Annotated in this window: 358 protein-coding genes, 7 tRNA genes, 1 other RNA gene, 6 pseudogenes and 1 riboswitch; of the genes and pseudogenes, 167 read left to right on the top strand and 205 right to left on the bottom strand. The window is 41.0% G+C overall.

What is annotated here, in order from left to right; genetic code table 11:
- Window positions 1-300 precede the first annotated feature (300 nt).
- Window positions 301-383 (bottom strand) — tRNA-Ser (locus IPP86_12030).
- 125 nt (window positions 384-508) lie between these two features.
- On the opposite strand from IPP86_12030, the gene IPP86_12035 reads away from it, so the two are divergent.
- The 3 genes from IPP86_12035 to IPP86_12045 all read left to right on the top strand — a co-directional run bounded on the left by IPP86_12035 (window position 509) and on the right by IPP86_12045 (window position 3,113).
- On the top strand, window positions 509-1,798 hold the full coding sequence (locus tag IPP86_12035) for an MFS transporter (protein ID MBL0139243.1): 1,290 nt from the start codon (window positions 509-511) through the stop codon (window positions 1,796-1,798).
- A gap of 79 nt (window positions 1,799-1,877) precedes the next feature.
- Window positions 1,878-2,249 carry a CoA-binding protein gene (locus tag IPP86_12040; GenBank protein ID MBL0139244.1) on the top strand — a complete coding sequence of 124 codons (372 nt, stop codon included), beginning with the start codon at window positions 1,878-1,880 and terminating at the stop codon, window positions 2,247-2,249.
- A 228-nt stretch (window positions 2,250-2,477) separates the two neighbouring features.
- On the top strand, window positions 2,478-3,113 hold the full coding sequence (locus IPP86_12045) for a DUF433 domain-containing protein (protein ID MBL0139245.1): 636 nt from the start codon (window positions 2,478-2,480) through the stop codon (window positions 3,111-3,113).
- A gap of 302 nt (window positions 3,114-3,415) precedes the next feature.
- On the opposite strand, the gene rplS is transcribed toward IPP86_12045, so the two are convergent.
- The 3 genes from rplS to IPP86_12060 all read right to left on the bottom strand — a co-directional run bounded on the left by rplS (window position 3,416) and on the right by IPP86_12060 (window position 5,624).
- On the bottom strand, window positions 3,416-3,763 hold the full coding sequence (gene rplS, locus IPP86_12050) for a 50S ribosomal protein L19 (GenBank protein MBL0139246.1): 348 nt from the start codon (window positions 3,761-3,763) through the stop codon (window positions 3,416-3,418).
- Window positions 3,764-3,862: 99 nt separating this feature from the next.
- Window positions 3,863-4,543, bottom strand: a complete 681-nt coding sequence (gene trmD / locus IPP86_12055; protein ID MBL0139247.1) for a tRNA (guanosine(37)-N1)-methyltransferase TrmD — start codon at window positions 4,541-4,543, stop codon at window positions 3,863-3,865.
- 172 nt (window positions 4,544-4,715) lie between these two features.
- Window positions 4,716-5,624, bottom strand: coding sequence for a hypothetical protein (locus tag IPP86_12060; protein ID MBL0139248.1), 909 nt, complete (start codon window positions 5,622-5,624; stop codon window positions 4,716-4,718).
- 316 nt (window positions 5,625-5,940) lie between these two features.
- Here IPP86_12060 and IPP86_12065 point away from each other — a divergent pair, with 316 nt between their 5' ends.
- The 3 genes from IPP86_12065 to IPP86_12075 all read left to right on the top strand — a co-directional run bounded on the left by IPP86_12065 (window position 5,941) and on the right by IPP86_12075 (window position 11,500).
- The gene (locus tag IPP86_12065) at window positions 5,941-6,438 is read left to right on the top strand and encodes a hypothetical protein (GenBank protein MBL0139249.1); all 498 of its coding nucleotides are present in this window, start codon (window positions 5,941-5,943) and stop codon (window positions 6,436-6,438) included.
- Window positions 6,439-6,730: 292 nt separating this feature from the next.
- The gene (locus IPP86_12070) at window positions 6,731-10,111 is read left to right on the top strand and encodes a PKD domain-containing protein (GenBank protein MBL0139250.1); all 3,381 of its coding nucleotides are present in this window, start codon (window positions 6,731-6,733) and stop codon (window positions 10,109-10,111) included.
- 168 nt (window positions 10,112-10,279) lie between these two features.
- Window positions 10,280-11,500, top strand: a complete 1,221-nt coding sequence (locus IPP86_12075; GenBank protein ID MBL0139251.1) for an alanine dehydrogenase — start codon at window positions 10,280-10,282, stop codon at window positions 11,498-11,500.
- Window positions 11,501-11,513: 13 nt separating this feature from the next.
- Here the strand turns inward: IPP86_12075 and IPP86_12080 are convergent, their stop codons facing one another.
- The 6 genes and pseudogenes from IPP86_12080 to IPP86_12105 all read right to left on the bottom strand — a co-directional run bounded on the left by IPP86_12080 (window position 11,514) and on the right by IPP86_12105 (window position 18,303).
- Window positions 11,514-12,161 (bottom strand): ribulose-phosphate 3-epimerase, encoded by a 648-nt coding sequence (locus IPP86_12080; GenBank protein MBL0139252.1) that lies wholly within the window; start codon window positions 12,159-12,161, stop codon window positions 11,514-11,516.
- A gap of 442 nt (window positions 12,162-12,603) precedes the next feature.
- A pseudogene (locus IPP86_12085) lies at window positions 12,604-13,470 on the bottom strand (sigma-70 family RNA polymerase sigma factor).
- A 260-nt stretch (window positions 13,471-13,730) separates the two neighbouring features.
- Window positions 13,731-15,908: a polyribonucleotide nucleotidyltransferase gene (gene pnp / locus IPP86_12090; GenBank protein MBL0139253.1), complete on the bottom strand. Its 2,178-nt coding sequence runs from the start codon at window positions 15,906-15,908 to the stop codon at window positions 13,731-13,733.
- Window positions 15,909-15,983: 75 nt separating this feature from the next.
- Window positions 15,984-16,253 carry a 30S ribosomal protein S15 gene (gene rpsO, locus IPP86_12095; protein MBL0139254.1) on the bottom strand — a complete coding sequence of 90 codons (270 nt, stop codon included), beginning with the start codon at window positions 16,251-16,253 and terminating at the stop codon, window positions 15,984-15,986.
- Between the two features lie 74 nt (window positions 16,254-16,327).
- Window positions 16,328-17,172 (bottom strand): annotated as a pseudogene (locus tag IPP86_12100) (acetyl-CoA carboxylase carboxyltransferase subunit beta).
- A gap of 72 nt (window positions 17,173-17,244) precedes the next feature.
- Window positions 17,245-18,303, bottom strand: coding sequence for a class I fructose-bisphosphate aldolase (locus tag IPP86_12105; protein ID MBL0139255.1), 1,059 nt, complete (start codon window positions 18,301-18,303; stop codon window positions 17,245-17,247).
- Window positions 18,304-18,504: 201 nt separating this feature from the next.
- On the opposite strand from IPP86_12105, the gene IPP86_12110 reads away from it, so the two are divergent.
- Complete coding sequence (locus tag IPP86_12110) at window positions 18,505-18,867, top strand: hypothetical protein (GenBank protein ID MBL0139256.1); 363 nt, start codon at window positions 18,505-18,507, stop codon at window positions 18,865-18,867.
- Between the two features lie 69 nt (window positions 18,868-18,936).
- Here IPP86_12110 and IPP86_12115 read toward each other — a convergent pair whose 3' ends face one another.
- Window positions 18,937-21,276, bottom strand: a complete 2,340-nt coding sequence (locus IPP86_12115; GenBank protein ID MBL0139257.1) for a BamA/TamA family outer membrane protein — start codon at window positions 21,274-21,276, stop codon at window positions 18,937-18,939.
- A 313-nt stretch (window positions 21,277-21,589) separates the two neighbouring features.
- On the opposite strand from IPP86_12115, the gene IPP86_12120 reads away from it, so the two are divergent.
- From IPP86_12120 to IPP86_12130, 3 genes are all read left to right on the top strand, one after another.
- Window positions 21,590-21,663 (top strand) — tRNA-Ala (locus IPP86_12120).
- A gap of 326 nt (window positions 21,664-21,989) precedes the next feature.
- A complete protein-coding gene (locus IPP86_12125; protein MBL0139258.1) occupies window positions 21,990-23,792 on the top strand; it encodes a M2 family metallopeptidase in 1,803 nt (600 codons plus the stop codon).
- Between the two features lie 46 nt (window positions 23,793-23,838).
- Window positions 23,839-24,264 carry a DUF4907 domain-containing protein gene (locus IPP86_12130; protein MBL0139259.1) on the top strand — a complete coding sequence of 142 codons (426 nt, stop codon included), beginning with the start codon at window positions 23,839-23,841 and terminating at the stop codon, window positions 24,262-24,264.
- A gap of 12 nt (window positions 24,265-24,276) precedes the next feature.
- Here the strand turns inward: IPP86_12130 and asnB (IPP86_12135) are convergent, their stop codons facing one another.
- Window positions 24,277-26,184, bottom strand: a complete 1,908-nt coding sequence (gene asnB / locus IPP86_12135) for an asparagine synthase (glutamine-hydrolyzing) (protein ID MBL0139260.1) — start codon at window positions 26,182-26,184, stop codon at window positions 24,277-24,279.
- Window positions 26,185-26,381: 197 nt separating this feature from the next.
- Between asnB (IPP86_12135) and mscL the strand changes: the two genes are divergently transcribed.
- Window positions 26,382-26,795 (top strand): large-conductance mechanosensitive channel protein MscL, encoded by a 414-nt coding sequence (mscL, locus tag IPP86_12140; protein ID MBL0139261.1) that lies wholly within the window; start codon window positions 26,382-26,384, stop codon window positions 26,793-26,795.
- Between the two features lie 123 nt (window positions 26,796-26,918).
- On the opposite strand, the gene IPP86_12145 is transcribed toward mscL, so the two are convergent.
- The 3 genes from IPP86_12145 to lpdA all read right to left on the bottom strand — a co-directional run bounded on the left by IPP86_12145 (window position 26,919) and on the right by lpdA (window position 29,879).
- Entirely contained in the window at window positions 26,919-27,833 is a 915-nt protein-coding gene (locus IPP86_12145; protein MBL0139262.1) for a M48 family metallopeptidase, read from the bottom strand.
- Window positions 27,833-28,396, bottom strand: coding sequence for a LemA family protein (locus IPP86_12150; protein ID MBL0139263.1), 564 nt, complete (start codon window positions 28,394-28,396; stop codon window positions 27,833-27,835). The genes IPP86_12145 and IPP86_12150 overlap by 1 nt, the downstream gene beginning before the upstream one ends.
- 94 nt (window positions 28,397-28,490) lie before the next feature.
- Window positions 28,491-29,879 carry a dihydrolipoyl dehydrogenase gene (lpdA, locus tag IPP86_12155; GenBank protein ID MBL0139264.1) on the bottom strand — a complete coding sequence of 463 codons (1,389 nt, stop codon included), beginning with the start codon at window positions 29,877-29,879 and terminating at the stop codon, window positions 28,491-28,493.
- Between the two features lie 371 nt (window positions 29,880-30,250).
- Here lpdA and IPP86_12160 point away from each other — a divergent pair, with 371 nt between their 5' ends.
- A complete protein-coding gene (locus IPP86_12160) occupies window positions 30,251-31,990 on the top strand; it encodes a M61 family metallopeptidase (protein MBL0139265.1) in 1,740 nt (579 codons plus the stop codon).
- Window positions 31,991-31,993: 3 nt separating this feature from the next.
- Here IPP86_12160 and IPP86_12165 read toward each other — a convergent pair whose 3' ends face one another.
- The gene (locus tag IPP86_12165; GenBank protein MBL0139266.1) at window positions 31,994-32,371 is read right to left on the bottom strand and encodes a RidA family protein; all 378 of its coding nucleotides are present in this window, start codon (window positions 32,369-32,371) and stop codon (window positions 31,994-31,996) included.
- A gap of 55 nt (window positions 32,372-32,426) precedes the next feature.
- Between IPP86_12165 and IPP86_12170 the strand changes: the two genes are divergently transcribed.
- The 5 genes from IPP86_12170 (at window position 32,427) to IPP86_12190 (ending at window position 41,514) form a co-directional block, all read left to right on the top strand.
- Window positions 32,427-32,996: an aminodeoxychorismate/anthranilate synthase component II gene (locus tag IPP86_12170; protein MBL0139267.1), complete on the top strand. Its 570-nt coding sequence runs from the start codon at window positions 32,427-32,429 to the stop codon at window positions 32,994-32,996.
- 59 nt (window positions 32,997-33,055) lie between these two features.
- Entirely contained in the window at window positions 33,056-35,509 is a 2,454-nt protein-coding gene (thrA, locus tag IPP86_12175) for a bifunctional aspartate kinase/homoserine dehydrogenase I (protein ID MBL0139268.1), read from the top strand.
- A gap of 43 nt (window positions 35,510-35,552) precedes the next feature.
- Window positions 35,553-36,500 carry a homoserine kinase gene (locus IPP86_12180; protein MBL0139269.1) on the top strand — a complete coding sequence of 316 codons (948 nt, stop codon included), beginning with the start codon at window positions 35,553-35,555 and terminating at the stop codon, window positions 36,498-36,500.
- Between the two features lie 6 nt (window positions 36,501-36,506).
- Window positions 36,507-37,814 carry a threonine synthase gene (gene thrC, locus IPP86_12185; protein MBL0139270.1) on the top strand — a complete coding sequence of 436 codons (1,308 nt, stop codon included), beginning with the start codon at window positions 36,507-36,509 and terminating at the stop codon, window positions 37,812-37,814.
- Between the two features lie 112 nt (window positions 37,815-37,926).
- The gene (locus IPP86_12190; GenBank protein MBL0139271.1) at window positions 37,927-41,514 is read left to right on the top strand and encodes a CotH kinase family protein; all 3,588 of its coding nucleotides are present in this window, start codon (window positions 37,927-37,929) and stop codon (window positions 41,512-41,514) included.
- Window positions 41,515-42,469: 955 nt separating this feature from the next.
- On the opposite strand, the gene IPP86_12195 is transcribed toward IPP86_12190, so the two are convergent.
- Window positions 42,470-42,543: transfer RNA gene (locus tag IPP86_12195), tRNA-Pro, on the bottom strand.
- An 88-nt stretch (window positions 42,544-42,631) separates the two neighbouring features.
- On the opposite strand from IPP86_12195, the gene ssrA reads away from it, so the two are divergent.
- The 5 genes from ssrA (at window position 42,632) to IPP86_12220 (ending at window position 61,731) form a co-directional block, all read left to right on the top strand.
- Window positions 42,632-42,996, top strand: a transfer-messenger RNA (tmRNA) gene (gene ssrA / locus IPP86_12200).
- Window positions 42,997-43,134: 138 nt separating this feature from the next.
- Window positions 43,135-46,029 (top strand): histidine kinase, encoded by a 2,895-nt coding sequence (locus IPP86_12205; protein ID MBL0139272.1) that lies wholly within the window; start codon window positions 43,135-43,137, stop codon window positions 46,027-46,029.
- A 166-nt stretch (window positions 46,030-46,195) separates the two neighbouring features.
- Window positions 46,196-49,090, top strand: coding sequence for a histidine kinase (locus tag IPP86_12210; protein MBL0139273.1), 2,895 nt, complete (start codon window positions 46,196-46,198; stop codon window positions 49,088-49,090).
- A gap of 125 nt (window positions 49,091-49,215) precedes the next feature.
- Window positions 49,216-49,968 (top strand): response regulator transcription factor, encoded by a 753-nt coding sequence (locus IPP86_12215; protein ID MBL0139274.1) that lies wholly within the window; start codon window positions 49,216-49,218, stop codon window positions 49,966-49,968.
- A gap of 132 nt (window positions 49,969-50,100) precedes the next feature.
- Window positions 50,101-61,731, top strand: coding sequence for a DNRLRE domain-containing protein (locus IPP86_12220; GenBank protein MBL0139275.1), 11,631 nt, complete (start codon window positions 50,101-50,103; stop codon window positions 61,729-61,731).
- A gap of 76 nt (window positions 61,732-61,807) precedes the next feature.
- Here IPP86_12220 and IPP86_12225 read toward each other — a convergent pair whose 3' ends face one another.
- On the bottom strand, window positions 61,808-62,374 hold the full coding sequence (locus IPP86_12225) for a YqgE/AlgH family protein (GenBank protein ID MBL0139276.1): 567 nt from the start codon (window positions 62,372-62,374) through the stop codon (window positions 61,808-61,810).
- Between the two features lie 216 nt (window positions 62,375-62,590).
- Here IPP86_12225 and bcp point away from each other — a divergent pair, with 216 nt between their 5' ends.
- The 6 genes from bcp to IPP86_12255 all read left to right on the top strand — a co-directional run bounded on the left by bcp (window position 62,591) and on the right by IPP86_12255 (window position 68,976).
- Window positions 62,591-63,067 carry a thioredoxin-dependent thiol peroxidase gene (gene bcp / locus IPP86_12230; protein MBL0139277.1) on the top strand — a complete coding sequence of 159 codons (477 nt, stop codon included), beginning with the start codon at window positions 62,591-62,593 and terminating at the stop codon, window positions 63,065-63,067.
- 1 nt (window position 63,068) lies between these two features.
- The gene (pdxH, locus tag IPP86_12235) at window positions 63,069-63,722 is read left to right on the top strand and encodes a pyridoxamine 5'-phosphate oxidase (GenBank protein MBL0139278.1); all 654 of its coding nucleotides are present in this window, start codon (window positions 63,069-63,071) and stop codon (window positions 63,720-63,722) included.
- Between the two features lie 322 nt (window positions 63,723-64,044).
- Window positions 64,045-65,304: a metallophosphoesterase gene (locus IPP86_12240; GenBank protein ID MBL0139279.1), complete on the top strand. Its 1,260-nt coding sequence runs from the start codon at window positions 64,045-64,047 to the stop codon at window positions 65,302-65,304.
- Between the two features lie 11 nt (window positions 65,305-65,315).
- The gene (locus IPP86_12245; GenBank protein MBL0139280.1) at window positions 65,316-66,095 is read left to right on the top strand and encodes an RNA methyltransferase; all 780 of its coding nucleotides are present in this window, start codon (window positions 65,316-65,318) and stop codon (window positions 66,093-66,095) included.
- 241 nt (window positions 66,096-66,336) lie between these two features.
- The gene (locus tag IPP86_12250; GenBank protein ID MBL0139281.1) at window positions 66,337-67,245 is read left to right on the top strand and encodes a T9SS type A sorting domain-containing protein; all 909 of its coding nucleotides are present in this window, start codon (window positions 66,337-66,339) and stop codon (window positions 67,243-67,245) included.
- Between the two features lie 39 nt (window positions 67,246-67,284).
- Window positions 67,285-68,976: a multicopper oxidase domain-containing protein gene (locus tag IPP86_12255; protein ID MBL0139282.1), complete on the top strand. Its 1,692-nt coding sequence runs from the start codon at window positions 67,285-67,287 to the stop codon at window positions 68,974-68,976.
- A gap of 72 nt (window positions 68,977-69,048) precedes the next feature.
- Here the strand turns inward: IPP86_12255 and IPP86_12260 are convergent, their stop codons facing one another.
- The 6 genes from IPP86_12260 to IPP86_12285 form a co-directional block, all read right to left on the bottom strand.
- Window positions 69,049-69,597 (bottom strand): lysophospholipid acyltransferase family protein, encoded by a 549-nt coding sequence (locus IPP86_12260; GenBank protein ID MBL0139283.1) that lies wholly within the window; start codon window positions 69,595-69,597, stop codon window positions 69,049-69,051.
- Window positions 69,598-69,783: 186 nt separating this feature from the next.
- Window positions 69,784-71,358 (bottom strand): FAD-binding protein, encoded by a 1,575-nt coding sequence (locus tag IPP86_12265; GenBank protein MBL0139284.1) that lies wholly within the window; start codon window positions 71,356-71,358, stop codon window positions 69,784-69,786.
- Between the two features lie 33 nt (window positions 71,359-71,391).
- Window positions 71,392-72,135: a PorT family protein gene (locus IPP86_12270; GenBank protein MBL0139285.1), complete on the bottom strand. Its 744-nt coding sequence runs from the start codon at window positions 72,133-72,135 to the stop codon at window positions 71,392-71,394.
- A gap of 4 nt (window positions 72,136-72,139) precedes the next feature.
- Window positions 72,140-72,868, bottom strand: a complete 729-nt coding sequence (gene ubiE, locus IPP86_12275) for a bifunctional demethylmenaquinone methyltransferase/2-methoxy-6-polyprenyl-1,4-benzoquinol methylase UbiE (protein ID MBL0139286.1) — start codon at window positions 72,866-72,868, stop codon at window positions 72,140-72,142.
- A 1-nt stretch (window position 72,869) separates the two neighbouring features.
- A complete protein-coding gene (locus tag IPP86_12280) occupies window positions 72,870-73,871 on the bottom strand; it encodes a D-glycero-beta-D-manno-heptose-7-phosphate kinase (protein ID MBL0139287.1) in 1,002 nt (333 codons plus the stop codon).
- A 4-nt stretch (window positions 73,872-73,875) separates the two neighbouring features.
- A complete protein-coding gene (locus IPP86_12285) occupies window positions 73,876-75,075 on the bottom strand; it encodes a pyridoxal phosphate-dependent aminotransferase (GenBank protein MBL0139288.1) in 1,200 nt (399 codons plus the stop codon).
- A 309-nt stretch (window positions 75,076-75,384) separates the two neighbouring features.
- Between IPP86_12285 and lon the strand changes: the two genes are divergently transcribed.
- A complete protein-coding gene (lon, locus tag IPP86_12290; GenBank protein MBL0139289.1) occupies window positions 75,385-77,853 on the top strand; it encodes an endopeptidase La in 2,469 nt (822 codons plus the stop codon).
- Window positions 77,854-77,915: 62 nt separating this feature from the next.
- Here the strand turns inward: lon and IPP86_12295 are convergent, their stop codons facing one another.
- A complete protein-coding gene (locus IPP86_12295) occupies window positions 77,916-80,243 on the bottom strand; it encodes a fibronectin type III domain-containing protein (protein ID MBL0139290.1) in 2,328 nt (775 codons plus the stop codon).
- A 305-nt stretch (window positions 80,244-80,548) separates the two neighbouring features.
- Here IPP86_12295 and IPP86_12300 point away from each other — a divergent pair, with 305 nt between their 5' ends.
- A complete protein-coding gene (locus IPP86_12300; protein ID MBL0139291.1) occupies window positions 80,549-81,196 on the top strand; it encodes an oxidoreductase in 648 nt (215 codons plus the stop codon).
- Between the two features lie 87 nt (window positions 81,197-81,283).
- On the opposite strand, the gene rho is transcribed toward IPP86_12300, so the two are convergent.
- On the bottom strand, window positions 81,284-83,044 hold the full coding sequence (gene rho / locus IPP86_12305; protein ID MBL0139292.1) for a transcription termination factor Rho: 1,761 nt from the start codon (window positions 83,042-83,044) through the stop codon (window positions 81,284-81,286).
- A gap of 334 nt (window positions 83,045-83,378) precedes the next feature.
- Here rho and IPP86_12310 point away from each other — a divergent pair, with 334 nt between their 5' ends.
- Window positions 83,379-83,828 carry a DUF4293 domain-containing protein gene (locus IPP86_12310; GenBank protein ID MBL0139293.1) on the top strand — a complete coding sequence of 150 codons (450 nt, stop codon included), beginning with the start codon at window positions 83,379-83,381 and terminating at the stop codon, window positions 83,826-83,828.
- Here the strand turns inward: IPP86_12310 and IPP86_12315 are convergent.
- The 11 genes from IPP86_12315 to IPP86_12365 all read right to left on the bottom strand — a co-directional run bounded on the left by IPP86_12315 (window position 83,825) and on the right by IPP86_12365 (window position 95,669).
- Window positions 83,825-84,334: a metallophosphoesterase family protein gene (locus IPP86_12315; GenBank protein ID MBL0139294.1), complete on the bottom strand. Its 510-nt coding sequence runs from the start codon at window positions 84,332-84,334 to the stop codon at window positions 83,825-83,827. The two genes, IPP86_12310 and IPP86_12315, sit on opposite strands and share 4 nt — an antisense overlap.
- 47 nt (window positions 84,335-84,381) lie before the next feature.
- A complete protein-coding gene (locus IPP86_12320) occupies window positions 84,382-85,164 on the bottom strand; it encodes a tetratricopeptide repeat protein (protein ID MBL0139295.1) in 783 nt (260 codons plus the stop codon).
- Window positions 85,165-87,090, bottom strand: a complete 1,926-nt coding sequence (locus tag IPP86_12325; protein ID MBL0139296.1) for a protein BatD — start codon at window positions 87,088-87,090, stop codon at window positions 85,165-85,167.
- The gene (locus IPP86_12330; GenBank protein MBL0139297.1) at window positions 87,083-87,628 is read right to left on the bottom strand and encodes a GNAT family N-acetyltransferase; all 546 of its coding nucleotides are present in this window, start codon (window positions 87,626-87,628) and stop codon (window positions 87,083-87,085) included. The genes IPP86_12325 and IPP86_12330 overlap by 8 nt, the downstream gene beginning before the upstream one ends.
- A gap of 42 nt (window positions 87,629-87,670) precedes the next feature.
- Window positions 87,671-88,354 (bottom strand): tetratricopeptide repeat protein, encoded by a 684-nt coding sequence (locus IPP86_12335; GenBank protein ID MBL0139298.1) that lies wholly within the window; start codon window positions 88,352-88,354, stop codon window positions 87,671-87,673.
- 68 nt (window positions 88,355-88,422) lie between these two features.
- On the bottom strand, window positions 88,423-89,490 hold the full coding sequence (locus IPP86_12340) for a VWA domain-containing protein (protein ID MBL0139299.1): 1,068 nt from the start codon (window positions 89,488-89,490) through the stop codon (window positions 88,423-88,425).
- 1 nt (window position 89,491) lies between these two features.
- A complete protein-coding gene (locus IPP86_12345; GenBank protein ID MBL0139300.1) occupies window positions 89,492-90,475 on the bottom strand; it encodes a VWA domain-containing protein in 984 nt (327 codons plus the stop codon).
- A gap of 8 nt (window positions 90,476-90,483) precedes the next feature.
- Complete coding sequence (locus IPP86_12350; GenBank protein ID MBL0139301.1) at window positions 90,484-91,518, bottom strand: hypothetical protein; 1,035 nt, start codon at window positions 91,516-91,518, stop codon at window positions 90,484-90,486.
- A gap of 49 nt (window positions 91,519-91,567) precedes the next feature.
- On the bottom strand, window positions 91,568-92,440 hold the full coding sequence (locus IPP86_12355) for a DUF58 domain-containing protein (protein ID MBL0139302.1): 873 nt from the start codon (window positions 92,438-92,440) through the stop codon (window positions 91,568-91,570).
- 46 nt (window positions 92,441-92,486) lie between these two features.
- Window positions 92,487-93,476: a MoxR family ATPase gene (locus IPP86_12360; protein MBL0139303.1), complete on the bottom strand. Its 990-nt coding sequence runs from the start codon at window positions 93,474-93,476 to the stop codon at window positions 92,487-92,489.
- Between the two features lie 300 nt (window positions 93,477-93,776).
- Window positions 93,777-95,669 carry a hypothetical protein gene (locus IPP86_12365; protein MBL0139304.1) on the bottom strand — a complete coding sequence of 631 codons (1,893 nt, stop codon included), beginning with the start codon at window positions 95,667-95,669 and terminating at the stop codon, window positions 93,777-93,779.
- A gap of 92 nt (window positions 95,670-95,761) precedes the next feature.
- Here IPP86_12365 and IPP86_12370 point away from each other — a divergent pair, with 92 nt between their 5' ends.
- Window positions 95,762-96,295 carry a hypothetical protein gene (locus tag IPP86_12370; protein MBL0139305.1) on the top strand — a complete coding sequence of 178 codons (534 nt, stop codon included), beginning with the start codon at window positions 95,762-95,764 and terminating at the stop codon, window positions 96,293-96,295.
- A gap of 57 nt (window positions 96,296-96,352) precedes the next feature.
- Here the strand turns inward: IPP86_12370 and IPP86_12375 are convergent.
- The 5 genes and pseudogenes from IPP86_12375 to IPP86_12395 all read right to left on the bottom strand — a co-directional run bounded on the left by IPP86_12375 (window position 96,353) and on the right by IPP86_12395 (window position 99,770).
- Window positions 96,353-96,781, bottom strand: a pseudogene (locus IPP86_12375) (hypothetical protein).
- 673 nt (window positions 96,782-97,454) lie between these two features.
- Window positions 97,455-97,528, bottom strand: a tRNA-Arg gene (locus tag IPP86_12380).
- Window positions 97,529-97,607: 79 nt separating this feature from the next.
- Window positions 97,608-97,681: transfer RNA gene (locus IPP86_12385), tRNA-Pro, on the bottom strand.
- A 161-nt stretch (window positions 97,682-97,842) separates the two neighbouring features.
- A tRNA-Ser gene (locus IPP86_12390) sits at window positions 97,843-97,932 on the bottom strand.
- A 173-nt stretch (window positions 97,933-98,105) separates the two neighbouring features.
- Window positions 98,106-99,770 carry a M23 family metallopeptidase gene (locus IPP86_12395; protein MBL0139306.1) on the bottom strand — a complete coding sequence of 555 codons (1,665 nt, stop codon included), beginning with the start codon at window positions 99,768-99,770 and terminating at the stop codon, window positions 98,106-98,108.
- Window positions 99,771-100,145: 375 nt separating this feature from the next.
- Here IPP86_12395 and IPP86_12400 point away from each other — a divergent pair, with 375 nt between their 5' ends.
- From IPP86_12400 to IPP86_12495, 20 genes and pseudogenes are all read left to right on the top strand, one after another.
- Window positions 100,146-100,448, top strand: a complete 303-nt coding sequence (locus IPP86_12400) for a hypothetical protein (GenBank protein ID MBL0139307.1) — start codon at window positions 100,146-100,148, stop codon at window positions 100,446-100,448.
- 14 nt (window positions 100,449-100,462) lie between these two features.
- The gene (locus IPP86_12405; GenBank protein ID MBL0139308.1) at window positions 100,463-100,774 is read left to right on the top strand and encodes a cell division protein ZapA; all 312 of its coding nucleotides are present in this window, start codon (window positions 100,463-100,465) and stop codon (window positions 100,772-100,774) included.
- Between the two features lie 375 nt (window positions 100,775-101,149).
- Window positions 101,150-102,722, top strand: a pseudogene (gene rny, locus IPP86_12410) (ribonuclease Y).
- A 74-nt stretch (window positions 102,723-102,796) separates the two neighbouring features.
- Window positions 102,797-103,648: an ABC transporter permease gene (locus IPP86_12415; GenBank protein MBL0139309.1), complete on the top strand. Its 852-nt coding sequence runs from the start codon at window positions 102,797-102,799 to the stop codon at window positions 103,646-103,648.
- Between the two features lie 6 nt (window positions 103,649-103,654).
- On the top strand, window positions 103,655-104,965 hold the full coding sequence (locus IPP86_12420) for an ABC transporter ATP-binding protein (GenBank protein ID MBL0139310.1): 1,311 nt from the start codon (window positions 103,655-103,657) through the stop codon (window positions 104,963-104,965).
- Window positions 104,955-105,974, top strand: a complete 1,020-nt coding sequence (gene pseB, locus IPP86_12425) for a UDP-N-acetylglucosamine 4,6-dehydratase (inverting) (GenBank protein MBL0139311.1) — start codon at window positions 104,955-104,957, stop codon at window positions 105,972-105,974. Before IPP86_12420 ends, pseB begins: the two co-directional genes overlap by 11 nt.
- A complete protein-coding gene (gene pseC, locus IPP86_12430) occupies window positions 105,971-107,167 on the top strand; it encodes a UDP-4-amino-4,6-dideoxy-N-acetyl-beta-L-altrosamine transaminase (protein MBL0139312.1) in 1,197 nt (398 codons plus the stop codon). The genes pseB and pseC overlap by 4 nt, the downstream gene beginning before the upstream one ends.
- A gap of 159 nt (window positions 107,168-107,326) precedes the next feature.
- Complete coding sequence (locus IPP86_12435) at window positions 107,327-108,022, top strand: glycosyltransferase family protein (protein ID MBL0139313.1); 696 nt, start codon at window positions 107,327-107,329, stop codon at window positions 108,020-108,022.
- Window position 108,023: 1 nt separating this feature from the next.
- On the top strand, window positions 108,024-109,523 hold the full coding sequence (gene pseG, locus IPP86_12440; protein MBL0139314.1) for a UDP-2,4-diacetamido-2,4,6-trideoxy-beta-L-altropyranose hydrolase: 1,500 nt from the start codon (window positions 108,024-108,026) through the stop codon (window positions 109,521-109,523).
- Window positions 109,520-110,560, top strand: coding sequence for a pseudaminic acid synthase (gene pseI / locus IPP86_12445; protein ID MBL0139315.1), 1,041 nt, complete (start codon window positions 109,520-109,522; stop codon window positions 110,558-110,560). Before pseG ends, pseI begins: the two co-directional genes overlap by 4 nt.
- A 21-nt stretch (window positions 110,561-110,581) precedes the next feature.
- On the top strand, window positions 110,582-112,072 hold the full coding sequence (locus IPP86_12450) for a hypothetical protein (GenBank protein MBL0139316.1): 1,491 nt from the start codon (window positions 110,582-110,584) through the stop codon (window positions 112,070-112,072).
- Entirely contained in the window at window positions 112,066-113,034 is a 969-nt protein-coding gene (locus IPP86_12455; protein ID MBL0139317.1) for a glycosyltransferase family 2 protein, read from the top strand. The genes IPP86_12450 and IPP86_12455 overlap by 7 nt, the downstream gene beginning before the upstream one ends.
- Window positions 113,035-113,054: 20 nt before the next feature.
- Window positions 113,055-113,483, top strand: a complete 429-nt coding sequence (locus tag IPP86_12460) for a hypothetical protein (GenBank protein MBL0139318.1) — start codon at window positions 113,055-113,057, stop codon at window positions 113,481-113,483.
- Between the two features lie 6 nt (window positions 113,484-113,489).
- Window positions 113,490-114,596 (top strand): DegT/DnrJ/EryC1/StrS family aminotransferase, encoded by a 1,107-nt coding sequence (locus IPP86_12465; protein ID MBL0139319.1) that lies wholly within the window; start codon window positions 113,490-113,492, stop codon window positions 114,594-114,596.
- A 30-nt stretch (window positions 114,597-114,626) separates the two neighbouring features.
- The gene (locus IPP86_12470) at window positions 114,627-115,823 is read left to right on the top strand and encodes a glycosyltransferase family 4 protein (GenBank protein MBL0139320.1); all 1,197 of its coding nucleotides are present in this window, start codon (window positions 114,627-114,629) and stop codon (window positions 115,821-115,823) included.
- A 137-nt stretch (window positions 115,824-115,960) separates the two neighbouring features.
- Complete coding sequence (locus IPP86_12475) at window positions 115,961-116,599, top strand: glycosyltransferase (protein ID MBL0139321.1); 639 nt, start codon at window positions 115,961-115,963, stop codon at window positions 116,597-116,599.
- A gap of 494 nt (window positions 116,600-117,093) precedes the next feature.
- Complete coding sequence (locus tag IPP86_12480) at window positions 117,094-117,333, top strand: hypothetical protein (protein MBL0139322.1); 240 nt, start codon at window positions 117,094-117,096, stop codon at window positions 117,331-117,333.
- Window positions 117,321-118,199, top strand: a complete 879-nt coding sequence (locus IPP86_12485; GenBank protein ID MBL0139323.1) for a glycosyltransferase — start codon at window positions 117,321-117,323, stop codon at window positions 118,197-118,199. Before IPP86_12480 ends, IPP86_12485 begins: the two co-directional genes overlap by 13 nt.
- Window positions 118,192-119,267 (top strand): annotated as a pseudogene (wecB, locus tag IPP86_12490) (UDP-N-acetylglucosamine 2-epimerase (non-hydrolyzing)). Before IPP86_12485 ends, wecB begins: the two are co-directional and overlap by 8 nt.
- Before the next feature lie 50 nt (window positions 119,268-119,317).
- Window positions 119,318-120,376, top strand: a complete 1,059-nt coding sequence (locus tag IPP86_12495; protein ID MBL0139324.1) for a glycosyltransferase family 2 protein — start codon at window positions 119,318-119,320, stop codon at window positions 120,374-120,376.
- Window positions 120,377-120,558: 182 nt separating this feature from the next.
- On the opposite strand, the gene IPP86_12500 is transcribed toward IPP86_12495, so the two are convergent.
- A complete protein-coding gene (locus IPP86_12500) occupies window positions 120,559-120,753 on the bottom strand; it encodes a hypothetical protein (protein MBL0139325.1) in 195 nt (64 codons plus the stop codon).
- Between IPP86_12500 and IPP86_12505 the strand changes: the two genes are divergently transcribed.
- The 6 genes from IPP86_12505 (at window position 120,753) to IPP86_12530 (ending at window position 127,986) form a co-directional block, all read left to right on the top strand.
- Complete coding sequence (locus tag IPP86_12505) at window positions 120,753-121,829, top strand: O-antigen ligase family protein (protein MBL0139326.1); 1,077 nt, start codon at window positions 120,753-120,755, stop codon at window positions 121,827-121,829. The two genes, IPP86_12500 and IPP86_12505, sit on opposite strands and share 1 nt — an antisense overlap.
- Window positions 121,826-123,862 carry a sulfatase-like hydrolase/transferase gene (locus IPP86_12510; GenBank protein MBL0139327.1) on the top strand — a complete coding sequence of 679 codons (2,037 nt, stop codon included), beginning with the start codon at window positions 121,826-121,828 and terminating at the stop codon, window positions 123,860-123,862. The genes IPP86_12505 and IPP86_12510 overlap by 4 nt, the downstream gene beginning before the upstream one ends.
- Window positions 123,863-123,888: 26 nt before the next feature.
- Window positions 123,889-125,100: a DegT/DnrJ/EryC1/StrS aminotransferase family protein gene (locus IPP86_12515; GenBank protein ID MBL0139328.1), complete on the top strand. Its 1,212-nt coding sequence runs from the start codon at window positions 123,889-123,891 to the stop codon at window positions 125,098-125,100.
- 4 nt (window positions 125,101-125,104) lie between these two features.
- Complete coding sequence (locus tag IPP86_12520) at window positions 125,105-126,259, top strand: DUF3887 domain-containing protein (GenBank protein MBL0139329.1); 1,155 nt, start codon at window positions 125,105-125,107, stop codon at window positions 126,257-126,259.
- Window positions 126,260-126,442: 183 nt separating this feature from the next.
- The gene (locus tag IPP86_12525; protein MBL0139330.1) at window positions 126,443-127,060 is read left to right on the top strand and encodes a sugar transferase; all 618 of its coding nucleotides are present in this window, start codon (window positions 126,443-126,445) and stop codon (window positions 127,058-127,060) included.
- A 155-nt stretch (window positions 127,061-127,215) separates the two neighbouring features.
- On the top strand, window positions 127,216-127,986 hold the full coding sequence (locus IPP86_12530; protein MBL0139331.1) for a CRISPR-associated protein Cas6: 771 nt from the start codon (window positions 127,216-127,218) through the stop codon (window positions 127,984-127,986).
- 17 nt (window positions 127,987-128,003) lie between these two features.
- Here the strand turns inward: IPP86_12530 and IPP86_12535 are convergent, their stop codons facing one another.
- Window positions 128,004-128,516, bottom strand: coding sequence for a hypothetical protein (locus tag IPP86_12535; protein MBL0139332.1), 513 nt, complete (start codon window positions 128,514-128,516; stop codon window positions 128,004-128,006).
- Between the two features lie 78 nt (window positions 128,517-128,594).
- Between IPP86_12535 and IPP86_12540 the strand changes: the two genes are divergently transcribed.
- The 6 genes from IPP86_12540 (at window position 128,595) to IPP86_12565 (ending at window position 136,773) form a co-directional block, all read left to right on the top strand.
- On the top strand, window positions 128,595-129,170 hold the full coding sequence (locus tag IPP86_12540; GenBank protein ID MBL0139333.1) for a DUF479 domain-containing protein: 576 nt from the start codon (window positions 128,595-128,597) through the stop codon (window positions 129,168-129,170).
- Window positions 129,171-129,172: 2 nt separating this feature from the next.
- Window positions 129,173-129,436, top strand: coding sequence for a DUF167 domain-containing protein (locus tag IPP86_12545; GenBank protein MBL0139334.1), 264 nt, complete (start codon window positions 129,173-129,175; stop codon window positions 129,434-129,436).
- A gap of 195 nt (window positions 129,437-129,631) precedes the next feature.
- A complete protein-coding gene (locus IPP86_12550; GenBank protein ID MBL0139335.1) occupies window positions 129,632-131,503 on the top strand; it encodes a type IIA DNA topoisomerase subunit B in 1,872 nt (623 codons plus the stop codon).
- Between the two features lie 256 nt (window positions 131,504-131,759).
- On the top strand, window positions 131,760-132,932 hold the full coding sequence (locus tag IPP86_12555; protein ID MBL0139336.1) for an IS4 family transposase: 1,173 nt from the start codon (window positions 131,760-131,762) through the stop codon (window positions 132,930-132,932).
- Between the two features lie 90 nt (window positions 132,933-133,022).
- Entirely contained in the window at window positions 133,023-135,338 is a 2,316-nt protein-coding gene (locus IPP86_12560; protein MBL0139337.1) for a DNA gyrase/topoisomerase IV subunit A, read from the top strand.
- Between the two features lie 175 nt (window positions 135,339-135,513).
- A complete protein-coding gene (locus tag IPP86_12565; protein MBL0139338.1) occupies window positions 135,514-136,773 on the top strand; it encodes an asparagine synthetase B in 1,260 nt (419 codons plus the stop codon).
- 288 nt (window positions 136,774-137,061) lie between these two features.
- On the opposite strand, the gene IPP86_12570 is transcribed toward IPP86_12565, so the two are convergent.
- A complete protein-coding gene (locus tag IPP86_12570; GenBank protein ID MBL0139339.1) occupies window positions 137,062-138,963 on the bottom strand; it encodes a putative porin in 1,902 nt (633 codons plus the stop codon).
- Between the two features lie 69 nt (window positions 138,964-139,032).
- On the opposite strand from IPP86_12570, the gene IPP86_12575 reads away from it, so the two are divergent.
- Complete coding sequence (locus IPP86_12575; GenBank protein ID MBL0139340.1) at window positions 139,033-141,858, top strand: PD-(D/E)XK nuclease family protein; 2,826 nt, start codon at window positions 139,033-139,035, stop codon at window positions 141,856-141,858.
- A gap of 54 nt (window positions 141,859-141,912) precedes the next feature.
- Here IPP86_12575 and IPP86_12580 read toward each other — a convergent pair whose 3' ends face one another.
- Window positions 141,913-144,186: a T9SS type A sorting domain-containing protein gene (locus IPP86_12580; GenBank protein ID MBL0139341.1), complete on the bottom strand. Its 2,274-nt coding sequence runs from the start codon at window positions 144,184-144,186 to the stop codon at window positions 141,913-141,915.
- A gap of 450 nt (window positions 144,187-144,636) precedes the next feature.
- Window positions 144,637-146,598: a T9SS type A sorting domain-containing protein gene (locus IPP86_12585; protein MBL0139342.1), complete on the bottom strand. Its 1,962-nt coding sequence runs from the start codon at window positions 146,596-146,598 to the stop codon at window positions 144,637-144,639.
- A 348-nt stretch (window positions 146,599-146,946) separates the two neighbouring features.
- Between IPP86_12585 and IPP86_12590 the strand changes: the two genes are divergently transcribed.
- Together IPP86_12590 and IPP86_12595 are read left to right on the top strand one after the other, a co-directional pair.
- A complete protein-coding gene (locus IPP86_12590) occupies window positions 146,947-147,870 on the top strand; it encodes an isoaspartyl peptidase/L-asparaginase (GenBank protein ID MBL0139343.1) in 924 nt (307 codons plus the stop codon).
- A 107-nt stretch (window positions 147,871-147,977) separates the two neighbouring features.
- Window positions 147,978-150,356, top strand: coding sequence for a PKD domain-containing protein (locus IPP86_12595; protein ID MBL0139344.1), 2,379 nt, complete (start codon window positions 147,978-147,980; stop codon window positions 150,354-150,356).
- Window positions 150,357-150,385: 29 nt separating this feature from the next.
- On the opposite strand, the gene IPP86_12600 is transcribed toward IPP86_12595, so the two are convergent.
- Genes IPP86_12600 through IPP86_12620 form a run of 5 tightly spaced genes read right to left on the bottom strand, consistent with a single transcriptional unit; the run spans window position 150,386 to window position 156,094 of the window.
- Entirely contained in the window at window positions 150,386-151,453 is a 1,068-nt protein-coding gene (locus IPP86_12600) for a hypothetical protein (protein MBL0139345.1), read from the bottom strand.
- Window positions 151,454-151,466: 13 nt separating this feature from the next.
- The gene (locus tag IPP86_12605; protein MBL0139346.1) at window positions 151,467-152,345 is read right to left on the bottom strand and encodes a class I SAM-dependent methyltransferase; all 879 of its coding nucleotides are present in this window, start codon (window positions 152,343-152,345) and stop codon (window positions 151,467-151,469) included.
- Window positions 152,342-153,208: an NAD(P)-dependent oxidoreductase gene (locus tag IPP86_12610; GenBank protein ID MBL0139347.1), complete on the bottom strand. Its 867-nt coding sequence runs from the start codon at window positions 153,206-153,208 to the stop codon at window positions 152,342-152,344. The genes IPP86_12605 and IPP86_12610 overlap by 4 nt, the downstream gene beginning before the upstream one ends.
- A complete protein-coding gene (asnB, locus tag IPP86_12615) occupies window positions 153,205-155,106 on the bottom strand; it encodes an asparagine synthase (glutamine-hydrolyzing) (GenBank protein ID MBL0139348.1) in 1,902 nt (633 codons plus the stop codon). Before asnB (IPP86_12615) ends, IPP86_12610 begins: the two co-directional genes overlap by 4 nt.
- A 4-nt stretch (window positions 155,107-155,110) precedes the next feature.
- Entirely contained in the window at window positions 155,111-156,094 is a 984-nt protein-coding gene (locus IPP86_12620; protein ID MBL0139349.1) for an NAD-dependent epimerase/dehydratase family protein, read from the bottom strand.
- A 238-nt stretch (window positions 156,095-156,332) separates the two neighbouring features.
- On the opposite strand from IPP86_12620, the gene IPP86_12625 reads away from it, so the two are divergent.
- Window positions 156,333-157,802 (top strand): polysaccharide biosynthesis C-terminal domain-containing protein, encoded by a 1,470-nt coding sequence (locus tag IPP86_12625; protein MBL0139350.1) that lies wholly within the window; start codon window positions 156,333-156,335, stop codon window positions 157,800-157,802.
- Here the strand turns inward: IPP86_12625 and IPP86_12630 are convergent.
- The 4 genes from IPP86_12630 to IPP86_12645 form a co-directional block, all read right to left on the bottom strand.
- The gene (locus tag IPP86_12630) at window positions 157,799-158,575 is read right to left on the bottom strand and encodes a hypothetical protein (GenBank protein ID MBL0139351.1); all 777 of its coding nucleotides are present in this window, start codon (window positions 158,573-158,575) and stop codon (window positions 157,799-157,801) included. The genes IPP86_12625 and IPP86_12630 overlap by 4 nt on opposite strands.
- A 116-nt stretch (window positions 158,576-158,691) precedes the next feature.
- Window positions 158,692-159,663, bottom strand: coding sequence for a YihY/virulence factor BrkB family protein (locus IPP86_12635; GenBank protein ID MBL0139352.1), 972 nt, complete (start codon window positions 159,661-159,663; stop codon window positions 158,692-158,694).
- Window positions 159,660-160,526, bottom strand: coding sequence for a carboxylating nicotinate-nucleotide diphosphorylase (nadC, locus tag IPP86_12640; protein MBL0139353.1), 867 nt, complete (start codon window positions 160,524-160,526; stop codon window positions 159,660-159,662). The genes IPP86_12635 and nadC overlap by 4 nt, the downstream gene beginning before the upstream one ends.
- 113 nt (window positions 160,527-160,639) lie before the next feature.
- Window positions 160,640-161,026 carry a DUF4783 domain-containing protein gene (locus tag IPP86_12645; GenBank protein MBL0139354.1) on the bottom strand — a complete coding sequence of 129 codons (387 nt, stop codon included), beginning with the start codon at window positions 161,024-161,026 and terminating at the stop codon, window positions 160,640-160,642.
- Between the two features lie 157 nt (window positions 161,027-161,183).
- On the opposite strand from IPP86_12645, the gene IPP86_12650 reads away from it, so the two are divergent.
- On the top strand, window positions 161,184-161,648 hold the full coding sequence (locus tag IPP86_12650) for a 23S rRNA (pseudouridine(1915)-N(3))-methyltransferase RlmH (protein ID MBL0139355.1): 465 nt from the start codon (window positions 161,184-161,186) through the stop codon (window positions 161,646-161,648).
- A 21-nt stretch (window positions 161,649-161,669) separates the two neighbouring features.
- On the opposite strand, the gene IPP86_12655 is transcribed toward IPP86_12650, so the two are convergent.
- Entirely contained in the window at window positions 161,670-162,908 is a 1,239-nt protein-coding gene (locus IPP86_12655; protein MBL0139356.1) for a glycosyltransferase, read from the bottom strand.
- 134 nt (window positions 162,909-163,042) lie between these two features.
- Between IPP86_12655 and IPP86_12660 the strand changes: the two genes are divergently transcribed.
- Window positions 163,043-164,404, top strand: coding sequence for a hypothetical protein (locus IPP86_12660; GenBank protein ID MBL0139357.1), 1,362 nt, complete (start codon window positions 163,043-163,045; stop codon window positions 164,402-164,404).
- Window positions 164,405-164,453: 49 nt separating this feature from the next.
- On the opposite strand, the gene IPP86_12665 is transcribed toward IPP86_12660, so the two are convergent.
- The 24 genes from IPP86_12665 to gmd form a co-directional block, all read right to left on the bottom strand.
- Window positions 164,454-165,674 (bottom strand): hypothetical protein, encoded by a 1,221-nt coding sequence (locus IPP86_12665; GenBank protein MBL0139358.1) that lies wholly within the window; start codon window positions 165,672-165,674, stop codon window positions 164,454-164,456.
- Window positions 165,671-166,579 carry a glycosyltransferase family 2 protein gene (locus IPP86_12670; protein MBL0139359.1) on the bottom strand — a complete coding sequence of 303 codons (909 nt, stop codon included), beginning with the start codon at window positions 166,577-166,579 and terminating at the stop codon, window positions 165,671-165,673. Before IPP86_12670 ends, IPP86_12665 begins: the two co-directional genes overlap by 4 nt.
- Window positions 166,580-166,586: 7 nt before the next feature.
- The gene (locus IPP86_12675) at window positions 166,587-167,582 is read right to left on the bottom strand and encodes a glycosyltransferase (GenBank protein ID MBL0139360.1); all 996 of its coding nucleotides are present in this window, start codon (window positions 167,580-167,582) and stop codon (window positions 166,587-166,589) included.
- Window positions 167,583-167,647: 65 nt separating this feature from the next.
- Window positions 167,648-168,604 carry a hypothetical protein gene (locus IPP86_12680; GenBank protein ID MBL0139361.1) on the bottom strand — a complete coding sequence of 319 codons (957 nt, stop codon included), beginning with the start codon at window positions 168,602-168,604 and terminating at the stop codon, window positions 167,648-167,650.
- 30 nt (window positions 168,605-168,634) lie between these two features.
- Window positions 168,635-169,570 (bottom strand): nucleotide-diphospho-sugar transferase, encoded by a 936-nt coding sequence (locus IPP86_12685; protein ID MBL0139362.1) that lies wholly within the window; start codon window positions 169,568-169,570, stop codon window positions 168,635-168,637.
- Window positions 169,563-170,753, bottom strand: coding sequence for a glycosyltransferase family 4 protein (locus IPP86_12690; protein ID MBL0139363.1), 1,191 nt, complete (start codon window positions 170,751-170,753; stop codon window positions 169,563-169,565). The genes IPP86_12685 and IPP86_12690 overlap by 8 nt, the downstream gene beginning before the upstream one ends.
- Entirely contained in the window at window positions 170,746-171,681 is a 936-nt protein-coding gene (locus tag IPP86_12695; GenBank protein ID MBL0139364.1) for an NAD(P)-dependent oxidoreductase, read from the bottom strand. Before IPP86_12695 ends, IPP86_12690 begins: the two co-directional genes overlap by 8 nt.
- A gap of 27 nt (window positions 171,682-171,708) precedes the next feature.
- On the bottom strand, window positions 171,709-172,629 hold the full coding sequence (locus IPP86_12700; protein MBL0139365.1) for a class I SAM-dependent methyltransferase: 921 nt from the start codon (window positions 172,627-172,629) through the stop codon (window positions 171,709-171,711).
- An 11-nt stretch (window positions 172,630-172,640) separates the two neighbouring features.
- Window positions 172,641-173,453 carry a class I SAM-dependent methyltransferase gene (locus IPP86_12705; GenBank protein ID MBL0139366.1) on the bottom strand — a complete coding sequence of 271 codons (813 nt, stop codon included), beginning with the start codon at window positions 173,451-173,453 and terminating at the stop codon, window positions 172,641-172,643.
- 104 nt (window positions 173,454-173,557) lie between these two features.
- Entirely contained in the window at window positions 173,558-174,016 is a 459-nt protein-coding gene (locus tag IPP86_12710) for a hypothetical protein (protein ID MBL0139367.1), read from the bottom strand.
- A gap of 22 nt (window positions 174,017-174,038) precedes the next feature.
- Window positions 174,039-174,578: a glycosyltransferase gene (locus tag IPP86_12715; GenBank protein MBL0139368.1), complete on the bottom strand. Its 540-nt coding sequence runs from the start codon at window positions 174,576-174,578 to the stop codon at window positions 174,039-174,041.
- A gap of 7 nt (window positions 174,579-174,585) precedes the next feature.
- Complete coding sequence (locus IPP86_12720) at window positions 174,586-175,749, bottom strand: class I SAM-dependent methyltransferase (GenBank protein MBL0139369.1); 1,164 nt, start codon at window positions 175,747-175,749, stop codon at window positions 174,586-174,588.
- Window positions 175,750-175,779: 30 nt separating this feature from the next.
- Window positions 175,780-177,000: an ABC transporter ATP-binding protein gene (locus tag IPP86_12725; GenBank protein MBL0139370.1), complete on the bottom strand. Its 1,221-nt coding sequence runs from the start codon at window positions 176,998-177,000 to the stop codon at window positions 175,780-175,782.
- Entirely contained in the window at window positions 176,997-177,818 is an 822-nt protein-coding gene (locus IPP86_12730) for an ABC transporter permease (GenBank protein ID MBL0139371.1), read from the bottom strand. Before IPP86_12730 ends, IPP86_12725 begins: the two co-directional genes overlap by 4 nt.
- Window positions 177,819-177,915: 97 nt before the next feature.
- Window positions 177,916-181,986: a PKD domain-containing protein gene (locus tag IPP86_12735; GenBank protein ID MBL0139372.1), complete on the bottom strand. Its 4,071-nt coding sequence runs from the start codon at window positions 181,984-181,986 to the stop codon at window positions 177,916-177,918.
- Between the two features lie 96 nt (window positions 181,987-182,082).
- Window positions 182,083-183,261 carry a sulfotransferase gene (locus tag IPP86_12740; GenBank protein MBL0139373.1) on the bottom strand — a complete coding sequence of 393 codons (1,179 nt, stop codon included), beginning with the start codon at window positions 183,259-183,261 and terminating at the stop codon, window positions 182,083-182,085.
- Window positions 183,262-183,297: 36 nt separating this feature from the next.
- Window positions 183,298-184,053, bottom strand: coding sequence for a phosphocholine cytidylyltransferase family protein (locus IPP86_12745; GenBank protein ID MBL0139374.1), 756 nt, complete (start codon window positions 184,051-184,053; stop codon window positions 183,298-183,300).
- 5 nt (window positions 184,054-184,058) lie between these two features.
- Entirely contained in the window at window positions 184,059-184,682 is a 624-nt protein-coding gene (locus tag IPP86_12750; protein ID MBL0139375.1) for a gamma-glutamyl-gamma-aminobutyrate hydrolase family protein, read from the bottom strand.
- A 7-nt stretch (window positions 184,683-184,689) separates the two neighbouring features.
- A complete protein-coding gene (locus IPP86_12755) occupies window positions 184,690-187,056 on the bottom strand; it encodes a phosphoenolpyruvate synthase (protein ID MBL0139376.1) in 2,367 nt (788 codons plus the stop codon).
- Window positions 187,057-187,059: 3 nt separating this feature from the next.
- Window positions 187,060-187,824 carry a class I SAM-dependent methyltransferase gene (locus IPP86_12760; protein MBL0139377.1) on the bottom strand — a complete coding sequence of 255 codons (765 nt, stop codon included), beginning with the start codon at window positions 187,822-187,824 and terminating at the stop codon, window positions 187,060-187,062.
- 11 nt (window positions 187,825-187,835) lie between these two features.
- Complete coding sequence (locus IPP86_12765) at window positions 187,836-188,345, bottom strand: adenylyl-sulfate kinase (protein ID MBL0139378.1); 510 nt, start codon at window positions 188,343-188,345, stop codon at window positions 187,836-187,838.
- On the bottom strand, window positions 188,345-189,271 hold the full coding sequence (locus tag IPP86_12770; protein MBL0139379.1) for a glycosyltransferase: 927 nt from the start codon (window positions 189,269-189,271) through the stop codon (window positions 188,345-188,347). The genes IPP86_12765 and IPP86_12770 overlap by 1 nt, the downstream gene beginning before the upstream one ends.
- A gap of 15 nt (window positions 189,272-189,286) precedes the next feature.
- Window positions 189,287-190,237 (bottom strand): GDP-L-fucose synthase, encoded by a 951-nt coding sequence (locus tag IPP86_12775; protein MBL0139380.1) that lies wholly within the window; start codon window positions 190,235-190,237, stop codon window positions 189,287-189,289.
- Window positions 190,230-191,342, bottom strand: a complete 1,113-nt coding sequence (gene gmd, locus IPP86_12780) for a GDP-mannose 4,6-dehydratase (protein MBL0139381.1) — start codon at window positions 191,340-191,342, stop codon at window positions 190,230-190,232. Before gmd ends, IPP86_12775 begins: the two co-directional genes overlap by 8 nt.
- A 307-nt stretch (window positions 191,343-191,649) precedes the next feature.
- On the opposite strand from gmd, the gene IPP86_12785 reads away from it, so the two are divergent.
- On the top strand, window positions 191,650-192,234 hold the full coding sequence (locus tag IPP86_12785; GenBank protein ID MBL0139382.1) for a non-canonical purine NTP diphosphatase: 585 nt from the start codon (window positions 191,650-191,652) through the stop codon (window positions 192,232-192,234).
- 4 nt (window positions 192,235-192,238) lie between these two features.
- On the opposite strand, the gene IPP86_12790 is transcribed toward IPP86_12785, so the two are convergent.
- From IPP86_12790 to IPP86_12810, 5 genes are all read right to left on the bottom strand, one after another.
- The gene (locus IPP86_12790) at window positions 192,239-193,327 is read right to left on the bottom strand and encodes an undecaprenyl/decaprenyl-phosphate alpha-N-acetylglucosaminyl 1-phosphate transferase (GenBank protein MBL0139383.1); all 1,089 of its coding nucleotides are present in this window, start codon (window positions 193,325-193,327) and stop codon (window positions 192,239-192,241) included.
- 125 nt (window positions 193,328-193,452) lie between these two features.
- Window positions 193,453-193,998, bottom strand: coding sequence for a dTDP-4-dehydrorhamnose 3,5-epimerase (gene rfbC, locus IPP86_12795; GenBank protein MBL0139384.1), 546 nt, complete (start codon window positions 193,996-193,998; stop codon window positions 193,453-193,455).
- Window positions 193,999-194,007: 9 nt separating this feature from the next.
- Window positions 194,008-196,422: a polysaccharide biosynthesis tyrosine autokinase gene (locus IPP86_12800; GenBank protein ID MBL0139385.1), complete on the bottom strand. Its 2,415-nt coding sequence runs from the start codon at window positions 196,420-196,422 to the stop codon at window positions 194,008-194,010.
- Window positions 196,423-196,425: 3 nt separating this feature from the next.
- Complete coding sequence (locus tag IPP86_12805) at window positions 196,426-197,175, bottom strand: polysaccharide biosynthesis/export family protein (protein ID MBL0139386.1); 750 nt, start codon at window positions 197,173-197,175, stop codon at window positions 196,426-196,428.
- A 59-nt stretch (window positions 197,176-197,234) separates the two neighbouring features.
- Window positions 197,235-198,437 (bottom strand): glycosyltransferase, encoded by a 1,203-nt coding sequence (locus IPP86_12810; protein MBL0139387.1) that lies wholly within the window; start codon window positions 198,435-198,437, stop codon window positions 197,235-197,237.
- Between the two features lie 246 nt (window positions 198,438-198,683).
- Here IPP86_12810 and IPP86_12815 point away from each other — a divergent pair, with 246 nt between their 5' ends.
- Complete coding sequence (locus tag IPP86_12815; GenBank protein MBL0139388.1) at window positions 198,684-199,373, top strand: FKBP-type peptidyl-prolyl cis-trans isomerase; 690 nt, start codon at window positions 198,684-198,686, stop codon at window positions 199,371-199,373.
- 83 nt (window positions 199,374-199,456) lie between these two features.
- Here IPP86_12815 and IPP86_12820 read toward each other — a convergent pair whose 3' ends face one another.
- Window positions 199,457-200,077 (bottom strand): hypothetical protein, encoded by a 621-nt coding sequence (locus IPP86_12820; GenBank protein ID MBL0139389.1) that lies wholly within the window; start codon window positions 200,075-200,077, stop codon window positions 199,457-199,459.
- Window positions 200,078-200,678: 601 nt separating this feature from the next.
- Here IPP86_12820 and IPP86_12825 point away from each other — a divergent pair.
- The 11 genes from IPP86_12825 (at window position 200,679) to IPP86_12875 (ending at window position 214,908) form a co-directional block, all read left to right on the top strand.
- Window positions 200,679-201,296, top strand: coding sequence for a DUF2807 domain-containing protein (locus tag IPP86_12825; protein MBL0139390.1), 618 nt, complete (start codon window positions 200,679-200,681; stop codon window positions 201,294-201,296).
- A 60-nt stretch (window positions 201,297-201,356) separates the two neighbouring features.
- Window positions 201,357-201,704: a PadR family transcriptional regulator gene (locus IPP86_12830; protein ID MBL0139391.1), complete on the top strand. Its 348-nt coding sequence runs from the start codon at window positions 201,357-201,359 to the stop codon at window positions 201,702-201,704.
- On the top strand, window positions 201,697-203,541 hold the full coding sequence (locus tag IPP86_12835; GenBank protein MBL0139392.1) for a PspC domain-containing protein: 1,845 nt from the start codon (window positions 201,697-201,699) through the stop codon (window positions 203,539-203,541). The genes IPP86_12830 and IPP86_12835 overlap by 8 nt, the downstream gene beginning before the upstream one ends.
- 455 nt (window positions 203,542-203,996) lie before the next feature.
- Window positions 203,997-204,479 (top strand): T9SS type A sorting domain-containing protein, encoded by a 483-nt coding sequence (locus IPP86_12840; GenBank protein MBL0139393.1) that lies wholly within the window; start codon window positions 203,997-203,999, stop codon window positions 204,477-204,479.
- A 95-nt stretch (window positions 204,480-204,574) separates the two neighbouring features.
- Window positions 204,575-206,929 carry a hypothetical protein gene (locus IPP86_12845; GenBank protein MBL0139394.1) on the top strand — a complete coding sequence of 785 codons (2,355 nt, stop codon included), beginning with the start codon at window positions 204,575-204,577 and terminating at the stop codon, window positions 206,927-206,929.
- Window positions 206,930-207,030: 101 nt separating this feature from the next.
- Window positions 207,031-208,248, top strand: coding sequence for a hypothetical protein (locus tag IPP86_12850; GenBank protein MBL0139395.1), 1,218 nt, complete (start codon window positions 207,031-207,033; stop codon window positions 208,246-208,248).
- Between the two features lie 174 nt (window positions 208,249-208,422).
- Entirely contained in the window at window positions 208,423-210,777 is a 2,355-nt protein-coding gene (locus IPP86_12855) for a hypothetical protein (GenBank protein MBL0139396.1), read from the top strand.
- A gap of 32 nt (window positions 210,778-210,809) precedes the next feature.
- Window positions 210,810-211,622, top strand: coding sequence for a hypothetical protein (locus IPP86_12860; GenBank protein ID MBL0139397.1), 813 nt, complete (start codon window positions 210,810-210,812; stop codon window positions 211,620-211,622).
- Window positions 211,623-211,642: 20 nt separating this feature from the next.
- The gene (locus tag IPP86_12865) at window positions 211,643-212,053 is read left to right on the top strand and encodes a hypothetical protein (GenBank protein MBL0139398.1); all 411 of its coding nucleotides are present in this window, start codon (window positions 211,643-211,645) and stop codon (window positions 212,051-212,053) included.
- A 4-nt stretch (window positions 212,054-212,057) separates the two neighbouring features.
- Window positions 212,058-213,182 (top strand): hypothetical protein, encoded by a 1,125-nt coding sequence (locus IPP86_12870; GenBank protein ID MBL0139399.1) that lies wholly within the window; start codon window positions 212,058-212,060, stop codon window positions 213,180-213,182.
- Between the two features lie 322 nt (window positions 213,183-213,504).
- The gene (locus IPP86_12875; GenBank protein MBL0139400.1) at window positions 213,505-214,908 is read left to right on the top strand and encodes a hypothetical protein; all 1,404 of its coding nucleotides are present in this window, start codon (window positions 213,505-213,507) and stop codon (window positions 214,906-214,908) included.
- A gap of 168 nt (window positions 214,909-215,076) precedes the next feature.
- Here the strand turns inward: IPP86_12875 and IPP86_12880 are convergent, their stop codons facing one another.
- Entirely contained in the window at window positions 215,077-215,499 is a 423-nt protein-coding gene (locus IPP86_12880; protein ID MBL0139401.1) for a hypothetical protein, read from the bottom strand.
- 42 nt (window positions 215,500-215,541) lie between these two features.
- On the bottom strand, window positions 215,542-216,528 hold the full coding sequence (locus IPP86_12885; protein MBL0139402.1) for a hypothetical protein: 987 nt from the start codon (window positions 216,526-216,528) through the stop codon (window positions 215,542-215,544).
- A gap of 1,046 nt (window positions 216,529-217,574) precedes the next feature.
- Between IPP86_12885 and IPP86_12890 the strand changes: the two genes are divergently transcribed.
- Entirely contained in the window at window positions 217,575-218,300 is a 726-nt protein-coding gene (locus tag IPP86_12890) for a murein L,D-transpeptidase (GenBank protein MBL0139403.1), read from the top strand.
- 27 nt (window positions 218,301-218,327) lie between these two features.
- Here IPP86_12890 and IPP86_12895 read toward each other — a convergent pair whose 3' ends face one another.
- The gene (locus IPP86_12895; GenBank protein ID MBL0139404.1) at window positions 218,328-218,621 is read right to left on the bottom strand and encodes a hypothetical protein; all 294 of its coding nucleotides are present in this window, start codon (window positions 218,619-218,621) and stop codon (window positions 218,328-218,330) included.
- Window positions 218,622-219,292: 671 nt separating this feature from the next.
- On the opposite strand from IPP86_12895, the gene recA reads away from it, so the two are divergent.
- Window positions 219,293-220,318, top strand: a complete 1,026-nt coding sequence (recA, locus tag IPP86_12900) for a recombinase RecA (GenBank protein ID MBL0139405.1) — start codon at window positions 219,293-219,295, stop codon at window positions 220,316-220,318.
- Between the two features lie 182 nt (window positions 220,319-220,500).
- Entirely contained in the window at window positions 220,501-221,529 is a 1,029-nt protein-coding gene (locus tag IPP86_12905) for a tetratricopeptide repeat protein (protein ID MBL0139406.1), read from the top strand.
- Between the two features lie 101 nt (window positions 221,530-221,630).
- Here IPP86_12905 and rplT read toward each other — a convergent pair whose 3' ends face one another.
- The 9 genes from rplT to xerD form a co-directional block, all read right to left on the bottom strand.
- Window positions 221,631-221,975 (bottom strand): 50S ribosomal protein L20, encoded by a 345-nt coding sequence (gene rplT, locus IPP86_12910; protein ID MBL0139407.1) that lies wholly within the window; start codon window positions 221,973-221,975, stop codon window positions 221,631-221,633.
- Window positions 221,976-222,078: 103 nt separating this feature from the next.
- On the bottom strand, window positions 222,079-222,276 hold the full coding sequence (gene rpmI / locus IPP86_12915) for a 50S ribosomal protein L35 (protein ID MBL0139408.1): 198 nt from the start codon (window positions 222,274-222,276) through the stop codon (window positions 222,079-222,081).
- 64 nt (window positions 222,277-222,340) lie between these two features.
- Window positions 222,341-222,901 carry a translation initiation factor IF-3 gene (locus tag IPP86_12920; protein MBL0139409.1) on the bottom strand — a complete coding sequence of 187 codons (561 nt, stop codon included), beginning with the start codon at window positions 222,899-222,901 and terminating at the stop codon, window positions 222,341-222,343.
- Window positions 222,902-222,973: 72 nt separating this feature from the next.
- On the bottom strand, window positions 222,974-224,911 hold the full coding sequence (thrS, locus tag IPP86_12925; GenBank protein MBL0139410.1) for a threonine--tRNA ligase: 1,938 nt from the start codon (window positions 224,909-224,911) through the stop codon (window positions 222,974-222,976).
- A 297-nt stretch (window positions 224,912-225,208) separates the two neighbouring features.
- Complete coding sequence (locus IPP86_12930) at window positions 225,209-225,601, bottom strand: nucleoside triphosphate pyrophosphohydrolase family protein (protein MBL0139411.1); 393 nt, start codon at window positions 225,599-225,601, stop codon at window positions 225,209-225,211.
- A 334-nt stretch (window positions 225,602-225,935) separates the two neighbouring features.
- Entirely contained in the window at window positions 225,936-227,567 is a 1,632-nt protein-coding gene (locus tag IPP86_12935; protein MBL0139412.1) for an acyl-CoA carboxylase subunit beta, read from the bottom strand.
- 111 nt (window positions 227,568-227,678) lie between these two features.
- The gene (locus IPP86_12940; GenBank protein MBL0139413.1) at window positions 227,679-228,050 is read right to left on the bottom strand and encodes a DMT family protein; all 372 of its coding nucleotides are present in this window, start codon (window positions 228,048-228,050) and stop codon (window positions 227,679-227,681) included.
- A gap of 1 nt (window position 228,051) precedes the next feature.
- Window positions 228,052-228,828, bottom strand: a complete 777-nt coding sequence (locus IPP86_12945; GenBank protein MBL0139414.1) for a hypothetical protein — start codon at window positions 228,826-228,828, stop codon at window positions 228,052-228,054.
- Window positions 228,829-228,953: 125 nt separating this feature from the next.
- The gene (xerD, locus tag IPP86_12950; protein ID MBL0139415.1) at window positions 228,954-229,853 is read right to left on the bottom strand and encodes a site-specific tyrosine recombinase XerD; all 900 of its coding nucleotides are present in this window, start codon (window positions 229,851-229,853) and stop codon (window positions 228,954-228,956) included.
- Between the two features lie 129 nt (window positions 229,854-229,982).
- On the opposite strand from xerD, the gene IPP86_12955 reads away from it, so the two are divergent.
- Window positions 229,983-230,414 carry a 3-dehydroquinate dehydratase gene (locus tag IPP86_12955; GenBank protein ID MBL0139416.1) on the top strand — a complete coding sequence of 144 codons (432 nt, stop codon included), beginning with the start codon at window positions 229,983-229,985 and terminating at the stop codon, window positions 230,412-230,414.
- Window positions 230,415-230,423: 9 nt separating this feature from the next.
- On the opposite strand, the gene IPP86_12960 is transcribed toward IPP86_12955, so the two are convergent.
- The 3 genes from IPP86_12960 to IPP86_12970 are packed head-to-tail and all read right to left on the bottom strand — an operon-like array spanning window position 230,424 to window position 234,034.
- A complete protein-coding gene (locus IPP86_12960) occupies window positions 230,424-232,376 on the bottom strand; it encodes a DUF2723 domain-containing protein (GenBank protein MBL0139417.1) in 1,953 nt (650 codons plus the stop codon).
- 20 nt (window positions 232,377-232,396) lie between these two features.
- On the bottom strand, window positions 232,397-233,353 hold the full coding sequence (locus tag IPP86_12965) for a DMT family transporter (GenBank protein MBL0139418.1): 957 nt from the start codon (window positions 233,351-233,353) through the stop codon (window positions 232,397-232,399).
- Window positions 233,354-233,356: 3 nt separating this feature from the next.
- On the bottom strand, window positions 233,357-234,034 hold the full coding sequence (locus tag IPP86_12970; protein ID MBL0139419.1) for a YggS family pyridoxal phosphate-dependent enzyme: 678 nt from the start codon (window positions 234,032-234,034) through the stop codon (window positions 233,357-233,359).
- A 295-nt stretch (window positions 234,035-234,329) separates the two neighbouring features.
- Between IPP86_12970 and IPP86_12975 the strand changes: the two genes are divergently transcribed.
- Genes IPP86_12975 through IPP86_12995 form a run of 5 tightly spaced genes read left to right on the top strand, consistent with a single transcriptional unit; the run spans window position 234,330 to window position 237,948 of the window.
- Complete coding sequence (locus tag IPP86_12975; GenBank protein ID MBL0139420.1) at window positions 234,330-234,779, top strand: glutathione peroxidase; 450 nt, start codon at window positions 234,330-234,332, stop codon at window positions 234,777-234,779.
- A gap of 53 nt (window positions 234,780-234,832) precedes the next feature.
- On the top strand, window positions 234,833-235,423 hold the full coding sequence (locus IPP86_12980; GenBank protein ID MBL0139421.1) for a hypothetical protein: 591 nt from the start codon (window positions 234,833-234,835) through the stop codon (window positions 235,421-235,423).
- 20 nt (window positions 235,424-235,443) lie between these two features.
- Complete coding sequence (locus IPP86_12985) at window positions 235,444-236,382, top strand: ABC transporter ATP-binding protein (GenBank protein MBL0139422.1); 939 nt, start codon at window positions 235,444-235,446, stop codon at window positions 236,380-236,382.
- A 31-nt stretch (window positions 236,383-236,413) separates the two neighbouring features.
- The gene (locus tag IPP86_12990) at window positions 236,414-237,256 is read left to right on the top strand and encodes an ABC transporter permease subunit (protein MBL0139423.1); all 843 of its coding nucleotides are present in this window, start codon (window positions 236,414-236,416) and stop codon (window positions 237,254-237,256) included.
- Window positions 237,253-237,948: a hypothetical protein gene (locus tag IPP86_12995; GenBank protein MBL0139424.1), complete on the top strand. Its 696-nt coding sequence runs from the start codon at window positions 237,253-237,255 to the stop codon at window positions 237,946-237,948. Before IPP86_12990 ends, IPP86_12995 begins: the two co-directional genes overlap by 4 nt.
- Before the next feature lie 70 nt (window positions 237,949-238,018).
- Here IPP86_12995 and IPP86_13000 read toward each other — a convergent pair whose 3' ends face one another.
- From IPP86_13000 to IPP86_13020, 5 genes are all read right to left on the bottom strand, one after another.
- Window positions 238,019-238,456, bottom strand: a complete 438-nt coding sequence (locus IPP86_13000) for a DUF1569 domain-containing protein (protein MBL0139425.1) — start codon at window positions 238,454-238,456, stop codon at window positions 238,019-238,021.
- A gap of 20 nt (window positions 238,457-238,476) precedes the next feature.
- Complete coding sequence (locus tag IPP86_13005) at window positions 238,477-239,724, bottom strand: DUF1015 domain-containing protein (protein ID MBL0139426.1); 1,248 nt, start codon at window positions 239,722-239,724, stop codon at window positions 238,477-238,479.
- A gap of 51 nt (window positions 239,725-239,775) precedes the next feature.
- Window positions 239,776-240,852, bottom strand: a complete 1,077-nt coding sequence (locus IPP86_13010) for an alanine--glyoxylate aminotransferase family protein (GenBank protein ID MBL0139427.1) — start codon at window positions 240,850-240,852, stop codon at window positions 239,776-239,778.
- Window positions 240,853-240,958: 106 nt separating this feature from the next.
- The gene (locus tag IPP86_13015) at window positions 240,959-241,864 is read right to left on the bottom strand and encodes a hypothetical protein (protein MBL0139428.1); all 906 of its coding nucleotides are present in this window, start codon (window positions 241,862-241,864) and stop codon (window positions 240,959-240,961) included.
- Between the two features lie 72 nt (window positions 241,865-241,936).
- On the bottom strand, window positions 241,937-242,284 hold the full coding sequence (locus tag IPP86_13020; protein MBL0139429.1) for a 4Fe-4S dicluster domain-containing protein: 348 nt from the start codon (window positions 242,282-242,284) through the stop codon (window positions 241,937-241,939).
- A 128-nt stretch (window positions 242,285-242,412) separates the two neighbouring features.
- Between IPP86_13020 and IPP86_13025 the strand changes: the two genes are divergently transcribed.
- Window positions 242,413-243,492 carry an acyl-CoA reductase gene (locus IPP86_13025; protein ID MBL0139430.1) on the top strand — a complete coding sequence of 360 codons (1,080 nt, stop codon included), beginning with the start codon at window positions 242,413-242,415 and terminating at the stop codon, window positions 243,490-243,492.
- A gap of 127 nt (window positions 243,493-243,619) precedes the next feature.
- On the opposite strand, the gene lepB is transcribed toward IPP86_13025, so the two are convergent.
- The 9 genes from lepB to uvrA form a co-directional block, all read right to left on the bottom strand.
- A complete protein-coding gene (gene lepB, locus IPP86_13030) occupies window positions 243,620-244,777 on the bottom strand; it encodes a signal peptidase I (protein MBL0139431.1) in 1,158 nt (385 codons plus the stop codon).
- Between the two features lie 88 nt (window positions 244,778-244,865).
- The gene (dapB, locus tag IPP86_13035) at window positions 244,866-245,609 is read right to left on the bottom strand and encodes a 4-hydroxy-tetrahydrodipicolinate reductase (GenBank protein ID MBL0139432.1); all 744 of its coding nucleotides are present in this window, start codon (window positions 245,607-245,609) and stop codon (window positions 244,866-244,868) included.
- A 6-nt stretch (window positions 245,610-245,615) separates the two neighbouring features.
- On the bottom strand, window positions 245,616-246,194 hold the full coding sequence (locus tag IPP86_13040) for a hypothetical protein (protein ID MBL0139433.1): 579 nt from the start codon (window positions 246,192-246,194) through the stop codon (window positions 245,616-245,618).
- Between the two features lie 84 nt (window positions 246,195-246,278).
- On the bottom strand, window positions 246,279-247,178 hold the full coding sequence (locus tag IPP86_13045) for a ParB/RepB/Spo0J family partition protein (protein ID MBL0139434.1): 900 nt from the start codon (window positions 247,176-247,178) through the stop codon (window positions 246,279-246,281).
- On the bottom strand, window positions 247,168-247,983 hold the full coding sequence (locus IPP86_13050; GenBank protein MBL0139435.1) for a ParA family protein: 816 nt from the start codon (window positions 247,981-247,983) through the stop codon (window positions 247,168-247,170). Before IPP86_13050 ends, IPP86_13045 begins: the two co-directional genes overlap by 11 nt.
- Before the next feature lie 81 nt (window positions 247,984-248,064).
- Entirely contained in the window at window positions 248,065-248,745 is a 681-nt protein-coding gene (locus IPP86_13055) for a metal-dependent hydrolase (protein MBL0139436.1), read from the bottom strand.
- 269 nt (window positions 248,746-249,014) lie between these two features.
- Entirely contained in the window at window positions 249,015-250,094 is a 1,080-nt protein-coding gene (locus IPP86_13060) for a M48 family metallopeptidase (protein ID MBL0139437.1), read from the bottom strand.
- Between the two features lie 104 nt (window positions 250,095-250,198).
- On the bottom strand, window positions 250,199-250,546 hold the full coding sequence (locus tag IPP86_13065; protein MBL0139438.1) for a PUR family DNA/RNA-binding protein: 348 nt from the start codon (window positions 250,544-250,546) through the stop codon (window positions 250,199-250,201).
- 217 nt (window positions 250,547-250,763) lie between these two features.
- Window positions 250,764-253,703 carry an excinuclease ABC subunit UvrA gene (gene uvrA, locus IPP86_13070; protein ID MBL0139439.1) on the bottom strand — a complete coding sequence of 980 codons (2,940 nt, stop codon included), beginning with the start codon at window positions 253,701-253,703 and terminating at the stop codon, window positions 250,764-250,766.
- Window positions 253,704-254,165: 462 nt separating this feature from the next.
- On the opposite strand from uvrA, the gene IPP86_13075 reads away from it, so the two are divergent.
- The 3 genes from IPP86_13075 (at window position 254,166) to nth (ending at window position 255,896) form a co-directional block, all read left to right on the top strand.
- Window positions 254,166-254,735 (top strand): RNA polymerase sigma factor, encoded by a 570-nt coding sequence (locus IPP86_13075; protein MBL0139440.1) that lies wholly within the window; start codon window positions 254,166-254,168, stop codon window positions 254,733-254,735.
- Between the two features lie 76 nt (window positions 254,736-254,811).
- Window positions 254,812-255,021: a hypothetical protein gene (locus tag IPP86_13080; GenBank protein ID MBL0139441.1), complete on the top strand. Its 210-nt coding sequence runs from the start codon at window positions 254,812-254,814 to the stop codon at window positions 255,019-255,021.
- A gap of 218 nt (window positions 255,022-255,239) precedes the next feature.
- Complete coding sequence (nth, locus tag IPP86_13085) at window positions 255,240-255,896, top strand: endonuclease III (GenBank protein MBL0139442.1); 657 nt, start codon at window positions 255,240-255,242, stop codon at window positions 255,894-255,896.
- Between the two features lie 71 nt (window positions 255,897-255,967).
- Here nth and IPP86_13090 read toward each other — a convergent pair whose 3' ends face one another.
- From IPP86_13090 to IPP86_13120, 7 genes are all read right to left on the bottom strand, one after another.
- The gene (locus IPP86_13090; protein MBL0139443.1) at window positions 255,968-256,744 is read right to left on the bottom strand and encodes an SDR family oxidoreductase; all 777 of its coding nucleotides are present in this window, start codon (window positions 256,742-256,744) and stop codon (window positions 255,968-255,970) included.
- Between the two features lie 77 nt (window positions 256,745-256,821).
- Window positions 256,822-257,631 (bottom strand): phytanoyl-CoA dioxygenase family protein, encoded by an 810-nt coding sequence (locus IPP86_13095; GenBank protein MBL0139444.1) that lies wholly within the window; start codon window positions 257,629-257,631, stop codon window positions 256,822-256,824.
- 276 nt (window positions 257,632-257,907) lie between these two features.
- Window positions 257,908-258,129 carry a hypothetical protein gene (locus tag IPP86_13100; protein MBL0139445.1) on the bottom strand — a complete coding sequence of 74 codons (222 nt, stop codon included), beginning with the start codon at window positions 258,127-258,129 and terminating at the stop codon, window positions 257,908-257,910.
- A gap of 58 nt (window positions 258,130-258,187) precedes the next feature.
- Complete coding sequence (locus IPP86_13105) at window positions 258,188-259,519, bottom strand: HAMP domain-containing histidine kinase (GenBank protein ID MBL0139446.1); 1,332 nt, start codon at window positions 259,517-259,519, stop codon at window positions 258,188-258,190.
- A gap of 49 nt (window positions 259,520-259,568) precedes the next feature.
- A complete protein-coding gene (locus IPP86_13110) occupies window positions 259,569-260,246 on the bottom strand; it encodes a response regulator transcription factor (GenBank protein ID MBL0139447.1) in 678 nt (225 codons plus the stop codon).
- A gap of 14 nt (window positions 260,247-260,260) precedes the next feature.
- A complete protein-coding gene (locus IPP86_13115; protein ID MBL0139448.1) occupies window positions 260,261-261,445 on the bottom strand; it encodes an aspartate aminotransferase family protein in 1,185 nt (394 codons plus the stop codon).
- Window positions 261,446-261,479: 34 nt separating this feature from the next.
- The gene (locus tag IPP86_13120; GenBank protein ID MBL0139449.1) at window positions 261,480-261,782 is read right to left on the bottom strand and encodes a hypothetical protein; all 303 of its coding nucleotides are present in this window, start codon (window positions 261,780-261,782) and stop codon (window positions 261,480-261,482) included.
- 469 nt (window positions 261,783-262,251) lie between these two features.
- On the opposite strand from IPP86_13120, the gene IPP86_13125 reads away from it, so the two are divergent.
- The 4 genes from IPP86_13125 (at window position 262,252) to IPP86_13140 (ending at window position 267,033) form a co-directional block, all read left to right on the top strand.
- Complete coding sequence (locus IPP86_13125; GenBank protein MBL0139450.1) at window positions 262,252-264,405, top strand: S8 family peptidase; 2,154 nt, start codon at window positions 262,252-262,254, stop codon at window positions 264,403-264,405.
- Between the two features lie 139 nt (window positions 264,406-264,544).
- A complete protein-coding gene (locus tag IPP86_13130) occupies window positions 264,545-265,573 on the top strand; it encodes a bifunctional oligoribonuclease/PAP phosphatase NrnA (protein ID MBL0139451.1) in 1,029 nt (342 codons plus the stop codon).
- 27 nt (window positions 265,574-265,600) lie between these two features.
- A complete protein-coding gene (locus IPP86_13135) occupies window positions 265,601-266,113 on the top strand; it encodes an FKBP-type peptidyl-prolyl cis-trans isomerase (protein MBL0139452.1) in 513 nt (170 codons plus the stop codon).
- Window positions 266,110-267,033, top strand: coding sequence for an FKBP-type peptidyl-prolyl cis-trans isomerase (locus tag IPP86_13140; protein ID MBL0139453.1), 924 nt, complete (start codon window positions 266,110-266,112; stop codon window positions 267,031-267,033). Before IPP86_13135 ends, IPP86_13140 begins: the two co-directional genes overlap by 4 nt.
- Window positions 267,034-267,044: 11 nt before the next feature.
- On the opposite strand, the gene IPP86_13145 is transcribed toward IPP86_13140, so the two are convergent.
- From IPP86_13145 to IPP86_13175, 7 genes are all read right to left on the bottom strand, one after another.
- Window positions 267,045-267,752 carry an SAM-dependent methyltransferase gene (locus IPP86_13145; GenBank protein ID MBL0139454.1) on the bottom strand — a complete coding sequence of 236 codons (708 nt, stop codon included), beginning with the start codon at window positions 267,750-267,752 and terminating at the stop codon, window positions 267,045-267,047.
- A 26-nt stretch (window positions 267,753-267,778) separates the two neighbouring features.
- Window positions 267,779-268,249 (bottom strand): low molecular weight phosphotyrosine protein phosphatase, encoded by a 471-nt coding sequence (locus IPP86_13150; protein MBL0139455.1) that lies wholly within the window; start codon window positions 268,247-268,249, stop codon window positions 267,779-267,781.
- A 12-nt stretch (window positions 268,250-268,261) separates the two neighbouring features.
- Complete coding sequence (locus tag IPP86_13155; protein MBL0139456.1) at window positions 268,262-269,536, bottom strand: dihydroorotase; 1,275 nt, start codon at window positions 269,534-269,536, stop codon at window positions 268,262-268,264.
- A 22-nt stretch (window positions 269,537-269,558) separates the two neighbouring features.
- Window positions 269,559-271,622, bottom strand: coding sequence for a BatA domain-containing protein (locus IPP86_13160; GenBank protein ID MBL0139457.1), 2,064 nt, complete (start codon window positions 271,620-271,622; stop codon window positions 269,559-269,561).
- A gap of 18 nt (window positions 271,623-271,640) precedes the next feature.
- The gene (locus tag IPP86_13165) at window positions 271,641-272,420 is read right to left on the bottom strand and encodes a TIGR02757 family protein (protein MBL0139458.1); all 780 of its coding nucleotides are present in this window, start codon (window positions 272,418-272,420) and stop codon (window positions 271,641-271,643) included.
- A 476-nt stretch (window positions 272,421-272,896) separates the two neighbouring features.
- On the bottom strand, window positions 272,897-273,340 hold the full coding sequence (locus IPP86_13170; protein ID MBL0139459.1) for a response regulator: 444 nt from the start codon (window positions 273,338-273,340) through the stop codon (window positions 272,897-272,899).
- Between the two features lie 294 nt (window positions 273,341-273,634).
- Window positions 273,635-273,856: a hypothetical protein gene (locus IPP86_13175; protein MBL0139460.1), complete on the bottom strand. Its 222-nt coding sequence runs from the start codon at window positions 273,854-273,856 to the stop codon at window positions 273,635-273,637.
- Between the two features lie 119 nt (window positions 273,857-273,975).
- Here IPP86_13175 and IPP86_13180 point away from each other — a divergent pair, with 119 nt between their 5' ends.
- Window positions 273,976-275,508 carry a hypothetical protein gene (locus IPP86_13180; GenBank protein MBL0139461.1) on the top strand — a complete coding sequence of 511 codons (1,533 nt, stop codon included), beginning with the start codon at window positions 273,976-273,978 and terminating at the stop codon, window positions 275,506-275,508.
- 65 nt (window positions 275,509-275,573) lie between these two features.
- Window positions 275,574-276,506 carry a hypothetical protein gene (locus IPP86_13185; GenBank protein ID MBL0139462.1) on the top strand — a complete coding sequence of 311 codons (933 nt, stop codon included), beginning with the start codon at window positions 275,574-275,576 and terminating at the stop codon, window positions 276,504-276,506.
- Between the two features lie 37 nt (window positions 276,507-276,543).
- Here the strand turns inward: IPP86_13185 and IPP86_13190 are convergent, their stop codons facing one another.
- Entirely contained in the window at window positions 276,544-276,849 is a 306-nt protein-coding gene (locus IPP86_13190; protein MBL0139463.1) for a helix-turn-helix transcriptional regulator, read from the bottom strand.
- A gap of 167 nt (window positions 276,850-277,016) precedes the next feature.
- Between IPP86_13190 and IPP86_13195 the strand changes: the two genes are divergently transcribed.
- From IPP86_13195 to selD, 3 genes are read left to right on the top strand one after another with little or no spacing between them, the layout of a single operon-like run.
- A complete protein-coding gene (locus IPP86_13195; GenBank protein MBL0139464.1) occupies window positions 277,017-278,636 on the top strand; it encodes a hypothetical protein in 1,620 nt (539 codons plus the stop codon).
- Window positions 278,569-279,618 (top strand): tRNA 2-selenouridine(34) synthase MnmH, encoded by a 1,050-nt coding sequence (mnmH, locus tag IPP86_13200; protein ID MBL0139465.1) that lies wholly within the window; start codon window positions 278,569-278,571, stop codon window positions 279,616-279,618. The genes IPP86_13195 and mnmH overlap by 68 nt, the downstream gene beginning before the upstream one ends.
- Window positions 279,619-280,677, top strand: coding sequence for a selenide, water dikinase SelD (gene selD / locus IPP86_13205; GenBank protein MBL0139466.1), 1,059 nt, complete (start codon window positions 279,619-279,621; stop codon window positions 280,675-280,677).
- 9 nt (window positions 280,678-280,686) lie between these two features.
- Here selD and IPP86_13210 read toward each other — a convergent pair whose 3' ends face one another.
- Window positions 280,687-282,474 carry a T9SS type A sorting domain-containing protein gene (locus IPP86_13210; GenBank protein ID MBL0139467.1) on the bottom strand — a complete coding sequence of 596 codons (1,788 nt, stop codon included), beginning with the start codon at window positions 282,472-282,474 and terminating at the stop codon, window positions 280,687-280,689.
- 194 nt (window positions 282,475-282,668) lie between these two features.
- Here IPP86_13210 and IPP86_13215 point away from each other — a divergent pair, with 194 nt between their 5' ends.
- Window positions 282,669-285,275, top strand: a complete 2,607-nt coding sequence (locus tag IPP86_13215; GenBank protein ID MBL0139468.1) for a proprotein convertase P-domain-containing protein — start codon at window positions 282,669-282,671, stop codon at window positions 285,273-285,275.
- 35 nt (window positions 285,276-285,310) lie between these two features.
- On the opposite strand, the gene IPP86_13220 is transcribed toward IPP86_13215, so the two are convergent.
- Both IPP86_13220 and IPP86_13225 read right to left on the bottom strand, forming a co-directional pair.
- Window positions 285,311-286,597 (bottom strand): T9SS type A sorting domain-containing protein, encoded by a 1,287-nt coding sequence (locus IPP86_13220; GenBank protein MBL0139469.1) that lies wholly within the window; start codon window positions 286,595-286,597, stop codon window positions 285,311-285,313.
- A 2-nt stretch (window positions 286,598-286,599) separates the two neighbouring features.
- On the bottom strand, window positions 286,600-287,259 hold the full coding sequence (locus tag IPP86_13225) for an ABC transporter ATP-binding protein (GenBank protein MBL0139470.1): 660 nt from the start codon (window positions 287,257-287,259) through the stop codon (window positions 286,600-286,602).
- Window positions 287,260-287,629: 370 nt separating this feature from the next.
- Between IPP86_13225 and IPP86_13230 the strand changes: the two genes are divergently transcribed.
- From IPP86_13230 to IPP86_13250, 5 genes are all read left to right on the top strand, one after another.
- Complete coding sequence (locus tag IPP86_13230) at window positions 287,630-288,160, top strand: DinB family protein (GenBank protein MBL0139471.1); 531 nt, start codon at window positions 287,630-287,632, stop codon at window positions 288,158-288,160.
- An 87-nt stretch (window positions 288,161-288,247) separates the two neighbouring features.
- Window positions 288,248-289,441 (top strand): ADP-forming succinate--CoA ligase subunit beta, encoded by a 1,194-nt coding sequence (gene sucC, locus IPP86_13235; GenBank protein ID MBL0139472.1) that lies wholly within the window; start codon window positions 288,248-288,250, stop codon window positions 289,439-289,441.
- A 10-nt stretch (window positions 289,442-289,451) separates the two neighbouring features.
- Window positions 289,452-290,345 (top strand): agmatinase, encoded by an 894-nt coding sequence (gene speB, locus IPP86_13240; protein MBL0139473.1) that lies wholly within the window; start codon window positions 289,452-289,454, stop codon window positions 290,343-290,345.
- A gap of 127 nt (window positions 290,346-290,472) precedes the next feature.
- Window positions 290,473-291,957 (top strand): acetyl-CoA carboxylase biotin carboxylase subunit, encoded by a 1,485-nt coding sequence (accC, locus tag IPP86_13245; protein MBL0139474.1) that lies wholly within the window; start codon window positions 290,473-290,475, stop codon window positions 291,955-291,957.
- A 79-nt stretch (window positions 291,958-292,036) separates the two neighbouring features.
- Window positions 292,037-292,651 (top strand): DUF4294 domain-containing protein, encoded by a 615-nt coding sequence (locus IPP86_13250; GenBank protein ID MBL0139475.1) that lies wholly within the window; start codon window positions 292,037-292,039, stop codon window positions 292,649-292,651.
- Window positions 292,652-292,658: 7 nt separating this feature from the next.
- Here IPP86_13250 and IPP86_13255 read toward each other — a convergent pair whose 3' ends face one another.
- From IPP86_13255 to IPP86_13270, 4 genes are all read right to left on the bottom strand, one after another.
- On the bottom strand, window positions 292,659-293,549 hold the full coding sequence (locus IPP86_13255) for a 3-hydroxybutyryl-CoA dehydrogenase (GenBank protein MBL0139476.1): 891 nt from the start codon (window positions 293,547-293,549) through the stop codon (window positions 292,659-292,661).
- 93 nt (window positions 293,550-293,642) lie between these two features.
- Window positions 293,643-295,055, bottom strand: a complete 1,413-nt coding sequence (locus IPP86_13260; GenBank protein MBL0139477.1) for a sugar transferase — start codon at window positions 295,053-295,055, stop codon at window positions 293,643-293,645.
- Window positions 295,055-295,927, bottom strand: a complete 873-nt coding sequence (locus tag IPP86_13265) for a hypothetical protein (GenBank protein MBL0139478.1) — start codon at window positions 295,925-295,927, stop codon at window positions 295,055-295,057. The genes IPP86_13260 and IPP86_13265 overlap by 1 nt, the downstream gene beginning before the upstream one ends.
- A gap of 13 nt (window positions 295,928-295,940) precedes the next feature.
- Window positions 295,941-296,927: a Gfo/Idh/MocA family oxidoreductase gene (locus IPP86_13270; GenBank protein ID MBL0139479.1), complete on the bottom strand. Its 987-nt coding sequence runs from the start codon at window positions 296,925-296,927 to the stop codon at window positions 295,941-295,943.
- Between the two features lie 171 nt (window positions 296,928-297,098).
- On the opposite strand from IPP86_13270, the gene IPP86_13275 reads away from it, so the two are divergent.
- Entirely contained in the window at window positions 297,099-297,755 is a 657-nt protein-coding gene (locus tag IPP86_13275) for a protein-L-isoaspartate(D-aspartate) O-methyltransferase (protein ID MBL0139480.1), read from the top strand.
- Between the two features lie 147 nt (window positions 297,756-297,902).
- Here the strand turns inward: IPP86_13275 and IPP86_13280 are convergent, their stop codons facing one another.
- Window positions 297,903-299,297: a SusD/RagB family nutrient-binding outer membrane lipoprotein gene (locus IPP86_13280; GenBank protein ID MBL0139481.1), complete on the bottom strand. Its 1,395-nt coding sequence runs from the start codon at window positions 299,295-299,297 to the stop codon at window positions 297,903-297,905.
- A 42-nt stretch (window positions 299,298-299,339) separates the two neighbouring features.
- Window positions 299,340-302,564, bottom strand: coding sequence for a SusC/RagA family TonB-linked outer membrane protein (locus IPP86_13285; GenBank protein ID MBL0139482.1), 3,225 nt, complete (start codon window positions 302,562-302,564; stop codon window positions 299,340-299,342).
- A 789-nt stretch (window positions 302,565-303,353) separates the two neighbouring features.
- Between IPP86_13285 and IPP86_13290 the strand changes: the two genes are divergently transcribed.
- Window positions 303,354-304,196, top strand: coding sequence for a hypothetical protein (locus tag IPP86_13290; protein ID MBL0139483.1), 843 nt, complete (start codon window positions 303,354-303,356; stop codon window positions 304,194-304,196).
- A 193-nt stretch (window positions 304,197-304,389) separates the two neighbouring features.
- Here IPP86_13290 and smpB read toward each other — a convergent pair whose 3' ends face one another.
- From smpB to IPP86_13305, 3 genes are all read right to left on the bottom strand, one after another.
- Window positions 304,390-304,833 carry an SsrA-binding protein SmpB gene (gene smpB, locus IPP86_13295; protein ID MBL0139484.1) on the bottom strand — a complete coding sequence of 148 codons (444 nt, stop codon included), beginning with the start codon at window positions 304,831-304,833 and terminating at the stop codon, window positions 304,390-304,392.
- Window positions 304,834-304,917: 84 nt separating this feature from the next.
- Entirely contained in the window at window positions 304,918-306,819 is a 1,902-nt protein-coding gene (locus IPP86_13300; protein ID MBL0139485.1) for an Nramp family divalent metal transporter, read from the bottom strand.
- Between the two features lie 56 nt (window positions 306,820-306,875).
- Window positions 306,876-307,541 (bottom strand): metal-dependent transcriptional regulator, encoded by a 666-nt coding sequence (locus tag IPP86_13305; protein ID MBL0139486.1) that lies wholly within the window; start codon window positions 307,539-307,541, stop codon window positions 306,876-306,878.
- A gap of 222 nt (window positions 307,542-307,763) precedes the next feature.
- On the opposite strand from IPP86_13305, the gene IPP86_13310 reads away from it, so the two are divergent.
- On the top strand, window positions 307,764-308,843 hold the full coding sequence (locus IPP86_13310; protein MBL0139487.1) for a quinone-dependent dihydroorotate dehydrogenase: 1,080 nt from the start codon (window positions 307,764-307,766) through the stop codon (window positions 308,841-308,843).
- 49 nt (window positions 308,844-308,892) lie between these two features.
- Here the strand turns inward: IPP86_13310 and phoU are convergent, their stop codons facing one another.
- From phoU to IPP86_13355, 9 genes are all read right to left on the bottom strand, one after another.
- Complete coding sequence (gene phoU, locus IPP86_13315) at window positions 308,893-309,567, bottom strand: phosphate signaling complex protein PhoU (GenBank protein MBL0139488.1); 675 nt, start codon at window positions 309,565-309,567, stop codon at window positions 308,893-308,895.
- 69 nt (window positions 309,568-309,636) lie between these two features.
- A complete protein-coding gene (locus IPP86_13320) occupies window positions 309,637-310,395 on the bottom strand; it encodes a phosphate ABC transporter ATP-binding protein (GenBank protein ID MBL0139489.1) in 759 nt (252 codons plus the stop codon).
- A gap of 23 nt (window positions 310,396-310,418) precedes the next feature.
- Window positions 310,419-311,273 carry a phosphate ABC transporter permease PstA gene (gene pstA, locus IPP86_13325; protein ID MBL0139490.1) on the bottom strand — a complete coding sequence of 285 codons (855 nt, stop codon included), beginning with the start codon at window positions 311,271-311,273 and terminating at the stop codon, window positions 310,419-310,421.
- 8 nt (window positions 311,274-311,281) lie between these two features.
- Window positions 311,282-312,433, bottom strand: a complete 1,152-nt coding sequence (gene pstC, locus IPP86_13330) for a phosphate ABC transporter permease subunit PstC (protein ID MBL0139491.1) — start codon at window positions 312,431-312,433, stop codon at window positions 311,282-311,284.
- A 199-nt stretch (window positions 312,434-312,632) separates the two neighbouring features.
- Window positions 312,633-313,451 (bottom strand): PstS family phosphate ABC transporter substrate-binding protein, encoded by an 819-nt coding sequence (locus IPP86_13335; protein ID MBL0139492.1) that lies wholly within the window; start codon window positions 313,449-313,451, stop codon window positions 312,633-312,635.
- Window positions 313,452-313,506: 55 nt separating this feature from the next.
- Window positions 313,507-314,877 (bottom strand): porin, encoded by a 1,371-nt coding sequence (locus IPP86_13340; protein ID MBL0139493.1) that lies wholly within the window; start codon window positions 314,875-314,877, stop codon window positions 313,507-313,509.
- Between the two features lie 248 nt (window positions 314,878-315,125).
- A complete protein-coding gene (locus tag IPP86_13345; GenBank protein MBL0139494.1) occupies window positions 315,126-315,821 on the bottom strand; it encodes a response regulator transcription factor in 696 nt (231 codons plus the stop codon).
- 2 nt (window positions 315,822-315,823) lie between these two features.
- A complete protein-coding gene (locus IPP86_13350; GenBank protein MBL0139495.1) occupies window positions 315,824-316,201 on the bottom strand; it encodes a response regulator in 378 nt (125 codons plus the stop codon).
- Between the two features lie 159 nt (window positions 316,202-316,360).
- Window positions 316,361-316,723: a hypothetical protein gene (locus IPP86_13355; protein MBL0139496.1), complete on the bottom strand. Its 363-nt coding sequence runs from the start codon at window positions 316,721-316,723 to the stop codon at window positions 316,361-316,363.
- 201 nt (window positions 316,724-316,924) lie between these two features.
- Here IPP86_13355 and mltG point away from each other — a divergent pair, with 201 nt between their 5' ends.
- The 4 genes from mltG (at window position 316,925) to IPP86_13375 (ending at window position 321,381) form a co-directional block, all read left to right on the top strand.
- Window positions 316,925-317,944: an endolytic transglycosylase MltG gene (gene mltG, locus IPP86_13360; GenBank protein MBL0139497.1), complete on the top strand. Its 1,020-nt coding sequence runs from the start codon at window positions 316,925-316,927 to the stop codon at window positions 317,942-317,944.
- A gap of 8 nt (window positions 317,945-317,952) precedes the next feature.
- On the top strand, window positions 317,953-319,038 hold the full coding sequence (locus IPP86_13365; protein ID MBL0139498.1) for a hypothetical protein: 1,086 nt from the start codon (window positions 317,953-317,955) through the stop codon (window positions 319,036-319,038).
- 78 nt (window positions 319,039-319,116) lie between these two features.
- Complete coding sequence (locus tag IPP86_13370) at window positions 319,117-320,529, top strand: phosphoglucomutase/phosphomannomutase family protein (protein ID MBL0139499.1); 1,413 nt, start codon at window positions 319,117-319,119, stop codon at window positions 320,527-320,529.
- A gap of 93 nt (window positions 320,530-320,622) precedes the next feature.
- Complete coding sequence (locus tag IPP86_13375; protein MBL0139500.1) at window positions 320,623-321,381, top strand: TIGR00266 family protein; 759 nt, start codon at window positions 320,623-320,625, stop codon at window positions 321,379-321,381.
- 423 nt (window positions 321,382-321,804) lie between these two features.
- On the opposite strand, the gene IPP86_13380 is transcribed toward IPP86_13375, so the two are convergent.
- From IPP86_13380 to IPP86_13425, 10 genes are all read right to left on the bottom strand, one after another.
- Window positions 321,805-324,492 (bottom strand): T9SS type A sorting domain-containing protein, encoded by a 2,688-nt coding sequence (locus tag IPP86_13380; protein MBL0139501.1) that lies wholly within the window; start codon window positions 324,490-324,492, stop codon window positions 321,805-321,807.
- 386 nt (window positions 324,493-324,878) lie between these two features.
- Entirely contained in the window at window positions 324,879-325,421 is a 543-nt protein-coding gene (locus tag IPP86_13385; GenBank protein ID MBL0139502.1) for a hypothetical protein, read from the bottom strand.
- Between the two features lie 45 nt (window positions 325,422-325,466).
- Window positions 325,467-327,668 (bottom strand): TonB-dependent receptor, encoded by a 2,202-nt coding sequence (locus IPP86_13390; protein ID MBL0139503.1) that lies wholly within the window; start codon window positions 327,666-327,668, stop codon window positions 325,467-325,469.
- A gap of 98 nt (window positions 327,669-327,766) precedes the next feature.
- Window positions 327,767-327,956, bottom strand: a riboswitch (cobalamin riboswitch).
- Window positions 327,957-328,032: 76 nt separating this feature from the next.
- Window positions 328,033-329,202 (bottom strand): hypothetical protein, encoded by a 1,170-nt coding sequence (locus IPP86_13395; protein MBL0139504.1) that lies wholly within the window; start codon window positions 329,200-329,202, stop codon window positions 328,033-328,035.
- 86 nt (window positions 329,203-329,288) lie between these two features.
- On the bottom strand, window positions 329,289-333,515 hold the full coding sequence (locus IPP86_13400; GenBank protein MBL0139505.1) for a G8 domain-containing protein: 4,227 nt from the start codon (window positions 333,513-333,515) through the stop codon (window positions 329,289-329,291).
- Between the two features lie 405 nt (window positions 333,516-333,920).
- Window positions 333,921-334,031 carry a T9SS type A sorting domain-containing protein gene (locus IPP86_13405; protein MBL0139506.1) on the bottom strand — a complete coding sequence of 37 codons (111 nt, stop codon included), beginning with the start codon at window positions 334,029-334,031 and terminating at the stop codon, window positions 333,921-333,923.
- Window positions 334,006-334,371, bottom strand: a complete 366-nt coding sequence (locus IPP86_13410) for a hypothetical protein (protein ID MBL0139507.1) — start codon at window positions 334,369-334,371, stop codon at window positions 334,006-334,008. The genes IPP86_13405 and IPP86_13410 overlap by 26 nt, the downstream gene beginning before the upstream one ends.
- A complete protein-coding gene (locus IPP86_13415; GenBank protein MBL0139508.1) occupies window positions 334,319-337,696 on the bottom strand; it encodes a SprB repeat-containing protein in 3,378 nt (1,125 codons plus the stop codon). The genes IPP86_13410 and IPP86_13415 overlap by 53 nt, the downstream gene beginning before the upstream one ends.
- Before the next feature lie 253 nt (window positions 337,697-337,949).
- Window positions 337,950-343,889 carry a T9SS type A sorting domain-containing protein gene (locus tag IPP86_13420; GenBank protein MBL0139509.1) on the bottom strand — a complete coding sequence of 1,980 codons (5,940 nt, stop codon included), beginning with the start codon at window positions 343,887-343,889 and terminating at the stop codon, window positions 337,950-337,952.
- 597 nt (window positions 343,890-344,486) lie between these two features.
- Window positions 344,487-347,894, bottom strand: a complete 3,408-nt coding sequence (locus tag IPP86_13425) for a hypothetical protein (GenBank protein MBL0139510.1) — start codon at window positions 347,892-347,894, stop codon at window positions 344,487-344,489.
- 397 nt (window positions 347,895-348,291) lie between these two features.
- Here IPP86_13425 and bshC point away from each other — a divergent pair, with 397 nt between their 5' ends.
- Window positions 348,292-349,890: a bacillithiol biosynthesis cysteine-adding enzyme BshC gene (gene bshC, locus IPP86_13430; GenBank protein ID MBL0139511.1), complete on the top strand. Its 1,599-nt coding sequence runs from the start codon at window positions 348,292-348,294 to the stop codon at window positions 349,888-349,890.
- A gap of 23 nt (window positions 349,891-349,913) precedes the next feature.
- On the opposite strand, the gene IPP86_13435 is transcribed toward bshC, so the two are convergent.
- Entirely contained in the window at window positions 349,914-350,255 is a 342-nt protein-coding gene (locus IPP86_13435) for a hypothetical protein (GenBank protein ID MBL0139512.1), read from the bottom strand.
- Window positions 350,256-350,397: 142 nt separating this feature from the next.
- Window positions 350,398-351,540, bottom strand: coding sequence for a T9SS type A sorting domain-containing protein (locus IPP86_13440; GenBank protein ID MBL0139513.1), 1,143 nt, complete (start codon window positions 351,538-351,540; stop codon window positions 350,398-350,400).
- 570 nt (window positions 351,541-352,110) lie between these two features.
- On the opposite strand from IPP86_13440, the gene guaA reads away from it, so the two are divergent.
- The 4 genes from guaA to IPP86_13460 all read left to right on the top strand — a co-directional run bounded on the left by guaA (window position 352,111) and on the right by IPP86_13460 (window position 356,381).
- Window positions 352,111-353,640: a glutamine-hydrolyzing GMP synthase gene (gene guaA / locus IPP86_13445; protein ID MBL0139514.1), complete on the top strand. Its 1,530-nt coding sequence runs from the start codon at window positions 352,111-352,113 to the stop codon at window positions 353,638-353,640.
- Between the two features lie 101 nt (window positions 353,641-353,741).
- Window positions 353,742-355,160 (top strand): LysM peptidoglycan-binding domain-containing protein, encoded by a 1,419-nt coding sequence (locus IPP86_13450; protein MBL0139515.1) that lies wholly within the window; start codon window positions 353,742-353,744, stop codon window positions 355,158-355,160.
- 84 nt (window positions 355,161-355,244) lie between these two features.
- Window positions 355,245-356,174: an oxygen-dependent coproporphyrinogen oxidase gene (hemF, locus tag IPP86_13455; protein ID MBL0139516.1), complete on the top strand. Its 930-nt coding sequence runs from the start codon at window positions 355,245-355,247 to the stop codon at window positions 356,172-356,174.
- Window positions 356,175-356,240: 66 nt separating this feature from the next.
- Window positions 356,241-356,381 (top strand): hypothetical protein, encoded by a 141-nt coding sequence (locus IPP86_13460; GenBank protein ID MBL0139517.1) that lies wholly within the window; start codon window positions 356,241-356,243, stop codon window positions 356,379-356,381.
- Window positions 356,382-356,443: 62 nt separating this feature from the next.
- Here IPP86_13460 and IPP86_13465 read toward each other — a convergent pair whose 3' ends face one another.
- The 5 genes from IPP86_13465 to gyrA form a co-directional block, all read right to left on the bottom strand.
- Window positions 356,444-357,100: a glucosaminidase domain-containing protein gene (locus IPP86_13465; protein MBL0139518.1), complete on the bottom strand. Its 657-nt coding sequence runs from the start codon at window positions 357,098-357,100 to the stop codon at window positions 356,444-356,446.
- A 707-nt stretch (window positions 357,101-357,807) separates the two neighbouring features.
- Entirely contained in the window at window positions 357,808-358,989 is a 1,182-nt protein-coding gene (locus IPP86_13470; GenBank protein MBL0139519.1) for a tetratricopeptide repeat protein, read from the bottom strand.
- A gap of 98 nt (window positions 358,990-359,087) precedes the next feature.
- Window positions 359,088-361,916 (bottom strand): insulinase family protein, encoded by a 2,829-nt coding sequence (locus IPP86_13475; GenBank protein MBL0139520.1) that lies wholly within the window; start codon window positions 361,914-361,916, stop codon window positions 359,088-359,090.
- 155 nt (window positions 361,917-362,071) lie between these two features.
- Window positions 362,072-363,259 carry a tetratricopeptide repeat protein gene (locus IPP86_13480; GenBank protein ID MBL0139521.1) on the bottom strand — a complete coding sequence of 396 codons (1,188 nt, stop codon included), beginning with the start codon at window positions 363,257-363,259 and terminating at the stop codon, window positions 362,072-362,074.
- A 21-nt stretch (window positions 363,260-363,280) separates the two neighbouring features.
- Window positions 363,281-365,854 carry a DNA gyrase subunit A gene (gene gyrA / locus IPP86_13485; protein MBL0139522.1) on the bottom strand — a complete coding sequence of 858 codons (2,574 nt, stop codon included), beginning with the start codon at window positions 365,852-365,854 and terminating at the stop codon, window positions 363,281-363,283.
- Between the two features lie 364 nt (window positions 365,855-366,218).
- Here gyrA and IPP86_13490 point away from each other — a divergent pair, with 364 nt between their 5' ends.
- Window positions 366,219-368,786, top strand: a complete 2,568-nt coding sequence (locus tag IPP86_13490) for an ATP-dependent Clp protease ATP-binding subunit (GenBank protein ID MBL0139523.1) — start codon at window positions 366,219-366,221, stop codon at window positions 368,784-368,786.
- A gap of 75 nt (window positions 368,787-368,861) precedes the next feature.
- On the opposite strand, the gene IPP86_13495 is transcribed toward IPP86_13490, so the two are convergent.
- From IPP86_13495 to IPP86_13505, 3 genes are all read right to left on the bottom strand, one after another.
- Window positions 368,862-369,677 carry an SDR family oxidoreductase gene (locus IPP86_13495; protein MBL0139524.1) on the bottom strand — a complete coding sequence of 272 codons (816 nt, stop codon included), beginning with the start codon at window positions 369,675-369,677 and terminating at the stop codon, window positions 368,862-368,864.
- Window positions 369,678-369,913: 236 nt separating this feature from the next.
- Window positions 369,914-371,581 (bottom strand): DNA repair protein RecN, encoded by a 1,668-nt coding sequence (recN, locus tag IPP86_13500; protein ID MBL0139525.1) that lies wholly within the window; start codon window positions 371,579-371,581, stop codon window positions 369,914-369,916.
- Window positions 371,582-371,679: 98 nt separating this feature from the next.
- Window positions 371,680-372,363 (bottom strand): DUF4412 domain-containing protein, encoded by a 684-nt coding sequence (locus tag IPP86_13505; protein ID MBL0139526.1) that lies wholly within the window; start codon window positions 372,361-372,363, stop codon window positions 371,680-371,682.
- Window positions 372,364-372,638: 275 nt separating this feature from the next.
- Here IPP86_13505 and IPP86_13510 point away from each other — a divergent pair, with 275 nt between their 5' ends.
- From IPP86_13510 to IPP86_13525, 4 genes are all read left to right on the top strand, one after another.
- Window positions 372,639-375,170, top strand: a complete 2,532-nt coding sequence (locus IPP86_13510; GenBank protein ID MBL0139527.1) for a DNA translocase FtsK 4TM domain-containing protein — start codon at window positions 372,639-372,641, stop codon at window positions 375,168-375,170.
- Between the two features lie 162 nt (window positions 375,171-375,332).
- Window positions 375,333-375,995: an outer membrane lipoprotein carrier protein LolA gene (locus IPP86_13515; protein ID MBL0139528.1), complete on the top strand. Its 663-nt coding sequence runs from the start codon at window positions 375,333-375,335 to the stop codon at window positions 375,993-375,995.
- Between the two features lie 98 nt (window positions 375,996-376,093).
- Window positions 376,094-377,134, top strand: a complete 1,041-nt coding sequence (locus IPP86_13520) for a T9SS type A sorting domain-containing protein (protein MBL0139529.1) — start codon at window positions 376,094-376,096, stop codon at window positions 377,132-377,134.
- Window positions 377,135-377,187: 53 nt separating this feature from the next.
- The gene (locus IPP86_13525; protein MBL0139530.1) at window positions 377,188-377,511 is read left to right on the top strand and encodes a hypothetical protein; all 324 of its coding nucleotides are present in this window, start codon (window positions 377,188-377,190) and stop codon (window positions 377,509-377,511) included.
- Window positions 377,512-377,570: 59 nt separating this feature from the next.
- Here the strand turns inward: IPP86_13525 and rimO are convergent, their stop codons facing one another.
- The 5 genes from rimO to IPP86_13550 form a co-directional block, all read right to left on the bottom strand.
- Complete coding sequence (gene rimO / locus IPP86_13530; protein MBL0139531.1) at window positions 377,571-378,884, bottom strand: 30S ribosomal protein S12 methylthiotransferase RimO; 1,314 nt, start codon at window positions 378,882-378,884, stop codon at window positions 377,571-377,573.
- 17 nt (window positions 378,885-378,901) lie between these two features.
- Window positions 378,902-379,861: a signal recognition particle-docking protein FtsY gene (gene ftsY / locus IPP86_13535; protein ID MBL0139532.1), complete on the bottom strand. Its 960-nt coding sequence runs from the start codon at window positions 379,859-379,861 to the stop codon at window positions 378,902-378,904.
- A 130-nt stretch (window positions 379,862-379,991) separates the two neighbouring features.
- Window positions 379,992-380,147: a DUF4295 domain-containing protein gene (locus IPP86_13540; protein MBL0139533.1), complete on the bottom strand. Its 156-nt coding sequence runs from the start codon at window positions 380,145-380,147 to the stop codon at window positions 379,992-379,994.
- Between the two features lie 46 nt (window positions 380,148-380,193).
- Window positions 380,194-380,376, bottom strand: a complete 183-nt coding sequence (rpmG, locus tag IPP86_13545) for a 50S ribosomal protein L33 (protein ID MBL0139534.1) — start codon at window positions 380,374-380,376, stop codon at window positions 380,194-380,196.
- A gap of 115 nt (window positions 380,377-380,491) precedes the next feature.
- Window positions 380,492-381,898, bottom strand: coding sequence for an aminopeptidase P family protein (locus tag IPP86_13550; protein MBL0139535.1), 1,407 nt, complete (start codon window positions 381,896-381,898; stop codon window positions 380,492-380,494).
- A gap of 234 nt (window positions 381,899-382,132) precedes the next feature.
- Between IPP86_13550 and IPP86_13555 the strand changes: the two genes are divergently transcribed.
- Window positions 382,133-383,359, top strand: coding sequence for a T9SS type A sorting domain-containing protein (locus IPP86_13555; GenBank protein MBL0139536.1), 1,227 nt, complete (start codon window positions 382,133-382,135; stop codon window positions 383,357-383,359).
- 91 nt (window positions 383,360-383,450) lie between these two features.
- Here the strand turns inward: IPP86_13555 and IPP86_13560 are convergent, their stop codons facing one another.
- A complete protein-coding gene (locus IPP86_13560; GenBank protein ID MBL0139537.1) occupies window positions 383,451-383,684 on the bottom strand; it encodes a 50S ribosomal protein L28 in 234 nt (77 codons plus the stop codon).
- 133 nt (window positions 383,685-383,817) lie between these two features.
- Window positions 383,818-385,068, bottom strand: coding sequence for a competence/damage-inducible protein A (locus IPP86_13565; protein MBL0139538.1), 1,251 nt, complete (start codon window positions 385,066-385,068; stop codon window positions 383,818-383,820).
- A gap of 166 nt (window positions 385,069-385,234) precedes the next feature.
- On the opposite strand from IPP86_13565, the gene IPP86_13570 reads away from it, so the two are divergent.
- The 3 genes from IPP86_13570 (at window position 385,235) to IPP86_13580 (ending at window position 387,021) form a co-directional block, all read left to right on the top strand.
- Window positions 385,235-385,798 carry a sigma-70 family RNA polymerase sigma factor gene (locus tag IPP86_13570; protein MBL0139539.1) on the top strand — a complete coding sequence of 188 codons (564 nt, stop codon included), beginning with the start codon at window positions 385,235-385,237 and terminating at the stop codon, window positions 385,796-385,798.
- Window positions 385,799-385,832: 34 nt separating this feature from the next.
- Window positions 385,833-386,189 carry a hypothetical protein gene (locus IPP86_13575; protein MBL0139540.1) on the top strand — a complete coding sequence of 119 codons (357 nt, stop codon included), beginning with the start codon at window positions 385,833-385,835 and terminating at the stop codon, window positions 386,187-386,189.
- 106 nt (window positions 386,190-386,295) lie between these two features.
- On the top strand, window positions 386,296-387,021 hold the full coding sequence (locus IPP86_13580) for a DUF4197 domain-containing protein (GenBank protein ID MBL0139541.1): 726 nt from the start codon (window positions 386,296-386,298) through the stop codon (window positions 387,019-387,021).
- A gap of 80 nt (window positions 387,022-387,101) precedes the next feature.
- Here the strand turns inward: IPP86_13580 and IPP86_13585 are convergent, their stop codons facing one another.
- Window positions 387,102-387,989, bottom strand: coding sequence for a universal stress protein (locus tag IPP86_13585; protein MBL0139542.1), 888 nt, complete (start codon window positions 387,987-387,989; stop codon window positions 387,102-387,104).
- A 22-nt stretch (window positions 387,990-388,011) separates the two neighbouring features.
- Window positions 388,012-388,881: a universal stress protein gene (locus IPP86_13590; protein ID MBL0139543.1), complete on the bottom strand. Its 870-nt coding sequence runs from the start codon at window positions 388,879-388,881 to the stop codon at window positions 388,012-388,014.
- 51 nt (window positions 388,882-388,932) lie between these two features.
- Between IPP86_13590 and IPP86_13595 the strand changes: the two genes are divergently transcribed.
- Entirely contained in the window at window positions 388,933-389,811 is an 879-nt protein-coding gene (locus IPP86_13595) for a nucleoside phosphorylase (GenBank protein ID MBL0139544.1), read from the top strand.
- Between the two features lie 24 nt (window positions 389,812-389,835).
- Here IPP86_13595 and IPP86_13600 read toward each other — a convergent pair whose 3' ends face one another.
- Window positions 389,836-391,428, bottom strand: coding sequence for a choice-of-anchor B family protein (locus IPP86_13600; protein ID MBL0139545.1), 1,593 nt, complete (start codon window positions 391,426-391,428; stop codon window positions 389,836-389,838).
- 21 nt (window positions 391,429-391,449) lie between these two features.
- A complete protein-coding gene (locus IPP86_13605) occupies window positions 391,450-394,422 on the bottom strand; it encodes an SBBP repeat-containing protein (protein MBL0139546.1) in 2,973 nt (990 codons plus the stop codon).
- Between the two features lie 285 nt (window positions 394,423-394,707).
- Here IPP86_13605 and IPP86_13610 point away from each other — a divergent pair, with 285 nt between their 5' ends.
- Complete coding sequence (locus IPP86_13610) at window positions 394,708-395,571, top strand: transglutaminase family protein (protein MBL0139547.1); 864 nt, start codon at window positions 394,708-394,710, stop codon at window positions 395,569-395,571.
- 35 nt (window positions 395,572-395,606) lie between these two features.
- On the opposite strand, the gene IPP86_13615 is transcribed toward IPP86_13610, so the two are convergent.
- From IPP86_13615 to IPP86_13625, 3 genes are read right to left on the bottom strand one after another with little or no spacing between them, the layout of a single operon-like run.
- Window positions 395,607-397,412: an ABC transporter ATP-binding protein gene (locus tag IPP86_13615; GenBank protein MBL0139548.1), complete on the bottom strand. Its 1,806-nt coding sequence runs from the start codon at window positions 397,410-397,412 to the stop codon at window positions 395,607-395,609.
- Entirely contained in the window at window positions 397,412-398,158 is a 747-nt protein-coding gene (gene truA / locus IPP86_13620) for a tRNA pseudouridine(38-40) synthase TruA (GenBank protein ID MBL0139549.1), read from the bottom strand. Before truA ends, IPP86_13615 begins: the two co-directional genes overlap by 1 nt.
- Window positions 398,159-398,202: 44 nt before the next feature.
- Window positions 398,203-400,296, bottom strand: coding sequence for an HDIG domain-containing protein (locus IPP86_13625; protein MBL0139550.1), 2,094 nt, complete (start codon window positions 400,294-400,296; stop codon window positions 398,203-398,205).
- A gap of 178 nt (window positions 400,297-400,474) precedes the next feature.
- Here IPP86_13625 and IPP86_13630 point away from each other — a divergent pair, with 178 nt between their 5' ends.
- The 3 genes from IPP86_13630 (at window position 400,475) to IPP86_13640 (ending at window position 404,159) form a co-directional block, all read left to right on the top strand.
- A complete protein-coding gene (locus IPP86_13630) occupies window positions 400,475-401,653 on the top strand; it encodes an acetyl-CoA C-acyltransferase (protein ID MBL0139551.1) in 1,179 nt (392 codons plus the stop codon).
- A gap of 77 nt (window positions 401,654-401,730) precedes the next feature.
- Window positions 401,731-402,501: a C40 family peptidase gene (locus IPP86_13635; protein ID MBL0139552.1), complete on the top strand. Its 771-nt coding sequence runs from the start codon at window positions 401,731-401,733 to the stop codon at window positions 402,499-402,501.
- Between the two features lie 152 nt (window positions 402,502-402,653).
- Window positions 402,654-404,159, top strand: a complete 1,506-nt coding sequence (locus IPP86_13640) for an OmpA family protein (GenBank protein MBL0139553.1) — start codon at window positions 402,654-402,656, stop codon at window positions 404,157-404,159.
- Window positions 404,160-404,224: 65 nt separating this feature from the next.
- Here the strand turns inward: IPP86_13640 and IPP86_13645 are convergent, their stop codons facing one another.
- The gene (locus IPP86_13645) at window positions 404,225-404,632 is read right to left on the bottom strand and encodes a hypothetical protein (protein ID MBL0139554.1); all 408 of its coding nucleotides are present in this window, start codon (window positions 404,630-404,632) and stop codon (window positions 404,225-404,227) included.
- A 238-nt stretch (window positions 404,633-404,870) separates the two neighbouring features.
- Here IPP86_13645 and clpB point away from each other — a divergent pair, with 238 nt between their 5' ends.
- The 10 genes and pseudogenes from clpB (at window position 404,871) to IPP86_13695 (ending at window position 416,989) form a co-directional block, all read left to right on the top strand.
- Window positions 404,871-407,483 carry an ATP-dependent chaperone ClpB gene (gene clpB, locus IPP86_13650; GenBank protein ID MBL0139555.1) on the top strand — a complete coding sequence of 871 codons (2,613 nt, stop codon included), beginning with the start codon at window positions 404,871-404,873 and terminating at the stop codon, window positions 407,481-407,483.
- A 129-nt stretch (window positions 407,484-407,612) separates the two neighbouring features.
- On the top strand, window positions 407,613-408,449 hold the full coding sequence (locus IPP86_13655; GenBank protein ID MBL0139556.1) for a dienelactone hydrolase family protein: 837 nt from the start codon (window positions 407,613-407,615) through the stop codon (window positions 408,447-408,449).
- Window positions 408,450-408,561: 112 nt separating this feature from the next.
- A complete protein-coding gene (locus tag IPP86_13660; protein MBL0139557.1) occupies window positions 408,562-410,481 on the top strand; it encodes a RecQ family ATP-dependent DNA helicase in 1,920 nt (639 codons plus the stop codon).
- 36 nt (window positions 410,482-410,517) lie between these two features.
- The gene (locus IPP86_13665) at window positions 410,518-411,111 is read left to right on the top strand and encodes a DNA-3-methyladenine glycosylase (GenBank protein MBL0139558.1); all 594 of its coding nucleotides are present in this window, start codon (window positions 410,518-410,520) and stop codon (window positions 411,109-411,111) included.
- Window positions 411,112-411,148: 37 nt separating this feature from the next.
- Window positions 411,149-412,333, top strand: a complete 1,185-nt coding sequence (locus tag IPP86_13670) for a class I SAM-dependent rRNA methyltransferase (protein ID MBL0139559.1) — start codon at window positions 411,149-411,151, stop codon at window positions 412,331-412,333.
- A gap of 116 nt (window positions 412,334-412,449) precedes the next feature.
- Window positions 412,450-413,781, top strand: coding sequence for an MATE family efflux transporter (locus tag IPP86_13675; protein MBL0139560.1), 1,332 nt, complete (start codon window positions 412,450-412,452; stop codon window positions 413,779-413,781).
- 18 nt (window positions 413,782-413,799) lie between these two features.
- A pseudogene (locus IPP86_13680) lies at window positions 413,800-414,767 on the top strand (methionyl-tRNA formyltransferase).
- Window positions 414,768-414,907: 140 nt separating this feature from the next.
- Window positions 414,908-415,597: an NAD-dependent deacylase gene (locus IPP86_13685; protein ID MBL0139561.1), complete on the top strand. Its 690-nt coding sequence runs from the start codon at window positions 414,908-414,910 to the stop codon at window positions 415,595-415,597.
- A 100-nt stretch (window positions 415,598-415,697) separates the two neighbouring features.
- On the top strand, window positions 415,698-416,300 hold the full coding sequence (locus IPP86_13690) for a DUF2179 domain-containing protein (GenBank protein ID MBL0139562.1): 603 nt from the start codon (window positions 415,698-415,700) through the stop codon (window positions 416,298-416,300).
- A 113-nt stretch (window positions 416,301-416,413) separates the two neighbouring features.
- On the top strand, window positions 416,414-416,989 hold the full coding sequence (locus tag IPP86_13695) for a hypothetical protein (protein ID MBL0139563.1): 576 nt from the start codon (window positions 416,414-416,416) through the stop codon (window positions 416,987-416,989).
- A gap of 42 nt (window positions 416,990-417,031) precedes the next feature.
- Here IPP86_13695 and IPP86_13700 read toward each other — a convergent pair whose 3' ends face one another.
- The 9 genes from IPP86_13700 to IPP86_13740 all read right to left on the bottom strand — a co-directional run bounded on the left by IPP86_13700 (window position 417,032) and on the right by IPP86_13740 (window position 426,198).
- A complete protein-coding gene (locus tag IPP86_13700; GenBank protein ID MBL0139564.1) occupies window positions 417,032-417,928 on the bottom strand; it encodes an aminotransferase class IV family protein in 897 nt (298 codons plus the stop codon).
- Between the two features lie 39 nt (window positions 417,929-417,967).
- On the bottom strand, window positions 417,968-418,474 hold the full coding sequence (locus IPP86_13705; protein ID MBL0139565.1) for an HAD family hydrolase: 507 nt from the start codon (window positions 418,472-418,474) through the stop codon (window positions 417,968-417,970).
- Window positions 418,464-419,081: a rhomboid family intramembrane serine protease gene (locus IPP86_13710; GenBank protein MBL0139566.1), complete on the bottom strand. Its 618-nt coding sequence runs from the start codon at window positions 419,079-419,081 to the stop codon at window positions 418,464-418,466. Before IPP86_13710 ends, IPP86_13705 begins: the two co-directional genes overlap by 11 nt.
- 49 nt (window positions 419,082-419,130) lie before the next feature.
- Window positions 419,131-420,231: a redox-regulated ATPase YchF gene (gene ychF, locus IPP86_13715; GenBank protein ID MBL0139567.1), complete on the bottom strand. Its 1,101-nt coding sequence runs from the start codon at window positions 420,229-420,231 to the stop codon at window positions 419,131-419,133.
- Between the two features lie 105 nt (window positions 420,232-420,336).
- Window positions 420,337-421,248, bottom strand: a complete 912-nt coding sequence (locus IPP86_13720; protein ID MBL0139568.1) for a DUF4835 family protein — start codon at window positions 421,246-421,248, stop codon at window positions 420,337-420,339.
- A 26-nt stretch (window positions 421,249-421,274) separates the two neighbouring features.
- Window positions 421,275-422,474 carry a bifunctional phosphopantothenoylcysteine decarboxylase/phosphopantothenate--cysteine ligase CoaBC gene (coaBC, locus tag IPP86_13725; protein MBL0139569.1) on the bottom strand — a complete coding sequence of 400 codons (1,200 nt, stop codon included), beginning with the start codon at window positions 422,472-422,474 and terminating at the stop codon, window positions 421,275-421,277.
- Between the two features lie 91 nt (window positions 422,475-422,565).
- Complete coding sequence (locus tag IPP86_13730; GenBank protein MBL0139570.1) at window positions 422,566-422,895, bottom strand: DNA-directed RNA polymerase subunit omega; 330 nt, start codon at window positions 422,893-422,895, stop codon at window positions 422,566-422,568.
- A gap of 18 nt (window positions 422,896-422,913) precedes the next feature.
- Window positions 422,914-423,732 carry an outer membrane protein assembly factor BamD gene (gene bamD, locus IPP86_13735; GenBank protein ID MBL0139571.1) on the bottom strand — a complete coding sequence of 273 codons (819 nt, stop codon included), beginning with the start codon at window positions 423,730-423,732 and terminating at the stop codon, window positions 422,914-422,916.
- An 84-nt stretch (window positions 423,733-423,816) separates the two neighbouring features.
- Entirely contained in the window at window positions 423,817-426,198 is a 2,382-nt protein-coding gene (locus IPP86_13740) for a choice-of-anchor B family protein (GenBank protein ID MBL0139572.1), read from the bottom strand.
- 516 nt (window positions 426,199-426,714) lie between these two features.
- Here IPP86_13740 and IPP86_13745 point away from each other — a divergent pair.
- Window positions 426,715-427,956 carry an aminotransferase class I/II-fold pyridoxal phosphate-dependent enzyme gene (locus IPP86_13745; protein ID MBL0139573.1) on the top strand — a complete coding sequence of 414 codons (1,242 nt, stop codon included), beginning with the start codon at window positions 426,715-426,717 and terminating at the stop codon, window positions 427,954-427,956.
- Between the two features lie 78 nt (window positions 427,957-428,034).
- Entirely contained in the window at window positions 428,035-428,220 is a 186-nt protein-coding gene (locus IPP86_13750; GenBank protein ID MBL0139574.1) for a histone H1, read from the top strand.
- A 352-nt stretch (window positions 428,221-428,572) separates the two neighbouring features.
- On the opposite strand, the gene IPP86_13755 is transcribed toward IPP86_13750, so the two are convergent.
- Together IPP86_13755 and IPP86_13760 are read right to left on the bottom strand one after the other, a co-directional pair.
- Window positions 428,573-428,646 (bottom strand) — tRNA-Met (locus IPP86_13755).
- Window positions 428,647-428,695: 49 nt separating this feature from the next.
- Complete coding sequence (locus tag IPP86_13760) at window positions 428,696-429,439, bottom strand: DUF1295 domain-containing protein (protein MBL0139575.1); 744 nt, start codon at window positions 429,437-429,439, stop codon at window positions 428,696-428,698.
- A gap of 134 nt (window positions 429,440-429,573) precedes the next feature.
- Here IPP86_13760 and IPP86_13765 point away from each other — a divergent pair, with 134 nt between their 5' ends.
- Complete coding sequence (locus tag IPP86_13765) at window positions 429,574-429,987, top strand: SRPBCC domain-containing protein (GenBank protein ID MBL0139576.1); 414 nt, start codon at window positions 429,574-429,576, stop codon at window positions 429,985-429,987.
- Here IPP86_13765 and IPP86_13770 read toward each other — a convergent pair whose 3' ends face one another.
- Complete coding sequence (locus tag IPP86_13770) at window positions 429,988-430,596, bottom strand: hypothetical protein (protein ID MBL0139577.1); 609 nt, start codon at window positions 430,594-430,596, stop codon at window positions 429,988-429,990. It lies immediately after the preceding gene.
- Between the two features lie 28 nt (window positions 430,597-430,624).
- Here IPP86_13770 and IPP86_13775 point away from each other — a divergent pair, with 28 nt between their 5' ends.
- A complete protein-coding gene (locus IPP86_13775) occupies window positions 430,625-432,040 on the top strand; it encodes an LptF/LptG family permease (GenBank protein MBL0139578.1) in 1,416 nt (471 codons plus the stop codon).
- 23 nt (window positions 432,041-432,063) lie between these two features.
- Window positions 432,064-433,263: a glycosyltransferase gene (locus tag IPP86_13780; protein ID MBL0139579.1), complete on the top strand. Its 1,200-nt coding sequence runs from the start codon at window positions 432,064-432,066 to the stop codon at window positions 433,261-433,263.
- Here the strand turns inward: IPP86_13780 and IPP86_13785 are convergent.
- Together IPP86_13785 and IPP86_13790 are read right to left on the bottom strand one after the other, a co-directional pair.
- Window positions 433,260-434,474, bottom strand: a complete 1,215-nt coding sequence (locus tag IPP86_13785) for a bifunctional 3,4-dihydroxy-2-butanone-4-phosphate synthase/GTP cyclohydrolase II (protein ID MBL0139580.1) — start codon at window positions 434,472-434,474, stop codon at window positions 433,260-433,262. The genes IPP86_13780 and IPP86_13785 overlap by 4 nt on opposite strands.
- A gap of 713 nt (window positions 434,475-435,187) precedes the next feature.
- The gene (locus tag IPP86_13790; GenBank protein MBL0139581.1) at window positions 435,188-439,462 is read right to left on the bottom strand and encodes a translocation/assembly module TamB; all 4,275 of its coding nucleotides are present in this window, start codon (window positions 439,460-439,462) and stop codon (window positions 435,188-435,190) included.
- A gap of 209 nt (window positions 439,463-439,671) precedes the next feature.
- On the opposite strand from IPP86_13790, the gene tsaD reads away from it, so the two are divergent.
- Together tsaD and IPP86_13800 are read left to right on the top strand one after the other, a co-directional pair.
- Window positions 439,672-440,703 (top strand): tRNA (adenosine(37)-N6)-threonylcarbamoyltransferase complex transferase subunit TsaD, encoded by a 1,032-nt coding sequence (gene tsaD, locus IPP86_13795; GenBank protein MBL0139582.1) that lies wholly within the window; start codon window positions 439,672-439,674, stop codon window positions 440,701-440,703.
- Window positions 440,704-440,740: 37 nt separating this feature from the next.
- Complete coding sequence (locus IPP86_13800; GenBank protein ID MBL0139583.1) at window positions 440,741-441,427, top strand: hypothetical protein; 687 nt, start codon at window positions 440,741-440,743, stop codon at window positions 441,425-441,427.
- A 96-nt stretch (window positions 441,428-441,523) separates the two neighbouring features.
- Here IPP86_13800 and IPP86_13805 read toward each other — a convergent pair whose 3' ends face one another.
- On the bottom strand, window positions 441,524-442,087 hold the full coding sequence (locus IPP86_13805; GenBank protein MBL0139584.1) for a fasciclin domain-containing protein: 564 nt from the start codon (window positions 442,085-442,087) through the stop codon (window positions 441,524-441,526).
- Window positions 442,088-442,254: 167 nt separating this feature from the next.
- On the opposite strand from IPP86_13805, the gene IPP86_13810 reads away from it, so the two are divergent.
- The gene (locus tag IPP86_13810; protein ID MBL0139585.1) at window positions 442,255-442,788 is read left to right on the top strand and encodes a GNAT family N-acetyltransferase; all 534 of its coding nucleotides are present in this window, start codon (window positions 442,255-442,257) and stop codon (window positions 442,786-442,788) included.
- Between the two features lie 54 nt (window positions 442,789-442,842).
- Here IPP86_13810 and IPP86_13815 read toward each other — a convergent pair whose 3' ends face one another.
- Window positions 442,843-444,891, bottom strand: coding sequence for a M13 family metallopeptidase (locus IPP86_13815; protein ID MBL0139586.1), 2,049 nt, complete (start codon window positions 444,889-444,891; stop codon window positions 442,843-442,845).
- A 248-nt stretch (window positions 444,892-445,139) separates the two neighbouring features.
- Between IPP86_13815 and IPP86_13820 the strand changes: the two genes are divergently transcribed.
- The 9 genes from IPP86_13820 to msrA all read left to right on the top strand — a co-directional run bounded on the left by IPP86_13820 (window position 445,140) and on the right by msrA (window position 455,433).
- Window positions 445,140-446,222: a PD40 domain-containing protein gene (locus tag IPP86_13820; GenBank protein ID MBL0139587.1), complete on the top strand. Its 1,083-nt coding sequence runs from the start codon at window positions 445,140-445,142 to the stop codon at window positions 446,220-446,222.
- A 178-nt stretch (window positions 446,223-446,400) separates the two neighbouring features.
- On the top strand, window positions 446,401-447,465 hold the full coding sequence (locus IPP86_13825; protein MBL0139588.1) for an efflux RND transporter periplasmic adaptor subunit: 1,065 nt from the start codon (window positions 446,401-446,403) through the stop codon (window positions 447,463-447,465).
- A 55-nt stretch (window positions 447,466-447,520) separates the two neighbouring features.
- The gene (locus IPP86_13830) at window positions 447,521-450,592 is read left to right on the top strand and encodes an efflux RND transporter permease subunit (GenBank protein ID MBL0139589.1); all 3,072 of its coding nucleotides are present in this window, start codon (window positions 447,521-447,523) and stop codon (window positions 450,590-450,592) included.
- 106 nt (window positions 450,593-450,698) lie between these two features.
- Window positions 450,699-451,952: a TolC family protein gene (locus IPP86_13835; GenBank protein ID MBL0139590.1), complete on the top strand. Its 1,254-nt coding sequence runs from the start codon at window positions 450,699-450,701 to the stop codon at window positions 451,950-451,952.
- 64 nt (window positions 451,953-452,016) lie between these two features.
- A complete protein-coding gene (gene nhaA, locus IPP86_13840) occupies window positions 452,017-453,186 on the top strand; it encodes a Na+/H+ antiporter NhaA (GenBank protein ID MBL0139591.1) in 1,170 nt (389 codons plus the stop codon).
- Complete coding sequence (locus IPP86_13845) at window positions 453,170-453,838, top strand: methyltransferase domain-containing protein (protein MBL0139592.1); 669 nt, start codon at window positions 453,170-453,172, stop codon at window positions 453,836-453,838. The genes nhaA and IPP86_13845 overlap by 17 nt, the downstream gene beginning before the upstream one ends.
- Window positions 453,839-453,893: 55 nt before the next feature.
- Entirely contained in the window at window positions 453,894-454,322 is a 429-nt protein-coding gene (locus IPP86_13850; protein ID MBL0139593.1) for a hypothetical protein, read from the top strand.
- Window positions 454,323-454,340: 18 nt separating this feature from the next.
- Window positions 454,341-454,670: a hypothetical protein gene (locus tag IPP86_13855; protein ID MBL0139594.1), complete on the top strand. Its 330-nt coding sequence runs from the start codon at window positions 454,341-454,343 to the stop codon at window positions 454,668-454,670.
- Window positions 454,671-454,776: 106 nt separating this feature from the next.
- Window positions 454,777-455,433, top strand: coding sequence for a peptide-methionine (S)-S-oxide reductase MsrA (msrA, locus tag IPP86_13860; protein ID MBL0139595.1), 657 nt, complete (start codon window positions 454,777-454,779; stop codon window positions 455,431-455,433).
- Between the two features lie 5 nt (window positions 455,434-455,438).
- Here msrA and IPP86_13865 read toward each other — a convergent pair whose 3' ends face one another.
- A complete protein-coding gene (locus IPP86_13865) occupies window positions 455,439-457,043 on the bottom strand; it encodes a peptidase C1 (protein MBL0139596.1) in 1,605 nt (534 codons plus the stop codon).
- Window positions 457,044-457,117: 74 nt separating this feature from the next.
- Window positions 457,118-457,480, bottom strand: a complete 363-nt coding sequence (locus tag IPP86_13870; protein MBL0139597.1) for a TerB family tellurite resistance protein — start codon at window positions 457,478-457,480, stop codon at window positions 457,118-457,120.
- Between the two features lie 169 nt (window positions 457,481-457,649).
- Between IPP86_13870 and mutL the strand changes: the two genes are divergently transcribed.
- From mutL to IPP86_13885, 3 genes are all read left to right on the top strand, one after another.
- The gene (gene mutL, locus IPP86_13875; protein MBL0139598.1) at window positions 457,650-459,470 is read left to right on the top strand and encodes a DNA mismatch repair endonuclease MutL; all 1,821 of its coding nucleotides are present in this window, start codon (window positions 457,650-457,652) and stop codon (window positions 459,468-459,470) included.
- Between the two features lie 188 nt (window positions 459,471-459,658).
- Complete coding sequence (locus IPP86_13880; protein MBL0139599.1) at window positions 459,659-460,411, top strand: rhomboid family intramembrane serine protease; 753 nt, start codon at window positions 459,659-459,661, stop codon at window positions 460,409-460,411.
- Window positions 460,412-460,459: 48 nt separating this feature from the next.
- Window positions 460,460-461,347, top strand: coding sequence for a rhomboid family intramembrane serine protease (locus IPP86_13885; protein MBL0139600.1), 888 nt, complete (start codon window positions 460,460-460,462; stop codon window positions 461,345-461,347).
- Window positions 461,348-461,373 lie beyond the last annotated feature (26 nt).

A 461,373-nucleotide genomic window follows, 5' to 3' on the forward strand; every position in this document is an offset into this window, starting at 1 on the left:
TAAGGAAGATATTTGGAAAATGTATTTCAATTTTATTAAACTTTTGTTGGTAGATTTTTAGTTATAGCTTCAGTTGAACTAATACAAAGGTGATTTTTTCTCTTGATGAAAATTCTTTTTTGCACAATGAAGAACAGTTGGGTTAAAATAAATTGAATCAGGAATCTAGGAGAATTTAAACTGAAATTCATTACAAATTGAATTGTGTTTTTCCAAAAGGGACCGCGATCATAAATTCAAGTGAATTGATATTAGAATAGAAATTCCGTTCCACAAAAAGTGAAACGGAATAATCAAGCGCGGAGAGAGAGGGATTCGAACCCCCGGACCGTGAGGTCAACGGTTTTCAAGACCGCCGCGATCGACCACTCTGCCATCTCTCCGGGGGCGAAATTAATAGAATTCTTTAATACGGGAAACTTATATCTGTTTTATTCGATTTTTTTTGAGGCTCGGTACTAGGGCTTTTGAGCAGATAAATTTTACATTCGCATGCTGAGCATTGATTATGAAAGCAGAAGGAATCAAAAACCCATTGAACATGCTCGTGATCGTGGCATCACTGGGCTATTTCGTCGATATCTACGATCTCATTCTCTTCAATGTAGTCAAGAAGGAAAGCCTTGAAGCTCTTGGGCTTGGAGGAGCAGGGCATGAGTCCAACGAAATTTTTCTCTTTAATTGCCAGATGATTGGCATGCTCACCGGAGGTATTCTCTGGGGCATCCTGGGCGATAAAAAAGGCCGGCTCAAAGTGCTTTTCGGTTCTATCCTCCTGTATTCTATCGCCAATATCGCCAATGCCTTCGTCACCGATATGACCAGCTACGCGACGGTTCGCTTTATCGCCGGTCTCGGTCTGGCCGGAGAACTGGGCGCGGGAATTACCCTCGTAGTAGAAACCATGAGCAAGGAAACCCGGGGCTACGGAACCATGCTCATTGTGACTTTCGGAGCCCTCGGAGCGGTCTTCGCTTCGGTGGTCGGAAAGGAGGGAGCCTTCTTCGCGAATTATCTCAACGAACATTTCGGAACGGCTTTCGTCGGCTGGCAGATGGCCTATATCGTGGGCGGCGCTTTGGGATTGTTCCTGCTGCTGCTGCGAATCGGAACGATGGAGTCGGGGATGTATACGCATGTGCGTAAAGAAGCAGGTGTAAAACGCGGGAATTTCTTTTCACTCTTCAGTAACAAAGAGACCTTTGTCAAATACATCAGCTGCATTTTTATTGGTCTGCCCATCTGGTATATAATCGGTGTACTGGTTGCACTGAGCGTTGGCCTCACCAAAGAAATGGGCATCGAAGGCGTGGTCACCGGAACGGCGATCATGTATGCATACATCGGTTTGTCGTCCGGAGATCTGCTCAGCGGTTTGCTGAGTCAGTATTTTCAGACCAGAAAAAAAGTGGTGATCGGTTATCTGGTGCTGTCGGTGATCCTGGTTTTTGTCTTTCTCTTTCCGGTCTCGACATCGCTCAGCTGGTTCTATTTTCTTTGCTTCGCGCTCGGCACCGCGACAGGTTATTGGGCGCTTTTTGTGACCATCGCGTCCGAACAATTCGGTACCAATATCCGTTCAACTGTTACCAATACTGTCCCCAATTTTGTGCGTGGAGCCGTGGTGCCCATCACACTTTTGTACAAGGCCTGCGAGCCGCTTTTCGGCGCGACGGCTCATGCAAAAGTGTACAGCGCTTTGCTCGTCGGGGTGATCTGTTTTGTCCTTGCCATCTGGGGAATCCTGTCGGTGAAAGAGAGTTTTCACAAGGATCTGAACTACATCGAGGAGTGTTGAAAAGCTCCTTGAAAATACTTTTTGCTAAATATATATAATGTTGTTTATCAAATAATTATACTACTTCAAATAAAGTCAATTGCCGGAACAAAAAACATATACTTTGGTCATCGGAGCCAGCCTCAAACCTGAGCGTTATTCGAACAGGGCGGTGCTTGCTTTGCGCCGGCACGGACATGCTGTTCATGCCATCGGCCTCCGTTCCGGCACGATCGGCGACGTCCAAATCCAGACCGGCAAACCACCTTTTTCTGATGTCGATACAGTGACTCTTTATCTCGGTCCGCAAAACCAGGGAGAGATGATCGACTACATTTTCAGCCTCCAACCCCGACGAATTATCTTCAACCCCGGCGCCGAGAATGAACCTTTCGAAAGATTGGCGCAGCAAAAAGGAATTTTTACTGAGGAGGCATGCACGTTGGTTTTGCTTTCTACGGAACAATATTGAAAATGCTGTGGACCGAATATTTTTTATTCCTCTTGAATTATTTTAATAAAAGAAACAGCCTATAAGATCTCCCTTTTGTTAAATCATTATAAATAATTGCAAACTAAGTGATTAGACTCTGTTTTCTCTTTTTTGATAATAACCTATTTTGATCTTTGTTGTATAAATTGAGTCCTGTATTATAATTGCAGAAATTATATTTATCTTAAGGAAAAGAAATTTGATTTTATGACAGACAATAAAGCCAGATTGGGAGAAGGTGTTTTCTTGGTTGCTGATGTAGCTAAGATCCTGGAATTGCCTTTGCCCAAAGTGAGATTCTGGCTGCTTGAATTCTGGAATAAGAAATTTGGTTTAGAACATGGCAAATACAGCTTTGGTGAAGATAAAAACAGGGCAGTAAACTTCCTGACCCTAATTGAGTTTATTGCTTTTGCAAAATTGAGAGAGCAGGGAATCAGTGCTCAGAGAATTCAGAAATTTCACAAACACTTATCAGGAATTCTGGATACGAAATATCCTTTTGCAGAGACCAAATTATTGACCGATAAGAAAGATCTTTGGTATGAGCGTTACGATGAGATTGTCAGACATGATGGTAAGAGCCAGATGACCTTAAAAAAAATCGTAGAGCCCTATTTAAGAAAAATTGAGTTTGATAAAAACAGGATCGCCAGGCGCTATTTCCCTTTGGGGAAGGCTAAAAATGTTGTCATTGATCCTGAGCATCAATTTGGACAAGCCACAATTGTTGGAACGAATATCAAAGTGAAAACGATTTATGCCTTGTACGAGGGTGATGAATCGATAGAGAACATCTGTGAATTGTATAATCTGAAAGAAAGCAAGTCACAGATGCAATAACATACTGTGAAAAGCTCGCAGCTTAGTACTTGACATTGGCTCAAAAAGTGCTTAGTGCGCTTAGTGCTTAGTGCTTAGAGGTTGGTTCTTGTTTCTAATTAATCAACTTTCAAATCAAGACCCAAAAAAATCAACCCGGAACAGACAATCTGGAACAATTTTAGAAAAATCTACTAAGCACCAAACACTAATTAACAAGCACTAACCTCTAAGCACTAACCACCAAGCTCTAAGCACTAAAAACCCCCGAGCAAAAAAAAACCTCCCGTTGTTCACAGGAGGTTTCGTCATTTAAATGAGGATTAAGATCTCTTCTCTTCGATACGTGCTTTCTTACCAGAGATGTTTCTGAGGTAGAAGATACGTGCACGGCGAACGATACCGCGTTTGTCAACGACGATCTTGTCGATCTTTGGGCTTTGTACAGGGAAGATACGCTCAACACCTACGCCATTGGAGATTTTACGAACGGTAAAAGTCTCTGTCATGCCGCCACCTTTGCGTTGTAATACAACGCCCTGGTATTGCTGGATACGCTCTTTGTTTCCCTCGATAATTTTATAGAAAACGGTGACAGTGTCACCTGCTTTAAAGGCCGGGGTTTCACGCTTTTCAACGAAGCTTTGCTCTGCTATTTTCACTAAATCCATGGTGCAATATATTTTCGACTCGGGTTGTTCCGAAATCGGACGGCAAATATAGACAAATATTTAATACAAAAAATACTAAAATCTTCTCTTTTTCCGGTTTTATTCCCCTTTTTGGAGGTTTGGACGGCGGATTTTGGTCCGCTCCAGGGACTTTTCATGCCTCCATTTGTCGACTTCCGGGGTGTTTCCGGAGAGCAAAATATCGGGCACTTTCCAGCCACGGAATTCGGCCGGACGGGTATACACCGGAGGAGCTAAAAGATCGTCCTGAAAGGAATCGGAAAGGGCAGAGGTTTCATCGTTGAGCACGCCGGGCAACAAACGAATGATGGCATCGCAGACAACAGCGGCTGCAAGTTCTCCTCCGGATAAAACATAGTCGCCGACAGAAATTTCACGCGTGATAAAATGTTCGCGGATGCGTTCGTCGATGCCTTTGTAATGTCCGCACAAAATCATGATGTTGCCTTTCATGGAATATTGATTCGCCATTTTCTGATCGAACAAATCTCCATCCGGACTCATGTAAATAATTTCGTCGTAATCTCTCTCTGATTTTAATTTTTCGATACAGGCGACAACAGGTTCTATCATCATCACCATGCCCGCGCCACCACCGTAAGGTGCATCGTCGACAGTCTTGTGTTTGTTCGTCGCATAGTCCCGCACATTGTGCACGACCACTTCCGCGAGACCCTTCTGGATCGCACGTTTCATGATCGAATGCCCGAAAGGACTTTCGAGCAAGCCGGGTACTACGGTGAGGAGGTCGAAGCGCATTTGTCGGGGTTTAAATGTTCGATGGGGAGTTCTAGGGTGAATTCGTTTTAAATGATGGGTTGAGGTATAAGGTATAAAGTATAAGGTATTAGTGCAGTGCGCGGGAAATACTTTATACTTTATACTTTATACTTTATACCTTATACTTTATACCTAATACCTTATACCAAACTCACCGAATGCTCTTCAATTTCTCCTCCACCATCTTCACCGCCGCTTCCTGCTTGATAATCGCTTCTTTCTTGGCGGGGATGAGGTCGTCGGTGTTGAGTTTGATGGTTTTTTCGCGGGACTTTATTTTGTCTTCGAAATCGTCGATGTCTTTGTGCATGCTTTCGTTGTCGCTCTGCAGACGCTTCTTTTGTTTGCTCAGCTCTTTGAATTTTTTGTCTTCAGCGGTTTTCGCTTCGGGTGTGCCCTGGAAGGATTCGAGCAGTAATTTCTGACGCATCACTTCGTCCGATTTTAATTCGGATTCTTTTTCGTTGATCTTGATTTCGCTTTTCAACCGGTCGATGGAGCGTTCGTACTCCTTGATGTTCTTTTCTGATCTTCCGTTTTGCGCGTTAAGATCGTCGAGATCTCTGTTGAGTTCAGAGAGCGAACGACGGGAAGCTTCGAGTTCGTAATCGACAGCTCTTTTGTATTGCTCCACAGCAAACTGTCGAACCAGACGGATAATTTTTTCGCTCTTGTTGACATCAACAGAAGAAGACATGAAAATCGAATCGTTCCAATGGTAAAAACTGATGAAACGAATGCCGTTATCGGCTGCTTCAGCTCTTGCAAAAACGGTGAAGGTATCGAGTCCCAATGAAGGGATCACGGCTTGAGAAAGGATGAGCTCCTTGCTTTCTTCTTCCACAGATTTTTTTGTGCCTTGTTTGATGTATTTCTTCCAGCCGGAAAGCACGTCTTTCATCTTGGCCTGGGGAATGACAACAGAAAATGATGGCTGAGCGCCCAGACTGCTGGCGTTCATTCCTTCGGTGACGGTCAGGGAGTCCTGGGCAATGAGGAACCCGGGGAAGAACAAAAGGAGCAGGAAGGATAAAAGCTGTCTTCTCAATTTCGGAGGCATAATGCAGTGTTTTTGCAAAGGTGGGAGAAAGCTTGGTAAAAACAACATCAGGACCACAGATTTACCTGATTTTTTTGATTTTTTGATTTTTTTATTGTGAAGAAAAATTCAGGGTTTATGGATTGATTTGGTGAAATGAACTTTCTGCGTGGACCAGGTCATTATTTGCTTTGTGAAAGTAATTTTTGATTGAATTTCTTTGGGAGAATTCATTTGAATTCTAGAGGTAAAATGAAGAGGATGATTTTTGTCATTCGAGGGAATATTATTTTGAAAGCACATTTGTAAAACCTATTTTTGAGCATACTGCGTTATCATGAAAAGCTTACTGACAAAGGCCTTCGGAACATTATTGTTTCTCCTGATTTGCGTGAATATTTCTTTCGCGCAAAAGGAAAAAGAAAAACCTGCCGATCCCGATTACAAAAACAATCCTGTCTGGATATCGATGATCGATAATCCTTCCACAAATTATTACGAAGCCATCAAGGCCTATGATACCTATTGGCAGTATCACGAAAAGCCCATGGGTGAGGAGGAAGAGGAAGGTTTCGTGAATGAATCACGCAAAGAGAAGGAAGAAGCCGAAGAAAGAGAAAAAGAACGCGAACAGCGCAAACTCAATAAAGGCGAACCCGACAAACTCACTCCCGAAGACATCCAACGCATGGAATTCCGCGACCGGATGACCTATCAATGCAAACGTTTCGAGAATTGGAAAAAGGAAGTGTTGCCGTTTGTGCAGGAGGATGGGAGGATACTTACTTTGGAGCAGAGGCGGGCTTTTAAGGGGAGTGGAATTTTTAATTATTAATTATTAATTTCGGGGTGGGTGGGTGGGGGGGGAGGAGAGGAAAAAAAAATTATGGAACAGAGGCGGGCTTTGAAATGAATTGTGAATTTTGAATTATGAATTATGAATTCGGGGTTGGGAGGTGTGGGACAGAGGGGGAAAAAAAAAGGGGGGGAAGGAAGAAAAAAAAAAAAGGAGGTTGATAGGACATGAGTGGAAAAAAATTATAGGTATCAACTTATAACTAACATCTAACATCTAAATTCTAACATCTAACAACTAACAACCAACCCGGAACCCGAAACCAAATCAGATGAAAGTGAAAACGAATTATACTTTTCTAGTCCTTGCAGTGCTCGCCTTCTGTCTTTATAGGACGAATATAAACGCTCAGTCCAACTGGAGTGCTGTATTGCCGACGAAGTTTCCGACGAATGCGAGCGGGCAGATTCATGGGATCAGCAGGGTGAGCCAGATGAAATTTCATCCGAGCAATCCGAACAAGATGTACGCGGTGAGTGCGCGGGGTGGATTGTTTATCACCACTGACGGAGGCACTAACTGGGCCGTCACTCCGGGAACTGATTTTATGCCTTATGCAAGGCTGGCTTCGGTTTGTGTGGATTTTACCAATGATCAGATTTTGTATCTGGGAACAGGTGATCATGATTATTATTATAGCGGTGCGGGAGTTTGGAAATCGACAAACGGTGGTTTGACATTTTCACAAACAGCGCTGACTTCAAGACTTGTCGTGGACATGATCATGGATCCGAATGATCACAACATCATTGTCGCGATCACGGATGCGGGAATTTACAAGACCTATAATGGCGGTACCAGCTGGACCGCCAAGACTGCGACGACAATTGCTTTCGACGATCTGCAAAGAAAAGCAAACGCGACTTCGAGAGTGTTGTTTGCGACCACTACCGGATCGGAATTGTATCGTTCCACCGACTTCGGTGAAACATGGACACAGATCACATCCGGAATTTATATCCCGGCAGGATTTACATCCGGAGCAGGTTGCCGCGTGGCGGTGACACCTGCGGATAGTAGTGTGGTTTACTTCGCGATGGTGGTCAAAGGCGGAACGATTTTTAAATCTACGGATGGTGGTACCACCTTTACAGCGGTAAAAGATATCGTTCCGGATTATCTGACTTATTATTCCAATTCATCCACATCATCGACACAAGGTGATTACAATTTTGGTATCGGTGTGGATCGAACCAACGCGAATATTCTCTACCTCGTCGCGCACAATGTCTGGAAATCTGTTGATGGAGGAGCGACATGGACACAGCTCACCAATTGGTGGCAGATGGTGCATACAGATATGCATCAGATTACCGTGAGTCCGTACAACTCCTCACAACTCTGGAACATGAACGATGGAGGAGTGTGGCTCAGTACAGATGGCGGAATCAACTGGACTCCGAAGAGTGACGGAATTTATGGTTATGAAATCTACCATGGAAATTGCAGTCCGACCCGTAAAGACATATTCAGCATCGGGACACAGGACAATGGAGAATTGTATGCCACTTCTCTCGGCTGGTACACCAATCGTGGAGGTGACTGGGGTTCGCAATGCACGTTCGATTACAGGACGAATAGTACCATGGTTTATTATCATGGGAACAACAAACGTCGTGTGGTAAATGGTAGTGATGCAACCTACGGCTTGCCTGCACAGGTAACGCTTTTGCAAGGGCTTGCTTTTAACCGGAGCAATACCAATCTGGCTTTTGTGGCCGATACTTTTATTTACCGAACGACCAATATCCAGGCTGCTACACCAACATGGACACAGATTGCCAATCTGGGCAAGAAGATCATGGCCATGCATTCTTCGGTATCGGATGTCAACCGTTTGTATGTCATCACTGCTGACGGGATGATTTATGTTTCGAATGATGCACTTGCCGCGACACCGACTTTTGTTTCCTATGCTATACCGAATACGACGAACAATGCCGCAAGTATTACCACCGTCGCGAATTCATCGAGCACGATTTACATCACCGCGAATACAAGAGCTTATCGCAGTACCAACAATGGCGCGAACTGGACGGACATCACTTACAATTTGCCTTCGGTGAATCATGTGAGAATCCTTTCCGATGAGTATGCAACGAATGAACTGATGTTTGTGGCTAGTAACAATGCTGTTTATTACAAAGTCGCGAATGCACTCAGCTGGACACTTTTTAATTCCAGTCTGCCTTCCCGACCAACGGTGATTGATTTGTCTTTCTTCAATGACAATACACCGAACACTGCTCTTCGTGTGGCAACATATGGAAGAGGAATGTGGGAAGCTTCGATTACCACGCTGCGTGCATTGGCCGCGAGTTTCGCTGCGACGGATACAAATCCTTGTGTTGGAGGGACTGTGCAGTTCAGTGATCTTTCTACAGGGAATGTCACCACCAGAACATGGTCATTCCCCGGGGGAACTCCATCGACTTCCACAGCCGCACTTCCGACGGTAGTTTATTCTTCCGCGGGAACATATTCGGTAACGCTGACAGTTTCGGATGGAGTAAGTACAAGTACTGTAACCAAAAATGCCTACATCACTACCAACGGAACGAGTCTGCCATTGGCGGAAAGTTTTGAAGGAAGTTCAAATCCTCCTGCGGGATGGAAAAATATTGATAACGGAACAGCGGGATATTTATGGACAAAAGTTTCTACGGCCGGAGGTTTTGGTACATCGGCGAATTCGATGATGTATGATAATTACAGCTGGAACGCGCAGGGCAACAGGGATGATTTGCAAACGTGCAGACTGGACATGACTTCATACAGTTCCGCGACACTCACCTTTGATGTTGCCTACCAGGTTTTCACAGGATATGTAGATTCACTCATTGTGATGGTTTCTACAAATTGCGGTGCGACCTTCACAAGATTGTATGCAAAAGGAGGTACAACTTTGTCGACTGCAGGAAGTGGCAGCAATAATTTTGTGCCTACAGCTGCACAATGGAGAACGGAGACGATAAGTCTCAATGGCTATGTGGGTCAGCCGGGAGTAATTATTCAATTTGAGAATTACAATGGCTTTGGAAATAAATTGTACATCGACAATATCAATGTGAGTGGAAATCATCTGGCATTGAGTTTGAATTTAACGGCGCTTGTACAGGGATTTTATCTTGGTTCAGGTGTCATGAATGCCTCTGTGAACCCGGGGACTTATCCAACATTGAGTGATTCGATTACTGTTGAACTTCGAAGTCCGGTTTCACCGTATACGGTTTTACAGTCGACCAAAGCATTGATGCAAACAAACGGGACCATTTCTCTGAATTGTACCGGAACATTTTACAACACTTCCTGTTACTTTGTATTGAAACACAGGAACTCGCTTGAAACATGGAGCGCCGCTCCGGTCTTGCTGAATGCTTCATCGATCTTTTATGATTTCACAACAAGTGCGAGTCAGGCTTATGGAAGCAATCTGATTCTGAGCGGAGGGAAGTATTGTTTGTACAGCGGTGATGTCAACCAGGATGGATTTATCGAAGCTGTGGATTTGGCACAGATTGAAAATAAGTCACAGCTCTTTTCCACCGGATACATTGTCACAGACATCACCGGCGACAGGATGGTAGAATCAGAAGATTACAGTCTTGCCGAAAACAACGGACAATTGCTGCTCTTCGTAGCAAAACCATGATTGTCAGAAGATTTACTAAAAAAAGGATTTAAAGCTCTGACTATCAAGGCTCCTGAATTGCTGAAAGCAATTCAAAAAATCATAGAAATCAAAAGAATCACCTAAATCAGTGGTCTCTTTTGATATATTGTTTAAAGCATACATTTGTGCTCTTTTTAGAAATACAGAATGAAGAAGATTAAAGTTGCGATCATCCGCGAAGGAAAAGTTCCACACGATAAGAGGGGGCCGTTTACGCCAGAACAATGCAAGGTTATTCTGGAACAATTTCCAAATGTTGAATTGGTAGTTCAGCCAAGTGAATGGAGAAGTTTTAAAGACAGTGAATATGTCGCGCAGGGAATAGCGTTGCAGGAAGATTTATCGGATTGCGATATTCTGATGGGAGTGAAAGAAGTTCCGAAAGCGGATTTGATTCCCGGGAAAAAATATTTTTTCTTTTCACATACGATCAAGAAACAGCCGCACAACCGTGAGTTGCTGAAAGCCTTGCTGGCAAAGAAGATCCAGACGATCGATTACGAATGCCTGGTCGATAAAAACGAAAACCGCATCATCGGTTTTGGTCGTTTCGCGGGAATTGTTGGCGCCTACAATGGCATCATGGCATACGGTTTAAAATACAATCTCTTTGATTTGAAACCGGCGCAATTGTGTCATGATAAAAAAGAACTTTTCAAAGAGCTGGAAAAAGTACGTTTACCGAATATAAAAATCGTGATTACCGGTGGAGGCAGAGTAGCGAACGGAGCCTGTGAAACGATGGGAGCTTTGGATTTAAGAAAAGTGACTCCCTATGAATTTCTAAATTATACTTTCCGTGAACCGGTGTATGTACAATTGCATTCGGAAGATTATTATGTGGCAAAAGATGGTTCAGCCTTCAGCAGCTGGGATTTTCATCATAAACCGGATGGTTACCGTTGCAAATTCAGTGATCCCGGATCTTTCGCGGGTGTGACGGATTTGCTGATTCATTGCACTTTCTGGGATCCGAGAGCGGATATTTTGTTCAGCAAATCACGCATGCGCGATCCTGATTTCCGCATCAGTGTGATTGCCGATGTGACCTGCGATCTGAACGGAAGCATTCCAAGCACGACCAAAGCGACAACGATCGATAACAAATATTACGGTTATGATCCGATGACGGAGGAAATTGTTGATTCGTTCAACAAACAAGGCATTACGGTAATGTCGGTAGATAATTTACCCTGCGAATTGCCAAGGGATGCTTCGGATGGTTTTGGAAAACACCTGATGGAAAGAGTGCTTCCTTCTTTGTTTGGTGAAGATACCGATGGAGTGATTGAACGGGCTTCCATTACAAAAGACGGAAACCTGATGCCGCGTTTTGAATACCTGCGCGATTACGCGGAAGGTAAATAGGAGCGGAGGAAAATTAAATAGCTTTCAGTTTAGCAATAGTTCCGGCGGGATCCGCGGAAGAAAAAACCGTATTGCCTGCAACGAGCACATCCGCGCCCGCTTTGATGAGTGATGACGCGTTTTCAAGATCCACACCACCATCAATTTCAATTTTCGCTTTGGAATTCTTTTTCGCGATGATGTTGCGGAGCTGTTCGGTCTTCAAAATAGTATTCGAGATGAATTTTTGTCCGCCAAAACCCGGATTCACGCTCATCATACACACCAGGTCGATTTCATGAATGACATCTTCCAGTAAAGTCACCGAAGTGTGCGGATTAATCGCGACACCGGCCTGCATTCCTGAATCTTTGATATGCTGAATGGTACGGTGCAAATGATCGCAAGCTTCGTAATGCACCGTTAGTATCGCCGCGCCGGCATCTTTGAATTGCTGGATGTAACGATCCGGATTCACAATCATCAGGTGCACATCCATCGGTTTTTTCGCGTGCTTGAAAATTGATTTCATCACCGGAAAACCAAAAGAAATATTCGGAACAAACACACCGTCCATAATATCCACATGAAACCAGTCGGCCTGGCTGTTGTTGATCATCTCCACATCACGTTGCAGATTACCAAAGTCGGCGGAGAGGATGGAGGGAGCGATGTAGGCCATTTTTAATTGCTGATTGTTGATTGTTGATTTTTGATTGGGGACGGGGGACTGGGGATTGCTGATTGCTGATTTTGGATTGTTGATTGGGGTTAAGCTGATGACAAAAGTAATAATTGAGAGTAGATTTTGGATATATTTATTAAAGTGTATTCTCGGTTGAAATTGTTCAACCCGTCCGTCCCCCGTCCCTCAATCTACAATCCAAAATCAGCAATGAAAACCAATTTTCTTAGATGTTGGGTTAGTGGTTTTTCAAATTGTTGGTGTCGTCTCTGAGGTCTTTAGGTAAATTGCACTAAATTGGTTTCTTAAATGAATGCATTGCCCCCGTCCCCCAATCTACAATCCAAAATCAGCAATCAGCAATCCCTTCCGTCCCTAAAATAAAAGGAGAGAACCAAATTTGATTCTCTCCTTTTATTTAAAAAGCGTGTATAGAATATTACCCTAAATAGGTCTTCAGAATCTTGCTGCGTGAGGTATGCTTCAGGCGGCGGATGGCTTTTTCCTTAATTTGACGGACACGTTCGCGGGTGAGGTCGAAACGTTCTCCGATTTCTTCAAGCGTCATCGGTTGTTCGCCGGCGGCAAGGCCAAAATAGAGACGGATGACATCCGCTTCACGCAATGTAAGCGTTGACAGGGCACGTTCCACTTCACGACGGAGGGACTCAGTAATGAGTGTCGCGTCAGGGTGGGGCTGGTCGTCGTCACCGAGGACGTCGATCAGGGTGCTGTCTTCACCTTGTTGCAAAGGGCATCCATCGAAACGTGGCGACCGGAGGTACGCATTGCTTCTTTGATGTCATCAACCGAAACCGACATGGATTCAGCGATTTCTTCCGGAGAAGGTTCACGTTCATATTCCTGCTCCAGTTTGGAGAAAGTCTTGTTGATTTTGTTAATCGAACCGATTTTATTGAGCGGAAGACGAACAATACGGGACTGTTCGGCCAAAGCCTGCAGAATCGACTGACGGATCCACCAAACCGCGTAGGAGATGAATTTAAATCCACGGGTTTCATCAAATCGTTGGGCTGCTTTAATCAGTCCAAGATTGCCTTCATTGATAAGATCACCAAGGGTAAGACCCTGGTTCTGATATTGCTTCGCTACTGATACAACGAATCGCAGATTCGCTTTAGTAAGTCTTTCAAGAGCTTTCGGGTCTCCTTTTTTTGATCAACTGTGCGAGCCGCACTTCTTCTTCCGCGGTGATCAACTCCACGCGTCCGATTTCCTGTAAATACTTGTCCAACGAGGCTGTTTCCCTGTTGGTAACCTGTTTTGTTATTTTTAGCTGTCTCATCCTCTGCTCCTGATTGTTAGAAAAAATCTGATGTATTTCTGAAAAAGAATACGCATTTGAAACGCTGAGCATTTGTGTATGTTTCAGCAATTCTCAAAAAACCAATTGAATTCTTACAAAATCCCTGTTTTTAAATTTTAACTAACTGTTAATCAGTTTATTGTAAGGAATTTCTATTTCTGACGATTTCTTTCAAAAGCAAATAAAAAAAACATGCAGCATTTTGCTGCATGTTTTACCTTTGAAAAAGAGAATAATTCTTAGGAAGCCGGTTGACGTCTTTGAGGGCGTCCGCCATCACCTTCTGAAGGAGCATTGTCAGGTTTTGGCAGTAACACCTTGCGTGACAAACGGAACTTACCGGTCTTTTTATCGATATCGATGAGTTTCACTTTTATCTTATCACCTTCTTTGAAAACATCTTTCATAGTATCGAGACGTTCCCATGTGATTTCGCTGATGTGCAACAAACCATCTTTACCCGGCATGAATTCAACGAAAGCACCGAAGTCCATGATGTTCTTCACTTTTCCTTCGTAGACTTCACCGATTTCAGGAGTAGCAGTGATGGCCTTGATTCTGGATTTCGCCGCTTCGATACCTGATTTATCGCTGGAAGAAATTTCGATGATTCCTTCGTTGTTTACTTCTTCAATAGAGATAGTAGTATTTGTTTCACGCTGCATTTCCTGGATCACTTTTCCACCAGGTCCGATCACAGCGCCGATAAATTCTTTCGCGATGATCATCTTCTCGATGCGTGGTGCATGTGGTTTGTAATCCGCACGAGGAGCAGAAATAGTCTTCAGCATTTCGCCGAGGATGTGCATACGTCCTTCTTTCGCCTGGTTCAATGCTTTCAGCATGATGTCGGAAGAGAGGCCCTGTACTTTGAGGTCCATCTGACAAGCGCAGATTCCTTTTTCAGTACCGGTTACTTTGAAGTCCATGTCACCGAGGTGATCTTCATCGCCCAGGATATCGCTCAATACGGCGTAGCGGCCTTTTTTGTCCATGATCAAACCCATGGCAATACCGGAGACCGGGCGACGGATTTGAACACCTGCATCCATCAGCGCGAGTGTACCTGCGCACACAGTTGCCATGGAAGAAGAACCGTTGGATTCAAGGATATCGGAAACTACACGGATAGTATAAGGACATTCAGTTTCGCTTGGAAGCACTTTGCGTAAAGAACGCATCGCGAGGTTACCATGACCGATTTCACGACGGGCGGGAGCACGGTTTGGTTTTACTTCACCGGTACTGAAACCGGGGAAGTTGTAATGCAAAAGGAATTTTGTTGAGCTGTCCTTCATCGGCACATCGATCATCTGCTCATCCATTTTATTTCCCAGTGTTACGGAAGTCAGAGACTGCGTTTCACCACGAGTGAAAATAGAAGAACCGTGAGTAGAAGGGAGGTAATCCACTTCCGACCAGATTGGGCGGATGGTGGTGCTGTTACGTCCGTCGAGACGAACACCTTCATCGAGGATGCAGTTACGCATCGCGTCGCTTTCTACTTCGAAGAAATAACGATCGACCATTGCTGATTTCGCTGTACGTTCTTCTTCAGGCAATGAAGCCATGAATTCATCATACAGTTTGGAGAAAGCATCTGAACGTTCGTGTTTGTTAGGATTCGCGGAACGCGCGATGGTATAGGCTTTATCATAACAGAAAGATTGAACTTTATCTTTCAGATCAGCATCATTTTCTTCGTGAGAGTATTCGCGTTTCGCTTTGTTGCCGCACATTTCGCGCAGTTCTGTTTGCGCTTTGCACTGAAGTTTAATCGCTTCGTGACCGAATTTAATCGCCTCGAGCATTTCTTCTTCAGACACTTCATTCATTTCACCTTCCACCATCACGATGCTATCCATAGAACCGGCAACCATCAGGTCGATATCGGCGCGTTCAAGATCTTCGGTGTAAGGGTTAATACAAAATTTTCCATCGACACGAGCTACACGAACTTCAGAGATCGGTCCGTTGAAAGGAATATCGGAGATGGTGATAGCCGCTGATGCCGCAAGACCTGCCAGTGCATCCGGCTGTACTCTTTTATCGCCGGAGAGGAGAGTCACCATGACCTGTGTATCGGAGTGATAATCTTCCGGGAACATCGGACGCAGTGCGCGATCCACCAGACGGCTGATGAGGATTTCGTATTCTGACATTCTGCTTTCGCGCTTCAGGAAACCTCCCGGGAAGCGTCCGACAGCGGAGAATTTTTCTGTATAATCAACAGAAAGCGGAAGAAAATCTGCGCCTTCTTTTGCTTTCGGATTAGAGACTACTGTTGCCAATAACATGGCGTCGCCCATTCTGACGACAACGGATCCATCGGCTTGTTTTGCCAATCTTCCGGTTTCAATACTTACTATTCGGCCATCGCCGAGGTCAAATTCTTTAATAGTTGCTTTGTTCGACATCGCTGCTTTGTTTCTAGGTTAAAAGCAAAAAAGGCAATCCCTGGAATTGCCTTTTCTGTTTATTGTAATGGTAAATTATTTACGGATATTGAGATCAGTCAGGATTTTGCGGTAACGCTCGATATCTTTCTTTTGAAGATAATCGAGTAAGCTACGGCGTTTTCCGACCAGGTTAATCAACGCGCGTTGAGTTGAATAATCCTTTTTAGCCACCTGCAGGTGTTGAGTCATAAAGGAAATACGTTCAGTAAATAAGGCGATTTGAGCCTCTGTAGATCCTGTATTCTTTTCTGAACCTCCGAATTTTTTAAAAATTGAGGTTTTTGCTTCACTGTTCAGCTTCATTGCGATAATTGCTTTGTTCGTTTTTTAGGATTGCAAATGTAGTCTTTTACAACAACATAACAAGTAATTATCCCTTAATTTTTTAGCAGACTGAGAACCAGCGCCAGCCTTGTTTTGAGCTCCCGGCGGTCGACGATAAAGTCGAGAAAACCGTGTTCAACACAAATTCAGCGGTTTGGAAGCCTTTTGGCAGGTCTTTACCGATGGTTTCCTTCACAACCCGCGGACCGGCAAAACCGATGAGGGCTCCGGGCTCTGAAATATTCAGGTCACCGAGCATGGCATAAGAAGCTGTAACACCTCCGGTGGTCGGATCGGTAAGCAATGAAATATAAGGCAGTTTGGCATCCGCCAGCAGTGTGAGTTTGGCGGAGGTTTTTGCCATTTGCATCAAAGAATAAGCCGCTTCCATCATCCGCGCTCCGCCTGATTTGGAAATCAGCAGAAAGGGCAGTTTGTGTTCAAGACAATAGTCGATCGCACGAGAAATTTTTTCTCCCACAACAGATCCCATGGAACCGCCGATGAAACTAAAATCCATACAGGCAATGACCAGTTGTTGTCCTTCCAGATTACCTGTCGCAGTGCGAATCGCGTCTGTGAGTCCGCTCTTTTTCTGGGATTCAACGATACGGTCGGTATACTTCTTTGTATCCACAAAATGCAGCGGATCATCTGAACTCAGATTCGGATTGAGTTCGGCGAATTCATTGTTGTCAAAAAGAATTTCAAAATACTGCTCCGAACCGATCCTGTCGTGATAGCCGCACTGATCACACACATATTTTTTCTGAATGTGTTCCTTGCTGGGCACAATGTGCTTACAAGAAGGGCATTTATGCCACAAACCTTCAGGAGTTTCCTTTTTCTCCGTAGTGGTGGTGGTGATACCTTCTTTAATTCGTTTGAACCAGGACATTTGTCTGCGTCTTTAGTATGGAATAAATGCAAAGTGTTTTTGTACTGAAAAATTCTTCCGAAAGAATTTTCCTTAAGCGATCGTAATTTCCTTTGCGAGGTACACATCCTGAATGGTATTCAGTAATTGTACGCCTTCGTTCATCGGTTTCTGGAATGCTTTTCTTCCGGAGATGAGTCCTTGTCCGCCCGCGCGTTTGTTGATCACCGCGGTTGTTACCGCTTCGCTCATATCGCTTGCTCCTTTGGATTCTCCGCCGCTGTTGATCAATCCGGCGCGGCCCATGTAGCAATTTAGTACCTGGTAACGACACAAATCAATCGGGTGATCAGAGCTGAGTTCGGAATAAACTTTTGGATGTGTTTTACCAAAACTCAAAGCGGTGTAACCGCCATTATTCGTTGGTAATTTTTGTTTGATGATATCCGCCTGGATGGTTACTCCGAGGTGATTGGCTTGTCCGGTGAGATCTGCTGAGGTGTGGTAATCTTTGCCGTCTTTTTTGAAACCACTGTTTCTAAGGTAGCACCAGAGGATTGTAGCCATTCCCAGTTCGTGCGCGATTTCAAAAGCCTGACTCACTTCCTGGATCTGACGGGTAGATTCATCGGAACCAAAATAAATTGTCGCGCCAACAGCTGTAGCTCCCATGTTCCAGGCTTCCTGGATCGAACCGAACATAATCTGGTCGTATTTGTTGGGATAGCTGAGGAATTCATTGTGATTGATTTTCACGATGAACGGAATTTTGTGCGCGTATTTGCGGGAAACTGAAGCAAGTACACCATAGGTGGAGGCAACGGCGTTGCAACCGCCTTCAATGGCCAGTTTCACGATGTTTTCAGGATCAAAATAGATCGGGTTGGGGGCAAAAGAAGCACCCGCGGAGTGTTCAATCCCCTGATCTACGGGAAGAATAGACATGTAACCACTACCGGAGAGGCGACCGTGATTGTATAATTGATGCAGACTACGCATCACCTGGTTAGAGCGGTTAGACGGAGCAAAGATTCTGTCGGTGAAATCCGGACCGGGAAGGTGCAGATTTTCCTTTTTTACGGTTTTACATTCGTGCTTCAGTAAGCCATCGGCACCGGCACCGAGTAATTCAACAATTTTCGAATAGGACATGTTTTGTACTGATTTATCAGAAAGGCAAAGCTAATAGAGAATTTTGAAAATAGAAATCGATATCCCCTGATCCTGAACAAGGTTGTCAACGGCAGGAGGTTAAGATTCAACTCGATTTTAGCATTGATTAACACCGGCGTTCATCTTTGAATCATCTGATTAACCGCATTTTTGTAAAACAATTTCAATCAAAAAAACAAAATGAAAAAAATGTTGATTTGGATGACAGTCATCGGAATCAGTCTGGGAACTGTTGTCGCTCAAACACCTTCCACCGCTGTAGTTCCAACATCCAATCCAAAACCTGCACCAGCGGCCGTTCAAAAGGATCAGCAAAATGCCCTGGTAAAACCGCATCCACCGGCACATGTGAGTCCGGTTGTTGTTCCGAATAAAAAACCGCATGCGAAACCGGTGCATGTCACACCGGTTCATACCCTGAAAAAAGACGGAACGCCTGACCGACGTTTTCATTCCAATAAAAAATTGAAAAAGGACGGCACACCGGATGCTCGTTATAAGGAGAACAAAACTCCCGTTCCTCCATCCGGAGATAAAAAATAAATTGTGTGAGGAAACATTTCCCTGGAAAGGGGAGTGTTTACATCCCGGCCAATCGCCGGGATGTTTTTTTTAGAATGGATAACCAATGGCCAGGTTAGGCGTGATATCGCCAATCTGGAATTTTTGATTTGGATAGACCCAACGTTGGCTGAGGTCAAGAGATGGATCTCTTAATTTAACGGCTGCATCAATGCGGAGAATAAAGAAGGAAAAATTAAATCGTAAGCCGACTCCCGCGCCGAGGCCCATTTCCTTGATCACATTGGCAAATTCAAACTGGGAACCGGGACGTGCTGCGTCGAAGTTCCGTGTCCAGATATTTCCGGCATCGACAAAAGCGGCGCCTTCCAACTGAGCACCTTCCAGCAAACGTAAGAGGAAGGAGCGGTACTCAATATTCGCTTCGATTTTTATGTCACCGCTTTGTTCGATGTTGACCAGCTTTTGATAGGAGCCCGGACCGAGAGTCCTGGCGCTCCAGGCGCGTAAACTGTTCGCTCCGCCGGCAAAGAAACTTTTTTCAAAAGGCAACGCTTTTGAATTAAAGACAGGAAAACCAATTCCTGCCGCGATGCGATACACAAGTGAATTGTTAGGATCGAGTTGCAAATGGTAGCTAACGTCTACATCCGGTTTGATGTATTGGGAGTATTTTATATCAAAGACTTTGTAATTTCCTGCTTCGTCTTTTTTGAGATTGAGCGGTTTTGCAAGAGAGGTAAGAATCAAACCGGAAAATTCCATGTTGGCGCGGATGAAAAAGAATCGACCATTGGTTTTAACTTCCTGGTTATTGTAAATCCATGAGAATCGTCCGGATGGAATGAGATGTGTATCGTAACTATACAACAAACGAGGATCGTTAAGGCTGTCGAGTTTTGCCTGAAAAGCAGGAGAAGGTTTTACGTAAACGGAATTTATTTCAAAGGGGTAAACAAAGAAGCGTTGTGTTTTTGAACCTCTCCATTGATAACCCATGGAAAAATTCAGGATGGAACGGACGTAATCGGGACGGTTTTGGTAATTGAATCCGATGTTGAGATTCGTACGCGGATTGAAATAACGGGAGGTTCCTTTTGTGATAAAATTCGGCAGAAGAAATTTCTTGAAAGCAAGGTTGATCTGTGGCCCGAACTCATACGTATTGAAAGCAAAGATTTTTTTGTTCTGTGTAGGTTCGTTGAAATTCGGAAGTGCTTCGATCGCGCCTTTGATTTTTACATCAAGGACTTCAGCGTTGTGAAACAGGTTCTTGTTACGATAACCGATACTTCCTGCAATTCCCAGGTTACCACCGGTATTTGTTGCTTCCGCTTCCAGGGTGATGTCCCGCTGATCCATGGGAGTTAGCTGGATATTCACATCCAGTCGGTACGGTTCGTTTTCATTTTCACGCACAACTTCAGAAAACTGAATGTTGATGAATTTGAAAATGTTCAGATCCTGCAGACGTGTATAGGAATAATCCACGCTTGGCTGGAGATAGAGATCACCGGTTTCGAAAAAAATGGTACCCAGTAACTGGTCGTTGTGGAGGATCCGTGAAGAATCTATAGAAAGAATATAATAGCCGTGATATAAGGTTGTATCGGAAGGAATGGAATGGGATGGATCTTTTGGATTAAAATCTGTCTGGATGTAAATATTCCGTAGAGTATAGCTGTGATGATTTTCGATCAGGTGGTTACCAATCAATTCAGGATCGATATTTTCATTTACGCGGTTGATATAAAAATAAATATCTGTCTGATGATTGTTTAGAGAACTATCGACCTGGATGGTGATGTAATTTTTATTGAAGAAATAATATCCCAGATCTTTGATCGCGGTGGAGATCCTGTCTCTTTCTTTATCGATTTGATCTTCATCATAACGCTCGTTGCTGACGATGAGAGAGTTTTTTGTGAGTGAAGGAAGCAGACTGTGGAGGACAGGATCTTTTGTAGAATAATCCACATTGCGGATAAAATAAGCCCTGCCATATTTTATAGAATAATTGACTTTGGCTGTTTTGTGCTTGTAGATTACAGAATCTTTCACAGATGAATTAAAAAATCCCTGTTTGTGAACAAGAAGGTTCAATTGATTCCGTGAACGTTCGACCAGTGACGTATCAAGAATAGCGGGTTCCTCACCGATACTTTTGAGCCAGTTTTTGAATTTTGTTGGGCGGCCATGATTTCCGAGGTTATAAACGCCAAGGTGGAAACGAAAGAGTCCGAGGATTTTTCTGTTTGGCTTCTGTTTGATAAGTGTCGCGAGACGTTCTTTTTCAATCAGTCCTGTATCCGCTAGAATCACATTTTTGGTCAGCAAATACTGTCCTTCCGGAAGTTTACGAGCCGGATTGCAACCGTAGAACAGGAGCAATGAAAAAAAGATATAAAGGGCGTTCTTTTTGGAGAGCACTAGACCGGATTCTGGATGCGATTCCTGCAAAATTAATATAATTAGCCATGGTTCAGTTTATTCTTTGGATGTCTCACAAACAAGGTTTGTTAATAATTCAGACACTTTCCATTACTTAAGTTTCATGGGATGAGAGCGTTGTAAAACGCGATTGAGGCGATCCATTGGAATATAACAAGATTGAAATGAGATTCCCTTGATTCTGCCTGGCCTCGAAAGCAATAATTAATCGATCCGAGTGCCGGATTATGTGATTTTTAATTTTCTTTGCGGACCGTTTTAGTAGAATTTAGAATTTAGTTTTTAGGTATTAGGGGCATTAGCTCAGCTGGCTAGAGCGCTTGCATGGCATGCAAGAGGTCATCGGTTCGACTCCGATATGCTCCACAAGAGAGGTCCATCTGGGCCTCTTTTTTTTTGCCTGAATTAGACTATCGTTTTTGTAAAGTCTGGAGTCGGGTGTAATGGTTCAATTCAAAATCAGCAATCAGCAATCCTCAATCGGAGTTTTGGTTCAATTCAAAATCAGCAATCCTCAATCCTCAATCCTCAATCCTCAATCCTCAATCTACAATCCTCAATCAGCAATCTACAATCAGCAATCCACAATCAGCAATCCACAATCCACAATCCACAATCAAAAATCCCTGCTTTTTCTTATACTTGCATCCCCTTTCAATTCAACGAATTCTATTGTCTCAAAACAAAGCAAAATGAAAAAAGCGATCTGGTTCCTGGCAATCGGTGTGATGCTGGTTGCATGCAAAAACGAATCTGCCGAACACCAACAGCAAGTACAAAAGTATCTGGATGATTACAATGCTAAATACAAAAGCTTGTATTCAGCATCCAGTGAAGGGCAATGGTCAGTAAACACTCACATCGTTGAAGGGGATACCATGAATGCCTATACATCCAGAATCGCGGATGAGGCGATCGCGAAGTTTACAGGGAGCAAAGAAAATATCGACAGGGCAACGGAGTACATGAAATGGGAAAAGGATCTCACTCCTTTGCAGGTGAAACAGCTTAGAAAAGTATTGTATCTGGCAGCCGGGAATCCGGAGAGCGCAGAGGAGACGGTGAAAGAACTTATCAAAGCCGGTACCGCTCAAACGGAGCATTTGTACGGTTATAAATTTTTGATTGATCAGAAGGAAGTTACTCCGAATGATATTGATTCGATTCTCGCGGAGGTGAAAGACACTACTGCAAGAAGAAAAGCATGGGAATCCAGTAAAGCTATTGGCGCGACTTTGAAGCCGGGACTGATGAACCTTCGGGACTTGCGCAACAAAGTCGTTCAGGGTTTGGGTTATCCTGATTATTTCACTTATCAGGTTTCCGACTATGGCATGAAGACGGATGAGATGATGGACATGCTTCGCAAATTCAATAAGGAGCTGAATCCGCTTTACCGTGAATTGCATACATATCTTCGCTATGAACTCGCTAAGAAATATGGTGTCAAAGATGTTCCGGATTATATTCCCGCGCATTGGTTGAGCAATCGCTGGGGACAGGATTGGAGCGAGATGGTTACCGTTGAAGGCCTGAATCTCGACAGCGCTTTAAAATTGAAGGATGCCGAATGGGTCGCCAAACAAGGAGAGAAGTTTTATGTATCGCTTGGATTTCCGGAGTTGCCAAAATCATTCTGGGAAAAATCAAGTTTGTATCCCGTAGCAAAAGATGCAGGGTATAAAAAGAACACTCATGCTTCCGCATGGCACATGGATCTCGATCAGGATGTGCGTTCCCTGATGAGTATTGTTCCAAACGCGCAATGGTATGAAACCGTTCATCACGAATACGGACACATTTATTATTACCTCTCTTACAGCAATCCTGAAGTTCCTTATCTCCTGCGAGAAGGTGCGAACCGTGCCTATCATGAAGCGTTGGGAAGTATGATGGGACTTGCGGCGATGCAAAAACCTTTCGCAGCCGGACTTGGTTTGGTAGATCCGAACGCGAAAATGGATGAAACAAAACAACTGCTTAAAGATGCTTTGAACTACGTCGTTTTCATCCCCTGGAGCGCGGGAACCATGAGTACATTTGAATATGAAATGTATGCGAAAAATCTTTCACCGGATCAATGGAACAAGCGCTGGTGGGAAATCGTGAAAGAGTACCAGGGAATTGTTCCGCCAACTGAACGGGGAGAAGACTATTGTGACGCGGCGACCAAGACACACATCAATGATGACCCTGCACAATACTATGATTATGCATTGTCATTTATTCTTTTGTTCCAGGTACATGATTACATTTCAAAGAACATCCTGAAACAGGATCCGCATGAAACAAATTATTTTGGCAATAAAGAGGTTGGTAAATTTATCGGTGATATCATGAAACCGGGCAGCAGTGCCGACTGGAAAAAACTTTTGAAGGACAAAACCGGTGAGGATCTGAGTGCACGCGCGATGCTGGATTATTTCTCTCCGCTGATGGACTGGCTGAAAAAAGAAAATGCCGGCAGAAAGTACACCATGCCTGAAATGAAATAATGGTTCATCCATTAATCTGCTTGATCAACTTTAAATGAGAATTGCAATGAAATTCACAGGACTAATTCTATTTGCATTCTGTTTGTTTTTGTTTTCCTGTACCTTAGAAGTCGGTAAGGAAACAAATACACAAACAGCTGATACCGTTGCCGCGAAAGAATCTGTTAGCAACGATCAAAATAACAATGTTAACAATCCGGCAACTACTCCGGTCTCATCCGCAGTGATCGATAGTTTTGAAGTGAGAACGTTCATGAATCAGGGTGCTCCCGGTGGTTATGGTTATGATGTTTTAATGGGAGGGAAGATCTATATCCATCAGCCACATATTCCTGCTGTCGCAGGAAACAATGGATTTCCCAGTGCGGAATCCGCTTTGAAGACAGGAACATTTATTGTCACCAAAATCCGGAAAAATATCATGCCGCCAAGTGTTACAAAGGACGAGCTGGATAGCCTTGGTGTGTTGTGAGAAATGAATAATCTATTTCATCCATTTCTTCCACCAGTACTGAAAAACAAGAAGTGCCCAGATTTTTGCATGGGCGTCACCCGGATTGAGACTGAAAAGTTTTGTTTTTAGATTTTCTATTTCAGTATAATTAAACAATGCCTGCTCTTCAATGAAAGACTGTGAGAGCAGATCATCTTCAATGAGCGATTTTAATTCGTTGCGGAACCATTTCAGCAATGGAACTTCAAACCCTTTTTTCTTGCGTGTATAGAGTTCAGGCGGAAGATCATTTCTGAATGCATCACGAATAATTTTCTTTCTCCCGTTAGCATCAATTTTTGAAGTAATGGGAAGCGTGAAAGCGAAATCCACAACGGTATAATCCAGGAAAGGCACACGAACTTCCAGGGAATTGGCCATAGACATCATGTCCACTTTTGTTAGCATGTCATTTACCAACACAAGGTGCATATCAGTATAAAGTACATCCTGGATATCGGAAGTTTTTCCGATGTATTTCAGAATTTCCTTTTTTCGTGATTTGTATTCATTGGAGAGTGTTCCTGATCGCATGAGATTACTGACTTCTTCTTCGTTTTCAAATGCGGCCCATCTCCAGTAGCGTTCTGCTGTACTAAGGTTTAAGCCTTCCGCCATGCGGTTGGCGCGTCGAAAGAGGTCAGTACTTTTTGAATTTCTGGATTGAGGCAGAAGTTTCAGCAAAGAAGAAGTACTGCGGAGGAGTGTATTGGTTAATCCGCCTGCTCTTGCCCTGCGTTCCGCTTCGTGTTTGTTGTAGCCTCCGAATAATTCGTCCGCTCCATCACCGCTGAGAGCGACAGTAACATGCTTTCGCGTTTCTTTGCTGAGTATATAAACATTCAGCGCGGAGCTGTCGGCAAAGGGTTCATCGATATAATCGAGTGCATCGTAGAGATGCTGGAACAGATCGTCGTTGCTGAGTTTGAAAACGGTGTGATCTGTATTGCATTTTTTGGCGACAAGATTCGCGTATTCAGTTTCATCAAACATTGGTTCATCCCGGAAACCGATGGAGAAAGTGCGAAGATGATTTGTGTGTTTCGCAGCCAGGGAAACGATGATAGAGGAGTCAATCCCTCCACTGAGAAAAGCGCCAAGCGGAACATCCGAAATCATCCGGCGCTTCACGGATTCGTCCATCAGCTGACGCAGGCGTTGTTCCTGTTGAGAATAACTCAAAGATGCAGAAATTGCAAGTGTTGATTCATCCGGAAACGGAATTTTGTAGTAGCACTGTTGTCTGGTTTTTTCAGGATGCCGGATGTTGAGGTGAATGAAATGTCCGGGTTCCAGTTTGTAGACACCTTTGAAAATGGAAGCCGGACCGGCGATATAATTCAGCTGAAAATAAATCAGCATGGAAGCCTCATCAAGTTCTTTTGGAATCCCGAGCGACATGAGAGCTTTCATTTCACTGGCGAAAACGAACCTGTTTGCATCCCGGAAATAGAGGAGAGGTTTGATTCCCATCCTGTCTCGTGCGATGAAAACAGTTTCTTCCTCTTTATCATAGATGGCGAAAGCAAAAAATCCATTCACTCTTTCCAGACAGCGTTCACCTTCGAGGATGTAGAGGTGGAGCAATACTTCCGTATCACTTTCAGAACGCAATTGAATGCCTTTTGAAATCAGGAAATCGCGATGTTCTCTGAAGTTGAAAAACTCACCATTAAAAACAATTGTATAACGTCCGGTAAGATCTGACATAGGTTGCAAAGCCGCAGCCGAAGTGTCGATGATGGAGAGCCTGTTGTGTCCGAGTGCAACATTTTTATCTGTATAGACACCGTTGGAATCAGGTCCCCGTTTGGCTAAACAAGCCACCGCATCATGGATTTTCGGCAGGGAGGATTTCCCCTGCTCATTGAATGCGATTACTCCGCTAATGCCACACATAGTTTCAGATTTCAATGTAAAAATGTGAATTTCAAACCAAGTGCAGAAATTTTGAAGCCTTTATTTCTGTTTTTGTGGTTATTGTTATTTTTTCTAATATTGAATGCTGCGAAATTCAAACAATTTAATTGGCAAATCAGCTTTTCTGATTTTGCCCGAAAATCACACTCAAAACTCACACTCAAAACTGAACTAAAATGGGCTTCTTAAAAGAATTTAAAGAATTCATCAACAAAGGAAATGTTGTAGACTTAGCTGTCGGTGTTGTCATTGGTGGTGCTTTTGGAAAAATCGTATCATCACTTGTGGATGATATCGTTTCTCCAGTCATCGGATTGATCATTGGTCAAACCGATTTTGGCGCATGGAAACTAACAATGAAAGCCGGGTCCATGGGTGCTGATGGTAAGGAAATTCCACCTGTAACCATGAATGTAGGATCTTTTTTCGAAGCGATGATTGATTTCGTCATTATTGCTTTCGTTATTTTCATGATCGTAAAAGCCGTCAACAGAATGAAGCGCAAAGAAGCAGAAGCGCCTTCCGCACCGCCTGCACCGACGAAAGATCAGGTGTTATTGACGGAGATCAGGGATTTGTTGAAGAAGTAGACGGGGGTTAAAATGTGGTTAGGGAATTGATAGTGTGCTGGGTACTTGATATAGGTATTAAGTATAAAGTATAAAGTATAAGGTATTGCCTACGCGCTATACCTTATACCTTATACCTTATACCTAAAACTGCTCCAAATACTCTATCCTCTTTTCAATCGGAGGATGGGTTGAGAAGAGATTGTCCCATGAAGCACGGTGATGAGAGGGAGTAGGATTGTTGATGAAAAGCTGTGCTACATCACGGTTCTGAACGGCTTCAATGAAGGGGTCCACGGAAATTTTCTTGAGCGCGGATGCGAGGGCCTGAGGATTTTTTGTCATCTCCGCGGCTCCTGCATCAGCCATGTATTCACGACTCCGGGAAATTCCGAAACGCATGAGCATGGAGATAAAATAGGCCAATGCTGTTACCACAATAGCAACAAGGATGATAAGTCCGCCTCCTTTTTCGGATTTTCTTCCTGTGAATCGAATACTTCTGAGGGCCATTTCCGCCAGAAAAGAAAACACTCCTACGAAAATGATGGAGATGATCAGCATACGTGTATCACGGTTACGGATATGTGAGAGTTCGTGTGCAACGACACCTTCAAGTTCAGCATCCTCAAGCTTATTGATGAGGCCGCGGGAAAAAGTAACGGAATAAGAACTGTCGTTGATTCCACTTGCAAATGCATTGAGTGAATCATCATCGATGATATAAATAGCGGGCATTTTCATCCCGTTCGCGATGCACAGATTTTCGACGATGTTGTAAACTCTTTTGTTTTCGGTTCTTTCCAACGCTTTAGCACCGGTAGCCCATTGGATCAACGTTGTGTTGAGACCCCAGGCGATAAGAAACCAGATTCCAACACCAATCAGAATAAATGGCGCGACTTGCGTAAAGAAATTTATTTGAACTTCATTTTTTTGATCAATGAATAGAAAAATAGTCCAGAACATTGCCAGCAGCAGCACCGGAAAAAGGATCAGTAAAATAATAGAATTTCTGTTGTTCCGGATTTTCTGATTTTGAATACCGGTGTATTCTATCATGATGTAAAATTAATTTTTGGAGGCTCGTCGAGTTGTGTGCGTTTATCGGTGCCCAGATCGAACATCGTTTGTCTTGAAAACCCAAACTGTTTCGCGATCATATTGCCGGGGAAAGATTCAATTGCAGTATTGAGTTCTTTTGTCGCACCATTAAAGAATCTTCTGGTTGCTGCCAGTTTATTTTCAATATCGGCGATCTCTTCCTGTAACTGCATGAAATTCTGATTCGCTTTCAAATCAGGATAAGCTTCCACCTGAACTTTCAAACCCTGAAGAGCAGCGGTGAGCTGGTTATCCGCTTTTATCTTTTCATCAATGGAAGATGCACTCATTACTGCCGAACGGGCCTCTGTAATTTTTGTGAGCACATTCTTTTCATGAAAGGAATAACCTTTCACAGTTTCCACCAATTGCGGAATCAGATCGTTTCTTTGTTTCAACTGAACATCAATATCCGCAAATGCATTTTCACGGGTATTTCTGAGAAGAACAAGTTTGTTATAAACACTGATTACCCAGAATACTATCAGAAGGAGGATGACAACGATCGCGATAAGCATGGCGAAGGATTTTTAATTGTAGATTTTAGATTTTAGATTGAAGATTTCAACCTGCCGCTTGGGATCCGAAAGATTTAACCTTCAACCTCGAACTTTAAATATGAATCACTTCACCATAAGCATCGGCAACAGCCTCCATTACAGCTTCGCTCATGGTTGGATGCGGGTGAATGGATTTGATGATTTCGTGTCCGGTTGTTTCCAGCTTGCGTGCGACTACAACTTCAGCGATCAGTTCGGTGACATTAGCACCGATCATGTGGGCGCCGAGGAACTCTCCGTACTTCGCGTCAAAAATTACTTTTACAAATCCTTCTGAGTTTCCACCTGCTTTTGCTTTTCCGGAAGCGGTGAATGGGAATTTACCGACTTTGATTTCAAAACCAGCGTCACGCGCGGCTTTTTCAGTGTAGCCAACAGAAGAAATTTCCGGCTGACAATAGGTACAACCCGGAACGTTTTTGTAATCGATCGGATCCACGTGCATTCCTGCAATCTTTTCGATACAGGTGATCGCTTCGTGTGAAGCGACGTGGGCGAGGGCAGGAGTATTGATCACATCACCGAAGGCATAATAACCCGGCATGTTGGTTTGATACCATTCGTTGACAACGATTTTTCCTTTGTCGGTGATAATACCCACATCTTCAAGACCGAGATTTTCGATATTCGAAGTGATTCCCACTGCGGACAATACGACATCGCATTCCAGGATTTCTTCACCTTTTTTCGTTTTCACTTTTACCTTACAACCACTACCGCTTGTATCAACAGATTCAACAGTGGATTCGAGCATGATCTCGATACCGGATTTTTTAAAGGAACGGGCGAGTTGTTTGGATACATCTTCATCTTCAATCGGAACAACATTCGGCATGAATTCCACGATGGTAACTTTTGTTCCCAGTGAATGATAGAAATAAGCGAATTCTACTCCAATTGCTCCCGAACCGACAACCACCATTGATTTTGGTTGCTTGTCAAGCACCATGGCTTCACGGTATCCGATGATTTTTTTACCATCCTGTTTCAGATTCGGTAACTCACGGGAACGTGCACCTGTTGCGATCAGAATATGTTTAGCATCATATAAAGTTGACTTGCCATCCGCTCCGGTAACTTCAACTTTTTTACCTGCTTTAATTTTGGCAGTACCTGAAATAACATCAATTTTATTTTTTTTCATGAGGAACTGAACGCCCTTACTCATCGCGTCAGCTACACCACGTGAACGTTTCACGATAGCGGGAAAATCAGCTTCAACACCACTTGCTTTTACACCGTAATCCTGAGCATGCAAAAGATATTCAAAAACCTGCGCGCTTTTCAACAGAGCTTTCGTCGGAATACAGCCCCAATTCAGGCAAACACCGCCAAGTTCAGCTTTTTCAATCACTGCAGTTTTCATACCCAGTTGGGAAGCACGAATTGCCGCTACATAGCCACCCGGTCCGCTTCCAATCACGATTACATCGTAGTTCATCTTTTAAAATTTTTTAGGTCAGCGAAGATAAAGATAGTTTAGCAAATTTTGGGGTTAATTACATTGCATTCATGCACAGTAATTTGTTTGGAATTCCCTGAACAAATCGTGCAAATAAGAAAGCACTAGTTGTCTAATGATCAGATTTTCAGTTAAGTATAAATAATGACATTATTCTTTTCAATTTTAAAAGGAGGATCATTCACTGTTATTTTTTGAAAATTACTTTGCAATTAGAATACTGATTCCAGAGGGGATTTTCCGCTTTTTTTATTCCTGTTTGTAATTATTCTTTTAAAAATTTAAAAACAGATGAAATCATCGGATATTCGCAGTTCGTTTCGACGAAAGGATTTTCATACTAAATGTCTATGCGTTACAAAGTTTCAGCACCACATCCGGTCAATCATCTGATTGAAATTGAAATGACCGTTGATCGTCTCACTTCTTCCGAATTGACTCTTCAATTACCTTCCTGGAGACCCGGAAGATATGAACTGGGGAATTTTGCAAAAAATATTCAGCGCTGGAATGCATTTGATGAAAAAGGTTCGCCTTTGCCTTACCGGAAGAAAGGAAAAGATACATGGCAGGTAGATGTGAATGAAGCGAAATCCGTTGTCATCCGGTATAACTACCATGCTGCGCAACTGGATGCGGGTGCCTGCTGGCTGGATGAACAACAGTTGTACATGAATCCGGTGCATTGTATGTTGTTCGTTCCTGAAAGATTGCATGAATCCTGCGAAGTGTCCTTCGATTTGCCGATGTCCTACAAACTCGCCACATCGATGGAGAAAATTTCTGATCATGTGTTGAGAGCTCAGGATTATCACGAGTTGGTCGACAGTCCGGTAATTGCAAGCCCATCTTTACAACACAAAGCCTTCACCTCCGGAAGTACAATTTTTAATATCTGGTTTCAGGGCGATTGCAAACCTGACTGGAGCAGAGTTGTAGAAGATTTCAAGAAATTCTCCGAGGAACAAATTCGCACCATGGTCGATTTTCCTGTAAACGAATATCATTTCCTCGTGCAGGTTCTTCCTTTCCGGTATTATCATGGCGTGGAACATCTGAAATCTACTGTACTTGCTCTGGGTCCGGGTGCAAACCTCATGGATCCATCCTTGTATGTGGATTTTGTTGGTGTTGCTTCGCATGAATTATTTCATTCCTGGAACATCAAAACCATTCGCCCGGCGGAAATGCTTCCATATGATTACACAAAAGAAAATTATTCCCGACTTGGATTTGTTTATGAAGGTGTCACCACTTATTACGGTGATTTATTTCTTGAACGAGCGGGTGTGTATACTGTAAAACAGTTTTTCGCGGAGATCAATGCCCGTTTGCAAAAGCATTTTGACAATTATGGACGATTCAATCTGAGTGTCGCGGATTCATCTTTTGATACGTGGCTCGATGGTTATGGTCCCGGTATTCCTAACAGGAAAACTTCTATTTACGACGAAGGATGCCTTGTAGCCATGATGACAGATTTGATTATTCGCAGTAAATCCAAGGGGCAAGAATCACTCGATGAAGTAATGCGCACCTTGTATCGTGATTTTGGAAAAAGAAAAATCGGTTATACCGAACACGATTATCTTTCCATCATCGAAAAACTGGCGGGTGAATCCATGGCGGACTTTTTTATTGATTATATCTACGGCACTGAAAATTATGAGCCTCTGCTGAGTGAATTGCTGGGACTTGCAGGTTGTTTGCTTTCAAAAAAACCTTCCTCTGTCGAATCGGAACGTTATTTTGGTTTCAAAATAAACCAATCGGAAGGCAAAACTTTTGTGAAGCAGTTAGCTCCCGGCTCTCCGGCCGATCTTGCAGGTCTTGGTAAGGAGGAGGAAATTATCAGTGTGAATGAAATGAAAGTCACAGATAATCTTCAGGAACTTTTACGCATGTTTAGCGGAGAGAAAATTATTCTCACCACGTATACTCCTGTTCAGAAAATGAAAGACATTAGTATCAGTGCCGGTAAAGAGGAGTATTTTTCTCAGTACAGTATTCTGCAAAAGGAAAAAGCAAGCCCTGACGAACAACGCCTGTTCAAAGCCTGGCTGAAGCATGATTTTTACCCTGTTGGATAAAAATCAACGCATCGCGATTACAGAAATTTCAACATTTACATCCTTTGGCAGACGAGATACCTGAACCGTTTCCCGTGCAGGAAAATCGCTTTTGAAAAACTGCCCATAGACTTCATTGACATGAGAAAAATTTCCCATGTCAGTTAGGAAAATGGTTGTTTTCACCACATTTGAAAAATCCATTCCCGCAGCTTTCAGGATTTCCCCGATGTTGAGCATCACCTGGTTAGCCTCACGAATAATGTTGATGGTGACCAGTTGTCCGGTTGCTGGATCGATGGCGATTTGTCCGGATACAAACAACATATTGCCGTTTTCTACAGCCTGATTATAAGGTCCGATTGGAGCCGGAGCAGAATCGGTGCGAATGATTTTTTTCATTGTACTTTTGGATCAATTTCCCCAAAGCAACAAACAAAAAAAAGATTATCCAAACATGCGCATTCTTCTTCTGGATAATTATGATTCTTTCACCTATAACCTCCTGCATTTGCTTGAGCAGGTGGATGGTGTGGAAGTGGATGTGATTCGAAATGATGAACTGATTCCGGAAGAAGCCGCTAAATACGAAGCAATTATTTTATCACCCGGACCAGGACTGCCATCAGAAGCAGGCAGAATGCCTGAACTGATCCGGAAATTTGCCCCACAAAAAAAGATTCTGGGTGTATGTCTTGGCCACCAGGCAATTGCTGAATATTGCCAGGCGACACTGGAAAATCTGGAGCAGGTTCTGCACGGAGTTAGTACGATTACTACTGTACAAGTTCCGGATGATCCGCTCTTTCGTAACATACCTGGGACTTTTCGGACCGGACATTATCACAGCTGGGTAGTATCATCGAAAAACTTACCTCAAAACATAGTCCCACTTGCTTTTGATGAGAAGGGTAACATTATGGCTATCAGGCTGCTGAATCTGCCGGTTTGGGGTATTCAATTCCATCCCGAGTCAATTCTTACAGATTATGGAAAGCAGTTGATTGTCAACTGGCTGGAAGCCTGAGCTAAACTGAACATTTTAGACCTTTTCCCGTATCTATTTGAGAAATTTTCTCTTCAAATATGATAGTGATAAAGTTTGGCGGAACATCCGTCGCCACAGCGAAGCGCATTGAAAGCATCGCCACCATAATTTCTTCTTTGCAAAAAAAACACGGCAGGGTAGCGGCAGTGTTTTCCGCTTTTGGCGGAGTGACGGATGATCTCATCCGTATGAGCAAATTAGCCGCTTCACAGGATGAGGATTACATTGAAGCCTTTAATAAAATCCGGCACCGACATCAGCAGGCGATAGCTGAATTGGGTTTGAAGAAAGACAAAGCTCTCCATGATTTCATGGAAGAGACTTTTGCCGAGTTACACGATATTCTGCACGGTGTGTTTCTGGTGAGAGAATTATCGTCAAGAACGCTGGATTTTATCAGTGGTCACGGTGAAGTTTTGTCGGCAAAAATTATTTCTCATTATCTGAATTCCTGCAAAATAAAATCCAATTTCCTTGACGCGAGAACAATGATTCGTACCGATGAAAATTTCGGTTCCGCAAGGGTGGATTTTAAAGTTACCAATCAAACTATAAAGGATCATTTCCGGAAATCAAAAGCTGTGGAAGTGATTACAGGTTTTGTCGCTTCTACTGCTAAGCATGAAATGACTACGCTGGGTCGTGGCGGATCTGATTATACAGCAGCAATTTTTGGAGCTGCACTTGACGCGTCGGAGATCCAGATCTGGACAGATGTGGATGGCGTGATGACAGCGGATCCCCGGAAAGTGAAAAAAGCATTTTGTGTTCCAACGATGACGTATGAGGAAGCGATGGAAATGTCGCATTTCGGAGCGAAAGTCATTCATCCTCCAACGATATTACCGGCACTAGAAAAAGGAATTCCATTGTGGATCCGGAATACTTTTCGTCCGGAGTCACGCGGAACACTGATCTCTACTGTTTCCCGCGATTATGATTTTATGATCAAGGGAATTTCTTCGATCGATGATATTGCATTGCTCACATTGCAGGGAAGCGGAATGGTTGGTGTAGCGGGGATTTCGGCAAGATTGTTCGGCGCATTGTCACTTGCGAAAGTAAATGTGATTCTGATTACACAGGGAAGTTCTGAGCACACGATCAGTTTCGCTGTGAAACCCGGTGATTCAGATCTGGCCCGTCAGGCGATAGAAGATGCGTTTGCTCTCGAGATTAAAGCGAAACTCATTGAACGGGTGAGAGTGGAAGAGAAGCTTTCAATCGTCGCGGTGATCGGTGAAAACATGCGCAATACTCCCGGAGTTTCAGGAAGATTGTTCCAGGCACTCGGGAAAAACGGTATCAGTGTAGTGGCCACTGCTCAGGGATCTTCTGAATTGAACATTTCTGTTGTTGTTCAGAAGGAAAACCTCGACAAGGCTCTGAATTCTTTGCACCAGTCCTTCTTTCTTTCAGATGTCAAAACCTTATCTGTCTTTCTCGTCGGCTGTGGCCTGATTGGAAGCACCTTATTGAAGCAAATAGAAAAACACAAACAACATTTGCGTCACGCGCGTTCGCTTGAGATTTCTGTTGTAGGAATTGCCAACAGCAGGAAGATGGTCTTTAATCCGGACGGACTTAGTTTGAGTAAATATCAGGATCTTCTTTCCGAATCCACTGAAAAAATGGATTTGGGGAAATACATACAACGGATGAAGGAAATGAATCTGCCGCAAAGTATTTTCATTGATTGTACATCGAGTGAAGATGTGGTCGCTCACTACGCTGAAGTTCTGGAAAGCAGTGTTTCCATTGTGACACCGAATAAAATCGCGAATTCAGGCAAGCTGAGTAATTATAAAAAACTTCGTGAGATCGCCAAGCGCAGAAATGTCCGTTTCTTTTACGAGACCAATGTTGGCGCGGGTTTGCCTGTGATCAATACACTCACGGATTTGCTCACCAGCGGTGACCGGATTCTCAGGATTGAAGCGGTACTTTCAGGAACATTATCCTTTATCTTTAATACATTCAAAGAAGATACCCGTTTCAGTGATATCGTAAAAGAAGCGATGCAACGTGGCTATACCGAACCTGATCCGCGTATTGATTTGAGCGGAAAAGACGTCGCGCGAAAACTTTTGATTCTTGCCCGTGAAACCGGACTGGACATCGAAATGAAAGACATTGACATAGAACAGATTTTACCACCATCCTGTCAGAAAGCCAAAACGGTAAATGATTTTTTAATCGAACTGGAACGCAATAACGATGTGTTTGGAAAGCGCAGAGATAAAGCGATGAAGAATCAAAAAGTACTTCGATTCATTGCTTCACTCGCTAATGGAAAAGCGAAAATCAGTTTGCAGGAAGTAGATTCCAAGCATCCGTTTTACAATTTGTCAGGTAGTGATAACATTATTTCCTTCACAACCGAACGTTACCATGATCGCCCGCTGGTTGTGAAAGGACCGGGAGCAGGTGCCGAGGTGACTGCTGCAGGTGTATTCGCGGAAGTGATCAGTGTTGGAAATTATTTTGACTGAATCTGAACAATAAGCTTTGCATTGCTAAGCAAATAATTTTGAAATGGCATCAAAAAGTAATCGATCTGTACGTGTTTTTGCTCCGGCGACTGTGGCTAATCTGGCCTGCGGTTTCGACGTGATGGGTCTTGCCATCAATGCTCCCGGTGATTTTGTGGAGATGAAAAAAAATAAGTTGCACGAAATCCGTATCGTGAAAATGACGGGAGACGGAGGGAAATTATCGAGAGATGCCGATAAAAATACTGCCGGTGTTTCAGTAGCAGCGATGATGCGTTACATGGAACTGAATCAGGGTTTTGATATCGTATTGAAAAAGCAGATGCCTTTGGGTAGCGGACTCGGTTCAAGTGCTGCCAGCAGTGCAGCGGCTGTGTTCGCTGCAAATGAGTTAATGGGCCGTCCATTCGAAAAGAGCGCGTTGGTTCACTTCGCAATGGAAGGGGAGCGTGTTGCATGTGGTTCCGCTCATGCTGACAATGTAGCGCCTTGTATTCTGGGAGGTATTGTGTTGATTCGTTCTTATGATCCGCTGGACATTATTTCATTGCCGGTACCTTCAAATTTACACGTGGTTGTTGTACATCCTCATGTCGAAGTACTCACACGTGATTCCAGAGCTGTTTTACCTCAGGAAATTAAATTGAAAACAGGCATCACACAGTGGGCAAACACCGCCGCGTTTGTTGCAGGATTGTTTCAATCGGATTATCAGCTGATATCGAGAGCTGTTGAAGATCATGTCGCGGAGCCGGCTCGGGCATCTTTGATACCTCATTTTTACGCGGTTCAGGAAGCTGCATTACTGAAAGGCGCTCTTGCCTGCAGTATCAGTGGTTCCGGTCCGTCTATCTTCGCGCTCACTCAGGGTTCTGCAAAAGCGAATCTGGTAGCTGCTGAAATGAAAAAGGTTTTTCGCAAACATAAAACCGCTTGCGATGTTTTTGTTTCTCCTGTCAATAAAAAAGGAACAAGGGTTATTACTAATTAATTTTCCATGTTATTCTATTCTACCAACAACAAGCATAAATTATTTTCACTGTCTGAAGCTGTTCTGAAGGGTCTACCGGATGACAATGGGCTTTTTATGCCGGAAAGAATTCCGGTCTTGCCGGAAAATTTCTGGAAGAATATTTCCTCCCTGCATATTGATGAAATTGCAAATGAAGTCGCGTCACTTTACCTGGGTGATGATTTACCTGCGGATACCATTCGCAAAATTACGAGTGAAGCAATGAATTTTCCTGTTCCATTGGTTAAGCTCAATGGAAACACTTTTTTCCTTGAATTATTTCACGGTCCGACCCTCGCCTTTAAAGACGTTGGAGCCAGATTCATGGCGAGAACGATGGCATTGTTGAATCGTGATGAAAATAAAAAGCTGACCATCCTTGTCGCGACATCAGGTGATACCGGAAGCGCTGTGGCCAATGGTTTTTATAATGTTCCGGGGATTGATGTGATCATCCTTTATCCATCCGGAAAAGTGAGTCCATTGCAGGAAAAACAGTTGACCACATTGGGCGGTAACATTACCGCTCTTGAGATACAAGGGACATTTGACGATTGCCAGGCACTCGTTAAACAAGCATTTCTTGACAATTCCCTGAAAGAAAAATACAGACTCAGCAGCGCGAACAGCATCAACATCGCGCGACTGATACCGCAAAGCTTTTATTACATCGATGCCTGGAAGCAAATGCAAATGATGGATCCCGGTCCGGTTGTATTTTCAGTACCGAGTGGAAATTTCGGAAATCTGAGTGCAGGATTATTTGCAAAAAGGATGGGTTTGCCGGTGGAGAAATTTGTCGCCGCGAACAATCGGAATGACAGTGTCCTGGATTATCTGAAAACCGGAAATTATAAAGCTAAAAATACCATTGCTACTATTTCAAATGCAATGGATGTAGGCAATCCTTCCAACTTCGCAAGGATGCTTGATTTGTACGATCATGATCCTGGAAAAATGCGTGAAGACATTTGCGCATATTCATTTGATGACGATCAAACCAGATCAGCAATGAGGGAAGTTTTTCAGGAATACAAATATGTAATGGATCCTCATGGCGCTGTAGGTTATCTCGGATGGAATTCTTTTGTTAAAGACAAAAATTCAAAAGCAAAGGGAATCATTCTTGAAACTGCCCATCCTTCAAAATTTAAAGATGTGGTCGAAGAAACGTTAAATATTCAGGTGGCACTCCCTGAACAATTGTCATCAATAGCGGATAAATCCAAGAATTCAATTGTTTTGAATGCGGAGTATCCCGTTTTTCATCAATACCTCATCGAAAGAGGCTGATTTCAATTCTTTTGACTGTCGGTTTTTTTGAAAACTCGACAAACTTATCCTAAATTGCCGTTTCAATTAAAGCCTTTAAAAACAGGTTTTGTTAATTGACTATTAAGGCAATATGAAGCTCAGGATACTATTCTTCTCCCTAATCGTTTTCCTGGTAAACAGGACCTTTGCAACAACGTTACAGGGCAACATTTTATCGGACACGTCTATTCGCGGAATTGTTGATGTTATCTCTCAGGTAAATCTTGGGCCAAACATCACGTTGAGTTTTGAAGAAGGCACTATTCTCTACATGCATGGGGGTGCTTCAATCGTTGGTTCGGATGGTTCAAAGATCGTTTTCAACGGTACTGTTTCCAAGCCAATTCAGATTGAGGCAGCAGAAGGTAAAAACTGGGGTAAATTTGAAGTAAACGGAGCCACAGGTCATCTCGAGGTTCATCATGTCCAGTCCAGCATGGGACAATTTCGTGTGATGAAAGGAGCTTCGGCTGTCATTGAAGATTCATACATGCACGATTATTTTCAGGGTGATAATCCCATCGTCTATACAGAGGATGCCGGAACTGTAAATATCAGTCGTTGCAAATTCAGCAATTATTACGAGCTCAATCTTGTACGAACGCTGGCTGTAGTTGAGGATTGTTTGCTACAGTTTATGACCGCGGATGGTATCGACTTCGACAATTCTCCTCCGGGAACAATTCTGCGCAGATCAACATTGCAATATGGTCGTGGGTTTAATATTGACGCCATTGATTTCGGAAAAGTAAATTTCACCGGAAACGGATCCGTTGCACTTGTTGAACAATGTATCGTTCATGATATTTCGGATAAAGGAGTTTCAGTTGGAGAAGGAGCACAAGATGTAACCATTCGTGGTTGTGTTTTCTACAATTGCGGCGCAGGTTCCGCAGTAAAAGACAATTCCATCGCCCACATTTTCAACAACACTATTGTGGGATGTGATGCCGGTATCGAATGTGTAGAAAAAAATCCTGGTCTGGGCGGCGGACACGCGTTTACATACAACAACATCATCTGGAAATCTCACGAACCATTTTTCATCAACAGCACCGGTACCGCTGACATTCAGTACAGTCTGATCGACGGAATGACTCCCGATGCAAGCCGGCATATTTTTTATGCAGATCCATTATTTACAAGTGAGGCATTGACTGATTATCATTTGCTTCCCGGATCTCCGGCAATTGGTGCAGGGTTGAACGGAGAAGATCTGGGTGCGATATTCCCGGTTGGAGCAACTTTCAATCAGCCTAATGAACTGGTACTTGGAGTTCCAAATCCTTTCAGTGTCTTCAAAGGAGGAGAAGAATCTGCAATCTGGTGGGCGAGTAGTCCTTCTGTTTCAAAAATCAATATTGAATTTTCTTCCGACAATGGAGACAGCTGGACAAGTATTCAATCGAATGTTGATGCGAAGCTGAAAGGTATTCCATGGAACATTCCCAATGTTTATTCGAGTCGTTGTTTGGTGAAACTGACAGATGTGAGTAACCCAACGATTACTGTCACCAATGTGTTGCCATTTTCTATTCTTCCTGAAGTGGATTCAACAGGTGTACCCGTCTTTTCAACCGGATCAGGATATTTCGATCAGCCTGTAGATCTGTCAATTACTGCTCCCGCCGGAGCGACAATTCTCTACACAACAGATGGATCAGACCCTTCTGATAAATCAAATGTTTATACAGGGCCCATTCATCTTGATTACGATTCCATTCCTGTCGGACAACCGGAACTCAATATCACAGCATCCCAAAGTTATCATCAGCCTTACAGTTACATTCGTACATCACCTGTATGGCAGGATGGTCCGACCATTGCTTTCTGGCGTAAACCTACCGGAACAGTGTTCAAAGCCCATATCATCCGTGCAAGGGTATATGATCCTGTGAAAGGTTTGGGACCGGTTAAAACACATTCGTATTTCATCCATCCTCAGATGACAACCGGACGCTATACATTGCCGGTGGTTTCTCTGGTTACGGATCCGGGAAATCTTTTTGATTATTACAAGGGTATTTATATTCCCGGCGCTTCATTTAAGGATAGTTCCTGGACTGGGAATTATGAATTTAAAGGGCGAGCTTCTGAGAAGCCTTTTCATTTTGAATATTTTGATGAGCACGGTGTAAAGCAGTTATCTCAAAGTATTGGTGTTCGTGTTCGCGGAGAATGGATTCGTGCCGTTGGACAAAAAGCATTGACATTGTATGCCCGGAGTGAGTACGATACTGAAAATAATTTCAAGTATCCTTTTTTCACAGGATTGAAAAAACCAGGTACGAATATATATCAAACGAAATTCAAAAGATTAATCCTTCGTAACAATGGTAACGAATGGGGTTATTATAAAAACACCATGTTACGCGATGCAGCAATCCAGTCATTGTTTAGCGGACTGAATATTGGTTACCAACCCTATCGAATGACAGTTACCTTTATCAATGGCGAATACTGGGGAATACAGGACATCCGGGTAGTTCCTGATGTGAGAGGTATACAATACGCTTACGACCTGGAGCCCGATAGTATTGTGTTGATGGAAGATAATTTGTCTGCTTCCTACCAGTTGGTAAATGGCAATGCTGCGGATCAGCAGGACTTCATCGATTTGAGAAGTTTTATTCTTGCAAATGATTTGAATGTTCCGGCGAATTACGCTTATGTCTGTTCAAAGATGGACATCAATAGTTTCACTGATTATTGGATCGCGACAGTCTTTACAAATAAAAACAATGCGGATCATAACAAAACCTATTGGAAGCTCCGTACACCGGATCCTACCAGCAACCGTTACGGATACGATGGCAAATGGCGTTGGATAGCGAATGATTTTGATGGTGGTTTTGATCATGTGATTGACAATAATCTTTGGTTCAACATCACCGCGATGCATGACTCATTATTGAGGAGAATGGTGACTTGTGATGTTTTCAGAAGACAGTGGATTCTGCGATTTGCTGATGTATTGAATTCAAATTTTAAAGCTTCCTATACAACAAACCGTTTCACAGAAATTCAGAATCTTTTGGAACCGGAAATGCAGGAGCACATTGAACGTTGGAGTACACCCTCATCGATGACAGACTGGTATGCAGGTGTTCAGGAAAAAAGAGATTTTGGAATGCAACGTCCGGCTATTCAGTTCGGACATCTGAACGATTATTTTTATCTGCACGATACTGCTAACATTACTCTGGACGTGAACAATTCATTATACGGTTATGTTGAGATAAACACTTTGCGAATTAACGCAGCTTTGCCGGGAGTAAGTGAAAGTGTTTATCCCTGGGAGGGAACTTATTTTAAGGACATGGCATTCACTGTGAAAGCCATTCCGAATTATGGTTATCGTTTTGTACGATGGGAAAACGCACCATCCAATGAACAGAATCCGGTACAAAGTGTTATTTTATTGGGTGATAAAAAGATGACTGCCATCTTTGAGTGGGATCCATCAGTGTTGTTTCCAAATCTTACAGTGTTTCCAAACCCTGCCACCGGTGATGAGGTAAAATTGAACAATGAGTATACATACTCTGTATACGATGCTACCGGTAAACTCATTCTTAGATTTGAGAATTCTAATCATTTCGATATCTCAAATTTTGAAAAAGGAATTTATTTGTTGAGAACTGATGACGGGGAGCAGGTGAAGTTTGTCAGACTATAGATTTGATTGTAGATTTTTCTGATTTTAGATTTCTGATTGTAGATTTCTGATTGTGGAAAGGCTTCGATTTGAAAATTAGTGACGAGTGACAGTGGGGGTGAGGGACGTAATTTTATTTATGAATTAGAAAGAATAATATTTTTAGATAAAAGAAAAGCCGCTTTGTATAAAGCGGCTTTTGTTATTTTATTTCTAAACTGAAATCCCAATTTTCCATAACCACTAACCACTAACCACTAACCACTAAAAAGGCTCCTTCTCATGAAGGAGCCTCTCTCTTAAGTCGGGGTGGTAGGATTTGAACCTACGACCTTGGCGCCTGGGGCGCCACGCGATACTGATAAAATAATTTCTTTCATTAATTTCTGCTGTATTTTTTATTTCTCATAATAAAATGTCTACTGGATAAAATACCAGAGGCTCCTTCTCATGAAGGAGCCTCTCTCTTAAGTCGGGGTGGCAGGATTTGAACCTACGACCTTGGCGCTCTGGGCGCCACGCGATACCGAAGAAATAATTCATTTCATTCATTTATGCTGTATTTTTTATTTCCCATAATAAAATGTCTACTGGATAAAATACCAGAGGCTCCTTCTCATGAAGGAGCCTCTCTCTTAAGTCGGGGTGGCAGGATTTGAACCTACGACCTTGGCGCTCCAGGCGCCACGCGATACCGGTGAAATAATTCCTTTCATTAATTTCTGCTGTATTTTTTATTTCCCATAATAAATTGTCAACTCGATAAAACACCAGAGGCTCCTTCTCATGAAGGAGCCTCTCTCTTAAGTCGGGGTGGCAGGATTTGAACCTACGACCTTGGCGCTCCAGGCGCCACGCGATACCGGTGAAATAATTCCTTTCATTAATTTCTGCTGTATTTTTTAATCCCCATAACAAATTGTCAACTCGATAAAACACCAGAGGCTCCTTCTCATGAAGGAGCCTCTCTCTTAAGTCGGGGTGGCAGGATTTGAACCTACGACCTCCACGTCCCGAACGTGGCGCGATACCGGGCTACGCTACACCCCGAATAAGGACTACAAAGATCGAAATTATTTAGAAAACAGGATATTTTTATGACTAAAAATTGATTTTACGCCGTATCTTTGTATGTACTGGGGCTGACAGGAATTGACAGCTTGTGAAATTGACCAGTAAGCATGCCGAGCGTCGGGAGTAAGGCTCGTTAAAACCGGTTCCCAACTGCCTAACTGGCAACACAGACTACGCGTTAGCCGCTTAATCCTAGATTAACCCGCTAGCTACTTCCTGAGGACCTGCTCACCCGTTCTCAAACCCGAAGTATCGCATGGAGAGTGCTTTGCAGTATTGTTCCGATGCTGCAACTAAGACTATCGGAACTAAGCTTCTTAGTAGCGAGTGTTTAGCAGCTCTGAGGCCTAAAAAAAAATAACACTAAGCATGTAGAAAGCGAGTTGATTGCTTGTCTGGACGCGGGTTCAAATCCCGCCAGCTCCACGAAACGGCCTCCCTAAAAGGGAGGCTTTTTTTATTCCTAATCCCAGCGGGATTTCTGAATGCATCGATTCTTCAATAACTTGTTTTTCTGATTCTATTTCTTATTTTAGATGCATTATAAATGCCAGCCTATACTCTTTTATGCATGTTTCCGGTTATCGAGTTTTCTTTTGCATTTTACTTTTTCAAGCTCTAAGGGTTCATGGAGAGAAACCTGAACCTGCATTCAGGCATTTTACCACAGAAGATGGCTTGCCTTCCTCACAAATCTACCAGGCTTTTCAGGATGTTGATGGATTTATGTGGTTTGCTACTGATCGCGGAGTGGTTCAATACAATGGTTACGAATTTAAAACATTCACTACAAAAGATGGATTGACAGATAATGTTGTGTTGAATTTATTTCAGGATTTTAAAAAGAGAATCTGGATGATTTCAATTTCGGGAAGCATTTTCATTTACGAAAACAACACAATTAAGCCATATCAGTATAATGCAATTTCTAAAAAGATTTTTAAGGGAAGTTATCAGTTTGAGATTTCTGTTGACAGTTCTGAAACGGTTTGTATTGAAAGTGGTTTTGGTGTTTGTTCCATCAATCTCCATGGAGAAGTTAAGCATATTGTTAATCATTTGGTGGACCAGAATGTGATTCGATTAACAATTGATGATCGTTCACAACTGAAAAAGCCAGTCGGACTCGGTTATATTTCAAGACAAAATCGGATTTGTGAACTATCCCATGTACAAGATTCATCAAATGTATTGATTACACTCGGTAGGCAAGAGAATGGAAGAATCAGAGCTGTGCGTAGGCACAACAAAACGCTTGTTGTTGGTATTGCGAAAACTTTGTATGAGTTAAAAGGTAAAACGTTAACGCCTCTGGCTAAATTTGATCATGATATTATCGAACTCATCGAAGATGATAGTGAAAATTTATGGGTATGTACTTCGAAAGGTTTGTTAGTGTATCGCTTTCCAGGAAACTACCAGGAGTCAAACAAGTATCTGGATGGAATTTACATTTCAAGTATTACTCAGGACCACGAAAATGGTTATTGGGTCACCACGGTTGATAATGGTGTTTTTAACCTTGTGAATCATGACGTGGGGAATTATTACAATGAACCCGCCATCAATTCTCCATTAATATTAACCAAAGATCGAGCATCGATGTATGCCGGGTATTTTAATGGATCTATAGGAAAAATGAATAGTCGGGAGTTGAAACCAATTATTATTGAATCAATGACTAACGGAGTAATTTCTATCTTTTTTGATACAAGTAGTGCGAGAATGTTAGTATGTAATGACAAACTGGAATATTGGAAAAACAACAAATTTTACCCTATAGAAAATCCGAAAAAATTAAAAGCAAATACAGGTTTTGTACAAAATAAAAATGGTCTTTTTGCAGGTGCATATGGGAGTGTATTGAGGATATTTCGTGATGAACCCAGCTTTGCAGGTCCGTTTAATATAAGGATTAATTGTATTTTTTCAACAGAAACTGATCAACTGATTCTCGGTTGTATTGACGGAGTTTATAAGTTGGATGAAAATTTTAAATCAATTCAATTGTTGGATGAACGCTTTAAAGATATTCGTGTAGATGATATTAATTCAATATGTGGTAATTTATGTTTTGCAACCCATGGGAAAGGGATACTATTACTAAAAAAGAACGGGAAGATACTCACGATCAATGAATCCAATGGTTTGTGCAGTGATATAATTCACACCATGTGCGTTTCAGAAAATACATTATGGTGCGGTTCCAATAACGGTCTCAGCAAAGTGGAGTTTTCGGCATCAGGAGATGATTCGTATCAAATTACTCCGGTGAATGTGAATAACGGACTTATCAGTAATGAAATTATTGATATTGACATTTTGAAAGACACCGTTTGGATAGCTTCAAAGAAGGGAATTTCTTTTTTTTATTCGAAAGTTGATTTTGTGAATCATTCAATTCCGAAAGTATATTTTACATCACTTAAGGTAAATAATGCTGATACCATCCTGCAAAATAATTATCAGTTTTCTCATTTAAACAATTCCATCAGTATTGGTTTTGAATCTCCGGTATTCAAAAGTAATGGAAAGCAAACTTACAAGTATTTGCTAACAAACCAGAACGATTCTATCAAAGGTTCAACAATTAACAGAGAAGTAGAATTCTTGTCATTGAAACCCGGCCAATATTCATTCCAGGTTAAAGCAATGAATAATTCAGGTGTTGTAAGTCTGCGTCCAACAATATTTCAATTTGTAATTTTGTCGCCTTGGTGGCAGCGTACATGGTTTAGATTACTCGGACTGTTTGCCTTGTTATTATCAGGATACCTGTTTTACAAACGCAGGGTAAGCCTCATAGAGAAGAAATATTTTATAGAAAAAAAGCAGGCATCATTACAACTCACCGCAATGCGGGCTCAAATGAATCCTCATTTTATTTTCAATGTGATGGATTCCATCCGCAGTTATATGATGGATAAGGATGTCAATTCAGCAGAAAAGTACCTCACTTCCTTTGCTAAGTTGGTTCGATATACACTCGAACACTCCGATAAACAAGAGTGTTCCCTGAGCGATGAATTGAGTATGATCAGGATTTATTCAGACCTGGAAAAACTGAGATTCTCTGATCCGATTGATGTTGAATTTGATTATGACAAATCCATTCAAACGGATGAAATTATGATTCCGGCAATGATCCTTCAGCCTTTCGTTGAAAATGCATTCAAGCACGGAATGAAGAACAAAGTGAGCAGACCAAAATTAATCATCCGGCTGATTGAAATTAACCGAAATGTTCAAGTTATCATAGAAAATCATGGAATCGATAAACCTGATTCAACACAATCCAATTCAAAACAGAAAAAGGAAGGAAATTCTTATGGGCTTGCACTGGTGCAGGAGAGGATTACAGCTTACAATAAGGCGTATTCCCGAGAAATACAATATACATCAGATGAGCTTGTGAACGAAAGCGGAGTACGAACAGGAATGAGGGTAGTTGTTAGGTTATAATTCATAAATTGTAGAAAGCTATAATGTTGTTATTGCAGAAATTTCCTGTCTGTGTGAAATACTAAATCTTATCAAGTTTGTATTCTAACTGAAATTCATTAGCTTGCTTTTATGATTCTATTTCCTGTTTATGATACTTTATAATTACTAGCCTTCATACTCTTTTATGCATGTTTCCGGTTATCAAATATTCTTTTGGATTTTACTTTTTCAAGTTGTAAAAGTTCAAGGCGTAAAGCCGGAGCCTGCTTTTAAACATTTTACGACGGAAGATGGTTTGCCCTCTTCTCAAATCTATCAGGCATTACAGAGTACTGATGGGTATGTGTGGTTTGCGACCGATAAAGGAGTTGTGAAATACAATGGCTACGAATTTAAAACATATACGGCAAAAGATGGTTTGACGGATAATGTAGTTTTTAACTTGTTTGAGGATTTTAAAAGGAGAATTTGGATGATCTCTTTTGCAGGAAATATTTTTATTTATGAAAATGACAGAATACAACCTTACCAATTTAATTCTGCAATAAGACCCTATATTATGCGAAGTTTTCAGTTGGAAATTTCTGTTGACAGCCTTGATTATGTTTATGTATCCAGTTCATTTGGAGAATTTTCTTTGGATCCGAAAGGAAATGTAACTAAAAAGTACGATTACAATGATAAAAATGGAATCATCAAATTATTGATTGATGATACTCAAAATTTCAACAAACCTGTAGGGATTGGTTTTGTCACAGAACCATGGAAAAATCATATTTTATATTATAAATATAGATCTGGTATGGATAGTATCCAATTAAAAGATGTTTCAAATGGAAGAATGAGAGCAATTCGGAGAAAGAACAATGCATTGATCTTTACAATGGGAAATATTTTATATCAACTGAAAAATCGGAGGGTTTTTCAAGTCGCAACTGTAGAAAATGGTATCATCAACCTTTTTGAGGATACAAAAGGTAATTTATGGATTTCTACCATGAAGGGATTGGTTTTGTATTCCGATGCAAATAACTATTTTCAAAAAAGTACTTATTTAAATGGAAGTTATATCTCGAGCATTTCTGAAGATCGCGAAAATGGGTATTGGATAACAACAATTGACAACGGCATATATTATCTGAACAATAAAGATGTAAATAATTATACTCTTGACGCAGAGATAAATTCACCAGTTACATTGGTCAGCGATACCGATCACGTCTATGCAGGGTATTTTAGTGGTTCAATAGCAAGAATGAATTCCCGGGAGCTCAGTATGATGATCAAAGAAATTTCAGGTACAGTCATTTCATCCATGTTTTTTGACACAATTTCTTCAATATTTTATGTTGGCAATAAGCGGCTACGTTATTATAAGAATGGAATTATGCATTCATTTAATGATACCACGAACAAAATTTCGAATGCAGGATTTGTCCGGATTAAAAATAGAATATTTTCCGCAGCCTATGGAAATTTGATCTCAATTTCAAATGATTCTATTTATTCGCATGGCAATTTTAAAACCCGCATTTTTTGTGTCTGCAAGAATGATCAGGATGATTTATTACTTGGATGTATTGATGGAGTCTACTATTATGATGAATCAAAGAATAAAATCACTTTTTATAACTCACTTTTGAAAGATATCCGGGTAGATGATATTAAATTACTCCATGGCAATTTATACTTTGCCACTCAAGGTCGGGGTTTGTTGATTTTGAAAAAGGATGGAACACTCCTGACCATTGATGAATCAGCCGGATTGTGCAGCAATATTTTGCACACTTTGTGCATCTCCGGAAACACAATCTGGTGCGGCTCTAACAATGGAATCAGTAAAATTGATTTTTCAGATACAGAAATTGACAAATTTTCTATTACTGCAATTAATATGACCAACGGACTGATCAGCAATGAAATCAATGATCTTGAATTTTTAAATGACACAATTTGGGTTGCATCCAAAAGAGGAGTTTCATTTTTTAGTACTTCAACCGCTTTTACCAACGATGCAAACCCGTTTGTTCATTTCACTTCTTTTAGGATAAATGGCACGGACACCCTGATCAGGAATAATTTTGTATTGTCGCATTCTATGAATACAATTCGAATTGGTTTCGAATCTCCCTTATTCAAAAGTGATGGAAAACAATCTTATCATTATCTGCTGACCAATGAGGAAGACAGTATTGAAGGTGTAACAGCAAACAGGGAAGTAGATTTTTTGTCATTAAGACCCGGGCGTTATTCATTATATGTAAAGGCGAGGAATAATTCGGGAATAATGAGTGCCCGTCCGGAGAAATTGAATTTTGTGATTCTTGCACCCTGGTGGCAGAGAACATGGTTCAGGGTTACCGGTCTGATTGTACTCATCATTTCCGGAACAATATTGTATCGACGCAGAGTAAGACTCATTGAGCAGAAATATTTTATGGAAAGAAAACAGGCTTCTTTGCAGCTCACTGCCATGCGCGCACAAATGAATCCTCATTTTATTTTCAATGTAATGGATTCTATCCGGAATTATATGATGGAGAAGGATATCGATTCAGCGGGAAAGTATCTCACATCTTTTGCAAAGTTGGTTCGGTACACACTTGAGCAATCGGATAAACAGGAATGTTCTTTGGAAGAAGAGCTGAATATGATTCGAATTTATATTGAACTCGAAAAGGAACGGTTTTCGAAACTTATCAATGTTGAAATGAAAATTGACCCATCAGTTGATGTTTCTGAAATAATGGTTCCTACAATGATACTTCAGCCTTTTATTGAAAATGCATTTAAACATGGACTAAGGAATACTTTCAATGAAGGGTTGTTGATGATTAATGTTAATGGAAATGATGGAAAGGTTTCTGTAATTATTGAAGACAATGGTATTCCAGGTAAAGAAAAGTTACATGGAAGCTCTTTGCGGTTAAAGAAATCTCAATCTTACGGGATATCCCTTGTCCAGGAGCGGATTAATTCCTATAATAAGGCTTATAGTAGAAATGTTTCATTTAAAATTATTCAATTAAATGATTCCAAAAGTGAAATTGTCGGGACAAGGATAGTTCTTGAATTTTAATTTGAAATTTAGAGTGTGAAATCCTCCAAAAACGTGATATTTGGATAAATTCTGAATTATTTGGGATATTCTTAAGTAGGAGTTCCGGGGTATTTTTCTTAAGTTTGAAATTCGTGTTAACTTTTATGATTTCAACTTTACTGATTGACGACGAAGAGAAAAGTTGTCAGATTTTAAATAAATTATTAGAAAAAAATTGTCCTGATATTCATGTCATTGGATATGCGCATGATCTTGACACAGCAGTGAGTTTGATCAGAGAAAAGCAGCCTCAATTGGTTTTTCTTGATGTCGAAATGGAAGGGGAGAATGGGTTTGATATTCTAAGGCAATTCCATCCGGTTCCGTTTAAAATAATTTTTGTTACCGCGCATTTAAATTATGCAATAAAAGCGATCCGGTATTCAGCGGCTGATTTCCTTTTGAAACCTGTAGATTCCGATGAATTGATCGAGGCGGTAAGTCGGGTTTCTTCAGCCGGTGCTGATGGAACGGCTCAATTGTATGAAGGCCTCTTAAAAAATTTGGAGCCGGATGCTATATGCAAGCTTGCAATTCCTGTGAAAGATGGTTTTGTTTACATCAATACTGATGAAATTGTTCGACTGGAAGCTGATCGTGCCTATACTCTCATTTTTACCACAGGATCAAAATATCTCGCATCAAGAAATATCCGGGAATATGAACATTTGTTGCCGGCGGAGCATTTTTTTAGAGCTCATAATTCTCATCTTTTAAATTTATATCATGTACAGAAATTTTTGCGGGAAGATGGATTTTTTGCTTTGATGACTGATGGCTCTAAGCCTGAAATCTCAAGAAGGAAAAAAGATGAGTTTTTGGAAAGAATGGGCGCATTACCGGCGCGTAAAGCCTGAGTACTTATTCCTGACATCAATTCATAATCACCATTTGTTCAATAAACTAACCAACGGTCAAACCGACCCTTCTGAATTCTATATTTCCTATACTTTCGGACATTCAGCTATAATGTCTGAATTTGAACCTAAATGGAGGACCATCAAATGAAACTGAATTTTAACTCAACTATTGTAATCTTTATCTCTTTTTTCCTGAGTTTTCTTTCCGGAAATGCTCAAACAACTTGTATTGATCCGGATCTCCCGGTGCTGAATACTTCAGCAACTGTTGTCTGCCCGGGAACAAATGTCAATTTAGCCATTGCATCCGGAGCCTTGAATGATGCTACGGATTGGTATTGGTACAGCAATTCCTGTGGCGGAAGTCCGGTTGGAACTGGTCTTAGTTTGAGTGTGAACCCAACAACTACAACGACATATTATGTTCGTGGTGAGGGAGGCTGTGTAACACCCGGAGCATGTACAGGTCAGACAATTGTTGTTTTGCCTCCGGTTACTCTCAGTTTAAAAGTATTCATACAGGGTTATTATCTCGGTAACGGGCAAATGACTCCCTCAATCTATTATTCATTAGGTTCTCCATATCAACCTACTGATGTAGATTTGATCACAGTTGAATTACGTGATGTCGCGACATGTATAGTTGTTGGTTCATACGAAGTAGTGTTGCAAACAGATGGAACTGTTCAGGTGCCTGTGGATTGCGCAGTTTCAGGAGGTACTTACTACATTGTAGTCAAACACCGTAGTTCAATTGAAACCTGGAGTTCTTCTCCTGTGATTTTTAATGGATCAGTTTCATATGATTTTTCTGCTCAGCAATCAAATGCATATTGCGATAATGAAATCGATGTTATGACAGAAGGAATCTGGTCAATGTACAGTGGAGATTTCAATCAGGATGGACTTATCAATGAATGCGACCGGACATTATTGGAGAATGATATCGCGAATGCTGTCTTTGGTTATTTCTCAACAGATCTTAACGGGGATGGATTTGTTGATGCTTTAGATCTGCTGCTGTTTGACGAAATTTTACAACTAAATATCGCCATGTGTTCTCCTTGTGAAAATGCTCAGGCTTTAGTTGTTTGCCCAATCATCGGACCGAAAACTATTTGCGGTGACGGTTCAGGTGGTACTGCCGTTTATTCCATTGCGCCGGTTGCCGGAGCAACACAATACAATTGGACGGTACCAAATGGTATGACTATTCTTGGAGGACAAGGGAGCAGTTCAATTACGGTATCATGGACAGGAGTAGCAGCCCAAATGGGAATTGTTGGAGTAATTTGTGTATCTGTTCCTACACCTTGCGGTGTCGCGGAATGCTGTGATTCAATCAAGATCGGAATGGCACCGGAAGTGAATCTTGGTCCGGACATTGTCCTTTGTAATCCGGGTGATTGTGTAGTTCTTGCATCGACACCAATAAGTAATGTCAATAATTATTCCTGGTACACACTTCCGGGTTTTGTTTCAATCCCGCAAACCAATGCTTCCTTGTTGGTTTGTCCTACAGCTCCGACCTGTTATGCTCTCATCGTGGAAAACATGGCGGGATGTAAAGATACAGATACAGTTTGTGTATCCTTTTATAATCCACCTCTTGTGAGCTGGTCTGGTCTTCTTGCTGAACAATGTGGTGGTGATGCGCCTTATACACTTTCGGGTGGTCTCCCGGCAGGTGGTGTGTATTCCGGAGATGGAGTAAGTGGTAATCAATTCAATCCGGGTCTGGCAGGAGTAGGTTCACACTTGTTGTCCTATACTTATAGTGATTCATGTGGACATGTGACGACTATTTCAAAAACAATCAATGTAATCAACTGTCCATGTATTGAAACATTCTGTCGGGATTTTGATGATAATGATCTGCACGGATGGACAGTGAATCCTGCCGCGCCGATGGTCGATGTTCAAATCACCAGTTTAAATTCACAAAATGGTCCAGCGGATTATTATCTGCTGGCAAGTGATCTTACCGGTCTTTCACTTCTTAAGGCTGAAACCGGTTTCAACGGACGCTGGTGTTGCGGAGAATTTTGTTTTGATTACAGAACTTTTGATGATGGAGATCCGAATTCAGTTTTGGACATTCATCCGGTGTTTTATCTGGTTCGTGGAGATAAAACTTTCCGTTTTACATCATCTGTTTCAGTGACAGAAACCAATGGCTGGCAACATGTATGCGCGCCTATCACCAATTGCAATCCGCCACCGGTTTCATCAGAAGGTGTATGGGAAGCACTTCCGGGTACATCAAACACTGACTGGGATCCATTGACAAACCATATTGATTCGATTTTCTTCCAGATCGATTGGAATGGGGGAGATGAAATCGCCGGTTTTGATAATGTTTGTTTTAATGCAAGAAACCTTTCTGCAACGATTGCTGCAGTGGATTGTAATACATTGTGTGCAACAGTAAATGGTTGTTGTGGTCCATTTTCGTATATCTGGACTGTTCCTCCCGGCGTTGTCATTACAAGTGGTGCTGGAAATTCCTGCATTCAGGGGAATTTAATATCAGGAGATTATACAGTCATTGTTTCAAATACAACAGGAGAAGTAAGTACTACAACTTATCATTTGGATTTCCCTCCGACAGCTTCATGGTCACAGACAACTGTTGAATTGTGCACAAGTGATTCTCCTTACGCATTATCGGGAGCTCAGCCACAAAGTGGGGCAGGAGGTTCGGGTGTATATTCAGGAGGAACTTTCATCACAGGTACAGCTCCAAATCAATATTTTGATCCTTCATTGGTAAGCCCTGGTACGTATTCCGTGAGCTATACTTTTACTGATACATGCGGAAATACAAGTACAGTGAGTGTTGATTTTGTAGTGACAGATTGTGCCTGCGATATTTTCGGTTCAGATTATTCTTCTGCCTCAGGATGGACTCAAATCGGAACTTCAATAAATATTGATGCAACAGTTATTGATAAAGTTTCATTCTTGAATGTTCCTGGAGGTTCTGATCACAGAGTATACAGGAATATCGGATTATTGGGAAATACATGGACAGCGGAATTTGATTTTAATCCGATGAGTGGATCAAATGTTGGTGTTGCATCTGAATTGTTATGCCTCACTGCAGGAAATCTTATTCCATTTCGCGAAACTCCGCTTGGAAACTTTACAGATCAGGATTTTATATCTGCAGGTGTGACCTCACCATTTAATACTCCGAATTATTTAGTTTCTACTCAAATTACTGCAAGTTATAAAGATGATGCTACAACTCCGGTGATTGCAGGAAGTATCGATATACCTTCCTGGAATACGGATTTCTTCGTTCGTCTCGAACGATTCGATGCAACAAGTGGCTTGCTAAGTGTATTTAGTGATGCTGCCAGAACCATTCATATCCCCGGTTCGCCGGTTTGTCTTCTTTTTCCTTCAACTGTTCAAGGCTTAAATACACTTCAGCATACAAACGTAAATCAAGCTGGTGCAGGCAGGCGGTTCACGGGAACTGTCGACAATACTTGTATTCGTTCCACCAGAACCACAGCTGATTTGACGGCATCTGTTTTAAGCATTGATGATTATGATTGTCATCACGCGGGTTGTATTCACCTCGACATTCCACCGACGGCCGTGTTCACAATCAGCTATTATTATGAAGATCCATTGAATTCAAATAATAACTATGCAAGCCCGGTTTCGAATACAACATCCATTTTGTGCAATGTACCTGCAGGAAATTATACTATTTATTTAACAGATGCATGTGGAACGAACATTACCCTCACTGCAACGATTCAGAATTTGAATCCACTTGCTGTTTCTGCAGGACCTGATTTGACAATTTGCCAGGGTGCTTGCGTTAATCTAAGTGCAAGTCCAATTGTGCCGGGAGTAACATATGCTTGGTATCGTCTTCCTGACAGATCATTATTATCTTCTTCACCTTTCCTATCCGATTGCCCACCTGTCGACTTCTGTTATTTGTTGATAGCAACCGGAAGTACAGGATGTATGGATTCAGATTCTGTTTGCGTGAATGTTGAATTGATGCAGCTTACCTGTTCAGGAACTAATGTTACCTGTCATGGCGGGACCGATGGTTCAGTATGCGCAACAGCTAGTTGTTTAAATCCTCCTTACTCAATCAGCTGGACTAAAAATGGAACCCTGATCCAGGGTGCGCAGACTTTATGTCTGAATGGTTTAACCGCCGGAACTTATTGCATCACTATCACACCTTCAAGCGGAGCAATAGAAACATGCTGCTATTCAGTGACCGAGCCGGCACCATTGTCAATAGACGCCATTGCATTTGATGCTCCGACTTGTGGTGGCCTTGGATCGTTTACCTTCCTGCCATCCGGTGGAAGTCCGCCTTATACAATATCCACGGATCCTTGTCCACCAATCCAATTCCCATGTTCGTACACAAGGCGTGTTGGATTTTCTACAACAGAGAATTATCCGGCTGGAGTCTATACTATTACATTTACAGATTCTCTGGGTTGTACAAGTTCAGTTGTTAGAACCATTTCCCAACCGGCTCCACCTGAGATCACTGTAGATATCATCAATCCCCCTTGTTGTGGAGATAGTGGAAAATTTGTGGTTCATATCAACGGAGGAACGGGTCCGTATACGGTTCGTTTGCTCACAAATACGCAACCGTATTCTGTGATACTTCAATCTTATTTCGGAATAAATGGGCCTGTTTTCTATTCACCGAACATTGCACTTGCAGGAACTTACATCGTGGATGTGATTGATGCGAATTTTTGTTTTGATAGTCAGCTCATCACAATTGTTGATCCACCATGCCTGGAGTTACATGTCAGTACAACCGGATTCAATGGAATTGATTGTGATGGACATATCAGTGCATATGCAACAGGTGGAACACCGTTTAATACGAATGCACCGGTATTTCATGTCCCTTATGATATTATAATTACACAGATTTCAGGCAATTCACCCGGAATAACATTTTCGCAGAGTGGAACTTTGAACAGCAACCCGTTCTATAATTTCGCGGACCAATGTTGCAATGGAGTATATGTAATTACAGCAACTGATTCAAATGGTTGTACTGTAACAGACACGCTCCGCATGAATTGTAATTTCAGTCTGAACCCTGCTGCTGGTGTTCAAACTACGCTGTGTATCCGGAATACAGAAGATTCACAGGTTGGGCAATTGTCACCAAATTCGAATTATGGTGCCAGTATCTTACTTCGTGCTTCCCGCTGGACCTACCAGGGTATCTGGGCAACTGTTCGGACATATTTGAAATTTAACATCAATGCTGTTCCTCAAAATTCATTTTCGAACGCAGCATTATCTTTATCATCTTGCCCTAATTGCACACCCAACGATGAACACAAGGATCTCAGCCCGGGTAATCCATGGTTTGCGAATCCACCATGGGGAAATGCAAGCATCATTAGTGGGGTGAGTGGGGCATGGTCGGAGAATTCGATAACCTGGAACAATGCTCCTGCACCGAATGCAATCACAGATGCCGGCGCTTCACTTGGTGATCAAACAACAACATCGTTGAATGTAAATGTCACCAACATCGTCCAGGACTGGATTTCAAGCGGAGTGAACAACGGGTTGATGATTCGTCTTGCTGATGATCCGGCTTTCCCAATCAATTATTACCATGAAGTGAATTTTGCATCACGAGAAAACGCGGATACAAATATCCATCCACGTTTGTGCATTACATATAATGCCTCTTCCGTAACTGTATGTGCGGGAACATCCGTTCCTCTCACAGCTCCTTTGATTCCGGGCGTTGATTACAAATGGTACACTGTTCCGGGATTTGCATTGGCAGGATCAGGAAATGTACTGTCTGTTATTGCAACCGTGAGTCAACAGTATGCGGTGATAGCCATCACTCCATCCGGTTGCAGGGATACAAATTATGTTCAGGTGAATGTAGAGCCGATAGATCTTGTCTGCTCCGGATCAAATGTTACCTGTAATGGAGGAACAGATGGTACAGCATGTGCAACATTTAATTGCATGAATCAACCGTATACAATCAGCTGGACCAAAGATGGCAATCTCATTTCCGGAGCACAAACATTATGTTTGAATGGTCTTTCAGCAGGTGTTTATTGCATCAATATAACTCCGGCAAATGGCGCAGTTCAAACATGTTGTTACACAGTAACCGAGCCTGCTCCATTATCAATAGATGCAATTGTTTTTGATGCTCCGACGTGTGGCGGGTTCGGATCATTTAGCTTTATTCCTTTAGGAGGTACCGAACCATATACAATATCCACAGATCCATGCCCACCACTTCCTGGTCTGTGTTCATTCTATACTCCATTCGGATTTTCTACTACACAGATTTATCCAGCCGGAACTTATACGATCTGGATTACTGATGATCATGGATGTACAAGTTCTGTTGTGAAGACTATTGGTCAACCGAACCCTCCTGCAATTTCTGTTAATGTTGTTCAGCCTTTGTGTTGCGGTGATAATGGAAGTTTTATAGCACAATTTACCGGAAACGGACCTTACACCATTTTGGTTCGAGATAATTCATCGGGTAGTGTTTTGCATACTTATTTCGGCATCAGCGGAAGCTCGTTTAATTGCCCTGACTTATTTCCTGCAGGAAGCTATACAGTTGAAATCACGGATGTGAATAATTGTGTGAGCAGTGCAATCATAAATATCATTGATCCACCTTGTCTGAATGCAAATGTTATTGTCTACGATGCTCCAAACTGTGGTGGAAATGGTTCCTTTAGTATATATCCTTCTGGTGGAACGGCTCCTTATACAGTTTCTATTAGCCCTTGCCCTGGTGGATTTTTGAATTGTCATTTTGTAACTTCTAATAGTTTTTCTACTGCACAGGATTACCCTGCCGGTACATACACTATTACCTTTACCGATGCGAACGGTTGTACAGTAACACTTGTAAAAACTATTCATGAACCCTTACCAGCACAAATTTCAGTTACAACAGTTAATCCTTTATGCTGTGGTGGCTTTGGTCATTTTAATGTAGTTATCACGAGTGGAACAGGTCCGTACCAAATTTTATTGACCACCAATGATGTTGTGAATCCGACAACATTACATGCATATCTTGGTTATACAGGAAATAATTTTACATCGCCTGATGAAGTACCTGCCGGCAGTTATATTGTAGAAGTTCTTGATGCAAATGGTTGCAGGAGTAGTGCACTCATTGAAATTATTGACCCACCTTGTTTAAACGTGGATGCTATCGCATTTGATGCTCCAACTTGTGGTGGGCTAGGTTCTTTTTCATTCATTGTGAATGGAGGCACTCCACCTTATACGATTACGACAAGTCCTTGTCCGATCCCGACATATCCATGTAGCTTCTCAACAGCCTTCGGATTTTCTACTTTGCAAAAATATCCGGCAGGAGTATATACCATTACATTTACAGATGCAAATGGATGTACAAGCACAGTTGTTAGAACCATTTCCCAACCGGCACCACCTGAGATCACTGTAGATGTCATCAATCCCCTTTGTTGTGGAGATAGTGGAAAATTTGTGGTTCATATCAACGGAGGAACGGGTCCGTATACCGTTCGTTTGCTCACAAATACACAACCGTATTCTGTGATACTTCAATCTTATTTCGGAATAAATGGACCTGTTTTCTATTCACCGAACGTTGCACTTGCAGGAACTTACATCGTGGATGTAATCGATGCAAATGGATGTTTCGACAGTCAACTGATCACCATAGTGGATCCACCATGTCTGGAGTTGCATGTGAATACTTCCGGATTCAATGGGATTGATTGTGATGGGCATATCAGTGCGTATGCAACCGGAGGTACACCTTTCAATACCAATTCTCCTAATTTCCATGTGCCCTACAATATCCTGATCACACAGATCGCGGGCAATTCTCCGGGAATCACATTCTCACAAAGTGGTTTACTGAATAGCAATCCATTCTACAATTTTGCTGATCAATGTTGTAATGGAGTATATGTAATTACAGCAACTGATTCGAATGGTTGCACTGTAACAGACACGCTCCGCATGAATTGTGATTTCAAATTGAGCCCTATAGCAGGTGTACCCTCTACATTGTGTATCCGGAATACAGAAGATGCACAGGTTGGCGAATTATCACCGAATGCTAATTACGGTTCAGCAACTACACAACGTGTTTCCCGATGGACCTATCAGGGCATTTGGAAAAGCGTTCGATCCTATATTAAATTCAATGTGAATGCAGTTCCTCAGAATTCATTTACAGGTGCAACTTTATCCTTGTCAACTTGTCCGACCTGTACTCCATATGATGTTCATAAAGATTTGAGTGCAGGTAACCCTTGGTTTGCAAACCCGCCTTTGGGAAATGCAAGCATTATTAGTGGCGTTAGCGGCCCATGGGCTGAGAACACAATTACCTGGAACAATGCACCCGCACCGACAGCAATTACTGATGCTGTTGCATCACTAGGTGATCAAACCACAACTGGATTGAATGCCAATGTCAGCAATATTGTCCAGGACTGGATGTCAAGCGGAGTGAACAACGGGTTGATGATTCGTCTTGCGGATGATCCTGCTTTTCCAACAAACTATTATCATGAAATTAATTTCGCTGCCAGAGAAGTAGGGGATACAAATCTTCATCCAAGGTTGTGCATTTCATATAATTCTCCTTCAGTTACTATTTGCGCAGGTTCCTCTGTGCCATTGGCTGCACCGCTTATTGCCGGGGTGGATTATAAATGGTATACAGTTCCCGGATATGCATTGTTAGGGTCAGGCAATGTTATTTCTGTCAGCCCATTGACGAATCAATTGTATGCAGTGATTGCAATCACTCCATCCGGCTGCAGGGACACAAACTTTGTTCAGGTAAACGTGGTTACCAATGTGGATGATGGTGATGATTGCACTTCCGACTATTGCCTCGATGGAATTGTGTATCACACCCGGATTATTTCATGTACATGTCCATGCACAGCTCCAAGCACCCTTTCGCCGAACATTGTTGTCAACGGTAATTTCTCGAACGGAAATACAGGATTTACAAGTGATTTGCCTTATATAAATGCATGTGCAACAAATTCATATAGTGTTGGAAATACTGCAAGGGCAAAATGTGCAAGCTTCCTTCTGATTCCTGATCATACAACAGGCTCCGGAACCGGAAACGATAATTTCCTGATTGTGGATGGAAGGGATGCTGGAACTTATACTGTATGGAATGGAGCTGTAGGAAATATTGTTAATGGAAAGACTTATACATTTAGTTTCGCGTTGTATCCGAATGTTTCCAGTAGTACTACACTTCCAAATTCTATTGATGTTACGCTTGGAAATACTGTCATATTGAGCATTCCACGAAGTAATCTTGTCAATAATAGTTGGAATGAATTCTGTACAAGTTTTACAGCAACTGCTAACATACAGGCTGCCAGGTTAAAGATATCTCATACCATTAGCGGTGGTGGATTGGGTTACGACTATGGTATCGATGATATCATTTTCCGAACGTGTCGGGATCGAATCAATCTGCAAAATGTTAGTATAAGTAATGTCTCCTGTTATGGAGGAAACAATGGAAGTTTAACTGTAATTCCATCCGGAGGGACATCTCCATACACTTACTTATGGAGCAACTCTGCTACGACTGCAACAATTTCTAATCTTTCGCCAGGTGCATATTCGGTGACAGTTACAGATGCTATAGGTGATGTAAGCACAACATCACTCGATGTTTTAGAAGCAGATCCTGTGATTCCAACATTGAGTGTGACGAATCCTATTCAATGTTATAGTGGAACAACGTGTATTCAGGTTGTAGGAAGTGGTGGAACACCTCCATACTCTGGAACGGGAACTTTCTGTGGTTATCAGGAAGGAACCTGGACCTTCACCATTGTGGATTCGCATGGATGTTTTGCGGATAACAGCATAACTATTTATCAACCAACTAAACTTGAAAATACTGTAAGCGAAGTTTCAGCAAGTTGTGGATTGGCAAATGGAAGTGCAACGGCTGCTCCAAATGGTGGAACACCACCATACAGTTATCAATGGAATACAGTACCTGTTCAAACAGGTGCTTCAGCTATCAATTTATTGCCAGGAATATATACTGTTACCGTTACCGATGCCAATGGATGTTCAAGAACGGATCAAATAACTATCGGTAATTCAGGTGGTGTACCGGCAAGTCCCGGAGCAATCAGCGGACCGGCAGGAGTGTGCAGAAATCAGGTTAACCAGGTGTTTTGTGTTCCTCCGGTTCCCGGTGCGACATCCTACTTATGGACTCTCCCCGGAGGATTAACAGGTACTTCTACGAGCAATTGTATCACTCTAAGTACCAGCAATACGTACGCCGGAGGATTTATTTGTGTAAGAGCAATCAATTCCTGTGGAATCAGTCTTGCTACTTGTATGAACCTTCCGGTGCTGACAGTTAAACCACCAGTTCCTTCAAGTATTATAGGAAATACGACTATTTGCGGACCCGGAACTTATACATTCTCTACTTCGGTTGTGGCGAATGCAACAGTTTATAACTGGTCGGTAACGGGAAGTGGTGTGTCAATTGCAAGCGGACAGGGTACAAATTCAATTACTGTTTCTGTACCTGCTGGATTTGGACAGGGTACTGTGTCGGTGAATGCCGGGAATTGTGTTGGGAATTCAGGATCAAGAGGAATCTACATCACTGGAGTTCCTTCAAATTCACTTCCGATCAACGGACCTACAGTAGTGTGTGCAGGAACTAATAATGTGTCTTACACATTTGGAACTGTTACCGGCGCAACTTCTTATGTATGGACATCAAATACGCCAAACATGACTGTGATTTCTCAAAGTGGAATTTCATGTGTTGTGAACTTCGGACCGGGATTCACTACCGGAAATCTGAGTGTCAATGCTATCAGCTCTTGTGGAAGTTATACCAGAACGGTTATCATCAAATCAGTTCCGTCTCAACCAGGTGGGATTACAGGACCTTATGTAAATCTGTGTGGCGCGCAAACGGTCAGTTACAGTATCGCTGCAGTAGCATCTGCGACAAGTTATGTATGGACGAGTCCTGCCGGAACGACAATTTTGTCAGGGCAGGGGACAACCGGAATCAGTGTCTCTATTCCTGCTGCATTCGCAGGCGGTATCGTTTGTGTTCAGGCTGTCAATGCATGCGGTGCAAGTATTGCAAGGTGTTTGACGATTTCCGCTTTGCCACCACCACCGACGGGAATCACAGGGCCGATTACTGTATGCAAATCATCTACGCAAAATTATTCCATCGCCCCGATAGCTGGTGCCAGTTCTTATAGTTGGTCCATTACAGGAGGGGCAGGATTGGTTTCCGCAGGAACAAGTGCAACTGTGAATTTTGCAACAGCAGTATCTGGAACAGCAATTCTTAAGGTTAAAGGAAATAACGCTTGTGGATCAAGTTCGCCAGCTCAGTTAAGTATTGTTGTAAATCTGGGTTGCAAGAGCTCTCAAACGAGTGAATTGCAAAATGCAGGTTTTGCGGTTTACCCGAATCCAAGCAATGGAGCATTCACGCTTAGTTTCAATGCTGAAAAATCTTCAGAATACACTCTAAAGGTGTTTGATATTTTGGGAAAAGCTGTCTTCAATGATAAGATACATGCTGTCAATGGAGAAAATACTTTTGATATTGATTTGGGCAATTCGGCTCAGGGTATGTATCAGTTGAGTATTCAAAATGAAGAAGGGGAGACCCGGACACTTCGGCTGGTGATTGAATAATTGCCAGGATTGCCTTAAAATAAAAGGAGCTGTTTCGAATGGAACAGCTCCTTTTATTTATTTTGATTCTAAATTATTAATTCAAGCTCGGATCCTCCGGGAAATTCGCGAGTATAGCATACTGACTACCCATCGTGCGGAGAACTTGTCCCCAGAGATCTTCCGGATGATCGGAGAATGCGAAATCTTTTTTGCAATTTGATATGAGCCAGGTACGACCTTTCAGTTCATCTTCCAGTTGATGAGGCTCCCAGCCGCTATAACCGGCAAAAAAGCGAACATCGTTACGGGTCACCTGATGAGTATCAATCATCAGTTTGAGTCTTTCCAAATCTCCTCCCCAGAATATTCCGGGCAGAATCTTTTTTGATCCTTCTAACTTGTCACCAAGCGTATGAAGGAAATGAATTGTATCCGTCTGCACCGGTCCGCCGAAATACAATGGAACATCAAATGGAGGAAAATCTTCAAGGGCGTCATTAAGCGTCAGGTCGGTCGGCTTATTCAAAATAAATCCAACGGTTCCTTCTTCACTGTGTTCACCCAAAAGAATTACCGAGCGTTTGAAATAACTGTCGAGCAAAAAGGGTTCGGAAACAAGGATGCGACCAACTCCCGGATCAAGGTGTATTATTCTCTTCATACGAATCTAAATAATGAGGCAAAGCGGCAAAAAAGGCAGGTCTGAATTTTCTTATCCTATCCTAAAAACCAACAGTATTCCTCGTTTGTTTTTTGTTTGTAGTTTTACCCTGATTTTCCTGTTGAGTTTGCCGATAAAACCCTCAAAACTTACAGGATTTCCTGCGGTGAATTGCTTGTAAATGAAATTCTTACAATATATAAAATACTAATAATCATGTCGATAAGGGTCAGCAGGGTCGAAAAAGGAATGAAAGCACCTGACTTTTGTTTGCCTGATCAGGAAGGGAATATGCATTCCCTTGCAGATTTCAAGGGAAAAAAAATCGCTCTTTTTTTCTACCCAAAAGACAATACACCTACCTGTACTGTGGAAGCCTGCAATCTTCGCGATAATTATTCCTTATTGAAACGAAAGGGGATAGCAGTCATTGGTATGAGTAAAGATCCGGTGAAATCACATCTTAAATTTGTAAATAAATTTTCATTGCCTTTCCCATTGCTCTCTGATGAAGAAGCCAATGTTCTTTCTGCTTATGATGTTTATGGGGAAAAAATTTTATATGGAAGAAAATACATGGGTATTTACCGGACAACTTTCCTGATTGATGAAAAAGGAATCATCCTGGAAGTGATTACAGATGTGAATTCAAAGGATCATGCGCAACAAATTATGGATCTCTTAAAAAAATAATATGGTTAAGCTCAGAGAAATGATTCGCGATATGCGAACCGATTATATTTCATTCGAACTGGATGAAAAGTCGACTGATAAAAGTCCGTTCCGTCAATTTGAAAAATGGATGGCCCAGGCCATGGAATCTGAAGTTGAAGAACCCAATGCAATGACGCTCGCGACTGTCAGCAAAAAGGGCCAACCGGATGCCCGCGTAGTTTTGTTGCGAGATCTCGATTCAAAAGGATTTACTTTTTTTACAAATTACAAAAGCCGAAAGGGAAAAGAACTGTCGGAGAATTCCAAAGTCTGTCTGAACTTCTTTTGGACAGAATTGCAACGCCAGGTTCGCATTCAGGGAACCATTGAAAAGCTGAGCACCAAAGCTTCCGATGCATATTTCAATACCCGTCCGCGTGAAAGCCAAATCGGTGCCTGGACTTCTCATCAAAGTGAAGTGCTGGCTAACCGTGAAACTCTTGAAACCAGGTTCATTGAGCTGGAGAAGGATTATTCCGGCAGAAAAGTACCACGTCCGCCTCATTGGGGTGGCTATCGTGTAAAACCGGTTTATATTGAGTTCTGGCAAGGCCGCCCCAGCAGATTACACGACCGGATTGTTTATGAAAAGAATAAAACCGGCAAGTGGAAGATCTACAGGCTGAATCCCTGATTTTTTGTGCAATATTTTCATTGGGTAAACGACACTCTTAGTAGTGCTTAGTGGTTGGTGCTTGGTGCTTAGTGCTTAGTGCTTAGTGCTTAGTGCTTAGTGCTTAGTGCTTAGTGCTTAGTGCTTGGTGCTTGGTTGTTGGTTGATGGTTGTTGGTTTTGCGTTGTCAATTGAGAGATATTAAGTGATAATCTCAGGCACCTACTCCTAAGCACCAAGCACCAAGCACCAAGCACTAACAACTAACAACTAACAACTAACAACTATCAACTAACAACCAACAACCACTAACCACTAAGCACTAACCACTAAGCACCAAAAAATGAACCTTCGCATTCTCCTGTTATTTCTCATCCTTTTCGCCATTGATCTCTATGTTTTTCAGGGAGTGAAGGTGCTGGTTCAGAGCAGAACTGTTCAGACACAGCGTATAATTACATATTTGTATTGGACAGTTACTGTACTTTCCCTTGGTGTTATATTACTGGCTCAATATGTCGACTGGCATACCTGGCCCAAGGTTCTCAGGACCTATTCTTTTGCCATCATCGTTATTATTTATTTGTCGAAAATACTCGTCAGCATATTCATGTTGCTGGATGATATCATCCGTCTCTTTCGTCTGATTGGAGGATGGATCAGTATGAAATTTTTTAACTCTGCAGCTCAGGGAGCCGAGACAACTCTTCGTGTTTCACGACTGGATTTTTTAGTGAAGCTGGGATTCATCGTTGGTTCTATTCCATTTTTCTCAATGTTGTATGGAATGGTCGGTGGAGCTTACGATTATCGTGTGAGAAAAGTGAAATTGAAAGCAGGAAATCTGCCCGGAAGTTTCGACGGACTTCGGGTTGTTCAAATTTCAGATTTACATACTGGAAGTTTTATGGGACCTTCTCAGATCACCAAAGCGATGGATCTCATTCTGGAACAAAAACCGGATGTCATTTTTTTTACGGGGGACCTGGTCAATGATCGTCACATCGAAGCGGTTGAATTTAAAGATCAACTAAGCCGACTGAAAGCTCCCATGGGTGTATATTCTATCCTGGGCAATCACGATTACGGTGATTATTATCGCTGGAACACGCAGGAAGAAAAGGCCGAAAACCTTGTGAAGCTCAAAAATTTTCATGGTGAACTGGGATGGAATTTGTTATTGAATTCACATACCTATATTGAAAAGAATGGAGAAAAAATCGGACTGGTAGGAGTAGAGAACTGGAGTTCGAGAATGAATTTTCACAAATACGGAGATATGGAAGTGGCGATGCATGGAATGGAGCCGGCTCCTTTTAATATTTTATTATCACACGATCCTTCTCATTGGGATGCTGAAATTACATCAAAGTACCAGCAGATAGATCTCACGCTTTCAGGCCATACGCATGGGTTTCAGTTTGGTGTAGAAATCCCCGGATTCCGTTGGAGTCCTGTACAATATGTTTACAAAAAATGGGCTGATCTTTACCAGGAGGGAAATCAATATCTCTATGTAAACAGAGGTCTTGGTTTTCTTGGTTATCCCGGACGTGTTGGTATCTTGCCGGAAATAACTGTTTTTGATTTTCAGAAAGCCTGATCTTTGTAGCGATGATTTCAAAAAACCAGATTCGATTTATTACCTCTCTTCACCAGAAGAAATACAGACGTTCTGAAGGATTATTCATCGCCGAAGGGGAGAAGGTTGTCAGTGATTTACTTGATACAGATTGGGAGATTCGTTCTTTCTATTATACAGAACGTTGTAGTTTGCCTTTGTCGCGCCTTTCATCTGGAAGAATTTCAGGTGAAATGCTGAAAATAAGTGAAGAGGATTTACAAAAAATCAGCGCGTTGACAACCGCACAGTCAGTGCTGGCTGTAGCTGTCGTACCGGAGCGAAAACTCGATTTTGCGAATCTGGCATCCGGACTAAGCCTCGTTTTGGATGATATCCAGGACCCGGGAAATCTGGGGACCATCCTGCGAATAGCCGACTGGTTCGGTATTACTAATATTTTGTGTGGAGAAAATACAGTAGAGTGTTTCAATCCAAAGGTCGTTCAGGCTTCTATGGGTTCTCTTTTTCGTGTGAATGTATATTATGGAGATTTAGCTGCATTGTTTGAGAAAAATAAAAATGAATTGAAACTCCCTGTTTACGGAACTGTGCTTGAAGGTGAAAATTTATTTCAGACTGAATTAACGCAATCAGGATTGATTCTGTTTGGTAATGAATCAGTGGGTATCCACCGGGAGTTGATTCCCTTCATCGATCACAAAATAACTATTCCTTCATTTTACGCTTCATCAATCGGACCGGATTCTCTGAATGTTTCAATTGCCGTGGGTATTGTTTGTGGTGAATTCAAAAGAAGAACACTTTCATAGGCTTAATTCTTCCTTAGTAAAATCACACTTCTAATTTTTTCTTGCATGGTTATTCCAATCTCCGGACTGAGAATGTTGAGTTCCTGTTTATATGTTTTCTTCAGGCAAATGACCAATTTCATTTTTTCCAGATAAGGTTCTGTCTAATTTTGTGGTGGGAAAAATGTACTTTTTTTCCTGATGGGAAATATATTCCGTACTATCTTCTGAATTTTATCGAGTTTTAACTAAACCTAAACCAATGATTGGAACTTCAAAAAGTTACTTGTACTGCATTTTTGCATTTATACTATTCTGGCAAGGATCGTACGCGCAATCGATTCCAAACAATGGTTTTGAATCGTGGACCAATATGGGTTCGTACAACAATCCTGATTCGTGGGCAAACTTGAATGACCTCACATCTGCTTCCGGTGTTTTTACTTGTACCAAAGGAACTCCCGGAATTGTTGGCACAGCTTACCTGAAATTGATTTCAAAAACTGTCACAGGAATGGGAGTAATGCCTGGCATCGCTATCTGCGGAACCATGAACAATGTGAATTTTCAGCCTTTCACCGGATTTCCATTTACAGAAAGACCGGAATATTTATCAGGCAAATGGCAATACATGGCCTTTGGTTCTGACCAGGGTTTCATATCTGTTGCGCTGACTAAATGGAATACTGTATTCTTGAGAAGGGATACTGTTGCCAACCTGTTTTACCCTTTGCCGGGTATGGTGATGAGCTGGGAGAATTTTGCTTTGACACTGAACTACAGCAGCTCTTTGAATCCGGATTCCTGTTTCATGCTGATGTCGGCAAGTCAGGCCAATGGCGCACCAACAGCTCCCTATAGCTATCTGTACCTTGATGAACTGGGTTTTAGTGGTTTAGTTTCCCAAGCACAGGAAATGGTTCCTGATTATACGGTAATAGTTTCTCCGAATCCTTCCGACGGCAGGCTGTACTTGGATTTTTCCAATGTTTCCAAAAGCCCTGAAACTATTGAGGTTTTCGACCTGTTGGGAAACAAAATATTATCTTTAGGCAAAATTAAACCACCCTCAATTTTAGATCTTGACCTATCCTGTTTTTCAAACGGGACTTATCTGTTGAGATTTGAAATGGATGGTCAGTCGTTCAATAAAATTATTTACAAACAATAAAATCTAAAACTACAGTGCTCTTTCAAGAGTGAAATTAAAATGAAAAAAATCCTGTTATCCTTATTACTTCTCACCGGTCTTTCCGGGTATTCTCAAAATGCAATTCCAATTCCGGATACTTTGTCTGGACCGGTTTACAATCTGGATATGCATCCTGATAGTGTTCAGTTTCTTCCGGGGGTAAAGACATTTACGAACGCGTTTAATCAATATTCCTATCTCGGCCCGACTTTGATTATGCACAAGGGTGATATGATCAATTTGAACGTTCAAAATTTGCTTGACGATACTACTACAGTGCATTGGCATGGCTTGCATGTTCCTGCTATGGCCGATGGCGGACCTCATACTTTTTTCCTTTCCGGAACAACCTGGTCGCCTATGTTTACTGTCATGAACAACGCTGCCACATATTGGTATCATCCGCATTTACACATGAAGACCGGACAACAGGCGATGCGCGGCGCGGCGGGAATGATCATTGTTCGTGATAGTGTGGAATCAACATTGAACTTACCTCGTCAATATGGTGTAGATGATTTCCCGATCATCGTACAGACTCAGCAATTTGATTCAGCCAATCAAATCCTATGGCGTGGAATGCACGACAGTACCATTTTTGTCAATGGCACTCAGGATCCGATGTTGTCTGTACCGGCGCAGATCGTGCGTTTCAGGATGTTGAATGCATCACAAGAGAGAAATTACAATTTTGGTTTCACAGGAAATATGCCATTCCAGGTTATTGGCAATGATGGCGGATTACTTACAGCCCCTGTGCAGGTTACACGAATTCGATTGTCTCCGGGAGAGCGCGTTGAAATTTTACTTGATCTGAATGGTATGACCGGGCAACAATTTTACCTGATGAGTTATGCATCTGAATTTCCGACTGGAATCCAGGGAGGTACGCCTATACCCAGTATGAACACAGCCATGTACAGTCCGATCAATGGAATTGATTTTAATATCCTCCAGCTGAATGTAACACCACCAACAGTAAATCCTGTAACTACCATTCCTGCATCACTTGTTTCATTTACCCCATTGGATGAGGCGAATATGAATGATTTCAGGAACATCATCATATCAACGCAAAACATGATGTCTCCGGATGGACCGTTCTATTTTAATGGACAAATGTTTGATATGGAAAGAATCGATTACCGTATTCCTATTAATAATACAGAAGTCTGGAGCCTTTCAAATCAAACAATGGTAGCGCATCCTTTTCATATTCATGATGTGCAATTTTTTGTCCTTGACCGAAATGGAATTCCCGCTCAACCCTACGAAGCAGGGTTTAAAGATGTAGTGCTTGTTGGCCCGAATGAATCCGTCCGGTTCATTACAAAGTTTGAAGATTTTGCAGATACTACCATGCCGTATATGTATCACTGCCACATCCTCATGCATGAAGATGACGGAATGATGGGACAGTTTGTCGTGGTGCCGAATACTACAAACATACCTGAAATGAATAAAGGAGAATTATTCTTCTTTTATCCCAGTCCTGTTTCTGGTTCTTTGAATATTACGTTGAACAACGGAGATAGTGGTGAAATAATTATCACGGATGTTCTCGGTAAGAATATATGGAACGAGAAACTTTCATCCGGACAGAAATCCATTCATGTAAATACCAGTGACTGGAAGTCGGGAGTTTATTTCATTACACTGAAAAAAGGTGACCAGTCAGAGACTCAAAAGATATTGGTTCAACACAATTGATCCGATCGATTAATAAAAAACGAAGGCGTGAAATCCAAAAGAATTCCCGCCTTCGTTTTTTTTTATATCTGTTCAGCCTAGAATTGGAGTAATCCCTCTGTTTTTACCCCTTTTATCCTTGAAAAAATTCTGCATAATAATAACATCCGCTTCAAAGTTTCCGGAAGGGTAGAAGGGTGAGGAGAAAAATACTGTTTTAGCCGGGTAGTCCATTGATGCCATCACAATTGGAATGCCTGCCTTCACAGCGATATGATAAAAACCGGTTTTCCATTTTTGAACATTCTTACGTGTTCCTTCAGGAGCAATAGCGATGATAAATTGTTCCTCCTTTTTGTAAATATCCGCTACCTGATCCACAAGGTTATGTGAACCTTTCCGGTCAACAGGGTATCCTCCGAGTTTTTTGAACAACCAGCCAAAAGGTGAATCAAATAATTCTTTTTTTCCAAGATAATTTGATGGGAATTTTAAAATACTTCTGACAGCTAAACCCAACGGAAAATCCCAGTTAGAGGTATGTGGAGCAACAATAATGATATACTTTTTAATATCCCGTGGGACATCTCCATTGATTTTCCATCCGGCAAGTTTGAAGAAAAAGTTGTATAGAAAACGCATCCGCAGTGGTGTTTAGTTGTTAGTTGTTAGATGTTAGTTGTTAGTGCTTAGAGGTTAGAGGTTAGAGGTTAGAGGTTAGAGGTTAGAGGATGAATTTTGGTAGTTAAAGATAGAAAAAAACATCCTCCCTTCACAGCACACAATCCACAATCTACAATCTACAATCTACAATCTAAAATCAAAAATCTAAAATCCCCCCGCTGCTTCCGCACAGCGTTCTCCATCCATTGCTGCGGAAACAATTCCACCGGCGTAACCGGCACCTTCTGCGCAGGGAAAGAGGCCTTTGATTTCAGGATGTTGTAGGGTTTCTTTGTCACGTGGTATCCGGACCGGTGAAGAAGTTCTTGATTCAGTAGCAACAAGTACAGCTTCATTTGTAAAATACGGTTTCATTTTCTTTCCAAAGAATTTTAATCCTTCACGCAACGCTGAAGTAACATCTTTTGGTAATACTTTGTCGAGAAGCACAGAAGTAATTCCGGGAACATAAGAACATTCCGGAAGAGAAGAAGAGAATTTATTTTCTGTAAAATCAATGAGACGCTGAGCGGGAGCTTTTAATTTTCCTCCTCCGGCATGGAAAGCATTTTGTTCAACTTCCTGCTGATAGCGGAGCGCAGATAAGGCTCCGTGATTTTTAAATGGAAGAAAATCTTTTTCACCAACGCTAACCACCATTCCTGAATTCGCGAATGGATTGTTGCGACGTGAAGGGGACCAGCCGTTCACAACAATTTCATTTTTATCTGTAGCAGCCGGAGCGATGATTCCTCCCGGACACATACAGAAAGAATAAACACCACGGTCATTCACCTGGCAGGTGAGAGAGTAACTTGCCGGGGGCAGGAATTCACTACGTTTCGGAGAATGGTATTGAACTTCATCAATAATCGATTGAGGATGTTCAACTCTGACACCAAGAGCGAAAGGTTTTGCTTCTATCCGGATATTTCTTTTTTCAAGCAATTCATAAATATCTCGTGCGGAATGTCCTGTTGCAAGAATAATGGATTTGCATGGCCAGGATTTTTCTTCATTAGTGGTCACATCCTTTGTCAGGATGGAAGTGACTGACTGGTCTTTGATTTCAATGTCCGTAAGTCGTGTATTGAAATGCACTTCTCCGCCTGCTTTCAGAATTGTTTCCCTGACAGCATGTACCAATTGTGGTAACTTATTGGTTCCAATATGAGGATGAGCATCCACAAGAATGTCAGGATTGGCTCCATGCATCACGAGTATTGAAAGTATGCGTTGAATATCTCCACGTTTTCCCGATCGTGTATACAATTTTCCGTCCGAATACGTTCCGGCTCCGCCTTCACCAAAACAATAGTTACTGTCAGGGTTCACTTCGCCTTCTTTATTCAATGTAGCCAGGTCACGTCTTCTGCTGCGTACATCCTTGCCACGTTCCAGTACAATTGGTTTATAACCGAGTTCGATAAGCCGGAGTGCGGCAAACATTCCGGCAGGTCCAAAACCTACAATATGAACTGCAGGAGCCTTGCTCACATCTTTTTCAAAATGAAATAATGTTGCAGGAGATTGAACCGGAGGTGCGGCCTCATCGATAAAAACTTCCGCCAGCAAACGGATTTTGACTTGTCTGGAACGCGCGTCAATAGAGCGTTTCAGAACGCGGAGATAATTTATTCGGGAAAGGGGAACAGAAAGAAGCGCTGAGGCTTGCTGCAACTGTTTGCCTTGGTCTGCTGCCTCTTCGGGAAGAAGGACGAGCTCAAGTTGCTTGATCATGTATATTTTTATTAAATCATTGTCTGAAGATCATTATTCAAATAAAAAGGAAACAAGGAATATTTTTGAATTTAATTTTTCAAGCGGACTCGCGTAACGGCTGTTGTCTTTTACCAAAAGATTGTTCAGGCCATTGAACATTTTTATTTCCGGACTGAATTTAAAATAAGTGAGATAGAAATCAAATCCAAGGCCGATTTCATAACCATAGTCGTAGCGCTTCAGTTTTACAATGTCCTTGTCCTTATCACGAACTTTTGCCTGCGAAACCATGTCGATGGAATAGCGTGCGCCTGCCAGAACATACATTCTGTAATTGGTGACACGCTTTGATTTGAACTTCAGATCTAAAGGGAATTCCAGATATGTCGATTCAACTGTTTTTACTGATTGCGCGTTGCTGGAGTCAGGATAGATCCAATCGTAATACAGATTTCGCTGAGCAAATGACAAAGCAGGAATAAAGCGCAAGTCCCAGTGTTCCCCGATACGGAGATTACTGACAATTCCAAGATTCAATCCTGTTACAGCCGATGATTCAACAACATAAATTGAATCAGTAGTTTTGAAATTAGGAACCAGTTGAACTTTAAAATTTGTCGCGTTAAGACCCAATGTAAAACCAAAGTGAATTGCCTGATGGTCGTATTTTGGGAGATTGATCGGATTTCGATCCATCTGTGCCTGTGTATTCATCCAGAAAAAAAGTAACGGCAGAATCATCCAAACCTGAATAGGTTTGTTTGACGCGAATACTTTTGATTTTGATGAATTCATTTTTCTATTTCTCGGCAGTATAAACAGTGGCTATACCGAATGTAAGTGGCTTGAAGGAAGGATTGCGATATCCTGTCTTCACAAGAATATCCGTAAAGTCTTTGCCATACGGAAAAGCGTTAACAGATTCGTGCAAATAAGTATATGCAGCCTGATCTTTTGAAATCAATTTTCCAAGCCAGGGAGTGATGCGGGTAGAGTAGAAGCGATACAATGCGCGCATCCAGGCAGATTTTGGTTGTGAAAATTCCAGCACCACCAATTTCCCCCCGGGTTTAATCACTCTTCTCATCTCACTCAGACCTTTTTCCAGGTTTTCAAAATTTCGGACACCGAACCCAACGGTTACAGCATCGAATTTATTGTCTTCAAAAATGAGCTTTTCCGAATCTACTTCCAGTAGTTCTATTTTATCCTGAAGATTTTTCTTTAAAAGCTTTTTACGGCCTATTTCAAGCATATCACTTGAAATATCCACTCCATAGATCTTTTCCGGATTTAATTTCAATGCGGTAATGGCGAGATCGCCTGTTCCTGTAGCTACATCCAGAATTATTTTTGGCGAGTTAACTTTTAATGTTTTGATCGCCTGATTTCTCCAGTAATGATCGATGCCGAAAGAAAGAAAGTGATTCAGGAAATCGTATCGCCAGGCGATGTTGTTAAACATTCTGGCGACCTGCTGTTTTTTGTTCAGCGAGGAATCTTTATAGGGGGTAACGTGACTCGACATTTCAGGTTAGTTTCAGGCGTTTGGCTTCATCCAGCAATTGTTGTTTTTCTATAGGAACAACTCCTACTTTTTCACAAACCATTCCACCTGCAAGATTGGCAAGCGAGGCTAACAGGTGCGGACTTGTATTGAGCGCGAGACACATCGCAGCTACACTGATCACTGTATCGCCGGCTCCTGATACATCAGCGATATTTCGCAAATGCGCAGGTATTAGTTCATCGGTTTCATCCGTTTGAATCAGAACACCGCGATCGCTTAATGTGACAAGCGCTGTTTCAATGTGATGTTCCGCGCACAATTTTTTTACCGCTTCCTGAATTTCAGGCAAATTACCTTTTTCCAGATCCAGTTTCATTCCTTCCCGGAGTTCTTTCAGGTTAGGTTTGAAAAGACTAACATTTTTGTAGTGATTAAAGTTTCGCTTTTTTGGATCAACAGCAACAGGAATTTGAAGGTTCCTTGCTTTTTTAACAACGGAATCAATCAGGGATTTATTGATAACGCCTTTATCGTAATCTTCAAAAATGATGACATCGATTTTTTTTCTCGATAATATATTTTCAATTCTTGAGATGAGTTGCTTTCTTTCCGTTGTATTGATGTCTTCGTCCTTTTCTTCGTCGACACGTAGCATCTGGTGATTATTTCCGATGACACGGGTTTTTACAGTCGTAGGTCTTTCGTTGCTTTGTAAAATTCCTTCTGAAGGCATGTCCAGTTGCTGCAACAAATCAATAAACAATCGGCCATTTGCATCATTTCCAATTACAGAGCAGAGAACAGGAGTTCCCCCCAGTGCCTGTATATTGATCGCGACATTCGCGGCACCGCCAAGTCGGTTTTCTTTTTTCGAAATGGAAACAATAGGTACCGGAGCTTCCGGAGAGATTCTGTCAACCTTTCCCCAGAGGTAGGCGTCGATCATGACGTCACCGATAATCAGCACATTTAATTTGCTGAAAGCGGCGAACAGTTCATGGATATCATTTTTTTTTCTCACAATATTATTTCAGTAAGGACAAAGCATGACGAATTCGTTTCACTGCTTCTACAAGTTTTTCATCGGCGGCAGCGTAGGAAAAACGTAAACAGTTCGGTTCTCCGAAAGCATCACCTGTCACCAGGCTCACATGGCCTTTGTGGAGCAGATACATGCATAGATCGGAAGCATCTTTAATGACAGTTTCACCATCCGTTTTTCCGAAATAGAATGAAACATCCGGGAAAAGGTAAAAAGCTCCTTTCGGTTCATTCAAAATGATACCGGGAATATCTTTCATCAATCCAAGCACAAGATTTCTCCTGCGCAGGAAAGCTTCTTTCATTTCTAATGTCGGACGATTATCCAAAGTCAGCGCGGCTTCCGCGGCTTTTTGTGCAATGGAAGAAGCTGCTGATGTAAATTGTCCCTGCATCTTGTCGCAGGCTTCGGCGATGAATTTTGGTGCACCAATATATCCGATACGCCAGCCGGTCATCGCGTAACCTTTGGAAACACCGTTGACAATGATTACACGGTCTTTTATAAAATCAAACTGCGCGATGCTTTGATGCGTGTCAAGAAAATTGATATGCTCGTAAATTTCATCCGAGAGAATAAACACATTGGGATGTTTTGCAAAAACTTCCGCCAGTGCTTTTAATTCATCGCGTGTATATACCGAACCGGTTGGATTGCAGGGAGAGGAAAAGATGAAGAGCTTGGTCTTCGGTGTGATCGCTGCTTCAAGTTGCTCTGGTGTTATTTTGAATTCCGATTGAACTGTTGTGTGAATGGGCACAGTCACACCTTCAGCAAGTTTGACAATCTCAATATAACTGACCCAATAAGGCAGCGGAATAATTACTTCATCACCAGGATTAACAAGACAAAGCACCACATTCGCGATGGATTGCTTGGCTCCGGTAGAAATTACTACCTGATCAGGATTGTAATCGAGATTATTCTCGCGTTTGAATTTTGCGGAAACTGCTTTGCGCAGCTCAGCATACCCGGAGATCGGAGCGTAAAACGTATAACCATCATCGATGGCTTTCTTGGCAGCTTCCCGGATATGTTGGGGAGTGACGAAATCAGGTTCGCCAAGACTAAGATTTACGATATCGATTCCTTTCGCAGATAACTCCCGGCTCAGTTTGGACATTCCAATTGTCTGGCTTTCAGCCAGGGAAGTCACGCGGCGGGACAAGGGATTTTGTTCCATAAGAAGGGTGCAAACCTACTAAGATTCCTGCTTAATACCCAATGAAAGCGTACAGGGTTTCACAGGTTTATCAGAGATGTTGCGGGATTCATATTTTAACCGAAATTTATACCCTGAAAAGCAAAATTTGCTGTCAATTCATCCGTTTTTGAAAGATTCCTCAATCTTTTTGCAAGAATCGTCCTGCGTTTTGGCACATTTCACTGATGGCACGGATTTCGACTGCTCAAATGCACTCAAAATGGCTTCAATTTTCTGCCATCCTGACGTTAATTAATTCAATTATTCATGACAATTCACGATCCAAACATGCTGAATCCGCTTGATCTCTCGAATATTATCGATGACGATACGGAATTTATCCCTCTGCTTTCCCAGGAAGACGAGGATCAGATGAATCAGCAGGATATTCCGGATATTCTCTCCATCCTGCCATTACGAAATACAGTACTCTTTCCCGGAGTAGTGATTCCAATTACTGTTGGTCGCGATAAATCCATCAACCTGATCAAAGACGCATACAAAGGCGAAAAAATAATCGGCGTTGTCGCGCAAAGGGATGTGGGTATTGAAGATCCAAAATTCGAAGACCTGAATTCAGTGGGTACAGTCGCGCATGTTTTAAAAATGCTGCGCATGCCGGATGGAAATACAACCATCATCATTCAGGGTAAGCGTAGATTCAAACTTGACAAATGCGTACAGTCGGAACCGTATATCCGTTGCACAGTGAAAGCTTTTCCGGAAACCAAGGCAAGTACGACCGATAAAGAATTCATGGCGGTGGTCGCTTCACTGAAGGACCTTGCATTGCAAATCATTCAGCAAAGTCCGAACATTCCTTCCGATGCCGCATTTGCTATTCGAAATATCGAAAGTCATACATTCCTGATTAATTTCATTTCTTCCAACAGTAATCTGGATGTAGGTAAAAAACAGGAATTGCTCGAGATTGCAGATCATAAGGAACGTGCTACCCGTGTGCTTGAACATCTTAGTAAAGAATTGCAAATGCTTGAACTGAAAAATCAGATTCAAAGCAAGGTGCGTACGGATATCGACAAGCAACAACGCGAATATTTCCTTAACCAGCAGTTACGCACCATTCAGGAAGAATTGGGTGGAAATTCTCCCGACCGGGAAGTTACTGAATTGCGCGAACGTGGCCGGGTGAAAAAATGGACCAAGGAAGTAGAAGAGGTTTTCAATAAAGAATGTGATCGTTTGTCACGAATGAATCCTGCCGCGGCGGAATATTCAGTCTTGATCAATTACCTTGAACTTCTTTTAGATCTTCCCTGGAGCGAGTATACCAATGATAATTTTGATTTGAAGCACGCCCAGAAAATTCTGGACAAGGATCATTATGGTCTTGAAAAAGTGAAGGCAAGAATCCTTGAATACCTCGCTGTACTGAAGTTGAAACGTGACATGAAGTCCCCGATTATGTGTCTGTACGGTCCTCCGGGAGTCGGAAAAACATCTCTGGGAAAATCGATTGCAAGAGCATTGGGACGTAAATATGTCCGGATGTCATTGGGTGGTTTGCGTGATGAAGCTGAAATCCGTGGACATCGCAAGACCTATATCGGTGCAATGCCAGGAAGAATTATTCAGAATATCAAAAAGGCAAAATCGTCCAATCCGGTTTTTGTATTGGATGAAATTGATAAGCTTGGTAATGATTTTCATGGAGATCCTTCTTCCGCATTGCTGGAAGTACTCGATCCGGAACAAAACAACACATTCTACGATAACTATGTTGAGACGGATTATGATCTGTCAAATGTATTGTTCATCGCTACAGCAAATTCCCTGAGCCGTGTACAACCTGCTCTGCTGGATCGTTTGGAGATTATTGAAATCAATGGTTATACGCTGGAAGAAAAAGTACAGATCGCGATCAAACATCTCATTCCAAAGCAACTTGAAGCCCATGGTCTGAAAAAGGAGCATGTAAAACTTTCGCCTAAAATGATTGAATACATGATCGAGCGTTATACGCGCGAATCAGGTGTTCGGGGATTGGAAAAGAAAATTGCCGCGATCATCCGTGGTCTGGCAAAAAATGTTGCAATGGAAGAGGAGTACAATCCTGTCATCGCTGAAGCTGACATCACACGCATTCTTGGTGCGCCGATATTCCAGCAGGACAAATACCAGGGAAATGATGTTGCCGGTGTCGTAACCGGACTTGCATGGACATCTGTTGGTGGTGATATTCTTTTTGTGGAAGTCAGTCTGAGTAAAGGAAAAGGACGCCTGACCATCACCGGAAACCTCGGTGAGGTGATGAAAGAATCCGCGACGATCGCGATGGCTTATCTGAAATCACATTCCGATCAATTGTCACTGGATCCGCGCATTTTTGATCAGTGGGATGTACACATTCACGTTCCGGAAGGTGCTACACCAAAAGATGGTCCTTCAGCAGGTGTTACGATGTTGACTGCACTAGCATCCGCGTTCACGCAACGTAAAGTTAAAAACCAGATGGCCATGACCGGAGAGATCACATTGAGGGGAAGAGTACTTCCCGTTGGTGGTATCAAAGAGAAAATTCTCGCCGCGAAAAGAGCAGGGATCAAGGATGTAATTTTATCTGCTGACAATAAAAAAGACATCGAAGAAATCCGAAAAGACTACATAAAGGATTTACGTTTCCACTATGTTTCTGAGATGATAGAAGTAATTCAGCTGGCGCTCCTCAAGGAGAAAGTTAAAAATGCCATCGATGTAAAATTTGTATCTGAAAAAGAGAAAAGAGATTTACTTTGACAATAGAAACAAAAAAATCCCGGTAAAATATTTTACCGGGATTTTTTTGTGGAATAAATATTTTAATCCTGAGATTTTACAAATCTTCTTACTGAACGTTGGTTGTTAATGTGCATCTCAACAAAGTAAATTCCATTCGCCAGTTTTAATTCTGATAACGGAAGTTTAAATTCATAGTGACCTTCACTTTGTGTACCCAGGTTTTCAGAATAAATTTGATTTCCTGTAAGATCAAGAATTTTGTATTCAACAGGTGATGAATTCACCAGATCATAAGCGATGGATGCCTGATGATAGACAGGATTTGGATAAATGCTCCAGTCGGTTTCCTTGATAGCTTCTGCACTCACATTGTTATTTCTGAATCCTGTTGTCCAGCAACCGTGAATTGGAGTGTTGGAAGCAGCGGCACCCGAGTGAGCCAGACCATACATGTCTTCAATGGTTCTGAGTATGTTGTAATGGTTGATTCCGGTTGCATATTGTCCCTGAACTACCATTTGACCGGAAAAAATAGTAGGGATATGATTGCTGTGAAGGTTATCGTCTTCGTCAAAAGTCAGAATGAAGAGGCTATTGTGTGTTCTGGCCCATTGAACATACGGCATCATGTAAGTATTCACCCAATTGTCTCCTGTAGTAATCGCGGTATTTCCGGTTCCGTCATGCATACCATTTGTAAGGTTTGGAACCACATAACTTACGGTAGGCAGGTTCGCATAATTACCCGGGAATGCAGTGAATGGCTGGTTGGTTGATGTGCTTAATTGATTTGTTCCGGTACCCATCCAATTAGCGACAGGATTGTGACGGCGAACATAAGCTCCGCTTGCTTCACCATCGTAACCAACACTCGGTAACCCTTCAGAGTAGGTGACAAATGTACGCCCTGCATTCTGAAGGGCAGCACCCAGGTTCATGCTTGTAAAATGGGAACCGGGCATTGTATTGTCAGTGACACCCTGATTCGCACCGGAAAAGAATAAGAGGTAATTCGGCTGGCTTGGATGGGTCAGTCCGTAGGACTCTGTAAAATTAGCGCTCATCACATCATTTGCCAAAGCATTGATGTGTGGAGCTGCACTATTGCCAATGATTTGCTCGAAGGCATGATTTTCAAGAATACAGATGACAATGTGATCCGGAACAGGCAATGCTGCTCCACTGATTGCAGAGGTCGTAAAGTTGCTAACTGAAGAATAAGCGCTGTTTGCTGAACCACATACACTTTGTACCTGGAATTCGTATTCAGTATTTGCATTCAAACCTGAGAGCGGTTTACTTGCTGCTGTTGAAGTCGTACTCGTCCAGGAAGTGCTACCTGTTGCTCTGTATTGAATGGAATAGCTGACGGCTCCGCTAACAGCGGTCCAGTTGAGAGTAGCTCCGGATGCATTGAGGCTGCTGACATTCAAGCCGGAAGGAGTTCCGCAGGAAGCGCCAGAAGCGGTTGTGAAAATTCCGGGTGATGAATAAGAGCTTGTTCCGCCGCTGCAAACTGTTTGTACCTGGAATTCATAGAGCGTTGTTGCAGACAATCCTGTCAGATTATGTGAATTTGTTGTGGCATTTGATGTAGTCCAGGAACTGCCGGAATTTCGTATACGATATTGAACATTGTAACTTGTCGCACCTGTTACCGCGGCCCAGCCGACAGTACAGGAACCTGCCGTGATATTCGTCGAGGAAAAATAGTTGACATCTGTGACAGTGCAAGGATTAGCAATAGTTGTGAAAATACCAGGGCTCGAATATGCGCTTGAACCTGAACTGCAATTTGTACTTACCTGAAATTCATAAAGTGTGAGTGGTGTCAGTGAGTTGAGTATGGTTGAATTCGTTGCTGTCGTGACGGAATTCCAACCGGAACCGCTGTTTCGGATTCGGTATTGAACAGAATAACTTAGGGCACCCGATACAGCTGCCCAACTTACAGTACACGAGGAAGCAGCAATATTTGTTGAAGAAAACAAATTGACATCCGGAACGGAACAGGAAATTGCCTGAGTTGAACAAGTGTGTTTGGCAGAATACATACCAACTCCGTAACTACAATTTGATTTTACACGGAATTCATAAGCAGCGCCACTGATCAATGAGGAAATAGTCTTACTTGTATTGTTCGCAGTGATAGAAGTCCATGAAACTTGTCCTGATTTTTTATACTGAACAGTATAATTTGTAGCTCCGGCGACTGCTGACCAGTTTAATACAACCGATGTGGTGGTAATGTTGCTGGTCGTTAATCCTGATGGTGTGCCACAAGCCATTTCAAATGCTCGCGATGGTGATGATTTAATTGTGGTTTGTGCGTGTGAACCAGGTGCATTCACCAATAAATAAATCACAAGCATAAATAATACACGGGGGTAGGTGGTCTTATTTACCATATTAAGTTTATTAGTAAGTTGAATTTTTCTGATGATGCTGGACATTCATGCGGAAGCATTGCGATTTTCCAATTCCCATGAAGCTCGCAAGCCTTGCTGGATAAGGCTTTCAGGGGTTGTGTTTCACCTGCAAAAAATCAAAAAGATTCTGGATAGAAACTGTGGAAGGTGTTGGTTTACAATGCAAAGGATATCAAAAATCAACGTATTTTGAGGCACATAATCCCGAAAGCCTTAATTTATCGGGATTTCAGCTATTTTTAATTATCAACAAAAAATATTTTTTTGTTAAAAAGTCTGTCAAAATGAGAAAAGTACTGATTGCAGGTGCCAGTGGATTGGTTGGTACTGAAGTGTTAAGAGAATTGCAGAACATCCCTACCATCGAAAAAATCATTGTTCTGGTAAGGAGACCAATTGAAAATGCAAACCCGGTGCTGCAACAAGTACAGGTAGATTTCGAAAATCTTGCCGCCTCTTCCGATTGTTTTAAAGATATAGATACGGTGTTTTGTTGTTTGGGTACCACCATTAAAAAAGCAAAATCAAAAGAAGCTTTTCGCAAAGTAGATTATGAATTTCCAATGGCACTGGCATTGTTGTCGGTACAACAGAATGTGAAAAATTTTCTTTGTATCACCGCGATGGGAGCTGATCCTTCTTCATCAGTTTTTTATAGTCGTGTGAAAGGTGAAGTGGAGAGGGATATTTCGAAATGCCAAATCCCTTCAATAAGTTTTTTCAGGCCATCGTTGCTTATTGGTGACAGGAAAGAAAGCCGACCTGCAGAGAAGGCGGGAATAATTGTTGCAAAAGCATTATCGTTTTTGTTCATCGGTCCTCTCAAAAACTACAAAGGGATTTCGGTTCAAAAAGTCGCGAAAGCGATGGTAGCGAAAGGTCAACATCCTGTTCCCGGAGTACAAATCGTTTTATCAGGAGAAATGCAATAGTGATCTCAGGTTTTTAGAAATACAAAAGGGCGATAGTAAATCGCCCTTTTGTATTTCTAATAAAGAATATTTCTGAAGAAGAATAAACTATCCATTCATGGATACCAGGAATTCTTCATTCGATTTTGTTCCTCTCATTTGCGCAAGCAGGAATTCCATTGCTTCGAGTGGATTCATATCTGCAAGGTGATTACGCAGAATCCACATTCTCTGAAGCATTTCCTTATCCAGCAACATATCTTCACGACGGGTACTGGATGCGACAAGATCGATAGCAGGGAAGATACGTTTGTTGGCCAGTTTGCGGTCGAGCTGCAATTCCATGTTACCGGTACCTTTGAATTCTTCAAAGATCACTTCATCCATTCTGGATCCGGTATCGATCAGAGCAGTGGCAATGATGGTAAGACTTCCGCCATTTTCGATTTTCCTTGCTGAACCGAAGAAACGTTTTGGTTTGTGCAATGCATTTGCTTCCACACCACCGGAGAGCACTTTTCCGCTGGCAGGGGCAACAGTATTGTATGCACGAGCGAGTCGGGTGATGGAGTCGAGCAGGATTACCACATCGTGACCACATTCCACCATACGTTTCGCTTTTTCGAGAACGATGTTAGCGATTTTTACATGGCGTTCAGCCGGTTCATCGAATGTTGACGCAACCACTTCCGCTTTTACATTGCGGGCCATATCGGTAACCTCTTCCGGACGTTCATCAATCAAAAGGATGATCATGTATACTTCCGGATGATTGGCCGCGATAACATTCGCGACATCTTTGAGGAGCATTGTTTTACCGGTTTTCGGCTGAGCGACAATCAAACCACGTTGTCCTTTTCCGATAGGAGTGAACATATCCATGATTCGCGTGGAATAATTGGCGCGGTCACCGGTCAGGTTCAGTTTTTCCTGTGGGAAGAGTGGAGTAAGAAAATCGAAATGTACACGGTCACGGACAAAAGCCGGATCCTGCCCATTGATAAAATCAACTTTTGTCAGGGGGAAATATTTTTCTCCTTCACGGGGAGGACGAACAGATCCACGCACAGTATCACCGGTTTTCAGGCCGAAGAGTTTTATCTGTGATTGTGAAACATAAACATCATCAGGAGAAGTGAGGTAGTTGAAGTCGCTGGAGCGAAGAAATCCAAAACCGTCAGGCATGATTTCCAGTACACCTTCAGCAACAATTACACTGTCAAGTTCAGTAGGAGGTTCCGGTGTCGGCGCTGAATTTTGAATGTCTCTTCGCGGACGGAAATTGGAACGGTCATGATCGTTATTGCGGGGAACATAAGTTCTTTGCTCAGGTTCGTAGGTTCGTTCAGAAACAACCGGTGCTGGTGGAGGAGGTGCAGGTTCCTGGCGTGCAGGAGGAATTTTTACGCTGGGCTCCAGTTGAACGGGTGCTGATTTTACGATGGTTGTTTCACCGGTAAGAGGACTTACCCGTTTTCTTTTTGGACGACCACCGGCATCATCAGTATCTGCATTCGAAACAACAGGAGCAGCTTTAGCTTCCTTAGCTTCTTTATGTTCCCGAGGCTCTTTATGTTCTCTGGGCTCCTTGTGCTCTTTGTGTTCCTTTGGTTCTTTGGGTTCTTTTGGTTCACGAGCAGCCCTTGGCTCCTTGTGTTCTTTCACCTCAACTTTTTCGGTTTTGCCAAATTTGCCACCCAGTGCTTCCTTAATGGAATTACTTGCAGTAGGGTTTAATGCCTGTTGGTCCAGGATTTTGTAGATGAGTTCCTGTTTACGAAGTTCATCGTAATTCGGGATGTTCATCAAACGGGCAATTTCTTTTAACTCATTGACGAGTTTGTCATTCAATTCGAGAATGTCGTACATGAAAAGGGATGTTTGTTGGAAATGTCAGGAAGACATTATGGATTCTGTAAGGCTAACGGATTTCTGAAAAAACGCAGAAGATCACTAGGATAATTGAAACTTTAACTGATAAGTATTAGACCGTAAATTTGAGGGGAAAATACCAGAACGGATAATTAAAAAATCCGGATCGGAGGAGAATTTCACGACAAGTATAGACCTTTTTATTTATGTATACAAGATTATTTTGAAAAAAAACTAACATTTTCTTTAACAATAGTGCCAGGAATTGCCTGTTTACCGGTTTTTGTATTCATTAAAAACCCCGTTATTTGCGCAACATTTTAGCCATCCTATGATCCAACGTATCCAAAGCCTGTTCTTACTGGGTGTCATCGTCCTGTCGGTCCTTCTTTATTTTTTGCCGGTTTATGGCTTTTCAGAATTAGCCCAGGTTTCTGCTGATTCGGCACCTTCAGGTCCTATAAAGGATCTGACAATCGCCAACAACACCTTGCTCATGATCATCAATGGAGCCATTGCCGCATTCTCTTTGCTTGCAATTTTCCTTTATAAAAACCGGTCACTGCAAATGAGGATTTGTCGGCTGAATATTCTGCTTACCAGTGTATTGATGGTACTTCTGTATTTCGCGGCTGATACATTATCATCGGGGATGAACCAACAGATTCATTTTCGTTATGGAGCTTACCTTCCTTTTTTTGTTATTCTATTTCTCTTCCTGGCAAACTACAATATCCGGAAAGATGACGAATTGGTGCGTTCGGCTGACCGGCTGCGCTAGGAATCAATCGATCCGCGGAGTCCCAATTCCACGGCTTGCAGGTTCTGAATTTTACCTTTGTCAATTGAAAATTTCAGAAGTGTCCTGATTTTGTGAAAACCGTGTTTTCCTGCAGCCCCGGGATTCATGTGTAACAACTTGTATTTTGGATCCGGAATCACTTTCAGAATATGTGAATGTCCACAAATAAAAATGTCAGGTTGCAGGGTTTCAATTTTTTTTCTGGCCTTTGGAACAAAGGCGCCCGGATATCCGCCAATGTGAGTGATGAATATTTTCATTCCTTCACAATCAAAGAACAACTCTTCCGGATGCATGGATCGGAGATCCTGTCCGTCAATATTTCCATAGACTGCCCGCAATGGTTTCAACTTACCAAGCTTCTCTGAAACTTCCATGGATCCGATATCTCCTGCATGCCAAACTTCATCACATTCCATTACATGATCAATTATCCGCTGATCAAGATAAGCATGTGTGTCACTGAGCAGACAAATTTTTTTCATCAGGGAGATTAAGAACGTTTGTATTCCCAAAGGAATCCAATCAGTCCTTATATAATTTCTAATTGGGATTTTGCAATCCAGCCAACACTTCCATTCGCGGTTCGGATCTTTTGCCAGCCATTCATGGTTTCAAATACATCGACTTTTGCTCCTTCGTGCAAAATGAAAAGATCACTGCCTTTTTCATCCGGAGAACTCTTGATGTATGCTGAACTGGCCATGACTACTCCCTGTAAATCGAGATTATTCACCGCATGACTTTCACGCGCGATCAGGAAGGTGCCGCCGGCAAGAAAGAGAAAACCAAAAATCAGAATGAAGGATATTTTTTTGAGCATTACAGTTCTTGCAAAGATGTACAACATCGAAGATAGGAATGCCAGCCAGAGCAGGATTAAAAAAATTCCGGACCAGCTGTCAGCAGAAATCCATGTTGCTAATCCAAGCAGCCAACGTTTGTAAAAGATCTGAGGAAGGGGATCAATTTTGTCAACGACTCGCAGGGCAGCAATAGAAAGATTCACACGAATATCTTCGTCATCCGGACTCAGTTTTTTTGCCCTCTCGTAAAACAAGATAGCTTTTGCCAGACTATCACTTTTGAAATAGGCATTCCCAAGATTGAAATACAATTCAGTGGAAATATTTCCTGAGCGGACAAGTTCACCGTACAAATTGATCGCGGAAGTATAATCGCTTTTTTGATATGCAATATTTCCCTGGTGATAAACGTCCAATTCTTTACCAGCCGAAAAAGCAGGCGATACGATTGCCGTGATCCCGACCAGAAGGAAGAAAATGAAAAGTTTAGTTGAAATGCGCTTTTCCATTTAACTACGTATGGCTTGTTCTAATTTAGAAATCACTTCAATTCCTTTTTGGTAGATCACTTCATTGCTGTCACCGGTACTTCCCGCGAAACGTGCGAATTCACAACTGTCTATCGTTTCACTAAACTGACGGATCAGTTCAGGCTGAACATCGCGTGCAGCGAGAGCTTCGGATGCAGATTCTCTGGATAATCCCGAAACAGGAATTTGTAATTTATCACTCACAAAACCCCAGAGTGCCTTGAACATTTCGTCCAGGAATTTTTCTTTCTCGTTTGTTGCCAATAATTTCTTTGCCTGGCTCAGGCGTTTCAGAGCCACTCTGTTTGCACGCTGACTCTTGAGCAATGACTGATTGCTTTGCATCGCAAGATTTCTTCTTCTAACGAGTAACACCAATGCAAACAGAACAAACGGAGTTGATGCAAACGCATAGAAAACCGGCGAACCAAAGAGGGGAGTGGTACTTTGAATAAAGGCAGGATCATTGGTTTTGATAAAACGGATATCTTTTCCAAGAATCTGAAGATCCGATTTACTCACACCTGTCACTACACTACTACTAACACTTTCATCTCCTTTACCAACCTTGAGAATTAGTTCAGGTTTGGAGACTTCCTGGTATTGTTTCTTTTCAAGATCGAAAAATGAAAATGCAGGTATCGGAATTTTAAATTCGCCCGGATTTCTCGGGATAATCAGGTATTCGTAAGTCTTGCTTCCTGAAACACCGGCAGTAGTAGCAGTGATATTGGATGATTCTTTTGGATCATAGGATTCAAAATCCGGTGGGAAATCAATTTTTGGTGATTCCAATAATTTGATATTTCCCTTTCCACTGATTTTAATTTTTAAGGTGACAGGTTCGTGAGCTTTTGTTTCACTTTTATCCAGGCTCACTTCGTAATTCAGTTTACCTACAGCACCGTTAAAGGACGTCGGAGCATTGGCTGGTAGGTCTTTTACATTAATACGGATCGGATCGCTTTTTATCTGAACCTTCACATCCTGAAGATTGTTGTTAAAGAAGGGATTGTTGAAAAAAGGATCGCTGAAAAACTGATCGAATGGATCATTACTATGCGATTGACGTTTTACCTGAACGCGCGCAATGACTTCTCCTTCCATAGGATCCAGTTGAAGATTTCCGGAACGCTGAGGAAAAACAACGAGCTTTTTTACATCCGCGACTTTGTACGCGACTCCGTCAACATTTTCAGAGTGAAATTCCAGTTGCTGTGGCAATGCAATCTCCTGATTCCAGAATCCGCTCATCGCGGGGATTTTGTCGATGTTATAAGAAACCAGATTTACTTTGGTGTACAACTTATAGGTAACAACAATACCCTCACCGATATAGGGATTGGATTTATCCACGGTCGCTTTGAGAAACACATTTTTTCCACCGCTCATGGTACCATCAGAGCCTCCGCCTTGTTTGCCCTGGGCATTTCCACCTGAATTTTGTCCGGATCCTTTGGCGACGGTAATTGTTAGAGTATTGCTCAGCATTTTGTTATTATTTGCTGTAATCTCCGCGCTTCCGATTTTAAATGTTCCTTCTTTTATAGCCTGAAGAACATAAGTAATGGAAATTGTTTGTGAGAAACTACCATTGACAATTTGAACCTGAGAGGATTGGCTTGGTCCCGCCAGAACATTAAAGTCAGAGAATGAGGGAGCACGAAAATTACTTCCATTTCCGCTCAATGTAAATGTGATCTGGATCTGGTCGCCAACGTTCACAGTGTTGGACGAAACAGTTGCAGAAAATTTCTCTGCTTCCGCATTCACTTTTACGCTAACTAAAAGGAGAAAAAAGGAGAAAATCCAACCGATCCGAAATGCATCGGAAGTCAGCCGGAGATGCTGATTTCTGGCGGTTTGTTTTAAACTTAAAATCGTACTCATCACAATTTTATTCATTCTTTCCGGAAAACGATTTTCTTATTTCTTTCCATTCGGGTCCTGTGAGGACATACTGCTCACAAATGTACCCATGTTCTTCGAATTCTTTCTCAAATTTCATCCCGAGTTTTTTCAGAATGTGTGTGGATTTTACGTTGTCCCGGATTGCCCTTCCAACAATCCTTTTCAGGCCAAGACTCAAAAAACCATAATCCAGGATTGCAATGGAAGATTCAGTTGCATATCCTTTTCCCCAATATTTTTTTTTCAAACGGTATCCGATGTCAATTTCATTAATTTCCTCCAGAAATTTTAATCCGCACCAGCCAATATACTCTCCGGTTGAACTTTCAATCATGGTCATTCTGCCGACTTTGTATTTTTCATATTGATCATAAGAATGTATAAAATCCAGAACCTCTTGTAAATCCCGATAGCCTTTATTTCCGGTATACCTGACAACATCCGGATCTTCGTTGAGTTCAAACATAGATCTGGCATCTTTTTCAGTGATCTGACGAAGTAACAAGCGTTTTGTTTGAATGGGTTGGATCATAATCTGTAAGTTCAGATGATGTTTCGCAGATCATAATAGTGATTACCACTCCTTTTCAATACTAACTTTGACGGGTTGTTTTTTAGTTAGTTTTTTCTGAGTGTTTTTTTCGTCATTATTTAAAGCCTGCAAAATTTTCTCTGCATCTTCTTTTGAGATCTCCTTTTTCTTTTGCGCCTGGTTTTGCTCTTTCTTATTCATTTCCTGCTGCTGATCATCCTTCTTTTGATCCTGCTGGTCTTTTTTCTGATCCTGCTGGTCCTTTTTGTCTTTGTTTTGCTGATCCTTGTTTTGTTGATCTTTGTTCTGTTGTTGTTGTTGCTGCTGTTGTTGCAATCGGGCTTGCGCATAGGCGAGATTGTAACGTGTGTCGTTGTCTTTTGGATTTAATTTCAATGAGTTTTTATATGCTTTAATACTCTCCTCGTATTTCTGATCCTTGAGCAGTGAATTTCCCATATTGTGGTACAACATCGCCTTCTGATCCTCATTCAGCGATTTATCTCCTGCAATTGTTTCAAATTGTTTTTCCGCGTCTTCAAATTTGCCTTGTTTGTAAAGAGAATTACCAAGATTGTAATTTCCCGGAATGGATTTATTATTTGCGCCAAGTGACTTTTTATATGCTGATTCAGCCTCAGCGAATTTTTTCTCCTTGTATAATTGATTTCCGTCACGAATCAATTTTCTTTCAGATTGACCGGAAGTATACATGGACAGAAACATCAATAGAATGAATAATCCACCTTTGACAAGTGAATGACCTTCTGAACCAGAAATGAATTTGAGTTTTTTCATATCCCTTTTTTCAGATTTTCTTTTTTTTTCTTTTCCTCACCAAAAAGATTGAGGCGCTGGATCCATCGGCTTTTGACTGAACTCACCAGGATTTCCAGCAAGAAGAAGAGAATTCCCGCTCCCAGGAAGTATTGAAAACGATCTTCATAATCAGTAAATTGTTTTGTTCCAAAAGATTTCTTTTCCATTTTCCCAACCTGGCTCATGATCGTTTCCAATCCGTCATTTCCATTGGTCGCTCTCACATAACTTCCTTTTCCTTCGGATGCTATCTTTTCGAGCGTAATTTCATCCAATTTGGTCAAAACTGTATTGCCGTCATGATCTTTGAAGAAATCGACCTGGACTCCGTTGTTGTAAACCGGAATTGGCGCGCCATCGGGTGAACCGAAACCGATTGTATGGATAGTAATTCCTTCTTCAGCCGCTTTTTTAGCGGCGGCTTCCGGATCATCTTCATGATTTTCTCCGTCAGTAATAATGATCAGGGCTTTGTGCTTTTTATCATCACCGACAAAAGATTGTTGAGCAAGTTCAATGGCAGATCCAATGGATGTTCCCTGGGTTGGGATCATGTCGGTTTCAATTGTATTCAGGAATAATTTGGCAGCGGCGAAATCCGTTGTAATCGGCAATTGGACATAGGCCCTGCCTGCAAATACAATCAAACCAATGCGGTCATTTTCCAGTTTATCAATCAACCGACTGATGGCTTGTTTTGCTCTTTCGAGACGATTTGGTTTGATGTCTTCCGCACGCATACTGTTAGAGACATCCAGTGCAATGATGATGTCGACACCTTCTCGTTTTACTTCTTCCAGCCTTGTACCCATTTGTGGATTCGCCCAGGCAACGATCAGCATGGCAAGACCCATGAGGAAGAGTATGAGTTTTACCAGTGGTTTTGCTTTGGAGGTATTGCCACTCAATTCATTTACTAAAGCCTGTTCGCCGAATTTTCTGAAAGCACGTCGTTTCCAGGCTGCCATCCATAGAAAGAGTAGCAGGATCAAAGGAAGGATGACCAGCGCGTACAGATATTCAGGGTGTCCAAAACGAATCATATCAGGGTAGTGATCTCAGAATTGTGAAACGAAGCAATGCATCCAGACCAAGAAGTAACAATGCAAAGAAGGCAAGCGGGTAAAATTCTTCCGATTTATGACGAAATTCCAGAACATCAATCTTTGATTTTTCGAGCTTGTCAATGTCTGTATAAATTTCATTCAACTGTTTAGTGTTCGTTGCCCGGAAATATTTTCCTCCGGTTTCAGCCGCAATTTGTTTCAGTACTGGTTCGTCAATTTTCACTTCCATATTGGTGTATTGAATTCCAAATGGTCCGGGCAATGGATACCTTGCAAAACCTTGTGTTCCTACGCCGATAGTATAAACTCGTATTCCAAATGTCTTGGCGATTTCACCAGCGGTTACAGGAGCAATTGCACCAATATTGTTCACACCATCCGTAAGCAAAATGATCACTTTGCTTTTTGCTTTGCTGCTCCGGATACGGTTCACTGCTGTGGCCAGTCCTTCGCCAATCGCTGTTCCATCCGCAAGCATACCGGATTGAATTCCTGAAAATAAATTTTTGAGAACGGAATGATCAGTAGTCAATGGACACTGGGTAAAACTTTCTCCACCGAAAACAACGAGTCCGATCCGGTCATTGGGTCTTGAATCGATAAAATCCTGTGCGACCTTCTTTGCGGCTTCTATACGGTTGGGGCGAAGATCTTCAGCAAGCATACTTGTAGAGATATCCAAAGCCATCATGATGTCAATTCCATCGGAGGTAATGTTCTGTCCGCTGGAACTGGATTGTGGACGAGCCAATGCGACTATCATAGCGGCAATCGCCAGCATCCTGAGTACAAAAGGAGCGAAACGAATTCGTTGACGCAAACTGGGTCTGTATCCTTTCAGGCCTTCGAAAGAAGAAAATTTTAGCTGCGCGGATTTTTTTTGATTGTAATAGATAAAAACACCGATCATCAGAGGTATGATCAGCAGGAGCCAGAAAAATTCCGGTTGAGCAAATTTGATATTACTCATCATGATTTCACCTCCTGTTCAGTAAAATCTTTTGCTTCCACGGGCTTGGTCAACAGCACGAATTGAACTGCATCCGTCATGGATTGCTCATTTTCATGACCTACCGGGATAACTTTCGCGAATTTGACCATATCCGCAAGCTGCAGGATCATCAGTAATTTCTGTTTTGCTTCCGCATGCAACATGTTACCACGGAATCTTGACATGATTTCATCAGTTGTCAATTCCATTGCGTTAATACCAAACTGACCTTCAATGTAAACCCGGAGGATGTCAGAAATCTCGCTGTGATATTGTTTGTAGTTCCCTTGCTGCCACAATTTTTCCTCAGCAGTTTTTTTCAAGGCTTCCAGTGCAAGTGTATGAGGAGGAATTGCAGGCGTGAATATTTTTGGTTCGGGTTTCGGAATATTTTTTCTTCTTCGAATTTCACGATAAATCAGGAAAGCCAGAACGATGAGTATTAATCCTGCAACCACATACACCAGGATCTCTTTCCAGGAAATGGGTACATCCATCGTTGCCTTGATGTCTTTGATTTCCCTGGTAGTGTCAACAGGAATAGTACGAACAGAAATTAATAAAGCCTCAGTGGAAAGAGTATCTGCCGGTTTATCGTCATTCAGTAAAAGAAAATGAAAAGGCTCCACAACATAAAAACCGGAATCAAAGGCGGTCACATTTGCTGTTTGAGTATAAATGATTTCTTTTCCATCTTCCGATTTTGTCGTGTCAATGGAAGATCGTTTTACAAATTCAAGTCCGCGCAGCGTATCCGGTATTACCGGGAAATTCAATTTCACACCGGGAGGAGCGGATGCTGTGAGGCTGAGTTTTATTTGTTCACCAATCCGGATTTGAGTAGTATCAATCTTGGCAAGTACATGAACATTTTCCGGTGCGATGGCTCCTGAAGCAGGTGGGATCAGGAAAAGAACAATAAATACCATAGTCACAGCGTAAACAGCGATGCGATTCACCGGTTTATTTGTGAAGGAAGGGAAGTGTGAATGATATTTAGTTTTTATAATCATACGAAGGCGAACCATTTGAATAAAGAAGCAATGGATCTTCGGTATTTTTTTATTTTTTTCCTCTTTTCTTAAATAATTTCATCAGGGGTTGAACATAGGATTCATCAGTTCTGATTTTCGCTGAGTCAACTCCGCTGCGGGCGAAGCATTCGGCGAGATCCCGTTCTCTTTTTTCCCACATTCGTTTGTATCCGATCCGGAATTCGGTGCTACTGGTATCTACAGTCATTCTTCTTCCGGTTTCCGCATCCAACAGATTCACCATACCAACATCAGGCATTTCTTTTTCCCTCTCATCATAGATGCGAAGAGCCACAACATCGTGTTTCTTGTTGGAAAGTTTCAACGCATCTTCAAAGGATTGGTCAATGAAATCTGAAATGACAAAACAAATGCTGCGTTTCTTGATTACATTAGTAAGATATCTCAATCCTTCCGAGATATTTGTTTTGGAATTTTTTGGATGAAACTCAATCAACTCCCGGATGATACGTAATATGTGTGTTTTTCCTTTTTTGGGCGGGATAAATTTTTCAATGGTGTCACTAAAAAAGATGATCCCGATTTTATCGTTGTTTTGAATCGCGGAGAAGGAGAGTACCGCGCACAATTCCGTTACCAGATCTTTTTTGAACTGATGTTTTGTTCCAAATTCTCCGGAACCACTCACGTCTACCAGCAACATGACGGTGAGTTCCCTTTCTTCTTCGAATATTTTCACATAAGGATGACCAAAACGCGCCGTAACGTTCCAGTCAATGGCTCGAATATCATCGCCCGGATTGTATTCACGCACTTCGCTAAAGGCCATTCCTCGCCCTTTGAACGCGCTGTGGTATTCACCGGAAAAAATATGCGATGAAAGCCCCCGGGTCTTGATTTCGATCTTACGTACTTTTTGAAGCAGCTCGTTTGTTTCCATAATGTAAATCCTGATGAAAAAAAATAAATCAGAAAAAGGATAACGATTAAGGTACTTCTACTACGTTCAGAATTTCATTAATGATTTGCTCAGCGCTTACATTCTCGGCTTCGGCTTCGTAAGTAAGACCGATACGGTGACGCATCACATCATGACAAACAGCGCGGACATCTTCCGGAATTACATAGCCGCGGCGTTTGATGAAAGCATAGGCTTTTGAAGCGAGGGCCAGGTTGATACTGGCACGCGGAGAACCACCATAACTGATCAGCTGTTGAAGTTTTCCGAGGTTATAGTCTTTTGGATTTCTTGAAGCGAAGACGATATCTACAATGTATTTTTCGATCTTCTCATCCATATATACATCGCGTACCATTTGACGTGCCTGTAAAATGGATTCAGGGCGAATGATAGCACTTGTTGCAGGGAATGAATTTCCAATATTCTGACGGATGATTAGTTTCTCGTCTTCCTTGGTAGGATATCCGATGACAATCTTCAGCATGAAACGATCTACTTGCGCTTCCGGAAGAGGGTAAGTTCCTTCCTGTTCTATAGGGTTCTGTGTTGCAAGTACCAAAAATGGTTCATCCAGTTTGAAAGTAGTATCTCCGATAGTCACCTGGCGTTCCTGCATGGCTTCGAGCAATGCACTCTGAACTTTCGCGGGAGCCCGGTTGATCTCATCGGCAAGGATGAAGTTCGCGAAGATTGGACCTTTTCTGACAGTGAAGGATTCCTGTTTCTGATTATAAATCATTGTACCGATTAAATCGGCAGGCAAAAGATCAGGAGTGAACTGAATCCTGCTGAACTTAGCCTGAATGGCCTGCGCCAAAGATTTGATGGCAAGTGTTTTTGCCAGTCCGGGAACACCTTCAAGTAAAACATGGCCATTGGCCAGAAGTCCGATCAGCAATCGCTCGGTCATGTATTTCTGACCAACAATCACTTTTCCTAATTCCATCAGCAGCAAGTCTACGAATGCTGATTCACGTTGAATTCGTTCGTTGATTTCTTTAATGTCCATATTCATTTTAACATTTTGTCATACACTCAAACGACAGCCGGGGAGCCTCAAAAAGCCTCCTAACCGGAGTGTATTAAACAGGTGATTTATAATAATCAGGAAGCCATTTTCAAAAGTTTCAGCTTCAATCGGAACGCAATAATATCAAAAAAAGGGTGAAAGCCAGATGAACGATGAGGTTAAAATTTGTTAAGAAATTTGAGTTTTTTGAGGCTTTTTACGCTTTTATCAATAGTTTTTTTAAAGTCCTTTTGAACACTTGTAAGGTAAAAAAATGTTTTAATTTAAAACGAAATAGTGCCTGAATTATTGGATAGCAGGATTTTCTGAAGCAGCAACTCCTGAACCTGCTGACAACAATTTCAATGTATTGAGCAATATTCCCGGACGCTCCGCGAAGAGTGCAAGATTTCCAAAACGTTTGTGTACAACAACTCTTCTTAAACTGCAGAAAAGAAAAACACAAGGCTGATCGTCGTAGATTTCTTTTTGTAATTGCTGAATCATTTTGATTCTTTTATCCGGATCAAGTTCTGTTTTGATTGAATCGATCAGGGCATCAGAATTTGCCGTACCGAATCCTGTATAATTAGATCCGTGATTTAGCCAGGAGGATGTGTGCCAGATTTGCGTATAATCTTCCGGGAGTGAGGTTGCTCCCCAGCTGCCTAACATCATATCGTAATCGTGGGCTCTTGCACGTTCATTGAACAACTTGAGATCCACAGCAGTTGCCTGAACCTGAATTCCGGCTTTACCCAATTCCTGAGAAACGAGTGTTGCCATGTCTTTCCAGTCTGACGTTGTATTCAGATACATCAGATCAACAGAAAAATTTACTTTTTTTCCATTCTGGGTTTTATCAAGAATGCCATCTTTATCCGAATCACTCCATCCGGCTTCTGAAAGTAATTTTTTGCCTGATTCAGGATCGTACGGTAAGGGTTGCAGTGTTGAGTTAAACTCCTTTTTCAGAGGAGAAACATTTGTGACCATCCGTTTACAATCGGAAGCATAATCTTTGTACACGAGTTTGATCAACGACTCCACAGGCGTCATCAATGCAAGTGCTCTGCGTGTTTTCGGGTCACCAAAAATATCTTCTCTGTTCGCCGACCTCGCCTTTTGATTAAATCCGATGTATGTATAATTGTAAGTAAGGGTCAGTGCGTAATTGTAATTCTTCCGAAAATTTTCATCACTCTGCAAGGCGAGGAGAGAAGTGGTTGAGAAATTAGTTGAAGCGTCGAAGGTCTGGGATTTGAATTCAAGCTGTGTTGAATTTTCGTCTTTATTTAGTTTGTAAATAATTTTTTCCGGACCTGCAGAGCAGAAATATTCTTTCTGTCCTTCACCCCAAAATTTTGCTTTCTTCACCAGCGTAATGGATTGACCCGGTTCCCAGCTTTGCACTTTGTAAGGCCCTAGTCCGTTCATGAATTGAGGGTCTCTTCCGTATTTATCATTGTTGAATTCTTCCGCCCATTTTACAAGATCAGGATGCTGATCAGCATGAAAGGAAGTATCATCCAGTTGTTCGAATGAATAATGAGAAAGAATATTTTCCGGATCAAGAAAAGCGCGTTGCAAAATGGAGAAACTGGTGAGAAACGGAATGTTCTGAATCGATTTTCCTTTCATCAGCAGGACAAAACGATGTTGATCATCATTGTCAATTTGAATTGACTTGATATTTTGCCAGTATAATTTTGTGGCCGGGTTATTGGTAAGCATGCAGCGCGATGCCTTTGCTGTGAATTCAATGTCATCGGTCGATAGAGAGTCTCCATTGTCCCAAATCACTCCATCACGAAGTGTATAAGTGTAACTAAGTCCATCCGCGCTCACTTCAGGAAGAGATTTGATCAGGCAGGGGATGAGCGACTGATTTTCAAAATCCACACGGATCAGGGGTTCTTGTGTATAATAGAGTATTTCCGCTCTCGGCAGAGAGTTCCCGTTGGTGGGATGAAGATTGTCAGGTTCGCTCGTGGTATGAAAAACCAGGGTATTTTCCTTTGACCAGGATGGGTCAAAATTCTTTGCATCGTCGATGCGGATAACGGGACTAAGGTTGGCGGAAAATGAGCCATCCGTTTTCCCTTTATCTTTGCAGGAAAGTATTGCAAGGCAGAAGCTGATTGTGAACAGGAACTTTGGATTCATCCGGTTATGAAATAAGAGAATGGTAAAGTTCATGTATTCTTTTGTAATTTACAATACAGTGAATTGCATCCCAAAACCGGTTAGACACGGTCAAAATATATTTTAGTAGTCAACGTTTATTCAATATGCGCTATTCAAAAGGAGTTCTAATTGTGTTTTTATTTTTACTGCAGTCTGCGCAGATTATATCAGCACAGACCATCCCATCTTTCAATGGTGCGACAGCGGAAAATAAAAATGTGAACATTCCCTCGGAGCTGATGGGGAAATATACGGTCTTGTGTTTTGCAGCTTCCGGGAAGTCCCAGGCTGACCTTGAAACATGGCTTGAACCGATTTACAATCACTACATCGCGAAGACCGGCATCATGGATGCGGCATATGATGTCAACATTTATTTTATTCCTGTTTTCAAAGGAGCCAATGCCGCGATGAAATCAAGTTTGAAACAAAAATTCAGAGAGAACGCCCAACAGGATCTGTGGCCTCATATATTATTTTGCGAAAATGATTTGTCTGATGTTGTAAAGCAGCTGGGGATGAGCAATGATCGGGTTCCCTACTTTTTTGTTCTTGACAAATCAGGGTCAATAGTATACCGAACTTCAGGAGCTTATACTGAAGAGAAGTTCGATGCTATGGATGAAAAGATTGAATAACCGGTAATTACTCCGGACAGAGTAATTACCGGTATGGATTTTACTTTGTAAAAAGATGCGGGTGATAAAGATCCCGTTTCCATCATCTTTTCCGGCATCAGATTCTACACCGCTGGTTACATAAGCAACCTTCCAGCCATTTTTTACCATTTCATTGATTTTCGCACCGATGATCGCGTCGTTGGAAGCGATATTACCGAAATTAATTCCGACGAGAGAATAGAAATTAAGTAGTTTGGTTTCTTTTAAATTGTCTCCCGCGCCTTTCAGATCTCCACGATCTACTTTATCCGCTTTGCTTTTATTGCCATCCCTTTCGGTGGTAATGGCATCAATATTCACGTTCCCCTGATTTTCAATAATTCGTGACCGACCGGCACCACCCGGAACGATGGATTCAACGATAGTGATAATTTTAAATTCCTGTGCTATGGATGAGAATCCTGACAGACAAGCGATAGTAATAAGGAGGAAATACTTTTTCATGGTTTTATATTTTTTGCAAAAGTAGTTTTTCATCTGTAAACATGGTTTGCGATAACTTTGTTTAACAATTGCATTTTTATCAATGTAACCAAGTTCCAAATTCGAGGTTCGAAGTTCAATGTGTTGACATTGGGAGATTTTTGCCGGATACAAAGTATTCCATCACTTGAAATGAAAATGGTGAGGAATGAGCTGTAGTTGAGACTCCAGAAAAATGGTAGCCAAGGTTGATCTTGACATCCCGGACTAAGCACTAATTTATGTGAAGAGTGAATAGTTGAAGTTATAAGTCAAAAATCAAAAGTCAAAAGAAGCAACTCGCAATCTTGACATCGTATACTAACCACTGTGTGAGAAGTAAATGGAGAAGAGTAGAAGGTAGAAGTCAAAAAACAAAAATTTAAAGTCAAAAGTCAAAAATCAAAAGTCAAAAGAAGCAATTCGCAATCTTGACATCGCATACTAACCACTAAGCACTAAAAACTAACCACTTAAAAAAAGGTGTGATCCCGACGAGGATCGAACTCATAACCTTCCCGGTTAAAAAACCGGGATGCTCTATAAAGTGAAATTGAGTAATGAAAGGTGAATAGAAAAAAAAGGCAGCCAGTGTCAATCTTGACATTCCGTCCTAACCACTAAGCACTAAAAACTAACCACTTAAAAAAAGGTGTGATCCCGACGAGGATCGAACTCATAACCTACTGCTTAGAAGGCAGTTGCTCTATCCAATTGAGCTACGGGACCGGTACTATGCTAAAAAGTGAAGAACGTATAGTGAGAATTTCACTATTCACCCTTCACTCTTTATGTTTTACTCATTTCGTCGGGGTGGCAGGATTCGAACCTACGACCTCATGGTCCCAAACCATGCGCGATACCGGGCTACGCTACACCCCGAAATTTTAGTTTTTGGTTATTAGTTCTTAGTTAATGGTTTTTTGATGTTGTTTTTCAAAATGCTGATAACACCAAATTAATAACTGAATAACCTAATAACTTATTTTGCAAGAACGACAATCTACAATCTAAATTCTTCAATCCACAATCTCAAGGCCTGGTGGCGGTGAGGGTGGGATTCGAACCCACGGTACGGTTTCCCGTACGACAGTTTAGCAAACTGTTCCTTTCGGCCTCTCAGGCACCTCACCTGTTGGCAGGGCGGCAAAGATAGAAAGATGCTTTTTTCCTGCAAAAAATAATGCTGTTTTCGCAGAATATTATTTTATTGCCTGAAATGGAGCTCATTGAGTGCAAAAAAAGGTGCTTTAGAACCAGAATTTGTACTCCCAGGTGGTAATATTACCACAATTATCCGTCACAATTATGCGTGCGGTGTGCTCTTTGTTGGTTTCGATCGCGGATAAATCAGCTTGCAAGAGATGGTTTTTAGAATTGTATTCATACAAAACCACTTGCCATCTAAAGTTCCGTCATAAGATTTTATCCCTGACAAGTCATCAGCAACCTTTACCTGAATCACAGCACCCCGACTTGAATTCAAATCAGCCGGGACATATTCTTTCACAAGAACCGGAGGTGTAGTATCCTGAACGATCGCGAACTCACCAAAGTTTCTTGTTTTTCCTGTCAGGAACGATCCGTTCCATAAACTTGGTAGGGCGGAATATGTACCATCATTCAATATGCTCACGATGATAGTTTTGCCTTTCAAGCTATCAGAAATGCCGGCGTTGGGTTTGATACCGATGGTGACAGGTACTTGTAAAGCTACATAAGGATCTCCGACAGTGTATACCTGGGAAAGATAATTGTTGCTCTTTCTTTGGGAGTCGGAAAAATAAAAATCATCGTAAACAGCTCCTGATGGAATGACGACATCCAGATCATTTTTATGTATTGCAATTCCTTTTGCATTGGTCACCAGGATACCTCCGGGAGTCCTTGGTTGATAGGGTCTGTCAAACATGGAAGAGTAGGAGATCACCTGAAATTCAAGCACCGATGAATTACCACTGAAATCCTTTGCGACAATTTTTATATCATGTGGAGCATCTTCTGTCCAGTTTTGATAACCGATCTGGGTTGAATCACCATAGATATGTAACTGATTTCCCGGCAAGCGGAAACATCTTTCAATCGGAACATTGTCGCGTCTGTAGCTCAGATAGTCAATGTGGGCATTGACATAACGTGTATCGTCAAAACTAAAACGATCCATACGCCACTGGTAAATGAGATTTCCATCAATGTATAGCTCACCTGAGTAGATCCCAAGATTTGCTGAAGAATATTCCTGATGATCCACTGAAGCAAATCCAATACTGACCATTCCAAAAGCCTGTACAAAATCCGGAGTATTGAGAATATTTACTCCATCAACTACCTGAACTTCGAATGTTTCCGCCGTATCCGTTCGGTTAACGATTCCGGCTTCAGGGGTAGGGAAGAAACGTACATATTTAATTTCCGGAGGTGTATTGTCATGAATCGGGATTCCAAACAGAAGCGGGTTAATAGGCTCTTCCGATTCAGCATCGCGGATTTCAAAATGCAAATGCGGACCTTCTGCACTTCCGGTACTGCCTGAGTATGCAATCACTTCACCTTTTTTAACCCGGAAATCTTTCGACTTAGGTTGGATCTCTAATGCGAATTTTTGCTCTTCATATTGTGTTTTCCGAACCAGTTCATTCACTGCTTGCGTGAATTTTTGCAAATGACCATATACAGTTACATATCCATTAGGATGAGTGATGTAGAGCGCTTTCCCAAAGCCGTCAGGAGAGACTTTTATCCTTGAGATATATCCATCGGCCGAGGCCATTACCGGGACTCCTTCCATTTCCTGAGTACCCAGATCCAGACCGGAGTGGAAGTGGTCGGGTCTGATTTCTCCAAAAGTTGCTACCAGAACCAGAGGTGTATCCAGCGGAGAGTTAAAGTAATTCTGTGGGTATTCCTGAGCCTGCAGCTTTCCGCAGAACAACAGAATCCCTAAAAGAAGTGTTATGCTCTTTTTATTCATATCACAAAGAAACGCTTTTTCGCAGAAATCTGCGTTTTTCTTAAATAGTAATTATTATGTTAAATAGAGGTGTCGTGGGACAGGGGACGGGGGACGAAAGGCGGGTGGGAGGCAATTTAGGATTGCTGATTTAGGATTGCTGATTTAGGATTGCTAATTTAGGATTGCTGATTGAAGATTTTGCCCTACGTATCTGGTTGCCCCATTCAAAATTCATAATTCTCAATTCATAACTGACATCTTCCTCTATTTCACTTTTCATCCCCTAATACATCCCCCTGATATTGTGAACACTGCCTGTTAATAATTTATGTGATTATTCAGATATTTTTCGGTTATTTGTGCCTTATATTACTCACAATAAAAGCGAACCTCATGCAGGAGCAAGCCGAACTCAAAACTAATTTTACGACCCTCGAAAACAGGATTCAAAAAATGATACTTTTGCATGAGCAGCTCAAAAATCAAAATTTGGAGTTGTTGGCAGACAATCGCAGGCTATTGTTGGAACTGGAAGACCAAAAAGCCAAAGCCGGTCGTTTGGAAGAAGGGTACAGAAATCTCAAAGAAGTAGAAAGTACTTCTACAAAACAGAACATTGCCCAGATTAAACGTAGAATTAACGATATCATCGGAGAAATAGATAAAAATATTTCCCTGATGGATGTACATAAATAAGTGAATCACCCTTTATGGGAGAATATCTATCCATAAAAGTTTCTATTGCCAACCGCACTTACCCTCTGCGCATAACCCGGGAAGAGCATGACCGTGTTATGAGTGCAGCTGAGAATATCAATAAACGCATCAAGGATTTCGAGGAAAATTATGCCGTCAAGGATAAACAGGATCTCCTCGCCATGTGCGCACTGCAGTTTGCAAGTGAATCTTTGGGTCAGCATAAACAGGAAAATAAGGACGAACAAAAAGAAGTCCAGGAAAATATTCAATACCTGACCCTGCTGATCGACGAGTATCTCGCCAAAGAAGATCATTCCCAGTAAAGGCTAACGTTCTTTGAAGAAAAATTTGAAACTCCCGATTCTTTAAAAAGAATCCGGGTTTCACACTATTTCGGGATATCCCGCATTAGTTCCGGTTCACTTAAATAAACTCAACATTTCAACCATTGGAGCATTAACGCTCAATGGCACCTATGGCAGGCTGCAACCCACGTAAGTGGGATTCCTTTGGAACAGCAGAAACCAGAAAAGCCAGGCAGCTCCACCCATGACTTCAGGGGTTTATCTAAGTCCTGGAATTAGTGCGGGTTTTTTATTGTCTGTTAGTGAAAAGGGGCTTACAGGCATTCAAATCTTACCCTTGATTATTCAACGTACTCCGGGCTGCCGGAGAACAAAACAAATTATCATTTCAATATGGATAGTAATACATTAATAATTCTGGTCATCGAAGGACTTGTTGCGGCGGTGGTTGGTTTTCTTATTTCGAGGTATGTCCTCAATAAGACAATGAAAACCAAAGAGCAGCTGGCCGAACAGAAAGCAAAATCAATAGTAAAGGACGCGGAAGCGGATGCAGAGGTAATCAAGAAGAACAAAATTCTGGAGGCAAAAGAGAAATTTCTTCAGCTGAAATCAGAACATGAAAAGTCGATTGTTGAGAAAGACAAACACATCAATGCCGCGGAAGCAAGAATCAAACAAAAGGAAACAACGCTTGCTCAAAAATTAGAACAGTCTACCCGAAAACAACAGGAATACGAGACTTTACAAGCCAACCTCAAAGAATCAGTTGCAGATTCTGGAAGGGAAACAAGAGGAAGTCGCAAAATTGCATCAGCGCCAGGTTGAACAGCTGGAGAAAATCAGCGGACTAAGTGTTGATCAGGCCAAGTCCCAATTGGTCGAAGCTTTGAAAGCTGAGGCGAAAACGGAAGCGATGTCTTATATCAAAGACATCATGGAAGAAGCAAAACTTACTGCCAATAAGGAGTCAAAACGCATTGTCATCCAGACTATCCAGCGTGTCGCTACTGAGCATGCGGTAGAAAACGCGGTGACTGTTTTCAATATCGAAAATGACGAAGTAAAAGGACGGATTATCGGACGTGAAGGAAGAAATATCCGTGCCCTTGAAGCCGCTACCGGCGTTGAAATCATCGTAGATGATACCCCTGAAACAATTATCCTCTCCGGCTTTGATCCGGTTCGTCGTGAAATGGCGCGTCTCGCTTTGCACCAGTTGGTGAGCGATGGACGTATTCACCCTGCACGTATCGAAGAAGTTGTGGCCAAAGTAAAACGTCAGCTTGAAGACGAAATCGTGGAAGTGGGTAAACGCACTACCATCGATCTCGGTATCCACGGTCTGGCTCCTGAACTCATCCGTATGGTAGGTCGTATGAAATACCGTTCTTCCTACGGACAAAACCTATTACAACACAGTCGTGAAGTTGCTAACCTTTGCGCGATCATGGCTGCTGAGCTTGGCTTAAATGTCAAGCTTGCCAAACGTGCCGGCTTGCTCCACGATATTGGTAAAGTTCCTGAAGACGAACCTGAATTGCCACACGCAATCCTCGGTATGAAACTGGCCGAGAAATTCAAAGAAAATCCCGAAGTCTGCAACGCGATTGGTGCCCACCACGATGAAATCGAAATGAACAGTATGATTTCTCCTATTGTTCAGGTGTGTGACGCCATTTCCGGTGCCCGTCCGGGTGCCCGTCGTGAAGTAGTGGAATCCTATATCAAACGTCTGAAAGACATGGAAGCTCTCGCTTTGTCATATCCCGGCGTTGAGAAAACCTTCGCGATCCAGGCTGGTCGTGAATTGCGTGTAATTGTTCAGAGCGAAAAGATCACCGACAAACAAGCGGAGGTACTTTCATTTGATATCGCCAATAAAATTCAGACTGAAATGACGTATCCCGGACAGGTGAAAGTGACCGTAATCAGGGAAACAAGAGCGGTGAATTACGCAAAGTAAAATCCTGGAGGAATCAGCCCGAAGGCTTCTTTCAGAGGACTCCTCTTTGAATTATTCTATAGAAAACAACACTCATGGCTTCACGGGAATTTGACGTCATCATTGAACCAGGCCGCCGGAAAACATTTTATTGGAAGGACCTTTGGCGATTCAAAGGTCTTTTCTATTACCTGGCCTGGAGGGATATTCTTGTTCGTTACAAGCAAACCGCCATTGGTGTGCTCTGGAGTGTACTGCGTCCTTTCTTGACAATTGTCGTTTTCACTCTTGTTTTCAATAAGCTTGGTAACTTCCCTTCCGAAACGGGAGTACCTTATGCGATAATGGTATGTGTAGGTATGTTGCCCTGGCAATTTTTTTCAAGCGCTTTCAGTGAGTCAGCAAATTCATTGATAGCTAATTCAAACCTTTTGACAAAAGTTTACTTTCCCCGACTAATTGTACCTGCAAGTACGGTCATTGTCTGCCTCATCGATTTTCTCATCTCCTTTGTCATTCTCATTGGACTTTATGCCTTTTACAGTTATGTGCCAGACTGGCGAATTTTGTTATTCCCTTTCTTTCTCCTTCTTGCGACAATCACAGCAATGGGTTTTGGTTTGTTTATTGCTGCACTCAATGTGAAATACAGGGACTTTCGCTATGTTATTCCTTTTATCGTTCAATTCGGATTGTACATTTCTCCTGTTGGATTCAGCAGCAACATAGTATATTCAAATGAACACATTCCGCAAATCCTGAAATACCTCTATGCTTTGAATCCAATGGTTGGGGTGATTGATGGTTTTCGATGGTCCATGTTGGGTGGCAGTATAAGTCTCCATGTCCCGGAATTTCTTTCTTCCATCGCCGTTAGTGTCTTGTTCCTTTTTGTAGGGATTTGGTACTTCAGGAAGATGGAAAGAACATTTGCTGACGTAATCTGATGCCCTATGAGCGAGACGATAATCAAGGTCGAAGACATCAGTAAAAGTTATATTCTCCGTCACCAGCGGGCGGAATCCTATACTGCACTCCGTGATGTGATTGCACGTAAAGTAAAAAGTGTATTTACAACTCCTTTACCTTCTGCTTTTCAGACACGAGAAGAATTCTGGGCCTTGAGGGATATTTCTTTTAACGTTAATCAGGGAGATCGTGTTGGAATCATAGGACGAAACGGCGCAGGGAAATCCACACTTTTAAAAATTCTTAGCAGGATTGTAGAACCGACAAAGGGAAGGATTTCTATGAATGGCCGCGTTGCCAGTCTGCTTGAAGTTGGAACAGGATTTCATCCTGAATTGACAGGCCGTGAAAATATTTTCCTTAATGGATCCATTCTTGGAATGGGCAAGCAGGAGATCCGGAAAAAATTTGACGAGATCGTTGATTTTGCAGGTGTCGAAAAGTTCCTTGACACTCCTGTTAAGAGGTACTCCTCCGGAATGTATGTCCGCCTGGCTTTTGCAGTTGCCGCGCATCTTGAACCAGAAATTCTCGTCGTGGACGAAGTGCTTGCTGTCGGGGATGCTGAATTCCAGAAAAAATGTTTAGGAAAAATGAACCAGGTTAGCAAAGCTGAGGGACGAACGGTTTTGTTTGTCAGTCACAACATGGGAGCCATCAACGCGCTTTGCAACAGTGCGATCCTTCTCGATAAAGGCCAGATCAAAGCTACCGGAAAAACGGAAACCATTACCGGTATGTATTTCGGTGGTGGTGTCGCAGATGCCGGTGAATTTATCATCGGCAAAAGCGGAAACCATGAGCAGGTGATTATTGACAAAGTAACTTTAAGATCCTCCACCGGGCAAGCTCAGAATAATTTTGGTTTTGGAGAAAACCTTTGTGTGGAGATGGAATTGGATGCATTGCATGAAGTAGAGAAGCCCTATGTGTGGATAGCAATCAAAAACAGTCGCGGGCCTGTTACTGCAGCGTCAGGAATGATTGACGGATTCCGGAGCAGTAAATTTGCCATAGGAAAGAATAAAGTGCGTTGTTCATTTCTGAATATCCCGCTTTTGCCGGGTGAGTATTCTCTTTATGCCGGAATTCGTGCAGGTGATGGAGTAACACTCCTGACAGAAACCAAGGATATAGGGTCTTTCAATGTGGTTTCTGTCTTGTCTGAACTTGGATTGAATCCTACATTAGCAGATACCCTGGCCGGCGATACGGTTTCTCCGGTGATCCCATATGAATGGGAGTTCAACGATGGAAAAAAATACCAGTTCAACATAAAAAACTATGTTAAATAATAAATCCATTCTGATCACCGGTGGTACCGGTTCTTTCGGAAAAGCATTTGTGAAATCTGTTCTTCAGAAATATCCGGACGTCAAACGACTGGTCATATTTTCACGCGATGAACAAAAGCAGTTCCAGATGGAAATGGAATACCCACACCAGAAATACCCACAGGTCCGTTTTTTCATAGGCGACGTTCGGGATGAGGACCGCATTCGGATGGCGTTGAAGGGGATTGACACAGTAGTTCATGCCGCTGCAATGAAACATATTCACATTGCAGAATACAATCCTATGGAATGTATCAAAACCAATATTATCGGTGCTGAAAACCTAATCAAAGCATGTCTTGATTCAGATGTGGAAAATGTAGTTGCTCTGTCTACAGATAAAGCAGCAGCTCCTATCAATTTGTACGGGGCCACTAAACTTGCTTCTGATAAATTATTTATTGCTGCCAACAATATCAAAGGCACAAAAAAAATTAAGTTTTCCGTTGTTCGCTATGGAAACGTGATGGGTTCGAACGGATCTGTTATTCCATTCTTTCTTAAGAAGCGCAATGAAAAAGTTTTGCCCATTACGGACCCGTCGATGACGCGATTTAATATTCTCCTGGACGAGGCGGTGGACATGGTTTTTTATGCCCTTGACAATGCATGGGGTGGTGAGTTGTTTGTTCCTAAAATTCCTTCTTTCAAAATTACGGACCTTGCCGAGGCTATTGGTCCGGATTGTAAACAAAACATCGTGGGAATTCGCCCAGGAGAAAAATTGCACGAAGAGATGATTACCTCTTCCGATTCTTTTTCTACCTATGATATGGGTAAATATTACGTGATTTTACCGCAGAGCCCGAACTGGAATATGCGTGATTACCTCACCCATTTTAAATCCGAAAAAGTTCCGGCTGGTTTTAATTATACATCCGGAAATAATGATTCCTGGTTGTCCGTTGAAGATTTAAGAAAACTCATCCATTTGCATGTGGATACATCCTTTGAACCCATACAAAAATGAATCCAATACCTTACGGCAAACAAACCATTACAGAAGATGACATCAAAGCAGTCGTTGAAACCCTTAAGTCTGATTTTTTAACTCAAGGGCCGCACATCGCTGAATTTGAGAATGCCTTCGCCACCTATATTGGATCGAAGTATGCAGTTGCTGTTGCAAATGGAACAGCGGCACTTCACCTTTCAGCTATGGCTTTGAATGTGAAGCCGGGTCAAAAAGTTATTACTTCTCCAATCACTTTTGTAGCTTCTGCAAACTGTATCCGGTACTGCGGAGGAGAAGTAGTATTTGCTGATATTGATCCTTCAACCTACTTGATTGACATCATATCCATTGAACGGTTACTTCGTGCTTCTCCTAAAGGAACTTATGCAGGAATTATACCTGTTGATTTTTCGGGCCGACCTGTGGATCTTGAAAAACTGAAGTCCCTCGCAAATGAGTTTAATCTTTGGATCCTTGAAGATGCGTGTCATGCTCCAGGTGGATTTTTCATTGACAGCAAAGGAGAGAAACAGTTTTGCGGGAATGGCAAATTCGCAGAGCTTGCAATTTTCTCTTTTCATCCGGTGAAACATATTGCTTGCGGAGAAGGAGGGATGATTACCACTAACGATCAGGCACTGTATGAAAAACTGATGGTCCTCCGTACACACGGTATCACCCGCAATACAAAGTTCTTTAAGAATGATCCTCAATGGGCTTCCGGAAACACGAATGAATCGGTGAGTAATTTCCCTGCCTGGTATATGGAGATGCAGGAGCTTGGATTTAATTATCGTCTGACTGATTTCCAGGCTGCATTGGGAACTTCACAGCTAAGGAGAGCCGAACAAGGTCTTGCCAGTAGAAAAGAAATCGCAAAAAAATATGAAGCAGCATTCAACGGAAAAGCCTGGGTACTGGGCCAAAGCGGAATGGTTGAAGGTCATGCTTATCATTTATACATCCTGGAGACGGAGAACCGTTTGGAATTGTACAACTTCCTGAAAAGTAAAAATATTTTCCCCCAAATTCATTATATCCCGGCCCATTTGATGCCTTACTACAAGATGCTTGGATACAAAGAAGGTGACTTAATTTTTGCTGAACAATATTATTCGCGCTGCCTGAGTTTGCCAATGTACCCCGGACTTACTGATGAACAACAAAATTATGTAATTGAAAACATACTCGCTTTTTCAAAAAGATGAGATTTTTTCACAGCTGATTTTGGAAAAAAACAGATGTAGAACGATTGAGTTACCGAACAAAAGAAATGAAAGTTAAATACATGACTTTCATACTTAACTAAATAAACCACGGAATTGTCGGACAGTAAAGAAGCTATCGGAATCATTACACAGGCAAGGATGACAAGCACCCGTCTTCCCGGGAAAGTTTTTAAGGAAATTCTGGGTAAGCCTCTCCTTGGCTATCATCTTGACCGACTTAGAAAGACAGGATTCAGGGTCATCGTTGCGACAACCACCAATACGACGGATGATTGTATTTGTGAATATGCAGAGAAAAATAGTATTCCGTATTTCCGTGGCAGCGAATCTAACGTTCTTAGTCGTTATTACGATGCTGCTTCAAAGTTTCACGTGAATCCGGTGGTTCGTGTGACTTCCGATTGCCCACTCATAGACCCTCAGCTCATCATGTCATCATTAAAACAGTACATGCAAATGAACGATCCGGATTTATACATTAGCAATGGCATCGAACGGACATTTGCTCGTGGATTCGATTTCGAAATTTTTTCCTTTAAAGCTTTGGAGGAAGCTTATAACAATGCCAGGGAGGAGTCGGATTTGGAACATGTCACTCCCTTTATCTGGAAAAACAAATCCGGGAAAACTAAGTTTTTTCACATCCGTCAAATTGAAGACCATAGTCAGTTGAGGATTACCGTGGATACTCCGGAAGATTTTACTTTGATCAGGCACCTGATAGAAAATTATCATGCTACAAATCTTTCCTTTGCAGAGATTGAATCTATTCTGCTTGCTCATCCTGAACTTGTGAAGATAAATGCATCCATTGAACAAAAAAAAGTAAACTGATTTGAAACCCAGGATTATCCTTCGGGCAGATGGTGGAGCAGTCCAGGGAATGGGACATGTAGTGCGATGCCTTGCCCTAGCTGAAATACTCAGTGAAACTTATGAAGTTTCATTTGCTATTCAGGAGTCTGAGGAAAGTACACTCTTTGAAATCCGGAAGGTGGTGAAGGAGGTTTGGATTCTTCCAAAAGTACAAGATTATAAAATAGATGCACTGAATTTTTTACCGCATTTAAACAGAAGTGATATAGTGGTTTTAGATGGTTATCATTTCACAACAGATTACGAAAAATCAATTCGTTCGATCAAATGTAAATTAGTGCTGATTGATGACTTGCATTCCTGGCATCATGTTGCAGATGTAGTTTTTAATTCTGCTGATTCAGTCAAACAATCTGATTTTTCTTCAGAACCTTATACTCGCTTTTTCCTTGGACTACAATATGTCCTTCTACGCAAACCATTTATTGCAAATACTACCGTAGTAAGAAGGAGATCTGAAATTTCACGAGTTTTTTTGAATATGGGCGCATCAGACAGCGAAAATCTCACAATGAAATTTACAAATGCCTTGTCTAACATTAAAGGTATTCGGGAAATCCATCTTATGCTGGGTGCAGTGAATGTACATACACCTCTCGTTCAAAAGCTCGCAGGCGAAATCACCAATGTGAAAATTCAGGTTCATCAAGATATTTCCGCAGAAAAAATAGTCAGTATTTTGCGGCAGTGTGAACTTGCCATATGTCCGGCAAGCACGATTTCCATGGAATGCTGCGCGGTCGGAATTCCTATGATTTCCGGCTATACTATTGAGAACCAGAAAGGCGTTCTTGACGGATTGACGCGACACAAGGTTCTTATCAATCTGGGAGATCTCCGTCAGATCGATATGGAAATATTCCGGACGAAGCTTATGGACTTAATACAGACTCCTGGATTGCTTGAGGAGATGGTTGCAAACCAAAAGAATTTGATTGATGGTAATTCACCAAAACGTATTCTTAATGTTTTTAATCAATTAGCGGCTTCTTCACTGACCTTCCGCTTTGCTGAAATTTCAGATGTTGATCTTTATTTTAAGTGGACCAACGATCCGGTAGTTCGTGAAAATTCCTTCCACCAGGAACCTGTGAGTTATCAGGAACATGTACTTTGGTTTGGAAAGAAACTTAAATCACCGGATTGTTTCATGTATCTTTTTTTTAAAGAAAATATTCCTGCAGGACAAGTTCGGATTGAACATTCGGACGGTGAAAATGTCATTGGAATTTCTATCGATCAAAATTTCCGTGGACTGGGTTTGGGTGCAGAGATGATCCGGACAGCATGTGCTGATTTTGTGAAGAAGCATCCTGGCGAATTCATCACGGCTTATATAAAAGATAGCAATAAATCTTCTTATGCAATTTTTAAGAAGGCGGGATTTGGAAATGAAACCCGTGTTATTGAAAAAGGAATTTACTGTTACAAACTGATTACTCAAAACTTCAGGCCATGAAGGATATTCAAATAGGGCATCGTCTTGTAGGAGCCAAACACATACCATTCATCATTGCTGAAATGAGTGGAAATCACAACCAGAGCCTGGACCGTGCGCTCGAAATTGTGGATGCTGCAGCTAATGCCGGTGCTCATGCTTTAAAATTGCAGACTTATACAGCGGACACCATCACTATGAAGGGTGTTTTTTCCATTCAGGATAAAAATTCCCTTTGGAACGGCAAAGAACTTCATGATTTGTACAGCCTTGCATACACACCCTGGGAATGGCATACAGCAATTTTTGCAAGGGCACGTGAGAAAGGAATGTTGGCATTTAGTTCTCCCTTTGATGAAACAGCTGTAGATTTTCTTGAAAGTCTGAACGTACCAGCCTATAAAATCGCATCCTTTGAAAATACACACCATCCTTTGCTCCGAAAAGTAGCAAAAACAGGCAAGCCAATCATCATGTCAACGGGGGTATCTACTTTATCTGACATTGATGAAAGTGTGCGGATCTTACGGGATGCCGGTTGCCACGACCTGATTCTACTCAAATGCACAAGCACTTATCCGGCGACACCTGAAAATTCAAATATCAATACTATTCCTCACATGTCTCAGCTATTCGGTTGCCCTGTTGGTCTTTCTGATCATACTATGGGAATAGGGACATCAGTAGCAGCTGTCGCACTGGGAGCAATGGTAATTGAAAAGCATTTTACCCTTAAAAGATCGGATGGAGGTGTTGACAGCGCATTCTCTCTCGAACCTGCGGAATTAAGTTCACTTGTTGTGGAGACAAAGCGGGCTTTCGAGTCTCTTGGAAAGATAAATTATGGGATACTTGCCGCCGAGGAAAAGGGAAAACAATTCAAACGATCAATCTATATTTCAAAGGATATGAATGCAGGTGAAGAATTCACAGAAGAGAATCTGCGTATTATTCGTCCTGGATTCGGATTGGAGCCTAAATATTTCGAGATGATCCTCGGAAAGAAAATTCGTAAAACCGTTGTTCAGGGAACTCCGCTGACCTGGGATCTTCTCTGATCTGTTTACATTATAGAAATCATGGTAGTTTTTTTATATAGCACTCATACCCTTTGGCCGCATCATGCAGAAACAGAACTGGAGTTACTTCAGGATCATTTGGCGAAAGGGGATACAGTCTACCGCTTTGTTTGTAACGGGGAACTACCGGTTTGTGATACCAATGTTCCTCATCGAATGCACCCTTGTTTGCGTTGTGTAGACAAGCAGAAGATCGGACAAAAACTTCTTTTTGGGAGTGAAAAAGTCATTACAAAATCAATTTATACTTCTGAGTTTGTAAAAAAGGCCAAGCAGATTGAATTTAATTACACTGATTTGGCTGCTTTCAAATTGGTGAAGATTGAGAATTTTGATATTGGATATGCGGTTAGTTCTTCCATCATTTCAGAACTGAGGGATCCCGAACCTCAGATATCGAATAATCTCGACATGTTTCAAAATTATTTTTACTCTTCCCTTGCTATTTATTATGCCACACAAGAGAGTATACGTAGTCTGAAGCCCGATCTGATTTATGCCTTCAATGGAAGAGTGGCTCATGCAAAACCGGTTTTGCGTGCGGCACAGCAGGCTGGTGTTGAATGCAGGATTCATGAAAGAGGATGTGATATCTTCCATTATGGAATTACAGTCAACACAACACCGCATGATATAGCTAATTTTACGATTCAGCTTGAACGAAAATGGAATGAAGCGGATGTGAATGAACGAGAAAAGATTGGTGCCACCTTTTATGAAGAAAGATTGCGCGGAAAGGAACAGGCTTGGGTTTCATTTGTGAAGGACCAGCAACAGAATTTGCTCCCGACGGACTGGAATCCCAACAAACAAAACATTGCCATTTTCAATACTTCGGAAGACGAATATGAATCGATAGGCCCCGAGTGGAAAAATGAATTGTACGAAAACCAGGCAATAGGCATAGAAAAAATTCTTATTGATTTTGAAAGTATTGACTCCTTTCACTTTTACCTGAGAATTCATCCCAACCTGAAAGGTCTCAACAATCGCCAGATTAGGGATGCATATGCTCTGAAAAAGTATTCCAATCTAACTATCATTGATAGTGATAGTCCGGTGAGTACCTACACATTGATGATGCAGTGTAATAAAACGATTACGTTTGGAAGTTCTACAGGTATTGAAGCTGTTTATTGGGGGAAAGTATCTATTTTATTGGGGAAAAGTTTTTACTGCAATCTCGAAGCAGCCTACATTCCTTCTTCACATTCGGAAACTCTGGCTCTCATCAAGGCGGATCTGAAGCCAAAACCAAGGACCGATGCATTGAAATATGGCTATTACCTGAAAACCTTCGGATATAAATATTTATATTACAAACCTACAGGTTTCCTCAGTGGTACATTTAAAGATGTGGATATGGACACTGTGTCAAGTTTAAAAACCAGAATCTTTACGAAATTGCACCACATTTCATTATTGGATAAAATTTATCAATGGACCCGTCGTAGTGGAAATTTTGTTCAAAAGGCATTTATGAAATGGTAATCTCCGTCATCATACCTACTTACAACAGGAGCAGGTTCATTGAACTGACACTCGAGAGTTTTGTGCACCAGGATTTTAATGTTGGGAATTTTGAGATAATTGTCTCGGACAATAACTCAACCGACAATACAAAAGAAGTTGTAACAAGGTTCATTGAAAATAATAAGACCCATTCGATACGGTACTTTTCAGAGAAAAGGCAGGGAGTTCATTTTGCGAGAAATTCAGCAGCCAAAATCGCAACCGGTGATTTCCTGTATTTCACTGATGATGATATGATCGCGGACCCTGCCTTACTAACAGAATTGCTGGGTGTATTTAAGCTTGATAAAAAAATCGCCAGTGCTACAGGTCTCGTGCTTCCGAAATGGGAATCTGAACCCCCTTCCTGGATTCCGGATCTTTGCAACAACGCTTTGCTTAGTCTCAATAATCCAGATTACGATCTGATCGTTTCTGAAAAAGACTGCAACGTTTTCAGCTGTCACCAGATGATCCGCCGCGAAGTCTTTTTCCAGACAGGAGGGTTTAATCCTGAAAATACAAAAGGTGTCTGGATTGGAGATGGAGAAACAGGTCTGAATATCAAGATCCGGGAGAAAGGTTATAAATTTGCTTTCACCAGGAAATCGGTGATCCGACATATCATTCCGGCTTCCCGCATGACTCAATCCTATCTGAACAAACGGCTTACAAACCAGGGAAACTGCGATACATACACCTATTATCGTGCTGTTCAGCCCTCTGCTATACAAATGGGAAGACGGATGTTTGCTTCATTACTGAAAATAGCATATGCATTCTTGAAATGTTCGATCAATTTCATCCTTCAGAAAAACTCCTGGCGGTTGAATATGGCCGGATGCTATTATCATGTGGCAGGAATTAAATATCTTGCAAAGTTGATTTCTGACTCCAACTGGCGTGCTTTGGTATTGAAAAACAACTGGATCAATGAATGAACACTTAAATATTAATTCCAATGGTTGAACGTATTCTGGAGAAGGAAACTTTAATTGCAGTCATCATTCGGACAGATTATAACAATCCGGGTATTGCATTCTTCACACCCGATAATTTTTCCCAGCAACTGGGATATATGAATCGACCCAAAGGGTATATTATTGAACCGCATCGACATAATCTTGTTGCACGTGAAGTAGTGCAAACACAGGAAGTGTTATTTGTGAAATCCGGTAAAGTTCGTGTTGATTTTTACAGCGATACCCAACAATACCTCGAAAGCCGTATCCTTGTGAAAGGTGACGTGATTCTCCTTGCTGGAGGTGGACATGGTTTTGAAATGCTGGAATCAAGTGAAATGATAGAAGTAAAACAGGGGCCTTATATCGGTGAAAAGGATAAAGTACGGTTCGAACCCACTACAATTTCAAATGTGGTTATAAAATAATTCAGAATGATCCCTGTAAATACTCCATTGCTCAATGGCAATGAAGAGAAATATCTCGTAGAATGTGTTCGTACCGGCTGGATTTCATCTGAGGGACCATTCATTAAAACCTTTGAGGACAAATTTGCAGCATATGTTCAGCGTACCCATGGCATTGCCGTGGCGAACGGATCAGCAGCTCTTGATATTGCCGTCCAGGCCCTGAGTCTTGAAGCGGGATCGGAAGTTATTCTTCCTGCCTTCACAATAATATCGCCCGCTCAATCAGTAGTCCGGGCCGGATTAAAACCTGTCCTTGTTGATTCAGATCCTCAAACCTGGAATATGGACGTAAGCCGGATAGAGGAGAAAATAACAGCTAAAACAAAAGCTATAATCGTTGTTCATATATACGGACTTCCCGTTGATATGGATCCCGTGCTTGAGCTTTGCAAGAAATACAATCTAAAATTGATAGAAGACGCCGCTGAAATGCATGGACAAACTTACAGAGGAAAATCCTGTGGATCGTTTGGAACCATCAGCATTTTCAGTTTCTATCCGAATAAACACATTACGACCGGAGAAGGAGGAATGCTGGTTTGTGATGACTCTGAATTGTCGGAACGCTGTCGCAAACTTCGCAATCTTGCTTTTGAACCGAAAGGAAGACGATTTGTGCATCATGAATTGGGCTGGAATTACAGAATGACAAATATGCAGGCTGCACTCGGTCTTGCACAATTGGAAAAAATTGAAGAACACATCGGAAAAAAAAGACATGTCGGGTTTGCTTACCAACGTGGATTTCATAATCTGAAAGGATTTCAATTACCGCTTGATAAAACAGATTATGCTGAAAATATTTTTTGGGTGTATGGACTCGTCGCAGATACCCGTGAAAAATGTGAACAGACTGTCGCCGAACTCACCTCAGCAGGAATCGGCACCCGGCCTTTTTTCTGGTGTATGCACGAACAACCTGTATTCCTGAACATGGGACTTTTTCTAAATGAAAAATATCCTGTTGCGGAAAGACTCGCAAGGAATGGTTTTTATCTACCTAGTGGATTGGGTCTGTCCGAAAAAGATGTGCAGACAGTGATCCAAACAATGCATGAAATTAACCACTAACGAATAAATCGAATCCAACATCATGCCTGAATGAAAATTGCAGTCTGGATATTGTCTGATTACAAACAACAGATCGGTGGTGGATTTGCTTTATATGATAAATTCATTCAACTCATTGATTCCTGGAATTTTTCTAATGGACTGGATGTCTGTTTTGTTGGATACAATTCACCTTCGTATTATTCTTTCCGTAAAAAATATATTCAATTACAATTTTCCGGATTGGGTTTTTTAGACAAATCGCTGGCCCGAATCTCCCACAAGGTTAGTTTTCTGAATCAACATCAGCAATCGATACTTCGGTCCAATGCTGTGGACATGGTTTATTATCCCATTCAAGGCTTTCGTAAAATACCAAATTTCCCATTTGTTGTTTCCAACTGGGATATTGGCCATAAAGCTTCTTATGCTTTTCCGGAATTGGGCATGAATTATTCCTTCGATTACCGTGATAAATGGTATACCAAAGGAATCTTTAAAGCCCTTGCTGTTTTTGCAGAGTCACAAACAGGTAAGGAAGAGCTGATGTATTTCACACGACTGAATCCCGATCGTATTAAAATTGTTCCCTTGTTTCCGGGAGGTGTAGTGGATGTAAAGGCAGAGGAGGAAGTGCAATTGGCAAAATTGAAAGAACTCAGACTAAATTCTCAACGTTATTTCTTTTACCCTGCCCAATTTTGGGCGCATAAAAATCACTACAATTTACTTCAGGCTTTTGCCATTTTTGCAAAAGAAAATAAGGATATTCAACTTGTACTTACCGGATCTGACAAAGGCAACAAAACTTATATCAAAGAAGTTGTAAAAACAATTGGACTGAATGAACGTGTTGTATTTCCCGGATTTATCGATAACGAAGCCATGCTTGCTGTTTACCGACACGCCAGCGGACTGGTGATGCCTTCGTTTCTCGGACCTACCAATATGCCTCAACTGGAAGCCCGGATGTTGGGCTGTCCTGTTCTTTGTTCAGATCTTCCGGGACACAAGGAAATGTTGGGTGAAGGTGCATTGTATTTTGATCCGGCTGATCCAATGGAGATTAGTAGAATGTTAAAGAAGGTTCTTGAACCATCGGAACGTGCTTCCTTACTTTCAAAAGCTGCAATCTCGCTTTCAACAACATCTTTTACGGCCGAAAATGCACTCCGTCAACTGGATCACCATTTCCAAAGTCTGATTCCTATTCGTATGAGTTGGGGAAATAGCGACAAGATATTTTAATCAGGGCGCGAATAAATTATGGACTTCTCAATCATAGTTCCTTCTTTCAATCAGGAAAAATTCATCGGAAGTACGCTGGAGAATGTTTCCCAATTAAAAAACTTGCAGCGAAAAAAAATATTTCCATTGAAATTTTATTGATTGACTGTGAGTCCAACACTGCTGTTCAGGAGCAAATTTCAAAATACCGGACGGATCTCGATTATGTTGATATCCGCAAAGATAAAGGTCAGTACGATGCAATCAACAAAGGACTGGAAGTATGTAAAGGAACATATTGGACTTGGCTAAATACGGATGATCATATTGATCCTGATGGTTTTTTTAAGCTGGCTGAGAGGCTGAAATCCGATTCGACAATTGATTACATCTATGGCGGAATCCACTACATGGACACGAATGATAAGGTTCTGTCACTCGTCAAAGCAAAACAACTCACGTTAAAGGAACTCGTGAACAGAGTACCCGGAATTTACCAACCCGGTTCTTTTTTTAAAAAATCATTTACAGATAAAATAGGATTTCTAAAACCCTACAGATGTTGTTTTGATTACGAATACATTTTGCGCTGCCTTTCCTTCAATGGAAAATTTGTATGCTGCGAATTTCCTGTATCCCGCTTTCGATATTACAGTGATTCAAAAACAGGTTCTCTCATTCCCGTTTTTATCAGGGAACAACTTGAAATTAGTTCGGATTACGGACGTTCTTTTTTCAGTTTCCTGACTTGGTTTTCATACTTGCGTTTACTGAAGCACAAATTATTCCAACGTTGAGTATTCCCGGTCTGCAATGTGTCGGTAATTCTTCTCAGGTTTAATCGGGCAAAAATTTTAATTTCAGAAGAAATTGAAAATAATACCTCAATGCATAATGCTTCTTGGGTTTGACTATTATGCAAAACATGTTAATAAATTTGAAAAACCGCTACTGCAATCAACCGGCAAATTATCTTCATGAAAGATTCTTTTTGGCGGGTAATATTATTATATGCTCAAAGTCAGGAAAACCACCTTTTATTTCATATCCGAATTCAATCTTTCCCAATAAATAACTACTATTTTGATTCTGTATGTAATATCCTGACTTCACCCTCTAATAATATACCTGATTTCATCCGTCCTGATATGTACCATTGCGCCACGTTTAGCATACTTTTTCAATTTGGATCATCATTCTCTGCAAAACGCAAAGCATATTTCTTTTCTTTGCAGAAATTCTGGTCTTTCCTGATTCTGAAGGAAGCCAAAATTCGCTGACGAATTTCTCTATGAAACGAATCCTGCTTTTATCCGATATAAATTCCGCCCACACCCAGAAGTGGGCCGGTGCTGTCGCGAATGCCGGATTTGAAACAGGAATATTTTCTTTGTCGGCACCGGTTTCCGACTGGTACACGCAACTTGGTATCCAATTGCTTGCATCGGATGGATTTGGGAAGAAGCATTTTTATTCTCCTGATATCCTCAAGGCAATATATTTTTTTCCGCAGGGAAAGTGCGAAAGGTAATTCAGGATTTCAAACCGGATCTGGTCCATGCGCATTACCTGAGCAGCTACGGAACTCTTGGAAGAATTTCAGGATTTCATCCCTTGATTGTATCAGCTTGGGGAAGTGACCTTCTTGATTTTCCACAACGATCATTTTTACACAGAAACCTGATTCGGAGAAATCTGAAAGCAGCTGATGTGAGAATAGCTTCCAGTGCAATTCTCTCTCATGAAATTGAACACTCCTTTCATCTTAATTGTATGAAAATTCCATTTGGGATTGATACCAGTGTGTTTCATCCTATTCCTGATGAGAGAAAGCGATTTAGTGAAGAGATCGTCATTGGAACCATCAAATCACTTGAACCGATCTATGCTCCGGAAATTCTTATCAGGGCTTTTGCAGCTGCAGTGAAGGAATTCCCGGATAAAAAATTGAGATTGCTTTTGGTCGGAGAAGGTTCATTAGAGCCAAAATTGAGACAATTGGTAAATGAACTTGGTATCTCGAAACAAACTACCTTTGAAGGTAAAGTAAATTACAGCGAAGTGCAGCGACATCATAATCAGATGGATATTTTTGCTAATCTTTCACTCAGGGAGAGTTTTGGTGTTTCCGTTCTCGAAGCTTCCGCCTGTGGAAAGCCTGTGATTGTAAGCAATGCGGAAGGTTTGAAGGAGGTTTTTATTCCAGGAAAAACCGGAATCTCGGTTGGAATTGAAAATGTGGAAGAAACAGCAGCTGCAATTTCAACACTCATTCGTGATGCAAAACTGCGTGAGCAAATGGGAGAAGAGGGCAGAAAAATGGTGATGGAAAAATTTTCATGGGAAGAAAGTTGTAAGCAATTGGTTTCGGTATATAATTCATTTGGCAATTCATGAGACAAAAAAGATCATTACCATCGTTGGCGCGCGTCCGCAGTTTGTAAAAGCTGCTGTGCTGAGTCGTGAATTGGCAAAGCACAGTGGAGTGGAAGAGAAAATTTTACATACCGGTCAGCATTATGACCCGAATATGTCGGATGTTTTTTTCGAAGAAATGAGTATTCCAAAACCCGCATTCCAGCTATCGGTAACTGAAACAACCCATGGAGCCATGACTGCAGAAATGCTGAAAGGTATCGAAGCCGTTTTGCTGAAAGAGAAGCCGAACCTGGTGATCGTTTACGGAGATACGAACTCTACACTAGCCGGTGCTTTGGCAGCAAAAAAGATCCAGATTCCTATCGCCCATGTGGAAGCAGGTTTGCGAAGTTTCAATATGGAAATGCCGGAAGAAATCAACCGTATCCTTACCGATCGGATCTCTGATTATCTTTTTGTCCTACCAACACAGCGATGAAAAACCTCGAAATGGAAGGATTCGGATATTTCCCATCGAAGCGCATCAAATCCGGAGATGTGATGAAAGATGCGGTCGATTATTACTCTCTGCTTGCAGCTGACAAATCTTCCATCATGCGTGGATTGAAGCTGGATAGCTTTGTGCTCTGTACTCTGCATCGTGAACAAAATACCAATGATAAAAGCCGACTCGAAAGCATCATTTCCGCGCTCAATACTTTGAACAAGGATATTCCGGTTGTTATGCCATTGCATCCACGAACAAGAAAATTTCTGGATGAACATGGTATTCATCCCCAGGTCAGACTGATTGATCCGGTCAGTTATTTTGACATGCTCGAACTCTTACGTCATTGTCGTATGGTGTTTACAGACAGTGGCGGTTTACAGAAGGAAGCTTTCTTTTTTCAAAAGTTCTGTGTGACCTTACGTGAAGAAACTGAATGGACAGAATTGGTAGACCATGGATTCAATGTACTGGTCGGTTCCGACAAATCCGCAATCTTATCCGCATATTCTGATCTGATCAATGGAAAAAAGAATTTCAATATTGATTTGTACGGGGATGGACATGCTGCTGCCCGAATTGTTCAGACTTTGCTTTAATTTTTTTGAATAAACAAACGGGTACAGGACTATCTATGAATGCCGCTGGAATGAATCAGGAACAGAATAAAACCAATGGAAATGAATTTCCCCTGGTTTCATTGGTCATTCCTGCTTTCAATGAAGAAAAGTACATCGGCTCTTTGCTGGATCAAATGCTGCATCAGGATTATCCTCAGGATAAAATTGAAATATTTGTTGCTGATGGAGGAAGTACTGATAAGACGAGGGAAATAGTATCATCTTATGCCCTAAAAAATCCGGGGATAAAATTATTATTGAACAAAAAGCAATACGTTCCTTTCGCGTTGAACATGGGAATCCGTGAATCAAAAGGGGAGTACATTATCATTTTAGGAGCTCATTCTTCTTATCCGCTGAATTATATTTCTTCCCTGATCAAAGCTTCATTGTCATTGAAGGCGGATAATGTTGGCGGACTATGTATCGGCAATCCTCCTGATTCTTCACTGAAAGCCCTGGCAATTGCTCAGGCCATGAGTTCAGCATTCGGAGTAGGCGATGCTCATTTCAGAATTGGAAGCAAGGAAATCAAACAGGTAGATACTGTCACGTTCGGTTGCTACAAGCGTTCTGTTTTCGATCACATCGGTTATTTTGACGAGGAGCTTTTGCGTAATCAGGATGATGAGTTCAATGCAAGACTTACCAAAAATCAGGGAACGATTTACCTCATTCCGGATATTGAAGTGACTTATTTTACAAGAGCGACCGTTTCATCTGTGATGAAAATGTTTTATCAATATGGGTTTTTCAAACCACTTGTTTCTTTGAAAATTGGTCGCCCGACAACACTCCGTCAATTGGTGCCATTCCTCTTTGTAGTTTTTATTATTTCTTCCCTTGGACTTGGATTTTTATCATCCCTGTTCTGGAAGTTTTTAGGAGCTGTTCTGTTGCTTCATCTTTTTCTGGGAATTGTTTTTGGATTGAAAATCGTTGGCAAAACCAAACAGCCGGGTTTATTGATTTATCTGCCATGGCTGTTCTTTCTGATCCAAACTTCTTATGGATGGGGATACATTCGGGGTATAGTCAAATTCATTATTTTCCGGCAAAGGATTCAGGGAGTTGGAAGTACAAGATGAAGTGCTGATTTTTAATACTTTGTATTGACCGGAATTGTAAGAATTACATCTATACTTCATCGGTAAATTGTACTTTCGTGGGCTTGAATATCAAAGCATAAAATTGGGTTATTGACGCCCGGTTTTTAAGGGAAATATGCAGAAATATCATTCATTCGCTTTTGTATTGGAAAAATCTGAGGTCAGATGAACAGGATTTTGAACCGCACAGGAAATCCTACTGATGTCCTGATTTTTGCTATAGCTTTCTGTATCCCAATGTGGCCTCTGGGGACCAGCATCCTGACATTGCTCTGGCTTGCCGTTTCCATCATCACACTAAAACCCTCATCCTTTCTTGAAGAGCTGAAGTCAAAACCATTTGTCCTGATTTTCATTGGCTTTTTTTCTGATGCATGTGATAGGTTTGATCTGGACAGTAAATGTGAGTCATGGATTCAAGGAAATTCAGGATGATCTCAATCTGCTCATCTTTCCATTGCTCTTCGCGGCTCATCGACCAAAACCCGGATCATTTCCATTCATTAAAAACGGATTTATTGCAGGAACTTTCGTTGCAACCTTATTTTGTTTTCTCCACGGAATTTATTTTTTCATAAGCACCGGTGATTCCGGACATATGTTTTATGCATTGTTTTCCGCATTTCTGCATCCAACATATTACGGAATGATTCTCATCGTTTCCTGTATGTTTCTCATTCAGGATTTGTTTTACCCTCAGACAGGAGAAATAAAACCGCGTTGGTTTATTATCTCTGCATTTGTTCTGGAAATTGCCGCGATGAGTTTGCTTTCTTCAAGAATCGTCTACCTGGTAGCCTTTGCATTATTTGGATATTTCGTTCTCGCTGCCTTCCTGACGGGTAACAAAGCAATCTTTAAGAACAAAATGTTTATTGCATTGACAGTCTTATCAGCAGTCTTTTTCTACTCAAGTATTTCTCTGAACAACAGGTTTGGTCAGGTTTCGGATGCGATCAGTAATCTTGGAACAGAAAAGAAGGAGAACATGGTTTCATCAGATTCTCTCGTTTACAATAGTTCCACCATCCGTCTCGCGCAATTTCGATACAGCATGGAAATCCTGAAAGATCATTGGTTTTTAGGAGTGGGAACGGGAGATTCAAGGGATGAATTGACAAAATTGTACGAACATCACAACGATGTGTATGCGCTCGAACATTTCAGAAATCCACACAGTTCTTATTTTCATACCTGGCTGATGATTGGAATACCCGGTTTGTTGCTGCTCCTGGCATCCATCCTTGTTCCGTATTTCCAGAGTGTAAAAAATCGTTTTTATCTGTATCAGGGTTTTCTCGCCTTGATATTCATCACAGGTTTTACGGATATTATCAGTCATGCCACACTTGGAGCATTTTATGCATTTATGAATTCAATGTTGTATTGTTGGGGAAGCTATATGATTAAAACCAGGAACAAAGCATCATGATCCGTAGATTTTCTCTCTTCCTAAATTTTTTATCCAGAATATTCCTGGTGTATGGAATAGGCTTCGTTTTATTTTTTCTTTCCAGATATTTTTATTTCCAACATGTCATAAGTGAACAGGATGGAATTATTTCATCCTCGATGATCACGAAAGCATATCTGACTGGAGTAAGATTTGATTCGGTAGTTCTGGGATACGCGCTCGTATTGCCGGTCGTCCTTGCTTTGATCGGTCTGTTTATAAGGAAGGAAAATTATTATAAGGGAACTTATCGATTCACTGCTAAGTTTCTTTCTGTACTGTTTCCCTTGTTTACATTCATTCTGATTGTCGATTATTATTATTACGAATATTTCCAGTCACACATCAACATTCTGATCTTTGGATTTTTCCAGGACGATACCGGCGCTGTGCTGCAGTCGGTGTGGAGCGATTATCCGCTGGTCAGAGTATTGCTCGGACTTGCATTGATCATTTTCGCGTTCCGTTTTCTCTTTAAAAGAATCTTCCGGTTTCCCGCAAAGCCTAAGGAATTTCAAATTGTATCATCCGTTGCATTGATTCTCGTTCTGCTTGCACTTTTTTTCTCAGGCATGCGGGCATCTTTCGGAACTTTTCCTGTTCAAATCGACGACGCGAATATTTCGGATAATGCAAAACTCAACCTGATTCCGGTTAATGGTGTCTTTGCATTAAAGGAAGCCCTGAGTGTCGCGACTATTCAAAACAAACTGAAGGAGTTTGATGAAGAGATCGAAGCCATCATGTATACTGATCCGGTGAAATCTTACCGGGATTATTTCGGGGAACAGACTGATACGACATACATGAATCGGTTTTTCAGTGTTACGGATACCAATTCTTTTGTAGAGAAGCATCCTCCGAATGTTGTTTTTTTCCTGATGGAAAGTCTGAGCAATAACAACCTCTTTTTACATTCTTCCCAACTAAATGTGTTAGGGAAACTTGAAAAGCATTTCCATGAAGATATTGTTTTCAGAAAATTTCTTCCATGTCAGAACGGAACCATCAACAGTCTGGAAGGAATCATGGTGAACACACCGATTACTTCTCTGGCTCAATCCAAATACTGTACGATTCCTTATACATCCAGTGTCGCAAGACCATTTAAGGAAAACGGTTACACGACAACATTTGTAACAGGAGGGAAGCTCAACTGGAGAAACATCAACACCTTTATTCCACATCAGGGTTTTGATATAGTGGAAGGAGACGCGAATATCAAAACAGAAAATCCAAAGACAAAGGAATGCGAATGGGGAGTTTACGACGAATATTTATTCGAACATGTTTTTAATAAACTGAAAAACGCGGCGGGCAAACCTCAGATGATTTTTGCACTCACAACGACCAATCATACACCTTTTCATCTACCGGAAACGTATACTCCTTATCCCGTTCAATTGACAGATTCCATCCGGAAAATCCTCAAAGTAGACGAGGTGATGGCCCGGAAAAATCTGACCAATCTTCAGTATTCCAATGATTGTCTTGGCCGTTTCCTCGATGAACTGAAATCATCTCCGTTTGCCGAAAATACCATAGTCATTGCAACCGGAGATCACAACAATCTCATGCTTTTTGATTTCAGGGAAAGTCAGGGTTATTACAAACTCAGTGTACCGATGATTCTTTATGCTCCTAAAACTTATCTCAGCAAATCGCAAATTGATACATCCCGCTGGGGATCGCACAAAGACATTTTCCCCACATTATACAATCTTGCTTTATCACATACAAAGTATTTTGACGGAGGTACCGATCTTTTGCAAAAGACAGCTGTAAAATCAAAATTTTTCGCTGTGGATTTGATGTCCTATCTGGCAATCGATGATTATGGTGCTGTTCGTTTCAGCAGTAAACCTCAGTATTATCAATGGTCCAATCCCTATAATTTTTCAAAAACACAAAGTCCAGATCCGAGACAACTCCTGCTGATGGTAAAAGCCCGTTCTTATTTTTCATCATTTTACCATTACATTCGCAGGGAATCTGAATCGGAAAAGAAGTAGTAAATTTGCAAACCTTAAAAATCCCTATGATTCCATTTTCTCCGCCCAGGATCGATCAGAAAATCATTGATGAAGTAGTGGCGGCGCTGCGTTCCGGCTGGATTACAACCGGACCCAGAACAAAATTATTTGAAAAGAATCTGGCGGCTTACTTTGGCTGTCCTGCGGTACTTTGTCTGAATTCCGCTACAGCCGGTCTCGAGCTGATGCTTCGCTGGTTTGGAGTAAAAGAAGGGGATGAGGTAATTTTACCTGCATATACCTATTCAGCCACTGCCAATGTGATCGTGCATTGTGGTGCCCGTCCGGTTTTTGTGGATGTGAAACCGGATTTTAATATCGATCCGGAGGCGATCCGAAAAGCGATTACTCCGCGAACCAAAGTAATTATGCCTGTAGATTTCGGCGGCTGGCCTTGCGATTATAAAACAATCAATGCTTTAGTTGCTGAAGACGGTATTCGCAAACAATTTGTACCGGATTCTGCTGTTCAAAAATTGTTGGGAAGGATTCTTGTTCTTTCGGATGCTGCTCACTCGATAGGTGCATCCGTCAATGGAAAGAAAACAGGTTCCCTCACGGATATTTCCGTGTTTTCATTTCATGCGGTGAAGAATCTGACCACCGCGGAAGGCGGAGCAGTGGCTCTGAATTTGCCTGCACCATTCGACAATGCATCGATCTACTCTGAACTCTGCGTGAAATCGCTGCATGGCCAGAACAAAGACGCGCTCGCGAAAATGCAGAAGGGAAACTGGCGCTACGATATCGTGGAAGCAGGTTACAAGATGAACATGACGGATATTCTCGCCGCGATTGGTCTGGTTGAACTTGAGCGTTATGATGCGGACACTCTTGTGAAGAGAAAACAAATTTGCGATCAGTACTCGAAAGCTCTTGCAACAAAACCATGGGCGATTCTCCCGGTACAGAAAACTTCCGAAGCGGAATCATCATACCATCTGTATGCCTTGCGCATCAAAGGAATTGATGAGGTAAAAAGAGATCGCATCATGCAGAAAATTTTCGATCAGGATGTTTCTGTAAATGTGCATTTCATTCCGGTACCAATGATGTCCTTTTACAAAGGGATGGGTTACAAGATCAGCGATTATCCTGAAACCTATTCGTTATATAAAAATGAAATTTCCTTACCTGTATATTATGATCTGAGCCCCGATCAAACAGACACCGTTGTGCAGGCTTTTATCTATGCTGTTGAATCTGAAATAAACTAAGACAATGAAAAATATCTTACTCATTAGTGCTTTCCTTTTAATCACCTGTGGATTGTTGGCTCAAACGCCTGCAAAGGACTATGTTCCCCGCTCAAAAGACATTCTTGATTTAATGAAGCAAAAGGAATTCGGGAAAATTGCTTTGCAATTCGACAGCAGTGTTTCCAATCGTCTTGACTCAGCAAAGCTTGCCGGTGTGTGGGACAGAATGGTAGCAACTGCCGGTCCTTTGAAAGGTGTGGACAGTATTTCCACCGATCACCAGGAGAATTACGATGTCGTAATTCAACATTGTGTTTTCGAAAAAAAGAAAATTGATTTCAAGTTGGTTTATGGCTTGAATGAAAAGATTAAAGGAATATTTTTCCTTCCTGTAGATATTAAAGTGCATTATGAATTTCCTCCTTACTACAAGGCTGAAGAATTCAAAGAGAAAAATGTTATTATTGAAAATGGCGATATCAAACTTCCCGGGATACTTACACTTCCTGTTAAAGATGGAAATTATCCTGTGGTCATCCTTATTCACGGATCAGGACCAAACGACCGTGATGAAACTGTCGGACCGACAAAAGTATTTAAGGATTTAGCAATTGGTCTTTCCGCGAAAGGAGTCGCTGTACTTCGTTTCGATAAAAGAACACGTGTTGCCGGGAGAAAAGTGATGGAAATGATGAGAAAGATGACGGTAAAAGAGGAAATGGTTGACGATGTTCTGGCAGCAATTGAAATGGTAAAAAAGGAGCCCGGTATTGATACGAATCAGATTTTCCTTCTTGGACACAGTTTCGGTGGCATGTTGCTTCCAAGAATCAATAGCAAAGCAAAAAATGTAAAAGGCCTGATATATTTCGCAGCCAACAGTCGTCCGCTTGAAGATCTTTATGCGATGCAGGCAGAGTATATCATCGCGCAGGATACAACAATCAATGCTGAAAAAAATAAAAATGTATTGGATTCCATTCGTAATGAAGCAGCCAGAATTAAAAAACTTACACCTGCAAACGCAAAGGATACAACAATGATTTTGCGTCTCTCGACTGCTTACTGGCTCGATTTGAAAACGTATAATCCCGTTAAGGTAGCAACGACTCAAAAGACACCAATGCTTTTTTTTACATGGTGGCAGAGATTATCAGGTCACAGATCAAGATTTTAATGGCTGGAAAAGCGGACTGAATGCAAAAAGCAATGTTAAGTTTAAGTTATATCCTTCCCTCAATCATTTCTTCATTACAGGTGAAGGAAAAAGTACACCAAAGGAGTACATGCAAAAAGGAAATGTCGCTTCAGAGGTGATCGACGATATCGGCTCCTGGATTCAGACCGGTCAGCTTAAATAATTTTATTAATTCAGCAGAATGAACAAATTCCTGATCAGGGCTTCGGATTTTTGCTCTCATTACTGGGTTTAATTGTTCTTGCTCCATTCATGTTGCTGATCAGTGTGTGGATTGCTCTGGATTCAAAAGGTCCGGTCATCTTCAGACAAAACAGGGTAGGGAAGAACAACAGGGATTTCATTCTCTATAAATTCCGAACCATGGTGATCAATGCCGAAAAACAGGGGCTGATCACTGTTGGAACCCGTGATTCGAGGATTACCCGTTCAGGAGCTATCCTCAGAAAATTCAAACTCGACGAACTTCCCCAGCTTTGGAACGTGCTGACTGGAGACATGAGTCTTGTTGGTCCCCGGCCAGAAGTCAGGAAATACGTTGACCTCTATACACCCGAGCAAAGGATTGTATTGTCCGTCAAACCGGGAATAACGGATCTTGCTTCCATAGTTTTTTCCAATGAAAACGAGGTGCTTAGCAGACAAAAGGATCCGGATACCTATTATATTCAGGTAATTATGCCTGAAAAAATCCGCCTGAACCTGGTTTTCATTGAGCATCCGAGCTGGACAAAGTATCTGAGCATTATCTTCAAAACCATTGGGAAAATTGCCGGATAAAAGATTAGCCCCGTTCCCCGGAAAATGATCAACAATGAGGGTCATGTAAGATAATCCCGTAAAAAATTTCATATCTCGTATAAAGATTCTATTTTTGTGAAGGGCTAGACATTAGCTTTCATTTTTGAGGGAAACACCTTTTCATTAATATTGATATGAGAATAAAAATTTCGTTCCTGAAGGTTCACGGAAGCAGTGGCACCGTACCCCTTCACCATCAGAAAATCATTTCTGCTTTCATGGATGAAGTCATCCGTGAGTTGCCGGTCACTTCTGACTTTTATAATTTCTCTTCTTTGAAGGGAACTTCCAAAGTTCAAAGCGGGCAGATTCGCTTCCTGTCTTCAAAAGTTTCATTGGTAGTATCAGCACCACACAATGAATTCACTGAAGATTGGGTGAAAAAAATCTTTGATCGCCGATTGGTGAGTTTTGCCAAACTGACTCTGGTGCCCAAATCATTCGACATCATTCCTGATCCGGAATTCAAACCTCAGATGAAATACGTTTGTATTTCACCAATGATCCCGCAACCTCCGTTCCTGACAGATGAAACAGGAACATTGCCGGAACCTCTGGATCCAAGAAGTCACGAGTTTTCTGATCTTTTCTACGATGCTGTCCTCGACAGAATGGAAAAGGCCGGATTTACGGAAGAGCAAATCAGCAGCTTCGCGGAATTTGAAATCGTTCCTGATCCGGGTTATATTCAGAAGATCTCTGAAACCCACAAGAAATTTGCACGCATCTACAAGAACAACAACAACCAGACAATGTATGGTTACCTGTTGCCATTTACCCTCCACGCTCATCCTCAGGTACAGAAATTTATCTGGGAATGTGGTATCGGAAACTTTACAACTCAGGGTTATGGAATGGTGGATGTAGTGGGAGGAATCTCCGCTGAAGTAGTGCCTGAAGAATAATTCTTCTGAAATTCTTCTCAGTTCGTATTCGTGACTTTCGCGAATTTCTTGTACTGAATTTCTTCACCTACCACTACAGCAGCGGTATAAATTCCCAGCAGAAAATTCTGAACAGGAATTTCATCCTGTATAATCTGTCCTGCGTAAGTTGCCTGGTAGTACTTGGAAAATTCCATTCTGCCAAATGAATCATAGATATAAAGTACCACCGAGCCGGGACTTTTCATGAAAATATTCAGGTGTGAAGGGAAATTGTAGACGGCAGTAGGGAAAAAGTCGAAATCATAATTTCCGCAAACAGTTCCTGTCGTCCAGCTTCCGCTGTATAATCCTCCCCAGAAATACGCGGCGCATTCGTTACGGTAAGTCTTTTCATCGCAACCACAAACAGGAGCATAATCCCTTCCGCATGGTTCATATTCATTGGCAGTTCTCAGGGAATCTTTGCAATTCACAAATGTGAGCTGGGCGGATGAAGGAAGAACCTGGAGGAGGGAAAAAATCGCGACGAGTACTGTGAATCTTTTCATATCTCTGTAAAGATATTAATTCGGCAGGCGTAGGTCAACACGATTAACGTATTTTTACACCCGCTTATTGGTAATCCTGTGAATTTCCTCGCGCATATCTATCTTTCCGGTGACGACAAGGAATTGATGGTCGGTAATTTCATCGCCGATTTTGTCAAGGGCCGGAAGAAATTCGACTATCCAGATGGGATCCGTCGGGGCATCGAATTGCACAGGCAAATCGATGAATACACCGATCATCATCCGATCACCGGTCTTAGTAAAGACAGACTCCGGCCAAAATACAGTAAGTACTCCGGGGTAATCGTCGATCTGTACTACGATCACTTCCTGGCCTGTAATTTCTCCCGATATTCGGAGCAGAGCCTCGAAGAGTATTCCCATCAAACCTATCGTACCATCAAGGAATACAGTGAAATCCTGCCGGAAGGAGTCAATTATTTCCTTCCTTTCATGATAGAAAGGAACTGGTTGCTGAATTACAGTACAATTGAAGGTATCGGTCGGGCGCTCACCGGTTTGTCCAAAAGGGTTTCTTTTGAGAATAAAATGGATGAATCTGTCGCCGATCTAAAGGAACACTATGCCCTTTTCGAAAATGAATTCAATCGCTTTTTCCCCGAGTTGATTACCTTTGCGCACTCTTTTTCCTGAAGATGCAGATCTACCTGAAAGTCAAGCCCAATCAGCGATTCGACAAGGTCGGAAAAGTCGGAAATGACTGGGAAATCAGGCTAAAAGCACCTGCAGTTGACGGAAAAGCCAATGAACATCTGATCGTTTTCCTTTCCAAAGTCCTGGATCTTCCCAAATCCCGGATACAACTGAAAAAGGGGCAAACAGCAAGGATAAAATGCCTTGAAATTGACGCGGATGAGGAATTTGTACACAGGAAATTAAACGAACACCTCGTTTCCTGAGCATTTACGCTGTTTTTAGCCCATCCATACACAGAACACTGTGTATAACTCCGTCACGAAACAGAGGCTGAATTTAAAGGGGAAGGCTAATTTTAGCATGCCAAAAATTGCCCCTGAATGGCAATGCTTCTGCATTGTCCGGATTCAGAAATTAAATAGAAGAGATTGTAAATTGTTTTTAATGACCAAATAAAGATGGCTGAAAAGAAAACTGTTGATCATGGCTATACGGAAGATAGCATCCGCTCGCTCGACTGGAAGGAACACATCCGTACCCGCCCCGGAATGTATATCGGAAAGCTCGGTGATGGTTCTTCAAAAGATGATGGTATTTATGTATTGCTGAAAGAAGTCGTCGATAACTGTATCGATGAACACGTGATGGGATATGGTAAAGTAATCGATATCCAGATAAAAGACGGTCGCGTGGATATCCGCGACTTCGGACGTGGAATTCCTCTCGGGAAAGTTGTTGAATGCGTTTCCAAAATCAATACTGGTGGTAAATACGACAGCAAAGCTTTTCAAAAAAGTGTGGGATTGAACGGTGTCGGTACAAAAGCGGTGAACGCGCTCTCCAGTTGGTTCCGTGTGCAATCCTTCCGCGAAGGCCGTATCAAGGCCGCTGAATTCAGCAAAGGAAATCTCGTGAAGGATGAAAAAGAAAAGGCCAGCGATGAAAAAAACGGCACCCTCATTTCATTTCATCCGGACGAAAGCATCTTTAGTAATTTCCGCTACAACAGAGATTACGTGGAAAGTATGCTCTGGAATTATGTGTTCCTGAACAAAGGACTTGTCATTCGTTTTAATGATAAAGAATTTTTCTCCGAAAACGGATTGAAGGATCTGCTCGAAAGAAATCTCAGCGATGAAATTTTGTACCCGATCGTTCACCTGAGAGGCGACGATATCGAAATCGCGTTTACACATACGACTTCCTATGGCGAGGAATATTATTCCTTCGTGAACGGACAGCATACTACTCAAGGCGGTACACACCAGGCTGCCTTTCGTGAAGCAATTGTAAAAACCATCCGTGAATTTTATAAAAAAGAATTTGATGCTTCGGATGTACGGACTTCTATTCTCGCCGCTATCAGCGTGCGAGTTCAGGAGCCGGTGTTCGAATCGCAAACCAAAACAAAACTTGGTTCACAGTTCCGTGAGCCCAATGGTTTGGCAATTCGTACCTGGATCAATGATTTTGTAAAAACAGAACTCGACAATTACCTGCACAAATATCCTGAAACGGCGAAAGCTCTGGAGCATAAAATCCAGCAGAGCGAACGTGAACGTAAAGAGATCGCGGGAATTAAAAAGTTGGCGAACGAAAGAGCGAAAAAAGCAAACCTGCACAACAAAAAGCTCCGTGATTGTCGTGTGCATTTGAATACCAAACACATCGACCGTCAGGAATCAACGATTTTCATTACAGAGGGAGATTCCGCGAGCGGATCCATTACAAAAGCGAGAGATGTAAATACTCAGGCTGTTTTCAGTCTTAAGGGTAAGCCTCTCAACTGCTATGGAATGACAAAGAAGGTTGTGTACGAAAACGAAGAATTCAACCTGCTTCAGAATGCTTTGAATATCGAAGACGGACTGGAAGAGTTGCGTTACAACAAAATCGTTTTCGCGACCGATGCCGATGTGGATGGTATGCACATTCGTTTGCTGCTGATGACTTTCTTCCTGCAGTTCTTCCCTGAGCTGATCAAGAACGGACACGTTTACATTCTGCAAACTCCATTGTTCCGTGTCAGAAATAAAAAGGAAACAATCTATTGCTACAACGATCCTGAGCGCCAGCGCGCCATCCATAAACTCGGACCAAAACCGGAGATCACTCGTTTCAAAGGATTGGGAGAAATTTCTCCGGATGAATTTTCTCATTTCATCGGAAAGAAAATTCGTCTGGAGCCTGTATTGCTGAGCCAGGAAGAAACCATTCATCACCTGCTGGATTATTACATGGGCAAAAACACCCCCGACCGCCAGGAATTCATTATCTCCAAACTCAGAGTGGAGAAGGATGTGGTGAAGGAAGAGATGATGGAGAATTGAGGATTGATGATTGAGGATTGAAGATTGAAGATTGAGGATTGAAGATTGAGGATTGAAGATTGAGGATTGATGATTGTTGATTGATGATTGAACATTGGTTAGACTTAAAAACTCATAACTCATAATTCATAATTCATCACTAGTGTCCGATTAAGATACGAATAAGTTCTTTGAAATTATTGATTGACAAGGGTTACAGACGATTTTAGGTTGGTGACGATTTGAAATCATTTCATAGCTTTTCTTCAAAAATGCTATGAATAAGGGCAAATACGTCTTCGCACAAGTAGCTGAATACCTTCCTGCAAGGTTGTTTGATAAATATGTTGCAAGATTTGATGGGAATAAGAAGGTCAGACATTTTACTTGTTGGAATCAAATGATGGCGATGATGTTTGGCCAACTCTCCAATCGTGATAGTTTACGTGATTTACTCGTTTGCATTGAAGCGCACTCATCAAAATTCTATCATCTTGGTTTTGGCAAAAATGTTTCACGATCAAATCTTGCGAATGCAAATGAGAAGCGTGACTATAGAATCTATGAGCATTTTGCTTATGAGATGATTGGCATAGCGCGATCATGTTGTCAGAACGACGGAGATTTTCATCTTAGCATTGAAGATAATGTCTATGCATTTGATGCAACCGTCATTGATCTGTGTCTAAATATATTTTGGTGGGCTACATTTAGAAAAACCAAGGGGGCGGTGAAAATCCATACGCTCTATGACATTAAGACTTCAATACCATCATTTGTTTACATAACTCCAGGTGATACTCATGAAGTCAAAGGACTGGATGTCTTAGAGTATGAAGCCGGAGCATATTATATACTGGATCGCGGATATCTCGATTTTAAAAGACTGTATTATATTCATCAACAACAGGCATTTTTTATTACACGAGCTAAACACAATAGCGATCTCACTCGAATTTACTCTTCAAAAGTGAACAAGAAATCCGGAGTACGGAGTGACCAGATTGTTAAACCTGCTAACTTCTATCCACAACGAGATTATCCGGAAAAATTACGAAGGATAAAATTTTATGATGAAGAACAAAGTCGCACTTTGATATTCCTCACAAATAACTTTACCCTGAAAGCCATTGATATTGCAGCACTATACAAGTACAGATGGAAAATCGAATTATTCTTCAAATGGATTAAGCAGCATTTAAAAATTAAATCCTTTTGGGGGACTTCAGCAAATGCCGTGAAGACACAAATCTATATTGCCATCATCACTTATACCTTGATTGCAATTATCAGAAGTCGACTTAAGCTAAATCGTAGCAATTACGAAATTCTACAGATTTTAGGGGTCTCACTTTTAGATAAAACCCAGTTAAATCAACTACTTGCAGACCCTGTCAATCAAAATGTCAAAGAACAAATTTATAACCAATTGGAACTTAGCTTAATCTAATCGGACACTAGTGATAATTCATAATTCATAATTCATAACTCATAACTCAACCCGGAATTGATTTTAAAAAGATTATAGTATCATAATAAAATGGCAAAAAAGAAAAAGGAAGAACTTCCCAAGGAGCAGCCGGAAGAGCAGGTAGAACATACCGAAGCTGTCGTCGTGCCCCATGTGAATGGTATGTATGAGAACTGGTTTTTGGATTACGCTTCCTATGTAATCCTGGAACGCGCGGTTCCACATATCAATGATGGATTAAAACCTGTACAGCGTCGCATCCTGCATTCGATGTGGGAAATGGAAGACGGTCGCTACAATAAAGTGGCGAACGTAATCGGACATTCGATGAAGTATCACCCGCACGGTGACGCTTCCATTGGAGATGCGATGGTGCAGCTGGGTCAGAAAGACCTGCTCATCGACATGCAGGGAAACTGGGGAAATATCTATACGGGTGACAGCGCGGCTGCCGCACGTTATATCGAAGCCAGACTTTCAAAATTCGCATTGGAAGTTGTCTTCAATGAAAAAACCACCGACTGGCAACTCAGTTACGACGGACGTAACCGCGAACCGATCACCTTGCCGGTGAAATTTCCTTTGCTGCTGGCACAGGGAGTAGAAGGTATCGCCGTTGGTCTGGCATGTAAAATTCTCCCTCACAATTTTATTGAACTCATCGAAGGTTCTATCGATATTCTTCGCGGTAAGAAAGTCAGCATCCTGCCGGATTTCCCGACAGGAGGTATCGCTGATTTCAGCAAATACAACGATGGTCTACGTGGTGGAAGAATCCGGATCCGTGCAAAAATTGAAAAGAAAGACCGCAAGACATTAGTCATCCGTGAGATTCCTTTTGGAACAAATACGTCCAGTCTCATCGATACTATTCTTACCGCGAACGATAAAGGAAAAATCAAAATCAAGAAAGTCGAAGACAACACTGCCGCGGAAGTGGAAATCATGATCCACCTGCACAGCGATTCTTACGAAGATCTTGATAAAACGATTGACGCACTTTACGCGTTCACTGATTGTGAAGTCAGCATATCTCCCAACTCCTGTGTGATCGTGGAAGACAAGCCACGTTTCATGAGCGTGAACGATATCCTGAAATACAATACCGAGCAGACCATGAGTTTGCTGAAAAAGGAACTCGAAATCCGTAAATCGGAACTGGAAGAAGAATGGCATTTCAGTTCACTGGTGAAAATCTTCATTGAAAAACGAATCTACCGGAACATTGAAGAATGTACGACCTGGGAAAGTGTGATTGAAGCCATCGATCTCGGTTTGAAACCCTACAAGAAACGTTTTAAACGCGAAATCACCCGCGACGATATTGTTTCCCTCACAGAAATCAAAATCAAACGTATTTCAAAATACGATGTAAAGGAACAGGACGAGAAAATCCGCGGTCTGGAAGAGCAACTGAAAGAAGTGGAACACCACCTGGCGCATTTGCGTCAGTACGCGATCAGTTGGTACAAAGAACTGCTGCGTAAATACAGCAAAGGCCGCGAACGTAAAACAGAAATTTCTTCTTTCGAACAGGTGGTTGCATCCGAAGTAATCATCAATAACCAAAAGCTCTATGTAAACCGTGAAGACGGTTTCGCGGGTTATGGTTTGAAGAAAGACGAATTCGTTACCGAATGTTCCGAACTGGATGAAATCATCGTCTTCCGTGGCGATGGAACCATGATCGTCACCAAGGTCGATGAAAAAAAATATGTCGGGAAAGATGTCCGCCACATCGCCGTGTTCCGTAAAACGGAACCGGAACCGGTATACAACCTCATCTACCAGGATGGAAGAGGGGGAAGTGTAATGGTGAAGCGCTTCACTGTTGGCGGAACTACACGGGATAAGGACTACGTCCTCACCAAAGGCTCGGAAGGATCCAAAATCCTTTGGCTGTCATTCGGAACACCGGAAGAAGCTCCGGTTGTTCGTGTGATGCTCCGGCCGAAACCCAAACTGCGGATTACGCAGATTGATGTCAACTTTGCCGACTACGAAGTGAAGGGCAGAAGCACGATCGGAAATATTCTCACGAAAAATTCCGCCAGCAAGGTGATCAAATTATCGGATGCGAAACCTTCACCGAAGGCTGAGCAGATGAAAATTGATGCTCCTGTGAAAGCCACTGCACCGGCTGCGCCCGTCAAAAAACAGGCACCACCGCCACCGCCTGCGCCTGCAGCGAAGAAGCCATTTCCGGGTAAAACTTCAGGAGGATCATCCGGAAAAAAGTCCCAACCACTCAAGGAAGAAGCGGCGGTAACCGTGGAGTGGGACCTGACCGCAAACGAAAAGATAACAAACGACCGAAACCGGATACTAAGCGATCTGGAAAAAAAGTCAAAGGAAAAAAATAGCTCACAGACGGAATTGTTCTGATTCTTTCTCTCAGCTAAAATCACATGAAATCAGGTTCTTTGCCTTTCTGAAGGGTCAGGCAAAGAACTTTTTCATTTGCAGAGAACACAGCGCATGAAATGTTAAGAGGTGCCCTCTGATTATCAAAACAAAGGATTCAATTTTTCTTCATGATTTTCGTTTATCTTCACATTCAATGAAAAAACTGATTCTGTTTCTGTTCCTTTTTACAGCCTTTCTAAAGGCTCAGGCCGCATTCATCCTTATTCCGATGGATGAAACCCAGAAGAACCATCTCAAAGCCTATGGCATCGCATATTATGCCTTGCAGAACACGGTGGATGTGCAATGGTTGCTCAATTACAAAGGAGGAAGTTTCCTGCTGAGTGACATTACCAAACTCGAACAGGAGTGTACCATTCGTGGTGTTTCATTCCAGGTGATCGCGGATGTGCAGGCTGCTGCCATACTCCGTGAAATCGCTGATCCGGAAGTGAACATGGAAGTGATGAAGCTTGAAAAAGCTCCAAAGATCGCGGTGTATTCACCGAAAAATAAAATGCCATGGGATGATGCCGTGACCATGGTGCTTACTTACGCGGAAATTCCTTACGATATTGTTTACGACGAAGAAGTATTGAATCAGAAACTTCCATTGTACGACTGGCTGCATTTGCACCACGAGGATTTTACAGGGCAGTACGGGCGGTTTTACTCTGCATACCGAAATGCTCCCTGGTACCAGGAAGACGTGAGATTGCAGGAAGCCATGGCAAAGAAAACCGGTTATGGAAAAGTATCGCTCATGAAACTGGCTGTCGCGCAAAAGATCCGTGACTTTGTAGTTGGTGGCGGTTATCTTTTTGCGATGTGTTCCGCGACCGACAGCTATGACATCGCGCTTTCCGCGGAAGGGGTGGATATCTGTGAATCCATGTTTGACGGAGATCCTGCCGATCCGGCAATGAATACCAAAATTGATTATGCCAAAGGTTTCGCGTTTCGTGGATACAAACTGAGTACAAATCCTTACGAATACGAATTCAGTGAAATCGACAACCAGCCACCGGCAAGAAATCTGCCACGTACGGAAGATTTTTTCACCCTCTTCGATTTCTCAGCGAAATGGGATCCGGTACCAACGATGCTCTGCCAGGATCACGAACAGGTGATCAAAGGTTTTATGGGACAAACAACAGCCTTCAAAAAGAAATTCATCAAACCCGAAGTGCTGATTATGGGTGAAACCAAAGTTCAGGACGAAGCCCGTTACATTCATGGTGAATATGGCAAAGGCACCTGGACCTTCTACGGCGGCCACGATCCCGAAGACTACCAACACCAGGTCGGCGATCCACCGACAGATCTTTCCCTTCATCCCAATTCCCCAGGCTACCGTTTAATCCTGAACAACGTTTTATTCCCGGCAGCGAAGAAGAAGAAGCAGAAGACGTGATTTATTTTTATTTATTCTCTGATCACGACCTTGGTAATCTTCCCATTTTTTTTATCACACAGGTAAAGCAAAACCTTTGTGCATATTATTGGGAAGTTGGAATACTCTATAAAACAAAATATCTAACTTTAATTTTACTGTTTGATTGAATAATCAAGAATATTGTTTGCTTGAAAATTTGGCAGAGTATTGACAAATACTTTTTCTATAAGACAATAAAAAAATCGAACCAGTAACTACCAAGCACTAACCACCAAGCACTAACAACTAACAACTAACGACCAAAAGCTACTGATCCAAAAACCTCCAATCCACCCCAAACTTAATGACTCTGCCGGGTTGTGGGTAGTGAGGAACGTAAGTGTATGTATCCTGGATCAAACCATCACCCAGATTTTCAAATTTAAGAAATAACCTCGCGGTTTTTATTTTCATATTAAAAAAGAAATTGATCACCGGATAACCACCCGTCTTTTTTTGTTCCTGTAAATAAAATAGTCCGGTTGCAGGCATGAAAGCGTCAGCATAATAGGCGCTGTTAAAATGTGCATCAAAACCCAACTGAGCCAGCATCGCTTTTTTGAATAAAAAGCCCTGGTAGTAAAGCGCGTTCGTTGTGGCCAGATCCGGTAAAGGGAGTCGTTTTATGTCTGTGCTCGATTGAAAATAAAATTTGTTGTCAAAATGGAAATTTCTCCATTTGAAATTCTTGCTGAGCATAAATTGTGTTACCTGAATAGAAGAAACTGCCTGCTCAGGACGGGAAGAAGTGCTTAGGAAAACATAATCGTCGAGATTGAATACACTTGCTTCGAGTTTAAATTTCCAGACAGGTAATTCATAACTGACAGTCAGAAAGGAGAGATTTTCGTTCTTGAAATCATTTTTCCATCCAAAATGATTGCCTTCGTACAAACTGTATATCAGATCGGCTTTGTGATTATCAGTGTGCAACTGTGCCGACAATTCACCAAAAGAATACAATGGAGAATGTACAAACAGATCACCGGAATAACTTGTTTCATCATGGCCACTGAGTACATAATGCCCGTTCAAGCTAAAATGCAAACGGTTGCTGTCGGGTCTTGTGGCAATGGTGCCGAGCAGGGAAATATTCTCCCAACTTGTATCGGAGCGCTGGGAATAGCGGAAAGACTGGTGTTCCAGCATGGCTGTCGCTGAAAAGTTTTTCCGGAACGAACTGCCTTCTTCCAGATAAGGCAAACCAATCCCGGCACGGTTTCTCAAATCCGTGTAATGCAGGGAATCATAAGTTGTGGTAGAGTAAAAATAATCGGAATAAAAGGAACTGTCGGTTGATTTGTCTACATATGAAAATGAACCGCTTTCATAGGTAATTTCGTGATGCAGGCGAATCCAGGTTTTGATTCCGGATTGCTGAGTAGTGTCACTTTTTTTTCCAAGATCAAAATACTGACTCAGTGAAAAACTCTTCTTACGAAACCTGTTTACTGCATCCGTAAGATTTACAGGAAGACCTTTCAAAGCGACATTTGTCAAAGCTGAATTGTCAAAAAGTGAATCATTGCTGATTCCGCCATTGACCTGGTTCTTGATTACATTGGTAAAACCATTGGCAAAAAAAGCGTAACGCTTATTGGGCGACTGATAGGAAGTAAATACAAGAAAGCGACTATGAAATACATCGCTGTTGGGAAGGAAATCTTTTACGGTGATTCTGTTAAAATCAAAACCGGCGTTCCAGTTTTTCAGAATGTTTTGTGTGTGCAAAATACCAATGTGCTGCTCACGAAATGTCGCGTTGTGATAGGATAAATCGCTATAGCGTTTATTGGTTTTGTAATATTTAATCCGGTCATGATCGAAAAGATAGAGATCGTAGGTATTTATGGAAGGACGGGTATAAACTGAATTATCGGGACGAAACAGCTGCGAATTCGCTGCGCTCCCAAGTGTACCCAAAAAATTATAATGCAGGTGAAAGGCAGGATTGATCTCTTCATGATCCGTGAGGGAAGTATCCGGAGCGATCATGTTTTTTAATCCCTGTCCAAAATCGGATTCATAGGTGTAACGGACAGAAGTAGGTACGGTCAGAGGAAATGCGGTAGAATCTACGGGAGAAGCATGCAGGCTCAGGGCATTAACAAGAAACAGAAAAAAAATGCAAAGATGACGCATACTCCTGCGGGACAATATTTTGTTCAAATGTACGGAATTTGAGCATATTTTGAGTTAATTTAGGCCGATAGGATAGAAATTGAAGGCCTGGCAAGAATGAAAACTTTTCTACAGAAATTAACCGACGAGCTGATTGCGAAACACGGTGAGGATCTTTCAAAGATCCGGATCATATTTCCTACCCGAAGGGCTGGTTTATTTTTCAGAAAGGAGCTGGCAACACATTTGTCCAGACCGGTCTGGGCACCGGAAATTTTTTCCATCCAGGATTTCATCGCCGGATATACAACTTACACCATTCCTGATCCGCTCACGCTTCGTTTCGAACTGTTTAAAATCTACAATAAATTTTTCCCGGGAGAATCCTTTGACCGGTTCTATCCATGGGGAGAATTGCTTCTCCGCGATTTTGAAGACCTCGACCGTTATCTTGCGGATCCATCCAAAGTGTTTTCACTGATTTCAGATATGCGTGAAATCGATCAGGTATTCAGTCTGGCGGACGAAGACATGGAAAAGCTGAAAACATTCTGGCAGAATTTTTTTGATAAAGATCCGTCCCGTCTCAAATCTGAATTCATGAATACCTGGGAACATCTGGGTCCGATTTATCGTGATTTCAAAGCGAGTCTGAAAGAACGTTCCCTCGCATACGAAGGCATGGCTATCCGTGAACTGGCGGAAAGATTTATTTCTTCCGGTGCTCCTGATTCGGAAGAGTATACAAAAATCATTTTCGCCGGATTCTATGCATTGTCGCCGGCTGAAGAACACATCATCAGCTCATTTGTAAAAAAAGGCAACGCCGAAATTATCTGGGACGCGGATGCTTATTATACCGATGATCCCAGACAGGAGGCCGGTTCATTTTTACGTGATCATCCATTGGTTGGAGATGATTTCCATTGGAAAGAAGATTATTTCTCTACCATCCCGAAGACCATCGAAATGGCCGGAATTCCTTTGCAGGTCGGACAGGCAAAATATGCAGGTTCATTGGTGGCTGATTTGATGAAGGAAAAAGATTTCCGCCCTGAACGTACTGTCGTCGTAATACCGGATGAAAATCTGCTGTTCCCTGTATTGTATGCATTGCCGGAAGAACTCGAAGACATCAACGTCACCATGGGTTATCCATTGCACGCGACTCCGGTGTTTGGATTGTTTGAATCTTTAATTGCCTTGCAGCGTAATTGTACCATCGATAAGGAAAAGAACGAAACATTTTATTTCCGCGATGTCCTGAATATCCTGAATCACCCTTATATCCGATTGATTGATGGCAAATCAATCAGTGCATGGGTGCAGAAATATGAAAAGGACAAAACAATTCGGATTATCGGTAATACTTTAACAACTCAAAAATCAGAGCTTTTCAAACTCATCTTTTCCCGGCAGGAAGAAGTAAAAAATATTTTTGAATGGGGAAGAAGGGTGCTTCGTTTGATCCTGGATTCGATGAATGAACATGAGTTTCGTTTTCACCGACTGGAATCGGAATTTGTCTATCATTTTTACACGCAATTACAACGACTGGAAGAAGTGATCCTCGAGCAAAATGTTGTTCCCGGACTCGAAACCATCTGGTATCTGTTCAGGGAAATTATTTATTCTTCCAAAATTCCTTTCACAGGCGAGCCACTGCGTGGATTACAGGTGATGGGATTCCTGGAAACACGTGTGTTGGATTTTGATAATGTGATCATCTTGTCGGTAAATGAAGAAGTGCTTCCTTCTTCGGGGAACAGTCCTTCTTTTATTCCATTCTCCATTCGCAAAGCATTTAATTTGCCTACGTATGAAGAACAGCATGCCGTGTCCGCATACCATTTCTACAGATTGCTGCAGCGTGCATCCAATATTCATTTGCTCTACAATACCGAATCCAAAAAAGTAGCAGGAGGGGAGAAGTCGAGATTTTTATTGCAGATCGAATACGAACTCGCCGCAAAATTTTCAAAAAGTATACGGCTGACCGAAAAGATCATCAGTACAGGATTTAGTAAAGAGAAAGTACAGCCGATCGAAGTGAGCAAATCGGATGAAGTGAAAAGTATCCTGCAGAAATATCTTCCAAACCCTGAACTCAAGAGTAAATTTTCGCAGAACTTTTCTCCTTCAGCTTTGAATACGTACATCACCTGTAAGCTGAAATTCTATTTCAAGTATGTCGTCAAGTTGAAAGAAAAGGATGAACCGGAAGAGGATATGGAAGCTTCGACATTCGGAAAAGTGCTGCACAAAGCCATGGAGCTTGCTTACCGGGATGTGGTCGAACTATCCGCGGACAACCTTGATAAGATCATCAAAAAATCCAGCGATTATCTGGATGAAGCCATCGCTCTCGAATATGTAAGCGCAAGTGAACTCGAGGGGAAAAATATTTTGCTGAAGAATGTTATTCATGAATTGCTTTTGAAAATATTTAAAGTAGACAAAAAAGATTTGCCTTTTCGCATCCATGCTTTGGAAAAAGAAGTGAATCTTGAATTTTCACTGAATGAAAAAGACCGTGTTTTACTCCACGGTTATATCGACAGAATCGACGAGGACAATACAGGCGTTCGAATCGTCGATTACAAGACGGGTAAAGTAAATACAAAGAAGTTTGAATCCATTGCGGACTTGTTTCAGGATCCTGTGTACAAGGAGCAATTACAGGCTATGTTGTATGCATACATGGCCCGAAACAATTATCCCGGAAAATCCATTCGTTCCGGACTTGTTACGCTGAAAGACATGAGCCAGGGCATCTGGTATCTGCAGCAGGGACAGGTTTTTTCTCAGGAACAGTTCGCTGAATTTGAAATTCAGTTGAGGAATTTGATCAACGATATCCTCAATCCTGCTACCTCATTTACTCAAACCGATGATGAATCCCGTTGTGAGTATTGTCCCTTTTTAGAAATCTGTAACAAGTAAAAAAAAGCGGAGCCCTTTTTAGGAGCTCCGCAGTTCATGTTCAGGTGGTTGGTATTATTGAACTACTATTTTCAAAAGCTTTTGTTCATTCTCTGTACGTAAAGTAGCGAGATAGATTCCGCGTGCATAATCACCGATCTCCAGATCGATCCGGTTCTCACCTTCAGCGGCGGTAATGTTTCTTTCTTCCATGATTCTGCCCGACATATCCACCATTCGGAATTCAATTTTTTGGTCGGCACCGGCATTAAAACTGAATGCCAGATGATCCTGAGCTGGATTCGGGAAGGCTGTAAATTCTGAGGATGTTGTATTGTCTACAATTTGCGCCTGACGTGCACTGATCACATAAACAGTTGTTGTCAGAGAAGTGGAATAACAGCTACCTGCATTATAAGCACGAACGGAGTAAGTACCTGCCGCGCTCACTGTAATTGATTTTGTCGTCGCTCCTGTTGACCAAAGATAACCTCCTGCTGTACTTGATGTCAGGGTTACTGTTTGTCCACTTACCAATACATTCGATCCTGAAAGAGTAATTGTAGGCACAGCCGGAGGAGTGCAACCATTTGCATTTACCAAAACAGCACTTGAAGTTGCAGCACAACCATTAGATCCTGTAACAGTCACACGATAGCTTCCCTGCGCATTAACTGTGATGCTTCTGGTTGATTGTCCGGATAACCAGCTATATGTACTTGCAGTGCTTGCAGTAAGAGTAATACTTGGATTGGATGTAGATAAGGTTGTTGAACCGCTAGCAGTGATGGTAGGAGTTGCAGGTGCAGTTAGTAGAGACGTCACTTTATTGGCTGACTGAGCGAAGCAGTTTGGACCGCCGTAACCTTTTACCCAATAAGTACCAGCTGAACTGATCACAATTGAACGAGTAGTAGCACCATTGGACCAAAGGTAACCGCTGGCAGCTGATGAAGTAAGTGTAATTGGCTTACCGGGACAAATGTTCAGTGAACCGCTCGCTGTGATGGTTGGTGTAGCTGCAGTAGTTGTGATACTTACAGCAGTAGCGGTTGAGGTTGCGGTGCAACCACCGGTTGTGGCTCTAACAGTATAGCTGCCTGCAGTAGATACAGTAATAGATTGTGTTGTCGCTGAATTGGACCACAGGTATGCTCCGGCTGTACTGGATGTCAGCGTCACGTTTCCTCCGGCACAAAATGATGTCGGTCCGCTTGCAGTAATTGTAGGAGCTGCCATCGTACTGCTTACGGTAACAACTGTAGCCGGAGAAGTGGCATTCACACCACTCGTGTTGGTAACACGAACAGTATAGCTTCCACTTGTACTCACGGTAATGGAACGAGTAGTTGCGCCACCCGGGCTCCATAAATATTGTGATCCTGAATTCGCGGTTAAGGTCACACTTCCACCTGTACAGAAGGAGGTAGGTCCGCCTGCTGTAATGGTTGCAACCGCGGCCGTAGTAGTTTGTGGCATTGTGGAATAAGTGAACCACACATAACCCTGTAGATTAATATTTGATTTCCAGGTACCCGTTTCCGATGTGTAATATCCGGAATAGGTCTGGTAAGGTTGGGTAACCGGATGCGATGCCAGCCATGGTCCCATGAAAGAGGACTCGCTGGAGAAGATTGGAATGATCTTTACTGAAGTATTCAGAGAAGCCGCGTCAATCAAGCGATTGCGTGAATATTGATAAACGTCAGCATCGTTCGTACGATATGCGTGTAATAGGATCCTGTCAGAGCGGGAAGCAACCTGTTGAATTTGACCTTTGTTTGGCCAGCCCAGATAATACTCAGAAACCAATCCGTTAGCACCGGCAAGGGAATCGATCTTTTTGAATTCTCTCCAGGAGAACGCCCAGGCACCTGCTGTGTCACAGGAACATCCGTTGGGTACAAGGTATTTACTGCAATACAATGAACTGATACTGGAAGAAACCCAATATTCAAATTCGAAATTCAGAACATTAAATTTTTCGGTGGCAACAGTTCTGCTGTTATTATAAGGAATGATGTAATTCGAAAAGAAGGAATAAATCTCACCGGATGCTGAAATCTCAGTAATTCCATAAGTATTTCTTGCCTTGGTCATAAACGCGGCAAGCTGATTTTTTCTCGTCGTACTGCTCCAGTCAAAGGATCCCAGATCATAAAAAATGATGTAGGTGAATCCATTACCCTGGCTGTAATTCAGGATTGTGTTTTCCTGTGTAGTATTTCCCAGCCAGGAGTTGACATCTTTTAAATAATATCCACGAACATTATTCGATTGTGCATTCATTACTGCGCTCCAACTCAGGAGCAGCATAATGAGAATTCCTTTGATTGCTTTTGTAACCATCAGGGGTAATTTTAAGAGTAAGAATTCGTTGATACGAACGATGTTGATTGGATTGCCTGATTTAATTTCTGAATTGAAATTGTGAAAGATGATGGCTCATCTTGTGTGTTTCATTCTTCGGATTCAGAATCGACTTTGGTTTCCTGCAAAGCCTAAATCAGATAACAATTCCCTCAATCGCTTGCGAAGATAACAGTTAATTAATTCCATGATTATCAAGCGCTGATAAGTTTTTAACAGGTGTGTTTATTCCCACTTTTCAGACCTTAAAATGCTCCAAAATTCTACAGTATTCAGTCGAAAATGGACTCAAAACGGATACAATTTGGAGTAAAAATGAATTCTATTACAAAGATGAAGTAATTAAAAAAGATGGAAAAAAAGCATGGAAAACAAAAAAACACCCTGCTTTTGACAGGGTGTTTAATAATTGGTGGCTTGTATTGTTGATTAATGGTGGATCAGGATCCGTTTCGTCATTGAAATTCCATCGGCTCTTACCGTAGCGAAATAGATACCTGGCATGAGATCTTCTGTGTGGAGATTGATAGAATTATCTCCTTCAACAACTGATGCATTCTGTTTCAAAACAATTCTTCCGGAAATATCCATGATACTAATCTCTCCATTCTGAACAAAGTCGGCGAAGAAATAGAATTGGATGAATTCATTCGCGGGAACAGGGTAAGCCAACAATTCATCATCATCCGATTGTGTATCCACTTCCTGGTATACAGTTCTGCTGGATGTGTTGTTGTTGGTTGAAGAATTACTTCCTGTGGTGAAATATGATTTCGCTGAATAAGAACTGGCAGTAGTTCCACACATTGTCTTCACACGGTAGGAATATCTTGAATTTGGAGCAAGATTAGTAAGCAGAACGGAAGTTTGTCCTGTGTTCGGCATGCGCAAATAATAATATGTGCTCGTTCCTTCTTTTTTGTAACGTACAATCACACTGTCTGTTTGTGGCATTGAACTCCATGTTACAAGCTGACTGGTTGGACTGACAGAAGCAGATGCCAGTCCAGATGGTGTACTAAGGATGCAGGTAGTTACCGGAACAGTTACGTACTGAGCGGAAGAATTCTGACTGCAACCATTGCTGTTTGTTACAACGAGCGAATAAGATCCATCCTGTGTCGCTGAATAAGTAGATGACGTGGCTCCTGAAATCGAAGCTCCGTCACGATACCAACGATAAGTTGAAATTGATCCACTACCTGAACTGGAAGTAGAAGTGAGTGGTACACCACTGGATTGTGCGTTACCAACTGTGAACGATGATGAAGGAAGTCCGTTTACTTGTACAGTGAGTGTATTTGAAGTTTGTGCTGTACCATTTTTTGTAACCGAACAAGAGAAAGTTCCGGAAGTATTTACTGTGATCGTTTGTGTTGTAGCACCGTTTGACCAGAGATAACTTGCATTCGAAGGAGCCGAGAGTGTTACATTTCCGCCTGTGCAAAAAGAAAGTGAACCTAAAGCGGTAATGGTAGGAGTAGTAGTTGTGGTTGTACCATTGTAAACAGGATGTGGCATATATCCATAATCAAACCAATGGTATCCTTTCAATCTGATATAGGGTTTCCATGAACTTGCATCCGCGTTATAATCCGCTACATATTTTGTGTATGATTCAACATTGGAATGAGAAGCTAACCATGGACCCATGAAAATCGGTTCGGAAGAAAAGATCGGCATCACATCAACAGGCTGATTCAATGAAGCAAGATAACTCAGACGTGTCTGGCTGTAACCATATACTGAAGAAGGATTGATACGGTAAGCATGCAAAAGTATCCTGTCGGTATTACGTACAATCTGTTGTGCCTGTCCCTGGTTAAACCAGCCTACATAAGTTTCTGAGATAGCTCCCTGTACACTGGCGAGGGAATCAATATTGTGCATTTGAGCAATGTAAAACTTAAACCCACCTGCCGAATCGCATCCACAGTTGTTAGGCTGTAAGTATTGCGTACAATAGTATCCACCCGGATTGACGGATGATGTTGTCCAGAATTCAAATTCAAGGTTGAAGACATTGAATTTTTCATTCGCATTCGTATGTGCATTATTATATGGAGCAATTTTATCACGAAATGTTGAGTATGACTCACCAACAGCACCAATATTGATGATGCCATAATTCTCACGCGCTCTGCGAATAAAGCTGGCAAGTGTATTTACACTGTTCGCGTTTGAGAAATTGATATTGTGCAGATCATAAAGAGCAAGATAGTTGAATGAACTGTCTTGTGCATAATGCAAAAGACTATCTTCTTTTACTGTGTTGCCAAGGATCTGTGAAAAATTGTCAATGTAAATTCCTCTGAGATCAGTCGTTTGGGAATAGGCTCCTGAACTCAGGAGAAGAAGGGCAATCAGAAGCCGGGAGTAAATTGATTTCATTCGCAGGTGTATTAGAGGTGTGTTTTTAATGATAAGGGCAAAGTAGTTCCTGCGAAGAATCAGAATTTGGAAGAGATCAGGTTTTGGATTGTCTTGTAAGGATTCACTTGTTGTCAGTGCAAGAAATGGTTAAAGTCTGCTCAATTCTGGAGAAAAATTGACGCAAAATCCAAATTGAATGCCATTTTAAGCGTATTTTAAGCCATTTATGAAGATTTGGGAGATGTAAGGAAAAATTGACACTGTGTACTAAAAGTGAGTATGGCCGAATAATAATGAGCTAATTCAATTCCTGTTTACAGTTTAAGCTTTGGATTTCCGTTCTTTGTTGCTCAATAAATTTCCGACATGAAAAAATTTACAATCGCTATACATGGTGGTGCCGGTACAATTCTTCGCTCTGCACTGACTGATGAAAAGGAAAGAGCCTATCGGGCAGGACTACAGGAAGCTCTGGATGCGGGAATGGGCATACTTTCACGAGGCGGCAAATCATTGGATGCCGTGCAGGCAGCTGTTGAAAGCCTTGAAAATTGTCCACTGTTCAATGCCGGAAAAGGTTCCGTTTTCACGAATGATGGCAAACATGAAATGGATGCTTCAATTATGGAAGGATCAACTCTTCGTGCAGGTGCTGTTGCCGGAGTTCATCAAATAAAAAATCCTGTTGCTCTTGCACGCGCGATTATGGATCAAACTGAACATGTGATGCTCAGTGGAGCAGGAGCAGAGGAGTTCGCCAAACGTGCCGGTATAAAAACTGAAAACGATGATTACTTCTTTAATCAGTTTCGGTTTGACCAGTTAAAAGAAGTACAGGACAGTGAAAAAACCATTCTGGATCACAGCGATAAAAAGTTTGGTACTGTTGGCGCTGTCGCTTTAGATATGGAAGGACATATAGCTGCCGCAACTTCCACAGGTGGAATGACCAATAAAAGATATGGACGGATAGGAGACAGTCCGGTGATAGGAGCAGGAACCTATGCAAACGACCTCACCTGTGCAGTATCCTGTACCGGTCATGGAGAGTTTTTTCTTCGTGCTGTTGTTGCTTATGACATTTCTTGCCTTATAGAATACAAAGGCTATTCCTTAAAACAGGCTTGCGAAAAGGTGGTGCTGGATAAGCTTGTAAAAATAGGAGGGGAAGGCGGACTAATAGCCATCAACACACTTGGAGAAGTGGAATTGGTCTTCAATTCTGAAGGTATGTACCGGGGATTCGCTGATAACCTCGGAAATAGCCTGATTTCCATCTATAAAGACTGAAAAAATTAACATCCGTTCTTTTTTTTCATTTAACAGGGAAATTGTCAGTATACCTTCATTATCACTATTTCACTTTACTGGTATGCCCTCGTTTTGTACATTTGTTCATGAGCAGAAGTTGCTTGAAATCAGCACCTTTTTTAATCTGTAGTACCAACAGTATTTTACTCTTGGTGCTTTTGCTTTTTAGCGACTCCTCATTTGCTACTCATATTGTCGGTGGTGAAATGAATTACCGCAATTTGGGTGGTAATTTATACGAAATCAAACTTACTGTATACCGTGATTGTTATAATGGAATAGCTCCCTTTGATAATCCTGCTTCTGTCGGAATCTTTGATGCGAATAATAATCTTGTATCAGTAGTTTCACCTAGCATCAACGACCGGCAGCAGGTTCCCAACGCGATCAATACTCCCTGCCTGATTCCTCCATCAGATGTCTGCTATGAAGTGGCACATTATATTTTTACTACATCATTGCCTCCGATTGCAGGAGGCTATCAGATCGTTTATCAGCGATGTTGCAGGAACAGTACAATTGTCAACCTTGCAAACGTAAACAGTACAGGAGCAACCTATCTTGCTACTATCCCTGATCCTTCTGTCGCTACCGTAAACAGCAATCCCATATTCAATAGCTGGCCACCAACTTTTATTTGTCTTGGCGCGCCTTTTACAAATGATCACTCCGCTTCAGATCCTGACGGAGATTCCCTGGTTTATGAGCTGTGTACACCATATAATGGTGCGGATCCGAATACACCTATGCCTCAGCCACCCAATCCACCTCCATACGATACAGTCGTTTTTATACCGCCATATTCATTGAGTGATGTGATGGGAGGAACACCAATGACCATCGATTCAAGAACAGGCCAACTAAAAGCGACACCTTCATCGATTGGTCAATATGTATATGGCGTGAGAGTTTTGGAATTTAGAAATGGTGTGAAAATCGGAGTGACTCAACGTGACTTCCAGGTGAATGTGGTCCCTTGTCCGCAAATTACGGTAGCTTCTATCTTTTCACCTACGATTGTTTGCGGAAGCCTTGTTGCCGCATTCACCAATAACAGTTTTAATGCAGGAACTTATTCCTGGAACTTTGGTGATACCAGCACCACCGCGGATACTTCCTCAGTCCAGAATCCTAACTGGTTGTATCCCGACACCGGAAATTATTTAGCTACACTCATTGCATATTCTCCGATCAATCCTGATTGCAACGATACCGCTGAGGGAATTGTCAGGGTTTATCCTGTCTTCAATGCGGCATTCAATACGATTAATGAACGTTGTAAATCTGTATTTGAATTTAAAGATCAATCCTGGGGAATAGGAGGGACCGCTTCATTTTGGGCATGGTCATTCGGTGACGGGCAGACATCTACTGTTCGGAATCCTTCTCACGATTATACTGAACCTGGGCTTTACGATGTCCAACTGATTACTTCAACTGATTCCGCCTGTCTGGATACCATGACGCAAACAATCTCTGTATTGCAGGTACCGGTTGCTTCTTTCATTCCGTCTCTTGATACATGCAAAAGAACATTGAGTATCGTAAATACTTCCGAATATGCTTCTGAGTTTCATTGGAATTTTGGAGACTCTTTTTATTCTGACGATGAATCACCAGAACATGCTTACGGTGCTTCAGGCACATACCTTATTCAGGCGACTGTGGTAACTGATTCGGGTTGTGTGGATACTTCAGGTGTTTACCCATTGACAATCCCGCCATTACCAAAAGCCAGGTTTCTGGATTCAGTTGCTTCCTGTGATTCAGTTGTGACTTTTACCAATACTTCCTCTGATGCATCATTCTATTCCTGGGATTTTGGCGATGGAGATACAAGTGACCTGGAAACTCCGCAACACACCTATGAAATGTCAGGACATATTCCGGTGACATTGATTGCTACTTCAGATTATGGTTGCAAGGATACCGTATCGAGGGATTTGTTTTTTGTGAGCTTTAAAAAAGCGGAATTCAATTCCTTCCTTGATTCATGCAGTGGTCTGGTGAGTTTCAGGGATGTGACAAAAAATGCTGTTTACTATCATTGGGATTTTGGTGACGGAGATACCAGTACTGTCGCCGAACCGGTTCACAAATACAAAGCCGATGGCGAATATCGGGTAGTTTTGAAAGTGAACAATGAAACCAGTTGCATCGATACTGTATTTAATTTCACGCATTATGAATCACCTTTAGGTGAAAGCGTATACATTCCGAATTCTTTTACACCAAATGGTGATAACCTGAACGACATATTTAAAGCGGAAGTTTTTCGCCCCTGTGATATCTATTCTTTGTCCATTTTTGACAGATGGGGACAAATGGTCTATGAAACCGATGATGTCGCGAATACAAGTTGGGATGGAACTCTGGATGGAAGAAGAATTGAATCAGGCGTATATGTCTACATCCTCAAAGGTACAGATCTTGAAAAAAGAGGCATCATCAATATTGTCCGGTAAAACTTTCTTCAGAGTAAAAAATCAAATCTTTATTTCCCTTTTCTTTTCCGGATTGTTTCTTCATAAATTTTAATGAGCGGATCAACAACAACATCTATGTTGTGATAATCTTCCGCATATTTCCTGCTCTCAATTCCTTTCGAGTTTCTTAATTCAGGATGTAATAAAAGATTCTCCAGCTGCTGATAAATCGTATCCGGATTGGTATTGATGATCGGAGAAGTACCCGGAAAACATTCAAGCACGGATGGTTTCATGTAACACATCACCGGCTTACCAAATGCAAAAGCTTCCATGGTGGCCATCCCGTAACTTCCAAGTATGAGCTGATCTACGAAAATGTCACACTGTCGGATGGTTTCCAATGCCCTTGTTCTTTCAAATTTATGAACCAGGATAAATTCCAGTTCATATTTTTGTTTGAGCTTTTCAACAGCATCCACAACATAGGAAGTTCCTTTGCATACCGGAGCAGACGGCGCATGCACAATGAGTGGTTTTTTGTTGTCGGCAGAAGGATATTGTGGAGTATACAAGCCTAGATCAATCCGTTGAATAAACTTTACATACTCCGGAAAAATGTCAGGGAGAATGTATTGCTCCATTCCCGGAAAAACCAACGGAACAAATCCGGCCTGCTGATACATCTTTTGGATCCGTCTCGAATGATCCATGCTTTCATAAGCGTACTCATAGCCATTGTGAAAGATCGCTTTGTAATAAGGATTATCAGCAAATTCAACTTCCGGTATACGTATGTCACTTCCAACCCATTCAACCAGACAAGGTTTCTTGTAATACTGAATGATTGGCAGCGTTAATTTAAGAAGCGGAATGCTGAAAGTTCCACACCAGTGTATCACGTCCGCCCACTGAATGGCTCTTACTGTCTCCAGATAAAAACGACTCAGGTTGTAAAATTTCTGTGGAAATCCGTAGGGTAAATTTTTGAGCTGGTAGGATTTGAAATTCTTATTGTCCTGGTAAGGATTGGAATCAATAAACAATGCCTTCGCGTCGATTCCCGCATGAATCAGACGATCCACAGTAATCGCAGGCATGGATGCAATGTTTGAAGGTAAAACCAGGACTTTCAAGACAGAGAATTATTTATTTTTTACCACGCATGGTTATTCCGTAAAAATCCGTGAACTCGTGAGTCACTTTCAGACCGGCTTTGGCAAACCAACCTCTGACTTCTTCTGTGGTATGTCGCGTGCAATTTTGTGGATGATACCAGTCAAAGTTGATAACGGAATTATCATGAAAACTCATGCTGTCGCTCCAGAAACATTTGAAGAAAAAATGATAGATCAGTCTTTGTACATCGTATTCGCCTGCTTCAATTCCCATGACATCAAGTGCAGGTACAGTAACCTTTACATTCTGTTTGTGCAATTCCATTCCAAACTTCGTGATCTCATCACAAACTTTCATTGCTTCCTCATAACTCAATCCTGCTATTTTATCACGGATAAAATCATCGGAATATTCCCGCAATGGTGCTTTTTTCTTATAAACGTATATCGCTATCTCTCCATCTGAGGATAATAATTTCACAAGATTGAGAAAAGCGGTTTCAGCATTTGCAGTATGATGCAATACTTCCTGACTATAAATAAAATCAAAGGTGCCAAGGTCAGAGAGATCGTTCATGAGATCTTTCTCATAAAACGAAGTGTTCGGAGCATTGTCAAGATTTTTCTTCGCGATTTCACTGGCAACAAGATCAATCCCTACAATTTCACTTTCTGCAGGAGCAGTCGTACGCAACAATGCGGTAACCCGGCCATTTCCACATCCCGCATCCAGTATTCTTTTTTTGTTTTTCAGGAAAGAAGATAATTCAGCTGCCGACTGAAATCCGTTTCTGTTCAATATCCAGTTTCGGATATCTGAACCTTCACGAAGAGTTTCAGAAAAGGCAAGGTCCGGATTGTTTTTCCATTTGCTGAAAAAACTTTCGGCTGTATTGTTCATACTAGTCATAGCATACACTTTTTTAATCCCTCCTGCAATGTAGTCAGTGGTTGGTATTTTGTAAGATTGTAAATTCTGGAAGAATCACAACGGATGTTCACGACATTTCCTTCCTGGATCTTCACATTAGCTTTCTTTCCTGATTGAGAAGCAATAAGGTCAATAATCTCCCTCAGTGATGTTTCTTTCAATCCGCCCAAATTCAGGATTTCAAATTTTTTGATCTCTGATGAAATTAACCTGCTGATGATTTCAGTGCAGTCGTCAATGTAAATCGGACTTAACAACAAACCTTTGTTTTGATTCAATTGTATTTCTCCTCCCGACAAAATCTTATCAATGATGTTCGGGATCAGCATGTTTTTCTGTCCGGGCCCGTATGGAGAGAACAAACGAAGTATGGCTATGGAGATGGAATCACTGTAGGGTCTCAATAAATTTTCAGCGGCAAGTTTAGAAGCCGCGTAAAAGTTTGATGCTTCTGTTTCATCACTCTCCTTTAAAATTGCTGTGGAGCTTTTATATACACTCCCCGTAGATGCATAGATGAATTTTGAAACTCCGTTTCTTTTGCACCAGTCAATGAGTTGAAATGTGGAATTTACATTCACCATGTAAATATCCTTTGCCTTATCAGGGAATTCCCTGTAATGACGGGATTGAGCAAGATGCACAACCGCATCCGGCTTTGGAAGATTTCCGGGAAGAATAAATTCACCTCCGAAATCAATCTGAATAGGGTAGTGCCTTGAAGAAAGTGGAGAAAGAACAGATCTGTCAGCTGTATACACTTCATGTTCCGGATTTCGTAACAATGCCGAAACCAGGTGGCTGCCAATAAATCCGGATGCTCCTGTGACTAAAATCTTCATGCTGTTTCTTCAGTTTCATTAAAAACAAAATGGCGCAACCACCACTCCAGACAAATGAATGACCAGATCAGCAAACGATGATTTACATTCTGATTGCAATGTTCATCAAGCGTTTTGTCAATGTATGCCGGGTTGATAAATTCACGCAACCTGGATTTTTTCTTATCCGTAATTAGCGCGGATACATACTGGAAATTCTCTCCACGATACCAGGATTCATCCGGCGCGGAAAATCCTTGTTTCTTTCGTTGTAAAATTTGCTGCGGTAAAATTCTGGACATCGATTTCCTTAGAACATTTTTCCCGTCATCGAATTGCATTTCATATCTCCTGAGTTTTCCCAAATCATTTTCATCGATCCGTGTCATCTCATCAAATTTCCCGAGTTTATAACGCACAGGAATTTTCTGAGCGAAGTCCACAAGGTCGTTGTCCATAAACGGAAATCTCTCTTCCATGGAATGCGCCATTGCCAGTTTATCACCAACAAGGAAAAGAGCCGGAAGAAATGTTTTTGCCTCGAAATACAAGGAATTTTTTACATGGTCCTCAGGTGAACCATAACTGAGTTTATCATTATACAAAAACACATTTTTGAAAACAGAAAATGGATCTCTGCCGGCCTGTGTTTTTGAATACACTTCTGAATTGAACAACTGCTTTTTATCCTCATCATTCACGAGACGTTGCCAGAAGCTGTAGTATTCTTTAAAATAATCGTCGCGGTTCAGCGATTTGCTTACACGGTAATATCTCCAGGGATAACCTCCATACAATTCATCTCCTCCGGCACCGCTCAGGCAAACTTTCACAAATTTGCTTGCAAGACCGGAAATGTAATAGTTCGGATAACTCATTCCAACACGCAAATCTTCCAGATGGTACACCAGCTTCGGCATGGCCCATGACAAGTCGCTGCTGTTCAGTACCTGTTCGTAATGTTCCGTTTTGTAATAACTGGCCATCAATTCAGCATCGCGGCGTTCGTCAAAATTTGCCTCTCGACCCGTCGTTGCCGACATATCAAATCCGCAAGTAAATGTCGCGAGTCGGGATGTTTGTCTGCTTGCTACCGATGTAATCGAACCCGAATCCATACCACCGCTGAGGTAACAGCCCACACGTACATCGGCTACCATCTGACGTTCCACTGCTTGCTGAAAGAGACGAAAAGTTTCTTCCTCAGCAGTCTTTTCATCAATGCGTTCATCCGTATCGGTGAAATTATAATCCCAGTAAGACCATTCTTTCAAATTCAGCTGCCTGTCGAATTTCAATATTCTCGCGGGAGCAAGCAATTGAATCCCTTTAAAGAGCGTATGAAAACGAAAAAGATTCTGAAAAGTAAAATATTCGTTGAGTGCTTCGTAATTTATATCGAACTGATAACCGGGATGAACAAGAATCGCTTTGATCTCTGATGCAAAAATGATTTTATCATTCTGGATGCTTACATACACCGGTTTAATACCGAATCTGTCACGAGCGATCACCAATTCTCCTGAACGTTTGTCGTAAATCGCCAAAGCGAACATTCCGTTCAGCTTTTTAAATACTTCGTCACCCCATTCAAGATAACCCTTCAATACTACTTCTGTGTCTGTCCTTGAGGAAAAGGAATGACCACGCTGGATAAGTTCATTGCGTAGTTCCGCGAAATTGTAAATCTCCCCGTTGAAGGTGATCACCAATGAACCATCTTCTGTGGACATAGGTTGTTTCCCGGCAGAAGTCAAATCGAGAATCGCGAGTCGTTTGTGACCGAGTGCAACGTTTTCGTGCACATAAACACCGTCTCCATCCGGACCACGGTGTGCAATTCTGCTCAACATTTTTTTGATGATGCCGTTATCCGAAACCGGTTTATCAGCATACAGGAATCCGGCTATACCGCACATGAGCTTAGATTGCAGAAATTTTTTGTTGCGCGATTCGCCAGTCGATGAGTCTCAATAAACCATCTTTCAGCGATGTAGAAAAGTAGAAATCGATTTCATTTTTTGCCTTGTCAACCGACGCGATTCTGTTTTTTACAAATTGTCTTGCATCGTCCGGTGCATAAGGCTTATACGTAACCTGAAGGTCCGAATTTTTTAGAGAAAGAATGAGGTTGCACAATTCACGGATAGTGGTTTGTATACCCGTACCGACATTGTAAAAACCAATATTCACCGGACTTGTAAGTGCTTTGATGTTGCATTCAGCGACATCATCAACATAAATAAAATCATAAGCCTGAGTTCCGTCCCCATTGATGGTTGGAGGATCATTCTGATCAATCTTATTCAGCATAATCGGAATAACACCTGTATAGGCAGCATTCTGATCCTGTCCGGGTCCATATACATTCATGTAACGTAATCCCACAATCGGTAAACCGTACCGGTCATTATATGCAGTACACATGGCCTCACCGGCAATTTTGGTGGCACCGTAAAAATTTCTATTGTTAAAAGGATGTTCTTCGGTCATCGGAACCTGTAAAGCATCGCCATAAACAGAAGCGGAAGAGGAGTAGACCAGTTTCTTGATGTTGTTCTTAACACAGGCTTCCAGCACATTGAAAGTTCCGGCTATGTTGACTTCAAAAGCAGTACGCGGATAATCTTTGCAATGCAAGAGCCACATCGCTGCCAGATGAAAAACATAATCCATGCCTTTCATGGCATCGTGAAGGATGTCAATATCGCGTACATCACCACCTACATCAAAAATTCTAACCCTTGGATCCTTTAAGGATTGATTGATGTTCTCATGTTTGCCACGAACGAAGTTGTCATAAATGACAATCTCTTTAACATCCTCATTTAGAAGACGTTTAACAACATGTGAGCCGATAAAACCAGCTCCGCCGATGACGAGTACCCTGCTACCTTCCAGTTTCATTGATAGATGTTTTTCTGATTTTACATGGATTTTTTCCGCACCATGAATTGAACAAAATTAAGAAAATTTTCGACACTGATCCTTCGTTTACAGCTCTTGAAATGAATGGAAATATTGGTTGAAATCCGGATAACTTCAAAGGTTTTTCACTCCACCGGACGATGTTAATAGCCGTGAGAAACCCGGAACAACAGCTCCGAAAAAAGCAGTATCATTGCCTCTAAGCATCGCGACAAGAATGGGAGTAATCAAACGTCAGGGAATCACCAACACAATCTCCAGTTACCTCGGGATTGGTATTGGCTTCATCAACCTGATTGTGATTCAGCCCCAATTCCTGACAAAGGAAGAACTTGGTTTGACGCGGATACTGTATTCATTTTCCATACTGGTGGCCATGTTTATTCCACTCGGAATTGGGAATGCTGCCATCCGTTATTTTCCGCTTTTCAAAGACAAGGAAAATAAAAACCATGGCTTTTTTGCTTTCATGAATTTGTTCCCACTGGCAGGATTTGTTTTGTCTTGCCTGGTGATTTTTCTGTTCAAGGATTTTATCCTGAATCAGTACAGGACGCAGAGTCCATTGTTTCTCGAATATTTCAACTGGGTATTTCCATTGATCTTTTTCAACGGCTTTATTTCAGTACTCAGCATCTATTGTTTCGCCAATTACAAGTCAACAGTACCCGCATTCATCAATGATGTTGTGGTTCGTATTCTGACAATTATCGTTGTTTCCATCTACTTTATGAAATGGGTAACATTGAATCAATTCGTCGCGCTGTTTGTTGGGGTTTATGCAATTCAGTTTCTCGGTTTGATCCTGTATATCTTTCAATTCGACCGGCCGGGATTCAAAATAGACTGGACCATTTTTCGTGAAAAGAAAATGTTTGAACTGATACGCTATGGTTTGCTGCTCTGGTTTGCCAACATTGCGTCTATAGGACTCAAATACTTTGACTCCATAATGATCGGAAAATACCTTCCGCTTTCCTTTGTTGGGATCTATACCATCGCGGCATTCGTCCCGACTGTGATCGAAGCTCCACTAAATGCAATCGACAAAATTGCTTCCGCGAAAATCTCCTTCGCGTGGGCAGAAAATGATCATTCCCAAATCCGGGAAATCTATCGTAAATCGAGTTTGTATCTTTTCCTGCTCGGTGGTTTTCTGTTTCTGAATATTAACGTAAACATTCACACTCTGCTCAGATTCCTTCCGTCAGGCTACGAAGAAGGGGAGATCGTAGTCTATATCATCAGTATTGGAACTCTTTTCAATATGGCGACAGGTCTGAACGCGTCAATTCTTTTTAATTCGGAGAAATTCAAATTCGGAGCCTTTTTCCTGGTTCTGCTTGCGGTTATAATCCTTGCATTGCAAATGTTCCTTATACCGATTTATGGTATAGCAGGTGCAGCAATAGCGACTTGTATTGCTTCTCTGATTTACAATCTGATGTTGTTTCTGACTGTATGGAAATTCTTCGGACTACAACCCTTTGAAAGAGGAAATGTAAGAGTGTTGCTAAGTCTCATACTTTGTTTTGGAATCGGATTGATGATCCCGCATCCTGACAATAAAATTCTGGATATCATAATACGTTCAGGTGTCGTATCGCTTCTCTATTTTATCCTCATCTATTCTCAAAAAATAGTCCCTGAATTCCACAAATATTTACCCTGGGAGAAAAAGAATTAACTGACTTTTTTCAGAAGCGCTTTTGCTTTTTCCTGAGTGTCTTTGTCATCAGCATCTTTGGGGATCATATCGATTACCTTTTTACACCAAACTTTGCACATCACATCATCACCTTTATTGTCACGTTCGGAATAGGAGAGCGCCAGCTCGTATTTGTGAAGCATCGCGTCCGGTTCTAACAAAATCGCTTTTGAAAAACAATCAATGGAAGCTTCGTATGATCCTCCTTCCGGAACTCCTCCAAACAAGGTATTGATCATTGCCTTTTCAGCGAAGTTAAACCCGGCGATGGTTCTGTGCCATCTGCCTAAAATATGCCAGGCGCCTGCCAATTTTGGATCCAGACGAATCGCGTCATCACATTCCTTCTTGATCAATTTCGCATTCGCGATCTTTTGTTTGCTGCTGGCGTTTTCATTGATGCGACCCAATGCAAGCGCGTAATTGTAATGAGCCTGGGCGCTATTGTTGTTCAGCGCTACGGCTTTTTTGGACAAGTACTCCGCCTTCTTAAAATTATTCATTCGTGCAGACTCATCCGTTTGTCTGTTCCCGATTTTGCAGAATAAATAACTGGTATTTGTGAGATAATCGATATTCGAAGAATCACTCTTTAACAATTGAGAAAAAATGGTCATCGATTCTTCCCATTTGTTCTGATCCTTCAACTGCAATGCTTCATTGAATCTGGAATCCGGTTTTTGTGCGAAGATGCCTGATGAAAAGCTGAGTGTTGTTATGAAAACCGAGAAGAAGACAAAACATTTTTTCATAGAGATGATGATTTTGTAGTTCAGGTTCAGTTCAATTTAATTTTTAGTCAGAGAGTTGATAGAAAAATGGAATGTGTTCGTCGGAAATTCATAGTGTCACCTGGAATTTGGACATATCAGAACACCCTCCTGACCTGCTTCTTGGCATTGTCAATACTAGCGTTCAATTCAAAGCCAAGGATCAGAATCAGGCTGTTGAAATAGATCCAAAGCATAATGACGATGAGTGTCCCGATTGAACCGTAAATTTTATTGTATTGTCCGAAATGATTTACGAAGTAAGCAAAACCGGTGGAAACGATGATCGAGAGCAATGTCGCGAATGTAGACCCGGCCGAAATAAACTGCCAGCGTTTCCGCATCACAGGAGCATAATAATAAAGAAATGAAATGGCTATAAAAAAGAGTGCCAGTACAACCGCCCATTTACCCAAAAGCAAGAGCGCTATCTGGGTTTTTGTTTTCAGGATACTGTGTTTGACCAGATATTTAGTGGCGATTTCACTAAAGATAATAAGTGCTGTAGATACAATAACAAGTACAGTAAGTAACACCGTTAATACCAGCGCGACCATTCTTTGCTTAAATGGAGTTCTGGTTTCTACCACATGATAAGAGCTGTTAAAACCTCTCATCATTGTCATGAAACCATTCGTAGTAAAATATAGCGCCAAGACGAAACCAAAGGAGAGTAACCCTCCCCGCTGAATTTTAATAATGTCTTCAATAGTCGTCCGTGCGGATTCGTAAGCATTACTTGGCAAAATATTCTGAATGAGTTCGAGTAACTGCGACTGAAAATCGTGAATAGGAATGTAGGGGATGAGAGAAAAGAGAAAAATGGTAGCAGGAAAAATAGCCAGAAAGAAACTGAATGCAAGTGACTGTGCCCTGGTTACAATGGAGCCGCGTTGTATTCCGGTGAAAAAGAAATCCGCCACATCGTAAATTGGCAATTTGTCAAAACCCGGTAAAGCGACACGTTTTGAATAATCGATGAGCGTACGGATAGGAGGAGAGAAGAGAATTACTCTTAAAACCTTTTTGACAATGACCTTTTGAACCGGTGGCGGATTCTGATTTCTCATTTCACAATTTTCATTGAGATATCAAGACTCTTGTAAGAATGTGTGAGGGCTCCAACAGAAATAAAATTCACACCGGTCTTCGCATACTCCAGAATATTATCCAGAGTAATACCTCCCGAAGCTTCAGTTTCGAATTTCTGATTGATCAGATTCACTGCTTCACGAATCATTTCCGGTTTGAAATTATCCAGCATAATCCTGTCGGCACCACCTGCTGAAATCACCTGTTTTACTTCCTCAAGATTCCGTGTTTCAATTTCTATCTTAAGTTGTTTACCTTGTTCCTTCAGATATGCATTCGCTTTACGCAATGCCTCCTTGATACCACCCGAAGCATCTACATGATTGTCTTTTATCAGAATCATATCATACAATCCAAATCGATGGTTCATACCGCCACCCAATGTAACAGCCCATTTTTCAAATAATCTGAAATTGGGAGTGGTTTTTCGCGTATCAAGAATGACCGCACCTGTTCCTGCAACTGCATCTACATAACGTCTTGTTAAAGAGGCGATTCCGCTCATTCTTTGCATGCAGTTCAGCAGGAGGCGTTCGGCCTTCAACATCGATCGTACTGAGCCTTCCACATTCATCACAACATCTCCTGATTTAACACTTGCACCTTCCGCAAAAAGGGTTTTAACAACCATGGAAGAATCCACAATGTTTAATACCTGATCCGCTACAACTAATCCTGCTACCACACCATTTTCTTTAATCATCACTTTCGCTTTGCCCTGCTCAGATTGTCCGATGGTACTCAGGGAAGTGTGGTCTCCGTCGCCGGTGTCTTCTAATAAAGCTTGTCGTATAAAATCACTGACAGACAATCCGTAATGAGGGTACTGTGATAAATCCATGGTGTAAAGATTCGGAAAAGACCTGAGTTTATTGATTAATTATATTCCTGAGACAAATAATTTAGTTCCGGAAATGCTCATGTGGTGCATTTCCGGATGAAATGTACTATTTGTTATTGAGGCTCAATCCTTAATTCCTGTAGGATGTATTTTCCGCCAGATGACTTGAGGTAAAAAGATGTACGAAAAGATTTTCCGGAGGTGGTAAGAAGTGTTCCAATGGCATATAAAGTTCCTTCCTTTGAAGATCCTTTATGATTGACGAGAAACGATTTTGGTGTGTTCTTTGCGAAAAAATCTCTTAAAACCAACTCAGCCTGAGCCTTGCTGTAAACATCTTCCTGATTACCGATCGTCATGTCGAGCGAATTGCCGAAGAATGTGGAAATCTGTCTGGAATCACCACTTCTGATCGCATTCGAGATTTCTTCGTAAATATCCAGCGCCATAACTTTGACAGCCAGAGTGATAAGGAGAATAAAAACAGTTGATTTTTTCATGCTATTCAGATGAGCTTCTTTCGCAAACATCAAGCCAGATGCATCAATGAACTGCTAAAATACACTTATTTTGGAGTCTCAATCCTGTTATTTATCCGGCTTATTAACGGCATATTGTCAACTGACGGAATTGTATATTTATCCCTGAAAGAAGCTTATGAAATGTGAACTCTTTTTTATTGGAAAGACCACTGAAAAATACCTTCAGGAAGGAATTGACCAATATCTCAAACGATTGAAACATTACCTGCCGGTTTCCATCACGATTATTCCATCCGGCCCCGGAACTGACCCATTAAAGGTAATTCAGACTGAATGCGATGATGTATTGTCGAGACTGAAACCGAGAGATTTGGTAGTACTCCTGGATGAAAGAGGAGCGACTTTATCGTCAGTAGAATTCTCTGCAAAGATTCAGCAGTGGATGGTTCAGGGGCACCAACGCCTCATCTTTATCATTGGTGGCGCTTATGGAGTAAATGAAGAACTGAAAAAGAAGGCCAATCTTGTACTTTCTGTCTCGTCCTTTACACTGACACATCAGATGATCCGCTTGTTTCTGGTGGAGCAAATCTATCGTGCAATGACTATCATTAAGAATGAATCCTATCATCATGGATGAACAAAGATTCTTTCCAGAGGATTAACAGTTACGTGTTGATTTGAGAACTTTCTGGTGGATTTCATTGTACTTTTTAACTCCTTTTTCAAGTGAAAAATACTGTAAAGCAACTTCGCGAATATTGGCTTTCGGTGTTTTCAATAAAGACGGAATCTGGTCAATAAGAAAATCATAATCTTCATCAGTGAACGATTGTAATACTGCACCGGTTTTTGTAGACCCGATTATTTTGGTAGTATCTCCTACATCTGAATTGCAAAGAATGGGAATTCCCATGCTCAAAATCTCTCCCATTTTAGCAGGAGAAGATGCCATCTTCGAATAAACCGGTTTGATAAAGAAGATGGATAAGTTTGACAAAGATAAATATGTAGGAACCTGCTCATGATCTGCCTTTTGAATAATCAGCTTGTCAGCAGGAATGTTTTTTGCAGTCAATTTCTTGATAATGAGATCCTTTTGCTCGTGTGTGATAAATAAAAATTTAGCATTGGGATATCGGATCAAAAGTTGTTTGAAAAAATCCAACATTTCATCCAGCATATACCAGGTTCCCACTGCTCCCAGATAGGACAAGACCAGGTCATTTTCAGTGATCCCAAGTTCTTCAGCGGCTTTTGTACGTTGTTGCTGATCTATCTTGTCGGGGTGAAAATAATCTGTATCTACACAACAAGGGATTACTTCAATGGGCACAGGACGGTTAGGAATGCTGCGCCAGGTTTCGATTTCTTTTTTTGCTGAATCCGTCAGACAAATCGTGTAATCCGCACAGGCAAGAAAACGTGCTTCTTTTCTTTTGAAAAATCTGTAGATCCATCGATACACAAGTAAATTCTGATTCCAGATATCTCCATCAATACGTTCATCCGCATAAAAGCCCCGCATGTCAAAAATAAATTTCAATCCTGATTTCTTTTTGAGGTGTTCGCCTATCAGAGCGGGGACATAACTCCTGCAATGCACAATATCATATTTTGACTCCTTTAATAAACGTTTGCAGTAACGTCTCATTCGAAGAATGTCAAAGACCGTTGACAATACCGGCGGACTTTTGGTATAAGAAATATTTTTCCAGGTAATGCCTTCCTCTTTCAGCATCTTGGAAATTGATTCAATTAACTCCGGCCTCGTTTTTTTTTCGGAACTCATGATGGTGATTTCATGTCCCATCTTTCTCCAACCACGCAGGTAAGGTATTACCTGGGATTGTCCCAATGGATCTGAAAGACCGTCATACGTTAAATAAAGAATATTCATAAGGAACCTAAAAAATCCGGTGTTGTCAGTTTACGTCAGTTCATTCAAATTGTTGCCGGACATTCGTTTTTACGAGGCAAATTTATCATGCAATTAAGACAAAAATTTGTAACTTTGGATTACAAAATCTTTTTATGCTTGAAATATTATCGGTAGTAGATTTGATCATTGGGCCTATCTACCTGGTTATCTTTTTCTTTGTTGCCCACCGTATCCGGTCAAAACACATTGACACAAATCCCAGCTACAGGTATTATGTATCCGGGTTAATGGTAAAAATGCTGGGCGGTGCTGCTGTTTGCCTTGTCTATGTTTATTATTACGGTGGTGGGGATACAGTGAACTATCACATGGATTGCGTTTCTGTCAGTAAATTATTTGTGAAGAATCCCTGGCAGGCTATCCGCTTTACTTTCCTGCCTTTGGATGCCGAGACATTCTATTCCTTCGATAGCGAAACCGGCTGGCCCTTCTATTCCTATGATGCTAAATCTATGGCCGTAGATCAAATCAACTGGATTTTTGCATTCATTAGTTTCAATAGCTTTATCGGGCAGACGATGTTGCTTTCCTTTGTGTGTTATTTCTCTATCTGGAGATTGTATCAGATGTTTCTCATTGAATTCCCAAATTTGCAACGGGAATTTGCAATCGCGATTTTATTCATGCCATCTGTGGTTTTCTGGGGCTCCGGCTTACTAAAGGATTCCATGACATTCGCGGCTGTAGCCGCATTTACAGCCTCCTTTCACCATCTGTTGAAAATCAGAAAGCAAGTCCTGCGAAATGTTGTATACATCATCCTCAGTTCTTACGTCCTCATTCTGATTAAGCCTTACATCTTTTTCGCCGTATTACCGGGATCAATATTGTGGTTTGTTGGGTATCAGCTTTCAAAAGTGACGAACCCCCTGGTAAAGTCATCGGTCGCACCTTTGCTCATCGTATTGTCCGTACTTTCCGGATACCTCATGCTTCGGCTTATGGGTGAAACACTCGGTGAATATTCTGTTACAAAAGTTCTTGATAAAGCGTATGTTACCAACCAGGATTTGAAACAGGAATATTACCAGGGTTCATCTTTCGATATCGGAGACTTTGATCCTACCGTACAGGGGATTCTTGGAAAAGTTCCGGCTGCTATCAACGCGGCCCTGTTTCGACCGTACTTGTGGGAAGCCTATAACGCAGGTATGTTAATGTCCAGTCTGGAGAATTTCATCTTACTGATGATCACAATATACCTTGTTTTGAAAATGAGAGTTTACAATCTCTTCCTTCTCATGTTCAGGCATCACATTCTGTTCTTCAGTGTTTTCTTTAGTCTTTTCTTTTCGTTTTCAGTCGGACTCACCACTTCTAATTTTGGAAGTCTCGTTCGTTATAAAATTCCTGCAATCCCATTCTTTGTAGCAAGTTTGTTTATTATTCATCACACTTTCCAGGAATTACAAAGGGAAAAGAATGAGATAAAAGAAACAATTGCAGGCGCATAGAAATTTTCCCTTGCAATTCTCGAATTAGTACCTGCAGAAAAAATAACGACTAATAAATTTGCTCATAAATATTTTTTACCCTTGAAAAGTTTCGTTGTTCCTCAGCAATAGGGCGAATTTTTTGATACAATTGATCGAGGGTGTTTTCTTTCAGCAATTGATCCATTGTTTTTATCGCCTTGAGATAATCTTCGTCAGTGAGATTCTCGATCACAGCGCCAATTCCTTCTTCTTTGATGATCTTGCTGTCATCAGCAATATTCTTCGTGATGATGACTGGCAAGCCAAGCGCCCAGTATTCTGAATTTTTAATTGGGGCGGAATATTTCCGGGATGGGACAGGCTTGTACGGACTAATGGCAAAATCACCCAGACCCATGTAGTCAGGTACACGTGAATGGAATACAAATTTTCGAATAAAAATATGTTCAGGAACTCCGGCATTCTTCATCCATGCACTGAGGTTTTCCTGTTTTTCACTCGTCAGCAACACAACTCTGAATTGTTCTCCCCAAAAGTCATAGGCTACCTTGAAGAAATCAAAAACCTCCTGTTCAAGATAGAGCCCGCCAAATTTTCCTGCATAAACACAAACAATTTTATTTTCCAGATTGAGCTTTTTCAGGAGATACGGATTTTTCCGGTTCGCTTTCGAAAACAATTCCAGGTTTACGCAGGCCGGTTTTATGAGCTGGTGTCCGATGTGAAAATGATACCGTTGTTCAACATATTCATCCATGTCCTTCGTGCAACAAATCAAAGTACTGGCTCTTTTACCCTGTAATTTTTCAAACCAGCTCAGGATTCGGAATTGATTGGATGAACTACTCCAGGTACCTGTTTCCAGCATCACATCCGCGTGTGGCTCATAGCTGTCAACGATAAGTTTCTTTCTTGAAAATAATGAAACCAGATATCCAATAGAACCTGCCGGAGTACACCAGGGATGCACATGGCTGATATTTCGTGTAATCGCAAGAAGAAGGAGCCTGATGAAAAAAGGTATCCAGTAAAAAAAACCAAGGATGCCGAATTTGTGGTAATTGAAATCAATCCATCGAATTCCTTGTAATCTCAATCGTTCCTTTACCTGTGATTTTTCATTCGCGTTCAAGCGTTGCTGCTTTTGTTCCAGAGTGACGAGGTAAACCACATTTTTGGAGTCAAGCAGATTTCCAAAAATCTGAATGTAGGGCAGGGTGTACGCCTGAATAAGAGCGTCATTGTAACTCCAATAGGTAATTACCAGGATATTTTTGGTCTTACTCAAGAGACGTTTTTTTTAATTTTTTGTATTACCCGGTTTCCGACTACACACTTCATGAAAAGTACGGCATACTTTTTTTTGAATCCGGCTTGACGTACCGCTTTCCACAGATAATTCAACGCTTGCCGGTTTTGACCGTCAATATACGAATGTAAGGCCATAAAATAATCAATATGCGCTTTCAGAATCGCAACATCTTCACCCTGAAGATCAACATTCTTCAGTATCCACTCTTCAGCAAGCTTTGTGCGCCGGATAATAATTGTATTGTTTTCACGCATGGATCTGTCATCATGATCATTCATTTGTAATGTGATCTTGTCAATCAGATACAAACGATGATGCCTTAGATTTTGCAAATGAAACATCCAATCTTCTTTGATCGCGTATTTACGATCTTCTTCAAAGTAGTGGAGATCCTTATTGCCCATGCGTACACAAATATTACAGGCCAATGGATTTCCATTCAAAAAGAGATGGTAATCGTAAAATCCTTCTTTCAGACTGCACACATCAGGGAAAGAAATTTTATTTTCCCTGATGAATTGGAATTTTGAGGCTATGAAATCAGGTGTGCCTAGCTCTTTTATTTTGGTGTATAACACTTCCAGATGATCCGTAAACAAATAATCATCTGAATCCAGGAAAAGAGAATATTCACCTTTTGCCAGACGTAATCCATGATTTCGAGCGGCACCACGCTCCTGGTTTATTTGAGTAACAATAGTAATCAGAGGATGGCTGCCAAACTCGTTTCTTAAATTTTGCAATGTGTCGTCCGTACTTCCATCATCGACAATTATTATTTCGAAATCACTGAAGGTCTGTTGAAGGACGGAGTCAATCGTTAACCGGAGGTAATTCCAGCGATTGTATGTTGGGATGATAATGGAAAAAAATTTTGGCATCTGCGATTTACCGGATAAAGGTACGCACAAAATGAACAATAACAGGAGGGAAGAGATTCTTACGCATTTCCACTTTTCGGAGGTTATACTCTTTGTAAAATACCGGATCTGTCTCCTTCAGCAGGAGCAGAATTTTGTGAATCATTTTTCTGTCATACACTTCATAATAAATTACGAGCTGATTGAATAAGAAATGCGAGTTAATCCTTTTTAATTCCGTCTCATTAAATTCTTTCAGGTGTTTATAGCTCGTGTTGTCCTCATGGTAAAACCCCTGATCCTTAAGAAATGAAATATACTTTTCTGTTCCATGTACAGAACGAAGAAAACGGGAAAAGACCTTTATCCAGTCTCCTGCGAATCGTTTGAACTGACTGACAGTTTTGCTCGATGAATGCAAACGATAGCGGGAGAGTACTTTATTCACCGGCAGGATTGGATAGCAGAGGGCGATTCTAACCAGTAAATCGTAATCCATTCCAAAATGCAGACTTTCATCCAGCATTCCGGTTTCTTCAATTACTTTTCTTTTGAAAAATGATGATGGCTGTGGAAATGGAATGATCGCGTAATAACGCAAGGGCAAATCTTTAAAATCAGCTCCGGTAATTTGTTCCTTTCTTCGATTTCCAAAAAGTATCGAAGTGCCGTGGAGCAATGCAATTTCCGGATTTAGTCGGAACAATTCCGCGACTGTATACAGGGTGTCCGAAACATGCAAGTCATCACTGCACAACCAGCAGATGATTTCTCCTGTTGCATGTTGTAAACCCTTATTGATGGCGTGACTTTGTCCGTCATCCTTCTCACTTACCCAATAGCTTAAATGCTTTTCATACTTTTTGATAATTTCAACTGAACGATCTGTACTTCCGCCATCAATGATGATGTATTCAAGGTTAGGGTAATTTTGATTAAGAACAGATAAAATGGTTTCTTCCAGGAAATCCGCCTGGTTGTATGAAGGGGTGATGACGGAAATTTTAGGATGTTCTTTAACCATTTTGGTTTCTTTCTTCTTCTAAACATGTCAGAATCCTTACAAATGAAAATTCTGACCGGAATAGTTCAGATGCCGGATCTTTTTGCTGTTAATTTTGTTCGGATATCTTCGTTAAAGAATTCATACAAATCTTTCTTTTCAATGGTCACCTTGGTTTGAGGGGGTGAAGCGGATTCAATGAGCTGATACTCCTGATTGATGGATGATGCATTTCCGATCCTGCGGTTTGGAATAAAATAACCGTATTTATCAATGATCTGAGTTTTGTAAAGAACACTATTCAGTAAATCGGATTTGGAATGTTTGGACGGAGGGGAAATTAATGGGAAATCTCCATGAATATAATCTCCTGAAAGTATTGGATTTTTTATACTTTCTTTTTCTTTAGGTTGAATGATGTCATTTGCAATACCTTCAATTTCCTGAATTGATTTATAATCCAGAAAATAAGTTGGCTTAAATGTGCATTGAAGTGCGGCAAGGTTCATTACATACCAGTAAAATGCATTCTGATCCAAACGATCATAGATCCTGTCGATACACCAGTCGTATTGTTCCACAATCCCTGATTTCTTTACTTCACTGATAAATTTTTCCCAACTCATTCTGTATTCGAATCCGACAGAAAGAAAATCCCAATTGGTTTTTAATACGGAAATTAAAACCTGGTATAAATCACGTACAATTATAAAATTATAATCCGGTTGAAGAATCTGGTTAATGGCATTGATTCGTCCGTTTCCACGAATGAATTTGGTGACAATGGGTTTGTCAGGTTTTGTCAGTTTTTTTAAAAAACGAATATGTCCGGAAGACAATTTTTTAGGATCACTCACAATATGAGGAGAAGTAGAGTGGTGGTAAAATCCTTCGTAATTCAGTGTGTTCGTTTTTCGGTCAAGCCAGAAATACGGTTCATAATTGATCCACACGGAATTGTGTTTTTGGGCAAGCAGGTAACTCAGGTAAAGCTGTATCGCCTTTGTACCCGACCTTCCAACACCATAAATTGAAATATGCATAGCGTGTATTTAAATGAAAAGAGAATGGTTTCAGGATGATGATTTGAAAATGAGCTTAAGTTTATGGTTTATTTTCTGCATTAAATTTCCCCGGCCTTCCTTAACTTTTATCTCAACAGCCCGCTGATCCGCTTTCGTATTTACAACGAAACTGTCATCGGGTTGAATTTGTTTCAACTTGCCTTTTTTCATTTCAGCAAGACGAGTAATTTCATAATTTGTATTGGTTGCGTCATTTCCAAACCCAATATTACTAACCAGGTTTATTGTCGGTGTAATTACAAAACCCGAAAGATTCCATACTGTGTAGAACCATTGAATATCCCAGGTGTCGATGAGCCCATTTTTGGTTTTTTCAAGGAAGTCATAATAGTACTTTCTCCACTCTTTATTTGGAGTTAGTATTGTTAATTTATCTGCTTGAATGAACTGATCCAGTTTTTCCATTTCGAAATCATATTTTTCCCAAGCTCTTTTCCAGGTAGCCCATCCCCATGGATGACATAATCGTGAGAAATAATATGACCCTTTGAAATTGTATTTTTTACCTTTTAAATAATTTGAACCATTGATGTGCATTACACGTTCATCGTTTTTGTATTTCTCGAGAAGAGTTTCACAGAAACTAAAAAAACTCAGATCCGGCACACAGTCATCTTCCAGAATAATTCCCTGGTTATTATTTTTGAAAAACCAATCGATAGCATCAGGAACCGCGTATTTGGTAGATTTGTTTTTATCCCTGAATAAAGTAGAGACTTTGCATTCCCAATCCACAGTTTCTGTAACTTTACGGGTGGCTTCACACTTTTCACGATCTCCCGGAATGTGATCTCTTGGCCCATCCGCAGCGATGTATAGTATTGACGGACGTAATTGTCGTATTACATCAAATACTTTTCTTGTATGTTCAGGCCGGTTGTAAATAAGAAATAGTACCGGCGTATGAAATAGCGCGCTATTCATCTATTCTCCGGTTTGAATAATTTTCTTTTATAATATTTACAAAATTATTCGCATAGTTATTCATCCGCTGATGCAGACTGGATTTTGCTTTTTCTTCCAGTTCCAGATCCGGTCCGGGGGCTAATTCCTGCCAATGCTTTTTCAATAGTTCAGCCAGAGATTTTGCATCGTGCGGATCAAAAAAGTCCGACAAAGGTGGATTTTGCTCCATGTGCACTTCAATGTTGGAAAGGATTGCTCTCTTTCCAATTGATTTGCATTCCTCAACAGTAGTGCTCCATCCTTCAAAAAGTGATGGATTAATCAGTGCGATACATTGTCGGATAAGTAACAATACATCGTTGTGATCCACCAACCCGAGAATGAATAATTGATCCTTGAGTTCCCATTCTTCTATTTTCTTTTTCAATTCGTTACTGTATTCCGGATTTCTGTAATCTGTGGGATTACCTGTGCATACAATGATTGGAAAAATATTTTCCTTCTTTAAACGGTGCAATGCTTCAAAAACCAGCATATGGTTTTTGTGTTTCCAGAATTGATTCGGGAGATAAAAAAACTTTTCAGGGATCGAGTATTTACTCAGTAGCTGACCGGGATTTATATCCCAGATACCTTTTGGTACGTTAGAAACGAAATTGGATATCCTGCTTTTGTTTAAATATTGAGGAGCAAAATTTGCAAGGTCATTCTGCGCATTTTTACTGCTCACAATGATAATGTCGGCATGCTCGCAACCGTGCAGAAAGCGCTGGTTCCTTTCAATAATTTCTTCTTCACTAAAAAAATAACTCATATGAACATGCTGGAAATCCGGAATCCAATAGAGTTTAATCAAGTTGTTTCTGCTCAATAAATGCGCATTGTTATGTGTAAACAGAACATTCATTTGGGCAACTGTATACCGATTGAGCTTTCTCGTAAGTTCTTTATTATAACCTCTGACCACCAATGAGAATTTATTTCCAAAACTCTTTCTAAGTTGGTAAACAAATTGAAAAAACCGGCCGGTAAGTTTGCTTTTTTCATCATTTTCTATTTGCAGATCCAGATTTTTTACAAGATAGATACTGACATCCGGTCGCGTTCGTAATGCCTCAATCAGATTTGCCTGGTAAGTAAACCCACCGGTCCATGAACTGCTACCCAGTACCGGTATAATTATATTGATTCTGTTAAACATGTATCGCTTCCTGATATGCGTCGTTCAGTGCTTCTTTTAATGTTCGCTTTGGTGACCAACCGGTCATGGAAATAGTTTTCTTCAAACTGGCCTGCTGTCGGTGTCTGTCAACTTTTCGGATTCTGTCGGGATGTTGGAATGCGCTGAGTTTTTTACCGGAAATTTCAGCAATGAGCTCAAGGATATCCGAAACTGAATGTTCCAATTCGGTACCAACATTAAAGGCCTCGAAATCTCTTGCATAGTCTCGGCTGCCAATGGTTGCGAAAGCTTCCGCGACATCCTGAACATGAATATAACTCCTCAACGGCGTGAGATTTCCCAGAGCGATTTCCGTTTTGTTCTGAAGAACTTGCTGTAAAATATCCGGAACCAGGTGGGCATTGGTTTCGTGTGCACCCACTGTATTGAATAACCGGCAACAAACAGCTTTGAAAACTTTTCGCTCAGCATACAAACGAACCAGATCTTCACCGGCTCTTTTCGTAATGCTGTAAATATCGTGGGGAACAACAGGCGTTTCATCCTCGTGTAATTCATGGTCCACAATTTCGTAGACCGCGCCGCTGGAAGCAAAAACAAATTTTTTTACCCGAACACTTTGTGCGGCGAGAATCACGTTTTCAGTACCCTCAATATTGGTACGGAGTGCTAACTCAGGTTTTTGTTCGCAGGTTGGAATGTGATGAATCGCTGCCAGGTGGAAAACTGTTTCCGGCTTATGTTTCTCGAAAATCCCGGTTACAGTTTTTTGATCAAGAATATCCGCCTCATGGATAAAAAGGGCAGGGTTATTAGAATCTAAATAGGATTTTTTACCGTAGGAAAAATTGTCTAACACGACAACTGTATTACCCTGCGACAATAATAATTCGGTGAGATGGGAACCAATAAATCCGGCTCCTCCGGTAATCAGGATGGTAGGCATGATTGAATTGAATACGTGGTGTTTTGATTAGGTAAGCGCAGGCTTTATAGCGACAAAGCTATACATTCTTCCCGGAATCCTGCGCTCGTCTAAGGGTCCACCGAATTTCAGTTGAACAGCTTTTCGGTAAATATATTGGAAGAGGCCTAATTTACCTAATATCCCAAACTTCTGTTTGGCACGTGTATTCAAATTCTGGGTGAATTGACCTGGTAAGGAAGCCAAAGAATCCGTCGTCATTGGGGAGTAATTGATAATCGAATCAAAATACCGGATCACCCTGATCACTTTAAAACCGGCATGTTCCATGGCGGCGAGATACGTTGATTCACGATATGCGTTTTCTCCACCGTAATATTCCTGCAAAGGATGGGATTTCAGGAAGAGGAGCTTATCTTCTTCATTGTAAATTACATGATCCCGGATGGTAAAAAGAAAGCCCCCGGGTTTCAGAACTCTTGCAATTTCCTGGAGAAACTTTTCCAGGTTGTGTGCATGGTGCATAGCCTGTCGAACATGCACGATATCGAACGAATTATTTTCTGCAGGAATATCTTCAGCATACGACTGTAGGATTGATATTGTATTTATTCCGTAATGTTCGGCTAAGGTTTTGATCGCGGCACATCCAACAGTCGCGCTGGGATCTGGTTCCAGAGCTGTGAGCGTATACCCACTTTTCGCCAAAGCAATGGTGCTGACTCCATTTCCCGAACCGACATCCAGAATTGTTTTGGCTTCAGGGGCATAGGTAAATAGTAGTTCTAATGTGGCTTTGAATTCATCGGACGATTGAAATCGCTCTGCATTTAAAACCAAATCAGAGTCCAGGTAAGAATCATGCAGAACTTGTTGAAAAGCGGGCAGAGTTCTCAGATGAACGATGGTTTCTTCCCATGTCATCGGGTAAGTGGTATCTAAGGATTTCGGTTGCGGGCCTGATGACATTTCTACAGTTTTTAATTTTTCGAAAAAGCGATGCAACATAATGAACGGCAATGTGCAGCATCATCTGTTCCTTTACCCTTGCCGGTATGAGGATTGTATGATTCTGCTTCATTGGCTTCCTCGGAATTAGAAACAATCCATCCTTCGGGTTTGTATAAAAAATACCTTTCCTTCATTATTTTTCCCGCCGGTTCCAATACTGTTCTGATTCGTGAAACCATTTCTGAATCAAATTGTTGAAAGAATCCATGGTTCTCAAATTTACCATAGGGAAATGTAATGCACATCATTCCCCCGGATTTTAAAACCCTCAGTAATTCTGAAATTCCTTTTAAAAATGAGTAACTTTTTTCCTGTGTAGTATCCCTTCGCTCCAGATCATAACCATAGATGGAATTATCCATATCGATATGTTCAAGGGTACTCTGACAAATAATTGTGTCAAATAATTCATTTCTGAACGGCATATCCAGGAGGTCCCCGTAAACGTAAGAGATTCGTTTTGAGGAATAATTATTGATTTCCGGATAAAAGGTGAAAATGGTTAAATCTTTTTCTTGTAACAAAGCATTCGAAACAAGTATGGGGTAATTGAATGTTGAACCTGCATCCAGAATTTTCTTGCCGGAATTTTTTAGTTGCGCAAAAATCCATGGGTATTCAACAATTCTGTCATCAATCTTCTTACCATAGCCTGATGGAAGTCTGCCTGCGTCAATTTCCGAGAGGAATGACGGATCTTGTATGCTTGCATTGATTTGGTTCCACTTGAAATCATCATACCCTGTCGTCCATGCTTTTTTACCGGATAGCTGATACTGCATCAAGCGAATTGATTTCCGGAAAGATCGGTAGGTGGATTTGAGGAATGATAGCATTTGAAATTTTATTGTTAGGTGTTAAATCAAACCTTGCGTTGGAGTTGAAATTATACAAACCATTTGGTTGATTTCCCTCGCGGGTAGGAAAGCAAAAACAATGCATTGCGCTCGTTGATATTCCGGAAATACCATTTTCTGAAAAATGGCATTTTTATCAATGCAGATTTTAATTTCCATTTCCAGGGAATGTCTTCTTTGAAAACATCCTTCCATAAATTCACCAATACAGTATTATCCTTATCCTGAAAATAATAATAATCAAATGCATCGATCAGGTTAGCCCTGAAAACGCTAAGTTTAGTAGGGTAAGGTAAATCGATTTTAGGATCGTCAAGCATGTACCTGAACATGCGGGCCCTGCCGAGAGAGAATTTACATTGATCTACACTTCTTTGTTCTTCATGCATGATCGCGCAACTCCAGATTTTATCAACTCTCAGAATTGCATGCTCTTCAGCCGGAGTACAATTTGTGAGGCGGATCCAGAAATCTGTGTCTGCTACCATATCCACATTGGGATTTAGTCTGTCAACCTGCAAGGCCCGTTGTAATGAGAAAAATGTGGATCCCTGTGGAAAATGATTCTTCAAAGCAAATACATTCCTGCGATCCAGAAAACCATTTTCTTCTTTTTGAGCAGGAGGGGGGCATAATACTTCGAGAAGTTTGGTTGTCGATCGGAACATGGTATGCCGTTAAAAGATTCAATTGAGGGTTTTCGGAATACATTTTGGCAACCTGAGTGAACACTCCGGCCTCAGAATAATAGTCGTCTGAACTTTGAATTCCGCAAATTTCCCCACTTGCATGATCGAGTGCTTTGTTTACTCCATCCGCAAATCCTTTGTCTTTCTCCCTGTAAAACTGAATTCTTTTATCTTTCAACACATAAGCGGCGCAAATTTCAGCAGTCTGATCAGTGGAACATGCATCCTGAATGATGAGCTCCCAGTTGGAATAATCCTGTTTTAGTACACTCAGTATCGTATGTTCAATATATGCGCCTTGATTAAAGCTCGGAACGATAATGGATATTTTAGGATTGTTCATGACTCCTTGACCCTTCATTTCAAATTTATTTTTTCACGATAATCATAAATCCACTGAACTGTGAAAAGAACTTGAAGCAATCTTTTCGCTGATCAAAGAAATGATGATAGGCGAGACGGTTGCCAAGCAATGCAGGATGGCCGTAATCTTCCAGTATCATCACTCCGCCCGAAGAAAGTGTTTTTTCGAATAATTCTTCCATGAGAAATGTGGACGCCCGGTAAGAGTCACAATCAACATAGATGAATGAGAGCATTTCTGGTCGTACAGAATTCAGCGTTTGCGTGAAATCGCCTTTTACCAATTGGACATTCGGACGGTCTGTAAATTTTGATTTCACTTCTTCGAAATTCACTTCATGCGTATCACTCCAGAAAGCATCGACACCAATCGTTTCCACCGGAAATTTTTCAAAGGTGTCGTACATATATAATTTCTTCTTGTTGCCGTATGCCTCCAGCAAGAGTGAAATCAGAAAGCCGCTATGTCCTTTGTAAGAGCCAAATTCAGCAACATCACCGGAGATTTCGTGCAGGTTAATGTAACGAATGATCTGGCACAAATCCATGAAATCACGGATGTCACATTTTTTTTCAAAACGTGTTAAGGAATGTTGATACAATGCAAAATAATCCGTTGTGTCATTGAGTAGCGGAGAAACAAAATCAAAACTGTGCTGATGGTCTTGTTTTCTGGCGAATTCAAAATCTTCCCAGGTATCTCCAAGATAGTCGAATGGAATATCTTTGAGAACTGTCGAAGAAAACAGTGCGTCACTGATTTTGTAATTGATTTTATTCCGGAAATAAAAGGAAAATAAACCCATCAGTTTTCCGGAATCCTTTTCATGATTTTTTAGTGTAGACAATTCAGCGAATGGAACAAGAATTACCTGTATTCCATTTGCCTTCAGTTTTGTCAACAATACGCTGAGTTCAGTATTCCCGGGTGATCCGAACACCAGTATTGTGTTTTTATCTTTAAAATGATTTTTCCAGGCCAGCGATTGAGCGAAAAAGAACTGCGCGGCTTCCGCTTCATTCCTGATGTAAAAACGGCTGTAAATTTTGGAGCCAAGTTTTTTTCCTTGTTCCTTAACAATCCACTTGTCGAGATAATTGTCGAGCTTTTGTTTGATCGCCAGCGCCAGATTTCCTTCGCGGTAATATTTATTGATTTTTCCAAACATGTATCAAGAGATCAGGAAAGAATGTATGTATCAATGATTGTGAAATTGCCAGTTGGTAGTATGCCAGAGTAAACCTTCGTCACCATCTTTTTCTTTACGGATATAATTCAGATCGAGTGTGATTTCATTTTCCGAATATACCAGTGTATCATGATTTTTATCCTTGATGCCGAAAACGACATCGTAGACTCCCGGAGAAAGTGAAGGTAAATCTATTCTTGTATCTACAGTAAATTTGCCTATGGCGGTGTCCGGAAGTTTAAAGTTCAGATCATCGTTGGAATGAGAAGTAAATAATCTGGATCCGTCTTTGGTGACCAGTGCAAAGCCGATAACCATCTCCTGAACCGGAGAATTTATTTCAAGCTCAAAGCGTAAAGTAGGATTATCGCCATAAGAATAGGTATTCACTTTCTGCTGCTGATTATCAATCCAAAATGGCATTTTGAGTTTAACTCTTCCGTCTTTCGATTGAATATATTCTCTGACATTCTCAGAATGTGTTTGCGTTGTGGCAAGATAGTGCTCCACAATTTGCGCGGAAGGACCGATCATTTCAACCTGGCCTTGTTTGAAGAGAATGGCTTTGCTGCACAAACTTTTTATCGCGCCCATATTGTGACTGACAAAAAGTATGGTTCTCCCGCTGTTCGCGACTTCGTCCATTTTTCCCATGCATTTCTTTTGAAATTCTGCATCGCCAACTGCAAGTACTTCGTCAATAATCAAAATCTCCGGTTCAAGAAAAGCTGCGACCGCGAATGCAAGTCTAAGCTGCATTCCGCTGGAGTAATGTTTGAGAGGTGTGTCCAGAAATTTTTCTACTCCGGAAAAATCAACAATGGCATCGAATTTCTGCTGGATTTCTTTCCTTTTCATCCCGAGAATGGAACCATTCAGGAAGATGTTCTCACGACCTGTCAATTCAGGATGAAACCCGGTTCCAACTTCAAGAAGACTTGCGATTCTGCCACGTGTAATGATTCTTCCGGTGCTCGGCGGAGTGATCCTGGACAGAATTTTCAGTAAGGTGGATTTTCCTGCTCCGTTTTTGCCAATGATTCCGACAGACTCTCCCGGAAGAATGCTGAAAGAAACGTCTTTTAATGCCCAGAATTCTTCTGATGTCATCGTGCTCTTAAACCGCAACAAATTCATAAGACGACCCTGAAAAGTCAGGTAAGGCGACATTTCATGCGCGATCCTGAATTTCTTCGAGACGTTTTGGATTTCGAGGATCGGTTTCATCATGCGAGGTCAGCAAAATAATGTTCAGTCTTCCGGAAGTAAGCCATGCCGATAACAGAAAACAAGAGGGAAACGCAAAAGCTTTTACCTGCCAGAACATAATCAATTCCGGCGCCTGAAAACGCGGCCCGGAATGTGTCAATCGCGCCTGCCATGGGATTCAGGATTTGCACTGTTTCTCTCATCCAGCCTTCCGGAATAATACTCACCGGATAAATTACAGGCGTGAGAAAAAGAAGAAACTGAACCAGGAAGGGAATGACATATCTGAAATCCCTGTATTTTACATTCAATGCGGAAAGAAAACTTCCCAGGCCAAATGTGGTCATTAAAGTGATCAGCAAACTTAAAGGCAATCCAATGATCAGTGTTGAAAAATGTATCGGAGCATGATAATAAATCAACATTCCAATCAGGATAATAAATGTCATCATGTAATCTACCAGTGAGGCAAGAATGGCAGATACCGGAATTATAAGTCTTGGAAAATAGATCTTCTTGATAATATTGGCATTGTTCACCATGCTGTTACCGGCATTGCTGATACCGCCTGCAAATACGTTCCAGAGCATTAATCCTGTAAAGACAAAAATCGGGTAGGGGATATTTTCAGAAGGAACCTTGAGCGCGTGATTAAAAAAAAATGTGAATACAAGCATCAACAGAAATGGCTGTAGAATCGCCCACAGAGCACCCAGGACAGTTTGCTTGTATTTTATTTTAATATCCCTCCAGGTGAAGAAGAAAAAGAGTTCGCGAAAATCCCATAACTCCTTTATGTCCAGGCCTAAACGTTGTGCGGGTTTAATTTCGTATTCCATAAAAAGGACAATGACCAAATGTAACGGAATGGCCCGAATTGTCAAAGTAATGGACAAAAATAAACCCCGGAGATCCGGGGTTTAAAATGCGTTGGAATTAGTTTTTCGGTGTCTGTTTGACGATCCTCCTGACCTGAATTTCATCACGGAACCGGATTCGAATGGAATAGACTCCGTCTGAAAGTCCGGAGAGCTCTGATTGAATTTCCAGCAAACCCTTATTAGCGATACCACTGTATAAAATCTGAATGCTTTTTCCGGTATGATCAAACAACTCAATGTTAACCTCATCTTCAAACGGTAAAATCAGTCTCACGGATAACTCACCGGTAAATGGATTTGGATAAGGATTTACAAAAGCAAGATTCGCGGTACGGTTGAAACAACGCTCATTGTTCGAAGGAACATTGTCTGATTCTCCATTTGGATCTGTCGCTTTCACACAGTAATAATCAAAATCAGAATTTGCGGAAATCAGGAAGGCGGCTTTAAACAGATAGCTCTGAATTCCTGCCGGTCCGTTTGGAATTAAATTCTCGTATTTCTCTTTTATGGTAGTGCCGTCTTCAAGACGTGCTTCCATATTTACCTTCGTAATTTCCCGTGTTCCAAGATTTGCGATCCGGGCTACCACATAAAAATAATCTCCGTCAACATAAGATGAATCGCCGGTTATAGCAATATCAAGAACAGGCTTGATTACATAAATACTTTTTTCAACAGAATCAACACAACCATAAGCACTCGTAACATACTGATGGATGACAAAAATTCCGGTATCCTGATACAAATGATTTGGTTGATGCAAGGTGCTCGTTGCAGTGCCATCGCCAAAATTCCAAAGATAGGTTGATCCGTCTGTAGAGAAATCTGTGAATTGAACATCCAGGGGAGGATTTCCAAATTGTGGATCAAAACTGAAATTCGCGCTAGGCAAAGGATAGACATGAACATTTTGTGTAATGCTTTTTGCACAACCAATGTCGGATGCAATACTTAAGGTTACCGCATAAGTTCCGGTATCAGTGAATGTGTAACTGGGATTCTGAATGGTATCAAGAGAAGTGAGGCCGGCGATGCTCCAGTCCCAATGCACAATACTACCATTGCTGATACTGCTGCTGTCAAGGAATTGATAGGTATTGTTGACACAAATAGGCTGTATTCTGAAATCAGCGACCGGAATAGGACTAACTGTAACTTGTTTATTTGAACTCGTTGCGCATCCGGAAAAAGAGTACACTGTAAGCGTTACAGTATAGGTTCCGGGGAATGCGTAAAAATGGGCCGGCTCCTGCAATTGGTTTACCTGGTTGTCCCCGAAATTCCATAAGTACGCGCTGTCAAGAGAGGAACCCGGATTGAAAAACTCCATCAGGTTTCCATCACAGGTTGGTGAGTAAGTGAATTGTGACGGTGCTGATGGAAAAATCTGAACAGTATCACTGATCGTATCCGAACAACCAAAATTCGTTGTAGAAATCAGAAATACATTGTATGTATTCAAATTGTTGTATGTATGACTTGGATTGATCGCTGAACTGATATTGTTTGGATCACCAAAATCACCAAAATTCCATGTGAAAGAAGCGAGCGACGAAAGAGAATCAGCTGTACTTTGATTAGTGAACTGAACGGCCTGACCGGAACACGGATTGGAAAACGTAAATGCCGCTGTAGGTAAATCGTGTACAGGAACATCCATCGTATCACTGCTGACACATCCGAAATTAGAAATCACTGTCAGCACAACTGGATATGTACCTGCTGCATTATAGGTATAAAATGCTGTATTCGGCGCGCCTGAAAAATCTCCGGTTCCAAAATCCCAACTTGTGCTATCAATGCTGCTTCCTGTCGGTACTATACTGATATTGTCGAATTGAGTGGTCCCGCCAAAGCAAACATCTGTATGCGTAAAGGAAGCTACCGGACTTTCAACCACATCAATTGTTTGTTGAAACATCGCACTCGGACAACTGGAAGGGGAGTAAACAATCAACCTGACAATATTCGGTCCGGAAGTAGTGAATGTGTGTACAGGATTTGGAACAGTATCATACGTATTGTCACCAAAGTCCCAATACCATCCGGAAAGTGTATCACCGGAAACACTGGATAAATCCTGAAACTGAACCTGGTTGTTCTGACAAGCATTTGTGGATGCAATAGAAAAATCAGCTACAGGAATATTGTTGATCTTGATGTCTTTTTGAATTGTGTCAATACAACCATTGGCTGCGGTCACAATCAGGTTTACAAAGTAATTGGCGACAACAGCAGGATAACTGTGCTGCGGATTTGCCTGGGTGTCGCTATTGCCATCACCAAAATCCCATGCATAACTCTGAATCGGACTTTGTGAATTTGTCGCGTCTATGAATTGAACAGTCTGACCAATACAGGTGTTTGATTCTGAAAATGAAGCTTCAGGCTGGTAATTTATATTTAAAGAATTGCTCCAGGTATCTGTACAACCGCTGTCAGAAGTAACTGTCAACGACACAGTGAAATTTCCTCCAGCAGGATAGACATAAGAAGGGTTCTGAACATTGGAAGAATCACCATTCCCAAACATCCAGGTCCAGGCGGCAAGAGTTCCGGATGCGATGGTAGATTGATCCGTAAAAGGTATCAGAGTACCGGCGCATGCTGTTCCTGAACTAAATGAGACCACAGGTTTCGGTCCGATGTAAATATCTCTTCTCAAAGTATCGGTACAACCGGAACTTGCTGCGGTAATTAGTGTGACAGTGTAAGATCCGGTTGCTGTGTACTGATTAACAGGATGCTGAAGGGTAGATGTATTCAGGTCACCGAAGTCCCAGTCCCAGGATGTAATGGCTCCCTGTGAAAGTGTTGTCGTATCGGTGAACTGTGTAGCGTCCCCAAAACAAAGTGAACTTGCAATAAATCCCGACTGTGGAGCGAAGTTTATTGTAATAGAATCACTGTAGTATTTTACATTGCCATTGGCATCTGTCGCCTTCAGAGAAATATATTTCAGGCCACCGGAAGTCCAGGAACAAGACGCATCTATTGCGGTACTGGTAGCAGGATTGGCGCCACAATCATTGTTTAGCTGAATAATTCCACAACTGCTTCCTCCGTAATTACTTGTTAAAAGATAAAATGAAGACGCATCTTTTACCATAGCCAGGAACAATCCGGATGCTCCAAAACCAGGAAGTGTAAGCGAAGAACAAGATGGATTCGGATTGGTGATAGTGGTTCCCAATTTCATGTATAAAATTCCGCCACCTGAATTCTGAACAAATGCTCCCCAGTTCAAACCATCAAATCCTACTTTTACATTCTGAGGAAATGATACATTGTTTGGAGTAGGAGTAAGTGTAACAATGGATGGTGTATTGCTCAAAGATGTTCCAAAGTCAAGACGGAAGATCGCTGATGAACCGTAACTGCTTGCAAATCCATACCATTGATCACAATCTTTAATAATATCTACGTCCAGCAATGAAGCGGCACCGGGAACAGAAATGGTGGACGTTGTCGGTGTATTCGTAACCGATGAACCGAAATTAAACACTTCAATTGTCGCAGCTGTGTTGGCTACAAATAAATAGAGACTGCCATTGTCCTGAACAGCTTTCAGGAAAAACGCGTTCCCTCCCAATTGTGCAAAGACAGTACTTGTAACAGTAGGCGTATTGGCGAGACTGTTTCCAAAATTATAGACAAGCAATTTTGCATTCCCTTGACAAGCCAGCAATCCATACCAGTTTCCTGATTCATGAATCAATTCCATATTGGAACGTCCACCACCAGCTGAAAGCTCACCACCAATATTTCCAAGATTGGTCAAAGTTGGGGAGTTCATCAGAGAAGCTCCAAAATCCAATCGGGCTATAGTCGCGTCACCATCATTGTTTACAAATGCATACCAATTTGTTCCGTCAAACACAGGGGAAATTCCCAATGGATTTAGGAATGTATTGGAAAAATTTGTGGCCAACGGAACCGCGTCAAAATCTCCTCCACAAAAATCCCATTCATAGCTGTTCGCGTTTGTCGAAGTGTTTGTGAATGACACAGACTGATTGGCGCAGCCCGCACTTCCAATGGTAAATCCCGGAACCGGGCATTGGCTGAAAAGCCGGGCAGCTGAAAAAATGAGTAGCGCGGCAAGTGTAAGTTTTCTATTCATGTCTAATACTCTGATTTTGACAGAGTTTATATCTTACGAACAGAATACTCAAAAGTTCAGACCCATTGTATTTTTAAGAAGTTGAATAAGAGTAATTTACGATAAGAATTGGAGCTTTTCAGTACCCTGAATTCCGGATTTAAGAAAAATGAAATGAAATAGCTTAGCATTTGCAAAAATGGCTGACTTCAGTACCAACAGAAATGATTTAATTTTTCCAAAACCTTTCAATGACATGTACGTATAGTACTCCTTTTCAAAAATTCGTTTCCAGTCATCGTAAAACCAAAATGGAAAGAGTAACCAGGAGAAGATCTTTCTCAAAAATTTTCCCTTGAATAAAAATGGGTAGTCAAGGATTCTGAGTTCTTTGCTCAGCACAATTTCAAAAACTGATTTTTGTAACTCTGTAAGTGAACTTTGCCATTTCTTCGGGTCTGCTGAATTCCGAATTCCGCTACCTTTAGGAGAAAAATTATCTCCATGCCAGGTTTTACCGAGGAAAGTTGTCTGCAACATGGATTCTGTATAATGAATACCAAGAATTCGGCATAAATTTTCAAGCATTACAACTCTGTTTTTCTGGAGATCTTCCAGGCGGATCAGGAGAAAATTATCCGGAAATTGGATAGCTGTTCGGATGAGTTTGGAATACCAGTAATAACACAAATCAGCATACAAACCTTGTATATACCGATGACCTTCATCTGCATGTAGTTGCTGCTCTATTCTTTTTTGTTCCCAGTTGTGTAAAGCGATGTAGTTCGATCGCGGATCCCGCAACATGCAAAGAAATTTTGCCTCCGGCCAATCACTGGTTACTGCCGCCGCAAGGGCTGTATTTGGATTCGAGGTGTGCTCGTGGTTGTAAACGACTTTGATTGACGCTGTATCAAAACCAAAGTATTCTGCTATACAATACTGTAAAGAAATAAAAAGAAGTTTTCTATTCGTGAAATCGTCATTCAGTAGTATGGCAACATTCGCTGCAATCTCTTTGCAATCGATTTTAATTTCTTCATTGTTTTCTTTCCCTAAATACCTGTTGATGTTGTAAGGCATCATCGATTCAACCCAGAATTCCATCTTCTTCGCGATACATTCCGGTTCATTTCCCGGATTGTTTTGAATGGCAGGCCAGAGGTCCGTATAAAAATTCAGAATTCCCGGATAAGCAAGCACCTGTGGATGGGTGTCGAGCAAACTATGCAATAATAGCGATCCGCCTCTTCCAACGACCATCTGAAAAACAACTTTCAATTCGTTGTTTTCCATTTTGCTTTTGAACTTTTGAAAACCTGATAGATCCATTTATTTTGCCGGTATTGGAATCCAGCTTTTGCCTGACTCAATCAATTGCTGGCAAACTTGAAGATCATTTTCATTGTCGATTTCATACCATTGACCGGAAACAGGTACAGTTTGAATGTGAATTCCCGCTGAGATCAAACCATTCAGCAAACTTGTACAATCCAGTTTGTCGACTTTCGCATTGCCAAGTGTGTCGAGGTAATTGCGGATTTTACTCCAGCCTTGTGGAGTGATTTTCAACAAACCCATGTACTGACCATGTACCTGTTCAATACTGGTTGGTTTTTTTCCAATTTCAATCAGCAAACCTTTTTCATCCAGGATAAATGTCTCAGCATCTGAAAAAGGATCATCAAATCTTGCTTTCCAGATCTCAAGCCATTCAGTATTGTAACTGATTACAATATCACCTTCGGAGGAAGCAAGCGAATCAATGGTTGCTTTGGGATAAACAATATCCGAATAACTCACGAGTGTTGTTTCGGATTCAAGCCAGGAAGAAGCGCAACACAGTGAATACACCATGTTTGTTTCCGACCACCGTACGTTTTCAAAATAAGTAATCCCCTCGGCAGGCAATGTATTTCCGAGATAGCCTCTCACCAGTCCAATATCCGTGATTCCCGCTGCATGCATGCTTTCAAGGATCCATCCAAGAATGGGTTTACCTGCAAGCATCGTCATGCACTTAGGTTTGTCCGCGGTTTGTTGTCCAAGCCTTGAACCACGACCGGCTGCGAGAATTAGTCCCTTCATGAATATCAGGAATAAAATATTTTTTTGAAAATGGAAATGTCTTCCGCTCTTGGTTCAGGGTAACGTTCCGGATGCCAGAGAATTCCGGCAGTATTCAGTTCCTCGTGACGAAAAGCCTCACAACTTCCGTCCTCCGCTTCAAGCAAAGAGAGTAGAGGAGCGGATAGTTTTTTTATTCCAAACTGATGATAGGAGTTCACTTCACGGATGTTTTTCCATTCGGATTCAGCGATTCCTGTCGCATGCACCTTGTGACTCTGAACAACATGGCCTTCGATCTTTCCAATGCCGGAGCCATAATGGTGAGCCAGTAATTGCCCTCCTTTACACACTCCAAGGGTCGCGATGTTCCATGCGGAAGCATGCCGGATCAACTCCAGTTCGTAATTTTCACGCATCTGGTTGATGGGGTTGGGATCCACTTCGAACAAATCATTACCTCCTGACAGAATAATTCCATCCGGTTCAATTTCCCGGATATATTCCATTGCCGGAATTGTATACTGAACCGGAATGAGCAACAGATTACAGGCATTCGCAAAGGTGCCCCATTCGAGATCGAGGCTTGCCTGGATCTCTTTGTATTTATCGTAAATCGTAATACGTGGCGTGATCAGGATCTTTTTCATTCGTGAATTAATTAATGACTTTCACCAATTTGTTTCCACAATCAATTTCCAAAGTATTCGCTGTACTCCAGATTTTGTAATTGTTTTCCCCACAACCAATAATAGCCGGCAACCTTAATTCCGCGCAGCGTATTGCCATATGAGAATTCACGCCGCCATACAAGGTGATAAGTCCGGCAATATTTTTCGAGAAAAGCCAGTCGAACCCCGGGTCAGCGCTTTTGACACAAACAATTTTTCCTTCCAGCGAGGCATTGAACAGATGCTCCTGCGTCTCAACAGCGGCAATGATATTTTTATGTGTGATGTAGTTGGGCTCATCATTCCCGGAATAGAATTGATATACATCCTCCGGTTTGGTAATGAGATAAGGTAATTTAATGTTGAGCAAAATTGAATGCAGTGTTTTATTTTGACGAATGTTCAGTGTCAAAATATCTTTTACATCCCTTTCGTCAACTGCAGCGTATAATTTCATGAATACAGATACATCCGCGTGTGCCAGTTCTTCCTTACTCAATGACAAATGCTGACCAAATTTCGAAATCAATTCAAGAATATCACTCAGGCATTTTGTAAATATAAATTTCGAATATTCTCTTGCTTCTATGGCTGAACGGATGAAATCCAGCAATTGATGTGAATTCACACCAATCTTATTTTTCTTTAATGCCGCGTCCAGTTTGCTAAGCGACACTTCCGTGAATTGAAAACCGGAGTGGGTGGGTGCAGATCCCTGTGTTGTTCCATTTTTCCGAATGGTAAAATACTTGTCAAAGGCGACATCGTAACGATCCGATAAAATATCATACGTGCCCGGTCGGAGGTGTCCGTATTTTTTCAAAAAATCTTCACGGCTCATCACGCCATCCTGCAAATCATCGTGATCGGTTTTTAATTGCTTGGAAACAGTGTTCAGCTCTCCAAGAAATTGATCGTATTCCTGCAAACTGAATATATCCAGACTCAGACAGGATTTCAAAAATTGCATACCGATAAACGCGGCTCTCGCCAATCCTGCAAAGGGAAGTGTGCCGTAACGTTTACATTCTTCGATCAACCAGTATATTTTATCAACCTGGCTCATTCCGCTTTCCAGGATAGATTTTCTCCGGGCATCCAGCAGGTTAATCTTATCAATGTCTTTTTTATAAATCCCGTTCTCCGGATCAATGATTCTGTTTGTCAGTTCCAGTAATGCCAGTCGAAGTGTTTCGATTTCCGCATTACTGAATCCGTATTTAGCCAGCGTGGATATCCTTGACTCCAGATCCAGATTGTAACAGGAAAAAACAATATTGAATTCTATCTTATCATGATCCGATGGATACTGCTCCAATTGCCGGATATAAAAATTCGCAAGCTTATGAGATAATTCATCGGGAACACCTGCCGGGATGAATGAATTGAAACTGACCCGTACATCAACATAGGGTTGACCAAACAGGGAGATCAGCAGAGGAAAACTTCTGAGATTTTTATAGCCGTAATTGTTACGCTGGTACGCCCAGATAGAATCTGTAATCAGCTCCTTGTAAAGTGACAATGCAAGCATCCCGGGTTTCGTGCCGATGATTTCAGCAGGATTCCAATCCGGCATGATACCAAGTACAGTTTTCGATCCGTAAAGATTTGGATGCGGGAGATTCAGTTTCTGAACCTTCTTAAATATTTTCAGGAGGTAATCATTGTAATCCGCCGGTACAAGATCTTTTTTTACCGTCTCGGCAAGTTTTCGAACCTGGAAAAGTATTAAACGGCCACTCTTATCAATCGCGAATTCAACATCAATTCCGTTAATGCCGGTCAGGATTTCCAGTTCCTTAAGCAACGAAACTATTCTTTCCATTTCCGGGTTATCGAATTCTCCCGTATAATGCTTCCACCGGTAATACGTTTTCAGATTGGAACCACCACCACCCGTGACTGTGTCTGAAGCATTGTTCACGTCATCATAATTGATGACATAATAATCATTCGCCGTATCAAGATCACGAGAGAAGGCTACGCCACTCAATCGGATGTCGTTCACATGCTCCTGAACCAGAATTTGTTCGTTTCCGGTTTCATTACCGTAGGAGGAGATTACTTTATTAATCGCGTCAGAATAGACAGTTCTTTTATTCAGCGGAAGATTTCCTATGGATAAAAAATGTCCCGCGTTCGAGCTTTCGGCAGTATCTTCTGCTGTGGCAGAACTCCGAACTATAATGGAAGTTTGTTTTCCGAATTTTGCTTCAATCGATTCACAAATACTTTCTTGAGACCGACTCCATTCGGCTGTAGTAAACACAATAGCATCCAATACTACAGCGGAAGATAATTTTCCCCTGAGTGCCGCTAATGTTTCCGCTTTTGTTCCGAGATGGATCATCTTTTATTTTGTGCTCTTTGCCGTCCAGGCACGAGATTTATAAGGGACAACGATTTCAGGAAGCCCGCTGATTTCCTTTTCAATCATGGCGATGATCTTATTCCAGGTTTCAGGACCGGCCTGAGCTTGTATATCGTTAGTAGAATGCCATGCTCCCATATAACGATCGATGCTCATCACAACATCGTATTCCTGTTCCATGTAAACAACATCTTTAAACTTACCGCTGGCAGCAAGTGCCCTGCTCAATGTTTTAGTAAAATCTCCAGATCCTGAAGAAACACGTTTGAGATCAGGAACCATTTTGCGAATTTGATTTTCAATTGAAGTATGTAATTCGCTCACCTCTAAATTTCTCGGATTCCAGATAGCAGTGAAAAATCCTCCCGGCATCAGCACTCTTTGAAATTCAGTCAGACCTTTATTAAAATCCACCCAATGAAATGAAGAACCCATCAACAACCAATTTACAGAACTGTTTGCCAGACCGGTTTCTTCACCGCTTCCTTTTTGCCAGGTTACATTTTTTCCGGTGGTGTATCTTTTTCCTTCTTCACGCATCGCGTCATTCGGTTCAACCGCTGTGATGTGATATCCAAGGTCGGCAAGATTTTCTGTCAGCTTTCCCGTTCCGGCACCAACATCAGCGATTTTTAAATCTTTGAAAGAACATTCGGCATGTTCAGCAATATAACGGAGGATGACTTCTGAATATCCTGTCCGGTGCTTATAGCTTTCAGCTAATTTGGTAAAGTCCCCCTGTTTCATAATTTTTCGAATTAGAAATTAACTTTTTTGATGATCTCCGAAGCGAGTTTTGGTAACTCATTCATTTGAAATTCCTGAATAACCATGAAAGGTGATACAGGTTTATCAAAGGATTGGTTGACGCCTACAACATTTTCCATTTCTCCCTTCAAAGCCGCGGAATACAAACCTTTTTTATCGCGCTTAATCAATGAAGGCATCGGAATATCAAGATAAATCTCAAAATACTCCTGTATATGTTTTTTATTCCATTCCTGAATTTCTTTGTACAACGACATCGTTGCGCACACCACATGGATATTTTCTGAAACAAGAAAATGACAGAGTCGGCTCAGACGTCTTGCGTTTTCCATTCGCTCCTCAGTAGAATATCCTGTTGTGCCACCGAAGATTTCGCGCAAATGATCTCCATCAATGATGACAACATTCGGATACATTTTTTTTAATTGCGCATAAACTTCTTTTGCCAAAGTCGTTTTGCCTGAACCCGCGAGTCCTGTTATCCAGATCAGTTTTGTCATTAGCTGATCAGTTTTTTAAGTACGTTTCGGAATCGTTGAATTCGACCAGTCGCACTGATCGATCGAAAATAATCTTCCACTGATTTTCTAGCTTCAGCATTCTCTTCAAACTTTTCCGGGTAGATATAATTTTCTGCATGTTCCGACATGCTGAGTACTTGCTCAAGAATTCTGTGACTGGAAATACTGTTGGTGTAGTGCGTTCCACTCCCGTCCTGGCCAAAATTAATAGTAAGGGATTTTGCAGGATACAATGTCAGACCATTTCGTAAAAAGATGGAAGCATACCATTGAACATCCCAGGTATCTATTTTTCCATCTCTTTGGTCTTCCAGCATTTTGCAAAAATCACAGGAGTCGTTGAAATTGAATTTCGATTTTAATTTACGTGTCTCCAGTTCTGCTAATAACCTGTTAGTATCGGCATTGTAATGCTTCCAGGCTCTCGCCCAAGTTCCCCAACCCCATGCAGCACCTGTGGAAAGAAAATATGTTTTTTTCATTTCCTGCCGGATCGGGTAGGAGTAGGCTGATACAGTCATTACTTCTTCACGGTCCTTGTAGTATTCAAGAGCCTGATTACAATATTTCAGAAAATAAGGAGACGTATGAATATCATCCTCCACAATAATCGCATCCTTGTATGTTGAAAGAACACGGGAAATTCCTCCGTAAATAGATTTGGAGCATCCCTGGTTTTTGTCACTAAAATCAAGTGTGATTTTTCGAAAACGTAATTTTCTCTCAAACAACTTACGCGTTTCTTTCACCCGACGCAGTGTTTCATCATTTGCATCCGACTTTGGTCCATCGGCACAGACAATCAATTCATACTTGTCTGCATCTACATTGGATTGCAGCGCGTCAAGAGTTTTAAGCGTATGGTCAGGTCTGTTATAGACGAAAAGAACAACAGGAGCCGTCATTGAAAGAGAATTGATTTAGCGGGAAGCAAGTACTTGTTGTTCCAATGCATGTAAAAAATCCTGATAAGTATTTCGGATTCCATCGTGCAAACCAATTTCAGCTTTCCAGCCGAGTTGATGAATGCGCGTAGAATCAAGAAGTTTTCTGAAGGTTCCGTCCGGCTTCGATGTATTCAGCACAATGGAACCTTTGAAACCTGTAATATCCATGATCATTTGCGCCAATTCCGCGATGCTGATATCTTCGCCGAAACCAATATTGAGAAATTGTTTCTCATTATAATTTTTCATGAGGAAGACACAGGCGTTCGCCAGGTCATCCACATGAAGGAATTCACGTTTTGGTGTTCCGCTGCCCCAAACTTCTACTGTAGCATCGCCATTTACTTTCGCGTCATGAAATTTCCGAATCAAAGCAGGTAACACATGAGAATGCTCGAGGTGGTAATTGTCGTTAGGCCCATACAAATTAGTGGGCATAGCCGAAATGAAATTACATCCGTATTGATCACGGTAAGCTTCGCACAATTTAATACCGGCAATTTTAGCAATCGCGTAGGGTTCGTTTGTTTGTTCAAGGTATCCTGACAATAAATATTCCTCCTTCATCGGCTGAGGGGAAGCTTTTGGATAAATACAGGATGAACCCAGGAACAATAATTTTGTGACACCGCATTTATATGCTGAATCGATAACATTCAATTCAATGGCAAGATTGTCGTACAGGAATTCTGCCCGATAAATATTATTCGCCTGAATTCCGCCAACTTTCGCGGCAGCCAGGAACACATAATCCGGTTTGTTCTTTTTGAAAAAATTCAGAACATCTTGTTGATTTCTCAAATCCAGTTCACCGGAACCGGCGAGTAAAAGATTAGAGAATCCTTCCGCACGGAGACGTCGAACAATGGCGGAACCTACCATTCCGTTATGTCCTGCAACATATATTTTATCTTGCTTATTCATTGTAATTAAAAACCTTGTGTCCGCCTTCTTTCAAATATTTGTCTTTACGGAATAAATCCAGATCCGAAGTCATCATTTCTTTCACCAGCATATCCAAGGTATACACGGGTTTCCACCCTAGTTTTTCCTGAGCTTTGCGTGCATCACCGAGAAGTAATTCAACTTCAGTCGGACGGAAATATCTTGGATCGATTGAAAGTACCTGCTTTCCAACAGGCAATTGATATTCAGGTTTGGAGCAGGATTGTACAAATGCCTTTTCTTCCAAACCGGTTCCTTTGAATTCAAGTGCTATTCCTACTTCTAAAAATGCTTTTCGAAGAAAATCTCTTACAGGTGTTGTTGTACCTGTAGCAATCACAAAATCTTCCGGAGTATCCTGTTGCAGCATCAGCCACATCGCTTCAATGTAATCTTTTGCATGCCCCCAGTCTCTCTTTGAATCCAGATTCCCCAGGAAAACCTGGTCCTGAAGCCCAAGCGCGATACGTGCGACTGCTCTGGTAATTTTTCTGGAAACAAATGTCTCTCCACGCAATGGAGATTCATGATTGAATAGAATTCCATTGACTGCAAACATATCGTAAGCTTCACGATAATTCACCGTAATCCAATATGCATACAATTTGGCAACAGCATATGGAGAGCGTGGGTAAAAAGGTGTTCGCTCCGATTGTGGAACTTCCTGTACCAATCCATACAATTCTGAAGTAGAAGCCTGGTATACTTTTGTTTTCTTCGTCAGTCCCAGCAAACGGACAGCTTCCAGTATGCGCAATGTTCCAATACCGTCGGCATTGGCTGTGTATTCGGGAGTTTCAAAACTAACTTTTACGTGCGACATCGCACCCAGATTGTAAATTTCATCCGGCTGGGTTTCCTGGACGATTCTTATCAAATTGGTGCTGTCAGTCAGGTCACCATAGTGCAATTTGAATTTTACATTCTTCTCGTGCGGATCATGATACAAATGATCAATCCGGTCGGTATTAAATAGAGAACTCCTCCGTTTAATACCATGGACATAGTATCCTTTTTTCAGAAGAAATTCTGCCAGGTAAGCTCCATCTTGTCCGGTGATTCCGGTGATCAATGCGACTTTCATAGAAATTTCAGGTTCTGCCTCTGTTGAGCAAAGATTTTATACTTCTCAAAGATACAAAATAATTGCTCTTTAAAAGGCAATTCCCCGCCCTTTTGGCGCATGATTAAAGGGTTTTTCCACAGCTCTATTGTAAAAATATTGTCTTCGGAGACTGGCACTTTTCCACACTCAAATTGATTTTAGCACCTTTGCCCACAACTTCAACACATACACCCAAACAAAAAGCCCCCACACCCAAAATCACACTCACACTCACACTCACACTCACACTCACTCTCACTCTCACACCCCACACTCACACTCCATCATGAGGCTCGTATTCGCAACAAACAATCAACATAAAATTAAAGAAGTCGCCCATTTACTTCCGACTGATCTGCAATTGATCAGTCTGAAAGATATTGAATGTGATGACGATTTGCCTGAAACAGGAGTCAAGCTTGAGGACAATGCCCGTCAGAAAGCCCGTTATGTTCACGATAAATTTGGTGTGGATTGTTTTGCTGATGATACCGGTTTGGAAATTGAAGCCTTGAATGGCCGACCGGGTGTATATTCCGCCAGATATGCGGGGCCAGCTTGTATTGCGGAAGACAATGTACTAAAGGTCCTCACTGAATTACAAGGTGTACAAAACAGAAAAGCAAGATTCAGAACGGTGATCGCTCTCTATCTTAGTGATAAAGAATATATTTTTGAAGGCTCAATTGAAGGGAGAATTACAGAAGCCCCGGTCGGTTCTCATGGATTCGGTTATGATCCTGTGTTTGTGCCCGAAGGGGAACAAAGAACTTTTGCTGAAATGAGTTTAGAAGAAAAAAACAGATTTAGTCATCGTTCAAATGCAATACGCAAACTTTCTGATTTTCTTAAACAACACAGCATTGTCTGATCAATCAGACAATTTCCTTTTTCTTTTTCACCGTTCTCGCCGCATAGTAGAACAATGAAAACATGATCAGAATATAAATAGAGAAAATGATTGTGTATGTATGGGTCCAGTCTCGAAGGTATTTTTCAATAATCACCACAAGCAATAATGACAACAATGTCATAAACCAAAATACCATAGCGACTTGACGGTCACTCAGACCAAGGTATGCGAGAGCATGAGTCGTATGATCTTTTCCGCCTATAAATGGACTTTGTCCTTTCATCAGGCGATTGATCACAACAGTTGTGGTATCAATAATTGGCATTAAAAATACAATCAGTGGCAGCAATAAATTCCTGGCACTGATGAGATCTCCGGAAGGTGGTTCCGCGTTCCACAGATATTTTATACCTACTGCTGCCAGAAATACACCCAGGAACTGACTTCCGGTATCACCCATGTACATTTTTGAAGGATGCCAGTTGAAATAAAGAAAGCCGATCAATGCAGCCATTACACCAATCATAATCATAAAATAAACACTGCCGAATTCCTGGTGAAATACCATGACCGTCAGCGCAGAAAGAATAATGGAAATGGATACGGTGGTTGTTATCGCGTCCATGTTGTCAAGCATGTTCAGTGAATTCATGATTCCAACAACCCAGAAAATAGTAATCACATAATTCACGGGTTCAACATAGGAAAGTGTAATCTCTGTTCCTGTTACCATCAAAATAACCGCGCAGGTGACCTGGGTAAGAAATTTCAGAAACGGCTTTGTATTGTATGCGTCATCAGCAAGCCCAAGAAGAAACCCCAGCATCGTTGCAAGTAAAATTCCAATGAATTCCTTGCTTAGAAATACCTGGTTGCTGTCAAAGAAAATAGAGTAGGTGATAACCGATAAGAGATAGATAATGTAGAATGAAAAGCCTCCGACTGCAGGTTTTGACTGTGAACCCCAGCGAATGACCGTGTCATCCTGATTGCGGATGCCGAGTGTGCGTACAAATTTTAAGAAGAGCCGATTGATAAGAAAGGAAAATACAATGGATACGACGAAAAACAGGCCATACACTGTAACTAAATATTGGCCGGTTTGATTCATTGTGCTGGATTACTTTTTTGATTCTTATTGATGCCCAAAATTAGAAAATTTGATTGTAGTCACAATGGACATTGGTGATGGTTGATTTTTTGTGGGTATACAATCTGATATTAGTGGTGTTCTTATTAACGGGATTGAGGCATATACTCTCTCAGAGAAGGAAGTATTTTATCCTTTCCCGAAACAATTGGTTTGGAAACTTTCCAGTCAATATTCAATTCCGGATCATCAAAACGAATTCCTCTTTCGTGCTCTTTGCTGTAAGGACTGGTAACTTTGTAACAGAAAACAGTATCCTCTTCGAGTACTGAAAAACCATGAGCAAATCCCGGTGGAATCCACATCATTACCTGACTGGTTGAATTCAGTTCCAGACTGAAATGTCTTCCATAAGTAGGGGAGTCGGGACGAATGTCAACAGCTACATCCAACGCTCTTCCTTTTGCCACACGTACCAGCTTTCCCTGAGCTTTGGGATCTTGTTGAAAATGTAATCCGCGAATCACATTGATCTTACTGATGGATTGGTTGTCCTGAATAAACTCTACATCAATACCCGCGGCGAAGAATTGTTCTTTATTGTAAGATTCAATGAATGAACCCCTTTCATCATGAAAAATTGTCGGTTCAATGATAATCAATCCGGCAATCGGAGTATTTATAAATTTCATACCTAATGCTTAATTGCCTTTTATCCGCATTTTGAGACGGTCCCAGCGAGACATGTGTTTCTTTGCCTCATCATCATAGTAGCCATAACCGTAGCCATAACCATAGCCGTATCCATAGCCATAACCATAGCCATATTTGAACCGTGACATCTCAACTCCATTCAGTACTACCGCCATTTTAATTTTATTCTCATCAATGAGCTTGTTCAGATTTTGGATAAACATCCGTTTGGAATACTGTGCCCTGATGATATAAATCGGATAATCCGCGTTTTGAATAATTTCAACGCCGTCAGTTACAATTCCAACAGGTGGTGTATCGATAATCACCACATCGTAAATATTTTTCAGATAATTGATGAGTTCATTCATTCGTTTACTCAAAATCAATTCTGATGGATTCGGTGGAATTGGGCCGGCAGTGATGAAATCCAGATTTTTCAGATTGCTCTTGTTGATACAATTCTCCGGACTGTCTTTTCCGATAAGTATCGTACTCATTCCCCTTACGTTCTCAACGTTGAAACCAAGGTGAATCTTCGGCTTCCGCATGTCAAGGTCAATGATCATCACTCTCTTTTCAGAAAAGGCGATCACACCGGCAAGGTTGATGGCGACAAATGTTTTTCCCTCTCCTGAAATAGTGGAAGTGATCGCGATGACCTTCGCTCCCGGCTCATTGGAGATAAATTGTAAATTGGTACGAACAGAACGGAAGGATTCCGAAATCGCTGATTTTGGATTTTTGTCAACCAGCAACTGAGACACAGGAATTTCACTTTTGTATTTCGGAATGATACCCAGCAGAGATGCGTCTGTGTACTGGTTGATCTCATCCAATGACATGATTTCATTGTAGAAAAGGTATCGTACAAAGATGATCAGGAAGCTGATGATGAAACCCAAAAGCAAACTTCCGGCGATGATAAGTCGGCGGTTAGGGGATAAGGGTTCAGTCTGAACTTTACCTCTTTGAAGAATGATGTTATTGGTTACAACTCCGGCTTTCGTAATGGAAAATTCTACTTTTTTCTCCAATAACAACTGATAGAATTTCTGATTGACTTCGTATGTACGCTGAAGCCTTGACATTTCAGCTTCCTTGCCCGGCAATTTCATGAACCCAAGTTCGAATTCAGCGATACGATCATCAATGGATTTTATTTTTTCTACCAGCGATAGCTTGGCATTCGCCATGGATTTGATCAGAATTTTTCGCTGGTTGTCGATATCCAGATCAAGCGATTTCATTGCCGCGTTGGCATCTGTAGCCATGAACCCAAGATTCGATTTCTTGTCTTCCAGAGTCTGAATTTTTTCAACCAGATTTTGAATCAGATTATCCGTATATGTCCCGGCCAAAAGGGGTAATAAATTCTCCAGTTTGTCATTCGTAAGAATATCTTTTTCCAGACGATCCAATACAGCCATATCCAGTTGAATCGCGACACGCTGATCAATCATAGTATGAATGTGTTCCAATACATCATCCGCGTTTTTTGAAGGATCAATAATTTTATTTTCCTTCTTGAAAAGCTCGAGTGATATTTCCGAAATCTTCAGTTCATTGTCGATGGACTGGATTGTTTCGTTGATAAAGCCGAGCGATTTATTAGAACCTTCGGATTTTCTTTCTTTATCATATTCATCGTACTCCTCTGCCATGGTGTTTACAAAGTCAGCGGCTTTGTTGGCATTGTTGTCTTTGAAAGAAATTTTGATTGTTTGCGCATTCGGATTGAGAATCATCACCGATACAAACTGATAATATTTCTCAATCAGAGTCTCTTTATTATTAATGGTAAAGAAGAAAGGATTATCGCTGATTTTTTTCTGTTGCTTAAGGACGGTCTGGTAATCGGAAACTTTGATCCTGAAGCGGATTCCGGGATATGCATTCCATTCACCAATCGCACCTGCCCTGACTACATCCTGGTCACTCCAGCGGTAACGAACCTGGAATTGTTTCTGTGAATCAAAAGTCAGGTTGAAGCGGGTGTCGAGCAGGTTGGAATCCTGAATCTGATATTCCACAGTAAATGGAGCGTTCTTGTACATTTCATTGTCAAGAACATTTCCATGGAAATAGTAACTCACATCCATCTTCATGCGCTCGATTACACGTGAGATCATCACCCGTGAACGAAGGAGTTCGATATCTCCGGCAAGTTGATTGGAAGACCCCATCGCGTCCATGAATTGTGTGTTCTGCAGATTCAGGACAGCATTCGCGTTGTTTACCGTTCCGATTTTTAAAACTGTTTCAGACTGGTAAATAGGGTGGGTGTAACGGAGGTATAAATAAGAAAGTGTTAGAAAAATGGTGATGTTAATGAACAGAAGATAGAAATTCTTTCGCGCGATAATGGCGAATAATTTCAGATCAAACTCTTCATTCAGGTTCGATATTTTCTTTCTGCCCATCGATTAGTTTTTCACAAGATTCAAAACAAGTAAAACCGCCGTAATAATGCCTACCACTGGTGTAAGTTGCTGGAAAACTCTTTGTTTGTAATCCGGTGCTGCTTCAATATAGATAATGTCATTGCTGAGAATCCTCAGCTCTGAATCTTTTAAACCCTCAAGCGTATACACATCCGCTTTGTAAATTTTCGGATTGTGTAAATCACCTCTGATAATTTTGATTTTATAGGCTTTACTGTTCTCCGTGAGTCCGCCTGAAAGTGCCAGTGCTTCGAACAAACTGGTGTTGTCATTTTGCAGATTCACCAGCACACCATGTCCGTTATCTCCCTGGAAAACCAAAACATGCCGGTTCGTGACCTTTAGAATGACAAATGGATCGTTGTAGTATTTGGAGTACATACCTTCCAGAAGTGTCTGGGCGGCGCGAATATCCTGACCAAGCAGATTTACATATCCAATAATCGGAAATTTCACCATGCCTGAATCATCCACTACATAGGAGAAGTTTTCATACATATTTGTAGTGGTCATTGTATTCTGGGTGATGTCAACCAGGCGAAATCCATCATTACTGTAAATGTGTAATTCGAGCTTATCGTAAGGCTGAATCAGGTATGTTGTTTTGGCCCCCGAAGCAACGGTATCCCTGGAATATTCATAGTCCTTTGGAGTTTGAAACATTCTGTTGGGCGCCAGGGAACGGCAACTGCATAAAAGTCCTAGTACACAAATAAAAAGGAGGTTCCGCATGTGTTGTTTATGTTGACAAAAATAGGATTTATTAACGAATTTCCCAGAAAATAATACCATTAGCGCTTCGACCGACGACTTGCCAATAAATCGTAATAAAGGCCTTTCATTTCCTGGACAAGTCTGGTATAATGAAATCTTTCTTTCACAAGTTCCCAGCCGTGTTCGGATAAATGCGAACGGAAATTATCGTCTTCCAGCATCCTGGTAAGCCCGTTTGCAAACTGGTCAAGATCGTTGTTGGCGACCAACAATGCGGTGGAACCTGAGGCGACGATATTTTCAATGCCACCAACATCCGTGGTGATGATCGCTTTATTTCCAGCCTGCGCTTCAATCAGACTTACCGGTGTACCTTCATTCAACGAAGTGAGGGCAATAACATCAAGCCCCGAAATGGCTACATCGACTTCATGAATCCAACTGCAAAATGTTACCGTTGCTTTCCTGGATTGTTGTGGGAAATAAGTATGATCCAGCTTTAGTTCATTGCAAAGATTGATGAGATGCGTTCTTTCTTCTCCGTCACCGATCAGAAAAAAACGTACTCTTTTGGTCGTGTTTTGTAAGGCTCTCGCAGCAGCTCGCAGAAAAAGCGTGTGGTTCTTAACCGGCACCAGCCGGCCAATGATTCCAACAGCAATTTCATCCGCTTCGAGCATATATTTATCTCTGAAAATCTTCCTCTTGTCTGATATCTTTTCCTGAAATCTCGACAAGTCAAACCCCAATGGGATTACTTTGATTTTGGAAGGGGGACAGACCTTATGAATAGTACTCAGCTCAAACTTTTGACGATCGCTAATTGCTATGATAGCGGAACTTCTGGCCGCGAGATACCGCTCAATACCAAGAAATAATTTTGTTTTTAAAGGATGAAAGTAGGAGTGAAATACATGCCCGTGAAAGGTGTGAACAATCACCGGAACATTTTCCCGGATGGCTGCCAAACGTCCAAGCGTTCCGGCTTTTGCGGCATGCGTATGAACGATATCCGGTTTAAATTCCCGAATAATTTTTACAATTTTTCTGTATGCAGCGTAATCCCTTACCGGATTTAAGGAACGATGCATCTCGGGAATTTTCCGGTAAGAAAGTCCCATATCATGCACGATGAAATCCGAACTCTCTTCAGAATCCTGCTTTGTACCTGCCGCCAACAAAGTCTCAAATTCCGGAGCCATGTGCTTCGTCAAAAGAGCTGCGTTAAAGGTCGGTCCGCCCAGATTTAATCGGTTAATAATTCGTAAAACACGTGGCACAAAGACGAATCGTTTAGGAATCGGGCAAATATAAAATAAGCATTCATACTACAGGATGACTTTTTGCCAATGATCCCGAACTGTAGGTGAATAAGTCTTCTGTCAGAGGCTGATTTCGGGATTAAATTTCCATAAACTGCTGAATGTTAAATATATGACTTTGCAAGTCCGGCTATTTCTTTCAGTTTAAAATCATCTTTCCATCCGTTTATTTCTATATCTTCGCCCCCTCATAAAACTAACCCTATGAACAAAAAAGTATTATCGCTTGCGGCTTGTTTCAGCCTTGTAACAATGTTCTCATGCGGACAGAAAGGCAAAGCTGACTTGTCGTTGAAAAATGCAGCGGATTCAGCATCTTATGCTATCGGAGTATCCATCGGAACAAATATGAAAAAAGATGGTCTCGAAACTTTAAACCTGGATATCCTCAAGTCCGCTATGGAAAGCGTACTGAAAGGAGACAGCCTGAAACTTGGCGCGAAGGAATCACAAGCTGCCATTCAGGGATACCTTGCTACAAAACAAAAAGAAAAAGCTGATAACAACATCGAAGCCGGAAAGAAATTTCTTGCTGAGAATAAGAAAAAAGCCGGCGTTATCGAACTTCCTGACGGAATGCAATACATGGTCATGAAAGAGGGTACCGGTCCTAAACCATCTGAAACGGATACTGTAGTCACTCATTACCATGGAACTTTAATGGACGGTACTGTTTTCGATAGTTCTGTTGAAAGAGGCGAGCCTGCTGAATTTCCTGTTGGCGCTGTGATCAAAGGATGGACAGAAGCTTTACAAATGATGAACGTAGGTTCAAAATGGAAACTCTTCATTCCGCCATCCCTGGCGTATGGCGATCGTGCTGCCGGACCAACAATCGGACCGAACTCAACATTGATCTTCGAAGTTGAACTTCTCCAGATCAAAGGAAAATAATTGAATTTCTCTTCATAAAAAAAGGAGGTTGTTTAGAACAACCTCCTTTTTTTATTTCCTGATTTTTCTATTCTGAAATAGCATTAATCAGCGATAAATTTACCGAGCATTTTTCCTGCTTTCGCGTAAGATTCTTTCACACGTGAATCAACAGAAAAATCGTAGCCCATTGATCCGCTACCAAGTACATTGTTTACATACAATTCAGCAACAACTGATTTGTCAGCATTTTTGATAACGTTAAAAGTGAAATGGGCAAATGCCGGACGTTTTGCAAAAGCGACATTGTAACCTGGTTCGATATAGGTACAGTTTACATTCAGAGTATATTCCGCGGATGTTTCATTTTCTTTCACTTGCAGACCCATTTTTGATACTCGCTCATTAAAAAGTTTGATGAACATTTCCGGGAAAACATTTTTCTTCGCTGCTTCCCATTTTTTCAACCACTCATCCGCTTCCGCTTTTCCTTTTGATTTTTCAATCTCAGCCATTTTATTTTTTGTGAATTCGTCCTCTGAATTGTAAGCGCCAACTTTCAATCCGTCAAATGTGAAAGTCACATTCATGACTTTAGAACTTTTAAATGCACTCAGGTCACCCGACTTCTGAATAATTTTGCTTCCGCCACCCATCATTTGTGCATTCACATTGTTGAGCACGAAGGCAATCAAAAGGCTGCAAAGTAATAATGTCTTTTTCATTTTATTTTAATTAAAGGTTTGTTCAAATGTATCTGATTCTTTAAAAAGAAGAAAAAGATATTTCAAAATAACGCTATGGATAAGCAAATTTTATCCTTTACAAGGGAATGCTCAGTTTGGATTGAATCAAGGTAAAATCTAACAATGAAGACTTAATTATAAAACCAAGAACCATGAGGTAATCCTGATCGCTTTTATCTTTTGTTCTATATATATAGTGTGATTTTCGATTTTCGGGGGAGGTAAGGTCCATTTTTACAGAATTTTAACCGGATTTACCACTTTTCATGTTTTCTGCCCATTTCTGATTCATTCACTATCACTTGAATTTTTAAGATTGAGTCAATTAATATTAATATTCCAAGTTTAAGTTGGATTATAATAATTGAACTCAGAGTGAGTGGATTTTTCAATAAAAATAAATATATTGAAAATCAAGTCAATACGTATTTATTTGAAAAATATTAGTACCATGTATTGCATAGTAGTATCCTATGACCATATCTTTGTATCACCTTCTTAAGGGTATTACATAGAACCTTAAGAAATATTTAAACAAAAAAACAACACAGCCACAGTATAACCCCAAAAACTAAAACCAATGAAAACTAAAATCTTTTTCTCATTCCTGATGGCAGCCTTCTTTGCCTGCACAACTTCAAAAGCGGATTCCAATGATCTGGTATCGGATCTCAGAACACCGGGCAACTTCTACGGATTGGTAGTGAACACAAATGCCAACGTAATTCTGTCACAAGGAAATGAAACTTCTTTAAGAGTAGAAGGGGACCGTCGCCTGATCAATTCAATTCATACTGAAGTACTGAATGGCGCATTGATCATCTCAGGAACCAACAACAGACCGGTGACTATCTATGTAACCATCGAAGACATCAACCTCATCGAAATAAACGGTTCAGGAAAAGTGTTTGCCAGTCAGCCTCTGAACTCAGACATGCTTTTACTCAAAGTAAATGGTAATGGCAGTATCAAACTGGATGTTCGCGCACTTGCTCTGGGAATGATCGTCAAAGGCAGCGGAAAAATTATCGCTTCCGGTAGTGTTGGGGAAAGTTTTGTACGCGTCTTCGGCAAAGGAAATGTCTACTCACAAGGACTCGATTCCTTCTCAACCGATGAGCTGACTGCGTCCACAGCTAACTGGAACCAGGATCCATCAAAAGGTGCGAAGCGCAATCTTCTGAACCTTCATCAATAAGCCATACAATAGTGTGGCTCCATTCAAAATCAAGTTCAAAATCAATTAACCCAAATAGCCATGAGCAGTAATTTAGAGAATACGCAGGCTCAGATGCGCAAAGGGGTACTGGAGTTTTGCATTCTGTCGATTCTTTCACACCAGGAAGTCTATCCTTCCGATATCATTGCCCGGATGAAAGAATCAAAATTAATCGTGGTGGAAGGAACCTTATATCCTTTGCTGACACGATTAAAGAATGCAGGTCTGTTACAGTATCGCTGGATTGAGAGCAAATCAGGACCTCCACGTAAGTATTATTCATTAACTCCACTCGGAGAAAAATTTTTGGAAGAACTTCATCAGACATGGAAAGAACTGGTAGAAGCAGTCAACCACACAACACAAAAACCTTTGCATCATGAATAAGACAGTCACAGTTAATATAGGTGGAATCGTCTTTCATATCGACGAAAACGCGTATGAACGGTTCAAGCAATATCTGGAAGCGATCCGCAGTCACTTCACCACCGCTGAAGGCCGCGACGAAATCATGCAGGACATAGAATCCCGCATCGCTGAAATGTTCCAGGACCGTATCAAAGACAGCAAACAGGTCATCACCCTGGAAGATGTGGAAGAAGTCACCATACAAATGGGACGTCCGGAACAATTCGGTGATGAAGCCGCGCATGAAGAGCAAACTAAATCAGAACGTCCTGAAGTGCAGGAAGGACCTGTAAAACGCCGCCTCTTCCGTAACCCGGATGATAAATTGCTGGGTGGTGTGTGCTCCGGTGTCGCGAATTACTTCGACATCGACGCAGTGTGGGTGCGACTGGCATTTGCTTTCATCTTCTTTGTCTTCGGTTCAGGATTCTTGTTGTATATCCTTTTGTGGATCATTGTTCCTGAAGCAAAAACCACCGCTGAAAAACTTCAGATGCGGGGGGAGCCTGTAACCATCTCCAACATTGAAAAGAATGTAAAAGAGGAGATGGAACAAATCCGGAAAAACGCCGGTGAAACAGGAAAAGATGTTTCTAAAAAAGCGGGAACAGTTGTCGGGAGAATTTTCGAAGCGATAGGAGAGGTGATCAAATTCTTCTTCGTACTGCTCGGTAAATTAATCGCCATCTTCTTTATGTTCATCGGGATTATCGTGGCCTTCGCGATGTTTGTTTCCTTGCTTGCCTTGTTAAAAATTCCGGGAACACACTATCCTGCCGTTTGGCACTATGCCTTTGCATCCGAAACACATTTTGTATTGGGTTTCATCGGAGTCGTGTTGCTGATAGGAATTCCATTTCTCATGCTCGCCTATGCCGGAGCACGCATGTTATTCAACATTAAGAAAAGTTCTAAAATCGTTGGATTCACTGCGCTGGGATTGTGGTTGGTTGGAGTAGGCATTTGCCTGGTCATCGGAATTCGCCTGGCTTCTGAATTTTCAGAAAAAGAAAATGTGCGTAAAGAAATCGCGCTTGTTCAACCCGCTTCACGCACTATGATTGTGGAGATGAACGGAAGTATAAATGAAGAGAAGAAATACGACGACTCGGATTATGATGAGGACGAAGATTTCCAACTCAACATCAACGACAACCGTTTCCTTTCACAAAAGGTTAAACTGGATATCGTAAAGAGTCCTACAGATTCCTTTGAACTGGTAGAAATCCTTTACGCGAGAGGTGGCTCCAGAAAGAACGCGATCGATAATGCTTCGCACATCAGTTATGTGTTTTTGCAAAATGATTCCGCGCTAAAACTTGACCGTCATTTCACCCTCAGTCCGGAAGAAAAATACAGAGCACAAAAAGTACAACTGCTTCTACGTGTTCCTGTAGGAGGAAAGGTAAAGCTTGATGAAAGTCTGAAAAATTACATCTACGACATCGATAATATCGAAAACGTACTTGACCGCGACATGCTGAATCGCACCTGGATCATGACCGAAAAAGGACTCCGCTGTGTTGATTGTGATGGAACGGAAAGTACCCTCGGTGGAGGAGAACTGAACATCAACGGTGATGACGGCAGTCAGATCAAGATCGATGAAAACGGAATCATCATCAACGGTTCCGATGGCGGAAAAGTTCGGGTGGACAGCAACGGGATTTATATCCGTGAAAATGGAAAAGATAAAGTCCGCATCAACCGCAAAGGGAATAAAATGGAAATGAATATCAACGATGACCCGCTTCCGCCCCCTCCTCCAAAACCTTCAGAAAAAGGCAGTACCCATATACAAAGCATGATTTTTTAAGTACAATTTGAGTTTGACAATAAATTGTTTTCTAAACCCCGGCGTCTTGCCGGGGTTTTTTTATTGGACCGGTTTTGTAAAAGTGTTATAAATTTATAGAATTCAGTTTTACTTTAAAAGACATTGTATTGCGAAGAGTAACATTGATAGTGTATAAAGGAATTTAAGAAAAATGTTGGTGTAAAATTTTTGTACATGATTTTTATCAGGAATTCATAGGTATTTTCCTTCATTCATTTCCTGATTTAATAAACTTCATTTTGATTTTTTGATTTTTTTTGATTTAATTTGATTTGAAGTTGATTTAAGATTATAGCTTTTGTGCGGGAGGAGGGAGCATGCATACAATCCCCCAAACCATGTTTCCGCGAATTGGAATTGTGTATTTAGTTTTTAATTAATTCGGAGAGTTGACACATTCTCCTTCATTTTATACAAATAATAAAACCCGGATTATGAAAAAAATAATTTTCATGGGTTTCTGCCTGTTTAGCTTAGTTTCCAGCAGCCAAAGCCTTGAACGTAGTGTTGTGGCTGTGTCAGGAAATTATTATGAACAGCCAGGAACCGGATCACTTTCATTTACCCTTGGAGAAATTGCTGTTGCAACATTGAATAGCACCGGTAATTTCCTCACGCAGGGATTTCAGCAACCCGATACTTCATTTATCGACTTTGTTTATGAAAAGGAGGCAATAAATGGATTCACTATTTATCCAAATCCTGTTGCGGATGTACTCACCTGTAATATTAATTCTGAAGAAAAATATCTTTTCAGTATTGCAGATGGGGGAGGGCGACTAGTAGATGTGCCTCAGATCACTCAGGGTTTTCAGGTTTTTTTAAATGTGCGTTCTCTGGCACCGGGAATTTATTTTCTGAGTATTCTGAACAATACTGGAAAAAGGATTGCAACCAGGCAATTTGTAAAACCTTGAACATTCTACGCATTTCAAATTTCTCTCTTTTATCATTGAACTAAATTCTCTTCAATGGCAAATCCATTTCATCATTCAATTTATATAGAACATCTATGTTACGCCACCTCATTCTCATCGTCACCATTTTTACATTTCTAAATATTCAGGCGCAGACACCTCAGGCACTCAACTACCAGGCCGTCGCCCGTAATACAACGGGAGCCATCCTTGCGAATCAATCTGTTGGCATTCGTATTTCTATTACGGATGGAAGCGCAGGAGCAACGCTTTTCCAGGAAACACATACCGTTACAACCAACCAGTTTGGTTTGTTTACACTTGGTGTAGGTAATGGAACTGTTGTGAGTGGAATATTTTCTTCCATTCCCTGGGCCACAATCACTCCCTGGCTACAGGTGGAAATGGATCCCGCCGGGGGAAGTGCTTATGTGATGATGGGCAGTTCGGCTTTGCTGAGTGTGCCCTATGCCTTGCAGGCGCAGAAAGCAAATACCTCTGATGTAGCGACCAATATGACTTTGAATGATCTGACGGATGTTAACTCTACATCACCTTCATCCGGACAAGTGCTCAAGTACAATGGAACGAATTGGGTTCCTTCCCTCGACAGTAACAATACATACACGGCAGGCAGCGGTATCAACGTGGCAGGGAATGTCATTTCCAATACGGGAGATCTTAATTCCGCCGACGATATTACCAACAGCACTAGCGCGAACGGTGACCTGAGCGGAACCTATCCCAATCCGACTGTCGCGAAAATAAGAGGTGCTGCCGTTTCCACCACGGCACCGACAAACGGTCAAGTACTGAAATACAACGGCACGCAGTATGTTCCTTCAACGGATAATAATACAAGCTATACACAGGGAACGGGAATAAATATCAGCGGAAGTACGATCAGCAATACCGTTACCACTCTCGATAATCTTAGCGATGTGACCACAACGGGTGCGGCTTCCGGGCAGGTTTTGAAGTACAACGGCACAAACTGGATCCCCGGCACCGACAATACCTCCAGCAGCAGCGGCGGTGTAAACAGTTCTCCTCGTCTGAGCGGCGACGGCACACTAGGTTTTCCACTTGACATTGCACAACAGGGAGCAAGCAGCGGACAAGTGCTTCAATGGAACGGTACTTCCTGGAGCCCAGGTAGTGGTGCAACAGGTTATTGGACTGCAAACGGAAACAACATCACCAATTCTAATACAGGAAATATTGGAATAGGAACCTCTACGCCTCAGAGTAAATTGGATGTAAATGGCATCCTTTCCCTCAATGATTTTGAACTGAGATTGCGAAGCGGCAATAATGCTGACCATGGCTTGAAATACGATCCAACTATCGACGGTCCGTATCTCTTCGGTTACAATGGCGGCGCCCTCGGAACAAGCGGAATGCCCAATTCTTTAGAGTGGAGTTTTACCGGCGATGTTTCTGCAAAAAATAATTTCTATACAGAGCATTCCATCATCGTTGATGATGCAAGCGCAAACACCGGCAGTTTAAGCAACAGTTTAACTTTTGGAAACGGAAGCGGTGAAGGAATCGCCTCCAACCGAAATGCCGGTGTGAATCGATATGGATTGGATTTATATACGGGAAGTGCAAAAAGAATATCCATTGCGAATAGTGGTTTAGTGGGAATTGGAACTGCCGCTCCAACTCACAATTTGCAAGTACACAACAGCACCACTGCAACATCATCCATTCAACTAACAAATAATTTTACCGATAGCACAACTTTAGATGGCGGTTTGATTATGATGGACAATGATGAATTAATTATTGTAAACCAGGAACCTTCGAAAATAAAATTAAGAAATGGCGGAGTTGATCGGTTAACAGTTTCTCCCTTTGGCTTTGTTGGCATCGGTACAACAACTCCTCTTGCCAAACTTGATGTTAATGGCAACACTAATATTAATGGTACTTTAAAAATTACCGACGGCACAGAGGGCGCAGGAAAAGTTTTGACGAGTGATGCGAGTGGGAATGGGAGTTGGCAAACTACTGCTGCAGAGCAGGTTGTGTTTAAGGCACAATTGCAATTTAATTCAGTAACATTTAATGGTGTATATCATCAAATAATTTTTGATAGTGTTTTTGTTAATAACGGAAATGGCTACAATGAAACTACAGGCAACTTCACTGCTCCTTCTCCAGGATTATATTATTTTCATTCACAACTAGTTTGGCAAACCACATCTCTTCCGCACACTGTTGCCATTACCTTGGGTTCGAGCGCACATCCATCGGAAGAAACTGCTGACATTTCAGAAATGACATCAAGTAATGGCGATGCTGTAGCAACGATTACATCTGGCATATTTTATTTGAATGCCGGAGACATTGTGAAAGTTTGGGCCTCCGAAGAGTCTAGTGGTGATGCTACAGTCGTTGCTTTCTCTGGGAGGTCTAATTTTTTTGGCTATAAAATTTATTGAATAAGGCAATTTTGACTGCCCTAAATAAAATGTAAACTCGAGATATAAATACGGAGGTGGCCGAAAATCCGAAGAAGAGTAGGTAACAAATACTTGATATTATGTCAAATGCAAAAATTCAAGATTTTGAAGTTGTATGTGTTATTGAAGACGACGGTAGTTTAGTTGTAAATGATGGCGTAACTAATTCTGTGAATTATGAACGTGCTTATCAATTATTTAGAACGAGTCATGGAGATCTTTACGATCAAATTACATTTTTTTTAGACACACATAGCGGTATGCCATCCGATGGTCCTTATTTTAGTCAAATCTATAACAATGTATTAGGCATAGGATTAGAGCAAAGGGACACTCGTAGTAGATGGGGAACTACGAAACTACAAGGATATCATGTTATGGCACAATGGGCATTTCAAACTTGGCGCCACACTATGGGACAAGAATGGGGACATCAGTTTGCCGCATTTGCACATTACAGAAACCCGAGTACAGGGCCAGCACTTGGAGAGGAAATGGATGATCATATTAATTCTCAATATCCCGGTCACTGGTCTTCATTTCTTGACGATGACAGTTCTCCGATGGCTTATGATAGATTTAGTTGGATTGAAGTCGAACCAGGAAGATTTCGAATAATTGTGCGACCAATTGAAGATATGACTTATTCTGATCTTGATCTTTACCTTATGGGACTTAAGGGTCCAGAAGATGTTGGCGATTTTTTTATCCTTCGCAATCCCAATCGCATAGACGATTATAATTGGACAGCAACAAAAGTAGTGTTAACGATACAAGATTTTATTAATCATGAAGGTGTCAGGATTCCATCTGTCTCAAATTCTCCTAAGCATTGGAGACAAGCCTTTATAGTTCTGACAAAAGACATAAATATGGTTCGTGACTTTGCAGGAACAGTGAATTTTCAAAGATTAAAATGGGAACGGGATTTTCCAATTATGACAAAAGGAAGAGGACTAATTGTTACTAGTCTGGATAAAACCACCGATACAACTTCTTCGACTGGTCCTGCCAATATGTTAGATATTTCAAATTTAGAAATTTCTTTGTTGCAAAAAATTGGTGAATGGGGGAAAATGAAAGTTGGTGGACCAGGTGGCTGGCTAATCGTTATAAATGTTCCTAAGAATGGGCCAAAGGGACCAGTAATGCAAATCATTTCAACTGAATTAGCAAAAAAGCAAGGTTACGATGTAGAATCAATTAAAAAAATTAATAAAGAAATAATAGCTATGAACAAAGTCAACATTAATAACATTAAGAAGTTGGCAAAGCTATGTAGAATAAAAATGGTGTAGTTTTTTTTGGGGGGGCAAGTCGACTTATCTTTCAACCAAGTTGGTAGCTATTGATTGTAGGGTGAGTTATAGCGAGTTGTACCTAGGATCTATTTAGCACCAAAAATTGCAACCCAAGAGGTATTAATAGAAGCTCCTCTATTGCCATCATTATCAAATAATAAATCACTCCGTATGAAAAAAGCCAATCTTCTCCTTAGTATCATTTTTTGTGTGATTACCGGAATGGCACAGACTCCCCAAAGTCTCAACTACCAAGCCATCGCCCGTAACACTACAGGCGCAATCCTTGCGAATCAATCAGTAAGCATTCGTATTTCTATTACGGATGGCAGCGCAGGAGCAACCCTTTATCAGGAAACACATACCGTTACAACCAACCAGTTTGGTTTGTTTACACTCGGTGTAGGTAATGGAACTGTTGTGAGCGGAATATTTTCTTCTATTCCCTGGGCCACAATAACTCCCTGGCTACAGGTGGAAATGGATCCTGCCGGAGGAAGTGCTTATGTGATGATGGGGAGTTCGGCTTTGCTCAGTGTGCCCTATGCCTTACAGGCGCAGAAAGCAAATACCTCTGATGTAGCGACCAATATGGCATTGAATGATCTGACGGATGTAAATTCATCTTCAGCTGCATCCGGACAAGTGCTCAAGTACAACGGAACCAACTGGGCTCCTGCGCTTGACAGCAATACGACTTATACGGCAGGCAACGGTATTAACATAGCCGGAAATGTCATTTCCAATACGGGTGATACCAATGGAAATGATGACATCACCACCGGTACAACCGCGAACGGTGATTTGTCAGGAACTTATCCGAATCCAACTGTTGCAAAAATCAGGAATACAACTATCTCTGCAACATCCCCATCGAATGGACAGGTCCTGAAATACAACGGTACACAATGGGCGCCTGCAAGTGATAACAATGCCAGTTACACACAGGGAACAGGAATCAGTATTGCCGGAACGACAATCAGCAATACGGTGACAGCGCTTGACAATTTGAGTGATGTCACTACGACAGGCGCCGCATCAGGGCAGGTTTTAAAATACAACGGAAGTACCTGGGTTCCTTCTACCGACAATACTTCCAGCAGCAGCGGCGGAGTGAATATCACACCTCGTCTGAGTGGAGATGGAACGGCGGGAGCACCGTTGGATATTGCTCAGCAGGGCGCGACAAGCGGACAAGTACTCCAATGGAACGGAAGCGCATGGACACCGGCGAGTACAAGTTCAAACAGCTGGACGACCAATGGTAACAATATCTCCAACAGCAATACCGGGAATGTTGGAATCGGAAACACATCTCCACTTGCAAAGCTGGATGTGAAAGGCAACATCGCCCTTAACGACAGCACACTTCTGTTAAGAGCCGGCAATGATCCCAACCATGGATTGAAATTCGATGCGACACTCAACGGCCCCAACCTTTTCGGTTTCGATGGCGGCGCCCTCGGAACCACCGGCATGCCGAATTCGCTCGAATGGAGTTTTACCGGTGATGTTGCTGCTAAGAACAACCTCAGCGTTCAGAACAATCTCAATCTGGACAATGCAAATACCAATGCAGGAACACTGAGTAATGGTCTCACCTTCGGAAACGGAAGCGGAGAAGGCATTGCCAGCAACCGCACGACAGCAACGAATCAATATGGTCTTGATTTTTATACCAACTCCACCAACCGCATGACCATCACCAATACCGGAAAAGTTGGCATCGGGAACACAAGTCCTTACGGACCCTTGAGTTTCTCAAACTCTGATGGAGATAAAGTTGTTTTGAAATACAGCGGCAATCCTAATAATGTAACAGGGCTTGGAACGCTGGGAAACAAATTAGTGATTAGCGGTGGTGATTATTTTGATTCGAGCAACGGGATTGTATTGGGCTATGGCAGCAGCAGCAATGGAATTGCAACAGTGATGTCCGTAACACCTTCGCCCGGACGGGTTGGTATTAACCAAACTCTTCCTTCTGCTACACTTGATGTAAACGGTACCTTTAAATTAACGGATGGAACACAGGGTGCAGATAAAGTTTTAACAAGTGATGCAAATGGAAATGCGAGTTGGATGAATTTACCGAGTGCAGTTGCTTGTTCCGCAGACAATTCAGGTGGGCAAAGCATAAATGATTCACTCCATTCCTTTTCCAATCAAACAGTTGTTTTTAAAAATGAATTTTATGATGATGGTGGTAATAATTATGATCCATTAACCGGAATATTCACAGCACCATCAGGTGGGATTTATCATTGCGATGCACTTGTTCTATTATTGAGATACTCAGGAAGTTCTCCAGGAAAAGTATGGTTAGGTATTTTTAAAAATAATATTTATGTTTCTGACGCGGCATTTAATTCAGATGCGGGATATTTCAGCATTATGATTAGTTTAGATATAAAACTCGTTGCAGGAGACAATATTAGATTTAAAGCTCTTAATAACTCTGGAGATAATTTTAAAATCTGGACAAATAATGGGGAGACAAGGATAAACATTCATAAGGTTTATTGAAAGGATTTATGCATTATAAAAACAAAAAGATAATGGCTTACATTTTAACAAAGACAAATGGAAAATTTACAATTTTTAGTGGATGTAAATGCGGAGGCAAAATAAAGAATTATGGGAAAAGTGTTTGCAACAGTTTTACACCTTCAGTTCCTATGAAAAAACCTGATTTGGCAATTTATAGCCAACTAGAAGAAATTCAAAATGGCAGAGTTCCTTCTTGGGATAGTCCAGATATTTCAACAAATGATTGGGGCCCATTTAAACTAAAAAGAGAAGCAACATTCATTGTTAGAAATTTATCAGATGTCCCTGCGATTAATGCATTAGCTCATTTTTATACTTCACCTTATGGAATAGGAACAAAAAGAGAATTAAAATCTTCGATGCGTTTTAGTATCGGGGCAAGAAGCAAGATTGAATTGCTTTTTCCACTTCATCAAACCACTTTAAGGGGTGAACAAAGATTAGGAGTTCACCTAGAATTAGAGCATCCTTTTGACTCGAATCGGATTAATAATTATGGTGCACAAGTGCATGACGGAGCTTATACAACAGAATCAGGGAAAGATTTTATATTCTCATTTCCGGTTATCAATGACTTTCATTCAAATAGAGATATTCAATTAAGCATTTTGCCAACTGATTTAATTACAACCATTGACCAAGGACTGATTAGAACTTATTCACCATTCGAACAAATTACTGTAAGTATTCACATAAGAATCCCAGAATATATGGTCGGCACTTCAGAGAATTTGCTTTATAAATCTATTTCAATTATTGGAAGGTCTTCAAATGGAGATTTGATTGGTGGGGTAACAAGATTAGTTTGGATTAATAATTAAAAATTCTAAATATTGATAGCATGAATTTGTTAAAAAGAATTTTGATGATTTTTACACCTATTCTAAGTAGAATTGGAATTTGCGGAAATGTAGGTTTTATTTCCGGAACAATATGTGGTTTTATCATTTCAAACTTAGCTTGGGCGTATAAAGATTTTTTTTTAACGGATACAATGGCTTTGAAACTTTCATTATTACTTGCGATTTTAGCTTGGTTTATTTGTTTATTTATTTTATTGATTCGTATTAGATTTTCGCTTGGCTCAATAGCATTTCCTACATTATTTAATTGCCTTGTCGTTTGCTTTCTTACTGTGTTTATCACAAAATGGATTAATCAATTCACAATGGCATGGGTCATTGGGATGTTTGTAGGTGCGTTATGTGGCTTCATTCTTTGTAAATTAAATTATTTAGTAAATAAAAAATAAAGCTATGGCAAACTGTAATGATGAATGCCGACCAACGTGTGGTCAAATAAATGATAGTACTGTTCCATCCGCCTTGACCCAAACAGCTAGCGTTATCGGTTTTATCGCAAGCATACTAGGGATTTTTGGGAAATTGATTAGCATAAAGGATTTACCCTTTCCAATAATTATTTTTATTTTGTCTCTTTCTGCAATTTTAGTTGGTTTGGCAATTATCGCATGGGTCGGAATTGCCTGGTATGACCAGTGTACCGAAGAACCGGTTGTGGTAACTAGTGATGGGTCATTGATGAAAATGAAAGGTACCAAGGAATGTGTTACTGGTGTAGTTAATAGTATAAAATCAGATTTTAGTAGCATTTGGAGTATAGCTTGGATATTTCCTTGGACAGCAAATCATGATAGCATAGATGTGGTCGTTAGAATGAGATATTGGGATGTAGTTGAAAGTAATGGTGCAGATGTATTTTGTACTTATGAAGAAAGCGATAGAAGATCTGAAATACTTCGTTGTTATTTTTTTACTCAACGAGTATGTGATGTTGCAAAAGGTGCTTTAATTGGTGCTGTTATTGCCTTTGTGGTAATTTTGGCAATTGCAGCACTTGTTATTAGTGCGGTTGTTTTAGGAGTCTTGGCAGCGGCAGGATGCTTTGCTTCTTGGGGCACGGGATGTTCGGCAGCAATTATTGTTGCATTGTTAGTTTTTATTGCAATTGTTGGTGCTGTTACATTAGCTGGTGCTACTATTGGTGGACTGGTGGTTGTAGGTACTTCCCAACCATCTTCACCAACTGCTCAAAATGTGAGTGGAGAATCAGAAACAGCAATATCAGAAGGTGACTTAATAAACCTTCATGGCAGAATGCTAATTAAAGAAGATTCGGATGAACTTTTTCATAATTTAAAAGTTAATGTTTTTTGGTGGGTTTCACAGGAGCAAGAAAAACTTCCTAAGTTATTGGGCAAAATTTCAGGTACTTCACCATTTAGTCATTGTGAAATAGATGAATTGTTCTTTCAACATTTCCAGAGGAGAAATGAGGAAACAGGCGAAATATCAGTTGTGACTGTTAGTATAGATCCTTGCACTGATAGCATAAACATTAAACCAATTAGATGCCCGTGATATTTATTACCCCCCGCTGGGCGGAATGTTATGCAAGACACGCATACGTTTAATCCATCCCGCCAACATGCTTCATTCCGCCCCAGCCCGCTTCGGGTCGCTTGCACATTAAATCAAAAGAAAGCAAATTAAATAAGGTTTGTATCACTGCTAAACACAAACTCCTCTACGTGTAGTCTTCCCTTAGGAAGCTTGTTGTAGATTGTCGGGTGGGAATGTTTTAAAGATATCTACGACCTATGCATCGTTTGTAATATATATCAATGATTATTACTATAATAAGTCAGAAATAAATTAAAAGCGATTATAATAATTCATTCATATGAAAAAATTATACCTTCTCACTCTATTCATTTTCTCTGCACTTGTATCTTTGGCGCAGACTCCACAAAGTCTCAACTATCAAGCCGTCGCCCGTAATACTTCAGGGGCCATCCTTGCAAATCAATCAGTAGGCATTCGTATTTCTATTACGGATGGAAGCGCGGGGGCAACGCTTTACCAGGAAACACATACCGTTACAACCAACCAGTTTGGTTTGTTTACACTTGGTGTAGGTAATGGAACTGTTGTGAGCGGAATATTTTCTTCCATTCCCTGGGCCACAATCACTCCCTGGCTACAGGTGGAAATGGATCCCGCCGGGGGAAGTGCTTATGTGATGATGGGGAGTTCGGCTTTGCTTAGTGTACCTTATGCGCTGCATTCAAACACTTCAGATGATAATAAATGGACGGTTACCGGAAATGATATCTATAATAATAATAGCGGAAACGTCGGTATTGGGACAAGTAGCCCGCAATACCAACTTCATATGAAAAGCAATGGCGATGCTGTGAATGCAATTAGTAGTGGAGCAACTGGTGCTGCCTGGAGTTACTATATGCAAAATGACACGCTTCGTTCCGCTGTCGGCTGGAGTAATCTGAATAACGCATTGACATTTCACGTAAAGGGTGATGACAGGATGGTTGTAAATGGCCTTGGTAATGTGGGAATTGGTATCACTACACCCGATGCGCAACTTCATTTGCACAAAGACACGGATCCCATGTTGCTCCTTACAAATAGTACAAGTGGCTCCACTGCTAATGATGGCTCAGCCATTTGGTTAAACGGAAATGATCTGAAAGTGGACAATCTTGAAAATGGAAATATCGTTTTCAATACTAATTATCAGGAGCGAATGCGTATAACAAACACGGGCAACCTGCGCATCACAGATGGCACGCAAGGTGACGGAAAAGTTTTAACGAGTGATGCGAGTGGGAATGCGAGTTGGAAAGTGCCAGCAGCCGGGCAGGTATATTTTGAAGCATACAAAACATCCGGGCAACAAACGATACCTGCTGGTGGAGTGCATAGGGTTATTTTTGATACCACTATGGTCAATATTGGAAATGCATACGACGAAGATTCCAGTTTATTTACTGCTCCAACAAGCGGTGTCTACTTTTTCTATGGTGAATTATTTTGGAACGGGCAATCTACAAACCAAATTGAGTTTGGTATGCGAAAAGCAGGTGTGACCGGATGGAATGGAGCTCAAGGATTTGGAAAAACAGGTGTAAACTATGAAAATACTAACTTAAGCGGATCGCTTTTTCTAAACGCAGGAGATAAGGTTGAGTTTTTCGCAATATTCTACCAACAGGGAGGTGGTACGAGTATCAACATTGGGGGCAGTTGGGAATTTTGTTATATTAAAGGATATAGAGTAAATTGACTCTTGTTTTATCACTTTCCTCATAATCTTTTCTATGTTGCTGTTAGAATGTGATGTAAATAAGGGTGCGTAGAGATTAACAAACAATGCTCGAATACATCCTCAAACAGGCTTGTTAAAAAAAATCCCTTTGCGCCTTTGCGCGAAAAAGAACTATTGCAACCAACTTCACATGTTACTTTTTCTCCGCATTATAATCCACGGCACAACCACAAAAGCAAAACCCATAAATAAAATCAAAGCACTGGACAACCATTTTTCAATAAATGGTGTTTCGAATTTGGAAAGAGTAGGGTCGGTTTTGTGAAGAAGAAAATCAATGTGTTCGCCTTGCCGATAGGTATACCATCCATCCACTTCGATCAATACCGTATCAGGAGATTCAGGAGAGATCAGGAGCGGACAGGGCCTGTTGTATTTGTCAGGAAGAAAACCGACGATGGTTCCTGTTGTATGGATATAATTCTTTTCTCTTTCTAATTTTAAATAAACCAATATCGCTCCAATCAGCAACAATGCAATGCCAATTGCCAGGATGATCTTCAGTACCGCCGGATTATCTTTATCGTTGAAGGATTTTTGTATTTCCATAAGAGTGAAATCGAAAGGAGATTATTTGAAAAAGATTACTCATTACCAGCCGGCCCGCTGTATCCTTGTTGCATAATAGGTTCCGTTGATGATCAAGGCGGGATCATTTTTGTAATATCCTTTTTCGCATCTCATCGCATTGCCATTCAAATACAAGTTCGTACCGTCATAATTCCATGTACCGGAATTGGAAGCTGTATGTGAAACACCGCCCGCGCCGGAGTTGCCGGAATAATCCATCGAGCCTTCGGAACCGTATTGAAAAGTACCATCCGGATTTAAGGTCAGTACATTCTGGTAACTGATTGCTCCGGAGTTCGTGGAAGTGGTGCTCATTTGCATCCAGCTTCCGGCGATTTCGGTTGTACCACCGGCTTCCTTGTTTGATTCACCTTTGCTGAAGACTTCAGTAACCCTTTGGCCACTGCCATTCACACCTGTCACGGATAATTGGTTTCCTTCCAGGTTCAATTCAACATCTGATTTGTTGGTTTTATTTTCCAGATGCATGACATTACCTTCAAGTCTGTAATTCATTTCAGCGCCACCCAATTGAAGTGTACCATTTTCACGAATCACGAGTCGGCCGCTTTTTCCGGTCCAGGTGCCGATGTAACCGTTACTTCCTCCTTCGGTATTACCGCTTTCCGGTGGTGTATTTCCGGGAGCGACAGCCGCAGAGACATCTCTTTGCAGTGAAAGTTTGATATCGTTTTCCGTGTTGCTCAGTTCCAGGTGGTCACCGTTCAATGTGTAATTCAGTACCAGCGTTTGTCCCTGCTCAGTGATGGTAATTGTATTTTCGGTATTTGTATACGTTACATCGCCATCGTAAAAAACAGCCTTTCCGTTTTCTCCGAGCATTACAAAGGCGCCAAGTCCGTCCTGGTCGGTGCCGCGCCATTTTCCTAATAAAGGATTTGCATTCATTTTATCCTGAATTTGTTTTGAATCCGAAGTGTTTTCATTGCCATTTTTGCAGGAGAAAATCGCAAAAACCAAAAGGAGATAGATAAAAGAAAACCGCATTTGAAATTTTATTAATATTTTGACAATAAAATTTTATTAATCCGTTATAAAAATATTAAAATTCATCAATAGTGAAGCGGGGTGGCCCGGGGGGGGGGGAAAAAGGCGCCGCCGGCGGCGGGGGCGGGGGAGGGGAAGGGGGGGGGGGGAGTTGGCCCGCCCAAAAACCCCCCCAAACCAAGGGAAAGCGAGGAAGGGGGGCCCCCCCCCCCGCCAAAAGGGGGGGGGGGGGTGGGGGGGGGGGGGGGGGGGGGAACAGAGAATCAGAGGAAGAAGGAAGGAGAAGGGGGGGGGGGGGGGGGGGGGGGCGGGCGGCCCCCCCCCCCCCGCCCCCCCCCCCCGCCGGGGGCCGGGGGGGGGGGGGGGGGGGGGGGGGGGGGGGCCGGGGGGGGGGGGGGGGGCCCGGGGGGGGGGAGGGGGGCGGGGGGGGGGGGGGCCCGGCCCAGGGGCCCCGGGGGGGTGGGGGGGGGGGGGGGGGGGGGGGGGGGGGGGGGAGGAAGGGGGGGGGGGACAAAAACAAAAGGAAAAGAGGCGCGCGCCCCGCAAGCGCCCCCGCAAAAAACCCGAGAAAGAAGGGGGCCCCCGGCGGCCGGGGGGGGGGGGGGGGGGGGGGGGGGGGGGGGGGGGGGGGGGGGGGGGGGGGGCGGGGGGGGGGGGGGGGGGGGCCGCGGGGGGGGGGGCGGGGGCGGGGGGGGGGGGGGGGGGGGGGGGGGAAAAGGGGGAGGAAAAAACAACACGGGGAGGGGCGGGGGGAAGGGGACCCCGGGGGGGCAACCGGCAGGCAAGGGCGCCCCACCAACCCCCCCAGGGGACCCCCAGGGAGGCCGGGGGGGGCGGGGGGGCCCCCGGCGGGGGGGGCGGGGCGCGGACCCCCGGGGGGGGGGGCGCGGGGGGGGCCCCGAGGGCGGCGCCGGCGGGGGGGGCACGGGGGGGCGGCGCGGGGGGGGGGGAAGCGCGGGCGGGAGGGGAGGGGGCGGGCGGGGGGGGGGGGGGGGGGGGGGGTCAAATTAGACATCACCGTTGAATCTTTGAATAAATTATTTTTTATGAAGAATATTACTGCCTTCCATTCTGTATTAATTTGTTTTCTTCTGCTCAATATTTTACCGGAAACAGGTTCATCGGCTAAAATTCCTTCCAGTAAAAGGAGCAAGGATGTCATTGCCAGACAAACTCCCATCTTATTGAAAGAATCTAATGCCAAAGGCCTGACTCTCGGACAAGCTGTATGCATTCGAATTTTTAAGGAAGAAAAGGAACTGGAATTATGGATTAAAAAGGGAAGTAAATTCTCGATGTTTAAATCCTATCCGATTTGTACTTTCTCCGGTGAACTGGGTTCCAAGAAGAAAGTTGGCGATGGACAGGCTCCCGAGGGTTTTTATACTGTGTATCCGGAACAGCTGAACCCATCCAGTGATTATCATCTTGCATTTAATATCGGATATCCGAATGCGTACGACAGAGCCCATCATTTTACCGGAAGCGCGATCATGGTTCATGGAAATTGTGTTTCCATTGGTTGTTATGCCATGACGGATGCGCGGATTGAAGAAATATTTACAGTCATAACGAAAGCTTTTGAAGGCGGACAATCATCCTTTCAGGTGCAGATTTATCCATTTCGAATGACCAGTGAAAAAATGGAAGCTCATGCCGGTTTGGAATGGTACAGCTTCTGGCAAAACCTTAAAACCGGTTACGATTATTTTGAAACACATCAATTGCCACCGGCTGTTACTGTGAGCAAGGCGAAATACGTTTTCAAATAATTTGATCGCATCATTCTTATCAAAGGTTTATTCTGTCCATGCGAGAATGATAATGACCAAGGGAGCAATCACGAAATAGGAGAGTGCTACATAAAATAGTGAACGGTAATAAACTGATTCTTTTCTCTTTTTGCGCTGACGGTAGGCAATAATTCCCATGACCACAGGAGCGCCGATAATCAGGTAAAATGTTCCTACGGAAGCGAGTCCTGACCACACCCAATAAAGCGTTGTGAGAGTAAAAAGGAGGAGTCCTCCATAGTTTACAAAAACGAGAAACCATTCCAGTAAGGGAGCTTTGTTCTGCAGTTCTTTTTTCATTTTTATTCCCATTAAAATATAAATGAGAAGGAAGAAGAGCGGGATCAGGATATAAATAAAAATGGGAATCATTGAAATCGTTTGAAGTACGATCAAAAATAATAAAACATCAGAGAATTTTTCAGGTCTTTTTCGAATGCTCCTTTATATTTCCTGTTGGTTTGCTTTAGTTTTTACAAATTAATGCTTCTTCAAAAGCTCATTGAAGCTTCTATCTGATCAGTTTCATTTTATGCAACAGCATTTATGCGATGTCCAATTTGCTTCCGGCTTTTCCTGAAATTTCAAGCTGATAATTTCGTAGTCTCCAGGGGACCTCGATATCCTGATTATTTCGAAAGTGTCGCAATGTTCCAATCAATGGAAGTCTGATTTAACAAATCAGGAGGCATCGGAGCATGTCCATTTTCATCGCTTTATTTCCATGCCTTAATAAAAATTAAACCCTTGGAATTCCGCTTGATTCGGGGCTTTCATCAGATTTGAAGGAGATTAAATTAAAAAATTTCTCAACAGGTGTATTTGCAAAGGAAAGTTTTCACACTTTTGTTAGAGAGGGGTTTGGTTGGAATACAATCATTCGCTTTGATTGCTTAAAAATCAGGTTTTTATCGAATTTTGGCAAAAAAGGAAGAAAACAGGACAAACATCAAATATCAAATTTATAAACTATGGCAACAGCAGAAGTAAAAGAAACGGTAAAAGAAAAATTAAAAGCACTACAGCTTACCATCGACAAAATCGAAAAAGCCTATGGTAAAGGAACCATCATGAAGATGGGTGATGAGGCGGTTGAACAGGTTGAATCCATTTCCACAGGTTCGATTTCTTTAGATAATGCATTGGGTATAGGCGGACTTCCAAAAGGAAGGGTCGTTGAGATTTATGGTCCGGAATCTTCGGGTAAAACAACACTCGCGATTCACGCGATCGCCAATGTGCAGAAGAATGGTGGTATTGCCGCCTTCATTGACGCGGAACATGCTTTCGACCGCTTCTATGCTCAGAAACTTGGCGTTGATCTGGAGAATCTCCTGATCTCCCAGCCTGACAATGGAGAGCAGGCGCTTGAAATTGCGGAAAATCTGATTCGTTCAGGAGCTATTGATATCCTTGTCATTGACTCTGTCGCAGCACTTACCCCAAAAGCTGAAATCGAAGGCGAAATGGGAGAAAGCAAAATGGGTCTTCAGGCTCGCTTGATGTCTCAGGCATTGCGTAAATTAACAGGTACCATCAGCCGCACGGGTTGCTGCTGTATTTTCATCAACCAGCTCCGTGAAAAGATTGGTGTGATGTTCGGAAATCCTGAAACTACTACCGGTGGTAACGCTTTGAAGTTTTATGCTTCCGTGCGTCTGGATATCCGTCGTATCGGACAATTGAAAGACGGTGAAGCCATCGTTGGTAACCGTACAAAAGTGAAAATTGTAAAGAATAAAGTTGCTCCTCCATTCAGAATTGCTGAATTCGACATCATGTACGGAGAAGGTATTTCTAAAATGGGAGAGATCGTGGATATCGGTGTCGACAAAGGCATCATCAAGAAATCAGGCTCCTGGTTCAGCTATGGTGATACCAAACTAGGACAGGGAAGAGATGCTGTGAAGCAGCTCCTGAACGATAATCCTGAACTCGCTGAGGAACTGGAACTCAAGATCCGCGAAGCTCTCAGAGAGGCTGCAGCAGCCGGTTGAGAATCAATTCGGATCCACAGGTATTCAAGCTAGTGATGGGAAGGCATCATTGATTTCCCAATAGTTTGATTGGGTTCCTTGGAATCGGAATTGATCCTGAAACCAGAACTTATAATTCGTATTTTTCGGCCGTAAAACATAACCTGCCAGGTTATTGTTTTGCGGCTTTTTTATTTCAAACTATGTCTAAACTAAAACTGGTTTATTTATCCTTCATCATAGCCGGATTGCTCTTTCAATCCTGTCGACAGAGCGGTAATGATGCAAATGGTGAAAAAGAAAAGACCGACACTCTGAATAAAGATGATGTCTTCTATCAACTGAATCAGAAGATCGCCAAAGATCCGGGCAATGCGGATGCTTATTATCAGCGAAGCAAAATAGACCTGGAGAAAAACCTGATCCAGCAAGCCTTCGCGGATGCAAGCAAAGCTGCGTTTCTTGACTCCTCGAAGATTGAATATTTCCTGATGCTCGGGGATGTCAGCTTCCGCGGACTGCAAATCCGAAAATCTGTGGAAGCCTATGAGAAATGTCTGAAACTCGATCCGAAAAATCTTGAGGCCAATCTTAAGCTTGCTGAAATTTATCTCTACATCAAAGGATATGCGAAGTCCATTTCTTACGCGAACGAAGCATTGAAAATCGACGAAAAAAAATCAAAACCATACTTCCTGAAAGGCTTTGTGTACAAGGAATCCGGTGACACGGCAAAGGCTTTGTCGAGTTTTGAAACAGTGGTGGAACTTGAACCTGAAAATTATGACGCGCACATTCAGCTGGGGAATTTATATGCAGCATTAAAAAACAAACTTGCGCTGGATTACTATGGAAACGCATTGAGTCTGCGACCGACCAGTACGGAAGCACTCTATGATCGCGGCTTGTTTTTACAGAATATCGGAGAGTTCAACAAAGCGATTGGAGATTACAAAGTGATCTTAAAACTCGATCCGCGATATGCAGATGCGCATTACAATATTGGGTACATCGCACTTGTCTACAAGAAGGATTACAACACCGCGATAGAGCGCTTTACCGAAGCGATTAAAATCAATAAGGATTACGTAGAAGCGTATTACAATCGCGGGCTGGCTTATGAATTCAAGGGAGACAATAAGGAGGCCATTGCGGACTATCGAAAAGCGCTCGGTATTTTTCCTACTTACAAAATGGCCATCGACCGACTGCAAATGCTAGGTGAGAGGTAAGCATTTCTTTTTTCTGGTAACAACGGGTACAGTACAAAAAAAGAAAGGGAACCTTTCGGTTCCCTCTTCTTGTCATTGATTCACTAAAAACTATGGCGTAGTTACTTAACAGAATCAATTACGGCTTTGAACGCCTGTGGATGATTCAGTGCAAGATCGGCAAGTGTTTTACGGTTGAGATCCAGACCTTTTGCATGGATTTTACCCATGAGTTCTGAATAACTCAATCCATGCTCACGAGCTCCGGCATTGATACGCATGATCCACAGTGAGCGGAAATTACGTTTCTTGGTACGACGGTCACGGTATGCATAACCTAAACCTTTTTCTACTGTATTTTTGGCAACTGTTAATACGTTACCTCTCGCTCCCCAGTAACCTTTAGCGAGTTTGAACATTTTTTTTCTCCGTGCTCTGGACGCGACGGCATTGACTGAACGTGGCATTGTTTGTTGGTTTTTGACGGAAGCGTTTCCGGTCTGTCGGAAATCTTAGTGCTTTTTGTCGGGTTAAAAAATAATTGAGGTTTAGAGATCCTGAAAGCAAGTGTTATTTCAACACCAGCATTTTTGCAACCCTGTCCTGATCACCTGAAGAAACCAAACCAGCATGCGTAAGGTTACGCTTCTGTTTTGTTGTCTTTTTGGTAAGGATGTGGCTCTTGTATGCGTGCTTTCTCTTGATCTTTCCGGTGCCGGTAAGCTTGAAGCGTTTCTTGGCTCCGGAGTGGGTCTTCATTTTTGGCATTACGTCGTATATTAATTTTGGTATTAGAAATTCAATTCGATGAGGCCGGAATTACCCAAGCTTCTTACTTTTTCTTTCTTGGAATAGGAGCGAGGTGAATGAACATCCTGTTTCCTTCCAACTTCGGCAGCAGTTCTACTTTTCCGTATTCTTCAAGCGCCTGAGCAAATTTTAGAAGGATAATTTCTCCTTTTTCTTTGTATGCGATTGAACGTCCTTTGAAGTGAACGTATGCTTTCACTTTATTGCCATCTTCAAGGAAGTTCATTGCATGCTTTACCTTGAAGTTGAAATCGTGTTCGTCAGTATTCGGACCGAAGCGGACTTCTTTCACAACCTGCTTGCCCTGCTTGGCCTTCATTTCCTTTTCCTTCTTCTTCTTGTCGTACAGGAATTTCTGATAATCGACAATTCGGCAGACTGGTGGATCGGCAGTTGGAACGATCTCAACAAGATCGAGTTCCAGTTCTTTCGCGAGCTTAATTGCGTCTTCCCGGGTATAAACATCAGCCTGAACATTTTCTCCAACCAAACGCACCTTGAGAGCGCGAATGTGTTCATTGATGTTGTGTTCAGCTTCTTTTTTCACCGGACCTCTTCGCTGAAAGGGCGGGCGGTTAAAGATTGGACGTGGTGGCCGGTTATTACTTTGCGTTGCTATAGTATCCTCCTTGTTAATATAATTGTGTTTCGTTTTTTACTTTACATCCAGGATGTTAGTAATCTCATCCTGAATTAATTTAGCGAAGTCTGAGATAGCATAAGTTCCGAGGTCACCACCACCGTGCTTTCGTACGGAAACTGTATTCTCAGCAAATTCTTTTTCCCCTACAATCAACATATAAGGTACTTTTTTCATCTCTGCATCCCTGATTTTCTTACCTATCTTTTCATCCCGCTGGTCAAGGAGCCCGCGAATATCGGAATTTATAAGCAATTGTAAAACTTTTTTCGCGTATTCATTGTATCGTTCACTGATCGGAAGTATGCTTACTTGCTTGGGAGCCAGCCAGATAGGGAAGTTTCCTGCAAAATGTTCGATCAAAAATCCGATAAAGCGCTCATGGGTTCCAAGGGGTGCACGGTGGATACAAATGGGCGTTTCCATTTGATTTTGGTTGTTTTTGTAGGTCAAACCAAATCGTGCCGGAACCGCGAAGTCAACCTGGTTGGTTGCCAATGTAAATTCTCTTCCGATCGCACTCCATACCTGAACATCGATCTTTGGACCATAGAAAGCACCTTCATCAGGCACTTCGATATACGGAATTTTGGAATCGATCAATACCTGACGAACCATATCTTCTGTCTGTTTCCAGAGTTCAGGATTGTCAACGTATTTCTTTCCAAGCTTGGAAGGTTCATGCGTTGAGAAACGCATCACGTATTTATCGATGTTGAAGATCTTGAAATACTTCAGGTACATTTCATTCACCGCGTTAAATTCCTGAGCAAACTGTTCACGGGTGCAGTAAATGTGGGCATCGTTCATTTGCAGACAGCGTACGCGCATCAATCCGAAAAGCTCACCGCTTTGTTCGTAGCGGTAGCAGGTTCCGTATTCAGCCAAACGAATCGGTAAATCACGATAACTTGGATTCAGTTCCTTGAAGATCTTGTGGTGATGAGGGCAGTTCATCGCCTTCAGATAATATTTTTCACCATCCATCTCCATGGGAGGGAACATCGAATCGGCATAGTAGGGAAGATGTCCGCTGGTGAGGTACATGGATTCCTTCGCGATGTGCGGAGTCCGCACACGCTGGTATCCTGCATCCTGTTCGGTTTTCTTCGCGAGTTTTTCCAATTGCTCGATGATCACAGCGCCATTGGGCATCCACAAGGGTAAGCCCGGACCGACATCATCGTCAAATGTGAAAATCTCCATCTCCTTACCAATCTTCCGGTGATCACGTTTCTTGGCTTCCTCCAGCATGGTGATATATTCATCCAGCTGACTCTTTTTTGGAAAGGTGATACCGTAAATACGGGTAAGCTGTTTGTTCTTTTCATCGCCTCTCCAATATGCACCGGCGATGTTCATCAGCTTGGCAGCCTTGATCAAACCGGTATCCGGAATGTGCGGACCACGACAGAGATCAATGAAATTTCCCTGCTGATAAAAGGTGATGGTACCATCTTCAAGATCATTCAAAAGATCAAGTTTGTATTCATCACCTTTCTCTTTGAAATAATCAATAGCTTCTTTTTTCGAAATTTCTTTGCGGATATATTTGTTCGACTGCTTCGCAAGTTCGATCATTTTATCCTCGATCTTTTTGAAATCTTCAGAGGAAATTGCTTGTCCTCCCAGATCTACATCGTAATAAAATCCATTGTCAATTGGAGGACCAATACCGAATTTAATTCCCGGATAGAAAAACTCCAGAGCTTCAGCCATGAGGTGAGCAGATGAATGCCACATGGTGGACTTCGCTTCGCGGTCGTCCCACGTGAGCAGTTGCAATGTTGAATCGGCTTTGATCGGGCGCGTAGCATCCCAGACTTCACCATTCACTTTTGCTGCAATAACATTTCTTGCCAGACCCTCAGAAATGCTTTTAGCAATTTCAAGGGAGGTCGTACCTTCAGGGTATTCCCTGACATTCTTGTCGGGAAAAGTAATTTTAATCATTGCTGATAAATCAATTGGATTTTTTCAAAGAGGCGTAAAGGTAGTAAAAACCCTCTTTTTTTATATAAAAATCACGAAAAATATAATTTTAAAAGTTCGAGGCTCGAAGTTCAAAGTCCGTGGTTTTTATTGGATTGTCACTCGTCCCAAGTTCCCCGTCACTCCCAAAGTCCCTTGTCACTTCCAACCGTCCCTCGTCCCAAGTCCCCTGTCACTACAAATAGTCCCTCGTCCCAAGTCCCTCCCAATAGTCCCCCGTCACTCTAAAAAGTACCTCGTCCCCTAAAAGCCGCCTAACTATTTCTCCAACACCCCTTTAATATCCGGTAAAAAGTAGCGGTTGCTCTTCAGGATCTTGCCGTCCTCGCGGTAAATGGGCTTTCCATGTTCATCGAGCTTGCTCATATTGCTGCGGTGAATTTCATCAAATACCTCTTCGATTTTGTACTGCAAACCATGAGCGATAATGGTTCCAAAAAGAATGTACAATTTATCACCGAGAGCATCCGCGATCAGGGTCAGATCCTGTTGCTCGCAAGCTTCCAGATATTCATCATTCTCCTCCTGCATCAAACGATGACGCAGCTGAACGATTCGTTCTTCAACCAGTGCATTGGGTGATTCATGATAATCCAATCCGAAAGTGTGGTGGAATTCTTTGACTTTGTTTATTTTATCGAGGAGAGCCATGGCGGGGTTTAGTTTTTAGTGGTTAGTGCTTGGTGGTTAGTGCTTGGTGGTTGGTGCTTAGTGGTTGGTGCTTAGTGGTTGGTGCTTAGTGCTTAGAGGTTAGTGCTTGGTGCTTGGAGGTAATATTTATAAATTAGTTATTGTTGCTGATGTAAATTAATAATTCAATATTTCCTGTTATTTAGAGATTAGCTGACTCGCTAAATTTCCAAAATCCAAAATCCAAAATCCAAAATCCAAAATCCAACATCTAACATCTATCACCTAACAACTAACAACTAACAACTAACCACTAACAACTAAAAACCAACAACCAACAACCAACAACCAACAACTAAGTCTGAATAACTCCCACATTATACGCCTTGGTAACAGGAGCATGGTTCGCGGCTTCGATGCCCATGGAAATCCATTTGCGGGTATCTGTGGGGTCGATAACTGCGTCGAGCCACATGCGTGATGCGGCGTAATATGGGGAGATCTGACTATTGTATCGGTCTGTAATTTTCTTGAGTAATTCTGTTTCGTCTTCTTTGGTAATTTCTTTGCCTTTGGATTTCAAAGCGCTCACCTGGATTTGCAAAAGAACTTTCGCAGCCTGAGCACCACCCATCACCGCGATTTGCGCGGTGGGCCAGCCAACAATCAGTCGGGGATCATATGCTTTTCCGCACATCGCGTAATTCCCTGCACCGTATGAATTGCCAATGATCACAGTGAATTTAGGAACGACAGAATTGCTCATGGCATTCACCATTTTTGCTCCATCCTTGATGATCCCACCTTGTTCGCTTCGGGATCCTACCATAAAGCCGGTAACATCCTGCAAAAACACTAAAGGAATTTTTCTTTGGTTGCAATTCATGATAAAACGTGCGGCTTTATCCGCTGAATCGGAATAAATCACACCACCGAATTGCATCTCACCTTTTTTGCTCTTTACAACTTTACGTTGATTGGCAACAATTCCAACCGCCCATCCATCAATGCGTGCGACACCGCAAATGATGCTTTGTCCGTATTTGTCTTTGTATTCATCAAACTCACTGTTGTCAACGAGGCGGTAAATAACCTCGTGCATATCGTATTGCTTTGAAGCTTCAGTAGGTACGATACCATACAGATCTTTTACATTTTTCAGCGGAGCAACACTTTTTTCTCTGTTGAATCCGGCTTTTTCAAATTCACCAAGCTTGCTGAAAATATTCTTGATATGGTCTAGTGCAGATTTATCATCAGGATATTTATTATCTGTTACTCCTGAAATCTCACATTGGGTTGTTGCTCCACCTAGGGTTTCATTATCGATGTCTTCACCAATTGCAGCTTTCACCAGATAAGATCCTGCAAGAAAAATAGAACCGGTCTTGTCTACTATCATTGCTTCATCCGACATGATAGGAAGATAAGCGCCTCCGGCTACACAGCTCCCCATAATCGCGGCAACCTGAATAATTCCCATGGATGACATCACAGCATTATTCCGGAAGATTCTTCCGAAATGTTCTTTATCCGGAAAAATTTCATCCTGCATCGGTAAAAAAACACCGGCACTATCGACGAGATATATGATTGGTAAGCGATTTTCGATTGCAATTTCCTGAGCTCGCAGATTTTTCTTTCCGGTCATCGGAAACCAGGCACCGGCTTTTACGGTCGCATCATTGGCAACAATGACACATTGTCTTTTGGAAACATATCCGAGTCCGACAACAACGCCTGCAGCAGGACATCCGCCATATTCTTCATACATTCCTTCAGCGGCAAAGGCTCCAATTTCAAGAAAGGAACTTCCTTTGTCGATGAGGTATTCGATTCGTTCACGCGCGAGAAGTTTTCCCTGTTCGTGTTGTTTATCGGCATTCTTTTTTCCCCCGCCCAGGGCAATTTTACTCAGTTTCGATTTTAGCTGGTCAACAAGCAGACGCATGCTATCCTCGTTTTTATTGAATTCAAAATCCGTCATAATTCAGGTAATTTACTGCGGCCCAAAGATAGGGGAAAAGGCTTTCAAAGTTTTCTGTACTGAGGCGGAACCGATTTAATTTTTAACACGAAATGAAATAATATCAACACTTCACCATTTCTTAAAAACGAAAAAAACAGCCAGGATCATAAAGAAAAATCCGACAAGATAATTCCATTGCAATTTGTCGGTCTTGAAAATGAATACGGTGCAAACGGTGAAAACACATAGGGTAATCACTTCCTGAAGCATTTTCAACTGAAATAAATTGAAAGGGCCACCATTTGACTCATGTCCGATGCGATTTCCCGGAACCTGAAACAAATATTCAAACAAAGCGATAAACCAGCTGATAAGAATGATTCCAAGCAGACTGGTGTCCTGTAAAATATTCCATTTTTTGAATTGCAGGTGCCCGTACCATGCGAAAGTCATAAAGAAATTCGCCACCACCAGAAGAGTAATGGAAATTATTCCTTTCACCTTATTTCTCCTGTGATTTTTTCGATTTCTTCAGTTTGGGAAGTGTTGGTTTGACCCGCTCCATCTTGTATGGAGTAAATTCAAAACGTGAAATAACGACTTCCATTTCTTTCAGATTAGAAGGCTCGGAAGCTTTGTACAGCCATACATTGATACTGACTCTTTCATGGCCTGTTTTGTATGCCTGGTCAGGTTTGTATTTCCAGTCCTTGTAAATTTGCCCGACACTGTCCGGATTTATTCCATGTTCGTATCTGGAATTGAACGTGATTTTCTTTTTTCTGACGGAAAATTCGTGGCGGGTAGGACGGTTCAGATCGCTATCAAAACGAAATGCTTTTTCTTCATAAGGTTGAATAACGTATTGAGTATTCAGATCAACATCTTTACCCCATTTCGAAAATTCAATATCAATTTCTTTGTGGAAATTGCTCGTGTCGGTATGATCGTACATAAACAATCCAATGACGACATCTTTGTCCAAAGGTTGTGGCAAGCGGTCAATGAAGAAAACATATTTACCGTATCCCAGACTTTTCAACATTTGAACCTCTGAACAATACCAGCGATCATTCTTGTAACGAAGTTTGAGATGGAGCTTACCGTCTTCATCAACCCAGACATTCTCTTTTGATCCTGAAAAATAATTTCTGCCCGGACCTGTATGTTTGTCGAATGACTCCTTAACGGCCCATGTGTACCCTGAAAATTCCAGTGTATCACCTCCATAATAATCAAATTCAGAGCGGATTTCAGAGGCGGATACAGTATTTACCATGAAGTACAAAGACAATAGGCAGAACGGAAGAAATTTTCGTTTTCTATTTTTCATAAAGTCGGACACATTCCATCCATTCATTGAAGTTTGGGGGAAGAAAGAGGAAGAAATGAAGCGCGTTAAATTCATGCGCGGGGGTGATGTTTGATTATGGACTGACGGAGATAGTCTCTGTCGAGGTGAGTATAAATTTCTGTAGTAGTGATTGACTCGTGACCAAGCATTTCCTGCACAGCTCTCAGATCAGCGCCACCTTCAATCAGGTGTGTTGCGAAGGAATGCCTGAAAGTATGCGGACTAATACTTTTTTTCAGATTTATCTTTTCAGCGAGTTGTTTGATGATGGTGAAAATCATAATCCGGCTGAGTTGGCTTCCTCTTTGATTCAGGAAAATGATGTCCTCATTACCCGGTTTAATGGTAAGATGACAACGAATTTCATCCATGTAAATTTTAATGTGCTTGATGGCGACACTGCCAATAGGCACCAAACGTTCTTTGTCACCTTTTCCGGTAACTTTTACAAATCCGATTTCAAGGTGCAGATTAGAGATTTTCAGATTTACCAGCTCGCTAACACGTAGTCCGCAGCTGTACAAGGTCTCCAGAATAGCCTTGTTTCGTACGCCTTCCGGTTTGCTCAAATCAATGGCTGCAACCAGTTTGTTGATATCTTCAATGCTCAGGGTATCCGGCAATTTTCGGCCCAGCTTGGGTGTTTCAAGAAGCTGGGAAGGATCATTTGAGATCAGATTTTCCATCAGACAGTACTTGAAAAATCCTTTTATGCCTGAAATTATCCTTGCCTGAGACCTGGCGCTCAGACCCAGTTCATTGATCCATTTCAGAAAATCCTGCAAATGCTCCAGTTTTAAATCAGCCGGAGTATGTGCTAATGAGTTGAGTTGCAAGTACTGATCAAGCAGAGCAATGTCATGCATATATGCTTCCACGGAATTTCCGGAAAGGGAACGTTCCAGTTTCAGGTAGGATTTGAATCCATTTATGTATGATTTCCAGCTCAAAGGATGCTTTTTAGGACCTTAGTCAAAGTTGAACATTCAAGCGCTCGGATCAATCCAGTACTGAAAAACTTTTCCACATACGCTTCTGAATAATTGTGAGTAATTTCGCCTCAAGAAGAAAGTAATCCAATGAGAATATTCATCCTGAACGGCCCCAATTTAAATCTGCTCGGACAAAGGGAAACCAATGTATACGGAACTGATTCTTTTGAATACTATTTTGAAAAACTGAAAAACCTGTTTCCGGATCATTCACTCGAGTTCAGACAGAGCAATGTCGAAGGGGAGCTCATCAATATGCTCCATGAACAGGGATTTACTGTGGATGGGATCATTCTGAATGCAGGTGGATACACACATACATCCGTCGCTTTGGCTGATGCAGTGGCTGCCATCCGGACTCCCGTAATTGAAGTTCACATTTCAAACGTGTACGCAAGGGAAGATTATCGTCATGTCTCTCTCATGGCTAAAAATTGCCTGGGCGTTATTGCCGGCTTTGGCCTGGATTCCTACAAACTGGCTATTGAAGCTTTTTTGATGAAAAATAATTTGAAGTAAGGCAGAAATTTACTTCACGGAGAAAGCAAACGACATCGACCTTTTAATTTCTTTTTGCAAGGCCAATACATGGTCTTTTGCTTTCAAGGCTTGTCCCATTCGCACACTGTCATTATTTGCCTGGTAATAAAATATGTGCTGATCCAGCATCGCCTGGAAATCTACCATCTTATCAATTGCTCCGGCATCTGTAAAAAGTAATTTGGAATTGATGAATGGGAAATCCATTCTTAAAAATTCTGCAGCACTGAGTGAATCACCCGGGACTGAGGATGAAAAACAGCCGGAAACATAACGTTTCGGATCGTAAAGTTTTTGATTGGAATAAAAATAATGGCATTTAGGATCTGTCAGGAAAGCCCGGTTTTCTTCAGCCGCGACAGCCTGCATTTTTGCAAGTACGGTTCGGAATGAATTTACAAGAGTAGTAGTGCTGAGGTCACAACCGGTATTTTCAATTTGTTCAGGGTGTTCTGCACGCAAGGCATCAATGAACCCATCGTATTCCTTTTGGATCTTTTTATAAAAATCCGGATAGAGCACAGGAAGAATCCGGTAATGAGTGAATTTTAAATCGTAATTCAATACCACCAGGTCCGGTCTGAAGTTCTCGGCAATTCTGTAGTAATAATACTGGATCACTGTGGACCAGTCGGAGATTAAAACTATACTGTTTTTGGGACTTGACACATCTAAAAGATGCATCAGATCCGAACTTACAGGATATGTTTTCCGGTTGTGATCTGCGTAGTTATAGCTTATTTGTCCCAGTAAAAATAAGGGCAATACAAATGCAAGTTTGAAGCGATCATAAAATTCATAGATCCCGAAAAAGACCGCGACACTCAACATTAAAAAAGGAAGCAGCATGTAAGCGTCGGTACTTGCCCATTGATTGTTGTTGAGCTGATACACAAACAGGAATAAGAAAAAGAGAAGGATCATGTTGAGTACCCTGAAATTTTTTCTTTTCCAAAGGGTAGAAATTCCCAAAAGAAAAAAGGGAAAGAAAAGGAACAACTGCATTACTGTTAATTTCAGGAAGAAGGGGATACGTGCCTCTATAATTTTCTTGGAGGTGTTCGAAATGTTTTTGGAATAGGAACCACCGCTCATATGGTAAATCATACTGCTGATCGTATCCGGTTTGCCAAACATGAACGGATATTCCTGCTGTGCACGCAAAAACATCCATCCGTAAAAAAGAAGAGTTATACCTGCAGTGATGCCTGTAAGCAACAGAAAGCTTTTAGTTTGAAGTATGCTGAAATACTGACTGACAAATCCCGGGCCTGTTGTTTTTTGTTTACGTTTATTTTTGTCCTTCTCATTTTGTTTCGGCGCAAGTTTGTGTTTAAAAAGTGTATCCAGAAAAAAGAAAGGTGTAAATGGAAGAAACATGATCATTGTAAGATGGTGATTGGATAATCCCATAGCAAGACCAATTGCTCCGATCACCAGGTAGAAATATTTTCTGTTGAAATGATAATGGGTGAGTCCAAACAAAACGATTGCCATCGATAACACCTGAAAAGCATAGACTTCCACGGTATTCGCCCATGCCCAGGCTGTTGCACCGGTTGCAAAACTGGTTGCAGCAAAGAAGGGTATGAATCCGGAACGGAAATTATTTTTCTGATGACTGGAAATTTCAAGAAGTAATTTTCTAAAAGTAAAAAACAACAGAAGGCTGGAAGTCGCTATACATAGAGATGAAAATAATGTGAGAGATACGATAATTGGCATTCCCAACAAACCGGTGATCTTTTCCCAGATCATACCCGTTGCAACATAAGCAGGGGTACCCGGAGGATGAGCGATGCTACCGAGTTTAACAACTAACGCGAATTCAGCGGAATCATCAAACATTAATGCGCTTGAGCTGGTAATATAAAATAAAATGAGTGGGAGTACAAAGCTTAATAAAGCAAAAAGCAATTCAAGGGGCGATATTTTTTTCATAGAGTGAACTATAGCGAAGACTAAAATAATTCATTTAATTTTTCCCGCCAAATGAGAATTATTACACCAAGAATGGCTACAAAAACCCCTGCAAGAGATTTCATGGTGAAGCGTTCTTTATGAAGGAAAAAACTCAGGAACAAAGCAAACACCGGAACGAGTGAAAACATGGTTTGAGCGACTGAAGCGTCAATGAGAGAAACTGAATACAAAGCCATGGTCACGCCAAATACTGGACCGAAAAAAGTACCATAAATGGCATACCTGATTCCTTTGTTAGGATTTGTGCGTATTGATAAATACATCGCGCCAAGTTTGCCCTGAATAAATGTGAGTAAAAACAGAGAAGCAGTTCCTATCATCAATCGTATAAACGTAGCATGCAATGGCAGCATCTGGTGTTGCGTAACATTTTCAGCAATCATTCCTTTTTTTGCAAGTACAAGTCCGGCTCCCTGACAGGTAGCCGCAAGGATTCCAAAGATAACTCCTTTGGTAGTGCTGCCATGGCCATGATCAGGGATTTGCTCACGTTCACTCTTGCCAAGACTGATGGTAATGACTCCGATGATGGTAATTGCCATGCCAATAATTCCAATCAAAGAAATGTGTTCTCCAACGAGTACAGATCCAAGTAAAAGTGCCGCGGCGGGTGCAAATGTGGTTAGCACACTTCCGAGCCTTGGGCCAAGAATAGCATACATTCCAAATCCAAAATAGTCACCTACCGTTAGTCCAATGATTCCGGATAAACCAAGCCATAACCAGGCTGGCAGATAATCGGAGGTAAACATGTTTATGAAAGCCTGAGGAGCAACAATCAATGAAGTTGCACCAATGGTTAGTGTCGCAAGCAAAAGCCGGAAATGATTCAGCGGATTCGAACCCAGCCGTCGTGCTGCCTGGGTGAACGGAAATATGCAAAAAGACCAGGAGATTGTCGCAAGTAATGCGAAGATGATTCCAGAAAATTCCATAGGCTATGAAACAGTCCTTTCGCCAAATATCGCGGAACCAATTCGAACCATGGTACTCCCTTCCTCGAGAGCCAGGAGATAATCACCGGTCATTCCCATTGATAAAATATCTAATGAAATGCACGGTGCATTGTTTACTGATTTTTGTTCTTCAAAGAATGTTCGAAGTGAACGAAACTCTTTTCGAACTTTTTGTTCATCATCGGAGAATGAGGCCATTCCCATAAAGCCTTTTATCTTCAGGTTATTCAGGGATTGTAGCGAAGGTGAATTCAGAATTTCTCTGGCTTCATCAAAGGATAAACCAAACTTGGTTTCTTCAGTGGCGATAAAAATTTGTAACAGGCAATCTTGGATCCGGTTTTCCTTTGCAGCTTGTTTGTTGATTTCTATCAACAGTTTAAGACTATCAACACCATGAATCAGGGAAACAAAAGGGGAGATGAGTTTTACTTTATTGCTTTGTAAATGTCCAATGAAATGCCATTCCAGATCTGCAGGGAGATCATTTCGCTTTTCCAACAATTCCTGGACATAATTTTCGCCGAAAGCACGTTGACCATAATCATACAATTCACGAATACTCTCCGTCGGTTTGGTCTTACTAACTGCTACCAATTTGGCCTGGTAAGGCTCAAGTTCCTTGCGGATACAGTCAACATTTTCTTTGTTGAAATTCACCCTGTAAAGTAAACTTGTCAGGCTCAATTAAACAAGATGTTTTTTTCTAAAACTATTTCCGTTTCAACATGTTTATAGATGCAAACATCAATGATGATCTTTTAATGGAATCCTGACCTAATTTTCCCGATCAATAGGTATAAATTCATCATATCCGTAACTTGCACCCGTGAAACGACTGATTAGTTATCTGAGTATTCCCTTTACCGCGCTTTTAGCTTCCTGTTCCCGACCCGCGGAAAGACCGGTAAGTTTGTCTCCTGATTCCGAGTCAGTTTCAATCTATTCCTTCAAGATGAAGGACTTAAGTGGAAATGAGGTTGATTTTCAGCAATTCAAGGGAAAAAAGCTATTGATTGTAAATACTGCAAGCCACTGTGGTTACACTCCTCAATACGATGAACTCGAAAAGCTCAGTAAAGAATACAAAGACAAGATCACTGTTGTGGGATTTCCTTGCAATGATTTTGCAGGACAGGAACCGGGAAGCGCTACAGAAATCGAAAGTTTTTGTAAGAAAAATTATGGAGTAACTTTTCAATTATTTGAGAAGATCCATGTGAAGGGAAAATATCAGTCACCTTTATACAAATGGTTAACAGATAAATCTCAAAATGGCTGGAATGAACAGCAACCGACATGGAATTTTTGCAAATATCTGATCAGCGAAAATGGGGAATTACTTGCCTTTTTTCCATCACGTGTTTCACCAATGGATGAAAGAATTTTATCCAAATTGAAATGATTTTTCCGAATTTACGTTCGGCAGTATATTGACTAAATTGATTCCATTGTATTATGGAAATTTCATTACCTGCAGGAATAGATTTTGGTGGTAAGATGTCGGGCACATCTGTAATAGCTGTTCCCGGACAAACAACTATTCGCCTTTTCAATTGCGAAAAAAATGAAGATGCTGATAAATTTTTACTGGATATTATTCAACAGAAAAAGATCAGCTGTGTTTTCCTTGATGCGCCTTTAACTCTGCCCGGAATTTACAGAGGATTGCCAACAACAGAAGATTACTTTTTCCGGGAATCGGATCAAAAACTCAAATCTGTTTCGCCAATGTTAATGGGAGGCCTCACAGCAAGGGCAATGAAATTTTCCAGTGTCCTGAGAAAATCAGGAATTGAATGTTATGAAGTTTATCCACCTGCCTTTATCTCAAGAATGAAATTAAACGCGATGGGATACAAAAAAGAAACAGAACAAATTCCCGAGATCTCGGAAAAAATATCAGAAATAATCGGTTTGCCACTGATGCATGAACTCAATACCTGGAATGAAGTGGATGCTTTGATTGCACTCGCCATTGGAAAATTATTTCAACAGAATAAAGCCGAATTGTGTGGTACTGTGGATGAAGGAATTGTTTATTACTGATATTTAATTGAACAAGAAAGATGAAGTCTGATACTAGCATTGCAAATTCAATGGAATCAATTATTGCCGTTCGTGATCTAAGTAAAGATTACGGATCATTTAAAGCGGTTGATAATTTGAATCTGGATGTTTTTTATGGTGATGTTTTTGGTTTTCTTGGTCCTAATGGCGCCGGAAAAAGCACCACCATCCGCATGTTGTTATCGTTGATTAGTCCGTCACAGGGAAGTATCAAAATATTCGGAAAGGAATTAAATCATCATCGTAACCATATTCTTTCCAAAATCGGATGCATAGTTGAAAAGCCTGACTTTTATAAATACATGTCAGCGGAAAAGAACCTGGAATATTTCGCCGCGCTTTCTGGTGTTAAACCATCGAAATCAAAAGTGGCAGAAATGCTCGAGCTGGTTGGATTGAAGGGAAGGGAAAAGGACAAAGTAAAAGGTTACTCCCATGGAATGAAACAACGATTGGGAATCGCTCAAACATTAATTCATGACCCTGATCTGATCGTTTTGGATGAACCGACTACCGGACTGGATCCACAAGGAATTATCGACATACGAAACCTGATTTTGCATTTGCAAAAGGATTTGAAAAAGACTGTGTTTTTATCATCACATATCTTATCAGAAATAGAACTTATTGCTTCACGAATGATTATCATCAACAAAGGCAAGACCATTGTTCAGGGAGATGTAAAATCTCTGCTGAGCAGTGAAGACCTCATTGTATCAATTGGAGTAAATACACCAGAAGAAGCAAAGCAAGTTCTGATTGAATCGAAATGGAAGGAATATTTTATCGAGGAAAAGGAAGGCTTGCTTATTCTTCATTTAAGTGAATCCATGGTTCCGGAAATCAATAAACATTTATGCGAAAAAGGAATAGGAGTGAAGTCGATTGAATCAAAAAGAAAGCTTGAAGATTATTTCCTGAAACTGACTTCAAATTGATACAATCTAATCCACTGAAAATACTAGATCCATGTTTTTAAGACTTACCTGGCTTGAAATACAAAAAATCGCGATTCGCCCTCGAAGCTATATTGGTTTTGTGGCAATCACGATGGTGATTTTTCTTATTCAGCTTGCAATGTGGATAGATGGAACTTCCTACATTGGATTTGTAACCCAAAACATCGAACAGACATTTTTATTTGAAGGGAAAATTTTAAATGGAAATCTGATCTGTTTTATTATTCTCCAGACACTCATTATTCAGATTCCCTTATTGATCGCTCTGGTAACCGGTGATTTAATCAGTGGAGAAGCGGCGACCGGAACCATTCGATTATTACTTACACGTCCGGTTAACAGGACAACCATACTTCTCTCGAAATTTTTTGCCGGTTCTTTATACACCTTACTGATGCTGATCTGGCTTGGAATCCTGGCTTTGTTTCTCAGCCTTGTAGTATTCGGTCCGGGGGATCTCATCGTATTGAAAACAGATGAAGTAATCATCCTTCAGTCTGGAGATGTATTGTGGAGATTCCTCACGGCTTTGACTTTAGCATTTCTTGCGCTTACATTAGTCGGAGCGCTTTCATTGATGTTGTCGTGTTTCACAGAAAATTCTATCGGACCCATCATCATCACGATGGCGATCATTATATTGTTTACAATTGTCGGTACCATGGAAGTCCCTCTTTTTGATAAAGTAAAACCATTTTTATTCACCACTCACATGATCGTCTGGCGAAATTTGTTTGAAGACCCTTTACCCATGGAGCAAATCAGAACTTCCATTTATGCTTTAATAGCTCACATAGCGGTTTTCTTAGGTGTTTCCATTGTGTATTTTAAACGAAAGGATATTCTTTCATGAAAATAAAGATCAGCACATTATTAATTTTTCTGATTTTTTCTGTCAATTTGAAAGCCAGCGATCCACGAGCGGTTATTGCAGCTGTGAATGTGAAATTCAGTCAGGTGAAAAATTACCAAACGGATGTGGTTATTAAAACTGATATTCCCTTCATTAAGATGCTTCCTGTTTCAGCAACGCTTTATTACAAAGCACCGGATAAAATGAGAATCAAATCCAAAGGAATTGCCATACTCCCAAAACAGGGATTTGATGACTTGCTAAAAGCTCTTGCCGATACCGTCTCTTATTCAGCTTTGTACCAGGGTGAAGAAAGTATCCGCAATATTCCCGTGTCTGTAATTTCCATCATTCCGGTGTCGGATACCAGTGATATGATCCTCGGTAAATTCTGGATGGATACAAAACAAAGTCTGGTGATGCGTTCTCAAATCACTACCCGTACAAACGGCACAATTTTGTCGGAATATGTGTACGGAAAATTTGCTCAGTACGCTTTGCCGGATAGCATGACAGTAACTGTGGATACAAAGAAATTCAAAATCCCTAAGGCTGTGGCCGCGGATATTAATAATTATAATTCAAACGCGAAGGATCCGGGTAAGCAGAGTAAAAAGGGAAGAATCATGCTCAGCTTTTCGAATTATCAAATCAACAAAGGTGTACCGGATTCTATTTTTAAAGAAAAATAAATTGAGAATTCAGTAGACTGCTTTTTAATTAATCAATTCAACTCCGGAAAATAAGCTGGATTATAATAATTCAACAACCAAATTGTTTCAAATGATGATCGAGGTGGAGATAAGTTGCTCTTCCCCATTCTTTATTGGATAATTTCCCGAAGAAAGGATGAGGAGATAAACTCGGCATGGATCTCATGTTGCTGAGCATTTTCAGCAATACATCTTTGTCGTTTTTAAGATCAGATGGACTGGTTCCTTTCTTTTCTGCATCATAATACGGACTGGTTGGCAATTTTCCTTTCGGCCACGGAAGAATGTAAAGTGATAACCATTTTATAAATGTCCGGCTGAAAAAATTACTCATGTCTTTCGTTAGCCTGGTTCCGGTGGCTTCTCTCAGGATATCTGTTGCGTGACAAATCATCTGAGCGGCATTCATTTTTCCCCAAAATGCTTTACTTGTTGAGTCGACTTTTTCTATCCTTGAAGAGATTTCGCGATAGTCGATATCGTTCATGATATTTTTCATGCAAAGTATTAGTCGTTTAAGGAATGCAAAATTAATCCGCTTCTTAATTTAGGTTCGAACCAGGTTACTTTTGGAGGCATGGTTAATCCTCCGTCAGCGATGTCAATCAGTTGCTTCATTGAAACAGGATACATTGAAAAAGCTACTTCCATTTCGCCGGAGTTGACGCGTTTTTCAAGTTCTCCTAATCCTCTTAATCCACCTACAAAATCAATTCTTTTATCTGTTCTGAGGTCTTTGATATTCAGAATTGGTTCGAGGATTTGTTTGGAAAGAATGGTTACATCCAAAACACCAATCGGATCATTATCGTCAAATGTTCCTTTTTTAGCAGTTAGCTTATACCATTGCTTACCTAAATACATACCGAATTCATGAAGGTGTTCAGGTCTGTATGCTGTTGAACTTTTTTCTTCTATATCAAAACTCTTACTGATCGCGTTTTTAAATTGGTCCTGAGTCAAACCATTCAGGTCTTTTACAACTCTGTTGTAATCCAGGATAGCCAATTGATTGTCGGGGAAGTGAACCGCAAGGAAGAAATTGTATTCTTCTTTTCCGGTATGATTTGGATTATTTTCTCTTCTTTCTTTTCCAACCAGAGCTGCAGCCGCGGTACGGTGATGTCCATCCGCTACGTAAGTCTTAGGTATCGCGGCAAAATAATTTGTGATGCGATCAATTCTGTTTTTGTCACTCACAACCCAGAACTGATGACCGATGCCATCTTCTGTAACAAAATTATACTCAGGTTCAGCTTTGATGATTTCATTCACCAGCGCGTCAAGAGCCGCTACATGACGGAAAGCAAAAAATACCGGTTCGTAATTGAGACTGCTTACACGCACATGGTTTTTACGGTCTTCTTCTTTATCAGGACGCGTAAGCTCATGTTTTTTGATCACATCATTCACATAATCGTCGACAGAAGCACCTCCGACAATACCATACTGAGTTCGCCCGTTCATTGTTTGGGCATAGATGTAATAGCATTCCTGCGCATCCTGAAAATAAATTCCGTCTTTGAATAATTTGTCGAAATTCTCTTTTCCTTTCTTGTAGATTTCAGGCGCATAGTGATCAAAATCATCCGGAAAATCGATCTCAGGTTTGATGACGTGATAGAAAGACAAAGGATTTCCTTCCGCTTCTTTTCTGGCTTCCTTTTCGTTGAGCACATCATAAGGTTTGGAAGCGATCTTCGCTACAAATTCTTTTTTTGGTCGGATTCCTTTGAAGGGTTTAAGTATTGCCATTGTATTAATTGGTGAAGAATGAATTATTATTTTGTTGAATAATATCAGGAATTACTGAAGCTTCAGAATTTTCTCCATTTCTGAAGTTAATTCCTCGAGATCTTCCAGTGTAAGATCTCCCATGTGACCGATTCTGAAAGTTTTATCTTTAAGTTCATTGTAACCATTCGATATCAGCATGCCTCTTTGAGCAAGTTCTTTGTTGAGTTCGCTGACATTAATATTTCTTGTATTGCGAATGCATGTCACAGTTAAGGATTCAAAACCCGGCATACAATACACTTCAAAATAGTGATTGGCCCAGTTGATCATGTATTCTGCCATCTCAATGTGACGGATAAATCGGTTCTCGATATTTTCTTTTTCGATACGATCCAGTTGAAAATCCAGAGCGAACATGTGCGATAAGGAAGGAGTGCAATGATATTGATGATCCTTCTTCTCAATGAAACGTAACATTGTTCCAAAATCCAGATAATATCCTCGCGGTCCGATTTTTTCAATTCGATCTATAGCCTTTTGAGAAACAGAAGCGAGCGATAATCCCGGAGGAAGTGCAAGTGCTTTTTGTGAGGATGTGATACAAATATCTACACCAAGACGGTCAACTTCAATTTTCGCTCCTCCAAGTGAGCTCACACAATCCAGCATCCAAACCACATCCGGATACTTTTTCATGACTACAGAAATCGCTTCAACAGGATTCATGATTCCTACTGAGGTTTCATTATGGGTGATCGCGACTGTATCGTATTTGCCTGTCTTCAGGTATTTTTCTACGGTCTCCGGTAATGTCGGATGACCGGATTCCTCTTCGTGCAGGTCGGCTTCAATACCGTTTAATTTGGCGAGTTCATACCATCGTTTTCCAAATGCGCCCACAGAAAAAACGATTGCTCTTTTTTGTGTCGCGCTTCGGATAGCGCCTTCCATCAAACCGGTACCTGAAGAAGTGCTCAGGACAATCTTATTCTGGGTGAACATCAGTCGCTGCATTTTTTGAGTAATGCGCTTCTGGAGTTCGGAAGCTTCTTTGGTCCTGTGGCCAATCATGGGTGTTGCCATCTTGGCTAAGACATCCGGATGAACAAAAGTGGGCCCAGGGATAAATAGTTTCTTGATTTCCATATTTCTTACCGGGTTTTCAGCATGCGAAGCTATAAAAAAAGCCTTTAGGAAAGACTTGAGAACAGCCTTCCTTCACGTCATTTAACCTCAAAAATTGATTGAAGCATCAATTGGTTTGTTTTTTCTGACTTCCTTTGGTTCTGACGTCAACATCCTGCTGAAGTATCCATTTCCCCTTTTTGAATTTCATTGCATCATAGGTGCCATCAGGACCACCAATTGTAACCTGGTCTTCACTACCTTGATTTTTATCAGAAGTCCCGGAAAGATGATCGAAGACAAGCATATTTTTTGAATTGTCATATCGCAAAGTCATCACTGATTGAGCGGTGAATGTGAAGACTAATCTGTTTTTATAAACTTTGCCGGTTTTAAAGAGTGGAAAACCGAATCGTGGATTGTCATGATCAAAATACAATACCTCCGCCACCTTTTGTGTAGAGATTGAATTGACGCCTTTCCACCCAAGTAAAGTGTAAAAAGTACGTTTACCTGCCTTGTTTTCAAGAATGGAATAATACACAGATCCATACCATCTTTCCGAAATTAGTTTTTCTGATTGTGGTTTCTGAATAACAAGTGTGGAATCCTGCAGCGGAATTAGTCGGATTTTATTTCCCGAATCAGAAGGCACCTGGATGTATCCAAAGTAATCGTATCGATTTCCGTCAAAGTAGGGTAGTGTCCAGGTATAAATTCTGAATTTCTCTCCCGGAGCAGTTAACACGGAAATATTTTTTATCGTATCGAAATTTGCCTGATAGGATGAAGGGATTCGCAATACCGAATCAATAATTTGTCTGAATTGTAAATTAGATGCTAGCCTTGTTGAATCGTTTTTGCCTCGTTGAATTTCGTGAATCAGATTTTGAAAGAATGATTTTTTAGTGCTGTCCGTTTCCGGTTTCGCAACAGTGTCAGGCTGTGAGAATAAATGTACAGGAATGACAAACACGAGAAATGTGATTATTCTCAGCCGATAAAAAAGAGTATTGATTCTCAGGAATGCCATTTTGTAAAATTAAAAAAACCGCAAACTATAACGGTTTGCGGTTCTTAATATTCTTTTAATCGCTTGGCTAAATTACACGTGCAAACGACCTTTTTTAGCTAACAAATCATCTTTGCTTTCACGGAAATCAGGATCATCCACACAGCAATCAACCGGACAAACGGAAGCGCATTGTGGTTCGTCGTGGAATCCGACACATTCTGTACATTTATCAGTAACGATATAGTAAGCGTCCATAGAAAGTGGTGCCTGGGCAGCATCAGCATCTATTTCAGAACCGTCCATTTTTTTAAACATACCTTTGACACTAGTTCCATCGGAGAAACGCCATTCAGCGCCTCCTTCGTAGATTGCATTGTTCGGACACTCCGGTTCGCAAGCTCCACAATTGATGCATTCTTCTGTAATCTTTATGGCCATAAAAATTTCCTTTCTACTTTTGAGGTTCAATAATGGGAGCAAAATTAACCAGAAAAAGTACATATCAAAACGGAATACAAGGAATTGTGAACTGAATTGGAATTGCTGATAAGAAAATAAACATGTTGATGAATCAGAACCAAAGGATTAGTGCTTTCGCAGAGTTAGGGGCTAAACTGAAGCAAATGCTGGAAAGCACAGAAAACACTGTAGGACAAGGAGATACAATAGACTCTGATTTTCGTCATGTACTACGGTCTGCACAACTCCAGAATCCCTGGTTTATCCCTGAAAATACTGTTTTTGCTTTGAGGCAATGGGCAGAGTTACTTACAAAAAATAAGCTTGAAAGTTGGATTGAGCCGTATCATTTGCAATTAGAAAAGCAGCTTGTCTCCAAAAGAGTCGGGGTGGTCAATGCGGGAAATATTCCACTGGTAGGATTTCATGATTTCCTGAGCGTATTGATAAGCGGACATTCATATCTCGGAAAAAATGCATCCGATGACGCATTGCTTCTTCCATACATTGCCGGTTTATTGCAAAACATCGAACCGGGGTTCAAAGAACAGGTTTCTTTCACCGATCGGTTGGCGCATTATGATGCAGTGATCGCGACCGGCAGTAACAACACAGCCAGATATTTTGAGCACTACTTTGGAAAAGTACCTCACATTATCCGTAAAAACAGGAACGGTGTTGCTGTGCTCAAGGGTAACGAAACTGCAGCACAGCTCAAACTTCTTGGCGAAGATATCTTTCGTTATTTTGGTTTGGGATGCAGGAATATTTCAAAACTGTATGTCCCTGAACAATATGATTTTTCCCTCTTTTTTGAATCCATGATGTCTTTTCAGGATGTGATGGGTCACAATAAGTACATGAACAATTTTGAATACCACAATACTGTCTATTTATTAAAGACAATTCCTTTTCTGCAAAATGGTTTTATGATTCTCAAAGAGGATGTCTCCATCCCGTCACCGATCGCTGTTGTTCATTATGAAAAGTACACAGATGAAAATGAGTTACGACAACAACTCATCAACGACAGAGAAAAATTGCAATGTATTGCAACTGAAAATAAGGAGTTGTTCTCCGGATCCGGTCTGGAACAAATTCTTACCGACTTAGGAAACACTCAACACCCGGGCCTAAGTGATTACGCGGATGGAGTGGATACGGTGAGGTTTCTTTCTGTAATATAAGTTTTATGTTCCGGGTTCCGAGTTGTTTTTTTTGGATTATCTAATCTCAATTCGGAATATGAAAAACATAATTCAAAACTCGAAAACCGGAACTTGAAACCCGGAACCCGGAACCCGAAACCCACAGTTAATTATTCGGTATCAAGTGAAACAACCTTCCCCACCTGATTTTGTGAAGGAAGCTGCCATTCGTATCCCAGCTCATCCAGATAAATACAGCTTTACCCACTACATGATCTTCTGGTACAAAGCCCCAGAAGCGTGAGTCAGCACTGTTGTGCCTGTTGTCTCCCATCATAAAATAGTAATTCATCTTGAAGGTGTATGAATTGGCTTCGGTTCCATTGATAAAAATCTTATCATTTCTTTCTTCCAGTTTATTGCCTTCATATTCACCAATCACTTTACGATAAAAATCTATATTACTTGTGTCTATTGGGATCGTAGCTCCCTTTTTTGGAATCCATAGTGGTCCGAAATTGTCAACGTTCCATCCATATTTTGAATTGAATGGAAAAATGAAATCCTGGTAAATCTTCCTTGGAACCATGTTTGGCTCAATCTTTTTCACGTTACCGAACGATTTCAAAGTTTCGGCTGCACTTCTGGTCAGGAAGAAATTAAATTCTGTCGGAGACATCATTTCGCCATCGCGAAGGCCAAGCTTATCAATCGCTTGTTCACTAAATCCTGTTCCATCGGTTACTACATGATAGGATGTTTGTGAATTGATTGGTAAAGGAATTGGTTGTCCCTGTATAAAAACGTCTCTGTCTTTCAATTCAATGGAATCACCCGGCAATCCGATGCATCGTTTAATATAATTCTCTTTCTTATCAACCGGTCGACCAAGGTTTTCTGCCGGCCAGTTAAAGACAACGCAATCCCCGCGATTTACATGACCAAATCCCGGAAGTCGGTGATAGCCGATTTTGATCCATTCCAGATAAGATTTCCCTCCGACAAGCGGTAGCGTGTGATGGGCAAAAGGAAAAGATAGCGGGGTCATCGGAACTCGTGCACCATAACTCACTTTACTCACAAAAAGGAAATCACCAACAAGAAGTGATTTTTCCATGGATGGAGTAGGGATGGTATAAGCTTCTATGAAGAAGGTTCTGATAATTGTCGCTGCAATGACTGCGAAGATGATGGCATCAACCCATTCGCGAACAACTGTTTTTCTTTGTCCCGGTTTTGGTTTAAGTAAAAACCAGACACCAAGAGTAAAAATTCCAAACAGAATGTCTTTAATCAAATCCCAGTTTATTCTGAATTTAGCCATGCGATTTTTCTTTATAAATATAATTCGCCTTTGCGAAGGTAACTTAGAGAAGCTTCCGCATTGGTTAACAGCTCGTTAATTATCCACATCAGAACTTTAATAAATCCTGCATTCCAAAGAGTCCTTTTTTTCCTTTCAACCATTCAGCAGCTACTATTGCACCCAGTGCAAATCCTTGTCTGCTCAGGGCTTTATGAATGATTTCTATTTCATCTTCATCCGAGAAGTATTTCACAATGTGCGTTCCGGGAACTTCATCTTCACGGGTAGAAAAGATGGGAAGCTCCGTGTTGTCATCTCCCTCGCCGGAGATATTTTCGTCACCCTTGTAATTCTTCCAGTACTTGATCCGGTCCATTTCACCAATGATTTGTTCAGCAAGAGTTATCGCAGTTCCACTGGGTGAATCCAGCTTATGAATATGATGACTTTCGTGGATAAACACCTCGTCGTATTGTTCGAGCTTATTCATCAAACCTGCAAGTTTTTTGTTGATCTCAAAAAAAACATTCACTCCTATGCTGTAATTTGAAGCATAGAAAAACGAGTGGTTTCCGCTTCGACAGAGGTTTTTTACCTCAGTCAATTCTTCGTTCCAACCGGTAGTTCCAGAAACGACAGGTAATCCTGCATTAAAACAACGAAGGACGTTATCATATGCCGCATCAGGCTGACTGAATTCAATGGCAACATCTGCCTTTGAGAGCTCTTCAGATGTAATGCTTGCGCTGTTTTCATCTGTAACAATCAGACTAATCTCGTGTCCTCTTTTTTTTGCCAGCGCTTCAATTGCTTTGCCCATCTTTCCGTGGCCAATGAGAATTATTTTCATTTCCGATTACTTGATATTAAGGGTGAATTTTATTCCTGCCATTGGCTCACCAAATGGATTTGTTTCCAAACAAGGTCCGGTTTTTAAACTCAGGTTATCGCTTACATCAAAATCCAATAATTGGGCGTCTACATAAGCGTCGATAACATTCATTGTGTACAACACTCCCGAGAGGATATAACAAAGATCCCTGTTTCTTCGGTAGTAATCCTTTCGGACTTTTAGATCATCGTTGGAGTATCGCGGATAATCATCTATAGTGTTTGGGTCGGTATCGTTCCTGTACAAATAGGCTGTCTTGAACTTGTGATAATATCCATTATTGAAATCAATGAAGTAAACCAGAGTTCCAAACCCGGCATAAATCACAGGTATTTTCCAGTATTTTTTATTGATCGCCTGACCTAGTCCGGGGAGCACGGCAGAAGAAAGTGCAGTTCGATTTGCTCTCTGTTTAGACTTTAAGGAAAGTGAATCAGGTTCAGATGCACTTACACTACCTGCATTCAGTAAATAAAAAATGACAACAGCGAAAAAGACACATACGCCTTTACTAAAAAAGTGTCGGCGGTGTGGTGATGTCATTTTTTACTTTAAGGATTTTGGGATAAACTACACTGATTCCGGAAGAGTTTGTTTCAGGTTGTACAGATTGAAACACAAGGCTGCTTAATAATTAAGCAATTCCAGAATCCGGTTCAGATCACTGTCATTTTCAAAAGGAATCTGAATCTTTCCGCTTCCATTTTGGGCACGTTGCAACTGGATCTTTGCTCCAAAATGACTGGAAAGAATATTCTGAATTTTAGTAAACTCAAAGGACAACTGGTTCTTGTGCTGATTTTCTTTTTTTCGTAGTGTAGATTTATTTCCACGTTCCCGAGCCAGATTTTCAACATCGCGGACGCTCAGTTGTTTTTCAATAATCTCATGATAGAGCGCAAGCTGTCGATCAATATTCTCAACTCCAAGAATTGCTCTTGCATGACCCATACTCAGACGTCCGTCACGAATGGATGCCTGGATCTCGGGTGGCAATCTCAACAAACGAAGAAAGTTGGTGACCGTACTTCTGTTTTTACCGACACGAGTACTGAGTTCTTCCTGAGTCAGCGAACATTCTTCAAGCAAACGTTTGTAACTGATAGCGACTTCAAGCGCGTTGAGATCCTGTCTTTGGATGTTTTCAACCAAAGCCATTTCCAGCATTCCCTGGTCGTTGGCAACACGTATATAGGCTGGAATGGTTGTAAGTCCTGCCAGTTTGGAAGCCTTAAACCGACGTTCACCTGAAATGATCTGGTATTTATCATAGCCAAGTTTACGAACTGTAATCGGCTGAATGATTCCCTGCTCCTTGATAGAATCAGCAAGCTCCTGAAGCATTTCCTTGTCAAAATCCACACGAGGTTGAAAGGGATTGGCTTCAATCTGATCAAGCTGAATCTGTGCAACGGAACCTACAACTCCGGTTGAGCCGGTGACACCTGTTTTACTCGTTACATCGGTGTCGGCATTCTCCAACAATGCACTGAGGCCTTTGCCCAGCGCGCTTTTCTTAGTGCTCATCTGTTACCGGAATTTTCTTATCTGCTTCTTTAATTTTGGTGAGGTTATTCTTCTGAAGAATTTCCCTTGCAAGGTTGAGGTAATTGATAGAACCCTTGCTGCTTGCGTCATGCATGATGATGGTTTGTCCGAAACTCGGAGCTTCACCAAGTTTTGTATTTCGTTGAATGATGGTGTCAAAAACCATCTGTTGGAAATGTGTTTTTACTTCTTCAACAACCTGGTTCGACAAGCGCAAACGGCTATCATACATAGTTAACAAAATGCCTTCGATTTCCAATTCAGGATTGAGACGGCTTTGAACAATTTTAATCGTGTTCAGCAATTTGCCGAGACCCTCCAGAGCGAAGTATTCACACTGAACCGGAATGATCACAGAATTCGCCGCGGTGAGCGCATTGATGGTTACCAATCCGAGGGAAGGAGAACAATCAATGATGATGAAATCATACTGACCGGATAATTTGTCTAATACATCTTTCATTTTACGTTCCCTGTTCGGAAGGTTGATCATCTCAATTTCAGCACCCACAAGATCGATGTGGGAGGGAAGCAGAAACAAATTTGGTGTCTCTGTTTTCATGATGATGTCCTTCGGATCCGCTTCGTTGATGATGCATTCATAAATGCTCATTTTGATCGTCCGTGGATCATAACCTACACCCGAAGTGGCATTGGCCTGAGGATCACTGTCGATCAACAAAGTTTTATATTCGAGTACAGCCAGGCTGGCAGCAAGATTCATTGCTGTCGTTGTTTTTCCTACACCGCCTTTTTGGTTTGCAATGGCTATTATTTTTCCCATATCGTCAATCGTGTTATTATTTTTTGGCAATACATCCTGACCTGTCTGATTTATTCAGGTCATTGAACGTTGTACTCTTAATTATATTTCAATGGCTTCGCCGATTTTCATTAACAATAACTGTTTCCCGGCGAGATCGAATTTTCGTTTCGAATCCTGCTGGTCAATTTTTATCATGTCGAATGTATCGTAGTGCATGCCAATAATCGTATCGCATTTGATGAAATCAGAAGCAATGACCGCATTGTCAATTCCCATCGTGAAATTATTTCCGATAGGAAGAAAGGCGAAATTCATCCGCTTGAAATCTCCAATGAGTTTCATGTCGAAATGCAATGCCGTATCTCCGGCATAATAGAAATTGCCTTCCGGTGATTCAATCAGAAATCCCATTGGATTCCCGGCGTAAGTTCCATCCGGAAAACTGCTGGAATGCTCCGCACGTACTGATTTTACTTTGCCGAATTCAAAGATCCAATGTCCACCGATATTCATCGGATGTGTATTGGTAATGCCTTTCTTTTGAAGCCAGCTGTGAATCTCCCAGGCTGAGATTACTTTTGCATTTGTCTGCTTTGCCAATTCAACCAGGTCCGCTGTATGGTCTTCATGTCCATGCGAAACAAGGATATAATCAGCTTCTATTTTCGTTGTGTCAATGTGCTTTGCCAGAGGGTTGTGTTTAATAAATGGGTCAAAAAGCAGTTTTTTACCATTTATTTCAACCAGAAAGCAGGAATGACCAAAATAAGTTACTTGCATAGAATTTTAAGAACTGCAAAAATAAGGTTTTAGGGAGGATTAACTTTCTAAAGTTACCAACATGAATCGAATACAGAGAGGGAAGCAGGGAAAAGTTGTAACAAAAAATTGTTCATTAGTATTCCAAATGGGAAGAAGCGATCGGCAATATTGATTCAAAAATCTATGAATTTTGAGGCTGATTAGATCAACTCACAGCACACTCATTTAAATTATAAAACACTGTATATCAAATATATAAATACAAATAAATAGATTTCGCTTTTGCTTCATTTCGAGGATCCGGCCTTTATTTCCAGAAAAATTCTTTGGAGCAAAGAATCCGATTGTGCTGTGGAACCTTCATTTCTCAGGTAATCTTCAACATATTGAATCCTCTTTTCTGTAACCGGATGTGTACTTAAAAAGTCCGGAATTTGAGCCGAGTCTTCTTTGCTGAGTGATTCCAGCAATTCCTTCATTCCCTTTGGATCGATCTTATTCCGTTTTAGGATTGCCAGTCCTTCCAGATCAGCAGCCTCTTCATATTCTCTGGAAAAGGAAAGTGTGCCCAGGATATTCGCGTTTTTTGCCATGGTACCCATCAACCCCTCCACATCACTGGAAAGTGTGGAAACCAAAAGGTATGCTGCAAGATTTTTTGCAAGCAATTTCATAGAATGTCTTTGAGTTACATGTGCCGCTTCATGACTCAACAAAGCGGCTAGTGCATTTTCTGAAGGCAACAGTGGCAGGATTCCGGAATAGACGATTATGTTTCCATCCGGCAATGCAAATGCATTTGCTTCTTTTGACTGAATGACTGAAAATCGGAGTGTTCTTGCCGAATCGAATTGAATTCCGGATGCAAAATCACGAAGTCTTTTCGTCTGAACAGAGTCTATGTTTTCCTTTCCTGTAATGCCCTCATACAAAGATTCACCAATGCGGGTATCAAAGGAAGTTGGAAGAATGTCCACAGCCCTTTCCGCAACCCATGGAAGAACAAAAAAATAACTGAGGAGTATCAAGCCAAAAAAAGCGGAAAGCATAAGCAGATAAAAATAAATGCCTGCATTGTTAATCCTGTTCATTAAACCGGAATACCCTTTCTGTGCTTTTTTCTTTCTTAAAAACCGGGCAAATTCCAGTTGCTGAAATTGAACATGACCGGAACCAGAATCGGACTTGCTAAGTGTTGCAAGCTGGCCGGAAATAACAATGTTCAGGGACTTTAAATGCCAGTGTAAACGCACGTCATTCTCACGGTGAATGATGAGATCATTCGCGATTTCATCAAAGGATATTTGAACATCTTCACCCGAGGAATTTTCACTTTCAAAATAAATTGCTGACAGCAGAGAATTCATTTGATAAAAATGTGGACGAAATATTTTTCAATGTATTATTCATTTATTGAAAAAACAAAAGCCCTCTTTTTTACAAAGAAGGCTTTCAAAAGTATACCTATTTTTTATTTACCGAGATCGTCAAAATTCACATCACTAAATGGAGAAGCTGAATCGCCTTGTCCATGGCTGCTTCCGGCAGAATGGTCAGGAGCATCCACTTTTAATGTTCCTACATGCGCAATCGCTTCATTCAACCCATCAACAAACTTTTGAAAGTCTTCCCTGTAAAGGAAAATTTTATGCTTTTCAAAAAATGGATTGCCATCATCTCCGATGCGTTTCTTGCTTTCTGTAATGGTCAGGTAAAAGTCATTGGCCTTTGTACTTTTAACGTCGAAGAAATACGTGCGCTTTCCTGCTCTGACCGATTTAGAAAATACTTCTTCACGCTGGCTGTTGTGCTCTGACATAAAATAATTAGCTTATTTGTTTAATGGATACGCAACAAAAATAGAAAATTATTTAAATGAACAAGGCCGGAGGTATCTTTTTGAGTACCTGGAAATCAGCAAGAAACAGAGGTTGTTATTCGTTTTTATTCAATTCTGACAGTTTCTAAGATTTCCAGAACAGGCTGCGCCTCTTTTGGAAACAAGATTGTCCATATTAAAACAGCTTTCAGGCGAATCAATGGTTAACCAGTTTTAGCTTTTCAGCTATGAATTGACCGGTGAAGGATTCCTTACAAGCAGGTAAATCTTCCGGAGGGCCTTCGAAAACTATATTTCCACCTGTATCGCCACCTTCAGGTCCAAGGTCGATCACCCAGTCTGCACACTTGATAATATCCGGATTGTGCTCAATGATGAGCACTGAATTTCCCTGTTCTATCAACATGTCAAAAGCCTTGAGAAGCTTTTTAATATCGTGAAAATGGAGACCAGTAGTGGGCTCATCAAAAATGAACAAAGAATGATCGTGTGCCTGGCCTTTACCCAGGAATGAAGCCAGTTTAATTCGCTGAGCTTCTCCTCCTGAAAGCGTGCTGGAGGATTGTCCGAGTCGGATATAACCTAAACCAACATCCGCCAATGGTCTTAATTTTGTCGCGATCTTATGATCATTGCCGGCGGATTTCAAAGGAGCACTGAAAAATTCAATGGCTTCATCGACAGTCATTCCAAGAAGATCCGCTATGTTTTTTCCTTTGTATTCAATATCCAGGATTTCCTGTTTGAATCTTTTCCCATTACAATTTTCACAAAGCAGATGAATATCGGCCATGAATTGCATTTCAATGGTGACTTCGCCTTCACCTTCACAAACTTCACAACGTCCGCCTTCGACATTGAAACTGAAATGTGAAGGCTTGTATTTGCGGGATCTCGAAAGTGGAAGGTCAGCATACAATGCTCTGATCTCATCGTAAGCTTTGATATAAGTTACCGGGTTGGATCGTGATGATTTTCCAATCGGATTCTGATCAACAAATTCAATGGAAGTTATTTTGTTGTAATCTCCACTTACTTTATCAAAAACTCCGCTTTGTTCTCCATATCCACCATGAATTTTTTTAAGCGCCGGATACAAAACTTTTTTTACCAGACTTGTTTTCCCCGAACCGCTCACTCCGGTTACCACCGTCATCACACCAAGTGGAAATTTTACTGACAAATTCTTCAGATTATTTTCCCTTGCACCTTCTACTTTTACAAAACTGTTCCAGCTCCTTCTGCGATAGGGAATAGGTATACTTTCTTTTCCACTGAGATATTGGCCGGTATAGCTTTTCCGATCAGAGAGAATTTCTTTGTATGTACCCTGGAAAATAAGTTCCCCGCCGTTTCTTCCTGCATCCGGACCGATATCAATAAGTTCATCGGAAGCTTTCATGATTTCTTCGTCGTGTTCAACAATAATGAGTGTGTTGCCAACATCACGAAGCGATTTGAGCACTTTAATTAATCGATCGGTATCCCGCGGATGCAAACCAATACTGGGCTCATCCAATATGTACATTGAACCAACCAGACTGCTTCCCAGTGAAGTTGCAAGATTGATACGTTGTGATTCACCTCCGGAGAGAGTGTTTGACAATCGATTTAATGTCAGGTAACCCAGGCCGACATCACTCAGGAATTGCAGCCGGCTTGTAATTTCCAGCAGAATCCGTTTCGCGACCTGCATTTGATAATCGCTCAGTTTCAATTCACGGAAGAAACGCAGGTTGTCCTGTACAGGCATCAGCACAACATCTGTAATGGATTTTCCATTGATCAATACATAAGCTGCATCTTTTCTCAATCGTGTTCCACGACAATCCGGACACATGGTACGTCCGCGGTAACGAGATAACATGACACGGTACTGGATTTTATACGCCTGTGATTCGACCCATTGAAAAAATGAATCAATGCCTTTAAAATAATTGTTCCCTTCCCAAAGCAGCTTGCGCTGATCGCGGGTGAGTTCAAAAACAGGGCGATGAATCGGGAAATCAAATTTGTAGGAACTGCGAATCAACTGTTCATTCCATTCTTTCATCTTGTCACCGCGCCAGCATACAATGGCACCTTCATACACCGAAAGGCTTTTGTCGGGCATCACAAGGTCCTCATCAATCCCTATGATGGAGCCAAATCCTTCACATCGTTTGCAGGCTCCATAAGGATTATTGAAACTGAATAACTGTGTACTCGGTTCTTCAAAACTGATTCCGTCCAACTCAAATCGATTGGAGAAAGAAATCAACTTGCTTTTTGCTGTATCCTGTATTTCAGTAATGCATTCTCCTTGTCCTTCGAAGAAAGCGGTTTGAACAGAATCGGAGATACGTGATATATTGTCCGGGTCATCCGGTTGTATCGTAAAGCGATCAATGACGATCTGAATAATGGATTGTTTGGTCGGAGTAGTTGATTTGATTTCATCCTCCGCGACACTCTTTTTTTTCCGAGTCGGTTTTGCTGTCGAAGCTCCTAAGCCAAGCGCATTGCTGACATTATCAAGTAAGGCAGCATTGCCTTTATCCAGCAATTCTTCAATCTTGTAAACTGTATCAATGATACGAACCCTGGTGAAACCTTTTTGCAAAAGAATGTTCAATTCTTCTATCAATGTTCTTCCGGCATGGAGCAGGAGCGGAGCGTATAAAAGTACTTTTGTCCCGGGAGGAAATGAGGAAAGTTCCTTCACCACATCGTCTACACTATGACGTTGTACTTCCTTGCCGGAAACCGGTGAATAGGTTTTTCCGATTCTGGCGAAAAGCAATTTCAGATAATCATATATTTCTGTTGAAGTGCCAACGGTTGACCGTGGATTTCTTGAGTTGACTTTTTGTTCAATCGCTACTGCAGGAGAAATACCTTTGATGTAATCCACATCGGGTTTATCCATACGTCCGATAAATTGACGCGCGTAAGAACTGAGGCTCTCCACATATCTTCGCTGTCCTTCCGCGTACAAAGTATCAAATGCCAGAGAGGATTTTCCCGATCCGGAGAGACCTGTGATCACCACAAATTTATTTCGTGGAATCGCAACATCAATATTCTTTAAATTATGAACCCTGGCGCCCTTTATAATGATAAATTGCTTCGGATCCAGTTTTTCTACACCTGCCATAAATTTTCCTGAACTGCGAAGATAACAAATAGGAAGGCAGAAAATTATTGAGAAAAACAACTGATTCAGGAAGCACTGGATTCCGGCTTAATTATGTGTTCATTTTTCCGGATTAATTGAGCAGTAATTTCAATGAGACTGACTTTTGAAAGGTCACAAACGAAGAGCGTTTGTATTTCTGGTTCAAATTGAACAAGTAAATCCTTTTGCAAAAGCTAATTTTTTGCACAAAATCAATCTTTTCTCAGAAATTGTAGGATTTTTCTAAAGATTTATTTGAATTCATTGAATTGATATGTTATATTTGATCTAACCAAAAGAAACCATCAGAGTTTTTTCAGGTAAAAAGGAATAGAAATAATTTCACACATTACTAAACGGAGGCATCGCATAGTTAAACTTCTACTTTAATTTTTTACTCACACATTAAAGCAGAAAACAACTATGGCAAACCTTCATCTGATGGATGATAAAGATCTTGTGCATCTTTATCAAAAAGGAGATCAACTCGCAATTTCTGAGCTTATCACACGCTATAAACAGCGTATTTATTCCACCATTTATTTTCTTGTACGTAACAGGGAACTTGCTGAAGACTTGTTTCAGGACACTTTCATTAAAATCCTGACCAGTCTTAAAAACAAGCATTACAGTGAGCAGGGCAAATTCTTACCCTGGGCTTTGCGCATTGCCCACAACCTGGTGATTGACCATTTCAGGAAAGATAAGCTGATGCCACTCCAGCATGATTCTGAAGAGTATTCTGTTTTTGATGTATTGCCTCAAAAATCCCGGAACGCGGCGGAACAAATGATTTACGATGAAAAAATAGCACAGGTAAGAGCCTTGCTTGACCAGCTACCCTTTGAACAAAGGGAAATCGTGATCCTTCGCCATTATGCCGGGCTTTCTTTCAAAGAAATATCCAACATGCTGAATATCAACATCAATACAGCTCTTGGAAGGATGCACTATGCAATCCTAAAAATGCGCGAAATGGTTCAAAAACAAGAAATTAATTTGAGGGAATGATTTATTCATTTCCTCAAAATATTTCTACGGAAGAGCCCGTTATAGGCTTATAAATTCTAATCTAAATTCAAATTGCATGATAAAAACTACTACTCAAAAAGATCTTCTTCTCTATGTTTACAATGAATCAAATTTGCATGAAAGCGATCGCGTTCAACGTGCTATCGATGGTGATCCCGTCATTGGTTCAACATTCAGGGAAATTGTTTCCATCGTACAGACCTTCGATGCTGTATATCCGGAACCCTCAGAGGAGAGCATTCAGAAAATAATGAAACTTGCCTGATAGGCAAAAAAAAACAGCGGGTAATTTACCCGCTGTTTTTTTTTGTTCTCTCTAACCTTTTCTTTTTTTCAATGAACCATAGGCGAATCGTTTATGAATATGATTCTAAACTAAGCCAGGTGCCTTCTCAAATCAATTTTATTCGATCAATTTCCTGTTCACTTGGGTGAATAATTTGTTCTGCATGGTGAATGCGGCAGCTGATTATCTTTGCAGGGATGACAAAAAAGGAGCGTTTCGAAAAAGTCCTTCATTATTTTCAAATTGAGCGACCGGTGGCCGAAACCGAGCTTGAATATGCCAGTCCTTATGAATTGCTCGTGGCCGTAATCCTTTCTGCTCAATGTACAGACAAGCGGGTCAATCTTACCACACCCTCATTCTTTGCTGAGTTTCCGGTTGCTGAAGCACTTGCCGCGAGTACGCCCGAACAAGTCTATCCTTTTATCAAAAGCATCAGTTACCCGAATAACAAGGCAAAGCATTTGGTGGGTATGGCCCGGATGCTTGTTCATGAATTTAAAAATGAGGTACCTGCTGATGTTGAACTATTGCAAAAATTACCAGGGGTTGGAAGAAAGACTGCCAATGTGATCGCGTCAGTAGTGTTCAATATGCCGGCTATGGCCGTCGATACTCATGTTTTCCGGGTATCCGCAAGGATTGGGCTAACTATTGGCGCGAAAAATCCCTTGCAAACAGAGCGACAACTCATAAAATACATTCCTGAAAATTTGGTGTCTATTGCCCACCACTGGCTGATTCTGCACGGTCGTTATACCTGCACTGCCAGAAACCCTCATTGCACTGAATGCGGCTTAAAACTGCTATGCAGGTATTATGAGAAAAATAAATTAAAAATAATGAGAGTTTAGAATTGAGGATTGTTGATTATTGATTGCTGATTGCTGATTGTTGATTGTTGATTGAAGATTGATTTTCTTTTTTACTCATACAATCCGGCGGCAATTTTTTCTGTAAGGGCCTTGGGTACAAAATACGTCATCCAGGTACTGATGCGATTGATGAAACCAGGAATGATTTCTACTTTTCCTTTAAACATTGAATTCACAGCAATTCGGGCAACCTCATCAGCCGGCATATTAAATTTAGATGCACGTTTGATCATTTCAGGAGTATGCATACCAGCTGCATGCATAAAATTGGTTTCAGTGGGGCCAGGACTCAGACAGGATACAGATACTCCCGAATTTTTTAATTCGTAACGAATACCTCTTGTGAATTGCAAAACAAAAGATTTACATGCCGCATAGATAGCCAGGGTTGGAACAGCCTGATATGCCGCGGTACTCGCAACATTTAGAATGAAAGATTGCGGCTGCTTTTTAAGATAGGGGAGCATGAGGTAAGTTAATTTTACCATCGTAAAAGTATTGATACGCATCATGGCTTCCTGTTCTGATAAAGTCAATGTATCGAATCGCCCCCAGAGTCCGTAGCCGGCATTATTCACAACAATTTGCAATGGAATTTGTTCCTCTTCAATTCTTCGGGCTATTGCATCGGCCGATTTTTCAGAAGATAAATCCAGGGCAATCGTGATAACTCTTACATTGTTTTTCTTGGTGAGTTCATTTGCAATTTCAGAAAGCAAATTTTCTGAACGAGCCACCATAATAAGATCGTAACCACGCATTGCAAGATTGGTTGCAATGGCTTTCCCAATTCCTTTACTGGCACCGGTAATGAGAGCGTAAGCCATGATTGTGATTGAAGGGTATAAAAAGAAAAATGGAATCAGAAATAAACTGATTCCATTTTGAAGATCGATTGTTCAAATTAACGAACCATTTTTTGGAAGTGATGATAGAATGGTGTTGCACTTTCATCGCTTTTCGGCATGTATTTTCCGAGGATAACAGGTGTGTACATCACTCTTCGTCTGCTGGCGGCACCAAAATGAGGGGACATCGCGACACGGTGCCAGATACGGCCATCGTGAACCACCATGTCACCTGCTTTTGCATCTACAAGCATTTCATGTTTGTCTTCGTCGTTGTTCAGGAAGTATGCCTTCTTGAAAAGCATTGAAAACATATTTTGTTTATGTGTGCCCGGTATGATTCTCAATCCGCCTTTATCTGATGATGAATCGTCGAAGTATAAACCAACGTTCAGCATCGGGAGTACTTTTTTTCCGTAGAAGATGTCACGCATACTGTCAGTATGCCAACCCATTTGACGGAAATTGCTGTTAGGAGTATTTACATAATGATTAAATACAACTCCGTCTTTTTCATTCTCAGCTATACGTGCCCCTGAAGGCAATAGTACTGTAAGGCACTTTACACGGTCACTGTTAACAAAATTGTGGACAGGTTCACTGAATTGGGAAGTGAATGGGAAACGATGAACAATTTGTTTTCCATTTTCATCAATTCCGTATTTGATTGGGACTCCATTAACGACCTTAACGTCATCGCGGATCCATTTTTCCTGAATTTCTTCTGTTGATTTGAGAATTGCACGCACCTCTTCAAGGCTTGCAACACCCTGAAAATGGATAAAACCATTCTTGTCGAAGAATGCAATTTGTTCATCGGTGAGTTTCGGACCCAGCGTGAATTTAGGATATTGGACTTTACTCATTATTCAGCTATTTGATAAAAAGGTAACAACATTGGAAATCAAACCAATGCGTTGGCTTAATTGAATGATGATGTGAAATCAGATTTAGTTTCCAGTAAATTTTGAACGACAAATATAAAATAATCTTTTTACTTACAAATACCTTGTTTTAAGTTCAAATTTCCATGTTATTCACAGTGATTTTTGAATCTTTCATTTCCTGAGCCAACAAAAAACCACCGGTGGACTAAACCGATGGCTTTTTGCAAAAAAATCAACGCAAAACACGATTTTCTATTATTTCTGCTTTTGGACTGATCTGGTCTTTTGAACGTGTGCAGGTTTTTTCTTTTGGTTATTGACCTGACGAACACTGCCTACGGGTTTGATAAAATGTATATTGTTTACCATCACAGTTGAAGTGAGGGATGTTTGTAAAGGTCTTCTGCCTGCCGGAGTTTGTGAATTGACTTGCATGCTTCCAATGAGAACTCCCATCAATAAGGAAATACCTTTCATTCCAGTTTAATTTATTTGGCAAATGTGCAGGGGGAACGGTGAAGGATAAGTGAAGGTTTCAATCGACGTGTAATGGAAAATAAATATGAAATTGTGTACCCTGATCAGGCTCACTTTCAACTTTCAAATCGATTTTATGAAAAGTCGCAATGGATTTTACGATCGGTAGTCCTAATCCGTAACTCAATCCGTCTTCAGGCCGAAATCTCTTGAAACGATCAAAGATGAAGGGTAGATGTTCGCTCGGAATCCCGACACCGGTATCAGCGATGCTCAGGTGAAAATGATCTGTTTCAAGTTTTCCCTTAAAGGAAAGTTTGCCTCCGCCTTTACTGTATTTTATTGAATTGGAAGCGACATTGAAAATTAAAGTATGAATAAGTGAACGGTTACAGGGTCCAAAGACAAAATCACTATCCCATTCCTGACTCACTTCAATTGATTTTTCTTCAATCCTTTCAGCCAATTCTTCATTCACTTCGTTGCAAATTTCCAGAAGAGAAACTTCATCGGTTTTCAAATACTGATCGTTTTCAATTTTTGAAATATAGAGCAATGCCTTTACGATTTTCGTGAGGCGGGAAAGTGTTTTTTGGGATTCCACCAGTCGGCTGAGCACTTCATTCGACAAGCCGGGTTCGTTGATGATATTTTCAATTCTGTTTTGAAGGATAGAAATGGGAGTAAGCAATTCATGTGAAACATTCGTAATAAACTCTCTTTCGATTTGAAACGTTTCCCTGATTTTTTGCATCATGTCATTAATGGAGCGATCAAGCTGAGCAAATTCATAGGTATTTGTTTTGACCGGAGTGGAGTCAAAAGTGGAAGGATGCTGTACATCCTTCAGCTTTTTATTGACAATGCGGTTAAAAGGAAGTAACAGGATTCTGGCAAAGCCCAAATCCAGAAAAATGGATAGCAGAATCACCGCGAATAAAATCCGAAGTGTAAACTGGCGAATGGTATCGTTCAACTGATCAATTGTACTGAGACCTTCTCCGATTTCAATTTCGTACAACTGGTTGTCATACAAAAAAGCCTGGCTTAGAACCCGGTGTTTCACAACATCGTTTTCAATCAGACGCTCCGTATTTTCAATTGTCCTTTTCCCAAAATCTCCTGGAAGTCCCGATAAAGGAGAGATAGAAACATATTCTTCCTTGAAAACATTGTAGCTGTCAAAACTGCAATCCTGGTCCAGGCTGATTTCATTCAACCCGCCAATCTGTACCATGCGCATCATTTTTTCCAATCTTGCGCTTAGTCGTTTATCGATATGATTGTAAACGATCCCCTGAATAATAATAGGAATAATTACTCCAAAAGCGCCGATGATGAGTGCTTTGGATATAGCATTGTACAGTACGAGTTTGACCTGGAGTTTCAAGTGAAGGAGTGGCCGGGGTGTAATCGGTCAGTGGATGGGCGAGTAATGATCAAGGCATGTTTAACCTGTAACCAATTCCTCGAACGGTTTCAATAAAGTCTGAATTGGCAAATGCAGCAAGTTTTTTCCTTAGATTTTTAATATGTACATCAATATAATTTGATTCGTAATCTTCCTCCAATACATCGCCCCATATATGCTCAGTTAATTGCACACGGGTAATAACACGGTTTTTATGCAGAGCCATATAATGCAAAATGTCAAACTCCTTTTTTGTGAGGTTAATGACATTTTTTTCAAAAGCTACCGTACGATTTTGAATATCCATGATAAAATCATGAATCTGAATAGTATTGTTTTTCAAACCATGCTTCCTGCGAATAATAGCCTGCATCCTGGCCTGAAGTTCCAGCAGCGAAAATGGTTTTGCCAGGTAATCATCAGCTCCCAGGTCCAGTCCGGTGATTTTATCATCGATGGTTCCTCTTGCCGTGAGCACAATAAACGCGGCATCCATTCCGGCTTCCTTGGCCTCTTTCAGGAGCTGGAAACCGTTATAATCCGGAAGACCAATATCCATCAGGACAAAATCATAAGAATTAACAAAAACTTTTTCAGATGCGCTTTTTCCGGTGAAAGCTACGTCGCAATGATAGCCTTGTTTGGTAAGAAAAATTTCAATCTCATGGGAAAGTTGCCGCTCATCTTCAACAATTAGTACATTCATAGTATTGTTCTGAATTATAAAGTATTTATAGCTTCAACGAGTGAAGCACAGGCAAATTTTATTTGGTCATCGGTGATAATCAATGGTGGAGCGATTCGAAGACAATTCGGGGCAAAGAGAAACCAATCGGTGATGATTCCTTTTTCCAGACATTTTTTTATTACCGCCTGATTGATCATTTCACTTTCGAACTCCAAAGCTAAAAATAATCCCAGACCTCGTACAGAACGAATATCAGGATGTTTTAACAAGGACTTGAAAAGATCTCCTTGTTTGTTAACCTTTTCATTTAATTCCGGTTTGGATATTTCTGAAAGGGCAGCATATGCCGCCGCACAAGACAATGGATGGCCGCCAAAAGTACTGATATGGCCTAAAACCGGATCATGAGTCAGACTTTCCATTATCTGTCTATTTGAAATAAAAGCCGCCAGAGGCAAGCCACCACCAAATGATTTGCCGAGCAACAGGATGTCTGGTATTATTCCGGTATGTTCCATTGCAAAAAGCTTTCCTGTTCGTCCCATTCCTGTCTGGATCTCGTCTAGAATCAAAAGGGCGCCAACTTCATTACATTTTCTTTGCAATGCCTCCAGAAAGCCGCTCTCCGGTAATACAATCCCGGCTTCCGCCTGTATCGCTTCAACAATTACCCCGGCACAATTTGAATCAATAGAATTCAATACCGAAAAATCATTGAAGTCTGAAATCAACCCTCCGGGCAAAAGAGGTCGAAAAGCATTTTTTAACATTTCATTACCGCAAACACTCAGAGCACCCTGAGAACTGCCATGATATGCATTGCGAAATGAAATGAAGTGACTTCTTCCGGTGTACCTTTTGGCGAGCTTTAATGCTCCTTCAACTGCTTCGGTACCGGAATTGGTAAAATAGATATTGTCCAGCTCCCGTGGAAGTAAAGAAGCAAGCAAAGTTGCCAGTTTCACCTGGGGTGATTGGATAAATTCACCATAGACCATCACATGCATATGCTTATCCAACTGTTCCCGGATGGCTCCAAGAACGAGTGGGTGTTGATGGCCAAGATTACTGACGGCAATACCTGAAATCAAATCCAGATAAGCTTTCCCGGAAGTATCGTATAAATAAACTCCTTCCGCTTTATCAATCATCAAGCCCATGGGCAATGGAGATGTTTGGGCTACATATTGATAAAACAGCTGTCTGTCGGTTGACATACTAAATTGAAATTACTTTAAGGAAATGCAAATATCAGATAATTGTTGATAATGTTTCCAATAAAGCTGCTTCATTCAATTCGATACTTTGTGGTTTTTGGAAGAAACGTTTCCTTAATTGGAGGCCTCGTACGGTTACTTTTGTATTGTGGTTTTCCATTTCTTCAACCACAAGATCCAGTTTCACCGAGGGTCTGCTCAATGAAAAATTCGTTTCTGCTGTGATGCTACCCAGCAAAGCATCAGAATTGATTACACGCATACCCAGTCGTGACAATGCACCTTGTGTACGCTTAAACACTTTTTCGTAAGGATACTGGAAAATTGAAGTTCTCATGATGTGTGGTTTTAGTTGTGGTTTTATGATTTTTATTTGTTTTTAGATAATAGAGGGTCGGGTAATGTTCTCCACAAGTCATTCAGTGGAAAATATGACAAATCCAACACTTCAGTTGAAGCGTTTTTTTATAGAAAAGAAATTGATACTAATGCGCAGTCATCCTGCAGAGTTCGCAAGATGTTCCCTTCCTGATTTTTTTAATAAATCAATGATCCCTGAACAAATATAACCATATTTTCCAATCGGTTACCTTGATTCAGACACCTGTTGAAAACTAAGAATAAGCTGTTGATAGAGCGTGAACAATTCAATATCAAATGATTAATTTTAGCTTTTTATATGATTATCCGGAAGCAGACAATTTTCAAGGATTTGCCTGAAAATTCCGTGATATGGGAATTGTTGTCAAAATTTTGAAGAACATTTCCTGAAAATTGAAAACTAACAAACCGAAATTAATTAATCGATGAAAAAACTGCTTTTCTTTTTAACGTGTATAATTTGCAATCTCCACCTGTTTGCTTCGGAACCCGGAAGTTCGATGAATCTTTTTCTTAAACAGAAAATGAATTCATCACCGGATAAATCCGAATTGATTACTGTATTGGTACAGGGAGATCTGTCACAAATTCAAAACAATGTCAAGCAATTCGGCGGAAAATTGATTAGTTCGGCTGGTGATATTGCCTCTGTCAGAATTTCCCTGAAAGGATTGGCAGAACTGACTCAGCTAAATGGAGTGAAAAGGATAGAAGCATTTTCACATCATTATAAACTGATGAATGATACCATGAGAATGCTTTCCCGTGTGGATGAGGTCATTCAGGGGCAGTCTCCGCTCACACAGGGATATAATGGCAGTGGAGTTGTACTTGGATTTATTGACTCAGGAATCGACATCCATCATCCCGATTTTCAAGACAGCCTTGGCCACTCGAGAATTCAATGGCTGTGGGATCAGAATTTGCCCAATGATACGAACACTCCTCAACCTTACGCATATGGACAGGAGTTTAGCGCCAGCGATATTGATAATAACCTTGCGAATGCTCATACAGGTGAAGCGGAATATGGACATGGTACTTATGTAGCCGGAATCGGTGCTGGTAATGGAAATGCACTTGGACACTTTCAGGGTGTTGCAACTCATTCTGACATCGTAGCTGTTTCTTTTGATTTCACACCGGATCTTGTGCCTCGACTTTCACATGCTGTAGAATACATCTTTACCAAAGCACAACAGTTGGGGAAACCCTGTGTGATCAATGTTTCATTGGGGGATTATTTTGGTTCCCATGATGGACTCGATCTCGAAGCTCAATATATTTCGAATCTTATCAACCAGCAAAACGGAAGAGTAGTTGTTGCTTCTGCAGGTAACATCGGTGTGATGTATCCCATTCACCTTGGTCGTTACAGTACAGTGAATGACACAGCGTTTACATGGTTTAAATACAATGCCGGTTACCCTGGAGCTTACATACAGGTATTCGCGGATTCTATTGATTTCATCCATATGCGTTACTCAATAGGAGCGGATAAGGTTACTCCATATTATGAATTCAGAGGAGCAACGAATTATGCTGCGGCAACTTCCTCTCTGAACAATACCATCACAAGAAATGTAACCAATGGAGGAAACAGAATTGGGATAGTACAGTCATTACTGACAAAAAACAATGGAGTCTATTCACTCGAAGTTTACGTTCAACCCGATTCCATAGATTATTATTGGAGATTTTCAACAACCGGTGACGGACATTATGATTCCTGGAATTACGACTGGGGATTTCAACCATTGCCAACACCAGCCGTTTATCCTCCAATGATTAATTACGTAGAACCGGATACTTTACAATCCATCATCACCGGTATTGGTTGCCTGGATAACGTGCTTACAGTTGGAAACTATTTCAATACAGACCGACATGTTGATGTGACCAATACACTTCAAATTACAGCCACCGATCAACCTCGTAATCTCGCCGCCAACAGTAGCCGGGGACCTACACGAGATGGAAGAATTAAACCCGATATTTGTGCTCCTGGTCATCATATTTTATCCTGTGGAGTATTAACTCAGATTCCAGTTATGATCTCAACTCAGCCTTATAAAGTAGCATTGGGAGGATTTCACATTACCGGAGGCGGAACGTCTGCTTCTGCACCTGTTGTTGCAGGAATCGCCGCACTTTATCTTCAAATGAATCCTACCGCAAGTTGGAGTGATGTGAAAACCGCCATGACTTCCTGTGCCGGTCAGGATCAATTCACCTGGGGGCCTTTACCAAATAATGCCTGGGGATACGGTAAAGCGGATGCCTTCGCAATGCTGACCAATTGCGGACCGGTAAATATTCAACCAATTCTCAAGGATGTTTCTATAAAATCCTATCCAAATCCGGCTAGTGGTATCATTGATATCGAATTGTTAAATGGAACTTCAGGTAATTCCAGGATTTCGGTTTCTGATCTCACAGGAAAAGTAATCCGCGAATTTAACGTCATTGCCGATCATACTAGGATTGATCTTAGTGATTTGTCTGACGGAATTTATTTCCTGAACTGGATTCAAAATGGAGGAATCGTTTCTGCACAGAAAATTGTACTCTCCAGATAATCGAAATAATCCTTATGTTCATAGTAATAAGTAGATTATTTCGCTTTCACAAATACTCAGTACTAATCCATTCACAACACCAGTAAAGGATTCCTGTTATCTTCTGGAAGTCTTTTGTAATTTTGAAAAAATATTCCGAATGAATAACCGCTTTCCCGGGGCAGAAACGCAACCATTATTTCAATACCTGAAAACTTCACGTAAAGTGGTCATTACAACGCATCATCGCCCGGATGGAGATGCAATGGGTTCATCGCTTGGATTGTATAATTATTTGAAATTAAAGGGTCACCAGGTCTATGTTGTGACTCCGAGTGAATATCCCGATTTTCTTCACTGGTTGCCGGGACATGAGCAAGTGATCAATTTTGAAGAAGACAGATCACTTTCGGAAAAATTAATCCGGGAATCAGAAATTATTTTCTGTCTGGATTTTAACTGGCTTAGCAGAGTAGAGGGACTCGAGCCAATACTCAGAAACTCAGAACAGATTAAAGTGCTCATCGATCACCATCTGAATCCTGAGCCGGTTTTCAATTATTCCTTTTCTTACCCTGCAGCTTGTTCAACCAGTGAGCTCATTTATCAGTTTATTGAAGCTGCCGGAGAGGAACACCTCATTAATAAGCAAATTGCGGAATGCCTGTATTGCGGAATCATGACCGATACCAATTCCTTTCGTTATGCTTCCATGAAGGCCGATACTCATCGGATCATCGCGAATCTCATGGAAGCAGGTGCTGAAAATTTCAGAATACACGAACAGGTATATGATCATTCCTCAGAAAACCGCCTGCGATTACTTGGTTATTCACTGAAAGAGAAGCTTGTGGTGTTGAACGATTACAATACCGCTTATATCGCCCTTTCTGAAAGCGAATTGCAAATGTTTAATTTCAAAACAGGCGATACTGAAGGATTGGTAAATTATGCACTGAGTATCGAAGGAATAAAAATGGCTGCATTTTTTTCTGAACGGGATGGCATGATTAAAATTTCTTTCCGTTCAAAAGATGAGTTTTCTGTTCAGGAATTGTCCTCCAAATATTTTGAAGGTGGAGGACACCGTAATGCTTCGGGTGGCAGATCACTGTTATCCTTGCAGGATACAATTCAGAAATTTCTGGACATCCTTCCTTTTTATAAAGCCAAGCTCACAGGATTGTGAGATTTTACTGAATAATAGAAAAGTAAAATGAAGAGGTGGAAAATATTGATTGTTCCGGCGCTGATGTTCGGGTGCTCTTCTCCAAAAGAAAAACCGGCCAGTGATGCTGAAATTCAAAATAGGTTGACGGAAGTGAACCGTCTTATGGTTCGCGATGAAGCAAAAGACATTGAGGATTTTATTCAGCGTCATCAGTTCAAAATGACAAGTAACGGTACCGGATTACGCGTACAGGTATTGGTGAAAGGAAATGGTAAAACACCATCCATACATGAGGAAGTGGCAATGGTGTATTCTGTTTATTTACTTGATGGAACATTGTGTTATTCAGCACCGGAAGCACATCCTTTAAAATTTCATCTCGGAGAAGGACAACAACCCAGAGGATTGGAAGATGCCCTTATCACATTACCGGAAGGTAGTCATGCCAGAGTGATTGTACCCTCTCATCTGGCTTTTGGTATTACAGGTGATGGAGATAAGATACCCGGTGCCAGTGCATTGTATTATGAAATTCATTTGCTGAATACTCAACCATGAAGAATCTTAAATTTATTGCTCCGCTGTTTGCTGTCATCATTACTGTTGGCATGTTTGCATGTATGAAAGGCAAAGAGATGACCACGAATGCCGGATTTCGTTATATCCTCTATACCGACAACAAAGGACCTAATCCCCAGATAGGTGATTATGTAACGTTGGATCTGGTATATAGAAACGCGGAGGATTCTGTATTTTTTGATTCCAGAACCAATCCAAAACCATTTCGTTTTCAGTTGGAGAAAATTCCTTTTCAAGGATCTTATGAAGACGGATTAACCTATTTGTGCCAGGGAGACAGTGCTACATTTTATGTTCCTGCGGACTCCATGTATGCTTATTACATCACTCGACGTGGTGAGACAATTCCACAGGAGCAAACTGTTTTCAAAAAAGGTAGCTTTTTTAAATTTGATATAAAACTGCTGCGTATTCAGACAATGATTGAAGCTGAGCAGGAAATTCTCATAGAGAAAAGTAGCAGGGAAAAAGCGGGGATGAAAATTTTTAATCAATATGTAACCGATCATCATTGGGAATCTAATTTCGATAGCGCCGGCTATTACATGGAGTACATAAAAAAAGGGTCAGGAAGTCCTGTTGATACCGGAGCAATTATCTCCGTCAATTTCACAGGTAAATTTCTTGACGGCCGCGTGTTTGACAGTTCGGAGCAGATGGGACATCCTTATCGTTTTGTTCTGAATACAAGACAGGTAATTGGAGGTTGGGAATTGGCATTTCGGAAATTAAAAGTAGGGGACAATGTAAACCTCCTTTTGCCTTCGCAATTGGCATATGGAGAAGCAGGGATGAGAGATCCGAAAAACGGAACTTACATTGTTCCATCCTATGCACCTTTACTTTTTGAAATCGAAGTGTTAAAGGTTGAGAAGCTCAATGCTTTGGTCAAAAAGTAAATTTTCAAAATTTATTTACCTAGTAGAAAAATACATGGTTTCTTGTTGAGATCGGGTAGTTTTCTCTTCCATTGTCCGATGGATTTGGTTTCAATGGATTCCTCTTTTCCGGTCAGGTTACAGGCAATGCACAAGAGGGTTTCGGATGCGCAACAAAGTAATAAATCCTGCAACATCGCATTGTTTCGATAAGGAGTTTCAATGAACAACTGAGTTTGTTTCTTTTTCAGCGCATCTTTTTCGAGTTCCTTGATTTTCTGTTTTCTGCTTTCCGATTCACGCGGTAAATAACCATGAAAAACAAAACTCTGTCCATTCATTCCACTTGCCATCAAGGCCAGAAGAATACTCGATGGACCAATCAAGGGCATCACTTTTATTCCGGATGCGTGCGCCAATCTTACAACCTCACTTCCCGGATCCGCAACTCCCGGACATCCGGCTTCGCTCATCAGGCCGACATTTTTTCCCTCTTTCAACGGTTGGAGGAATGCTGAGATTTCAATATCTTTTGTGTGTTCATTGAGTAAGTGGAAGACAAATGATGATTGGGCAACAGGACTTTTGATAAGCTTCAGAAATCGCCTTGCTGTTTTTTCATTTTCAACAATAAATTCATCCAGATGGTAAAGTATGTTTTTTCCATCTGTGGTCAGGATATCAGGATTCTCCTCTGAAAGAAAAGTAGGTATCAGGTATAATGTACCGTTAGTGTTCATGAAATCAGAATCTTGATTTGATTGTTCTATAATTTGGGATTCTGTTCAATGCTTGAAAGGAAATTTTTACAAGCATCCTCAATCAATTTATATACAGGTACAAATCCATCTTCATTTCCAAACCAGGGATCAGGTACATCTGAGTTTAAATTGCTTGAGGAATGTGCAAGCAATAAATCAATCTTCTTTTTTTCTTCAATTGAATTCGCCAATTTTTCTACATCCCGGTAGTTGGATTCATCCATGACGAAAATTTTATCGAAACGGGAGAAATCACTTTTATTGAATTGCCTTGCTACCAATTTAGATATATCCACTCCAAAACGGGAAGCTGTAGAAATAGCACGACGATCAGGAGCTTCACCTGAATGCCAGTTGCCGGTGCCGGCTGAATCCACTTCTATCGGGATATTCTTATCCTGTGCCAGCTTTCTTAGAATTCCTTCTGCCATTGGGGAACGACAAATGTTTCCAAGGCAAACCATCAATACTTTCATAGTTTTAATACCTCAGGAACAAATGTGGAATTGATCATTGTTTAATACTGCAATAGCTTTTCCTTTCAGTTCCTTACCGGTAAATGGATTGTTTATTGATTTAGACAGGAATTTTGAATCATCGACAGTCCATACAATATTTGGATCGAACAAAGTAAGGTTTGCAATAGCTCCTTCTTCGATATTAATTTCAGGTAAGCCAAGGACCCTGCGTGGGCCATTCGAGAATTTATCAATCAATACATCAAGACTTACTTTTTTTTCGATTGCTTTACAAGCTGCGCCAAAAGCGGTTTCCAATCCGGAGGCACCAAACGCGGCAAGGTCAAATTCTTTTACTTTATTTTCCGGATCTTCAGGGCTATGGTCAGAACAAATAGCTGAAATGGTTCCGTCGTTCAAAGCTTCAATTAATGCTTCTATATCATCTGATGTACGTAAAGGCGGCTTCACTTTTAGCATGGTATTAAAATCTGACAATTCACTGTCATCCATGGCAAGGTGCAGTGCAGAAACATCTGCACTTACTTTCAATCCTTTTAGCTTTGCTTCACGAATCAAATTCGTAGCTGCTTTGGTGGTAATGGTAGAAAAATGTATCGCCGATTCCGTGTAAGCCGTCAACTGAAGGTCACGACTGATCATTACTTCTTCCGCGATAGAGGGGATTCCTTTTAGACCAAGGGTTGTACTGGTAACTCCTTCATTCATCTGTCCTTTTGAGGAAAGAGAACAATCATCCGCGAATGAAAAAATTCGTCCGCCGAAATTTTTAGCGTACAGTAATGCCCGCGTCATTAATCCTGCATCCTGAACCGCTCGTTTGTCGTCAGTGAATGCAATTGCGCCGGCAGTTGACATGTCATACATTTCACTCAGGTCTTTACCTTCCCTTTGATGCGATAAGGTTCCTGCTACATGCACTTCCACAAGTTCATTCTTTGTTTTATTCAGCACAAACTCTACTTCCGATTTGGTATGGATAGGAGGAAAGGTGGAAGGCATGCATAAGACACCCGTAAAACCACCCTGAGCAGCGGCTTTGCATCCGCTTTTTAAATCTTCTTTATACTCATATCCCGGTTCTCTGAAATTTACGTGGAGATCAAACCATCCCGCCGATAAATATTTATTCTTTGCATGAATCGTTTCTCCGTCATTTAAACTGAGAGATCCGGGTGTGGCGATTTTTTGAATGATTCCATCAATGATGAGAACATCGTGTACAGATCCGGAATCAGAAGAACCGGGTTTTACCAGAGTGACTTCTTTGATCAGGATTTTCATAGTGATGAATTTTTATGGATTATCAGGAGCGGAAGAATCGGACCAGTAAGATTTCACATGCCAGGAAAACAAGGACAAGCAGGATACAGAATTTCCACAATTGCCTTCCATCATTCATTTGTGTGAGCGAATGAGTGAGATCCTTGCCTTGAGCCTGGATGATATTAAAGTTCTTTCCATTGGATGCCTGCATCAGTTTTTCGAGTTCGTCCTGAGAATAACAGGTCAGATCTGATTCAGTGCGATCGTAGTTAAATGAAATCCCTGATAGCATGGATTTGTCTGCTCTGATTTCGTAGGTTCCGGAGGACCGGATCTGATCGTGCACCGAAAGCACCATGCTGTTTTCCATTCTTCTTATTTCAGGAATAATGTCGAATTGCAATTCCTTGTTGACAAGGTGCAAAATATTATCTCCCGGGAATACACTGTCCTTGAAAGTGATTTCCTGATTTCTGCCGATGATCAGAGGAGCACCGATTTCAGATGATCCGGTTAATGCTGACTTGATGAAAATTGGTACAAACAAAGCATGACGTGAAAAATTGCTGAACTCTTTTCCCAGCGGAACAGCAAGGAAATATAACTGGCCATTACCATAGTTACTCATTCCCAGGAATGTATTTCCGCTCTGAAGTTTAAGCAAAGCCTCTTCCCGGTTTTTACTCGATTTGGAAAGCGAATAGTAAGCACTCACCAGTGGCAGGTCAAGATTTTCAGGAAGGTTTTTATTTTTTTCGAAAACATCTTTGAACAGATTGTGATCCTTTTCGATTTTTGTTACCTTCTCAACACCACGGTTCATTGTCAGATATACCGGGGCACCCATTGGTTCCATTAATTCTCTGTATGAATTCAAATCTGCTTCCGGAGAAGGAATAATAAATAATTCTCCACCCTGCAAAACATATCTTCTCAATTCCTGCGACAAGCCGGATGACAACTCTTGTACTTCATTAAGTATAATCATTTGATTATTTCTGAATGAAGAATAATCAACCTGAACAGCGTTGGTGTTTTTGAAAACAAAATAAGGATCATTGCCAAAAAGTGCCTTCAGGTTTTGGCTTTCTTCTTTCCCGTTAATTGCAAGAAGCTGAATAGATGGTCTGACTTTGAAAGTGAAATAATAATTGTCATCAAAAGTAACAGGATAGTCGGTGATCGATAACTCAGCATTTTGCCATCCCGCTTGTGAAATTGTGAAAGAGAGACGAATATCTGTTACAGCATTGCCGCTAAGGCTTACACTTGCCAGCGATTTCTGAACGCCATTGATGGTCAGCTTTAATGGAATATTTTCGATTTCTTTTTCGCTGTTGTTTTTGACTCGTACAACCAATTCGTTGTTTGAGTTCAGCTGAATGAAAGGGGTATTGATATAGCAGGTATCGATATAGATATTCTGTTGAAGGCTGGCGGTCAGTGGTACGAAATTCAGCTGAAGCATTGTATCCGGTTTCAGATTTTCAGGATTCATCTGGCTGCGCTGAAAATCGGAAAGGATATATGCAATATGATCGCTGGTTACATCCGCATTGCCTCCAAATAATGCATCGTGTTGACGAAGCACAATTTCTGAAAGGGATTTCACTGCCGGACCCGGATGCAGTTGATCAATTTCAAGTAAAAGTTCTTCCCTGCTCAATAATCGCTGATGATGTGCTTCAAAATCATTCGTCAGCAATTGAAACTGATCACCGGGAGAAAAAGCCATTGCGATTTCGTGGGCTTTTTTCTGAGCCAGGCTAAACAGACTGCCTTCTTTTCCGACAGCTTCCATGCTGAAGGAATTGTCGATGAAAATGCTCACTTTTCTCATCGATTTTCTCTTAACATCCTTATTTTGAGGAACGTATGGCTGAGCAAAAGCGAAGACCAAAAATGCAACTGCAAGCAATCGCGAGATTAAAATGAGGAGGTGTTTGAGTTTTGATTTCGATTGAGTGTCCTGCTTTATCTCTCTAAGAAATTTGACATTGGTAAAGAGGACCTTCTTAAATCGCCGGAAATTAAAAAGATGGATAATTACCGGTATCGCCAGAGCGAATAAAGCGAAAAGGAATTCAGGATAGATAAACCGCATTGCTCCAAAGATACGGAATCAAAATTTCTCAGACACACCTAAACCGAACAAGGCGAAATCATATTTTACCGGGTCCTGTGGATCCAGTTCTTTTAAAAAGCCCGTCAATTCAGTCGCTGCCTGCCAGTCGTTTTGATTTCTATGAAGGATGCCTAGTTTTCGGGCGACTCTTCCCGAGTGCACATCCAGTGGGCAGGTAAGGAGTGAAGGTTGTATATTTTTCCATAGCCCAAAATCAACACCGGCTTTATCCTGACGAACCATCCAACGCAGAAACATATTGATCCGTTTTGAAGCAGAACCTCTTGCAGGGTCTGCAAAATGTTTCTCGGTGCGTTTGGCATGTGGAATCGAGCAAAATAAATTTCTCCAGACTGATATCGATGTTCCGAGGTGAGAAGCGTCTTTGGGAATTGCAGTATTCATGACTTGTTCGAGCCCACCGTTTTTTCTGTAAATGTTTTGAAGATGTAGCATAAAAACACGGCAATCTTCCGAATTAAACGTACGATGTCGAAACAAATTGAATCTCCGGAGGTCTTTCAATGCAAAATTCAGGATAAAATCATGGGGCGAATCATCCATCAGCCGCATCAATTCCCGGGCATTTTTAAGGATAACGGACCTTTGCCCCCAGGCAATGGTAGCCGATAGAAAAGCTGAGATTTCAATATCCTCTTTTTTGTAGAAAAGATGAGGAATACTTACCGGATCCAAAGGAATAAAGTCAGGCCTGTTGTACAAGCTGACTTTTTCATCCAAAAATTCCTTTAATTCTGCCTTTTGAAGTAGTTTCATTCAAAGACAAAAGTAGTGACTCTGTCCTTCTTTTCAGAAGACAAATAATATTGCAGCCAATGAACAAATAAAAACCAGAATCAGGTCAAGGATTGCGTACTTGAATTTTGCGATAAACATGGTGCCGATTTTTATATGATTATAGTTATTGGTCGATTTAATTTTCAGATGCCCTTATTTGTCCTTCACAAGGCGCTTCGCAGTGCGCCTTGCTACGGACAACAGCCCAAGCACGTTCAGGCCGAAATAGGTTGGCGGCGTTTTTTGAATTCGCCTCCATAAACTACGGACATGACCTGGTTCATCTGCTCCAATAATTCTTTTTCGGTATGCTGTAATACAGCGGATTCCTTTCGTTCACCAAATACTAGGCTCAACGAGTGTTTCGCAGACACAGTTGAATTACGGTTATAGATAATTTCCATATAATGGATTATTAAGGTTATATAAGAGGGGTAATTTGTTGAATTTCAGTCTTAGTTGTAGATGAAATCCTTAAGTTGGAATACATCAAGTGGTTTAACCAGGTAACGTACAACACTTGGGTTCATCAACACTTTATGCTTAGTGTCCTGATCAAGAGCAGTAGTGGTCACTACTATTTTGCATTTGCTGCGAATAAAGTCTGACAGGTTATTAAATTCTTCGAGGAAACGGAATCCGCCGTCATTTGGCATATCAAGGTTCAGAAAAATCAATTCCGGGACATCGCTCAAACGAGTCACATTATTGAGGAAATTGATCACCTCATCCTGGCTCAGTTGTTTTTTCACCTCTTTAGCCACATGCAGAGCATTCAGAATTGTTTCGCTGATAAACAGGTCCACCTCACTGCTATCTACAATGATTACTTTATTGAATCTTGGTTCTGGTTTTGCTTCGCTGTAAGCAATTTCTTTGTAGGCTCTGGTCGATTTCATGGTCGTAAGAATTAGTGTTTCAGATTAGTGAGTCAAAAGTACCCCCACGACCGTCCCAAAAAAAGGGACAAAATGAAAATAAATAGACATTCGGTCTGGCCATAGACTATGACCCCGAATGTCTATTATTCAAGAAATTTAGCGTTTTACGAATTTTAGTGTGCTAAGTCATTTTCTTTCGATAAATCCGACCTCCTAACTATTAATATATTGATATATAATAATATAAGATATTTTTTTAGTCTAAACTTGGAGTATTAAAAAAATACCCCAATATTTACATTATGGGACATATCAGTTAGTTGACTTTGGGTCAACAGAACATCCAATAACCATATCATCTAATGAACCGCCGGTTTCTACATATTGATACAATGCAGCGTCGCCACCCAGTTCATTATAGTTGCTGTTTGATTGTGCCTTGGTTACTACATCCTGGTTAACCTTTATTTTTCCCGATCCGGAATCATATGTGATACCGAATGCCATTAAGATGCTGATTAAGAGTTCTAACATATTTCGCAGTTTTTATGGGGTTTGAATAAGTCAAAACTATACCCATATGACCATCGGAATGGACGATTTTCGGCGATTATCTTACAATGAGATGAACCAGCATTTTTTATATATAAATCATGATTAAACTCAATTCTCTAAAAAACCTGATTTCCAAACTGAATGAGGAGGAGTATACTTCAGTAATCAATTTTTTAAAATTCAACTCTCCGAAAACAGGCCGGGCAAACTTGAAAAGTGTTTTGTTGGTTGAAATAGCCAAAGACAAACAGGCATATACATCTAATGAAATTCAAAAAACTATATATGGAAATATCAATCATGTCGCATTTAATAAACTCGTGAACCGGGTTTATACAAAAGTGCTTGATGTGATTATTCTGGATTCTAATTTGTACAATGGTAAATATTCAACCAGGAATAAAGTTGTATTTGAACTGAGGAAAAAAATTTTACAGGTAGATCTTGTGATCTTGAGAGGAATTCGTGAAAATATTGAAAGAGAGATAGACTATATCATTCATAAATCAAGAACATTTGAAATATACGATGTCTTGATTCAAGCTCTCTATTCAAAACAGAGATTTTTAATTTTGCAGAATAATCCTAAAAAAGCAGGTCAAATCAAAGCTGATATAATTGAGGCTGAAAGAGGTTGGACGGCATTCAATTCTGCTCAATCAATTTTTAATTCAATTTCGTCCAAAATCAATGCTTCAGCGGGTGATAGGAATTTTGAATTGGAATTGAATTCGGCGGTTCAGACATTAAAGGATAGCTATGATCAAACAAAATCTCCAACAATCTTGTATTACTATCTGTTTCTTGCAACCGAAATTTCACAAAGAAAAAAAGAATTTCGAAAAGCTTCTTCATATTTGGAAGCACTTTTAAGAAATGTCGCTTCAAATAAGTCAGTTTACACAGACTTTAGGTACGGAATCACTCTAATAAATATTTCGAATAATCATATTCTAACATGTGAATTTGATAAAGCGGAGAATAGAATAATTGAAGCTAAAAAGTATTTTAAAGAGCAACCTGTAAATTTATCCATTGCAGAAGAAATAGAATTTTTAATCCAGTTGTTCACAGGAAAGATAGATAAGGCCGAGTTAATTATTAATAAGTTGGCAAATTCACCAAGTGCATTAAATGTTCCACTGCTTCTTAGTAAATGGACATATATGAAGGCTTGCATCTGTTTCTTGAAGCATAACTTTAAAGATGCAATTGATTTGTTTAGCCGATCCTCAGAGATCGAAAAAGATAAAGAAGGATGGAATTTCACCAAAAGAATAATGATCCTCTTGTCTCGTATAGAAATGAACGATTTGGATTCAGCTGATTTAGATATCCAGAGCATGGATAAGTTTATGAAACGTTTACAAAAAGATAAGCATATCAAGCCGAGATTAATTCTTATTGTACGAATATTAAGAAAGCTCATTAATGAAAATTTTGATTATAAGAAGGTTTATAAATTGAGAAAAAAGTACTTTGAGAAACTGATGTCAAATGAACCCGATTACAAATGGGAAATTAAGAGTCCAGAATTGATAATTTTTGATGAGTGGTTTATGTCAAAAATGAATAATTCAACTTATGATTCAAATAATGTTATTCATAAGATTGATGCATTAACAGATTAAATTCTATTTTGTGCGGTTGTGATTTTATATAAGAGTTCTGTTATTAGCTGCTCTAATTATAGAAAATGTTACAGAGCATATTTTGCAGGCAACAGTTTTTTTTATTTATCTTTTTCTTCAGACTCATTGATTCTGCTTATTCAAATCAGTTTATTTGGAGAGAAACACATGTGCAAAATGATTCAGGTTCCCAGATAAATAATATAAATAAATTTTCTAATTTTAAGTTAGAAGATCATAATTTAAACTTTTGTTTATCTTTTTTGCAAAGCCAATTTTTGCAAGATAAAAACGTATACTCATTAGGACTATCTGAAAAATATGCATTAAATTTTCGATTTGTAAAGTGTGGACTAAATTGGAGATTTTGTGGAAAATCAGATCTGGGATTTGTTTATATTATAGATAGTATTTGGTTAAAAAGCAACGACTATTTGGAATTCTATATAAATGGCTCTGAAAAGAGAAATAAAACATTTGAGTCATCGTATTCTTTACTATTTATTTCGCAAACACTTCCGACTTACAGTTATTACAATCAGGACATGACTAAACGAAGAGTACAAATCGGTGGTTTTTTAAACCCTGGAGTACTTCAACTTGCATATGGATTTGAATATAAGGTTAGAGAAATGGGAAGGATAGTTTGTTCATTAGCAACAATACGTTTACATTCCTTTAAAGAGTTTATTGGATCAAATCAAGACCAAGCCGATCAGATATCAAGGGTTGATTTGGATTATGGCTTTAGTTTAGATTTTGATTGCAAGAAAAATTTTAAAAATCGGTTGGAAATCTCAACTAATCTACATTTTTTTGTAAATTCATTTACAAAGGATAAGATAAAATACAACTCTGACTTGTGTATTAGATATCTATTTTCAGAATTAATTATTTTGCAATGCACTGCGCGTATAAATTTCGATTCTGAAATATCGAGAAAGTTTATTTTTCAAAGTCAACTATCGTTAGGTCTCAATTATAAAATCAATCATTAGTTTTTATCATTCGTGTTTCAGTGTTTTGATTCAATATTTAGTTCGTAATTTTATTATTTTCATTTGGCTCATTTAAGAACGATAACGAATATCGATCTTGTTTATTACCCTCCATGCTGTCAAAGAAATCTTTTGGAGTTAATTTGTGAATTGAACATAACTTAAAGAAATTTTTCATAGTTAAATTTTGGCCATTTTCCCATCTCCAGTAAGCTGTTCTATTTAGATTATTTTCATAGCTGAATAGTTCAGCTGATTTGTATCCTTTTTTAATTCGTAGCTTTCTTATTGCTACACCCAGGTTGATAAGCATTTCATCTTTTGATTTTTTAGCCGTTTTCATGTTTTCATTTTTATACAGCAAGAATACTTATACTACCAAGGAGTTTAATGGAAATTGAAGAGCCTATTGAGACATTGAAATTGAGCTAAAAACCTTAAAAAAGTTTTTGAAAAGCTAGTAATATTGGTTTACTTTGGAAAATAACATATACAATTTGACATCTAAATATGAAAGAGTTGAAGGATTTGAAATGGTTGATTCTAAATCTCACAAAGGCCGAAAAAAAGGTTCTTTTTAAGTTATTAAAATTAACAAATGAAAAAGGTGCCGATTCGAAAGCTATACTTTTAATTCAATCACTATTGAATAGTCAGGACTATCATGTAAGTGATTTGAATACCATTTTATATAAAGATTCCCAAATAGTTGCGTTGCGTAAACTTATTAAAAGAACTTACTTGAGAGTATTGGATGTAATTCTATTAAAATATTCAATTGACTCCAATACAACATATGACTTACGTGCAAAGGAAATATTTCTATTGAGGAAGAAACTGCTTCAATATGATATGTTACTTTCAAGAGGTATTCAAGACACGAGTATTCCTGAATTGGATAAATTAATTCAGAAAGCTGAGAAGTATGAGTATTATGATATTTTACTATTCATATTGTACAAGAAACGTAGGTTGCAGCTCGCTTCTTCCAATTATAAGAGTTTTCAAATTACAAACCATAAGATTGATAAATTTGAAATGGCAAGGAAATGTTTGCATAAAGCAGAAGAGTCTTTTTATATCGCTTGTGTTTTGAACTTTCAATCAATAAATCAAGAAGAGAATAAAAGTGGATATTTGAAAAGTATAATAAATGAAATTCGTGAAGATGTTAGAATTACTGGATCAAAAACCATTCGATATTACTTATACTTACATGAAATTGAATATTTCGACTTGAAAATGGATTATTATTCAGCTTATCTTTCTTCTGAGCAGTTAACCTCATTTCTTCATAAAGAAAGTATCGTCAATAGCTTAACAAGGATGTCTACCGCTTTATTGAATAAGGCAGTTTATTTAATTAAGTGTTATCGCTTTCATGAAAGTGAATTAATTTTAAGCAACCTGGATCGAAGAATCTTGAAAAACAAACAAGATGATCTGGTTATTAAGGAGATTCTATTGTGTATTGCCATATTTTCTAGCAAGCAATTACTAGCCAAAGAATGTTTGACTTATATTTCAAAATTAATTGAAAGCGATGATAATTATGGAATAAAGAAATCAAAATATTACTATTTAGGACTTAACTGCAATTATTTATTTGGACATTCGCTTTTTGGAAAAACATTTTCCGACTTCCCCGACGAAAAATGGAAGTTTTATCATCGTGTATTTAGTATTCAGTTGTTGATTGAATCTGAAAAATATGAATTGGCAGATGCACAGATTGAAAATAACAGGAAGTATATTGAAAGAATGAAAAAGTCGGATGTCCTGGATTCTCGACAGGCATTAATTGGTAAGGTGCTGGTTGAGCTTAGCAGGAAAAGCTATGATTTTAAAAAGGTATCCAAATCAAAGCATAAGGAACTCGCATTGTTGGATTCGGTTGAACCTGAATATCGCTGGCAGATCATGAGCCCTGAGTTTATTGTATTCCAGGATTGGTTTAATGCTCAGTTAAACCATGAAAAGTATGATCACGGGAAAGTTATGGAGAGAATGAAAGCAAAAATATCTCCTGTTGTTCAAAAACCCTTAGTAACTTTGAGCCCTGATGACGGTAGTAAAAACAACAGAAGAGTTCCTTCAGGAGCAAAGAGAAAAAAACTGGCTACTGCTTGATGTCAGAAGTCAATCGGAATTTTCGCAGGGACATATTCCAGGGGCAGTAAATCTGCCTTTGCTCAATGATGAGCACCGAAGAATTGTCGGTACTACTTATAAGCAAAAAGGACGGGAAGAAGCAGTACAGGCAGGCTTTGATCTTGTGGGTCCTTCTTTCGGCGATTTTGTAAGACAGGCTAAAAGCCTTAGTAAATCTAAAACCATCTTTCTTTACTGTTGGAGAGGGGGAATGCGTTCCGGTATTATGTCCTGGATTTTGAACATGGCGGGTTTCCAGGTACATGTATTGAAAGGTGGATACAAAGCGTTTCGTAACTGGGCAATGACCCAGTTTTCTATCCCAAGGAAAACCATTGTAATTGGTGGGGCAACCGGTTCCGGTAAGACGGAATTGCTGGATTGTTTGCTCAAAGATGGAGGGCAGGTGATAGATCTGGAAGGCCTGGCCAACCACAAAGGTTCTTCTTTTGGTGCATTGGGGCAGCCTCCTCAACCAACCTATGAGCAATTCGAAAATAATCTTGCTTTAAACTGGAGATATTCTGATCCTGACAGCATCCTCTGGTTGGAAAATGAAAGCCATGCCATCGGCAGAGTAAAGATTCCTGATCCACTCTTTGAAATTATCCTGAATTCACCTTTGATTGAAGTGATCGTTCCTAAAAAAATCAGGGCGGAAAGAATCCTTCATGAATATGGACATTTTCCTCCGGTTTCTTTAGCTGAATGTACTGCTAGGCTTCAAAAACGTTTAGGAGGCTTACGAACACAGCAGGCTTTATCCGCTTTGGAAGAGAAAAACTTTGATGTCTGGATTGACATTCTACTTGATTATTATGATAAAACTTATTCTCACGGAAACGAAGAGAGGAAAAATAAAGTAATCAGGAGTATAGAAATTTCTGATGGTGAATCTCATCATGAATTTGCAAAAAGAATTGAAACATTTGGAAATGAAATTTTAAACCAGATCATTTGAATGGACAATCAACTGAATGAAACCATAAAACTCACCCAGATGAGCCGGGGATCCGGGTGTGGCTGTAAAATTGCACCTGCTATTCTGGAAGAAATACTCGGAGCGAAAGTACAAGGGAATAATTTTCCTAACCTTTTGGTAGGAAATGAACATAAAGACGATGCGGCTGTCCTGGAATTGCCGGGAGGTATTTGCCTGATCAGTACAACTGATTTTTTTACACCTATTGTCAACAACCCATACGATTACGGTCGAATAGCCGCGGCGAACGCGTTAAGTGATGTTTACGCAATGGGTGGTAAGCCGATCCTTGCACTCGCGATTATGGGTTTTCCTGTAGATAAATTATCTACCGATGTTGCAAGACAGATCATTGCCGGAGCAAAAGAGATTTGTAAAACCGCGAATATACCCCTGGCCGGTGGTCATACTATTGATTCTCCTGAACCGGTTTTTGGTCTTGCAGTAAACGGCCTTGTTAAAAAAGAAAACATTCGAAAGAACTCAACTGCAAAAGAGGGTGATGTGCTCATCCTGACAAAACCCCTTGGTACAGGAATTCTTGCAGCGGCTCACAAACGTGGTCTGATTGAGACTGCCGACCTCGAACGACTTATACAAGTGATGACACGACTCAATGTTGAGGGTGAGAAGTTGGGTGAAATTCCTGGAGTTCATGCCATGACGGATGTAACCGGCTTTGGTTTGTTGGGACATCTCATTGAAATGTGTGAGGGGAGTGGATTATCCGCAAATTTAGTTTTGAATAAGATCCCTTTAATTGAAGGAGTAGAAACCTATACAAAGCAATTCATCGTTCCGGATAACACTTATCGGAATTGGAACAGTTATGAGAAAAAAGTAAATGGTATCAACGGACCCGAATTCATGATTCTTTGCGACCCTCAAACAAGTGGCGGACTATTGATTTCTGCTCATCCTGATTCTGTGAATGAAATCACCGAGGCATTAAACCAATTTTCATTCACTGAAAACTGTACGGTGATCGGATCCATGATTCCGCAATCGGATTCAATGGTATATATTCACCAGAATTGAAATTCCTGTTTAGTGAATAATCTGAATACGGCTGTGCTGCACGCCTTCCGATGAAGTACATTCCAGGATGTACATTCCGGATGGTACTGCATTCACATCAATTTTGGTGCTGTTGCCATTTCCAAGGAAATCATCATTCGTACTGTAACAGATTTTACCATTCAGATCAAACAGCTTCAGAGTTGGGTGATGCAAATTTTGCATTGCTTCAAGCAGGATGAATGACTCCGCGGGATTGGGATAATTGCGAATCATTTCACCGGATTTTGCCTGAAGGGAAATGCCTGTACCATCATCGATGACAATTGTGTAATCCTCTGTTTCCCCGGAAAGGAAATTTGTACATGCATCGATAGCGCCATTGGTTGCACCTGACAAACGTGTACGGATTCTCATTTTTGTTGTACCCAAGGATGCAGTTGGAGGGACAATGAACAAAATACTGGATGGAACATTAATAGTTGTAGAAGCGCTGATCTGTGACCATTCCGATGCGTCGAAAGAACCATTTCTGTCATAATCTATCCAAAGTGAAATATTCGCGTTGAAAGTGGTGGTGACACTGATTTCGTAAGTAGCATTACGTATCAAAGTGGCGGTGGTAAATCCTGATGGTGGATAATCGGAATAATTCGGAGCCGTCAAATTTCCACAACCGGTTCCTACATTCGCAAGTGTAGTACCAAAGATTCTCACACTGTCGATGGAACCATAACCCATACAATCGCCTCCGAGATTTTGGGTGCAGTAACAAAGTGTTGGCGAGCTGAAATCAACAAATACAGGAGTGGAATAGGCGGTGAGTCCGCTACAGGTAACGGCACAGCGATACCAATTAGCAATCACTTGTGTAGACGAATAACTCAGGACGGTTGCTCCGGTGAGATCTGTCCATGTAATAGAGTCAGGAGAAGATTGCCACTGGTAAGTCTGACCAGGTCCACTGCTGTTTCCGGAAAGTGATACAATGAATGGATTGTTCGGGCAAACAGTACTAAAGGAGGAAAGAGCAACTCCCGGCACCGGTGGAGCGGTACAAGGAGCAGGAGCTTCCCATTTGTAATGGAGGCCAACAGGAGGGACAGATGATGGATTCAATGTGCATGTAGCGGTATTCGTTGCTCCATTGATAGAATTGACCCAACCTCCGGTTCCTGTACCCCGAAGATTAAAATCGCTGCTGTCATTTCCAATCATTCCAACAGTAACGAAACTGGCATTCAGATTGCATGTCATTTCACCATAACTGTATTCAATTTGGTTGCTACCTTCATAGAGCAATATTTGAAAATTAAAGTTGTCTCCGATATTTCCATGCTTTCTGAAATTTTTCCATTGAATCACCAATGTTTGATTTGGACTGGTGCCAATTGTCGAATAAAGGATTGATGAACCACCTTGCGCCTGGAGATTTCTTGCGAATCCTGCAAGGAAATTTCCGCCGGTAGAAGAATTCAATGGAAAGTAATCCGATGCTGAATTCATATTCACACCACCGGTTCCGAGGGCGATCCAACCATTCACATTCACTCCGAAAACATCGTAATTGAAACCATTGTATAGAAAATTAAAACCAATCGGCAAACCGGGACCACTTTGTGTTGATCCTCCGAGCGGAAACACAGGATCAATAAAATATTCATCTTCTGAAGTAGTATCACCAAGAAATGTTCCGGTGGCAATTTCATCATAATTGCTGATATCCGATTGAAAGATGTATGTACTTACCTGTGCTGAGGAGGTGTAAATTAGTCCAAAACTGAGAATGAAAATGATTTGAATGGATCGGAGTAACATAATTTTTTCTGCATTGAGATTGGAGAACAATTTAGGCTATTTTTTTATTTTCATGTACTTGGATAATTATCAGAAAGCCTTGTACTGGCATAATCTGAATTGTTAAATTAATTATATTAGCATTTCAGGTAAGATTCTTTCTTTCCGCCTGTTTCCTGCAGTCCACAATTCGAATCATTTAAACACACAAGTGAATGAAAACATTCCTACGTATTTGTATTGGCATGCTGTTGTTTGTTCCCAATTTCATGTATGCACAGTGCACCACTACTAATGCTAAAACATGCAGTTGCAAAGATGGTACGACCAATTGCGACCTTTTGCCTGATATTACTATCGCCAGGCCTCCACTTTTAGTCAGTGGATCGAGTGGGGTAATTGAATATTCTCAAACAGGGAATGGCGCGAATAACGGAAGGTTACGTATTTCAGTGAGCACTCCGAATATTGGCTATGGACCTCTTGAAATCCGTGCTCAGGCAATTTATGTATGTGGAACAGACACATTCTATGGTACCGCACCGGCCACTTGTACAGATGGCAGTGCACCAAAGCAATTGATCAAACAACGTGTTTATCACAAAACCGATTCTGTAATGTCGTATTATGACCGTGATGCAGGTACAATGACCTACCATCCGACACATGGACATATGCATGTTGACAATTGGGGAATTTTCACTTTACGTACTGCAACTGCAGATCCCAATCCATTGAATTGGCCTATTGTTGGTAATGGAGCAAAACTTGCATTTTGTTTGATGGATTATGGTACCTGTTCAACCTATAACGGACATTGTGTAGATTCAAGCGGCGCGACACTTACCAATACCAATTTCCCGAATTTCGGATTAGGTGGGGGAAGCTTCAGTTGTTCTCCAACCGCACAGGGAATTTCTTCCGGATACACAGATATTTATTATCAAAGCCTTGATGGTATGTGGATTGATATTCCACCGGGAGTTTGTAACGGACAATATTACATCGTCGCGCAGATTGACCCTTACAATTACTTTTTAGAATCAAAGGAGAACAATAATATTATGGTTGTTCCCTGGACTTTGACTCAGCAAACAGGTGCGCCTACCATCACAGCAAGTGGATCGACTTCCATTTGTCCGGGGCAAACGGTGACACTTACTTCTACCAGCGCAAATGCGTACTTATGGTCCAATGGTGCGACAACACAGAGTATTTCCGTGTCAACTCCGGGTTCTTATACAGTTACAGCCACCAATTCAAATTGCGTTTTCACCTCGACCGCGGTTAACGTTGTAGTAAATTCTCTGAATGTCACGGCAGGATCAACGCCAGCTGTGGTTTGTTCCGGGGCTCAGACGCAATTATCCTCTTCCGTTACAAATGTTCCGCAGCAAGGTCCTGTAGCATTTACAACAAATACAGCTGTCACCATTGTTGATTATAACAGTACTAACGGCGCTACTCCTGTTTATTCCCCTTTGGTAGTTTCCGGGATAACTCCTGCAACATTGTCTTCGGGCGCAATTGTAAGTGCAAAAATTAATCTCACTCACACCTATGATGGCGATATAGAAATTTGGTTAAAGGCGCCTTCAGGAGATTCAACATTACTGAGTAATCGACGCGGTGGAAGTGGTGACAATTTCACCAACACCATTTTTTCAATGTCATCTGCCACTTTGATTTCTACAGGAACGGCACCGTTTACCAACACTTACAAGCCGGATGGGAATTTGAATGCACTTACCGGAAATGTAAATGGAACCTGGAAATTGATTGTGATTGACAGAGCAGCAGTGGATGTTGGCCAGATTTTAAACTGGACACTTACTGTTCTAAATAACGAGACTTATTCATATTCCTGGAACGCTACGCCTTCAGGTTTTGTATCCACCATCCAGAATCCAGTAAACACTCCAGGCGCAACAACTACTTATACTGTTACGGCAACCAGTTCAGCTACCGGTTGCACAGGGACTGCAACTACAGTGGCAACGGTTACACCGGTTATTTTTATTGGTTCGTTGAATCCGGGTTCCGGAGCATCAGGAAACATCGTTACCATTTCGGGTAATGGTTTCTCAGGAGCAACTTCTGTTACATTCAATGGAGTCCCCGCGACATCATTTACAGTGAGTAATGCAAATCAAATTGTCGCTGTAGTACCTGTAGGCGCGACATCCGGACCTGTATGTGTTTCAGTTGGAGCCTGCAGTTCTTGTAGTGCCGTAAGTTTTAATGTAATTTCTTCCTTTGCGCTTAACCTGAAACTCTTTATCGAAGGTTATTACACCGGTGTGAGTTCGATGGTTCCTGTTGCAAGTCCCGTCACATATCCTTCGGTTTGCGATACCATTTTGGTTCAATTAATGGAAAACTTAGCAGGATTCCCGCAGGTGTTTTCAGGTGCGGCTATCCTTGGTACAAATGGAACATCGAGCATACAGATTCCAAGTTCACTCAGTGGTAAAAATTGCTATATCCGAATCCGGCATCGCAATGCTTTGGAAACATGGAGTGCTACACCCATTTCACTTACAGGCGGTACTCTGAGTTATGATTTCAGTACTGCGGGAAGCATGGCTTTTGGAAGCAATCAAAAACAATTAGGTGCCGGGGTGTATGCATTGTATAATGGAGATGTGAATCAGGATGGTTCTATTGGGTCCACAGATTTTACAATGATCGAAAACAAAGTTCAGCTTCTCCTGTCTGGCTATATTACAGAAGACCTGAATGGAGATTGGATGGTAGAGTCGACGGATTATTCATTCATAGAAAATGTAAGTCAGTTATTCCTTCTGGCTACGCATCCTTGATACTAAATAAAAAGTTTGAATTACCTGTGATAGATTCATTGCACAATGAATTTGCCACAGGTAATTTTTTTATTAGAATCAGTGATAGAATAAAAATATATCCCTGACGAAAATGTGTTTAAAGAGATTTCAGTAATTATTTCATCTAAATGAATTTTATTAGTCAATTGTCCGTTTGAATTGAAGATTGAAAATACCACATCCTTCTTGATTGAAATGTCATTGGAGTGGATTCTCAGACGATCAACTGCCGGGTTAGGGTAGACCGTGAATCCCGATTCAGTGGAATATTCAGGAAGTGAAGAAGTACTGTCAGGAGTGTATTCCCATAGATCTGTTTGAATATTCAATAAGCTATCATTTCCCATTCCTGCAAAAGCCCTGTTATTGATTACAAAGCAGGTTCCATTCGAAAATGGTAAACCCGGATAAGAAGCAACAGCAATCCACGAATTAAACACAGGATCGTACTTCCAAAGATCATTTTGATAGGATGTAGAAGTGCCGCATCCAACATAGCCTTTATCGAAAAGAGAAAATGAGATTGCATTGGATCTGTACTCTCCTTCAAAGTCGGCCAGCTGTGTCCAGGCATCGAGAAGTGGATTGTATTTCCAGAAATCTTTTTTCAAGTCCTGAGAAAAAGAAAATCCGGTACCAAAATACACCGTGTCCCGAATGGCGAAGCCGGCTGCCCAACGTCTGCCGAAAGTTGCAAGATCAGATACATTGCCAAGGTTCCGTTTGATGGTCCAACAGGTATCTGCGTATGGATTAAACTCCCAGGTTTGTTTTACATAACCGGAACTTCCATCATAACCACAAAGGATATATGCCCTGGACCTTGCGACAATTGCGACAGCATCTCGTCTGCCACTTGTAATGGCGCTCGTGTTGTAGAGTCCGAGTTCCTGTGCACTTTGCCATGTATTGCTTACAGGATTAAAACTCCAGAAATCTTTCAAAAAGTTTGTATCGTCATAGCCGGTTCCGACATATCCCAGTGTATCGATTGCAAAACCAACAGCGCCTTTTCTTGCCACACCGGCGAAATCCGCCACCTGGGACCATGCATTTATATCCGGATCAAATTTCCAGAAGTCTGTAAGCAAATTTCCCTGGCTGTCCTGTCCTGTCCCAACAAATGCCTGACCATTTATCACAAAACTCACTGCATTGATTCGTTCGATACCGGGAAAGTCGGCCCTACGAATCCAGGTATCAACACCTGTTGCACCTGAAAGTGCTGTTGACAGGAGAGTACACCCGAAGATGAATGATTTTGAAAAGAATGAAAATGTATGCAGGAGGGGTTTTTTCATAATTAATTTTGGTTGACCAATATGCCGTCTTTCATCACGAGTTTTCTATCCGCGAGTCGTGCCAACTCTTCATTGTGTGTGACGATGACAAATGTATTTTTAAATTGTTCTCTAAGCTCAAGAAACAAATGGTGTAATGATTTGGCTGAATTGGAATCAAGATTGCCGGATGGTTCGTCCGCAAACACCACACTTGGGTTGTTAATGAGCGCCCTTGCGACCGCAACACGCTGCTGTTCTCCACCGCTCAATTCGGATGGCCTGTGGCTCAATCTTTCACTTAGACTGAGTACATGCAGCAAATGACTTGCCTTGTTCATCGCTTCTTTTTTTGAAACTCCTTGAATCAAAGCAGGCATCATCACGTTTTCCAAAGCACTGAACTCAGGTAACAAATGATGTGATTGAAAAACAAATCCAATTTTTTGATTTCTGAATAGAGCAAGTTTGCGGGAGGAAAGGGTCGTGATCTCCACATTATCAATACTCACACTTCCTGAATCCGGTTTCTCCAGAGTGCCCAGAATGTGAAGCAAAGTGCTTTTTCCGGCTCCTGATGCACCAACAATGGAGATAATTTCACCGGTTTCGATGCTCAATTCAATTCCTTTCAAAACCCGAAGTGAATCAAAAGATTTCTGTATTGCGTTGGCTCTAATCATGCTTGTTTTGCTTCGACCACGAAAGTAATGAATCTTCAGTAACCGGAAATTCACCGTCAAAGAGGATGCTCCAACCGGCTATTCTCGCCAAGGTTTTAACTTAAAATTGAAATTTTCAGAATCACAATTTCATAACAGAATTGATCTGGGTTTATTGTTTTGAAGACCTGAAAAAGGTTTTAATTACAGGGTATTTCTTTACCACAGGAATCTAAGCATCTCTCTGAATTAACACAACGATCAATCAGCATTCAAATTTTGTCTGTAGGTTTGTGTCTCAATAAATTTGTCGATTAATTCACTTGACATTGTTGTTTATAAACATTTTATATACAGATAATTAGACTGAATCAATAAACTATAATACTACATGAAAATCACTCCTCCGGCCATTTCGGAATTATCCCAATATTATCAGAGTTACCTGAAATACCTGCCCGAGACTGACCTCTTGGAAGCCATTCAAAAACTGTCCATGGAATCGGAAAAATTTTATTCTGAAATCACAGAAATTCAGGCAGGATACAGTTATGCCGAAGGTAAGTGGCAGTTGAAAGAAGTCGTTGGGCATATCTGTGATACGGAAAGGATTCTGGTTTACAGGGCACTTCGTATTGCCAGGAACGATAAGACCCCAATCGAAGCTTTCGATGAAAATTTTTACACGGAAAATTCCTTCTATTCAAGTAGAAGTTTTTCAAGTATTTACGAAGAATGGAAGACCATTCGTGCAGCCAGCTTGTCCTTTTTTCAAAACCAACATCCTTCCGTTTTTGAAAATGTAGGAACTGCCAACAATACACCTGTAAGTGTAAAAGCGATCCTGTATTTTATCATCGTACATGAAAGACACCATCAAAGGATCATAAAGGAGCGTTATTTAAACGTTGAAAAATCGTGATGAATTACTGATTCCACGGGCATTCCGGATAAAAAAAATGATACTTTTGTGCGGCAAAATTGTGCTTAAACGCCTAAATTCATCACTATGAATATTCATGAATACCAGGGAAAATCGATCCTAAAATCATTTGGAGTCGGAATACAGGAAGGAATTGTAGCAGAAACACCTGAACAGGCAGTTGAAGCTGCCAAAGAACTAAACAAAACTACTGGTACTTCCTGGTGGGTAGTGAAAGCACAAATACATGCAGGTGGCAGGGGTAAAGGCGGCGGAGTAAAGCTTGCAAAGTCGCTGGATGAAGTAAAAGAGAAGGCCAGTGCAATTATTGGAATGAATCTGGTAACTCCTCAAACCGGGCCTCAGGGTAAAAAGGTAAGTAAGGTGCTCATCGCACAGGATGTATATTATCCGGGCGCCTCTCCAACAAAAGAATTTTATATCAGCGTTCTTCTTGACAGACAGAAAGGAAGAAATATCATCATGTATTCTACCGAGGGAGGTATGGATATTGAAGAAGTGGCTGCCAAAACTCCTCATTTAATTTTTAAGGAAGAAATCGATCCTAAGGTAGGAATGCAGGGATTTCAGGCAAGAAAAATTGCTTTTAACCTGGGATTGAGTGGAGAAGCATTCAAACAAATGACAAAGTTTGTCGCTTCCTTATACAAAGCTTACGATACCATTGATGCTTCTTTGTTTGAGATCAATCCGGTTTTGAAAACATCCGATGATAAAATTATCGCGGTGGATTCAAAAGTCGGTTTTGATGAAAACGCTTTGTTCCGTCATCCTGATTATGCGGCGATGCGTGATATCGCGGAAGAAGATCCAACGGAGGTAGAAGCAGGTGAACACAACCTGAACTATGTGAAACTGGATGGTAACGTCGGTTGTATGGTGAATGGTGCCGGACTTGCGATGGCAACAATGGATATTATCAAACTTGCAGGTGGTGAACCGGCGAACTTTTTGGATGTAGGTGGAACTGCAAATGCAGCCCGTGTAGAGCAGGCTTTCCGGATTATCCTCAAAGATCCGAATGTGAAAGCCATTCTCGTGAATATCTTCGGAGGAATTGTTCGTTGTGATCGCGTTGCTCAGGGAATTGTAGACGCCTATAAAAATATCGGCGCCATTCCGGTTCCGATTATTGTCCGTCTTCAGGGAACTAACGCTGAGGAAGCGAAAAAGATTATTGATGAATCAGGACTTAAAGTATTTTCAGCGATTCAGTTGAAAGAAGCTGCTGATCTGGTGAATGAAGTTCTGAAAAAGTAAACCAAATATCATGAAAGCATTATCCAACGAGGAAGCCTTCCTGGCTGTCCCTGAACCATCTTTGTGTGATTACAAGTCGTCAAAATTTGTCATCCAGCAGGTTCCTTATGAACATACTTCATCCTATCTGGAAGGAAGTGCGAATGGTCCGGGTGCTATCGTTTCAGCTTCTCATTTTGTTGAATTCTATGATGAAGAACTCGACACAGAAACCTATAAAAAATGCGGAATCGCGACACTTCCCGCAATTGATTTTCAGGGAAAAGTGGATGTCGATGCAGTCGGCCTCATTGAAACTGAGACAAGAAAGTTGATTGAAGATGGAAAGTATGTTGTTTCATTGGGCGCGGAACACACAGTTACTTTAGGTTTTGTAAAAGCCCACGCTGCTAAATACAAAGACATCACAGTGGTTCAAATCGACGCGCATTCTGATTTGAGATCCGCATACCATGATAATCCATATTCACATGCATCAGTCATGGCCAGGATTCATGATTTGAATATCCCGCTTGTTCAGATTGGAATCCGTGCACAGTGTAAAGAAGAAGCTGATCTGATCAAGTCGGCTAAGAATATTCATACTTTCTACGCACATCACATTCGTAAAAACGCGAACTGGATTTCCGATGCTGTTTCAAAGATGAGTGATAATGTTTACCTCACTATTGATGCCGATGGTTTTGATCCTTCAATTATGCCAGCTGTAGGAACTGCAGAACCGAATGGTTTGTTCTGGGTAGAAACTCTGGATTTTCTCAGAAAAGTTTTTAATGAAAAGAATGTTATAGGATTTGATGTTGTTGAATGCGCCCCGATGGAAGGAACTATTTTGTCGGAATACACTCTTGCAAAATTGGTTTATCGGCTCATCGGTTATCAGGTAGCTAAACTCAATCCCTGAATTACTCTTTCTGAACCGGGGAATATTACTGTCTTTTCTTTTCTGATTTTACTGTGGATATTTTGAGTTTTTTCATGATTTTCCCTTTATAAATTGTGCCTATCTTTACGTAAAGACATTGCAAACGATGATCAAGAAAATTCTGGTTGCCAACAGGGGAGAAATCGCGATTCGTGTGATGCGATCCGCGCGTGAAATGGGGATTAAAACCGTTGCTGTTTATTCTGACGCGGATCGAAATGCACTGCATGTTCGTTATGCAGATGAAGCCATTCACATTGGTGCGTCACCCTCCAGCCAGAGTTACCTGGTGATGGACAGAATTCTGGATGCCGCCAAAAAAACAGGAGCTGATGCCATTCATCCCGGCTATGGATTTCTTTCTGAGAACGCTGATTTTGCGGATCGTGTGAAAGCTGCCGGATTGATTTTTATCGGGCCTGATGGAAATTCCATGCGGATGATGGGCAGCAAACTTGCAGCGAAAGCCACAGCTGAAAAACACAAAATTCCACTCGTGCCCGGAACGGCAAAAGCAATAGATGATCTGGAAGAAGCAAAAGCCATCGCCGTAAAAATCGGTTTCCCGATTTTGATCAAAGCTTCTGCCGGTGGCGGCGGTAAAGGGATGCGCGTTGTAAACAAACAGGAAGAGTTCGAAGAGCAAATGAAGCTCGCGGTGAGTGAAGCAATTTCTTCTTTTGGTGATGGCGCCGTATTTATTGAACGTTACGTTGGCTCTCCACGACATATAGAAATTCAGGTTCTGGGTGATTTGCATGGAAACGTAGTGCATTTGTTTGAACGTGAATGCAGCATTCAGCGCCGTCATCAAAAGGTTGTTGAAGAAGCCCCTTCTTCTGTGCTTACGCCGGAATTAAGGGAAGAAATGGGCAAATGCGCTGTGCTGGTTGCCAAAGCATGTAATTATGCCGGAGCAGGTACTGTTGAGTTTTTGCTGGATGAAAATCTGAATTTTTATTTTCTGGAAATGAATACCCGTTTACAGGTTGAGCACCCTGTGACAGAAAATATTACCGGTCTTGATCTCGTAAAAGAGCAAATCAGGATTGCGAATGGGGAGAAATTATCTTTCCGGCAGGAGGATTTGAAAATGAAAGGACACTCCATTGAAATCAGGGTCTGCGCTGAAGATCCTGCGAATAATTTCCTTCCTGACATTGGAACTCTTGAATCCTATGTTATCCCGCAAGGTCCGGGTGTGCGTGTGGATGATGCCTATGCTGAAGGAATGGAAATTCCAATCTATTACGATCCTTTGATTGCTAAATTAATTGTTTTCGGAAAAGACAGGAAAGAAGCCATTGAACGGATGATCCGTGCGATCGATGATTATCGCATTACAGGAGTCAATACCACACTCGGATTTTGCCGCTTCGTGATGGGACATGAGGCTTTTGTGAGCGGGAAATTTGATACGCATTTTGTAAAAAATCATTTCAAACCGGAGTACCTTCTTTCGAATAATAAAGAGGAAATGGAATTGGCCGCAATTCTCGCAGTAAGAATGCTTCGTCAACGTAGTGTTCCATTGAAAAATTTCAGCCAGTCGGAAACAACTTCAAGCTGGAAAGCGAATCGTTTGAAATAATTTTGCCTGAAAAATGAACCATTATGAAGTTTTTTTCTGTTTTTGATTTTTCGGCATAGCAATTGAAGGGAAACCGTCCATGAAACGAAATCGTTTTTATTATGTTCTTGGGTGTTTTATCCTTATCACACAATTTGCTTTTTCTCAGGATCCCCAAAAGGATGAAAAGTCAGGTGGTTATCGACTTCCTTACATCCTGGAGGGTGAAGACACCATACCGGTAGTCAATCTCCCAACTGTAAATATTGTTGATGTCAACAATCCTGAATATTTAAAAAACCTTCAGGCATATTACCGCCTGCGTTTTAATGTAATCAAAGTTTATCCTTATGCGAGACTGGCAGCCGTAAAATTGAATGAAATGGAATTGAGAATGGCATCCATGAATTCAGACAGAGAGAAGAAGAAGTATCGTAAAGCTGTCGAAGATCAGGTTAGAAAAGATTTTGAAGAGCAAATCAAAAAGCTCAGCATTAACCAGGGGAATGTGCTGATTAAACTGATTGACAGGGAAACCGGACAAACCTCTTATACGCTCATCAAACAATTGAAAGGATCCTTGAACGCATTTTTTGCGCAAGGTCTTGCAAAATTATTCGGTCACGATCTGAAAGACGAATATGATCCGGAGGGTGAAGACAAGACCATAGAAATGATCGTCAAGCAGATTGAGTACGGACAGATAACTTTTTAAGAGGAATTTATTTTCTGAATCTTTCAGCGACTAACAACTCTTTGTTACCGGCAGTATATTCATAGAAACCATTTCCTGATTTCACTCCTAAATGTCCTGCCGTGACCATGTTGACAAGAAGCGGACAAGGAGCATATTTTGGATTACCAAACCCGGAATGAAGAACATTCAGAATACTTAAACAGACATCAAGCCCGATGAAGTCAGCCAGTTGAAGTGGTCCCATAGGATGTGCCATTCCCAATTTCATGACAGTATCTATTTCTGAAACACCTGCGACGCCTTCATAAAGCGAATAGATCGCTTCATTGATCATTGGCATGAGAATCCTGTTCGCGATGAATCCAGGATAATCATTCACTTCAACAGGTACTTTTTCCAGATTTTTAGAGATTTCAAAAATATGTTGGGTGACCGAATCTGAAGTAGAGTATCCTCTGATAATTTCTACAAGTTTCATCACAGGAACCGGATTCATAAAGTGCATCCCGATAACCTGTGCAGGACGTTTCGTTTGAGCAGCGATTTTTGTAATGGATATTGAGGAAGTGTTGCTGGCCAGGATTGTTCCGGCATCGCAATAATTATCGAGGTCACGAAATATCTTGCATTTCAGATCGATGTTTTCGGTGGCTGCTTCTACAACCAGATCTCTGCCTTTTACACCTTGTTCAAGAGAAGTGAAAGTGAGGATATTCTTAAGAGTAGATTCTTTTTCTGATGCGGTTATTTTTTCTTTTGCCACCATCCGGTCAAGATTCTTTCCAATAGTAGCTATGGCTTTTGTGAGAGCATCTTGAGAGACATCAATCAGATGAACTGAAAATCCATATTGTGCAAAAACATGAGCAATTCCATTTCCCATAGTACCTGCACCGATGACAGCAACTTTTTTCATAGTAATAATATTTTCAGAAGAATGAATTCAATTCTGTTTAATCAAGTTTGGTTATCAGACATTTCACCAGATTCGTGCACTGTCGTGTTCGGATTATTTTCCTTTGTGTTTTAAAATAATGAGTAGTGTATAAATCATGATCTTAAAATCTACAGCAAGTGACATGTTTTCAATGTAGATCAGATCGTATTTTAACCGTTCAACCATTTGATCAACATTCTCCGCGTATCCGAATTTAACCTGACCCCAGCTGGTAATTCCGGGTCTTACTTTTTGTAAATGGCGATAATGCGGAGCCTGTACCATGATCTTATCAATAAAAAACTGACGCTCAGGTCTCGGTCCGACGATGGACATGTCTCCCTTCAGTACATTGTAGAATTGTGGTATTTCATCCAGACGGATCTTGCGCATCCATTTTCCGAATTTGGTTATCCGTTTATCTTCTGTGCTGGAAAGCTGGGGGCCGAATTTTTCCGCGTCAGCAAACATGGATCTGAATTTGTAGATCTTAAATGGTTTTCCGTGCAAGCCAATTCGCTCATGGCTATAGAAGAGTGGTCCCCTGGAGGAGAATAAAACGCCGATGGCAGTAAAAATATAGAGCGGAGAAAAGAAGATCATTACAATGAGAGAGATCATGATGTCCAGAAAGCGCTTCATGGATTGTTGCCAAACCGGCATCAGATCAGGAGAAATCTCAATCAAAGGAGCACCGAAAATCGCGTTCATTTTTACGGATCCTGAAAGGATATCATACATATCCGGAATGATTTTGATAATCACAGGTAAGTCTTCCAGTTCGTTAATGACCTTTCCTATATTCTCGTGTTCCGATGATTCCAGGGCAATGATGGCTTCCTCGACTTTGTGCTTCTGAATGATGCTGCGAAGCGTACGGATATCACCAAGGTTGGGAAGGTGAGCAGACAGCAAATGATCGTTGTTTCCGTCAACGTGCACAAAACCGATAAATTTATTTCCTTCCGATTGCAGTTCCGAATCCATCTGCTTCAGCAAATTCACGGCATTCGTATTGCTGCCAATCATCACAGTATTGAATCCGATTTGTCTTTTATGAATTTTATGAACTACTGTCGTTGAAAGTATAAATCGGAAAGTCGCCGTAATCGTGAAATGAAGAGTGAGTAGAGTAAAAAAAGTATGGTAATAGGATTTGTAAGAGATAACTGTATCATCCAACAAGAGAGAAAAGAATATGATGAGCACTCCAATGACGGAAAGATACAAGGTTTGTCCTAATTCCTTCAGCCGGCTTTTCCTGTATACATTTGTATAAGCACCCGTAATCGCGTAGATGAATACCCAACAAACAGGAATCAGCAGTATGCCTATATAGAATTTTTTATCCAGAGCAAAAACATCATATCCAAATTTCTGTGACTCGATGATCAATTTCCTGTACACATAAAATATACCCCAGGCAAGAACAGCGGATAGCCAGTCTGCAAAAACAAAAAGGAGCGTTTGCGTACGTTTATTCATCAATACAACACCTTAAGATTATCAAAATAAAATGTAGCTGTCGGCTGAGAGGAAATTTTGACTCCTTTCAGATAAATTTTATAAACTACATTTCCTCCCGTGATTCCACCCAATTCGCTGATGTTTACATATATTTTTTTCCATACAGATGAAGGTCTCACATACACAAGAGGAGTCTGAACAACACTGGAGCCATTTTCAAAAACACCAATTGAGAATTCATGGTCAGTCTTGTAATTGAGCTCCAGGTACACCGGAGTGAATACAGGTAAAGAAAATGTATCTGAACTTGCCACCTGAAATTCCGGCGCATTGTCAGTGAGTTCAATATATCCGGAATTATTTTCAAATGCATTCGGATCCGAAGCAAGTGTGATGTTTAGTGGAGCAAAACCGGAAGAAGTTGAGACCAGAGAAAGACTGCCGTCATCAAAATCTTCTATTTGTTTAAAAACCGTTCCTTCTTTGTAATTTATTATTGGATGGATGTTAAACACTTTCCCAGGTGTGAAATTAAGTGTTGTGTCAAAAGTGGTGAATGGGGGATAAGCTGCTCTGTTGTCGGACATCCCGTTTACCTGAATGCCGGCCCTGAAACTTATTTTGTGTATTCCTTCTCCAATAGCCGGAAAAGTAACAGGCATACCATAAGTGCCGAGATATTTGTTATCGACCAACACCCATGCATCGGATATTTTTGACGTAGCGCTGCCTTCAGTTGAGTAATCTGTATTCAGATCAATGGAATCAATTTGAAAATAAGAAGGCACAGGTTCTGTCGGATTGATCACATTGCAGGAATAAAAAACAACGACTAAGCAGCTCAGGATAAACAGAGCGGCGGGGTATTTTTTTAATTCCTTCTTTTCCATTTTCTCAAAAAAATCAGGCAAAGACATTCAAAGAGGAATTCAATTTTTCCATAACCTGGTGAGCAACATGAAGTGCAAGAAATCCTTCTTCAATAGGAACAGGAGTTTGTTTGTCTTCCAAAATGGACTCAGCAAATTGTTCAAGTTCCATTTTAATCGCGTTGGATTCTTCGACTTTTGGTTGATCGAAATAAATAATTTTTGAACCCTTATTGTTTCCGAGATCAATGGTGATATCCAAAGGGCCTGGTTCACCTACCACATTTTTCAAACGGACTACTTCTGTTTTTTTCTTCAGAAAATCCACTGAGATGTATGCGTCACGCTGAAAGAACCGGCTTTTGCGCATGCTCTTCAGCGAAATTCTGCTGGCAGTAAGATTCGCTACACAACCGTTATCAAATTCAATTCTTGCATTGGCAATGTCCGGTGTGTCACTCACAACAGCGACACCGCTTGCGCTGATTTTTTTAACGGGTGACCGAACCACACTCAGGACGATGTCAATATCATGAATCATCAGGTCGTGCACCACCGATACATCCGTGCCACGCGGATTGAATTCTGCGAGTCGGTGTGTTTCAATAAACATGGGTTGATGCAGGTATTGTCGAGCGGTCAGAAAAGCGGGGTTGAATCGTTCAACATGACCCACTTGAGCTTTGACTCCGGCTTCATGCACAAGGGCAACGAGTTTTTTACCTTCATTGACTGTGTGAGTAACTGGTTTCTCAATAAAAATATGTTTGGATTTCCTTAGCGCCTTAACTGCATATTCAAAATGGGCGAGGGTTGGCGTTACGATATCAATCGCGTCCGCCTGATCTATGAGCTCTTCCGCAGAAGAAAAGGCGCGGATACCGAGCTCACTGGAAACAGCTTGAGAATGCTCCGGACTGTGATCATAAAAACCGATCAATTCTACGGACTGAATTTCTTTCAATAACCGGAGATGAATTTTCCCCAAATGACCGGCACCGATGACCCCTATTTTCAACATGGTTATTTTCGTCCAAAATATTATTTGCGACGCGAAATTAGCAAATTTTGGGGCGTGAGAAAAGGATTAAGTATGTCGATGTGAACGTGTTTTTGTTGATAGAATACCTGAAAATTTCAATTTTTTATCAAATTACGGGGTTTCTTTGTTGCATATATCCAGACCGAAAAAATGAAGTACGAGGACAATTTCAAGCACCAGGGGATGCGTAAACAGTTGATTGACAGCATCAAATCTAAAGGAATTGATGATGAAAGGGTGCTGGAAGCCATGATGAAAGTTCCAAGACACTACTTTTTGGAAAAAGCATTTTTAAACCAGGCTTACACCGACCAGGCATTCAAGATTGGGGCAGGACAAACCATTTCCCAGCCTTTTACTGTTGCTTATCAAACTTCCCTGTTACATCTGCAGAAGGGGGATAAAGTCCTTGAAATAGGCACAGGAAGTGGATATCAGACATGTATTTTGCTGGAGATGGGAGCTAAAGTATTTTCCATTGAAAGACAAAAGGAACTGTTCGACAAAGCCAAAGAATTTTTACCGGCCATAGGCTATTCTCCAAAGCTGTTTTATGGAGATGGTTATAAGGGTTTGCCTGCTTATGCGCCTTTTGATAAAATTCTGGTTACATGCGGAGCCCCTTTTGTTCCTGAAGAACTTGTAAAACAGTTGAAAGTGGGAGGGATGATGGTAATCCCGGTAGGAGCCGGAGAAGTACAGGTAATGACAACGATACTGAAGACATCTGAGACCGCTATTGAAAAACACGAGTTAAAGAATTTTCGTTTTGTTCCAATGTTGGAGCACAAGGACTGGGGAAAATAATAGATGACAACTTTAGAATTTATCCGATAAAATTCTCACGGGTATTTATCGGATTAACATAATTAAATTTATCAAGGAATTTAATTTAGAAAAAAGTCAAAAAAAAAGCTGTCACGATTGTGACAGCTTTTTTTTGAAACCTGTAGCTTAGTTATCCCACCACATACGCGGTGTCAACATAGTGCTTGATTGGTTTGAGGAATTCGGGTTGTACAATCTTTCGTTAGTTGGGTAAATATAACGACGTGGGATTGCACTAGTAGCTCCTGATGAAGGTTGAAGGTCAGGATATCCTGTACGGCGCCAGTCAGTCCATGATTCAGGTTGCAGATAATTTGCAAAGTATTTCTGTGTCATGATCAGGTTGAGTTTGTCAGCCGTAGTGCCTGTCCAAACAACGTGAGCAGTTTGATAGGTAGCGTCATCAGCCGGAGCAACTCCAAGCTTTTCCATATTTGCAGTTACAGCTTCATGCAATGCTGTTTCCGCACCTGCGTCATCACCCAAACGAAGTTTGGCTTCTGCTTCGATGAACTTTTGTTCGAAATAGGTGAAGAAGAATACCGGAGCATTGTCAGCCATGTATAAAGCTGAAGGGAAACCTGGAGCATAATATGCGCCACCTGTATCAATGACAGCTCCATAACGCGGGTCATCATTGGCGATCATTTCATCAATGATGTAACAGCTTACACCATAGTAATAATCAATAGGTGAGTAGGAGATGTCCGCACGTTGATCAATGTACTGATACCATGGATTCTGGTAATTGGTACCAAAAGAAAATTGTGCGTCATCAGCTGAGCCTGTTAAACCACCGGCATTAATTGCATCCAATGCAGCTTGTGCAGCAGCAGTTGCATTTAATTTGGTAGTGTGAATGGCAAGACGAGCCAATAGACCATTCGCAAGAGCCTTCCATTGGTCTGTATTTCCACCATACATTCTGTCATCGCTACCAGGAACGATAAAATCATCTGCGCCATTATCAAGGTCAGTGATTGCTGTACTCAATAATTGCGGAATGATCGTTTCATAGATTTCCTGCTGTGAATTATAGACAGGGTTCAGCTCTGAGTTTCCTTTGAATGCATCAGTGTAAGGAACATTTCCGAATATGTCTGTCATAGCATTCAGTGAATAGGCCATCAGGATTTTAGCAACACCATTGTACACATCGTACGCACCTGGGGTTTCGTTGGCTTTCAGCATGATTTTGTTCAAATCATCCATGTTACCGGCATACATGTTATTCCAGAGATTGTTGAAATCTTCCTCTGTGAATACATAATTATTATAACCAATAAACTGGCGGCCAACACCTGTGGCGTTTTGAGCAAGAATGGCATTGAAACGACCAATGTCCCCACCGTAATTATAAGCAAGTGAAGCCTGGGCCGATGGAAGAATGATATTTACCGGAACATCACTGGGAAGGTTCGGATTATCATTCACATCAAGGTAATCCTTTTTACAGGAAGCTAAAGAAGCAATAGCAAACAAGGCTACTATTGTTCGGGTTTTTATATGGAATCTTTTCATTGAGTTCTGTTTTTAAATTAATGGATACATGATTATTTCAGCTTACATGGTTACACGAATGCTAACACCGTAACTCCGGGTATTTGGCATGTTGAAGTAGTCCATTCCAAGGCTATTACCGGAACCGGTAAGACTTGTTTCAGGATCTACACCTTTGTAATCTGTTTGCAACCAAAGATTGCGACCAATCAGTGAAATATCAATGCTTCCGAATGGAGTTTTCTTGAGCCATTTTTTATCCAAAGAATAGCCCAAGGAAATTTCACGGAGTTTTACATAAGAACCATCCTCAACGAATTGTTCAGCAGGACCGGCAAAACCGGTTCCGATACCTTGATAGTAAGACTGATCCAGAACAACAGGAACATTATTAGCATCACCGGTAATCACAAGGTTGCCGTTAGTATCGTAGTAACCACGAACACCTTCAAATACTTTAGTTTCTCCACGTGTCTCTGTTTCTTTTGTCATACCGAAGTTGTTCAGAGCACCGCGGGTACCGTTCCAGATGATACCACCTTGTTTGATGTCAATCAAAGCGGACAAACTGATTCCTTTGTATGTAAAGGTATTTGTGATACCGCCTGTCCAATCCGGATTAGGATCTCCGATTACACCAACTGTAGGATCCTGGATAGGAAGTCCATCAGCTTCATTGATCACAATGTTTCCATTACCATCACGTAACCAACGACCACCATACATTTGCCCATAAGGTTCACCTACTACAGCATAAATTGCCGAACCTTCGAAACCACCCAGGAATACATCCTTGATTCCATCAGCAAGTGAAACCACTTTGTTTTTATTCTGAGCCCAGTTCAAAGTGATATCCCATGTGAAACTTTTGGTTTTCACTGGAGTGAGGTACATCATGATCTCCATTCCTTTATTTTCCATACTTCCGGCATTCTTGATCTGGTATTGATAACCAGTGGATCCAGCGATAGGAACCGCAAGGATCTGATCTTCAGATTTACTGCTGTAATAAGTAAAGTCAAGTCCGATTCGGTTATCAAGAAATTTGAGATCCGCGCCAATTTCAAAAGATTTGGTTTTCTCTGGTTTCAGGTTTGGATTACCCAGTGTATTATCCGAAGTGTAACCAGCTAAACCATCAAGAGGGAAGGAGATACCTGCAGTCCAACCATCTGCGAAGAAACCAGATGTGTAGTAATTTTTAAGTGCATAAATGGGTGCATCTTTACCAACAATGGCATAGGATACACGCAGTTTACCAAATGGTAAAACTTTGTTATGCATATTCAAAGCATCTGTAAATACCCAGCCAAGACTTGCGGAAGGATAGAAGAAAGTACGTTTATCACTGGGAAGTGTAGAGGATGCCTCTGAACGACCGGTCAAATCGAGGAATAGATAATCTTTATACGATAATTTGCCTTGTGCATAATAGGCTCGTGTGCGGTAACGGTTAATACTTTCACGAGTGAGAACATTTGATGCAACAGAGATGTTTTGGAAATTCGTAAAATTGAGGATGTCACCTTGTACAAATAAATTTTCTTTATAACTACTAAAGAAGTTGTTACCAACAAGGATGCTTCCGGTAAGATCATCAGTAAGTTTTCCGCTGATAGTTGCAAGGAGGTCAGAATTGATGTGACGATAGAAAATATCCTGGTGGAAAATTTGTCCATCAGGAACTGCTCTTGAGCCCAAAGCAAAAACTTGCTTTCTTCTATCGCTATAAAAATCTGATCCAATACGGTAAGTTAAGCTAAGCCATGAAGTCGCTTTATAATCTCCCTGAACCGAACCGTACATACGGTTTACGTCATCATTAAATGGATTTTGGTTGATTGTCCAATATGGATTGTCGTAACCAGCACCCCCACGATAATTACGTTGAGTTCCATCTGCAAGAATGTATGCACCCGCAGCTTCAGGGTCACTATAACCACCTGAGTTATCAAACGAAATAGGTGTTCTTAACAAGTCAAGCATCAAACCGGAAAGGTTTGAACCTTGCTGAACACGACGTCCACCTGATTTTGAATAGGTAATTGAACCGGTCGCGGAAAGTTTGGAAGTGATGTTACTTGCACCACCAAGAGACAATGTATAACGGTTGAAGTTGGACAGAGGAACAATACCTTCATCTTTCAAACGAGAAAAGGATACTCTGAAAGTACTTGCATCAGTTCCACCGGAAACGGAGATATTATTCTCCATTGAAAATCCTGTACGGAAGAAATCGCCAAGGTTATCATAAGGAGTCATTTTGATTGCTCCCGGAGTACTTGCAGCTTCGGTTGCTCCAATCATTTGACCATATTGGTTAAAAGGAGTAGCTGCTGCCGGATTCCAATAAGTAGTATCTACTGAAGGTCCCCAGCTACCGGATGCGCTATTTTCGTAACTGCGATATGCACCACCTGTTCCTTTTACAAATTTATTTTGTTGCTCTGGAAGTTTGTTTACTTCACTCCAGTTGAGTTTTGTGCCAATGATCACATTCACTCCACCGCCAACTTTTTTAGCTCCGCGTTTAGTAGTGATCACAATAGCTCCATTCGCAGCATTGATACCATAAAGAGCAGTTGCAGAAGGTCCTTTCAATACGTTGATAGATTCAATATCGTCAGGATTGATATCGACTGCACGATTTGAATTGTTTACAGCTTCGAGGTAATTGTTATCCCCATTATCCGGATTACCTGATGCTTCATGAGAATTATCAATTGGTACTCCGTCTACAATAATTAATGGATCATTGCTTCCGGTAATGGAAGCGGCTCCACGAAGGCGAATGTTTACTGACGCACCCGGTGTTCCTGCTGATTGAGTCACCTGCAAACCGGAAACTTTTCCGGAAAGGGCAGAGAGGGTGTTGGTCTGACCGGCTTTGGTCAGGCTCTCGCCATTCACAGTTTGCGTAGAATAACCTACAGCCTTCTTTTCCTGTTTAATTCCAATCGCAGAAACAACTACTTCATCAAGTTTCATTACATCTGCATCGAGCACTACATCTACTACGTTTGATGCACCAAGTGTGACATCTTTTGTTTTCATTCCAATTCCTGAAAAGCGGAGGGTTTTCGCCGTGCCTGGAACGGTAATTTTAAAATTTCCATCAATGTCGGTGGATGTACCAATTGTGGTACCGGCAACAACGACACTAACTCCGGGTACTGTCAAATTATCCTCGGAGGATGTGACCTTACCGGTAATGGTTCGGTCCTGAGCTGAGGCTTTGTTTGAAACAAGAGCCAACAGCAACGCGAATAGCGTAAGTGTTTTTCTCATAGAATTTGATTTTGGTTAAACTAGCGTTTCCTGAAAATTGACGTCAATCTACTAAAAAAATAAGCTGATTAACAAAAATTAACTTAAAAACTTGATAACATGAAAGACAATCTTTTGAAAGTGAATCTGATCATTTTCAAACACCATGTTCATAATTCTTGATTTTAGGGCATTTTGGAAAAATCAATATTAAAAATCAGTTTGTGTTTTCTTTTGTGTTTGATTTTTTTCACATCAATTGTACTCTGAAAAGATCGAAGATTGGAACCATAATTTTTTTAAAAAATTTCCACTTAATCAAAATCCTGTTTTGTAATTATCGATGAAAGTACATTCAGAAGAATAAACTCGACTTAACATAATTAAGTATCAAAATAAAAAGTTCTTTCAGAAACTGGATTAATTGAAAATGTACTGAGCTCTGAAATCAATCACAAATTATAGTCAAATAGAAGTGAGGCAGAAAAGGGTAATCAAAGAAGATATATGTCGTTATATTGCAATGAATTGTGTTGAATTATATAATCTGATAGGAAAGGTCAAATAGACAATGATCATGTTTTTTTTTCTGAAGATGCAATATTTTTGAATTTTGCCCGACTTCATGGAAGTGAAACCTTATTCTTGATTAAAAGTTAAAATTCGGTTAAACAGATAAATTAATGAGTTGAATGGTAGGTCTATGAACAGTAAAGGGTGGATAACTCTAATAAATACTTGACTCATATTTTGAGATGCGCTTAAATTTGTCACCATTATAAACCCAACTAAACCTTAAACCACAGAAAAATGAAAAAAATCATTCTTAGTGCAGCTTTAGCAACAGCGATGATTAGCGCTAATGCTCAAGACATGATGTCAAAAAAAGGAACTCCGATTCTTCCGGAGGCAAAAGATTGGTCCATTGGATTTGACGCAGCTCCACTTCTGGGCTACTTCGGAAACTTGTTCAACAATACAGTTGACAACTCTGTTTCTGCCAGTTATCAGCAAAACATGATGTTGGTTGGTAAAATGATGAAGGATGAGAACACAGCTATGCGCGCGAAATTGCGTATCGGTTTTGGTTCTAATTCCAATGATGCTATCCTGAATCAGGATGGAAGCACATCAAATCCTCCTGCAACTGTAACTGATAACCGTAAGATCAGTTCTATGAACTTCAACATCGGTGCTGGTATTCAGAAATATCGTGGAAAAGGCCGTTTGAAAGGCTTCTACGGTGCTGAAGCAGGAATCGGTATTGGAAGCAGCAAAACAACTTACACTTATGGTAACGCGTTTTCTTCAACCAATCCTGCACCAAGCTCTACTGATTGGGGTAGCAACATCAACCAAACAACTGGTGAACGTACAACTGAAGATAAAAATGGTTCAACATTCGGTATCAACCTTCGTGGTTTCATCGGTGCTGAATATTTCTTCGCTCCAAAAATGTCTCTTAGCGCTGAATACGGCTGGGGACTTGGTCTTTCTTCAACTGGAGAAGGCGAAACTACAACTGAATTCTGGGATGGTGGTGCAACTACTCCTGGTGTAAAAACAGTTACTTCTAAATCCGGCAAATCATCTAACTTCAACCTTGATGTAGATAACGCTGGTGGACAGATCGTTCTTTCAATGTATTTCTAATACATACAATCGTTTAACAAAAAAGTCCGGCAAACTGCCGGACTTTTTTGTTTTATAGCCTTGTTAGTTGTTGGTTGTTTTTCAGAAAATGAATATTTACTAAATGTACCCAATCCTCAATCCTCAATCCTCAATCCTCAATCCTCAATCCCCAATCCTCAATCCTCATTCCCCAATCCCGGAACTAAAAAACCTACCGAACGACCTTCCTGATCTCCCTCTCCTGATCCTTCTTTTTCAGATCTTCCCGTTTGTCAAACATCTTCTTTCCTCTCGCTACTGCGACATCCACTTTAGCGAATCCCCGCTCATTAAAGTAGAGTTGGATAGGAACAATGGTTGTTCCCTTTTCTTTGAGTCTGGATTCGATTTTTCGTAGTTCAAGTCTATTTAAAAGCAGTTTTCTGAGTCGCTTGGGTTCATGATTATTGTAGGAGCCTTGCTTAAATTCAGAGATATGCATGTTCTTTAACCACAGTTCTCCGTTTGTCAGGATTCCATACGCCTCGGATAAACTGGCTTTCCCTTCACGAATGGCCTTAACTTCAGTACCTGTGAGCACAATGCCGGCAGTAAATGTCTGAAGCAGTAGAAACTCAAAAGAGGCCTTCTTGTTCTGTATTAGTATTTTATCCATGCTTTAATAAAGCAACCTTTAAGGTGCTAAGATACAGAAAGCAATGGCATCCTTTCTCAATACAATTGCTCTTCGTTTCAATTTTCAATTGTTCGGGATTTCTTCCCGTACAATTAAGACAGGAACATGAATGCGGTGTCGCACAGAATCAACTGTCGTTCCCAGGATCATATCCTTGAATCCACGGTGACCATGAGCACCAATTACCAGGAGATCCGCATTGTATTGATTCACGAGATCCGGGATAGCTTTTTTAGGATTTCCGTAACCAATCTTTAATTCAACATCATATCCTTTTGATTTTAAATCGTCGACATATTTTTCCATATTCTTCTGATCAGACCGGAATTCAAAATCCTGAATTTCCTGTTTCATCATCAACGCTCCCGCAGATTCGACAATGTGTATGAGTAAATAATGTGCTCGTTTTCCTCCCTGACTGATTGCGTTGGTGATATTTAACTGATCCATTTTTGAAAAATCCACTGCAATAGCAATTCTCTTGTAGGGTTTTGGTTCCGTAAGTATGAGTTCTTTTGCTTCGAGATGAGGAACTTTTGCTTTCTCGTGGTGAGACTTCTTAAACAATGGCCTGAAGGTGATGTACAACAAAAGTAAAGCAGCCATAAGTATTATTGGAACAACGGTGATCCAAATAATTACCGGGTTGCTGCTGCTTTCCAACCAATCCTGAACCTGGCTGTAAACCAGTCGAGCATTTAAACCAACAATAATAATGGCGGAAATCCAGGCGGCGATCTGAACATAGATTGGAATTACAAATTCTTTCATTTTACTTTTTTCACTCACAAAATGTATCAAAGGAATTACGGCAAAACCAAGCTGCAGACTTAAAATTACCTGTGATAGTATAAGTAACTTTCCCGTTGCCTGTTCTCCAAAATATACAATGGTGATCAGTGCCGGAATAATAGCAATCAAACGGGTCAACAATCTTCTCATCCAGGGTGCAATACGTAATCGGAGATATCCTTCCATTACAATTTGTCCGGCGAGAGTACCGGTGAGCGTGGAACTTTGTCCGGATGCAATGAGGGCAATCGCAAACAATGCGGGTGCCAGTTTAGTTCCCAACAAAGGTTCCAGAAATTTATGGGCGTCCTGAATTTCTGCCACTCCATATAATCCATTCTTGAAAAATGTAGAAGCCGCTAAAATAAGTATTGCTGAGTTTACAAAAAATGCAAGATTAAGGGCAATGACAGAATCGAAAATATTGTACCGTATGGCCTTCCTGATATCCTTTGAAGAACGATTGAACTTTCTGGTTTGCACCAGTGATGAATGCAAATACAAATTATGAGGCATCACCGTAGCGCCAATAATACCAATCGCTATATATAATGCTGCTTCGTTTGGAAGGGTTGGCACAAAACCCTTTACAACTTCACCGAGATCAGGTTGTGCAAGAATCATTTCCGCGAGGAATGCCAGGCCAATTACTGCAATCAACGCGATGATAAATGCTTCCATTTTGCGAATACCAAAATTGATCAGGAACAAGAGTAAAAACGTGTCAAATACAGTGATACAAACGCCCCACAACAAGGGAATGTGAAAAAGCAAATTCAACCCGATTGCCATTCCTAAGACTTCCGCCAGATCACAAGCAGCTATCGCGATTTCCGCAAGAAAATACAAAGCGAAATTGACCGGTTTGGAATAGGTTTCTCTCGATGCCTGTGCCAGATCCCGACCACGTACAATTCCCAGTCTGGCACTCAGACTCTGGAGCAGAACAGCCATGAGATTAGACATGAGCAAAACCCAAATCAGGGAATAACCAAACTGGCTACCACCGGCAATATCGGTTGCCCAGTTTCCCGGGTCCATATAACCGACACTTATCAGATATGCCGGACCTAAAAAGGCAAGGATTTTTCTCCAGCCTTTACCGGTATTGGAAGTATCAACAGTCTCATGTACTTCCGGGAGTGAAGTATTTGAATGTTTTAATTCGAGCATTTTGAAGAAGTATTTTAAAAATTAAAAGAAGCGGACAGGCTCAATTGCTAACTTTGTTATTTAACAGGCAGAACCAGGATGTTTCTGGCTACTTCATGACTGATGTGCTTAATTTTCTTGTTTCCTGAAAGAAGCAAACTCATCGATTGATCTATTTCCAGTTTTTGCCTGATGATAATTTTTTTTCCGAGAGAATATCCTTCCTTTTCCATAAAGCGAAGAAAAACCGGGCGGTGATCAATGACACCGGTTATTATGACTGGCTTGTCCATCTCAGCGGCACTTAATGGTATGGTATTTTGCACGTGAAAAATTCCCTGGTCGTCCGGTATCGGATCACCGTGGGGGTCATATTTAGGGTAACCGAGATAATGATCCAGTTTTGTGATCAGAGCTTCAGATTTTATGTGTTCCAACTGTTCGGCTATTTCATGCACTTCATCCCAGGAGAAGCCCAGTTTTTCCACCAGGAATAATTCCCATAAACGATGCTTACGGATAATGTTGACTGCTACTTTCCGGCCGGATGTACTCAGGGCGACACCCTGGTACTTTTCATAACGAATCAGTTTTTTCTCGGCGAGCTTTTTCAACATATCGGTGACCGAAGCAGGAGCCGTCTCTACCAATGCCGCGATCGCTGTAGTACTGATTTTCTTATCTCCTTTTTCAAGAAGCTTGTAAATCGCTTTTAAATAATTTTCTTCAGAGAGGGAATGCATATCGAATTTTAAGCGTGTTGAATTGAATTCGTGAGGTAAATTTTAGAACTAACTGATATTAAATTTAGACAAATCTAAATATTTATTTCAATAAAAGAAAAAAGCAAGAACAGTGTAGTGGAGAAAAGAACCCTGAATTGAATTTATTGGGGCTCACGTATGTGTAAAGGACTGATTGTCAGAAACAGTATTTCCGCTGAATTGTATTAAATTTGATGCCGTATGGGAGTTTATAAGAGTCTCTTAAAACCGGTATTTTTTCTTTTTGACCCGGAGAAAATCCATCATGTTGTTGTGTTGAGCCTGCGTGTACTGGGCAGGATACCCGGCATGAAATTCCTGCTGCGAAAGTTGTTTGTGAAACAGGATCCCCGTCTTGAACGCAATATATTTTCAATTCAATTTCCGAATCCGGTCGGACTGGCAGCGGGATTTGATAAAGACGCGAAACTTATTCCTGAATTGGCATGTCTGGGCTTTGGGTTTATTGAAGTAGGCACTGTGACACCAAAAGCTCAGCCTGGTAATCCCAAACCTCGCATGTTTCGTTTAAAGCAGGATGCAGGTATTATCAATAGGATGGGCTTCAACAATGAAGGGGTGGAAGCCATGGTTCAGAGACTTCAAAACCGCCCCGCGCATGTGATCGTTGGAGGAAATATCGGTAAAAACAAATCCACCCCGAATGAACAAGCTATTCAGGATTATGATATCTGTTTCCGGGCTTTGTTTCCGTTTGTGGACTATTTTGTTGTGAATGTGAGTTCTCCCAACACACCTGATTTACGTTCGCTGCAGGAGAAAGAGCCTCTGCTGGCACTGCTGAGTCATCTGCAAAAGCTCAATGCTCAATTGAGTGCCGGATCCGATGGAGCAAATGCTGATAATAATCTTAAAAGAAAACCTTTGCTTTTAAAAATTGCACCGGATTTGACCAATGCTCAATTGGATGAAATTATAGAGGTAACCCTGGAAACCAAACTGGATGGTATCATCGCTACGAATACAACTATTTCTAGAAATGGTTTGAAAGCGGATCAAGTAACCATTGAAGAAATTGGTGCAGGCGGGTTGAGTGGAAAGCCTTTGACTTCCAGATCTACTGAGGTAATTCGTTATCTCGCGGATAAGGCTCAGGGAAGATATAAAATCATTGGAGTGGGCGGAATACATTCTCCTGAGGATGCACTTGAAAAGCTTGAAGCCGGCGCATCCCTGATTCAATTATACACAGGTTTTATTTATGAAGGGCCCGGACTTGTGAAAAAAATATCAGAAGAACTTTTGAAACATTCCCAATGAACAGTTGCCTGAAAGATACTTTCAGGCAAAAGAATTTTAAATACATTCGTTACTCACTTTTCGCTTTTTCAGAAAGATGCTTCAGAACTTTTGCTTCAAGAAAGAAGATGATTTCTTCCGCGATATTTTTCGTCTGATCACCGGTACGTTCCAGTTTTCGAATTGTAGAAACGATGTGTAATGCCTGACTGATTTTATCCGGATGAGATTTGATATATTCTTCAATGACAGTATTAGCATTCCCATTGATTTCGTCGAGTATATCATCTTTCTTGAAAACACCCCGTGAAAGTTTGGCGTCTTCCGCATCAAATGCGCGCTGAACATCCGTTAACATTTCAATGGCCACGTCATACATTTCTTCCAACCTGGTGACTTTTAATAATTCAGAGTCGAATGGAGTTTCAGTTTCCATGACATAACGAGAAATTCCATCCGCAATATCACCTATCCTTTCAAGGTTGGAATTGATTTTCAAAACAGCCAGGACAAAACGCAAATCAATCGCTACCGGATTGAATAGAGCGAAAATATTTTCGCAGTCCTTGTCAATTTTTAATTCAAGAGCATTGACTCTTTTTTCATTGAAGTTTACTTCTCTTGCCAATGCATTGTCCATATTCAGGAATGCCGACTTCGCCTTTCTCAATTGAGAAATCACAAGGTCAAACATCTCAACTTTTTCATCCTTCAGCCTTTTCAGCTCAACATCTAAATGTGTCATAAATTATTGTAGTTCTAATGGGATAAATTTACAATTTCTTTTTCGAAAGAACAGGAATCCGATTTGTTCTCATCCAAATCTTCCGGTTACATAACTTTGAGTTCGGGGATCTGCGGGGTTGGTAAAGATTACAGGGGTATCGTCAAATTCGATCAGGTCTCCCAGGTAAAAGAATGCTGTTTTGTCGCTCACCCGTCCGGCCTGTTGCATATTGTGCGTCACAATGATGATGGTGTACTTGCTTTTCAATTCATAAATCAGCTCCTCAATTTTTGAAGTAGAAATTGGATCAAGAGCGGATGCGGGTTCATCCATCAGCAATACTGATGGTTCATTGGCCAAAGCTCTTGCAATACAGAGACGTTGTTGTTGCCCACCCGACAATTCAAATGCTGATTTTTTTAATTTGTCTTTTACTTCTTCCCACAAAGCTGCCTGACGTAGAGACGTTTCTACTCGTTCTTCAATAAAAGTTTTATGTTCAACACCATTGACGCGTAACCCATAGGCTACATTCTCGAAAATGCTTTTTGGAAATGGGTTCGGTTTTTGGAATACCATCCCCACTTTCTTACGCAGTTCATCAATCCGCATACCGATTGATTTTTTATAAATGTCTTTTCCGTCCAGTAATATATCACCTTCAATTCTGACATTTTCAATGAGATCATTCATCCTGTTGAAAAGCCTGAGATAGGTCGATTTGCCACAACCTGATGGTCCGATGAGGGCAGTGACAGTATTTTCCTGAATAGACATTGTAATTCCCTTCAGGGCATGAAATTCACCATAGTACAGATGAACGTTTTTACTTTCAATTTTATTCATAGCAGGATTATTCGAAGGAATTTTTAATTCATTTTTACTTTGTTTCCCAGATATCTTCTCAAAGCGTTTGCAAGTAAATTCAATATCAGTACAAAGAGTACCAATACCAATGCCGTACCATAAGCCATATCTCTGGATTCTTCCACTTTTGTTCCACTCGTGGAAATTACATACAAGTGATAGGGGAGTGCCATGACCTGATCGAAGATTGAAGTTGGCAATTTCGGTAGGAAATAAGCCGCAACCGTAAAAAGAATAGGTGCTGTTTCCCCGGAAACACGACCAATTGACAAAATTAGTCCGGTGATGATATTCGGCATCGCAATGGGCAAAACAACCTTGCGAATTGTCTGAAGTTTAGTAGCACCCAATGCATAGCTTCCGTCACGGAAACTGTCGTTCACTGCAAGTAAAGCTTCTTCTGTCACGCGTATAACAACAGGAAGAGCAAGAAGTCCTAATGTCAGCGATCCGGCTAGAATCGAATCCCCGAAGTTCAGTGTTTTTACAAACAGTGACATTCCAAACAAACCAAAAACAATGGATGGAATCCCCGCGAGATTATTAGTCATCAATTTCATGAATCTTTTAAACTTCGATTCATTTGTGTATTCATGGATGTAAATTCCTGCCAACACTCCAATAGGAAATGCAAAAAGCATTGATCCTGTTACGAGACAAAGAGTTCCGATAATTGCCGGATAAATTCCGCCTTTTGTCATTCCGTCTTCTGGCATTTTCGTTAAGAAATCCCAGTTGAGCATATGCCAGCCTCTGACAAAAATAAATTCCAGGATCCAGAACAAAATTCCCAGAACCAGAATGCTCAGAATTCTGAATGTCCAGAACGCAATATTTTCTTTCGCTTGTTTAGTCATAAGCCGACTTATTTCTTAAATTTTCTTTTAGCCGAAATTTTTTCTACCCAGATATTGATGAACAGCGTTAAGATGAACAAAATACATCCCAGTGCGAATAATGCCTGATAGTGAACTCCGCCTTGAGGTGCCTCACCTAGTTCTGCTGCAATTGTTGCAGGAATTGTACGAACTGGCTGCAACAAAGAATGTGGCATCACAGCTGCGTTTCCGGTCACCATGAGCACAGCCATGGTTTCCCCGATCGCCCTGCCAATTCCCAGGATAGCGGCTGCGGAAATGCCCGACATTGAATAAGGCAGCACAACACGATGTATGGTTTGCCATCTGTTTGCTCCTAAAGCCAGAGAAGCTTCTTTCATGCTTCGTGGTGTATTGCGAATGGCATCTTCAGAAACTGTGATGATTGTAGGCAGTGCCATGATTCCAAGAACAATGGATCCGGCCAATGCAGTTTCACCGACAGGTAAGTTGAACACATCATGAATTAGAGGTACAATAACGATCAGGCCAAAAAAGCCATACACAACGGAAGGAATTCCGGCAAGTAATTCTATGATAGGTTTCAAAACTTTGCGAACTCTTTCATTTGCTACTTCCGCCATATAAATTGCTGTGGCGATACCAATCGGCAGGGCAAATAAAATCGCGAAAATGGAAACGAGTAAGGTTCCGAGAATCAATGGTAAAACGCCAAGCTGGACAGCCGGTTCGGCAGTGGGGAACCATTCCTTTCCAAAGAGAAAATCGGGAATGTTGTTCTTGTCAACCTTCACAATTTTCCCCTTCAAATCACTTGCAAGGTATTTGTCAGTGTAAACAGCTAGCAGGTTCGGAATACTGTCAACTAAAGTGTTGAGTTTTTCCGGCAGGTATTCAAAGTTCTCGCCAATTTCTTCATCGGAAAAATATGCTGATAAATCATTGATCGTAAAAAGCAATATCGTATCATTCTTTCCGCCAAGATCTTTCCAATTGGTTATTTGCTGATCAAATATTTGTTTCAATTGTGCCGCTGTAAGATGTTCAACGGGATTATTTTTATTGACGACGATGACGTTGCGATTTTCAAGTGGAGAAGTGGTAAACAAGCCAAGACCTTCCTTGAAAAGAAAGATTACAATCAATAGAACTGTAATGGTTGTCAGTGAACCGCTCATCAGCAGCAAACCTTCAATGAACTTCTCAGTAAACCTTTTTAAAAAATGCTTCACCTGGCTGTTTTGTTAATCTTGTTGTAACAATTCATTCACAACTTTTGTTTGCTTACACAAACAGCAGTGGTAAAAAATTACCACCGCTGTTTCAAAATTCAAGGGGATGAATTTTGATTTTCAGGAATGTGCCCTAAAACCCAACTTATTTCAGAGAAATATAACCAACTTTATTTACCAGCTCTTGCCCTTCAGCACCCAGTACGTAGTCAATGAATGGTTTTACACTTGCTTCTTTAGAAGTAGGGTAGTAGAAATACAAGGGACGAACGATAGGATAAGTCTTATTTTTTGCCGCTTCCACAGAGGAGTTGACATAAGTTTTTCCCTGGTTGTAAGAAACCGCTACATCTTTCACTTCTTTGGTTACATAGGCAAGGCCAACATAACCAATCGCACCTTTGGTTTGACTTACAGATTGAATGATTGCTCCGGTTGCCGGCATGTTCAAAACAGATGAAGCGTAATTTTTACGGTTCATTACATGTTCTTTGAAGAACTCATAAGTACCGGAACTGGTTTCACGTGAGTAAACGATAATTTGAAGATCATCACCACCCACTTCTTTCCAGTTTTTAATTTTTCCGGTAAAAATTCCTTCCAATTGTTCACGGGTAAGTTTACCTACTTTGTTGGATGGATTTACGATAACGGATAAGGCATCATTCGCGATGATTACTTCTTTGAAAGCACGACCTGCATCCTGAAGCTTCATTCGCTCATCCATTTTAATTTTTCTTGAGGACATCGCGATATCCGTTGAGTTGTCAAGGAGTGCGGAGATTCCAACACCACTTCCGCCACCTACAACAGTAACACTTTTACCAGTATTCTTTTTCATAAAAGTTTCCGCTTCTTTTTGAGCAAGTGGCAATACTGTATCACTACCTTTGATCACTATTTTTTGGGCGGATAGAGTTGCAGAAATCCCAAGGGTTAATGCAAATACAATTAGTTTTTTCATTTTATTTTTGATTAGATACTTCTGTTTTGTTTGTTGAATTGGTTGAAATTACTATTTAGAATTTAACCTGCATTCTTAAAGTGAATGAATTGTCTTTTAAATCTTTTGTATAACCGGAAAGACTTGAACTGGTTTCATTAGTTACGACATCGTAATAGGCCGTAAGTTTCACATTCGCATCCCAACGGTATGCTAATCCAAGACCAAGTGTTGTGTATTTGAGATCAGTAGAATTGGTCTTGACAGCATTTGAAGTAACGGATTTACCTATTGCATCACCTTCGATCTCAGTATTTGGATCATACCAGTCGTATTTTACTATTGCCTGGAAACGTGATTGAGCGATGTTCTGCAGGAAGTAAAAATAGGCTCCGCTGAATTTACGTTTGTAAATATCAGTAGTAACAGGAAGGTTAGAGTTAATACTTTTTGTACTTCCTGTATTGCCTGTTCCTGAAGGCTGATCGCCCTGGATATATTCTGCTCTGAGTGTAGTCAAACCAGCTGCCCAATCTATGCTGAATTGAAAGTCAGCACCGTAATACACTCTTTCTGTGAAATTCCGGGTGTTGATGTTGACTGATTTCACATCGTCTTTTTTGCTTTCAATCACATAACCTTTTACACCATTTGAATCCACACCGAATTTGTAAACATTGACAGTATCAATTCTGTAACCACCGGTATAATATGAAAACCCAAGACCATATTTAATCTTTTCAGATTTTGTGGTGCGGTTCATTCCAAGGTGGGCAATGAAGTCCTTCTTTTTATCAAAATCACTTACATTTTCACCAGCGCCAGGTGCACCATTTCCATTAAACCAACCCGCATCCAGTTTCAACCAGTTCCAATTGGAAGTTTTTGGCCCCTGGATACTCAACATTGCTCCGAGATCACGTTCACCCGGGAATATCAATTGAGACATTCTTCCGCGCTCAGGACTTTCTCTAAGGCTGGAGGAATAAACAATTTCATAACCAAATGGACGATTTTGCATACCGGCAGTTACAGAGAACCAACCGGACCATGGATCAGTGAATTTTCCATAAGCGTCTTTTATCGCAAGTCCTTTTTCGGTTACATCAAATTGAAGAACATACTGAGAAGTTGAAATTCCTTTGTCATTTACCGGAGCATCATATTGTGCCTTTAAACGTCCACGACGGATCATAAAACGTTTATCATTTCCGGCTCCAAAAGCTCCACCGTTATAAGCAGCGGCACCTGTTGAATCACCGTATTGAAATTGAGTTTGGATATACCCACTCAATTTGATCCGTTTCAAAACGTCAAGTTCTGAGCGAATACCTGCTACGTGATTGGTTAAAGTGTCTAAAGGATTCACTTCAGCATCCTGAGCAAATGATCCTGTTGCAATAAGATTAGCAACAAGAAAAATGATTTTAGTAAACTTTTGTTTCATGGGTGATTGGTTCATTTATTTAAGCTCAAAGGACGCAAGTGTAAATTATTGCAATATGGTTTCAATATTAAGTGAATGTTAAATGTAAACCGAGAGTATCTATTGTGTTAAGTCCCAATACTGAATTTACTTGTAGTTAAATGTATGATTATCAGTATTTAATGAGATTTTTGCACCTTTTGACTTTGACAGTTTTAGAAAATGCCTGGAAGAAGACGCAAGCTGATTGATTTGCTTGAATTGTGTGATTATATGGAAAATCGGTAACCCAGACCCTTTTGAGTTTGTATGTAATTCTCTCCAAGCTTCCGACGCAGTCTTAAAATATGAACATCAATGGTCCTGTCATTAGAATTAAAAGTACGGGACCACACTTTTTGAAAAATTTCTTCCCTACTGAATAATTTTCCAGGTTGTGAAGCCAGTAGATGAAGTAATTCAAATTCCTTTCTGGAAACTGAAATTTGCTGATGATTTAAATAAACAGAATAAGATTCCCGGTCGATGTAAAAATGTGACCGGCTTTCCATTTTAGCCTGTAGTGAAATGGAATTTCTATTCGCGCCAATTCGTGTGTAAATTCTGCGAATCAATGCTTCTGTTTTAATAGGACGTGGTATGAAATCATCAGCACCTGAATTGAACGCAGCTACTTCCGTTTTTTCGTCCAGTTTTTCTGATAAAATGAGAATCCGGCTGTGTTTAAATTCAGAAGTGGATCGCAATGAATGGCAGAGTTCAAAACAAGCGAGATCCTTTTGCAGAGTATCCAGAAGAATTACATCAGGAATGTTTTTATTGATTGCTTCTGAGATTCTGGAATATTCCTGAATCCAGTTTACCATAAATCCTGAATCTTGCAGGGATTTATCAAGACTTGAAATATCTGATTTCTGAGGTGCGACGAGGAGTACACTATAGGAGGGCTTGGATTGAAATTGCATGATCAAGCCTTTTGTATTAGTTCTTTAATCATTCCAAGGAGAATGGCAGGGCGGATAGGCTTGGTGATGAAATGATCTCCACCTGCATCAATGGCGTTCATGGTGGTGTATTCATCTGAATCAGCTGTCAGAAACAAAATTGGAATGTCCTTGATCAAATCATCATGTTTGATAATTCTACAGGCTTCTATACCTGAAATTCCGGGCATCCGGATGTCCATGATTATTAAATCAGGATGATTCTTTTCTGTCGATGCAATGGCTTCAACACCTGAATTGGCAGTAAATACGATATAATTTTCCTTCTTGAGATTGTATGAAAGTATTTCTACAATATCCGGCTCATCATCTACAACAAGTACTTTCAAAGGAGTTTCCATTTTCATTTTATTTCAAAAGTACACGCATGACATGAACTGGGCATTACTCGTATGTAAACATACTGTTAACGTTTTCAGGTCTGGTTTCGATTCTGTACAGAAAGCTGCCGGGCAGAATGATTCATTTTCCTTTGTATAAAAAGGGTCAACTCGGGAAATTTATCCATGAAAAGCCACGACAGGTTGGTATTCACGGACCCTGAAGGCATTGTCATAACAAGAAGGTTGCAGTGCTTCGATAAACATGTCCGCGAATTCATTTTCGTAATTGTTATCCTGAAAAAAGGAGCCATTAGTACCTGAAAAACTATTGGACATAACCAGAAGTCTGACACCTTGTCCATGAATGGCTAATTGTATATCCAGAAGAGAGTACATTCCCAATGAATCGGATTGTTTCACTGCCCGGATCATTCCCCGTTCCCGGTCATCAGTTTGAATACTAAATTTCATCCTGGCCAAAACTGTGATGCATGACCGGAAAGCTTCTTGTTCCTGGCTATTGTAGACATAGATTTTCATAATTTTTTAAGTGTAAAGGAACAGTCTCAATGTTGAGAAATAATTATTCCCGCATTAAGCCTTAATAAAATTGCGTGTATTTTCGTTACAGGTATATTGGATTTCAGGAATGCGGCAACTTTCTGATTACCATATTATTGCGAGATTATTTCAAGGCATACCATCAGGATGGCAACAAAGAAGAGCTCACTAAAAAAGTTTATGTGGATCATTGCACTGATCCTGTTAGTTGTTGTCGCGGTCCTGGGGACTTTGATTTATAAAAAAATCTATTCTCCCAATGTAATGACCAGTAAAAAAAGTCCCCAGTATATCCTGATTCCAACAGGTTCAACTTTTGAAGATGTAGTTAAAATCCTGGATGATCAGAAATTGCTTATCGATGAAAAGTCTTTTCGATGGACAGCCGGACAAATGAATTATGTTACAAAAGTCAGACCTGGAAGATATCAGCTTACAGCGAGGATGAACAACAAGTCGCTGATCAGCTTGCTTCGTTCCGGAAAACAGGTGCCGGTTATGGTTGTGTTTAATAATATCCGCACCAAGGAGGAACTGTCAGATCGCGTTGCAGCGCAAATTGAAGCCAGATCAGCTTCTATACTGAATTTACTGAATGATCCTGATTATGCACAGAAGCTGGGATTTACTCCAGAGAATATTCTTTCAATGTTTTTACCGGATACCTATGAGTTTTACTGGAATACTTCCGCGGATCAATTCATAAAAAAAATGAAGAAGGAGTACGATAAATTCTGGAATGCGGAAAGAATTGCGAAAGCAAAGGCGATTCCACTTACACAGGTCCAGGTTTCAACTCTTGCATCTATTGTTCAATTGGAAACCAATAAGGAAGATGAAAAACCGGTTGTCGCAGGAGTTTATCTCAACAGGTATAAAAAAGACTGGAAACTTGAAGCAGATCCCACACTGGTTTATGCATTGGGCGATTTTACGATTAACAGAGTGCTTTCAATCTATAAAGAAATAGATTCTCCGTATAATACCTATATGTACAAAGGCCTACCACCTGGTCCGATTTGTCTGCCAACAACCTCATCCATTAATGCTGTACTGAATTATACGCGTCACGAATACATGTATTTTTGTGCCAGAGATGATTTCAGCGGATATCATAGTTTTGCTTCAACGTATGATAAACACCTGTTAAATGCGCGGAGATTCCAAAAGGCCCTTGATAGAAGAGGGATTCGTTCTTAATTCATAAAATGCAAAAGTTAATTCTCTTTATTCTCATTTTATACAGGGCAACTTCTCTCGCTGCTCCTACACCTGTTTTACTTTTTTTAAGTGAACGTGACCAGGCTGACTCCCTTGGATACAATATTGTGAAGGAATTGCCACCATTGGTGTATAATGAAATCATGTCGGGCCGACTTTCCCTGTGGGATTCACCAAAAAAGGAAGTTCAGATTAAACCTTCCACACTTCGCAAACTTGAAGAATCATCCGGGATGGAATTTTCAAAAGCTGCACAATTGTTTATCTATGAAATGTGGGATATTGCCAGAAAGGACGGGGAGTTGAATACGATTGGTTTTTACTTTTCTAACCGTACCGCCAATGGAGAAGAAATTTCATACGGATACGTGGATGCAGATCCACTCGATCACCTCTTCAGGCATACGCCAATTCCTACAAATGCGAATGGCAATTGCTATACATCATTCGAAAGTATTCTTACCAATAAGTATTATTTCTACAACATTGTTCAGTACGGTGAAAAGCAGATCTCTAACCTTAAGGAAGCAATTGAACTGAAAGAAGAAGTAAGGAAATTTCTGGATATAAAAACCAATCCACCCGTTTTCGATTGTAAGGTACTTTGGTATACAATTGACGGACTTGGAAAGGAAGAAAATCCCGGAACAAAAGCGTCACAGTCGTTTCTTGCCGCTCTGCAATCCTTCCTGAATGAAAACCGTGAGGTATTTTACAATCTTGGAGGCGATAAAATCCGGAATTTTATGCAGCCGGGCAAAATTCTGGTCAACAGAATGGAAGTGAGGGAAAGGTGGAAAAAACAGGATAATCAGATTGTTTATGAGTTTGAAATGGCAAGGATCTATGTTGATGATAAACCATTGGATTCACTTTCAGCAACGGATTTCAAAAAACTGGACTTTCTTGTTGATTTTAAATCACCAGCTGATTTTCTGAATGAAAAAGAGTTTTATTTTCGCATTTTTAAAATTAACTCTCAGGAAATTGATTCGGCAAAATCAGATGCATTTCTGAATGGATTGAAAACATGGAAATGGAATGTATTGACAGAATTCGCGAAGTATGAATAGTTCAGGGCTAATGAAGGACCGTTCATGCTTCAAACGTTTGAAAGAAAGTAAAAATTAAAGCAGATAAACAATAAAAAAATGGATAAGATAAAATTTGGAACTGACGGTTGGCGCGCTATTATCGCACATGATTTTACAGTTGAAAATGTCGCCAGGGTATCTGAAGCGACCGCGAAATGGTTATTAAAGCTGAAGAAAAATCCAACGGTAATGGTTGGACACGATTGCCGTTTTGGAGGAGAACTATTTGCGGAAACAGTAACAAAAGTAATGGCCGCTCACGGAATAAAAACATTTCTTGCAAAGGGTTTTGTTTCCACGCCCATGATTTCCCTTGGAACTCTTGTATATAAATGTGATTTGGGAATTATAATCACTGCCTCACATAATCCGCCTTCATATAATGGCTTTAAGTTGAAAGGTTCTTATGGTGGCCCTCTTACACCAAATCTTGTTCAGGAAATAGAAGATATGATTCCGGAAACTTCAAGTACGGACCTTTCATTAAGCATTGGCGATGTGGATAAAAAAGGGCTGATTCAATGGGTCGCACTCGAAGATGACTACATCCGACATGTTGAAAAGAATTTTGACCTGAATGCTATCCGGAATTCAGGTATGAAGCTAGCTTATGACGCGATGTATGGAGCCGGACAAAATGTTATTCGCAGATTATTTCCGGATATCACGCTGATGCATTGTGAAAACAATCCTGGTTTTCATGGACAGGCACCTGAACCGATTGACAAGAATTTATCTGAGTTCAGAGAGCTTATTAAGGAACGTAAAAATATCGACAGCGGTTTGGTTACTGATGGAGATGCAGACAGGATCGGTATGTATGACGGAAATGGAAACTTTATCGATTCACATCATATCATACTTTTACTGATTCATTATTTGTACAAGTACAAAGGGGTGAGAGGAAAAGTTTGTACCGCATTCAGTACGACTCCGAAGGTTGAAAAACTTTGCAAGCATTATGGACTTGAACTTGAAACCGTAAAAATTGGTTTTAAATATATCTGTCAGATCATGATTACTGAGGATGTACTCCTCGGAGGAGAAGAGAGTGGCGGTATTGCGATTAAAGGTCATATTCCGGAAAGAGATGGAATCTGGATGGGCCTGGTGATTTGGGAATTTATGGCCAAGAGTGGAAAGAAAATGCCTGAACTGATCCAGGAAGTATACGATATTGTTGGAGCTTTTTCTTTTGAGCGCAATGATCTTCATCTGAAGGAAGAGGTAAAAAAGAAAATTGTTGAAAATACTGCAAAGGGTGCATACAAATCATTTGGAAAATATGTGATTAAAAGAACTGAGGATCTTGACGGTTACAAATATTTCTTTGACGATGAGAATAAGGAATGGCTCCTGATAAGAGCTTCAGGAACAGAACCTGTCCTGAGAACATACGCTGAATCGACAACCCGCGAAAAGGCCTTTGAAATTTTAAAAGCCGCAGAAGCGACTCTGGTAAATGGATAATCCATTTGGAGTTTTGTCTCACTCTATCCTATAATTCGAAATAAAATTACAGACTCACACTCACACTCACACCCAAACTCACACCCAATTGTAATGGCTCACGAAATAGATTTCAAAATATTCGGCGATGATATGCAGGCGGTAGAGATAGAACTTGATCCGAAAGAAGCTGTAAGAGCTGAAGTAGGAGCAATGCTCTACATGGAGGATGGTATAGAAATGCAAACTAGTTCCGGAGGTGGAATATTTCAGGGATTGAAAAGGATCATTTCCGGAGAAAATTTCTTTATCACTTCATTTTTGAACAACGGGAATGCTAAATCTCATGTAACCTTCGCTGCGCCATATCCCGGTAAGATAATTCCTTTGAATTTAAAAGAACTCGGTGGGTCCTTTCTCTGTCAGCGGGATGGATATCTCTGCTCCGCGGAAGGAATCGATATCACTGTTGAATTCACAAAAAAAATTGGAGCCGGTTTGTTTGGTGGTGAAGGATTTATTCTTCAAAGAATCACGGGCGATGGATTGGCTTTTGTCCATGCCGGCGGTACGGTAATACAAAAAACGTTAAAGCCTTATGAATCTTTACGTGTTGATACCGGATGTCTTGTCGCATTTCAACCTTCGGTGACTTATGATATCCAATTCATAGGTGGTTTCAAAAACGTTCTCTTTGGAGGTGAAGGAATGTTTTATGCGAAGCTCACTGGTCCAGGTGTGGTCTATCTCCAGACGCTTCCTTTCTCAAGGCTTGCTGACAGAATCATTTCTGCTTCCCGTTGGGGCAACAACCGTGAAGAATCCCGTGGACTCGGTGGCCTTTTTGGAACACTGATTTCGGGAGATAAGTAACATCGCTTCCGCAACAGATTCACTTTACTCAATTGATTGAGTATATGAATCGGCATAGAATGTACAGTCCTCTGAAAGAGGTTTTAAATTATGATTTTTCCCGGGGAGATTTTTTATCTCTGTCTTCTGCGATCATCAGGAACAAGCCAATAACATAGATTGCGAGTATAGAATAGATCATGATTTTTTGTTTTGAATTGTTTAATTGTTTAATGCTTTAATTCTTTTGTTCTTTTTTAGTTCTGTCTTCCGCTATCATGAGTAAGAGACCAACTACATAAATGGCAACGATAGTGTAAATCATAGGATTTGGGTTTTAATTGTTTAGGGATTATTATTGTTTTTTAGTTTTGTTTTCAGTCATCATGTAGTACAAGCTTGCAGCATAGATTGTAAGAATTGCGATCAACATCTTTTTATAGTTTAATTTTTTTGAAATTTTTTGATTATTCTTTTTCCGTTTGAGTTCGTCAGCTCCAGAAAATACATTCCTGTGGAAAGTCCGGAAGTATTTATTGCAATTCCATCGTAAGACCCATGTGGGACATTATCGCTTTTGAACATTTCTTCTCCTGAAATAGAAATAACACGTATCAGATTTATTGTGGCTGATTCATAGTTTAATTTTACAGTGATTTTTTCCAGGGCCGGAATCGGGTACAGTTCCATTGAACCGGAGTTTGATTCATTCTCTGTAGCTGTAATGGAAACATAAACTGAATCAGATTTTGATTCACATTGGTACTGATCCCGGATTAAGACCTGGTAAAATCCGTCCTGAGATACCTGGAGATAATTTAAACATGCACCAGGAAGCATCGAGTTATTCCAATACCATTGGTAAGATTGAGCTGGATTGGTGCTAAGTGTAAAACCATTCACGTAAATCACCGGACGGGCTGGATTAGCATGTACCACGATATAATTCCAGCGCATCAGGGTTTGTGATCCCTGTGAATTGGTCACTGTGAGAATGACATTGTAGGTTCCCGGAGTTTCATAACTGACAACCGGGTTTTCTAGTGAAGAGGATGCAGGATATCCTCCGGGGAAGGTCCAGTTGTATGAAACTGACTGTACAGAATTATTGACAAAGGATATAGTGCCGCGTTCACAGATATCCTGATTTGCAACAGTAAAAGAGGCAACTGGTAAATTGCAGGAAACAGTATCAACATGAATGGTGTCACGTGAAGTGCAATAATTATCAGAGATCTTTACGAAATATGTTCCCGCAGTTGTGACGGCTAATTGATTTAGGGTACTTCCGTCCTGCCATGTGTAATTGAAGGCAGAATTATTTCCTGCAACCAGCAGGAGGGAAGAGCCTGAACAAATTGTTGTGTCAGGACCCAATTCAAGGTTAGGTTTCGCAGATGCGCTTAACGTGACGGTATCGGAATGGGATGGACAACCGGATGTGTACACAGTTACAAAAAATGGTCCTCTGCTGCTGACATAGATGTCACAGCTGGTTGCCCCGGTATTCCAGATATAGCTGCTACCGGAAGTGGCGCTAAGCAGAATACTATCACCAAGGCAAAGATGAACACCTGACAAGGAAATTTTAATTTGAGGTTTTGAAATTGCTGTTATCCTTTTTACTGATGTGTCGGAAGAATAGCATGTTTGTGCGACCAATTGCACAGTATAAACACCGGTGTTTGGTAAAGGGAATGAGGCATTTTCCTGAGTTGTCAGATTCTGACTATTCACCAACCATCTGAATGCGCTTGCATTAGCAGACTGGTTTGTGAAGGCAACTGACATTCCGGTACAAAGAGAATCAAAAGGTGTACTGAAAGCAGAAACAGGAACTTTGCAGGATAAACGAACGATCCAATAATCTGAAGCACCATGATTTCCCGAAACATTTCCATCATTACTATAAGTATATCCTGAAAAGATGAAACTACCGTCGCGGGTTTGGAGAATACTGGATGGCCTTTCATTTCCGCTACCACCCTGACATTTCATCCACTCAGTAGATAATTGTTGATCGAGTTTTATAAGAAGAATATCTTCTTGTCCGTGATTGCCATCAACATCTCCGTCATTTGAAGTTGTACCACAGGCAAGCAGATAACCTCCATCCATGCTTGAAATTGAACTGAAAGCAATGTCAGCACCAGTCCCGCCAATGATTCTTTGGTTTTGAATAGTTCCGTTTTGACCTAATTGTAAAGTCCAGATATCGTTGTATCCGGAGTTCTGCTGCAAATCCCCATCTGAAGATTTACTGTAGCCACTCACCAGGAAGTGATTGTTGGATTTACTACTGATTGCAAAAGCGGATTCCTGGTCACTTCCTCCAAAACAACGTGTCCAAATCTTATTTCCACCGGAAGTCAATTTGATGACCCAGAAATCAGTGTTTCCATGCTGTCCTGAAACATCTCCATCATTTGAATTAGTACTTCCACAGGCAATGATTTCGCTTGCCGATGTTTCATCTATTGAATAACAAACATCTAAACCGGAGCCACCCATTGATTTCTGCCAAACCAGGTTTCCTGAATCGTCTAATTTTAATAACCAAAAATCCTGATCTCCGTGGTTACCATTTACATCGCCATCATTTGAATATGTACCACCACCCAGGAGGATTCCACCATCAGAAGTTTGGATCATTGCATAAATCAGGTCAACCAGGGAGCCGCCAAATGTTTTCTCCCAAATGATATTTCCGTTTGATGTTGTCCGGATCACCCAGGCATCGAAATTTCCGTGTTGATGGCTAATGTCACCATCAAAAGACCCTGTATAACCTGAAAGTATTAAATCTCCGCCCGGAAGCTGGATGATTCCTGTTCCAATATCAATATTGCTGCCTCCATAGGTCCGTTCCCAGATCAGGTTGCCCATAGAATCGGTTTTCGTCAGCCATAAATCGTTCGAGCCATGGCTGAGACTGACATCCCCATTAGATGAACCGGTACTTCCTAACATCAATAAACCACCGTCGAATGACCTGATCATCTTAACCGGCATGTCCTGACCACTGCCTCCAAGGCATTTTTGCCAATCAAACAGAGGAGGAGCAGATGCATACCCTTTCGATAATGTCGAAATAAGTATAAAAAAGAGGGTGAATCTGCTAATTTGTCTCATTTTGGCTTTGTGCCATCTGTGGCAACACTACCAAAATGCATTTTGCTTGGGCGGATTTCAATTTTATTCTGTAAGAGGCTGGAATTTATGGGTTAATAGCATATTACCGAAATTGAAAATTGAAGTAATTCCGAGTATTTATTAAAGTTAAGGCCTTAAAAAAGCTCTAAATAAGCCTTAAATCTTTGATTAAATTACATGTGTAATGGACGGTGGTTTTGACGCTGATCTTTTGGAGAAGTCAAAGCGTTAAAAAGATGTGTTTACAAACAAAGCAGTACAGAAAAGAGGATAAAATTTTTCAGCAATCCCGTAAGATTGATTAATCCATCAACCCCGTAAGGTTGAAAAAGAAAACCCAGCCCCGTAAGGCTGGGTTTATTTTTTTAGAGCTTCTCGGGATTATAAATCGCGATTTTTCTGCTTTTTTCAAGAAGATGGTAGACGCCGAAGAAGATTCCGGTATAAAACAAATCCCCAATTAGTTGATTTCCAAAAAATGGCAAGGCCATAGTATAGCTTTCCATAGTTCCATTCCATGTCATTGGGTATAAACTCAAATCCGCATACCAAATGGGAAGATTGGTAATCAGAAAGAAAATTACGGAAGAAACTACCGAAAGGGCTGCTACCGAAAGGATACGGGGTTGATTGCGAACCATTGTTCCAAGGGCGACTGCTATTGCAAACGAGCCATAAACAGGTAGAATTGAAAAATGCAAACCAAGATACAAATCGGTGAGAATCATTGCTGTAAACGGCAACAAGTAAGCGAGGCGTTTATCTTTAAATGTAGCACCTGAAAAGAGTGCAATGGCACCAATTGCTGTAAAGTTAAATGGATGCGGGATCAATCGTGTAATTGCAGCGACTAAAATCAGCAAGCTGGCAATAAGCAAGGCACTTGTTTTATTTGAATTTCCGTTCATGGGATTGGTTCTATGATGGTTGAACAAAAGTATAAATTTCCAGATTCAAAATACATAATTCACTTTGAGATAAATTCCCCGTCCTCTTGTAGTAAAGCCATTTATCTCAGAATATTTTTCATTCAGAATATTTTCAAGTTTCAGTGCTGCTGAAAGTGGCGAAGTAATTTTATATTGAAGACTCAGATCGAGCAAAGTATAATCTTTAACCGGTGATGTGGATAAAGCACCCATAGGACCATTACCTGAGTCATAAAAGACATCATCTCTTTGTCCGGTATAACTTATGCCCATGGTAGAACTGATTTTTTTACCCGGGAAAAAAAGCAGCTCCATTCTTGCGGTATTCGGCCGCCTTGTCAAACCTTGTGTTCTGACCGGAGAATTCAGGAAAGAACCATTATTATACGATTGAACATGGTTTCCACCGGTTTGTTCTTGTGTGGAATTATTTTGTGCATAATCCAGATATCCATTCACAAGACTCATATTAAAGTGAATCTTTAAATAGTCTGTGAGTTTATTTTCGAAACTGAATTCAATTCCATAAGTAGTTTGTTTTCCTGTATTCAGGTAGATGTCACCGCGGTAATCATCACGGGTGAAGTCTGTTCCCAGCTGATCCACCGGAACATTTTTATCCCATAGATATACGTAATCAATTTGGTTTTGAGTGATGGTTTTAAAAACTGAGATTCCAAAGAATCCATTTTCATTTAAATTCTGTTTCAGGCCAAATTCGTAAGAATCAGAAATTTCGGGTTTAAGTTTTGAATTTCCTCTTGAAATACCTGTACTCGTATTGTTATCATACGTGTAATATAGATCCGGAGCATACAGTTGATACAGTGAAGGTGCATTTAATCCTTTGCTGAAGGAAAAATAAATCAGAGCAGTGGAACTTAGTTGAAAGGAGGGATTTACTTCCCAAATGAATTCATTTCCAAATTTGGAATGGTTAAGACTTCTCGCACCCAAAATCAGATTTAAAGCATTTAATTTTTCGTGTAACAGACTGCCCTGAATCTCAAACTGAGCATACAAACTGCTTGTTTGTATTTTAGGATTCACATTATCCATATTCGTATTTAATTCAACAATAAAAGGAGAAAAAAGTGCAGAGTAATAATAATTAGATTGGTTCATTTTTTCTTCCTGAAAAGAAAAACCAATTGAAGAACGAACGTATTTTTCCTTCCATGAGAGATAAGCGTCAACGCTCAAATTTTCACTCTTATAGTGATCCTTTGCAAATGAATGATCTGTTATTCCATTGTCATTTACAATGGAAGAATCATTCTGTGCATTTCTAGTGTTGTTAGTCAGGCCGGTGTTAAGCAGTACTTCCAGTTTTTGCATCGGTTGAAATTGCAGGTTACCGGAAAGAGTTTTTCTTTCATAATCAAGGACGTAATTATCATCGTCGATGAATGCGGATTTATCGATATCCGTTTTCATTTTCAGGAATTGACCCGCGAGTGTTGCTTCTCCGTTTTTCCATTTGTAATTGATTCCTCCTCTGGCTGTTCTTTTGTTCCAATCATCCTTGTCACGATGTTTGAATACGAGAGGATCTGTCACGGTATCAATTGTTGCATCCAGGCCATTAACGTTCTGAAGAGCAGCAGAACCGAAAACACTGATTCCATTTTTAAACAGATACCCGACATTTGCTGAAGGAACGAGCATCGATCCGCTTTTTTGGAATAAACCGGATGACAAGCTAACCCGACCATTAATTCCTGGTTTCCCGGGTTTGAAGGTTGTAATCTGGATGACTCCGCCAATGGCGGAAGATCCGTATAAGATACTGTTTGATCCACGCAGAATTTCAATCCTTTCAATTTCGGAGAGAGGAAGCTCGCTTAAATCGATTGTATTGTTCACAGTCGAACCATCATTGATCCGAATCCCGTCAACAAAAATGGAGGTTTGATTGCTGTTACTCCCACGCATGAAAATACTTTCATTCGCACCAGGGCTTTGATTGTTTCCGGTGATGTAAATTCCTTCCTGATGTGATAAAAGTTCTGCGACCGTCGAATAAACACTTTTGTCTAAGTCGGAGGCAGTGAGAATGGTTACGCTCCTTCCTGTGGAAAGTACATTTCGTTCGAATCGTGTTGCAACCACTGTGACTTCTTTTAAATCCTTACGAAGGGAGTCGTTCGGTTGCACCGCGGCCATTGAGAGGGAAGCAAGTAAACCTGTTGTCGCTAAAAATACTGTATTTAACTCCTTGATCATTATTTTGAATTATTGAAAGATTAATTCAAATAGAGGAGTAAAAGGCTGAAGGATAGGGACGCGATGCGTCAGAACCATTCGTGCTTTTTACCCGAAAGCATTGATGTTTGCATGAAGGCAGGTCTTCTGACTTACTCCTTGCGAAGCGCCTTCCCGTCCTTAATTTACAGACAGTGGCAAAATGCTTCGCAAACTCATGGAGCTTACAGCAGCGGGAACTGTTCACGAATTTCACGTGATTCCCTTTTAATTCCGGTAAAACCGGAAACCTTTCCGCGGGACAAATGTAACAGAAAAAATAACTTAGCTAAGAAAGAATTGTTAAATAATAAATCCGTCCATGCCGGGCGAAAAAAATATCAAATCACATTTTTGAACCTGCTTCACTGTCTTTAAATGGATGTCTGTTTCTCCACGATTCACCCATTTTACCTTGAAAATATTCCTGAATAACAGAAACGCTCCAACGGGTAATTCTGTTACGTATAAGAATATAATCATTAAAATAAACAGGTTGACAACCAATTACCGCTTTGGCTTCACGGGCTGTTCTGCCAAGTTCAAGTTCTTTTTTATTTTTCAAAATTGCCTGCTCAACTCCATCAAACAGAATATTGAAATATAAATTGTGAGTCTTATTATAAGTATAGTCCATTCCAATATAGTGCAATTCCAATGAATCTTTATGATCAAGCATGGTCGCAAAGGCAACTAGTTTATTGTTCAGAAAATAGCCGGTCATATGGAAACGGTTGCCACAATTTTGGAAAAGTTCTATGAAATAGTTTGCATCAACAATTCCCATACGGATTGTTTGTTTCGAACAAATCTCCTGGAATAGTTTTGTAATATCTTTTTTGTGAAGTGTCAGAAGGCTATAGTCAAATTGTTTTCTCTCCAAAACAGATCCTGCTCTGCGAATTTTTCTTGCCCGCTGCGCGTATTTGTGAGTAAGTGCCTTTTCATAATCCTGATACGTTTTCCATGTTGGCATTATCTTTAACTTCATGGTTAAATCAGTCTCAAAAACACTAAATCCATATAATTTCGCTACATCCGGAATGAAATTGTCAGGCATGTCTTTCAAGACCAATACATCATGCTTTTCTTTTAAAGCGAATGCTGAAATTATTTCAAGCAATTGCCTTTCCGAGATTTTACCGGATTGAGAATCGAGAGGAGGGAAGTCAACCGCGAATAAATTTCCGCAAATGACTATACGAAATGGAAAAATTCGAACCAGTACTGATGCAAGTTTTTGCCAGATATTACTTTCTGATACCGAAAGATTATAGTGACCAAAATGCAGAAGTTGAAAATACACACGTCCAACAATTTCGTTTTCTTTTGAAATCAATAGATAACGAAAAGACAAATCAAGCGCTCCGGCCCGTTCAAGTGCACTTAAATAATCGGATTGTAAAGCTGAATCAGGATCCTTAAACTGATCCCATTGCTCACGAAACAAATCATCCAGAATTGTGTCGTGTACATATACGTTAAATCCGTCAATTGAATATTCCCGCAGTAGCATAAACAATAAACAAAGGTGAATGAAAATAGATATGCTTTAATAAAAAAAAAGGGAGCAACGCTCCCATAAATTCTTTTTCATTTTATTCACTCCCTTCCAACATGAAATTTCCTAGTCAGGACATCGGAATTGTTATGCATGCGAAGAAAATAAACTCCATCACTAAGATTTTCTGTTTTCAGAAAGAGTGGGTTGAAGCCTTTATCCACATGGACAATTCTGCTTTCAATCCGTGCTCCATTGGATGAGAAAATTTCAAGTACAAATTCGCCTTTGTATGGAGAATTCAGATAAGCCGTAGAATTTCCATCATTTTTTGAAGAAACATAAACATCAATCAGATCGCGCTCTGAACAACTATGAACTTTGATGGGTTCAAATGTTTCTGACCGGTTATCATAATCCGTTTGGCTGAGTCTGTAAAACGCATTTTGACTATATGCATTACGGTCAACAAAGAAATAATCAATCAATTGAGTGCTATTGTTTGATCCGGAAACGGTACCGGCTATTTCCCATTCGACCCCATCGAGACTACGTTCAATCGTGAAATAACTATTGTTGATTTCGGTTGCGGTGGTCCATGTTAATCGAATATCTGATCCATCACATTCCCCATCAAAATGAACAAGCTCAACAGGCAAGAGGTTTGCACTTCCTGAAAGTGTCCACCAGGTTCCAAAAATACCCAATGTGTTCGCTTGTGTACCGTTAGTAACACTTGACTGAGTTCCCGGCACCGGATTGGTCCATGACACAATAGGGGCCACCCAGCGTTGAGCGAGCAAAGTGCTGATGGTTCCTACTTCTGCCGGAGTCGCTTTAAATAGAATGTTCGCAGTAGCGGTAGTTCCAGTGATATCAATGTTCCAGAATCGGTCAACTGTAAATGCACTATTATCTGTTCCACTATTATTACGCATGTGAGTAACAGTAGGAGGATAAGGAAGATTTGCAAAAGTGGTATGATAGGTTCCGATTTTTACGGTGTCCACAGTCCCGCTTGCCGGAGTAAATGTGAGAGGAATATAATTAGCGGCATCATACCCAAAATGGAAGATGTGACTGGTCAGATTAGTACCCATAATCCATTTTACAATACCAGTACCATTCTCAACTTCACTTCGAATGTAGCCGTTGGTACGCGCCATACCGGTACTGTTTTTGTTTTCGATAACAATCATTCGTCCACCTCCGTTTGAAGGAGTATGATCATCATCCAGATTTAATTCTCCTGCGGTGAGGATAAGGGAATTGCGCACAAAGGTTGATGAATCAGTCGGAACATTTGTCGGATAAACGTATTCAGTATTAGCAGTGCCACCAAAATTAATATCCAAATTTCCATATTTGTGCTGTGCTGATTTAGCCTTTCCAATCCCAATACCGGTGACTATCTGATTGTCTACACCATAGTATTCTACATAGGATGAACTGGCAAGGTAAAAGTCAAGACTATCTGCAAGTGTAGTTGAAAATGCAGCATTGGTTGTTGCATTATACATACCATTTGGATGCTGAGTACGTATGCGTCCAAGATTTGTAATTCCGGAATACATCTTTACAGCATTACTGTATAATTTATTGGTGCGCATTGCCAGGACTCCGTTTACGTTGATCAGCATCCAGTCAGGAAGGGCAGAAGGTGTCTGGTGAGATGCCAATTGAAGATTCCCACTGATCATATCCAGTGTGCAATTCGTCAGAACGTTTTGTTTTATTTGTTGAATGTCGTGATTCCCTGAGCGATTGAAATTTATTGTACCATTTCTTCCAAAATTTAATATGCCACATACAGTACCCATACCCGGGTTGGTCATGGTCATGTTCCCACTACCACCAAGAGTGTAGTTCGGACTTTTTATAGTAAGCACAAGGTTCAGGGAACTCGGAACGCTGGTGGCATTATCAAAATAAAAAGTACCTGAGTTATGAAGAAAATCTCCATTAATATCATCATTCGAATTCACGGTCATAATAATGGAAGAAGAAGCACCCAATGCATCGCTTGCATTGTTGTGCATGTAGAAGGTTCCTCCGGTTTGAGAATAGCCGCCAAGGATATTGACAATGGATGCTGTTGCATCGGCTCCTTTAATACTCAGAGAACCACCGGTGATGTTCACATCATTGTTTACAAGAATCGTATCATTCTGAGTACTTGCGGAAAGAAAATTGTTACCACCACTTACATTAATACTGCCCAATATGGTCATTTTAACCACGTGCCCGGTACTCAAAGCATTTGCCTGGGTACAATTAAAACTGTTGTTACCATTCGAAATGTTCACAGAGCCAATAGTAACATTTTCCGTTCCGCCGGACTGACTTGAAATAAATGTTCCGTTTACTCCACTGATGATAAGACTTCCGGTGATGTTCAGGTTCAAAAGCAAATTGTTATTGTCGAATCCAACTTTACCAATTCCAATAAAAGTGAATTCATCACTCACTGAGGTGAAATTTACCTTGCAATTTCCGTTAATAGTAAATGCTCCTGTGAGAGCTGAGTTATTACAACTGTAAAACCCGGAAAAAATACCACCATCAAAATCAATGCTTCCTGCAGTAAAAGTGATGGTACCAGTGTTTGAATAGACAATATTGTTTTGTGCTTTGAAAGTACCGGCATTTACATCAACGATTCCTGTAACAGTGAATGTTGCAGGTCCGCTGCCATTGAGGATACCTGAAAAACTCCCACCATTCTGAACAAAATTTGCACCTACAGAAAATAAGAGTGAAGCCGCACTGGAATCAACCCCAATAACTCCTTGTCCGGGTGCAGTTCCGGATGTTGTCACATTGAAATTACCAGTAGTTTTAATGATTGTACTTCCTGCCGATTTATTGCCCTTGAAATAATCTGAAGCCGTAGTGGAATTGAATGTGAAATCACCTCCGACGATCACAGAATCTATCGAGATGTTTGGTGTGTAGAACTGACCGATAAACTGACCTTTGGTTTGTACAAAATTTCGTGCTGCACTTATTGTGAAAGCTCCATTTGTGTAAGCACCGATAGTTAATGCTCCTGTTCCATTCAGAATAATATCTCTCCTGCAATCAATACGAACTTTTGCTGCCAGAGAATCAGAATATGAAAAGTAAGTGGTAGCAGTCCCGCTGACTGTGAGATCGTTGTTGATGGTGATAGTTCCTGCTCCTTTTGCAGAAATAATTGCCCCTGGTTTACCCAGAAAATAATTTGGACCACCTGTCTGAATAACTAAATCTTGAGTTGTCATTGTCAGAGCTCCATTAGCTCCTTCAATCAAGCAGGTGGTTCCACCGACAGTTGTATTATTAAAAGTGGTTGTTCCATTTACAGTTAATCGAAGAGGGGCATCAGCTTTGTTATTGAAAATGATGTTTCCTCCGCTCAGATTGAGGTTACCGGTTACTGTCACCCGTATATCCGCACCCACAGCAAACGAACTTCCATAAACAGCATTAAAATCATAATTGATGTTCAAATTACCAGTTACCACCCAATTGAGTACTCCATAGGAAGTATCCATGATTACAGTGGGTTTGGCAGGAGCTACACTGCTGATGGTAAAGTTATTTGTAGAAAGAGATAAACTACGGTTCATTCCCCTTTGGAAAACGATATTTCCGGTACTATTGATCAGCACATCCTGAAGGAAAAGTGATGTACTGATACCGGTTCCGTCATCCATAACAATGGTGGATGCACTTACTGTCAGGTTACCACGAATCCTGTTGGTTGCAAAATAACCATCCTGGTCCCATGTACCTCCTGAAACATTAGCTGCCAGAGTCAGGTTTCCAAAAATACTTGTTGCAACTCTGCTTGGATCACCCAGAGGAATGGATCCATCACTCCATTTTTGAATCACCAGATTACTGGTTGCAGAAAAGGCCTCAAGGCTGTTGGAAAAAATACTTTCATCAAGACTGGCATTGTTTCTTGGATTGTGTATATAAGTGGCGGTACCGTTTAAGGCAAAACTTTTGTTAGGTGTAGTAAATTCAATGCTTCCGTTATTTTGTAATGAACCACCGGTATTTACAACAAGATTACCGGCTACTGTTAAATAGCTGACAGCTGTGTTAGTGATGATAACGGTTCCATTAATCGTGAGGTCATTGATGGTTGGAGTATTCAGATCTATTGTCAATGTACATCCAAGAGCAACTGTCACATTTTGGCCGGGAGTTGGAGCAGAAGGATTCCAGGTGGCAGTTGCCCACGTGCCGGAAGCAGTACAGGTTACTTGGGCGAAGCCAGGTGCATTCGCTGCAAAAATAAATAGGACAGTGATTAAAAATGAGCGAAGAATTTTCACTCTGATTATATCACAATACTTCCCCTTCAGACTGTTGTGTTTCACGTCTTTATCGAGATAAATTATAGTGTAGTAAAAGAGACCCTGTTGATGCTTGTAAATTTAATAAAATTTGCCGAATAAATGAACTCATAATTATATCTTATTGGATTGAAATGGAGCTTTTTAACCCATTTATTGCGCAAAATAGGCCTTTTGGGAGCCGAGTTCAAAGAAATCATGGTAAACAGTCTGATTTTCTAAGGGAATGCACATCTTTTCAGGATCAATATCCTTTATAGAAAATTCCGGTTAACTGTTACTCAGGTTGAATAGTCATTCAGAACTGATATTAAAACAAAAACCAACTCCGGAATTTCCGAAGTTGGTTTTGTTTTAAAATAATCTACTCAGCTGAAAATAAATTTATTCAGCAGCGAATCGGATAACCTGGCTGCCTTCTGATGTTGTCACTTGAAGAAGATACATTCCGGGAGAGAAATCGCTGAAATTAATTTCTTGTAAATTTCTGCCCAATACAGACGAACCCTGTAATAGTGTTCAATATTCTTCCACTTAAATCCACAACTTCAATTTTGTAATCTGAATTATCAAATGAACTTTTGAATTCAATATTCAGGTTTTCATGAGCAGGATTCGGATAGATATTAAGACCAAGTTGTTTCTGGATTTCTTTTTGCGAACCAGACATTCTGCAAGGAGTTGGATTAATCATCAATGTCCTGGTTCCTGAAACTCCACAGGCGTTAATAGCCTTAATACCAATTTGACCGGAAACACCAGTCACGTTGATAACAGCAATATTACTGATGGTAGGAGTTCCGGAAAGAACTGTATAACCAACCGGTACTATCACCTGATAATTGACTTGCTCCCGGTACTGCAGGCCAGTTATATACTTCATCACTTCCGGCACATGGAGTTGAATTTCCGGAAAGAGAAGATGGGGTAGAAGGGTTTCCGTAAACGGTTATACAACGATCTGATCCGGCACCGCATGCATTAATTCCATGCACACAAATACTACCGCTAACAAACACTGAAGGGAATGTAACCGTGATACTATTGCTGCTGGATGAACCAGTGGCACCGGCTGGAATACTCCAGGCATAGCCACCTGTAGCACCAGACATGGATGGAATGGTGTAAGTATAGGTTTGTCCACATACACCGGCTGTTGGATCACCTGTAATGTTTCCTGGTGTACCAAGTTTTCCACTGCTAATAGTTTTACAACGTTGAGCTGAGTTACCGGAAGGAGACCCGCATCCACTAACCGCAATAACGCAAACACTTCCGGATGTAAAACCGGCAAGAGTTGATACAGATGCGCTTGTTCCCGAGCCAATAACCGAAATCCCGGAACCGGTAACAGACCAGTTATAGGAAGCAGCACCTGCAACAGTACTTATAGAATAGCTTCCTCCCGCACCAGGGCAAATTGTTGCTGCACCTGAAATTGCTCCCGGAAGAGGCGGTGAATTGGTGATGGAGATACAACGAACACCGCTATTTGTTCCACAAGAAGTTGAAGCAAAAACACAGATTTGACCTCCGGTAAATCCGGAACCAAAATTAGCATTTACACTTGGTCCTGCTGTCGTAACTGTAGTACCTGCTCCATTCAAAGTTGCGTCACCTGTGATGGTCCAGGTATACGATGCTGCTCCGTCAACAGGACCGACAATATAAGTTTCATTGCCACCGGCACAAGCAATCGAAGGTCCGGATAAGGCAGGCGTTGATAAGGTGGCACGTATCCAACTGCATTTGGTATTTGGACCGTTCCCACATGCATTTTTAGCAAATACACAAACGTTCCATCCTGAAATTCCGACAGGAGGAAGGGCGGTATAAGTCAAAGTAACACTAGGTGAAGAAGAGACATAAGGGCTTGGGTTTCCATCAAACAAAATACCGGATGGACCGCTCCAGGAATAACCTGTTGCATTTGGAACTGTTGTAGCTGTAATTGTACCTGATCCACCAACGCATCCTACTGCAGGGAAACTGATGATACCAATTGAACCTGTCGGAGAACCGGAAGTAACATTCACAGAAACTGTAACGCAAGAAGTGATTCCACAAGCACCTTCGGCACGTACATAAAAGGTATGAATTCCAGCTCCTGTAATTGGACCCGTAGTAATTGAAGCTCCGGTACCAATTAATGATCCGGCTCCACATCCTCCTTCATACCATTTCCAGGCAGCACCTGTTCCTAAAGAACCTCCGCTAAGGGATAGGTTGACATTATTTCCAGAACATATTTCACTAGAACTTGCTGATGCGGATGTTGCCGGTGTGGATGGAAGGCATCCTGATCCAACTGTTGATGTACAAATTTGAAATCCACATGCTCCATCAGTGACAACTACAGTATAAATTCCAGAAGCAAGACCCGGTTCAGTTGCATTTGTACCTCCGGAAGGAGTCCAAAGATAACTCAATGGACCTCCGCTACCGCCACTAGTACTGACACTGACTGTTCCGTCGTTCGCACCCGGAAAACTCTCATCAGTGGCAGCACAGCTTACCGAAAGTGCCGCTGTAGGTTGTGCAATTGTAACAGTACAAGTAGTAGGTGTTGCACAATAATCAGAAACAGTAACTGTATATGTACCGGCACTCAGACCGGTAGCAGATGGACCTGAACCTCCGGAAGGAGACCAGGTATATCCTACAATGCCAACACTATTAAAAACATTTACACTTGCTGATCCGTTATTTCCTCCAAAGCAAGTAACATCAGATCCGGGTACACAAGATATGGACATGGGTACACTTGGACCTGCAATGGTTTGAGAACTGGTGAAGGAACTGCAATCGTCAGTAACGGTTACAGTATAGGTGCCTGCCAGAAGTCCGGTTGCCTGTGATCCTGTTCCACCGGATGGTGACCAGGAATAAAGAACTGTTCCAACCGAGTTGCTAACATTGCTACCGATTCGACCATCCCCAATGGAAAGACAATTGGCATCATTGATCACAAACGTAAATCCGGATAAGGGAGCAGAAGGTCCGCTTATCGTTGATGAACAAGTTGAGATGCAACCATTATTATCAGTGACGGTGTATGTATGACTTCCGGCAGTGAGACCTGTGAATGTTCCTTCTCCGGTATAAGGAGAAGTACCACCACTTGCAGTAACCTGGATACTTCCGGAATTTCCACCAAAACAATTCACGTTTGTCAGGACAGAACATGATGCAACCGGATTACTATTCACAGTTACAGAAATGGAGTTTGAAATGGCAGGAGCTGGAGTTGCACATGTCAAACTTGAAGTAAGTTCACAAGTGACCACATCAGTATTCGAAAAGGTATTACTGGTAAAACTGGAGCTGTTTGTTCCAACATTTCCACCATTCACTTTCCATTGGTAAACAGGTGTGAGACCCCCATTCGTTTCAGCAGCGGTGAAAGTTAAAGTACTTCCTGCACAGGATGGATTTGTTCCTCCTGTCAATGAAATGGAAATTGACGGAGTTACAGTGCTCGCGCAAATACTAATATTATCAACAGCGAAACTGGAACGGGAACCGCTTCCACTTATATCTCTTTGCACCCAACGAAGAAAAACTGCCGACTGGTTATTGCAGGCAGAAGGTAATGTATAGGACATTGTGATGCTATTCTGGGGAGTAGTTACTGCTGTATTTTGAACTACCGCATTGTTCTGATAAATTCCATTAGCGATTCCACTTACTGTGATCCATGTTCCTGAAACGCTTCCAATCGCATATTGAAGATCAACACCATTTACCCGTGTGGCCAGATTACGGATGGTCATTACATCCATATTAATTTCAACATTCGCATAATTTGTGGTATTGATTGCAAGACAAATTGAAGGATCAATACTTCCGGATGCAAGCATCCCAATTTTTCCATTGTAATTGTGAATCCCACCGGCTGTTGATGCAGCTGTTGAGCTCGCGGTTAGATTAGAATTTCCAGTTGGTGCAGTTACACGAAATGCACCGCTTGATGCAGTTGCTAAGGCCCATCCTTGCCAGCCGGCAGGATAAACTGTTGAACTCGAAACCAGCCCACTGAAATCCTGTGTATATGGAAGTGATTGCGGGGTCGGTGACGTTTGCGAAAAGAGAGTTGTAGAAAATACAATTCCCAAAACCAACATAAGTAAACGGATAAAAATAGGTCGACTTTGAATCATAAGGTTATTTTTAGAGGTGAGACACATGAACAAAATTAACGAAGATTTTCTGAAATCCGCAAGGGTAGCGGGAAATAAGAGGAAAGTTTATTTTTATTAAGTTTCTTTTATTAATCCTGCAGATGATGATTTTTGTCATGTTTCTTCATTTATAAGTATCCTTTTCATCTGGCTACATCTGTCTGCCCTTTAAATGTATTTTCAAAAAAAAAGCCCCGACATCGGTCGGGGCTTTCTTTTTAAACTAATCTGATTATTCTACAGATACGCGAACCAATTGGTTGCCTTCAGTTGTCTGAAGACTGATCATATACATTCCTTTTGCAAGGTGTGTAAGATCAAGTACCTGCAAGTTAGAACCTGCGTTGGCTTTTCCATCGGTTGAAAGAACAACACGTCCACTGAGATCAAGTACATTGATAACATAAGACTGATCATTCAATTCACTGTTGAACTGAACATTCAACAATCCTGTTGTAGGATTCGGGAATACCTGAGTAGCAAGTGCTTTAACAACTTCCGGTTGGTTACCGGCCAGACGGCAGGAGATAGGAGCAATTGCCAAAGTACGAGTACCGGAAACACCACAAGAGTTTTCAGCTTTCACACCAATAGTACCGGCTGATGTACCGATATTAATAATCGCGAAGTTACTGATGGTAGGGTTACCTGAAATCACAGTATATCCGGCAGGAACAACCAACTGATACTGGGTAGCACCCGGTACAGCAGGCCATGTGTAAATGTCATCAAATGCCATACATGGAGTCGCGTTACCAGAAAGTGACGCAGGAGTACCAGGGTTACCAAACACATTCACACAACGGTCAGGACCTGCACCACAGCCATTATTACCATGAACACAGATAGTACCGCTACTGAATACTGCAGGGAATGTAACCGTAATTGAGTTTGTGGAAGAACTACCTGTAGCACCGGCAGGCAATGTCCAGGTGTAACCACCTGTCGCACCAGCAATGGAAGGAATGCTATAGATATAAGTCTGTCCGCAAACACCTGTTGTAGGATCACCGGTGATATTACCAGGAGTTCCAAGTTTACCAGTTCCAAGAGTTTTGCAACGTTGAGCTGAATTACCAATCGGAGAACCACAAGAGCTAACAGCAACAACACAAACACTACCGGAGATAAATCCTGCAGTTGTTGAAACAGTTGCAGAAGTACCACTGCCAACTACAGAAACTCCAGTTCCTGATGCAGTCCAGATGTAAGAAGCTGCACCGGCTACAGGTGAAATGCTGTAAGATGAAGAGCCACCAGGGCAAATTGTGCTGGATCCGCTAATCACGCCTGGAAGCTGTGGAGCAGTGCTAATATTTACACAACGTGATCCACCTGTGTATCCACAAACTGTTGTTGCAGAAACGCAAAGTGTTCCACCTGTAAATCCTGCACCAAAGGCGACGTTCACAGTAGGTACAGAAGTTGTAACTGATGCACCGGCACCATTGATAGAAGCATTACCACCGGTGATAGTCCAGTTGTAAGTCGCAGCACCATCAACAGTAGCTACAGTGTAGATACCAGTTGAACCAGGACAAGCAATAGTTGAAGCGCTTGTATAATTTGGTGTAGAAAGGGTTGCACGGATCCAGCTGCATTTTGTATTCAGACTGTTACCACATGCATTCTTAGCGAATACACATACGTTCCAACCGGAAATACCTGCAGGAGGAAGTGCAGCGTAAGTAAGTGTTACTGTAGTTGAAGTTGAAACATACGGACTTGGGTTACCATCAAACAGGATACCTGCAGGACCGCTCCATGAATAGCCAGTAGCCCCCGGTACAGATGTACAAGTCATAGTAGCTGTTCCACCAACACAACCAGAAGCAGGGAAGCTGACAACTGCGATTGATCCAACAGGAGCTCCTACAGTTACTGTTACAGAAACAGAAACACAAGAAGTTGTTCCGCAAAGACCTTCAGCGCGTGCATAGAATGTATGTACTCCGGCACCAGTGATAGCACCTGTTGTGATCGTTGAACCTGTTCCGATTACAGAACCTGCTCCACAACCACCTTCATACCATTTCCATGAAGCTCCTGTACCCAATGAACCACCAGTCAATGACAAGGTAACGTTGTTACCTGAGCAAATCTCAGTAGCAGATGCAGAAGCAGAAGTAGCAGGTGTAGAAGCTACACAATTGGTACCAACAGTCGCTGTACAAGAAGCTGTACAACCATTTGCATCGGTAACTGTATAAGTGTAAGTTCCGGCAGCAAGTCCTGAGAACAATCCATCTCCTGAATAAGGGGAAGTTCCACCACTGGCAACCACGGTCACTGTACCATCATTTGATCCAGGGAAATTTTCGTTAGTTGGTGTGCATGCAGCAGACAAAGCAGAAGGTTCAGAAATTGTTGCAGTACCTGAACCTGCACAACCGTTAACATCTGTAACTGTATAGGAATATGTTCCAGGAGCAAGTCCTGTAAATGTTCCTTCGCCGGTATACGGAGCAACACCACCTGTACCTGTAACAATCACAACACCGTCGTTAGCTCCATTACATGTTACATTCGTAACAGAGAAGGAAGGAACGACTGTATTTGCGGTTGTAGTTACACTAAATGCATAGGTACCTTCTGAAGAATAGGTTTCTATTACAAAAATATATGTTGTGTTCGCGGTTACAGGAATATTGCTTAGCAATGAAGTAGCACTCGCGCCACCATCATCATCAGAAGCTATCCAGTTACCGCCCGCATCCAACAAGTGGAGATAAGTATCCGCAGAAATATCTGCACTCAGGTCAATTGTAACGGCATTGTCACATGGACCTGTAGTGAAAGTATAATATACATCAGGAGTACCACGTCCATTTGTATTTGAAATGGTATAGTCGTTATGCCAGCAATTTGATGAGAAGTTATCACCTGTTCCTGTAGCTGGTAAAGTTACCGCTATAGCTGTTCCAATTACATCTCCTGCAGGTGCAGGATTAACTGTAAATGTCCAGTCAGAGCAACCGGAAGCGTCTCCAAAATCATTCTTTGGAACAACTTTCCATGCATATGAACCAGCTGCAAGAATACCTGCAGAGTAGGTAGTACCAACCTGGTTAGGAGAAACCAGAGTAGTTGCAGGACCGGCACCGGCATCAAAATAGACATCGTAACCTGTAGATCCACTTGCTGCAGGCCAGCTCAGTGTAGTCGCACTTGCACTCTCACAGGAAATACCTCCGTCTGAAGGCGAACTAGGAGAAGCAACACAAGATGGAGCATTTGTAGTAAATGAAATTTCAGTACAACCAGTAGCATCGCCAATTGCATTTTTAGCAATGACTAACCAATTGTATGTATTTCCACCTGCAACAGTAGCAACATAAGAAGTACCTGCCTGGTTGGCGGATACAAGAGTTGTTGCTGGAGCGTTTGCATCCAGGTATACATCATAACCGGTTGCACCACTTACAGCTGACCAGCTGAGAGTTTGTGAAGTACTGCTGGCATTGGCGCCATTTGCAGGACTGAAACCTGAAGCACAAGAAGGTACAGTAGCGGTTACACAAACTGAGTAGACACCGGTAGCGGCACCTGAAGCAGTATGGTAAATTCGTACAAAATATGTATTACCAATGGTTAAACCAGAACCTGTGAAGGTTTCAGCACCACCCGTAGATGTGTTATTAATACAACCAAGTGATGTCAATGTGCCCGTACAAGTGTTATCAGAAGAACTGAATACCTGCAAGTGAGCATTGAAACCTGTTCCGGATTGAACTGTAACAACAGGGTTAGCAACAGGAGCTACAAATGAAAACCAAACGTCATCGTCTGCTGTACCACCACAAACTGCCTGAGGAGATGCTGTAGCAGTAATAGTTGTACCACTTGTAGGTGTACAGGAAGAACCAACTGTTAAACTAATTGCTCCACAAATATTATCATTAGCCGGTGGAGGAATAACTTCATTCACGCAGATGGAGAACATCGATATACCACTTGTTGTATAACCAGCAGTTGGTAAAGCGTTAGAACCAACACCAGAATGGTATACTCTCACGAAATACGGATCAACCACGGTTAATCCAGTAGCAATTGTTTCAGTAAGACCGGTACCAGCTGCATTTACACAATAGAGTGCATTCAGACTTCCGTCAAGAAGTTGAACAACTGCATCGTATCCGCCACCAGGACGAACAGTGACAGTTTGAGAAGAAGTTGTTGCATTGAAGCTGAACCATACATCATCATCAGGAGTACCTGGAGTTACAGCGGAACAAACAGGAATGCCGGAAGAAGCAGTTGCACCACGACTCTCATAATATGTACCACAGAAAGATGTACAAGGACCACCAGTGTTTACAGTCAATGCAGTTGCACTGCCCACTTCATCATTTCCAGGAGAATAGGTAGGAGCAACGCCAGGACCGCCATAAGTTGCTACGGGGCTAAATACGTACTGTGAGTTACAAAGCGGAAGGTAAGTTCTTGCATTTAATCCACTGTTTGCAGTAGTTGCAGGAGTATAATCGAAATTGGTTGTGTATTCATCACGCAGTGCCATTACATCGCTGTAAGAAGCAGGTGTAGTGAATGACCATCCACTCAAACCAACTGAATATGCAAAACCGAAGTTAGCGCTTCCGTTGAAACCTTCCATTGTACCATAATTGAAGGTAATGGTGTTTCCGTTTTCATCGAGTATAACCTGGAAATTCAGGTTTGGACCTGAATTACTAAACGTTTCCATTCCGATCCATTCGCAGATGATTTGAGCTGAACCGCTACCCAGAGTACCAACAATCTGGTATTTCATAGAAGCGTTCAATCCGGCAGTGGTTGCAGGGTTTCCTGTACATACCAGATCTTCCCAGAAAGGAGCGACAACCGCACGAAGTGTAGTTGCTGAAGTTCCTAAGTTATTCTGATATTCTGTTGAAGTAGATGCTGTATTGAATGTCAACCAACCGTTTGTACAAGCTTTCAAACCAGATACAGACTGTCCTTTGTAAGTGAAAGTAGTTCCGGAAAGAGAAACTGTATTCGAAGTTTGATCATCTGTAGTTGTTCCCGGGAATGAATAGTTCGTTCCGGTTCCGACAATTGAAGAATAAGAGATTCCTGTATTGTAAGAAGGATCAAAATGACAATCAGCAGGGGAAACAAGACATTCGTTTGTCCATGCATCACTACCTGAACAAGTTACTTTAAGACGGTAATAAATAGTATTACCAACCAATGAAGGAGATGTGTAAGAAGCAGTTGTTGCACCACTTCCACCAACAGCGTTTGCCCATGGGTCACCACCACCATTATCATCTGACTCTTCCCACTGGAAAGTAATACCGGAAACACCGGTAGTATAACCTGTCGCTGTTAAGGAAACAACACCAGGATTGCAATATCCGGCAGTTGCAGGAATTGTACCAGGAGTTGGAGTACCTGAACAAGGTGTTGGAGGTGTGAATGTATACACTCGTCCATTATCAGGTAACAAAGGAGCAGCGAAAGTACCGACAGCTACTGTGGAAGCAGAACTTGTTCCAATTGTAGGAGTTGACCATGCGCCTGTATTACTGATTGAACGTACATTGGCAGCAGCAGTACTGGCACCTCTCAAACCAACTTGCACAGTTGTAGCTGAAGTTCTACCAGAAGCTGTCGTAAACGCACCATATCGCAGTTCAACGACGTTAGAAGTTTCATAGAGCCAAACCTGGCAGTTTCCGGTGGCAGGATTACCTGTGCCGGAAAAAGCTTTAATACCTACATATTCAATTTTTGTAATTCTGCTTGGTGTAGAACCGCTTGTTTGAACATAATAAGTGGTTGCTGTTGTGAGTGTACCGTTCAAATCTTTGTTGAACACAGAAATCACATCATTCACTGTACCACTTAAAGCAGAATAGTTGGTAGTTGAAGTCGGAGCTCCAAAACCAACCCAACCGTTAGAATTAATTCTGAAAGTGGTGTAAGCAGTACCACCAAAATTAAAACTAAATGGAAGAGTTTGAGTTGCCGAGATAGCATCATCCATAGAGCTTAAGGTCACGGCAGCTGTACCTGGTCCGCCTACAATTGTAGAATAAGCGGCAGTAGTATTGGCAAAGGTATAACTACCAATTTGCGCAATAGAATTTGTTGTCCAGAGCCCCAATAGGAGAACAAGACAACACGCCCAACGATAAGACCGCTGAAGCGATTTTGTGGAGTACATTTTGTGTTCCATCTTTAAGTTGTTAAGTTTAGTTGTGATTTGATTGATTATTGATTTAATTCTGTAAGTCCCGGGAACAAAAAATTGAATCGTAGAAGTCCATTCTACCATTTGGACAATATGAAGTATTACTACGAAAAAGAAAAGACAAATTAGTAGGTTTCGTCAATTGATAAGTTTTATGGTCTCTAAAGTAATTATTCTTTTCAATTATACCAATAATTGTTAATAAAATCCGCCATGGGTTTGGCGAATGGCTATTTTTGCATGGTGAACTGATATTTAAAACCATGGTGTTTTCTTGTTTCTAACCGGGTAAGCAGTTTATTCGAAAAAACTTATTTGCCACGGTTGTGTTAAACTTCTGCAAAGAAAAATAAGCAAGAAACCTTATTTTTAAAAGAAAATTATACAAACTGATACATGAACTGGTTAAAAGGGGCAAAGTTCGTGGTAAACATTTTATTTAATGTTTGAATAATTCCAGAACAAAAACCATTCCGGTCTTCATTCAAATGAACAGCAGATTACATTTGAATAAAACAGTTAAATAAAATTCTGTAAGGAAAATTTTGAATGTATCCTGAGCTCCTGAATTTAAGGGCTAAGAGTGAAAATTAATAAACTCGAACGATTTTCCAACATTGAATAATCGGTGGATTCAACAATACGATCACCATTTAAATCGCAAGCAAAATAACCAAACTGCATTTGTCCCAAATCCGCATCCATCTTTATGTCATCAGCGGAATTGATAAAATTATCCTGGTTTACATCTCCGGTTTTTAATGCAAATACTCCCGGCTCCATTTGTACCATATTACTTCCAAATGATTTTGAATTGGCATTCGTAAAATCATACAGTGTATCAGGTGTATTAAAGGCAAAAAGGGTACTACTCCAGGTTTCAAGGCTATTTCTATGTCTCAGAACGATATAATAAGCTTGTAACAGGGCAGGTTGAGGAAAATATGCCGGCGCAAGACCATTCACTGAAAGCAATGCCTTACTGGAATACAAAATTGTATGCGGAATCGCTGAAGAAGCAAGACAAACTGTAAGAGTATCAGAGATGGTGTCATTTGGATTTATGCTCGCTACCATATGTCTGTTGCTTGTGTAAAATCCTTCAAGGAAGGCCTTGATATTTAATGCATAAGCAAATGGCTCTGTTGCGAACACATATTGAGCACAGGATTGTGTATTTCCGGATGCATTGTAGGGTTCAACTCTCCAGTAATAAGTATATCCTAATTTGAGAGTGCCACTGAAAACACTTGTATCAGTTACATTTGCCAGAAAATGAACCGCCGGATTCAGGGTATCAAGATATACAATGTAGCCATTTGCATTTGGTGAAGGGTTCCACCTGATTTGAATACCTGAAGAAGGTACATTGATGGTCGCATTTGCCGGTAACTGAAGAGTCGGACATACTGGTCTTGGCGATGTAATACAAATCGTAAAATTACCACTACCACCTCCGGCAGCCGCATGATAAACACGAATGAAATACGTCTGACCAAGTGTGAGTCCATTCGCAGAAATGGTTTCAAGTTGGCCTGTACTTGTATTGTTCAGACAGGACATCGCTGTTAAACTTCCACAACTTCCACTGAATAATTGAACGACTGCATTAAATCCCGCCCCACTTTGAACATTAATATTCAAATTCCTGTTTGTTGCGACAAATTTATACCAGACATCATCATCCGGATTTGTTCCAACAGCAAAACAAGAAGGAATCGAAGCAGATGCAGTTGCTCCAACAGTTTGAGTTCCTATAACAGCAGTGCAATTTTCTTTTACAGCAAGGGAAATTGCATTTGCACATTCATCATTTGATGGAGGGAGGGGTGTCGCACTCACACAAATTGAAAACTGTCCGGATGAACTACCTGATCCCGCTCCTTTGTGATAAACCCTGATGTAATAATCCTGAGAAGGAATCAGTGAAGTGGTTGATATGGATTCAAAGGCTCCAGTGCCGGTTGCATCGGTACAGCTTATAAGAATGAAAGTTGCAGAATAAAGTTGTATAACTGGATCGAAACCTCCTGATCCGGCAACTTTGATTGTTGTATTTGAATTGGTCGCTGTGAAACTGAACCAAACATCATCATCTGCTAAACTGCCTGCACAAGCAGCTTGTCCACTCGGAGTAGCATTCAGGGTTGTATAATAAGTTCCGCATAAATCAATACAAGGACTTGCATTTGAAGGAAGAGGGATCGCTGATTGCTGATCATCATTTATTGGAGGGTCAAGAGTAATTGACTGAGGTGAGTTGTTTCCCGCACTGAGTAATATACTAGAATTACAAAAAGGTATGAAATTTAAAATGTCATATGGAATAAAATCAAAAGAGGAACTGTTTGCTGTCTGTTGACAAAACAATTCTCCCGGTTGTAATACTGGGCTGAGATACATGGCATTTACACCGCAAGAATAGGTGTATAGGTGTGTCGATGTTCCATTGAATCCTTCCATGGTTCCATAAACAAACTCAATCTGATTGCTGCCTTCATATAGTTTTAATTGAAAATTCAGGTTAGGCCCGGCATTTTGATACGATTCCATCCCAATCCATTCAACAGTGAGTATTCTACTTCCTGCAATGCCACTGGTTTGATACCGTATACAGCTGGTGAGTCCGGCAAGTGTGTTAGGATTTCCCTGACAAACAAGATCTTCATAAAAAGGAGCAATAATTAGCGGAGAGAGGGTAGAACCTGTAGCGCTCAGGTTTGCATTAATATAATTGTATGGTGTGTTACTTCCGCCTCCTGTAGCTGTTGTGGATGTATTTAATGTGATAAATCCATTGGTTGAAACAAGAAAGTTCGAAAAAGTTGCACCTTCATAACCGAAACCGAAACCAATTGGAATTGAAGTACTGAGATTATCATCGGTATTCGTACCATTTTTCCATGAACTTACGGAAGTACCACTTCCACTAATAGATGTATAAGTGATTCCATTTGTTAAGATAGGAACAAAATCAAGTAAAGTACCAGTTTGAAACTGATTGACAGGACAACCTGCTGCAGGACCGACAACATTTCGTGGTTCAATGCGATAGTAATAAGTAGAATTCCAGGAAAGGATTCCGGGAGCGTAAGTTGTCCCGCCCTGATTGGAAGAAACCAGTGGAAGTGAAACCGGATTAGTTCCAAAGTAGACATCGTATCCGCTTGGACTTCCTCCTCCATTTGTCCAACTGACGGCGTTAAAATCAGGTGAGAGGCCCGTTGCTCCATTTGCCGGATACAGACTGCTTGCACAGTTTGGTACTGAAGTTGGAACCGGAGGAGTAAATTTGTAGTTACGCGCAGTTGCAACGGCAACTGTATTGTTGTTAATTTCTGTTAGACTCTTGGTACTACTAGACGCATTAATACAAAAGAAATCAGTTGGACTGGTAGCCATTCCAATTGTATAGCCTCCGGTGAGTGAATTTGCAACGAAACCTGAACCATAAACAAATTGAACCATTTTGGTATTCTCAAACAACCAAACCTGGAATTTTACATTGGCGCTTCCGGATATATTTTTTGGAACCGTGAGATTCCATTCAACAGTAAGTTTGCGGTTTGGAGAAGTACCTGTTGTCTTGAAATGTACGATACCATTTACACCGGTACTAAGATCGTCCCAATACGGACAGATTTTAGGGAAATCAGTTGCACCAGTGAGCAAGTTTGATCCTGAATTTGAAACAGCGGCACTTCCAAGACGCATTAACCCATTACTGTTGACAGAAAACTGCGTGTATGAAACTCCTGCAAATGGAAACGAAAATCCGATGTTCTGAACAGAAGACGCTATATCATCGTTTGAGGAAAAAATCAATAATGATGTTCCGCTGGTCATGTCATCAAGGGCAGGTGCACCGGATGTACTTAGGGTGTAATCATTAATTTGAGCGTAGGAAGTAGTGGTCCCTATTACCAGGGCGAGGAAACAAACAACTGGCATTACCAATCTCAGGTAGTATTTTTTCATCACAGGACTTAATTTATTTAAGGAATACTGACCATCATCAAATTCACTTCCGGAAAATTGAGTTCATTGAAAAAAATGTAAGAGGCCGGAACTTAACTTTAATGAAGAAGAATTCAGGGAAGAGAGAAGCCCCTTACCTTCTCATTAACAAATGTAAGCATTTCCTCATCAAGGATCAAGGTAAATTTAAGTGAATATAATTTTAAAGGAAAAAGTAAGGAAGTTCATTTTAAAATCATGTTAGCCCTGATTCAGATATTGTTCAAAATAGTTCTTCCAATTTAGTAAGGGAATCCTTGTACATTTGCATTCAATAAATAGAGCAAAAAATGGTTTTTATGATGCTTTTTTCATTTTAAAACCATTTAAAGGTTTAATCCTATTACTCCTCCCGACAATGTCCGTTTTTCAAAAAAAATCAATAAAATTCGACCTTACAAAATCCTTTGATTCTTTACCGGTAGACTATGTTGACGGGAAACCGGATCTGGCTCCTTTTTATAATGTTTTTCCTTCCATTGAAAATTGCCTTGGAATTGCAAAATCCCGTTCGACTCAAGAAATTGATAGAAAGTTGCTTGTTGAAGTAATTTCGGAACAATATAAAATTGCAGGAATAGATCTTTCAGGCTTAACTCAACAGAATCTTCTTTCAATTCTGGATCCTAAAACCTTTACCGTTACCACAGGACATCAGTTGAATTTATTTACCGGTCCACTTTATTTTATTTATAAAATTCTAAGTACAATTAGTCTGGCTGAAAAACTCTCAAAAAACGGTGTAGGCGTTGTTCCTGTCTATTGGATGGCATCCGAGGATCATGACATGGAAGAGATTCGTTCTGCTACAATTTTCAGTCAAAAAATAGAATGGGAGACAGATTGGACAGGTGCTTCCGGGAAAGCAAAATGCACCGGAATTGCCTTAGCTTTGGATCAACTGAAGCAAAAGATGGGCACGTTACCCGGAGCAGATGAACTATTCAAGCTCATGTCAGATGCATACACAGGCGCCGCTAACCTTGGTGTGGCAATGCGAAAACTAGTGCATTCCTTATTTCATAAATACGGGTTAATCATCCTGGACGCCGATGACGCTCGTTTGAAGTCGAAATTCTTACCTGTAATCGTGGATGATCTTAAAACACATTCAGCGGAAGCACATGTTTCAAAAGTCATTGCGGACCTTGGTAAAAATTACAATATTCAGGTTCATCCACGGAACATTAACCTATTTTATCTCACTTCCGATAAGAGAGAAAGAATTGTTCTGAACGCCGACAGATATGAAGTCCTTGATTCAAATAAATCCTGGTCAAAAGATGAAATAATTGCCGAAGTGAGGAACCATCCTGAGAGGTTTAGCCCGAATGTTGTGATCAGACCTTTGTATCAGGAAAGCATTCTGCCCAATATTGCAGTTATTGGAGGCCCTTCTGAAATAGCCTATTGGTTGGAGTACAAATCCACGTTTGATTTTTTTGGCATTCCATTTCCAGCCTTAATTCTCAGAGCCAGTCTTTTACTGATTGATTCTCCCTCGCATGAAAGAATGAAAAAATTCAACATTCTTCCGGAACAAATTTTCGATTCATCAGACGCCTGGTTAAAAAATTATTTTAAAAATACTTCAGAGCTTTCATTCTCAATTTCTGATTCACAAAACACACTAGAAGTGGAATTCAACCGGCTTGCCGAAGAAGTTTCCCGGATCGATGCAAGTTTAAAAAGTAATGTTGAAGCAGAATTACAAAGAATGAAGAATGCATTGAAGACGATAGAAGAGAAGGTTATCCGTGCAAAAAAGAAGAAAAGTGAAAATGAAGTAAATCAAATTGTGAAACTCAAAGAAAAATTATTTCCTAACAATTCACTTCAGGAGAGAATTGAAAATTTCATACCTTTTTATTTACGGTACGGTACATCGTTTTTTGATGAATTACTTTTGAACATCGATCCATTTGATCAACGTTTTATTATTCTGACTGAAAAGTAAAGATTCTGTTTTAACAGATAAGATCAGTACATGATCTCAAGAACATTGATAAACAACAAAAGCAAACCTACCTGAATCCCGAGACGAATATGTCTCACGGTTTTATACCAACGTGTGTGACGAATCATTTTTTCAGTAACAGCAAAACTCAAACCTGTAAGACTGAAGAGAAGTACTACCCATTGCGTAGGAATTCCAGTCATGGTCCGTGGAACCCATGAGTAAAACATGTAAATCCTTTCAGGATAACTGTCATTTGCAATGTAACAAACAGCCCAGATGAACCAATAGAGCAGCACCGGGATCTGAAAAATCAGACCAACATAAGCAAAGTCAAATGACCGTCGCAGACTAATTGTATTCATTATTGTGGACTAAAATGCAGGCTGTGAGTAAGAGGGGACTCGCAATAGTCCGCCTTTAAAACAAACATAATCAATTCTGTGCAATCATGCAAAAAAAAAGCAGCCCATTGAGCTGCTTTTTCGATTTCAGTGCCAGATACGTTTATTCAATGACCACTTTTCCAGCGGAAAGAACCCGATTTTTCTGAAATATTCTCCAATAGTATATTCCTGCTGTTAGACCTTCTTTATGGAAAGTAAGGGAAGTGTTCGAATTGAAGTCTGGGACAAGGATTTTCCTGACAGTGTTGCCAATAACATCATAAATGTGAAATTCCAAACCTGAACCTTGAATTTCTCCATCGGATGAAATAAGGAGATTCGATTCTGACCTGACAGGATTTGGATAAACGATCGCACGAATTCCATTTCCGGAAGGATTCTGAATTCCTGTTGTTCTCCAGATTTCAAGTATTGGTGCAGCTGTAGCACTTGCTCCCGCATAAGGCAATCCATACATCTCTTCCAGAGTGCGCAAATGATCATAATGGTGATACCCATTCGCAAAATATGTTCCGGCCTGCACCATAGGGCCTACAAAAATTGTTGGAATACGATTTTGATACAAATTGTTGTCTTCGTCAAAAGTAAGAATGAATAAACTGTTGTGAGTCATCGCCCAATTCACATAAGCTTCAAGATGAGTTCTCACCCATTCATCACCTACAACAATCCTGGCAGGATCACTGCCATTGTGCATATCATTGTCCTGATTAGGAACTACAAAACTCAGATCAGGCAATTGATTAAAGTCTGTAGGAAACATTGTTAAAGGCATATTACAACTTGCCGGGATTTGATTCGTTCCTGTACCTTGCCAATTCACCCAGGGATTGTGTTTACGTGCATATCCACCTGAACTGGCAACATTTGAACCGACTCCCGGAAGGTCTTCAGAATATCCCCCGAAAGTAAATCCGGCATTGAGAAGTGAAGCTCCAAGGTTTGGAACTGACCAGGGAGTGCCTGTAGGAACATTGTCAGTTGTCACCCCTTGATTATCGCCAGAAAACAACATAATGTAATTGGGTTGACTTGGATGTGTTAATGCATAAAATTCAACCATATTAGCACCTATACCAGCAAGGTAATTGATGTATGGAGCAGAGGCGGAACCAATTATTTGAGGGAAACCATGATTTTCGAGAACACAAATCACTACTTTATCAGGCTTTGGAATAAAGGCATTGACTTTAGTTCCCAAAAACATAACCAGGATGGGAAGTACTATCCTGATTTTATACATCTGAAATATGATTCGGATTTTCAAGGTATAATTTACCATACAATTTAATTTGCTCATGGGAGTTGGTAGGTTTGTGATCTAAAGGATCCTAAAATAAGTTCATCATCCTGTAGAAAATCTGATTTTGTTATTCTATGTACGGGCTTCTTGAACATTGTTTATTAATTATACAGGATAATGATCCTTTTTGTTTTAATCATACAGAACCGGAAGAGGCCAGAATTTTCATTTTTCGAGTGAGATCTTACAATTCTTTTCAAATTGGAAAAACGATTTTCGGAGGGTCATTTTTTATCACCGCAATTTATAAAAATAATGAAATACCTTCTGGAGAATTCCGATGATATACATCATCATAGTCAATTGAGTCCCCGAATATTATGTTAAATGAGTCATTTGATTTTTAGGATAAAATTCAAATTCATGATTAAAAACAAACGATTGCTTACTGTTCATTATCTTGCTTAAATGACGCAAATCAGGATTTGGTTTTGGAATTGAATTTCATTTTCATCCAATTCATATTTTTCAATCTTCAGAGAAGAAGAAATAAATCTGTTAATTTTGCGCATGCACGAGACCATTCTGATTATTGATTTTGGTTCCCAATATACCCAGCTGATTGCGCGCCGAATCCGGGAACTGAATGTATACTGCGAAATTCATCCGTTTCATCATATACCTCTGATCGATAAAAATACCAAAGGGGTGATATTATCGGGTAGTCCGTCCTCGGTGCGGGATTCAAATGCTCCTCAAATTGATTTAGAATCAATTCGGAAGAAGATACCTGTCCTTGGTGTTTGTTATGGAGCCCAATTGATGGCCGCACAGAATGGAGGCGAAGTAATGCCGTCTAAAATCAGGGAATACGGCAGGGCAACATTAAAGAGCATTAATTCCGCTGACCGTCTTTTCAAGGATATTCCGATGGCTTCCACGGTATGGATGTCGCATGCTGATACCATTGCAAGAATTCCTGATAATTTTGAAATTCTCGCCAGCACATCGGATGTCAAAGTCGCAGCTTACAAGATTAAAGGCGAAGCGACTTTTGGAATCCAATTTCATCCTGAAGTGACACATTCAACAGATGGAAAAGCATTGCTTCGAAATTTCCTGATTGATATTTGCGGATGTACCAGGGATTGGACTCCCGCATCCTTTGTTGATGATTCTATAAAGAAACTGAAGGAGACCATCGGAAACGATCAGGTTGTCCTTGGACTGTCAGGAGGTGTCGATTCGAGTGTTGCTGCGATATTATTGCACAAGGCTATCGGCGCTAACCTGCATTGTATTTTTGTCGACAATGGGTTGTTACGTAAGAATGAATACGATTCGGTTTTGAATTCTTACCGTCACATGGGCCTGAACATTTCAGGCGTTGACGCGAAACAACAATTCTATTCTGCTTTGAAAGGAATTTCTGATCCTGAACAAAAAAGAAAAGCAATCGGAAGGGTTTTCATCGAAGTGTTCGATGCGGAAGCGCACCGTATTAAGGATGTAAAATGGCTGGGTCAGGGAACGATATATCCTGACGTCATTGAATCCGTGAGTGTGAAAGGACCATCTGCCACGATCAAATCCCATCATAATGTTGGCGGACTTCCGGAAAAAATGAACCTCAAGGTTATTGAACCGCTGAAAGCGTTGTTTAAGGATGAGGTTCGCAGAGTCGGGAAAGAGTTGGGAATTGATGATGTTATCCTCAACCGTCATCCGTTCCCGGGACCCGGACTTGCAATTCGTATCCTTGGTGAAATTACACCGGAAAAAATCGCGATTGTGCAGGAAGCTGATGCATTGTTTATCGAAGGATTAAAATCACACAATCTGTACAATGAAGTCTGGCAGGCAGGCGTGATTCTATTGCCCGTTCAATCCGTAGGTGTAATGGGGGATGAAAGGACGTATGAAAATGCAATTGTATTGAGAGCAGTAACATCTGTTGACGGTATGACAGCCGACTGGTGCCATTTACCACATACATTTTTAGCACAAATGTCAAATGAGATAATCAACAAGGTGAAAGGAATCAATCGGGTGGTTTATGATATCAGCTCAAAACCTCCGGCTACCATCGAATGGGAATAGTTTTTTTATAGAATTCAGAACAGATTAAGGTTTATATGCAGGAAATGACGGTGGCAACAAAATTCAGATTTAAAAGTTCCTTCATTGCAATCAAATGCAATTTGAAACTCATTTTTTTATTTAGCTGTTGCCTGATTTTGCAATTTACCAATTACACTCAGGCTCAAACCATTTCCAAAAAAGACACCAGCGAAATTCGGTTTGTTAATTCTCGAAAATTCTATATATATAAAGTAGGGAAAGGCGAAACACTATTTTCCATTTCCCAGAAATTCAAAATTCCACAAGAAGAAATTCATCAGTTTAATCCCGATCTTGTGAAAGATGGATTAAAAGTGAAAATGAAATTGTGGATCCCTGCGTACAGTTGGATAAAAAAGGAAGAACAAAAGGAAGAAACTAAAAATGCAGAGGAAGTTCAACCCAAACACAAAGAATTCAATTTGTCATTTTTTACCAAATTGAATCTTGATCGTATTTACTTACCTGGTGAACCTCACGATTCTTCCTATATCGCTGAACCATTGGAAAAGGAAATCGAAACCAATCTCCAGTTTTATCAGGGCATGCAAAGTGCGCTTGTAAGACTTAAAGGTTTGGGCATGAAAGCCAGACTTGCAATTTATGATACGGGAGAAGACAGCTCTCGTTTGAATAAATTACTTTTCAGGCAGGAACTTATGGATGAAAACTTGTTACTGACAAATTTGGGGAATTCTGAACTTCGTAAATTGAACGACTATTCTTTAAAGCATGAAGTTCCATTTATGGTTTCTGGAATTAATGTGACGGATTTTGTGCGTATGAATCCCAAAGCAATTGCATTGTATCCGTCATCACTTTTGCAGTGCAGGATGACCGGTTCGAAAGCAGCGGATCTTTTTCCTGCATCGAATTGTATTGTTGTAAAGACGGTACAGGCAAAAGAAACAGAGCGATCTGCTATCTTTCGTCAGGGTTTTCTGGAAAATAATCCTGATGCAAAAGTCCGTTTTGCGGATTATGGAAAATTGGGTTTCAAGGGAATTCAGGATAGCTTGTCCAAAGGAAAAAAGAATGTGATTTTTATTCCTTCTTCCAACGAAGACATGATTTCCACAATTTTTAATTCATTGAAAGAGCTTACAGCGGATTATCAGTTAACAGTAGTTGGTCTGCCTACATGGCAATATTTTGAAACAATCGATCCTGCGCTTTTTGATACTTTTCATGTGGTATTATTCAATGCCGGATTTGTGGATTATAAAGAAACTGAAATCGAACAATTCAGAAGGTATTACCGCGACACTTACAATACCGAACCCGGAGAAGCAGCATTCCAGGGTTATGATGCGATGTTTGTTGCCGGCTTATTGTATCTGAGGAAAGATCTCGATCATCCGGATGACAAGAATGCCAAATTGATCAATGGTCTGTATTCAGATTATTTGTTTTCTAAGACTGAAAATGGTCAGTGCGTGGAAAATAAAATACTTCATTTTCTTCAATTCAGAAATTTTCTTCCGGAACTTATCAAATAGTTTTTGTAACTTCTGTTTTACGTTGTCTCCATTTCGGATCTCAGATTCTTCATTTCCGTAATTTCATATTTCAACTCATCCGTCATGATCAGCAACGATGCAAAAGAAATTTCAACCTGGTTCAGGGATCTTCAACTAAGGATAACATCAGCTCTTGAGGAGGCTGATGGTCATGCAAAATTCCGAGAAGATTCCTGGCAGCGGCCCGGTGGTGGTGGCGGACAAACCCGGGTAATTGAAAAGGGATTGGTTATTGAAAAAGGTGGGGTTAATTTTTCGGCAGTGCATGGAAAAACACCGGATTTTATGCGCAAGCAAACTGGTGCGGACCACATCTTGTCTGAGGAATTTTATGCCACCGGTGTTTCAATTGTCATTCATCCGGTTAATCCTTTTATTCCTATCATCCACATGAATGTTCGTTATTTTGAAAGTAGCGATGGTGCGACATACTGGTTTGGAGGAGGAATAGACCTGACACCACATTATGTAAATCATTCGGATGCGGAACTTTTTCACACAAGCTTAAAATCAGTCTGTGATAAGTTTGATCCGGGATATTATCCGAAATTTAAGCAGTGGGCGGATGATTATTTTTTTATTCGTCACAGAAATGAAACCCGTGGTATTGGAGGAATTTTCTTTGATCAACTGCGCGATGGAAGTGAAGCTGCTCCAAAAAAAGACCTTTGGAATTTTGTGAAGGCGGTTGGAGAAACATTTGCGCCCGTCTACACAACGATCATCGCAAGAAACAAGAAAATGGAATTCGGAGATCGTGAAAAGAAATGGCAGCATCTTCGTCGAGGAAGATATGTTGAATTCAATTTGGTTTATGACCGTGGAACACGCTTTGGACTTGAAACGGATGGTCGTACCGAATCCATCCTGATGAGCCTGCCACCAATGGCGGAATGGATTTATGATTTTCGACCAGAGTTTGGTTCTGAAGAGCAAAAGACTCTGGAATCTTTAAAAAAAGGAATAAATTGGGTTACCAATCGCTCCATTTAACATAATGTTATTGTATTTCAGAGAATTTTCTAATATTTGCAGTCAAAATCAAGCCTCTATATTACTATGTCACACGAACACCATAGTTCAACAAACAACCAGGGATTCTGGTATACGTATTTTGGAAAAGGCGGTGCTGCCGCGTTTGCATTCCTCTGGATCCTTATTACGATAATTTGGATTTTCGGCGTTGTTAAATGGGGATAAACTCTTCCTGTTTTTCTAAATAAAAAAAGCACCGGTTTTACCGGTGCTTTTTTTATAATATTTTACTTGGATAGTTGTTTGATCTTGGCAACATAATGAACGTCTTCAGCATAATAGTTACCAAGGAATGTGAGGTAACGCTCAGTGAGTTTAAAGCACTGATCTTGCCAGAATTTATAATCACGTACACAATCCTGCCAGTTGGCATACACTGCATAGTGGTTTTTGTTTCTGTATTTCTTTAATTCATCCTGTGATCCTTTGATAACGATGTTCTCATCCGGAAGAAAGATTCCAATCGCAGTAGTCTGACGTTTGAATGGATATCTCATTCCAAGCAGGTTATTTGTACGGGTCACCAGGTAAGAATTCAGATGTCCGGATTCAATAAGAATCTGCGCGTAGACCTGTTCCGGACAGATCACATGTTGATTGTCCAGTTCCTGACGTAATGATTCCTTTGACAACGGTTTTTCTTCCGATTTCTTTGTACGGCCATGCAGTACAGTTTGAACGGAATTACCATTTGTGAATGAAAAATCTGTTGAGCAAAGAATAAAGAAGAATACAAAGAAATGGAATACGAATACATTGTTCCAGTAATGTGAGCGCTCAACAATTTTAGTTTCCCGCAAATAATTCTCACAGGTTTCGTTCAGGCAAAGGACTGAGTCCATTTCCTGTCGGAAGTTTTTGGTATGACAACAGCTTGTTTTCATATCTTTTGTTTTTTGAACCGTGCGAATGGTCAATCAATGGCTGTGGTCTTGATGAATCAAAAATACCCCGCCAGGGACCGGTTTATAAACCTTATTTGGTGAAATGGCCCTTATTAATTGGTGAATTGATCCGGCTGCGGGGTCATTGGAAGTATTTGAATATGAGCCAGATAAATCTTTGAAATTGATCAGAAAATCAAGTTTCAGGAGAAAAAACACTGATTTATGCAGAAAAAACAAGCCTCAAAAGAGCAATTTTAAATTCAGGAAACGAACCGGATTTTATTGTTCAAAGCCTCAAATAGGACATATAGATATAGTATCGTATTGACAGACTCATAATAAGAGAATCTGTTTTGAACCTGAATTAGAATTCAGGTTTTCAATTAAAAAAAATCTTCGAAGAGATGAACAGGAGCAAAGCATGCTATTATCTGGCTAGATCAAATTAAAGAATTCACCTAACGAGGAGCGCCTTGTGCATGGATTCGCTTAACGATAATCGAAATTATAGGATCAAGAAAAAGACCTTAGTGTAAAAACGGAACAGATGTTTTGTCCTATAATTAATATTATGTTAAGTAGTAATATTGGTGATATTGAGCCCTTTACTTCGATTCCTAACCGATTTCAAGGTTCTGACCTCATAAAAATAATAAAGGAGCAGAATTTCGGTCCTGCTCCTTTATCATTCATTCCAATGGAAATTACTTTGCCTCCAGTTGTGCTTTTACTTTGTTGTACTTTTCAGTTTCGTTGGTTCGGGCATACAGCAATTTCAGGATCTGTAAAGTTGATTTGTACAGGCTCTGGTCATCCTCTGTTTTCTTAGGATTCAGCTCAAGCGACTTTTCCAGGTATGGCGCCGCTGATCTGAATTTCTCTTCAAAGACCTTTTTTGCTTTCTCAAATTCCTCATTTGATTTCAAGGAATTTGCCGCATTCGCCTTCTCTGCTCCCTGGTTAAAATAGATGACACCAAGGTTGTAATTCGCATCCATCAGGTCCGGGTTAATTTCAATGGCTTTTTTGTAATCAGCAATTGCTTTATCCAATTCCTTTTTGCCTTCATACAATGAAGCTCTGGTAAAATAAAGATTCTCATTGTCCGGTGCACTTTCTATGGATTCATTCAGTTTGGTGATCAATTCTTCTGTTCTTCCTGTGAGGATATACAAACGAATTTCTTCATTCATCAACGATGAATTATCGTCAAACAAGGCTCTTCCTTTTGCAATGGACTCCATCGCTTTTAAAGTATCCTTGTCTTCCAGATTCAAACGGCTCATGTACAGATAAATTTTTGGATCATTAAATTTCATATCCATTAATTTCTGAACGTACAGTTTGGCCTTTTCATTGTCTTTCGCTTTAATTGCATTAAAGTAAAGATTCTTGTAAACGATTTCCGTTGTAATATTATTTCGTTTCAGGTTATTGTCTTTATCAAGTGGCAATACATCCAAGACCAATTGATACAAACGACTTGCTTTGGCAGATTCACCTTTTGAATACGCTTCTATCCCTTTATTAAAAGCCCCGATACCTGCAACCCAGACAAGTTTGTTGCAATCGTCCTTGTAATTTTCTTTGGCATCTGTTTTCAGGCAATTCAGAAAGCCGATAGTGGCTTTTTCAGCTGCATCAGGATCCAACCCGTTTGCATTGGCAGCTGAATCATTATAGATCTCCAGGTAAATTTTTCCCTGGTAATACCACATTTTCGGATTGTTCGCGGTTGATTCGTTCTGCCCTGCCATATCAATAAACTTTTTAGCTCCCGGAAGATCTTTATTGTTTAAAGAATTGGCCGCGCTTTGCACATTGAAATTTTGTGCAAAAGTCTGAAGGGAAATAATCGTAAACAGTAAAAGCAACTTTATTTTCATGAGTGTCTATTGTTAAATTAATTCGGTAGTTTGAAATTCATAGGAGTTTTAAATGCTGAGATAAATCAACAATCTAAATTCTCAAATCTACAATTCAACTATTCGAGATCTACGTCCTTGATTTTTCCGTATCCAAGTTTCTCCAATTTATCCTTCAATGTATATCGGTTTCCAACAACCATGATCACCATATTGTCAGGATTCAGATATTTTGCAGCAAGACTGTTCATGTCTTCTTTGGTCATGTCTTTCAGGATCTGAGCCTGTTTCACAGTAAAATCAGTTGGAAGATCATATTGTACAATTCGGGAAAGGAAGTTTGCCTTTTGAAACGGTGATTCGTAACGCAGAGCTTCACTATTCAGAATGGAATTTCTTGTGAAGGCAACTTCTTCATCGGTCAATCCTTTGGCTTTGTAGTTTTTAATTTCTTTCATGATTTCAGTAACACAGGAATCTGTGGCGGTTCTTCTCACACTGGCAGAAACGGTAAAAGTTCCTGGGTATTTCGTTGCTTGAAATCCTGAACGGATTCCATAGGTATACCCTTTTTCTTCACGAAGGTTCAGGTTCAGTCGGCTGTTGAATGCGCCACCCAATGCGAAGTTCATGACATTTGATTTGAAGAAATCACCGGTCGCGTCATAGCTTGAAGAAAGATGACCAATCATCAATACCGATTGTGGCGCATCATCCTTGTTTGCAAAATAAATTGTTGTTGGCGCTGAAGATGTCGCTACAGAAATCTCCGGAAGTTTAACCGGTTTAGATTCCCATTTTTCAAGGAATGACAACTTCGGAATAATTTGACTCTCGCTGATATCTCCAACAATTACCAGGCTGGCCACTGCAGGTGAATAGTATTGCTGATAATAATTTTTCAAATCATCAATAGACAGCTTTCTGATATTTTTTTCAGTTGGGTAAGCACCAAGGACAGTATTTCCATAAATGAGATTTCTATACAATTTATCTGCAGTTTCATCCGCTTGCTTACGTTCGTTTGCAAGAGATTCGATGTATTGTTTTTTTACACGTTTAAAATCAGCAGGATCAAAACGTGGATGCAACAATTTTTCTTCCAGCAATTTCAATGTCGCATCAATGTTTTTGGTGAGAGATTGCACAACAACAGTTGTGTTTTCTTTGCCACCTTCAAATTGTATGCTGCTTCCCAGTTTATCCAGCTCCGCGCTGATCTGTTCTGTGGTATAGTTCTGAGTACCTTCATTCATCAAGCCGGCTGTGAATTCCGCAATTCCGGCTTTCTTGGGATCTTCAGTAAATAAAATGTTTCCACCTTTAATGGTGAGCAACATCACAACTTTTGGAGTTTGTGTTTGAGTACCAATAATTTTTAATCCGTTTTTCAATTGTTGTGAATACGATTGAGGAATCACAGGTGCCTTTGGAGCACCTGCAGCTGGTCGTTTGCTTCGGTCAAAATTATCTTTCGCTTTCACATATGTAAGTCCTTTGTATTCGGCATCATCATTTGCTTTCAGGTTCGCGTTTGGATTTACACTTTTCACGGAATCCTTTGACATCGGATCTTTCGGATAGACGTTTACTATTGCCGCATATTTGTCTTTCACATATTTATTGAATACTCTGACAATATCTTCCTTGGTCACTTTAGTAAAACGATCCAGTTCATCTGTAAGATTGTAGGGTCTTCCTACAAAAAGTTGCCATTCTGTAAGCAAAGATGCTTTTCCCATTGTTGTGGAAATTTCATCAATGATTTCAGATTCCTTCCCGGATTTTACACGTTGTAATGCTTCGTCTGTAATTCCGGTAGTTTCAAATTCAGTAATAGTTTCGTGAATCTTCTTTTCCGTTTCATTGAAGTCCTTTCCAATTTCCGCGGGATTCATACTTGGATAAGCGACTACAATGATGTTCATTTCACCAGCCAGTTCACTTCCTTCATACCCTACTCCTGCCTGGATAGCTTTTTCATTTTTTACGAAATTTTTGTAAAAAATGGAGTTATTCCCCTCCCCCATCATTTTCGCAAGCAACATCAGAGGAGCTTCATCTCTGTGAAATTTTGGAACTGTAGGATACACCATCAGGGTCAAAGGAAGATAAACGTTATCTACATAATTTGCATATTGATCAACAGACAGGATCGGCGCTGGTACTTTAAGTTTTTTCACTTCCGGAGAAGCGGGAATAGTACTGAAATATTTATCGGCCAAAGCAATAGCATCTTTTGTATTTACATCACCGGAAATGGTCAGGATGGCGTTGTTTGGACCATACCAACGAAGGAAAAAATTCTTCAAATCATCGACTGTTACGCGGTTGAGGTCATCCACATATCCAATGACAGGCCAACTGTAAGGATGTCCGGGAGGATAAAGAATCTGATTGATTGTTTCTACAAAAGCCATTGCGTAAGGCTGGTTCTCCACATTCTGAGATTTTTCATTTTTCACTGTTGAGCGCTGAATTTCAAATTTCGCTTTTGTAACAGAATCCAGAAGAAATCCCATTCTGTCAGCTTCCAGCCACAGAGCTACTTCAAGATTATTACTTGGGATAATTTCATAATAATTCGTAATATCTCTTTCAGTGTTACCATTCATATTTCCGCCGGCTTCACTGATAATTTTGAAATGCTCTTTATCTTTTACATGATCTGAACCTTCAAACATCATGTGTTCAAAAAAGTGTGCAAATCCTGACTTACCAATACTTTCACGGGCTGAACCAACATGATAAGTGATGCGGACAGTGACCAAAGGATTGGTGTGATCCTCGTGTACAAGAATGGTAAGACCGTTGCTGAGTTTCCATTTTTCAAATGGAATTGTCATACCGGCGCCTTGTTCCACTTTTTCAACCAATTGAGGTTGTGCCAGAACTGTACCTGCTGAGAGTACAAAGAATAGTAAGAACCAATTTGAAAGGCATTTCATGGTTTTCATGTTAGCGTTTAGATGTTAGTTGGAATATTGAATGAATGAGTTTTAGTAAAATATAGTTGGGCATGGTAAAATACACGAATCGCAAAGCAGCGACACATTTGAATCTTTCTGTTTTATTCAATTGCATACCTGATGTGTATACCCTATTATTTTAAATTGTCCAGTTTGGCTTTGACCATGTTGTACTTTTCGGTTTCCTTGGTCCGGAAATACAAGAGTTTAAGGGAACTAAGTGTTCCATTGTCATTTGGATTTAACTCCAATGCTTTTTCAAGAAAAGGTTCTGACTGTTTATACTTGTTATCAAATTCAATTTTTGCCTTATCATATTCAGTAACGGATTTTAATGCATTCGCATTATTTTCCATTTCCGAAGCCTTGTTGAAATAATAGGCACCCAAATTGAAATTCAGTTCGAAACTGTTAGGGTTGATCAATAAACCTTTTTTATAATAATCCTCAGCCTTTTTAGAATATTCTTCTGTTTCCGCGGTTTTGGCTTTTTCATTTCCCTTTTCATCCTTTGGGTGTGCCATGTTATCATAGGCGTTGCCAAGAGCGAGGTACAGGTTTTGATTTTGAGGATCCTTTACAATTGCGCTTTCCATGGATCCAATGGCTTCCTGCTGCCTGTTGGAAGCAAGCATGATATTAATTTCAGCAAGAAGTAATCGAAGTGTATCCGGGAATAATTTACGTGCTTCCTGAAGGGTTTTCAGCGCGTTAGTGGTATCCTTTTCTTCAAGGTAAATATTCGAAAGGGCAAGAAAAATATGATCATCATTGAACTTCATCGCGGTCAGCTGACCATAATATAATTTTGCCTTCTCTTTATTGCCTGCATTTTCCGCGGAGATCGCTGAATTCAATGTCACTGTTGTATCCCCCGGACTAAGTTTGAGAACATACTCAAAATTGCTGAGTGCTTTTGTGAAATTTCCTCCGTTAAAATCCGACACACCTTCACTAAAAATTAATTGTTTCACCTGTGGAATCCGGAATCCGCTGATTTCATCAGTCCATTCATTTTTAGGATCCAGTTCATTGGCTTTCTGAAAACTTTCCACAGCCGTTTGAAGACATTGATTACATAAACTTTTAAAAGTTTCACTTCCGTGAATGGCACTGTAAATAAGGCCGCGATAATACCAGGCTTCAGCCATCCCTTTCGACTGTTCATTCAAAACAGCTTCGTCAATCGCCTCCTTGGCCTTGTCGTACTGCTTGTAAGGCTCCTTATAAAAGTTGTATGCGCTGCGAACTTTTGATTTTTGAGAGAGCGCGATACCTGTGGAAATCAAAATTGTTATCAGTACCAAACTGATTCGTTTCATTTTTCAGATGTGTATAATTGGTTAAACAATCGGATCGATTCCTTCCGGGTTTTCAGTGGATTCTTCAGCTGCAGGAGAATTCGTATCCTCTCCATTATCTGCATCAGGAAGTTCGGTAATCACGGTTCCCATTTCCGCTTTTTTCTCCTCCTCGTCCACTTCGACTTTTGCAACTGATGCGATGGCGTCATCATCATCAAGGCGGATCAGACGAACACCCTGAGTGGCTCTGCCCATAACCCGAAGTTCTACCACCTTCATACGGATGGTGATGCCGGATTTATTGATGATCATCAGATCGTCGTCATCTTCCACAACTTTGATTGCAATAAGGTCTCCGGTTTTATCAGTGACATTAATGGTTTTCACTCCTTTTGCTCCTCGGTTGGTTTTTCTGTATTCTTCAACTTCCGAACGTTTGCCGTATCCTTTTTCAGAAACAACAAGTACTGTTTCTTTTTCAGGATCATTTACACAAACCATTCCAATCACTGCATCATCTTTCTCATCAAGTGTAACACCTTTCACTCCAATTGAATTCCTACCTACAGGACGTACGGTTTCTTCATTGAAACGAACCAGCTTCCCTTTGCGTGTCGCCAGCATGATTTCCTGTTTGCCATTGGTAAGTCTTGCTTCGAGTAAAGAATCCCCATCCTCGATGTTGATAGCATTAATTCCAGATAAACGAGGGCGGGAATAGGCTTCGAGTGATGTCTTTTTGATGGTACCGTTCAGCGTACACATCGTGATGAAATTGTTATTGATGTATACTTCGTCTTCCAGATTTTTCACATTGATAAAAGCTTTCACTTTATCATCAGGAGGAATACTGATCAGATTTTGAATTGCTCTTCCTTTTGAAGTTTTATTTCCTTCAGGGATTTCATATACCTTCAACCAGAAACAGCGGCCTTTTTCAGTGAAGAAAAGCATGTAATTGTGCGTCGAAGCGACATAAATGTGTTCGACAAAATCTTCTTCCCTTGTCGAACTGCCTTTTGCTCCTCTTCCACCTCTTCCCTGCGTTCGATATTCTGTCAGCAAAGTACGTTTTACATAACCAAGGTGTGAGATAGTGATCACGACATCTTCATCGGCGATCAGTTCTTCCATGGAAATGTCATCTCCGGCAAAGACAATTTCGGTACGGCGTTCATCACCGTATTTATCCTTCATTTCGATCATCTCGTCTCGAATGATTTCCATACGGAGATCTTCATTCGCCAGAACATCACGGTAATATTCGATGAGTTTCATCAACTCATTGTATTCATCACGGATTTTGTCTCTTTCCAGTCCGGTAAGACGTTGCAAACGCATTTCAAGGATCGCTTTCGCCTGGATTTCACTCAACTGGAATTGAGTCATCAATCCTTCCTGAGCGATATTTGGAGTCTGCGAAGCACGAATGAGTGCAATCACTTCATCCAGGTGATCGAGAGCGATGAGCAATCCTTCTAGAATATGCGCTCGCTTTTCAGCTTCACGAAGCTCATACTGTGTTCTGCGTATAACAACTTCATGCCGGTGATTTACATAGTGTACAATCTGATCTTTCAGATTCAGGGTCATTGGTCGGCCGTGAACAAGGGCGACGTTATTTACACTAAAAGAGGACTGGAGTGAAGTATATTTATAAAGATTATTAAGTACAACATTGGCAATCGCGTCTCGTCTCAATTCGTAAACGACACGAATTCCTTCTCTGTCGCTTTCATCACGTATATCTGTAATACCGTCGATCTTTTTCTCGTTGATCAGATCAGCAGTACGTTTAATCATTTCCGCTTTGTTGACCTGGTAAGGGACTTCCGTGACAATGATTCGCTCTTTACCATTCGGCGTTGTTTCAATGGTGGTGCGGGCACGCAAAACAATACGGCCTCGTCCGGTATGATAAGCTTCTTTCACTCCGGCATAACCGTAGATAATTCCGGCAGTCGGGAAATCAGGAGCTTTTACATACTTCATCAATTCATCAATAGTGATGTCACGATTCGCGATGTAAGCGATTATGCCCTCAATTACTTCAGTGATGTTATGTGGAGCCATGTTGGTGGCCATACCAACAGCTATACCGGATGCTCCGTTTACAAGGAGATTCGGTATTTTTGAAGGAAGCACTGTAGGCTCCTGCAAGGAGTCGTCAAAATTCAGTGTGAAATCAACAGTTTCCTTATCAATATCCAGGAGCATGTCTTCAGCGATCTTTTTCAGCCTGGCTTCCGTGTATCGCATAGCGGCTGGAGAATCACCATCCATGGATCCAAAGTTTCCCTGGCCATCTATCAATGGATAACGTAAACTCCAATCCTGAGCCATCCGGACCATCGCGTCATACACCGATCCATCTCCATGCGGGTGATATTTACCCAAAACTTCCCCGACGATACGGGCAGATTTTTTATAGGGTCTGTTACTCAAAACTCCGAGATCCAGCATCCCGTAAAGCACCCTCCTGTGAACCGGTTTCAAACCATCACGCACATCCGGTAAAGCACGGGAAACAATAACCGACATCGAATAATCGATGTAGGCGGTCTTCATTTCTTCTTCGATATTAATCGGAATAATTTTCTCTCCTTCAAACATATATGATTATTGAATAAAGTAATTAGAATGTTCTGCCAAATCCGCTGTTTCCGGGTCAGAATCTCTTTTGATTTTTTTTTCCCGAAATCCCGAAATAATTGATTTCCCTGAACGTTTAAAACCGTAAGAAATCCATCTGTTTTCAGCTTTTTGACAGGTTGACGAAGGTACTAAAATCCCTGTAATTTCGATGTATATTAACAAACAGAAAAGTGTTGAAAAGTAGAACTGACCGTTTGGCAGATACTCAGCAATTGCACGTTAATTGCAAACTGAAGAAATCAATCGCCAATTTTGTTTATAACTTGCATAAAATTGGGCGAACCAAAAATACACCTAACCGTTATACAAAGAAAACAAGTTTATGGAAGCTAAATTTTCTCCCCGTGTCAAGGATGTAATAACCTTCAGCCGTGAAGAAGCACTTCGGCTGGGTCATGATTATATCGGCACCGAACACCTTTTGCTTGGACTCATCCGCGAAGGGGAAGGCATGGCAATAAAAATCCTCAAATCACTTGGTATCAACCTGAATGAATTGAGAAAATCAGTCGAGAATTCTGTCAAAGGAAGTTCTGCCTCAATCAATAACCTGAGCAATATCCCACTGACCAAACAAGCTGAAAAAGCCTTGAAAATCACTTATCTTGAAGCTAAAGTGTTCAAAAGTGATGTCATTGGAACGGAGCATCTGTTGTTATCGATTCTGAAAGACGAAGACAATATTGCCACTCAGATTCTGAATCAGTATGGTATTAACTACGATATCGTGAAAGAAGAACTGGACATTATCAAATCAAATTTTAAATCAGAAGCACCTCAGAATCCGAATGAGGATGATCCTTACGCGAAGGATGATGAAGGCGGCAGTGGCGGCGGTATGAGCGGAAAGAAGTCTTCGGATTCTAAATCCAAAACCCCGGTATTGGATAACTTCGGAAGAGATCTTACCAAAGCGGCAGAAGAAGGTCGCCTCGACCCTATTGTTGGTCGTGAAAAGGAAATTGAGCGAGTTTCTCAGATCCTGTCACGTCGTAAAAAGAACAATCCTATCCTTATTGGTGAACCAGGAGTTGGTAAATCTGCCATCGCTGAAGGTCTTGCACTCCGTATCGTACAACGTAAAGTGTCAAGGGTTCTTTTCAATAAGCGAATTGTGACTCTTGATCTGGCTTCTCTCGTTGCCGGAACAAAATATCGTGGCCAGTTCGAGGAACGAATGAAAGCTGTGATGAATGAACTCGAAAAATCTCCGGATGTAATCCTGTTCATAGACGAAATTCATACCATCATCGGTGCCGGCGGTGCTTCCGGTTCTTTGGACGCTTCAAATATGTTCAAACCGGCTCTTGCTCGTGGTGAAATCCAATGTATCGGTGCCACTACACTTGATGAATATCGTCAGTATATCGAAAAAGACGGTGCACTTGATCGTCGATTCCAGCGCGTACTTGTAGAGCCTGCTTCTATTGATGAATCTCTCGAGATTCTGAACAATATTAAAGAGCGTTATGAAGAACACCACAATGTGAACTTCACTCCCGAAGCAATCAAGGCTTGTGTGACCCTCACTTCCCGTTACATCACGGACCGTTTCCTTCCGGATAAAGCGATTGACGCTTTGGATGAATCCGGCAGCCGTGTACATATTACCAACATCCACGTTCCAAAGACCATCCTGGACCTGGAAGGCAAAGTAGCGGATATTAAGAATGAAAAGAATCGCGTTGTACGTAGCCAGAAATATGAAGAAGCTGCAAAATTACGGGATACCGAAAAGCAATTGCTCGAGCAACTTGAGGTTGCAAAGAAGCAATGGGAAGAAGAAACCAAGAATCACCGTTATACTGTAACTGAACAGGATGTCGCTGAAGTGGTAGCTATGATGACCGGAATTCCGGTGACTCGTGTAGCACAAACCGAAAGCCACCGTCTGGTGAAGATGGCTGATGAATTGCGTGGTAAAGTAATCGGACAAGATGACGCAATTGCTAAAGTTGTAAAAGCCATTCAACGTAATCGAGCAGGATTGAAAGATCCGAATAAGCCAATTGGAACTTTCATCTTCCTTGGCCCTACCGGTGTTGGTAAGACTGAACTTGCAAAAGTAATCGCGAAATATTTGTTCGATTCAGAAGATGCGTTGATCCGCATCGATATGAGTGAATACATGGAGAAATTCGCTGTTTCCCGATTGATTGGAGCGCCTCCGGGATATGTGGGATATGAAGAAGGCGGACAATTGACTGAAAAAGTTCGTCGCAAACCCTACTCTGTAGTGTTGCTGGATGAAATTGAAAAAGCTCACCCGGATATCTTCAACCTCCTCCTCCAGGTATTGGATGAAGGTACATTAACAGATAGTCTGGGCCGCAAGGTAGATTTCAAAAACACCATCATGATCATGACGTCCAACATTGGCTCACGCCAATTGAAGGATTTCGGACAAGGTGTTGGCTTCCAGACTTCCGCTAAGACAACCCAGGCTGATGAGCATTCACGTGGCGTAATTGAAAATGCTTTGAAGAAAGCATTTGCTCCGGAATTCCTCAACCGTATTGACGACGTAGTAATGTTCAACTCTCTTAGCAAGGAAGACATTCACAAAATCATCGATGTTGAACTGGTTCACCTCTACAAACGTGTGATTGAACTGGGTTACAAACTTCAACTGACGGATGAAGCAAAGGATTTCATTTCTGAAAGAGGTTATGACGTGAATTATGGAGCTCGTCCATTGAAACGTGCAATCCAGAAATACCTTGAAGATCCGCTGGCTGAAGAAATCATCAAAGCGGAAATGACTGAAGGCGATATTCTTGAAGTGAATTTTGAAAAAGAAACTTCTACTCTCAAAATTCATGTGATTAAGGCAAATGTTCCTCCTCCTGCCAAAACAGGCACAGGTAGAAAGAAAAAGGATCAGGAATAATCTATCCTGAAATGCATAAAAAAAACGCGGGGTTCTCCCGCGTTTTTTTTTATTCCCTTATTCTGGAATTCTTGTTTAAGAATTTCCGAATTTCTCCATAACTTCAAAACTGATACCTGTTGTTGAGTAGCCACCATCATGATACAAATTTTGCATAGTTACCATTTTGGTGAGGTCTGAGAATAGCGAAACACAATAATCCGCGCAAGCATCAGCACTTGCATTTCCCAAAGGAGAAAGTTTGTCTGCAAAATTGTAAAAATCATCAAACCCCTTGATGCCGGAACCGGCAGTGGTTTTAGTTGGTGATTGTGAAATAGTATTCACGCGCACATTTCGCTTTTTTCCATAGTGATATCCAAAACTACGTGTGATGGATTCGAGCAATGCTTTGATATCCGCCATGTCGGTATAAAACGGATAGGTTCTTTGAGCAGCGATATAGGTGAGCGCCACAACACTACCCCAATCATTGATAGCATCGAGTTTCATCGCTACACTTAGCATCTTGTGTAAAGACAAAGCTGATACATCAATTCCCTTCATGTAGTATTCGTAATTACTTTCTACGTAGGGAATATTTTTACGAATATTGACAGACATTCCAATACTGTGCAACACAAAATCAATTTTTCCGCCTGTAATTTCCATCGACTTTGTGTACAGATTGGTCAGATCTTCAATGGAGGTTGCATCGGCAGGAATTATTTCTGATTGCGTTTCTTCCGCAAGCTTTTTGATCTCACCCATCCGCATGGCTATCGGGGCATTGGTGAGCACAATTTGTGCACCTTCCTGATGACAGCGTTGAGCGACTTTCCAGGCGATGGAGTTTGAATCAAGAGCTCCCGAAATGATTCCGCGTTTACCTTTTAACAGTTGATGTGACATAGTTTGGTTTTGAAAGAAAGCAAAGATAGATTTTGAATGGAATTCAATGGCCTGAAATTAGGAATTTTCCAATTAATAGCCAGAATACTTATTGTTTAGCTGGATGTCAATATCTGCCTGAAAATAAAACCCCTGCATAAATTACCGGAAATTTTTAATCAGCAGATTATTGAAGATCCCTTTAGTAGCATTTCTATTTAGAAGCCGATTTATCCGAGAATAGAATAAAAATGGAATCAAATCTTCAACAGTTCCTTCGCGTTTTCCATGGCTACAGCAGTTGGTTTGTCGCCACTCAACATCCGTGCTATTTCAACAACACGTTCATCATTTGTCAACTGACGGACATGAGTAAAGGTCTTTTTACCGGTAACATTTTTGTAAACGAAGAAGTGAGCCTCTCCCCTGCTGGCAATTTGTGGAAGATGTGTGATCGCGATGAGCTGGTGTTTTTTAGACATTTCCTGCATCACTTTCCCAATTTTAAAAGCAGTTTCTCCGGAAACTCCGGTATCAATTTCGTCAAAAACTATTGTAGGCAGTTCAATGAGTCTGGCAACTGCTGATTTGAGACAAAGCATCAATCGACTGAGTTCACCACCGGAAGCCACTTTGCTGATTTCGGAATAGGCAATGCCTTTGTTTGCGGAAAAAAGAAATCGAATCTGATCACATCCGTTTGGTCCCCATTCCCCTTCGGGATAAGCCGTATTTTCGATTTTGAGAATAGCATTGGGCATGCCAACTTCTGACAATAATTTTTTGATACTGGCTTCTACAGTCGGAATTGTTTTATTCCTGTTTGCTGTAATTTGGCCGGATAGATCGGTAAGTGCTTTTCGAATGTCATTCATGGCCGATTCACAACTTGCAATTTTATCATCGAGTGAATGGATTCCCTCTAATTTCTGGCCAAATTCTTCTTTCAATCTCAACAAATCCGCAATGCTGTTTACCCGGTGTTTTTGCTGGAGTTTATTTATTGTATTCAGTTGCTCGTTCACAATTTCCAGCCTGCCGGGATCAGATTGTATTTCTGAACCAATTGTCTCCAGTTCATTTTCCAGATCTTTCAGTTCAATCTGAACACTCTTAAATCGCTGTGCCAGATCGACAAGTCTGTTATTGTATTTTGACAGTTGCTGAACCTGACCAAACATTCCGGTGATTTGACTGAGCACATTGCTTTCTCCACTGGTGAGCAGAGTGAGCAAGTGTTCAAGTCCCTGCTGAATTTCACCGGCATGAGTTAGTGTTTTGTATTCATCTTCGAGTTTTTCAAGATCATAGGATTCCAAATGTGCCTCCTCAAGTTCCTTATACTGGAAATCGAAGTAATCCTGATCAGCTTTGGATCGTTGTTCCTCGGCCCGCAATTCTAGCAGTTCTTTTTCTAACCTTTTATAAGTTGAATAAGAATTAGCATAATTCAACAACAAATCTTTATGTCCGACAAATGCATCCAGCACTGACAACTGAAAATTACTCTTGTTGAGCAATAGTGTTTCATGCTGCGAATGGATATCTACCAACAGTCCGCCGAGTTCTTTTAATTGCTGCAAGTTTACCGGTGTGTCATTTATAAAAGCTCGTGATTTTCCTTCAGGACTGATTTCTCTACGGATCAGGATTCCGTGATCCAGATCGAGTTGCTCAGCTTGAAAGAAACGGAGAATGGCAGTATCGTTTTTATGAAAACTAAATTCACCTTCCACTATGCATTTTCTATTCTTATCAAGAAGCGCTGAAGAATCGGCTCTTTGACCAAGAATGAGAGATAATGCTCCGAGCAGAATGGATTTACCCGCACCGGTCTCACCGGTAATAATATTCAGTCCTTTGTTGAGATCCAGTTCCAATGAATCTATCAAGGCGTAATTCTGGACGATTAATCGTTGCAGCATGGCGTGAAGGTACAAAATCAGTTTTGTGTACAGAACCGCATATAATGAAAAAAGGCTCACCGTTTTGGTAAGCCTTTTTTAGTCTTCGTACAAGAGCCTTATTTTCCGCCTTTGTACATTTGTTGAAATTGTTCTTTAGTCATAACAGTATAGCCTTCAGGCAGCATGAATTTGGAGTCATCTACCTGCTGTTCTTCTACACTTTTCGCGGTCATTTTCATCGTCATACCATTCTGTTCAGTCTGAAATTCCAACATAAAGCCGTCTATCCCTTCAATTTCTGATTGAAATGAATTGCGGGCCATCAGTTCAGTGGTAAACCATGCATCAAAAGTCACTCCACCGTTCCTGCCGGTTGTAGTAACGACAGCTTTTTTGCAATTGTAACCGGCGATTACTTTGGTATCTGATTTTAACTCAACTGTTGGTTTATTATTTGAACTGCGTTCTGCTTCCGCATCCATTTTTGTCATCTTGACTGCAGATTTATTTCCGAGCATATCCATCAGGGTAATTGTTTCACCCAATTTATGATCCGAAATAATAGAGGTTGAACCAATACCCATCTGTATTTCTGAACGGCTCATATTGCCTTTAAAATAGAGCACAGATTCCGTGGGCATCATGGCAAGGGTTTGTTGATCTAATTGAGAATTCGGGTAAGAAATTTCAAATACGATTTTACCCTGACCAACCAATCTGCCGTTTTCCTGAGCCTGCGAAAAGTTAGATGTCGAGATCAAGAGAAATGCAAGCAAAGCGAATTGAGTAATTTTTTTCATGTTTTGGTTTTTAGGAAGATCCAATATATAGCAAATATATCCCTTTTTCATGTATGAAAAAAGTCAGTTCACGGAATTTTGGGATGAGAAATTAACATTATGGAAAAATAACGATTCTAATCCCAATTGCTCTCCGGAGTACAATAATTTCAGGAAAAAGTGGTTGAATAATCAGGGCTTCGTCTTGAAAACCTTGTTCATATCTTTTGAAAGGCGCACGGCTCTTGCGTTTTAAGACCTTCTAATTTTAAAAACTTAATAAAATCAGGTAGTTCATGGCGAACAGGCTAAAGAATGAGGCGACAGAAGAGGCCAGTCCGAAACGGGAAAGAGTCAAAAAGAGTACTAAAAACGCAGGATTTAGAGCGAGAATTCAGGCAATACGGAATTTTTTGGGTGATGAAAGAACCCATAAGATTTTTGGAATGACCCTGTTGTTACTTGCCTTTTTCATGGTGATCGCTTTTGTGTCCAACCTGTTCACATGGAAAGAGGATCAGGCAATTGCTGGTGTTAATTCGATCTGGGAACTTTTCACCCGTGGAGATATTTCTGTGGAAAACTGGTTGGGTAAGCTTGGCGCGGTAACTGCTTTGCAATTTCAAAATCACTGGTTTGGTATCTGTGCATTTTTTCTGCCCTTTCTGCTCACACTTGCCGGAGTAAAAATCCTTTGGGATGTTGCTTTGCTCCCGATTACCAAATCACTGAAATACTCTTTGTTCACAACCATCTGGCTCTCTACATTTTTTGGATATATCTTTCATAACAATCCGGATATGTTGATTCTTGCCGGTGGTTATGGATATCAAATGAGCCAGACATTGAATTCAATGGTCGGTTTCATTGGAACCGGCGCTATGCTTGTATTCACCTTTACTGGATTCCTTGTTGCTGCGTACAATATTTCATTCCGCAAAAAAGCAGAGACTGAAATGCCTGCTGAAGAAGGAAGTGTCGAAGAAGCTGTTGCCACCTCCCCCATGCCTGTCATGAATATTTTAAAAACAGAAGATTCTTCAAGAACCGTGGAACTGGATCTTGGAGTTGATGAAGAGGAGGACGAAGAAGAAGAGGATGAAGAAGAAACGACTGAGGAAAATGCTATTGATCTGTCCCTTGAGGATGAACAGGAAGAAGAAGTGATGGAAGAAGAGGAAGAAGATCCGGATCTTTCACTTGAAATAGCTTCCCTCCTCGCTACGGAAGATGAAGTGCCGATGGAAGTTGCCGCGGTTACTGAAGAAGCAGCAGTTCTTGATGATGATATTGAACTTCCACACGCGCAAGGAGATTATGATCCAACGCTTGACTTGTCTTCCTATAAGTTTCCTACCCTGGAATTGCTGGAGAATTATGGCGACAAGAAGATTGAAGTGAACAAGGAGGAACTGGAAGCAAATAAAAACCGGATTGTAGAAACACTCAGTCATTACAATATTTCCATCGAAAAAATTAAAGCAACAATTGGACCTACTGTAACATTGTTTGAAATAGTTCCACAAGCCGGTGTCAGGATTTCAAAGATTAAAAATCTGGAAGATGACATTGCTTTAAGTCTGTCTGCTTTAGGGATCCGGATTATTGCCCCAATCCCCGGAAAAGGAACAATTGGTATCGAAGTGCCTAATCAAAAGCCGGAAATGGTTCCGATGAAGTCGGTACTTGGCTCAGAGAAATTTTTCAATAGTGAGTTTGAATTGCCGATTGGTTTAGGTAAAACAATTTCCAATGAGGTGTTTGTTGCAGATCTTGCAAAGATGCCCCACTTGCTTATGGCCGGTGCAACCGGACAAGGAAAATCTGTTGGCTTGAATGCAATCCTTGTTTCATTACTGTATAAGAAACATCCTTCACAGGTAAAGTTTGTATTGGTGGATCCCAAGAAAGTGGAATTGACACTTTTTAAAACTATTGAAAGACATTTTCTCGCAAAACTGCCCGGTGAAGAGGAAGCAATTATTACGGATACCAAAAAGGTAGTGAATACACTCAATTCTTTGTGTATCGAAATGGACCAGCGTTATGAGTTATTGAAAGACGCCCAGGTGCGAAACATCAAAGAGTACAACACGAAATTTATTTCCAGGAAGTTAAATCCTGTGAATGGTCACAAATATCTTCCTTATATCATTTTGGTGGTGGATGAGTTTGCCGACCTTATCATGACTGCAGGAAAAGAGATCGAAACGCCAATCGCCCGTCTTGCTCAACTTGCCCGTGCAATTGGGATACATCTGATCATCGCGACACAAAGACCTTCCGTTAATATCATCACCGGAACAATCAAAGCCAACTTCCCTGCCCGGATTGCATTCCGTGTAACCTCTAAAATCGATTCCCGGACCATCCTGGATAGTGGTGGCGCTGATCAACTCATTGGACGCGGAGATATGTTATTCTCTACTGGCGCGGATCTTATTCGTCTGCAATGCGCATTTGTTGATACCCCGGAGGTGGACAGAATTACTGAATTTATTGGTGGTCAACGAGGGTATAGTGATGCTCACCTTTTGCCGGAATATGTCGATGAAACCAGCGAAGGAAGCAGGGAATTCAATCCTGATGACAGAGATCCATTATTTGAAGAAGCGGCGGCAATTATTGTTCAGCATCAACAAGGTTCAGCTTCCCTCCTGCAGCGGCGATTAAAACTTGGATACAACAGAGCAGGAAGAATTATCGATCAATTGGAAGCGGCTAAAATTATTGGTCCGTTTGAAGGTTCAAAAGCACGTGAAGTGCTAGTGAAGGACCCAATGAATCTTCAAAACATTTTGCAAGGCCTGAGACACAGGGAAAACTGATTTCCTTTGCTCAAAATGATGCAATTAGCTTTCATTTCGAGCTTACCACAGAGTCTGATTTTTCCTTATTCGAAAATTAGCCGGATTTGCTTTGGTCTGCTTTTTGCTTCCTGACGCGGAAACCTTAAATTTGTATCAGATTTCCTGAAAAAGCACCAAAAAATGAAAAAAAAGATAGTTTTTGCCTTATTTCTCTTGATCGGTTTGAGTTCAATGGCTCAAACAGCCCAGGTAGAACAGACCGATAAAAAGGCACAGGAAATCCTGAAAGGAGTCAGCACCAAATACAAATCATTTAAGTCGGTAAAGGCCACTTTTGTAATTTCTATTGAAAACACAAAAGACAAAAGCAAAGAGGAACAAAAAGGTACTATTTACCTGAAAGGCAATAAGTATAAACTTGAAATAGCAAGCCAGGATGTTATCAGTGACGGTAAAACACGCTGGACTTATGTGAAAGATGCCAACGAAGTTCAAATTGACAACCAGAAGACGGATGAGAATACAATCAGCCCGTCAAATATTTTTACGATGTATGAAAAAGGCTGGTTGTTCAAATTCATTGGAGAGCAGAAAGAAAAAGGAATGGTATATCAATTGGTTGAATTAGTACCGGTAGAACCAAAGAAGAAAAATATCTACAAGGTGAAACTGACCATCAACAAGAATGATAAATTCATCAGTACCGCGAAAATTTTTGACAAAAACGGAAGCATTCAGACTATTACAGTTGAAAAGCTTACTCCGGATGTAATTATAGATGATTCACCATTCACATTTACTGCCGGTAAGTATCCCGGAGCAGAAATTGTTGATCTGCGATAAACAAATTGAAAAGCACCTTTACAGGTGCTTTTTTTTTATTAGACATTCAGGATGGCTTGAAAGTTATGTACCTTTAGGAATATCAATCCCAGGATATCATGAATAAGTTATTCTTTCTGATTCTCTGTCTTGCTACTCTTGATGGATTCAGTCAACCAACCATTACATCAACCGATTTACCATTCGCAGGATTCTACTTTACAACAGGCACTGATTCAACCTATAATGCTGCGATTCCTGCCGGTGGTGCGAATCAAAACTGGAACTATAGTTCCCTCGTAAATTTATTAACCGATACAGCAGGCTTTATGCCGGCTACAGGAACACCGTATGCCGCTACTTTTAGTGGTTCAAATTTGTCTGGCTACGATAGAGAAACTAATTCATACTCTTATTTTACTGCCAATTCAACAGGTTTTTTCATTGATGGATTTGGTAGTTCCGGCGGAAATTTTGTGCTAAATCCCGGACAATGTTTTGTACCGGTTCCATTTACTTTTGGCAATACAAGTACCAATGTCGCACGCAATATCGTAGATACAATGTATACAGATACCAGCGGCACTACCTATACAGTAAGAAATATTATCAATATCACCTCCCATTTTAATGCGGATGGTTATGGTTCACTGACCTTGCCCAATGCCGTTTATCAAAATACTCTTCGTGTCAGGATTACTGAAACCAGATACGATTCATTGTATGCATTGGTAGGGCCTGTATATATTCTGATTCGTTCTTCAGCAACTCAATTCACTTATTTTCGCTGGTTTGAACATGGCGGTCAGGCTTCTTATTTGTTAGGAATTAAAGCAGACAGTCTTGGAAATAACGCATTGTCTTCCGAGTATTTGATGGCATCCGCTGTTTTGCAGGTTCCTAAAACGGAGAGTAACCATCAACTGACGATTTATCCAAATCCTGCTGTAGATCAGATCACATTGAATGGGGGTTCAAATTCTGAACCAGGGCTGATCAGTATTTATACTTCAAATGGTCAGCTGGTTTTTGAACAGACCTGGAACTCTGATGATGAATTGACTCTGGATTTGAAGTGTTTTGCCGGGGGATATTACATTCTCAATTTTAAAAGTAACATGAGTAACCGTACCATTCCATTTGTCGTCACCCAATACTAATAAATTTACCAACCATGTTTTCCTTCCGATCATTATTTGAAAATAAAACAGAAATGCTAAAAGTCCCTGTGGTGCTTTTGTTTATTTTTTATTTGGGTGGATTACAGACGATATCAGGCGCTGTGCCTGACAGTACTGTTACTAAGCAAGTTCAGGACTATCAGATTTCGTTACCAAGGCCTGCAAAAGAAATCAAAAGGATTTTGTACGATAAAAGTTTTCTTCCTGTTCAGGGAAAATTATCTGAGGATAAAAAATCAGTGATAATTAAGAACTATGAAAAAGGAAGCCGGGTCAGAATAAAAGTTGTTTACGAGGATGATACAGAGGAAGAAATTCTGAAAAGTCCCTGTTATATTGATCCGGTTGTACTTTGATTTTTGGGTTGGACTCTCGCCTCAAAGGGGTATTTTATTTTAAAGCTTGTAAATCATCCTCAACTTACAACTTCACCATACAAATCAAATTCCTGAGCGCTGGTGATTTTTACATTCGCGAAATCTCCGATTCGAATATAATGCTCAGCTGCATTTACAAGAATTTCATTGTCCACTTCCGGAGAATCGAATTCTGACCGACCCACAAAGTAATTTCCTTCTTTTCGATCAAATAAAACCCGGAAAGTAGAACCAATTTTCTGTTCATTGAGTTCACGGGAAATTACCTGTTGAATATCCATGATGCCTTCTGCCCTTTCTTTCTTCACTTCCGTCGGAACATCGTCATTCAATTCGAATGCATGTGTGTTTTCTTCGTGTGAATAAGTGAAAATCCCAAGTCTGTCAAATCTTGTTTTCTCAACCCAATCTCTCATTTCGGCGTAGTCCTCTTCCGTTTCGCCAGGGTACCCTGCTATCAGAGTTGTACGCAAAGCGATACCGGGAACTTTCTCCCGGATGGAGTCCACAAGCTGAATAGATTTATCCCGGGTAATACCTCTTCGCATGCTTTTGAGCATTCGGTCACTGATATGCTGCAATGGCATATCAAGATACTTGCAGATATTCTCACGTTCATTCATTACATCTAAAACATCCATCGGAAATCCGGAAGGATAGGCATAATGTAAACGCAACCATTCAATTCCACTCACATCGGACAGTTTCCTGAGCAAATCGGCCAGAGTACGTTTTCCGTGAATATCAAGACCATAAAAAGTAAGATCCTGTGCAATGAGGATCAATTCCTTTGTGCCTTTGGCGGCAAGCAATTTTGCCTGGGACACCAATTCATTTTCCGGAACAGAAAGATGTTTCCCGCGCATGAGTGGGATAGCACAAAATGAACATGGTCGGTCACAGCCTTCAGAAATCTTGAGATAAGCGTATTGCTGTGGTGTTGTAAGCATCCGCTCACCTACCAGTTCATGTTTGTAATCTGCGCCAAGTGATTTTAGAAGCTTAGGAAGATCACTTGTTCCAAAAAAATCATCGACCTGGCTAATTTCTTTTTCCAGTTCAGGTTTGTATCGTTCGCTCAGGCAACCGGTAACAATAAGCTTGTCAATTTTTCCATTCTGCTTGGCGTGCGCGAATTGAAGAATTGTGTCAATGCTCTCCTGTTTTGCATTGTCAATAAAGCCACAGGTATTGATGATGACTATGGAAGCATCATCATCAGTGGATTCGTGAGTAACATCGAATTTGTTAGCTTTCAACTGTCCCATCAGTACTTCAGAATCATAAATATTCTTGGAGCAACCGAGGGTGATGACGTTTACCTTATTTTTTTTTAGTGTTTTTGTTTTCATTCTAAAGATGCATGAATTTACTTTTCACTAAAAAGGGAATCAACAAATTCACTCTTGTTAAAGACCTGAAGATCTTCCATTTTTTCTCCTACCCCAATGTATTTCACAGGGATTTTGAATTCATCTGAAATTCCAATGACCACACCGCCTTTGGCTGTACCATCGAGTTTTGTGAGAGCAAGCGCGTTGACATCTGTTGCTTTGGTGAATTGACGGGCTTGTTCAATCGCATTTTGGCCGGTAGAAGCATCCAGTACAAGTAGAATTTCATGAGGTGCATCAGGTATTACCTTCTGCATCACACGTTTGATCTTTGACAATTCATTCATCAGGTTGATCTTGTTGTGAAGTCGTCCGGCAGTATCAATGATCACTACATCCATCTTTTGTGCAACAGCCGACTGCACAGCATCAAATGCAACGGAGGCGGGATCTGAACCCATTGCCTGTTTGATGATGGGAACATCCACTCGTTTGCTCCAGATATCCAATTGATCAACTGCGGCGGCTCTGAAGGTATCCGCGGCACCAAGCATTACTTTTTTTCCAGACTTCTTGAATTGATAGGCGAGTTTTCCAATGGAGGTTGTTTTTCCAACTCCGTTTACACCAACGACCATTATGACATGTGGAAGTCCATTGTGTTCAGGAATAACAAAATCTGTCGCGTCGAGAGTATTATTTTCGGCTAAGAGTCCGGCAATTTCATCCTTTAGTAAATTATTCAGTTCATCAGTGCCAACGTATTTATCTTTTGAAACACGAGCTTCCAATCGTTGAATTATTTTAAGTGTGGTGTTTACACCGATATCGGATGACACCAGGATTTCTTCGAGGTTATCCAGTACTTCTGAATCCACTGTTGATTTACCAACAACCGCTTTTGCCAGTCTTGAAAACAAGCTGGTTTTTGTCTTTTCCAGTCCTTTATCAAGACTTTCTTTTTTTTCCTTTGAGAAGAAATTAAATAAACCCATAAGTATATTACCTCCTTATACTTTACTTATAAAAATGAATGCAAAGAGCATTACAGCTAAACATTCTTTTAAATAAAAAAAGCTTCTTTCAATAGGAAAGAAGCTCAATAAATATTATTGATGCAACAGATTATTTCTCTTTCAGAAAATCTTTTACGTGGTCGTTATGAACAACTTCTTCCTTAAACTGGTAAGCACCTGTTTGAGGATTTTTGATCATCTTGATCACTTTGGAGAACTCTTTTCCTTTTCCGGATTTAAGGGTTGCAACTACTTTCTTTGCCATGACTTAAATTATTTGATGTTTTGGAAGAACTGTTAAGGATCAGGAATTATTTGATCTCTTTGTGAACGGTCATTTTCTTGAGAATCGGGTTGAATTTTTTCAACTCGAGACGTTCAGTCGTGTTCTTTTTGTTTTTTGTGGTGATATAGCGTGAAGTACCAGGCATTCCGCTTGCCTTGTGTTCGGTACATTCCATGATAACTTGTACGCGGTTACCTTTCTTTGCCATGATAATTCGGTTTTTTTAATGGGCAGGTCACAGACCTATTTTCGAGGGCTGCAAATATACCAAAATATCTACTGATTCCAAATTTATTAGCCAGAAAACAGGATGTTTTCAGCCATTATTTGTTAAAAAAGGACTTTTGCTGCATTTCTTTCTCCACATCCTGCCATTTTCGGGGTAGATTTCCTGAAAGGATATTCGGTTCAGCTTCAGTGATAAGTACGTCTTCTTCCAGTCGTACCCCTATATTCCACCATTTGGGATCACAAGGACTACCTTCCGGGATGTAAATTCCGGGTTCAATGGTGATCAGATTTCCAGGGGTCAGTTCTGAATAAGGACCCACATCATGGACATCCAGACCCAGGTAATGGGAAGTATTGTGCATGAAGTATTTTCCTGCTTCATCCGCACCAGAAATAATTCCAAGTTGAATGAGGCCTTCCGAAATTACATGCATTGCTTTGATGTGCGGATCTCTGAATTTGTTTCCGGGTCGGCAAGCCAGGAAAGCATCCTCCTGCGCACGGTAGACCAGATCATAAATCAGCTTTTGTGGTTCGGTAAATTTTCCATTCACAGGCAAGGTCCTTGTCACATCTGCTGAATAACCATGGTATTCGGCTCCCATATCCAACAGCACTAGTTCTCCTGCTTTGAGTGGCTTTCGATTTGATTCATAATGGAGGATACAGGAATTTTCTCCTCCTCCGCAGATACTTGGATAGCCTACAGCTTCAGCACCTGAGGATTTGAAAATATATTCACCAACAGCCTGAATACTGAATTCTGAAAAATCCGGTTCCAGGGCATGCATCATTTCCCGGTGACCATCGCAAGTGATGGAAATTGCTTTTTGAATTAACCTGATTTCTTCTTTTTGTTTGATGGCGCGAAGTCCAGCAAGAACTTTAGCCAGTTTAAAATCATCATCCAATGAATTTGGAAAACCTGAATTCAATTTGAATTGTTCTACCAGACTGTACAAATCAGTTTCCGATTTTTTATCATCCGTCATTCCTTTTGGAAAACGTAAACGGAAAATTCTTTGCATTGAGGCATAAGGAATAGGTAAATTCTGAAATTCGGAGGTTGTTTTTACAAATTGAATCCCCGAGATTCTACTTGCATCTGAACTGCCTGCATTTCTTCCATTCCATATTTCTTTTTGTTGAACTTTTTCGGGAATAAATAAAAGTTCGTTGGTTTTTTCTCCATATAGAAGTTGGGTATTTTTAAATAAAATAAGAACGGCATTTGCCTCTGTAATTCCCGTCAGGTAATAAAAATTAGGGTCCTGATGAAAAGTATAATCTACATCGTTCGAACGATTTCTTTCAGGGGCAGCAAATAAAATACACATGGAAGAATCAGTCATATTTTCTCTGACAGCTTCCCTCCTTCCTTTGAAGAAATCAGCAGGAAGCAAATCATTATCGTAAGTCGGAAATGAAGAAGTCTGTCCGATTAAATTGATCACAGGGAAGAAAACAAAAACAAATATGTTTGAAATAAATTTTCTCATAATTTGATTCAATTTAATATCATGACAGTTTGAGGTATCAGCCAATCTAAAGGACTATGTAAATATCTGATATTTTCAGGCAAAATTATCCTTTAAACGACCGGCAAATTGAAATTGCCTGGTTTCTCCGGCTTCAGAACTCTGTGAAATTTAACATCTTATTCTTGCTTTTTTGATTACACAGATGGAATTTGTGCTGAATTTTGATTTAATTTGTTCAAAATCAGATCCACTATGAAAAAATTTACTCTGTTTGGCATTTTAATCTGTTGCTCGTTACTGTCAATGGCTCAATTGAGTTGGCTTCAAATTCCTGATTTCCCGGGCACACCAAGGAGAGGAGCTGTTTCTTTTTCTATTAATGGATTAGGATATACCGGACTTGGATTGCTTGGGACAGGTCAAGGTGAAACAGATTTGTATGCATATGATCCCATCTCTAACACATGGTCACAAAAGGCCGACTTCCCTACAACAGGACGTTTTGGTTGTGTAACATTTGTTATAGCCGGGAAAGCCTATATATGTACCGGTTCAACCGGGGCTCCATCTGCTCAATTATGGGAGTATGATGCTACAGGAAACACATGGACGGCAAAAACAAATTTCCCCGGAGGACTTCGTGAAAGCGCAGCGGGATTCAGTGTTGGAGGAAAGGGGTATGTTGGAACAGGCTATGCGGGAGGAAATAGTTTTACTGACTTTTATGAATACGATCCTGTGATGGACAACTGGACTGCCAAAGCAAGCTTTCCGGGACCGGCGAGAAATGGAAGTGCGGCCTTTTCTATCGGGTCAAAAGGATATATTGGTTTAGGAAATAACACCAATTCAACAAGTAATTTCCGTGATTTTTATGAATATGATCCGGGCACCGACACCTGGGCACAAAAAGCGGATTTCCCAATCCCATATGTTGTTGAGCCATGTACTTATTCTTCCACTACCAGTGGTTTTGTATTGTGTGGTTATTATTACCAAAGCGCTGGGATCACGCATAATCCTTTAAACATGTTTTACCGATATGATCAACAACAAGATGCCTGGACACTTGAAGGAACATTCCCTGGTTATCCAAGAGGATATGCAAGCGGCTTTCTGTTGAATGATGATATTTATATTGGTGTTGGTGGACAGACAAATACATTCGCTCCGATGTTTAATGATTTCTGGAAATTGAGTAATGGAGCATTGCTTTCAACCGGAAATATCAGCCATGATCAGGACTTTGGTTTGTATCCGAATCCGGCCAATCATTCAATCCACATTGGACAGGAAATGGCCGGTAAAAAACTTGATCATATTCGTATTTATGACAGCGCCGGTAAAATGGTGATGATGCAAAAACTGGATGATGCAAAGCAATTGATAGATATTCACTCTTTGTCCGGAGGATTGTATTTTGTAGAGTTGATCACCGGTAAGGGTGAAGTGATGGATAGTCGCTTTATCAAACAGTAATTCCGATGATTGACTAGTATCAAATTATATCTAAAAAGAAAGCCGGTTTCCCTATGAGAAACCGGCTTTCTTTTTAAAGCTTTATGTAGAATTAGATTTTACCTTTTTTAATAGCTTTCTCAATAGCAGCACTGATACCAATTTTATCAATGGTACGAAGCGCAGAAGTAGAAACCTTCAATGAGATCCACTCACCCAATTCAGGCACATAAAAACGTTTTACATGCAGGTTCGGGTTGAACTTTCTTTTTGTCTTTTTATTTGAGAAGGAAACACTGTTTCCCGTCATTGCTTTTTTTCCTGTCAGATCACAAATGCGTGCCATGGGACTTAATTTTTTAAGAGGCGCAAAGATACTATTATTTTTTAATGATCAAGCTTTTTTGATTGATTTTTCATGATTTCATTGTTGAAAACTCCCGGAAATTTAACTTAAAATTCGATTAATACGCTGAAAGTCATATTTTTATACCAACAAGCGCTTTTCGAAGCAAATTTAAGGCATGCTGACTTGCTTCCATAATGACACGTTCTCTGACCCGACCCAAAAGAAATTTTCGGGTGATAACCTGTTCCGGGGTTGCGAGTGCGAGCCAGACTGTACCCACTGGTTTTTCCTCGGTTCCCCCTCCCGGACCGGCGATTCCTGAACAGGCAATTGAGTAATCAGTTCCAAATTTTTCTTTAACATGAGCAGCCATTGCTTTGACTGCCTGTTCACTTACGGCGCCATGAACTTCAAAGATATTTGGATCAACATCGAGAAATTTCTCTTTGATTCTGTTTGCATATGCAATCACAGAGCCGATATAATAATCCGAACTTCCGGGAATCGTAGTAATCTTATGTGCAATATATCCTCCGGTGCAACTTTCGGCAGTAGAGAGTGTTTTGCCTTGTTGACGAAGCAGTTCTCCAATGATGGATTCCAGCTTTTCCTCTTCGAAGCCATAAATGTATTCACCCGCAATTGAAATTAATTTTTTGACTTCACTTTCCATTTCAGAACGTAATGCAGATTCGTTTGTTCCGTTTGCTGAAATACGAAGTCGAACCATTCCGGGTGAAGGAAGATAAGCCAGTTTCATATATGGTGGAAGCTTATCTTCCCAGGACGAAATCAAGTCAGATAAATTTGATTCTCCAATACCCTGAGTAAGTATTGTACGGTGTTGAATAGGCGGTAATTTAAATCTGTTAATGAGGCGAGGAAGAACTTCGTTCTCCATGATTCCTTTCATTTCATAAGGAACACCCGGCATTGATACAAATACTTTTCCCTCGTCATCAAACCACATTCCGGGTGCTGTTCCCCATTTGTTTAGAAGAACTTCACAGTTTGAAGGCACCTCAGCCTGTTTCCTGTTGGTATCGGTAACTCCCCTGCCCCTTGCTTTGAATATTTCCGTGATCACTTCGAATGATTTTTCGTCAAATCGAAGCGAGCTGTTAAAATACCTGCACAGTGTTATCTTTGTAATATCGTCCTTGGTTGGACCCAGGCCACCAGTGATAAAAATCAAGTCGGCCCTTTTCCGTGCTTCATTCAATGCTGCAATGATATGTTCCGCATCATCGCTTACTGAAGTGATTTGCTTCACCTTAACTCCTATTGAGTTGAGTTTCTGACCCATCCAGGCACTATTCGTGTCAATGACCTGCCCGATCAACAGTTCATCCCCGATGGTTATAATTTCAGCTAATTTCATAAGAATGAATAATTCAGTGGAATTTAGGGGTTCTATAGGTGACCCGTTTTCGGACACGAAGATAGTTTGAAAGGCCTCACAGAGTTTTTTTATTCTTGTAAAATATTTACCCGGGTGTATGCGTCAGCTTTAACATATGACACAAACCCGAACATTCGCTTTCCCTATGATCAAGGAGCAAGATGATTCCATCCGGGACGTCATTCAACAGAATGGGAAGAAGCTATTTGATTTCATCCGGAACCGCGTACGGGAACCGGAAGATGCCGAAGATATTTTTCAGGATGTTTTGTTTGAACTGACCACTGCATACCGTATGATGCAGCCGATTGAAAAAATTGCCGCATGGATGTATCGTGTTGCAAGAAATAAAATCACGGATCAATACCGGAAGAAACGTCCGGACTTGCTCGAAGATCAATTGAAATTCAGAAGTCAGGATGATGACGATCAGCTTTTTCTTCAGGATCTTATTCGGTCTTCGTCTTTAAGTCCGGATATGGAATTCGATCAGGCACTCATTTGGGACGCTGTAGAACAGGCATTGGAAGAATTACCCGCTGAACAACGTGAAGTATTTATCAAGCACGAGCTTGAAGGAATTACGTTCAATGAAATGGTGGAGACAACCGGTCTCTCATTAAATACACTCTTGTCGAGAAAAAGGTATGCGATTCTCCATCTTAGGGAGCGCCTGCAGGGTTTGTATGATGAAATTATTAACTCCTGATTTCAGGAAAGAAAAAAAAAATTAAAAAAAAACGATGAAAAAATTCTGGATACTTAAAATCGGATTCTTTGTGATAGCAGGCTTTTTGTTATTTGGGTTGCTGGTCATGGGATTATGGAACTGGCTTGTTCCTGTGTTGTTCCATGGTCCATTCATAACATTTTTCCAGGCTATCGGACTGCTTGTTCTCAGCCGGATTTTGTTCCGCGGTTTTTGCGGGATGAAAGGTGGACGACACGGCTGGAAAGGCGCTCAGTGGAAGGAGAAAATGGAGAAAATGACACCTGAAGAACGGGAACGAATGCGGATGTTGTGGAAACAACGTTGCAACTGGTCGGGAGATAAATTTGGAAGCACTCCTCCTCCACCGGAAAAAGCTACAGATTCATAATCATGAAGACAAAGAAAAGGGTACGGAAGCAACCGTACCCTTTTCTTTTATGGAATTTGGCCCCATCTTTGTATTTCTCTGAACCAACAAACTTAATCCGGTCTTTATGCGTACTGTAAAATTATTATTCTCCATTCTTATCCTGATTCCGGTTCTTTCCTGCTCTCAGGTTGATTTTAATAAAATTGGAAAGGACATTGATAAATCGATCAATTCCGGGAAGCCGCTTACGAATCAGGAAATCATCGATGGTTTGAAGGAAGCTTTACAATACGGAAGCAAGAATGCCTCCGGTTCCGCATCCAAAGTAGACGGTTTTTTCAAACATCCCGTCATCAAAATTCCCTTCCCTCCTGAAGCGGCCGCTGTGGAATCCAAACTCAGGTCATTGGGAATGAATAAACAGGTGGATGAATTTATTCTCACCGTGAACCGCGCGGCCGAAGAAGCTGCCAAACAAGCCGCTCCTGTATTTTTTAACGCGGTAAAAGGGATGACGATCACTGATGGTTTGAATATTTTACGTGGTGCGGATACAGCCGCTACCGGTTATTTACGTAAAAAAACAGCTTCACAATTGGATGCGAGCTTCAGACCCGTAGTACATTCCGCTGTACAAAAAGTAGATGTTACCAGGTACTGGAATCCTCTCATTACAACTTATAACAAGCTTCCCTTTGTAACAAAGATGAATCCGGATCTGGATGCATACATTACACAGCGCGCTTTGCATGGTTTGTTTTATCTGGTAGCCCAGGAAGAAACGAAAATCCGTAAGGACCCTGCAGCCAGGGTAACAGCATTGTTACAAAAAGTTTTCGGAAGTAAATAATAAAACGGAGTCACACAGATTCTTCGATTCAAAAAAAATCCCCACCGGAAGTCCGATGGGGATTTTTATTTGAGATAGGATTAATAACCAATTGAAATCTTATCAGGATCACCTTCTGAAGGACGAACACTCATTACAGGTATCTTGGAGTGATTGATCACCTGTTGAGCAAAATTACCCATGAATAAACCACTGCTTTCCTGATCAGTCATGATGATGATCAGATCAGCATTAACTTGTGTAGCGTAATCAATGGTGATAGAAGCGGTATTATCTCCCTTAAAGATTTTTACAGTATGTGGAATTTCATGTTCTTCAAAATAATCTCTTACCTGATGAATTTTCACTTCAAACTTACGCTGCATGTCAATGTCAGACATGGTCATAATTCCGGTGATGTGGATCACTGAATTATAATGCTTGGCGATTTCAGCTGCCTGCTTAACTTTCTGGCGGCTGGAAGGAGAATTGTCGATGGGTAAAATGATATCCTTAAAACCAATTTTCTTGGCATGTGTCTGAACTGAAATAACCGGACAAGGAGCACTCATCACAACTCGATAAGTATTGCTTCCGATAAGGAATTCCTGGAATCCGCTGACACCATGAGTTCCCATGATGATGATATCAATTTCCAGTTCTTCAGAGATGTTTACAATTTTCTTGTAGATATTTCCCATCTCCGTCCGGAAATAAACTGCCATACCGCTATCATGGTGTAGTTTTTCAGAAAGTTGTTTCAACTTTTCGTTCGCAGAAGATTCAATTTTGGACTCGAAATCAGATTGGGATTTACTAAAGGCGTTGCTGATGGCACTGGTGAATGAATAAGATTCAATCACGTGCAGGAGATGCAGATCAGCTTTGTGCAATTTTGCCATGAAGACGGCATGCTCCAGGGCCAGCTCAGCTGTTTCCGAAAAATCAAAAGGTATCAGAATCTTTTTGATCAGGAATTTTTTGTTCATGGCTAATACTGTTTAGGTAAAATTAGTATTCAAAGGCGGATATGGTGAGGTCTTTCTTTTCTTTTGGTTTGATACTGATCACAGGGATATCGGTACCATTGATGATTTCCTGTGCGGATGAACTGATAAACATGATGTCTGACCAGGTCAATTCTTCCTGCGTCATGATCATGACAAGATCCGCTTTTATTTTCTTTGAATAGGATATAACTTCTTCAGCAATGTCGTCTCCATGCAGAAATTCCATGGTACATGGAGTTTGTTGGGATTCTACGTATTGGAAGACTTGCTGCATCTGACGTTTGAGCTTATTGACAATAAATTCATCATCAGTATTAAGTACTGTAACCAGATGTATTACAGAGCCAAACAGCTGTGCAAATTCGATTGCATTTTTTACTTTCTCTTTGGTCTCCTTAGAAAGATCAAGAGGTACCACAATATTCTTACAACCGGGACGGTGTTTTTTCCCTTTGATAGTAATCACCGGACAAGGAGATTCCCGGATTACACGCAGTGCATTCGAACCGATAAATTTTTTCAAACCCACGCTTCCATTGGTTCCCATGACAATGAAGGAACACTTTAGTTTCTTTGCGGCCTTTTGGATTTCTTCATAGACCTTTCCTTTAACAACCATAGTGAATACCCGAATACCAATCTTTTCGGTTGTTTCGTGGGCAAGTTTATCAAGTTCTTTGAGGATTTTCTTTTCTAAGGATTTATCCTCCTTTTTTTGAAAAAACGGCAGATGAAAGCTATCCTCCACAATGTTAATGAGGGTAATATCTGCTTTTGTCAAACGGGCCAGGTTATAAGATTGCCCCAGAGCAATGTAGGATTGTTCAGAAAAATCAATTGGTACAAGAATGTGGTTTCTGAAACTCGCCATATACAGGAAATATGTTTTATTATTGTGAGCAAATTTAACGGAATCATTAACATGAGCAAAATACCAGAATCAGAACTTATCCTCAATCCGGATTTTAGTGTTTATCATCTCAACTTGCTACCGCAAGATATCTCTGACACAATCATTAATGTAGGAGATCCTGACAGGGTCGCTTTAGTTTCCAGATTCTTTGATAAGATTGAACTTAAGAAACAGAAACGTGAATTTGTAACTCATACTGGTTTGTATAAAGGCAAAAGAATCACTGTTATATCTACCGGTATCGGAACTGATAATATCGATATTGTATACAATGAACTCGACGCCCTTGTAAACATAGACCTAAAAGAAAGAACAATCAAAGAAAAGCTCAGCTCATTGAATCTCATTCGAATAGGTACCTCAGGTTCATTGCAGGAAGATATTCCTGTAGATGGATTTGTTTTTTCTGCTTATGGGATGGGTTTAGACGGGCTTTTAAATTTTTATAAATTACCTAACGATGCTGAGGAACAGGATATTGTTGATGCTTTCCGAAAGCATTACCCCAATCATGGAATTTTACCACAGTCTTACATAGCACGATGTTCTTCAAAACTTGATCAGGCATTAAGCACCGGAATGTTTAAAGGAATAACAGCAAGTTGCTCAGGATTTTATGCACCTCAGGGACGGGTTTTGCGATATGAGCTTGCCCGTCAGGATTTTATCCCAACTTTAAATAGCTTCCGGCATGGAAATCACCGGATTACAAATTTTGAAATGGAAACGGGAGCCATGTATGGATTAGCAAAGATTCTTGGTCACCACTGTTGTTCCATTAATGCCATTGTAGCCAACCGGATAAACAATAAACATACTCACAAGGGCGAAGAAACCATGGACAACCTTATCGAGACTGTTCTTGATCGACTGGCTAAAATAGCTTGAGAAAATTTTGACTCAAGCTTTAATTCAGAGCTTTTGAAACTTCTGTTTGTAAGTACCCGATGCTGTGATGGCTTCAAGAAAATAGAGCCCGGCAGGTAATTGATCAACCATGAGTTCTAAATTGCCTGAATGTTGCCCGGATTTTGATACTTCACTTATTAACTGACCAGCACTATTCAGAAGACGAACCATTGATATTGATTCTGCTTCAAAATGAATGCTGAGTTTGTCTGAACAAGGGTTTGGACTTAGCTTAAATATATTTTTCGGTTTCTCCTCTCCTACACCTGCTCCAATAGGGACCATTTGAAAATCAAGAGTGGTCAGGATTCCATTTGACAGATTTACTCCATTTATGGTTTTTGTATTGTATCCTGTTTTTGTGCAGGTTACAGTATAAGTTCCACTATCAGTATAACCGGTTTTGTATTCACCGCTTGAATTTGAATTTTGAAGAACAGTGGTTCCGACAATAGAAATTTCCGCACCGTTAATAATCAAACCGGTAATACTATCTGTAACATTCCCTTCAAGATAGCAGGCTCTTTTGTAAGTGGGTTGAAACACATAAAAAGTACCACTGCTCATATCAGTTGCAACGACAATTCCGGAACTAAAATACGGATCAGCATCCCAGCACAAAGAAGAGCCGGTAGTATAGTTGCCAACTTCGATTAAATTGGAGGGACGTAAGGCGTCAACAATGGTCAATTCACTGCCATAACTTGGGCAAAGAAGAAAATCATTAAAGACCCTGACATTATGAACTTCATTGGCCGGCATATTGGTTGTGAAATAGTCATCCAAAAAGGAAATATTTGAAAGATCACTCACATCATATGATGCCAATGGTTCACCGGATCGCTCGTCTGTAGTAAAAATTGTATTTCCATCATCACTTAACCATGTATTGTGATTGAACTGTCCGGGAGTTTGCTGTGTAGCGAGCAACAACGGATTCGCGCGATTTGAAATATTATAAACCGAAAACTGACCTGCTTGTATATCACTCGTCCAGATAGTATCACCTCTGACATAACTATCATGACAATAATTTAATGTAACTGCGCCAACATATTGCGGATTCCATGGATCAGAGATGTCGCAAATTAACACTCCATTTCCGAGTGATGAAATGTTGTGACCATTGATGTAAACATAATTGCCTGCGGTTGTTACTGTGTGCGCTTTGGTAAGCATGTTCTGGATCGCTCCATCACCGGTATAAAACTTATAATGTATACTATCCGGAAGGTATCGAAGATCGATAATTTGCAAACCATTATTGGTATTGTTAGGATCCACACCTTCACTCACAGCATAAGCATAGTCACCTTGCACTTTTACTTCATGCCACAGACTTTGTACTCCCGGTGGCTGAAATAAGATGGTAGGAGTTGCCGGATTTGTAACATCCACAATTGTTACTCCTACATCGGTTCCAACCAGCGCATATTCGTGTCCTTGTCCATCCTCATAGTGCCAGCATCCTGCAAGCGTTCCGGGAAAGGATAATGTGGAAAGCAGGCTCAGATTTTTGGGTGGTTGAGCGCTGAGAGCCTGCATGAAAAAAACAATACAGGCAATGGATACGAACAAGAATCGATTTCTAAACATGGTTTTTCTTTTCAAATAGTTTTACTGAATAATGAATTTACCACTATCCAGAATTTTTGAGCCTGAGATGATCTGGTAATGATAGATACCATTTGCAAATTCTTCTTTTTGAAGTTCTACTGAATTTGAAGAAATTCCATTGATTACTTTCACTTCTCTTCCAAGAACGTCTGTAACATTCAGGTTCCATGAATGGCTGTTATCAAAAAGATTATTGACCAGCAGCGCGGAATTTGAAAAAGGATTTGGATAAACGAAGGAAAGTCCGGATGTAGAAATATCCGCAGGCAAGCCAACTGAAATATCATATCTTAAAACTGCCAGGTCTTTTTGATCGATTCCCGGAGCTTCCACATAACCACAAAGCCACATTGAGGTTCCGCGTAATGCGATAGCATTTGGAGAATCATCACCATTCGCCGGACCATCATAATCAGCTACAAACGTTTGAATACCCTGATCGTTGTAGCGGACAGTCACCCAATTGTGATTTGTTCTTCCTCCACTGGTGTCAGTTTCAGAAGTTCCGGTAACAAATACATCACCAACAGCATTTGTGTAGATAGCAGTTGGAACATCGTCGCCATTAATTGGGCTGTTGTATTCCGGTGGATTCGCCCAGAGTTGACTCAGATTGTGATCAAACTTAATCGTGAGGTAGTTGTAATTGCTATGAAGTGGATCCGGATCAACATCTGATTTCAAGGATACAATGATATTGTCCTGGTTGTCGTGCGCGATCACTTGTGCAACATCATTTCCCAGACCTAAGCCGTCGTATCCAAAGAAATTAACCTGGTTTCCTGCGGCATCGAATTCGACAATAACCGCATCATCGGTAGCAGTACCGGAACCTGTCTGACTGTATCCTGCAACAAATATATTGTTGCTATTATCTACGACCATGTCAAGCGGACGATCATCATTTGAAAACGGTCCATTGTAAGTTGCCGGTGAAGCCCAAACAGGATTTCCTGTGATCGGATCGTATTTCAGAATGACAAAATCATCATCATTTAATTTTTCCATTCGTCCACAGACAATAACATTTCCACTGTTATCAAGGATAATTTTGGAAGGTTCATCCCGGAGGTTTCCGATACCATTGTAACGTTGGAGCCAGATCTGGTTTCCATTCGTATTGTACTTAATGGTAACAATGTCATTATTGTCAATTGTATCATTCAGATCGCTGTCACTTCTACCGGTGATGTACACATTGCCGGCGGCATCCACGACCATGGATTCTGATTTATCAGACTGATTCGCTGAGAAATTATATATACGAGTCCAAACGGTGTCGCAGGTATTCGGATTCCATTTCATTGTGAAAAAATCACTTTTCTGATTTGTGGATTTCGTATAACCTGTCGCATATACATTTCCACTTGCATCCTGTGCAACTGCAGTCAGTTCATCATCATCGCTTTTACTGCCGTTGTAAGTAAAAGAACAGAGTGTGTTGCCTGCATTGTCGACAGCCACGAGGAAAATATCGCGATTGTGATCTTCCTGATAAGTGTATCCGCCGGCATAAGCATGATCATTATTGTCAATGACAAGAGATCTCGCGCTTTCAGAAAAATCACCAAGTCCATTGTAATGTTTTACGAATACTGTTGCACCTGAATTATCATATTTAATAACGGTAGCATCCTTTTGAGTGGTGATATAGTCAGATCCACCAACAACATAAATATTGGTGTTATCTGTAACGACACTATATGCAATATCTCCGCCATTTGTTCTTGTACCGGCATATGTATTCATCCAAAGCTGGGTTCCGGATGTATTATACATCACGGTCATTATATCGTAATCATTAATGAGCGGATCCGGATTTAAATCCGATTTTCCGGTGATTATTACATTACCATTAGTATCAGTAATGATTGAAGCTGGGATATCGTACTGTAGTGAAGTACTACCGGCAATTCGGGACCATTGTAATACTCCCGATGCATTGTATTTCAATGTAGAAAAATCATAATCAGTTACTGATGAATTGTCGGCATCCGTCTGACCGCAAACAAATACATTATCTGAGCCATCCACAGTTATCGCGATCGCGCGATCGTTTTGATTGTAAGCGCTGTTCCAGCCTTTTGTCCATTGCAGAGTACCGGATGAATTGTATTTGATAGTACGGATATCGTCATTATTTCCATTGTCGCTACGACCACTCACAATCACACTTCCCGTATGATCCACTACCAACCCTGTAGCGCGATCAGTTCCATTTCCGCTGTTATAAATTTGAGTCCAAAGAACCGTTCCGTCTATCCCGGAATATTTGAGAGTTACATAATCATCATCTGAGCCATTGGAAGAGCGGCCTGTGACAAATACATCTCCTGTTCCATCTACACCCAATTTTGCAACTTCATCTTTACCGTTCGCAACAGCAGATCGGGAAAACTGACTTTGCCAAACCACTCCGCCATTTGGATTGAACTTGACAGTGATGTAATCACTACTGCCTGATACAGTATCGGGTTCAGTATTTCCGGTTATGATAATGTTCCCGCTTCCATCAACAGCGATGTCTACCGGAATGTCATCCAGTGACCTGGTACCATTCCAGGTGGTATCCCATTGACGTACGCCTGCAGAGTTGTATTTTAGAAGAATGATATCATTTTGAGTTATTCCGCCATCTCCCCAACCGGCTACATAAATATTACCTGCAGCATCCACAGCGGCGGTGACTGCTTCATCGTCAAAACTATTCTTTCCGTTTTTTGTTTGCCACCAGAGAGTATCACCGGAAGAATTGAATTTTACGGTGAGTAAATCACGATAATTTCCCTGTTTTACGGTGTACCCAACAGCAACATAATTTCCTGCACCATCCGGTACCACTTTGTTGAACCGTTCAGAATTGTCGCCAAGGCCGGTATGAAAATTGGACCAAAGCAAAGTTGGAGATTGTGCTGAAAGGCCTCCAGCGAATAAAATCAATGAAAGAGAAATAAGTAGTCGGTTTAGTTTCATATTAAATAAATGAATGATTTGAAAGTCAGGGGGTAATGGTGAACTTTTGATAATCACAAAGATAACAAACAATTTTTCAAAGAGGGGCATATTCTGCCTCTTCATGACACTTTCATGAAATATCAACATTTTGATTTCCCCACTCTGAAAGCCTTGTCCCCAGAAGGTTACAGAAAATTAAAAAAAATGCATGTGAAGCTTCCAACAACGCAATGTTGAAAATTAGGACCCTTAAAAAGTATCTTTTGGCGGAAAGGTCAGTTAAACTGAGAACAAAATTAGATTATGAACCGGACCGAAATTGATGCCCTGATTCGATTGTTAGATGACAATGATTCTGAAATTTTTCAACATATTCAGGATAAACTGATTCATTATGGAAAGGATGTTATTCCAATTCTGGAAAGTGCATGGAGTAGTTCAATGGACGCTATCATGCAACAAAGAATTGAAAGCATCATTCACCGCATTCAGTTTGAGGATTTGCAACATGAGTTGCGGGTTTGGGCACATTCCGGAAGCCGGGAACTGATCAAGGGCGCGATTCTGGTTGCCCGTTATCAATATCCGGAATTGCAGGAAGAGCTTATTCAGCGTCAGCTGGATAAAATGAGAAAAGACGCCTGGCTGGAAATGAATGATGACCTCACGGCAATGGAACAGGTGAAAGTTCTGAATAAAATATTTTTTGACATACATGGATTTAGCGGAAACACTCAGAATTATCATGCTCCGCAAAATTCCTATATTAATATTGCACTGGAGACCAGAAAAGGTAACCCTTTGATGTTGTCCCTCCTCTATCTTGAAATTGCGAGAAGTGCAGGTGTCCCGGTATACGGAGTCAACTTACCGGAGCATTTTGTATTGTGCTATAAGGATGAATTGAATGATCCGGTTTCTATCAATGATCACTCTAAAATTCTCTTTTATATCAATCCGTTTAGCAAAGGGGATATTTTCAACCGGAAGGAAATTGATACATTTTTACAGCAATTGAAAATTCCACAGGAAAATGCCTATTACGAACCTTGCACCAGCAAGGACATGATTCAGCGGTTGATTAGGAACCTGATGAACTCCTATCATAAACTGGGATTCATGGATAAAGTTGAGGAACTTCAGCAATTGATGCGTGCCACTTTATAAGTGGAATAAAGCCCACAGTACAACCCTTTCCTGATTCATTTGCCGATTCCTGAAAATTGGATTTCGTACAAGTGTTTATACAATCCATTGTGTTTTAGTAATTCCTGGTGATTGCCTTCTTCTTTTATTTCACCTTTGTCCATCACAATGATTTTGTTTGCATTTTGAATGGTTGACAAACGATGGGCAATGACAATGGAAGTTCTGTTTTTAGTCAGCTGCCGTGTAGCTTCCTGAATCAACTCTTCTGATTCTGAATCAATGGAAGATGTTGCTTCATCCAGAATGAGAATTCTTGGATTAAAGACATAAGCACGTATGAATGAAATCAATTGTCTTTGTCCTACACTGAGCATTGCCCCTCTTTCCATGACATTAAAATTGTATTGTCCCGGAAGTTTTTCAATGAATCTGTGCGCACCAACGGCTTTTGCTGCATCAACAATTTGTTCCATAGAAATGGACTGATCCCTTAGAGAAATGTTATTGGCGATGGTGTCGGAAAACAAAAAAACATCCTGCAATACAATGGCAATTTTTCGACGGATAGATTCGAGAGAATAATCGCGAATGTCCACATCGTCGATAAATATTTCGCCCTTCTGATAATCATATAGCCTGCCAACAAGGTTAATGATGGAAGATTTACCTGCACCGGTAGCACCAACCAGAGCTAAAGTTTCACCCGGATTTACACGGAATGAAATGTTCTTAAGAATCCAATCCGGATCAGCGATATTTCCGTGACCGGTAGAATTCTGCGGTGCATGATCAGCATATGAAAACCAGATATTCCTGAACTCGATTTTTCCACGCAGTTCCCTGGCTTCTATCGTACCCTGATCCGGAATGAATTCTTGTGTATCCAACACCTTAAACACTCTTTCGCTACTGACCATGCCCATCTGAAGGGTATTGAACTTATCTGCCAGTTCGCGGATTGGACGAAAAAGTAAGTTGATGTACATGATAAAGGCGATAACATTCCCGAGAGAAACATCTCCCTGGATGGTTCCTTTTGATCCCCACCACACAAGCAATCCAATGGATGTAGCTGTGAGTAATTCGACAACAGGAAAAAAGATTGAATAATACCACACCGATTTGATGTGAGCTTTCATGTGTTTCCTGTTGATGGTTTCAAATCGTCTTTGTTCTTCCTCTTCCCTGTTAAAAATCTGAACAATATTCATTCCTGTAATGTGTTCCTGAACGAATGTATTGAGAGCAGCAACCTGAGTCCTGACTTCACGGAAAGCTTCCTTAATACCTTGCTGGAATACACGGGTTGCCAGCAAAAGAAAAGGAATCGTTGATAAACTGATCAGAGTAAGTCTCCAGTCAATAAAGAACATCACAATGATGATCACAATCAATTGTAAAAGATCCCCTAAAATTACAATAAGTCCTTCACTGAAAATATCTGCGATAGTTTCAAGGTCACTGATGGTGCGTGTGACCAATGTACCTATCGGAGTATGATCAAAATATTTTAATCTTAATCTTGAAATGTGATTGAATAATTTAACACGAAGATCCTTGATAATGACCTGGCCCAGCCAATTCGTTATGTAGCTATGAAAATAGTGAACCACACTTTGGAACAGCAGTAGTCCTATCATAAGTAATGTCATTCTGAGCAATCCCTCTTTATCAGGATGAAGAATGAAATGGTCTACGGTATACTGAACGAGTATTGGTCTCACAGGAGAGATTCCTGCAAGCATCAATGTTAAAACAACACTGATCCAGAATTCGCGTTTATACGGTTTTGTAAAAGCGTATATTCTTTTCAGGATCGGGAAGTCGAACGCTTTGCCAGTTACATTTGTTTTTGACATTAATCTTTGGAAATGTAGGGGTAATTCACTTGTATTAAAGCCAATCCTTCAGCAGGAACTGAAAATCCGGCTTCCTTCCTGTCTTTACTTTCCAAAATCATCCGGAATTGCTCTTCATTCAACTTACCCCGGCCGGCTTCCAGCATGGTTCCTACAATCGCTCTTACCATGTTTCTAAGAAACCTGTCTGCAGAGATCGTAAAAATGCTCGCATTTTTTTTTACAGTCCATTCGGCACGACTTATTTTGCAAATGTTTGTCAGATTTTGAGTCCCTGTTTTTGAAAAACAAGAGAAATCGGAATATTCAAATAACACATCAGCCAATTTATTCATTGCATCCAGATCAAGATCGTAAGGATAGAAAGCGGAATATTGATTCTGAAAGGGATCTTTCTTTTGATGAATTCTGTATTCATAGGTTCTTGCTGTTGCGTCATAGCGGGCATGAGCATCAGAATGAACAGGAATCAATTTCTGAATGGCGATATCTTTTGAAAGAATACAGTTTAACTGGTGAACAAAATCATCAGGACTCTGAAGCTCTGCTTCAATATCAAAATGAACAAAGAACTGACGTGCGTGCACTCCTGTATCCGTTCTTCCACAACCGGTCGTTTCAATAGATTGCCGGATGATTGTACTCAAGGCTGAGTTTAATTCAGACTGAACCGAATGGGCATTTTTCTGTATTTGCCAACCGTGATAACGGGTTCCGTCAAAAGAAAGCTGAAGAAAGTAACGCACGTGATTTATTGTTCCGGTTTGCAAAAGTACATCTTCTCCTCTACTTATTCAGGATATTCTATACGCGCATGGTACATACTTCCGAGCATTTTTTTGAAGATCTTTTTTATTTCGCTGATGTCTTTCAGTGTAATCGGCGAATTCACAAACTGGTTTTGTTCAATCTGGTGTTCAATAATTGAATCAACCAGGTTGTTAATGGATTCGGGATCTGCATGTTTCAGACTTCTGCTGGCGGCTTCCACGGAATCGGCCATCATCAATACCGCGGTTTCTTTCGAAAACGGCAAAGGACCCGGATATCTGAAAATGTCTTCATCAGGAACTTTCTCCGGAAAATTTTTCAGATAGGAATGATAAAAATACTGTAACAATGAAGTACCGTGATGTGTCCGGATAAAGTCTATGATCTGATCGGGGATATTGTGTTTTTTCGCCTTCTCAACACCTCTGATGACATGACTTTTAATGATTCTTGCGCTTTCTTCAAAGGAAAGATCATCGTGCGGGTTGATGCGTGAGTTTTGATTTTCGATGAAATATACAGCCATATCCATTTTACCGATGTCGTGGTACATGGCTCCGGCCCTTACTAACAAAGGATTTCCACCGATTTTAAAAATTGCAGCTTCAGCCAGATTGGAAACCTGCAGAGAATGTTGAAAAGTTCCAGGTGCTTTTAATGATAATTCCCTTAATACTTTTGAATTGGAATCCGCAAGTTCCATCAGCGAAACATCCGAAAGGAAACCAAAGGCCTTTTCGAAAATGAAAATTAGCGGGAAAGCAAAAAGTGTGATGACTGAATTTCCGAGAAACCATTTCAGGTTCATCCAATCGATAGTTCTGAAATTCGCTTCGTGTAGAATTGTGACTCCAATAAAGGATATCGCGTAAGAAAGAAAAATCATAAGTACAGAAATGAAAAACTGCACGCGACGACTCATACTTACAATGCTGAAAATGGCAACCATTCCTGCAATGGTCTGAATGAACATGAATTCAAATCCGCTCGGTGCTTCAAAACCGATAATTAAAAGTGTGACAATATGGGTGAACAGGGCTGTCCGGGTGTCGTAAAAAGCCCTGACTATTATCGGAAGGATACATACCGGAACAAGGTACATATCAAAGAGGTTGACTTTCCTTGCCCACAGAAACATATAGGTAATCAGGAGCATTAATAACATCAGCAAGACGATCCTGGAATTGTCGTCATATACCTCCCGCCGGAACAAGTAAAGAAAAATCATCAGCATACTCATGGCGAGCGAGACCAGAATGAAATGACCAAGGAACATCATCCAACGGGAAGAACCGGTGAATTCCTGATTTTTCATTTCACTCTTCAGGCTTTCCAGTTTTTGAAATTTCTGATCATCTACTACTTCACCTTTCAAAATCACCACTTCATCCTTCTGAACAAGGCCAAGGTTTAGGGAAATTTTATCAATGAGCTGTTTGGTCCACTGTCGTGTCGCCTGATCGTCGTAAACGATATTATGTGATAATGCATTTTCCAGTAATGGCGATAGAAGAGTTTTATCGGCTTGTGATATTTTATCTAGTTCGTCAGATATATACTGGAAAGCAGACTGGATGGTAAAAAAGGATTTGAGGTTTTTCTCTTCTGCGATGTTGTCTTTTACGAGGGTAATCATCCCATCGGGATTGTTGAGCGGACTTTGTTCATTGATCAGAATGATACCCTGATCATAGGTCATTTGCAGAATCCGTGAGCCGATTTCAAACTGAAGGTTCTTTAATTTTTCAAGCTGATCCGTCTCTTTTTTAGACCGGGTTCCATAACCATATTTCTTTTCCCATACTTCAGTCAACTCGTTGTTGAATGAGTATTTTTTTTCTTCAGAAAGATTTTTGTTGAACTTGTAAAAGGGATGAGCGTTCTGCATCACTTCCGCTCTTTCGGTATTTAATTCCTCTTCTGTTTTATTGATCGCGAAATCAAAAGGAGCCATGAGGTTTTCATAAGCCCAGGGTTTACCTTTTTGATAAGAATAATTGAATTGTGTTTCTTTTGGAAGTGCCACCACAATCATGACAATAGCCGTCAACACGACAACATACTTGAAGATGTTCTCATGTTGGTTGGACAAGCGGATAAAGTAATTCTTCATGTCAGGTGGTAGCTTGAATTATAAGCTGTTGCGAAGGTGGTGGATTTTCATTTTACTGTCATGGAGCGCTTTGAGAAAATATCAACAAAACAAAGCTGACAGGTTGATTCAGGAATCCATTCAAATTGGTTAAATTGCGCCCGGATTTAGAGTAATCATCTTATAAAATTAATAAAAAATGAAAGAAGTATATATAGTTTCTGCAGTGCGGACGCCAATTGGAAATTTTGGAGGAGTCCTTTCTTCGATGACAGCAACCCAATTGGGTGCACATGCAATCAAATCCGCTTTGGAGCGTGTTAATCTCGCTCCATCAGAAGTTCAGGAAGTCTATATGGGAAATGTGCTTTCCGCCGGAGTTGGACAGGCTCCTGTTACTCAGGCATCAATATGGGCTGGGATTCCATCAAATGTACCCGGAACAACTATCAACAAAGTATGTGCATCAGGGATGAAAGCTATCGCCCTTGCTGCAGAATCGATCCTGTTGGGTGATAATGATTGTGTAATTGCCGGTGGGATGGAAAGCATGAGCAATGTCCCCTACTATCTTGATAAAGCGAGGACTGGTTACAAGCTTGGAAACGGTACTGTGATAGATGGTTTGGTGAAAGATGGTCTTTGGGATGTTTATAAAGATTATCATATGGGAAATGCCGCGGAACTCTGTGCAACAGAATGTAAAATTTCCAGAGAAGAACAGGATGCATATGCTTTGGAATCTTACAGACGTTCAAAGGAAGCCTATGCCAAAGGAGCTTTTAAGGATGAGATCAGTCCGGTAAGTATTCCGGTAAAAGGAAAAGATCCTGTTGTTGTTTCAGAAGATGAGGAATACAAAAATCTTCGCGCGGACAAAGTGCCAACACTCAAACCCGCTTTTCAAAAAGACGGTACTGTTACTGCTGCCAATGCTTCCAAGTTGAATGACGGAGCCGCTGCTCTTGTCTTAATGAGTAAAGAAAAAGCTGATGCATTAGGACTTAAACCAATTGCCAAAATCCTTAGCTATGCCGATGCACAACAGGCTCCGGAATGGTTTACAACTACGCCAGCAAAGGCACTTCCAAAAGCTATCCAAAAAGCGGGAATAAAACCTGAGCAGGTTGACTTTTACGAAATAAATGAGGCTTTTTCTGTCGTTGCGATTGCAAATAATCAATTGATGAAACTTGATCCTAATAAGGTGAATGTTCATGGAGGAGCTGTTTCGCTGGGTCATCCTTTGGGCGCCTCCGGTGCAAGAATTATTGTGACGCTTATCCATGTTTTAAAACAACACGGAGGAAAAATTGGAGCTGCCGGAATTTGCAATGGCGGTGGCGGTGCAAGTGCCATGGTTATACAATTGACCTGATAAAAACGATATTTATTTGCTAACTAATTGGGCTGATTTCCGTAAAAGATTCAGCCCTTTTTTATTAATTTCGTCAGATGTTCGCGTTTTGTCCACTTAGTATTGTACCGGTACGGAAAGAACCCAGTGACCGAAGTGAGATGGTAACTCAGCTCCTTTTTGGAGAAAGAGTTGAAGTGATCGATAAGCAGGAAAACTGGCGGAAAATCAGGATATCTTTTGATGGGTATTCAGGTTGGGTGGACAAAAAACAATTGATCACACTTGAGGCTGCTGAATATGCAAGACTAGAACTTCTTCCACTTTCTGTGAGTCTGGATATTGTACAATTGGTGGTCCTTCAAAACCACCAGGTTGTTCCCGTAGTTTTAGGCAGCACACTTACAGGATTTAATCAAAAGAAATTTGTTTTTGGCTCAACTGAATTTCAGTATGAGGGAAATGTTTCCACTCTTCAAAAACCTGATCCTTCCCTCCTGCTTGAAAATGCATATATGTATTTGAATGCGCCCTATTTATGGGGAGGCAGATCACCCTTCGGAATTGATTGCTCCGGATTTACACAGATGGCTTTCAAACTCTGCGGAATCGCAATAAAAAGAGATGCTGCACAGCAGGCGGAACAAGGTACACTGATCCATCTTTTGGAAGAAGCCAATGCCGGAGATCTGGCTTTTTTCGATAATGCTGAAGGAAAAATTGTCCATGTTGGTATTATTCTTCCCAATCAGCACATTTTACATGCCAGCGGAAGAGTACGGATTGATACTCTGGACCATCAGGGAATATTTAATCAGGAACAGAATGCCTATACGCATAATCTTCGTCTGATTAAACGGATGTATTAATCATTCCTGTTTTTTTGGTTTTACATAATGTTAAGGTTCATGGAGTTTATTTTTCATCCATGAATTGAGGATAAATAGTTGTGAATTCTTTGCAGAATTGAACTTTTATAGCTTAATTTTGAATTCTGATGTTTAACCAAAACCACACAATTATGATTTACAAAAATTTACTTCGAGGAATTATTTTTGCGTTTTTGTTCCTTCAAATTTTTTCTGTCGGCGCTCAAAATGCGGATCAAAAATGGAGTCTTGGATTCCATGGAGCTCTTATCGAGCCACAATCAAGTCTTGGTAGTCAGTTTTATGATTTTACCATCAACAGCACCACATTTGGTCAGGGACTTTCACTGAATCATTATCTGAACAAATCATTTGATTTAGGTTTGTTTGGTGTTGCGGGTAAAATGGCCCAGTCAAAAGGAGCCTACAATTACAATGACCTTGTATTTGCCCTGAATCTGAGATTGCGTTACAAACTTTACAATGGTTATCTTTTAAATGAAGAAGCAATCATTGGACCGTATATCACCGGAGGTGTGGGTGGTGCTCATGGTACTGTTGATGCTCTTGGAAAATCAGAAGGCCGTCTGAAAGAAGGAATCAATCAGCTCGATTTGTATGGAGGTGCCGGGATTCGTTTTCGGATAAATGAGTACATCAGCCTTGATTGGCAAACCGGAGTCCACATGCCGTCCGATAATAAATGGGATGCGAATACAGGCGGTGTAAAAGATCAATTCCTGGAACACTCTCTCGGCTTCATTCTGAATCTTGGTGAAGGAAAAGATAGTGATGGCGATGGAGTAAGTGATCGTCACGACAAATGCCCAAATACACCGGCAGGTGTAAAAGTAAATGAAGAGGATGGTTGTCCTCTCGATCGTGATAAAGACGGTGTTGCCGATTACCAGGATGACTGTCCGGATGTTGCAGGTATTGCCGCATTAAAAGGATGCCCTGATAAAGATGGCGATGGTGTTGCTGACAAAGAAGATCGTTGCCCTGATGTGGCAGGATTGATGAATCTTGGAGGTTGTCCGGATGCTGATGCTGATGGTATAGCTGATCTGGATGACAAATGCCCAAATACAAAAGCAGGCTATAAAGTTGATGCAACCGGTTGCCCTATGGATTCTGATGGCGACGGTGTAGTTAATGAGGAAGATGATTGTCCTTCAGTGAAAGGACTTGCATTCCTGAAAGGTTGTCCGGATGGTGATGGCGATGGTATCGCGGATAAGGATGATAAATGCCCTACTGTTGCAGGAATTAAAGCAAACAATGGTTGTCCGGAGATTCCAAAAGAAATCGTGACACAGATCACAAAAATTGCAAGTAAAATTTTCTTCGAAACAGGAAGCGATAAGTTAAAATCAGTTTCTAAAACTCAACTGGATGACCTCGTTGACATTCTGAAGAAATATCCTGAAGCTAAACTTGCTGTGGAAGGACATACAGATAATACAGGAAATCCTGAGAAGAATGTTCAGCTTTCACAGAAACGTTGTGAGTCCGTGAAAAACTACCTGGTAAGTAAAGGAATCGACGCAAATCGTCTCAGTGCTACCGGTTATGGTGATACAAAACCTATCGCGGATAACAAAACTGCCGACGGTCGTGCGAAAAATCGTAGGGTTGAATTGAGAACTGAATTCTAATAAACAGTTCCCGTCAAAAAAAATCCCCTTCAATTTTGAAGGGGATTTTTTTTTAACCTTCCCTGCTACTCTTGCTCATGATAATCGTTTTCCTCGGATTTTTCAATTGCGGCTGGTTCTGATTCCTTCGCTTCTTTATTTTGTTCATCCAAAGTCCATTGATCAGATGCTGATGTTCTCAACCAGACTTTTCCGGATTTTCTAAATACATCGATATGCAATCCGAGTTTTTCCTGTCCTTGTTTTTCTAATTCGAAAACAGTCATCAACCCATTAATCAACAAGACTGAATTGGATTTTTGTTCCGCAACATCCATCAACCTTTTTGAGGAATCCAGGAGATCTTTCGCGGTATAGCCTTTTTCTTCCTTAGGTTTTGATTTGAAAAAATTGAGTTTTAGAAAAGGAAACCTTTTAGCAAATGCAGATTGAACCTCTTCTATTTTCATTTCAGGTCTGATTTCAATATTCATGGGGATGTGATTTTAGAATTCGTAATTCTACAAAACGTTTAATTATACGGGTAATTCATTAGAGTAATAATAGATTTAATGTTCTAATTTTGAAATGATAGTCGTCATGGAACACTTTGATTAATAGTCTGAGACAATTTGTCGCAGACCTTGTCAGTTATAGGACAAAATGTTCGTTTAAGGCAGAGAAACTGGTTCTGGACGGTTCTTTGATGGTGAGCTGAAAAATAATGAAGATATGAACTTCAACAATTTCACTATTAAATCACAGGAAGCCATTCAACAGGCACAGCAGCATACAGAACGACTGGGTCAACAGGCGATTGAACCAGTACATCTGATGCTTGGAATGATGGATGTGGATGAAAATGTACTCCCCTTCATTCTCAAAAAGGTGAATGTTAATCCTGACAGTATTCAATCTGTCATGAATACACTTGCTGAAGGTTTACCAAAGGTCAGCGGTGGACAGAAATACCTGAGTGATGCAGCCAATAAGGTTGTTCAGCAGGCTCTTTCGTTGGCTAAAACATTCGGTGACGAATATGTTTCACTCGAACACATTTTTCTTGCGCTGGTAGGATCAAAGGATAAAGCGGGTTTATTGCTGAGGAACGAAGGCGTAACAGAGAAAGACACCAAAGCAGCGATTCTTGAATTGAGAAAAGGGAATAAAGTGAATAGCGCTACCGCGGAAGATACTTATAACTCCCTGGGTAAATACGCAAAAAATCTGAATGAACTTGCCCGTCAGGGCAAGCTGGATCCGGTTATTGGTCGTGATGAAGAAATTCGTCGTGTTCTTCAAATTTTGTCCCGCAGGACCAAGAATAATCCAATATTAATTGGTGAACCTGGTGTTGGAAAAACCGCCATCGCGGAAGGATTGGCTCACCGGATAATCAATGGAGATGTACCTGAGAACCTGAAGAGCAAGCAAATCTTTTCTCTCGATATGGGTTCACTAATTGCCGGAGCGAAATACAAAGGGGAATTCGAAGAACGTTTAAAATCTGTGGTGAAAGAAGTGATTAGTGCCGAAGGAGATATTGTTCTTTTCATCGATGAAATTCACACCCTCGTTGGTGCAGGTGCCGGAGAGGGAGCCATGGACGCGGCGAATATCCTGAAACCAGCATTGGCACGTGGAGAATTACGGGCAATCGGTGCCACTACACTCGGGGAATATCAAAAGTATATTGAAAAAGACAAAGCCCTTGAACGCCGTTTTCAAAAAGTTCAGGTTGAAGAACCAAGTACTGAGGATGCGATTTCTATTTTACGCGGACTGAAAGAAAGATATGAAACACATCATAAAGTTCGGATTAAGGATGAAGCTATTATAGCCGCTGTTGAATTGAGTGAGCGTTATATATCCGATCGATTCCTTCCGGATAAAGCGATCGATCTGATCGATGAAGCAGCTTCCAAGTTGAGATTGGAAATTGATTCTGTTCCTGAAGAGTTGGATGAAATGAACCGGAGAATTATGCAGCTGGAAATTGAACGAGAAGCTATCAAACGAGAAAAAGATGATCGTAAACTCGGTGACCTGAATGAGGAGATCAGTAATCTCAATGAACAACGCAGGCAGTTAAGAGCGAAATGGGAAAATGAAAAGCAGGTTGTTCAGGGAATTCAAAACATCAAGGAAGCACTGGAAAATTTCAAAGTAGAAGCTGAACAAGCGGAACGTGCGGGTGATTATGGGAAAGTCGCGGAAATCCGATACGGCCGGGTTCGTGAAGCGGAAACGAAGTTGCATGAACTGGAAAAACAATTGAGTTCAATGCAATCGGAATCCGCGTTGATTAAGGAAGAAGTGGATTCTGAAGATATCGCCGGAGTTGTATCGCGCTGGACAGGCATTCCTGTGACTCGAATGCTTCAGAGTGAACGTGAAAAATTACTTCATCTTGAAGGAGAATTACACAAACGTGTTGTTGGACAAACTGAAGCCATCGCTGCTCTGGCAGACGCTGTACGCAGAAGTCGGGCTGGATTGCAGGATTCGAAAAAACCTATCGGTTCTTTCATTTTCCTTGGAACAACCGGTGTCGGTAAAACTGAGCTTGCCAAAGCTCTCGCGGAATTTCTCTTTAACGATGAAAACGCGATGACTCGCATCGACATGAGCGAATACCAGGAAAGACATACAGTGTCACGATTGATTGGCGCACCTCCGGGTTATGTAGGATATGAAGAAGGTGGTCAGCTGACGGAATCAGTCCGTCGCCGGCCCTATTCTGTGGTGCTTCTGGATGAGATTGAAAAAGCGCATCCGGATGTATTCAACATACTCCTCCAGGTTCTGGATGACGGAAGGTTGACTGACAATAAAGGTCGCACTGCAAATTTCAAAAACACCATTATCATCATGACCTCAAATATTGGTTCTCATCTGATACAGGAGAGTTTTGAAGATATGAATGAAATCAATAAGGATGATGTAATCGCGAAGACAAAGAACAAGGTTTACGAATTGCTCAAGAAAACAATTCGCCCTGAATTCTTAAACCGTATCGATGAAATCATCATGTTTCAACCGCTTACACGTGATGAAGTGCGCGATATTCTGGAGTTGCAGTTTTCACTCTTGCAAAAAATGCTTTTACAAAACAACATCACAATCACAGCCACTGAACTCGCTATCGATTGGTTGGCTCAACTCGGTTATGATCCACAGTTCGGCGCAAGGCCTTTGAAGCGTGTGATGCAGAAAAAAGTATTGAACGAATTGTCAAAACAAATTCTGGCAGGGAATGTTCAAAAGGATGATCACATTGAACTGGATGTCAATACAAACCATGAATTCATTTTTCACAATAGTCCAAAATTGGCAGAAATTTGAGTTAATTACATCAGAAAATGATTTCAAGCGACGGAATTATTATTCCGTCGCTTTTCATTTTTATACCATACAGAATCGATGAGTTCCTTATTATCTTTGTCATTCTCTCAAATCTAAATAAAAAAAACCATGACCAGAATTCTTGCTCTAATCGCTTTGTTCCTGATACAATATGGAACTTCCAACGCTCAATCGTGTTGCAGTCCGAGTGCCACTCAAAAATTTGGACAGCTTGCGATGAACTCCGGATTTGTTGCGGCACATGAAGCCCCACTCCCATTCAGTTACGAAGCTGCCTCGGGTTCAATGATTACATTTAAATGTTCAGATGGAACGAGTGCATCAGCATTCGAAATAAAATCATCCCAACCTACCGCCAACTGGTTAATTGTCATTCATGAATGGTGGGGATTGAATGATTATATCAAACGGGAAGCTGAAAAACTCCAGGTCGATCTTGGCAAAACAAATGTATTGGCAATCGATCTTTACGATGGCAAAATCGCGGAAACTCCGGGTGTTGCTCAGGAACTGATGGGTGGTTTGAAAGATGACAGAGCCAGAATGATTGTTCAGGGCGCTTTCAGTCACATCGGACCCAAAGCAAAAATATTCACACTCGGCTGGTGCATGGGTGGCGGATGGTCCATGCAAACAGCATTGATGGCCGGAAAACAATTGGGAGGTTGTGTATTGTATTACGGAATGCCGGAATCAGATATTGCAAAGCTGAAAACTCTAAAGGCAGATGTTCTTGGCATCTTTGGCACAAAGGATGCCTGGATCAACAGTGAGGTGGTCAGCAAATTTGAAAGTAATATGAAAACCGCTGGGAAAAAGCTGACAGTAAAAAATTACGATGCTGATCATGCTTTTGCTAATCCGAGTAATCCAAAACACGATATAGCTGCTTCCGCAGATGCCTACAATGTCACTTTAAATTTCCTCAAAAGCAGAATGAAGTAAACATTGAATTTTCTGCTGTTTAATTTATGCGGTGAAAATTTGAAATACCCAAATTAAGGCTTCTTTCAAGCAGGATTTTGTATTTTGTCCTTCATTACGGAATCAATAAGTGATTAATTTAATACAACAAATTCTTACCCGATATTGGGGGTATTCTTCTTTCCGTTCATTGCAGCAGGATATTATCCTTTCTGTGATGGAGGGAAATGATACACTTGCTCTGATGCCAACCGGTGGCGGGAAATCAATTTGTTTCCAGGTCCCCGCGCTGGCTAAAGACGGGATATGTCTTGTTGTTTCTCCTCTGATCGCTCTTATGAAAGATCAGGTAGAGCATTTAAGAGCAAAAGGAATCCCGGCTGTGGCAATTGTTTCCGGAATGAGCAAAAATGAAATAGACATTGCTCTGGATAATTGCATATATGGAAAAGAAAAATTCCTGTACTTATCTCCTGAACGTCTCAGCTCGGATATTTTTCTTGCTCGTTTGCAAAAAATGAAAATCAATCTTATCGCGATTGATGAGGCACATTGTATCTCGCAATGGGGTTATGATTTTCGTCCATCCTATTTAAAAATTGCGGAAGTCCGGAACCAATTACCAGGAGTTCCCATCCTTGCACTTACTGCATCAGCTACTTCGGAAGTTCAGGATGATATTCAGCAAAAGCTGGCTTTTAAATCTCCAAAGGTTTTCAGGAAAAGTTTCGAGCGGAAGAATATCTCATACATGGTACTTCATGAAGAAGATAAACTTCAGCGAATGCTGAACATCATGCGAAAAATTCAGGGCACCGGAATTGTTTATGTTCGTACGCGAAAAAAAACAAGAGAAATCGCGGCTTTCCTTCAAAGGAATTCGGTGATTGCTTCCTTCTACCATGCCGGACTGAGTGCTTCCGAACGTGCTAAAATTCAGGAACAATGGATGAGCGGAAAAGTACGGGTGGTAGTTTCTACCAATGCTTTCGGCATGGGGATAGATAAAAGCAATGTACGATTTGTGGTTCACCTTGATATTCCTGATAGTTTGGAAGCTTATTATCAGGAGGCTGGTCGGGCCGGACGAGATGAACAGAAGGCTTACGCGGTTTTGTTATACAATGAAAGTGATATTGTGGATTCTGAACGTCGACTGGAAATGAGTTTTCCTGAAGTTCAGTCTATTCGTCATACCTATCAGGCTCTCGCCAATTATTACCAATTGCCGGTTGGTTCCGGGAAAGGTGTCAGTTTCGATTTTGACCTGAGCGCTTTTTGCGCCAATTATAATTTACAGGTTGCTGAAACATTTAATTGTTTGAAGGTTTTGGAAATGCAGGGATTGATTGCTGTTACGGAGTCGTCTGATTTGCATGCACGATTGCGGGTAAAGGCTAATTCACAACAGTTGTATGAATTTCAGGTTAAAAATACCCGGTTTGACCATTTTGTCAAAGTGATCCTTCGGTCTTATGAAGGGTTGTTTGATGACTATGTAATGATAAAAGAAAGCGAGATTGCTAATCGTGCCGGAATTACTTTGGAAGAATGTATTTCGCTTCTCAAACAGCTGAGCCAGTTGAGAATATTTAATTATATCGAATCGAAAGATACACCTGAGATTACTTTTACCGAAGAAAGATTGGACCTGAAAGATTTGCATATCGATCGGGAAAATCTTGCAGATCGAAAAAAGAGATACTTATTCCGGCAGAAGGCTATGTTGAATTATGCTTCTTCTACAGATAAATGCAGAAGCGTGCTCCTGCTGAATTATTTTGGAGAAGAATCGCGATCCAGATGCGGTGTATGCGACATCTGTCTGCAACGAAATAAAATCGGCGTCAGTGATCTTGAGTTTGAATCCATATCAGAAAAAATAAAGCACTTTTTATCGAAAGGCAATGCTCCACTCGAAGATGTTGTAAGCACCATACAGGATTTTCGTGAAGATCAGGCACTGAAAGTGATCGAATGGATGATTGATAATTCCAGAATAAAATACGCACGTGGAAACGAACTGGAATGGATACATGATTCCGTGTCATGATTAATTTCATGTCATGAAAATAATTTATTCTTGTTCATGAAACTGGATCTTGATTTTTATACCCGGAAGGATGTCGTGAAAATTGCCAGAAATTTACTCGGCAAATCTTTGTTCACCAGATTTGAGGGGAAATTAACCGGTGGAATTATCACCGAAACGGAGGCATACGCGGGTGTTACCGACCGTGCTTCACACGCATTCGGAGGCCGAAGAACTGCACGAACAGAAATCATGTACAAACTTGGTGGAACTGCTTATGTTTATTTGTGCTACGGTGTTCACTCGCTTTTCAATGTTGTTACCAATATTGAAGGTGTTCCGCATGCGGTACTGATCAGGGCAATTTTCCCGACAACAGGAATGGAAACTATTCGTGCAAGGCGAAATTCAGGGAACAAAGCCTTGAAGAAAATTTGCGCCGGTCCGGGAACTGTTTCATCCGGATTAGGAATTCACTATTCACACACAGGAATCAGCTTGCTTGAAAATAAAATCTGGATCGAGGACAAGCAGCTGGACATCGATGAAAAACAGATCATTACAGGACCACGTGTAGGAGTAGATTATGCCGGAAAGGATGCGCTTCTGCCCTATCGTTTTATTCTGAAAGAAGGTTTTCCCATGGAGTAATTTTTCTTCTCGATTTTTTCCGGTTTCTTTGCCGGATATGAATAAATTCCCCAGGATCATACTTCAGCCCAAAAAAGAAAGATCACTGATGTTATTTCACCCCTGGCTATTTTCAGGTGCTGTGAAAAAGACAGAAGGTGAAATTGCGGAAGGAGATATCGTTGAAATTTTTTCAGCGGATAACCGCTATCTCGCTACCGGACATTATCACGAGGGCTCAATCAAAGCCAGGATATTTTCCTTTGAACGAACAGATGCGCTACTCCCATTCTGGAGGGAAAAGCTCGCTGCAGCTTTTGCGGTTCGGGAAGGTCTTGGTCTTGTGGAAAATGCTGACACTACGGTTTATCGCCTGGTGCATGCAGAGGGCGATGGACTTCCCGGACTGATCATCGATATTTACGGGAGTGTTGCAGTGATTCAAACGCATACTCTTGGTATGTATCGACTGGTAAATGTTTTCGCTGAAGCATTGAAAGATATTTATAAAGGCCGGCTGACTACCATTTATGACAAAAGTGCTGATGCTATGAGTAAGCAAGCACTTAGTATTGATTCGAATCATTTCATTTTTGGAAATGAATCTGATACTGTTGTCAGAGAAAATGGAATTTCATTTTATGTCAATTGGGTAGAAGGTCAAAAGACCGGTTTTTTTATTGATCAAAGGGAAAACCGGGATTTACTCAGGAGATATACTGTTGGTAAAAACGTACTGAATACATTTTCCTATTCCGGAGGTTTCTCCATGTATGCGCTTTCTTCGCCTGCTAAACTGGTTCATTCGGTTGACAGTTCAAAGAAAGCGGCGGAATGGGCAATCCGGAATGCTCAGTTAAACAATGTTTCTGGATCACATACATTTTTTACTGAAGATGTTTTTGATCACCTCAAAGGGAGTGATAAATTCTATGATGTGATTATACTTGATCCTCCTGCATTTGCGAAACATCTGAGTTCAGTTGACAAAGCCACCATTGGTTACAGAAATCTGAATACGGAAGGTTTCAAACGCATCGCTCCCGGAGGAATTTTGTTTACATTTTCCTGTTCCCAGGTTATTGATAAAAATCTTTTCCGGAAAATTGTATTCCAGGCAGCCGCGCAATCCGGAAGGAATGTCAGAATACTTCATCAGTTATCACAGGGCCCTGATCACCCGATTTCCATTTACCATCCGGAAGGAGAATATCTCAAGGGATTGGTACTACTTGTTGATTGAGGATCTCAGGTAGTTAAGAATGTCGGGAAATGAAAATGTTCATATTTGTAGCAGAATAATTTTTCAACCTGCGCAAAGGTTGACGGGTCTGACTTAATTTTGCCCTTTGATTCCATATGCAGGTACAAACAAGCTATCGCGACATTATAAAAATGGCTTATCCTGTGATCATCGGGTCACTGGCTACCACCCTTTTGAACATCACTGACACAGCCTTTTTAGGGCGGGTCGGAGAGGTTGAGTTGGGAGCATCTGCTGTCGGTGGTGTTTTGTATTTTGTTTTTGTCATGATTGGCATATCCATTGGAATCGGTGCTCAGATTTTGATTGCCAGAAGAGCCGGTGAAAAAAAGGAAAGTGAGATAGGCGAAATTTTTGACAATAGCTTATACATTCTGTTTGGACTCAGTTTAGTCTTGTTTATTATTCTGGAATTTTTGTCTCCGCTTTTGCTTCGTCTCATTTTGGATTCGGAGCCAATTATTGACGCAAGCATCCGTTTTTTGCATTACAGGGCGTATGGAATTTTCTTTATCATGCTGGCCACTGTATTTCGTTCATTTTATGTTGGAATCGCACAGCCAAGGGTATATGGGATCTATTCCTTCATCATGGCGTTGGTAAATATTCTGCTTGGTTACTTATTGATTTTTGGAAATTGGGGTTTCCCGAAAATGGGAATCGAAGGAGCAGGCCTTGCTTCCACCATTTCCGAATTGATTGCTTTGATTTATATTTTTGGTTACACTTCAGTGAAACGCGGGATTAAGCAATTTCAATTGTTTCGATTCAGAAGGATAGACTGGAAACTAATTTCAGGGATCATGAATCTGTCAGCCCCGTTGGTTGTACAGAATTTATTATCCATGGGAGCATGGTTTGTGTTTTTCATTTTCATAGAAAAAATCGGTGCTCATGAACTTGCAATTTCAAATATTGTACGGGGAGCTTACATGGTTGCGATGACTCCAATCTGGGGGTTTTCCATCGCGGCAAATAGTATGGTCAGCAACATCATCGGACAGGGGAAAAGTGAAGAAGTGATCGCACTTTTGAACAGGATTATTAAACTGGCACTGTTGGTAACCGGAATTATGGCCCTGATTAACGCTTCTATACCGCGTTTGATACTTCGCATTTTTACTGTTGATGAAATCCTCATTCAGGATTCCTTAGGTTCATTTTATGTGGTTATTTTTGCGATGTTATTTTTTGCATTCGCGATTGTGTGTATCAGCGCTGTGAGTGGTACCGGTGCAACGCGTGCCGCTCTGTACATTGAAATCGCGGCAATACTGATTTACATGATCTACAATTATGTGATCACCTTTCTGTTCCATGGAACCGTAGAAATGGTGTGGATGTCAGAAATTATTTATTGGATCTTCACCGGCGTTGCCTCCTATATTTTCCTCAGGAGTTTACGTTGGAAAAAAATTGTGATTTAACCTCTAACATCTTAAATCATGCACCCTCTCCCCCGAATAATCTTTTACGGAACACCTGAATTTGCAGTACCCAGTCTTGATATTCTGGTACAAAATGGTTTATCGGTTGTTGCAGTTGTGACGGCTCCTGATAAACCTGCCGGGCGCGGACAAAAAATCCTGCATTCCGCTGTGAAACAATATGCCCTTACTAAAAATATACCGGTACTCCAGCCACCGAATTTGAAAGACCCGGCCTTTTTGGAAGACCTTGAAAGAATGGCTCCTGACTTACAGATTGTGGTAGCTTTCCGAATGTTACCGGAGAAAGTATGGAAATTTCCTCCTCTTGGAACATTCAATTTACATGCGTCACTTCTTCCGCAATACCGTGGTGCGGCCCCGATAAACTGGGCAATTATAAACGGAGAAAAAGAAACAGGGATCACTACTTTTTTCTTGCAGCAGGAGATCGATACAGGCAAGATAATTTTTCAGGAAAAAGTAGAAATCTCAGGCGATGATAATGCCGGAAGTTTGCATGATAAACTGATGGAGTCAGGGTCTGAATTGGTGCTCAAAACAGTTCAGTCGATTATTGATAAAAAATCCAACCGGTTGATCAAAATGCAATGGGTGCCGGTGCAACTTTAAAAAGTGCACCCAAGCTTAACAGTGAAAACACAAAAGTGGATATCCATCATACGGCGGAGGAAGTTCATAATTTCATTCGTGGACTTTCACCATACCCTGCAGCGCATGCGGAATTATTTAATCCGTCGAGTGGGGTTAGTTTTAAAGTTAAAATTTACAAAAGCACTTTTGAACCCATGGCTCATGATAAGCGTGCAGGTTCCATTGAAACTGATAATAAATCCTATCTGAAAGTTTATTTGCGCAAAGGAATTGTACAGATTCTTGAACTGCAATTGTCGGGGAGGAACAGGGTGTCGGTCAGAGATTTTCTGAATGGATTCAAACTGGAAGGAATTTGGCAATTGAAGTAGGATTTCATCATTTCGAATCATATCCATCCCGGAATTGTATTTGAAATGATTTTTTAGGGACAAATTAATCCTTCGCTATTGTTGATAAATACATCCACTCGAATCAGTCTTTCTCATTTGTAAAACTGAATTTTGCATCAATGAAAAAAGTGGTGGTTTTTACCGGTTCCGGCATCAGCGCTGAAAGTGGCATAAAGACATTTCGGGATCATGACGGATTATGGGAGAATTACAAGATTGAAGAAGTGGCGACTCCGGAAGCCTGGGCCAGGAATCCAGCAAAGGTTCTGGATTTTTATAACATGAGGCGAAAGGAAGTGTTGCAAGTCCTTCCGAATTCCGCACATTTAGCCCTTGTAAAACTTGAACAAGCCTTTGATGTTGAAATCATCACTCAAAATATTGATGATTTGCATGAAAGAGCCGGGTCAAGCAAAGTATTGCATTTACACGGAGAAATTCTGAAAGCAAGAAGTTCGGTTGACGAACGATTAATAGTTCCTGTTCAGGGCTGGAAAATGGAACATGGAGCTCTTTGTCCAAAAGGGTCTCCATTAAGGCCACACATTGTTTGGTTCGGGGAAATGGTCCCTTTACTTTCTGTAGCGGCTGAAATTGTGAGCCAGGCAGACATCTTTATCGTTGTTGGAACCTCTCTCGCTGTTTATCCCGCTGCCGGATTGGTCGATTTCGCTCCATATGACAGCGAAAAGTATTTGGTTGATCCCAATGAGTCCGTTTATGTGAAAGGTGTCCAGATCATTCGGGAAAAGGCCGGAACGGGCCTCCCAAGACTGGTTGATCAATTACTTCAGGATCATTCAGGATAAAGGAACCCAATAAGTAATCTCGAATTAAATTTAATAAGATCACATTTCACTTTGATTTTCAGCTTATAATAGAATTTATATAATCCAATAATCCATGTCAATGAGCGATCCATTTTTCGATTCTGAGTTTTTTAAATGGGTGGTATTACCGATCATTATTTTTTTTGCAAGGATGGCGGATGTGAGCTTGGGTACCCTCAGGAATGTCTTTATTTCCAAGGGATTTAGAAATATTGTTCCAATAATTGGGTTCTTTGAAGTTCTTATCTGGCTGGTTTCCATTCGTCAGGTGATGCGTCATTTGGATAACCCACTTTGTTATGTAGGCTTTGCCGGAGGCTTTGCAGCAGGAACATATGTAGGTTTATTCATCGAAAGAAAACTTGCTTTGGGAATGCAGGTTTTACGCATCATCACCAATCAGAATTGGCAGGAATTGGTGAATGCATTACAACTTCAGAATGTCGGTGTAACTATAATGGACGGTCATGGCTCCAAAGGCCCGGTTAAAGTCATTTTTACCATCATTAAAAGGAAGGATTTGAACCTGGTCAGGCAGGTTATCAGGGATCATAATCCAAATGCCTTCTATTCCATTGAGGACATCCGGGTAGCCAATCAGGGGGTTTTTCCAAAAAAATCGGCTGTAAACAATACTATGGATTACATCCGTAGTGTTTTTCCTGACCCCAAAGAGAAATGAACGTTAACCTGTCAATAAGATGTTCCCGGTGACGTTTCGGAAACTATTGAAAGTAATAACTTTGTGACAATAAATCCTATCGATACTAATCACACAAACCTAAAAAACAACCAATGAAAACAAAAGCAATTTTAGCATTTATGGTAGCCGGTGCACTCGGCTTTACTTCCTGCACAAAGAAAATTGATGAAAAAACTATGGGTGAAATCACTCAGTTTGGAACTGACTGGACCAGCCTTGGCGAAAAAGCTACTGCATGGAGCACAGAGCTCAATGAAACTGCTACAAAGGCTAAAGAATTTGCTGCACAGCAAACTGAGCGTTCAACAGCTATCGCTTCTTCTAAAGACGAAGCATTGAAAGCTACGGCAGCGAACATGTCCAAAATGGCAACAGAAGATGCAACCAAAATGGATGGAATGGTTAATGAGTACAGCACTTTCAAAGCTACCTGGGACGAAACAACAAAACAATTCACAGAGTGGAAAGACAAAATTGCTAAAGGCGAAATCAGTGCTGATGAAGCAGTAAAAGGTCTTGCAGATTTCCGTACTAAAATGAGCGATGCTCAAACTAAGATTGATACATGGAATACTGCTTATGCTGAAGTAAAGAGCTCTTGCGAAAAGAATATGGCTGCTGCTGATGAAATGGCTAAATCCATGGAAACAACTACAGCGAAAAAATAATTGCTTACTTCTTTAATTTTGCAAAAAAGGTCTGAGATTTTCTCAGACCTTTTTTGTTGAATGCAATTCCTGGATTTCTTTAAGCAATTGCCGTGAGTAATTGTTAAAATACCGTTTGTGACGAAAAGCGCTGACCCAGCGAATCCCATGAATCACATCGGTGAGGAATAACTCATCGGCATTAAGCATGTCCTCTACCTCTACTCCTTTTTGAATCACGGGCTTTCCTTTTTCTTCCATCATCCGGATGATGGTTTCCCGCATCACCCCGGCAACACAGGCTTCATCCAGTGAAGGGGTGATTAAATCATTTCCTTTTAGAAGAAAGATATTCGAACTGATTGCTTCCGCGACCCTGTCATCTGTATTGAGTACAAGACAATCTCCATAACCATGATGCCTTTTGTGCAAACCGGCCATTACATAATAAAGTGCATTGGAGGATTTTAAATTTGACAATGCGCTAACCGGCTTCTTGATATCAGTATACAGTTCAATTTTCAATCCGGTATCATTGAGTTTATAATGATGCAGTGAAAGCGGAGTTACCTCAATGATATAGGATACATTATTGGATTGTGGCGTGTACAAACCCCCGTCATTTCTGAAAACTTCCAGACGAATTCTTCCATGGCCTTTCAGGTGGTTGACCTGATCCAGGTGCCGGATCGATAAATATAAATTGTGAAAGGTCAGATCATCATGAGGTTGCATGCCCAGCAATGACATACTTCTCTTTAATCGCTGCAGATGCTGTTCAAAAAACAGGATTTCGCCATTCATGAGGCGAATGGTTTCAAATACAGCGTCTCCGTAACGAAAAGCTCTGTTGGCAGAAGTAAAAATCGGCTGAGATGATTCAACGATATTTCCGTTGAAATTAATATATGTCGCCTGTTGCCCCATTTCGCAGAACAAAAGTACTGCGAAGCAAGGCATGAAAAATTATTATTTCAAAAATTAATTAACGGGAGAGTCTTAATAGCTTTTGCCAAGAATCAGGGGAAGTGTTTCCAAAAGTGATGAATTTGAAAGTACTTTCAATGATCTCACTCCGGCTATTGTTCCTGCTTCCACATCTCTGTCGGCATCACCAATGAACCAGGATTGTTTTGGGTCAATTCCGAATCGTGCCATCGCCTTTTCGAGCAGCAAAGAATCGGGTTTTCTGCAAATGCATTTTGTGTTGTCCGGATGGTGCGGACAATAGTAAACTTCTGAAATGTGGATTCCCTGATTTTCCAGATGTCTTTCCAGATGGAGATGAAGGTAATCAGCATCCGCTTTTGTGTACATTCCTTTTCCGATCCCACCCTGATTGCTGATAATGATCAGCAGGTAGCCTTCTTTTTGAAAGGCCTGTAAAGCCGGGATCAGATCTTTATTTAATTTAAAATCCTCCAGCAGCCAGGTATAATCTCCCCTTTCCTCGTTGATGACACCATCGCGGTCGAGAAAGATGGCTTTATTTTTTTCAGATGGCATTCCGGAAGTATATCAGTTGATCGAAAAATGAAATCACAAGGGATGGCTTTAATAGAATGGTGAAGAAAAATCCATACAATGCTCCCCACAAATGGGCATCGTGATTGATTCTGTCACCACCTTTTTTACCCATGTAATAGCAGTAAATTAAATACAATATTCCAAAGATAATCCCAGGCAAACACAAGATGCCATAGAAACAAAGGCGTTGAAGCGGATTAAACAAGATAAATGAAAACACCACCGCTGATACCGCTCCGGAAGCGCCCAGAGCATGATAAGCAGGATTGTTTTTTTCTTTTGAAAATGTCGGGACTATTGACATTCCTAATCCACCTACATACAAAAGGAGAAAATTGATCGTAGCTCTGGATCCAAACAATGCATTAAAATAATCTTCTACTGCCCTTCCAAATGTGTACAGGACAAACATGTTCACAATGAGGTGAAGCCAGTCGGCATGGATCAATCCACTACTGAAAAACCGATACCATTCCTTCTTCTGACGGATGAGATAAGGACTAAAAATCAGTTTGTCCAGAATACTGTGGTTCTGGAAAGCAAGAAAAGAAATCACACAAGTGATGATCAGGATAATATTGGTCATGGAAGGTTTCTTCTTTTCCTGAAAGTTTAGATCATCAGTTTAAAATGCCTCAGACATTGAAACGGAAATGCATTACGTCCCCGTCTTCTACAGTGTATTCTTTACCCTCAATACTCAGTTTTCCTGCATCCCTGCAGGCAGTTTCGGAACCCAGAGTTACGAAGTCAGCGAAGTGAATTACCTCTGCTTTGATAAATCCTTTTTCAAAATCGGTATGGATCACTGCAGCAGCCTGGGGTGCCATCATACCTTTGGTGATGGTCCATGCTCTCACTTCCTTCACACCTGCTGTGAAGTAAGTTTGCAATGAGAGTAAACGATATGCAGCTTTAATCAATTTACTTACTCCGGATTCACTCAGACCGAGATCATTCAGAAAGGCCTGACGATCTTCAAAACTATCCAGCTGAGTAATTTCAGCTTCTATCGCTGCAGCGATGACAAGGATTTCAGCCTTCTCATCATGAATGTGTTCGCGGAGCTGATCCACATATTTATTTCCAGTATTTACGGATCCTTCATCAACATTACAGACGTAAAGAACAGGCTTTGCCGTCAGCAGGAAAATATCCGCGATGAATCGTTGGTCTTCTTCAGCGACCGGAGCACTTCTTGCGGATTTACCCTGTTCCAGATGGGCTTTATAAACCATCAGAACATCCATCGCTTTTTTAGCGTCTTTATCTGCTCCGGCTTTTGCAACTTTTTCAACGCGGGCAATTTTCTTCTCAATACTGTCGAGGTCTTTCAATTGAAGTTCCGTATCGATTGTGCCTTTGTCACGGACCGGATTTACCGAACCATCCACATGCACAACATTCGGATCATCAAAACAGCGAACGACATGAATAATCGCATCACACTCACGGATATTACTGAGAAATTGATTCCCGAGTCCTTCACCTTTGCTCGCTCCTTTTACAAGTCCGGCAATGTCGACGATTTCAATTGTTGTCGGAACCACTCGTTGTGGTTTTACCAGACGTTCCAATTCCAAAAGGCGGTCATCCGGTACGGTGATAACGCCAATATTTGGTTCGATAGTACAAAATGGAAAATTTGCCGCTTGTGCTTTCGCATTTGACAGACAATTAAACAATGTTGATTTTCCTACATTCGGTAACCCGACAATTCCACATTTCAATCCCATAATCTTAATCGTAATAACAGGAAATATCCTGCTTCTTTATTTGTTTTAAACTGTTGTGTTCTGAAGATGATAAAATGAATCTGTTTCAAACAGAAATTATAATTTTTATTTTCCACCCGAGGTCGACAGAATTCCCTGATACTTTAAAGTATTTGCAGGATCGATGAGACTCAATACCTGTACAACCTGACTTTTTTCATCCTGAGGTGCCTGTGAATACAGGTTGATGATTTCATCACATTTAGCATTAAAGAACACCTGCATGAGGAAAGAATTTGGTTTATCGTTGTAGACTCTGCGTAATTCTTTAATAGATTCTGTGACAGCTGACCGAGCATTCACCTGGTCTTCCGACAATTTATCAAACCCCAACCTGTGATATGAATACATCGTGTTGCGGAGAGGTTTGAAAGATACGTTCATCAGATTTTCGGAAATCCAATAACGGTTTCGTGAACTTTCAAAGGCTTTCCAGCCTCTTTCCGCAAGTACCTGCGCATTGCTTACAATAGATTGCGCTTTTGTAAAGTAGGGTGTTCCTCCTTCAGGCGAAAAAGAATCGTAATCGAGTCCGATGATGATGTTAGCATAATACGCCAGAACAGCAGTGAGATTGGAATTGATATTTGCTTCATCAAATTCCAAAGTCTGATCCTGTACATACCGGAAATTAAAATCATTGTCCTGGTGATTGAACAAAGGTGAATTGTAAGATGTCTTGTACACCGGTCTGCGTGACTGAATCTGGATATTCGCTTTGAAATCATCCACAGAAGTTCTTTCAGAAATTGTAATGATGATGCTGCATTCAATTCTTTCCTGGTTCAGAAACTGGTCATTCGTCCAGGTTCTGTTGTTCATGAATTCCCGGATGGCGGTTTGCAGGGTTTCGTAAATGGTTTTATCGCTGGCCTGAATCTGCGGAGTCAGCACAGATACCTGGCAATTCAGTTCTTGTGCATTGCTGAATTCAGCTGTAAGTAAAAAGGAAAGAAAAATGAGAATTCTTTTCACCATGATAGACGAAGGAATTTATTATGAAATTATTTTTGTAGCGCGGGGATCAGGAAATCAAGAATATCCTTTGCGACATTTTGTTTTGACTTCAGCGGATAATCCTTTATTGAACCATCTTTGCTCAGAATACTTATTTTGTTGGTGTCGTGACCAAAGCCGGCTCCGGCATCACGAAGTGAATTGAGGACGATGAAATCCAGATTCTTTTTGGACAGTTTTATTTTCGCGTTTTGAGTTTCGTCATCTGTTTCGAGAGCAAAACCCACCAGTAATTGGTTTGCAGGTTTATTCTTTCCAAGATCCGCAAGAATATCGGTTGTTGGTACCAACGAGAGTTCAAGGGAATTATTTTTCTTCTTGATTTTGCTGCTTTCTACATGATCCGGTTTGAAATCGGCAACAGCGGCAGCCATGATTAGCAGAGCCGCTTTTGGAGCTTCCAACATGCAGGCAGCATGCATTTCCGCGGTACTTTCGACTTGTATTCTCCGGATGTTTGAAGACTGGCTGTGCAGTGAAGTCGGACCGGTAATGAGCACGACATTTGCGCCTTTTCTTGCGGCTTCCTCCGCGATAGCAAATCCCATTTTACCGGAAGACCTGTTCCCGATAAAGCGCACCGGATCAATCGCTTCATGTGTAGGTCCGGCAGTAATCAAAACGGTTTTTCCTTTTAACGGGAGATCAGTGGAAAAGAAACTCTCCAAAGCTGAAAAAATATTTTCCGGCTCCTCCATTCTTCCCTCTCCATTCAACCCACTGGCAAGTTCGCCCTCAGTGGGGGCTATCAAGTGCACACCGTCTTTTTTCAATTGATCCATTGACCTCTGCGTGGCTGGATGCTTCCACATATCCAGATCCATTGCAGGAGCGATAAAAACAGGACATCTTGCAGAAAGATAAGTTGCCAGCAGGAGGTTATTACAAATTCCGTTGGCCATATGCGCAAGTGTATTCGCGGATGCCGGTGCAATGATCATTGCATCAGCCCACAAACCAAGATCCACATGGTTGTGCCAGGAACCGGTAGAAGGTTCAAAATAATCTGACAAAACCGGTCGCTTTGAAAGTACGGATAGCGTCAAAGGAGTGATAAAGTCCTTTGCGGAACCAGTCATCACGATTTGCACTTCCGCACCGGCTTTCACGAGCAGACGGGTAAGCAAAGCTGATTTGTAGGCAGCGATGCTTCCGGTTACTCCGAGAATTATTTTCTTTCCTTTCATCGACAAGGGTCAAAATTTTTTTCAGGAATTTAAACGAAAAAATCCAAAACATGAGTCTTGGATTTTCCCGTAAAGCGAAAGAGAAGGCAGATTAGAAATTATCCTGCTTTTCTTTGTTCGGATTGCGGAAATAGATTTTGTCTTCGGTATATTCCTGTACCGCGATCAAAGTTGGTTTCGGCAAGCGTTCGTAGTATTTTGAAATTTCAATTTGCTCACGGTTTTCAAACACTTCTTCCAGATTATCAGTGCTTGAATTGAACTCCGATAATTTGGCGTTCAGTTCATCCTTCATTTCAGAAGAAATCTGGTTAGCACGTTTCGCAATAATCACGATGGATTCGTAAACATTACCAGTTTTCTTGTCGAAATCAGGTACATTACGTGTGACAGTAGTATTTACGTCCGATTTGTAATTCATGGTTACCGGTTTTTAGTTTTAATTGGATGAGGTTACGGATGGGGTAATTTTTTCTATACGTTTTCTCGTGAGCAACACGATTTCATCAGCTTCTTTACGGTATTTGCTTTCAGCATAAGCGGACGCGAAATCAGCGTAGGCGCTTACGGTTTCCTGGTACCTTGGCAAACGTTTGTCTTCAATACTATTTTCTGCAAGAAGAAAACTTGCTTTCAAAATCAGAAACATTGCTTCTTCTCTGTATTGTGTAGACGGAAAATCAGCGAGCAAATTGCGGAAGGTTGTTACCGCGGCTTTGTAATCCTCCATATTGTAATACAAGCGTGCATTCTGAAAACTCTTTTCTTCAAGTTTGCCACGCAACTGGTCGATCAGTTTATTGCATTGCGCAATACGTGTGCTTTGAGGATACTGATCGGCAAACAGTTGCAATTCATTAATTGCTTTAAGAGTGTTTGTCTGATCCAATGAATATTCAGGTGAATCCTGGTAGTAACAGTAAGAATGCATGAATGCACATTCTTCAGCATATTCACTGGTCGGAAATGTTTTTGAGAAATTATCAAAATCGTAAGCGGCGGTTTCGAAATCTCCAAGTTGATAATTTGTATAAGCGTAATAGTAATAAGTCTTTTCAGCTTTCTTGGTTCCGCGGTAAACGGTGATCAATTCTTCAAGCAAGGGCAGCGCTTTGAAATAATCGCCTTTGTTGTAGAGTTTGATGGCCAAATTCAGCTTTGCATCCATGTCGGTTCCCTTCATGACACGGGTATAATTGCTGCAGGAAGCAATAAACATGCTGATAATCAGCAATATATAGGAAATCCGAGGGAACATAAGCCCGCAAAGATAATAAATATTAATTGAAATTCGTAATAAAAACGAATGCTTCAACGTCGATTTCGAGCATCAAAATGTGACTTATTGCTTAATCAACCGGGTTCTTTCAGAGATTGATCCGTCCTCTTCAATGGCAAGAAAATAAATACCTGAAGTGAGATGCTCTCCTGTTTGAATAAGACCGGAATTGCCTGAAAGAGGTTTACTGATGATTTCCTGTCCCATTGCATTCCAGACATGAAGAACAGCATTTGAATTTTCTTTCTTCAAGTGGTATTGAATATTGATCCTGTTTGAGAATGGATTTGGAAATACCTGCATTGAATTCCCGGATTCGACCTGATTTGGAATGCTGGTTGCCAGTGCACCTGTTAATTGAAACTGATCGATGGCTCCTTCGACAATATGTCCGGGTGAATTGTCCGCAATTTCCACGATAAGTTGCATGTTTGAAGTAGGTTGAATGTATGCAGAAATGAGGAAACTGCTTTGAGTCCATACAGGAGAACCATTGGTGTTGTCGATATTCTCAATTGTGACAGTTGTTGTTCCATTGCTCAATTTTACCTGCATGGAATCATTTGGAGTGCTGCTGCCACCGAAATTTGTGAACCAACGATAATACTCAACAGATGGATCCAGGTAAATTGTCGCATCGAAAACAGGTGAAGTTAAAATGGTATTTCCGTTGTCAACGTCATTCGACGAATAAGAACCAACTCCGTTATCTGTTACAAAACACTTGTCTGAACAATCGCCGGTTACATCGAATTCAGGATTAACCGGAGCTCCTGTATTCGAAAATGTTCCATAAGGTTCTCCCCTTTCCCATGCATTTAATGATGAGCCGTTGACTGTCCATCCAAAATCAAGGGAGAAATCATCGTAATATCCCCGGTTGAGTTGGAATGAATCCGTTAGTGCGGCATCAACTACTGTAATCGAAGAACACTGTGTTACATTGCCCCATTTTCCAACCAGGATATCATAAGTTCCGGCAATGATTCCGGGAAATGAATAAATACCCTGACTGTTGGTTGTTGTTGTGAGATCAAAATCGGAATTGGTCAATTGAACGGTTGCGCCTTCAATCAGATCTCCTGAAGGCACTTCTGTGACTACTCCGGAAATTTCATAAGATGGTAAAGGAGCAAGCTGAACATCCTGTGTCGTAACAATGCCATTTGCAAGCACTACTCCACTGATCGTTTTCGGGAAATAACCGGGTTTGGAATACAACACGTCAACAGTCCCGGCAATAGCCATTCCTGACTGATAAAAACCGCTTGAATTAGAAGTTCGGAAAATGCCGGCCCCAAGAATTTCTGCCCTTGCACCCGGAATAATAATACCACTTATAGAATCAGTAATCGTTCCTTCAAGATAACAGCCACGAACGTAAGTAGGACTAAGTACAAATAATCCATTATCAATGTCAGAAGCTACAATAGTTCCGGAAGGAAGAAAAGGATAAACACCCCAGCAACCATTGAATCCATTCCCGCTTCCCTGAGTGTAAGTATCATAATGTCCTACTTCAATGGGATTGCCCGGCCGGCTGACATCGGTAATGACCACTCCTTCTTTGTACCAGGAAGTAATTGCAAAATTATTGAGGATATGTGTATTGTGTACGATGGCGCCTGACCCTGCAGCAGTTTGAAAACGGGATAGTTCTGTGATGTTACTCAAATCAGAAATATCGTATTCGGCCAGGAAAGAATTCGAATTTTCGTCAGTGGTAAATACTCTTTTGTGGTCAGCAGACAACCAGGTGTTATGTGTAAAAGCTGTCGGTGTGGATTGAGTGGCTAACAAGACCGGATTTGATTTATTCCTGACATCAACTACAGTGAAAAAACCTGAATAAATGTGCGATTCGTATAATGTATCATTGTCCACAAATCCATCATGAACATAAGCCGGTTGCCCGCCACCTGGGAAAGTATACTGACCTGCATAAGTCGGATTCAGAGGATCCGCAAGATCCAGGAACAATGTATTTCCATCCCCAATATTACTACCATACAAATAAAGAAAACCGGTTGTAGTATCGCAATGCAATGCATGAATTGAATTCAGCTGACCTGCAATTGCACCATCTCCTGTATAATGTGTACTGCTAATGCTTGCAGGAAGCAGGCTAAGATCAACAATGGTAAGTCCGCCTCCGCCTTCTGTGGTCACATATGCGTATTTTCTGTATGTTTTGACTTCTCTCCATTCAGAAATTGCATCATTTACTGTGAATTTGATAACCGGACTGGACGGAATTGTGACATCAACGATTGACAATCCAAAATCAGTTCCTACAAGCGCGTACTCATTTCCCAATGAATCAACATATCCACCGATATTAGCCAGGGCTGAATTACCATAACTAAGGTTTGCCATTAGTTGCAGGTTTTGGGAATATGCTTGGAAACTTAGCAACAGTCCGAACAGCAGTACAATTCTTTTCATCTGATGATATTTTTTGCAAGAACGTTTGTTTCAGGTTCACAATCAAATTCAATTCTGAATATCGCATGAAATTCTTGTTATCTTCTAACTATTTGCTTTTTCAAAATGATTGAAATTCTCGGGGAAATTCAATTTCGGATCTATCCGGGATGAAAATTAACAATGGCTTCTCCTTCAAAATTGCAGAACTGGCCTTTTTAGAGACTTGTGCATGAAACCTATCAGTAAAATGAACACTCGAGATACAATAACGCATAAGAATCTCTATTTCAATATGTTAACAACTTCAGTTGATTTAAAAGACGTTTTATTGAGAAGATTTGACCTCTGATTTTATTCTGAATTGCACAATTGAATGTTGATTAATTGGGGCATTTAATCCCAAAAATCTTTGATTTTAAACGAAAATACTTACTTTTGCTAAGCGACCTTTTGTATGCAAAGTTCAATTGAATGCTGAAGGATATTTTCGATTTGTGACATTGGTTTTTTTATAAAAATTAAAAAAAAGAAGAAGTGGATTTATTCGAAAAATTAAAAAAGAACAGAGGACCTATCGGCCAGCATGCAAAGGATTCGCATGGTTATTTCACTTTTCCAAAACTCGAAGGTGATATTGGAACAAGGATGGTTTTTCGTGGAAAAGAACGTTTGATCTGGAGTCTGAATAATTACCTGGGATTAGCGAATCATCCGGAAGTAAGGAAAGCGGATGCGGAAGCTGCCGCAAAATTCGGATTTGCTACTCCGATGGGAGCCCGAATGATGTCAGGAAATTCAAATTACCATGAACAGCTGGAAAGCGAGCTTTCTACTTTCATGAGTAAGGAAGATACAATTTTGTTGAATTTCGGCTATCAGGGAATGGTATCCGCGATTGATTGCCTGGTTGATCGTCATGATGTAATTGTTTACGATAGTGAAAGTCATGCCTGTATTATTGATGGTGTTCGTTTACACATGGGAAAACGTTTTGTTTTTCCTCACAATGATATAGCGAATTGCGAAAAGCAATTGGAACGCGCCACCCGAATTGTTGAAGAAACCGGAGGTTCTATACTTCTGATTACCGAAGGTGTTTTTGGTATGAGTGGTGATATGGGACGATTGAAAGACATAGTTGAATTGAAGAAGAAGTTCCAGTTCCGTCTTTTTGTTGACGATGCCCATGGTTTTGGCACAATGGGTAAAACCGGTGCCGGAACAGGTGAAGAACAAGGAGTACAAGATCAGATAGATATCTATTTCGGAACATTTGCCAAGAGTATGGCAATGATCGGAGGTTTCATTTCAAGTAGTGAGGATGTGGTGGAATATTTGCGTTACAATATGCGTTCGCAGATTTTCGCTAAATCCATGCCGATGCCATTGGTTCTCGGAGCTTTGAAACGTCTTGAATTGTTGCGTAGTCAGCCAGAGATGAAAGACAATCTCTGGAAAATTGTGAATGCACTCCAGAATGGTTTGAAAGAAGCCGGATTTAATATTGGTAAAACACAATCTCCTGTGACTCCTGTATATATGAATGGGAGCATCGGAGAAGCGACCAACCTCATTTATGATATGCGTGAGAACCATGACATCTTCTGTTCCATGGTTGTTTACCCTGTTGTACCCAAAGGAATCATCATTCTTCGCCTCATCCCTACCGCGGTACATTCGCTGGAAGATGTGAGCTATACTATTGATGCTTTCCGTAAAGCCTATGTAAAATTAAAAGCCGGAGAATACATGTCGGATAAAATTGCAGCATTCTGATCTGAATAAAATGGTTGCACACCTTTAATTAAAATGAACCAATCCTCACCCCATAATTAACTTTAAACCCAAAACACGATGAAAGAGTACGAAAAAATCAAACAGCTCGTTGCGGCTATTGAAGAAGACGTCATCAAGTTTTCTGAAAAAGGGAATGCTGCTGCTGGTACACGCGTTCGCAAAGGCTTGCAGGAAATCAAACGTGCATGTCAGGACATGCGTGATGCCATTCAGGATCTGAAGAAAACCGACGAACCTTCCTGATTCTGTTCTTCTAAAAATAATCACCTTGAACCCGACCGGTACGCTGGTCGGGCTTTTTTATTTGGACCTTTTTTGAAGAAAGAATGTTGAACTTCAATTTAAAACTGAAAGTTTGTAGGTGATGCAGAAGGCAAACCCGTGTCAGAATATTCAATAAGAATTCTAAGGTTTGTAAATTGCTAATGGACCCAAATTAAAATTTGAAAGAGGGAACTTTATCTCACGGTAATAAAAAAGTGGAAGGGCAAGGGTGAGAGTAAGAGTAAGAGTAAGTGTAAGAGTAAGAGTAAGTGTAAGTTTTAAGTTTTAAGTACTTGAAACTTACTCTTACACTTACTCTTACTCTATTAAGTAGCGAAGGGGGGAGTCGAACCCCCGACCTCAGGGTTATGAATCCTGCGCTCTAACCATCTGAGCTACCTCGCCAAAAAGGGCTGCAAATATCGCCATTCCTTTCTTTTTCGCAAAGAAAATTTTAGGATCTGCCTTCTTCGCTGAGCATTTTTGTATTGTGTTTCAGAGTCCTGAGAACCAAAGTCATGACAACTGAAATGCCCAATACATACAGAAATTTCTTTCCAACACTAAAAGTTCCATAGCGGAAAAAGCCCATCAGCACTTCCACATAAACGAATCCGATGACCGTTGCCAATACACCGGAATATTCTCTTCTAAGTACACTTTTCATTGAGAATGGAATGTCACTCTTTCTGAAAGTACTCCATTGAGGAATAAATGCAGGTACTTTGAGTGACCAGTCCATATATGTTTGCCCGAATTTTTTTTCAAGAAATCGTTCTTCCGCGAACATGATGCGTTCATAATAGAGCCAGTACAGCAGGCTTACAATGATTACAAACGCAAAATTGTGAGTGAATACAACAATTCCTATCCACATGAGGTAATTTCCGAGGTACAAAGGGTGTCTTACTGTGGAATAGATTCCGCTTGTATTCAGTGATTCCGCTACCTGGTTTTCAGTATTTCTACCGGAAGTTCCTCTTGGGGTTGTTCCGATGGTATAGGCTCTTACAATAAAACCGAGAAAACTGAGCAGCACAGCTGTATAATTGATTAGTGTGCTGAGTGTCGGATTGAGCTGAGTATAATCTGTAAAATAAACAGCTGGTATTGCCAAAAGGAAAAGGACCACAGGAATCTGCCCTCTTCGTTTGAACAGCCAGTTTCCCGAATTTTCAAAAGAATGTAGAAGTGCCATATGAATTTCGGCGAAGGTAGCCGAAAGATTGAGAATTTGCGAGCATTTTCAAATATTTAAAAGCTTTCATTCAGAAATAATGACTATCTTGGGCGCCCGAGTAAAAAATCAATTATTTTCAAACAAAATTTAGAATGACAATTGTGAAGCCGGAAACCAAAACGAATAAGAAACAAAAGTATACTCTTGAATTTGAGATAAAATCTTCTCCCAAGATTCTTTATAACTATTTAAGTACTGCCAGTGGCCTGGAAGAATGGTTTGCTGATAAGGTAAATATTCGTGAAGGAGATTTTATTTTTCATTGGGAAGGCAGCGAACAGCGCGCCCGTATCATCAATAAAAAAGAAAATCAGCTGGTTCGGTATAAATGGCAGACTGAAGACAAAAAGGACGACACCTATTTTCAATTTGAGATCGTTCAGGATGAAATCACGTCAGATGTTGCCTTAATTGTAACTGATTTTGCAACAGATGATGAAAAAGAAGAAAATGCGCTTTTATGGAATAGTCAGATACACAATCTGATGCACCATATCGGATCCTGATCAGATCAGCACTTCTTTCAGCATTAGCCAGGTTTCTTTTCCAAAGTCACCCATTTCTTCATAATGGAATGTTGTGAGCCTGCGACTGATTTTCACAAACTTTAATTGTTCAAGTCTACTGGAATCGTGTTCTTTCAGCCACTGGTCCAGAACCATGTAATTATCGCTTCCAAAATGATATTCCCATGGAGAATCAGGATGGATGCATAGATAAAATTCTTTGCCTCTCAGTTTATTAATGTTTTTGCTCAACGAAGGCCGAAGTATTTCCAATGCATCTCCCTGGAGATGAATTGTAAAACTGAATTCATTTCCCCACCAATACATTGTTCGGAATGCAAAAATGGATTCCTTACTGAATAAACGTGGATAGTCAAGTACAAAATAAGGCAGCAGTCTGTAATTCTCACCCCTGAATATTTTTCCTGATTTGGCGTTCAATCCTTGAAATGGGAATGGATTGTTTTTTTCAATATTTTCCAGTGTATCGCATAGATCTCCAAGGAGCTTTACAATACCCTTGGAAACGCGATGTTTCACCATGAAAAATTCGATGTTCTGAAGTACCTCCAGTTCCTCGGAACTAAATTTCAATTTACTAACTTGCACATCTTTCGATTTAAAGGGTAAAGATAACGTGAAGAAATTAACACTGCTGCTCCTTCGTTCTTTTGCCGGACCCCTGGTGCTGACTTTTCTGATAGCCCTTTTTGTCTTGTTGATGCAATTTCTGTGGAAATACATCGACGATCTTGTAGGCAAAGGGTTGGAATGGTACATCGTTGCGAAACTGATGGTGTACGTTTCAGTAACGCTTGTACCACTTGCATTGCCTTTGTCCATCCTTCTATCTTCCATCATGACCTTCGGAAATTTGGCGGAGCATTTTGAACTTACAGCCTGCAAAGCCGCAGGGATTTCCTTACAAAGGGTCATGCGTCCATTGATGATCACCGCAGTGCTGATATGTTTTGGGGCATTCTTCTTTTCAAATTATGTGCTTCCAATCGCGAATCTCAAAATGAATGCCTTGCTGTACGATGTTCGTCAGCAAAAACCTGCTCTGTTGATCAAGGAAGGAATTTTTTATAATGGCATTGATGGTTATTCAATTCGCGTTGCTAAAAAAGACGAGGACGGACAAACGCTGCACAATATTATGATCTATGATCACAGTGCTAACCGGGGGAATCTGAAAGTAATCATGGCGGAGAAAGGGAAAATGGCGATGTCTGATGACGAGCGTTTTCTTATACTGACCTTATTTAAAGGTACAAGTTACGAGGAACAGGAAAGTGAACGTGGACGTGCCGCTCATCCAATGATGCGAACGGAATATGAAGAAGAAAGAATTCGTTTTGATTTAAGTTCGTTTAAACTAACACGCACCAATGAACAACTTTTCAAAGACAATTACCAGATGCTGAATCTGGATCAATTGTCAATGGCTGCTGATAGTCTGGACAAAAAAATCGCGCAACGAAAAAAGGAATTTTTTGAACGATTGACTGCTTCTCTAAACGTTGATACCAACCTGAACAGTTATTCGAAAGAAGTAAAACAAACATTGAAAGAATCCGAAATGGTTTCAAACTTCGCGCCATCACGCAGGGATATGATTACCTCATCCGCATTATATGCGGCACGAAACATCAAAAGCATGTCTGATGACGCGATGCAGGATATCGATATCAAGTCAAGGAATCTGGCAAAACACAATATCGAGTGGAACAGGAAATTTACCTTATCGTTCGCGTGTTTGATTCTTTTCTTTATTGGAGCGCCCTTGGGAGCGATCATCCGAAAAGGAGGATTAGGGATGCCTGTGGTAGTATCGATTTTGTTTTTTGTGACCTATCATGTGATTTCCATTTCGGGAGAAAAATTCGCACGGGAAGGTGTTATCCCTCCTTTTAAAGGAATGTGGATATCATCCATTGTTCTGCTTCCAATAGGAATTTTCCTCACTTATAAAGCCACTACTGATTCCGCTCTTTTTGACCGGGATTCTTATATCAGGTTCTTCAAAAGACTCGCCCGTAAAAAATCCTGATTTGTAACGCATTCCTTTCATTTGTGAAAATTCTCCAGATCTGCCACCGTGTACCTTATCCTCCTCTTGACGGAGGAAATATTGCCATGCTCAACATGGCTAAATCGCTTGTCGCAGCCGGAGCGGAAGTTCACCAGTTCGCGCTGAATACAAAAAAGCATTATGTCAAACCGGAATCTTTTCCTGCTAATTTAAAAGAGTTGTTGCATTTCCAATGCGCTGATCTGGATACGCGTATCACCATCGGAGGAGCATTCAGTAATTTATTTAAAAAAGAATCGTATAATGTTGTGAGGTTTTTCAATGAGGAGATTGAAAAGACCCTTGCCTCTATTTTGCAAAAAGAAGATTTTGATGTGGTACAATTCGAAACACTATTTGCAACTCCCTATATTCCGGTTGTCAGAAAATATAGTCGGGCCAAAGTAAGTTTAAGAGCCCACAATGCTGAACACATTATTTGGGAAAGGCTTGCTGGTGCAGAAAAGAATGTATTAAAGAGAACTTATCTTAAATTTCTTTCCAGAAGGCTTAAAAAATACGAGCTGGAGATCCTTGATAAAATCGATTTTTTGATTCCTATCACGAAAGTTGACGAACAAATTTTTAAAGAACTTGGATACAGGAGGCCGGTTCTCAGTCTGCCACTTGGAGTTAATCTTGAAGATTATCCTATAAATAGGAAAACACGTGCTCCACTTTCTTTATTTCACCTCGGATCTATGGACTGGCTGCCCAATATTGAAGGTGTAGAATGGTTCCTTGAGAAATGCTGGCCTGAAATACATTCCGCTTTCCCTGATTTAAAATTGTTTCTGGCCGGCAGAAATTTTCCGGAGTACATCCTCGAAGCCAACCTCCCTGGAGTATTCTGTGAAGGTCGTATTGAGAACGCGAACGCGTATATGTCTGACAAACAAATTATGATTGTGCCACTGCTTTCAGGCAGCGGAATGCGCGTAAAAATTATTCAGGGAATGGCATTGGGTAAAACAATAATTTCAACAACAATAGGCGCTGAAGGAATCAATGCAGAATCCGGAAAAAATATTTTAATCGCGGATACACCTTTAGATTATTTTGAAACAATCAAAAAATGTCTGGATAATCCCGAAGCCTGCAGACAAATTGGAATTGCCGCACGTCAATTGGCGGAGGAAGAGTATTCCAATCTCTCAATCGGGAAAAAGCTCCTGAATTTTTACCGGGAAAAAATAAATTAGTCGTTATCGATTTTGATGGTATGCCCCATCTTATCCCGCTTGGTGATGAGATAGAGTTTGTTGTGCTTGTTTGATTTTATTTCAATCTGAACAACTTCACTTATTTCCAAACCATATCCGATCAATCCTGCGCGTTTCTTTGGATTGTTTGTCATCAATCGCATTTTCGATACACCGAGATCACGAAGAATCTGCGCGCCGACACCGTAGTCTCTTTCATCTCCTTCGAAACCGAGTTCCAGATTGGCTTCAACAGTGTCTCTCCCCTGCTCCTGTAATTTGTATGCCTTCAATTTATTTAGCAGGCCGATTCCTCTGCCTTCCTGGTTCATATAAACAATCACACCTTTGCCTGCTTTTTCAATCATTTCCATTGCACAGTGCAATTGAGGACCGCAATCACATCGACAGGAACCAAAAATATCACCTGTGAGACAAGAGGAATGCACACGAACCAGTACAGCTTCATTTTTATTCCATGTACCCTTTACCAGTGCGAGATGCTCCTGACCGGTACTTACTTGTTTGTATGCATATAAATCAAAATCACCGTATGCAGTAGGCAATTTTACATCGACTTGTTTTTCGATAAGGCTTTCTGTCCGCAGTCGATACGCGATGAGATCTTCAATTGAAATAATCTTGAGTTTGAATTTCTCCGCGATCAGCATCAGATCCGGGAGTCTGGCCATGGTGCCATCAGCATTCATGATCTCAACAAGTGCTCCTCCGGGTTGAAGTCCTGCCAGTTTACTCAGATCAATAGTAGCTTCTGTATGTCCTGCGCGACGCAGCACGCCGCCTTCTTTCGCTCTCAATGGAAAGATATGACCGGGTCGGGCAAGATCTTCGGGTTTTGTACTTGGGTCTACAAGCGCCTGAACTGTCTTAGAGCGATCGCTGGCAGAGATACCGGTGGATGTTCCATGTCCTAGCAAATCAACAGATACCGTAAACTGTGTTTCGTGGGAGGATGTATTTTGCTTCACCATCAGGTGCAAGTCGAGTTCGTTGCAACGTTGCTCGGTCAGAGCTACACAAATGAGCCCTTTTCCATGTGTTGCCATGAAATTAATCACTTCAGGAGTTACATTTTCAGCGGCAGCAATAAAATCACCTTCATTTTCCCGGTGAGCATCGTCAACTACAATAATAACTTTCCCCTCTTTGAGGTCCTGAACGGCCTCTTCAATCGTATTCAGTGTGAACATAGCATTGAAATTGTATTCCTGATAGGCTGCAAATTTACAAAAGTTTAAGGGAATGAACTAAAAGGAAGCAATTCATGACGAATTTCATGATATTTCAATTTTGATTACAGCTGCATCATGAAGAAAATCAATAAATCCGTCTTGAATTAGGCCTTTTCATTCATTTTTCAGTCACCAGTTCAGATCTTTCTTACGATGGTAAGGAATGGATCATTTGCGACAACACTTCCTTTCCCAATCGCTGTATCATTGTTTCATAAACCTCCCTAAACAAGCGTATGGTTTAACTCTCAACCCCGTAAGGTTGACTTCAAACGCCACTCAAGCCCCGTAAGGCTTAGTGGCGTTTGTTCATTTAAAATATTTCCTGATCTCCTTTTGAATCATGCTTTGTCGAATTACAATCCAGGAGTTTTTTTTGTGCCAATTTATAATCAGAAGAAAATATTTATTCCGTATTTATAAAAACAAATCATTGAAAACCAATTCACACACTTTTTATGTAAGAAATTTAAAAAATCTGAACACACGCATGCTTCCTGTTGAATTATCATTGTTCAGTAAACACAAACAAAAACACAAACCTCTAAACTGTACACGAATGGTCAAACACTGATCGAAACCTTAACGGTCGACATCAACACAAACCGCGCCCCGTAAGGCGCGGTTTTGTTTTTTAATACATTGAATGATTAAAAACTGAAATGAGTTTCTCATTCAGAAACAGGAGGCTCGGTGACCTCCGGCTTTTTCATCAGGTGAAGACGGATCAACAGATCTTTCAGGGAATTAAATTCCTGTCTGTAAAAAACACCGAATCCCTGAGTATACGGTGAAGTATAATTGATCAGGTTATCGTTGTTGGAACGGTTAAAGCCTTTCAAACGGAAACGGCCGTCTTCATTCACTTTGTATTCCGCGTAAAAGTCACCCACGACGTTGCTGTTGCTGTTGCTTTGTGTAGCCGCATTGTTTGAATATCCAATATTTCCTTCAACGGTGAGGCGATCATTGAAAAGTGACTTGGAGAACATCAACTGGATTTCCTCTTTACTGTAAGTATCCTTCGCTCTGTAATTGAAACCGATATTTACATTTTTACTTACCTGGGAAAGCCAGTTACTTACCTGGTTGCTTAACAATTCACTTGCACTGGCACCCGCGCCTGATCCGGCGTCAAAACCGGCTGTAGCCACTCCGGTTCCCGAAGGTGAAATGAATTGATTGAAGACAAGCAAGCCAAACATTTGCTTGTTGATTTCCTGCTCTGAATTGAGAATACTCCGTATATAGGTTTGTTCTGTTGCGTCCACTCCCCTGACATTAATTTCATAATTGATGGTTGGGTTCATGAGTTTATTGGTGAGCAACAATCGAAGATCAACTGGTATGCGTCGCTTGTAGGTACTATCCGGAATGATTTTATAGAGTGAAGACGTATACACCACATACACGGCAGACAAATCTACAGTCGCATCGTAGGGGTTTCCTGCCCAGGTGATTCGGCTTCCTCTGTCAACAATAAATTTTTTATTGATGAGGTTTTGGAGTGTGAACAGGTATTCACCTTTGTCAATTGAATAGGTTCCATACATATTAAAATTTCCGGCAGTATTGATATCCATTCGGATACTCCCTGTTCCGGATCCTGTAATTACGTCACCAATTTTTTCATCAAAAATAATGTTGATGACCGCTGTCGGATTCATATCCAGGTTCATGTTTAATTTTACACCTGAAAGATTCACAAGTTTGTGTATTTCTATCTCATCATCATCTTTCTTTTTTGTTTTATCAATGAATGTGATGAAATCACTCTGGCTTACGTCGCTGGTACTGTTTAATGGTATATTCAGTACAGTTCCTTTTTCAGGACTCAGGTTGATGTCCATGTTCATATTTTCGATAGCGCCATAAAAATGCGCATAACCTGAAACAAAAGCGGTTCCATAATAAAGAGAATTTTGAGCCGCATTGGTATTCAACATTTGTAATTTCCGGGGGCGTACTGTGACATCGAATAAAAATCTGGAAAAATAATCATGTGTAATTTTCCCGCTGACATCCGCTTCATTGTTGTATTTGTCAACGATTTTCATCCCGCTCAGATCAAATATATTTTTACGCACTTTTACCTGGCTTGTAAAACTATATCTGGTATTGAGATAATCGACTACACACGATGCTCTGGAAAAATCCACGGTACCTTCAAATACTGGTTTTTTCAATGTGCCGGTTAAGGTAAGATCAGTTGTCACCTTTCCATTCACTTCGGACATGATACCGGTCAAATAGCGTTCGATTGTATGTAAATAAAAGTTGTTGAGCTTCACCGTGAAATCCAGGTTATCTTCTTCCCGTGCAGCATAATAATTTCCACGAATGTCGATTACTTTTGCTGAACCTCTGGTCACACCAATGTTCGCAACAACGATTTTTTGCTCTGAATTGTAGCGTGAAATAATGGAAGCGACACCCAGAGTATCGTGATTAATGCTTAGATCAGAAATGCGAAGATCTGTTTCCATCTGCGCGTTCTTTTTCGCGTTACTGAGATAAGCATTTCCGTTGATGACGCCTCCCAAAACCACTTCACTTTGTTGGAGGAATGGATTCAGGTTATCGAGACTGAAATTTGAAAATTCCAATGCCAGATTTTGAGAGATCGAATCACCAATAATTCCTTCAATCTTTACCTCTTCATTTTGCTTACTGAAATTCAGATGATGTACAACAATGGATGAGCTGTCGAAAATGATTTTATTGTCAGGATCCAGATTCCAGGGTTGGTTTTGAAGAACGATACGGGAAGAATCGAAATGCATATCAAACCGGTTCGCTGAATAGAAATCGAAAGAACCTCTCAACCTTGCGCGGTTGGGCAGGGTGTCAGCATCTGCAAGTCGCAGGAGATAGGATAAATGATTGTTCTTCGCATCAGCGATCAGATTCAAACCGGGAAGAGAGCTGCTATCCGCCAAACTTACTTTGTCTGAATTTGCTTCGACTTTCATTGTTTGAGCATCCGCGCTTAAATTGATGTTATTACCATGGAAAAAGAATTTTCCATAGCGTATCTCCGGGCTGGAAAATTTCAAATGAAAGGAACCTTTCAATGAATTGATATCACCGTTGAGGCTGGTAAGCGGATCAAAGGTCCAGGAAGGGAGAAAATTTTCAGTGATTACAGACATGTTTTTAACATGAATGAAAAAACTGAAATTCTGATCATCAGGATTTTTTTTGAGAGGTAATACGACTGAAGGCAAATACCGTGGAAGAATTTCTTTGAATGCATCCGCGAGAGTTGCCAATTCGTATTTACCTGAAACTTCACCATCCAGGAAATCTGATTTCAGTTCAATGCGTTTATCTCCACTTTCTAATTTTTGAGCATTCAGATAGACATTTCCGATCCGATACATCTTTTTATCGACAAGCAGAAAAGTGTTTTTGATTTCGACAATCCCTTCAAGATTATCCAGTTTATTTCCTTTGAAGTGTGAGGAAATAGAAGTTTGCAAAATATTTTCTCCCGGGATATTGATGAGATGTAATGTGTCGAGTCCTGCATGACGGATCTCTGCTGTAAAATTGAATACCGGAAGTTTGGCCCTGAAATCGATGGATCCGGTGAAGTCCATATCGAGATTAGGATCCCTCACTCCTACTGTTCCATTGAAGAGTTTTTTTGCAATCTCACCATCCACCTTGATATTTCTGTAGTTGTAATTTTTAAATTCAATGGATTCAACGGTTCCTGTCATCCTTGCATCCACATCATTCAATCGCAAACCCTTTCCTTTAATATCCGCATTGAATGTGATTTTTCCGATATCTTTTAATAAAGCAATTTTCCCAACATCAAATTCATGTGCCGCAAGGTGACCACTATACACTGAAACTTTTGATTTTGGATCGTATTTTAAATTGATATCCGAATTGATATATCCCAGCTCTGTATTGATATTTCCATAGGCGACAAAGTCGCTGAAGAAGCCGGTGAATTTTCCTTTGAAAATAACTTCACCAAGGGATTCGAGGTTCTCAGGAACTTCTACAAAATTATTCTCATTGAATGGCGGCAAAGGAATAGATGCGATGTCTTTTCGATTGGTACGAATTTCTTCAGCCTGAATATCCATATACGTTTCTTCGATATAAGGCAGTCCGGACATGGAAATATTTCCTTTGAAATAAGAAGTGTTGCCAAATTTCAGTGTTACATTTTTTCCTTTGAATCGATTCACTGTTCCTTTAAAATTCCCGTCAATCAAAACGGAATCATCCATACCCCACAAGTCGTGAGCGAAGTATGCGATATCCTTAAACGATACTTTGGAATTGTGAAAATCAGATTTCCATTGAATACGGCTTGTGAATTCGTCAAAATCCGGGAAACTGTCGTAATCGAAAGTCAGGTCACCCTTAATGTCCGTGTGTGGAGAACGGATAACCAGATTTTCGAGTCGGATCTGATCGGAAGAGACTTTTGCTTTTGCCTGGAATTCATCAACAATAAAACCACTTTGGTCGCGAAAACGGAGATTATGAACAGTGGTGAAAATAGAATCATTGACAAAGGAAATATCACTGAGTTGACCGTTTATCCCGTCAAGGGACAGGTTTGAAAATTCTACTCCAACCGGTGAAAGGGTATCGTTCTGATTGCTGTTGATGAAACGGACCTCTTTGAGTGACAATTCTGCAACACTCAATTTCCAGGGTTTCGCAGTAGTATCGGTTGGAGAAGATGATGAAAAATAATCCGTAAGAAAATGCAGGTTGTCATGAGCTTCACCTTTGTAGTGAACAAGTCTGAACAGCGTATTTTCAAGGCTTAACTTATTTACAGCAAGGATTTTCTTTTCAGTACTGAGGTCTTTAAGGGTGATAGAAATCCTACCGGCATAAATCAGGGTATCCTGATGTTGATCTTCCACATAAACGCCTTCCAGGTTGATGCTTTGTACAAATTGAATACTCACCCGGTCGATCGTGATCTTTGTATTCAGTTCACCGGAAAGATATGCTGCCAGCCGATTGGCAATCCAGGTCTGGGATGAATCGAACTGAAGAGCTAAAAAGAGTCCGCCCAGGGATAATAATACGATCCCCAGAATCCAAAGTAAGATGCGACCGGCTTTTTTGATATTTTTGAGGCTTGAAAAGGTAATAATTCAGCAATCTTCGTACCGTGAATCCTAATCCTGTTTATATCCTTGGCATAGAATCATCCTGTGATGAAACATCCGCGGCTGTGTTGATGAACGACCGGGAGCTTTCAAATGTTGTTGCCAATCAAACACTTATTCACGAATACTATGGCGGAGTGGTTCCTGAACTTGCATCGCGTGCCCATCAGCAAAAGATTATTCCTGTAGTTGAGGAGGCTCTCCGACAGGCAAATATAACCAAAAACCAACTGAATGCCGTTGCCTTTACAAGAGGCCCGGGTTTGATGGGTGCTTTACTGGTAGGCGTGTCTTTTTCAAAAGCTTTCTCGCTGGGACTGGGGATTCCGATGATTGATGTCAATCACATGCAAGGACATGTACTTGCTCATTTCATTCAGTCAGAAACCAGTCAAAAAAGAACCCCGGAATTTCCGTTTTTATGTCTGACGGTATCCGGTGGTCACACACAAATTGTGAAGGTCAATGATTATCTGAGTATGGATATTCTCGGGGAAACCCAGGATGATGCTGCAGGAGAAGCTTTTGATAAAGCTGCAAAGATTATGGGTCTTCCTTATCCCGGTGGTCCCATGATTGATCGTTTGGCAAAAGAAGGCAATCCTCAACGTTTTGCATTTCCACATCCTCAAATGCCGGGATTGAGTTTTAGTTTCAGTGGACTAAAGACTTCATTTCTTTACTTCATCAGAGATCAGATGCAATCCGATCCGGATTTCATTGAAAAGAACAAGGCAGATATCGCTGCGAGCATCCAGTACACTATTGTGAATATTCTGCTAGAGAAATTAAAAAGAGCATCACGCGAGACCGGGATCCGGCAAATTGCGATAGCAGGAGGAGTCAGTGCGAACCAGGGGTTACGGAATGCGCTGATGAATCTTCAGGAAAAATTGAATTGGGAAGTTTTTATTCCTCCATTTTCATATTGCACAGATAATGCGGCGATGATCGCAATGGTTGGTTACCGGAAATTCCTTGCCGGTGATTTCACAAATCAGGATATTGCTCCGCTTGCACGGATGCCATTTTAAGGGCTTTGATTGTATTTAAAACAGAAAAATCTTCATCATGATTAAACGGTACACTTTATTGTATTTTCTCATACTTGTTTCCGGTTGTACTCAGAAAAAAAGTAATCCGGAACAAAAAATGGTGGTCGAGTTAGATCCCAAAACTGCATCACATCAATTTTTGTATGGCTTGTGGAGTCTTGACAAAGACAGCATTTTGAACAATGAAGGATATCTTTTTAATACTGATGGCAGTTTTAGTCTTGTCGCAAGTGAACTGAATGGGAATTGGGAATTTAAAGGAAGCGACAGTCTTGTCCTTACTTTCAACACCATGACCAGAGGAAGTCAGACTGAAGTGTTTGCTGTGGATACAATAACTGTTGACAAACTGATCATCTCAAAGCAGGATGTCAAGCATTCTTTCAGAATGGTACCATTCGGAAAGAATTCTGAAGGCATCGTTTTATCCGGTTTTATGGGCACCATTGCTCCCGGTGTAATAAAAGAGTACACATTCAATCTTCAATCTGCCAAACAGATCAAACTGGAATTGGTCACTAAGGAGACGGGAATTGATTTTCAATTTTTTGACGGTGAACATGAAATCACCAGTGTTCCAGTAAAAAGCTGGGAAGGTATCATCGTCCGTGGTGGTTCTTACCGGGTTTTAATTTCACGATCAAGCAAAGGAGCTTTATCTGATGAAGCTGCTGATTTCAACCTAAAGGTCATTGGCTATTAATTTTTTACAAGTTATTCCGTGTCTTCAGGAAATAAAAAAAAGTTCCCCACCATGGTGAGGAACCTTTTAATAAACACAAACCTGATAATAATCGATTTATTGCATGACTGCATCCACTACGTGAACAATTCCGTTTGAAGCAGGAACAGATGCAACGATAGCTGCATTTCCAAGGTATACTTTTCCGTCCTTCAGACTAACTTTTACTTTGTTTCCACCAAACATTGTAACTGTTTGACCGTCCTGGAAACTTTCAGCTTTGAAAACACCCACAAGCACATGATTGTACAGTATATTTTGCAGCTTGTCTTTGTTTTCCGGTTTCACTAAATTTTCAACTGTTCCTGCAGGCAATGCGTCAAAAGCAGCATTTGTTGGAGCAAAAACCGTAAACGGACCATTGTTTGACAAAGCATCAACCAATTCGGCAGCTTTAACAGCAGCAACAAGTGTTGTATGGTCTTTTGAACCAATAGCGACTTTTACAACATTTGGTTGGGATACATCATCAGCAACAGCGGATTGGCCACCACCAGCGGGTTGCTCGACTGCTTCCGTTGTAGTTTGATTATCACCTTCGTTTTCAGGAGCATTTTTGCAGGCTCCAAAGAAAGATAATACTCCTACGATTGTCAGGGTAAAAAGAATCTGTTTTTTCATATGTGTGTGATTTGGATTTCGTGAATGATTCTCCGAAGATATTTTGAACCTAATTATTCAAATATGACTATGCTCAAGGATTTATATTATTTTCATCATGTAAAAAAATAGGAAATCGTATCTTTCCGTTCATTATCTTCTAAAATATGAAATTTTGAGGGTGTTTTATGTATCTTAAATCCGAAAAAAGTACCGTCAGAAACTGGAAAGAATCGGATGCTGAGGCATTGGCAAAGTATGCGAATAATAATAAAATCGAAGCCAATCTCAGGGATGGTTTTCCTTTCCCTTACTCCCTGGAAGAAGCTCATAAATTTATAGCTTCAGTTCAGGCGACAGATCCTGTGACCATTTTCGCGATTGAAGTAGGCGGTGAAGCAATTGGCAGTATAGGGTATTTCCCTAAAGACAATATTTACAAGTACAATGCTGAAATCGGGTATTGGATTGGTGAACCATTTTGGGGAAGAGGAATTATTCCTGAGGTACTCCGGGTCATGACCGAATACATTTTTGAAACAACTCGCTTGACAAGGATTTACGCAGAAGTGTTCGGCAGAAATACTGCATCCGCGAGAGCTTTGGAAAAAGCGGGATTCAAAAAAGAAGCTACGATCCGACAGAACATCATAAAAAACAATAAAACGGATGACACTTTAATTTATTCCATACACAAGACTGAATTTCTAAATGGAATCTGAATAAAAAAAGAGGCTGAAGATTTTTCTCCAGCCTCTTTTCTTGATTAAAACCTATTACCAGATTTTTACTCTTAAGCTATCCGGTCTGTACATCGGATCACCATCTTTGATATTAAAGGCTTCATAGAATTCAGGCACATTGCTGAGCGGACCGTTCACACGAAGAAAATTCGGTGCATGCACGTCAGTCATCACCTGCATCGCGAGAGAGGCATCACGCGCATGGCCGAGCCAACCGAGGGTGTATCCAAGGAAATATCTTTGCAGAGGTGTCAGACCATCGATCTTCTCCCCTTTTTTGAATTGCTCAGTTTTCTTGAATGCTTCCAGTCCAATTACAACACCACCCAGGTCGGCGATATTTTCCCCAAGAGAAGCTTCTCCATTTACATGAAGGCTATCCAGGACTACATAATCGCTGAATTGTTTCACAAGAATATTTGCCTGTTTTGTGAATTTAACCGAATCATCAACAGTCCACCAGTTTTGAAGATTACCACTTGCATCAAACTGACGACCCTGATCATCAAAACCGTGTGTAAGTTCATGTCCGATGGTAGATGCCGCAGCATAACCGTAAATGATGGCATCATCAGCCAGTGAATCAGGAAGTCCGGGAATCAGGAATTGGGCTGCCGGTAAAACGATTTCGTTGTTGGAAGGATTGTAATATGCATTATAAGTTTGAGGGGTCATTTCCCATTCGGTACGATCAACCGGTTTATATAATTTTGCAACCTCATAATTGTAAGACCATGCTCTGCAATTCATGACATTCTGAACATAAGAATCACGGGAAATCTCAAGTTTGGAATAGTCTTTCCACTTGTCAGGAAAACATACTTTACGGTTAATTTTAGAGAGCTTATAGAGTGCTTTTTGTTTTGTATTGTCGCTCATCCAGGGAAGACCTTTTATTCTTTCCTGATATGTGTCAAGCATGTTCTGTACGAGTTTGTCGTAACGCTCACGCATGCTTTGAGGCACGTATTTCGCTACATAAAGTTGCCCAAGCGCATCACCAAGAAAACCTTCCTGTTCATCGAGTACGCGTTTCCAACGAGGGCGTTGCGTTTTTACGCCTGACATCACAGTTCCGTAGAATGCAAAGTTCTCTTTATCGAATGCTGAACTCAGCTGATCCGCAAAGCTGTTTACAAGATTCCAGCGCAGGTATGTTTTCCATTCCGGAAGTGAAACTGTATTCAGGCTCTTTTCTACTTGCTTATAAAATTCTGGCTGGCCAATGATCACGGAATCGATATTATTCAGGCTCATCCGGGTCAAAATATCTTTCCATTGAATGGATGGAGTAATTTTAGTGAAATCCCCGACAGACATTTTGTTGTAATTCGCATAGGGGTCACGCAGATCTTCCAATTTACGAGAAGCTTTTGCCAGGTCTGTTTCAATTTTCATGACCGCCGCGGCACTGCGATTAGCGGTTACTCCGTCTTCCCCAAGTAAACCAAACATGCGGGTCAGGTGAAGAACATATTCTTTACGAATGTTGGCAGTGCGGCTATCGGTGTTGAAATAGTAATCACGATCCGGTAATCCGATTCCACCCTGGTAAAAATGCAGGGCGTATTTTTCACTGTTCATTTCATCCTGAAAAATATAGGCGCCGAATAAAGGAGAGCCAATATTTACCTGGAAGTCTGCGATGAGATTGACAACATCGGAAACACTTTGCAACGCATTGATTTTATCCAACTGGGCTTGTAATGGTTTTATGCCCTGAGCCTCAATAGCAGCTGAGTCCATTCCTGTTGACCAGAAATCTCCTATCTTTTGAGCATTACTCCCCTTTTGCGCAGACTTATCAGCAGCTGCTTCATCGCTCAATTGGCGAAGTTTCGTGTAGTTGTCATCTCTGACAAGGTTTGCAATACCCCATCTTCTTTCGCTTTCAGGAATTGGATTTTGCTTCATCCAGGTTCCTGTTGCATATTTGAAAAAATCAGTTCCCGGTTGAACAGTTGTGTCGATCCATTGCCAGAGAAAATCATCCTGTGTGACATTCGCCTGTTGGTCGGTTTTTTTTGAAGCGCAGGACCAGAAAAGTAGGATCACTGCCGGTAATAAAATCAGTTTTTTCATTTTGAATATTTAGTTTTAATGCGTTCAGGTTTTTCGTGGTAGATAAGATTATGATAAAATTATGGGTTACAAAGCTAATGAAATGTTGAGTTTTTCGACAGGATTAACGATTGTTAACTAATCCGGCAATACAGGGCTTGACTCTTTGGATTTCAAGGTAATATGTATGTCGAAATTTGTGGATAAAGTTGCAGGACTGTGACAGAGTGATTGATCTTCATTTCTTAGCTTCGCAAAAAATCATGAATATGAAAAGAGTTCTGTTTGGAATTATTGCCATTTGTGCTGTATTGTTTTTCAAAACAGGTGTATCCCAGGACCCTCATGCTAAATCAGATGCTAAACCTGATACAACTATACATTTCAAATCTGAAAAGCACTTCAAAAATGTGAAACAGCTAACCTTTGGTGGTGATAATGCAGAAGCTTATTTCAGTTTTGATAACACAAGAATTGTATTTCAAACAACAAATCCTGCCTGGAATGTTTCCTGTGATCAGATCTATTACTCAGGCTTAGATTATTTTTCTCCAAGTCTTGTGAGTACCGGAAAAGGACGCACTACATGTTCGTATTTTCTTCCCGGTGATTCACTGGTACTTTACGCATCCACACACCTGGCATCAAAAGACTGTCCGCCAAAACCGGAACCACGTCCGGATCATAAATATGTTTGGGCATTGTATGATTCCTTTGACATTTTTGTCGCTGATCTAAAGGGGAATGTGCGTAAACAGCTTACCAATCAACCCGGTTATGATGCTGAGGCAACCGTAAGTCCTAAAGGTGATAAAATAGTATTTACATCCACACGCAATGGTGATATTGATTTGTATACAATGAACATTGATGGCAGCGATGTGAAACAGGTTACCAATGTACTGGGTTATGATGGCGGAGCTTTCTTTTCACAAGATGGAAAACGTTTAATTTTCCGTGCAAGTCGTCCGAAGACTGAGGAGGAAATTGCTACTTACAAATCACTTCTTTCACAGGGACAAGTGATGCCCACCAATATGGAAATTATGACCTGTAATGTAGATGGAAGTGGTTTACGCCAGGTTACAAATCTCGGAGGTGCTAACTGGGCACCTTATTTCAGTCCGGACGGAAAAAAAGTAATCTTCTCGAGCAACCACGTTTCTAAAGGTTATCATTTCAATTTGTGGATGTGTAATCTGGATGGGTCAGGTTTGGAGCAAGTAAGTTTTGATCCTGTATTTGACGCCTTTCCTGTTTTTTCAAGGGATGGTAAAAGGCTGGTCTTTTCAAGCAACAGAAACAATGGAGGTACCCACGATACAAACTTGTTTATTGCTGAATGGAAATAATGTTCAACACCAGCACGATACAGAATTTGTTAGGCTGATTTCGAGTTTTATTATGGGTTAAATTCACTTTTTCACCGTCGGTATTAAGCAAAGAAAAAGCAATCGCAGCCTTTTTCTTATGTTTGCTTTATATTTCTCCATCGAATTTTTCGAAGGATTGCTTTTTTCAGATTAAATTATGAAACCAGGACGCATCTTATTACTACTTGCGATTGTTTTGATAGCTGTTGTCATTTATGTTAATAAATGTTCAAACGGAAAAAATCAAATGAATCCGTCCGGAGGTTCGGGAAAATCCTCAGCTCCCCTTTCTGTTTCAGGAGTAATTGTATCTGCTCTGCCACTCGATGATCAGATCTATGCTACAGGAACACTATTGTCAAATAATGAAGTTGAATTGAGAAATGAAATACCCGGAAGAATTGTGAAACTGGGTTTTCAAGAGGGCACAACTGTTCGTAAAGGCGATTTACTTGTAAAAATTGATGATGATGATTTGCAGGCACAATTAAAAAAGTCTGAAGTTGATAAGCAGTTGGCTGAGAAAAATGAAATACGTCAGAAAGATTTGCTTGACATCCAGGGAATCAGTCAACAGGAATATGATCTTGCATTAAACTCATTGAATAAAATCAAAGCGGATATTGATCAGATCAGGGCACAGATCAGCAAGACAGAAATAAGGGCTCCGTTCAATGGTGTGGTTGGTTTGAGAACAGTTAGTGAAGGATCTTTTATTAGTGCAAACACCCGGATTGCGACACTTCAGGAAGTAGATCCGATGAAACTTGAATTTTCGATTCCGGAAAAATATTTTTCTACTCTTGGAATGAATACGGAAGTACATTTCACAGTTGAGTCTGCAAAAGGAAAATTCAAAGGCAAAGTTTATGCTTATGAACCAAAAATTGATCTGGCAACACGGTCTCTGACACTCAGGGCGATTTGCCCGAATCCGCATCACGACTTGATTCCAGGTGCACTTGCAAAAATTGACGTTCCACTTTCACGCATTGAAAATGCCATTCTCATTCCAACTCAATCTGTCATTCCTGAATTGAAAGGCTACAAAGTATATACGGTAAAGAATGGAAAAGCGAAACCAATGAAAGTAAGACTTGGGTTAAGGAATGATTCAACCGTACAGATCACCGAAGGTTTGAATGAAGGTGATACAGTTCTGACAACCGGAATCATGCAAATGCGCCCGGATATGCTCATAAATGTGAAAGTTAAAAACTGATTGAGAATATTTTTTAAAAATAAGAATTGATTCTAATTCATTTGTTCCCGATTCTATGAGTCTTTCATCATTAAGTCTAAAACGGCCGGTATTCGCGATGGTGATGTCTATCATCATCATGCTTTTTGGCTGGATTGGATTTAATTTTTTAGGTGTCCGGGAATATCCTTCCATTGATCCACCGGTGATTACTGTGAGGACCTCTTATGCCGGTGCAAACGCTGAAGTTATTGAATCACAAATAACGGAGCCACTAGAAAAAGCCATTAACGGGATAGCCGGGATACGTTCCATTTCTTCGAATAGTAATCTTGGAACGAGTAATATCACTGTCGAATTTACACTGGAAGTTGATCTGGAAGCGGCAGCGAATGATGTGAGGGATAAAGTTTCTCAGGCACTGCGGCAATTACCACAGGACATTGACGCTCCACCGGTTGTTACAAAATCGGATGCGAACAGCGACGCGATTATTTCTATGACTGTGGAGAGCAGTACCCGGAATCACCTGCAGGTGAGTGATTATGCGTCCAATATTATACTGGAACGTTTACAAACGATTCCGGGAGTAAGTACGGTTCAGATCTGGGGGGAGAAAAAATACGCGATGCGGATCTGGATGGATCCTGCCCGACTTGCGGGTTATTCTCTGACTCCACTGGATATTCAGAACGCATTGAATCGGGAAAATGTTGAATTGCCTGCCGGTAAACTGGCCGGTTCATCAACGGAGCTCACTGTAAATACAAAGGGAAAACTTAATACAGAAGATGAGTTCAATAATCTGATCATTTCATCAAACGGAACACAAACCATTCGTCTGAAGGATGTCGGCTATGCAACCCTTGGTCCTGAAAATGAAGAGACCATTTTAAAGCAAAGCGGAACACCGATGATAGGTTTGGCCCTTGTGCCTCAACCGGGATCCAATTACATTGAAATTGCTGATGAATTCTACAAACGTTACGAGCAATTAAAGAAGGATCTGCCCAAGGATTTGATGCTGAATATTGCCCTTGACAATACAAAGTTTGTTCGCTCTTCCGTTCTTGAAGTTGAAGAAACATTGTTGATCGCGTTCTTGTTGGTTGTGATCATCATTTATCTCTTTTTCAGGGAATGGCTGATTGCTATCCGTCCTTTGATTGATATTCCGGTCTCACTGATAGGCGCGTTTTTCATTATGTACCTGGCGGGATTCTCCATCAATATCCTGACTCTTCTTGCGATTGTACTCGCAACGGGACTTGTTGTTGATGATGGGATTGTTGTGACCGAAAATATTTATAAAAAACTTGAAGCCGGTTTAAAACCCGCGGATGCAGCCCGTGAAGGAGCGAATGAAATTTTCTTCGCGGTGGTTTCTACTTCTCTTACACTCGCTGTGGTCTTTTTACCAATCATCTTTTTGCAAGGATTTGTTGGCCGGCTTTTCAGGGAGTTTGGGATTGTGATGGCAGGCGCTATTTTAATTTCCGCGTTTGTATCCCTGACACTTACTCCTGTACTAAACGTAAAACTATCAAGAACTACTCACAAGCATTCTAAATTTTACCTGGCTACTGAGCCATTTTTTAGTGGAATGATTGATCGTTACCGTCGTTCACTGACAAGTTTCATGAAACAACGAAGATGGGCAGTATTGATACTCTTTGCTACTGTTGGTTTGATCTGGGGAGTTGGTTCTTTGTTACAATCTGAGTTATCTCCACTTGAAGACAGAAGCTGGTTGAGGCTCACCGCGAGTGCACCGGAAGGGACAGCTTACGAATATATGGATCATTACATGGACAGAATTTCAACTTTCCTTGTAGATTCTATTCCGGAGAAAAAAGTTGTACTCACAGTCACCGCACCCGGTTTTGCAGGATCTGGAGCAGTGAATTCAGGATTTGTGCGTTTAGCATTGGTGGATCCAAAAGACAGAAACCGTTCCCAACAACAGATCGCGGATTATCTGAATAAGAATTTAAAATATTTTCCTGAGGGAAAAGCCTTTGTTATCCAGGAGCAAACTATCAGTGCCGGCGGTGGCGGTGCGCGGAACGGACTCCCCGTTCAGTTTGTCTTAGAAAATGCCTCTTTTGATAAGTTGAAAACCTATCTGCCTAAATTTATTGAAGAGGTAAATAAAAATCCTGTATTTCAGGGAGTGGATGTGAATCTGAAATTCAACAAACCGGAGCTCAATATTAGCATTGATCGAGAGCGAGCCAGTGCTTTGGGAGTTTCAGTAAATGATATTGCGCAAACACTTCAGCTTGCCTATAGCGGTAAGAGAATGTCATATTTCAATATGAGTGGTAAGCAATACCAGGTTATTGGACAGATGGACCGGGAAAACAGGGATGAGCCATTGGATCTTAAAACACTTAGCATACGCAACCGGACCGGTGAGATGATTCCTTTGGACAATCTGATTCAGGTTGTTGAAGAAAGCAGTCCTCCTCAATTGTATCATTTCAATCGTTACAAATCAGCCACGGTGCAGGCAGGTCTGGCTCCCGGAAAAACCATTGGTGACGGCATTGACGCTATGAATGCAATCGGGGAAAAAGTATTGGATGAATCCTTCTCCACTGCGTTGACAGGACCTTCACGGGATTATGCGGAAAGCAGTTCAAATATTCTCTTTGCCTTTATTCTGGCATTGGTTCTTATTTATCTCATCCTTGCAGCGCAGTTTGAAAGTTTTATCGATCCGTTTATCATCATGCTTACTGTTCCTCTGGCTTTGGGTGGAGCTGTGTTGAGTTTGTGGCTGTTTAACCAGACGCTGAATATTTTCAGTCAGATCGGTATCATCATGCTAATCGGATTGGTGACAAAAAATGGTATTCTCATTGTAGAATTCGCGAATAAGCAAAGGGAGAAAGGTTTATCAGTAAAGGATGCTGCCATAGAGGCTTCCACGCTTCGTCTCAGACCTATCCTGATGACCAGTATCGCTACCATACTCGGAGCCCTGCCTATTGCAATTGGACTGGGAAGTGGCGCTCAAAGCCGGATTCCGATGGGAATTGTAGTAGTGGGCGGCTTGTTGTTTTCATTGGTGCTTACTCTCTACGTTATTCCGGTGATGTATACATATATTTCGAGGACAAAGAAACATGAAGCGGAAGAATAGTTTAACGATTCAAAAGAACGAAATAACCGGGCCGGTTTTATTTACTAAACAGGTCCTGGTTTTGTTTAGCTTTTGGATATGCTCCTGTTTCAATTCCGGAAGTGTCATGGCACAGGATTCTTTGCTTACGCTTGATAAAGCAATAGAAAATTCCTTGCTAAATAATTTTGATGTAAAAATTGCCGGCATTGAAAGAGATCAAAACAAAAACAACGATCATGCTGGTATGGCCGGCATGTTGCCAAAACTTGATTTGAACGGTTCATATTCTACTTCCAATCAGAATACACGTCAAAGTTATTCCAGTGGTCTGGAAGTAAATCGCGACAATGTGAGTACGGATAATCTGAACGCCAACGCAAGCGCTGTATGGACTGTTTTTGACGGGTTGAAAATGTTCGCGACTAGGGAAAAGCTCGGAGAGCTCTATTATCAAAGTGAGGAGAAGTTAAAGGTTCAAATGGAATCCACTTTGCAGGAGGTTATATCCACTTATTATTCCATTGTACAGCAAAAGCAATTGCTCGCATCAACAAGGGAAGAAATTAAATATGCGGAAGAACGTATGCATATCGCGGAAAGGCGGTTGGGAAATGGATCCGGTTCAAGACTTGACTTCCTGCAGACAAAAACTGATCTCAACGCCTTGCGTTCGGCCGAACTTAATCAGCAATCCGCACTGGAAGCAGCGAAGATTCAGCTCAATCAGTTCATGAATAAAGAACTCAGCAGTTCGTTTGATGTTACGGATACCATTATCATTAACTATTCTCCTTCCCTGGAGGACCTGCGGAATTCGGTACTTTCAAAAAATCACACGCTGAAGTATTTTGAAAGAAATGAACAGATTTCAAAATTGGGCTTGAAAGAATTGCAAGGGTCGAGGCTTCCGAAAATTTCTTTAAACGGAGCATATCAATTCACAAAAGTGAAAAATGAAGTGGGATTCGTTTTGCTGAATCAAAACACCGGATTGAATTATGGCATTACCGCTTCCCTCCCACTGTTCAACGGATTTATTCTTTCTTCACAAATAAAAAATGCCCGTTTGAATTTGAAGAGCAGTCAGCTTTTGGTTGAGCAATCACGTCAGGAAATTTCAGCTGAACTGCTGAATGCATATCGTAATTTCACAAATCAAAAGGCCACCTTAAAACTCGAAGAAGAAAACATTGAATACGCCCGTGAAATTTTAAAAGTAGCGCAGGAGAAATTTCGTATTGGTGCGAGTAGTCTTGTAGAAGTAAAAAATGCTCAATCGACATTTGAAGCAGCCAATCTGCGTCTGGTTTCAGCCCGCTACAATACCAAAGTATCTGAAACATTACTTCGAAGACTCAATGGTGATTTGATTCACTAGAAAAGATTATCTTCATCAGGTAAAAACTCCCTTTGAAAGTCCCGCCTTTTTCTAATCATCAATAATGATGAAGCTCAAAATTTCTTCAACTTTACGTGAGTTCATCCAAAGCCAGAAATTTTCAGGAGTATTACTCATATTTTGCACGATAACTTCTCTTATTCTTGCAAACAGTTTATTTTCGGAAGGTTACATTGGACTACTTCACATGCATTTAGGAATGCCCGGACAAAATTTTCCAGGGATGAGTGTTGAGCATTTCGTGAATGATGGCTTAATGGCTGTTTTCTTTTTGTTGGTTGGACTGGAAATTAAGCGTGAGTTAATTGCCGGCGAACTTTCATCATTTGAAAAAGCAAGTATTCCGGTTTCTGCTGCTATTGGCGGAATGATAGTTCCGGCTTTGCTGTATGCGCTTTTCAATCATGGAACTGCTACTACTTCAGGCTGGGGAATTCCGATGGCTACGGACATCGCGTTTGCAATCGGAGTGCTTTCTTTATTAGGCAATCGGGTTCCTGATTCTTTAAAAATCCTTCTGACCGCACTTGCAGTTGTGGATGATCTTGGTGCAGTAGTAGTCATCGCGCTTTTCTATTCTTCAGGTATCTCTTTCTTTTACCTGATGTTGTCTGGCTTGGTGCTTCTATTGTTATTCATCATGAATCGCAGCGGAGTTAAATCGTTGGTATTTTACCTCATCCCAGGGATATTGCTTTGGTATTTTATGTACAGTTCCGGAGTTCATTCCACCATTTCCGGTGTTCTTCTGGCAATGGTGATTCCATTCAGGAAAAATGAAGAACATACACCTTTGCTCAGGCTGGAACATTGGCTCCATCGTCCGGTTAATTTTATCATCATGCCCTTATTTGCTCTGGTGAATACGGCAATAGTTTTTGATCCTGGTATTTTGCATCAGGTAATTTCTCCGGAGAGTTTTGGTATCGCGACCGGACTGATTTTTGGAAAACCAATCGGCATATTACTTTTTATCGGGTTGGCCATTATACTCAAGATCGGAAAATTGCCTGAAGGAATAAACATGAAACACATTGCAGGTATCGGAATACTTGGTGGTATTGGATTTACGATGTCAATTTTCATTTCCTTACTTGCGTTCAAAGAACCCGAATACATTCTGAACGCAAAACTTGTTATTTTGCTTTCATCTTTTATTGCAGGAACAATTGGTTATTTTGTATTACTTAAAATAAATGACACAAAAGCCTGAGAGTAAAAATCTGGGACCACAATTACGATCTCCGCATGGCCCGATGGCAATTGAAGTTGGTTTGTTCATGGAGCGAATCAATGTTGAATTGTATACATTTTGTTTACAACATAATCCTCCGGCACCAAAGGAAAAGGTTCTCGAAATTGGTCCGGGTAACGGAGCATTTTGTTCAGAATATTTTCTTAAGACAAAAGATCTGTTGTATACCGGTGTGGAAATGAGCCAGGAAATGTATGAGGAATGTCTGATCAGAAATAAAACTTTTGTCGAGTCAGGAAGAGCGAAGTTTTTCAAAGGTGATATACTCAACCTGGAAATGGATGACAATACTTTTGATGCTATTTATGGTGTCAATGTCATCTACTTTCTGAATCCTATGTTGGATTACCTGAAATATTTGCATCGCATCTTGAAACCGGGCGGACGACTTTCCTTTGGTTTCCGGGACGGAAAATCCATGAAAAATTTACCCTTTGTGGATGATAATTTCAATCTGTATGAAGCCGACGAAATCGTCGATATCCTTCGAAAATCAGGCTTTGAACGGGTTGAATACCGAACAACTCCCGAAACGATAAAGACCTTAGAAGGGCAAATCATGACCCTTACGAATGTCTCTTCCCTTGCCTTCAAAGGAAAAATGGCTTAAACTTGTAAATCTGTACCATTTTAAGGTACAAACCGGCTTTCAATCAAGTATAAGCATGAAAAAAATCTTCCTTGTTGTTTTGCTTTTTTGGGGAGCAAATTTGTCCGCCCAATCCGTTTCTAAGCTGACGGTCACGGATAATCTTGCTGCTTCAAGCAAATTTGGATATGGAAAACCCAAACCAGCTGCTCCCAAAGCAATTTTTACTATGCTCCCTGAAAAGGGAACGCAGGTTTTGTTTTATACAGATCTTGTTCCTTCCGATACTTTGCCTGATGAATTCATGTTAAAATTCACTGCTTTTAAAATGAATGGCGGTAAAGATGAATGGGTTGATGACCGCGAATTAAAAGTCAAAAAGATGGCAACGTATTCGCTGACCGCTATCAATTTTTTTAACGAAGGAAATTATAAGATTGTGGTTACAAGAGCGGATAATCCACAGAATATTCTCGCGTCAGGAACTTTCACCATCAATAAATAAGTAGGAGATTTCATTACTATGGATCAACAGCAAATCCAAAAAATTGTTGCTTCTGAACTGGAAGAAAGATACAGCTATGCTTTTCCGGAACAATTTCAGGATACGATTGAAGAGTACCTCGTAGAACCTTTTGAAGCGAATTTTCTGATAGAAAGCACAAGAGATTTTGAGAGTTATTGGGTTATTGCAGACCTCATTCCCGAAAGCCCCGGCGAAGGGCATCTATTGATATACAGTCCGGCAGAAGATCTGTTTGGTCTTGCATACAAAGGAAATCTGTCTGAAAACGGTGCCGGTATTTTCATCGGTCTATTCGGTTCTCTTGGACAGGCTCTTGAAAATGCCTGATTTTTTTGATGAATATCACCTGAACTAATTTTGTTAAGATTTGTTATCTTTCAAAGCATCGCAATCCGGATGCTTCTTTGCCTCGTATCTTTGTGAAAATTAAATCATGAAAATTTTATCGTTAAGTATTTTACTTGCCGGAATTCTGATTACTTCTCCCGGCTGTTCCCAATCATCTTCTAAAAAACAAACTCCTTCTGCAATGACCAACTCCGTTCCTGCTTCTCAAATTGATACCGCTACATTCGGTGGCGGATGTTTCTGGTGTACTGAAGCTCAATTTCAATTACTGGACGGAGTTCTGAGTGTTCAGTCCGGATTTTCAGGCGGATCCATTAAAAATCCAAGCTATAAAGAAGTGTGTACAGGACTTACCAGACATGCAGAAGTCATCCAGGTTACCTATGACACTACAAAACTCAGTTATGATGAATTGCTGGAGGCCTTCTGGACATCCCATGATCCTACGCAATTAAATCGCCAGGGAAACGATGTCGGAACTCAGTATCGATCTGTCATATTTTATCATTCAGAAACGCAACATCAGCTTGCTGAATCATACAAGAAGAAATTAAATGAGTCAGGAGCTTACGACAAACCGGTGGTCACTGAAATATCTCCCATGACTGTATTTTACAAAGCGGAAGATTATCATCAGAATTATTTTAATCAAAATGGAGATCAACCGTATTGTCAGTTTGTTGTTGCTCCGAAAGTTGAGAAATTTAAAAAAGTCTTTAAGGAAAGAATCCATCATGATTGATGGATTCATTTTTTATTGATTTCCAAAACAACAACAACCGCGTTTTCTCCTGCATTATTGCCGGTAAATTTGATGTTACCTGCTTCCTCTGAAAAATGTATCGCGCCGCTTTCATCACCCGATAATGCTTCATGCAGTTTGTCGGCGTAGGATGTTTGTCTGCTTTTGTTGATTTTGTCATTCAAAGCGCTATAGTCAATAGGTTTTTTGGTGACTACCACAGCCATGAAATCCTTGTTGCCGATACTATCCGGTAAGAGTGAATAATCTTTCGGGAAAAGTCTTGTACCTGTGATTCCACAATAGGGAGAATGTTTAGGTGTATATGGAAAGAGGATATAACTTGAACCATCGGTTTCCTGGCCGAATACATAGGTATAACACTCGGTGTTATTAGTTGCTTCGATTTTAAATTTGGTTCCTTTTGAAACCGGCTGATTTGTTCTGAATAAACCATTACCGGCATCACTCAATGGAATGTTTCTCTCAGTCTCATTTTCAACCAGACCAATACTCATTTCAAATTCATTGGGAGAGAATTGTTTTCCGCTTCCCATGGGATACAATCCATAAGCTTCTTTAGTAAAGTAATCGAAATCCTTGTATCGAACCCATCCGATACCATTTTCTCCCCATTCTGGTCCCCAGCTGTTCATGATTTGAAATGCTCCGCCTTCGAGATAATCATCATAGCCAATGACACACATGCAGTGTCCTCCGAAACCGGACATATCATAATCCTCACGACTTGGAATCCAGACTTTCTCCCCCATCATTCCCTGCATGAATGATCCTCCGATCATCATTCCTACTACAACCGGAGCTCCTTGCGCGAGATTTTGTTTGATGGCAAGCATGTCAACCTTGTAATCATCTCCGCTTTTGGTGAGACGTTGTGCTCCTTTGATACGAAATTGAGAGGCTTTTTGTATTTGCTGATCGTCGGGCTGACGTGAACAATCTTCATCGGTGTATTCGAATTCATTCAAGGGAAGAGCACCAACTTCTTTCATGTTCTCCATCGCTTTTTCAATGTAAGAACCCTGGCAACCCTGGAGGTGGATCTGATTGTAGGTAAAAGCAGGACTGAAAACCAGTCCTGATATTTGCTCAACATCTGAACCTGCCGTATCAGAACCATCTACTAATCTGGCTTTGGGAGAAGTTGCAACCTGCCGGGAATAAAGAATTGTTCTTGCGGCATAACCACTTCCCCAACCCACGCAGGAACCTTGTTGGCCCTGATTAAGTCTTTGCGGAGCATATTGTTCGAGTGATACTCTTTCCGGCAGTGGATTCTTTTTATTGTCTGCAAGAGGCTCATACACTTCAACAGCATCATACTTTTCAGGATCAAAACTCGCCCCTAAGGAAAATAGATTCGATAAATTTTTATTTCCGCCACCAGAGTTACAATTGCCTCCAAAGAAATACCAACCACCAGCTATTGCAAGTAGCAGTAGACCAAGTTTTGGATTTCGAAAAAGTAATGCAAGAATTATTGCAATGAAATTACCACCCGGACCACGTCCACCTCCCCTTCCACCGCCACCGGGAAAATTGTCTGGACTGGGTGGGCCGGTGTTGTCTTTTGAGATGCGTATTGGCATGGAGGCTTTTGGTGGTTAGTGGTTAGTGGTTAGTGCTTGGTGGTTAGAATACGGAATAATCTTTTTTAATGGGTTCAGGCATTTTCGCTTTCCCAGGTGTCGAAAAGAAGTTTGAGGTAGATATTTTCTACCGGTGAAATAACATCATCCGCTTTTACCAACTGAACTGCGAAATTTAAAAAATCAGTTCTTTCTTCAGGAGTTGAGTCGGAATAAAAATCGTCCATACATTTTTGGAAATGGAGAATATAATCTTCCTGTTTTAATAAGCTGAGATGTTCAATGGCTCCATCGAGGTTTACATGAAAAGGATAATTTTCTACAAGATATTTACGGATAACCAGATCTTCCTTCACACTGAATTCCTGGTCAACAAAAGAAAGTAATTGTAACATGTGGTATCCGGCTTCTGCTTTATTTAATTTTCTGTTCATCATGAGTTTCTTAGGTAGAGATGCTAATATAGTAAACTTCAAATTGAAATTGCATACCAAAATCAGGGAATAATTATTGAAAAGGGTTAGGGATAAGTTGATGAGGGTTCTTCAAATATTCGTAAATTCGCATGATCAGCGTTGGTAAATATAATACGCTGATAATCAGCAGATGTCAGATATTATTCGATTGTTACCGGATACAGTTGCCAATCAGATTGCGGCTGGAGAAGTCATTCAAAGACCCGCTTCCGCGGTGAAAGAGTTATTGGAGAATGCTGTAGATGCCGGTAGTACACGAATTGAGCTATACGTAAAAGACTCAGGCAAGACATTACTGCAAATAACCGATGACGGTTGCGGTATGAGCCCAACTGACGCGCGTCTGTCGTTCGCAAGACATGCCACCTCAAAAATCCGTTCAGCTGACGATTTGTTTTCCATTCGCACAAAAGGCTTTCGCGGAGAAGCATTGGCTTCGATTGCAGCGATTGCACAGGTCGAATTGAAAACACGGCGATATGAGGATGAAGTCGGAACTCAGGTAATCATTGAAGGCAATGAAGTAAAGAGCCAGGAGCCTGTGAGTTCTCCATCCGGAACAACAATTTCTGTGAAGAATTTATTTTACAATGTTCCCGCCAGGAGAAATTTTCTGAAATCGAACCCGGTTGAAGCACGACATATCATCGATGAATTTGAAAGAGTTGCATTGGCTCACCCGGATATATTCATGTCCCTGCATCAGAATGGACTTGAGATTTTCAAATTGCCTGTAGGAAATTTCCGGCAGCGCATTGTCGGTGTATATGGCAGTCATTACAACGAACGACTTGTACCGGTTCAGGAAGAAACAACTTTGCTATCAATTTCCGGTTTCATCGGAAAGCCTGAGTTTTCCAAAAAGACACGAGGCGAACAATTCTTTTTCGTGAACCGAAGATTCATCAAAGATCATTATTTGCATCATGCGGTTTCGAGCGCTTTTGAAGAGCTTTTGCCACGTGATAGCTATGCATCTTACTGGTTGTATATCGATATTGACCCTTCCAAAATTGATGTCAATATTCATCCGACTAAAACTGAAATTAAATTCGAAGACGAACGATCCGTTTACGCCATTGTACGAGCGGCCGTAAAACGATCATTAGGTCAGTACAGCGTATCTCCTGCCCTTGATTTTGAACAGGAGAATTCATTCACTGTTCCACATTCACAGCGACACCAGCCTGCACAGATGCCCGGTATTACTGTAAACACGGGCTACAATCCCTTCCAGTCGGATCGATCCAAATCCATTACAGGTTCAGGATGGGAAAAGTTGTATGAAGGCATTCATGCTGTTGCTCCACTGCCGGAAATTCTTCCACTGGAAAATCCGGAAACCGATACTCCATCGGAATTGCCTTTGACGGATCAAAATTCAAATGCTCAAAATCTCAGGTTTCAGCTGAATCAGGAATTCATCATTCACAGGATACCGGAAGGTTTATTGATCATTGATCAGCAGGCGGCACATGAACGAATTCTTTACGAACGTTTTCTGAATCGTAAAGAAGATGATAAAGGCGGATCACAACAGGATTTATTTCCTCAAACATTGAATTTCTCCAGCTCTGATTTTAACCTTCTGAAAGAACTGGAGCCGGATATCCGGGCTCTTGGTTTCGATATTCGTGAATTTGGAGGAAATAGCTTTGTATTGCATGGAACTCCGGGAGGAGTTGAAAAAGGCCGGGAAAAAGAGATCCTTGAACAGGTCCTTGAACAATATAAAAACTACCATTCCGTCTTTTCAACAGGGATCCGTGAAAGCCTTGCAAAGTCACTTGCCCGTAGTTTATCCATCAAAAAAGGCAAATTTCTGTCTGATGGAGAGATGCGGTCAATAACGGAAGACCTTTTGCTTTGTGAAAAACCATCTGCCGGGCTGGATGGAAAACCGTGCATGAGTTTGTTGAAAACCGATGACCTCAGGGATCGTTTTAAATAGAATCATTGCGGAAATTCAACCCTTGGAAGATTTGCCAGATCCAGGAGTGCTAACGAACAGGAAAGTTTCCTGAATATCCATTACGTATGAATTACGAACCCTTTCGTCCCCGTTCATCCAGTTTCCTGCCTGAGGTTGTCAAAAACATCCTCATCATCAACGGGATCATGTTTCTTGCTACCGTGCTCATGGAAAATCGTGGAGCGGATCTGGTAGACATACTGGGACTTCATTATTTTGAATCCGATAAATTCAGAGTCTATCAGTTGATCACTTACATGTTCATGCATGGTAGTTTCATGCATATTTTCTTCAACATGTTCGCCGTTTGGATGTTTGGCTCATCAATTGAAAATGTATGGGGACCGAGACGTTTCCTGACCTTTTATATACTTACTGGTCTGGGTGCAGCCGTTGCTCATTATGGTATTCTTTATTTTGAAATGCAACCGGCACTGGCCTTTTTCAATGATTTTATTGCCAATCCTACCCATGAGAAACTGGGTGCTTTGGTGAACTCGGAAGCCTTCCAGAGTTTTTCATCCCGGGACATGATTGAACATTACAATTCCTTTGTTCATGACTATACTGTGATGGCTGCACAGAATCAGGCTGAAGCTCTCAAAATGAGTGTTGATTACATGAGCCAGTTCAAAGCTGATATTCTGAATGCCCCTGTTGTAGTGGGCGCTTCGGGTTCAGTGTTCGGATTACTTCTCGCTTATGGTATGTTGTTCCCGAACAATCTTTTGTTTGTGATGTTTTTTCCTGTTCCGATCAAGGCAAAGTACTTTGTGATCATTTATGGCGCGATTGAGTTATTTAGTGGTGTTGCACAGATTCCAGGAGATAATGTGGCACACTTTGCACATTTGGGAGGATTGTTTACCGGATTGCTCATCATACTTTTTTGGAGACGTGGCCATCGTGGTCGTTTCTGAAAATGAAATTCATAAAATGCATAGAAAAGCACAAAGTAAACGATCGTAATGGCCAATTCATTTTCTGATAACCTGAGAAGACAAATCAGCACAGCAGACACTTTGCAAAGACTGCTAATCGCTAACGTACTTGTCTTTGTTGTGGTGCGACTGGTGAACAGTCTGACTTCACTGTACATGGTTCCTCTTTTGGATTTTGAATCAGTGAGCAATTGGCTGGCAGTACCGGCTGCTCCAATGAAATTGCTTTTGAAACCATGGACATTGATCACATACATGTTTTACCACTGGGATTTTATGCATATCCTGTTCAACATGCTTTGGTTATTCTGGATGGGTAAAATATTTCAGGAATATCTCGGAAATAAAAAGTTGTTCAATACATATATTTTGGGTGGGATCAGTGGCGCTCTGTTGTATGTTCTTGCTTACAATGTTTTTCCTTTGTTCGCGGGTTCTGTTCATTCAGCGTATGCATTAGGAGCATCTGCCAGTGTTTTGGCCATTACAGTTGCAACTGCGACTCTGCTTCCCGATTACTCGATACATTTGCTCTTTTTTGGCCCTGTGAAATTAAAATGGATTGCCATGGTGACCATCCTGCTCGATCTTATTAATGTGAGCGGAAGCAATGCCGGAGGCCATATCGCGCACTTAGGCGGAGCCCTCTTTGGATTTGTATATATCCGTCAGCTCAAAAGTGGAACCGATCTTTCCGCATGGCTCACAAAATTGATAGCATTCTTCACTCCCGGTAAAAAGTCAAGAATGAAAGTGAGTCATTCGAGAAGAAGAAACGATGAAGAATTTGCTGCGACAAAGAAAAGCAAACAAGCCAGGCTTGATCAGATTCTGGACAAGATCAGTAAATCAGGCTATGGAAGTTTAACTACTGAAGAAAAAGATTTTCTATTCAATGCCAGTAAAGACAAGTAGTTTGATTGAACTCTAAGTTTATTAAT

The organism is Bacteroidota bacterium (genome assembly GCA_016720935.1).
In the GTDB taxonomy this organism is placed as follows: domain Bacteria; phylum Bacteroidota; class Bacteroidia; order AKYH767-A; family 2013-40CM-41-45; genus JADKJP01.

Bases quoted from the DNA above. Each gene is read 5' to 3' on its own strand.
- IPP86_12035 (MBL0139243.1), top strand. From the start codon at position 509: ATGAAAGCAGAAGGAATCAAAAACCCATTGAACATGCTCGTGATCGTG.
- IPP86_12045 (MBL0139245.1), top strand. From the start codon at position 2,478: ATGACAGACAATAAAGCCAGATTGGGAGAAGGTGTTTTCTTGGTTGCT.
- rplS (MBL0139246.1), bottom strand. From the start codon at position 3,763: ATGGATTTAGTGAAAATAGCAGAGCAAAGCTTCGTTGAAAAGCGTGAA.
- trmD (MBL0139247.1), bottom strand. From the start codon at position 4,543: ATGCGCTTCGACCTCCTCACCGTAGTACCCGGCTTGCTCGAAAGTCCT.
- IPP86_12060 (MBL0139248.1), bottom strand. From the start codon at position 5,624: ATGCCTCCGAAATTGAGAAGACAGCTTTTATCCTTCCTGCTCCTTTTG.
- IPP86_12065 (MBL0139249.1), top strand. From the start codon at position 5,941: ATGAAAAGCTTACTGACAAAGGCCTTCGGAACATTATTGTTTCTCCTG.
- IPP86_12070 (MBL0139250.1), top strand. From the start codon at position 6,731: ATGAAAGTGAAAACGAATTATACTTTTCTAGTCCTTGCAGTGCTCGCC.
- IPP86_12075 (MBL0139251.1), top strand. From the start codon at position 10,280: ATGAAGAAGATTAAAGTTGCGATCATCCGCGAAGGAAAAGTTCCACAC.
- IPP86_12080 (MBL0139252.1), bottom strand. From the start codon at position 12,161: ATGGCCTACATCGCTCCCTCCATCCTCTCCGCCGACTTTGGTAATCTG.
- pnp (MBL0139253.1), bottom strand. From the start codon at position 15,908: ATGTCGAACAAAGCAACTATTAAAGAATTTGACCTCGGCGATGGCCGA.
- rpsO (MBL0139254.1), bottom strand. From the start codon at position 16,253: ATGAAGCTGAACAGTGAAGCAAAAACCTCAATTTTTAAAAAATTCGGA.
- IPP86_12105 (MBL0139255.1), bottom strand. From the start codon at position 18,303: ATGTCCTATTCGAAAATTGTTGAATTACTCGGTGCCGGTGCCGATGGC.
- IPP86_12110 (MBL0139256.1), top strand. From the start codon at position 18,505: ATGAAAAAAATGTTGATTTGGATGACAGTCATCGGAATCAGTCTGGGA.
- IPP86_12125 (MBL0139258.1), top strand. From the start codon at position 21,990: ATGAAAAAAGCGATCTGGTTCCTGGCAATCGGTGTGATGCTGGTTGCA.
- IPP86_12130 (MBL0139259.1), top strand. From the start codon at position 23,839: ATGAAATTCACAGGACTAATTCTATTTGCATTCTGTTTGTTTTTGTTT.
- asnB (MBL0139260.1), bottom strand. From the start codon at position 26,184: ATGTGTGGCATTAGCGGAGTAATCGCATTCAATGAGCAGGGGAAATCC.
- mscL (MBL0139261.1), top strand. From the start codon at position 26,382: ATGGGCTTCTTAAAAGAATTTAAAGAATTCATCAACAAAGGAAATGTT.
- IPP86_12150 (MBL0139263.1), bottom strand. From the start codon at position 28,396: ATGCTTATCGCGATCGTTGTCATCCTCCTTCTGATAGTATTCTGGGTA.
- lpdA (MBL0139264.1), bottom strand. From the start codon at position 29,879: ATGAACTACGATGTAATCGTGATTGGAAGCGGACCGGGTGGCTATGTA.
- IPP86_12160 (MBL0139265.1), top strand. From the start codon at position 30,251: ATGCGTTACAAAGTTTCAGCACCACATCCGGTCAATCATCTGATTGAA.
- IPP86_12165 (MBL0139266.1), bottom strand. From the start codon at position 32,371: ATGAAAAAAATCATTCGCACCGATTCTGCTCCGGCTCCAATCGGACCT.
- IPP86_12170 (MBL0139267.1), top strand. From the start codon at position 32,427: ATGCGCATTCTTCTTCTGGATAATTATGATTCTTTCACCTATAACCTC.
- thrA (MBL0139268.1), top strand. From the start codon at position 33,056: ATGATAGTGATAAAGTTTGGCGGAACATCCGTCGCCACAGCGAAGCGC.
- IPP86_12180 (MBL0139269.1), top strand. From the start codon at position 35,553: ATGGCATCAAAAAGTAATCGATCTGTACGTGTTTTTGCTCCGGCGACT.
- thrC (MBL0139270.1), top strand. From the start codon at position 36,507: ATGTTATTCTATTCTACCAACAACAAGCATAAATTATTTTCACTGTCT.
- IPP86_12190 (MBL0139271.1), top strand. From the start codon at position 37,927: ATGAAGCTCAGGATACTATTCTTCTCCCTAATCGTTTTCCTGGTAAAC.
- IPP86_12205 (MBL0139272.1), top strand. From the start codon at position 43,135: ATGCATGTTTCCGGTTATCGAGTTTTCTTTTGCATTTTACTTTTTCAA.
- IPP86_12210 (MBL0139273.1), top strand. From the start codon at position 46,196: ATGCATGTTTCCGGTTATCAAATATTCTTTTGGATTTTACTTTTTCAA.
- IPP86_12215 (MBL0139274.1), top strand. From the start codon at position 49,216: ATGATTTCAACTTTACTGATTGACGACGAAGAGAAAAGTTGTCAGATT.
- IPP86_12220 (MBL0139275.1), top strand. From the start codon at position 50,101: ATGGAGGACCATCAAATGAAACTGAATTTTAACTCAACTATTGTAATC.
- IPP86_12225 (MBL0139276.1), bottom strand. From the start codon at position 62,374: ATGAAGAGAATAATACACCTTGATCCGGGAGTTGGTCGCATCCTTGTT.
- bcp (MBL0139277.1), top strand. From the start codon at position 62,591: ATGTCGATAAGGGTCAGCAGGGTCGAAAAAGGAATGAAAGCACCTGAC.
- pdxH (MBL0139278.1), top strand. From the start codon at position 63,069: ATGGTTAAGCTCAGAGAAATGATTCGCGATATGCGAACCGATTATATT.
- IPP86_12240 (MBL0139279.1), top strand. From the start codon at position 64,045: ATGAACCTTCGCATTCTCCTGTTATTTCTCATCCTTTTCGCCATTGAT.
- IPP86_12245 (MBL0139280.1), top strand. From the start codon at position 65,316: ATGATTTCAAAAAACCAGATTCGATTTATTACCTCTCTTCACCAGAAG.
- IPP86_12250 (MBL0139281.1), top strand. From the start codon at position 66,337: ATGATTGGAACTTCAAAAAGTTACTTGTACTGCATTTTTGCATTTATA.
- IPP86_12255 (MBL0139282.1), top strand. From the start codon at position 67,285: ATGAAAAAAATCCTGTTATCCTTATTACTTCTCACCGGTCTTTCCGGG.
- IPP86_12260 (MBL0139283.1), bottom strand. From the start codon at position 69,597: ATGCGTTTTCTATACAACTTTTTCTTCAAACTTGCCGGATGGAAAATC.
- IPP86_12265 (MBL0139284.1), bottom strand. From the start codon at position 71,358: ATGATCAAGCAACTTGAGCTCGTCCTTCTTCCCGAAGAGGCAGCAGAC.
- IPP86_12270 (MBL0139285.1), bottom strand. From the start codon at position 72,135: ATGAATTCATCAAAATCAAAAGTATTCGCGTCAAACAAACCTATTCAG.
- ubiE (MBL0139286.1), bottom strand. From the start codon at position 72,868: ATGTCGAGTCACGTTACCCCCTATAAAGATTCCTCGCTGAACAAAAAA.
- IPP86_12285 (MBL0139288.1), bottom strand. From the start codon at position 75,075: ATGGAACAAAATCCCTTGTCCCGCCGCGTGACTTCCCTGGCTGAAAGC.
- lon (MBL0139289.1), top strand. From the start codon at position 75,385: ATGCTGAATCCGCTTGATCTCTCGAATATTATCGATGACGATACGGAA.
- IPP86_12295 (MBL0139290.1), bottom strand. From the start codon at position 80,243: ATGGTAAATAAGACCACCTACCCCCGTGTATTATTTATGCTTGTGATT.
- IPP86_12300 (MBL0139291.1), top strand. From the start codon at position 80,549: ATGAGAAAAGTACTGATTGCAGGTGCCAGTGGATTGGTTGGTACTGAA.
- rho (MBL0139292.1), bottom strand. From the start codon at position 83,044: ATGTACGACATTCTCGAATTGAATGACAAACTCGTCAATGAGTTAAAA.
- IPP86_12310 (MBL0139293.1), top strand. From the start codon at position 83,379: ATGATCCAACGTATCCAAAGCCTGTTCTTACTGGGTGTCATCGTCCTG.
- IPP86_12315 (MBL0139294.1), bottom strand. From the start codon at position 84,334: ATGAAAAAAATTTGTCTGCTCAGTGACACACATGCTTATCTTGATCAG.
- IPP86_12320 (MBL0139295.1), bottom strand. From the start codon at position 85,164: ATGGAAAAGCGCATTTCAACTAAACTTTTCATTTTCTTCCTTCTGGTC.
- IPP86_12325 (MBL0139296.1), bottom strand. From the start codon at position 87,090: ATGAATAAAATTGTGATGAGTACGATTTTAAGTTTAAAACAAACCGCC.
- IPP86_12330 (MBL0139297.1), bottom strand. From the start codon at position 87,628: ATGATCCAACCCATTCAAACAAAACGCTTGTTACTTCGTCAGATCACT.
- IPP86_12335 (MBL0139298.1), bottom strand. From the start codon at position 88,354: ATGTTTCTGTCCATGTATACTTCCGGTCAATCTGAAAGAAAATTGATT.
- IPP86_12340 (MBL0139299.1), bottom strand. From the start codon at position 89,490: ATGATTCGTTTTGGACACCCTGAATATCTGTACGCGCTGGTCATCCTT.
- IPP86_12350 (MBL0139301.1), bottom strand. From the start codon at position 91,518: ATGATTATAAAAACTAAATATCATTCACACTTCCCTTCCTTCACAAAT.
- IPP86_12355 (MBL0139302.1), bottom strand. From the start codon at position 92,440: ATGGAAACAAACGAGCTGCTTCAAAAAGTACGTAAGATCGAAATCAAG.
- IPP86_12360 (MBL0139303.1), bottom strand. From the start codon at position 93,476: ATGAATATGGACATTAAAGAAATCAACGAACGAATTCAACGTGAATCA.
- IPP86_12365 (MBL0139304.1), bottom strand. From the start codon at position 95,669: ATGAACTTTACCATTCTCTTATTTCATAACCGGATGAATCCAAAGTTC.
- IPP86_12370 (MBL0139305.1), top strand. From the start codon at position 95,762: ATGCGCTATTCAAAAGGAGTTCTAATTGTGTTTTTATTTTTACTGCAG.
- IPP86_12395 (MBL0139306.1), bottom strand. From the start codon at position 99,770: ATGAATAAAAAGAGCATAACACTTCTTTTAGGGATTCTGTTGTTCTGC.
- IPP86_12400 (MBL0139307.1), top strand. From the start codon at position 100,146: ATGCAGGAGCAAGCCGAACTCAAAACTAATTTTACGACCCTCGAAAAC.
- IPP86_12405 (MBL0139308.1), top strand. From the start codon at position 100,463: ATGGGAGAATATCTATCCATAAAAGTTTCTATTGCCAACCGCACTTAC.
- IPP86_12415 (MBL0139309.1), top strand. From the start codon at position 102,797: ATGGCTTCACGGGAATTTGACGTCATCATTGAACCAGGCCGCCGGAAA.
- IPP86_12420 (MBL0139310.1), top strand. From the start codon at position 103,655: ATGAGCGAGACGATAATCAAGGTCGAAGACATCAGTAAAAGTTATATT.
- pseB (MBL0139311.1), top strand. From the start codon at position 104,955: ATGTTAAATAATAAATCCATTCTGATCACCGGTGGTACCGGTTCTTTC.
- pseC (MBL0139312.1), top strand. From the start codon at position 105,971: ATGAATCCAATACCTTACGGCAAACAAACCATTACAGAAGATGACATC.
- IPP86_12435 (MBL0139313.1), top strand. From the start codon at position 107,327: ATGACAAGCACCCGTCTTCCCGGGAAAGTTTTTAAGGAAATTCTGGGT.
- pseI (MBL0139315.1), top strand. From the start codon at position 109,520: ATGAAGGATATTCAAATAGGGCATCGTCTTGTAGGAGCCAAACACATA.
- IPP86_12450 (MBL0139316.1), top strand. From the start codon at position 110,582: ATGGTAGTTTTTTTATATAGCACTCATACCCTTTGGCCGCATCATGCA.
- IPP86_12455 (MBL0139317.1), top strand. From the start codon at position 112,066: ATGGTAATCTCCGTCATCATACCTACTTACAACAGGAGCAGGTTCATT.
- IPP86_12460 (MBL0139318.1), top strand. From the start codon at position 113,055: ATGGTTGAACGTATTCTGGAGAAGGAAACTTTAATTGCAGTCATCATT.
- IPP86_12465 (MBL0139319.1), top strand. From the start codon at position 113,490: ATGATCCCTGTAAATACTCCATTGCTCAATGGCAATGAAGAGAAATAT.
- IPP86_12470 (MBL0139320.1), top strand. From the start codon at position 114,627: ATGAAAATTGCAGTCTGGATATTGTCTGATTACAAACAACAGATCGGT.
- IPP86_12480 (MBL0139322.1), top strand. From the start codon at position 117,094: ATGAAACGAATCCTGCTTTTATCCGATATAAATTCCGCCCACACCCAG.
- IPP86_12495 (MBL0139324.1), top strand. From the start codon at position 119,318: ATGAATCAGGAACAGAATAAAACCAATGGAAATGAATTTCCCCTGGTT.
- IPP86_12500 (MBL0139325.1), bottom strand. From the start codon at position 120,753: ATGAAAATCAGGACAAATGGTTTTGACTTCAGCTCTTCAAGAAAGGAT.
- IPP86_12510 (MBL0139327.1), top strand. From the start codon at position 121,826: ATGATCCGTAGATTTTCTCTCTTCCTAAATTTTTTATCCAGAATATTC.
- IPP86_12515 (MBL0139328.1), top strand. From the start codon at position 123,889: ATGATTCCATTTTCTCCGCCCAGGATCGATCAGAAAATCATTGATGAA.
- IPP86_12520 (MBL0139329.1), top strand. From the start codon at position 125,105: ATGAAAAATATCTTACTCATTAGTGCTTTCCTTTTAATCACCTGTGGA.
- IPP86_12530 (MBL0139331.1), top strand. From the start codon at position 127,216: ATGAGAATAAAAATTTCGTTCCTGAAGGTTCACGGAAGCAGTGGCACC.
- IPP86_12535 (MBL0139332.1), bottom strand. From the start codon at position 128,516: ATGAAAAGATTCACAGTACTCGTCGCGATTTTTTCCCTCCTCCAGGTT.
- IPP86_12545 (MBL0139334.1), top strand. From the start codon at position 129,173: ATGCAGATCTACCTGAAAGTCAAGCCCAATCAGCGATTCGACAAGGTC.
- IPP86_12550 (MBL0139335.1), top strand. From the start codon at position 129,632: ATGGCTGAAAAGAAAACTGTTGATCATGGCTATACGGAAGATAGCATC.
- IPP86_12555 (MBL0139336.1), top strand. From the start codon at position 131,760: ATGAATAAGGGCAAATACGTCTTCGCACAAGTAGCTGAATACCTTCCT.
- IPP86_12560 (MBL0139337.1), top strand. From the start codon at position 133,023: ATGGCAAAAAAGAAAAAGGAAGAACTTCCCAAGGAGCAGCCGGAAGAG.
- IPP86_12565 (MBL0139338.1), top strand. From the start codon at position 135,514: ATGAAAAAACTGATTCTGTTTCTGTTCCTTTTTACAGCCTTTCTAAAG.
- IPP86_12575 (MBL0139340.1), top strand. From the start codon at position 139,033: ATGAAAACTTTTCTACAGAAATTAACCGACGAGCTGATTGCGAAACAC.
- IPP86_12580 (MBL0139341.1), bottom strand. From the start codon at position 144,186: ATGGTTACAAAAGCAATCAAAGGAATTCTCATTATGCTGCTCCTGAGT.
- IPP86_12585 (MBL0139342.1), bottom strand. From the start codon at position 146,598: ATGAAATCAATTTACTCCCGGCTTCTGATTGCCCTTCTTCTCCTGAGT.
- IPP86_12590 (MBL0139343.1), top strand. From the start codon at position 146,947: ATGAAAAAATTTACAATCGCTATACATGGTGGTGCCGGTACAATTCTT.
- IPP86_12595 (MBL0139344.1), top strand. From the start codon at position 147,978: ATGAGCAGAAGTTGCTTGAAATCAGCACCTTTTTTAATCTGTAGTACC.
- IPP86_12605 (MBL0139346.1), bottom strand. From the start codon at position 152,345: ATGACTAGTATGAACAATACAGCCGAAAGTTTTTTCAGCAAATGGAAA.
- IPP86_12610 (MBL0139347.1), bottom strand. From the start codon at position 153,208: ATGAAGATTTTAGTCACAGGAGCATCCGGATTTATTGGCAGCCACCTG.
- asnB (MBL0139348.1), bottom strand. From the start codon at position 155,106: ATGTGCGGTATAGCCGGATTCCTGTATGCTGATAAACCGGTTTCGGAT.
- IPP86_12620 (MBL0139349.1), bottom strand. From the start codon at position 156,094: ATGAAACTGGAAGGTAGCAGGGTACTCGTCATCGGCGGAGCTGGTTTT.
- IPP86_12625 (MBL0139350.1), top strand. From the start codon at position 156,333: ATGGGAGTAATCAAACGTCAGGGAATCACCAACACAATCTCCAGTTAC.
- IPP86_12630 (MBL0139351.1), bottom strand. From the start codon at position 158,575: ATGAAAAAATGTTTTGTCTTCTTCTCGGTTTTCATAACAACACTCAGC.
- IPP86_12635 (MBL0139352.1), bottom strand. From the start codon at position 159,663: ATGAGAAATCAGAATCCGCCACCGGTTCAAAAGGTCATTGTCAAAAAG.
- nadC (MBL0139353.1), bottom strand. From the start codon at position 160,526: ATGGATTTATCACAGTACCCTCATTACGGATTGTCTGTCAGTGATTTT.
- IPP86_12645 (MBL0139354.1), bottom strand. From the start codon at position 161,026: ATGAAAAAATCAACTGTTTTTATTCTCCTTATCACTCTGGCTGTCAAA.
- IPP86_12650 (MBL0139355.1), top strand. From the start codon at position 161,184: ATGAAATGTGAACTCTTTTTTATTGGAAAGACCACTGAAAAATACCTT.
- IPP86_12655 (MBL0139356.1), bottom strand. From the start codon at position 162,908: ATGAATATTCTTTATTTAACGTATGACGGTCTTTCAGATCCATTGGGA.
- IPP86_12660 (MBL0139357.1), top strand. From the start codon at position 163,043: ATGCTTGAAATATTATCGGTAGTAGATTTGATCATTGGGCCTATCTAC.
- IPP86_12670 (MBL0139359.1), bottom strand. From the start codon at position 166,579: ATGCCAAAATTTTTTTCCATTATCATCCCAACATACAATCGCTGGAAT.
- IPP86_12675 (MBL0139360.1), bottom strand. From the start codon at position 167,582: ATGGTTAAAGAACATCCTAAAATTTCCGTCATCACCCCTTCATACAAC.
- IPP86_12680 (MBL0139361.1), bottom strand. From the start codon at position 168,604: ATGCATATTTCAATTTATGGTGTTGGAAGGTCGGGTACAAAGGCGATA.
- IPP86_12685 (MBL0139362.1), bottom strand. From the start codon at position 169,570: ATGAATAGCGCGCTATTTCATACGCCGGTACTATTTCTTATTTACAAC.
- IPP86_12690 (MBL0139363.1), bottom strand. From the start codon at position 170,753: ATGTTTAACAGAATCAATATAATTATACCGGTACTGGGTAGCAGTTCA.
- IPP86_12695 (MBL0139364.1), bottom strand. From the start codon at position 171,681: ATGCCTACCATCCTGATTACCGGAGGAGCCGGATTTATTGGTTCCCAT.
- IPP86_12700 (MBL0139365.1), bottom strand. From the start codon at position 172,629: ATGTCATCAGGCCCGCAACCGAAATCCTTAGATACCACTTACCCGATG.
- IPP86_12705 (MBL0139366.1), bottom strand. From the start codon at position 173,453: ATGCAGTATCAGCTATCCGGTAAAAAAGCATGGACGACAGGGTATGAT.
- IPP86_12710 (MBL0139367.1), bottom strand. From the start codon at position 174,016: ATGGTAGCAGACACAGATTTCTGGATCCGCCTCACAAATTGTACTCCG.
- IPP86_12715 (MBL0139368.1), bottom strand. From the start codon at position 174,578: ATGAAGGGTCAAGGAGTCATGAACAATCCTAAAATATCCATTATCGTT.
- IPP86_12720 (MBL0139369.1), bottom strand. From the start codon at position 175,749: ATGTTTGGAAAAATCAATAAATATTACCGCGAAGGAAATCTGGCGCTG.
- IPP86_12725 (MBL0139370.1), bottom strand. From the start codon at position 177,000: ATGATGAAACCGATCCTCGAAATCCAAAACGTCTCGAAGAAATTCAGG.
- IPP86_12730 (MBL0139371.1), bottom strand. From the start codon at position 177,818: ATGGAATACGAAATTAAACCCGCACAACGTTTAGGCCTGGACATAAAG.
- IPP86_12735 (MBL0139372.1), bottom strand. From the start codon at position 181,986: ATGAATAGAAAACTTACACTTGCCGCGCTACTCATTTTTTCAGCTGCC.
- IPP86_12740 (MBL0139373.1), bottom strand. From the start codon at position 183,261: ATGGAAAACAACGAATTGAAAGTTGTTTTTCAGATGGTCGTTGGAAGA.
- IPP86_12745 (MBL0139374.1), bottom strand. From the start codon at position 184,053: ATGAAGGGACTAATTCTCGCAGCCGGTCGTGGTTCAAGGCTTGGACAA.
- IPP86_12750 (MBL0139375.1), bottom strand. From the start codon at position 184,682: ATGAAAAAGATCCTGATCACGCCACGTATTACGATTTACGATAAATAC.
- IPP86_12755 (MBL0139376.1), bottom strand. From the start codon at position 187,056: ATGATCCATCTCGGAACAAAAGCGGAAACATTAGCGGCACTCAGGGGA.
- IPP86_12760 (MBL0139377.1), bottom strand. From the start codon at position 187,824: ATGAAACAGGGGGACTTTACCAAATTAGCTGAAAGCTATAAGCACCGG.
- IPP86_12765 (MBL0139378.1), bottom strand. From the start codon at position 188,345: ATGACAAAACTGATCTGGATAACAGGACTCGCGGGTTCAGGCAAAACG.
- IPP86_12770 (MBL0139379.1), bottom strand. From the start codon at position 189,271: ATGACGGCTCCTGTTGTTCTTTTCGTCTATAACAGACCTGACCATACG.
- IPP86_12775 (MBL0139380.1), bottom strand. From the start codon at position 190,237: ATGAATAAGCAAGATAAAATATATGTTGCAGGACATAACGGAATGGTA.
- gmd (MBL0139381.1), bottom strand. From the start codon at position 191,342: ATGAAAGTCGCATTGATCACCGGAATCACCGGACAAGATGGAGCTTAC.
- IPP86_12785 (MBL0139382.1), top strand. From the start codon at position 191,650: ATGAGGCTCGTATTCGCAACAAACAATCAACATAAAATTAAAGAAGTC.
- IPP86_12790 (MBL0139383.1), bottom strand. From the start codon at position 193,327: ATGAATCAAACCGGCCAATATTTAGTTACAGTGTATGGCCTGTTTTTC.
- rfbC (MBL0139384.1), bottom strand. From the start codon at position 193,998: ATGAAATTTATAAATACTCCGATTGCCGGATTGATTATCATTGAACCG.
- IPP86_12800 (MBL0139385.1), bottom strand. From the start codon at position 196,422: ATGGGCAGAAAGAAAATATCGAACCTGAATGAAGAGTTTGATCTGAAA.
- IPP86_12805 (MBL0139386.1), bottom strand. From the start codon at position 197,175: ATGCGGAACCTCCTTTTTATTTGTGTACTAGGACTTTTATGCAGTTGC.
- IPP86_12815 (MBL0139388.1), top strand. From the start codon at position 198,684: ATGAACAAAAAAGTATTATCGCTTGCGGCTTGTTTCAGCCTTGTAACA.
- IPP86_12820 (MBL0139389.1), bottom strand. From the start codon at position 200,077: ATGAAAAAGACATTATTACTTTGCAGCCTTTTGATTGCCTTCGTGCTC.
- IPP86_12825 (MBL0139390.1), top strand. From the start codon at position 200,679: ATGAAAACTAAAATCTTTTTCTCATTCCTGATGGCAGCCTTCTTTGCC.
- IPP86_12830 (MBL0139391.1), top strand. From the start codon at position 201,357: ATGAGCAGTAATTTAGAGAATACGCAGGCTCAGATGCGCAAAGGGGTA.
- IPP86_12835 (MBL0139392.1), top strand. From the start codon at position 201,697: ATGAATAAGACAGTCACAGTTAATATAGGTGGAATCGTCTTTCATATC.
- IPP86_12840 (MBL0139393.1), top strand. From the start codon at position 203,997: ATGAAAAAAATAATTTTCATGGGTTTCTGCCTGTTTAGCTTAGTTTCC.
- IPP86_12845 (MBL0139394.1), top strand. From the start codon at position 204,575: ATGTTACGCCACCTCATTCTCATCGTCACCATTTTTACATTTCTAAAT.
- IPP86_12850 (MBL0139395.1), top strand. From the start codon at position 207,031: ATGTCAAATGCAAAAATTCAAGATTTTGAAGTTGTATGTGTTATTGAA.
- IPP86_12855 (MBL0139396.1), top strand. From the start codon at position 208,423: ATGAAAAAAGCCAATCTTCTCCTTAGTATCATTTTTTGTGTGATTACC.
- IPP86_12860 (MBL0139397.1), top strand. From the start codon at position 210,810: ATGGCTTACATTTTAACAAAGACAAATGGAAAATTTACAATTTTTAGT.
- IPP86_12865 (MBL0139398.1), top strand. From the start codon at position 211,643: ATGAATTTGTTAAAAAGAATTTTGATGATTTTTACACCTATTCTAAGT.
- IPP86_12870 (MBL0139399.1), top strand. From the start codon at position 212,058: ATGGCAAACTGTAATGATGAATGCCGACCAACGTGTGGTCAAATAAAT.
- IPP86_12875 (MBL0139400.1), top strand. From the start codon at position 213,505: ATGAAAAAATTATACCTTCTCACTCTATTCATTTTCTCTGCACTTGTA.
- IPP86_12880 (MBL0139401.1), bottom strand. From the start codon at position 215,499: ATGGAAATACAAAAATCCTTCAACGATAAAGATAATCCGGCGGTACTG.
- IPP86_12885 (MBL0139402.1), bottom strand. From the start codon at position 216,528: ATGCGGTTTTCTTTTATCTATCTCCTTTTGGTTTTTGCGATTTTCTCC.
- IPP86_12890 (MBL0139403.1), top strand. From the start codon at position 217,575: ATGAAGAATATTACTGCCTTCCATTCTGTATTAATTTGTTTTCTTCTG.
- IPP86_12895 (MBL0139404.1), bottom strand. From the start codon at position 218,621: ATGAAAAAAGAACTGCAGAACAAAGCTCCCTTACTGGAATGGTTTCTC.
- recA (MBL0139405.1), top strand. From the start codon at position 219,293: ATGGCAACAGCAGAAGTAAAAGAAACGGTAAAAGAAAAATTAAAAGCA.
- IPP86_12905 (MBL0139406.1), top strand. From the start codon at position 220,501: ATGTCTAAACTAAAACTGGTTTATTTATCCTTCATCATAGCCGGATTG.
- rplT (MBL0139407.1), bottom strand. From the start codon at position 221,975: ATGCCACGTTCAGTCAATGCCGTCGCGTCCAGAGCACGGAGAAAAAAA.
- rpmI (MBL0139408.1), bottom strand. From the start codon at position 222,276: ATGCCAAAAATGAAGACCCACTCCGGAGCCAAGAAACGCTTCAAGCTT.
- thrS (MBL0139410.1), bottom strand. From the start codon at position 224,911: ATGATTAAAATTACTTTTCCCGACAAGAATGTCAGGGAATACCCTGAA.
- IPP86_12930 (MBL0139411.1), bottom strand. From the start codon at position 225,601: ATGGCTCTCCTCGATAAAATAAACAAAGTCAAAGAATTCCACCACACT.
- IPP86_12935 (MBL0139412.1), bottom strand. From the start codon at position 227,567: ATGACGGATTTTGAATTCAATAAAAACGAGGATAGCATGCGTCTGCTT.
- IPP86_12945 (MBL0139414.1), bottom strand. From the start codon at position 228,828: ATGGTAAATACTGTATCCGCCTCTGAAATCCGCTCTGAATTTGATTAT.
- IPP86_12955 (MBL0139416.1), top strand. From the start codon at position 229,983: ATGAGAATATTCATCCTGAACGGCCCCAATTTAAATCTGCTCGGACAA.
- IPP86_12960 (MBL0139417.1), bottom strand. From the start codon at position 232,376: ATGAAAAAAATATCGCCCCTTGAATTGCTTTTTGCTTTATTAAGCTTT.
- IPP86_12965 (MBL0139418.1), bottom strand. From the start codon at position 233,353: ATGGAATTTTCTGGAATCATCTTCGCATTACTTGCGACAATCTCCTGG.
- IPP86_12975 (MBL0139420.1), top strand. From the start codon at position 234,330: ATGAAGGACTTAAGTGGAAATGAGGTTGATTTTCAGCAATTCAAGGGA.
- IPP86_12980 (MBL0139421.1), top strand. From the start codon at position 234,833: ATGGAAATTTCATTACCTGCAGGAATAGATTTTGGTGGTAAGATGTCG.
- IPP86_12985 (MBL0139422.1), top strand. From the start codon at position 235,444: ATGAAGTCTGATACTAGCATTGCAAATTCAATGGAATCAATTATTGCC.
- IPP86_12990 (MBL0139423.1), top strand. From the start codon at position 236,414: ATGTTTTTAAGACTTACCTGGCTTGAAATACAAAAAATCGCGATTCGC.
- IPP86_12995 (MBL0139424.1), top strand. From the start codon at position 237,253: ATGAAAATAAAGATCAGCACATTATTAATTTTTCTGATTTTTTCTGTC.
- IPP86_13000 (MBL0139425.1), bottom strand. From the start codon at position 238,456: ATGAACGATATCGACTATCGCGAAATCTCTTCAAGGATAGAAAAAGTC.
- IPP86_13005 (MBL0139426.1), bottom strand. From the start codon at position 239,724: ATGGCAATACTTAAACCCTTCAAAGGAATCCGACCAAAAAAAGAATTT.
- IPP86_13010 (MBL0139427.1), bottom strand. From the start codon at position 240,852: ATGGAAATCAAGAAACTATTTATCCCTGGGCCCACTTTTGTTCATCCG.
- IPP86_13015 (MBL0139428.1), bottom strand. From the start codon at position 241,864: ATGGCATTCCTGAGAATCAATACTCTTTTTTATCGGCTGAGAATAATC.
- IPP86_13020 (MBL0139429.1), bottom strand. From the start codon at position 242,284: ATGGCCATAAAGATTACAGAAGAATGCATCAATTGTGGAGCTTGCGAA.
- IPP86_13025 (MBL0139430.1), top strand. From the start codon at position 242,413: ATGAATCAGAACCAAAGGATTAGTGCTTTCGCAGAGTTAGGGGCTAAA.
- lepB (MBL0139431.1), bottom strand. From the start codon at position 244,777: ATGGCTAAATTCAGAATAAACTGGGATTTGATTAAAGACATTCTGTTT.
- dapB (MBL0139432.1), bottom strand. From the start codon at position 245,609: ATGAAAATAATTCTCATTGGCCACGGAAAGATGGGCAAAGCAATTGAA.
- IPP86_13040 (MBL0139433.1), bottom strand. From the start codon at position 246,194: ATGACATCACCACACCGCCGACACTTTTTTAGTAAAGGCGTATGTGTC.
- IPP86_13045 (MBL0139434.1), bottom strand. From the start codon at position 247,178: ATGAGCACTAAGAAAAGCGCGCTGGGCAAAGGCCTCAGTGCATTGTTG.
- IPP86_13050 (MBL0139435.1), bottom strand. From the start codon at position 247,983: ATGGGAAAAATAATAGCCATTGCAAACCAAAAAGGCGGTGTAGGAAAA.
- IPP86_13055 (MBL0139436.1), bottom strand. From the start codon at position 248,745: ATGCAAGTAACTTATTTTGGTCATTCCTGCTTTCTGGTTGAAATAAAT.
- IPP86_13060 (MBL0139437.1), bottom strand. From the start codon at position 250,094: ATGAATTCTCTGCTGTCAGCAATTTATTTTGAAAGTGAAAATTCCTCG.
- IPP86_13065 (MBL0139438.1), bottom strand. From the start codon at position 250,546: ATGTCAGAGCACAACAGCCAGCGTGAAGAAGTATTTTCTAAATCGGTC.
- uvrA (MBL0139439.1), bottom strand. From the start codon at position 253,703: ATGGCAGGTGTAGAAAAACTGGATCCGAAGCAATTTATCATTATAAAG.
- IPP86_13075 (MBL0139440.1), top strand. From the start codon at position 254,166: ATGGATGATAAAGATCTTGTGCATCTTTATCAAAAAGGAGATCAACTC.
- IPP86_13080 (MBL0139441.1), top strand. From the start codon at position 254,812: ATGATAAAAACTACTACTCAAAAAGATCTTCTTCTCTATGTTTACAAT.
- nth (MBL0139442.1), top strand. From the start codon at position 255,240: ATGACAAAAAAGGAGCGTTTCGAAAAAGTCCTTCATTATTTTCAAATT.
- IPP86_13090 (MBL0139443.1), bottom strand. From the start codon at position 256,744: ATGGCTTACGCTCTCATTACCGGTGCCAGTAAAGGAATTGGGAAAGCC.
- IPP86_13095 (MBL0139444.1), bottom strand. From the start codon at position 257,631: ATGAGTAAAGTCCAATATCCTAAATTCACGCTGGGTCCGAAACTCACC.
- IPP86_13100 (MBL0139445.1), bottom strand. From the start codon at position 258,129: ATGAAAGGTATTTCCTTATTGATGGGAGTTCTCATTGGAAGCATGCAA.
- IPP86_13110 (MBL0139447.1), bottom strand. From the start codon at position 260,246: ATGAATGTACTAATTGTTGAAGATGAGCGGCAACTTTCCCATGAGATT.
- IPP86_13115 (MBL0139448.1), bottom strand. From the start codon at position 261,445: ATGTCAACCGACAGACAGCTGTTTTATCAATATGTAGCCCAAACATCT.
- IPP86_13120 (MBL0139449.1), bottom strand. From the start codon at position 261,782: ATGAGAACTTCAATTTTCCAGTATCCTTACGAAAAAGTGTTTAAGCGT.
- IPP86_13125 (MBL0139450.1), top strand. From the start codon at position 262,252: ATGAAAAAACTGCTTTTCTTTTTAACGTGTATAATTTGCAATCTCCAC.
- IPP86_13130 (MBL0139451.1), top strand. From the start codon at position 264,545: ATGAATAACCGCTTTCCCGGGGCAGAAACGCAACCATTATTTCAATAC.
- IPP86_13135 (MBL0139452.1), top strand. From the start codon at position 265,601: ATGAAGAGGTGGAAAATATTGATTGTTCCGGCGCTGATGTTCGGGTGC.
- IPP86_13140 (MBL0139453.1), top strand. From the start codon at position 266,110: ATGAAGAATCTTAAATTTATTGCTCCGCTGTTTGCTGTCATCATTACT.
- IPP86_13145 (MBL0139454.1), bottom strand. From the start codon at position 267,752: ATGAACACTAACGGTACATTATACCTGATACCTACTTTTCTTTCAGAG.
- IPP86_13150 (MBL0139455.1), bottom strand. From the start codon at position 268,249: ATGAAAGTATTGATGGTTTGCCTTGGAAACATTTGTCGTTCCCCAATG.
- IPP86_13155 (MBL0139456.1), bottom strand. From the start codon at position 269,536: ATGAAAATCCTGATCAAAGAAGTCACTCTGGTAAAACCCGGTTCTTCT.
- IPP86_13160 (MBL0139457.1), bottom strand. From the start codon at position 271,622: ATGCGGTTTATCTATCCTGAATTCCTTTTCGCTTTATTCGCTCTGGCG.
- IPP86_13165 (MBL0139458.1), bottom strand. From the start codon at position 272,420: ATGAAACTACTTCAAAAGGCAGAATTAAAGGAATTTTTGGATGAAAAA.
- IPP86_13170 (MBL0139459.1), bottom strand. From the start codon at position 273,340: ATGAAATCGACCAGAGCCTACAAAGAAATTGCTTACAGCGAAGCAAAA.
- IPP86_13175 (MBL0139460.1), bottom strand. From the start codon at position 273,856: ATGTTAGAACTCTTAATCAGCATCTTAATGGCATTCGGTATCACATAT.
- IPP86_13180 (MBL0139461.1), top strand. From the start codon at position 273,976: ATGATTAAACTCAATTCTCTAAAAAACCTGATTTCCAAACTGAATGAG.
- IPP86_13185 (MBL0139462.1), top strand. From the start codon at position 275,574: ATGTTACAGAGCATATTTTGCAGGCAACAGTTTTTTTTATTTATCTTT.
- IPP86_13190 (MBL0139463.1), bottom strand. From the start codon at position 276,849: ATGAAAACGGCTAAAAAATCAAAAGATGAAATGCTTATCAACCTGGGT.
- IPP86_13195 (MBL0139464.1), top strand. From the start codon at position 277,017: ATGAAAGAGTTGAAGGATTTGAAATGGTTGATTCTAAATCTCACAAAG.
- mnmH (MBL0139465.1), top strand. From the start codon at position 278,569: ATGACGGTAGTAAAAACAACAGAAGAGTTCCTTCAGGAGCAAAGAGAA.
- selD (MBL0139466.1), top strand. From the start codon at position 279,619: ATGGACAATCAACTGAATGAAACCATAAAACTCACCCAGATGAGCCGG.
- IPP86_13210 (MBL0139467.1), bottom strand. From the start codon at position 282,474: ATGTTACTCCGATCCATTCAAATCATTTTCATTCTCAGTTTTGGACTA.
- IPP86_13215 (MBL0139468.1), top strand. From the start codon at position 282,669: ATGAAAACATTCCTACGTATTTGTATTGGCATGCTGTTGTTTGTTCCC.
- IPP86_13220 (MBL0139469.1), bottom strand. From the start codon at position 286,597: ATGAAAAAACCCCTCCTGCATACATTTTCATTCTTTTCAAAATCATTC.
- IPP86_13225 (MBL0139470.1), bottom strand. From the start codon at position 287,259: ATGATTAGAGCCAACGCAATACAGAAATCTTTTGATTCACTTCGGGTT.
- IPP86_13230 (MBL0139471.1), top strand. From the start codon at position 287,630: ATGAAAATCACTCCTCCGGCCATTTCGGAATTATCCCAATATTATCAG.
- sucC (MBL0139472.1), top strand. From the start codon at position 288,248: ATGAATATTCATGAATACCAGGGAAAATCGATCCTAAAATCATTTGGA.
- speB (MBL0139473.1), top strand. From the start codon at position 289,452: ATGAAAGCATTATCCAACGAGGAAGCCTTCCTGGCTGTCCCTGAACCA.
- accC (MBL0139474.1), top strand. From the start codon at position 290,473: ATGATCAAGAAAATTCTGGTTGCCAACAGGGGAGAAATCGCGATTCGT.
- IPP86_13250 (MBL0139475.1), top strand. From the start codon at position 292,037: ATGAAACGAAATCGTTTTTATTATGTTCTTGGGTGTTTTATCCTTATC.
- IPP86_13255 (MBL0139476.1), bottom strand. From the start codon at position 293,549: ATGAAAAAAGTTGCTGTCATCGGTGCAGGTACTATGGGAAATGGAATT.
- IPP86_13260 (MBL0139477.1), bottom strand. From the start codon at position 295,055: ATGAATAAACGTACGCAAACGCTCCTTTTTGTTTTTGCAGACTGGCTA.
- IPP86_13265 (MBL0139478.1), bottom strand. From the start codon at position 295,927: ATGGAAAAGAAGGAATTAAAAAAATACCCCGCCGCTCTGTTTATCCTG.
- IPP86_13270 (MBL0139479.1), bottom strand. From the start codon at position 296,927: ATGTTGAAAATAGGGGTCATCGGTGCCGGTCATTTGGGGAAAATTCAT.
- IPP86_13275 (MBL0139480.1), top strand. From the start codon at position 297,099: ATGAAGTACGAGGACAATTTCAAGCACCAGGGGATGCGTAAACAGTTG.
- IPP86_13280 (MBL0139481.1), bottom strand. From the start codon at position 299,297: ATGAAAAGATTCCATATAAAAACCCGAACAATAGTAGCCTTGTTTGCT.
- IPP86_13285 (MBL0139482.1), bottom strand. From the start codon at position 302,564: ATGAGAAAAACACTTACGCTATTCGCGTTGCTGTTGGCTCTTGTTTCA.
- IPP86_13290 (MBL0139483.1), top strand. From the start codon at position 303,354: ATGAAAAAAATCATTCTTAGTGCAGCTTTAGCAACAGCGATGATTAGC.
- smpB (MBL0139484.1), bottom strand. From the start codon at position 304,833: ATGGATAAAATACTAATACAGAACAAGAAGGCCTCTTTTGAGTTTCTA.
- IPP86_13300 (MBL0139485.1), bottom strand. From the start codon at position 306,819: ATGCTCGAATTAAAACATTCAAATACTTCACTCCCGGAAGTACATGAG.
- IPP86_13305 (MBL0139486.1), bottom strand. From the start codon at position 307,541: ATGCATTCCCTCTCTGAAGAAAATTATTTAAAAGCGATTTACAAGCTT.
- IPP86_13310 (MBL0139487.1), top strand. From the start codon at position 307,764: ATGGGAGTTTATAAGAGTCTCTTAAAACCGGTATTTTTTCTTTTTGAC.
- phoU (MBL0139488.1), bottom strand. From the start codon at position 309,567: ATGACACATTTAGATGTTGAGCTGAAAAGGCTGAAGGATGAAAAAGTT.
- IPP86_13320 (MBL0139489.1), bottom strand. From the start codon at position 310,395: ATGAATAAAATTGAAAGTAAAAACGTTCATCTGTACTATGGTGAATTT.
- pstA (MBL0139490.1), bottom strand. From the start codon at position 311,273: ATGACTAAACAAGCGAAAGAAAATATTGCGTTCTGGACATTCAGAATT.
- pstC (MBL0139491.1), bottom strand. From the start codon at position 312,433: ATGAGCGGTTCACTGACAACCATTACAGTTCTATTGATTGTAATCTTT.
- IPP86_13335 (MBL0139492.1), bottom strand. From the start codon at position 313,451: ATGAAAAAACTAATTGTATTTGCATTAACCCTTGGGATTTCTGCAACT.
- IPP86_13340 (MBL0139493.1), bottom strand. From the start codon at position 314,877: ATGAAACAAAAGTTTACTAAAATCATTTTTCTTGTTGCTAATCTTATT.
- IPP86_13345 (MBL0139494.1), bottom strand. From the start codon at position 315,821: ATGCAATTTCAATCCAAGCCCTCCTATAGTGTACTCCTCGTCGCACCT.
- IPP86_13350 (MBL0139495.1), bottom strand. From the start codon at position 316,201: ATGGAAACTCCTTTGAAAGTACTTGTTGTAGATGATGAGCCGGATATT.
- IPP86_13355 (MBL0139496.1), bottom strand. From the start codon at position 316,723: ATGAAAATCTATGTCTACAATAGCCAGGAACAAGAAGCTTTCCGGTCA.
- mltG (MBL0139497.1), top strand. From the start codon at position 316,925: ATGTGGATCATTGCACTGATCCTGTTAGTTGTTGTCGCGGTCCTGGGG.
- IPP86_13365 (MBL0139498.1), top strand. From the start codon at position 317,953: ATGCAAAAGTTAATTCTCTTTATTCTCATTTTATACAGGGCAACTTCT.
- IPP86_13370 (MBL0139499.1), top strand. From the start codon at position 319,117: ATGGATAAGATAAAATTTGGAACTGACGGTTGGCGCGCTATTATCGCA.
- IPP86_13375 (MBL0139500.1), top strand. From the start codon at position 320,623: ATGGCTCACGAAATAGATTTCAAAATATTCGGCGATGATATGCAGGCG.
- IPP86_13380 (MBL0139501.1), bottom strand. From the start codon at position 324,492: ATGAGACAAATTAGCAGATTCACCCTCTTTTTTATACTTATTTCGACA.
- IPP86_13385 (MBL0139502.1), bottom strand. From the start codon at position 325,421: ATGAACGGAAATTCAAATAAAACAAGTGCCTTGCTTATTGCCAGCTTG.
- IPP86_13390 (MBL0139503.1), bottom strand. From the start codon at position 327,668: ATGATCAAGGAGTTAAATACAGTATTTTTAGCGACAACAGGTTTACTT.
- IPP86_13395 (MBL0139504.1), bottom strand. From the start codon at position 329,202: ATGCTACTGCGGGAATATTCAATTGACGGATTTAACGTATATGTACAC.
- IPP86_13415 (MBL0139508.1), bottom strand. From the start codon at position 337,696: ATGATTCAAAGTCGACCTATTTTTATCCGTTTACTTATGTTGGTTTTG.
- IPP86_13420 (MBL0139509.1), bottom strand. From the start codon at position 343,889: ATGTACTCCACAAAATCGCTTCAGCGGTCTTATCGTTGGGCGTGTTGT.
- IPP86_13425 (MBL0139510.1), bottom strand. From the start codon at position 347,894: ATGAAAAAATACTACCTGAGATTGGTAATGCCAGTTGTTTGTTTCCTC.
- bshC (MBL0139511.1), top strand. From the start codon at position 348,292: ATGTCCGTTTTTCAAAAAAAATCAATAAAATTCGACCTTACAAAATCC.
- IPP86_13435 (MBL0139512.1), bottom strand. From the start codon at position 350,255: ATGAATACAATTAGTCTGCGACGGTCATTTGACTTTGCTTATGTTGGT.
- IPP86_13440 (MBL0139513.1), bottom strand. From the start codon at position 351,540: ATGTATAAAATCAGGATAGTACTTCCCATCCTGGTTATGTTTTTGGGA.
- guaA (MBL0139514.1), top strand. From the start codon at position 352,111: ATGCACGAGACCATTCTGATTATTGATTTTGGTTCCCAATATACCCAG.
- hemF (MBL0139516.1), top strand. From the start codon at position 355,245: ATGATCAGCAACGATGCAAAAGAAATTTCAACCTGGTTCAGGGATCTT.
- IPP86_13460 (MBL0139517.1), top strand. From the start codon at position 356,241: ATGTCACACGAACACCATAGTTCAACAAACAACCAGGGATTCTGGTAT.
- IPP86_13465 (MBL0139518.1), bottom strand. From the start codon at position 357,100: ATGAAAACAAGCTGTTGTCATACCAAAAACTTCCGACAGGAAATGGAC.
- IPP86_13470 (MBL0139519.1), bottom strand. From the start codon at position 358,989: ATGAAAATAAAGTTGCTTTTACTGTTTACGATTATTTCCCTTCAGACT.
- IPP86_13475 (MBL0139520.1), bottom strand. From the start codon at position 361,916: ATGAAATGCCTTTCAAATTGGTTCTTACTATTCTTTGTACTCTCAGCA.
- IPP86_13480 (MBL0139521.1), bottom strand. From the start codon at position 363,259: ATGAAACGAATCAGTTTGGTACTGATAACAATTTTGATTTCCACAGGT.
- gyrA (MBL0139522.1), bottom strand. From the start codon at position 365,854: ATGTTTGAAGGAGAGAAAATTATTCCGATTAATATCGAAGAAGAAATG.
- IPP86_13490 (MBL0139523.1), top strand. From the start codon at position 366,219: ATGGAAGCTAAATTTTCTCCCCGTGTCAAGGATGTAATAACCTTCAGC.
- IPP86_13495 (MBL0139524.1), bottom strand. From the start codon at position 369,677: ATGTCACATCAACTGTTAAAAGGTAAACGCGGAATCATTTCGGGAGCT.
- recN (MBL0139525.1), bottom strand. From the start codon at position 371,581: ATGCTGCAACGATTAATCGTCCAGAATTACGCCTTGATAGATTCATTG.
- IPP86_13505 (MBL0139526.1), bottom strand. From the start codon at position 372,363: ATGAAAAAAATTACTCAATTCGCTTTGCTTGCATTTCTCTTGATCTCG.
- IPP86_13510 (MBL0139527.1), top strand. From the start codon at position 372,639: ATGGCGAACAGGCTAAAGAATGAGGCGACAGAAGAGGCCAGTCCGAAA.
- IPP86_13515 (MBL0139528.1), top strand. From the start codon at position 375,333: ATGAAAAAAAAGATAGTTTTTGCCTTATTTCTCTTGATCGGTTTGAGT.
- IPP86_13520 (MBL0139529.1), top strand. From the start codon at position 376,094: ATGAATAAGTTATTCTTTCTGATTCTCTGTCTTGCTACTCTTGATGGA.
- IPP86_13525 (MBL0139530.1), top strand. From the start codon at position 377,188: ATGCTAAAAGTCCCTGTGGTGCTTTTGTTTATTTTTTATTTGGGTGGA.
- rimO (MBL0139531.1), bottom strand. From the start codon at position 378,884: ATGAAAACAAAAACACTAAAAAAAAATAAGGTAAACGTCATCACCCTC.
- ftsY (MBL0139532.1), bottom strand. From the start codon at position 379,861: ATGGGTTTATTTAATTTCTTCTCAAAGGAAAAAAAAGAAAGTCTTGAT.
- IPP86_13540 (MBL0139533.1), bottom strand. From the start codon at position 380,147: ATGGCAAAGAAAGTAGTTGCAACCCTTAAATCCGGAAAAGGAAAAGAG.
- rpmG (MBL0139534.1), bottom strand. From the start codon at position 380,376: ATGGCAAAGAAAGGTAACCGCGTACAAGTTATCATGGAATGTACCGAA.
- IPP86_13550 (MBL0139535.1), bottom strand. From the start codon at position 381,898: ATGAGAAAATTTATTTCAAACATATTTGTTTTTGTTTTCTTCCCTGTG.
- IPP86_13555 (MBL0139536.1), top strand. From the start codon at position 382,133: ATGAAAAAATTTACTCTGTTTGGCATTTTAATCTGTTGCTCGTTACTG.
- IPP86_13560 (MBL0139537.1), bottom strand. From the start codon at position 383,684: ATGGCACGCATTTGTGATCTGACAGGAAAAAAAGCAATGACGGGAAAC.
- IPP86_13565 (MBL0139538.1), bottom strand. From the start codon at position 385,068: ATGAAATTAGCTGAAATTATAACCATCGGGGATGAACTGTTGATCGGG.
- IPP86_13570 (MBL0139539.1), top strand. From the start codon at position 385,235: ATGATCAAGGAGCAAGATGATTCCATCCGGGACGTCATTCAACAGAAT.
- IPP86_13575 (MBL0139540.1), top strand. From the start codon at position 385,833: ATGAAAAAATTCTGGATACTTAAAATCGGATTCTTTGTGATAGCAGGC.
- IPP86_13580 (MBL0139541.1), top strand. From the start codon at position 386,296: ATGCGTACTGTAAAATTATTATTCTCCATTCTTATCCTGATTCCGGTT.
- IPP86_13585 (MBL0139542.1), bottom strand. From the start codon at position 387,989: ATGAACAAAAAATTCCTGATCAAAAAGATTCTGATACCTTTTGATTTT.
- IPP86_13590 (MBL0139543.1), bottom strand. From the start codon at position 388,881: ATGGCGAGTTTCAGAAACCACATTCTTGTACCAATTGATTTTTCTGAA.
- IPP86_13595 (MBL0139544.1), top strand. From the start codon at position 388,933: ATGAGCAAAATACCAGAATCAGAACTTATCCTCAATCCGGATTTTAGT.
- IPP86_13600 (MBL0139545.1), bottom strand. From the start codon at position 391,428: ATGTTTAGAAATCGATTCTTGTTCGTATCCATTGCCTGTATTGTTTTT.
- IPP86_13605 (MBL0139546.1), bottom strand. From the start codon at position 394,422: ATGAAACTAAACCGACTACTTATTTCTCTTTCATTGATTTTATTCGCT.
- IPP86_13610 (MBL0139547.1), top strand. From the start codon at position 394,708: ATGAACCGGACCGAAATTGATGCCCTGATTCGATTGTTAGATGACAAT.
- IPP86_13615 (MBL0139548.1), bottom strand. From the start codon at position 397,412: ATGTCAAAAACAAATGTAACTGGCAAAGCGTTCGACTTCCCGATCCTG.
- IPP86_13625 (MBL0139550.1), bottom strand. From the start codon at position 400,296: ATGAAGAATTACTTTATCCGCTTGTCCAACCAACATGAGAACATCTTC.
- IPP86_13630 (MBL0139551.1), top strand. From the start codon at position 400,475: ATGAAAGAAGTATATATAGTTTCTGCAGTGCGGACGCCAATTGGAAAT.
- IPP86_13635 (MBL0139552.1), top strand. From the start codon at position 401,731: ATGTTCGCGTTTTGTCCACTTAGTATTGTACCGGTACGGAAAGAACCC.
- IPP86_13640 (MBL0139553.1), top strand. From the start codon at position 402,654: ATGATTTACAAAAATTTACTTCGAGGAATTATTTTTGCGTTTTTGTTC.
- IPP86_13645 (MBL0139554.1), bottom strand. From the start codon at position 404,632: ATGAATATTGAAATCAGACCTGAAATGAAAATAGAAGAGGTTCAATCT.
- clpB (MBL0139555.1), top strand. From the start codon at position 404,871: ATGAACTTCAACAATTTCACTATTAAATCACAGGAAGCCATTCAACAG.
- IPP86_13655 (MBL0139556.1), top strand. From the start codon at position 407,613: ATGACCAGAATTCTTGCTCTAATCGCTTTGTTCCTGATACAATATGGA.
- IPP86_13665 (MBL0139558.1), top strand. From the start codon at position 410,518: ATGAAACTGGATCTTGATTTTTATACCCGGAAGGATGTCGTGAAAATT.
- IPP86_13670 (MBL0139559.1), top strand. From the start codon at position 411,149: ATGAATAAATTCCCCAGGATCATACTTCAGCCCAAAAAAGAAAGATCA.
- IPP86_13675 (MBL0139560.1), top strand. From the start codon at position 412,450: ATGCAGGTACAAACAAGCTATCGCGACATTATAAAAATGGCTTATCCT.
- IPP86_13685 (MBL0139561.1), top strand. From the start codon at position 414,908: ATGAAAAAAGTGGTGGTTTTTACCGGTTCCGGCATCAGCGCTGAAAGT.
- IPP86_13690 (MBL0139562.1), top strand. From the start codon at position 415,698: ATGAGCGATCCATTTTTCGATTCTGAGTTTTTTAAATGGGTGGTATTA.
- IPP86_13695 (MBL0139563.1), top strand. From the start codon at position 416,414: ATGAAAACAAAAGCAATTTTAGCATTTATGGTAGCCGGTGCACTCGGC.
- IPP86_13700 (MBL0139564.1), bottom strand. From the start codon at position 417,928: ATGCCTTGCTTCGCAGTACTTTTGTTCTGCGAAATGGGGCAACAGGCG.
- IPP86_13705 (MBL0139565.1), bottom strand. From the start codon at position 418,474: ATGCCATCTGAAAAAAATAAAGCCATCTTTCTCGACCGCGATGGTGTC.
- IPP86_13710 (MBL0139566.1), bottom strand. From the start codon at position 419,081: ATGACCAATATTATCCTGATCATCACTTGTGTGATTTCTTTTCTTGCT.
- ychF (MBL0139567.1), bottom strand. From the start codon at position 420,231: ATGGGATTGAAATGTGGAATTGTCGGGTTACCGAATGTAGGAAAATCA.
- IPP86_13720 (MBL0139568.1), bottom strand. From the start codon at position 421,248: ATGGTGAAAAGAATTCTCATTTTTCTTTCCTTTTTACTTACAGCTGAA.
- coaBC (MBL0139569.1), bottom strand. From the start codon at position 422,474: ATGAAAGGAAAGAAAATAATTCTCGGAGTAACCGGAAGCATCGCTGCC.
- IPP86_13730 (MBL0139570.1), bottom strand. From the start codon at position 422,895: ATGAATTACAAATCGGACGTAAATACTACTGTCACACGTAATGTACCT.
- bamD (MBL0139571.1), bottom strand. From the start codon at position 423,732: ATGTTCCCTCGGATTTCCTATATATTGCTGATTATCAGCATGTTTATT.
- IPP86_13740 (MBL0139572.1), bottom strand. From the start codon at position 426,198: ATGAAAAGAATTGTACTGCTGTTCGGACTGTTGCTAAGTTTCCAAGCA.
- IPP86_13750 (MBL0139574.1), top strand. From the start codon at position 428,035: ATGAAAGAGTACGAAAAAATCAAACAGCTCGTTGCGGCTATTGAAGAA.
- IPP86_13760 (MBL0139575.1), bottom strand. From the start codon at position 429,439: ATGGCACTTCTACATTCTTTTGAAAATTCGGGAAACTGGCTGTTCAAA.
- IPP86_13765 (MBL0139576.1), top strand. From the start codon at position 429,574: ATGACAATTGTGAAGCCGGAAACCAAAACGAATAAGAAACAAAAGTAT.
- IPP86_13785 (MBL0139580.1), bottom strand. From the start codon at position 434,474: ATGTTCACACTGAATACGATTGAAGAGGCCGTTCAGGACCTCAAAGAG.
- IPP86_13800 (MBL0139583.1), top strand. From the start codon at position 440,741: ATGATTAAACGGTACACTTTATTGTATTTTCTCATACTTGTTTCCGGT.
- IPP86_13805 (MBL0139584.1), bottom strand. From the start codon at position 442,087: ATGAAAAAACAGATTCTTTTTACCCTGACAATCGTAGGAGTATTATCT.
- IPP86_13810 (MBL0139585.1), top strand. From the start codon at position 442,255: ATGTATCTTAAATCCGAAAAAAGTACCGTCAGAAACTGGAAAGAATCG.
- IPP86_13815 (MBL0139586.1), bottom strand. From the start codon at position 444,891: ATGAAAAAACTGATTTTATTACCGGCAGTGATCCTACTTTTCTGGTCC.
- IPP86_13820 (MBL0139587.1), top strand. From the start codon at position 445,140: ATGAAAAGAGTTCTGTTTGGAATTATTGCCATTTGTGCTGTATTGTTT.
- IPP86_13825 (MBL0139588.1), top strand. From the start codon at position 446,401: ATGAAACCAGGACGCATCTTATTACTACTTGCGATTGTTTTGATAGCT.
- IPP86_13830 (MBL0139589.1), top strand. From the start codon at position 447,521: ATGAGTCTTTCATCATTAAGTCTAAAACGGCCGGTATTCGCGATGGTG.
- IPP86_13835 (MBL0139590.1), top strand. From the start codon at position 450,699: ATGGCACAGGATTCTTTGCTTACGCTTGATAAAGCAATAGAAAATTCC.
- nhaA (MBL0139591.1), top strand. From the start codon at position 452,017: ATGATGAAGCTCAAAATTTCTTCAACTTTACGTGAGTTCATCCAAAGC.
- IPP86_13845 (MBL0139592.1), top strand. From the start codon at position 453,170: ATGACACAAAAGCCTGAGAGTAAAAATCTGGGACCACAATTACGATCT.
- IPP86_13850 (MBL0139593.1), top strand. From the start codon at position 453,894: ATGAAAAAAATCTTCCTTGTTGTTTTGCTTTTTTGGGGAGCAAATTTG.
- IPP86_13855 (MBL0139594.1), top strand. From the start codon at position 454,341: ATGGATCAACAGCAAATCCAAAAAATTGTTGCTTCTGAACTGGAAGAA.
- msrA (MBL0139595.1), top strand. From the start codon at position 454,777: ATGAAAATTTTATCGTTAAGTATTTTACTTGCCGGAATTCTGATTACT.
- IPP86_13865 (MBL0139596.1), bottom strand. From the start codon at position 457,043: ATGCCAATACGCATCTCAAAAGACAACACCGGCCCACCCAGTCCAGAC.
- IPP86_13870 (MBL0139597.1), bottom strand. From the start codon at position 457,480: ATGATGAACAGAAAATTAAATAAAGCAGAAGCCGGATACCACATGTTA.
- mutL (MBL0139598.1), top strand. From the start codon at position 457,650: ATGTCAGATATTATTCGATTGTTACCGGATACAGTTGCCAATCAGATT.
- IPP86_13880 (MBL0139599.1), top strand. From the start codon at position 459,659: ATGGAAAATCGTGGAGCGGATCTGGTAGACATACTGGGACTTCATTAT.
- IPP86_13885 (MBL0139600.1), top strand. From the start codon at position 460,460: ATGGCCAATTCATTTTCTGATAACCTGAGAAGACAAATCAGCACAGCA.